Source organism: Nocardioides kongjuensis, from assembly GCF_013409625.1.
Taxonomy (GTDB): domain Bacteria; phylum Actinomycetota; class Actinomycetes; order Propionibacteriales; family Nocardioidaceae; genus Nocardioides; species Nocardioides kongjuensis.
Genome location: NZ_JACCBF010000001.1, coordinates 4831923 through 5284016 on the forward strand (window position 1 = coordinate 4831923; position 452094 = coordinate 5284016).

431 protein-coding genes, 6 tRNA genes, 3 rRNA genes, 5 pseudogenes and 1 riboswitch (1 of these 446 cut by a window edge) are annotated in these 452094 nt (G+C 71.6%); of the genes and pseudogenes, 289 read left to right on the top strand and 156 right to left on the bottom strand.

Annotation, left to right across the window (positions count from 1 at the left end; genetic code table 11):
* A protein-coding gene (locus BJ958_RS23195; RefSeq protein ID WP_179729180.1) for a PKD domain-containing protein crosses the window boundary here: on the bottom strand, positions 1-142 show its start. Its footprint begins 5372 nt before the window's first position; the window shows 142 of its 5514 coding nt (coding positions 1-142); the start codon lies at positions 140-142; its stop codon lies beyond the left edge, outside the window.
* A gap of 291 nt (positions 143-433) precedes the next feature.
* Between BJ958_RS23195 and BJ958_RS23200 the strand changes: the two genes are divergently transcribed.
* The 5 genes from BJ958_RS23200 to BJ958_RS23220 are packed head-to-tail and all read left to right on the top strand — an operon-like array spanning position 434 to position 6624.
* Positions 434-1846: a YveK family protein gene (locus BJ958_RS23200; RefSeq protein ID WP_179729181.1), complete on the top strand. Its 1413-nt coding sequence runs from the start codon at positions 434-436 to the stop codon at positions 1844-1846.
* Entirely contained in the window at positions 1843-3342 is a 1500-nt protein-coding gene (locus BJ958_RS23205; protein WP_179729182.1) for an oligosaccharide flippase family protein, read from the top strand. The genes BJ958_RS23200 and BJ958_RS23205 overlap by 4 nt, the downstream gene beginning before the upstream one ends.
* Complete coding sequence (locus tag BJ958_RS23210) at positions 3339-4223, top strand: sulfotransferase domain-containing protein (protein WP_179729183.1); 885 nt, start codon at positions 3339-3341, stop codon at positions 4221-4223. The genes BJ958_RS23205 and BJ958_RS23210 overlap by 4 nt, the downstream gene beginning before the upstream one ends.
* Complete coding sequence (locus BJ958_RS23215; protein WP_179729184.1) at positions 4220-5449, top strand: ParB N-terminal domain-containing protein; 1230 nt, start codon at positions 4220-4222, stop codon at positions 5447-5449. Before BJ958_RS23210 ends, BJ958_RS23215 begins: the two co-directional genes overlap by 4 nt.
* Entirely contained in the window at positions 5446-6624 is a 1179-nt protein-coding gene (locus BJ958_RS23220) for an aminoglycoside phosphotransferase/kinase family protein (protein ID WP_179729185.1), read from the top strand. The genes BJ958_RS23215 and BJ958_RS23220 overlap by 4 nt, the downstream gene beginning before the upstream one ends.
* A 39-nt stretch (positions 6625-6663) precedes the next feature.
* On the opposite strand, the gene BJ958_RS23225 is transcribed toward BJ958_RS23220, so the two are convergent.
* From BJ958_RS23225 to BJ958_RS23235, 3 genes are all read right to left on the bottom strand, one after another.
* Positions 6664-8115, bottom strand: coding sequence for a carbohydrate binding domain-containing protein (locus tag BJ958_RS23225; RefSeq protein WP_179729186.1), 1452 nt, complete (start codon positions 8113-8115; stop codon positions 6664-6666).
* Positions 8116-8320: 205 nt separating this feature from the next.
* Positions 8321-9235, bottom strand: a complete 915-nt coding sequence (locus BJ958_RS23230; RefSeq protein WP_179729187.1) for a glycosyltransferase family 2 protein — start codon at positions 9233-9235, stop codon at positions 8321-8323.
* Positions 9225-11285: an O-antigen ligase family protein gene (locus BJ958_RS23235; protein ID WP_179729188.1), complete on the bottom strand. Its 2061-nt coding sequence runs from the start codon at positions 11283-11285 to the stop codon at positions 9225-9227. Before BJ958_RS23235 ends, BJ958_RS23230 begins: the two co-directional genes overlap by 11 nt.
* A gap of 230 nt (positions 11286-11515) precedes the next feature.
* On the opposite strand from BJ958_RS23235, the gene BJ958_RS23240 reads away from it, so the two are divergent.
* The 3 genes from BJ958_RS23240 to BJ958_RS23250 are packed head-to-tail and all read left to right on the top strand — an operon-like array spanning position 11516 to position 14954.
* Positions 11516-13450 (top strand): hypothetical protein, encoded by a 1935-nt coding sequence (locus BJ958_RS23240; protein ID WP_179729189.1) that lies wholly within the window; start codon positions 11516-11518, stop codon positions 13448-13450.
* A 3-nt stretch (positions 13451-13453) separates the two neighbouring features.
* Positions 13454-14278, top strand: coding sequence for a LamG domain-containing protein (locus tag BJ958_RS23245; protein ID WP_179729190.1), 825 nt, complete (start codon positions 13454-13456; stop codon positions 14276-14278).
* Complete coding sequence (locus tag BJ958_RS23250; protein WP_141800469.1) at positions 14268-14954, top strand: response regulator transcription factor; 687 nt, start codon at positions 14268-14270, stop codon at positions 14952-14954. The genes BJ958_RS23245 and BJ958_RS23250 overlap by 11 nt, the downstream gene beginning before the upstream one ends.
* A gap of 9 nt (positions 14955-14963) precedes the next feature.
* Here the strand turns inward: BJ958_RS23250 and BJ958_RS29220 are convergent, their stop codons facing one another.
* A complete protein-coding gene (locus BJ958_RS29220; protein ID WP_179729191.1) occupies positions 14964-16472 on the bottom strand; it encodes an ATP-binding protein in 1509 nt (502 codons plus the stop codon).
* Positions 16473-16621: 149 nt separating this feature from the next.
* On the opposite strand from BJ958_RS29220, the gene BJ958_RS23260 reads away from it, so the two are divergent.
* Positions 16622-17671: a S66 family peptidase gene (locus BJ958_RS23260; protein ID WP_179729192.1), complete on the top strand. Its 1050-nt coding sequence runs from the start codon at positions 16622-16624 to the stop codon at positions 17669-17671.
* Between the two features lie 19 nt (positions 17672-17690).
* On the opposite strand, the gene BJ958_RS23265 is transcribed toward BJ958_RS23260, so the two are convergent.
* The gene (locus BJ958_RS23265) at positions 17691-19061 is read right to left on the bottom strand and encodes an FAD-binding protein (protein WP_179729193.1); all 1371 of its coding nucleotides are present in this window, start codon (positions 19059-19061) and stop codon (positions 17691-17693) included.
* 137 nt (positions 19062-19198) lie between these two features.
* Between BJ958_RS23265 and BJ958_RS23270 the strand changes: the two genes are divergently transcribed.
* A complete protein-coding gene (locus BJ958_RS23270; protein ID WP_179729194.1) occupies positions 19199-20326 on the top strand; it encodes a LuxR C-terminal-related transcriptional regulator in 1128 nt (375 codons plus the stop codon).
* Positions 20326-21465: a response regulator transcription factor gene (locus BJ958_RS23275; RefSeq protein WP_179729195.1), complete on the top strand. Its 1140-nt coding sequence runs from the start codon at positions 20326-20328 to the stop codon at positions 21463-21465. The genes BJ958_RS23270 and BJ958_RS23275 overlap by 1 nt, the downstream gene beginning before the upstream one ends.
* Positions 21466-21818: 353 nt before the next feature.
* On the opposite strand, the gene BJ958_RS29355 is transcribed toward BJ958_RS23275, so the two are convergent.
* The 7 genes and pseudogenes from BJ958_RS29355 to BJ958_RS23305 all read right to left on the bottom strand — a co-directional run bounded on the left by BJ958_RS29355 (position 21819) and on the right by BJ958_RS23305 (position 29383).
* Positions 21819-22235, bottom strand: a complete 417-nt coding sequence (locus tag BJ958_RS29355) for a TOBE domain-containing protein (protein WP_425489800.1) — start codon at positions 22233-22235, stop codon at positions 21819-21821.
* Between the two features lie 147 nt (positions 22236-22382).
* Positions 22383-22859 (bottom strand): annotated as a pseudogene (locus BJ958_RS29360) (ABC transporter ATP-binding protein); the annotation flags it as partial.
* Positions 22859-24313, bottom strand: a complete 1455-nt coding sequence (locus BJ958_RS23285) for an ABC transporter permease subunit (RefSeq protein ID WP_273521368.1) — start codon at positions 24311-24313, stop codon at positions 22859-22861. The gene BJ958_RS23285 and the pseudogene BJ958_RS29360, both read right to left, overlap by 1 nt.
* Positions 24314-24387: 74 nt before the next feature.
* Positions 24388-25401, bottom strand: coding sequence for an iron ABC transporter substrate-binding protein (locus BJ958_RS23290; protein ID WP_179729197.1), 1014 nt, complete (start codon positions 25399-25401; stop codon positions 24388-24390).
* Positions 25398-27944, bottom strand: a complete 2547-nt coding sequence (locus tag BJ958_RS23295; protein WP_179729198.1) for an AMP-binding protein — start codon at positions 27942-27944, stop codon at positions 25398-25400. Before BJ958_RS23295 ends, BJ958_RS23290 begins: the two co-directional genes overlap by 4 nt.
* Positions 27945-28004: 60 nt before the next feature.
* Positions 28005-28475, bottom strand: a complete 471-nt coding sequence (locus BJ958_RS23300; RefSeq protein WP_179729199.1) for a nitroreductase family deazaflavin-dependent oxidoreductase — start codon at positions 28473-28475, stop codon at positions 28005-28007.
* 89 nt (positions 28476-28564) lie between these two features.
* Positions 28565-29383 (bottom strand): hypothetical protein, encoded by an 819-nt coding sequence (locus tag BJ958_RS23305; protein WP_179729200.1) that lies wholly within the window; start codon positions 29381-29383, stop codon positions 28565-28567.
* Positions 29384-29534: 151 nt separating this feature from the next.
* On the opposite strand from BJ958_RS23305, the gene mptB reads away from it, so the two are divergent.
* Positions 29535-31061, top strand: coding sequence for a polyprenol phosphomannose-dependent alpha 1,6 mannosyltransferase MptB (gene mptB / locus BJ958_RS23310; protein WP_179729201.1), 1527 nt, complete (start codon positions 29535-29537; stop codon positions 31059-31061).
* On the opposite strand, the gene BJ958_RS23315 is transcribed toward mptB, so the two are convergent.
* A complete protein-coding gene (locus BJ958_RS23315; RefSeq protein WP_273521358.1) occupies positions 31051-32175 on the bottom strand; it encodes a glycosyltransferase in 1125 nt (374 codons plus the stop codon). The genes mptB and BJ958_RS23315 overlap by 11 nt on opposite strands.
* Positions 32176-32246: 71 nt before the next feature.
* Here BJ958_RS23315 and BJ958_RS23320 point away from each other — a divergent pair, with 71 nt between their 5' ends.
* The 8 genes from BJ958_RS23320 to rpmG all read left to right on the top strand — a co-directional run bounded on the left by BJ958_RS23320 (position 32247) and on the right by rpmG (position 37322).
* Entirely contained in the window at positions 32247-33245 is a 999-nt protein-coding gene (locus tag BJ958_RS23320) for a pirin family protein (protein WP_179729203.1), read from the top strand.
* Positions 33242-33637: a CidA/LrgA family protein gene (locus tag BJ958_RS23325; RefSeq protein ID WP_179729204.1), complete on the top strand. Its 396-nt coding sequence runs from the start codon at positions 33242-33244 to the stop codon at positions 33635-33637. The genes BJ958_RS23320 and BJ958_RS23325 overlap by 4 nt, the downstream gene beginning before the upstream one ends.
* A complete protein-coding gene (locus BJ958_RS23330; protein ID WP_179729205.1) occupies positions 33634-34341 on the top strand; it encodes an LrgB family protein in 708 nt (235 codons plus the stop codon). Before BJ958_RS23325 ends, BJ958_RS23330 begins: the two co-directional genes overlap by 4 nt.
* Positions 34341-35396, top strand: a complete 1056-nt coding sequence (locus BJ958_RS23335; protein WP_179729206.1) for a hypothetical protein — start codon at positions 34341-34343, stop codon at positions 35394-35396. Before BJ958_RS23330 ends, BJ958_RS23335 begins: the two co-directional genes overlap by 1 nt.
* Positions 35397-35452: 56 nt before the next feature.
* Entirely contained in the window at positions 35453-36850 is a 1398-nt protein-coding gene (locus BJ958_RS23340; protein WP_179729207.1) for an amidase, read from the top strand.
* Positions 36851-36912: 62 nt separating this feature from the next.
* Positions 36913-36985, top strand: a tRNA-Thr gene (locus tag BJ958_RS23345).
* A gap of 50 nt (positions 36986-37035) precedes the next feature.
* Positions 37036-37109: transfer RNA gene (locus BJ958_RS23350), tRNA-Met, on the top strand.
* 42 nt (positions 37110-37151) lie between these two features.
* Positions 37152-37322: a 50S ribosomal protein L33 gene (gene rpmG / locus BJ958_RS23355; protein ID WP_028654832.1), complete on the top strand. Its 171-nt coding sequence runs from the start codon at positions 37152-37154 to the stop codon at positions 37320-37322.
* A gap of 72 nt (positions 37323-37394) precedes the next feature.
* Here rpmG and BJ958_RS23360 read toward each other — a convergent pair whose 3' ends face one another.
* Both BJ958_RS23360 and BJ958_RS23365 read right to left on the bottom strand, forming a co-directional pair.
* Entirely contained in the window at positions 37395-38408 is a 1014-nt protein-coding gene (locus BJ958_RS23360) for an IS481 family transposase (RefSeq protein ID WP_179728496.1), read from the bottom strand.
* A 107-nt stretch (positions 38409-38515) separates the two neighbouring features.
* Complete coding sequence (locus tag BJ958_RS23365) at positions 38516-39523, bottom strand: hypothetical protein (RefSeq protein ID WP_179729208.1); 1008 nt, start codon at positions 39521-39523, stop codon at positions 38516-38518.
* A gap of 40 nt (positions 39524-39563) precedes the next feature.
* On the opposite strand from BJ958_RS23365, the gene BJ958_RS23370 reads away from it, so the two are divergent.
* The 5 genes from BJ958_RS23370 (at position 39564) to BJ958_RS23390 (ending at position 43814) form a co-directional block, all read left to right on the top strand.
* A complete protein-coding gene (locus BJ958_RS23370) occupies positions 39564-39962 on the top strand; it encodes an FAS1-like dehydratase domain-containing protein (RefSeq protein ID WP_179729209.1) in 399 nt (132 codons plus the stop codon).
* On the top strand, positions 39959-40357 hold the full coding sequence (locus BJ958_RS23375; protein WP_179729210.1) for a MaoC/PaaZ C-terminal domain-containing protein: 399 nt from the start codon (positions 39959-39961) through the stop codon (positions 40355-40357). The genes BJ958_RS23370 and BJ958_RS23375 overlap by 4 nt, the downstream gene beginning before the upstream one ends.
* Complete coding sequence (locus BJ958_RS23380) at positions 40350-41378, top strand: UDP-N-acetylmuramate dehydrogenase (RefSeq protein ID WP_343052773.1); 1029 nt, start codon at positions 40350-40352, stop codon at positions 41376-41378. Before BJ958_RS23375 ends, BJ958_RS23380 begins: the two co-directional genes overlap by 8 nt.
* Positions 41379-41508: 130 nt before the next feature.
* Positions 41509-42588, top strand: coding sequence for a hypothetical protein (locus tag BJ958_RS23385; RefSeq protein WP_179729212.1), 1080 nt, complete (start codon positions 41509-41511; stop codon positions 42586-42588).
* Positions 42589-42812: 224 nt separating this feature from the next.
* On the top strand, positions 42813-43814 hold the full coding sequence (locus BJ958_RS23390; RefSeq protein ID WP_179729213.1) for a hypothetical protein: 1002 nt from the start codon (positions 42813-42815) through the stop codon (positions 43812-43814).
* Positions 43815-43887: 73 nt separating this feature from the next.
* On the opposite strand, the gene BJ958_RS23395 is transcribed toward BJ958_RS23390, so the two are convergent.
* Entirely contained in the window at positions 43888-44907 is a 1020-nt protein-coding gene (locus tag BJ958_RS23395; RefSeq protein ID WP_379146006.1) for an adenosine deaminase, read from the bottom strand.
* A gap of 112 nt (positions 44908-45019) precedes the next feature.
* Here BJ958_RS23395 and BJ958_RS23400 point away from each other — a divergent pair, with 112 nt between their 5' ends.
* The 8 genes from BJ958_RS23400 to BJ958_RS23435 all read left to right on the top strand — a co-directional run bounded on the left by BJ958_RS23400 (position 45020) and on the right by BJ958_RS23435 (position 49710).
* Complete coding sequence (locus BJ958_RS23400) at positions 45020-45430, top strand: hypothetical protein (protein ID WP_179729215.1); 411 nt, start codon at positions 45020-45022, stop codon at positions 45428-45430.
* 20 nt (positions 45431-45450) lie between these two features.
* Entirely contained in the window at positions 45451-46134 is a 684-nt protein-coding gene (locus tag BJ958_RS23405; RefSeq protein ID WP_343052774.1) for a TetR/AcrR family transcriptional regulator, read from the top strand.
* A gap of 119 nt (positions 46135-46253) precedes the next feature.
* A tRNA-Trp gene (locus BJ958_RS23410) sits at positions 46254-46326 on the top strand.
* Between the two features lie 59 nt (positions 46327-46385).
* The gene (gene secE / locus BJ958_RS28225) at positions 46386-46649 is read left to right on the top strand and encodes a preprotein translocase subunit SecE (protein WP_179729216.1); all 264 of its coding nucleotides are present in this window, start codon (positions 46386-46388) and stop codon (positions 46647-46649) included.
* Positions 46650-46695: 46 nt separating this feature from the next.
* Positions 46696-47601 (top strand): transcription termination/antitermination protein NusG, encoded by a 906-nt coding sequence (gene nusG / locus BJ958_RS23420; protein WP_179729217.1) that lies wholly within the window; start codon positions 46696-46698, stop codon positions 47599-47601.
* Positions 47602-47721: 120 nt separating this feature from the next.
* Positions 47722-48150, top strand: a complete 429-nt coding sequence (gene rplK, locus BJ958_RS23425) for a 50S ribosomal protein L11 (protein ID WP_141004427.1) — start codon at positions 47722-47724, stop codon at positions 48148-48150.
* Positions 48151-48213: 63 nt separating this feature from the next.
* Entirely contained in the window at positions 48214-48927 is a 714-nt protein-coding gene (gene rplA, locus BJ958_RS23430) for a 50S ribosomal protein L1 (RefSeq protein WP_179729218.1), read from the top strand.
* Positions 48928-49050: 123 nt separating this feature from the next.
* On the top strand, positions 49051-49710 hold the full coding sequence (locus BJ958_RS23435; RefSeq protein ID WP_179729219.1) for a DUF4232 domain-containing protein: 660 nt from the start codon (positions 49051-49053) through the stop codon (positions 49708-49710).
* A gap of 104 nt (positions 49711-49814) precedes the next feature.
* Here the strand turns inward: BJ958_RS23435 and BJ958_RS23440 are convergent, their stop codons facing one another.
* Together BJ958_RS23440 and BJ958_RS23445 are read right to left on the bottom strand one after the other, a co-directional pair.
* Positions 49815-51098: an aspartate aminotransferase type Ic gene (locus BJ958_RS23440; RefSeq protein WP_218865944.1), complete on the bottom strand. Its 1284-nt coding sequence runs from the start codon at positions 51096-51098 to the stop codon at positions 49815-49817.
* Positions 51099-51159: 61 nt separating this feature from the next.
* Positions 51160-51531, bottom strand: a complete 372-nt coding sequence (locus BJ958_RS23445) for a nuclear transport factor 2 family protein (protein ID WP_179729221.1) — start codon at positions 51529-51531, stop codon at positions 51160-51162.
* A 314-nt stretch (positions 51532-51845) separates the two neighbouring features.
* On the opposite strand from BJ958_RS23445, the gene rplJ reads away from it, so the two are divergent.
* From rplJ to BJ958_RS23565, 24 genes are all read left to right on the top strand, one after another.
* A complete protein-coding gene (gene rplJ, locus BJ958_RS23450) occupies positions 51846-52514 on the top strand; it encodes a 50S ribosomal protein L10 (protein ID WP_179729222.1) in 669 nt (222 codons plus the stop codon).
* An 83-nt stretch (positions 52515-52597) separates the two neighbouring features.
* Entirely contained in the window at positions 52598-52990 is a 393-nt protein-coding gene (gene rplL, locus BJ958_RS23455) for a 50S ribosomal protein L7/L12 (RefSeq protein ID WP_179729223.1), read from the top strand.
* A 261-nt stretch (positions 52991-53251) separates the two neighbouring features.
* The gene (locus BJ958_RS23460; RefSeq protein ID WP_141800434.1) at positions 53252-54214 is read left to right on the top strand and encodes an ABC transporter ATP-binding protein; all 963 of its coding nucleotides are present in this window, start codon (positions 53252-53254) and stop codon (positions 54212-54214) included.
* A 53-nt stretch (positions 54215-54267) separates the two neighbouring features.
* Positions 54268-55050, top strand: coding sequence for an MlaE family ABC transporter permease (locus BJ958_RS23465; protein ID WP_179729224.1), 783 nt, complete (start codon positions 54268-54270; stop codon positions 55048-55050).
* A gap of 10 nt (positions 55051-55060) precedes the next feature.
* Positions 55061-55888, top strand: a complete 828-nt coding sequence (locus BJ958_RS23470; RefSeq protein WP_179729225.1) for an MlaE family ABC transporter permease — start codon at positions 55061-55063, stop codon at positions 55886-55888.
* 7 nt (positions 55889-55895) lie between these two features.
* On the top strand, positions 55896-57143 hold the full coding sequence (locus BJ958_RS23475) for an MCE family protein (protein ID WP_179729226.1): 1248 nt from the start codon (positions 55896-55898) through the stop codon (positions 57141-57143).
* A complete protein-coding gene (locus BJ958_RS23480) occupies positions 57140-58183 on the top strand; it encodes an MCE family protein (protein ID WP_218865945.1) in 1044 nt (347 codons plus the stop codon). The genes BJ958_RS23475 and BJ958_RS23480 overlap by 4 nt, the downstream gene beginning before the upstream one ends.
* Before the next feature lie 16 nt (positions 58184-58199).
* On the top strand, positions 58200-59168 hold the full coding sequence (locus BJ958_RS23485) for an MCE family protein (protein ID WP_179729227.1): 969 nt from the start codon (positions 58200-58202) through the stop codon (positions 59166-59168).
* Positions 59165-60301 carry an MCE family protein gene (locus tag BJ958_RS23490; RefSeq protein WP_273521311.1) on the top strand — a complete coding sequence of 379 codons (1137 nt, stop codon included), beginning with the start codon at positions 59165-59167 and terminating at the stop codon, positions 60299-60301. The genes BJ958_RS23485 and BJ958_RS23490 overlap by 4 nt, the downstream gene beginning before the upstream one ends.
* The gene (locus tag BJ958_RS28230) at positions 60298-61758 is read left to right on the top strand and encodes an MCE family protein (protein ID WP_179729228.1); all 1461 of its coding nucleotides are present in this window, start codon (positions 60298-60300) and stop codon (positions 61756-61758) included. The genes BJ958_RS23490 and BJ958_RS28230 overlap by 4 nt, the downstream gene beginning before the upstream one ends.
* Entirely contained in the window at positions 61755-63062 is a 1308-nt protein-coding gene (locus BJ958_RS23500) for an MCE family protein (RefSeq protein WP_179729229.1), read from the top strand. Before BJ958_RS28230 ends, BJ958_RS23500 begins: the two co-directional genes overlap by 4 nt.
* Before the next feature lie 19 nt (positions 63063-63081).
* Entirely contained in the window at positions 63082-63795 is a 714-nt protein-coding gene (locus BJ958_RS23505) for a hypothetical protein (RefSeq protein WP_179729230.1), read from the top strand.
* Positions 63792-64688 carry a J domain-containing protein gene (locus BJ958_RS23510; RefSeq protein ID WP_179729231.1) on the top strand — a complete coding sequence of 299 codons (897 nt, stop codon included), beginning with the start codon at positions 63792-63794 and terminating at the stop codon, positions 64686-64688. Before BJ958_RS23505 ends, BJ958_RS23510 begins: the two co-directional genes overlap by 4 nt.
* Positions 64689-64978: 290 nt before the next feature.
* Positions 64979-68488, top strand: coding sequence for a DNA-directed RNA polymerase subunit beta (gene rpoB, locus BJ958_RS23515; RefSeq protein WP_179729232.1), 3510 nt, complete (start codon positions 64979-64981; stop codon positions 68486-68488).
* 92 nt (positions 68489-68580) lie between these two features.
* Positions 68581-72459 carry a DNA-directed RNA polymerase subunit beta' gene (locus BJ958_RS23520; protein ID WP_179729233.1) on the top strand — a complete coding sequence of 1293 codons (3879 nt, stop codon included), beginning with the start codon at positions 68581-68583 and terminating at the stop codon, positions 72457-72459.
* 133 nt (positions 72460-72592) lie between these two features.
* A complete protein-coding gene (locus tag BJ958_RS23525) occupies positions 72593-73123 on the top strand; it encodes a DUF4232 domain-containing protein (protein ID WP_179729234.1) in 531 nt (176 codons plus the stop codon).
* A 26-nt stretch (positions 73124-73149) separates the two neighbouring features.
* Positions 73150-74388, top strand: coding sequence for a geranylgeranyl reductase family protein (locus BJ958_RS23530; RefSeq protein ID WP_179729235.1), 1239 nt, complete (start codon positions 73150-73152; stop codon positions 74386-74388).
* A 38-nt stretch (positions 74389-74426) separates the two neighbouring features.
* A complete protein-coding gene (locus BJ958_RS23535) occupies positions 74427-75311 on the top strand; it encodes an NUDIX domain-containing protein (protein ID WP_179729236.1) in 885 nt (294 codons plus the stop codon).
* Positions 75308-76594, top strand: coding sequence for an iron-containing alcohol dehydrogenase (locus tag BJ958_RS23540; protein WP_179729237.1), 1287 nt, complete (start codon positions 75308-75310; stop codon positions 76592-76594). Before BJ958_RS23535 ends, BJ958_RS23540 begins: the two co-directional genes overlap by 4 nt.
* A gap of 120 nt (positions 76595-76714) precedes the next feature.
* On the top strand, positions 76715-77908 hold the full coding sequence (locus BJ958_RS23545; protein ID WP_179729238.1) for a methyltransferase: 1194 nt from the start codon (positions 76715-76717) through the stop codon (positions 77906-77908).
* On the top strand, positions 77905-78855 hold the full coding sequence (locus BJ958_RS23550) for a WD40 repeat domain-containing protein (protein WP_179729239.1): 951 nt from the start codon (positions 77905-77907) through the stop codon (positions 78853-78855). The genes BJ958_RS23545 and BJ958_RS23550 overlap by 4 nt, the downstream gene beginning before the upstream one ends.
* 28 nt (positions 78856-78883) lie before the next feature.
* A complete protein-coding gene (locus tag BJ958_RS23555) occupies positions 78884-79834 on the top strand; it encodes a DNA topoisomerase IB (RefSeq protein WP_179729240.1) in 951 nt (316 codons plus the stop codon).
* Positions 79835-79862: 28 nt separating this feature from the next.
* Positions 79863-80168, top strand: a complete 306-nt coding sequence (locus BJ958_RS23560) for a DUF1905 domain-containing protein (RefSeq protein WP_179729241.1) — start codon at positions 79863-79865, stop codon at positions 80166-80168.
* Positions 80165-80659: an O-acetyl-ADP-ribose deacetylase gene (locus tag BJ958_RS23565; protein WP_218866617.1), complete on the top strand. Its 495-nt coding sequence runs from the start codon at positions 80165-80167 to the stop codon at positions 80657-80659. Before BJ958_RS23560 ends, BJ958_RS23565 begins: the two co-directional genes overlap by 4 nt.
* Before the next feature lie 75 nt (positions 80660-80734).
* Here BJ958_RS23565 and BJ958_RS23570 read toward each other — a convergent pair whose 3' ends face one another.
* Positions 80735-82018, bottom strand: a complete 1284-nt coding sequence (locus BJ958_RS23570) for an HNH endonuclease signature motif containing protein (RefSeq protein ID WP_179729243.1) — start codon at positions 82016-82018, stop codon at positions 80735-80737.
* A 379-nt stretch (positions 82019-82397) separates the two neighbouring features.
* Between BJ958_RS23570 and BJ958_RS23575 the strand changes: the two genes are divergently transcribed.
* Complete coding sequence (locus tag BJ958_RS23575; RefSeq protein WP_179729244.1) at positions 82398-82673, top strand: hypothetical protein; 276 nt, start codon at positions 82398-82400, stop codon at positions 82671-82673.
* Here the strand turns inward: BJ958_RS23575 and serC are convergent, their stop codons facing one another.
* Positions 82674-83798: a phosphoserine transaminase gene (gene serC / locus BJ958_RS23580; protein WP_179729245.1), complete on the bottom strand. Its 1125-nt coding sequence runs from the start codon at positions 83796-83798 to the stop codon at positions 82674-82676.
* A 108-nt stretch (positions 83799-83906) separates the two neighbouring features.
* Between serC and BJ958_RS23585 the strand changes: the two genes are divergently transcribed.
* On the top strand, positions 83907-84392 hold the full coding sequence (locus BJ958_RS23585; protein ID WP_179729246.1) for a GNAT family N-acetyltransferase: 486 nt from the start codon (positions 83907-83909) through the stop codon (positions 84390-84392).
* 193 nt (positions 84393-84585) lie between these two features.
* Here BJ958_RS23585 and BJ958_RS23590 read toward each other — a convergent pair whose 3' ends face one another.
* Both BJ958_RS23590 and BJ958_RS23595 read right to left on the bottom strand, forming a co-directional pair.
* Positions 84586-85446 carry an ABC transporter permease gene (locus tag BJ958_RS23590; protein WP_179729247.1) on the bottom strand — a complete coding sequence of 287 codons (861 nt, stop codon included), beginning with the start codon at positions 85444-85446 and terminating at the stop codon, positions 84586-84588.
* Entirely contained in the window at positions 85443-86327 is an 885-nt protein-coding gene (locus BJ958_RS23595) for an ABC transporter ATP-binding protein (protein WP_179729248.1), read from the bottom strand. The genes BJ958_RS23590 and BJ958_RS23595 overlap by 4 nt, the downstream gene beginning before the upstream one ends.
* Positions 86328-86458: 131 nt before the next feature.
* Here BJ958_RS23595 and BJ958_RS23600 point away from each other — a divergent pair, with 131 nt between their 5' ends.
* Positions 86459-87556: a sensor histidine kinase gene (locus BJ958_RS23600; protein ID WP_179729249.1), complete on the top strand. Its 1098-nt coding sequence runs from the start codon at positions 86459-86461 to the stop codon at positions 87554-87556.
* Positions 87553-88212, top strand: coding sequence for a response regulator (locus BJ958_RS23605; protein ID WP_179729250.1), 660 nt, complete (start codon positions 87553-87555; stop codon positions 88210-88212). Before BJ958_RS23600 ends, BJ958_RS23605 begins: the two co-directional genes overlap by 4 nt.
* Positions 88213-88214: 2 nt before the next feature.
* On the opposite strand, the gene BJ958_RS23610 is transcribed toward BJ958_RS23605, so the two are convergent.
* Positions 88215-88883 (bottom strand): pyridoxamine 5'-phosphate oxidase family protein, encoded by a 669-nt coding sequence (locus BJ958_RS23610; protein WP_179729251.1) that lies wholly within the window; start codon positions 88881-88883, stop codon positions 88215-88217.
* A gap of 71 nt (positions 88884-88954) precedes the next feature.
* Between BJ958_RS23610 and BJ958_RS23615 the strand changes: the two genes are divergently transcribed.
* Positions 88955-90286 carry an aminotransferase-like domain-containing protein gene (locus tag BJ958_RS23615; RefSeq protein WP_179729252.1) on the top strand — a complete coding sequence of 444 codons (1332 nt, stop codon included), beginning with the start codon at positions 88955-88957 and terminating at the stop codon, positions 90284-90286.
* Here the strand turns inward: BJ958_RS23615 and BJ958_RS23620 are convergent.
* The gene (locus BJ958_RS23620; RefSeq protein WP_179729253.1) at positions 90273-91481 is read right to left on the bottom strand and encodes a CynX/NimT family MFS transporter; all 1209 of its coding nucleotides are present in this window, start codon (positions 91479-91481) and stop codon (positions 90273-90275) included. The genes BJ958_RS23615 and BJ958_RS23620 overlap by 14 nt on opposite strands.
* 54 nt (positions 91482-91535) lie before the next feature.
* On the opposite strand from BJ958_RS23620, the gene BJ958_RS23625 reads away from it, so the two are divergent.
* Positions 91536-92192, top strand: a complete 657-nt coding sequence (locus tag BJ958_RS23625; protein ID WP_179729254.1) for a FadR/GntR family transcriptional regulator — start codon at positions 91536-91538, stop codon at positions 92190-92192.
* Between the two features lie 4 nt (positions 92193-92196).
* Here the strand turns inward: BJ958_RS23625 and BJ958_RS23630 are convergent, their stop codons facing one another.
* Positions 92197-93099: an EamA family transporter gene (locus BJ958_RS23630; RefSeq protein ID WP_179729255.1), complete on the bottom strand. Its 903-nt coding sequence runs from the start codon at positions 93097-93099 to the stop codon at positions 92197-92199.
* A 78-nt stretch (positions 93100-93177) separates the two neighbouring features.
* Here BJ958_RS23630 and BJ958_RS23635 point away from each other — a divergent pair, with 78 nt between their 5' ends.
* Both BJ958_RS23635 and BJ958_RS23640 read left to right on the top strand, forming a co-directional pair.
* Positions 93178-94050, top strand: a complete 873-nt coding sequence (locus BJ958_RS23635; protein ID WP_179729256.1) for a LysR substrate-binding domain-containing protein — start codon at positions 93178-93180, stop codon at positions 94048-94050.
* 36 nt (positions 94051-94086) lie between these two features.
* A complete protein-coding gene (locus tag BJ958_RS23640) occupies positions 94087-94656 on the top strand; it encodes a VldE C-terminal domain-containing protein (RefSeq protein WP_179729257.1) in 570 nt (189 codons plus the stop codon).
* Positions 94657-94691: 35 nt separating this feature from the next.
* Here the strand turns inward: BJ958_RS23640 and BJ958_RS23645 are convergent, their stop codons facing one another.
* Positions 94692-95795, bottom strand: coding sequence for a citrate synthase 2 (locus BJ958_RS23645; RefSeq protein WP_179729258.1), 1104 nt, complete (start codon positions 95793-95795; stop codon positions 94692-94694).
* Between the two features lie 117 nt (positions 95796-95912).
* Here BJ958_RS23645 and pdxH point away from each other — a divergent pair, with 117 nt between their 5' ends.
* The gene (pdxH, locus tag BJ958_RS23650; protein ID WP_218865947.1) at positions 95913-96572 is read left to right on the top strand and encodes a pyridoxamine 5'-phosphate oxidase; all 660 of its coding nucleotides are present in this window, start codon (positions 95913-95915) and stop codon (positions 96570-96572) included.
* Here the strand turns inward: pdxH and BJ958_RS23655 are convergent.
* From BJ958_RS23655 to BJ958_RS23690, 8 genes are all read right to left on the bottom strand, one after another.
* Positions 96524-97159 (bottom strand): hypothetical protein, encoded by a 636-nt coding sequence (locus BJ958_RS23655; RefSeq protein ID WP_179729259.1) that lies wholly within the window; start codon positions 97157-97159, stop codon positions 96524-96526. The two genes, pdxH and BJ958_RS23655, sit on opposite strands and share 49 nt — an antisense overlap.
* A 115-nt stretch (positions 97160-97274) precedes the next feature.
* The gene (locus BJ958_RS23660; RefSeq protein WP_179729260.1) at positions 97275-98525 is read right to left on the bottom strand and encodes a nucleotide disphospho-sugar-binding domain-containing protein; all 1251 of its coding nucleotides are present in this window, start codon (positions 98523-98525) and stop codon (positions 97275-97277) included.
* On the bottom strand, positions 98522-99082 hold the full coding sequence (locus tag BJ958_RS23665; protein ID WP_179729261.1) for a hypothetical protein: 561 nt from the start codon (positions 99080-99082) through the stop codon (positions 98522-98524). The genes BJ958_RS23660 and BJ958_RS23665 overlap by 4 nt, the downstream gene beginning before the upstream one ends.
* Before the next feature lie 7 nt (positions 99083-99089).
* Positions 99090-100253, bottom strand: a complete 1164-nt coding sequence (locus tag BJ958_RS23670; protein WP_179729262.1) for a glycosyltransferase — start codon at positions 100251-100253, stop codon at positions 99090-99092.
* Positions 100250-101224, bottom strand: a complete 975-nt coding sequence (locus BJ958_RS23675; RefSeq protein WP_179729263.1) for an NAD-dependent epimerase/dehydratase family protein — start codon at positions 101222-101224, stop codon at positions 100250-100252. The genes BJ958_RS23670 and BJ958_RS23675 overlap by 4 nt, the downstream gene beginning before the upstream one ends.
* Positions 101221-102474, bottom strand: a complete 1254-nt coding sequence (locus tag BJ958_RS23680) for a F390 synthetase-related protein (protein WP_179729264.1) — start codon at positions 102472-102474, stop codon at positions 101221-101223. Before BJ958_RS23680 ends, BJ958_RS23675 begins: the two co-directional genes overlap by 4 nt.
* Positions 102474-103313 carry an MBL fold metallo-hydrolase gene (locus BJ958_RS23685; RefSeq protein WP_179729265.1) on the bottom strand — a complete coding sequence of 280 codons (840 nt, stop codon included), beginning with the start codon at positions 103311-103313 and terminating at the stop codon, positions 102474-102476. Before BJ958_RS23685 ends, BJ958_RS23680 begins: the two co-directional genes overlap by 1 nt.
* Entirely contained in the window at positions 103304-104302 is a 999-nt protein-coding gene (locus tag BJ958_RS23690; RefSeq protein ID WP_179729266.1) for a 3-oxoacyl-[acyl-carrier-protein] synthase III C-terminal domain-containing protein, read from the bottom strand. The genes BJ958_RS23685 and BJ958_RS23690 overlap by 10 nt, the downstream gene beginning before the upstream one ends.
* 481 nt (positions 104303-104783) lie before the next feature.
* Between BJ958_RS23690 and BJ958_RS23695 the strand changes: the two genes are divergently transcribed.
* On the top strand, positions 104784-106079 hold the full coding sequence (locus BJ958_RS23695; RefSeq protein WP_179729267.1) for an HNH endonuclease signature motif containing protein: 1296 nt from the start codon (positions 104784-104786) through the stop codon (positions 106077-106079).
* A 53-nt stretch (positions 106080-106132) separates the two neighbouring features.
* Here the strand turns inward: BJ958_RS23695 and BJ958_RS23700 are convergent, their stop codons facing one another.
* Complete coding sequence (locus tag BJ958_RS23700) at positions 106133-107053, bottom strand: patatin-like phospholipase family protein (protein ID WP_179729268.1); 921 nt, start codon at positions 107051-107053, stop codon at positions 106133-106135.
* 89 nt (positions 107054-107142) lie between these two features.
* On the opposite strand from BJ958_RS23700, the gene BJ958_RS23705 reads away from it, so the two are divergent.
* From BJ958_RS23705 to BJ958_RS23715, 3 genes are read left to right on the top strand one after another with little or no spacing between them, the layout of a single operon-like run.
* The gene (locus BJ958_RS23705; RefSeq protein ID WP_179729269.1) at positions 107143-107727 is read left to right on the top strand and encodes a TetR/AcrR family transcriptional regulator; all 585 of its coding nucleotides are present in this window, start codon (positions 107143-107145) and stop codon (positions 107725-107727) included.
* On the top strand, positions 107727-109466 hold the full coding sequence (locus BJ958_RS23710) for an ABC transporter ATP-binding protein (RefSeq protein ID WP_179729270.1): 1740 nt from the start codon (positions 107727-107729) through the stop codon (positions 109464-109466). Before BJ958_RS23705 ends, BJ958_RS23710 begins: the two co-directional genes overlap by 1 nt.
* The gene (locus BJ958_RS23715) at positions 109463-111439 is read left to right on the top strand and encodes an ABC transporter ATP-binding protein (protein WP_179729271.1); all 1977 of its coding nucleotides are present in this window, start codon (positions 109463-109465) and stop codon (positions 111437-111439) included. Before BJ958_RS23710 ends, BJ958_RS23715 begins: the two co-directional genes overlap by 4 nt.
* Before the next feature lie 13 nt (positions 111440-111452).
* Here the strand turns inward: BJ958_RS23715 and BJ958_RS23720 are convergent, their stop codons facing one another.
* The 8 genes from BJ958_RS23720 to BJ958_RS23755 form a co-directional block, all read right to left on the bottom strand.
* On the bottom strand, positions 111453-112094 hold the full coding sequence (locus BJ958_RS23720) for a hypothetical protein (RefSeq protein ID WP_179729272.1): 642 nt from the start codon (positions 112092-112094) through the stop codon (positions 111453-111455).
* A 93-nt stretch (positions 112095-112187) separates the two neighbouring features.
* Positions 112188-112865: a methionine ABC transporter permease gene (locus BJ958_RS23725; protein ID WP_179729273.1), complete on the bottom strand. Its 678-nt coding sequence runs from the start codon at positions 112863-112865 to the stop codon at positions 112188-112190.
* Positions 112865-113911, bottom strand: a complete 1047-nt coding sequence (locus tag BJ958_RS23730) for an ATP-binding cassette domain-containing protein (RefSeq protein ID WP_179729274.1) — start codon at positions 113909-113911, stop codon at positions 112865-112867. The genes BJ958_RS23725 and BJ958_RS23730 overlap by 1 nt, the downstream gene beginning before the upstream one ends.
* Positions 113908-114876 carry a MetQ/NlpA family ABC transporter substrate-binding protein gene (locus tag BJ958_RS23735; protein WP_179729275.1) on the bottom strand — a complete coding sequence of 323 codons (969 nt, stop codon included), beginning with the start codon at positions 114874-114876 and terminating at the stop codon, positions 113908-113910. The genes BJ958_RS23730 and BJ958_RS23735 overlap by 4 nt, the downstream gene beginning before the upstream one ends.
* A 55-nt stretch (positions 114877-114931) precedes the next feature.
* Positions 114932-116698 carry a sugar phosphate isomerase/epimerase and 4-hydroxyphenylpyruvate domain-containing protein gene (locus tag BJ958_RS28810; RefSeq protein ID WP_179729276.1) on the bottom strand — a complete coding sequence of 589 codons (1767 nt, stop codon included), beginning with the start codon at positions 116696-116698 and terminating at the stop codon, positions 114932-114934.
* On the bottom strand, positions 116695-117543 hold the full coding sequence (locus BJ958_RS23745; protein ID WP_179729277.1) for a shikimate dehydrogenase: 849 nt from the start codon (positions 117541-117543) through the stop codon (positions 116695-116697). Before BJ958_RS23745 ends, BJ958_RS28810 begins: the two co-directional genes overlap by 4 nt.
* Positions 117540-118004, bottom strand: a complete 465-nt coding sequence (gene aroQ, locus BJ958_RS23750; protein ID WP_179729278.1) for a type II 3-dehydroquinate dehydratase — start codon at positions 118002-118004, stop codon at positions 117540-117542. The genes BJ958_RS23745 and aroQ overlap by 4 nt, the downstream gene beginning before the upstream one ends.
* Entirely contained in the window at positions 118001-119353 is a 1353-nt protein-coding gene (locus tag BJ958_RS23755; protein WP_179729279.1) for an MFS transporter, read from the bottom strand. The genes aroQ and BJ958_RS23755 overlap by 4 nt, the downstream gene beginning before the upstream one ends.
* 112 nt (positions 119354-119465) lie before the next feature.
* On the opposite strand from BJ958_RS23755, the gene BJ958_RS23760 reads away from it, so the two are divergent.
* The 3 genes from BJ958_RS23760 to BJ958_RS23770 all read left to right on the top strand — a co-directional run bounded on the left by BJ958_RS23760 (position 119466) and on the right by BJ958_RS23770 (position 122894).
* Complete coding sequence (locus BJ958_RS23760) at positions 119466-120470, top strand: substrate-binding domain-containing protein (RefSeq protein WP_179729280.1); 1005 nt, start codon at positions 119466-119468, stop codon at positions 120468-120470.
* 349 nt (positions 120471-120819) lie between these two features.
* Positions 120820-122436, top strand: a complete 1617-nt coding sequence (locus tag BJ958_RS23765) for an MDR family MFS transporter (RefSeq protein ID WP_246319093.1) — start codon at positions 120820-120822, stop codon at positions 122434-122436.
* Positions 122433-122894, top strand: a complete 462-nt coding sequence (locus tag BJ958_RS23770) for a MarR family winged helix-turn-helix transcriptional regulator (RefSeq protein ID WP_179729281.1) — start codon at positions 122433-122435, stop codon at positions 122892-122894. Before BJ958_RS23765 ends, BJ958_RS23770 begins: the two co-directional genes overlap by 4 nt.
* 18 nt (positions 122895-122912) lie before the next feature.
* Here the strand turns inward: BJ958_RS23770 and BJ958_RS23775 are convergent, their stop codons facing one another.
* Together BJ958_RS23775 and BJ958_RS23780 are read right to left on the bottom strand one after the other, a co-directional pair.
* Positions 122913-124505, bottom strand: a complete 1593-nt coding sequence (locus tag BJ958_RS23775; protein WP_179729282.1) for an alpha-amylase family glycosyl hydrolase — start codon at positions 124503-124505, stop codon at positions 122913-122915.
* The gene (locus tag BJ958_RS23780) at positions 124502-125221 is read right to left on the bottom strand and encodes a hypothetical protein (RefSeq protein ID WP_179729283.1); all 720 of its coding nucleotides are present in this window, start codon (positions 125219-125221) and stop codon (positions 124502-124504) included. The genes BJ958_RS23775 and BJ958_RS23780 overlap by 4 nt, the downstream gene beginning before the upstream one ends.
* Positions 125222-125300: 79 nt before the next feature.
* On the opposite strand from BJ958_RS23780, the gene BJ958_RS23785 reads away from it, so the two are divergent.
* Positions 125301-125987 (top strand): iron-dependent transcriptional repressor DtxR, encoded by a 687-nt coding sequence (locus BJ958_RS23785; RefSeq protein ID WP_179729284.1) that lies wholly within the window; start codon positions 125301-125303, stop codon positions 125985-125987.
* Here the strand turns inward: BJ958_RS23785 and BJ958_RS23790 are convergent.
* From BJ958_RS23790 to BJ958_RS23825, 8 genes are all read right to left on the bottom strand, one after another.
* Entirely contained in the window at positions 125974-126828 is an 855-nt protein-coding gene (locus tag BJ958_RS23790) for an alpha/beta hydrolase (protein WP_179729285.1), read from the bottom strand. The genes BJ958_RS23785 and BJ958_RS23790 overlap by 14 nt on opposite strands.
* Before the next feature lie 29 nt (positions 126829-126857).
* Positions 126858-128111 carry an alpha/beta fold hydrolase gene (locus tag BJ958_RS23795; RefSeq protein ID WP_343052776.1) on the bottom strand — a complete coding sequence of 418 codons (1254 nt, stop codon included), beginning with the start codon at positions 128109-128111 and terminating at the stop codon, positions 126858-126860.
* Positions 128108-128353, bottom strand: coding sequence for a hypothetical protein (locus BJ958_RS23800; protein WP_179729286.1), 246 nt, complete (start codon positions 128351-128353; stop codon positions 128108-128110). The genes BJ958_RS23795 and BJ958_RS23800 overlap by 4 nt, the downstream gene beginning before the upstream one ends.
* Position 128354: 1 nt before the next feature.
* The gene (locus BJ958_RS23805; RefSeq protein WP_179729287.1) at positions 128355-129026 is read right to left on the bottom strand and encodes a VOC family protein; all 672 of its coding nucleotides are present in this window, start codon (positions 129024-129026) and stop codon (positions 128355-128357) included.
* A gap of 27 nt (positions 129027-129053) precedes the next feature.
* On the bottom strand, positions 129054-129806 hold the full coding sequence (locus tag BJ958_RS23810; RefSeq protein WP_179729288.1) for a maleate cis-trans isomerase family protein: 753 nt from the start codon (positions 129804-129806) through the stop codon (positions 129054-129056).
* Between the two features lie 155 nt (positions 129807-129961).
* Positions 129962-130648 carry a TetR/AcrR family transcriptional regulator gene (locus BJ958_RS23815; RefSeq protein WP_179729289.1) on the bottom strand — a complete coding sequence of 229 codons (687 nt, stop codon included), beginning with the start codon at positions 130646-130648 and terminating at the stop codon, positions 129962-129964.
* Between the two features lie 44 nt (positions 130649-130692).
* The gene (locus BJ958_RS23820; protein WP_179729290.1) at positions 130693-132225 is read right to left on the bottom strand and encodes an FAD-dependent monooxygenase; all 1533 of its coding nucleotides are present in this window, start codon (positions 132223-132225) and stop codon (positions 130693-130695) included.
* Complete coding sequence (locus tag BJ958_RS23825) at positions 132222-133871, bottom strand: AMP-binding protein (RefSeq protein ID WP_218865949.1); 1650 nt, start codon at positions 133869-133871, stop codon at positions 132222-132224. The genes BJ958_RS23820 and BJ958_RS23825 overlap by 4 nt, the downstream gene beginning before the upstream one ends.
* Before the next feature lie 170 nt (positions 133872-134041).
* On the opposite strand from BJ958_RS23825, the gene BJ958_RS23830 reads away from it, so the two are divergent.
* Together BJ958_RS23830 and BJ958_RS23835 are read left to right on the top strand one after the other, a co-directional pair.
* Entirely contained in the window at positions 134042-135298 is a 1257-nt protein-coding gene (locus BJ958_RS23830) for an MFS transporter (protein WP_179729291.1), read from the top strand.
* Positions 135295-136395: an alpha/beta hydrolase gene (locus BJ958_RS23835; protein WP_179729292.1), complete on the top strand. Its 1101-nt coding sequence runs from the start codon at positions 135295-135297 to the stop codon at positions 136393-136395. Before BJ958_RS23830 ends, BJ958_RS23835 begins: the two co-directional genes overlap by 4 nt.
* Here BJ958_RS23835 and BJ958_RS23840 read toward each other — a convergent pair.
* The 5 genes from BJ958_RS23840 to BJ958_RS23860 form a co-directional block, all read right to left on the bottom strand.
* Positions 136380-137246 (bottom strand): NAD-dependent protein deacetylase, encoded by an 867-nt coding sequence (locus BJ958_RS23840; protein WP_179729293.1) that lies wholly within the window; start codon positions 137244-137246, stop codon positions 136380-136382. The genes BJ958_RS23835 and BJ958_RS23840 overlap by 16 nt on opposite strands.
* The gene (locus tag BJ958_RS23845) at positions 137243-137803 is read right to left on the bottom strand and encodes a methyltransferase domain-containing protein (protein ID WP_179729294.1); all 561 of its coding nucleotides are present in this window, start codon (positions 137801-137803) and stop codon (positions 137243-137245) included. Before BJ958_RS23845 ends, BJ958_RS23840 begins: the two co-directional genes overlap by 4 nt.
* Positions 137781-138047, bottom strand: a complete 267-nt coding sequence (locus BJ958_RS23850; RefSeq protein WP_179729295.1) for a DUF2277 domain-containing protein — start codon at positions 138045-138047, stop codon at positions 137781-137783. Before BJ958_RS23850 ends, BJ958_RS23845 begins: the two co-directional genes overlap by 23 nt.
* Positions 138048-138171: 124 nt before the next feature.
* Positions 138172-140187 (bottom strand): beta-propeller domain-containing protein, encoded by a 2016-nt coding sequence (locus tag BJ958_RS23855; RefSeq protein WP_179729296.1) that lies wholly within the window; start codon positions 140185-140187, stop codon positions 138172-138174.
* Entirely contained in the window at positions 140184-140702 is a 519-nt protein-coding gene (locus BJ958_RS23860; RefSeq protein ID WP_179729297.1) for a sigma-70 family RNA polymerase sigma factor, read from the bottom strand. The genes BJ958_RS23855 and BJ958_RS23860 overlap by 4 nt, the downstream gene beginning before the upstream one ends.
* A gap of 67 nt (positions 140703-140769) precedes the next feature.
* On the opposite strand from BJ958_RS23860, the gene BJ958_RS23865 reads away from it, so the two are divergent.
* Positions 140770-141960, top strand: coding sequence for a saccharopine dehydrogenase family protein (locus tag BJ958_RS23865; RefSeq protein WP_179729298.1), 1191 nt, complete (start codon positions 140770-140772; stop codon positions 141958-141960).
* 230 nt (positions 141961-142190) lie between these two features.
* Positions 142191-143900: a Tad domain-containing protein gene (locus tag BJ958_RS23870; protein WP_179729299.1), complete on the top strand. Its 1710-nt coding sequence runs from the start codon at positions 142191-142193 to the stop codon at positions 143898-143900.
* A 35-nt stretch (positions 143901-143935) separates the two neighbouring features.
* On the opposite strand, the gene BJ958_RS23875 is transcribed toward BJ958_RS23870, so the two are convergent.
* Complete coding sequence (locus BJ958_RS23875; RefSeq protein WP_179729300.1) at positions 143936-145636, bottom strand: sigma-70 family RNA polymerase sigma factor; 1701 nt, start codon at positions 145634-145636, stop codon at positions 143936-143938.
* 128 nt (positions 145637-145764) lie between these two features.
* On the opposite strand from BJ958_RS23875, the gene BJ958_RS23880 reads away from it, so the two are divergent.
* Positions 145765-146346 (top strand): dienelactone hydrolase family protein, encoded by a 582-nt coding sequence (locus tag BJ958_RS23880; protein WP_179729301.1) that lies wholly within the window; start codon positions 145765-145767, stop codon positions 146344-146346.
* 6 nt (positions 146347-146352) lie between these two features.
* On the opposite strand, the gene BJ958_RS23885 is transcribed toward BJ958_RS23880, so the two are convergent.
* On the bottom strand, positions 146353-147600 hold the full coding sequence (locus BJ958_RS23885; RefSeq protein WP_179729302.1) for a hypothetical protein: 1248 nt from the start codon (positions 147598-147600) through the stop codon (positions 146353-146355).
* 56 nt (positions 147601-147656) lie between these two features.
* Complete coding sequence (locus BJ958_RS23890) at positions 147657-148505, bottom strand: LLM class F420-dependent oxidoreductase (RefSeq protein ID WP_179729303.1); 849 nt, start codon at positions 148503-148505, stop codon at positions 147657-147659.
* Positions 148506-148573: 68 nt separating this feature from the next.
* On the opposite strand from BJ958_RS23890, the gene BJ958_RS23895 reads away from it, so the two are divergent.
* The 10 genes from BJ958_RS23895 (at position 148574) to BJ958_RS23940 (ending at position 156925) form a co-directional block, all read left to right on the top strand.
* A complete protein-coding gene (locus BJ958_RS23895; RefSeq protein WP_179729304.1) occupies positions 148574-149149 on the top strand; it encodes a TetR family transcriptional regulator in 576 nt (191 codons plus the stop codon).
* On the top strand, positions 149149-150369 hold the full coding sequence (locus BJ958_RS23900; protein ID WP_179729305.1) for a cytochrome P450: 1221 nt from the start codon (positions 149149-149151) through the stop codon (positions 150367-150369). The genes BJ958_RS23895 and BJ958_RS23900 overlap by 1 nt, the downstream gene beginning before the upstream one ends.
* On the top strand, positions 150369-151160 hold the full coding sequence (locus BJ958_RS23905; RefSeq protein WP_179729306.1) for an SDR family oxidoreductase: 792 nt from the start codon (positions 150369-150371) through the stop codon (positions 151158-151160). Before BJ958_RS23900 ends, BJ958_RS23905 begins: the two co-directional genes overlap by 1 nt.
* Positions 151157-152542 (top strand): cytochrome P450, encoded by a 1386-nt coding sequence (locus BJ958_RS23910; RefSeq protein ID WP_343052777.1) that lies wholly within the window; start codon positions 151157-151159, stop codon positions 152540-152542. Before BJ958_RS23905 ends, BJ958_RS23910 begins: the two co-directional genes overlap by 4 nt.
* Entirely contained in the window at positions 152542-152739 is a 198-nt protein-coding gene (locus BJ958_RS23915; RefSeq protein WP_179729307.1) for a ferredoxin, read from the top strand. The genes BJ958_RS23910 and BJ958_RS23915 overlap by 1 nt, the downstream gene beginning before the upstream one ends.
* Before the next feature lies 1 nt (position 152740).
* Positions 152741-153373, top strand: coding sequence for a nuclear transport factor 2-like protein (locus tag BJ958_RS23920; RefSeq protein ID WP_179729308.1), 633 nt, complete (start codon positions 152741-152743; stop codon positions 153371-153373).
* The gene (locus tag BJ958_RS23925; RefSeq protein ID WP_179729309.1) at positions 153370-154830 is read left to right on the top strand and encodes an aldehyde dehydrogenase; all 1461 of its coding nucleotides are present in this window, start codon (positions 153370-153372) and stop codon (positions 154828-154830) included. Before BJ958_RS23920 ends, BJ958_RS23925 begins: the two co-directional genes overlap by 4 nt.
* A gap of 117 nt (positions 154831-154947) precedes the next feature.
* Positions 154948-155703 (top strand): SDR family oxidoreductase, encoded by a 756-nt coding sequence (locus tag BJ958_RS23930; protein WP_343052778.1) that lies wholly within the window; start codon positions 154948-154950, stop codon positions 155701-155703.
* A gap of 17 nt (positions 155704-155720) precedes the next feature.
* Positions 155721-156533 (top strand): NAD(P)-dependent oxidoreductase, encoded by an 813-nt coding sequence (locus tag BJ958_RS23935; protein ID WP_179729311.1) that lies wholly within the window; start codon positions 155721-155723, stop codon positions 156531-156533.
* The gene (locus BJ958_RS23940) at positions 156530-156925 is read left to right on the top strand and encodes a carboxymuconolactone decarboxylase family protein (RefSeq protein WP_273521213.1); all 396 of its coding nucleotides are present in this window, start codon (positions 156530-156532) and stop codon (positions 156923-156925) included. Before BJ958_RS23935 ends, BJ958_RS23940 begins: the two co-directional genes overlap by 4 nt.
* 9 nt (positions 156926-156934) lie before the next feature.
* On the opposite strand, the gene BJ958_RS23945 is transcribed toward BJ958_RS23940, so the two are convergent.
* Positions 156935-157375 (bottom strand): MarR family winged helix-turn-helix transcriptional regulator, encoded by a 441-nt coding sequence (locus BJ958_RS23945; protein WP_343052779.1) that lies wholly within the window; start codon positions 157373-157375, stop codon positions 156935-156937.
* 116 nt (positions 157376-157491) lie between these two features.
* On the opposite strand from BJ958_RS23945, the gene BJ958_RS23950 reads away from it, so the two are divergent.
* The 4 genes from BJ958_RS23950 to BJ958_RS23965 are packed head-to-tail and all read left to right on the top strand — an operon-like array spanning position 157492 to position 162071.
* Positions 157492-158280 (top strand): crotonase/enoyl-CoA hydratase family protein, encoded by a 789-nt coding sequence (locus BJ958_RS23950; protein ID WP_179729312.1) that lies wholly within the window; start codon positions 157492-157494, stop codon positions 158278-158280.
* On the top strand, positions 158277-160238 hold the full coding sequence (locus BJ958_RS23955; protein ID WP_179729313.1) for an acetoacetate--CoA ligase: 1962 nt from the start codon (positions 158277-158279) through the stop codon (positions 160236-160238). Before BJ958_RS23950 ends, BJ958_RS23955 begins: the two co-directional genes overlap by 4 nt.
* Positions 160235-161170 (top strand): 3-hydroxyacyl-CoA dehydrogenase NAD-binding domain-containing protein, encoded by a 936-nt coding sequence (locus tag BJ958_RS23960; RefSeq protein WP_179729314.1) that lies wholly within the window; start codon positions 160235-160237, stop codon positions 161168-161170. Before BJ958_RS23955 ends, BJ958_RS23960 begins: the two co-directional genes overlap by 4 nt.
* A gap of 13 nt (positions 161171-161183) precedes the next feature.
* The gene (locus BJ958_RS23965; protein ID WP_179729315.1) at positions 161184-162071 is read left to right on the top strand and encodes an amidohydrolase family protein; all 888 of its coding nucleotides are present in this window, start codon (positions 161184-161186) and stop codon (positions 162069-162071) included.
* Here the strand turns inward: BJ958_RS23965 and BJ958_RS23970 are convergent.
* Positions 162061-162720, bottom strand: a complete 660-nt coding sequence (locus BJ958_RS23970) for a TetR/AcrR family transcriptional regulator (protein WP_179729316.1) — start codon at positions 162718-162720, stop codon at positions 162061-162063. The two genes, BJ958_RS23965 and BJ958_RS23970, sit on opposite strands and share 11 nt — an antisense overlap.
* A 134-nt stretch (positions 162721-162854) precedes the next feature.
* On the opposite strand from BJ958_RS23970, the gene BJ958_RS23975 reads away from it, so the two are divergent.
* From BJ958_RS23975 to BJ958_RS24020, 10 genes are all read left to right on the top strand, one after another.
* Positions 162855-164495, top strand: coding sequence for an amidohydrolase (locus BJ958_RS23975; protein ID WP_179729317.1), 1641 nt, complete (start codon positions 162855-162857; stop codon positions 164493-164495).
* 38 nt (positions 164496-164533) lie between these two features.
* Positions 164534-166156: an ABC transporter substrate-binding protein gene (locus BJ958_RS23980; RefSeq protein ID WP_179729318.1), complete on the top strand. Its 1623-nt coding sequence runs from the start codon at positions 164534-164536 to the stop codon at positions 166154-166156.
* On the top strand, positions 166156-167109 hold the full coding sequence (locus BJ958_RS23985; protein ID WP_179729319.1) for an ABC transporter permease: 954 nt from the start codon (positions 166156-166158) through the stop codon (positions 167107-167109). Before BJ958_RS23980 ends, BJ958_RS23985 begins: the two co-directional genes overlap by 1 nt.
* Positions 167106-167975 carry an ABC transporter permease subunit gene (locus BJ958_RS28245; protein WP_218865951.1) on the top strand — a complete coding sequence of 290 codons (870 nt, stop codon included), beginning with the start codon at positions 167106-167108 and terminating at the stop codon, positions 167973-167975. The genes BJ958_RS23985 and BJ958_RS28245 overlap by 4 nt, the downstream gene beginning before the upstream one ends.
* Positions 167972-168964, top strand: coding sequence for an ABC transporter ATP-binding protein (locus BJ958_RS23995; RefSeq protein ID WP_179729320.1), 993 nt, complete (start codon positions 167972-167974; stop codon positions 168962-168964). The genes BJ958_RS28245 and BJ958_RS23995 overlap by 4 nt, the downstream gene beginning before the upstream one ends.
* Entirely contained in the window at positions 168957-169790 is an 834-nt protein-coding gene (locus BJ958_RS24000; RefSeq protein WP_179729321.1) for an ABC transporter ATP-binding protein, read from the top strand. Before BJ958_RS23995 ends, BJ958_RS24000 begins: the two co-directional genes overlap by 8 nt.
* A 34-nt stretch (positions 169791-169824) precedes the next feature.
* Positions 169825-170568, top strand: a complete 744-nt coding sequence (locus BJ958_RS24005; RefSeq protein ID WP_179729322.1) for a 4'-phosphopantetheinyl transferase family protein — start codon at positions 169825-169827, stop codon at positions 170566-170568.
* A gap of 194 nt (positions 170569-170762) precedes the next feature.
* Complete coding sequence (locus tag BJ958_RS24010; RefSeq protein WP_179729323.1) at positions 170763-172172, top strand: hypothetical protein; 1410 nt, start codon at positions 170763-170765, stop codon at positions 172170-172172.
* A 309-nt stretch (positions 172173-172481) separates the two neighbouring features.
* Positions 172482-176183: a class F sortase gene (locus tag BJ958_RS24015; protein ID WP_179729324.1), complete on the top strand. Its 3702-nt coding sequence runs from the start codon at positions 172482-172484 to the stop codon at positions 176181-176183.
* Between the two features lie 355 nt (positions 176184-176538).
* Complete coding sequence (locus BJ958_RS24020) at positions 176539-178545, top strand: LPXTG cell wall anchor domain-containing protein (protein WP_179729325.1); 2007 nt, start codon at positions 176539-176541, stop codon at positions 178543-178545.
* Positions 178546-178632: 87 nt separating this feature from the next.
* Here the strand turns inward: BJ958_RS24020 and BJ958_RS24025 are convergent, their stop codons facing one another.
* Together BJ958_RS24025 and BJ958_RS24030 are read right to left on the bottom strand one after the other, a co-directional pair.
* Complete coding sequence (locus BJ958_RS24025) at positions 178633-179682, bottom strand: zinc-binding dehydrogenase (protein WP_179729326.1); 1050 nt, start codon at positions 179680-179682, stop codon at positions 178633-178635.
* Between the two features lie 53 nt (positions 179683-179735).
* Positions 179736-180326 carry a TetR family transcriptional regulator gene (locus BJ958_RS24030; protein WP_179729327.1) on the bottom strand — a complete coding sequence of 197 codons (591 nt, stop codon included), beginning with the start codon at positions 180324-180326 and terminating at the stop codon, positions 179736-179738.
* Positions 180327-180490: 164 nt separating this feature from the next.
* On the opposite strand from BJ958_RS24030, the gene BJ958_RS24035 reads away from it, so the two are divergent.
* On the top strand, positions 180491-181081 hold the full coding sequence (locus BJ958_RS24035) for a flavin reductase family protein (protein WP_179729328.1): 591 nt from the start codon (positions 180491-180493) through the stop codon (positions 181079-181081).
* 9 nt (positions 181082-181090) lie between these two features.
* Here the strand turns inward: BJ958_RS24035 and BJ958_RS24040 are convergent, their stop codons facing one another.
* Both BJ958_RS24040 and BJ958_RS24045 read right to left on the bottom strand, forming a co-directional pair.
* Positions 181091-182314, bottom strand: coding sequence for an aminotransferase-like domain-containing protein (locus BJ958_RS24040; protein WP_179729329.1), 1224 nt, complete (start codon positions 182312-182314; stop codon positions 181091-181093).
* Positions 182311-182952, bottom strand: a complete 642-nt coding sequence (locus BJ958_RS24045; protein ID WP_179729330.1) for a TetR/AcrR family transcriptional regulator — start codon at positions 182950-182952, stop codon at positions 182311-182313. The genes BJ958_RS24040 and BJ958_RS24045 overlap by 4 nt, the downstream gene beginning before the upstream one ends.
* Before the next feature lie 113 nt (positions 182953-183065).
* Here BJ958_RS24045 and BJ958_RS24050 point away from each other — a divergent pair, with 113 nt between their 5' ends.
* From BJ958_RS24050 to BJ958_RS24070, 5 genes are read left to right on the top strand one after another with little or no spacing between them, the layout of a single operon-like run.
* Positions 183066-184004, top strand: coding sequence for an ABC transporter substrate-binding protein (locus tag BJ958_RS24050; RefSeq protein WP_179729331.1), 939 nt, complete (start codon positions 183066-183068; stop codon positions 184002-184004).
* Positions 184001-184900, top strand: a complete 900-nt coding sequence (locus tag BJ958_RS24055; protein WP_218865952.1) for an amino acid ABC transporter permease — start codon at positions 184001-184003, stop codon at positions 184898-184900. Before BJ958_RS24050 ends, BJ958_RS24055 begins: the two co-directional genes overlap by 4 nt.
* Positions 184900-185661, top strand: a complete 762-nt coding sequence (locus BJ958_RS24060) for an amino acid ABC transporter ATP-binding protein (RefSeq protein ID WP_179729332.1) — start codon at positions 184900-184902, stop codon at positions 185659-185661. Before BJ958_RS24055 ends, BJ958_RS24060 begins: the two co-directional genes overlap by 1 nt.
* 5 nt (positions 185662-185666) lie before the next feature.
* Positions 185667-187346: an amidohydrolase gene (locus tag BJ958_RS24065; protein WP_179729333.1), complete on the top strand. Its 1680-nt coding sequence runs from the start codon at positions 185667-185669 to the stop codon at positions 187344-187346.
* Complete coding sequence (locus BJ958_RS24070) at positions 187343-188971, top strand: thiamine pyrophosphate-binding protein (protein ID WP_343052780.1); 1629 nt, start codon at positions 187343-187345, stop codon at positions 188969-188971. Before BJ958_RS24065 ends, BJ958_RS24070 begins: the two co-directional genes overlap by 4 nt.
* A 42-nt stretch (positions 188972-189013) precedes the next feature.
* Here the strand turns inward: BJ958_RS24070 and BJ958_RS24075 are convergent, their stop codons facing one another.
* Together BJ958_RS24075 and BJ958_RS24080 are read right to left on the bottom strand one after the other, a co-directional pair.
* Positions 189014-190510, bottom strand: coding sequence for a copper amine oxidase (locus BJ958_RS24075; protein ID WP_218865953.1), 1497 nt, complete (start codon positions 190508-190510; stop codon positions 189014-189016).
* Complete coding sequence (locus BJ958_RS24080) at positions 190504-193614, bottom strand: choice-of-anchor G family protein (protein ID WP_179729334.1); 3111 nt, start codon at positions 193612-193614, stop codon at positions 190504-190506. The genes BJ958_RS24075 and BJ958_RS24080 overlap by 7 nt, the downstream gene beginning before the upstream one ends.
* 241 nt (positions 193615-193855) lie before the next feature.
* Between BJ958_RS24080 and BJ958_RS24085 the strand changes: the two genes are divergently transcribed.
* On the top strand, positions 193856-194389 hold the full coding sequence (locus BJ958_RS24085) for a hypothetical protein (protein ID WP_179729335.1): 534 nt from the start codon (positions 193856-193858) through the stop codon (positions 194387-194389).
* Positions 194390-194398: 9 nt separating this feature from the next.
* On the opposite strand, the gene BJ958_RS24090 is transcribed toward BJ958_RS24085, so the two are convergent.
* On the bottom strand, positions 194399-195067 hold the full coding sequence (locus BJ958_RS24090) for a TetR/AcrR family transcriptional regulator C-terminal domain-containing protein (protein ID WP_179729336.1): 669 nt from the start codon (positions 195065-195067) through the stop codon (positions 194399-194401).
* Between the two features lie 84 nt (positions 195068-195151).
* On the opposite strand from BJ958_RS24090, the gene BJ958_RS24095 reads away from it, so the two are divergent.
* From BJ958_RS24095 to BJ958_RS24105, 3 genes are read left to right on the top strand one after another with little or no spacing between them, the layout of a single operon-like run.
* Entirely contained in the window at positions 195152-196621 is a 1470-nt protein-coding gene (locus BJ958_RS24095; RefSeq protein ID WP_179729337.1) for an APC family permease, read from the top strand.
* Positions 196618-198210: an amidohydrolase gene (locus BJ958_RS24100; protein WP_179729338.1), complete on the top strand. Its 1593-nt coding sequence runs from the start codon at positions 196618-196620 to the stop codon at positions 198208-198210. Before BJ958_RS24095 ends, BJ958_RS24100 begins: the two co-directional genes overlap by 4 nt.
* Complete coding sequence (locus BJ958_RS24105) at positions 198198-199307, top strand: serine hydrolase (RefSeq protein ID WP_218865954.1); 1110 nt, start codon at positions 198198-198200, stop codon at positions 199305-199307. Before BJ958_RS24100 ends, BJ958_RS24105 begins: the two co-directional genes overlap by 13 nt.
* A 135-nt stretch (positions 199308-199442) precedes the next feature.
* On the opposite strand, the gene BJ958_RS24110 is transcribed toward BJ958_RS24105, so the two are convergent.
* The gene (locus BJ958_RS24110) at positions 199443-199724 is read right to left on the bottom strand and encodes a hypothetical protein (protein ID WP_179729339.1); all 282 of its coding nucleotides are present in this window, start codon (positions 199722-199724) and stop codon (positions 199443-199445) included.
* A 240-nt stretch (positions 199725-199964) separates the two neighbouring features.
* Here BJ958_RS24110 and BJ958_RS24115 point away from each other — a divergent pair, with 240 nt between their 5' ends.
* From BJ958_RS24115 to BJ958_RS24175, 14 genes and pseudogenes are all read left to right on the top strand, one after another.
* Entirely contained in the window at positions 199965-200675 is a 711-nt protein-coding gene (locus BJ958_RS24115; RefSeq protein WP_179729340.1) for a hypothetical protein, read from the top strand.
* A gap of 29 nt (positions 200676-200704) precedes the next feature.
* Positions 200705-202201 (top strand): YHS domain-containing protein, encoded by a 1497-nt coding sequence (locus BJ958_RS24120; protein WP_179729341.1) that lies wholly within the window; start codon positions 200705-200707, stop codon positions 202199-202201.
* A gap of 12 nt (positions 202202-202213) precedes the next feature.
* Positions 202214-202468: a toluene-4-monooxygenase system B family protein gene (locus BJ958_RS24125; protein ID WP_179729342.1), complete on the top strand. Its 255-nt coding sequence runs from the start codon at positions 202214-202216 to the stop codon at positions 202466-202468.
* Between the two features lie 11 nt (positions 202469-202479).
* Positions 202480-202824, top strand: coding sequence for an MmoB/DmpM family protein (locus BJ958_RS24130; RefSeq protein WP_179729343.1), 345 nt, complete (start codon positions 202480-202482; stop codon positions 202822-202824).
* Entirely contained in the window at positions 202821-203816 is a 996-nt protein-coding gene (locus BJ958_RS24135; protein WP_179729344.1) for a ferritin family protein, read from the top strand. Before BJ958_RS24130 ends, BJ958_RS24135 begins: the two co-directional genes overlap by 4 nt.
* 4 nt (positions 203817-203820) lie before the next feature.
* Positions 203821-204072, top strand: a pseudogene (locus tag BJ958_RS29365) (2Fe-2S iron-sulfur cluster-binding protein); the annotation flags it as partial.
* 27 nt (positions 204073-204099) lie between these two features.
* Complete coding sequence (locus tag BJ958_RS24140) at positions 204100-204846, top strand: FAD-binding oxidoreductase (RefSeq protein WP_343052781.1); 747 nt, start codon at positions 204100-204102, stop codon at positions 204844-204846.
* A 23-nt stretch (positions 204847-204869) separates the two neighbouring features.
* Positions 204870-205205 (top strand): monooxygenase system ferredoxin subunit, encoded by a 336-nt coding sequence (locus BJ958_RS24145; protein ID WP_179729346.1) that lies wholly within the window; start codon positions 204870-204872, stop codon positions 205203-205205.
* Positions 205206-205247: 42 nt separating this feature from the next.
* On the top strand, positions 205248-205505 hold the full coding sequence (locus BJ958_RS24150) for a tautomerase family protein (protein WP_179729347.1): 258 nt from the start codon (positions 205248-205250) through the stop codon (positions 205503-205505).
* 38 nt (positions 205506-205543) lie between these two features.
* Entirely contained in the window at positions 205544-206275 is a 732-nt protein-coding gene (gene pxpA / locus BJ958_RS24155) for a 5-oxoprolinase subunit PxpA (protein WP_179729348.1), read from the top strand.
* A gap of 11 nt (positions 206276-206286) precedes the next feature.
* Positions 206287-206529: an acetyl-CoA carboxylase gene (locus BJ958_RS24160; protein ID WP_179729349.1), complete on the top strand. Its 243-nt coding sequence runs from the start codon at positions 206287-206289 to the stop codon at positions 206527-206529.
* 5 nt (positions 206530-206534) lie between these two features.
* Positions 206535-207908 (top strand): acetyl-CoA carboxylase biotin carboxylase subunit, encoded by a 1374-nt coding sequence (locus BJ958_RS24165; RefSeq protein WP_179729350.1) that lies wholly within the window; start codon positions 206535-206537, stop codon positions 207906-207908.
* A complete protein-coding gene (locus tag BJ958_RS24170) occupies positions 207901-208782 on the top strand; it encodes a 5-oxoprolinase subunit B family protein (protein WP_179729351.1) in 882 nt (293 codons plus the stop codon). Before BJ958_RS24165 ends, BJ958_RS24170 begins: the two co-directional genes overlap by 8 nt.
* Positions 208772-209755, top strand: coding sequence for a 5-oxoprolinase subunit C family protein (locus BJ958_RS24175; protein WP_179729352.1), 984 nt, complete (start codon positions 208772-208774; stop codon positions 209753-209755). The genes BJ958_RS24170 and BJ958_RS24175 overlap by 11 nt, the downstream gene beginning before the upstream one ends.
* Before the next feature lie 63 nt (positions 209756-209818).
* Here the strand turns inward: BJ958_RS24175 and BJ958_RS24180 are convergent, their stop codons facing one another.
* Both BJ958_RS24180 and BJ958_RS24185 read right to left on the bottom strand, forming a co-directional pair.
* Positions 209819-210808, bottom strand: coding sequence for a 5-oxoprolinase subunit C family protein (locus tag BJ958_RS24180; protein ID WP_179729353.1), 990 nt, complete (start codon positions 210806-210808; stop codon positions 209819-209821).
* Complete coding sequence (locus BJ958_RS24185; protein ID WP_179729354.1) at positions 210805-211770, bottom strand: 5-oxoprolinase subunit B family protein; 966 nt, start codon at positions 211768-211770, stop codon at positions 210805-210807. Before BJ958_RS24185 ends, BJ958_RS24180 begins: the two co-directional genes overlap by 4 nt.
* A 92-nt stretch (positions 211771-211862) precedes the next feature.
* Here BJ958_RS24185 and BJ958_RS24190 point away from each other — a divergent pair, with 92 nt between their 5' ends.
* On the top strand, positions 211863-212996 hold the full coding sequence (locus BJ958_RS24190; RefSeq protein ID WP_179729355.1) for a PucR family transcriptional regulator: 1134 nt from the start codon (positions 211863-211865) through the stop codon (positions 212994-212996).
* On the opposite strand, the gene BJ958_RS24195 is transcribed toward BJ958_RS24190, so the two are convergent.
* A complete protein-coding gene (locus BJ958_RS24195) occupies positions 212987-213412 on the bottom strand; it encodes an SRPBCC family protein (RefSeq protein WP_179729356.1) in 426 nt (141 codons plus the stop codon). The genes BJ958_RS24190 and BJ958_RS24195 overlap by 10 nt on opposite strands.
* Before the next feature lie 153 nt (positions 213413-213565).
* Between BJ958_RS24195 and BJ958_RS24200 the strand changes: the two genes are divergently transcribed.
* The 4 genes from BJ958_RS24200 to BJ958_RS24215 are packed head-to-tail and all read left to right on the top strand — an operon-like array spanning position 213566 to position 217768.
* Positions 213566-214882, top strand: coding sequence for a purine-cytosine permease family protein (locus BJ958_RS24200; RefSeq protein ID WP_179729357.1), 1317 nt, complete (start codon positions 213566-213568; stop codon positions 214880-214882).
* Positions 214879-216342: an aldehyde dehydrogenase family protein gene (locus BJ958_RS24205; RefSeq protein ID WP_179729358.1), complete on the top strand. Its 1464-nt coding sequence runs from the start codon at positions 214879-214881 to the stop codon at positions 216340-216342. The genes BJ958_RS24200 and BJ958_RS24205 overlap by 4 nt, the downstream gene beginning before the upstream one ends.
* 13 nt (positions 216343-216355) lie before the next feature.
* Positions 216356-216619 (top strand): WhiB family transcriptional regulator, encoded by a 264-nt coding sequence (locus BJ958_RS24210; protein ID WP_179729359.1) that lies wholly within the window; start codon positions 216356-216358, stop codon positions 216617-216619.
* Between the two features lie 9 nt (positions 216620-216628).
* On the top strand, positions 216629-217768 hold the full coding sequence (locus tag BJ958_RS24215) for a DUF2306 domain-containing protein (RefSeq protein ID WP_179729360.1): 1140 nt from the start codon (positions 216629-216631) through the stop codon (positions 217766-217768).
* 228 nt (positions 217769-217996) lie between these two features.
* Here the strand turns inward: BJ958_RS24215 and BJ958_RS24220 are convergent, their stop codons facing one another.
* Both BJ958_RS24220 and BJ958_RS24225 read right to left on the bottom strand, forming a co-directional pair.
* Positions 217997-218380, bottom strand: coding sequence for a cupin domain-containing protein (locus tag BJ958_RS24220; RefSeq protein ID WP_179729361.1), 384 nt, complete (start codon positions 218378-218380; stop codon positions 217997-217999).
* Between the two features lie 31 nt (positions 218381-218411).
* Positions 218412-218903 (bottom strand): hypothetical protein, encoded by a 492-nt coding sequence (locus BJ958_RS24225; protein WP_179729362.1) that lies wholly within the window; start codon positions 218901-218903, stop codon positions 218412-218414.
* A 61-nt stretch (positions 218904-218964) separates the two neighbouring features.
* On the opposite strand from BJ958_RS24225, the gene BJ958_RS24230 reads away from it, so the two are divergent.
* Together BJ958_RS24230 and BJ958_RS24235 are read left to right on the top strand one after the other, a co-directional pair.
* Positions 218965-219255: a hypothetical protein gene (locus tag BJ958_RS24230; protein ID WP_179729363.1), complete on the top strand. Its 291-nt coding sequence runs from the start codon at positions 218965-218967 to the stop codon at positions 219253-219255.
* A gap of 110 nt (positions 219256-219365) precedes the next feature.
* The gene (locus BJ958_RS24235; RefSeq protein WP_179729364.1) at positions 219366-219752 is read left to right on the top strand and encodes a hypothetical protein; all 387 of its coding nucleotides are present in this window, start codon (positions 219366-219368) and stop codon (positions 219750-219752) included.
* A 421-nt stretch (positions 219753-220173) separates the two neighbouring features.
* On the opposite strand, the gene BJ958_RS24240 is transcribed toward BJ958_RS24235, so the two are convergent.
* Positions 220174-220246: transfer RNA gene (locus BJ958_RS24240), tRNA-Arg, on the bottom strand.
* A gap of 205 nt (positions 220247-220451) precedes the next feature.
* Between BJ958_RS24240 and BJ958_RS24245 the strand changes: the two genes are divergently transcribed.
* Together BJ958_RS24245 and BJ958_RS24250 are read left to right on the top strand one after the other, a co-directional pair.
* Entirely contained in the window at positions 220452-221876 is a 1425-nt protein-coding gene (locus BJ958_RS24245; protein WP_179729365.1) for an LCP family protein, read from the top strand.
* Positions 221877-221887: 11 nt separating this feature from the next.
* A complete protein-coding gene (locus BJ958_RS24250; RefSeq protein ID WP_246319095.1) occupies positions 221888-222064 on the top strand; it encodes a hypothetical protein in 177 nt (58 codons plus the stop codon).
* 80 nt (positions 222065-222144) lie between these two features.
* Here BJ958_RS24250 and BJ958_RS24255 read toward each other — a convergent pair whose 3' ends face one another.
* The 3 genes from BJ958_RS24255 to BJ958_RS24265 all read right to left on the bottom strand — a co-directional run bounded on the left by BJ958_RS24255 (position 222145) and on the right by BJ958_RS24265 (position 223578).
* Positions 222145-222498 carry an MscL family protein gene (locus BJ958_RS24255; RefSeq protein ID WP_179729366.1) on the bottom strand — a complete coding sequence of 118 codons (354 nt, stop codon included), beginning with the start codon at positions 222496-222498 and terminating at the stop codon, positions 222145-222147.
* 60 nt (positions 222499-222558) lie between these two features.
* On the bottom strand, positions 222559-223200 hold the full coding sequence (locus tag BJ958_RS24260; protein ID WP_179729367.1) for an SAF domain-containing protein: 642 nt from the start codon (positions 223198-223200) through the stop codon (positions 222559-222561).
* Between the two features lie 72 nt (positions 223201-223272).
* Positions 223273-223578 carry an FmdB family zinc ribbon protein gene (locus tag BJ958_RS24265; RefSeq protein ID WP_179729368.1) on the bottom strand — a complete coding sequence of 102 codons (306 nt, stop codon included), beginning with the start codon at positions 223576-223578 and terminating at the stop codon, positions 223273-223275.
* A 96-nt stretch (positions 223579-223674) separates the two neighbouring features.
* Here BJ958_RS24265 and BJ958_RS24270 point away from each other — a divergent pair, with 96 nt between their 5' ends.
* The gene (locus tag BJ958_RS24270; protein WP_179729369.1) at positions 223675-226317 is read left to right on the top strand and encodes a penicillin acylase family protein; all 2643 of its coding nucleotides are present in this window, start codon (positions 223675-223677) and stop codon (positions 226315-226317) included.
* A gap of 1 nt (position 226318) precedes the next feature.
* On the opposite strand, the gene BJ958_RS24275 is transcribed toward BJ958_RS24270, so the two are convergent.
* Positions 226319-226912, bottom strand: a complete 594-nt coding sequence (locus tag BJ958_RS24275) for a 5-formyltetrahydrofolate cyclo-ligase (RefSeq protein ID WP_179729370.1) — start codon at positions 226910-226912, stop codon at positions 226319-226321.
* 29 nt (positions 226913-226941) lie between these two features.
* Here BJ958_RS24275 and BJ958_RS24280 point away from each other — a divergent pair, with 29 nt between their 5' ends.
* From BJ958_RS24280 to BJ958_RS24315, 8 genes are all read left to right on the top strand, one after another.
* Positions 226942-228333, top strand: a complete 1392-nt coding sequence (locus BJ958_RS24280) for a UTP--glucose-1-phosphate uridylyltransferase (protein ID WP_179729371.1) — start codon at positions 226942-226944, stop codon at positions 228331-228333.
* Positions 228326-229525, top strand: a complete 1200-nt coding sequence (locus BJ958_RS24285) for a molybdopterin molybdotransferase MoeA (RefSeq protein WP_179729372.1) — start codon at positions 228326-228328, stop codon at positions 229523-229525. The genes BJ958_RS24280 and BJ958_RS24285 overlap by 8 nt, the downstream gene beginning before the upstream one ends.
* Entirely contained in the window at positions 229518-229997 is a 480-nt protein-coding gene (gene moaC / locus BJ958_RS24290; protein ID WP_179729373.1) for a cyclic pyranopterin monophosphate synthase MoaC, read from the top strand. Before BJ958_RS24285 ends, moaC begins: the two co-directional genes overlap by 8 nt.
* Positions 229994-230482, top strand: coding sequence for a MogA/MoaB family molybdenum cofactor biosynthesis protein (locus BJ958_RS24295; protein ID WP_179729374.1), 489 nt, complete (start codon positions 229994-229996; stop codon positions 230480-230482). The genes moaC and BJ958_RS24295 overlap by 4 nt, the downstream gene beginning before the upstream one ends.
* A complete protein-coding gene (locus BJ958_RS24300; RefSeq protein ID WP_246319096.1) occupies positions 230479-231123 on the top strand; it encodes a GNAT family N-acetyltransferase in 645 nt (214 codons plus the stop codon). The genes BJ958_RS24295 and BJ958_RS24300 overlap by 4 nt, the downstream gene beginning before the upstream one ends.
* 73 nt (positions 231124-231196) lie before the next feature.
* The gene (gene sepX, locus BJ958_RS24305; protein ID WP_179729375.1) at positions 231197-232081 is read left to right on the top strand and encodes a divisome protein SepX/GlpR; all 885 of its coding nucleotides are present in this window, start codon (positions 231197-231199) and stop codon (positions 232079-232081) included.
* Positions 232082-232125: 44 nt separating this feature from the next.
* Positions 232126-232416: a hypothetical protein gene (locus BJ958_RS24310; protein ID WP_179729376.1), complete on the top strand. Its 291-nt coding sequence runs from the start codon at positions 232126-232128 to the stop codon at positions 232414-232416.
* Positions 232417-232468: 52 nt separating this feature from the next.
* Positions 232469-232544 (top strand) — tRNA-Ala (locus BJ958_RS24315).
* A gap of 85 nt (positions 232545-232629) precedes the next feature.
* On the opposite strand, the gene BJ958_RS24320 is transcribed toward BJ958_RS24315, so the two are convergent.
* Positions 232630-233802: a tyrosine-type recombinase/integrase gene (locus BJ958_RS24320; protein ID WP_179729377.1), complete on the bottom strand. Its 1173-nt coding sequence runs from the start codon at positions 233800-233802 to the stop codon at positions 232630-232632.
* 417 nt (positions 233803-234219) lie between these two features.
* Positions 234220-234549: a helix-turn-helix domain-containing protein gene (locus BJ958_RS24325; RefSeq protein WP_179649397.1), complete on the bottom strand. Its 330-nt coding sequence runs from the start codon at positions 234547-234549 to the stop codon at positions 234220-234222.
* Between the two features lie 135 nt (positions 234550-234684).
* On the opposite strand from BJ958_RS24325, the gene BJ958_RS24330 reads away from it, so the two are divergent.
* The 3 genes and pseudogenes from BJ958_RS24330 (at position 234685) to BJ958_RS24335 (ending at position 235938) form a co-directional block, all read left to right on the top strand.
* Positions 234685-235083, top strand: coding sequence for a hypothetical protein (locus BJ958_RS24330; RefSeq protein WP_179729378.1), 399 nt, complete (start codon positions 234685-234687; stop codon positions 235081-235083).
* A 152-nt stretch (positions 235084-235235) separates the two neighbouring features.
* A pseudogene (locus tag BJ958_RS29370) lies at positions 235236-235577 on the top strand (nuclease-related domain-containing protein); the annotation flags it as partial.
* Positions 235578-235779: 202 nt separating this feature from the next.
* Entirely contained in the window at positions 235780-235938 is a 159-nt protein-coding gene (locus BJ958_RS24335; protein WP_179729379.1) for a hypothetical protein, read from the top strand.
* Positions 235939-236336: 398 nt separating this feature from the next.
* Here BJ958_RS24335 and BJ958_RS24340 read toward each other — a convergent pair whose 3' ends face one another.
* On the bottom strand, positions 236337-236666 hold the full coding sequence (locus BJ958_RS24340; RefSeq protein WP_179649403.1) for a helix-turn-helix transcriptional regulator: 330 nt from the start codon (positions 236664-236666) through the stop codon (positions 236337-236339).
* A 433-nt stretch (positions 236667-237099) separates the two neighbouring features.
* Entirely contained in the window at positions 237100-238512 is a 1413-nt protein-coding gene (locus BJ958_RS24345; protein ID WP_179729380.1) for an NAD(P)/FAD-dependent oxidoreductase, read from the bottom strand.
* A 173-nt stretch (positions 238513-238685) separates the two neighbouring features.
* On the opposite strand from BJ958_RS24345, the gene BJ958_RS24350 reads away from it, so the two are divergent.
* The 14 genes and pseudogenes from BJ958_RS24350 (at position 238686) to BJ958_RS24420 (ending at position 255551) form a co-directional block, all read left to right on the top strand.
* Positions 238686-240056, top strand: coding sequence for an aldehyde dehydrogenase family protein (locus tag BJ958_RS24350; RefSeq protein ID WP_179729381.1), 1371 nt, complete (start codon positions 238686-238688; stop codon positions 240054-240056).
* 29 nt (positions 240057-240085) lie between these two features.
* Positions 240086-241687, top strand: coding sequence for a CocE/NonD family hydrolase (locus tag BJ958_RS24355; protein WP_179729382.1), 1602 nt, complete (start codon positions 240086-240088; stop codon positions 241685-241687).
* Positions 241688-241707: 20 nt separating this feature from the next.
* Positions 241708-243123, top strand: coding sequence for an amidase (locus BJ958_RS24360; RefSeq protein WP_179649411.1), 1416 nt, complete (start codon positions 241708-241710; stop codon positions 243121-243123).
* A 121-nt stretch (positions 243124-243244) separates the two neighbouring features.
* Positions 243245-244888, top strand: coding sequence for an ABC transporter substrate-binding protein (locus BJ958_RS24365; protein WP_218865955.1), 1644 nt, complete (start codon positions 243245-243247; stop codon positions 244886-244888).
* A gap of 86 nt (positions 244889-244974) precedes the next feature.
* The gene (locus BJ958_RS24370) at positions 244975-245895 is read left to right on the top strand and encodes an ABC transporter permease subunit (protein WP_218865956.1); all 921 of its coding nucleotides are present in this window, start codon (positions 244975-244977) and stop codon (positions 245893-245895) included.
* A complete protein-coding gene (locus tag BJ958_RS24375; protein WP_179649415.1) occupies positions 245892-246743 on the top strand; it encodes an ABC transporter permease in 852 nt (283 codons plus the stop codon). Before BJ958_RS24370 ends, BJ958_RS24375 begins: the two co-directional genes overlap by 4 nt.
* Positions 246740-247735: an ABC transporter ATP-binding protein gene (locus BJ958_RS29225; RefSeq protein WP_179649417.1), complete on the top strand. Its 996-nt coding sequence runs from the start codon at positions 246740-246742 to the stop codon at positions 247733-247735. Before BJ958_RS24375 ends, BJ958_RS29225 begins: the two co-directional genes overlap by 4 nt.
* A 41-nt stretch (positions 247736-247776) precedes the next feature.
* Positions 247777-248628: an ABC transporter ATP-binding protein gene (locus tag BJ958_RS24385; RefSeq protein WP_242530388.1), complete on the top strand. Its 852-nt coding sequence runs from the start codon at positions 247777-247779 to the stop codon at positions 248626-248628.
* Between the two features lie 136 nt (positions 248629-248764).
* Positions 248765-249202, top strand: a complete 438-nt coding sequence (locus tag BJ958_RS24390) for a hotdog family protein (RefSeq protein ID WP_179729384.1) — start codon at positions 248765-248767, stop codon at positions 249200-249202.
* The gene (locus BJ958_RS24395) at positions 249199-250824 is read left to right on the top strand and encodes a class I adenylate-forming enzyme family protein (RefSeq protein ID WP_179649421.1); all 1626 of its coding nucleotides are present in this window, start codon (positions 249199-249201) and stop codon (positions 250822-250824) included. The genes BJ958_RS24390 and BJ958_RS24395 overlap by 4 nt, the downstream gene beginning before the upstream one ends.
* A 75-nt stretch (positions 250825-250899) precedes the next feature.
* Entirely contained in the window at positions 250900-251514 is a 615-nt protein-coding gene (locus BJ958_RS24400) for a TetR/AcrR family transcriptional regulator (protein WP_179649423.1), read from the top strand.
* Positions 251515-251645: 131 nt separating this feature from the next.
* Positions 251646-253292: pseudogene (locus tag BJ958_RS24405) on the top strand (CocE/NonD family hydrolase).
* A gap of 778 nt (positions 253293-254070) precedes the next feature.
* Entirely contained in the window at positions 254071-254265 is a 195-nt protein-coding gene (locus tag BJ958_RS24415) for a helix-turn-helix domain-containing protein (protein ID WP_218865957.1), read from the top strand.
* A gap of 47 nt (positions 254266-254312) precedes the next feature.
* A complete protein-coding gene (locus BJ958_RS24420) occupies positions 254313-255551 on the top strand; it encodes a tyrosine-type recombinase/integrase (RefSeq protein ID WP_179729388.1) in 1239 nt (412 codons plus the stop codon).
* Between the two features lie 261 nt (positions 255552-255812).
* Here BJ958_RS24420 and mobF read toward each other — a convergent pair whose 3' ends face one another.
* Complete coding sequence (mobF, locus tag BJ958_RS24425; RefSeq protein ID WP_179729389.1) at positions 255813-258533, bottom strand: MobF family relaxase; 2721 nt, start codon at positions 258531-258533, stop codon at positions 255813-255815.
* Between the two features lie 469 nt (positions 258534-259002).
* Between mobF and BJ958_RS24430 the strand changes: the two genes are divergently transcribed.
* The 9 genes from BJ958_RS24430 (at position 259003) to BJ958_RS29235 (ending at position 269386) form a co-directional block, all read left to right on the top strand.
* Complete coding sequence (locus BJ958_RS24430; protein ID WP_179729390.1) at positions 259003-259773, top strand: enoyl-CoA hydratase-related protein; 771 nt, start codon at positions 259003-259005, stop codon at positions 259771-259773.
* 91 nt (positions 259774-259864) lie between these two features.
* Positions 259865-260395: an NAD(P)H-dependent oxidoreductase gene (locus BJ958_RS24435; RefSeq protein WP_179729391.1), complete on the top strand. Its 531-nt coding sequence runs from the start codon at positions 259865-259867 to the stop codon at positions 260393-260395.
* On the top strand, positions 260392-260880 hold the full coding sequence (locus tag BJ958_RS24440; RefSeq protein ID WP_179729392.1) for a flavin reductase family protein: 489 nt from the start codon (positions 260392-260394) through the stop codon (positions 260878-260880). Before BJ958_RS24435 ends, BJ958_RS24440 begins: the two co-directional genes overlap by 4 nt.
* A gap of 129 nt (positions 260881-261009) precedes the next feature.
* A complete protein-coding gene (locus tag BJ958_RS24445) occupies positions 261010-262401 on the top strand; it encodes an ammonium transporter (protein WP_179729393.1) in 1392 nt (463 codons plus the stop codon).
* A gap of 68 nt (positions 262402-262469) precedes the next feature.
* On the top strand, positions 262470-263549 hold the full coding sequence (locus BJ958_RS24450) for an LLM class flavin-dependent oxidoreductase (RefSeq protein ID WP_179729394.1): 1080 nt from the start codon (positions 262470-262472) through the stop codon (positions 263547-263549).
* 11 nt (positions 263550-263560) lie between these two features.
* Positions 263561-265051, top strand: coding sequence for an aldehyde dehydrogenase family protein (locus BJ958_RS24455; protein ID WP_179729395.1), 1491 nt, complete (start codon positions 263561-263563; stop codon positions 265049-265051).
* A 10-nt stretch (positions 265052-265061) separates the two neighbouring features.
* Positions 265062-266570, top strand: a complete 1509-nt coding sequence (locus BJ958_RS29230) for a GMC family oxidoreductase N-terminal domain-containing protein (RefSeq protein ID WP_179729396.1) — start codon at positions 265062-265064, stop codon at positions 266568-266570.
* Positions 266567-267034, top strand: a complete 468-nt coding sequence (locus BJ958_RS24465; RefSeq protein ID WP_179729397.1) for an NUDIX domain-containing protein — start codon at positions 266567-266569, stop codon at positions 267032-267034. The genes BJ958_RS29230 and BJ958_RS24465 overlap by 4 nt, the downstream gene beginning before the upstream one ends.
* A 63-nt stretch (positions 267035-267097) precedes the next feature.
* On the top strand, positions 267098-269386 hold the full coding sequence (locus tag BJ958_RS29235) for a LuxR C-terminal-related transcriptional regulator (RefSeq protein WP_179729398.1): 2289 nt from the start codon (positions 267098-267100) through the stop codon (positions 269384-269386).
* Positions 269387-269429: 43 nt separating this feature from the next.
* Here BJ958_RS29235 and BJ958_RS24475 read toward each other — a convergent pair whose 3' ends face one another.
* Entirely contained in the window at positions 269430-270581 is a 1152-nt protein-coding gene (locus BJ958_RS24475; RefSeq protein WP_179729399.1) for a flavin reductase, read from the bottom strand.
* A gap of 206 nt (positions 270582-270787) precedes the next feature.
* Here BJ958_RS24475 and BJ958_RS24480 point away from each other — a divergent pair, with 206 nt between their 5' ends.
* From BJ958_RS24480 to BJ958_RS24565, 18 genes are all read left to right on the top strand, one after another.
* Entirely contained in the window at positions 270788-271978 is a 1191-nt protein-coding gene (locus BJ958_RS24480; RefSeq protein ID WP_179729400.1) for an LLM class flavin-dependent oxidoreductase, read from the top strand.
* Positions 271979-272005: 27 nt separating this feature from the next.
* Positions 272006-272404 (top strand): RidA family protein, encoded by a 399-nt coding sequence (locus BJ958_RS24485; protein ID WP_179729401.1) that lies wholly within the window; start codon positions 272006-272008, stop codon positions 272402-272404.
* Positions 272405-272409: 5 nt separating this feature from the next.
* On the top strand, positions 272410-273273 hold the full coding sequence (locus BJ958_RS24490; RefSeq protein WP_218865958.1) for an amidohydrolase family protein: 864 nt from the start codon (positions 272410-272412) through the stop codon (positions 273271-273273).
* 10 nt (positions 273274-273283) lie between these two features.
* Positions 273284-273679: a RidA family protein gene (locus BJ958_RS24495; RefSeq protein WP_179729402.1), complete on the top strand. Its 396-nt coding sequence runs from the start codon at positions 273284-273286 to the stop codon at positions 273677-273679.
* Between the two features lie 124 nt (positions 273680-273803).
* Positions 273804-274913 (top strand): LLM class flavin-dependent oxidoreductase, encoded by a 1110-nt coding sequence (locus BJ958_RS24500; RefSeq protein WP_179729403.1) that lies wholly within the window; start codon positions 273804-273806, stop codon positions 274911-274913.
* Between the two features lie 49 nt (positions 274914-274962).
* Complete coding sequence (locus BJ958_RS24505) at positions 274963-276429, top strand: aldehyde dehydrogenase family protein (RefSeq protein ID WP_179729404.1); 1467 nt, start codon at positions 274963-274965, stop codon at positions 276427-276429.
* 46 nt (positions 276430-276475) lie between these two features.
* A complete protein-coding gene (locus BJ958_RS24510; RefSeq protein ID WP_179729405.1) occupies positions 276476-276922 on the top strand; it encodes a hypothetical protein in 447 nt (148 codons plus the stop codon).
* The gene (locus BJ958_RS24515; RefSeq protein ID WP_179729406.1) at positions 276919-277620 is read left to right on the top strand and encodes an SDR family oxidoreductase; all 702 of its coding nucleotides are present in this window, start codon (positions 276919-276921) and stop codon (positions 277618-277620) included. Before BJ958_RS24510 ends, BJ958_RS24515 begins: the two co-directional genes overlap by 4 nt.
* Positions 277621-277647: 27 nt before the next feature.
* A complete protein-coding gene (locus BJ958_RS24520; RefSeq protein ID WP_179729407.1) occupies positions 277648-278796 on the top strand; it encodes a thiolase family protein in 1149 nt (382 codons plus the stop codon).
* A complete protein-coding gene (locus BJ958_RS24525; RefSeq protein ID WP_343052783.1) occupies positions 278793-279155 on the top strand; it encodes a carboxymuconolactone decarboxylase family protein in 363 nt (120 codons plus the stop codon). Before BJ958_RS24520 ends, BJ958_RS24525 begins: the two co-directional genes overlap by 4 nt.
* Positions 279156-279240: 85 nt before the next feature.
* Positions 279241-280374: a sugar ABC transporter substrate-binding protein gene (locus BJ958_RS24530; protein ID WP_179729408.1), complete on the top strand. Its 1134-nt coding sequence runs from the start codon at positions 279241-279243 to the stop codon at positions 280372-280374.
* Between the two features lie 52 nt (positions 280375-280426).
* Positions 280427-281980, top strand: coding sequence for a sugar ABC transporter ATP-binding protein (locus BJ958_RS24535; RefSeq protein WP_179729409.1), 1554 nt, complete (start codon positions 280427-280429; stop codon positions 281978-281980).
* Positions 281977-283029, top strand: a complete 1053-nt coding sequence (locus BJ958_RS24540; RefSeq protein WP_179729410.1) for an ABC transporter permease — start codon at positions 281977-281979, stop codon at positions 283027-283029. Before BJ958_RS24535 ends, BJ958_RS24540 begins: the two co-directional genes overlap by 4 nt.
* Entirely contained in the window at positions 283026-284132 is a 1107-nt protein-coding gene (locus tag BJ958_RS24545) for an acyl-CoA dehydrogenase family protein (protein ID WP_179729411.1), read from the top strand. The genes BJ958_RS24540 and BJ958_RS24545 overlap by 4 nt, the downstream gene beginning before the upstream one ends.
* Positions 284133-284134: 2 nt before the next feature.
* Positions 284135-285175, top strand: coding sequence for an acyl-CoA dehydrogenase family protein (locus BJ958_RS24550; RefSeq protein WP_179729412.1), 1041 nt, complete (start codon positions 284135-284137; stop codon positions 285173-285175).
* On the top strand, positions 285172-285624 hold the full coding sequence (locus BJ958_RS24555) for a MaoC/PaaZ C-terminal domain-containing protein (protein ID WP_179729413.1): 453 nt from the start codon (positions 285172-285174) through the stop codon (positions 285622-285624). The genes BJ958_RS24550 and BJ958_RS24555 overlap by 4 nt, the downstream gene beginning before the upstream one ends.
* Positions 285625-285744: 120 nt before the next feature.
* Positions 285745-286302: a TetR-type transcription factor C-terminal domain-containing protein gene (locus BJ958_RS24560; RefSeq protein ID WP_218865959.1), complete on the top strand. Its 558-nt coding sequence runs from the start codon at positions 285745-285747 to the stop codon at positions 286300-286302.
* A gap of 136 nt (positions 286303-286438) precedes the next feature.
* The gene (locus BJ958_RS24565) at positions 286439-286627 is read left to right on the top strand and encodes a hypothetical protein (RefSeq protein ID WP_179729415.1); all 189 of its coding nucleotides are present in this window, start codon (positions 286439-286441) and stop codon (positions 286625-286627) included.
* 393 nt (positions 286628-287020) lie between these two features.
* Here BJ958_RS24565 and BJ958_RS24570 read toward each other — a convergent pair whose 3' ends face one another.
* Positions 287021-288259 (bottom strand): IS256 family transposase, encoded by a 1239-nt coding sequence (locus BJ958_RS24570; protein ID WP_179725696.1) that lies wholly within the window; start codon positions 288257-288259, stop codon positions 287021-287023.
* 782 nt (positions 288260-289041) lie between these two features.
* Between BJ958_RS24570 and BJ958_RS24575 the strand changes: the two genes are divergently transcribed.
* The 3 genes from BJ958_RS24575 to rrf all read left to right on the top strand — a co-directional run bounded on the left by BJ958_RS24575 (position 289042) and on the right by rrf (position 294312).
* Positions 289042-290561: ribosomal RNA gene (locus BJ958_RS24575) — 16S ribosomal RNA — on the top strand.
* A gap of 408 nt (positions 290562-290969) precedes the next feature.
* Positions 290970-294092, top strand: a 23S ribosomal RNA gene (locus BJ958_RS24580).
* A 103-nt stretch (positions 294093-294195) separates the two neighbouring features.
* A 5S ribosomal RNA gene (gene rrf / locus BJ958_RS24585) occupies positions 294196-294312 on the top strand.
* Together the 16S, 23S and 5S rRNA genes form the textbook arrangement of a ribosomal RNA operon.
* Positions 294313-294371: 59 nt before the next feature.
* On the opposite strand, the gene BJ958_RS24590 is transcribed toward rrf, so the two are convergent.
* Positions 294372-295634: a PD40 domain-containing protein gene (locus BJ958_RS24590; protein WP_179729416.1), complete on the bottom strand. Its 1263-nt coding sequence runs from the start codon at positions 295632-295634 to the stop codon at positions 294372-294374.
* A 117-nt stretch (positions 295635-295751) separates the two neighbouring features.
* Here BJ958_RS24590 and BJ958_RS28845 point away from each other — a divergent pair, with 117 nt between their 5' ends.
* On the top strand, positions 295752-295874 hold the full coding sequence (locus tag BJ958_RS28845; protein ID WP_281367203.1) for a hypothetical protein: 123 nt from the start codon (positions 295752-295754) through the stop codon (positions 295872-295874).
* 13 nt (positions 295875-295887) lie between these two features.
* Positions 295888-296940 carry an NAD(P)-dependent alcohol dehydrogenase gene (locus tag BJ958_RS24595; RefSeq protein ID WP_179729417.1) on the top strand — a complete coding sequence of 351 codons (1053 nt, stop codon included), beginning with the start codon at positions 295888-295890 and terminating at the stop codon, positions 296938-296940.
* A gap of 9 nt (positions 296941-296949) precedes the next feature.
* On the opposite strand, the gene BJ958_RS24600 is transcribed toward BJ958_RS24595, so the two are convergent.
* Positions 296950-297828: a LysR family transcriptional regulator gene (locus BJ958_RS24600; protein ID WP_179729418.1), complete on the bottom strand. Its 879-nt coding sequence runs from the start codon at positions 297826-297828 to the stop codon at positions 296950-296952.
* 82 nt (positions 297829-297910) lie between these two features.
* On the opposite strand from BJ958_RS24600, the gene BJ958_RS24605 reads away from it, so the two are divergent.
* Positions 297911-299170 (top strand): MFS transporter, encoded by a 1260-nt coding sequence (locus BJ958_RS24605; RefSeq protein ID WP_218865960.1) that lies wholly within the window; start codon positions 297911-297913, stop codon positions 299168-299170.
* Between the two features lie 85 nt (positions 299171-299255).
* Positions 299256-300599: a phospholipase D-like domain-containing protein gene (locus BJ958_RS24610; protein ID WP_179729420.1), complete on the top strand. Its 1344-nt coding sequence runs from the start codon at positions 299256-299258 to the stop codon at positions 300597-300599.
* 45 nt (positions 300600-300644) lie between these two features.
* On the opposite strand, the gene BJ958_RS24615 is transcribed toward BJ958_RS24610, so the two are convergent.
* Complete coding sequence (locus BJ958_RS24615) at positions 300645-302249, bottom strand: ABC-F family ATP-binding cassette domain-containing protein (RefSeq protein WP_179729421.1); 1605 nt, start codon at positions 302247-302249, stop codon at positions 300645-300647.
* A gap of 278 nt (positions 302250-302527) precedes the next feature.
* Here BJ958_RS24615 and BJ958_RS24620 point away from each other — a divergent pair, with 278 nt between their 5' ends.
* From BJ958_RS24620 to BJ958_RS24635, 4 genes are all read left to right on the top strand, one after another.
* Positions 302528-303163 carry an ATP-binding cassette domain-containing protein gene (locus tag BJ958_RS24620; protein ID WP_179729422.1) on the top strand — a complete coding sequence of 212 codons (636 nt, stop codon included), beginning with the start codon at positions 302528-302530 and terminating at the stop codon, positions 303161-303163.
* A 7-nt stretch (positions 303164-303170) separates the two neighbouring features.
* Complete coding sequence (locus BJ958_RS24625) at positions 303171-304652, top strand: DUF6297 family protein (protein WP_179729423.1); 1482 nt, start codon at positions 303171-303173, stop codon at positions 304650-304652.
* Between the two features lie 81 nt (positions 304653-304733).
* Complete coding sequence (locus tag BJ958_RS24630) at positions 304734-305489, top strand: SDR family oxidoreductase (protein ID WP_179729424.1); 756 nt, start codon at positions 304734-304736, stop codon at positions 305487-305489.
* A gap of 14 nt (positions 305490-305503) precedes the next feature.
* Entirely contained in the window at positions 305504-306721 is a 1218-nt protein-coding gene (locus BJ958_RS24635; protein ID WP_179729425.1) for an acetyl-CoA C-acetyltransferase, read from the top strand.
* Between the two features lie 97 nt (positions 306722-306818).
* On the opposite strand, the gene typA is transcribed toward BJ958_RS24635, so the two are convergent.
* Entirely contained in the window at positions 306819-308723 is a 1905-nt protein-coding gene (gene typA, locus BJ958_RS24640) for a translational GTPase TypA (protein ID WP_179729426.1), read from the bottom strand.
* A 66-nt stretch (positions 308724-308789) separates the two neighbouring features.
* Between typA and BJ958_RS24645 the strand changes: the two genes are divergently transcribed.
* Positions 308790-309479, top strand: coding sequence for an aspartate/glutamate racemase family protein (locus BJ958_RS24645; RefSeq protein WP_179729427.1), 690 nt, complete (start codon positions 308790-308792; stop codon positions 309477-309479).
* Between the two features lie 63 nt (positions 309480-309542).
* Here BJ958_RS24645 and BJ958_RS24650 read toward each other — a convergent pair whose 3' ends face one another.
* From BJ958_RS24650 to BJ958_RS24660, 3 genes are read right to left on the bottom strand one after another with little or no spacing between them, the layout of a single operon-like run.
* Positions 309543-309821 (bottom strand): PqqD family protein, encoded by a 279-nt coding sequence (locus BJ958_RS24650; protein ID WP_179729428.1) that lies wholly within the window; start codon positions 309819-309821, stop codon positions 309543-309545.
* Positions 309787-310752 carry a phosphoenolpyruvate carboxykinase (ATP) gene (locus BJ958_RS24655; RefSeq protein WP_179729429.1) on the bottom strand — a complete coding sequence of 322 codons (966 nt, stop codon included), beginning with the start codon at positions 310750-310752 and terminating at the stop codon, positions 309787-309789. Before BJ958_RS24655 ends, BJ958_RS24650 begins: the two co-directional genes overlap by 35 nt.
* A gap of 16 nt (positions 310753-310768) precedes the next feature.
* Positions 310769-311200, bottom strand: a complete 432-nt coding sequence (locus BJ958_RS24660; RefSeq protein WP_179730367.1) for a lasso peptide biosynthesis B2 protein — start codon at positions 311198-311200, stop codon at positions 310769-310771.
* A gap of 265 nt (positions 311201-311465) precedes the next feature.
* Here BJ958_RS24660 and BJ958_RS24665 point away from each other — a divergent pair, with 265 nt between their 5' ends.
* The gene (locus BJ958_RS24665; protein WP_179729430.1) at positions 311466-312572 is read left to right on the top strand and encodes a nucleotidyltransferase family protein; all 1107 of its coding nucleotides are present in this window, start codon (positions 311466-311468) and stop codon (positions 312570-312572) included.
* Here the strand turns inward: BJ958_RS24665 and BJ958_RS24670 are convergent.
* On the bottom strand, positions 312559-313308 hold the full coding sequence (locus BJ958_RS24670; protein WP_179729431.1) for an SDR family NAD(P)-dependent oxidoreductase: 750 nt from the start codon (positions 313306-313308) through the stop codon (positions 312559-312561). The two genes, BJ958_RS24665 and BJ958_RS24670, sit on opposite strands and share 14 nt — an antisense overlap.
* Positions 313309-313400: 92 nt before the next feature.
* Here BJ958_RS24670 and mshA point away from each other — a divergent pair, with 92 nt between their 5' ends.
* From mshA to BJ958_RS24685, 3 genes are read left to right on the top strand one after another with little or no spacing between them, the layout of a single operon-like run.
* On the top strand, positions 313401-314681 hold the full coding sequence (gene mshA / locus BJ958_RS24675; RefSeq protein ID WP_179729432.1) for a D-inositol-3-phosphate glycosyltransferase: 1281 nt from the start codon (positions 313401-313403) through the stop codon (positions 314679-314681).
* Positions 314678-315157 (top strand): type III secretion system chaperone family protein, encoded by a 480-nt coding sequence (locus BJ958_RS24680; protein WP_179729433.1) that lies wholly within the window; start codon positions 314678-314680, stop codon positions 315155-315157. The genes mshA and BJ958_RS24680 overlap by 4 nt, the downstream gene beginning before the upstream one ends.
* Positions 315154-316005: an isocitrate lyase/PEP mutase family protein gene (locus tag BJ958_RS24685; RefSeq protein ID WP_343052784.1), complete on the top strand. Its 852-nt coding sequence runs from the start codon at positions 315154-315156 to the stop codon at positions 316003-316005. Before BJ958_RS24680 ends, BJ958_RS24685 begins: the two co-directional genes overlap by 4 nt.
* Positions 316006-316030: 25 nt before the next feature.
* Here BJ958_RS24685 and BJ958_RS24690 read toward each other — a convergent pair whose 3' ends face one another.
* The 4 genes from BJ958_RS24690 to BJ958_RS24705 all read right to left on the bottom strand — a co-directional run bounded on the left by BJ958_RS24690 (position 316031) and on the right by BJ958_RS24705 (position 319634).
* Positions 316031-316855 (bottom strand): hypothetical protein, encoded by an 825-nt coding sequence (locus BJ958_RS24690; RefSeq protein ID WP_179729435.1) that lies wholly within the window; start codon positions 316853-316855, stop codon positions 316031-316033.
* A gap of 88 nt (positions 316856-316943) precedes the next feature.
* Entirely contained in the window at positions 316944-317939 is a 996-nt protein-coding gene (locus BJ958_RS24695) for a hypothetical protein (RefSeq protein WP_179729436.1), read from the bottom strand.
* A 67-nt stretch (positions 317940-318006) separates the two neighbouring features.
* Complete coding sequence (locus BJ958_RS24700) at positions 318007-319224, bottom strand: RNA polymerase sigma factor (protein WP_218865961.1); 1218 nt, start codon at positions 319222-319224, stop codon at positions 318007-318009.
* On the bottom strand, positions 319221-319634 hold the full coding sequence (locus tag BJ958_RS24705) for a YciI family protein (RefSeq protein WP_179729437.1): 414 nt from the start codon (positions 319632-319634) through the stop codon (positions 319221-319223). The genes BJ958_RS24700 and BJ958_RS24705 overlap by 4 nt, the downstream gene beginning before the upstream one ends.
* Before the next feature lie 130 nt (positions 319635-319764).
* On the opposite strand from BJ958_RS24705, the gene BJ958_RS24710 reads away from it, so the two are divergent.
* Positions 319765-320679, top strand: coding sequence for an EamA family transporter (locus tag BJ958_RS24710; RefSeq protein WP_179729438.1), 915 nt, complete (start codon positions 319765-319767; stop codon positions 320677-320679).
* Positions 320680-320693: 14 nt separating this feature from the next.
* Here the strand turns inward: BJ958_RS24710 and BJ958_RS24715 are convergent, their stop codons facing one another.
* From BJ958_RS24715 to BJ958_RS24730, 4 genes are all read right to left on the bottom strand, one after another.
* Positions 320694-321614 carry a DMT family transporter gene (locus tag BJ958_RS24715; protein ID WP_343052785.1) on the bottom strand — a complete coding sequence of 307 codons (921 nt, stop codon included), beginning with the start codon at positions 321612-321614 and terminating at the stop codon, positions 320694-320696.
* Positions 321615-321687: 73 nt separating this feature from the next.
* Positions 321688-323553, bottom strand: coding sequence for a sensor domain-containing diguanylate cyclase (locus tag BJ958_RS24720; protein WP_179729439.1), 1866 nt, complete (start codon positions 323551-323553; stop codon positions 321688-321690).
* Positions 323554-323599: 46 nt separating this feature from the next.
* Entirely contained in the window at positions 323600-324277 is a 678-nt protein-coding gene (locus BJ958_RS24725) for a response regulator transcription factor (RefSeq protein ID WP_179729440.1), read from the bottom strand.
* 67 nt (positions 324278-324344) lie between these two features.
* Positions 324345-325553 carry an ATP-binding protein gene (locus BJ958_RS24730; protein ID WP_273520395.1) on the bottom strand — a complete coding sequence of 403 codons (1209 nt, stop codon included), beginning with the start codon at positions 325551-325553 and terminating at the stop codon, positions 324345-324347.
* A gap of 122 nt (positions 325554-325675) precedes the next feature.
* Here BJ958_RS24730 and phoU point away from each other — a divergent pair, with 122 nt between their 5' ends.
* A complete protein-coding gene (gene phoU, locus BJ958_RS24735) occupies positions 325676-326329 on the top strand; it encodes a phosphate signaling complex protein PhoU (RefSeq protein ID WP_179729441.1) in 654 nt (217 codons plus the stop codon).
* A gap of 126 nt (positions 326330-326455) precedes the next feature.
* On the opposite strand, the gene BJ958_RS24740 is transcribed toward phoU, so the two are convergent.
* Positions 326456-327862 carry an MFS transporter gene (locus tag BJ958_RS24740; RefSeq protein ID WP_343052786.1) on the bottom strand — a complete coding sequence of 469 codons (1407 nt, stop codon included), beginning with the start codon at positions 327860-327862 and terminating at the stop codon, positions 326456-326458.
* A 131-nt stretch (positions 327863-327993) separates the two neighbouring features.
* Between BJ958_RS24740 and BJ958_RS24745 the strand changes: the two genes are divergently transcribed.
* Positions 327994-328557 (top strand): TetR family transcriptional regulator, encoded by a 564-nt coding sequence (locus tag BJ958_RS24745; protein ID WP_273520392.1) that lies wholly within the window; start codon positions 327994-327996, stop codon positions 328555-328557.
* A 118-nt stretch (positions 328558-328675) separates the two neighbouring features.
* Here the strand turns inward: BJ958_RS24745 and BJ958_RS24750 are convergent, their stop codons facing one another.
* The 3 genes from BJ958_RS24750 to BJ958_RS24760 form a co-directional block, all read right to left on the bottom strand.
* Positions 328676-329422 carry a phosphoglyceromutase gene (locus tag BJ958_RS24750; protein ID WP_179729443.1) on the bottom strand — a complete coding sequence of 249 codons (747 nt, stop codon included), beginning with the start codon at positions 329420-329422 and terminating at the stop codon, positions 328676-328678.
* Positions 329422-330057 (bottom strand): copper chaperone PCu(A)C, encoded by a 636-nt coding sequence (locus BJ958_RS24755; protein WP_179729444.1) that lies wholly within the window; start codon positions 330055-330057, stop codon positions 329422-329424. The genes BJ958_RS24750 and BJ958_RS24755 overlap by 1 nt, the downstream gene beginning before the upstream one ends.
* Positions 330058-330125: 68 nt before the next feature.
* The gene (locus tag BJ958_RS24760; protein ID WP_179729445.1) at positions 330126-331139 is read right to left on the bottom strand and encodes a UbiA prenyltransferase family protein; all 1014 of its coding nucleotides are present in this window, start codon (positions 331137-331139) and stop codon (positions 330126-330128) included.
* 230 nt (positions 331140-331369) lie between these two features.
* On the opposite strand from BJ958_RS24760, the gene BJ958_RS24765 reads away from it, so the two are divergent.
* Positions 331370-331855: a CarD family transcriptional regulator gene (locus BJ958_RS24765; protein WP_028654642.1), complete on the top strand. Its 486-nt coding sequence runs from the start codon at positions 331370-331372 to the stop codon at positions 331853-331855.
* A gap of 43 nt (positions 331856-331898) precedes the next feature.
* Entirely contained in the window at positions 331899-332507 is a 609-nt protein-coding gene (locus BJ958_RS24770) for a 2-C-methyl-D-erythritol 4-phosphate cytidylyltransferase (RefSeq protein WP_179729446.1), read from the top strand.
* On the opposite strand, the gene BJ958_RS24775 is transcribed toward BJ958_RS24770, so the two are convergent.
* Complete coding sequence (locus BJ958_RS24775; protein WP_179729447.1) at positions 332504-333064, bottom strand: M15 family metallopeptidase; 561 nt, start codon at positions 333062-333064, stop codon at positions 332504-332506. The two genes, BJ958_RS24770 and BJ958_RS24775, sit on opposite strands and share 4 nt — an antisense overlap.
* Positions 333065-333151: 87 nt before the next feature.
* Between BJ958_RS24775 and vanR-Sc the strand changes: the two genes are divergently transcribed.
* Entirely contained in the window at positions 333152-333817 is a 666-nt protein-coding gene (gene vanR-Sc, locus BJ958_RS24780) for a VanSc-type vancomycin resistance response regulator transcription factor VanR (protein ID WP_179729448.1), read from the top strand.
* The gene (locus BJ958_RS24785; RefSeq protein WP_179729449.1) at positions 333804-334952 is read left to right on the top strand and encodes a sensor histidine kinase; all 1149 of its coding nucleotides are present in this window, start codon (positions 333804-333806) and stop codon (positions 334950-334952) included. Before vanR-Sc ends, BJ958_RS24785 begins: the two co-directional genes overlap by 14 nt.
* Here BJ958_RS24785 and BJ958_RS24790 read toward each other — a convergent pair.
* The 3 genes from BJ958_RS24790 to ispF form a co-directional block, all read right to left on the bottom strand.
* A complete protein-coding gene (locus BJ958_RS24790; protein ID WP_179729450.1) occupies positions 334949-335659 on the bottom strand; it encodes a 2-C-methyl-D-erythritol 4-phosphate cytidylyltransferase in 711 nt (236 codons plus the stop codon). The two genes, BJ958_RS24785 and BJ958_RS24790, sit on opposite strands and share 4 nt — an antisense overlap.
* A gap of 24 nt (positions 335660-335683) precedes the next feature.
* Positions 335684-336634, bottom strand: a complete 951-nt coding sequence (locus tag BJ958_RS24795) for an alpha/beta fold hydrolase (protein WP_179729451.1) — start codon at positions 336632-336634, stop codon at positions 335684-335686.
* Between the two features lie 101 nt (positions 336635-336735).
* Positions 336736-337227 carry a 2-C-methyl-D-erythritol 2,4-cyclodiphosphate synthase gene (gene ispF / locus BJ958_RS24800; protein WP_273520387.1) on the bottom strand — a complete coding sequence of 164 codons (492 nt, stop codon included), beginning with the start codon at positions 337225-337227 and terminating at the stop codon, positions 336736-336738.
* Between the two features lie 32 nt (positions 337228-337259).
* Between ispF and BJ958_RS24805 the strand changes: the two genes are divergently transcribed.
* Positions 337260-338798, top strand: coding sequence for a molybdopterin-dependent oxidoreductase (locus tag BJ958_RS24805; protein WP_179729452.1), 1539 nt, complete (start codon positions 337260-337262; stop codon positions 338796-338798).
* A 43-nt stretch (positions 338799-338841) separates the two neighbouring features.
* Here the strand turns inward: BJ958_RS24805 and BJ958_RS29240 are convergent, their stop codons facing one another.
* On the bottom strand, positions 338842-340071 hold the full coding sequence (locus BJ958_RS29240) for a C39 family peptidase (RefSeq protein WP_179729453.1): 1230 nt from the start codon (positions 340069-340071) through the stop codon (positions 338842-338844).
* Between the two features lie 126 nt (positions 340072-340197).
* On the opposite strand from BJ958_RS29240, the gene cysS reads away from it, so the two are divergent.
* The 5 genes from cysS to BJ958_RS24835 all read left to right on the top strand — a co-directional run bounded on the left by cysS (position 340198) and on the right by BJ958_RS24835 (position 344926).
* A complete protein-coding gene (gene cysS, locus BJ958_RS24815; RefSeq protein WP_179729454.1) occupies positions 340198-341607 on the top strand; it encodes a cysteine--tRNA ligase in 1410 nt (469 codons plus the stop codon).
* Positions 341607-342575: a 23S rRNA (guanosine(2251)-2'-O)-methyltransferase RlmB gene (gene rlmB / locus BJ958_RS24820; protein WP_179729455.1), complete on the top strand. Its 969-nt coding sequence runs from the start codon at positions 341607-341609 to the stop codon at positions 342573-342575. Before cysS ends, rlmB begins: the two co-directional genes overlap by 1 nt.
* A 2-nt stretch (positions 342576-342577) precedes the next feature.
* Positions 342578-344086 (top strand): metallophosphoesterase, encoded by a 1509-nt coding sequence (locus tag BJ958_RS24825; protein WP_179729456.1) that lies wholly within the window; start codon positions 342578-342580, stop codon positions 344084-344086.
* A gap of 100 nt (positions 344087-344186) precedes the next feature.
* Positions 344187-344708: an LppU/SCO3897 family protein gene (locus BJ958_RS24830; RefSeq protein WP_179729457.1), complete on the top strand. Its 522-nt coding sequence runs from the start codon at positions 344187-344189 to the stop codon at positions 344706-344708.
* A gap of 139 nt (positions 344709-344847) precedes the next feature.
* Positions 344848-344926: transfer RNA gene (locus BJ958_RS24835), tRNA-Gln, on the top strand.
* A gap of 1 nt (position 344927) precedes the next feature.
* Here BJ958_RS24835 and BJ958_RS24840 read toward each other — a convergent pair.
* Together BJ958_RS24840 and BJ958_RS24845 are read right to left on the bottom strand one after the other, a co-directional pair.
* A complete protein-coding gene (locus tag BJ958_RS24840) occupies positions 344928-345326 on the bottom strand; it encodes a DoxX family membrane protein (RefSeq protein ID WP_179729458.1) in 399 nt (132 codons plus the stop codon).
* Between the two features lie 31 nt (positions 345327-345357).
* Positions 345358-345537 carry a DUF5999 family protein gene (locus BJ958_RS24845; protein WP_179729459.1) on the bottom strand — a complete coding sequence of 60 codons (180 nt, stop codon included), beginning with the start codon at positions 345535-345537 and terminating at the stop codon, positions 345358-345360.
* 247 nt (positions 345538-345784) lie between these two features.
* Between BJ958_RS24845 and BJ958_RS24850 the strand changes: the two genes are divergently transcribed.
* Genes BJ958_RS24850 through BJ958_RS24875 form a run of 6 tightly spaced genes read left to right on the top strand, consistent with a single transcriptional unit; the run spans position 345785 to position 352253 of the window.
* Positions 345785-346525: an ABC transporter ATP-binding protein gene (locus tag BJ958_RS24850; RefSeq protein WP_179729460.1), complete on the top strand. Its 741-nt coding sequence runs from the start codon at positions 345785-345787 to the stop codon at positions 346523-346525.
* Entirely contained in the window at positions 346522-347859 is a 1338-nt protein-coding gene (locus BJ958_RS24855; protein WP_179729461.1) for an FtsX-like permease family protein, read from the top strand. The genes BJ958_RS24850 and BJ958_RS24855 overlap by 4 nt, the downstream gene beginning before the upstream one ends.
* 14 nt (positions 347860-347873) lie before the next feature.
* Positions 347874-349067 carry a sensor histidine kinase gene (locus tag BJ958_RS24860; protein WP_218865964.1) on the top strand — a complete coding sequence of 398 codons (1194 nt, stop codon included), beginning with the start codon at positions 347874-347876 and terminating at the stop codon, positions 349065-349067.
* On the top strand, positions 349052-349705 hold the full coding sequence (locus BJ958_RS24865) for a LuxR C-terminal-related transcriptional regulator (protein WP_425489789.1): 654 nt from the start codon (positions 349052-349054) through the stop codon (positions 349703-349705). The genes BJ958_RS24860 and BJ958_RS24865 overlap by 16 nt, the downstream gene beginning before the upstream one ends.
* Positions 349706-349738: 33 nt before the next feature.
* Complete coding sequence (glmU, locus tag BJ958_RS24870; protein WP_179729463.1) at positions 349739-351238, top strand: bifunctional UDP-N-acetylglucosamine diphosphorylase/glucosamine-1-phosphate N-acetyltransferase GlmU; 1500 nt, start codon at positions 349739-349741, stop codon at positions 351236-351238.
* Between the two features lie 34 nt (positions 351239-351272).
* Positions 351273-352253: a ribose-phosphate diphosphokinase gene (locus BJ958_RS24875; protein WP_179729464.1), complete on the top strand. Its 981-nt coding sequence runs from the start codon at positions 351273-351275 to the stop codon at positions 352251-352253.
* A 249-nt stretch (positions 352254-352502) separates the two neighbouring features.
* On the opposite strand, the gene BJ958_RS24880 is transcribed toward BJ958_RS24875, so the two are convergent.
* Positions 352503-353669 carry an ATP-binding protein gene (locus BJ958_RS24880; protein WP_179729465.1) on the bottom strand — a complete coding sequence of 389 codons (1167 nt, stop codon included), beginning with the start codon at positions 353667-353669 and terminating at the stop codon, positions 352503-352505.
* Between the two features lie 71 nt (positions 353670-353740).
* The gene (locus tag BJ958_RS24885; protein ID WP_179729466.1) at positions 353741-354181 is read right to left on the bottom strand and encodes a MarR family transcriptional regulator; all 441 of its coding nucleotides are present in this window, start codon (positions 354179-354181) and stop codon (positions 353741-353743) included.
* 70 nt (positions 354182-354251) lie between these two features.
* Between BJ958_RS24885 and BJ958_RS24890 the strand changes: the two genes are divergently transcribed.
* A complete protein-coding gene (locus tag BJ958_RS24890) occupies positions 354252-354875 on the top strand; it encodes a maleylpyruvate isomerase family mycothiol-dependent enzyme (protein ID WP_179729467.1) in 624 nt (207 codons plus the stop codon).
* 17 nt (positions 354876-354892) lie between these two features.
* Here the strand turns inward: BJ958_RS24890 and BJ958_RS24895 are convergent, their stop codons facing one another.
* Positions 354893-355528, bottom strand: coding sequence for a maleylpyruvate isomerase family mycothiol-dependent enzyme (locus BJ958_RS24895; RefSeq protein WP_179729468.1), 636 nt, complete (start codon positions 355526-355528; stop codon positions 354893-354895).
* A 33-nt stretch (positions 355529-355561) separates the two neighbouring features.
* Here BJ958_RS24895 and BJ958_RS28850 point away from each other — a divergent pair, with 33 nt between their 5' ends.
* The 6 genes from BJ958_RS28850 to BJ958_RS24925 all read left to right on the top strand — a co-directional run bounded on the left by BJ958_RS28850 (position 355562) and on the right by BJ958_RS24925 (position 359653).
* Complete coding sequence (locus BJ958_RS28850; protein WP_281367204.1) at positions 355562-356041, top strand: MarR family winged helix-turn-helix transcriptional regulator; 480 nt, start codon at positions 355562-355564, stop codon at positions 356039-356041.
* 202 nt (positions 356042-356243) lie between these two features.
* Positions 356244-356888, top strand: a complete 645-nt coding sequence (locus tag BJ958_RS24905; protein ID WP_179729469.1) for a 50S ribosomal protein L25/general stress protein Ctc — start codon at positions 356244-356246, stop codon at positions 356886-356888.
* A 95-nt stretch (positions 356889-356983) separates the two neighbouring features.
* Positions 356984-357586 carry an aminoacyl-tRNA hydrolase gene (pth, locus tag BJ958_RS24910; RefSeq protein WP_179729470.1) on the top strand — a complete coding sequence of 201 codons (603 nt, stop codon included), beginning with the start codon at positions 356984-356986 and terminating at the stop codon, positions 357584-357586.
* Between the two features lie 64 nt (positions 357587-357650).
* Positions 357651-358442, top strand: coding sequence for an inositol monophosphatase family protein (locus BJ958_RS24915; protein WP_179729471.1), 792 nt, complete (start codon positions 357651-357653; stop codon positions 358440-358442).
* A gap of 9 nt (positions 358443-358451) precedes the next feature.
* Positions 358452-359210: a hypothetical protein gene (locus BJ958_RS24920; protein ID WP_179729472.1), complete on the top strand. Its 759-nt coding sequence runs from the start codon at positions 358452-358454 to the stop codon at positions 359208-359210.
* A 47-nt stretch (positions 359211-359257) separates the two neighbouring features.
* Entirely contained in the window at positions 359258-359653 is a 396-nt protein-coding gene (locus tag BJ958_RS24925) for a VOC family protein (protein WP_179729473.1), read from the top strand.
* A gap of 6 nt (positions 359654-359659) precedes the next feature.
* Here BJ958_RS24925 and BJ958_RS24930 read toward each other — a convergent pair whose 3' ends face one another.
* Positions 359660-360277 (bottom strand): alpha-ketoglutarate-dependent dioxygenase AlkB, encoded by a 618-nt coding sequence (locus BJ958_RS24930; protein WP_179729474.1) that lies wholly within the window; start codon positions 360275-360277, stop codon positions 359660-359662.
* Between the two features lie 130 nt (positions 360278-360407).
* Here BJ958_RS24930 and BJ958_RS24935 point away from each other — a divergent pair, with 130 nt between their 5' ends.
* Entirely contained in the window at positions 360408-361097 is a 690-nt protein-coding gene (locus BJ958_RS24935) for a GntR family transcriptional regulator (RefSeq protein WP_179729475.1), read from the top strand.
* Here BJ958_RS24935 and BJ958_RS24940 read toward each other — a convergent pair whose 3' ends face one another.
* Positions 361098-361460 (bottom strand): hypothetical protein, encoded by a 363-nt coding sequence (locus BJ958_RS24940; RefSeq protein ID WP_179729476.1) that lies wholly within the window; start codon positions 361458-361460, stop codon positions 361098-361100.
* Between the two features lie 94 nt (positions 361461-361554).
* Here BJ958_RS24940 and BJ958_RS24945 point away from each other — a divergent pair, with 94 nt between their 5' ends.
* Both BJ958_RS24945 and BJ958_RS24950 read left to right on the top strand, forming a co-directional pair.
* Positions 361555-361869: a hypothetical protein gene (locus BJ958_RS24945; protein ID WP_179729477.1), complete on the top strand. Its 315-nt coding sequence runs from the start codon at positions 361555-361557 to the stop codon at positions 361867-361869.
* A complete protein-coding gene (locus BJ958_RS24950; protein ID WP_179729478.1) occupies positions 361866-362612 on the top strand; it encodes a hypothetical protein in 747 nt (248 codons plus the stop codon). The genes BJ958_RS24945 and BJ958_RS24950 overlap by 4 nt, the downstream gene beginning before the upstream one ends.
* Here the strand turns inward: BJ958_RS24950 and BJ958_RS24955 are convergent.
* The 4 genes from BJ958_RS24955 to BJ958_RS24970 form a co-directional block, all read right to left on the bottom strand.
* Positions 362601-363218 carry an HD domain-containing protein gene (locus BJ958_RS24955; RefSeq protein WP_179729479.1) on the bottom strand — a complete coding sequence of 206 codons (618 nt, stop codon included), beginning with the start codon at positions 363216-363218 and terminating at the stop codon, positions 362601-362603. The two genes, BJ958_RS24950 and BJ958_RS24955, sit on opposite strands and share 12 nt — an antisense overlap.
* Positions 363219-363287: 69 nt before the next feature.
* The gene (locus BJ958_RS24960; protein ID WP_179729480.1) at positions 363288-364469 is read right to left on the bottom strand and encodes an RtcB family protein; all 1182 of its coding nucleotides are present in this window, start codon (positions 364467-364469) and stop codon (positions 363288-363290) included.
* Between the two features lie 94 nt (positions 364470-364563).
* Complete coding sequence (locus BJ958_RS24965) at positions 364564-365046, bottom strand: GNAT family N-acetyltransferase (RefSeq protein ID WP_179729481.1); 483 nt, start codon at positions 365044-365046, stop codon at positions 364564-364566.
* A gap of 7 nt (positions 365047-365053) precedes the next feature.
* On the bottom strand, positions 365054-366409 hold the full coding sequence (locus BJ958_RS24970; RefSeq protein WP_179729482.1) for a TrpB-like pyridoxal phosphate-dependent enzyme: 1356 nt from the start codon (positions 366407-366409) through the stop codon (positions 365054-365056).
* A 67-nt stretch (positions 366410-366476) separates the two neighbouring features.
* Here BJ958_RS24970 and BJ958_RS24975 point away from each other — a divergent pair, with 67 nt between their 5' ends.
* Complete coding sequence (locus BJ958_RS24975; RefSeq protein WP_203045803.1) at positions 366477-366779, top strand: chorismate mutase; 303 nt, start codon at positions 366477-366479, stop codon at positions 366777-366779.
* 9 nt (positions 366780-366788) lie between these two features.
* On the opposite strand, the gene BJ958_RS24980 is transcribed toward BJ958_RS24975, so the two are convergent.
* The 5 genes from BJ958_RS24980 to BJ958_RS25000 are packed head-to-tail and all read right to left on the bottom strand — an operon-like array spanning position 366789 to position 370767.
* Positions 366789-367586, bottom strand: coding sequence for an alpha/beta fold hydrolase (locus BJ958_RS24980; RefSeq protein WP_218865965.1), 798 nt, complete (start codon positions 367584-367586; stop codon positions 366789-366791).
* Positions 367586-367861, bottom strand: a complete 276-nt coding sequence (gene catC, locus BJ958_RS24985) for a muconolactone Delta-isomerase (RefSeq protein WP_179729484.1) — start codon at positions 367859-367861, stop codon at positions 367586-367588. The genes BJ958_RS24980 and catC overlap by 1 nt, the downstream gene beginning before the upstream one ends.
* Positions 367861-368712, bottom strand: coding sequence for a catechol 1,2-dioxygenase (gene catA / locus BJ958_RS24990; RefSeq protein WP_179729485.1), 852 nt, complete (start codon positions 368710-368712; stop codon positions 367861-367863). Before catA ends, catC begins: the two co-directional genes overlap by 1 nt.
* Before the next feature lie 31 nt (positions 368713-368743).
* Positions 368744-369847 carry a mandelate racemase/muconate lactonizing enzyme family protein gene (locus BJ958_RS24995; RefSeq protein ID WP_179729486.1) on the bottom strand — a complete coding sequence of 368 codons (1104 nt, stop codon included), beginning with the start codon at positions 369845-369847 and terminating at the stop codon, positions 368744-368746.
* Between the two features lie 8 nt (positions 369848-369855).
* Positions 369856-370767, bottom strand: a complete 912-nt coding sequence (locus BJ958_RS25000; RefSeq protein ID WP_179729487.1) for a LysR substrate-binding domain-containing protein — start codon at positions 370765-370767, stop codon at positions 369856-369858.
* A 240-nt stretch (positions 370768-371007) separates the two neighbouring features.
* Here BJ958_RS25000 and benA point away from each other — a divergent pair, with 240 nt between their 5' ends.
* From benA to BJ958_RS25030, 6 genes are all read left to right on the top strand, one after another.
* Complete coding sequence (gene benA, locus BJ958_RS25005; protein WP_179729488.1) at positions 371008-372363, top strand: benzoate 1,2-dioxygenase large subunit; 1356 nt, start codon at positions 371008-371010, stop codon at positions 372361-372363.
* On the top strand, positions 372360-372887 hold the full coding sequence (gene benB, locus BJ958_RS25010) for a benzoate 1,2-dioxygenase small subunit (RefSeq protein WP_179729489.1): 528 nt from the start codon (positions 372360-372362) through the stop codon (positions 372885-372887). The genes benA and benB overlap by 4 nt, the downstream gene beginning before the upstream one ends.
* 10 nt (positions 372888-372897) lie before the next feature.
* On the top strand, positions 372898-375348 hold the full coding sequence (benC, locus tag BJ958_RS28855) for a benzoate 1,2-dioxygenase electron transfer component BenC (protein WP_179729490.1): 2451 nt from the start codon (positions 372898-372900) through the stop codon (positions 375346-375348).
* Between the two features lie 27 nt (positions 375349-375375).
* Positions 375376-377979 (top strand): LuxR family transcriptional regulator, encoded by a 2604-nt coding sequence (locus BJ958_RS29245; protein ID WP_218865966.1) that lies wholly within the window; start codon positions 375376-375378, stop codon positions 377977-377979.
* A 215-nt stretch (positions 377980-378194) separates the two neighbouring features.
* Positions 378195-379475, top strand: coding sequence for an MFS transporter (locus tag BJ958_RS25025; protein ID WP_179729491.1), 1281 nt, complete (start codon positions 378195-378197; stop codon positions 379473-379475).
* Entirely contained in the window at positions 379472-380722 is a 1251-nt protein-coding gene (locus BJ958_RS25030) for a benzoate/H(+) symporter BenE family transporter (protein ID WP_179729492.1), read from the top strand. The genes BJ958_RS25025 and BJ958_RS25030 overlap by 4 nt, the downstream gene beginning before the upstream one ends.
* On the opposite strand, the gene BJ958_RS25035 is transcribed toward BJ958_RS25030, so the two are convergent.
* On the bottom strand, positions 380651-381004 hold the full coding sequence (locus tag BJ958_RS25035) for a hypothetical protein (RefSeq protein WP_246319098.1): 354 nt from the start codon (positions 381002-381004) through the stop codon (positions 380651-380653). The two genes, BJ958_RS25030 and BJ958_RS25035, sit on opposite strands and share 72 nt — an antisense overlap.
* 2 nt (positions 381005-381006) lie before the next feature.
* Positions 381007-381837, bottom strand: coding sequence for a sulfurtransferase (locus BJ958_RS25040; RefSeq protein ID WP_179729493.1), 831 nt, complete (start codon positions 381835-381837; stop codon positions 381007-381009).
* Between the two features lie 67 nt (positions 381838-381904).
* Between BJ958_RS25040 and BJ958_RS25045 the strand changes: the two genes are divergently transcribed.
* A complete protein-coding gene (locus BJ958_RS25045) occupies positions 381905-382360 on the top strand; it encodes a MarR family winged helix-turn-helix transcriptional regulator (RefSeq protein ID WP_179729494.1) in 456 nt (151 codons plus the stop codon).
* Here the strand turns inward: BJ958_RS25045 and BJ958_RS25050 are convergent.
* The gene (locus BJ958_RS25050; protein WP_179729495.1) at positions 382350-383240 is read right to left on the bottom strand and encodes a LysR substrate-binding domain-containing protein; all 891 of its coding nucleotides are present in this window, start codon (positions 383238-383240) and stop codon (positions 382350-382352) included. The genes BJ958_RS25045 and BJ958_RS25050 overlap by 11 nt on opposite strands.
* A 72-nt stretch (positions 383241-383312) precedes the next feature.
* Between BJ958_RS25050 and BJ958_RS25055 the strand changes: the two genes are divergently transcribed.
* From BJ958_RS25055 to lon, 7 genes are all read left to right on the top strand, one after another.
* Positions 383313-384497, top strand: coding sequence for an acetyl-CoA C-acyltransferase (locus tag BJ958_RS25055; RefSeq protein WP_179729496.1), 1185 nt, complete (start codon positions 383313-383315; stop codon positions 384495-384497).
* Position 384498: 1 nt separating this feature from the next.
* Positions 384499-385194: a 3-oxoacid CoA-transferase subunit A gene (locus BJ958_RS25060; RefSeq protein ID WP_179729497.1), complete on the top strand. Its 696-nt coding sequence runs from the start codon at positions 384499-384501 to the stop codon at positions 385192-385194.
* Positions 385194-385856, top strand: a complete 663-nt coding sequence (locus BJ958_RS25065) for a 3-oxoacid CoA-transferase subunit B (RefSeq protein ID WP_179729498.1) — start codon at positions 385194-385196, stop codon at positions 385854-385856. The genes BJ958_RS25060 and BJ958_RS25065 overlap by 1 nt, the downstream gene beginning before the upstream one ends.
* Positions 385853-386500 carry a hypothetical protein gene (locus BJ958_RS25070; RefSeq protein WP_179729499.1) on the top strand — a complete coding sequence of 216 codons (648 nt, stop codon included), beginning with the start codon at positions 385853-385855 and terminating at the stop codon, positions 386498-386500. Before BJ958_RS25065 ends, BJ958_RS25070 begins: the two co-directional genes overlap by 4 nt.
* Positions 386497-386775, top strand: a complete 279-nt coding sequence (locus BJ958_RS25075; protein WP_179729500.1) for a DUF2087 domain-containing protein — start codon at positions 386497-386499, stop codon at positions 386773-386775. The genes BJ958_RS25070 and BJ958_RS25075 overlap by 4 nt, the downstream gene beginning before the upstream one ends.
* Before the next feature lie 146 nt (positions 386776-386921).
* On the top strand, positions 386922-388136 hold the full coding sequence (locus BJ958_RS25080; RefSeq protein WP_179729501.1) for a DUF2786 domain-containing protein: 1215 nt from the start codon (positions 386922-386924) through the stop codon (positions 388134-388136).
* Between the two features lie 216 nt (positions 388137-388352).
* A complete protein-coding gene (gene lon, locus BJ958_RS25085) occupies positions 388353-390689 on the top strand; it encodes an endopeptidase La (RefSeq protein WP_179729502.1) in 2337 nt (778 codons plus the stop codon).
* Between the two features lie 78 nt (positions 390690-390767).
* On the opposite strand, the gene BJ958_RS25090 is transcribed toward lon, so the two are convergent.
* A complete protein-coding gene (locus BJ958_RS25090) occupies positions 390768-392426 on the bottom strand; it encodes a DNA repair helicase XPB (protein ID WP_179729503.1) in 1659 nt (552 codons plus the stop codon).
* Between the two features lie 9 nt (positions 392427-392435).
* Positions 392436-394577, bottom strand: a complete 2142-nt coding sequence (locus tag BJ958_RS25095) for a helicase-associated domain-containing protein (RefSeq protein ID WP_343052791.1) — start codon at positions 394575-394577, stop codon at positions 392436-392438.
* Between the two features lie 168 nt (positions 394578-394745).
* Here BJ958_RS25095 and BJ958_RS25100 point away from each other — a divergent pair, with 168 nt between their 5' ends.
* From BJ958_RS25100 to BJ958_RS25110, 3 genes are read left to right on the top strand one after another with little or no spacing between them, the layout of a single operon-like run.
* Positions 394746-395585 (top strand): PP2C family protein-serine/threonine phosphatase, encoded by an 840-nt coding sequence (locus tag BJ958_RS25100; protein WP_179729505.1) that lies wholly within the window; start codon positions 394746-394748, stop codon positions 395583-395585.
* Positions 395582-397102 (top strand): FHA domain-containing protein, encoded by a 1521-nt coding sequence (locus BJ958_RS25105; protein ID WP_179729506.1) that lies wholly within the window; start codon positions 395582-395584, stop codon positions 397100-397102. Before BJ958_RS25100 ends, BJ958_RS25105 begins: the two co-directional genes overlap by 4 nt.
* Positions 397103-397128: 26 nt before the next feature.
* Positions 397129-398334, top strand: a complete 1206-nt coding sequence (locus tag BJ958_RS25110) for an RDD family protein (protein WP_179729507.1) — start codon at positions 397129-397131, stop codon at positions 398332-398334.
* Between the two features lie 10 nt (positions 398335-398344).
* Here BJ958_RS25110 and BJ958_RS25115 read toward each other — a convergent pair whose 3' ends face one another.
* Positions 398345-398941 carry a GNAT family N-acetyltransferase gene (locus BJ958_RS25115; protein WP_179729508.1) on the bottom strand — a complete coding sequence of 199 codons (597 nt, stop codon included), beginning with the start codon at positions 398939-398941 and terminating at the stop codon, positions 398345-398347.
* Positions 398942-399037: 96 nt separating this feature from the next.
* On the opposite strand from BJ958_RS25115, the gene BJ958_RS25120 reads away from it, so the two are divergent.
* On the top strand, positions 399038-399433 hold the full coding sequence (locus BJ958_RS25120; protein ID WP_139624783.1) for a cold-shock protein: 396 nt from the start codon (positions 399038-399040) through the stop codon (positions 399431-399433).
* A 15-nt stretch (positions 399434-399448) separates the two neighbouring features.
* Here BJ958_RS25120 and BJ958_RS25125 read toward each other — a convergent pair whose 3' ends face one another.
* Positions 399449-400906 (bottom strand): MFS transporter, encoded by a 1458-nt coding sequence (locus BJ958_RS25125; protein WP_273520350.1) that lies wholly within the window; start codon positions 400904-400906, stop codon positions 399449-399451.
* A 59-nt stretch (positions 400907-400965) separates the two neighbouring features.
* On the opposite strand from BJ958_RS25125, the gene BJ958_RS25130 reads away from it, so the two are divergent.
* On the top strand, positions 400966-401742 hold the full coding sequence (locus BJ958_RS25130; RefSeq protein ID WP_273520349.1) for a DUF3027 domain-containing protein: 777 nt from the start codon (positions 400966-400968) through the stop codon (positions 401740-401742).
* A 345-nt stretch (positions 401743-402087) separates the two neighbouring features.
* On the opposite strand, the gene BJ958_RS25135 is transcribed toward BJ958_RS25130, so the two are convergent.
* Complete coding sequence (locus tag BJ958_RS25135) at positions 402088-402714, bottom strand: class I SAM-dependent methyltransferase (protein WP_179729509.1); 627 nt, start codon at positions 402712-402714, stop codon at positions 402088-402090.
* Entirely contained in the window at positions 402707-403030 is a 324-nt protein-coding gene (locus tag BJ958_RS25140) for a DUF2530 domain-containing protein (protein WP_273520347.1), read from the bottom strand. The genes BJ958_RS25135 and BJ958_RS25140 overlap by 8 nt, the downstream gene beginning before the upstream one ends.
* 58 nt (positions 403031-403088) lie before the next feature.
* Here BJ958_RS25140 and BJ958_RS25145 point away from each other — a divergent pair, with 58 nt between their 5' ends.
* The 11 genes from BJ958_RS25145 to BJ958_RS25195 all read left to right on the top strand — a co-directional run bounded on the left by BJ958_RS25145 (position 403089) and on the right by BJ958_RS25195 (position 414738).
* Positions 403089-403538, top strand: a complete 450-nt coding sequence (locus BJ958_RS25145; protein WP_246319099.1) for a MarR family transcriptional regulator — start codon at positions 403089-403091, stop codon at positions 403536-403538.
* A gap of 36 nt (positions 403539-403574) precedes the next feature.
* Positions 403575-404825, top strand: coding sequence for an MFS transporter (locus tag BJ958_RS25150; RefSeq protein ID WP_179730381.1), 1251 nt, complete (start codon positions 403575-403577; stop codon positions 404823-404825).
* The gene (locus BJ958_RS25155) at positions 404822-406279 is read left to right on the top strand and encodes a solute carrier family 23 protein (protein WP_179729511.1); all 1458 of its coding nucleotides are present in this window, start codon (positions 404822-404824) and stop codon (positions 406277-406279) included. Before BJ958_RS25150 ends, BJ958_RS25155 begins: the two co-directional genes overlap by 4 nt.
* A 224-nt stretch (positions 406280-406503) precedes the next feature.
* Complete coding sequence (rpsL, locus tag BJ958_RS25160; RefSeq protein WP_038677267.1) at positions 406504-406878, top strand: 30S ribosomal protein S12; 375 nt, start codon at positions 406504-406506, stop codon at positions 406876-406878.
* A gap of 1 nt (position 406879) precedes the next feature.
* Positions 406880-407350: a 30S ribosomal protein S7 gene (gene rpsG / locus BJ958_RS25165; RefSeq protein WP_141800194.1), complete on the top strand. Its 471-nt coding sequence runs from the start codon at positions 406880-406882 to the stop codon at positions 407348-407350.
* 83 nt (positions 407351-407433) lie between these two features.
* On the top strand, positions 407434-409557 hold the full coding sequence (fusA, locus tag BJ958_RS25170; RefSeq protein WP_179729512.1) for an elongation factor G: 2124 nt from the start codon (positions 407434-407436) through the stop codon (positions 409555-409557).
* Between the two features lie 86 nt (positions 409558-409643).
* Complete coding sequence (gene tuf / locus BJ958_RS25175; RefSeq protein ID WP_141800192.1) at positions 409644-410837, top strand: elongation factor Tu; 1194 nt, start codon at positions 409644-409646, stop codon at positions 410835-410837.
* Between the two features lie 108 nt (positions 410838-410945).
* On the top strand, positions 410946-411680 hold the full coding sequence (gene trmB / locus BJ958_RS25180; RefSeq protein WP_343052796.1) for a tRNA (guanosine(46)-N7)-methyltransferase TrmB: 735 nt from the start codon (positions 410946-410948) through the stop codon (positions 411678-411680).
* Between the two features lie 226 nt (positions 411681-411906).
* Entirely contained in the window at positions 411907-413238 is a 1332-nt protein-coding gene (phoH2, locus tag BJ958_RS25185) for an RNA 5'-3' helicase PhoH2 (RefSeq protein ID WP_179729513.1), read from the top strand.
* Positions 413239-413516: 278 nt separating this feature from the next.
* Positions 413517-414179, top strand: coding sequence for an aggregation-promoting factor C-terminal-like domain-containing protein (locus BJ958_RS25190; RefSeq protein ID WP_179729514.1), 663 nt, complete (start codon positions 413517-413519; stop codon positions 414177-414179).
* Between the two features lie 247 nt (positions 414180-414426).
* Complete coding sequence (locus BJ958_RS25195) at positions 414427-414738, top strand: GlsB/YeaQ/YmgE family stress response membrane protein (protein WP_179729515.1); 312 nt, start codon at positions 414427-414429, stop codon at positions 414736-414738.
* 10 nt (positions 414739-414748) lie between these two features.
* On the opposite strand, the gene BJ958_RS25200 is transcribed toward BJ958_RS25195, so the two are convergent.
* The 5 genes from BJ958_RS25200 to BJ958_RS25220 all read right to left on the bottom strand — a co-directional run bounded on the left by BJ958_RS25200 (position 414749) and on the right by BJ958_RS25220 (position 419976).
* Complete coding sequence (locus tag BJ958_RS25200) at positions 414749-416137, bottom strand: aspartate ammonia-lyase (RefSeq protein WP_179729516.1); 1389 nt, start codon at positions 416135-416137, stop codon at positions 414749-414751.
* 34 nt (positions 416138-416171) lie between these two features.
* The gene (locus BJ958_RS25205; RefSeq protein WP_179729517.1) at positions 416172-416444 is read right to left on the bottom strand and encodes a TFIIB-type zinc ribbon-containing protein; all 273 of its coding nucleotides are present in this window, start codon (positions 416442-416444) and stop codon (positions 416172-416174) included.
* Positions 416445-416482: 38 nt separating this feature from the next.
* A complete protein-coding gene (locus BJ958_RS25210; RefSeq protein WP_179729518.1) occupies positions 416483-416848 on the bottom strand; it encodes a hypothetical protein in 366 nt (121 codons plus the stop codon).
* A gap of 39 nt (positions 416849-416887) precedes the next feature.
* Positions 416888-418576, bottom strand: coding sequence for a FumA C-terminus/TtdB family hydratase beta subunit (locus BJ958_RS25215; protein ID WP_273520342.1), 1689 nt, complete (start codon positions 418574-418576; stop codon positions 416888-416890).
* 89 nt (positions 418577-418665) lie between these two features.
* Entirely contained in the window at positions 418666-419976 is a 1311-nt protein-coding gene (locus BJ958_RS25220; protein ID WP_179729519.1) for a choice-of-anchor P family protein, read from the bottom strand.
* A 177-nt stretch (positions 419977-420153) separates the two neighbouring features.
* On the opposite strand from BJ958_RS25220, the gene BJ958_RS25225 reads away from it, so the two are divergent.
* From BJ958_RS25225 to BJ958_RS25270, 10 genes and pseudogenes are all read left to right on the top strand, one after another.
* Positions 420154-421263 (top strand): NAD(P)-binding domain-containing protein, encoded by a 1110-nt coding sequence (locus BJ958_RS25225; RefSeq protein ID WP_179729520.1) that lies wholly within the window; start codon positions 420154-420156, stop codon positions 421261-421263.
* Positions 421229-421338: riboswitch (TPP riboswitch) on the top strand. It overlaps the preceding gene by 35 nt.
* Complete coding sequence (thiE, locus tag BJ958_RS25230; protein WP_179729521.1) at positions 421329-421919, top strand: thiamine phosphate synthase; 591 nt, start codon at positions 421329-421331, stop codon at positions 421917-421919. It overlaps the preceding riboswitch by 10 nt.
* A gap of 10 nt (positions 421920-421929) precedes the next feature.
* A complete protein-coding gene (locus tag BJ958_RS25235; RefSeq protein ID WP_179729522.1) occupies positions 421930-422928 on the top strand; it encodes an FAD-dependent oxidoreductase in 999 nt (332 codons plus the stop codon).
* Positions 422925-423122 (top strand): sulfur carrier protein ThiS, encoded by a 198-nt coding sequence (gene thiS / locus BJ958_RS25240; RefSeq protein ID WP_179729523.1) that lies wholly within the window; start codon positions 422925-422927, stop codon positions 423120-423122. Before BJ958_RS25235 ends, thiS begins: the two co-directional genes overlap by 4 nt.
* A 62-nt stretch (positions 423123-423184) precedes the next feature.
* Positions 423185-423949, top strand: coding sequence for a thiazole synthase (locus BJ958_RS25245; RefSeq protein WP_179729524.1), 765 nt, complete (start codon positions 423185-423187; stop codon positions 423947-423949).
* Entirely contained in the window at positions 423946-424506 is a 561-nt protein-coding gene (locus tag BJ958_RS25250; protein ID WP_179729525.1) for a thiamine phosphate synthase, read from the top strand. The genes BJ958_RS25245 and BJ958_RS25250 overlap by 4 nt, the downstream gene beginning before the upstream one ends.
* Positions 424503-425186: a bifunctional hydroxymethylpyrimidine kinase/phosphomethylpyrimidine kinase gene (locus BJ958_RS25255; RefSeq protein ID WP_179729526.1), complete on the top strand. Its 684-nt coding sequence runs from the start codon at positions 424503-424505 to the stop codon at positions 425184-425186. Before BJ958_RS25250 ends, BJ958_RS25255 begins: the two co-directional genes overlap by 4 nt.
* Positions 425183-426856 carry a phosphomethylpyrimidine synthase ThiC gene (gene thiC, locus BJ958_RS25260; RefSeq protein WP_179729527.1) on the top strand — a complete coding sequence of 558 codons (1674 nt, stop codon included), beginning with the start codon at positions 425183-425185 and terminating at the stop codon, positions 426854-426856. Before BJ958_RS25255 ends, thiC begins: the two co-directional genes overlap by 4 nt.
* 524 nt (positions 426857-427380) lie before the next feature.
* A pseudogene (locus tag BJ958_RS29375) lies at positions 427381-427812 on the top strand (DUF222 domain-containing protein); the annotation flags it as partial.
* Between the two features lie 151 nt (positions 427813-427963).
* A complete protein-coding gene (locus tag BJ958_RS25270; protein WP_179729529.1) occupies positions 427964-428434 on the top strand; it encodes an HNH endonuclease signature motif containing protein in 471 nt (156 codons plus the stop codon).
* 42 nt (positions 428435-428476) lie between these two features.
* On the opposite strand, the gene BJ958_RS25275 is transcribed toward BJ958_RS25270, so the two are convergent.
* Positions 428477-428956, bottom strand: a complete 480-nt coding sequence (locus BJ958_RS25275) for a DUF6194 family protein (RefSeq protein WP_218865968.1) — start codon at positions 428954-428956, stop codon at positions 428477-428479.
* A gap of 20 nt (positions 428957-428976) precedes the next feature.
* Here BJ958_RS25275 and BJ958_RS25280 point away from each other — a divergent pair, with 20 nt between their 5' ends.
* Entirely contained in the window at positions 428977-429753 is a 777-nt protein-coding gene (locus BJ958_RS25280) for a MerR family transcriptional regulator (protein WP_179729530.1), read from the top strand.
* Here BJ958_RS25280 and BJ958_RS25285 read toward each other — a convergent pair.
* Positions 429677-430345, bottom strand: a complete 669-nt coding sequence (locus tag BJ958_RS25285) for a YdeI/OmpD-associated family protein (protein WP_179729531.1) — start codon at positions 430343-430345, stop codon at positions 429677-429679. The two genes, BJ958_RS25280 and BJ958_RS25285, sit on opposite strands and share 77 nt — an antisense overlap.
* Positions 430346-430394: 49 nt before the next feature.
* Between BJ958_RS25285 and BJ958_RS25290 the strand changes: the two genes are divergently transcribed.
* Complete coding sequence (locus BJ958_RS25290; RefSeq protein WP_179729532.1) at positions 430395-431396, top strand: asparaginase; 1002 nt, start codon at positions 430395-430397, stop codon at positions 431394-431396.
* 99 nt (positions 431397-431495) lie between these two features.
* On the opposite strand, the gene BJ958_RS25295 is transcribed toward BJ958_RS25290, so the two are convergent.
* Complete coding sequence (locus BJ958_RS25295; RefSeq protein WP_179729533.1) at positions 431496-432686, bottom strand: DUF4032 domain-containing protein; 1191 nt, start codon at positions 432684-432686, stop codon at positions 431496-431498.
* Positions 432687-432850: 164 nt separating this feature from the next.
* Here BJ958_RS25295 and BJ958_RS25300 point away from each other — a divergent pair, with 164 nt between their 5' ends.
* From BJ958_RS25300 to BJ958_RS25335, 8 genes are all read left to right on the top strand, one after another.
* Positions 432851-434188 carry an extracellular solute-binding protein gene (locus BJ958_RS25300; RefSeq protein WP_179729534.1) on the top strand — a complete coding sequence of 446 codons (1338 nt, stop codon included), beginning with the start codon at positions 432851-432853 and terminating at the stop codon, positions 434186-434188.
* Between the two features lie 5 nt (positions 434189-434193).
* A complete protein-coding gene (locus BJ958_RS25305) occupies positions 434194-435120 on the top strand; it encodes a carbohydrate ABC transporter permease (protein WP_343052799.1) in 927 nt (308 codons plus the stop codon).
* A gap of 1 nt (position 435121) precedes the next feature.
* A complete protein-coding gene (locus BJ958_RS25310; protein ID WP_179729535.1) occupies positions 435122-435955 on the top strand; it encodes a carbohydrate ABC transporter permease in 834 nt (277 codons plus the stop codon).
* 7 nt (positions 435956-435962) lie between these two features.
* Positions 435963-437165, top strand: a complete 1203-nt coding sequence (locus BJ958_RS25315; protein ID WP_179729536.1) for an ABC transporter ATP-binding protein — start codon at positions 435963-435965, stop codon at positions 437163-437165.
* Between the two features lie 51 nt (positions 437166-437216).
* Positions 437217-438440, top strand: a complete 1224-nt coding sequence (locus BJ958_RS25320) for a sensor histidine kinase (RefSeq protein ID WP_179729537.1) — start codon at positions 437217-437219, stop codon at positions 438438-438440.
* A complete protein-coding gene (locus tag BJ958_RS25325; RefSeq protein ID WP_343052801.1) occupies positions 438437-439087 on the top strand; it encodes a response regulator in 651 nt (216 codons plus the stop codon). Before BJ958_RS25320 ends, BJ958_RS25325 begins: the two co-directional genes overlap by 4 nt.
* Before the next feature lie 94 nt (positions 439088-439181).
* Positions 439182-439961 (top strand): ABC transporter ATP-binding protein, encoded by a 780-nt coding sequence (locus BJ958_RS25330; protein WP_179729538.1) that lies wholly within the window; start codon positions 439182-439184, stop codon positions 439959-439961.
* Positions 439958-441349, top strand: coding sequence for an ABC transporter permease (locus tag BJ958_RS25335; protein ID WP_179729539.1), 1392 nt, complete (start codon positions 439958-439960; stop codon positions 441347-441349). Before BJ958_RS25330 ends, BJ958_RS25335 begins: the two co-directional genes overlap by 4 nt.
* Here BJ958_RS25335 and BJ958_RS25340 read toward each other — a convergent pair.
* Positions 441315-442241 carry an alpha/beta fold hydrolase gene (locus tag BJ958_RS25340; RefSeq protein ID WP_179729540.1) on the bottom strand — a complete coding sequence of 309 codons (927 nt, stop codon included), beginning with the start codon at positions 442239-442241 and terminating at the stop codon, positions 441315-441317. The genes BJ958_RS25335 and BJ958_RS25340 overlap by 35 nt on opposite strands.
* 58 nt (positions 442242-442299) lie before the next feature.
* Between BJ958_RS25340 and BJ958_RS25345 the strand changes: the two genes are divergently transcribed.
* On the top strand, positions 442300-443130 hold the full coding sequence (locus BJ958_RS25345; RefSeq protein ID WP_179729541.1) for an alpha/beta fold hydrolase: 831 nt from the start codon (positions 442300-442302) through the stop codon (positions 443128-443130).
* Positions 443131-443176: 46 nt separating this feature from the next.
* On the opposite strand, the gene BJ958_RS25350 is transcribed toward BJ958_RS25345, so the two are convergent.
* Genes BJ958_RS25350 through BJ958_RS25375 form a run of 6 tightly spaced genes read right to left on the bottom strand, consistent with a single transcriptional unit; the run spans position 443177 to position 447731 of the window.
* Positions 443177-443626, bottom strand: coding sequence for a DUF981 family protein (locus tag BJ958_RS25350; protein WP_179730387.1), 450 nt, complete (start codon positions 443624-443626; stop codon positions 443177-443179).
* Between the two features lie 41 nt (positions 443627-443667).
* The gene (glpX, locus tag BJ958_RS25355) at positions 443668-444681 is read right to left on the bottom strand and encodes a class II fructose-bisphosphatase (RefSeq protein ID WP_179729542.1); all 1014 of its coding nucleotides are present in this window, start codon (positions 444679-444681) and stop codon (positions 443668-443670) included.
* Between the two features lie 25 nt (positions 444682-444706).
* Positions 444707-445747, bottom strand: coding sequence for an ATP-binding cassette domain-containing protein (locus BJ958_RS29250; protein ID WP_179729543.1), 1041 nt, complete (start codon positions 445745-445747; stop codon positions 444707-444709).
* A complete protein-coding gene (locus tag BJ958_RS25365; protein ID WP_343052804.1) occupies positions 445744-446529 on the bottom strand; it encodes an ABC transporter permease in 786 nt (261 codons plus the stop codon). Before BJ958_RS25365 ends, BJ958_RS29250 begins: the two co-directional genes overlap by 4 nt.
* Positions 446526-447314 (bottom strand): molybdate ABC transporter substrate-binding protein, encoded by a 789-nt coding sequence (gene modA, locus BJ958_RS25370; protein ID WP_179729544.1) that lies wholly within the window; start codon positions 447312-447314, stop codon positions 446526-446528. Before modA ends, BJ958_RS25365 begins: the two co-directional genes overlap by 4 nt.
* Before the next feature lie 6 nt (positions 447315-447320).
* Positions 447321-447731: a TOBE domain-containing protein gene (locus BJ958_RS25375; RefSeq protein WP_179729545.1), complete on the bottom strand. Its 411-nt coding sequence runs from the start codon at positions 447729-447731 to the stop codon at positions 447321-447323.
* A 111-nt stretch (positions 447732-447842) separates the two neighbouring features.
* On the opposite strand from BJ958_RS25375, the gene BJ958_RS25380 reads away from it, so the two are divergent.
* Together BJ958_RS25380 and BJ958_RS25385 are read left to right on the top strand one after the other, a co-directional pair.
* A complete protein-coding gene (locus tag BJ958_RS25380; RefSeq protein WP_179729546.1) occupies positions 447843-448424 on the top strand; it encodes a DUF4245 family protein in 582 nt (193 codons plus the stop codon).
* 44 nt (positions 448425-448468) lie between these two features.
* On the top strand, positions 448469-449635 hold the full coding sequence (locus tag BJ958_RS25385; RefSeq protein WP_179729547.1) for a hypothetical protein: 1167 nt from the start codon (positions 448469-448471) through the stop codon (positions 449633-449635).
* Between the two features lie 3 nt (positions 449636-449638).
* Here the strand turns inward: BJ958_RS25385 and BJ958_RS25390 are convergent, their stop codons facing one another.
* A complete protein-coding gene (locus BJ958_RS25390; protein WP_179729548.1) occupies positions 449639-449872 on the bottom strand; it encodes an exodeoxyribonuclease VII small subunit in 234 nt (77 codons plus the stop codon).
* The gene (gene xseA, locus BJ958_RS25395) at positions 449865-451103 is read right to left on the bottom strand and encodes an exodeoxyribonuclease VII large subunit (RefSeq protein ID WP_179729549.1); all 1239 of its coding nucleotides are present in this window, start codon (positions 451101-451103) and stop codon (positions 449865-449867) included. The genes BJ958_RS25390 and xseA overlap by 8 nt, the downstream gene beginning before the upstream one ends.
* A gap of 28 nt (positions 451104-451131) precedes the next feature.
* Here xseA and BJ958_RS25400 point away from each other — a divergent pair, with 28 nt between their 5' ends.
* On the top strand, positions 451132-452046 hold the full coding sequence (locus BJ958_RS25400; RefSeq protein WP_179729550.1) for a PfkB family carbohydrate kinase: 915 nt from the start codon (positions 451132-451134) through the stop codon (positions 452044-452046).
* Positions 452047-452094: the final 48 nt, after the last annotated feature.

Below are 452094 nucleotides of genomic sequence, written 5' to 3' on the forward strand. Positions count from 1 at the left end.
GGGCCGGCGGCACGAGTGGGCTGAGTGGCGCGAGTGCGGGGACGACCACGAAGGCGGTGATGATGGGGACGACCGCCCGGGCGATGCGCCGCCATCGTCGGCTAGGGACCGGTTGACGCCGACTGGTGGTGGTTGTGCGCATCTGCCTCACCGTCCCCGCACTCGCATGATGCCCTCGGTCCTGAGGGCACGGCGATCGTGTCAACGGTCACACGGCAGGGGCATGACCGATATTGGGCAGGATTCGCCCGCACTTTCGGGGCTCTCGGCGGCCTGCAGCGCACCCATCCCACAAATTGGGGGTATCTGCCGACGCCCTGCTCACGGGCCCCTGGGGGCGCCCATGATGAACCGGTCATCGAGCGGACCGGCTCGGTCGACCAGACCGATCTGCCGGACCTGGACCGGGGAGGTGGACGTGGAGCAGCGCCGTGTGCTTCCACTGCGAGTCGTCGCGCTCGCGCTCCTGGCGGGTCTGCTCGCGGGCGCCGCGGCGTGGGGTTGGGGCCAGCGTCGCGCCGAGGAGCACGTCGGGACCGCCACGATCATGCTGCACCCGCTGGAGGGCAACGCCTACAGCCCCGGTGGCCGCGGCGACGACCTGGTCAACCTCGAGACCGAGGCGCAGGTGCTGCGCTCGGACACCGTGGCCCGCGCGGTCCTGGACAAGCTGCACGAGGCCGGCACGCCCTCCGACCTGCTCGCGGCGGTCACCGTCGTGGTCCCGCCCAACACCCAGCTGCTCCAGATCACCGCACGCGGCAAGGACGACGCCACGGCCGTCGCCCGGGCGTCCGCGTTCGGCGACGTCTACCTCGAGTTCCGCCGCTCGCGCACCGAGTCGGCCGTCTACGAGCAGACCTCACGCCTCGAGGAGCTGGTCAAGCAGCGCGAGGACGAGCGGGACGCGGCCGTCGCGCACCTCGACCAGCTCAAGAGCGATGCTCCCGAGCGGGCCCTGATCCAGCAGCAGGTGCAGGAGGAGGTCGTCCAGATCGGCTCCCTGCGCGCCCAGCTCGCCGCGGCCCAGGCCGTCGCGCTCGACCCCGGCCAGGTGGTCACGCCCGGCCAGGTCGTCGGGGCGGGCCTGTGGGCCTCGCCGACCCGTGTCGGCGCGATCGCGGGCGTCCTCGCGGCCCTGCTGGTGCTGGGGATCGCGGTCGTCCGCCGGACCGGTGCCGCACCCGGCGTGGTGCGTCACCTCGACGACCTCGCCGACGCGGGCCCCACGGTCCTCGGTGAGCTCCGGACCCCGGTCCGGGCCGACAGCGACGTGATCGCCCACGCGCGATCCGTGGTGCTCGCTGTCGGTTCGGACCGGCCACCCGTGGTCGCCGTGGGCGCGGTCGGAGCCGGGGCCTCCATCGCCTTCCCCGCGCTCGTCGACTCCTTCGTGCGGGCCCGCTACGAGGTCGTCGCCGTCGACCTGACCCGCCGCGCGGACCGCCAGGCGATGGCCGAGCTGGTCATGCAGCAGGCCGTCGTCGCCGACGTCCTCGTCGAGGACGGCCACTTCCGCAACCGGCTGCGGCCCCTCGAGCCGCTGCCGGGCGCCGTCGACGCAGCGCCGCCGACGGACGACCTCGACGACCTGGCCGCCTCCGCGGAGATGCGTCGCATCCTCGCCGAGCTCGCCAAGCGTGCCGACCTGGTCCTGCTGCGCTCGCCCGGACTGGGTACGACGGTCGGTCGCGCCGTGCTGGTCGCCGCCACCGCCGTCGTCGCCGAGGTCCCGCAGGGCTCGGCCACCGAGGCCGACCTCGCCGTTCTCACCGCCGAGGCCGAGCGGGTCGGGACCGTCGTGGCGGGGCTGGTCCTCACCCACGGGCGCGGGGACGAGTCGTGACGGATCGGACCGGAGAGCCCTCGGACCTCGAGGCCCACCACCTGCGCGCGGTCGCGCGCGGCAGCACGGCGACCCTGCTCGGCGCGGTGCTCAGCACGCTCGCCGGCTTCGGTCTGGTCCTGGTCGTGACCCGGGGCGTCGACCCGGACCCCGCCGGCCGGTTCTTCGCGGCGACGGCCGTCTTCCTCGTGGCGCTCGCGGCAGCCGGGCTCGGGACCGACACCGGGCTGGCGCGGTTCGTGCTGCGGACCGACCAGCCGGGTGCCGTGCGCAGGCTGGTGGGGATGGCTGCGATCCCGGTGCTGGTGGTGGCCGCAGCGCTGGCGCTGGCCCTGGCGGCCTGGTGGCCCGACACCCGGTGGCTGGTGTGGGCGTTGCCGCTCGCCGCCACCTCCGACCTGTGCCTGGCCGCGGTCCAGGCCCACGCGACCTTCCGCGCGGCCGTGCTGATCGACCGGATCGTGCGACCCGGGGCGCAGATCGTGCTGGTGAGCGCCGCCGTGGTCGCCGGGCTGCCCGGCGCCGTGCTGGCGCTCGCCTGGGGGGCGGCCTACCTGCTCAGTGCGGTGCTCGCCGTGCGCGCCCTGCACGGGGTGCTGCGCAGGGCCGGGCCCGACGCCCCGGCAGGGGAGCACGTCACTCCCCGCGAGTTCTGGGGCTTCACCTGGGCGAGGGCCGCGGCGCGGATCGCGCAGGTCGGCGTGCAGCGGCTCGACATCGTGCTGGTCGCCTGGCTGTTGACGCCCACGGACGCTGCCGTCTACACGGTCGCGACCCGGTTCGTGGTGTTCGGCCAGCTCGCCAACCAGGCGGTGTCCTCCGTGGTGCAGCCGAGGTTCACGCTGATCCTCGCCGACGAGGCCGGGGACGCCGGAGCCCGGCGGGCACTGCTCAGCCGGGTGTTCGCGGTGACCACCAGCTGGAGCGTGCTGCTGGCGTGGCCGGTCTACCTGTGCGTCGCCGCGGCCCCCCTGGCCTACCTGGGCTGGTTCGGCACGGCCTACACCACCGACGACGCCCGCACGGTCGCCCTCGTGATGGCCGGCGGGATGCTGGTCGCGGTCGCCTCCGGACCGGTCGACACCCTCCTGCTGATGACCGGGCGCAGCACCCGCAGCCTCGCCAACACCCTGGTCGCGCTGGTCGTCGACGTCGGTGGCTGCCTGCTGCTGGTCCCGCGGATGGGCATCGCCGGTGCCGCCCTCGCCTGGGCGGTCGCGGTCGTCGTACGGTGCGCGCTCGCGGTGGTCCAGGTCCGCCCGGACATCGGGCTGCTGCCCGGTCGCCGCACCCTGCTCGTCGCCGCAGCCGTTCCCCTCGGCTGCGTCGGCGTACCGCTCGCGCTCGCGCAGGCCCTCGGCGGCCTGACCCCTGCGACCTGGCTGCTGGCCTCGGCGCTCGTCGCCGTGGGCTACGTCGCGGTGGTGTGGCGGTTGCGCGCCCGGCTCGCCGTCGACCTGTTCCTGCCCCGGCGACGAGAGCTGGTGACGGCATGAGCGGGCTGCGCACGGTGGCGGGGAAGGCGCGGCGCCGGCTGCCCGAGCCGGTGGTCCGCGCGGCCCGGGCGCTCCTGCTCGGGTGGGGCTGGCTGACCGCCGACCTGCGCGAGGAGCCGGGTGTCATCGTCGTCGGCGCGCAGCGGGCGGGGACGACCACCCTGTTCCGGCTGCTCAGCGAGCACCCGCACCTGTGCCGGCCCACCGTCGACAAGGGGACCGGCTACTTCGACGACGGCTACCGGCACGGCCGGCGCTGGTACCGCGCCCACTTCCCGCTGCGCCGCCCCGGCCGCTGGCGCCGGACGAGCTTCGAGTGCAGCGGCTACTACCTCTTCCACCCGCTCGCCGCCGAGCGGATCGCCCGCGACCTGCCCGGCGTCCAGGTCGTCGCGATGGTCCGCGACCCGGTCGCGCGGGCCCACTCGGCGCACCGCCACGAGCTCGCCCGCGGCTTCGAGACGCTGCCGTTCGCCGAGGCCGTCGAGAGCGAGCCGGCACGCACCGCCGGCGTCGCCGCCCGGCTGGCGGCCGAGCCCGGCACGCTGAGCTTCGAGCACCGGCACCACGCCTACCTGCAGCGCGGCGAGTACGCCGTCCAGCTCCACCGCTTCGTCGAGCAGCTCGGCCCGGACCGGGTGCACGTCGTCGAGGCCGACGAGCTGTTCGCCGACCCGGTGCCGGTGTACGTCGACCTGCAGCGCCGCCTCGGCCTGCCGGTGCACCGCCCCGACGAGGTCGGCCGCTGGAACGAGCGCCCCGGCGACCCGCTGCCCCCCGACCTGGAGGCCCGGCTGCGCGGGCATTTCGACGACCACGACGCCGCCCTCGCCGAGCTCCTCGGCCGGGTGCCCAGCTGGCGAAAGGAATCACTGCGATGACTGCACTCCATCCTCCCCGCGGCCGCCACACCGTGCTCTCGGGCCCCGTCCGTCACCGGCTGGCACGGGGCACCCGCTGGCACCCCGGCACCCGCGAGGTGCGGCTGTCGCACCTGCTCCTCGGCGGCCAGAACGGGATGAGCGGGCACGAGTTCGCGACGGCGATGATGGACCCGCTGTGGCCCTCGCGCCGGGTGGTCGAGGGGCCGCACGCGGAGCTGCTGGAGCGCGGACCCGGCCAGTCCGACCACGACATCCTCCGGTCGAGCTATGCGCGCATGGCGCGGGCGTGCATCCGGCACACGGGCGTCTACTTCGACGCGACCGACGACGCCGGGATCGTGGCCCAGGCCCGGCAGGTCCTCGCCCGGGCGGCCGGTGAGCCCGCGGAGGTGCCGACGGGCGTGATGCACTCCCCGCCCGGCCAGCCGGTGCTCGTCGCACCCATCGCGGACTCGAGCTGCTTCCAGGTGATCGACGGCCACCACCGGATCGCGCTGGCGGCCGCGGCCGGGGCGACCACCATCCCCGTGCGGGTGCGCCGCGGCAAGGTCAGCACGCCGCTGCAGGACCTGCTCCACGAGATGTCGTGGCTCGAGGGCGGCCGGGAGCTCTACCAGCCCGTCGACTCGCCCGAGCTGGCGGCGCTGTGGCCGATCGTGCGTTGCTGCGTCGACCGGCTCGAGGCCATGGAGGGCTTCCTGCGCCCGCGCGGCCTGCTCGAGGGTCGCTACCTCGACGTCGCCAGCTGCTACGGCTGGTTCGTCGCTCAGATGGCGGAGCGGGGGATGGCGGCCGAGGGCATCGAGCGGGACCCGCTCGGCGCGACCCTGGGCCGGCTGGTCTACGGCGTCGACCCGGACCGGATCCGGATCGGGGACGTCGTCGAGGTCCTGCGCGGGACCCGGGAGCAGTGGGACGTCGTGTCGTGCTTCAGCCTGTTGCACCACTTCGTGCTCGGCCGCGGTTCCTGCGACGAGGTCGAGCTGATCCGGCTGCTCGACAAGTCGACGCGGCGGGTGCTCTTCTTCGACACGGGCCAGGAGCACGAGCGCTGGTTCCAGAAGTCACTGCGCGGCTGGAACCCCGAGCACATCCGCGACTTCCTGCTGACGAACACGACCTTCGACCAGGTGCTCGACCTGGGTCCCGACCGCGACGCCGTCGGCCCGTACGCCGAGAACTACGGGCGCCACCTGTTCGTCTGCGTCCGCGAGGACCGGTGAGCGCGGTGACCAGCGAGCTGCTCGAGACCGTGGCCGAGCTGTGGCCCGGCGCCGACGTCGTCCCCGCGGGGACGGCGGGCGACGGCCGGCCGGTACGCGCCCGCTACGCCCTGCTCAGCCGTGGCGACGACCCGACCGTGCTGGTGCCCGTCGAGTCGGCCACGGCCGCCGGGGCCTCGTTGCGCCGGTTCAGCACCGCCTCCTCCTGGTGGGAGACGACCTCGCGCGTGGCTGCGGGAGCCGCCGTGCGGGCGCTGCCCGGGCTGCTGCGCCAGCGCGTGGAGATCCGGGGCGGGCACGACGGGCTGGCCGTGCACCTCTCGGAGGTCCTCGGCACGCCGGTCAGCTTCAGCCTCAGCATCGGCACCGCTCGGGTGAACCGGAAGCCCGTGCTGCAGGTCTTCGACGAGGAGGGCCGGTGCCGGGCGTTCGCCAAGGTGGGCTGGTCGGAGAACACCTGCGCCGACGTGACGGCGGAGGGCCGGGCGCTGGCGACGGTGACCGCCCTGGAGTACCAGCACGTCGTACCGCCCCCGCTGCTGGCGCGGACGTCGTGGGCCGGGCGCCCGGTCCTCGTCATCGGGCCGTTGCAGCCCTCGCCGTGGCGTCGCCACCGGCGTGCCTGGACGCCCCCCGAGGAGGCGATGACCGAGCTGGCGTCGTCCTTCGCCTCGCCGGACGGCCGGCTGACCGACTCCGCGTGGTGGCAGCGCCAGTGGGAGGCCACCGGGGCGCTGGTCGACCCGGTGCTGCGCGGCCGCTTCGGGCGGGCGATGGAGCGGGTCGACGGGATCGTCGGACGGCGGGCGCTGAGCTGGGGTGCGTGGCACGGCGACTGGACGCCGTGGAACATGGCCGTGTCCGGCGACGCCGTCCTGCTGTGGGACTGGGAGCGCTTCGAGACCGGCGTACCGATGGGCCTGGACCCGCTGCACTACGTCGTGAACTCGTTCAACTCCGGGGTGCCGGCCTCGATCGAGGGGGTGCTGCGCGCGCTGTGCTTCGCGTCGTACCGCGACCGGAGCCTGGGTGGCGAGCCGCACGTGACGAGCCTGCTCTACCTGGTCGCGATCCTGACCCGGTACCTGCGGCTGGTCGACGTGCCCGGCGGGGAGCACATCTCGCCGCGCGCGATGCAGACCCTGGTGGCACTCGAGCGCCTGACCCAGGTGTGAGACCCGGGGCAGGCGCTCGAGAAGGTGCGTCGGGTGCCGTCAGCGCAGGTGCGGCGAGCCGGCGAGCACCTGGGCGAACTCGTTGAGCTTCTCCGGGGTGCCGAGCGTCCACGGAGCCGTGCTGTTGAGCTCGCTGTCGAAGTAGGAGTAGGCGATGCCGCCGAAGTCCTGCATGCTCTGCACGGTGTTCGCGATCTCGGTCGGCCGGTCGACGGCCGCCTTGTCGGTGATCCCGGTCTCGCCGAGCGCCCAGTCGACGCCGACGGTGCGGGCCCAGGCCGCGATCTTCTGGAAGTAGCCCGGCATGTCGACCCAGCGCAGGTCCATCTTGCCGTTCTTGACCGAGCCGTACTCCTGGTAGATGTCGAAGCCGGCGACGTCGATCTTGACGCCCCGCGGCCAGATGTTCGCCAGGCTGTACTGCGGGTCGCCGTAGAACTGGTGCCACCCGGTCACGATCACGGTGAACGCCACGTTGGGGGCGTTGTTGCGGATGATCGGCGCGAGGTGCTCCTGCATCCGGCGCCACTCCTGGATGTCGCCGTCGTTCTCCGGCTCGTGGTGGAAGGCCACCCAGACCGGGCCGGGCAGCGCCGCGAGGCGCTGGGCGAGGTCGGTCGCCCAGGCGTCACCCACGCCGTTGGCCATGTCGGTCCAGCTGTACGGCGGCTTGAAGCTGATCCACGGCAGCCGGCCGGCGGCCAGGTCGGCCGAGGCGTTCTTGACGGCGCTGGCGACACCGGTGCCGGTGTAGTAGGTACGGCGCACCGCGAGCTTGTTGCCGAGCTGCTGCTCGAGCGCGGTCGGGTCGGTGTTGCCGCCGTGGGCAGCGCCGATGTAGGTGCCGCACGCCGGGATGCCTCGTGCGTCACGGCTGCAGCCGTTGGACAGGCTGCCCGCCGAGCCCTTGCCGCCACCGGCCTTGACCCGCAGGTCGTCGACCAGCAGTCGCTGCGCGGAGGTGAGCGAGGGGGTGCGGAACCGGAGCTTGAACACCGAGTTCGCCGCCTTCGCGGTCATCTTGACCTTGACCCGGGTCCAGGCCCGGCCCTTGGCGTTGACCGTCCTGGTCTTGGTCTGCAGGGTCCTGCCCTTGACCTCGCGGACCTGCAGCGTCACGGCGCGCTTGCCCGTGGAGCGGACCCAGGCCCGCACGACGTACGTGGTGCCCTTGGAGTGGGCGCCACCGAACCGGTGCTTGCTGACGGCGGCGGCCGGCCCGTGGTTCTTCGTGCGCACGACCAGCGCGCGGCTGTGGTTGCGTCCCTCGCCGGTGCGCGAGAGCTTCACCCGGCTGCCGCCGACACCGGCGAACCCGTCCAGGTGCGACTCGAAGGTCCCGGTGGGGACCGACTCCTGCGCCGCACGGCTCGGCTGTGCCGAGGTCGGCACCGCCGCGACGGCGCTGGTCAGCAGCACGGCAGCCAGGACCGGCAGCCAGAGCCACCGCACGAGGCCGTTCTTGTTCTTCGTCTTCTCGGCGTCCTGCAAGACGCCACCTCCCCGGATCTCCGGGGCCGCGGGAGCGAAACTACGGCCCTCGTTCTCTCTTGTCTTCGGCTCGATTGGAACCGGAACGAGAGATCGTGGCCAATATCCTCCCCCATTTGAGGTACGACGAGTGGGCAGCGCCGGGAGGCGCAAGGGGGCCGGCGCGGTCAGGGCGAGGGTGGTCATCTCCGCGGGCCCCGGTCGACTAGATCCCGTGCCCCCGCCGGTGGGCCAGGTGCAGCAGCCGCTCGGCGCTCACAAGGTGCAGGGCGACGGCCGCAGCGAGGTACGCGCGCGGCTCGAGCGGGGAGCTCCAGGCCGTGCGGGCGGCCCACGGCAGGGCGTCGCGCCGGCCGAGGGCGGCGAGGGCGAACGCCTTGCGACCGGTCTCGCGCGCCAGCGCCCTCCGGTCGTCGAAGAAGACCGGGTGCTTGGCCAGGCCGTAGTCGATCGCGGCGGCGATGGTCGCCCACTGCTGCGAGAACTGGGAACCGCCCCAGCGCACCTGCACCAGGGGCGCCTCGACGAGGGCGAAGCCCCCCTCCTGGGAGGCGCGGATCATCCAGTCGAAGTCCTCGCCGTAGCTGCCCGGGATCTTCTCGTCGACCAGCCCGATCCGGTGCACGAGGTCGTGGCGTCGTACGACGACCGAGGAGGGGTGCGCCGCCATCGTCCGGTGCCGGACCAGCTGCCGCAGCTCGAGCTCGGCCGGCGTCGGAACCCGGCGCGTCGAGGTGCCCTCGTAGGTCACCTCGATCCCGGTGACGGAGGTGGGGGCGTCGCTGGTTGCGAGCGCCCGGACCTGGCGCTGCAGCTTGCCGGGGAGCCAGAGGTCGTCGTCGTCGCAGAACGCGACCAGCTCGCCCTGCCCGGCCAGGATCCCGGTGTTCCGGGCGCCCGCGAGTCCCGGGCTGCGGGTGTTGCGGACCACGTCGACCTGTCGCTCCACGCAGGTGCGCACCAGCAGCGGGTCGGGCTCGGAGCGGTCGAACACGACGATCACCCGGATCCGGCCGGGATACTCCTGCTCCAGGACCGCCGCGATCGCCTCGCGCACCATGACGGGACGGTCGTGGGTCGCGATGACGACGTCGACGTCGGGCCAGATGTCATCCAGCATGGACCAGCACCTCCTCGGCGGGCACGCGCGGTGCGGGTGCCGGCTCTTCCGTGTTGCGTGTCTTGTCCCGAGGTCCCCTGCGCCGGGGCAGGCGTACGACGATCAGTCCGGCGAGCAGGCCGAGCGCGATCCCGCTGGTCGCCGGGACGCCGCGGTCGGCGCCGACCGCGCGCACCGGCGTGAGCCGGATCAGCGACCCGGCCTCGGGCCGGTGCGTGGTGAGGTAGTCGATCGCGGCCCGCAGGTAGGTGCGGGTGGTGGCCCAGGCGGGGTCGGTCGCGTCGATCGCGGCCAGCCGTTCCTGGAGCCGGGCGACGAGCGTGGTGCGCCGGTCCTCCAGGTAGGTGCGCCGCGCGGTCAGGTACTCCTCGGCGACCGCCCGGGCGGCCGCCCGGGGATCGTGCGCCGCCGACGTGGTGAGGTTCAGCTCGAGCACGGTCGACAGCGGCGGCGCGGAGACGCTGATGTCGTCACGCAGCTCGCTCGGCGTCATCCCGACCTGCTCGCCGGCCCGGGTCAGCGCCCGTTGCGAGCGCACCAGGGCCGCCTCGGTGTCGATCGTCGCGGCGACCGGCTGGACGACCGGCTGGTCGACGAGTGCCCCGATGGTGACCTCGCGGGCGAACTCGCCCACGTCGAGGTAGGTGGGCGAGGGGGTGAGCGCGACCGTCACCGTGCTGGTGCGCTGCTGCGCGTGGCCGACGGTCGCGGCCGCGCCGAGCAGGCCGCCGAGGGCCGCCGTCCCGGCCACGACCGCGACCGACCGGGCACGGGGGGCACGCAGCCGGCTGCCGCCGCCCTGCTCGCGCCAGGCCAGCCCGATGCCGGTCATCACCAGCATCATCGGGAGCTCCATGGTGTCGTACACCGACAGCTGGAGCAGGAAGACGCCCATGACGAAGGTCGCGACGGTCTGGTTCACCGTGCGACATCGCCAGGTGCGCCGCAGCGCGAGCACGAAAAAGGTCAGGAAGAAGGCCGTCCCCACCCAGCCCTGCGAGAACAGCACCAGCCAGAGCTGGCCCTGGGTCCCCAGCGGGGGCACGCCGCAGGCCGGGCAGTCGGGCTTCGCCCCGCCGGCGATCGAGGTGAAGGTGCCCGCGACGTTGCGGGTGCTGCCGAAGCCGACCACGGGCGACCCGCGGGTCATCGAGTCGACGGTCGCGACGAGCAGCTGGGAGCGGCGCTCGTTGCTGTGGGGGTGGCTGAGACGATCGGAGATCGTCGTGCCGAGCGGGGTGCTGGTCAGGGCGAAACCGCCGATGACGACCACGACGACCAGGCCCGCGAGGGCGGTGTGGTTGCGCCGGGTCGCCAGCAGGACGAGCAGGCCGATGCAGCAGCTGCCGACCGCGAGCCACAGCCCGCGGTTGAGGCTCCACACGACCGGGATCGCGGCGAGCGCCAGCACCACGGGCGCCAGCAGCCGCCACCGGGACCGCGAGCGCGCGACGGTCGCGACGAAGTACACCAGGCCCAGCGACATGACGCTGCCCCACGTGTTCGTGTAGGGGAACGGCGCCTTGGGCCGCGGTTCCGGTACGCCGAGCACGGTCTGGACGTCGGAGGCCCGCGCCGACACGAGCGTGCTCACGAAGCCGTTGCTGCGCAGGCCGTGGGGGAGCACCCGCTCGGCGAGCGTCGTGATCGAGAAGTCCGGGGCGATGAGCCCGAGCAGCCCGCCGGCCACCGCGACGACGAACACCGCGGCCATCATCCGGTGCACGACGCGGTCGGGGAGCCGCTCCCTGGGCGTGTTCCCCAGCCAGACCAGCACGACGGTGGAGGCGGCGTACCAGCAGAACCGGTAGCCGAACACCATCAGCCGGCCCGTGCCACCGCCGGTCTCGGCTCCGGGAGCCGCGGCCCACAGGGTGCCGATCCCGAGCAGCACCCACGCCAGGAACAACAGCCACCACCCGAATCCCGGGGGGACGATCACCCGGCGGCGTCGCCACAGGTCCAGCGCCAGGACGACGGCGACCAGGAGCGGCACCACCGACGCCAGCCCCAGCACCCACCACACGGGCAGGCCGACGATGCCGACCACGAAGCAACGCTCGGTACGCCGTGTCGGTCCCCGTCCGGGCCGGTCCCCCGGTGACGTGGCGGACGTCATGGACCAAGCGAACCCGGCGCCCGCGCGTGGCGGCTCACCAATTTTGGGGGACTAACGGCGCACCCCGACCGGGGTGCGTTGGGCCGTCCTAGTGTCGCGTGTGGACCTCCGGGGAGGACCAGGCAACCCATTCATCGGACCGGTGGGGAGGGGAGGTCGCCATGAGACGGATCGCTGCCGTCGCGGTGTGCTGCCTCGCCCTCCTCGGCTCGTCCCTGCTGGTCGCGCCCGCCTCCGCGGGCGACGAGAACGGCGGCACCCTGGTCGGTGAGCAGCCGGTCGCCGGCACCCCGCAGGTCCTCGACGGCGAGGTCCTCTCGGTCCTCCAGGTCGGCGGCACGGTCGTCCTCGCCGGCAGCTTCACCCGGGCTCGCGACGACGACAGCGACGTCGAGGTCGCGCGCCGCGGCCTGCTCGCGTTCGACGCGGCGACCGGCCGGATCGACCCCGACTTCCACCCCGACCCGGACGGTGTCGTGAACGCCGTCGCGGCCGGTCGCTCCGGGACCGTGTACGTCGGCGGTGAGTTCTCGGTGATCGGCGGCCTGCCGCGGGCGGGGGTCGCCCGGGTCACGCTCGCCGGGGGTGCGGTCGTCCCGTCGTTCGACCCGGGCCGGGTCGACGGCCCCGTCAGGGACCTGGTGCTGCGCCGCAACAAGCTGTGGGTGGCGGGTGCCTTCTCCCGGATCGGCGGGCGCAAGCAGCGTGCCCTCGCCGTGCTCGCCGCGGGGAGCGGACGCGCGCGCAGCAAGCCCGGGCTGACCGTGGCCGGCCGGGCCCGGCACGGGCTGGGCAGGACCGCGGTGTCGCGGATCGACGTCAGCCCGAACGGGCGCTACCTCGCGCTGATCGGGAACTTCCGCTCGGTCCAGGGCGAGCGTCGGGTTCAGCTCGCGCTGCTCGACCTGCGCCGCGCAGCCGCGGTCAGCACGTTCCGCACCCGCTTCTACTCCGCCACCTGCTCCGAGCTCTACTACAGCTACGTGCGCGACGTCGCCTTCGCTCCGGACGGCTCGTACTTCGTGGTCGTCACCTCCGGCGGCCCCGGCGGTCCGCGCTCCCCGTGCGACAGCGTTGCCCGCTTCGAGACGCGCGGCACCGATCGCGCGGCTCGACCGTCCTGGATCTCCTCGACCGGGGGCGACACGCTCCAGGCCGTCGAGGTCACCTCCAGCGCGGTGTACGTGGGCGGCCACCAACGCTGGTTCAACAACCCCTACGGCGCCAACGCCGCGGGGCCGGGCGCCGTCCAGCGCAAGGGCATCGCCGCCCTGAGCCCCGTCAACGGTCTCCCGTTCAGCTGGAACCCGGGACGCAGCCGGGGCGTCGGCGTGGGTGACCTGCTGGTGACCGGTGCCGGGCTGTGGGTCGGCTCCGACACCGACCGGATCGGTGACCAGGAACGCGCGCGGATCGCGCTGCTGCCGACCGGTGGAGCGTCGTACCCGGCCGTCGGGACGCCCCGTCGCCTCGCGACCGTCTACAGCGCGCGCGGGAGCGACCTGGTCCGCCGGTCACACCGGGCAAGCCGGGCCGGGCCCGCCATCACGGTGCCGGGCGGCGGGCCGGACTGGGGCGCCGTCGCGGGCGCGTTCCTGCTGGACGGCCGGCTGTACGTCGCGGGGCGCGACGGGTCCTTCACCCGGCGTACCTTCGACGGCACGAGCTACGGACCGGCCGAGCCGGTCGACGCGGCCGACGGGCTGGTTCCCCTGCTCGCGTGGCGGGCCGAGCTCGCCACCGTGACCGGTCTCTTCTACGACCGCGGACGGATCTACTTCACGCTGGCCGGGTCCCGCGCCCTCCACTACCGGTACTTCAACCCGGAGAGCGGCGTCGTCGGCGCCGATCGGCTGGTGGCGTCGCGCAGGGTCGGCGGCTTCGCCCCGCGGCGGGTGCGCGGCATGTTCGTCGCGGGCAAGCACCTCTACTGGGTCACCGGCTCCGGGCACCTGCGGCGGACCGGATGGACCCAGGGTGCGCAGTCGGGGGTGCCGAGCGGCGAGGTGAGCGAGGTCGGCGGACCGAAGGTCGACGGGGTCCGGTGGGGACCGGGTGTGGTGTTCGCCGGTCCTCCGGTGCGACAGGGCGGCTGAGTCGTGTCGGCCCCGTCCCTGCTGGTGGTCCTGCTCGCGATCGGTGCCGCGGGCGGGTGCGCGGTGACCGGCGATGCCGCGACGCCGACAGCGAGACCGGCGTCCGGGCCGACGGCCAAGGGGCTCGCCAAGGTGGACCTCGGGCTCGCCTTCGACCAGGTGGTCGTGCCGGGCGACATGGTCCCCGGCACGGTCAACAGCGGCACCGCACGCGTCGACATCACCGTCGTCACCCAGGGCGGTGGCCGGCTCACCTGGACACCCGGCCGCGCTGGGGGATCGGCCATCCGGACCCCGGCGTACGTCGCCGAGGGCGTGGTCCCCGCAGCCGCGCTCGTCGTCCGCACCGACCCGTCGGCACCCGACCCACTCGATCCCGGCACCGGCGACTTCCTGGTCGCGGTGGACTTCCGTGCGGACACCGCGACGGCAGGACGCCCGGAGGACGACGGCGACAACCTCGTGCAGCGGGGCCGTTACGGCCAGCCCGCGCAGCTCAAGCTCCAGCTCGACCACGGGGCCCCGTCCTGCCGCCTCGCCGGGACGCTCGGCGAGGTGCTGGTCGAGGACCCCGGGCCGGTGACACCCGAGCGCTGGTACCGGCTGACGTGCAGCCGGACCGGCCCGACCGTGCGCATGCGACTGGTCGACCTCGACGGCGGCGCCGCTCCCCAGGAGTGGAGCGTCGACGGCGACCCCGGCGCCATCAGCTTCGACCACGCCCCGCTGTCCATCGGCGCCAAGGTCTCCGACCGCGGTCGGATCGCCCAGGGCTCCACCGACCAGTTCCACGGAACGATCGACCGTGTCGTCCTCGATGTCCGTTGAGGAGCCGGTCCGGCGCGTCGCGCTGGTCGCCGAGCGGCGGCTGGTCGGCCAGGCGATCGCCGCTGCCCTGCGCGGCCGCGGCCTGGCCCCGGTGCTCTTCGAGTGGCCCGAGCGCGGCGGCCGGCTGTCCTTCCGCCAGGGCCTGGCCCGCAGCGGCGCCTCGGTCGGTGTGATCCTCTGCGACCTGCGCACCCCCGACCTGCTCCACGACGTGGAGCTCCTCGTCAGCCGCGGCCCGATCCGCTGGCTGGTCCTCACCGACAGCGAGTTCGGCCCACGGTGGGGCACCGTCCTCGGGGCCGGGGCGACCGGCGTGCTGCCCACCACGACGACCACCGCCGGCCTCGCCAAGGCCGTCCGCGACACCCTCGCCGGCGGTTCGCCGACCCCGGACGTGCTCCGCGAGCGGGCGCTGCGCGAGTGGGAGAGCGTCGCCGAGGAGCAGCGGGAGCTGGTACGCCGGATGGAGCTGCTCACCCACCGCGAGTACGAGGTCCTCGGTGCCCTCTACGACGGCCTCTCGGTGCGCCGGATCGCCGACGCCTCCGGTGTCGCCGAGGCGACCGTCCGCAGCCAGGTGAAGTCGTTGCGTCGCAAGCTGGGTGTGGACTCCCAGCTGGCCGCGGTCGCGCTCTACCGCCGGTCGCTGGAGGTGTTCCCGCGGGCCCGTCAGTGAGGCAACGCCCTAACCCTCCTGCGGCAGCCGCGCCCGCGGCAACCGGATGACGAACGTCGTCCCCCCGTCCTCCGGCGCCTCGCCGAGCTCCAGCGTGCCGCCCTGCTCGAGCAGCAGCCGTCGGGCGCGGTGCAGGCCGATGCCCTGGCCGCCGGAGGCCCGACCGCGGCTGCCCCACGAGAACAGCCGCTCGCGCACGGCCGGGTCGAGCCCGGGGCCGGCGTCGGAGACGAGGATCTCGACCTGCTCGCCGACCAGGCGTGAGGTGACGGTCGTGCCCCGGCCACCGGCGTGGTCGGCGGCGTTCTTGATCAGGGTGCTGAGCGCCTCGGCGAGGCCGTCGTGGCGGGCGTGGACGCGGTGGCCGCCGGGGGTCCACGTGACGTGGTGGCCCAGGGCGGCCTGGGCCACCACGAACGGCGACACCACGGTGTCCACGTCGACGGTCGTCATCGGACCCTGCTTGGACGCGACAGTACGACGCAGCCGCGCCGCCTCGATGTCGACCATCTTCTCCAGGGCGGTACGGCGGGGGCCGGGCGGGATCTGGCCGCTGGCCAGCAGCCGGGCCCCGGCGGCGAGTCCGGCGGCGGCCGAGCGGACCTCGTGCGCGACCTCGCGGTCCTGCTTGACCTCGGCCTCGGCCTCGGCGGCCAGGTGGGCGTAGCGGGCCACCCGCGCGTCCATCTGCTCCAGCGCGATGCGCAGCAGGGAGGACGCGGTCGTCGCGATGAGGGCGCTGAACAGGGCCACGCCGACGACCGCGGCCGGCGTCGGCATCATGGCGTCGGTCAGGGTCGAGTACAGGCGGGCGGCGAAGATCGCGAGCATCCCGACGCCGATCCGGGCCGCTGCCCACCCCGGCAGTGACGAGGTGGCCAGCTGGAACCCGACGATCGCCATGGCCAGGCCGATCATCGCCATGATGGCGAAGTCGACTGGGTCGCCGGTGCCCAGGACCCCCGAGTCGTGGATGGACTCCTGCACGAGGCGGTAGCCCACGAGCGTGATGGTCGCCGAGGTCAGGCCGAGCAGGACCCCGGTGAGGATCAGGTGCCTTCCCGGTACGGCGGCCTTCCGGCCCCGGTGGATGACGACCAGCACGACCAGCACGGTGAACAGGTGCCCGTTGGTCAGCCGGAAGGAGAGCGGGCTCAGCGCGCGGTCGATCATCCCGAGCACCTCGAGCGGTGCGTCCTGGAGGGCGACGATCGCCGCGGCGACCGCCATGCTGCCGCGCAGGGCGTCGTACATCAGCCGCGCGTCGACGGCCATCGCGATGCCCGCCCCGAGCAGCATCAGGTCGGCCAGCAGCATCACCGCGTGCCCCGCCAGGACCACGCGGTCGCCCTCGGGGTCCCCGATCAGGGCGACGACCAGGTACGGGTAGAGCAGCAGGCCGGCGAGGGCAGCGCTCCACCACCACGACGGGTGCGTGGTCCCGCCGCGGCCGATCAACCGTCGGACGGACGACCCCAGCAGGCGGCCGGCCCGACGACCCCCCAGCTGAGCCGTCACCACTCCATTGTGGCCAGACCTCGCCAGTCCCGGGCGGGATCGGGGCGATTGCCCGTGCGTGCGGCACTCTCGGATGCGAGGACTGGCCCGTCCGGGCGAGGTGCGCTCGGTCCTCGGTGCCCGGGACCTGGACGTGCTTGGCTGGATCCATGACCCGAGAGCTGGTCCGTCCGCCCAAGGCCCGCCCCGGCGACAGGATCGCCGTGCTGTCGCCCTCGTTCGCTGCGCCCGGCTTCGCGCCGGCGGTGCACGAGCAGGCGATGCGGCGACTCGCCGAGGCGACCGGGCTGGTGCCGGTGGAGTACCCCACGACCCGCCTGCTCGGGGCGAACCCGGAGCAGCGAGCGGCCGACCTGAACCAGGCGTTCGCCGACCCGCAGGTGCGGGCGATCATCGCCACCGTCGGCGGCGAGGACCAGGTCACCGTCGTGCCCCACCTCGACGCGGAGGCGGCTCGTCGCGACCCGAAGCCGTTCCTCGGCACCAGCGACAACACCAACCTGCACCAGTGGCTCTGGTCGCTGGGCATCGCCAGCTTCTACGGCGGGTCCACGCAGGTGCACCTCGGCCCGGGCCCGGGTCTCGACGCCGTGCACGCCGCCTCGCTGCGGGCGGCGCTGCTCGACGGCGGCCGGCTGGAGGTGAGCGACCCGGGGGAGTCCGAGGACGTCGGCCGGGACTGGAACGACCCCCGCGCCCTCACGGAGCACGGTGACCGGGAGCCGACCGAGCCGTGGAGCTGGTCCGGCCCGGAGCGGTCGGTGACCGGTCCGACCTGGGGTGGTTGCCTCGAGGTTCTGCAGTGGGTGCTGACGGCGGGCCGGTTCCGCGAGGAACCGGACGCGCTGGCCGGCGGCGTGATGCTGCTGGAGACCTCGGAGGAGCTGCTCCCGGCCCGCGAGGTGGGCTGGATCGTGCGTGCCCTGGGGGAGCGGGGCCTGCTCGCCGCCGTCGACGCGGTCCTGGTCGCCCGACCCCCGGTCTCGGACTTCGAGCGGCGGCCCGACGCGACCGAACGGGCCGCCCTGCGGGCCGCGCAGCGCGACGTCGTGGTCGAGCAGGTGGCCCGCTACAACCCCGACGCCGTCGTCTGCGTCGGCATCCCGTTCGGGCACACCCGGCCGCAGTGGATCCTCCCCCACGGAGGAGCCGTCACGGTCGACGGTGCGGCCCGGCGGGTGTGGGCCGACTACGGCTGAGCCGGCCCGCAGCCGGGGATCAGATGCCGTGGTTGGCCACGAGCAGCCGCCCGGGGTCGACGGCGTCGCGGACCCGGCACAGCCGGGCCCAGTCCTCGCCGTCGTAGAAGCGGCTCGGGTCCACCCGGGTCTCGGTGAACGTCGGCACCAGGCTGGTCCGCGACCAGGCACCCAGCGCGCGCACGACCGTGAACGCCGCAGCCCGGCCGGCGACCGCAGCCTGCGGCGTCGGGGCCATGGCGACGCAGAACAGCGCGTACTCGCCGGGCACGTGGGACAGCACGCCCCCGTCCGCGTCCGGTGCGCCGAACGCCCCGCCCAGGTGCCGCAGCTCGGCGAACATCAGCCCGCTGCGGGTGCCCGGACCGACCTGCTCGAGGAACACCTCGACAGCGGCGTCGTCCAGCGAGCCCAGCACGCTGTGGTCCGCGACCGCCGGCGACGGGCCGGGCGGGTCCATGTGGACCTGCAGCAGCGCGGTCGTGGGGATCCGGGCGAAGGTGTCCATCTCGGGCTGGAGGGCCCGCAGCGGCGCGAGCAGGGCGGCGGCGTCCTCGTCGGACTCGAGCACCGCGCCGTCGATGACGACGATGTCGCGGCCGGAGAGGAACGGCGGCAGCTCGGGCAGCGGCGGGAAGCTCATCACCCGCAGCGAGGTGGTCGCCGACTCCGGCGCGGTGCGGGTCCACTCGACCCACGCCCGGACCACCTCGGGGGCCTGCTCGCGGTCCCAGAGCAGCATGCCGGCGTACACGTCGGCGTACGGCAGCAGGTCGAGCTCGATCGCGACGACGACGCCGACGTTGCCGCCCGCGCCGCGGGCCGCCCAGAACAGGTCGGGCTCCTCGGTGGCGCTGAGGCGCCGCAGCGCGCCGTCGGCGGTCACGACGTCGACGGCACGGATCGAGCCAGCCGCGAGACCGTGCCGGCGGCCGTAGAAGGACAGTCCGCCGGCCAGCGCGAAGCCGGCCACGGCCACGTCGGGGGCCGACCCGTGCAGCGCGGTGAGCCCGTGCGGCGCCGCGGCGGTGACCACGTCCTCCCACAGGGTGCCGCCGAGGACCCGCGCGGTGCGGGTCGTGGGGTCGACGGTGACGCCGGTCAGGGCGTGCAGGCGGAGCAGGACGACGTCGTCGAGGGCGCCCTCGCCGAGCGGCGCGGCGCCGTGGCCGGTGCTCTGCGGGGCGACCCGCAGGCCGGCGGCGGCAGCAGCGCGGACGACGGCCTGCACCTCCGCCACGGTGCGCGGCACGGCGACCGCGGCCGGTCGCTGGTCGACGGCCAGGTTCCACGGGGTGCGGGCGGCGTCGTACCCGTCGTCGCCGGGCAGGTGGAGCTCGCACCCGGCGCCGAGCCGGGTCAGGGAGGTGAGGTCGGGAGTGGTGGTCATGGCGCCCACCCTCCGGTCCGGCGACGGGTCCGGACCATCCCTGTTCCCGGTGGTTTCCGGCGCCGGCGGGGCTGGGATCCGGACTTCCCCAGAAAAGTGGGATACGCACCCCCGGGTGCATCCGCCACACTGCTCGGGTGAGCCGAGGACTGACTGCCGAGCGTGTGCGCAAGGACGTGGACGTGGTGGCGCGCGCCGGCCTCGACCTCGAGACCTTCCTCGAGGAGGCGATGGCCTCGCTGCGCCGTGCCGTCCCGTGGGAGAGCGCCTGCGTGGCGACCCACGACCCCGGCACCCACCTGCTCACCAGCGGCCGGAAGTACGGCGCCCTCGCGGGCGAGAGCGAGCACGACCACGAGTTCGCGCTGATCGAGTACGGCGACGTCGAGGCCACCGCGTTCACCGAGCTGGTCCGCACCGAGACCGACGCGGCCGGGGTGCACCTGGTCCACGGCGGCGAGGTCGAGCGCTCGCCGCGCATGGAGCGGTTCATGGTGCCGCGCTTCGGGATCGGTGACGAGGCCCGGGTGGCCTTCCGCGACGGCCGGGAGATGTGGGGGGCCGCGGCGCTCTTCCGCGGACCCGACGACCGTCCCTTCGACGCCGAGGAGATCGACTTCCTCGCCTCGCTCACCGGCATGTTCGCCCGCGGTGTCCGCGCCGGCGTGCTCACCCGGATGGCCGACGTCGTCGCGCCGGCGCCCGGTCCCGGCCCCGCCGTGATCATCGTCGGTCCCGACGACCGCGCCACCCAGATGACCCCGACGGCCGAGCAGTGGCTGGGTGAGCTGGCCGGCAGTCCGACCCACCCCGACCCGGTGTCCCCGGTGGCAGCGCTCATCGCCTCGGCCCGCCGCTACGCGCGTGGCGAGCTCCCCTCGCCGCCCCGCTGCCGGCTGCGCACCGCCGGGGGCATGTGGCTGGTGCTGCAGGCCGGCCCGCTGAGCACCTTCCGCGACCGCGAGGGCGACGTCGTGATCACCATCGAGGAGGCCCGGCCGCCGGAGATCGTGGCGCTCGTCGTCGCCGCGTTCGGCCTGACGCCGCGCGAGCGCGACGTCACGCAGCTGGTGCTGCAGGGCGTCGACACCAAGGAGATCGCGAGCACGCTGCACCTGTCGGCGTACACCGTCCAGGACCACCTCAAGTCGGTCTTCGACAAGGCCGGCGTGCGCTCGCGCCGCGAGCTGATCTCGCGGGTCTACTTCGACCAGTACGTGCCCCGCATGGGCGGCGAGCTGGCCCCGTCCGGCTGGTTCGCCTGATGGCCTCGACCCTGACCCGCGAGCGGGTGCGCCAGGACGTCGGCGTCGTCGCCCAGGCGGGCCTCGACCTCGAGTCGTTCCTGGTGGAGGCCGTCGAGTCGCTGCGGCGGGCTGTGCCGTGGGTGAGCGCCTGCGTCGGAACCCACGACCCGCGCACCCTGCTGCTCACCAGCGACCGCAAGTTCGGGCACCTGCTCGGCCAGGACCCGCGCGACGCTGAGTTCGGGCTGCTCGAGTACGGCAGCCCGGAGGCGACCTCCTTCACCGAGCTCGCGGCCGCCGAGCGCCCGGCGGCCGGCGTCTTCCTGCAGACCGGCGGCGACGTCGAGCGCTCCATGCGGATCGCGTCCTACCACCTGCTCCACTACGGCCACGCCGACGAGGCGCGCCTCGTCTTCCGCGAGGGCAGCGAGGTGTGGGGCGGGATGGGCCTGATGCGGGGCACCGACGACCGGCCCTTCGACGACGCCGAGATCGACTTCCTCGCCTCCCTCGCGCCCGCCTTCGCCCGCGGCGTCCGCGCCGGCCTGATGGCTCGGCTCGCAGGGGTCGACGAGCCCGACGACGGGCCCACCGAGGTGCCCGGGCCGGCCGTCGTCATCATCGGCTCCGGGTACCGGGTCGCCCAGATGACGCCCACCGCCGAGCACCGCCTGCGCGAGCTGGCCCGCGACCCCGACGGCGGGATCCCCGTCGCCCTGCTGTCCGGCCTGGTCGGCGCCGCCCGCCGCTACGCCCGCGGCGAGACGACGGTGCTGCCCCGCTGCCGCGCCCGCACCCGCCTCGGGCGCTGGCTGATCCTCCAGGCCGGTCCGCTGAGCAGCACCGGCGACCACGACGGCGATGTCGTGATCACCATCGAGGAGGCCCGCCCGCCGGAGATCGTCGGCCTCGTCGTCGCCGCCTTCGGGCTGACGCCGCGCGAGCGCGACGTCACGCAGCTGGTGCTGCAGGGTGTCGGCACGCAGGAGATCGGGCGCGCGCTGCACATGTCGGCGTACACCGTCCAGGACCACCTGAAGGCGGTCTTCGACAAGGCCGGCGTGCGGTCTCGTCGCGAGCTGATCGCGCGGGTGTTCTTCGACCAGTACGTGCCGCGGATGGGTGAGGAGATCGGGCCGTCCGGCTGGTACGTGTGATCGCTGCACCTTCTCGGGGCTGTCGCCCCGGGTGGGGTGGCGGCGGCCCGACGGCGCTGTAACACGTGGTTCGCTGCTGTGGCGGACCCGAGTCCACGCGCAGACGGGCCTGTACGGGGCTGCAACAGGTGACACGGGTCGGGTAGAGCGGCGGACCACGTGTTACATGCCCCGCGCGCAACGGTGCTGTCGCCCCGGGTGGACTGGCGGCGGCCCGACGGCGCTGTAACACGTGGTTCGCTGCTGTGGCGGACCCGAGTCCACGCGCAGACGGGCTGTACGGGGCTGCAACAGGTGACACGGGTCGGGTAGAGCAGCGAACCACGTGTTACATGCGCACGCCGCCCCGCCCGTCAGGCACCGAAGGCGGTGACGTCTCCGGTCACGACGACCTGGACCCGGTCGCCGGCGGTGGGGACCGAGTCGGCCGGCGTGCGGGCGGTGACCTGCTCGCCCGACGCGAGCCGGACCCGGATGGTGGCGTCGTGGCCGAAGAAGCTGACGTCGACGACCTCTCCGGGGACGCCGTCGGCCGAGCCCCCTGGGCGGACCTGCAGCTGCTCGGAGCGTACGGCGAACCGGGCCGCTCCCGCGGCCGGCCCACCCGGGCGCAGCGCCACCTCCCCGAGGGCGCACCGCCCTCGGCCATCGGCGAGCACCTCGCCGGGCAGCAGGGTGGCGTGGCCGATGAACGCGGCGACGCGGGGGTCCGCGGGCGTCAGGTAGACCGACGCGGGCGGGGCGACCTGGAGGAACTGGCCGGAGACCATGACCGCGACCTGGTCGGCCAGCGACAGGGCCTCACCCTGGTCGTGCGTCACGAGCACGGCGGCCGCCCCGGCCGCACGCAGTGCCCGGACCACCGCCCGGCCGGTCTCCTCGCGCAGCGACGCGTCGAGGGACGAGAACGGCTCGTCGAGCAGCACCAGCGCGGGACGCGGGGCCAGGGCCCGTGCCAGGGCGACCCGCTGCTGCTGGCCGCCGGACAGCTCGTGGGGGTAGCGCTCGGCCAGCGAGGGGTCGAGCTCGACCAGCTGGAGCGCCTCGGCGACCACGGCGGCGGCGTCGCGGCGCCGGGCGCGCGGGAGGCCGAAGGCGACGTTGCGGGCCACGGTCAGGTGCGGGAAGAGCGCGCCCTCCTGGGGGACGTACCCGATGCCGCGGTCGCGCGCCGGGACCAGCCGCGGGCCGCCGACGACCGGCCGGCCGGCGACCGCGATGGTGCCGGCGGTGGGCTCGACGAAGCCCGCGACCGCCCGCAGCAGCGTGGTCTTCCCGCAGCCCGACGAGCCGAGGATCGCGGTCACGCCGGAGTCGACGTGCAGGTCGAGCCCCTGGAGCACCGTGGTGCGGCCATACCCGGCCTCCAGGCCGCGGATCTCGAGTGCGGACATCAGCGGCTCCTGATCGCGAGACGGGCCAGCAGCCACGTGGACGGGACGGACAGGACGATCAGGGCGAGGGCGTACGGCGCGGCGGCGCCGTACGCGATCGAGGACGCGTCGGACCAGAACTTCGTCGCGAGCGTCTCGGTGCCGAGCGGCGCCAGCAGCAGGGTGGCGGTGAGCTCGGTGGACACGGCGAGAGCGACGAGGGCGGCGCCCGACGCCAGGCCGGGCACGACGAGCGGCAGGGTCACCCGGCGGGCCACGGCCGGTCCGGAGCAGCCCAGGCTGCGGGCAACCTCCTCGAGCCCGGGCGGCACCAGCTCGAAGGTGCCGCGCACGCTGACCACGGCCCGCGGCAGGAACAGGATGAGGTAGCCGACGAGGAGCAGCAGCAGGGTCTGGTAGAGGTCGGGCACCACCCGGATCGACACCGTCACCAGGGCGAGGGCGATCACGATGCCCGGCATCGCGCTGGCGGTGTAGACGCTGCGCTCGATCGCGGTCGTGATCCAGCCGCGGTGCCGCACGGCCAGCCACACGACGGGCACCGCGGCGGCGGTGGTGAGTGCGCCGGCGAGCACCGCCAGCAGCAGCGTGTTGCCGAGCGCACTGGTCAGCTCACCGGTCTCGAGCCCGGTGGACGTGCCGCGCACCAGCCAGCGCACCAGCGCCGCCAGCGGTACGCCGAGCGCCCACGCCGCGAGCCCGGCGAGGCCGACCACGACGAAGGGCCGGCGCCGCCCCAGCGCGACCCGGGCGAACTGCCGGCTGGTGCCGGCACCCACCCGTGAGCGCGGCCGGCGGCCGCGCACGAGCAGCTCGATGCCCAGCAGGAGCAGGCAGAACGTGACCAGCACCAGCGCCAGCAGGGTCGCCTCGGGGCCGTTGAAGACGGTCGCGTACTGCTGCAGGATCGCGGTCGTCAGGGTCGGGTAGTTGAGCAGCTGCAGGGCGCCGTACTCCGCCAGCAGGTGCAGGCCGACGAGGAGCGCACCACCCAGCACCGCGGGTGAGATGGCAGGCAGGGTGACCCGGAGGAAGACCTGCCACGGCCCCTTGCCCAACGCGGTCGCGACCTCCTCGACGGCCGGGTCCAGCCGGCGCAGCGCCGCGACGGTGGGCAGGTAGACCAGCGGGTAGTACGACAGCGTCACCACCATCACCGCGCCCGGGTACGACTGCACCGCGTGCGTCGTGGAGACCCAGCCGAAGCCGTTGACGAAAGCGGGCACGGCGAGTGGGGCGCACAGCAGGCCGTGCCACCACCCGCGACCCGGTACGTCGGTCCGCTCGACCACCCACGCCCCCGCCACGCCGACCACGACGCTCGTCAGCACCCCCACGACCAGCAGCCGGGTCGTGTTCCACAGCAGCTCCCCGATCCGGGGTCGCCACAGGAAGTCGACGGCCTCGGCGCGGCCGAGCTCGGCCGTGGTCCACAAGACGTAGCCGAGCGGCACCAGGGCCAGGCCGGCGATCGCCAGCCCGACGAGGAGGAGGACGGGTGTCGAGCGGGTCGACGCGGGGCGCAGGCTCAGAGGAAGCCGACCTCCTCGAGGAGGTCGACGACCGACTTGGCATCCAGGTCGGACACGTTGACCTGCGGCGGCTGCAGCTCGCTGAACGGCTTGGTGACGCCCTCGAGCTGGACGTCCGGGTTGAGCGGGTACTCCAGCGCGTAGCTGTCGGCGAGGATCTGCTGACCCTTGCGGTCCACGAGGAACTTCACGAACTTGCGCGCCTCGGGCTTCATGTCGCTCGACTTCAGGATCCCGGCGCCGGAGACGCTGACGAAGGCGCCCGGGTCGCCTCCGGTGAAGTAGTGCTGCGCGGAGTGGTCGCTGACGTCGCCGTTCTCCTTGCGGTCACGCTCCCAGTAGTAGTGGTAGACGATGCCGACCTCGACCTCGCCGGAGTTCACCGCCTCAAGCACGAGGTTGTTGCCGTCGTACACCTTGCCGTTGGCCTTGATGCCCTCGAGCCAGGCCTTGGTGGCCTCCTCGCCCTCGAGCTCGAGGACCGCGGCGACGATGGCCTGGAAGTCCGCACCGGTGGGGGAGAACGAGATCCGCCCCTTCCACTCCGGCTTGGCGAGGTCGAGCAGCGACGCGGGCAGCTGGGACTCCTGGACCCGGTCGGTGTTGTAGACCAGGACCGTGGAGCGGGCCACGAAGCCGGTCCACAGGCCGCTGCGCGGGCGGTACTGCTCGGGGATCACGTCGAGGACGTCGGCGGGAAGCCTGTCGAAGAGCCCGGCGGCCTCGACCTGGGACATGGCGGGGGAGTTCTCGGTGAGGAACACGTCGGCGGGCGACGCCTTGCCCTCGGCGATGATCTGGTTCGACATCTCCAGGTCCTTGCCGTTGCGCAGCTCGACCTCGATGCCGGTCTCCTTGGTGAACTCCGGCGCGAGCTCCTTGAGCAGCGGCTCGTGCTGGGCGTTGTAGACCACCAGCGTCGGCTCGTCGTCGCCGCAGGCCGCCAGGTTGGGCGCGACCAGGGTGAGGCCCGCGACGGCGAGTGCCGTGCGGAGGAGCTTGGCGTTCATCGGACTTCCTCATCGGTTGGTTGGACGGGAGCGTAGTGAGACGGGCGCAGGCGCAGGGACGGCACCCACGCGGGCGCACGGTTGACGACCTGCCAGGCGAGGACGCCGACGGCCAGCGAGGCGAGCAGCCCGCCCAGCGGCCAGCGGGTCTCGAACCACGGGTAGACCTGCCAGTGGGTCAGGTAGACGTACAGCGACGCGCTCGCGAGCACGCCGGTCGGCCCGACCAGCAGCCGCGGCCAGGGCACGGTCCGCACCCACACGAGGACGACCACGCCGGCGATGATCAGCAGGTCCCGCGCGGTGTCGCCGGTGAATCCCCAGCAGCCGGCGAGCAGCACCGCGGTCACCAGCGTCCGGTCGCGCGGCCCGCGCGCGACGGCCGCAGCCCAGCCGGCCAGGAAGAGCCAGGCGACGAAGAGGGTCGAGTGGATGACGTCGCCGTCGTACGACGCCAGCACGGCCGCGTAGCGGGGGACGAGCGCGACGACGGCGAGCCCCAGAGCCAGCGGGAAGCGGTGGCTTCGCTCGAACGCCATCACCCGGGGCACGGCGGTGAGCAGCCCGGCGCCGACGGTGAGGAGCAGGACGACCTCGATGAACCAGTAGTACCAGGCGGGTTCGGACCAGTCCCGGGAGCCGAGCAGGTCGTTGAGCAGGAACACCGTCCGCCACCCCGGCTCCCCCCTGGTCAGCGCGACCGCGCCGATCCACAGCACCGACGGGACCGCCACGCGGGCCGCGGCCCGCGCGACCCGGCGGACCCGCTCCCGTGGCGCCTCGTCGGTGAGGTGGAAGCGGGCGAAGTTCACGCCGGCGACGGCGAGCAGCACGTGGGCGCCACCGAGCAGCACCCACAGGTTCGTGTGGGAGCCGACGATCAGCACGATCGCCAGCGCGCGCAGCGCGATCGTCGTGTCGACCCGCGCCCACACCGGGTTGCGTCGCGGAGATCCGGGCGCGAGGCGCGCGGCGAGCTCGGCGACCGTCCGGTCCGGCCAGTCGGCCGGCAGCCGGCCGAGTCGGCTCTCGAGCCGCAGCGAGAGCTCGACGTACGACAGCGAGTCGCCGCCGAGGTTGACGAAGGACTGGTCCGCGGTGACGTGGGGATGGCCGAGGATGCGGGCGTAGAGCCGCGCGATCGAGGCCTCGGGAGAGTCGACGACGGGCGTCGGCCCGCTCTCGAGCCGGGCGAGCGCCTGCTGGTCGAGCTTGCCGTTGGGCAGCCGCGGCAGGTCCGCCACGCCGACCACGCGGATCGCGTGGGCGGGCAGACCGGTCCCGTCCGCAGCGGCCGCGGCCACGTCGGCCAGGTGGGCGGCGTCCGGGCGACCGGGTACGGCGACGACCAGCTGTCGCCCGTCCACGGACTCGGCACAGGCGGCGTCGTACCCGCCGAGGCCGAGGAGGGTCTGCACCCGGTCCAGGTCGATCCGCTGCCCGAACAGCTTGGCGAAGCGCGAGCGGCGCCCGACGATCTCGACCAGGCCCTCGGACGTGACTCGCGCCAGGTCGCCGGTGCGCAGCTCGTCGGGGCCCGAGCCGAGCGCCAGGTCGGCCGGAGTCTCGGCGTAGCCCATCATCACGTTGGGCCCGCTGTAGACGAGCTCGCCGACGCCGTCGCCGGCGCCCTCGACGGGCTCGAGGCGGAAGGCGCCGCCGGGCACGGCGACGCCGACGGTTGCGGGGTGGGTGGCCGCGAGCTCGGGCGGCAGGTAGGCCATCCGCGCGGTGGCCTCGGTCTGGCCGTACATCACGACCAGCTCCCAGCCCTCGCGCGCGCCCTGCCCGGCCAGCGCCCGGACCCGGTCGGGCGCGAGCCGGCCGCCGGCCTGGGTCACCTGCCGCAGCGTCGGCAGCTCCGGCCAGCCGGCGGTGCCGAGCAGGTCGAATGTGTAGGGCACGCCCGCGAACGACGTGACGCCCTCGGTCCGGGCCCGCTCCCACAGCGCCGGGTCGGTCACGGAGCGGTCGTCGAGCACGACCGCCGCGCCCGCCAGGAGGTGGCTGTGCAGCACGGACAGCCCGTAGCAGTAGTCGAGCGGCAGCGTCGTGAGCGCGACGTCGTCGCCGGTCAGGCCGAGGTACGACGCGATGGCGGCTGCGTTGGCGTCGAGGTTGTCGGCCGAGAGCCGCACCAGCTTGGGCGACCCGGTCGACCCCGACGTGCTCAGCAGGAGGCGCAGGTCCGGGTGCAGCCTCGGCGCGCTCGACCCGGTGGTGAGCCAGTGGCCGCCGGCGTGCTCGACCGAGGCGCCGTACGCGCGGGCCAGGCCGTCGTCGTGGGTCAGCAAGGTGGCGTGCCCACCGGTGAGGGCGGCCAGCCAGGCGACGACGAACTCGATCGTCGGGGCGGGCCGGAGCCGGACCAGCTGGGCCTCGCCGAGCGCGGCGAGCTGGTCGCGGGCCGTCGCGACCCGGCGGTCGAGGGCGGCGTAGGTCAGCGTCCCGGTCGCCGACCGGAGGGCGGGGCGCTCGCCGTGGCGAGCGAGGTCGTCGGCGATGCGCGCCGCGACCTGAGCTGTTGCCCTGACGTCCCCCACGAGGGAAGGCTAAGGCAAGGGTGCCCTTGGTGCGGAAAGCCTGCCCTAACTGAGACGGGGTCAGGTGGTGGGCGTGAGCAGGAAGACAGGGATCACCCGGTCGGTCCACTCGACGTACTTGTCGTAGTTGGGCCAGATGGTCACCATGTGCGCCCACGCCTTCGCCTTCTCGTCCCCGGTGAGCTCGCGCCAGGTGCAGGTGTGGTGGCGGCGCCTGTAGTCGACCTCCACCGTGTCGGCAGCGCGCAGGTTGGCCGACCAGACCGGCGGCTTCGGCGCACCGAAGGACGAGCCGGCGATCAGCCAGCCGCCCTGCCACGGAACGCAGAGCAGCGGCGTGGAGCGCGGGATCCCCGACTTGCGGCCCTTGACGGTGAGCAGCAGGCTCGGCAGCCCGGCGAGCCCGACCAGGCTCACCCGGCGGCCCGTGAGCCGCTGCAGGTGCTGGTCGGTCCAGGTGATCTGGGGGAGCAGCCCCGGCATCCACGGCTGGGAGCCGAGCTTGATCGCGACAGGGGTGAACAGGCCCATGGGGCGAACCCTAGAACGCGTTCTCCCAAACGACGACGGGACGCCCTCCACAGGAGGACGCCCCGTCGTACGACGAGCGGGTCGGCCGGTCAGGCGACGACCTGCTGGCCGGTGAGCTTCTTGTAGGTGTAGGCCGTGCCGATGATGACGACCGGGATCGACACCAGGGCACCGACACCGCAGATCAGGAAGCCGACCTCGGCGATGATGCCGCCGACGATGTACCAGATGATCGTCTGGCCGAGGTTGTTCTTGGTCAGGTCGATGCTGGCCTTGATCGCGTCCATCGGCGCCAGGTTCTTGTCGACGACGAAGAACAGCGAGTAGCTGGTCAGGAACGCGACGATGATGCCGGGGATGATGCACAGGATCGTGCCGACGAAGGTCGCGGCGCCGACGATCAGGCTGGTGACGAGGACCGGGCCGATGTTGTCGAACTTGAACACCTGACCGGCCTGGAACTCGCGGCCCTCGGTGATGCCCAGCGCGCCGCGAATGATGCCGGAGCCGACCACCTGCGCGTAGACGAAGAACAGCATCGAGAGCAGGATGCTGATCGGGAACCGGACGAGGAACGGCGCGCCGTCCTCGTAGTGGCAGTCGAAGAGGGCGTCGCTGTCGCACACGTAGTCCGGGCTCATCGCGGAGTTGACGACGAAGTAGACGACACCGATCACGATCGCGCCACCGAGGATCGCCAGCGTGGCGACGATCAGCTGCGCGGTGTTGGCCTGGAACTTCGACCAGCCGTAGCTGAGGGCGGCACCCAGGTCCCACTGGCTGCTGCTCCCGCCCGCACCGTAGGGCTGCGGGGGCTGCTGCGGGGGCGGCGGACCGCCGTACCCACCCGGCGGGGGCGGCGGCGTACCGCCGGGAGGCGGCGGCGGAGGCGGCTGGTTGAAGGACATACGAGCTCCTCGAGTCGTGGGGTGCGCGAGCGCACCCGGGGGTGGCAGCAATGTAGTGCTGAAAGGCGCCTCCGAGTCGGCATTGCGAGCGTTCTTGCCCCGTTGACCGGCCGTTCAACCCACTGATGCCGGGTCCTCCTACCTTCCGACCGTGATCGCTCGCGGAACGCTCGGCAGCCTGCTCGTGCTGCTCGGCGGACTCGTCACCGCCACCCTCCCTGCCTCGACGCCGGTGCTGCGCATCGGCGCCCTCGGTGCGTTGCGTGGCCACGAGGTGGGCCGGATGACCGGTCTGGTGGTGGTCCTGGTCGGCCTGGGCCTGCTCGCGAACGCCTGGTTGCGGCTGTGCCGCACGGTCGCCGTCGGCGATCGCGAGACCAGCGACCCGGTCGAGGGCGTCGCCCTGGCGCGGTTCGCCGCGACCGTGTGGACCGCGCCGCTGGTGCTGGCCCCGCCGCTGTTCTCCCGCGACGGCTGGTCCTACGCCGCGCAGGGCAAGCTCGCCGAGGTCGGGCTCTCGCCGTACGTCGTCGGGCCGGGCGCGCTGGCCCCGGACACGTTCCTCCCGCTGCCGGGCTGGATCACCGGTCCGCCGATCGTGCAGGCCGTCGACCCGCTGTGGTGGGACACCGCCACGCCGTACGGGCCGGTGCCGGTGTTCCTCGGTGCGACCGTCGCCCACATCACCGGGAACCCCTGGATCCTGGTGATCGCGCACCGCGGGTTCGCGCTGCTCGGTCTTGTGCTGCTGGCCTGGGCGGTGCCGCGGCTGGCCGCGTGGGGCGGTGCCAACCCGGCGGTCGCGACCGCGCTGGTGATCGTGTCGCCGCTGATGATGGCCAACGGCGTCGCGGGCCTGCACAACGACCTGCTCATGGTCGGCCTGATGGCCACCGCCCTCGTGGTCGCTGTCGAGCGCGGCTGGGCCTGGGGCGCGGTGCTCGCCGGTGTCGCGGCGGGCGTCAAGGTGCCGGGCGGCCTGGTGGCCGTGGGGATCGTGCTCGTCTCGCTGCCCGTCGGCGCCGGCCTGGCCGCGCGGCTGCGGCGACTCGGCTCCGTCGGCGCGGTGTCGGCCGGCACCCTCGTCGGGCTCGGCGTCGTCACCGGCATCGGAAACGGCTGGCTGCGCGCCCTCACCGTCCCCGGCGAGGTGAACACCCCGCTGTCCGCCACCACCCTGGTCGGCGGCGTCCTGGACTGGCTGGCCCTGCACCTCGGCGTCGGCACCGAGCCCGCCCTCTTCCGCGACCTCGTCCGCGCCGCCGGCCTGCTCGCCTCGCTGGGGGTCGGGGCGTGGGTCGCCCTGCGCTGGGGGACCGGCTCCCGTCGTACGGCGATCGCGGCCGTCGCGACCGTCGGCGGCGCCTTCGTGCTGCTCTCGCCGGTCGTCCACCTCTGGTACTTCCTGCTGCTCCCGCCGTTCCTCGCCGCCCAACGGCTCCCGAGGCACGCCACCGGCGCCTTCGTCGCCGTCTCCGTCCTGCTCGGACTGGTCGCCCCACTCGACTCCTCGCTGCACGGCGCCTACTACGCGATCGTGATCGGCTGCATGACCGTCGCCCTGCTCCTGCCGGTCCTGCTGCTCACCCCACCCGCCCGCGAGCGGCTGGCGCGCATCGTCGCGCCCCTCGCCCCGCCGGCGACGCAGGGCGAGCGGGAGGCCGCGCTCAGGCGCTGAGCGTCCCGACCCGGTCGCCGGCGTGCAGCGCGAGCATCCGGGCGACGGTGCGGTCCCAGCCGTACTGCTCGGCCCGCGCCCGGGCCGCGGTCCGACGGCGCGACTCGGGCAGCTCGAGCAGCCGCAGCACGGCATCGGCGAGCGCGTCGGGTGCAGGTGCACCCCAGGCGCCGCACGTCGCGTCGACCAGCTCCCGGGCGCCACCGCGGTCGGCGGTCACGACCGGGGTGCCGCAGGCGAGGGCCTCGAGGACGGTGAGGCCGAAGGTCTCGCCGGGGCACACGGACAGGGAGACGTCCGCGGCGGCGAGCCGGTCGCGCAGGGCGGCCCGGCCGCCGACGTACCCGTGGAAGTGGACGGGCGCGTCGCCGGCGATCTCCTCGAGCTCGCCGCGGTGCGGACCCTCGCCGTAGACGTCCAGGCGCAGCGGTGTCCCGCGCCGGTGCAGCTCGACCGCGGTCGCCACCGCCAGGTGCGGGGACTTCTCGCGCGAGAGCCGGCCGGCGTGCACGAGCCGCAGCTCGCCACCGGCCCGCACCCGACGAGCAGGGCCGGCAGTGGGCCGGAAGGTCGCGAGGTCGACGCCCAGCGGCACCCGCGACACCGGGCAGCCGGCGGCGTCGGCGACAGCGCGGAACTCACCCTCGGCGTACGCCGACGTCACGACCACGGTGTCGAAGCTGCGCACGATCAGCCGGTTCAGCAACCCGATCGAGACCTTCGAGGTGGTCTCGAGGCCGGTGCGCATCGCGAACATGTCGCCCATCCGCTCGTGCGACAGCAGCACCGAGCGCACGCCGTTGCGCCGCGCCCACCACGCCACCGGCAGCAGGGTGAGCTTGTCGCTCCACTCGACGCTGGTTGGCGCGAACCGCTCCAGCACGTCGGTGACCCGCCACGGCTCGACGATCAACCGGTACCCGCCACCCACACGCGGCGCCCGCACCTGCACCACGTCTCCCGACGACGTCGACCGGACGGCGTCGACCGGTCCCGGGATGACGAGGAGGCGCTCGGCTCCGGCGGCGACGTACCCCTGGCCGAGCTGCTCGATCGCAGTCCGCATGCCTCCCGAGGTCGCACCGACGAAGTTGGCCAGCTGGGCGATCCGCACGGGCACACCATCCCCGCAACGGATGAACCCGGCCCCACGGCCCGGTTGACGGGCGGGGAAAGATTGAGTCCATGAGCAACCCGGAAGCCAAGCCCGACGAGGTGATCTGCGAGGGCCGGCAAGCCGCCGGCGTCGAGCTGATGGAGCCGCGTGAGGTGCCCCTGGGCGGGCCCCGGGCGATGCCGGTACGACGCACGCTGCCGCAGCGGCATCGCTCGCTGATCGGCGCCTGGTGCTTCCTCGACCACTACGGCCCCGACCTGGTCAGCGAGAGCGGCGGCATGGAGGTCGCTCCGCACCCGCACACCGGCCTGCAGACGGTGAGCTGGCTGTTCACCGGCGAGATCGAGCACCGCGACAGCGCCGGGAACGTCGCGATGGTGCGCCCCCAGGAGGTCAACCTGATGACCGCCGGGCGCGGGATCAGCCACTCCGAGGTCTCGACCCCGGGGACCACGGTGCTGCACGGCGCCCAGCTCTGGGTGGCGCTCCCCGACGCCGACCGCGACACCGATCCCGGCTTCCAGCACTACGCCCCGGCCGAGGTCGCCGGCGAGGGCTGGCGCGCCCACGTCTTCCTCGGCTCCCTGCTCGGCGACACCTCGCCCGTCACGACCTTCACCCCGCTGCTCGGTGCCGAGCTGGTGCTCGACCCGGGTACGACGCTGCGCACGCCGGTCGACCCGGAGTTCGAGCTCGGCGTGCTCGTCGACCTCGGGTCGGTGTCGGTGGGTGGCGTGGACGCGAAGGTCGCGGACCTCGCCTTCGTCCCGCCCGGCGGCGACGAGCTGGTCCTGGTCGCCGGCGACGAGGGCGCACGCCTGCTCGTGCTAGGCGGCCCGCCGTTCGGCGAGTCCATCGTGATGTGGTGGAACTTCGTGGGCCGCACCCACGAGGAGGTCGTCGAGTACCGCGCCGCCTGGCAGCGGCAGATCACCGGCCCCGACGGCAATGTCGTGCCCGACAGCCGGCAGGTCGCACCCGGCCGCTTCGGCGTCGTACCCGACCAGCCGCTGCGCCCGATCCCCGCACCCGGGCTGCCCAACGCCCGGCTCAAGGAACGCCGGTGATCGCAGGCCTCACCTGGCTGCTCGCGTTCCAGGTGCTCGGGGAGGTGGTCGTGCGCGTCCTCGACGTCACGGTGCCCGGGCCGGTCGCCGGGATGCTGCTGCTCTTCGTGTTCCTGCGTCTGCGCAGGTACGGCGACGACGGCTCGATCGTGCGGGCCGGCACCGCGCTGCTGCGGCACCTGCAGCTCTTCTTCGTCCCCGCGGGCGTCGGCATCGTCGTCTACCTCGCGGTGCTGCGCGACCACGCGCTGCCGATCGCGGCCGCGGTCCTGGGCTCCTGGCTGATCGGGCTGGTGGTCGTCGGGTGGACGGCTGTCGGCCTGGAGCGGCTGCTCGGCAAGCCGCGCGACGACCTCGGCGCCGGCCCGCACGGTGCGGGGGAGGCCGCGTGAGGGACGACCTGCTCGACCTCGCCCGCTCACCGCTGGCGCTGCTCCTGGTCACCCTGGTCGGCTACCAGGCCGGCCGCTGGCTGCAGGCCCGCACCGGCGGTCACGCCCTCGCCCAGCCGGTGCTCCCGGCGATCGGTGCCGCGGCGCTGGCGATCACCGTCCTCGACGTCGACTACGCCGACTACCGCAGCGCTACCGAGCTGATCGCGTTCTGGCTCGGTCCGGCGACGGTGGCCCTCGCCATCCCGCTGCACCGGCAGGCCGACCGGCTCAAGGGCTTCGTCGTCCCCCTGCTCGTGGCGATCGTCGCCGGCGCGGTGACCTCGATCGTCACCGCCGTGCTGATCGCCCGTGCGCTCGGCGCCGACGAGGTGCTCGAGAAGACCCTCGCCACCAAGGCTGCGACGACACCGGTCGCCATCGCGCTGACCCAGAGTCTCGGCGGCATCCCGCCGCTGGCGGCCGTGTTCGCGATCGGCATCGGCATCGTCAGCGCGGTGATCGCGCCGGCGACGCTGAACCTGCTGCGCATCCGCGACCGGCGTGCCCGCGGGCTCGCCGTCGGCGCGGTCTCCCACGGGATCGGCGCCTCCCGGATGCTGCGCGAGGACGAGACCGAGGGTGCCTTCGCGGGCCTCGGCATGGGGCTCTCGGCGCTGGCGATCAGCCTGCTCGTCCCGCTCCTGGCGCTGGTCCTGTTCTGATGCGCCGGGCCGGGACGCTGGCGGTCGGCGTGCTCCTCACCCTGCTCGCCGGCTGCGGCACGACACCGGGCCCCGGTCACGTCGCCGCCACGGACCTCGAGGATCTGCCCGGGGTGCGGGAGGCGGCGCTGAAGCGGGTGGCGCTCGACACCGACTACTACGGCTACCACGGCGTCGTCGACATGGACCGTGACGCCACCGCCGACCAGGTCGCGGCGGTGCTCGACGAGCTGGCGCGGTGGAAGCGGAGCCTGGCCCCGGAGTACGACGAGGTGACGACCGCGGTCCTCCTGGGCGCCGGCACCACCGATCTGTACGACGCCGCCTGGCTCGACGGCAGCGCCGCCGGGATCGGCCGGCTCCGCGACCACGCCGGCAACCGGGCCGACGCCGACCTGCTGGTGCGTGCGACCGCCGCGCTCGGCCTGCCGGTCACGATCCAGGAGGGCGAGTGGGACGTCGTGACGCCCACGCCGCGGGAGACCGCCGCCGTCATCGCCACCCACGCCGACCTGGCCGGGGTGCCGGACCTGGTCGTCCGCCCCGCCTTCCCGCCGCCCGACACGGACTGGTGGGACGGCTCCGGCTCGCTCGGTGCCTCACCGCGGCTGACGCCCGACCTGCTGACGGCCTACGACCGGGTCGTCGACAGCACCCACCTGCTCACCGAGGGCGAGGCCGCCGTTCGGTTCGTCGGCAACCCCAGCCGGCTCATGCTGGGGGAGGAGGTCGACGAGGCCGGCCACGTGGTCGAGCCACCCGTGGGGACCGTCCAGGTCCAGGTCGACGTCCGCCTCCCCGGCGGCGCCGGACCGCGCACCCGGCAGCCACGCCTCGTCGACGACCCGCTGTGGCCGATGGTCCGTGCCCAGCTCGACCTGCTGCGCGAGCAGCCCGCCGGCTCGCAGCTGTGGATCTGGCTGCAGTTCACCCGCCCCGGCGGGATCCCCTACGACGCGGGCCGCAGCCTGGTCGAGGTCACCCGCGGCGAGGACGTCCCGAAGACCGCCCGGACCCCGTGGAACCTGGAGGCCTCGGCGTACCTGAACAGGTGAGGGACTTACGACCGTGGTCGGACGTGGCGGGCCCGACGAGGCGCTAGGTTCCCTGCATGCGCGTGCACGCCTTCACCGACGACGCCCTCGCCGACCTCGACGCGGTCGGCCTCGCCGAGCACCTCGCCGCCGGGAAGGTCTCCGCTGCGGAGGCCACCGGGGCCGCGATCGCCCGGATCGAGGCGGTGAACGGCGAGCTCAACGCGATGGCGTACGCCGCCTACGACCGTGCCCGCAGCGACGCCCGGAACCCGCGTCCGGGCTTCCTGTCGGGCGTGCCCACGCTGGTCAAGGACAACGTCGACGTCGCCGGCATGCCGACCCGCTCGGGCACCGACGCCTGGGAGCCGCGGCCGGCCAGGCGCAACGGCGACTTCGCTGACATGTACCTGGCCACCGGCCTGGTGCCGCTCGGCAAGAGCCAGCTCTCGGAGTACGGCTTCAGCGCCTCCGCCGAGCACCCGCGCCTGGGCGCCGTCCGCACCCCCTGGGACACCGAGCGCACGGCCGGCGCCTCCAGCTCCGGCTCGGCGGCGCTGGTGGCCGCGGGCGCCGTACCGCTCGCGCACGCCAACGACGGCGGGGGCTCGATCCGGATCCCGGCGGCGGTCAACGGCCTGGTCGGGCTCAAGCCCACCCGCGGCCGGCTGGCCCAGGACAAGATGTTCCGCGACATGCCGATCCGGATCATCTCCGACGGCGTCGTGACCCGTTCCGTGCGCGACACGGCCGCGTTCTACCGCGAGGCCGAGCGGCACTACCGCAACCTGCACCTGCCGCCGATCGGCGACCTGACCCGCCCGATCAAGCGCCGGCTGCGGATCGCGCTCAACACCAGCGGGGTGGGCCGCAGCGCCGACGCCGAGACCCGCGCGCTGACCGAGCAGACCGCGAGCCTGCTCGAGGGGCTGGGGCACACGGTGACCGAGACCGACGCACCGGTCGCGCCGAGCTTCGTCGACGACTTCCTGCTCTACTGGGCGCTGCTCGCCCAGGTCATGCTCACCACCGGCCGCCCGTTCCACGGCCGCACCTGGGACGCCTCGAAGCACGACAACCTCACCCTCGGCCTGGCCCGCCACGCGCGCCGCAACCTGCACAAGGTGCCCGGCGCGATCACCCGGCTCAAGCGGGCCAACGCCCAGGCCGAGCTCTACTACGACAAGTACGACGTCGCGCTCACGCCCACCCTCGCCACGGCCACGCCCAAGGTCGGCCACCTCGACCCGACCCAGGACTACGCGACGATCATCGACAAGCTGCTGGACTGGGTGGCCTTCACGCCGTGGCAGAACGTCACCGGTGCACCGGCCATCTCGCTGCCCCTCGCGACCACCGCCGCAGGCCTGCCCCAGGGGATGATGCTGGGGGCGGCGCCGGGCCAGGAAGCGGTGCTCATCGAGCTCGCCTACGAGCTCGAGCAGGCGCGACCGTTTGCCCGCATCCAGGGCTGAAAAGCGGAAATGCGGCCCCGATTTCTGCCCTCGGGGCCGCGCGTGTACAGTTCTGCGTCGTTGCCCCTTTAGCTCAGTCGGCAGAGCGTCTCCATGGTAAGGAGAAGGTCTACGGTTCGATTCCGTAAAGGGGCTCTGAGATGGGGCGCCACCCGCGGGAGACGCGGAGGGCGCCCTCCTCACGTGGCGGGATAGCTCAGACGGTTAGAGCGCACGACTCATAATCGTGAGGTCACGGGTTCGATCCCCGTTCCCGCTACCGAGACACCCGGCACCACCACCAGCAACTGAAGGACTTCCTGTGGCCAGCAAGAGCAGCGACGTTCGCCCCAAGATCACGCTCGCGTGCGTGGACTGCAAGGAGCGCAACTACATCACGAAGAAGAACCGCCGGAACGACCCCGACCGCATCGAGCTGTCGAAGTTCTGCCCGCGGTGCCGCAAGCACACCGCGCACCGCGAGACCCGCTGACCCAGCGGTTCACACGCTTCCCGAAGGTCCGCCTCCCCGCTGGGGAGGTGGACCTTCGTCGTTCTCCGACCGCTAGGTGTTCTGACCGGGCAGGTTGGGCACGCGGTCGATGGGTGACTTGCCTTTGAGGCTGGTGTGGCCGCGGTGGTGATTGTAGTGATGCAGCCACTCTGGATAGGTCGCCGCGCGGTCGGCCTCTGAGGTGTAGGGGTGGGCGTAGGCCCATTCCTCGAGCAGGGTCCGGTTGAACCGCTCGACCTTGCCGTTGGTTTGCGGTCGGTAGGGGCGGGTGCGGCGGTGCTTGGTCTGTTTGCCGAGGGCTTTTGCCCACAGGCGTGAGCGGTAGCAGGGCCCGTTGTCGGTGAGCACGGCCTTGACTGTGATGCCGTGCGCGGCGAAGAACACCGTGGCACGTTTCCAGAACGCTGCTGCGGTCTCCTTGCGCTCGTCGGTGAGGATCTCGGAGTAGGCCAGCCGGGAGTGGTCGTCCACGGCGTGGTGCAGGTAGGCGTAGCCACGCGAGGGCGATGCACCGGCGCGGGCTGCGCGATCACGCGCCGCGCCGGCGCGTTGGTCTTGTGCCGAGCCGCGGCCGTGGGCGCGCCATCCACCGCCGTTGGGGATCCGGCCGAGCTTCTTGATGTCGACGTGGACCAGGTCACCGGGCGCAGGGTGTTCGTAGCGGTTCTTGTCGCGTGAGGAGGTCTTGATCCGGGTGCCGGTGGCCGGGTCGGTCCACTTCAACCGTGGGCAGCCGTAGCGGCGCAGGACCTGACCGACGGTCGATGGGTTGAGGCCGAGGTGGTACGCGATCCGGGCCGGTCCCCAGCGTCGGGTCACCCGCAGGTTCACGATCCGACGCTCGGTGCGCTGGGGTAGCCGGTTCGGATTGTGGTGCGGGCGGGAGGAGCGGTCGACCATCCCGGCCTTGCCGGACTCGCGGTAGCGGCTGGCCCACCGCCGGGCGGTCGTGATGCTCACCGAGAACCGTTCGGCAGCTCGGGCATGGGACCAGCGCTTGTCGACGATGAGCTTGGCGAGACGCAGGCGTCCCGCTGGAGTGAGGGTGGCGTTAGCGTGGGTCATGAAGACCTCCGTGGTGAGTGTGGGTGCGTGGTAGCTCCACACCTCACCCGGAGGTCTTCGTCATGGTCCAGCCGACCCGCCGTACCTAACGTCCGTGGTCAGAACAGCTAGGGGACGCCCTGGCTCCCGAAGGAGCAGGTGGAGCGCTGCCAGCGGGCCAGGTCGCGCACGTCGTACTGCGCCAGGGTGGGGACGACCGGCCGGCCGCCGCGTCGCACGTAGCGCGGCGCTGTCGCCTCGCTGATCACCCACAGCCGCCCGCCGGCGTGGGTGAGCCCCTCGGCCCCCGGCAGGAACCCGTACCTCCGGTCCGTGCCGCCCCACAGCTCGCCGCACCGGGTCGTCGAGCGGGCGAACCAGACCCGTGCCGGACCGGGCCCGAGGTCGGCCCACTCCGCGCCCTGGACGCCCGGGGGAGCGGGCTGCCGGTCCGCGGCATCCTGCGGCCCGAGCTCCACCCGTCCGGGTTGCAGCAGCACCGCAGGGTCGAACCAGCGCAGCGGCAGGCCGCGCCGCGGGTGGAACCCGCCGAAGCCGATTCGGCCGCCGGGCCCGGTCACCAGGTACGAGCCACGCAGTGCGCCGGTGAGCCGCCATCCCCGGCGCACCTCCAGCGTCTCCGGGTCGAGCAGCCAGGCCTTGCGTCGTTGCGCCAGCCACAGGCCGTGCCGGTCGAGGGCCAGGCCGCCCGCGTGCTGGCAGCTGGGAGCAGCCGGGGTCCAGTCCCGAGCAAGGCCGGCCCGGTGCCGGATCTGCGCCCCGGTGCGCAGGTCGACCACGACCACCCGGCAGGCGTCTGCGCCGGCCTGCGGGCGGCGGTGGTCGTAGCCACTCACCCACGCCCGGTGGCCACGCACGACCAGCCCCTGCGGCACGAAGGCCGGCCCGGTGGCCGGCAGCCACCATCCGCGGCACAGCGCGTGGTCGTTGGCGGTCTCGGCCAGCGGCGCGCGGAGGTACGACGGCGCCGGGCCGCGCACGTCGTCGTACCGGACCGGTCCGCAGCCCTGCGCCGCGACCGCACGGTCGGGAGGCGGCTCGCGGCCGGACGCGCCGGTGCAGGCCGTCAGCCCGAGAGCGACGGCCAGCGCCAGGACGCCGCCCCGGACCGACATGGCGACGAGTATGCAACCCCGACCCCATAGACTCGCCGGCATGCCGATCGACGCGTCCCTGGTCGGGCGTGCCTTCCCGCCCACCTCGCCGGTTCCGGTCACGACGGAGGCCGTCACGGCCTTCGCCGAGGCCGTCGGCGGTGGCGCGACGGCCACCGTCCCGCCGACCTTCCCCATCGTGGTCACCTTCGCCGCGCTCCAGGACTTCCTGGCCGCCGAGCAGATCGAGCTGTCGCGGATCGTCCACGGCGACCAGCGCTTCCGCTACGAGCGGCCGGTCGTCGTGGGTGACGAGCTGACCGCGACCCTCACGGTCACCGGGGTCCGCTCCATCGGCGGCAACGACATCATCGCCACGTCGAGCGAGATCACCGATGCGACCGGCGCCGTGGTCGCCATCGCCACCGCCACCCTCGTCCACCGCGGAGGTGCCGCATGACCGAGCTGACCCCGGGCGCCGTGCTCGAGCCGCTCACCTACGAGATCACCCGCGCCGACCTGGTCGCGTACGCCGCCGCGAGCGGCGACCACAACCCGATCCACCAGGACGAGGAGATCGCGCTCGCGGTCGGCCTGCCCGGCGTGATCGCCCACGGCATGTACACCCTCGCCCTGGTCGGCCGCGCGGTCGCGACCTGGACCGACGAGGCCGAGGTGGTCGAGCTCGGTGCGAAGTTCGTCGCGCCGGTCGTCGTACCCGCCGAGGGGGCGGCGCGGGTCACCGTCGCCGGCACCGTCGGCGAGCGCACCGACGCCGGCCTCGCGCTCGCGCTCGAGATCACCGCCGACGGCACCAAGGTGCTGGGTGCACCCAAGGTCCTGGTCCGTGCCTGATCCCGCTCTCGCGGACCTGACCACCCTCCGCCTCGGCGGACCTGCGCGTCGCTACGTCGCCGCGCCCGACGCCGACGCCCTCGTCGCCGCGGTCACCGCGGCCGACCAGGCCGGCGAGCCGGTGCTCCTCGTGGGCGGCGGCAGCAACCTGGTCGTCGCCGACGAGGGTTTCGCCGGCACCGTCGTGCACCTGACCGGTGGTGGGGTGCGGGTCGAGGACTCCGCCACCGGCGTGTCCGTGACCGTCGGCGCAGGCGAGCCGTGGGACGCCTTCGTCGCGCGCGCCGTGGCCGAGGGCTGGGTCGGCGTCGAGGCGCTGTCCGGCATCCCCGGGACGACGGGCGCGACCCCGATCCAGAACGTCGGCGCCTACGGCCAGGAGGTCGCCCAGGCCATCACCTCGGTCACCGTGTGGGACCGGGTGCTGCGTGGCTCGCGGACCTTCACCGGCGACGAGTGCCGCTTCGCCTACCGCCACTCGCGGTTCAAGGCCGACCCCGGTCGGCACCTCGTGCTCGACGTGACCTTCGGCCTCGAGCGCGGCGAGCTGTCCGCCCCCGTGGCGTACACCGAGCTGGCCCGCACGCTCGGCGTGGAGGTGGGGGAGCGGGCCCCGCTGGCCGACGTGCGCGACGCCGTGCTGGGCCTGCGCCGCGGCAAGGGCATGGTCCTCGACGCCGCCGACCACGACACGTGGAGCGCCGGCTCGTTCTTCACCAACCCGTTCGTCGACCTCGACCGCGTCCCCGACGGCGCGCCGTCGTACCCGCAACCGGACGGGCGGGTGAAGACCAGCGCCGCCTGGCTGATCGAGCACGCTGGCTTCGGCAAGGGCTTCGGCCTCGCCCGCGACGGGGCCCGGGTCTCGCTGTCGACCAAGCACACGCTCGCGCTGACGAACCGCGGCGGCGCCACCACCGCTGCGTTGCTGGACCTGGCCCGCGAGGTGCGCGCGGGGGTGCTCGACCGGTTCGGGATCGAGCTGGTCAACGAGCCGGTGCTCGTCGGCTGCTCGTTGTGAGCCTGGCCCGCGGGTCATGGCTGCGGGCGACAAATTTTCAGAACCCTCAACGAGAACGAGACTTTGGTCCTAGCCTGCGAGGACCAGGCGGTGCTCCCCCCGTGCCGTCGCTTTCTCGAGGAGTCTCGGAATGACCCTGTTCTCCGCCCGGCACACGGTTGCGGGCATCTCCCTCGGCGCGCTCGCAGCCCTCGGCCTCGTCAGCGTTCCCTCGACAGCCCACGCGGCGGTCGAGGAGGGCCAGATCGGTGGCGTCCACAGCATCTCCGGCTGGAACTGCGACGGCGACGCGACCGGCGTCGATCCGGACACCCTGCCGTGGACCGACAACAACGTGCCGGTGTCGAAGGGCACCTCCGCCTCATCGACCTTCACCGGCGGTGAGGGCGGCAGCGCTGTGGCGGCCATCTCCACCAACGCATCGATCACCTCCTCGCCGCTCGGCGCCGGTCCGGCGACCATCACCGGCACGGCGACGGCGTCCGCGTCGGCTCTCCCGAGTGGGTCCGAGACCGACTGCGACGTGAACGCCAATGCCTCGGCGATGGCCCAAGGAGGTTTCACCCTCAGCGAGCCGACCTGGGTTACCGTCAGCGCGACCGGCCAGGGACAGCGCCAAGGCCGGGCGTTCGGCACCAGTCTCGTCGGCATCAGCAGCGCCGAGCTCTTCGATTCGTCGTTGGAGAACTTCCTCTTCTTCGGCGGCGACGGCCTGATGGTGTCTGCCGGCAATCGCGGGTCGGCGACGTCCAGCACCCTGCTGCAGCCCGGCAAGTACGCCGTCGCCTTCGGGTCGTTCGCCTACGCCGCGACGATGGACAACCTGCCGGGAACCCTGTCCACCGCGGTGGGCGGCAGCGCCACGTACACCGGCAACTTCAAGATCGAGTTCGCCAAGCCCGGTAGTTCGTCGCCCGTCAGCGGCAAGGGCGCGTCGAAGGTCCTCTTCGGCGAGCGGGACTGCGTCGGCGGGAACGTGGCGGTCAACCTGAGCAAGAAGACCGTCAAGAAGGCCAAGCGAGTGGCGATCCGGGTCAACGGTGCCGCCGGCCCGGTCCTCGGTGGCAAGAAGCTCAAGGGCAGGCACCCGAAGGCGAAGACGATCCTCGTTCCGACGTCGGTGACGGGCGTGACCAAGGTGAAGGTCAAGATCACGCTCGAGAACGGCCGGCGGGTGCAGGCGACGAGGTCGTACCTCCCCTGCAAGTGAGCACGTGACTGGCCGGGCGACATCCGGCGTCTGGTGGGCCCGGTCGAGAGCGGCCGGGCCCATACGTCACCGCGGCGGTTCGCCGTCCTCGGATCCGAGGGCTGGGCCGAAGGTAAAGAAACCAGCAAGCCGCCGACGTGGCCGATCGGACTCACTAGCGTCTCAAGGAACTCCCTGACGGCTCCGGACCGTGGCGCCGTCGAAATCCTTCTCGAGGAGCTTTGATGAAGCGACTTCTCGTCCGACGCGGTGCTGTCGGACTCGCACTGGGTGCCTTGGCGACCACGGGCCTGGCCAACATCCCGGCGCCTGCTGGGGCGGCGGTGGCCAACGCCTCGGTGTCGGCGAACTCCGGCTTCCACAACGACATGGGCACCTGCACCGTGTCCGCGAACCAGCCCGACCCGGCCGATGCACCCTGGAGCGACAACGGAGCGCCCGTCACTCTCGGCACGACCGAGATCGGGACCGTCACGAACGACGGCAACCCGGCGGACATCACGGACGTGAAGTCGGCCGCGAGCGCGACGGTCACCGCCACTCCGTTCACCGGCGGCGCGACCACCGTGAAGTTCAGCGGCAACGCTTCGGCGTCGTCGCTTCCGCGGCTGGCGGCGTCGGGCTGCGATGCTCACGTATCGGCCGATGCCGGTGCAGGAGGCCAGTACATCCTGACCCAGCCGATGTGGGCGACCGTGACGGTCACCTCGAGCGGCAGCGGCGGCGCCAGCATCTCCGGCGGGGTGTCCACCGACACGAGCGAGGCCTATCTCTCGAGCGGATCGCGTGGAACCGGCTCGCTCAGCGTCTACCTCCCGGCAGGGAAGATCTGGGTCGGCATGTCGGTCGGCGCAGATGCACACGGTGCGCCCGACGGCGTGCACTCGTCGTCGGTCTCGGGCTCGGTCACCGTCGACCTGACCCCCGCCGGTTCGGGATCCGCCGTGACGAGCAAGAGCAAGGGCAAGCGCTATGTCACGCTGGGCGCACGCGACTGCGCGACGGGCAACATCGCCGCGACGGTCACGAAGAAGGCGAAGAAGGCGGCGTCGCAGATCACGTTCACCGTCAACGGTGCCAAGGTCGCCAAGCTCAAGGGCAAGAAGATCAAGAAGCGCACCCTGGCGCTGCCGGCCGCGAAGGCTTCGGACGCCACCGTCGTTTCGAAGATCAAGCTGAAGAGCGGTGTGACGGCCGAGGTGAGCCGGGACTACCTGGGCTGCTGACGCAATCCACTCTCGGATGATCGGCCTGCGGGCCCGGCCAGTCGGCCGGGCCCGCAGTGCGTTCAGCCTCGGATCAGGCGGATGCGAGCCACGCGTCGATGCCGGCCAGCCCTGCGTCGACGACGTCCTTCGGCGCCCGGCTGGCTCGGAACGACATCCGCGCGAGCTCGGCGAGCTGCTCGTCGCTCAGCTCGTGGGCCGCGCGCATGGTGGCGTACTGCCCGGCGAGGCGGGATCCGAACAGCAGCGGGTCGTCGGCGCCCAGGGCGATGGTGGCGCCGGCCTCCAGCAGGGTCGGCAGCGGCACCGAGGTGAGGTCGCTGTAGACGCCGAGCGCGACGTTGGAGACCGGGCAGACCTCGAGGGCCACGCCGGCATCGACGATGCGGGCCAGCAGGGCCGGGTCCTCGGCCGCGCGTACGCCGTGCCCGAGGCGCCCCGCGTGCAGGTCGTCGAGGCACACCCGGATGTGCTCGGGCCCGCGCAGCTCGCCGCCGTGGGGCGCGAGCAGGAGGCCCGCGCGCTCGGCGATGGCGAAGGCGCCCGCGAAGTCGGAGGTCCGGCCGCGGCGCTCGTCGTTGGACAGGCCGAAGCCGACGACCCCGCGGTCGACGTACTGGCTGGCCAGGCGGGCCAGCGTCCGGGCGTCGAGCGGGTGGCGGGTCCGGTTGGCGGCGATGACCACCGCGATCCCGAGCCCGGTGCGCGCCGACGCCTCGCGCACGGCGTCGAGGACGAGGTCGGTGAAGGCGGTGATGCCGCCGAAGCGGGCGGCGTACCCGCTGGGGTCGACCTGGATCTCCAGCCACCGCCCGCCGTCGGCGACGTCGTCCTCGGCGGCCTCGAGCACCAATCGGCGCACGTCGGCCTCGGTGCGCAGCACGGACCGCGCGACGTCGTAGAGCCGCTGGAAGCGGAACCAGCCCTTCTCGTCGGCCGCCGTCAGCTGCGGCGGCCACTCCTCGACCAGGGCGTCGGGCAGGTGGATCCGGTCGCGCGCGGCGAGCTCCAGGAGCGTCGCGTGGCGCATCGAGCCGGTGAAGTGCAGGTGGAGGTGCGCCTTGGGCAACGCCTTGAGATCCCGCACGCGCACATCCTAGGAGGACGCGCCGCGGTACCGCCGGGCAGGAGGACTTGAACGTGTTCAAAAACTGGCCTACTCTGCAGAGGTCAGATTTTGAACGTGTTCAAGAAAGGGGTCCGCCATGAGCTGGACCATCGCCGGCTACGTCGGCTACCTCGTCATCACCGTCCCGTTGACCATCTGGGTCGCGAGCACGCTCTCGCGCAACGGCCGGGTGTTCCTGGCCGACGTGTTCGGCGGTGACGACGCGCTCGCCGACGCCGTCAACCGGCTGCTCGTCGTCGGCTTCTACCTGCTCAACCTCGGCTTCGTCTCGCTCTACCTGCGCAGCGGGGGATCGCACAGCGCCGAGGACGTGTTCGACGTGCTGAGCGTCAAGGTCGGCGTCGTGCTGCTGACGCTCGGCGTCCTGCACTTCTTCAACGTCTACGTCTTCAACCGCCTGCGCCGCCGCCACCGGCTCGAGCAGCTGCCGCCGATGCCGCCGATGCAGCAGTACGGCGTCCCGGCGTACCCGATGCCGCCGCGCTGACGGTCTCTAGGGTGGGCACCGTGCCGGACTCCCCGCTCACGCCCAAGGCGGCCCAGACCCGCGCGACGATCCTGGCGACGGCGCTGCAGCTGTTCCGCGAGGACGGCTACGACCGCACCACGATGCGAGCCGTCGCCAAGAGCGCCGGCGTCTCCCTGGGCAGCGCGTACTACTACTTCGCGTCCAAGGAGCACCTCGTCCAGGCGTTCTACGACGAGCTGCTCGCCGAGCACGAGACGGCGGTCGAGGCAGTGCTGGCGAAGGAGTCCGGCTTCGCCGGCCGCCTGCGCGGGAGCCTCGAGGCCTGGCTGGACATCGCCGAGCCGCACCACGCCTTCGCGGCGCAGTTCTTCCGCAACGCGGCGGACCCGGCCAGCCCGCTGTCGCCGTTCAGTGCCGAGTCCGCGCCGGCCCGTGACGGCAGCATCGCGCTGATGCGCCGGCTGCTGGCCGGCTCGGACGCGAAGGTGTCGCGGCGTCTCGAGACCCGGCTGCCGGAGCTGCTCTGGCTGCTGCAGATGGGGATCGTGCTGTTCTGGGTGTACGACGGCAGCCCGGGCCAGCAGCGCTCGCGCACCCTGGTGCGGGGCGTCGTACCCCTCGTCGACCGGCTGGTCCGGATGAGCAGGCTGCCTGTCCTGCGGGGCGTCGTCGACGACGTGCTCGGGCTGCTCGACGCGATCCAGGGGTCGGCGGAGGGTTAGGAACAGGTCCGTACTTTGGTCGCTACCCGGTGCATCTGTAGAGTGCTCCCCGGTGGATCTTTCCCCCATGCTCGGTCGCGCCCTTCGCCGGGAGCGTCGTGGGTCGGAAGAAGCCGCGGAGGGCACTAGCTCAACTGGCAGAGCATCGGTCTCCAAAACCGAAGGTTGGGGGTTCAAGTCCCTCGTGCCCTGCAAGACGTGACGACCAGCCGGCCGGACGGTCGGCTGCTGACAAGGAGAAGGTGAGCAGCGTGGCGGATGCTCCGGCAGTCCGTGGAGGCCGCAAGGACTCCTCGGGTGGCAAGCAGTCCGAGAACCGCACCGGGCCGGTTACCTTCTACCGCCAGGTCGTCGCCGAGCTCCGCAAGGTCGTCTGGCCGACCCGGGAGCAGCTCGGCACCTACTTCGTCGTCGTCATCGCCTTCGTCCTCGTGATGATCGCCCTCGTGTCGGTCCTCGATCTCGTGCTCGGAAAGCTCGCGTTCGAGGTCTTCACCGGCGCCGACGACATCTGAGAGCTGACGCGCACCCGCGTCGGCTGAACCTGTTTTTCTTCAACTGATGGAGCAGCACGTGTCCGAGCAGTACGACCCGGCCCAGGCTGACGAGGCGCTCGCCGAGGCGGCCCACGACGTCGCCGACGTCGAGGAGGCGGAGGACACCGCCCTCGAGGACGCCTTCGAGGCCGACCTCGACAACGAGCTCGACGAGGACGTCGAGATCGACGACACCGTCGACGTCGAGGGTGCCGACGAGATCGCAGCCGTCGAGGACGACGCCGACGACGACTCCGACGACGACTCCGACGACGAGGGCGAGCCCGCCGAGGCTGCTGACGAGGACCCGCTCGAGGCGTTCCGCCGCGAGCTGTGGGCCAAGCCCGGCGACTGGTTCGTGGTGCACACCTACTCCGGCATGGAGAACCGGGTGAAGCAGAACCTCGAGAACCGGATCCACTCCCTCAACATGGAGGACTACATCCACGAGATCGTGGTCCCCACCGAGGAGGTCGCCGAGATCAAGAACGGCCAGCGCAAGATGGTCAAGCGCACCGTTCTCCCCGGCTACGTCCTGGTCCGGATGGACCTCACCGACGAGTCCTGGGCCGCCGTGCGGCACACCCCGTCGGTCACCGGCTTCGTCGGCCACAGCCACCAGCCGGTGCCGCTGAGCATGGACGAGGTCGAGAAGATGCTCGCCCCGGCCGTCGTCACCGCGGCTGCCGCCGAGGCCGAGGCCGCTGCGGCCAGCACCCCGGGTTCGCCCGTCACGCCGGCCAAGAAGCCGATCGAGGTCGCCGACTTCGACGTCAACGACTCCGTCCTCATCGTCGACGGCGCGTTCGCCACGCTGCACGCGACGATCACCGAGATCAACGCCGAGGCCCAGCGGGTCAAGGCGCTCGTCGAGATCTTCGGCCGCGAGACCCCGGTCGAGCTCTCGTTCTCCCAGATCCAGCGGGTCTGAATTTCGCTTCTCCGGGCCTCGGCGCGGAGAATGTCAAGGTTGCCCGGCCCCGGTCGGGCGACGTGGCAGAGGCGTACGACGTACGCCTCGTCATGACCACGAGAAGAAAGAGATAGAGGAATGCCTCCCAAGAAGAAGATCGCCGCACTGGTCAAGGTGCAGCTGCAGGCTGGCTCGGCCACCCCGGCTCCGCCGGTCGGTACCGCGCTCGGTCCGCACGGCGTCAACATCATGGACTTCTGCAAGGCGTACAACGCCCAGACCGAGTCCATGCGCGGCAACGTCATCCCCGTCGAGATCACCATCTACGAGGACCGGACGTTCGACTTCATCACGAAGACGCCGCCGGCTGCCGAGCTGATCAAGAAGGCCGCTGGCCTGCAGAAGGGCTCGGGCGTCCCGCACAAGGAGAAGGTCGGCAAGCTGACCAAGGACCAGGTGCGCGAGATCGCCACGACGAAGCTCCCCGACCTCAACGCCAACGACATCGACGCCGCGATGAAGATCGTGGAGGGCACTGCGCGCTCCATGGGCGTCACCGTCGACTGAAACACCGTGGAAGGGCCGCGCTGGCCCGCTGACCACACCTCCTCTTCGACTTAAGGAATCACCATGCAGCGCAGCAAGACCTACCGCGCGGCTGCCGAGACGTTCGACAAGAACGAGCTCTACGCGCCGCTGGCCGCGATCAAGATCGCCAAGGCCGCCAGCAAGAAGAAGTTCGACGAGACCGTCGACGTCGTCATGCGACTGGGTGTCGACCCGCGCAAGGCCGACCAGATGGTCCGCGGCACCGTCAACCTGCCGCACGGCACCGGCAAGACCGCTCGCGTCCTCGTGTTCGCGAACGGTGACAAGGCCGACGCCGCCCGCGAGGCCGGCGCCGACTTCGTCGGCAGCGACGACCTGATCGACAAGGTCGCCGGCGGCTGGACCGACTTCGACGCCGTCGTCGCCACCCCGGACCTGATGGGCAAGGTCGGCCGCCTCGGTCGCGTGCTCGGTCCCCGTGGCCTCATGCCGAACCCGAAGGTCGGCACCGTGACGCCGGACCCGGCCAAGGCCGTGACCGACATCAAGGGCGGAAAGATCGAGTTCCGCGTCGACCGCCACGCCAACCTCCACTTCATCGTGGGCAAGGCCTCCTTCTCCGAGCAGCAGCTCGCCGAGAACTACGCCGCCGCCCTCGACGAGGTGCTGCGGCTCAAGCCGGCCAGCTCCAAGGGCCGCTACCTGAAGAAGGTCACCGTCTCCACGACCATGGGCCCGGGCGTCCAGGTCGACCCCAACCGCATCAAGAACGTCGCGGTCGAGGACGAGGCCTGATCCCTCTCTGAACCACGGTTGTCGAGCAGGTCGCGCAGCGACCGACTCGAGACCCGACGCCCGCCGCTCCCCCCGGGGACGGCGGGCGTCGCACTTTTCCGGTGCCCTCCTAGGGTGGCCGGCGTGAAGCGCCTGCTCGGGTCCGTGCTGCTCCTCCTCGCCCTCTCCGGCTGCTCGGGAGAGGCCGAGCCCGGGGCGAGGACGCCGACGGGGGAGCCCGACGGCACGACCGCACCCCCCGGCCTCGACGAGGTGTCCCCGGGCTTCGACGAGAGCCCCGACGGCGAGCCGCCGGTGCCCGACGACCAGCTCGAGGACGCCGCGCTCACCGCGCTGCTGCGCACCCGGGCCACGGCGTACGGCGGCGACCACTGCGCGGCCGAGCAGGTCGAGGTGTCGCTCGAGGGCTACGACCAAGCGGCGGGCCATCGCTACAGCCGGGTGGTGGTCCGCAACACCGGCGACGACGCCTGCGTGGTCGAGGGCGTGCCGGGGGTGGGGGCCCGCGGCGCCTGGGGCACGACGTTCGTCAACGAGATCGGTCCGGGAACCGGCGATGCGCCGGCCAGCCCGGTGCTGCTGAGTCCGGGGGAGAGCGCGGCCAGCGGCCTGGAGTGGACCGGCGACCTGGCGGGCGCCGAGTCGGAGCACGTGTCGCTGCTCGTGCTCCAGCTCGCGCGGGGTCAGGTACCCCTCGCCGTACCCGCCCGCATCGGCGTCGAGACCTTGGACATCGGCCCGTTCACGACGATCCGGCTGGCGCCGTTCGTCCGTACTTCTTGACCGGTTCCGTCGCTTCCTGCCCGTTGCAAAGGCCAGGAAGCGACGGAATCACCGCTGAAGAGGTGATTCCCGCGCCGCCGCCCCTCGGGGCCGCGCCGACAACCTCACCCGCGGGTCAGGGACTCCAGCGCCGCCAGCTCGACGCACACCGCCACCCCGGCCATGGCGGCCTGGACCTCGTCGAGGACGGGGAAGGTCGGTGCGAGCCGGATGTTGCGGTCGCGCGGGTCGTTGCCGTGCGGGAACGCCGAGCCGGCGGGGGTCAGCGCGATGCCGGCCTCCTTGGCGAGCTGGACCACGCGCGAGGCCGTGCCGTCGAGCACGTCGAGGTTCACGAAGTAGCCGCCCGTCGGCACGGTCCACTCGGCGATGCCGAGCCCGGCCAGCCGCGAGGACAGCGCGTCCTCGACCGCCGTGAACTTCGGCGCGATCAGGTCGCGGTGCTTGCGCATGTGGTCACGAACGCCGTCGGCGTCGTCGAAGAACTCGACGTGGCGCAGGTGGTTGACCTTGTCGGGGCCGATGGCCGCGAAGCCGAGCCGCTCGAGGTACCACGCCTTGTTCTCGGCGGAGGCCGCGAGCGCGGCCACGCCGGCGCCGGCGAAGGTGATCTTCGAGGTCGAGGCGAACATGATCGGCCGGTTCGGGTGACCCGACGCGGCAGCCAGCCCCAGGGCGTCGGCGCTCTTGGTCTCGACGTCGGTGAGGTGGTGCACGGCGTACGCGTTGTCCCACAGGATCCGGAAGTCCGGCGCCGCGGTCGGCATCGCCATCAGCTCGGCGGCGACCTCGGCGGAGCAGACCGCCCCGGTGGGGTTGGCGTACGTCGGCACGACCCACATGCCCTTGACGGCCGGGTCGTCGACGAGCGCGCGCACGGCCGGGACGTCCGGGCCGTCGGCGTTCATGGGCACGCTCACCATCTCGATGCCGAGCTCGGCGAGCATCGTGAAGTGGCGGTCGTAGCCGGGCACCGGGCAGATGAACTTCACGACCGGCTCCTGCGACCACGGCCGCGGCGAGTCGGGGCCGCCCTTGAGCAGCAGCGCGGTGAGGACCTGGTGCATCATCGTGAGGCTGGAGTTGCCGCCGCACACGACGCTCGCGACGTCGACGCCGAGCAGGTCGGCGAAGATCTCGCGCATCTCCGCCAGACCCTCGAGGCCGCCGTAGTTGCGCACGTCGGCACCCGAGCGGTCGCGGTACGACGACGGCAGGCCGAGCAGGTCGTTGGACAGGTCGAGCTGGTCGGAGCCGGGCTTGCCCCGCGTCAGGTCGAGCTTGAGGCCGCGGGCCTTCAGCTCGTCGTAGGCGGCGCGCACCGTCGTCAGGCGCGCGGCGAGGTCGTCGGCGGACAGGGCGGACAGCGGCGTCGCGGAGGAGGGCATGAGGACCATCGTGCCAAGTCCGCGCGCGGCGCGCGCGCCCGGTCCGCGACTCAAGCCGCGCTCACGCGCCGCGGCGCACGTCGGCGGGCGACCAGAACGCCCGCATGCTCGTGATCAGGCCGTCCTCGGCGAAGGTCATCACGTCGATCGGCTCGATCACCGACTGCTCCGCACCGGTGCCGGACACGACCCGGAAGCTGAACGCCGCCTCGCTGCCGGCGACCCGGACGGCGAGCAGCTCGGTGGTGCGCCGGCGGGTGGTCAGCACCTCGTAGAACGCCGCGATCTCGTCGGTCCCCTTGCGGGCCGGCGAGCCGACCGGGTCCTCGAGGGTGGCGTCGGCGGCGTACAGGGCGGCGATCTGCGCCCCGCTGGTCGCGTTCGCGACCAGGTCGAGGTAGCGGACGACGGTGGCACGGATGTCAGCGGTCATGCCCGCATGGTCGGCAGGGCGAGCCGTACGGCGGGCCGCCGGTCCCGGTCGCCGGGACCTCGGGCGGGCACCGCTCCCCGATTTGGCCGCGCGCCGCGACCGCCGTACCGTTGTCCACTGAAACCTTTAGACCGCCGGTCGTCCGGGCTCCGAGCCCTGACCGAAGGTTCCGCCGAGAGGCGGACGGCCTGCGCAGGGGATCAGAGCACTGCCGAGCGCGAGAGCGCGAGGTCCACGCCCTGAGCGCCTGCGCTCGGGGCGTCCGTCATTTCGACGGGAACTTCGCGGAGGTCAACCATTCCGGAAGGAGACCCATGGCGCGGGCAGACAAGCAGGCCGCCGTCGCGGAGATCGCTGAGTCGTTCAGCGAGTCCGCAGGCGCTGTGCTGACCGAGTACCGCGGTCTCACCGTCAAGGAGCTGCAGGACCTTCGCCGCTCCCTCGGTGCGAACGCCAGCTACGCCGTGGTCAAGAACACGCTGGCCAAGATCGCCGCCAAGGAGGCGGGGATCGACGGCTTCGACGACCTGCTCACCGGCCCGACCGCGATCGCCTTCATCCAGGGCGACGTCGTCGAGGCGGCCAAGGGTCTGCGTGACTTTGCCAAGGCGAACCCCGCCCTTGTGATCAAGGGTGGCGTTCTGGACGGCAACCTCCTCGACGCGAAGGAGATCGCCAAGCTGGCCGATCTCGAGTCGCGCGAGGTGCTCCTGGGCAAGCTGGCGGGCGCGATGCTCGCTTCGCTCAGCCAGGCCGTCTACCTCCTCAACGCCCCGCTCGCCCAGGCTGCCCGGCTCGCCGGCGCCCTGGAGGCGAAGGCGCAGGAGGACCCCTCGATCCTCGCAGGTGGTGCCGGTACGCCGGTCGCCGCCGAGGAGGCTCCGGCTGCCGACGAGGCTGCCGAGGCCCCCGCTGACGAGGCTCCCGCCGCGGACGACGCGGACGCGGCCGCCTCTGACGAGGGCGACACCGCCGAGGCCTGATCGGCCCCGGCGTCACCACCACCTGAAACCCCGGCCAGCGCGCGACGTGCGCACGCAGGCCACCTGAGAAAGGAACCGCCACCATGGCGAAGCTCACCACCGACGAGCTCCTCGACGCGTTCAAGGAGATGACCCTCATCGAGCTCTCCGAGTTCGTGAAGCAGTTCGAGGAGACCTTCGGCGTCACCGCCGCTGCCCCCGTTGCCGTTGCCGCTGCCCCCGCCGCCGGCGGTGCCGCGGACGCCGGTGACGCCGGTGCCGCCCAGGACGAGTTCGACGTCGTCCTCGAGGCCGCTGGTGACAAGAAGATCAACGTCATCAAGGAGGTCCGCGCGCTGACCTCCCTCGGCCTCAAGGAGGCGAAGGACCTCGTCGAGGGCGCCCCGAAGGCGATCCTGGAGAAGGTCAACAAGGAGACGGCTGACAAGGCCAAGGAGGCCCTCGAGGGCGCCGGCGCCACCGTCACCCTCAAGTGACCCGTCCCTGAGACGACTCACTCGGTCACGGGGCCGGCAGAGCACTGCTCTGCCGGCCTCGTGCCATTTTTCGCGTCGGAGCCGATCGGCCGCTACCACTACTCGCGAGTTGGACGCTAGGTGCTACTCGCCAGTACCTTTCGGGTCTCGGTGGCCGGGTGCGCGTGACGCGCGCCACGGTTGCCGCGTAACGTGCGCCACGCGGTTGCGTTGTTCCTTCGCAGCCGGGGCCGGCGAGCGGACGTAGGGAGAGGGTTGAACATGGGCGTCGACGTACAGGTCACGAACCTGACGAAGCAGTTCGGGAAGCAGCTGATCTGGAAGGGCGTGACGCTGACCCTTCCCGCGGGCGAGATCTCCGTGATGCTGGGCCCGTCGGGCACGGGCAAGTCGGTCTTCCTGAAGGCGCTCATCGGCCTGATCAAGCCCGACGAGGGCTCGATCGTCATCGAGGGCACCGACATCGCCTCCTGCTCCGAGAAGGAGCTCTACGAGATCCGCAAGCTGTTCGGCGTGCTGTTCCAGGACGGCGCGATGTTCGGCTCGATGAACCTCTACGACAACGTCGCCTTCCCGCTGCGCGAGCACACCAAGAAGAGCGAGTCCCAGATCCGTGACATCGTCATGGAGAAGATGGACATGGTCGGTCTGCTCGGCGCGGAGATGAAGCTCCCGGGCGAGATCTCCGGCGGTATGCGCAAGCGCGCCGGACTGGCCCGCGCGCTGGTGCTCGACCCCGAGATCCTGCTGATCGACGAGCCGGACTCGGGTCTGGACCCGGTGCGCACCTCGTTCATCAACCAGCTCTTCGTCGACCTCAACGCGCAGATCGACGCGACCTTCCTCATCGTCACCCACGACATCCACAGCGTCCGGGTGGTCCCCGACCAGATCGGACTGCTGTACCACAAGCACCTGGCCATGTACGGCCCGCGCGAGATGCTCCTGTCCTCCGACGAGCCCGTCGTGCGCCAGTTCCTCAACGCGCAGACGATCGGGCCGATCGGCATGTCGGAGGAGAAGGACGCCGACCAGCTGGCAGCCGAGAAGGACATGGACCTGCCGCCGCTGCCGCCGATCCCGCTGCAGATGGAGCCCTCCAACGGCATCCCGCGTCGGGCGCAGGCCGCGCCCGGAGCCTGGTGCCGGGCCAACGGCGTCACCCCGCCTCCCGGATCGTTCACCCGCGAGGCCGAGCACGCGTCGGGCAGCCAGCAGCACTGAACCAGCAGCACTCCCGGAGGAACGACACACAAGGACAAGGAAAGGGGCGGTAGGTGTCGCTCACTGCTGCGCGCGTGGTCGCCCCACTCGGGACCGCGGGCAAGTTGTTCGCCTTCGCGCTCGACGTGGGTCGCGGGCTGTTCCGTCGACCGTTCCAGGGCCGCGAGTTCATCCAGCAGGCCTGGTTCATCGCGTCGGTCACGATCATCCCGACCGCCCTGGTCGCGATCCCCTTCGGTGCGGTCATCGCACTGCAGGTCGGTGGCCTGATCAAGCAGTTCGGCGCGCAGTCCTTCACCGGCTCCGCCTCGGTCCTCGCCGTCATCCAGCAGGCCGGCCCGATCGCGACCGCCCTGCTGATCGCGGGTGCCGGCGGCTCGGCCATCGCGGCCGACCTCGGTGCGCGCAAGATCCGCGAGGAGCTCGACGCCATGATGGTGCTGGGCATCGACCCGATCCAGCGCCTCGTGGTGCCCCGCGTGCTCGCCTGCATGCTCGTCGCGGTCTTCCTCAACGGCATGGTCAGCGTCGTCGGCGTCGGCGGCGGCTACGTCTTCAACGTGATCCTGCAGGACGGCACCCCCGGTGCCTACCTCGCCAGCTTCACCGCCCTGGCGCAGTTGCCGGACGTGTGGATCGGCATGATCAAGGCGCTCGTCTTCGGCCTGATCGCCGCGATCGTCGCCGCCTACAAGGGCATGAACGCCGGTGGCGGCCCGAAGGGCGTCGGTGACGCGGTCAACGAGTCCGTCGTGATCACCTTCCTGCTCCTGTTCGTCGTCAACTTCACCCTGAGCACGATCTACCTGCAGGTCGTGCCCCCGAAGACGGGTTAGGCGAGACGACATGGCGAGCATCAAGGCGATCTACGACCGGCCCATGAAGGGCCTGGACAACCTCGGTCACGAGCTGTCCTTCTACATCAAGGTGCTGCTGGCGCTGCCGCGCTCGGTCAAGCGCTACCCGCGCGAGATCCTGCGGATCCTGGCCGAGGTCACCCTCGGCTCGGGCGCCCTGGCGGTCATCGGCGGCACCGTCGGCGTCATCATCGGCATGACCTTCTTCACCGGCGCCCAGGTCGGCCTGTCCGGGTACGCCGCGCTCAACCAGCTCGGCACGGCCGCCTTCGCCGGCTTCGTCTCGGCCTACTTCAACACCCGTGAGATCGCCCCGCTCGTCGCGGGCATCGCGCTCGCGGCGACCGTCGGCTGTGGCTTCACCGCCCAGCTCGGCGCCATGCGCATCTCCGAGGAGATCGACGCCGTCGAGGTGATGGCGATCCCGTCGATGCAGTTCCTGGTGACCACCCGCGTCGTCGGTGGTCTCGTCGCGATCGTCCCGCTCTACGTCGTGGGCCTGCTGTCGTCGTACGTCGCCAGCCGGCTCGTCGTGACCCAGTTCTACGGCCAGTCATCGGGCACCTACGACCACTACTTCAACCAGTTCCTGCCACCCGGCGACGTGCTGTGGTCCTTCGGCAAGGTGCTGGTGTTCGCCGTGGTCGTCATCCTGATCCACTGCTACCACGGCTACACCGCCTCCGGCGGGCCCGCAGGCGTGGGCGTCGCGGTGGGCAAGGCGGTGCGGACCAGCATCGTGGCGATCAACGTGATCGACCTGTTCCTGTCGATGGCCATCTGGGGTGCCTCGACCACCGTCAGGCTCGCGGGGTGATCGGCTGATGGACCGGATCCTGTCCGCCCACAAGGCGCTCGGCGTCATCTTCGTGGCGCTGCTCGTGCTCGGCGTGTGGCTCACCTACGCGACCTTCACCAAGAAGTTCACCGACTACGACGAGGTCACCCTCAAGACCTCCTCCATCGGCCTCCAGCTCCCCACCCGCGCCGACGTCAAGGTCCGCGGCGTGATCGTGGGCGAGGTGCTCGACGCCCGCTCCGGTGCCGAGGGCGCGGAGCTGAAGCTCGGCATCTACCCCGACAAGATCGGCGTGATCCCGGCCAACGTGACCGGCTCGATCGTCCCGAAGACCCTGTTCGGCGAGAAGTACGTCTCCCTCGTCGTGCCCGACGCCGGCCCGAGCGGCACGATGCGCGCCGGCGCGACCATCGACCGCACCGAGGTCTCGACCGAGCTCGAGGAGGTCCTCTCCGACCTCTACCCGCTGCTGCGCACGGTCCAGCCCGCCGACCTCAACGCGACGCTGACCGCGATCGCCACCGCCCTCGAGGGCCGCGGCGAGCTGATCGGCAAGAACCTCGAGACCCTCGACGGCTACCTCAAGCGGCTCAACCCGCAGATCCCGGCGCTGCTCGAGGACCTCAAGCTGACCGCCGACGTGTCCGACACGTACGCCGACATCCTTCCCCAGGTGGCCCAGATCCTCGACGACACCGTGAAGACCACCGGCACCATCGAGGAGCGGGAGGCGGCGCTGACCGCCACCCTGCGCGACATCCGCAGCTTCTCCGACACCGCGCGGTCCTTCCTCGACGCCAACGCCGAGCGCCTCAAGCGGGCCGGCGAGCTCAGCACGCAGACCCTGGCGGCCGTGGCCCGCTACGCGCCGACCATCCCGTGCATGTCCGCCGGCATCGTCAAGGCCCAGGGCCGCCTGGCCGAGGCCTTCCGCGGCTTCGAGCTCCACATCGTGCTCGAGACGCTGCAGGACCAGCCGCGCAAGTACACCGCCAAGGACCGGCCGATCTTCGGTGAGGACCGCGGCCCCGACTGCCTGGGCCTGCCGGACATCCCGTGGAGCCAGGACAACCCGTACCCGCCGCTGCCGCACCTCAACGACGGCATGAACGGCAACACCGGCAAGGGCAACCTGCGTCCGGCCCCGACGGGCTACACCGGTAGCCCCGACGACGTGACCGCCCTGCGCGGCGCGCTCGACCAGGAGTACGGCAGCGACGCCGACCTCACGGTCCTGCTGGCCGGTCCCCTCGTCGCGGGAGGCGCCCGATGAGCGTGCGCGGCCTCGACAAGAAGACCAGCGGGGACCTGATCCGCCTGGTCGTGTTCATGGTGAGCACGGCCCTCGCGACGAGCGTCCTGATCATCACCATCGGCAACCTCTCCTTCGGCTCCACGAAGGAGTACGCCGCCGACTTCGTCGACGCCACCGGCGTCAACAAGGGCGACGACATCCGGATCGCGGGCGTCAAGGTCGGCACCGTGCAGAAGGTGGCGATCCTCGACGCCGACCGGGCCCGGGTGACCTTCACCGTCGACGCCGACACGAGGCTCGACGACGCCACCCACGCCACGGTCAAGTACCGCAACCTGATCGGTCAGCGCTACATCTCGCTGACCCAGGAGGGCGACGGCGGGCAGCAGCTCGAGGAGGACGCCGCGATCCCGGTCGGCCGCACCAAGCCGGCGCTCGACCTGACGGTGCTGTTCAACGGCTTCAAGCCGCTCTTCCAGGCACTCTCGCCCGACGACATCAACAAGCTGTCCTACGAGATCGTCCAGGTCTTCCAGGGCGAGGGCGGCACGGTCGAGGGCCTGCTGTCGAGCACCGCTTCGGTCACCCAGACCCTCGCCGACCGCGACAAGGTGATCGGCGAGCTGCTCAGCAACCTCGACTACGTCCTCGATCACGTGGCCGACCGCGACAAGCAGCTCACGAACCTGATCGACAGCTTCCGGACCCTGGTCGGCGGGCTCAACGACGACCGCGAGGCGATCCTCGGCTCCCTCGACTCGATCTCGGACCTGTCCGTGCAGACGGCCGCGCTGGTCACCGACATCAAGGACCCGTTCGTCAAGGACATCAAGGAGCTGCGCAAGGTCGCGGGCACCCTCGACGACAACCGCCAGGAGATCGACCGCGCGCTGCAGGTGCTGCCGATCAAGCTCACCAAGATCGGCCGCACCGCGGTCTACGGCTCGTGGTTCAACTTCTACCTGTGCCACTTCAAGGCCACGATCAAGGTCCCCGGACTCAACAACCCGGTCGGCGCCACCTACGGTGCGACCGCCGACCGATGCACGCTCGGATGAGGGGAGGACTGACGACGTGAAGCCCTTCCGCGAGCGCAACCCCGTGGTGATCGGCGCCGTGAGCATCGCCGTGCTGCTGCTCGGCCTGGTCGCCGCCTTCCGCGCGAACGACCTCCCGCTGATCGGCGGCGGCGACACCTACTACGCCTCCTTCTCGGAGGCCGGTGGTCTCAAGCCGAAGGACGAGGTGCGTATCGCCGGTGTCCGCGTCGGCCAGGTGACGTCGATGGAGCTCGACGGCAACTCGGTCAAGGTCGCCTTCAAGATCAAGACCGACACGAAGTTCGGCGACCAGACCCGGGCCGACATCAAGGTCAAGACGATCCTCGGCTCGATGTTCCTCGCCCTCGACCCGGCGGGGCAGGGCCAGCTGGCCGAGGGCTCGGTCATCCCGGTCGAGCGCACCAGCTCGCCGTACGACGTCGTCGACGCCTTCACGGGCCTCGCCGAGACGTCGGCCGACATCGACACCGACCAGCTCGCCGGCGCGCTGACGACGCTGGCCGACCTGACCCGCAACACGCCCGAGGAGTTCCGCTCGGCGCTCGACGGCCTCTCGGCGCTCGCCAAGACGGTCGCCTCGCGCGACGATGAGATCAACTCGCTGCTCAAGAACCTCAACCGGGTCTCGACCGTGCTCGACTCGCGTGACGACGACATCGTCGCGCTGATGAAGGACGCCGACACGCTGTTCACCGCGCTGCTGGCGCGCAAGGAGCAGATCCACCGGCTGCTGGTGTCGACGAGCACGCTCAGCACCAAGCTCACCGGCCTGATCAAGGAGAGCCGCGCCGACCTCAAGCCCGCGCTCGACCACCTCGACTCGGTGCTGCAGGTCGTCAAGAAGAACGAGGACAACCTTGAGGACTCGATCCACCTGATGGCGCCGTTCTACCGCGTGTTCGCGAGCACGCTCGGCAACGGGCCGTGGTTCGACACCTACATCTTCAACCTGCCGCCGGTGCCCGGGACGGTGGGCCAGTGAACGGGGTGCGGCGCTGGCTGCCGCTGGCCGTGATCGGGGTCCTGCTCGTCACCGGCCTGGTCTGGATGTTCGGCAGCGGCGGCAACGACAAGACCGTGACCGCCTACTTCCCGCGGGCCGTGTCGGTCTACGAGGGCAGCGAGGTCCGCATCCTCGGCATCCCGGTCGGCCAGGTCCGCGAGGTCGTCCCCGAGGGCACCAAGGTCAAGGTCGTCATGGCCTACGACTCCGACGTCAAGGTGCCGGCCGACGCCGACGCCGTGATCGTGTCGCCCTCCGTGGTCGGTGACCGCTACATCCAGCTCTCGCCGGCCTTCGAGGACGGCGACAAGGTGATGGCCGACAACACCGTCATCGACGCGACCAAGACCGCGATCCCGCTGGAGCTCGACGAGATCTACGGCAGCATCGACAAGCTGACCGTCGCACTCGGACCCGAGGGCGCCAACAAGGACGGTGCCCTCAGCGACCTGCTCGAGCAGACGGCGAAGAACTTCGGCGGCCAGGGTGCTCAGTTCCACCAGACCATCCAGGACTTCGGCAAGCTGAGCGAGACGCTCGACAACAACAAGGACGACCTGTTCGAGTCGGCCCAGCAGCTCGAGTCCTTCCTCAAGACGCTGGCCGACAACGACACCACCGTCCGCGGCTTCAACAAGTCCCTCGGCGACGTCTCCACCCTGCTGGCCGACGAGCGCCAGGAGCTGACCACCGCCCTGTCGAACCTCGGTACGGCGCTCGACCAGGTCGCGCGGTTCGTGAAGCGCAACCGTGCGGTGCTCGGCCGCAACATCCGCGACGTCAACCGGGTCGCGAAGGTGCTGGTGCGTCAGCGCGGTGCCCTCGACGAGCTGCTGCAGGCCGGCCCGCTGGCGATCACGAACCTGTACCACACGTACAACCCGAAGGACGGCACGCTCGACACCAACGCCAACATCGGCAACATCCTCCACGAGCTGACGTCGAACCCGTCGGCGGTGGTCTGTGCGCTGGTGTCCGGTGCCGACGCCAACGGCAACATCTGCAACCTGATCGAGAAGCTGCTGCCGCGCAGCGCCCCGTTCGGCACCGGCTCCTGGTACGGCCAGCCCTACGACCCGACGCTCAACGGCCTGGTGGAGGTGGACCGATGACCCGCCGTACCGGCCTCCGCACCCGCCTGCGGGCCGGCGTCGCGCTGCTCGCCGGTGCGCTGCTGCTCACCGGCTGCGACTTCGACGTCTACGAGCTGCCGCTCCCGGGTGGCGCCGACACCGGCAAGGACCCGATCACGGTCAGCGTCCGCTTCGACGACGTGCTCGACCTGGTCCCCAAGTCGTCCGTGAAGGTCAACGACGTGGCCGTCGGCCAGGTGACCGACGTCCGACTCGACGGTTACCAGGCCGTGGTGACCCTCGAGCTGCGCAAGGACATCGACCTGCCGGACAACCCGGTCGCCTCCATCCGTCAGACCAGCCTGCTGGGCGAGAAGTTCGTCTCCCTGGCTGCCCCGACCACGGGCGCTCAGGGCCGGCTGTCCGACGGCGACGTGATCAAGGACGGCGGGCGCAACCCCGAGGTCGAGGAGGTCCTGGGCGCGCTCAGCCTGGTCCTCAACGGCGGCGGCATCGCCCAGCTCAAGACCATCTCGACCGAGCTCAACCTCGCCCTTGAGGGCCGGGAGGACTCGGCGAAGTCGGTGCTCACCCAGGTGTCCTCGCTGATGGGCCAGCTCGACCAGCGCAAGCAGGACATCGTCCGCGCCATCGAGTCGGTCAACCGGCTCGCGGTGACCGCCAAGCAGCACCAGGCGAGCATCGACCGGGCGCTGGAGGAGCTGCCGAGCGCGCTCGACTCGCTGGACCGGCAGCGTGGCGACCTGGTGAAGATGCTCGACGGCCTCAGCCAGCTCAGCGACGTCGGCGTCCGGGTCATCAAGACCACCAAGGACGCCACGATCGACACCCTCAAGATGCTCGACCCGGTGCTCTACCAGATCGCGCAGGCCGGCGACGACTTCGCCAAGGGCTTCAGCACGTTCCTGACCTACCCGTTCATCGACGAGTCCGTCGGCCGCGACCCGCAGGTCGCCCGCAACCTCCACATGGGCGACTACGTCAACCTGTCGGTCGATCTCGCGCTCGACCTCGGCAACCTGAAGCTGCCCGACCTCGTGTGCATCGCGACCGACCAGCTGCCCGACCTGCCGCTCGACGTGCTGATCGACCTGAAGACGCTGTGCCCGGCGGCCACGCAGACCCTGCAGAGCTGCCTGAAGACGCCGCCGGACCCGCAGGCCTGCCTGAGGCTGCCGGGGGCGCTGCTCGACAACGTCTGCCAGGCCGTCAAGCTGCTGTGCGGCCTCACCGGTGGGGCGAAGGCCGGCGCGCCGGCCAGTGGCCCGAACGCCTCCGCCAACCCGCTGGGCACCCTGCTGTCGACCGTGCTCGGCGGCGGTGGCCTGGGCCGTCCGGCTCCGGGCGGCGACAGCGAGGCCGACGCCATGTGGCGCGACTTCGACTCGACGTACGACTCCAGCGTGGTCAGCCTGTACGCCGCGCCACTGGTCGCGAGCCGCCAGCTCGAGGAGAAGGGGAGGCCGGCGAAGTGATCACCCGTCGTACCCGCATCCAGCTCATCGTCTTCGCGATCATCACGCTGCTCGGCGTGACCTTCGTCGGCGCCCGCTACGCCAAGCTCGACCGCCTGGTCGTCGACCGCAGCTACACGGTCACGGCCCACTACCCGCAGTCCGGAGGCATCTTCACCGGTGCCGAGGTGACCTACCGCGGTGTCGGGATCGGCACCGTCGGCGACCTCGTCCTCACCGACGAGGGCGTCGACGTGAAGCTCGACATCGACAAGAAGTGGGACAAGATCCCCAGCGACGCCCGTGCGCTCGTCGGCAACCGCTCGGCCGTCGGTGAGCAGTACGTCGAGATCCAGCCCCTCGAGGACGGCGGACCGTACCTGCGCGAGGGCTCCCAGATCTCCGACGTCGCGACGCCCATCGCGACCGAGAAGCTGCTCGGTGACCTGTCCGCCACGGTCTCCAGCGTCGACCGCGAGGCCCTGAGCACCACGGTCCACGAGCTGGGGGAGGCCTTCGCCGGCACCGGACCGGACCTGCAGCGGATCATCGACACCGGCAACTCGTTCATCGAGACCGCCGACGAGAACTTCGACCTGACCACCGCCCTGATCAAGGACAGCAACACCGTCCTCCAGGGCCAGGTGGCCTCCGAGTCGTCGTTGCGGACCTTCGCCCAGCAGCTCTCGCTGTTCAGCTCGGCGCTCGCCGGCGCCGACCCGGCGCTGCGCAAGGTGATCAACTCCGGCTCGGTCGCGGCGACCCAGCTGCGGACCTTCCTCGAGCAGAACGGCGTCGAGATCAGTGAGCTGCTCGCCAACCTGGTCGCGACCGGCGAGGTGGTCGTCAAGCACCTCGACGCGCTCAAGCAGATGCTGGTCGTCTACCCGTACGCCGTCGCCGCGGGTCAGGTCGTCGTCGGACGCAAGTCCAGGCAGGACGGCGGCAGCGGCTTCTGGGACGCCCACTTCGGCCTGATCCTGGCGCCGACCAGCACCCCCTGCTACGCCGGTTACCTCAAGTCCCGCCGCAACCCGGAGTCCGACCGCGGCAACGCGCCGATGCCCGACAACGTGGGCTGCACGGAGCCGATCACCAAGAGCAACCCCCGCGGTGCACAGAATCTGCCCCGGGTCGCGCCGGGCGTCCAGGGCTACGACGTGGGCGTCCGGGTGGACCCCGCGACCGGCGAGCTGGAGTGGGGTGTGACGGCCCAGGACCCGTCGTGGTCCGACGCGCGCGGTAACGTGGCGCCGCCGTCGCTGGGGAAGGATTCGTGGAAGTGGCTCTACCTCCAACCGCTGCTCGACCCCACCACCCGGTGAGCACGTCGGGGCGCATCGCGTGAAGGGCACCAGTGCCACGCTCCGCTGGAGCGTGATCGGGCTGCTGCTCGGCGTCGTCGTCGCTGCGCTCGGCGTCAGCGTGTGGACGCTCGCCGACAAGGCCGTTCCCGGCAACCCCGGCAAGAAGCTCGACTCGCTGCTCGACCCGCCGCGCGACGAGTCCGCGGACCGCGAGAAGGTGCTGGCCGCCGGCCGCACCTTCGTGCAGCGGTTCAACACCTACGGTCCCGACCTGCTCGACAGCGCGGGCAAGATGCCCGAGTACGCCGCGCTCGGCAAGCTGATGACCGCGAAGTTCCGCACGGTCTTCGACAAGAACGTCGGCTACGCCGTGGAGACGGTCAAGCAGACCCAGATCGGTCGCAAGGGCACGCCGTACGCCGTCGGCGTGGCCAGCATCGACGAGGACTCCGCCGAGCTGCTGGTCGCCGGCATCGTGCAGTTCACCCTTCCGTCCCCGGCCGACGGCAGCAAGCAGGTCCAGCTCGAGCCGCTGCGGTTCCGCTACGAGGTGTCCCTCGTCAAGCAGCACGGCGCCTGGCTGGTCGACGACCTCGACGACCTCGACGACCAGCTGCCGTCCTTCGGCGAGGCCTCGATCCCCGAGGGCGGCGTCCCTGGGGGCCAGCCGTCCGGGCAGCCCTCGGGCCAGCCCTCGACGGAGCCGTCCGGCGCAGCCACCCCGTCGCAGACCACGGGGGAGGGCCAGTGAGCACCAACCTCTACGACCTCCTCGACGTCGAGGAGAGCGCCACCGAGGACCAGATCCGCGCCGCGTGGAAGACCGCGATCGCGGACCTCGACCCGACCGAGCGCCGCTTCCGCGCCTACAACGACGCGGCCGGCGTGCTCCTCGACGCCGACAAGCGCGCGGCGTACGACGCCGAGCTGGCCGCCGAGCGGGCAGCGGCCCAGGAGACCGCCGACGAGGCCGCCGACGAGGCCGCGGGCGAGGTTGGACGAGAAAACTCGCGCTTGGACGAGGATGCATCCTCGTCCAAGCACCAGATTCACCGGCCGGCCGGTGAAACTGACGCGGCGTCCGCTACGCACACCCGCGGGGACGGCCCGGGCGTGCTCGCGCTGGCCGCGGCTGCCGTCGCCGCGGTCCTCTCGGTCGCCGTGGCCGTCGTCCTCGTGCTGACCCCGGGGGCGAGGGGGGAGCACTCCGCCAAGGAGCTGGCGGCGAGCAACCTCCGGGTCGATCGCGCGGCGGTCGACGCCGAGGCCGCGGCCGAGCAGATGGTCGCTCCCGTGCTGTCCTACAGCCACAAGTCGATGGCCGCCGACCTCGACCGGCGTGCCCAGTACATGACCAAGGCCTTCCAGGCGAAGACCGAGCGCAGCTGGCCGGAGATCACCAAGGAGGCCGAGTCCCAGAAGGTCGAGGTCGAGGCCAAGTCGGCCGGTGCGGCGCTGACCCGGGTGAGCTCGAACGGCAAGCGGGCGACGGTCGTGGTGTTCATCGACCAGTACGTCACCAAGGCCGACCAGCAGCCGTTCGTGCTGCGCATGTGGGCCACCTTCCTGCTGGTCAAGGCCTCGGGCAGCGAGTCGACGTGGCTCCTCGACGACCTGTGCACCGACGACCGCTGCGACAAGTGAACCGACCGGTGGTCCGGCGCGGGATCCAGGCCGACCGGCGCCCCCGCCCCGGCCACGCTGCTTGACCTCGGCGCCCGCGCCGAGCATGATCGGCGGACCGGATTCCGCCGGCCTCCGATGGGACCGCTCCTCGGCTGCGTGAAGTTGCGTAGCCGACATTGTGGAGCGCTCGCGCGTCGTGTATCGTGGCTCCTTGCGCCTACCCTCAGATGCGCTTCGGCCTGCCCGGTGGCCGATGACGTGGTGGGTCAGGGCGCTCTCGAAGAGTCGAACCCGTCGAAGGACAACTCTTGGCCGCGCGCACCACCCCCGGTAAGTCCCGCATCTCCTTTGCGAAGATCACCGAGCCGCTGGAACTCCCGCAGCTCCTCTCGCTCCAGACCGACAGCTTCGACTGGCTGGTCGGCAACGAGGCCCACAAGTCCCGGATCGAGGCCCGTCGGGCCGAGGGCCAGGACGCCTCCGACAAGTCCGGCCTCGAGGAGATCTTCGAGGAGATCTCCCCGATCGAGGACTTCTCCGAGACGATGTCGCTCTCGTTCGAGAGCCCGGTCTTCTACGACCCGAAGTACACCGTCGACGAGTGCAAGGAGAAGGACCTCACCTACTCCGCCCCGCTCTACGTCTCCGCCGAGTTCACCAACAACGAGACCGGTGAGATCAAGGGCCAGACGGTCTTCATGGGCGACTTCCCGCTCATGACCCCCAAGGGCACCTTCGTCATCAACGGCACCGAGCGCGTGGTCGTCTCGCAGCTCGTCCGCTCGCCCGGTGTCTACTTCGAGCGCACCGCCGACAAGACGTCCGACAAGGACATCTTCACGGCCAAGCTGATCCCGAGCCGCGGCGCGTGGCTGGAGTTCGAGATCGACAAGCGCGACATGGTCGGCGTCCGCCTCGACCGCAAGCGCAAGCAGAACGTCACCGTCCTGCTCAAGGCCCTCCAGGCCATCGCCGAGGACACGGGCGAGGAGTACGACTACGAGGCCGTCATGGCCGACCTGCGTCAGTACGAGTCGATCCAGCTGACCGAGGAGAAGGACAACACCCAGGGCCCGGACGACGCGCTGCTGGACATCTACCGCAAGCTGCGCCCGGGCGAGCCGCCGACGCGTGAGGCTGCGCTGACGCTGCTGAAGAACTACTACTTCAACCCGAAGCGCTACGACCTGGCCAAGGTCGGTCGTTACAAGGTCAACAAGAAGCTCGGCTCGCACGAGGCCTTCGACCAGCAGACGATGACGATCGCCGACATGGTCGCGACCATCAAGTACATCGTCCAGCTGCACAACGGCGACCAGTACGTCACCGCCATCGGTGGCGAGGTCCGCAAGGACGCCGACGGCAAGGACCTCCCGGTCGCCGCCGACGACATCGACCACTTCGGCAACCGCCGCATGCGCACGGTCGGCGAGCTGATCCAGAACCAGCTCCGCACGGGCCTCGCCCGCATGGAGCGCGTGGTCCGCGAGCGGATGACGACCCAGGACGTCGAGGCGATCACGCCGCAGTCCCTGATCAACATCCGCCCCGTGGTCGCGGCGCTGAAGGAGTTCTTCGGCACCTCGCAGCTCTCGCAGTTCATGGACCAGACCAACCCGATCGCGGGCCTGACGCACAAGCGTCGCCTGTCCGCGCTCGGCCCGGGTGGTCTCTCCCGTGACCGCGCCGGCATGGAGGTCCGTGACGTCCACCCGTCGCACTACGGCCGCATGTGCCCGATCGAGACGCCGGAAGGCCCGAACATCGGTCTGATCGGCTCGCTGGCCTCCTACGGGCGGATCAACCCGTTCGGCTTCGTCGAGACCCCCTACCGCAAGGTCGAGGGTGGCCGGGTCACCGACCAGATCGACTACCTCACCGCCGACGACGAGGACCGCTACGTCATCGCGCAGGCCAACGCCGTGCTCGACGCCGACGGCAGGTTCGTCGAGGACCGGGTGCTGGTGCGCCTGCGCCAGGGCGAGGTCTCCGAGATCCCGGGCGACGAGGTCGACTACATGGACGTCTCGCCGCGCCAGATGGTGTCGGTCGCGACCGCCCTTATCCCGTTCCTCGAGCACGACGACGCCAACCGCGCGCTCATGGGCGCCAACATGCAGCGTCAGGCCGTCCCGCTCATCAAGAGCGACAGCCCGATCGTCGGCACCGGCATCGAGTTCCGTGCCGCCGTCGACGCCGGTGACGTGGTCGTGGCCGACAAGGCCGGTGTGGTCAAGGAGGTCTCCGCCGACCTCGTCGAGACCATGAACGACGACGGCACCTACTCGTCGTACCGCCTCGCGAAGTTCAAGCGCTCCAACCAGGGCACCTGCATCAACCAGCGTCCGCTGGTCGAGGCGGGCGACCGGGTCGAGGTCGGCTCGCCGATCGCCGACGGTCCGTGCACCGACATGGCCGAGATGGCGCTGGGCACCAACCTGCTCGTGGCGTTCATGCCGTGGGAGGGCCACAACTACGAGGACGCGATCATCCTCAGCCAGCGCCTGGTGCAGGAGGACGTCCTCACCTCGATCCACATCGAGGAGCACGAGGTCGACGCCCGCGACACCAAGCTGGGTCCGGAGGAGATCACCCGCGACATCCCGAACGTCAGCGAGGAGATGCTCGCCGACCTCGACGAGCGCGGCATCATCCGGATCGGCGCCGAGGTGTCGACCGGTGACATCCTCGTCGGCAAGGTCACGCCCAAGGGTGAGACCGAGCTGACCCCCGAGGAGCGCCTGCTCCGCGCGATCTTCGGTGAGAAGGCGCGCGAGGTCCGCGACACCTCGATGAAGGTGCCGCACGGTGAGTCCGGCACGGTCATCGGCGTGCGCGTCTTCGACCGCGAGGAGGGCGACGAGCTCCCGCCGGGCGTCAACCAGCTGGTCCGCGTCTACGTCGCGCAGAAGCGCAAGATCTCCGTGGGTGACAAGCTCGCCGGCCGTCACGGCAACAAGGGCGTCATCGCGAAGATCCTGCCGATCGAGGACATGCCGTTCATGGAGGACGGCACGCCGGTCGACGTCGTGCTCAACCCGCTGGGTGTGCCGCGACGCATGAACATCGGTCAGATCCTCGAGCTGCACCTGGGCTGGCTCGGCAAGCAGGGCTGGCACCTCGGTGCCGACGTCGCCGACGAGGACTGGGCCAAGCGCCTGACCGCGATCGGTGCTGACAAGGCCGAGCCGAACACGAAGCTGGCCACGCCGGTCTTCGACGGTGCCCGCGAGGACGAGATCACCGGCCTGCTCGGCCAGACCCTGCCCAACCGCGACGGTGTGCGGATGGTCAAGGAGACCGGCAAGGCGAGCCTCTTCGACGGCCGCTCCGGTGAGCCGTTCAAGAGCCCGGTCTCGGTCGGCTACATGTACATCCTCAAGCTCCACCACCTGGTCGACGACAAGATCCACGCGCGTTCGACCGGCCCCTACTCGATGATCACGCAGCAGCCGCTGGGCGGTAAGGCCCAGTTCGGTGGCCAGCGGTTCGGTGAGATGGAGGTCTGGGCGATGGAGGCGTACGGCGCCGCCTACGCCCTGCAGGAGCTGCTGACCATCAAGTCCGACGACGTGCCCGGTCGCGTCAAGGTCTACGAGGCGATCGTCAAGGGCGAGAACATCCCCGACTCGGGCATCCCGGAGTCGTTCAAGGTTCTCGTCAAGGAGATGCAGTCGCTGTGCCTCAACGTGGAGGTGCTGTCGCAGGACGGCTCCACCATCGAGATGCGCGACGCCGACGAGGACGTCTTCCGCGCCGCGGAAGAGCTGGGCATCGACCTGTCCCGTCGCGAGAACCCCTCCGTCGAAGAAGTCTGAGCGTGACGGCGGTACGGCGCGCTGTGCGTCGTACCGCCTCCCTCAGTCCCCAGCCTCACCTTTCACAGAACTAACGAAGGACAGCAGCCACCGTGCTCGACGTTAACTTCTTCGACCAGCTTCAGATCGGCCTGGCCACCGCGGACGACATCCGTACGTGGAGCCACGGCGAGGTCAAGAAGCCGGAGACCATCAACTACCGCACGCTCAAGCCCGAGCGTGACGGCCTCTTCTGCGAGAAGATCTTCGGTCCCACCCGGGACTGGGAGTGCTACTGCGGCAAGTACAAGCGCGTCCGCTTCAAGGGCATCATCTGCGAGCGCTGCGGCGTCGAGGTGACCCGCTCGAAGGTCCGCCGTGAGCGGATGGGCCACATCGAGCTGGCCGCGCCGGTCACCCACATCTGGTACTTCAAGGGTGTCCCGAGCCGCCTCGGCTACCTCCTCGACCTGGCCCCGAAGGACCTCGAGAAGGTCATCTACTTCGCGGCGTACATGATCACCGCCGTCGACGAGGACGCCCGCCACCGCGACCTGACCGCGCTCGAGGGCAAGATCCAGCTGCAGCGCGAGTCGATCGAGAAGCGCCGCGACGCCGGCCTCGAGGACCGCACCAAGAAGCTCGAGGAGGACCTCGCCGCCCTGGAGGCGGAGGGTGCCAAGGCCGACCAGCGCCGCAAGGTGCGTGACGGTGCCGAGCGTGAGCTCAAGCAGCTCCGCGACCGCGCCCAGCGCGAGCTGGACCGCCTCGAGGAGGTCTGGGACACGTTCAAGAGCCTCAAGGTGCAGGACCTCATGGGTGACGAGGTCCTCTACCGCGAGATGAAGAACTGGTTCGGCAAGTACTTCGAGGGCCACATGGGCGCCACGGCGATCCAGAAGCGCCTGCAGTCCTTCGACCTCGACGCCGAGGTCGAGAGCCTGCGCGAGACCATCGCGACGGGCAAGGGCCAGCGCAAGGTCCGCGCCCTCAAGCGGCTCAAGGTCGTCGAGGCGTTCCGCAAGACCGGCAACAAGCCGGTCGGCATGGTCCTCGACGCCGTCCCGGTCATCCCGCCGGACCTGCGCCCGATGGTGCAGCTCGACGGTGGCCGGTTCGCGACCTCGGACCTCAACGACCTCTACCGCCGCGTCATCAACCGCAACAACCGCCTCAAGCGGCTGCTGGACCTGGGCGCGCCGGAGATCATCGTCAACAACGAGAAGCGGATGCTCCAGGAGGCCGTCGACTCGCTGTTCGACAACGGTCGCCGTGGTCGTCCCGTCACCGGCCCGGGCAACCGGCCGCTGAAGTCGCTGTCCGACATGCTCAAGGGCAAGCAGGGCCGCTTCCGCCAGAACCTGCTCGGAAAGCGCGTCGACTACTCGGGTCGTTCGGTCATCGTCTCGGGTCCGCAGCTGAAGCTGCACCAGTGCGGTCTGCCCAAGCAGATGGCGCTGGAGCTCTTCAAGCCCTTCGTCATGAAGCGGCTCGTGGACCTCTCGCACGCGCAGAACATCAAGTCCGCCAAGCGGATGGTCGAGCGTGCGCGTCCGGTCGTGTGGGACGTCCTCGAAGAGGTCATCACCGAGCACCCCGTGCTGCTCAACCGTGCGCCCACCCTGCACCGCCTCGGCATCCAGGCCTTCGAGCCGCAGCTGATCGAGGGCAAGGCCATCCAGCTCCACCCGCTCGTCTGCACCGCGTTCAACGCGGACTTCGACGGCGACCAGATGGCCGTGCACCTGCCGCTGTCCGCCGAGGCCCAGGCCGAGGCGCGGATCCTGATGCTGTCGACCAACAACATCCTCAAGCCGTCGGACGGCCGTCCGGTGACCATGCCGACCCAGGACATGATCATCGGCCTGTTCTTCCTCACCACCGAGCGTGGCGAGGCGACGGTCGAGGTCGACGGTGAGACCCACCTGCGTTCGTTCATGTCCCCGGCCGAGGCGATCATGGCCTACGACCGTGGCGAGATCACGCTGCAGGACCGGGTGCGCATCCGCCTGACCAACGTCGCGCTCGAGGGTGTCGAGGAGGGTGAGGCCACCCTGGTCGAGACCACCCTGGGCCGCACGATCTTCAACGACGCGCTGCCGGCCGACTACCCCTACGTCAACGAGGAGGTCGGCAAGAAGCGCCTCGGCGCGATCGTCAACGACCTCGCCGAGCGCTACCCCAAGGTCGTCGTCGCGGCGTCCCTGGACGCGCTCAAGGACAACGGCTTCCACTGGGCCACCCGCTCCGGTGTGACCGTGTCGATCGACGACGTCATCACGCCCCCGAACAAGGCCGAGATCCTGGCCGTGCACGAGGAGTCGGCGGCCAAGATCCAGAAGCAGTACGAGCGCGGTCTGGTCACCGACGAGGAGCGCCGCCAGGAGCTCATCGAGATCTGGACGAAGGCGAGCCAGGAGGTCGGCAAGGCCCTGCGCTCCACCTTCGAGGCCAACCCGACCAACCCGATCTACGTGCAGGTGCACTCGGGTGCCTCGGGTAACTTCAACCAGATCAACCAGGTCGGCGCCATGCGTGGTCTGGTGGCCAACCCGAAGGGCGAGATCATCCCGCGGCCGATCAAGGCCAACTTCCGCGAGGGTCTCTCCGTGCTGGAGTACTTCATCTCCACCCACGGTGCCCGCAAGGGTCTGGCGGACACCGCGCTGCGGACCGCCGACTCGGGTTACCTGACCCGTCGTCTGGTCGACGTGTCGCAGGACGTCATCATCCGCGAGGAGGACTGCGGCACCGAGCGCGGCCTGCCCAAGGTGATCGGTGTCACCGACGAGAACGGCGTCGTCGTCAAGGACGAGAACGCCGAGACCGCGGCGTACGCCCGTTCGGCCGCCAAGGAGATCACCCACCCGGAGACGGGCGCCGTGCTCGCCGCCGCGGGTGAGGACCTCGGAGACGTCAAGATCGCCGAGCTCATCGAGGCCGGCATCAAGGAGGTCACGGTCCGCTCGGTCCTGACCTGCGACGCCCGCACCGGCACCTGCGCGAAGTGCTACGGCCGCTCGCTGGCCACCGGCAAGCTCGTCGACATCGGTGAGGCCGTCGGCATCATCGCGGCCCAGTCGATCGGTGAGCCCGGCACGCAGCTGACGATGCGTACCTTCCACACCGGTGGTGTGGCCTCGGCCGACGACATCACGCAGGGTCTGCCCCGCGTGGTCGAGCTCTTCGAGGCCCGCACCCCCAAGGGTCACGCCCAGATCTCCGAGGCCGCCGGCCGCGTGCAGATCGAGGAGACCGACAAGGCCCGCATCATCGTCGTCACCCCCGACGACGGCAGCGAGGTCAAGGAGTACCCGGTGTCCCGCCGCTCGCGCCTCCTCGTGGAGGACGGCGGCCGGGTCGAGGTGGGCGACAAGTTCACCGCCGGTACCGAGGACCCGAAGGAGGTGCTGCGCATCCTGGGTGTCCGCAAGACCCAGCAGCACCTCGTCGACCAGGTCCAGGAGGTCTACCGGTCGCAGGGTGTGTCGATCCACGACAAGCACATCGAGATCATCGTGCGGCAGATGCTGCGCCGGATCACGGTGCTCGAGTCGGGTGACACCAACCTGCTCCCGTCCGACCTCGTCGACCGGGTCCGGTTCGAGGAGGAGAACCGCCGCGTGGTCTCCGAGGGCGGCAAGCCGGCCTCGGGTCGTCCCGAGCTGATGGGCATCACCAAGGCCTCGCTCGCGACCGAGTCGTGGCTCTCGGCGGCCTCCTTCCAGGAGACCACCCGGGTCCTCACCGACGCCGCGATCAACGGCCGCTCCGACAGCCTGCGTGGCCTGAAGGAGAACGTGATCATCGGAAAGCTGATCCCGGCCGGCACCGGCCTGGAGCGGTACCGGAACATCCGGGTCGAGCCGACCGAGGAGGCGCGCGCCGCGGCGTACGCCGTCACGGGCTACGAGTCCTACGACTACGAGTTCGGCAACCAGGGCCAGGCCGTGGCACTGGACGACTTCGACTTCGGCTCGTACCAGAACTGAGCGAAACGAAGTTCTGGTGTAAGAGCCAGATCGAGTAGACGAAGGCCCCTGCGAGCTTGCTCGCGGGGGCCTTCGGCGTGTCGAGATCCAGTCGTGAAGCAACCACACCGACCCGCCGCTCGTTCTACAGGGTGTGAACAGGTTCCTGCTTCTGCCCGCCGCCGCGCTCCTCGTGGCGGCGGGGTCGTTCTCCGTGCCGGCGGCCGCCGGCACCCCGTCCGCCGCCGCTGCCGTCGCGTCCGCGGTCCCGCGTTGCCACAACGCCGACCTGCACGCCCGCTACCGCGCCACCGACAACGGCGCCGGGCACCGGTTCGGGAAGATCGTGCTGCGCAACGTGTCCGGCCAGCCGTGCCGCACGGGCGGCTTCGGCGGTCTGTCCTACGTCGGCGACGGCAACGGCACCCAGATCGGTGCGCCGGCGGACAGACAGGGCTCCGGAGGCTCGTTCGTGCTGCGGCCCGGGCAGCGCGCCGTGAGCCGCGTCGACGAGACCGTCGCCGAGAACTACGACGCCGCGACCTGCAGGCCGCACGCCGTCGACGGGTTCCGGATCTACGTCCCGAACGCCACCCGCTCGCAGTTCGTGGCGCACCCGACCACCGGCTGCCTGGACCCGGCGGTGCACCTGATCTCGCACACGGCGTACCGGAAGCGGGGATGAGTCGGGTCGCCTGAGAGAATCACGGGGTGAGCGCACCCCTGCAGACCGATGTCCTCGTCGTCGGTGCCGGTCCGGCCGGGTCGGCGGCCGCCGCCTGGGCGGCGCGGGCCGGTCTCGACGTGGTGCTGGCCGACGCGGCGGTGTTCCCGCGCGACAAGACCTGCGGCGACGGCCTCACGCCGCGCGCGATCGGTGAGCTGGAGCGGCTCGGGCTGCGTGACTGGGTGCGCTCGCACACCGTCAACCAGGGGCTGCGCGCGCACGGGTTCGGGCAGACGCTGCACCTGCCGTGGCCCGGTGGCAACCTGCCCGACTGGGGCAGTGCGATCGCGCGGACCGAGCTCGACGACCACCTGCGCACCACCGCGATCAAGGCCGGGGCGACGGCGCTCGACGGGGCGCGGGCGGTCGAGGTACGCAGGGACGGCGACCGGGTCGCCGCGGTGCTGTTCAAGGACGGGCGCGAGATCGCCTGCAAGCGGCTCGTCGTGGCCGACGGGGTGCGCTCGTCGCTGGGCAAGGTGCTCGGGCGTGAGTGGCACCGTGACACGGTCTACGGCGTCGCCGGCCGCTCCTACGTCACCTCGACCCGCGCCGACGACCCGTGGATCAGCTCGCACCTCGAGCTGCGCGGCGAGCAGGACGAGATCCTGTCCGGCTACGGCTGGATCTTCCCGCTCGGCGCCGGCACGGGTGAGGTCAACCTCGGCGCCGGCACGCTCGCGACGGCCAAGCGGCCCGCGGACGTGGCGATCAAGCCCCTGATGAAGTTGTACGCCGACCGGTTGCGTGAGGAGTTCGGTCTCGGTGAGGAGCTGCGCGCCCCGACGTCCGCGCTGCTGCCGATGGGTGGTGCCGTGTCCAACGTCGCGGGCCGCAACTGGGCGCTGATCGGTGACGCCGCGGCGTGCGTCAACCCCCTCAACGGCGAGGGCATCGACTACGGCCTGGAGACCGGTCGGGTGGTCGCCGAGCTGCTCGCCACCTCCCCCGACGCCGACCTCGGTGCGGTCTGGCCCGCGATCCTGCGCGAGCACTACGGGGAGTCGTTCTCCATCGCCCGCCGGCTCGCCGGGCTGGTCACCGTGCCCCGGCTGCTGCCGGCGCTCGGGCCGGTCGGGATGCGCTCCGACCTGCTGATGACCCTCGCGCTGCGCTGGATGGGCAACCTGGTCACCGACGAGGACCGCGACCGCTCCGCGCGCCTGTGGCGCTGGGCCGGACGCCACTCGCTGGCCCGCGACAGCCGCCCGCCCTTCTCCTGACGCCCGCCACTAGGGTGGAGGACAGAGGAGGTCAGGCCATGGGGCAGCGGGTGCAGCGGCTGGCGGCGTACGCCGTCATCGTCCGCGGCGACCAGATCCTGCTCTCCCGGCTGGCGGAGCGGGTGACCAAGCGCGAGCTGTGGTCCCTGCCGGGCGGCGGCGTCGACCACGGCGAGGACCCGAGGGACGCGGTCGTGCGCGAGGTCTACGAGGAGACCGGGCTGCACGCCGAGGTCGGCGAGACCGCCCACGTCCACTCGCTCCACGTCGCCGACTCGTGGCGCCGCGGGCGGCGGGTCGACGCGCACTCGGTGCGGATCGTCTACGAGGGCTGGGTGCCCGCCGACGCCCCCGAGCCGCACGTCACCGAGGTCGACGGGTCGACAGCCGAGGCGGCCTGGAAGCCGATCCCCGCCGTGCTCGACGGCACCGTGCCGACCGTCAGCCTGGTGACCGACGCGCTCGCGTCGTACGCCGTGCGCCAGCGGCAGCGCACCGCCGCCTACGCCTACGTCGTGCGCGACGACGCGATCCTGCTGACCCGCACCTCCGACCTCGCCCCCGACCCCGGGACCTGGCACCTGCCGGGTGGCGGGATCGACCACGGCGAGTCGCCCGCCGACACCATCCGCCGCGAGCTGTGGGAGGAGTGCGGGCTCGAGGGGGAGGCCGGCGAGCTGCTGACCGTGCTCGACCACCACTTCACCGGCACCGCGCCCAACGGGCGCGAGGAGGACTTCCACGCGATCGGGATCATCTACCGCGCCGAGGTCGGGCCGGGGGAGCCGCACGTCGTGGAGGAGGACGGCACGACCGACCTCGCCGCGTGGGTGCCGCTGGCCGACGTGGCCGAGCGCAGGATCAAGGTCTACGGCTCGGTCCGGGCCGCCATCGAGGCGGCCGGCGATAACGTGTCGGCGTGAGCCCGGAGCACAGCGAGACCGTCTTCACCTACGCCGCCCCCGCCCTCAAGTTCGGGCGGGGTGCCGCCGCCGAGGTCGGGTACGACGTCCGTGACTGGGGCGCGCGTCGTGCCCTCCTGGTCACCGACCCGGGGGTGCTGGCCGCCGGCCACGCCGAGACGGTCGCGGCCTCGCTGCGCACCCACGGCGTCGAGGTCCTCACCTACGCCGGCGCGCGGGTGGAGCCGACCGACGCCTCCCTGGAGGAGGCGGTCGCGTTCGCCCGCGGCGAGGGTCCGTTCGACGCGGTGGTGGCCGTCGGTGGCGGCTCCGCGATCGACACCGCGAAGGCGGTCGCGCTGCTCGTGACAAACCCGGGCGAGCTGATGGACTACGTCAACGCGCCCATCGGCAAGGCACGGGCCCCTCAGCAGCCGGTGCTGCCGCTGGCCGCCGTACCGACCACGACCGGGACCGGCGCGGAGTCGACCACGATCTGCGTGATGGACGTGCTGGCGCTCAAGGTGAAGACCGGCATCAGCCACCCCGCGCTGCGCCCGCGCCTGGCCGTCGTCGACCCGGCGCTGTCGGCGACCCAGCCCGCGGGCGTGATCGCGGCGGCCGGGATGGACATCCTGTGCCACGCGCTGGAGAGCTACACCGCCCGTTGGTACGGCGAGTTCCCGGCCAAGGAGCCGCAGCAGCGGGTGCCGTACTGCGGCTCGAACCCGATCGCGGACCTGTGGTCGGAGAAGGCGATGGGGATGCTGTCGGGGGCGTTCCGGGCCGCTGTACGCGCGGCGCGCGAGGGCGACGACGGCGGCGAGGCGGCCGAGCAGATGGCGCTCGCGGCGACCTTCGCCGGCCTCGGGTTCGGCAACGCGGGCGTGCACATCCCGCACGCCAACGCCTACCCGATCGCCGGCCGGGTCCGCGACTTCCGCCCCGCCGACTACCCGCAGGACGAGGCGATGGTGCCGCACGGCATGGCCGTCGCGCTCACGGCGCCGGAGGCGTTCCGGTTCACCTTCGACGCCGCGCCCGAGCGGCACCTGCGCGCCGCGCAGCTGCTCTCGCCGGGGGTCTCCGGCTCGGACGCCTCGGTGCTCCCGGGCGTGATCGCGTCGTTGATGCGCGACATCGGGATCCCCAACGGCCTGGCCGAGGTCGGCTACGGCGCCGGCGACGTCGACGCGCTGGTCGAGGGCGCCCTCCAGCAGCAGCGGCTGCTCGCCACCGCGCCCAAGGAGGTGGCCGGCGAGGACCTGGCCACGATCATGACAGCCTCGCTCGAGCACTGGTGATCGTGGCCGGCGGAGCCCGCCACCGTAGGATTGCCGGGTGAACCCCCGTCACCGCCGCCTGATCATCCCGGCCGCGCTGGTGGCACTCCTGCTCATCGTCCTCGTGACGTCCCTGGTCAAGTGAGCAGCGGGTCCCTCGACGAGGCGCTGGCGCGGGTCCGGGCGGACCTGCTGGCCGACGAGCGCCTGGTGCGGGCCGTCGCGTCGGGGCGCCGCAAGGCCGCCGTGCCCCCGTGGCGCCGGGTCGAGCTGCGGTGGGTGGACCTCAAGGCGGGGCGGCACCTCCAGGTCGTCCGGTACGACGCCACCCAGGCGCACACGGCCAACCACCTGCGCGGAGAGGCGGCCGAGCAGGCCGTCGACGCGCTGCTGGCCGAGCCGTTCGGCAACTGGACCGTCGAGACCGCGCAGCAGCAGCTCAGCCTGCGGGTGACCAAGAAGGGCGCCGCGCTGGTGCACACGGCGCAGCGGTCGGGAGAGGTGCCGGCCGAGCGGGGGCACGACCGGGCCAAGGAGCGGCTGCTGCCCGGGGACGACCCGGTGTTCGCCGCGCTCGGGCTGGCCGACGCGCAGGGCCGGATCAAGCCGAGCCGGATGGCGAAGTACCGCCAGGTCGAGGACTTCCTGCGGATCCTGGACCGCTCGGTCACCGAGGCGATCGCGAAGAGCCGGCTGCGCAGGCCGACGCCGGACGAGCCGCTGCGGGTGGTCGACCTGGGCTGCGGCAACGGCTACCTCACCTTCGCCGCGCAGCGCTACCTCAGCGAGCGGCGCGGCCTCCCCGTGCGGGTCACCGGCGTCGACGTGAAGGAGCAGTCGCGCGACCACAACGCCTCGGTCGCACGCGAGCTCGGCATCGACGCCACGTTCGTCGCCGGCACCATCGGCGAGGCCCAGCTCGAGCAGGCGCCCGACGTCGTGCTCGCGCTCCACGCCTGCGACACCGCCACCGACGACGCGCTCGCCCGCGCGGTCGAGTGGGGCGCGCCGCTCGTGCTGGCCGCGCCGTGCTGTCACCACGACATCGCGGCCCAGCTGCGGCGCACGGAGCCGCCGGCGCCCTACGCCGCCCTCGTGCGCGACGGCATCCTCCGCGAGCGGTTCGCCGACACCCTCACCGACACGCTGCGGGCCCTGCTGCTGCGGCGTGCCGGCTACCGGGTGGACGTGATGGAGTTCGTCGACAGCCAGCACACGCCGCGCAACACCCTGCTGCGTGCGGTGCGCGGTGGCGCCGCCGCCGACGACGGGGAGTACGACGCCCTCGTGGCCGCGTGGGGTGTCCGCCCCCGCCTCGGGGAGCTGCTCGGGTGAGGAAGCTCGTCGCCGCGGTCCTGCTGGCGCCCTTCGCGATCGGGTTCCTCTCGCCGGGTGCCGCGGTCGAGCCGCCTGCCCCCGACCCGGTCTTCCACTTCACCGACCCCGAGATCACCGAGTCCAGCGGACTGGTCGCCCGCGACGGCCTGGTCGTCACCATGAACGACTCCGGCGACGGCAACCGGGTCTTCACGGTCGACCCGGCCACCGGTGACACCGTGGGCGTGACCCGCTGGCAGGGCGACGCCACCGACATCGAGGCACTTGCCCCGGCAGGCAGGGGAGAGGTGTGGGTCGGCGACATCGGCGACAACGCGGGCTCGCGCGACCACGTCGAGGTGGCCCGGGTGCCCTTCGGTCGCGGCGACCGCGAGGTGCACGCGCCGACGTACCGGCTCGTCTACCCCGACGGCCCCCACGACGCCGAGACCCTGCTCGCCGACCCCGCGACCGGCCGGCTCTACGTGGTCGCCAAGGAGTTCATCGGCCGCCTGTACGCCGCCCCCGAGCACCTCGACCCCGACGGGCCCAACCGGCTGACGGCCGTCGACGAGGTCCTCGGCATCGCCACCGACGGCACCTTCACGCCGGACGGCAAGCACCTCGTGCTGCGCAACTACGGGCAGGCGGCCATCTACACCTGGCCCGGGCTGCAGCGGGTCGCGCAGGTGGACCTGCCGCGCCAGCAGCAGGGGGAGGGGCTCGCGATCAGCGAGTCGGGCGAGGTGCTGGTCGGCTCGGAGGGCGCGGCGGCCGAGGTGCTGCGGGTCGACCTGCCGCTCGAGGGGGCGTCGGCGTCGCCGTCTGAGCAGGTGGAGGAGGACGGCGAGCGGGCACCCGTCCGTGCGGAGGAGCAGCGGTCGTGGTGGCCGTGGGCGCTCGGCGGCGTCGCCGGTGTGGTGATGATCGGGGTGCTGCTGCGCTCGCTGCGTCCGAGGGACTGATCCGCCGGGTTCGGGGCACCTCCCCGACGTGGCCCGGCTTCGTCGTACGTCCCCCGACGAGCCGGGATGGACCCGGCGCCGGGCCGGGCGCGGGTTCGTCCACCTCGGTCTCGACGGCCGGCCTCTGGGCCCCGAGGACGCAGCCCGGTGCAAGGCGCTGGTGATCCCGCCGGCCTGGACCGACGTGTGGATCTGCCCGCGGCCCAACGGTCACCTGCAGGCGGTGGGCACCGACGCGGCCGGCCGGCGACAGTACCTCTACCACCCGGACTGGGTGGAGCAGCGGGCGACCGAGAAGCACGAACGGGTGGTCGGGCTCGGACGCCGCCTGCCCCGGGTGCGCGAGCGGGTGCTCGCCGACCTCGCCGACGACGACCTCGGCTCCCGGGCGACCTGCGCGCTGGCGGTCCGGCTGATCGACCTGGGCTGCTTCCGGATCGGCAACGACGTGTACGCCGAGGAGTACGGCTCCTTCGGCCTGACCACCCTCGAGCGCCAGCACGTGCGCCGCTCCGGGGACGCGCTCGTCTTCGAGTTCACCGGGAAGTCCGGGATCGAGCACCACGTGGAGATCGACGACCCGGTCGTCGTCGAGGCGCTCGACCGCCGGCGCCGCCGTCGGCGGCAGGACCGTCGGCTGCTGGACGTGACCGGGACCGACGTCAACGACTACCTGCGCGAGGTGAGTGGGATGGACGTCACCGCCAAGGACTTCCGGACCTGGCACGGCACCGTGCTCGCCGCCGCTGCGCTGGCGGGGGCACCCGGACCGGATGCGTCGAGGACGGCCCGGCGGCGCGCCGTCACGGCGGCGATGCGGGAGGTCGCGGAGTTCCTCGGCAACACCCCCGCGCTGGCCCGGTCGGCCTACGTCGACCCACGGGTCGTCGACGCGTACGAGGAGGGCCGCACCATCCGGGTGCCCTCGGGCGCGACACGGGAGCAGTTGGAGCGGGCGACGCTGCGGCTGCTGACCTGATGTCGGCGGGTGGTGGAACGATCGGCACGTGACCGAGCACGAGTTCACCGCCGAGCTGTGGCGCTGGCAGGCGCGCGACGAGGAGTCCGGCGGCGCCTGGTTCTTCGTCAGCCTGCCGTTCGAGGTGTCCGACGTGATCGACGAGGCGGGGCCGCGCAAGGGCTTCGGCAGCGTCCGGGTCGAGGTGAGCGTGGGCGCCAGCACCTGGCGCACGTCGGTGTTCCCGAGCGCCGAGGAGAAGACGTTCGTGCTGCCGGTGAAGAAGGCCGTCCGCACGGCCGAGGGCCTCGTCGAGGGTGGACCGTGCACGGTCCGGCTCCGTACGGTCGACTGATGGACATCGAGGTCGTCGAGGGCGACATCACCGCGCAGGAGGTCGACGCGGTCGTCAACGCCGCCAACCGCCGGATGCGCGGTGGCGGCGGCGTCGACGGAGCGATCCACCGGGCGGGTGGGCCGGAGGTCCTCGCCGACTGCGTACGACGCTTCCCGGCCGGCCTGGCGACCGGTGACGCCGGCTGGACCACCGCCGGCCTGATGCCCGCGCACTGGGTGATCCACGTGGTCGGCCCCAACCACAACGCCGGCGAGACCGACCGGAGCCTGCTCACCTCCTGCTACCGCCGGGCGCTCGAGGTCGCCGACGAGCTCGGCGCCCGCTCGGTCGCCTTCCCGCTGGTGAGTGCCGGCGTCTACGGCTGGCCGCGGGAGGACGCCGTCGACGCCGCCCTGGAGACGCTGCGCGCGACGCAGACCCAGGTGGAGGTCGCCCGGATGGTGGCGTTCGGGCGTTCGGCCTACGAGCTCATCGCGGGACGGTTGTAGACCTCATCCAGCGGTCGGGTCGGCATGCCCGTGCCCCCGCAGACGTGGAGTCCTGCGGGGTGTGGGGCGGGGTCGCTACTCGTCGGGCGGGTGGACGGGGTGGGTGCCGCGGTGGTCGACCCGGAACCGGTAGCCGTTGGGGCTGGTCCACACGTAGGTGGCCGGCGCCGGTGTGTCGTAGCGCCAGGTCGAGTGGGTCTTGGCGCGGTGGTGCCGCCGGCAGAGCGGGACGAGGTTGCAGGGGCAGGTCGGACCACCCCGGTCGTGAGGCTTCGCGTGGTCGATGTCGCACCGGGTCGCGGGACGGGCGCAGTGGGGGAAGCGGCAGGTGTGGTCCCGCAACGCGACCCTGGTCTTGTGTCGGTCGGGGATCTCGTAGGCCGTGACGGGGAGGTGGTCGGCGAGGTCGATGACCGGCCGCACGATGATCGTGGTGTGCCGGGCACGCAGCCACTCCCGGATCTGCGCGGTGGTGATCGGGCAGCGGCCCTCGTCCCACCGCCCGACCGGGTTCCGGCCAGCAAGGGTGGTGTCGGTGACGTGCACGTTGAGGACCACCTTGCGACCGGGGACGGTCGCGACCACCTCCCCGGTGTCGGGGTCCGGGACCAGCAGGTCGAGGGCCAGGTCCTGGCGGGCGAGATCGGCCGCCGCCTTCGACCGCCGCACGTCGAGTGACGAGTCATCCCCGAGCCGGCCGAGAACCTCCGCCCGACGTCCGACGGCTTGGTCGAGGTCGTGCCCGTCGGCGGCATCCAGCAGTCCGTCGAGGTGCACCAGGCCGTGCTCGTCCACGTCACTGATGTCGAAGTGACGGTGGTCGGCAGCCTTGGCCCGGTCGGCTTCCGCGCGTTCGGGGTCGAACCGCAACACCGCCTCCGCAACGAGGCGTTCGAACTGGGCCCACCCGACGCCGGAGGCGTTCCACAGCTGCCGGTCCACGAACCCCGCCGCCTCACCCGACAGGCTGCGGGTGAGGTCCGCGATCCGTTCGGCCCGCCACGGAGCGAGTTTCCCGGCGATGACGGCGTCGTAGACGTTGGGTAGCCGCCAGGCGCACTCGATGACTCGTCCGACGTAGGCCTTGCCGCCGTCGGGGGTGCGGCCGAGGACCGCGACGAGCTCCATCAACGCGAACTCCGACACCAACGGCGCCCCCGCGCCGGCGATCGGGACGCCGGTGTCGAGGTAGCCCTCGGTGATCGTCGCCGCACCCTGAGGACCGGACACGATGTGGTCGCCGGCCCACTCCACGATCGCCGCCCATTCCTCGACGAGGAGCTGGTTGCGGGCCCGGATCCCGGCGCTCAACCGTGACAGCACCGGGGTTGTCGAACGGTGGCGGGTTCCGAGATCCATGACTGAATTCTCCCACCCACCTCCGACAGAAGCGAACGTTCAGAACCCGCCTGGGGACAGGGGAAACTCGACTCCCGGGGTGTGGAGAACCGACGTCACGACATGCCACGAATGTGGCTGCGGGACCGTAGCCCGATCGCGGAACCCGACCACCCCTCCAACTCCCTCGTCACTGCCCTTTCGGAACGAAACCGGCCACCCAACCGACGCCCACGGAGACTCCCAGGACGGCCGGAGGTCTCGAGGCTCGACGAGGCGGCCATGTACGTCGGCCACCCGCCTGGGACCCGGTCCCGATTTTCGGCGGGTGTCGTCACCCGTCGTACCGGACCTCGTTGGTCAGGCACCGAACCACCAACCCGACCGGGAGGAGACGACGATGTCGATGGAGCTCACCACCGCAGCCCTGCTGATGGCGTTCGCCCTCCTCTGCGCGGGCTGGCTGGCGCGGTCGCGTGGGGCGGTCGCCTCGATGCCGGGCATGGGGCCGGACATCGACGAGTGGCGCTCGGCCGCGCTGCGGCACTTCCAGGAGCACCGGGACCTCGAGCGCGCCGTCGCCGAGGTGCTGGCCACCCCGGGAGCCGTGCGTGGTCCCGGCCGCACCGAGCTGTTCGTGGCGCTCGGTGCGAGCCGGGTCGACGTCTACGCCTGATCAGGCCCCGAGGGCGTCGACGACGTAGTCGATCGACCGCGTCAGCGCCTCGACGTCGGCCGGGTCGATCGCGGGGTACATCGCGATCCGCAGCTGGTTGCGGCCGAGCTTGCGGTACGGCTCGGTGTCGACGATCCCGTTGGCGCGCAGCACCTTCGCGATCTCGGCGGCGTCGATCGCGTCGTCGAAGTCGATGGTGCCGATGACCAGCGAGCGGTGGCTCGGGTCGGCGACGTAGGGCGTGGTGTACGCCGTCCGCTCGGCCCAGCCGTAGAGCGCGTCGGACGACGCCGTGGTCCGCTCGACCATGCCCTTGAGCCCGCCCTGCCCGTTCATCCAGTCCAGCTGCTCGGCCATCAGGAACAGCGTGGCGACCGACGGGGTGTTGTAGGTCTGGTTGAGGCGGCTGTTGTCGATGGCCGTCTTGAGGTTGAAGAACGGCGGGATGTAGCGGTCGGTGGCGGCGATCCGCTCGGCGCGCTCGATCGCGGCAGGGCTGAAGATGCCGAACCACAGGCCGCCGTCCGAGGCGAAGCACTTCTGCGGCGCGAAGTAGTAGACGTCGGTCTCGGCCAGGTCGACCGGCAGGCCGCCGGCGCCCGAGGTGGCGTCGATGAGGACGAGCGCACCCTCGTCCGTGCCCTCGGGGCGCACGACCGGCGCCATCACCGCGGTCGAGGTCTCGTTGTGGGCCCAGCCGTAGACGTCGACGCCGGCCTCGGCGACAGCCTCGGGCCGCGAGCCCGGGTCGGCGGCGATCACCGACGGCGCGTCCAGCCACGGGGCGGCCTTGACCGACGAGGCGAACTTGCTCGAGAACTCACCGAACGTCAGGTGCTGCGACTTCTTCTCGATCAGGCCGAACGCTGCGATGTCCCAGAACGCCGTCGCCCCGCCGTTGCCGACCACGACCTCGTAGCCGTCGGGCAGGGTGAACAGGTCGCCGAGGCCCTGCAGCACGCGGCCGACCACGTTGCGGACGGGGGCCTGGCGGTGCGACGTACCCATCAACTGGTCGCCGGTGGCCGCCAGCGCGGTGAGGTGGCTCGGCTGGATCTTCGAGGGCCCCGCGCCGAAGCGGCCGTCGGCGGGCTTGAGGTCGGCGGGGATCTGGATGTCGGTCACGTGGTCAACCTTCTCGATCGGCACAGGCAGAGAGGACAGGCTGACGACGCTGTCAGAGATGTCCCCATTGTGACAGCCCGGTCACGGCCCTGTTCAATCGGTTTCGCCATGCAAGCCTCCCTCGACCTGCGCCCCGTCGGCTACCTCCACCCCGACGCCGCGACCCTGGTCGCCCGTGTCCAGCAGGAGTACGTCGAGCGCTATGGCTCGCCCGACGAGAGCCCGGTCGACCCGGCGGTCTTCGACCTCCCCGAGGGCCTCTTCCTGGTCGGGTACGACGACGCCGGGACGCCCGTCGCGACCGGCGCCTGGCGCCGGTCACCCGTGCAGGTGCTGGGCGGCTCCAGCGCGGTCGAGGTCAAGCGGATGTTCGTGGTCGCCGAGCAGCGGGGCCGCGGGTTCGCCCGCGCCGTGCTCGCCGCACTCGAGGACTCGGCGCGGGAGGCCGGCCACGACCTGGCCGTCCTGGAGACCGGGCTGCGGCAGCCCGAGGCGATCAGCCTGTACCGCAGCGCCGGCTACGAGGAGGTCCCCGGCTTCGGGTTCTACAAGGACGCCCCGCTGTCGCGGTGCTTCGGCAAGCTGCTCGGCTGACGCTGCCCCCACGCCGACCCGGCAGGAACTGGCCTCGGAATCGCTCTGACCCGGCGCGAACTGGCCCCGAATTCGCATCGACCCGGCAGAACGTGGCCTGCGCTCGAGCTACTTTCTGCCGGGTCGCCGGGATATGCGAGCTACCTTCTGACGGGTCGGCCCCTTCCCGGAGCCATTTCGAGCCGGGTCGGTGTCAGGTCACGTCCCGCCGCCGGACGAGCGCGATGCTGGCGAGGACCGCGAGGACGACGTACACCCCGACGGTGATCGCTGCCCGGGGGCCGGGGACGGTGTCGACGACGCCGGGGGTGCCGTCGCCGACCCCGACGCAGACGATCGAGCCGATCAGCGAGCCGGCGGAGGTGCCGGGCAGCACCGCCGTGAGGTTCTCGACCCAGCCGAGGAGCTGGCCGACGCCGCGCAGCAGGTTCTCGACGACGAGCGCCCACACCAGGCCGAGGCCGACCGAGAGGGCCGGGCCGCGGGCCAGGGTGCCGAGCAGGAAGCCGAGCAGGGCCCACATCTCGAGCACCAGGAAGCCGGCACCGAACGACTGCGCGACCGACCCGGCGGACGGCATCACGACGTCCTGCGACTCGGTGGTCGCGATCAGCAGGGAGACGCCGAGGTCGAGCGCGAAGGTGACGACGAGGGTGCCGACGACGACCGCGGTGAGGGAGAGGACCGAGCCCACCAGGGCCGGCGTACGACGCACCCCCTGCGAGAACAGGGTCTTCCAGGTGCCCCACCCGTAGCCGTTGCCGGCGACGAGCGCGCCCAGCACCATCATCAGCGCGCCGCCGAACATCGGCATGCCCTGCAAGAAGACGTCGGGCACGGCGTCCGGCATCATCTGTGCGAGCTGCTGGGCCCGGGTGGTGCCTTCGTCGCTGAAGCCCGGGTCGCCGCTGGTGTACGACAGATAGGTGAACAGGTAGCCGAACAGCAGGCTCAGCACGAGCCAGGCGCCGAGCGTGATCCACACGGCCGGCCACGCGCGCAGGCGCATCAGCTCGGCCCGGGTGCTGCGGGTGGTGGCGGTCAGGGTGCTCATCGCACGGACTCCTTCTGGCTGGTCATCTCGAAGAAGACCTCCTCGAGGCTGCGCTCGGCAGCGGTGATCTCGTGGACGTCGACACCGGCGCCGACCAGCGCGCGGGCGACGTCGGGCGCACGGTCGGCCGGCAGGGTGAGCAGCAGGCCCTCGGCATCGCGTCGTACGCCGTCGTCGCCGGCCAGCCGCATCGCGACGGCGAGCGCCTCCGGCTCGGGCGTGGCCCGGACCCGCAGCGAGACGCCGCCGCGCAGCTCCGCAACGCCTGCCTCGCGCAGCAGCTGCCCGTCGTTGATGACGGCGACGCGGTGGCAGATCTCCTGCACCTCGGTGAGCAGGTGGCTCGACAGCAGCACGGTCTGGCCGCCGCGGGCCAGGTCGACGACGAGCGCACGCATGTCGGCCATGCCCGCCGGGTCGAGGCCGTTGGTCGGCTCGTCGAGGACGATCAGCTCCGGGTCGCCCATCAGCGCGGCGGCGACGCCGAGACGCTGCTTCATGCCGAGCGAGTAGCCCTTGAACCGGTCGTCTCCGCGGCTCGCGAGGTCGACCCGCTCCAGCACGCGCTCCACCTCGGCGTCGGGCAGGCCGCGGTGCCGGGCCAGGACCCGCAGGTTGGCGCGCCCCGACAGGTAGGGGAAGAAGCCGGGCCCCTCGATCAGCGCGCCGATCGAACCGGTGGCGTACGCCGTGCCGGAGGTCGGCCGGATCAGGCCGAGCAGCATCCGCAGGGTCGTCGTCTTCCCGGCGCCGTTGGGGCCGAGGAAGCCGTAGACCTCGCCACGCTGCACGGTCATCGTGACCCTGTCCACGGCGACCCGGTCCCCGTAGACCTTCGTGAGGTTGTCGGTGGCGGCCACCGTCGTTCCGTGTGCATCCATGGCCCCTACGCTCCCTGCTTCGTGCGGCGAGCGCGTCCGCCCGCACGCGGCTGCGGCGTACGCAGGACTGCGTACGCCGGAGGCTCTCGCCGGCGTACGTCGAGGAGTGCGGGCTCGCCTAGGTTCGGGGCATGGACACGAACGTGTGGCTGGCGAGGCGCTTGTGGTTGATCCCGGTCGCGGTGATCATCACCGGCGGCTCGTTCGCCGTGAACCTCGGGCACGTCGGCCGGGTCGAGGGCGGGGTCGTCGGGCGGGTGCTGGTCGTGGTGCTCGCGGCCGCGGCTGCGACGTCGCTGCTGCTGCTCGACCGGTTCCCCGTGCTGCTGGCGGCGACCGGTGCGCTGAGCGGCGCCTACTTCGCCGTCGGCGGCGAGAACGGTCCGATCTTCTTCGCGCTGATCGTGGCGTCCTTCGTGGTGGCCACCCGGCGGCCCTTCCCCACCTGGTTCCCGCTGCTGCTGACCGCGGCCGTCCTGACCTGGGCGGGCCTCGTGGTTCGCGGCGTTCGGTGGGACGAGCTCGCGGTGGGCGCCTGGCAGGCCATCGGCATCGGCGCGCTGGTGTCCGCGGCCGCCGCGATCGGCAGCATGCTCCGGCAGGGCCGGGCTGCGTGGGTGGACCGTACCTCGCGTGCCGCCGCCGAGGAGCGGCTGCGGATGGCGCAGGACCTCCACGACGGCGTCGGCCACGGCCTGGCGGTGATCGCGATGCAGGCCGGCGTGGCGCTGCACGTCCTCGACCGCGACCCGGCCGCCGCCCGCACCAGCCTGGAGGCGATCCGCACCACCAGCCGCGAGGCCCTCGACGCGCTGCGCACCGAGCTGGCGACGATCGCGGGGGAGCCGGCCCCGCGCCGTCCCGCCTCCGGCGTCGAGGCGATCCCGGCGCTGGTCGAGCGGGTGCGCTCGGCCGGCCTGCGGCTCGAGGTGATCGGCGAGCCCGGCGAGCTGACACCGCAGAGCGGCGCGGCGGCGTACGCGGTGCTCCAGGAGGCGCTGACCAACGTGCTGCGGCACGCCGCCGCCAGCACCGCCACGGTCGTGTGGGAGCGCGGCGCCGACAGCGTGGCGCTGCGCGTCTCGGACGACGGGCACGGCGGCGCCGTGCAGGATGAGGGCATGGGCATCAGCGGCATGCGCTCGCGCGTCGAGGCGCTCGGCGGCACCTTCCGTGCCGGCCCGGTGCCGCACGGTGGGTTCGAGGTCAGCGCGGTGCTGCCCGCATGAGCGCTCCCATCCGGGTCGCGCTCGTCGACGACCAGCCGCTGGTCCGGATGGGCCTGGCCACCCTCGTCGCCGCCGAGCCGGACCTCGAGCTGGCCGGCGAGGCGGGGGACGGACGCGAGGGGCTCGCCCTGCTGCGTCGTACGACGCCCGACGTGGTGCTCTGCGACATCCGGATGCCCGTGCTGGACGGCCTCGGCCTGCTCGCCGAGGTCGCCGCCGACCCGGCCCTCGCCGCGGTCAAGGTGGTCATGCTGACGACCTTCGAGCTCGACGAGTACGTCTTCGAGGCGCTGCGCAACGGCGCCAGCGGCTTCCTGCTCAAGGACGCCGAGCCGACCGCCATCCTTGACGCGGTGCGGGTGGTGGCCGAGGGCGGCTCACTGCTCGCGCCGTCCGTGACCCGCACCGTGATCGACCACTTCGGTGCCAGCCGTGCCGAGCGTCCGCACCCGCGGATCGGCGACCTCACCGAGCGCGAGCGGGAGATCCTCGGCTGGGTCGCGACCGGCATGTCCAACGGTGAGATCGCCGACGCGCTGGTCGTCAGCCCCGACACCGTCCGCACCCACGTCAGCCGGGCGATGGTCAAGCTGCAGGCGCGGGACCGGGCCCAGCTGGTCGTCTTCGCCATCGAGTCCGGGCTGCGGAGGTCCTGACGTCAGCAGGCGCGGTCCCGCACGTCGTCCGGTACGTCGAGCCCGGGCAGGTTGTCCTGCGCCGGGACCGGGGCGCCGAGCACCCGCCGGACCGGGACGTGCCCGCCCCAGATCCCGGCGGTGACGTCCTCCGGCTCGTCGACCGGGTCGCCGGCGCGGGCCTTCATCGACGCCTCGGCGAGCGGTACGGCGAGCACGGCGGTGGCGGCCAGCTCCTTGCGGGTGCTGGGGCGCAGGGTCGCGGAGCGGCCCGGGAGCATGTGGTCGACGATCAGGTCGAGGGCGTGCTGCCGCTCGGCCTCGTCCTCGACGACCCGGGCCTGCCCGATGACCACGGCGGAGCGGTAGTTCATCGAGTGGTGGAAGGCCGAGCGGCCGGCGACCAGCCCGTCGAGCTCGGTGACGGTGACGCACACGGTCGTGCCGGCGGAGGAGCGCAGCCACCGGGCTGCGACCGAGCCGTGCACGTAGAGCGTGCCGCCCTCGTCGGGGCCGTCCACGTCGACCGCGAACGCCGTCGGCAGCACCACCGGGTGGTCGCCGACGGTGACGCCGAGGTGCGCGACCAGGGCGTCGGTCAGCAGGGCCAGCAGGTCGGTGCGCTCGGCGACGGCGCGGTTGCGGCCGCGGCGGATCCGGGTGCGGTCGGTGGGCTCCATGACAACGCTCATGGGTCTATCGTGGTCCGGAAGTGGCCTGCAGGCACGGGCCATTTCACCGCTACTCCGACAGGCCAATTGTGATGCTTCCCGTTCGCCTCGACCGGACCGACCCGAGACCGCTCGGCACCCAGCTCGCCGACCAGGTGCGTCAACTGGTGCTCGACGGCGCGCTCGTCCGTGACGACCGGATGCCCGCGACCCGGCGCCTGGCCGCCGACCTCGGCGTCTCCCGCTCCGTGGTCGAGCAGGCCTTCGACCAGCTGCTCGCCGAGGGCTGGCTGGAGGCGCGGCAGGGGTCCGGGACCTGGGTCGCCGGCGGCACGAGCGGCCGGGCCGCGGCACCCCGCCGTCGTCGTACCCCTGTCGTGGAGCGGCCCCTCGTCATGCTCGACGCCGGCACGCCCTGGATCGACCCGCGGCACCGGGCCGTGTGGCGGCGGGCCTGGCGGGAGGTGTCGGTGGCGACGCCACCGCGGGGGTACGACGACCCGCGCGGACTGCCCGAGCTGCGGGCGCTGCTCGCCGAGCGGCTCGGCCGCGGCCGAGGCCTGGCCGTCGACGCCGAGCGGGTGCGGGTCACCGGCGGCACGGGGGCCGGGCTGCGGCACCTGCTGGCGGTGCTCCCGCGAGCGGCGGTGGCGGTCGAGGACCCCGGCTACCGTGCGGCGGTCGCGACGGTGCTCGAGTCGGGGCGCGAGGTGCGTGACCTCCCGGCGCTCGAGCCGGTCACGGACCTGTCCGGCTGCAGCGCCGCGTACGTGACACCCGCCCACCAGCACCCGCTCGGCCGCGTGATGCCCGCCGCCGACCGGCTGACCCTGCTCGCGACCGCGCGCCGCGACGAGGCGCTGGTGATCGAGGACGACTACGACTCCGAGTTCCGCTACGACGTCGCGCCGGTGCCGGCGCTCGCCTCGCTCGACCGCGACCGGGTCGCGTACCTCGGCACCGCGTCGAAGGCGATCCTGCCGTCGCTGCGGCTGGGCTGGTCGGTCGTGCCGGACCGCCTGCTCGACGCGTACGACGCCCACCGCTCGCTCACCCACGACGCCCCGCCGTGGCCGGTGCAGCGCGCGCTGGTGACCCTGCTGCGCGACGGGTACGTCGACGCGGTGGTCCGCTCGGCCCGCCGGGTCTATGCCGAGCGCGCGCCGCGGGTGGTCGAGGCGCTGTCGCCGTACGCCGGGCTCGCGGGTCCGGTCGCCGGCATGTACTCGACCTGGTTGCTGCCCCACGCCCGCGCGGTGCGGGTGCGGGCGGCCGCCGAGGACGCGGGATTCCGGGTCAACCTGCTGCGCGACTACTGCCGCACGGCCCGGCTCAGCGGCCTGGTGGTCGGCTTCGGTGGTCCGACGGACGACGAGCTGGACCGGGCGCTGGCGGTGCTGGTGGGGGCACTCAGCTCTCGGTGATCCTGACCGGCCGGCCGGCGACGTACCCGACGACGACCTGGACGGCCGCGGTGGCGAGGAGCAGGACGTAGGCGGCCGACCAGGTGCCGGACGCGTCGTGGAGGACGCCGACGAGGAACGGGCCGCCGGCCGCCAGGAGGTAGCCGACGCTCTGCGCCATGGTCGACAGGGAGCCGGTCTGGGTGCTGGAGGTGGTGCGCAGAGCGAACATGGCGAGCACCACGGGGAAGATCGCGCCACCGGCGCCGAGCAGCGCGGCCCACACCCACGCGCCACCGACCGGTGCGATCCACAGGCCCACCCAGCCGGCCGCCGTGAGGGCGGTCAGCGCGAGGACGAGGTGGCCCTGGTGCCGCAGCCGGACCGCGAGCATCGGGGCGACGAAGAAGAACGGCACGCCGATGACGATGCTCGTGGCCAGCAGCAGGCCGGCCGTCGCGTCGCTGAACCCGGCGTCGGCGTACACGCTCGGGAGCCAGCTCATCATCACGTAGGCGTTGAGCGACTGGGTCGCGAAGACCAGGGTGACCGCCCACGCGGTCGGGCTGCGCCACAGCGAGGTGCTGCGGACGTGGGCGCGCTGCGGGTCGCGACGGCGGCAGTACGGCGCCCAGGCGATCCCGGCGGCGACGGCGGTCAGTGCCCACACGCCGAGCCCGACCCGCCAGGAGCCGGCCGCGTCGGCGATCGGCACCGTGGTCGCGGCGCCGACGGCCGAGCCGAGGGAGAGCACGGCGGAGTAGGCGCCGGTCATGGTGCCGATCCGGTGGGGGAAGTGCTCCTTGACGATCGCGGGGATGAGCACGTTCCCGAGCGCGATGCCCGAGCACGCGACCGCCGTGCCCGCGATGAGGGCGGGGGTGCCGTCGAGGACGCGCAGCACCAGGCCGGTCGCGATCAGGGCGAGTGCGGCGACCAGGCCGCGGTCGACGCCGATGCGGCGGGTGACGACCATCGCCGTCGCGCCGACGGCGGCGAAGCACACGACGGGGACCGAGGTCAGCACGCCCTGCGTGGCCGCCGAGACGCCGAGGTCGCCCAGGTGGTCGAGCAGCGCGCCGAGCGAGGTGATCGCGAGGCGCAGGTTGAACGCGACCAGCAGCACGGCGAGTGCGAGCCCCAGGCTGGCGCGGCCGCGCGAGCCTTCGGATGCGGTCGGCGGCAGGGCGGCGGCATCATGGACCACGGCGGACATGCCGTTAGGATACGCAGACATCCGATCATTGGACGAATAACCGGAAGGATTCCCATGCCCCTCGCTCCCACCACGCCCGCCTCGCTGGTCGACCAGGCCATCGCGGGGATGCGTGCGCTGCTGGAGAGTGGTGAGTGGGAGGTCGGCACCCGGGTCCCGCCGGAGCCGGCCCTCGCTGCGGCTCTCGGCGTCAGCCGCAACACCGTGCGCGAGGCGGTCAAGGCGCTCGCGCACCTCGGGCTGCTGCAGGTCCGGCGCGGCGACGGCACGTACGTCGCGGCCACCACCGACATGCAGGCGCTCATGCGCAAGCAGCTCGCCCGGGTCGACATCGCCCACCTGCTGGAGGTCCGGCACGCGATCGAGGTCCGCGCCGCGGCGCTGGCGGCGGAGCGTCGTACCGCTGCCGACCTGGCCTCGATGGACGCGATCATGGACCGCCGCCGCCAGGCGGTGCTGGACGGCGACGGCCCGGCCTTCATCGACGCCGACGTCGACTTCCACTGCGCGGTCGTGGCTGCGGCCCACAACCCGCTCCTCGTCGAGCTCTACGACGGCCTGGTCGAGACCCTGCGCGCCAGCATCGAGCACCCCGGCGCCGCCGACGTGCTCGCCGCCGAGCACGACGCGGTGCTCGACGCGATCCGCGCCGGCGACCCGGCCGTGGCCGCCACCGCCAGCGCGGACCTGCTCGACCACGTCGTCCCCTGACCGGTCACCGGCGGGTGAGCTGGCCGCCGAGGATGGCGGCGAGGGCGAGTGCGAACCCGGCCAGCTGGACCGGCCGCAGCGCCTCACCGAGGACCAGCCAGCCGAGAGCCGCCGCCACGACGGGGGAGAGCAGGCCGAGGAGGGCGGTCGCCACAACCGGCAGCGAGCCCAGGCCGCGGAACCAGAGCAGGTACGCCGCCAGCCCGCCGACCGCGCCGAGCCACAGGTAGCCGCCGGCCGCCGGGGCGTCGATGGCGGGCGGCGCGCCCTCGAGGAGGAAGGTGGTCGGCAGCAGCACCAGGCCGCCGGCGGTCAGCAGCCAGCTCACCAGGACGGGGGAGCTGACGCCGTCGGGGCGTCCCCAGCGGCGGGTCAGGACGACGCCGCTCGCCATCGACAGCGCGCCGCCCAGGCCTGCGAGCAGGCCGACCGGGTCGAGGGTGGCGTCGGGGCCGAGGACGACGAGCGCGACGCCGCCGACGCCGGCGAGAGCCCAGGCGACGCGTGCCGCGGTGGGGTGCTCGCCGAGGAGGGGGAGGGCCAGCGCGATCACCAGCAGCGGCTGGACTGCACCGACCGTCGCGGCGACGCCGCCGGGCAGGCGCTCGGCGGCCACGAAGAGCAGCGGGAAGAACGCGCCGATGTTGAGCGTGCCGAGGGCCAGCGAGCGCCACCACCACGCGCCGCGGGGGAGGCGGCGGAAGACCGCCAGCAGGAGCAGGCCCGCCGGCAACGCGCGGAGCAGTCCGGCGAACATCGGGTGGCCCGGCGGGAGCAGCTCGGTGGTGACCAGGTAGGTCGTGCCCCAGACGGCCGGGGCGAGGGCGGTGAGGGCGGTCAGCCCCGCCGTGCTCGCGGTGCTGCCGGTGGTCGCCTGAGGTGCGGGGCGGTCGAGCGTGGTGGTCATGCGTCCAGCGTCCGCCTGTTCGATCAATGAGTCCAACACATGCTTTTCATTGGATCGATCGTGGATCAAGATGGATCGGTGGAGCTCCAGCAGATGAGGTACGTCGTCGCCATCGCCGAGCACGGGTCCTTCACCCGGGCGGCCGAGTCCTGCTTCGTCGTGCAGTCCGCCCTCAGCCACCAGGTCGCCCGGCTCGAGCAGGAGCTGGGTGTCCGGCTCTTCCACCGCACCAGTCGCCAGGTCCGGCTCAGCGCCGCGGGTCAGGCGTTCCTGCCGATCGCCCGGCAGTGCCTCGACGCGGCGGACCGAGCCCGGGCGGAGGTCGCCGCCGCGACCGGCGAGGTGCGCGGGCCGCTGTCGATCGGCGTCATCCCGACGGTGGCTGCGGTCGACGTGCCGGAGGCGTTGCGGACCTTCCGCGAGCGCTACCCGCAGGTCCAGGTCCGGCTGACCAGCGGCAACAGCGACACGCACGTGCAGCAGGTGGCCGACGGCTCCCTGGACCTGGCCTTCCTCGGCCTGCCCGACGGCTGGGAGATCACCGGCGTCGCCGGGCGCCAGCTCGCGCGAGACCAGCACCGGGCCGTGATGGCGCCCGAGCACCCGCTGGCCGGGCGGTCGCGGCTGACCCTGGCCCGGATCGCCGGCGAGACCTTCGTCGACTTCCCCGCCGGCACGACCGGCCGGCTGCAGTCCGACGGCGCCTTCGCCGACGCCGGGCTGCGGCGCGAGGTCAGCTTCGAGACCACCGACATGCTGCTCATGGGTCGGCTGCTGCGCGCGGGCCTGGCGGTCGCGCTGCTCGCGTCGACGTTCGTGGAGCAGCTGCCCGGCCTGGTCGCCGTACCGGTGACCAGGGCGCCGGTGCGCACCGAGCACGTCGTGTGGGGCCCGTTCGGCCCCTCGCCCGCCGCCGCGGCGTTCCTGGAGCAGGTCGGCGTCGCGGTCTGAGCCTCAGGTCGTCGTCCCGGCCGCCGATGGGCGGGTGTGTCCGTCGTGCGCGCCCTGCTCGCCGTCGCCCTGCTGGCGACGGCGCTGACGCTGCTGCCCGCCTCGGGTGCCGTCGCCGACGACGCGCCGATCGAGGACTACGCGCCGTACGAGCCGCCCACCCGCTGCTCACCCCACGACCGGGTCGGTACCCGGGCCCTGGCGAGGTGGACCGTGCGGCGCTTCGGGGGCGCCTTCGGCGGCATCTCCCGCGCGTGCGGGACCAGCCCCTCGGAGCACGACGAGGGTCGGGCGTTCGACTGGTCGGTCGACGTGCGCCGACCGGCGGACCGGCGGCGGGTCCGTCGCCTGCTCGCCGCGCTCCTCGCCACCGATGCCGCCGGCAACCCCGCCGCACTGGCCCGGCGGATGGGCGTCATGTACGTCATCTGGGACGACACCACCTGGTCGTCCTGGCGCCGGTTCGCCCCCGCGCCGTACCTCAACGCCGCGTGCCCCTCGAAGCGCGAGTGCTCCCGCACCCTGCGGCACCGCGACCACGTGCACATCTCGCTCACCCGGGAGGGCGCGCGGGGTCGGCTGTCCTGGTACACCGGGCGGCTGTAGCCCGGGTCAGGCGGTGCCCAGGGGCGGGCTGAGGCTCACTTCCCCCAGGCGGGGTTCCAGCCCTCGATGTCGCTGGCGGGACGGGTGGAGGGACCGGTGTAGATCGCCGAGGGACGGATCAGGCGGCCGGTCTTCTTCTGCTCGAGGATGTGGGCCGACCAGCCGCCGGTGCGGGCGCAGGTGAACATCGAGGTGAACATGTTGGCCGGGACCTCGGCGAAGTCGAGGACGATCGCCGCCCAGAACTCCACGTTGGTCTCGAGGACGCGGTCGGGACGACGGGAGCGGAGCTCGGCGAGGGCGGCCTTCTCCAGGGCCTCGGCGACCTCGTAGCGGGGCGCGTCGAGCTCGCGAGCGGTACGGCGCAGCACCCGGGCGCGGGGGTCCTCGGCGCGGTAGACCCGGTGGCCGAAGCCCATCAGCCGCTCGCCGGAGTCGAGCAGGCCCTTGACGTAGCCTTCGGCGTCGCCGGACCTCTCGACCTCCTCGATCATGCCGAGCACGCGCGAGGGGGCGCCGCCGTGGAGCGGGCCGCTCATCGCGCCGATCGCGCCGGAGAAGGCGGCGGCGACGTCGGCACCGGTGGAGGTGATCACGCGCGCGGTGAAGGTGGAGGCGTTCATGCCGTGCTCGGCCGCGGAGGACCAGTACGCGTCGATCGCGTGGGCGTGCTTCGGGTCCGCCTCGCCCCGCCAGCGGATGAGGAACTTCTCGGCGAGCGTCCTGCCCTCGTCGACCAGCTTCTGCGGGACGACGGGCAGGTGGATGTCGCGCGCCGACTGGCCGGCGTAGGACAGGACCATGACGGCCACGCGGGCGAGGTCCGCGCGGGCCTGCTCGTCGGAGATGTCGTAGGTCTGGCCGAAGCCGAAGGCCGGGGCGAGCATCGCGATCGCGGCCTGGACGTCGACGCGGACGTCGCCGGTGTGGACCGGGAGGCTGAACGCCTCGGCCGGCGGCAGGCCGGGGGTGAAGGAGCCGTCGATCAGCAGGCCCCAGACGTTCTCGAAGGGGACCCGGCCGGCCAGGTCCTCGATGTCGACACCGCGGTAGCGCAGCGCCGAGCCTTCCTTGTCGGGCTCCGCGATCTGGGTCTCGAAGGCGACGACGCCCTCCAGTCCGTGATGTACCTCAGGCATCGGCGTGCTCCTTCGTTCGACGGTGCGGACGCTCCGAGCCGGGCGGTCCGCGGGCCACCCGGCATTCTGCCCCAAGGCCCCCCAGGACCGTTCCGGGCGGTTCCCTAGGGTGGCCCCATGACCATCGGACCCGACCTGGCCGCGCTGCGCCGGGAGTACGGCGAGCAGGGGCTCGTCGAGGCCGCCGTACCGCCCTCGCCGTGGCCGCTGTGGCAGTCCTGGTTCGACGCCGTGTCGGACGCAGGGGTGCACGAGCCCAACGCGATGGTGGTCGCGACCGTCGACCCCGACGGCTCGCCGTCGGCGCGGATGGTGCTGCTCAAGGGGGTGGTGGCCGACGGGCCGGACGACGGGTTCACGTTCTTCACCAACACGGCCTCCCGCAAGGGGGAGGCACTGGCCGCCGAGCCCCGCTGCGCGCTGCTGTTCCCGTGGCACCCCCTCGAGCGGCAGGTCCGGGTCGAGGGGACCGCCCACCCGCTGAGTGCGGACCAGGTCGCGGCGTACTTCGCCACCCGCCCGCGCGGCGCCCAGGTCGGAGCCTGGGCCTCACCCCAGTCGCAGGTGGTCGACGGGCGGGCCGAGCTGGACCGGCGCTACGCCGAGGCGGAGGACCGGTTCGCCGGTGCCGAGGTGCCGGTGCCGCCGGCGTGGGGCGGGTACCGCGTCCAGCCGTCGTCCTTCGAGTTCTGGCAGGGCCGCGCCGGCCGGATGCACGACCGGCTTCGCTACGCCCGTACGTCGAGCGGCTGGGAGCTGACCCGGCTGGCGCCCTGACCCTGGCTCTGGGGCAGCCCGCTGTCGGAGGGCCGGTCGGCCCTCTGGGCCGCCGCGTAGATCGCGGCCAGCGCGATCAGCACCGCCAGCACCGCGACCAGGATGAAGGTCTCCCGGCGGCCCGTGCCGGTCGCCGGCGAAGGCGGCGCGGCGACGGGCGCGGGGTCCGGTTCGCGCTCGACCACCGGCTCGATCACGGGCTCGGGCACCGGCTCGGCGGCGACCGGTTGCCGGTGGTGGGTGTGGTGGTGGGACTTCCGACGGCTGCTGCGCCGGCGCCGGACCACGTCGCCACCGAGGCCGGGCACCTGGCCTGCGCCCTCCAGCGGCTCGAACCGCGGGACGGCGTGCTCGGTCACCACGACCCGGCGCAGCGCCTCGTGCTCGTCGTCGGGCAGGTCCGCCGGCAGGTCGGCAGCGACGATCTCCGGATCGGGCCCGGTGGCCTCGGGGACCTCGTCGTCCGGCGCGTCGACGAGGGGTACCTCGCGGGCGGGGATCAGCAGCGAGCGGAACTCGTCGTGCTCCCGCGCGCGCTCCTGGGCGCGCAGGATGTCGCGGGGATCGGTTCGGTCGTCGGCGGCCACGGGGACATCTTCGCGGATCCCGGCCGGCGTCCGCCCGGAGGTGGGCCAACCGGCGCGAACCGGCGGCCCGAGCACGCCACGGGGCCGCGCGACCGGGTGCGGAGGCGAGGAGCCGCTACTCGGCCACCGGCGCCAGCCGTCGGCACACCTGCGCCGCGATCGTCTCGACCGCGGGCTCGCGGGCGATCCCGGCGGCGACGGCCCGCGCCCGGACCCGGTACGACGGCTCGTCGAGCACCCGCCGCAGCGCCCCGGCCAGCTCGGCGGGTCGCCGGACCCGCACCGCCACTCCGGCGTCCACGAGCCGGGCCGCGTGGTCGAACTGGTCGTAGTCGACCGGCCACACGACCGACGGCAGCCCCGCGGCGAGGGTGTGGCCCAGCACGCCGGCGCCGCCGTGGTGGACCACCGCGTCGAAGCGCGGCAGGTCGCGGGCGTAGTCGACGTACTCGTGCACCACCACGCCCGGCGGCACCTGCGGGACCGCGCCCGTGCCGCCCAGGCTGACGTGCACCTCGACGTCGGGCAGCTCGCGAGCCGCTGACGCGGCCCGGGCGACCAGGGTGGCCTTGTGCCACGGCAGGTGCGTCCCGGCGGTCACCAGCACGGCGCGCCGTCGAGCGTCGAGGACCAGTGGGGGCGCGGCGGACGGCGGCGTGTGCAGCACCGGTCCGACGTACCGGACCGCGGCGGGCAGCGCCCGCGGGTACTCGACCGCCTCCGGCGTCAGCGCGAACACCCGCTCGGCCGAGTAGATCGACTCCGAGCCGTCCGGGCGGTACTGGCGGGTGATGCCGACGTCGGCGAGCCGCACGCCGGCCAGTCGCGGGGCGAGCCGCTTGAACCCGCGCACCCACGACCTCCCGACGGCGTCGCGTCCGCGGCCCAGGGCCGAGCGGCCGGGACGCCATCCGCCGAGGTACGACGGTGGCCCGGCCCGCCCCTCGATCGCGCACGGCGAGGGATGGGTGGTCCACCAGGGCACGCCGATCTCGTCGGCCGCCGTGCCCACCGCGCCCATCGTGAAGTCCGCGATCACCAGGTCCGGGCGCTGCGCGGCCCACGCGACCAGCAGCTCGCGCCGGAAGTCGGCCTGCAGCGCGACCGCCGCACGGAACTGGCGCAGGAGCAGGCGCGGGTTGCTGCCGATCCGGTACGGCGGGTTCACGACCGTCTCGATCACCTCGTCGGCGCCGTCCAGCAGGGCCAGGCCGGTGACGCCGGACGCGGCGATCGCCGGCAGCGCGGCGGCGGTGCTGATCACCCGGACGTCCAGCCCGGGCTCGGCGGCCAGTCGGGCGGCGATGCCGAGCACCGGGTGCAGGTGTCCCGCCATCGGGGGCGCGACCAGGTCGACCCGCCTCATGCGGCCTCCCCGGTCAGCTCGGCGACGAGCCCGGCGCACAGCGCGGCCAGCTCCGGCGCGGCGAGGTAGTCGAGGTGCCCGGCGGAGACCTCGACGTCGTGCGGCCACCAGCGCGCGAGGTGGTCCGACCGGCTGCCGACACGGATGGTCCGGCAGGCCGGCGGCCGGGTGGCGACGGCGCCGTACGCGACGACGGTGAGCCGGTCCAGCACCTCGGCGGGCAGCCCGAGGCGCCCCAGCAGGTCCAGGCCGATCGACCCGGCCAGCACGAGGGTCCGGTCGGCGGCCCGCAGCTGGGCCTCGACCAGCGGCCGGTTCCGTCGCGTCCAGCGGGCACGCAGCAGCCGGATCCGCCAGAACAGCACGAGGTGCCGCAGGCTCGCGAGCCACAACGGCACGGCGTGGTACGGCGCCAGCGCGGCGTCGTAGGGGAAGTTCAGCCGGACCTTCGCGGTCTCCGGGACCGGCAGGCGGTCGAGGAAGGCGTCCTGGACCGGCGAGAGCGCGCACGAGCGGGGGTCGCTCTGGCCGGTCAGGTGCAGGACCTGCAGCCTCATGACGGCCTCACCGGACGGGTGAGAAGTCGTCGTCGGAACGCACCCGGTAGGTGCGTGTGCGCCAGCGGATGGTGCGCTGCACTGCGCCGTGGCCGAGGTGCGCCGGTTGCAGCAGCTCGGAGACGAGCGACGGCAGTGGTGCGTGCAGGGATCGCCCGTAGACGCGGCGGTGCACGACCTGCAGCAGCACCCAGCGGCCGCCGAGCAGCGCCACCAGCGGGCCGGGCCGGCGCGTGCGGACCGAGCCGGCCAGCACCGCCCAGAGCAGGTTCGGGTGGATGCCGTGCAGCACGCTGATCGCAGCGACCGTGCCGGGCGGCTGGCGGCGCAGCAGCAGGTTGGCGAAGAGCATCCAGCGGTGCATCAGCCGCACGTAGTGGCCGGGGGACTCGACAGTCGTGGTGATCCACTGCGGCGACGCCGTCTGGCAGATCGTCCCGCCGCGGCGCTGCACCGCGCCGGCGACGGCGAGGTCGTCGGTGAGGTTGCGCAGGATCGGCGTGAACCCGCCGATCGCCCGCAGGTCGGCCACCCGCATCGCCCAGCACATCCCGTTGATCGTCACCGGCGCCATCGGCAGGTAGGTCAGGGCCGCGTTGTTGTCGACGAACTGCTCGACGAGCCGGGCCCACGGCGTCCGCCCGGGCAGGTACGCCGGCAGCCCGGTCGCCAGTGTCGCCCGCTCGAGACCGCCGAGGAGGGCGCCGAGGCTGGCGCGGGGGAGCCGGGTGTCGTCGTCGAGGACGAGGAGCACCTCGTCGTCGGCGCAGTCGTCCAGCGCCGGCTGGAGCTTGGCGAGCTTGGGGTTCACGCCGTCCGGCGCGGGCGGGCAGAGCCGCACCTCCAGCCGGGGCGCCGGGCCGATCCGCTCCACGACCCGCTGCGCCTCCGCGTCGTCCTCGTCGACCAGCCACACGAACCTCGCGCCGCCCAGGGACAGCAGGTTGTCGCGCAACGCGTCCTCGAGCCCGGGGTCGCCGGACAGGATCGGCTGCACCACGACCACCCGGGCGATCGCCTCGGTGGAGGGCTCGACCGCTGCCGGTGCCCGGGACGCGGCCCGCAGCGCGGTGACGGTCTTGCCGGCCTGCAAGGCGAGGTAGCCGAGGGTGGCCATCGTGGTCAGGCGGCCGGTGGGGCGTACTTCTCGACCGTCTCTCGCGCGGCTCACAGGTGCTCCCTCTGCCATGCCACGAACTCCTCGACCCCCTGCGCCACCGACACCGCCGGTGCCCCGAGGTCGCGCAGCATCTTGTCGGGCACGAAGGTCTTGGACCAGCTCAGCACTCCCACGCCGTAGGGGGTGATCGGCGGCTCGCCCGGCAGGCGCAGCACCCGCCACGCCCGCTCCAGCACGCTCGCCGCCCGCATCGCGGTGGTCAGGCTGACCTCGCGGGTGGGCGGGTCGAAGCCGAGCTGCGTGATCACGTCGAGCAGCATCGCCTGGATCTCGACCGGCTCGGCGTTGGTGAGGTTGTAGACGCCGCCGAGGTCGGGCCGGGAGGCCAGCTGGAGCAGGTAGTCGGCGAGGTTGTCGACGTAGATCAGGTCGCCCACCGCGGGCGTCTCGCGGCCGGTCAGCCGAGGCACCCGTTCGGCCTTCGCCGCCGCGATGATCCGCGGGAAGAGCACCGTGTCGCCGGGACCGAAGACCGCGCGAGGCCGGGCGATCACCCAGGAACCCCCGTAGGTGCGGACGATCCGCTCCGAACCGGCCTTGGTGCGGGCGTAGTCGTTGGCGAAGTCCGGGCCGACCGGCGAGTCCTCGGTGAGGTCGAGCTGGTCGCCGTCGCGGTAGAGCACGGAGGACGACGAGACGTGCACCAGTCGCGGCCTGCCCAGCCGCGTGCACCAGTCGACGACGGTCCGGGTGGCCAGCTCGTTGTCGCGCACGTACTCCCTGCGGGGTGCGTACGGGGTCGCCCGGGCCGCGCAGTGGATCACCGCGTCGGGCTGCCACGGCAGGTCCGGCAGCTGTGCCGGGGAGACCCGTCCGAGGTCGACGCTGAGGTAGCCCGGCCGGTCCAGCCGGCGCCGGCCGATCCCGACCACCTCGTGCCCGGCCGCGGTGGCCCGCTCCCACAGCCGTCCGCCCACGAACCCGGACGCACCGGTCACCAGCAGCCTCACGGGGTGGGTCATGACACCTTCCTGATCCGTCGTCGCTTCGCGTCCGGCGCCTCCACCGGCCACGCCATCGGTACGACGGCCGGTGCCGTCGCGCCCAGCCGCCGCGCCAGCAGCCCGATCTCCGTGGCGACCCGCTCCATCGCACCGGACGAACCGGCGGTGGTCGCCAGCCGCCACTCGGCGCCGTGCTGCTCGATCCGGTAGTCGCCCAGGTCCCCGGCGAGCGCGACCGCGTGGCGCAGCACGTCGGGGTAGACCGGCACGTCGCCGAGGGCGAGGACGTCGTCGGCCCGGCCCAGCACGGCGTGGATCGATCGGCCGGGCCGGCCGCACGGGCATGGGCCGGGCGCGGCGAGCAGGACGTCGTCGAGGCGGTGGCGCACGACGTACTGCGTGGTCCGGGTGAAGTCGGTGACGACCGGGTGGAAGCGCTGGTGGTCGATCCACTCGGGCTCGACGTGCACGTGGGCCTCGTTGAGGTGCAGCCGGCCGGCGGGACAGCTGACCGCGAGCAGGCCCTCGGTGGCCTGGTAGATCTGCTCGACCGGTCGCCCGAACGCCTCGCGGATGACGGCCTCGTCGTCGGGTTCGAGGGTCTCCGCGACCGAGACGACCTGCAGCGGGCGCAGCCCGGCCGGCTTCGCGGAGGCGATCTGGCGCAGCACGCTCGCAGGAGCGACGAGGACGTCGGTCCCCGGTAGGTCGGGAAGGTGGGCCGCTACGGGCAGGGTCAGGTCGTGCCACGAGAACGACACCCGCCTGCTGCCGAGGGTCTCGTAGAGGTTGCTGTTGGCGCGCAGGAACAGCGCGATCCGCAGCGGCCGCGTCAGCAGCGTCCGCAGGCAGGCCGTGGACATGAGCTGCCCCATCAGGATCCCTGCCCACAGGCGGCTCTCCGCCTCCGAGACGAGGAAGACGCCGCGGGTCCCGGAGGTGCCCGACGACAGGCCGACGGTCACCCCGCCGGGCAGCCGGTCGGTGAAGGTGCGGGACCGTTCGGCGGCCTCGGCGACGGCCAGCGCCCGGTCGAGCGTGATGCCGTGGCGGTTGAACGCGGCGAAGTCGGCGAGCACCGTCCGCTTGTCGACGACCGGCAGTCCGGACAGCGGCCGACCTGCGAAAGGCGCGTAGAACCGGGCCTTCGGCAGCTCCTCGCGCAGGAAGCGGTCGAGCGCGCGTGCCCGTGCGGCGTCGTACCGACGGGGGAGGAGCCAGCGCTCGCGGGCGAAGGCGGCGGCCACCGCCGCCTGGGAGCCGGCCATCAGTGCCCGGCGTACCAGGCCGCGTGGCCCTCGGGGCAGTGCGCGGGGAGGATCAGCAGGTCGTCGTGCGCGGCGTCGAGGACGTGCAGCACGCCGAGCGTGCGGACCGTCGAGTCCCAGTCGTGCATGACGCCCTTCGCCAGCCGGGACGGCGGCTTGAGGTCGCGGAACGAGCGCGAGGTCCACGCCGCGTCGCCGACCAGCAGCACCTGCCGGCCGCCGGAGGTGAACAACAGGCCGAGGTGGCCGGGCATGTGGCCGGGCAGGTCGACGGCAAGCAGGCTGCGGTCGCCGAGCAGGTCCCAGGTGCGCAGGCCGCCGACCTCGACCTCCGAGAAGGCGTCTACCGGGTCGAGCCGGTCGCGCAGGTCGGCGGGCAGCAGCGCCGGCAGGATCGCGTGGCGCACGGCGTTGATCCCGCGCAGGGACAGGGCGTGCTCGGCGCCGGCCGCACCGGCGATGATCCGTGCCTGCGGGTGGTCGAGCAGGCCACCGACGTGGTCGCCGTGGAAGTGGGAGACCACGATCCGGCGTACGTCGCCCGGGTCGACGTCGAGCGCCTCGAGCTGCCGCGGCAGGTGCTCCTCCGGGCGCAGGGTCACCGGGAGGGTGTTGCGGTAGAGCAGCTCGGGCAGCCGGCTGGTCGCGTCCATGAAGTGCTGGGAGTAACCGGTGTCGAACAGCGTCCAGCCCTGGGTCGGGTGGTGCAGCGCGCCGACGTACGACGGGAACTCGACGATCCGCAGTCGTCCGCCCTGGCGGGCCATCGCCTCGGGGCCCTTGCAGTGGCCCACGCGCAGCCAGTGGAAGGTGACCTCGGGCTGGTCGGTCAGTAGCACAGCACCACCCCGCCCATGCTGAGCCCGGCGCCGGTGCCGAGCAGGAGCGCCCGGTCGCCGCGCTGCAGGCGGCCGGACTCGATCGCGGCGTGCAGCGCCGACGGCAGCGATGCCCCGACCTGGTTGCCGTGGTCGGCGTAGATGTCCACCAGCCGGCCCTCCTCGATCCCGAAGTGGTGCTGGACCCAGGCCAGCGCGTGGTGGCTCGCCTGGTGCGGTACGACGACCGGCAGGTCGGCCATGGTGGTGCCCGCCGAGGCGAGCAGCCGGTCGACGAACGGCGGCAGGTGCTTGACCGCGAGCCGGAACACGGCGCCGCCCTCCATCCGGAACCGGCCCCAGTCGGCGTACTCGCCGTCGACCCGGTCCGGAGCGAACCGCGAGCCGCCACCGCGGATCTCGCAGGTGTGCGCGCCCTCGCTGTGGGTGGCGAAGTCGGCGGCAAGGACGGCCGACCCGGTCTCGCCGGCGTGCCCGACCACAGCCGCGGCGGCACCGTCGCCGAAGATCCCGGACGCGCCGAGGTCCGACCAGTCGAGGCCGACCGAGGCCAGGTCGCTGGACACGATGAGGATCCGCTCGTGCCGTCCGGCGTCGACGAGCGTGGCCGCCAGGTCGAGGGCGACCAGGAAGCTCAGGCAGCTGGCGTTGACGTCCCACGCCGCGATCGGCCGCGCCGGAGCGAGCTCCTCGTGCAGCAGGGCCGCGTTGCAGGGCAGCGGCTGGTCGGGCGTCGCGCTGGCGCCGATGATCACGTCGACGTCGTCGAGGGTGATGCCGGCCGCCGCCAGGGCCTTGCGCGCGGCGCGGGCGCCGAGCTCCGCGGCCGAGCCGCGCTCGACGTACCGGACCCGCACACCGGTCCGTGCCTCGACGGTGCCGGGCGGGAGCCCGAGGCGCTCGTCCATCGCGGCGCTGGTGACGGCCTCGTCGGGCCGCACCGCACCCGTGCCGAGGATCCGCAGGGCGCGGGGGCCGAGAGCAGGCATGGCGACGAGGATAGTCAGCCGGGCAGGCCGGGGACGTCGGCGAGCCCGCGCCCGCCCAGCTGCCGCGACTGTGCTCTGACCTTCGGTTGGGTGGCCGGTCGGGTCCCGAGAGGCAGCGACGAGGGAGGTGGGGAAGTGGTCGGGTTCCGCGGTCGGGCTGCGGCCCGCGAGCACGGTGGTCGTGGGCGTCGCCCTCTGTGGTGGTCGAGGTGTGGGTTCGCGTAGCGACCGATCTTCAAAACTCGGAGTGTGCTGTTCGTACTGTGCTCGGGCCTTCGGTTGCGTAGCCGGTTTCGTTCCGAATGGCAGCGACGAAGAAGGTGGCGAGGTGGTCGGGTTCAGCGGTCGGGCTGCGGTCCGCGCGATCACTTCTGTGGTGTCTGGTGACATCGCTTCTCCACACCCCGGGAATCGATTTCCCCTGTCCCCAGGCGGGTTCTGAACGTTCGCTTCTGTCGCAGGTGGGTGGGAGAATTCAGTCATGGATCTCGGAACCCGCCCCCGTTCGACAGCAGCTCTGCTGTCGCGGGTGGGCGACCGGATCCGGTCCCGCAACGCGTTGGTGATCGAGGAGTGGGAGGACATCACGGCCTGGGCGAGCGACCACGTCGTCACCGGACCCGAAGGTGCCGCGACGATCACCGAGGGCTACCTCGACACCGGCGTCCCGATCGCCGGCGCGGGGGCGCCGTTGGTGTCGGAGTTCGCGTTGATGGAGCTCGTCGCGGTCCTCGGCCGCACCCCCGACGGCGGCAAGGCCTACGTCGGACGAGTCATCGAGTGCGCCTGGCGGCTCCCCAACGTCTACGACGCCGTCATCGCCGGGAAACTCGCTCCGTGGCGGGCCGAACGGATCGCCGACCTCACCCGAGGACTGTCGGCTGAGGCGGCGGGGTTCGTGGACCGCCAGCTGTGGAACGCCTCCGGCATCGGGTGGGCACAGCTCGAACGCCTCGTCACCGAAGCCGTGCTGCGGTTCGACCCCGACAAGGCCGAAGCCGACCGGGCCAAGGCTGCCGACCACCGTCACTTCGACATCAGCGACGTCGACGAGCACGGGCTCGTGCACCTCGACGGGCTGCTGGATGCCGCCGACGGCCACGACCTCGACCAAGCCGTCGCCCGTCGCGCCGAGGTGCTCGGCCGGTTGGGTGACGAGAGCTCGTTGGACGCGCTGCGGTCCAAGGCCGCTGCCGAGCTCGCCCGCCACGACCTGGCCCTGGACCTGCTGGTCCCGAACCCGGACACCGGAGAGGTCGTCGCGACCGTCCCCGGCCGCAAGGTCGTCCTCAACGTGCACGTCACCGACACCACCCTCACCGGTGAGAACCCGTTCGTGAACCCGGTCGGGCGGTGGGACGAGGGCCGCTGCCCGATCACCACCGCGCAGATCCGGGAGTGGCTGCGTGCCCGGCACACCACGATCATCGTGCGGCCGGTCATCGACCTCGCCGACCACCTCCCCGTCACGGCCTACGAGATCCCCGACCGCCACAAGACCAGGGTCGCGTTGCGGGACCACACCTGCCGCTTCCCCCACTGCACGCGTCCCGCGACCCGGTGCGACATCGACCACCACCAGCCCCACGACCGGGGTGGTCCGACCTGCCCCTGCAACCTGGTGCCCCTGCGCCGGCGGCACCACCGCGCCAAGACCCACTCAGCCTGGCGCTACGACACCCCGGCGCCGGCGACCTATGTGTGGACCAGTCCCAACGGCTATCGGTTCCGGGTCGACCACCGCGGCACCCACCCCGTCCACCCGCCCGACGAGTAGCGACCCCGCCCCACACCCCGCAGGACTCCACGTCGGCGGGGGCACGGGCATGCTCAGCGGCCGGCGTCGTCCAAGGCGACCTTCGTCAGCCTCCGGCCGAGGTCGACCATCTCGTCGGCCCGGTGGAAGTCGATGGTCCGCGCGGCGCTGAGCGGCACGGTGACGAGCACGTCGGGCGGCAGGGTCGCGAGCCGGTAGCGGGTGATCAGGCTCTGCATGGCGTCGAAGGACAAGGAGACGACCTCCGCGGTCCGCACGTCGGGGCGTACGTCGACCGCCTCGGCCGGAGGTGCCTCCGCGGGTGCCTCGGGGGCGGCCGTCTCGCCGAGGTCCTCCTCGTTGCGCCGGAACCGCCGCCGTAGGTCGGCCGCCCACTCCGCGCGGCGCACCGAGAAGCCCCGGGCGGGAGACGTCGGCTCGTGCGGCTCGCGCGGGCCCTGCAGCGACACGGCGACGGTGAACTCCGCGGTCGCCGCCGCGGTCGGCTCGAGGGGGAGCGGGTTGAGCAGGCCGCCGTCGACCAGCACGCGGCCGTCGACGACGGCGGGCGTGAACAGGCCGGGGATCGCGAAGGACGCGCGCATCGCCGGGATCAGCGGGCCGCGCTGGAACCACACCTCGCGGCGGGCGGCGAGGTCGGTCGCGACCGCGGTGTAGGGGATGGGCAGCGACTCGATGAGCACGTCGCCGACGATCTCGTCGAGCGCCGCCATCAGCTTCTCCGCCGTGGCCGCGCCGCCGCCGCCCCAGCTGGGATCGGCCAGTCGTACGACGCGGCGCCCGGTCAGCGACGAGGCCCAGGTGGCGAACTCGGCGTCCTTGCCGGCAGCGACCAGGCCGCCGACGACGGCACCCATGGACGTACCGGAGACCGCCACGATCTCGTGGCCGCGGTCGCGCAGCTCCTGGACCGCACCGAGGTGGGCGTACCCGCGGGCGCCGCCGGAACCGAGGACGAGAGCGACGCGTGCCATGCCTCCATTGTCCGCAGCGGCCGCGCCCACGGTGGAACGGGTCACGGAAATCATTTGTGAGTGAGTGCTCACTCACTTAGGCTGAGGGCATGCCCCCCCGTGCCGCCCCGCTGTCCGCGCAGGACCGCCGCGAGATGCTGATCCGGGCGACCCGTCCGCTCCTCTACGAGCACGGGCGGGGGGTGACCACCCGGCTGATCGCCGAGGCCGCGGGCGTCGCCGAGGGCACCATCTTCCGCGTCTTCGACTCCAAGGACGACCTGGTCGACGCGACCATCGCCCGCGCCTTCGAGCCCGGCGACGTGCTGCGCCGGCTCGACGAGATCGACCCCGGGTTGCCGTTGCGGGACAGGATGGTCGCGATGACCTCGATCCTGCAGCAGCGGTTCCTGGCGATCTTCGAGCTGATGCGGGCCCTCGGGGCGGTCGGCCCGCCGCACCACCTGCGCGACCGGCCCGAGATCGTCGCGGGCCTGGAGGAGGTACGCCGCCGGCTGCTCGCCCTGATCGAGCCCGACGCCGACCGGCTGACCCTGCCGCCCGAGCAGGTGCTGCACGTGTGGCGCTTGCTGACCTTCGCCGGCTCCCACCGGGAGATCGCCGACAACGACCTGCTCACCCCGACCCGGATCGTCGACACCGTGCTCCACGGCGTCGAGAGGAGGGACTCCTGATGCTCGGACAGCTGCTGCGCAGCTACCTGCGCCCCTACAAGGGCTGGCTCTCGGCGATCGTCGTGCTCCAGTTCACCGGCACCGCCGCGATGCTGTACCTGCCCAGCCTCAACGCCGACATCATCGATCAGGGCGTGGCCCGCGGTGACACCGGCAAGGTCGTGCAGCTCGGCGCGATCATGCTCGGCGTCGCGCTCGTCCAGGCCGCCTGCTCCATGACCTCGGCCTGGTTCGGCGGCCAGGCCGCGATGGCGTTCGGCCGCGACCTGCGCAAGGCCGTCTTCGGCCGGATCGGGAGCTTCTCGGCGCGCGAGGTGTCCACCTTCGGCGCCCCGTCGCTGATCACCCGCGCCACCAACGACGTCCAGCAGGTGCAGATGCTGGCGATGATGACCTGCCTGATGGCGGTGACCATCCCGATCATGATGGTCGGCGGCATCATCATGGCGATGCGCGAGGACTTCGGCCTCTCGTGGCTGGTCGTCGCGGTCGTGCCGGTGCTGTTCGTGTGCATCGGCGTCGTGGTCTCGCAGATGGTGCCGGCGTTCCGGCAGGTCCAGGAGCGGCTCGACGACGTCAACCGCGTGCTGCGCGAGCAGATCACCGGCATCCGCGTGGTGCGCGCGTTCGTGCGCGAGCCGCAGGAGGTGCAGCGCTTCGAGCGGTCCAACGAGGACCTCACCGTCGTCTCGCTGCGCGCGGGCCGCTGGATGGCGGTCATGTTCCCGCTCGTCATGGGCGTCTCGAACATCGCGAGCGTCGGCGTGATCTGGTTCGGCGGCCACCGCGTCGACTCCGGCCAGATGGAGGTGGGCGCCCTGACGGCGTTCCTGTCCTACCTGATGCAGATCCTGATGTCGGTGATGATGGGCACCTTCATGCTGATGATGATCCCGCGGGCCTCGGTCAGCGCGGACCGGATCGGCGAGGTGCTCGACACCGGCACGAGCGTCGTACCGCCGGCCCACCCGGTCACCGAGGTCTCCGTCGCCGGCCACCTCGACCTCGAGGGTGTCGGCCTCACCTACCCCGGCGCCGAGGCGCCGGTGCTGCGCGACGTCACCTTCTCGGCCCGACCCGGCCAGACCATCGCGGTCATCGGCTCGACCGGTGCCGGCAAGACCACCCTGGTCAACCTGGTGCCGCGCCTGCTCGACGCGACCCGGGGAGTGGTGCGGGTCGACGGCGTCGACGTGCGCGAGCTGGACCCCGAGCTGCTCTGGTCGCGGATCGGCCTGGTCCCGCAGCGCGCCTTCCTGTTCTCGGGCACCGTCGCCTCCAACCTGCGCTACGGCCGGCCGGACGCGACCGACGAGGAGCTGTGGGAGGCCCTCGAGATCGCCCAGGGCGCCGACTTCGTGCGCGAGATGCCCGAGCAGCTCGAGACCGTCGTCGCCCAGGGTGGTACGACGGTCTCCGGCGGCCAGCGGCAGCGCCTCGCGATCGCCCGGGCGCTCGTCCGACGACCCGAGATCTACCTCTTCGACGACGCCTTCTCGGCGCTGGACGTCGCCACCGACGCCCGGCTGAGGGCGGCGCTGGAGCCGGTGACCCGCGACGCGACGGTCCTCATCGTCGCCCAGCGGATCGCCACCATCCGCGACGCCGACGTCATCCTCGTGCTCGAGGACGGCGAGGTCGTCGGCCAGGGCACCCACGACGAGCTGTTGCGGGACAACCCGACGTACCAGGAGATCGCCGCATCGCAGGGCATCAAGGGAGAGGAGGTCCTGGCATGAGCGAGAGCCCCAAGAACGGCACCATGAAGCAGACCGAGCGGATCGTCCAGCAGGGCGGCCCGGGGCGTGGCCCGATGGGCGGCATGGTCGGCCAGAAGGCCGACGACTTCGGCACCTCCGCGCGCCGGCTGCTGTCCCTGCTGCGCCCCGCGCGCGGCAAGGCGGTCGCCGTGCTCCTACTCGGCATCGGCAGCGTCGCCTCCGTCGTGGTCGGCCCCTACCTGCTCGGCAAGGCGACCGACGCCGTCTTCAACGGCTTCATCGGCGGCCAGCTCGAGGGCCACACCCAGGCCGAGGCCGTCGCCCAGGCCGAGGCCAGCGGCAACAGCGGCCTCGCCGACTTCCTGCGCGGCCTCGAGGGCGTCGTCCCCGGCCGGGGCGTCGACTTCGACAAGGTCGGCCACATCCTGCTGATCGCGCTGCTGGTCTACGTCGGCGGCCAGGTCCTCGGCTGGCTGCAGGGCTACCTCGTCAACGACGTCGTCCAGGCCACGGTCAAGCAGATGCGCACCGACGTGGAGGAGAAGATCCACCGCCTCCCGCTGGCGTACTTCGACAAGCAGCCGCGCGGCGAGCTGCTCAGCCGGGTCACCAACGACATCGACAACGTCGCCCAGAACCTCCAGCAGACGATGAGCCAGCTGCTCACCTCGCTGCTGATGGTGGTGGGCGTGCTCGGCGCCATGTTCTGGGTCTCGCCGCTGCTCGCGGTGATCGCGCTGGTGTCGGTCCCGATCGCGATGTTCGTGACCGGGCGGATCATGAAGCGCTCGCAGAGCCAGTTCATCAACCAGTGGCGCCAGACCGGCCGGCTCAACGCCCAGGTCGAGGAGTCCATCTCCGGCCACGCGCTGGTCACCGTCTTCGGTCGCCGCACGGCGGTCGAGGCGGAGTTCGACTCGGCCAACGAGGAGCTCTACCAGTCGTCGTACCGCGCCCAGTTCATCAGCGGCCTCGTGATGCCGCTGATGATGCTGGTCGGCAACCTCAACTACGTCGTGATCGCCGTCGTCGGTGGCCTGCGGGTCACCTCGGGTGCGCTGTCGCTCGGCGACGTGCAGGCGTTCATCCAGTACTCCCGGATGTTCACGCAGCCCATCACCCAGATCGCGTCGATGGCCAACCTGCTCCAGTCCGGCGTGGCCTCGGCCGAGCGGGTCTTCGAGCTGCTCGACGCCGACGAGGAGGTCGCGCCGTCGTCGCTGTCCGCGTCGCCGGAGCGGGGCACCGCGACCCGTGGTGAGGTCCGCTTCGAGCACGTGTCGTTCTCCTACGACCCCGAGGAGCCCCTGATCGAGGACCTCTCCCTGGTCGCGCACCCCGGTCAGATGGTCGCGATCGTCGGTCCGACCGGCGCCGGCAAGACCACGCTGGTCAACCTGATCATGAGGTTCTACGAGCTCGACGGCGGCCGGATCCTGCTCGACGGCGAGGACATCGCGTCGATGGGGCGCGGCGAGCTGCGCGGCCGGATCGGCATGGTGCTCCAGGACACCTGGCTGTTCGAGGGCACGATCCGCGACAACATCGCCTACGGCCGCCCGGACGCGACAGAGGAGGAGATCCGCGAGGCCGCACGGGCGACGTACGTCGACCGGTTCGTGCACTCCCTGCCGGAGGGCTACGACACCCGCGTCGACGACGAGGGCTCGAACCTGTCGGCCGGCGAGCGGCAGCTGATCACCATCGCCCGGGCCTTCCTGGCCCAGCCGGCGCTGCTGATCCTCGACGAGGCGACCTCGTCGGTCGACACCCGCACGGAGCTGCTGCTGCAGCAGGCGATGGCGGCGCTGCGCACCGACCGGACGTCGTTCGTCATCGCGCACCGGCTCTCCACGATCCGCGACGCCGACCTGATCTTGGTGATGGAGCACGGCCGGATCGTCGAGCAGGGTTCGCACGCCGACCTGCTCGAGGGCGACGGGGCGTTCGCCCGGCTGCACGCGGCGCAGTTCGCCGCGGCGGCCGTGTGACGCGCCGGGCGGCTCAGCAGTCGAACTGGAAGTAGGCGGGCTCGCCGCCGGTGACGGCGATGGCGCTGATCGGGGTGTCGTCGGTGACCTCGGCGGCGGGCGCGTCGAGCAGGAACCCGAAGTAGGGGAGCCCGTCCTCCTCGCCCGGCGGGTAGACCGACGACTGGTCGTAGCCGTCGTCGACCGGCTGGGTCAGCGAGGTGAAGGCGGCCCTCAGGTCGCCGTACGTCGAGCCGACCTGGATCCCGCCGTGCTCGGTCGCCGGCCCGGGGGCGGTCACCCAGAGCTGGGTGATGGTGGCGTCCTCGTCGGTGAGGACGCGGAGCCCGGCGCCGTCCGGGTCGTCCTTCCAGTGGATCAGCTCGCCCTCGCAGATCGCCGCCCCGTCGGCGAACAGGCCGGTCGCCGCCCACTCGTCGCGGGTCATCCCGACCCGGGCGTCGCCGATCGACCCCGGCCGGATGACGAGGGCCGGCAGCGCGGTGCTGGGCGCGGGGGTGCTGGGCGTGGGGGTGCTGGGCGTGGTGCTGGGCGTCGGCGTGGGGGTGCTCGACGAGCGCGTGGGTGAGGGCGTGCTCCGAGGCTCGTCGCCGTCGGACGAGCAGCCGGTGAGTGCGAGCAGGAGGGCGACGGCGGGGATCAGCAAGCGGGCCATGCCCCCTGCCTACCCGAGGTTGCGTCGCACCAACCGAGTTCGTCGTGAATCCGCGCCAGCGGCGTCAGGTCCGGTCGGTGCGACGCACCGGGGTCAGCGGCGCAGCACCTTGCGGGCCAGCAGGTTGCCGCCGAGCTGGATGACCATCACGAAGGCGACGAGCACCAGGATCGAGGCCCACATCACGACGTCGTCGAACTGGCGGAAGCCGAAGCGCTGGGCGAACGAGCCCAGGCCGCCGCCGGCCACGACGCCGGCGATGGCGGTCATGTCCACGATCGCGACGAAGGCGAACGTGTAGCCGAGCACCAGCGGACCGAGGGCCTCCGGGACGAGCACCGTGAAGGTGATCCGGGCGCGGCTGGCGCCCATGGCGCGGGCCGCCTCGATGACACCGGGGTTCACGGTCACCAGGTTCTGCTCGACGATCCGGCTGATCCCGAAGGTCGCGGCGACGACGATCGCGAAGGTGGCGGCCGGCGTACCGATGCCGGTGCCGACGACCACCCGCGCCAGCGGCTGCAGGGCAGCGACGAAGATGACGAACGGGATCGGGCGGAAGAAGTTCACCGCGACGTTGAGCACGACCTGCAGCGGCCGGTTCGCGTAGAGGCCGCCCTTGCGCGTCAGGAAGAGGCCCAGGCCGAGCCCGAGACCGAGCAGTCCGCCGAGCAGCAGCGCGGTCGTGGCCATGACCAGCGTCTCGCCGGCCGCCTGCCAGAACTCGGACTGCAGGTCGCCGAGGCGGGTGTCGATGGCGAGGGGAGTCATCAGGCGACCTCCGTCCACTCGACGAGGGCAGCGACCTCGGCCAGTGCGCGCTCGACCGCGGCGGTGTCGCCGGACAGGGCGAGGGTGAGGTTGCCGAAGGTGGTGCCCTGGACCTCCTCGATGCCGCCGTAGACGAGCTCGAACGCCACCTCGTGGCGCAGGAAGGCCGCGAACACCTCGGACTGGCGCACCTCCTGCTGCCGGAAGGCCAGGCGGACGAACCGTCCGTCGTGGCGCTCGCGCAGCGCGGCGACCACGTCGGGGGCGGGCAGGTCGTCGACGACGGTGCCGACGAAGCGCTTCGTCACCGGGTGCTGCGGGTCGGCGAACAGGTCGACGGCGCGGCCCTGCTCGACCACCTTCCCGTCCTCCATCACCGCCACCCGGTGGGCGATGCGTCGTACGACGTCCATCTCGTGCGTGATGAGCAAGATGGTGATGCCGAGCTCCCGGTTGACGCGCGCGAGCAGGTCGAGGACGTCGCGGGTGGTGTCGGGGTCGAGGGCGCTGGTGGCCTCGTCGGCGAGCAGGAGCCGTGGCTCGGTCGCGAGGGCCCGGGCGATACCGACGCGCTGCTTCTGGCCACCGGACAGCTCGCTGACCCGGGCGTGCGCCTTGTCGGCCAGGCCGACGAAGTGGAGCAGCTCGGAGATCCGCTGCTGCTGGTCCCTGCGGGCGACGCCGGCGACGGTGAGCGGGAACGCGAGGTTGCCCCACACGGTGCGCGACTCCATCAGGTTGAACTGCTGGAACACCATGCCGATGCCGCGCCGCAGGTCGCGCAGGCCCTTCTCGGGGAGCGTGGTGACGTCGACACCGTCGACCACGACGCTCCCCGAGGTGACTGGCTCGAGCGCGTTGACGAGGCGCACCAGCGTCGACTTGCCGGCGCCCGAGTAGCCGATGATCGCGAAGATCTCACCGGCATCGACCCGCAGGTCGACGCCGTCGACGGCGCGGTGCGCCGGGTCGCCGCGGCGCGCGCCGGGGAACTCCTTGACGACCCCGCGCAGCTCGACGAGCGGATCGACCTGCGGCTCGCTCACTTCTGCTCGCGGATCTGGTTCTCGACGTCGTGCAGGCTCTTCTCGAGGTCGGCCTGGCTGATGGTGACGAACTCGGCGGTGCCGCCGGCAGCCTCGTCGACGCCGTCGAGCACTGCCTGGGTCTGCTGGTAGACCTCGACCAGCTTCTCCAGCGCGGGGTTGTCCTTGTCCTCGGCGCGCACGGCGAAGATGTTGACGTAGGGGATCGCCTTCGGGTCGCTCGCGTCGTCGACGGCGATGGCGTCGTCGAACTTCAGTCCGGCGTCCTCCACGAAGTCGTTGTTGACGATCGCGGCGGCCACGTCGGGCAGGGAGGTCGGGGTCAGGTCGGCCTGCAGGGCCTTCACCTTGACCCGCGAGGCGGACTCGTCGACGTCGGCGACGGTCGAGAAGATCGAGCCGCCGTCCTTGAGCTTGATCAGGCCGGCCGACTGCAGCACGAGCAGGCCGCGGGCCTGGTTGGAGTCGTCGTCGGGAACGACCACGGTCTCGCCGTCGGGGATGTCGGCGACGTCGTCGTACTTCTGGGAGTAGAGGCCGAGCGGGTAGATCGCGGTCGCGCCCAGCGGGACCAGGTCGTCGTCGTTGGCGACGTTGTACTCGGCGAGGTAGACGATGTGCTGGAACTGGTTGGCGTCCAGCTCGCCCTCGGCCAGCGCGGGGTTGGGCAGCGGGTACTCGGCGAAGTCGCGGATCTCGAGCTCGATGCCGGCGTCCTTCGCGGCCTTCTCGAAGGTCTTCCAGTACGGGTCGCTCGCGCCGACGGTGCCGAGCACCACCTTCACCGGGTCGCTCTTCGACAGCTCGGTGCCGCCGTCGCCGTCGGTCGCGCGGCGGGTGTCGTCGCCGTCGCGGGTGGAGAAGATGATCGCCGCCGCGATGACGGCGAGCACGGCCACGGCCGCACCGATCACCAGCGGTAGCCGGGACTTCGGGGCCTCGATGAGGGGAGTCTGGTCGGACATGACGGGCTTAATGCCACCAAACCGCTAGACATTCCCTCGTCGGGAGTTGCCTGCGTCACAGGGCCTGGGCCGCCAGCCGGACGTGGGTGTTGGCGGCTCCGTAGCCGTCGTACCCGCCGCGTCGCTCGAGCAGCTCGACGCAGAAGCCCTGGGGGAGCACCGGTGTGTAGGCGTGCAGCAGCTCGCCGTCACCGGCGCGGTCGTAGAGCACGCCGTGCTCGCGCAGCTCCGCCAGGAACGCGGGAGCGAGCTCGAAGCGGGCGTCGAGGTCGGCGTAGTAGTTGTCCGGGACTGGCATGAGGGGTACGCCGGCCGCGCGCAGCCGGCGTACCTCGGCCAGCAGGTCGGTGCACCGGAAGGCGACCTGGACGACGCCCGCGGGCGGCCGGGCGGCTGCGACGTCGGGCACGTTGACCACCAGCCGCAGGTCGCCGCTCGCGGGACGGAAGGCGCGGCTGCGCACCCGGCCGTGCGGATCGATGAACTCCTCGAGCGCGGCGGGTTCCAGGCCGAGGAGGGTGCGCAGGAAGGCGACCTCCTCGTTGAGCGTGCGGGCGGGTACGGCGACGCCGACGTGGTCGATGCCCAGCCAGCCGTCCTGCTCGGGCGCGGCTGCGCCGAAGTCGCGCCGCCAGTCGTCGTCCTCGCCGGCGGGCGCGCTGACGAAGACGGGGACGCCGGCGGGCGAGGTGATGCCGGGCAGCCGCGTGTCGTCGGTCGCCCGCGCGACGCTGACGCTCGGCCAGAGCAGGGCGTGCGCGCGCTCGGCGACCTGGGCCACCGGCGCGGTGGCGATGCCGAGGGCGGGGCCGGCGGCCCCGGCGTTCACCAGCACCTCGGCGCTGCCGTTGCGCCAGCGGGCGACCGGCTTGTGGTGGTGCCAGCCGGCGAGGGTGAAGCCGAGCCGGGCGAGCAGGTCGTCGGTCGCGGGGCTGGCGGGGAGCTCGAGGAAGGCTGCGTCGGCCCGCTCGGGCGCGGGCGGTGCGACCGGCACCGCGGCCGGGTCGCGCCGCGCGAGGTCGTCCTCGAGGTGGACCAGCGAGCGCAGCGCGTCGCGGGCGGTGGTGGCGGCGGGAGACTCCCGGACGACGTCGCTGAAGACCTCGAGGGACAGCGGGCCGTCGTACCCGGCGCCGAGGACGGCCTCGACCACCCCGGTCACGTCCATCGTCCCCTGGCCGGGGAAGCAGCGGTGGTGGCGGCTCCACTCGAGCACGTCCATGTCGAGCAGCGGGGCGTCGGCGACCTGGAGGAAGCCGATCCGGTCGCCGGGGACGCCGGCCAGGGCGCGGGCGTCGTCGCCGCGGGAGAGGAGGTGGAAGGTGTCGACGGCGAGGGTGACGGCGGGGTGATCGGCGCGCCGGACGACGTCCCAGGCCTGGCCGACCCGGTCGACGTGGCGGCCCCAGGCGAGCGCCTCGAAGGCGAGGACCAGCCCGCGCTCGGCGGCCAGGTCGCCGAGGACCGCGAGCTGGGCGGCGGACAGGTCGGGGTCGTCGATCGCGTCGGCCCGGACGTTGGAGCACAACAGCACGACGGGAGCACCCAGGGCCGCGGCGACGTCGAGCTTGCGGGCGACGCGTCGTACGACGGCCGGGAAGTCCGCGGGCCGTACGCCCTCGACGTCGCGCACCGGCTGGAACAGCTCGACCCGCAGACCGAGGTCGGCGCACCTCTTCGCGACGTCCTCGGGGCTGAGGGGGGAGGCGACGAGGTCGTTGTCGAAGATCTCGACGCCGTCGAAGCCCGCGGCCGCGATCGTGGCGAGCTTGTCGGCGAGCAGCCCGGACAGGGAGACGGTGGCGATGCTGCGCCGGGTCATGACGTCAGGTCCGCGAAGTGGCGGGCCATCCGGTCCGCGTCGGCCTGCCGGCCGGTGAACAGCTCGAAGGCGTCGACCGCCTGGCCGACCGCCATCCCGCCGCCGGGGACGACCCGGCAGCCGCGCGAGCGGGCGAGCGCGACCAGCTCGGTCTCGAGCGGGAAGTAGACGACGTCGGCCACCCACAGGCGCGGGTCCACCACCGCCGGGGCGACGGGCAGCCCGGCGTGGCCGTGCATCCCGATCGGTGTCGCGTTGACCAGGCCCTGCGCGTCGGCGAGGGCGGCGGCGACGTCGTCGACCGGCGTGATCCGCTCGGCGGCGAACCTCTTGCCGAGCCGGATCGCGGCGGCCTGCGCACGCTCGGTGTCGGCGTCGTGGACCGCGACGTGGGCGGCGCCCTGGTCGAGCAGGGCGTAGGCGACGGCGAGCCCGGCGCCACCGGCGCCGACGACGACGGCACGGTCGGTCACCGCGTCCGGCAGTGCCGAGCGGAAGGCCCGTCCCCAGCCGGACCAGTCGGTGTTGTGGCCGACCAGCCGGCCGTCGCGGATCTGCACGGTGTTCACGGCGCCCAGGTCCTCGGCGGCCTGCGAGATGTCGTCCAGCAGGGGCAGCACCGCCTGCTTGAACGGGTGGGTCACGTTGAGCCCGTCGAAGCCGAACGCCTTCGCCCAGCGGACCAGCTCGGGCAGGTCGTCGACGCCGAACCCGCGCACCTCCGCGTCGATGCGGCGGTAGGTGAGGGCGACGCCGTGCGCGCGCCCCTCGGCCTCCTGCATGGCCGGGGTCAGCGAGCCGCCGATGCCGGCGCCGACCAGGCCCAGGGAGTACGACGCGGTCACGACCGGTCCCCGATCCGCTCGTCGGCCAGGTGGGCCACGTGCTCGACCGCCATCGCGTAGCCGCGGGCGCCGCAGCCGGTGACGATCCCGTCGGCCACCTCGGCGACGTAGGAGTGGTGCCGGAACGCCTCGCGGCGGTGGATGTTGCTGAGGTGCACCTCGACGACCGGACCGTCGACGACGGCGAGCGCGTCACGGAGCCCGACCGAGGTGTGCGAGAGAGCGGCGGCGTTGACGACGACCCCGGCCGCACGGTGGCGCAGCTCGTGGATCGCGTCGACGAGGACGCCCTCGTGGTTGGTCTGCCGGAAGTCGAGGTCGTACCCGAGCCGGTCGGCGGCCGTGTGGCACAGCTTCTCGATCTCGGGGAGCGTGACGGTGCCGTAGGCGTGCGGGTCCCGCTCGCCCAGCAGGTTGAGGTTGGGGCCGTTGAGGACGGCGATCACGGGGCGCGCGCTCATCGGGCGAGCTCCGGAAGGGGCAGGGTGCCGCGGACCGTCGTACGACCGACCTCGGCGGTGGGGACGCGGTGCGTGCCGGACGGGCCGGTGAGCACGGCGATCGCGGAGATGCCGCAGGCGGCGACGACGAAGGCGGCGACCCGGTACCAGTTGCTCGCGTCGCCGTCGAGCAGCCAGCCGGCGATCGTGGGCGTGAACCCGGCCAGGGCGAAGCCGAACTGGGTGCCGATCGCCATGCCGGACAGGCGGACCGAGGTGGGGAAGTACTCGGCGTACGTCGCGGGCCACACCGCGTTGGGCATGCTGTAGACGACACCCGCCAGCGCGATGCCGCTGATCAGCACGAGCGGCACGTCGTGCTCGGTGATCGACCAGAGGAAGAGCGTCACCAGGACGCTGCTGCCGACCAGGCCGGTGAGGAAGACGGGCTTGCGGCCGATCCGGTCCGACAGGCTGGCCCACAGGGGGATGGTGCCGACGGCGATGACGTTGGCGATGATCGCGAGCCAGAGCATCGTGGTCTTGCTGATCTCGATGCCGTAGTCCTCGGAGGTCGCCAGGTTGAGCGCGAGGACGGCGAACATGGTGTTGACGACCGCGACGAAGGCGGCGAAGAAGACGCGGACCACGCCGGTCCAGTGGTCGCGGAAGAGCACGCCGAGCGGCGCCTTCGGCGCCTCGTGACGCACGGCCTCGCGGTGGAACTCGGGGGTCTCGTCGAGGGTGCGCCGGATCAGGAAGCCGATCAGCACGACGACGGCGCTCAGCCAGAACGGCACCCGCCAGCCCCAGCTGAGCAGCGCGTCCTCGGGGAGCACGGCGGCCAGCGGCAGGAACACCGCCGGGGCGAGGATCTGGCCACCCTGCGTGCCGCTGAGCGTGAAGCTGGTGAAGAAGCCGCGGCGGTCGTCGGGTGCGTGCTCGAAGGACATCGAGTTGGCGCCGGCCTGCTCGCCCGCGGCGGAGAGGCCCTGCAGCAGGCGGAGCACCACGAGCAGTGCCGGGGCGAGCATCCCGACCTGGCCGTACGTCGGCAGGCAGCCGACCAGGAAGGTCGAGACGCCCATCAGCAGCAGGGTCCCGATCAGGATCCGCTTGCGGCCGAGGCGGTCGCCGATGTGGCCCATGAAGAAGGACCCGACCGGGCGGGCGACGTACGCGACGCCGAAGGTGGCGAAGGACGCGATGCTGGCCGCCGTCTCGTTGCCCTCGGGGAAGAAGATCTTGGGGAACACCAGGGCGGCGGCGGTGCCGTAGATCGCGAAGTCGTAGTACTCGAGCGCGCTGCCGCACCATGCCGCGAGTGCGGCCTTCCGCGGGGTGCGGACCGGGGCGAGGTCCTGGGCCATCTCGAACTGCCTTTCTCCGTCGCCTCCACTGTGGACGCGAACTGCGCAGGACGCTACGAGTGGCGCCCGTCACATGGCAATCGGTTGCCATTTCTTGCCATAGACTGCCGCCGTGGCAGTTCCGAAGCGGGTCACCATCTCCGACGTCGCCGACGCCGCGGGCGTCGCGACCTCCACCGTGTCGCGCGCGCTGAGCACGCCCGGCCGGGTCAACGCGACGACGCGCGAGCACATCCTCGAGGTCGCCGCCCGGCTCGGCTACGTGCCGAACCCGAGCGCCCGCGCGATGAGCTCGGGCCGCACGCACACCTACGCGCTGCTCGTGCCCGACATCACCAACCCCTACTTCGCGGGCGCGATCAAGGGCGCCGAGCGGGCGGCCGCGGCGGCCGGCAAGACGCTCGTGCTCGGCGACACCCAGGAGAGCGCGGCCAAGGAGGGAGAGCTGATCGCGCGCCTGGGGCCCGCCGTCGACGGGATCGTGGTCGCCGCGGCCCGTGGTACCGACGACGACCTCGCCGCCGCCGGTGCCCGCAACCGGCTTGCCCTGATCAACCGCACGCTGCCCGCGGTGCCGTCGGTGCCCTCCGTCGTCGCCGACTACGACGCCGGCACCCGGCAGATCGTCGACCACCTGGTCTCGCTCGGCCACGAGTCGCTGGTGTTCCTCGGCGGACCGCACGAGTCCTGGTCCGGTGCACGGCGCTGGGCCGGGCTCCAGGCTGCCTCCTCGGCCGCGGGTGTGCGCGCGCGCCGGCTCGGTCCCTACCTGCCCACCCTCCAGGGCGGCCCGGCCGCCGCGGACGCCGCGCTCGCCGCCGGCGCCCACGCCGTGGTCTGCCACAACGACATGCTGGCCATCGGCGTGCTGCGCCGCCTGGCGGCTCGCGGGGTCGACGTGCCGGGGGAGGTGAGCGTGGTCGGCTTCGACGACATGTTCGGCGCCGACTTCTGCCAGCCCGCGCTCACCACGCTCGCCGAGCGCACCGAGGACGCCGGCGCCTGCGCGATCGAGCTGCTGCTCCGCCCGCCCTCGGGCGCGCTGGCCGCGGTCGTCGTACCCACGCAGCTGAGGGTCCGGGAGTCCACCGGCCCGCGCCGGGGATCGCGTCGGTAAATGCCGTTGTGCGCGCCGGATCCGCGACCTACCGTTGTCGCACACGGGAAAGGAGGTGGTCCGAAGAATGAGTTCTTCCAGGACGCGTGAGGTGGCTGCCCGCTAGCAGCCCCGCAGTTCCGACGGGCTGCGCGCGAAACCAACGCAGCCACCCGACCCGCAGGTGAAACCGGGATCGTCCCCCGGCCCGGTCCGAGGACCGCACCTGCGGGTCGCTGCGTTTTTCACCGGCCCGTGACGGCCGGCGTCCTGTCTCCCGGCTCACAAGAAGTTGCCGTCGTCAACCATCTGGGCATATGGTTGATCTACGACAACCATTCGGGTGATGACGAGAAGAGATGACGACTCGATGACGAACGCTGCGTCGGCCACCGCCGAACCGGGCCAGATGACCCACCGCGAGATCATGGAGGCCCTGACCGGGCTGCTGCTCGCGATGTTCGTGGCGATGCTCTCCAGCACCGTGGTGAGCAACGCGCTCCCCGCGATCGTGACCGACCTGCACGGCAGCCAGACCGGCTACACGTGGGTCGTGGTCGCGACCCTGCTGACCATGACGGCGACCACGCCGATCTGGGGCAAGCTCGCCGACCTGTTCAGCAAGAAGCTGCTGGTGCAGGTCGCCCTGGTCATCTTCTCGGCCGGCTCCGTCGTGGCTGCGGTGGCGCCCAGCATGGGCGTGCTGATCGGTGCGCGTGCCATCCAGGGCCTCGGTGTCGGTGGTCTCACCGCGCTGGTCCAGGTCGTCATCGCCTCGATGGTCTCCCCGCGTGAGCGCGGTCGCTACAGCGGCTACATCGGCGCGGTCTTCGCCACGGCGACCGTCAGCGGCCCGCTGCTCGGCGGCCTGATCGTGGACAGCCCGATGGGCTGGCGCGGGTGCTTCATCGTCGGCATCCCCATCGCCGCGATCGCCTTCGTCGTCCTCCAGAAGACCCTGCACCTGCCGACCATCAAGCGCGACGTCAAGATCGACTACCTCGGCGCCACCCTCATCATGGCCGGCATCAGCCTGATCCTGGTCTGGGTCAGCCTCGCAGGCACCAACTTCGACTGGATCTCCGGTACGTCGGCCGCTCTCGTCGCCGGCAGCCTCGCCCTCATCGGGGGCGCCCTGTGGGTCGAGGCCAAGGTCGCCAGCGAGCCGGTGATCCCGCTGCGCCTGTTCCGCGACCGCACCACCGCGCTGGCCACCGCCGCCTCGGTGATGATCGGAGTCGCGATGTTCGGTGCGACGGTCTACCTCAGCCAGTACTTCCAGCTCGCCCGCGGCATGAGCCCCACCGAGGCCGGCCTGATGTCGGTCTGCATGGTCGGCGGCCTGCTCGTCTCGAGCATCGTCAGCGGCCGGGTCATCACCAGGACCGGCCTGTGGAAGCGCTGGCTCGTCGGCGGGATGCTCTTCGTCATCGCCGGCGTCGCCCTGCTCGGCACGATCGACGTGCACACCCCGCTCGTGGTCGTCGGCAGCTACATGGCGCTGGTCGGCATCGGCCTCGGCGCGACGATGCAGAACCTGGTCCTGTCGGTGCAGAACAACGTCGCCGTCGAGGACCTGGGCGCGGCCAGCTCGGTCGTCGCGATGTTCCGCTCGATCGGTGGTTCCGCGGGTGTCGCGGCCCTCGGCGCCGTGCTCGCCCACCAGGTCACCGGCGGCGTCAAGGACGGCATCGCGGCCCTGGTCAGGGCCGGCAAGATCAGCCAGGAGCAGCTCGTCGCGATGCAGCACTCCACCGGCGACATCCCCAAGCTGGCCGACCTCCCGGCCCCGATCCGCTCGCTCTACGAGGCCTCGTTCGGTGACGCGGTCGGCCACCTGTTCCTGGTCGCGGTCCCGTTCGCGATCGTCGCCTTCCTCTGCATCCTGTTCATCAAGGAGGTCCCGCTGCGGACCACCAACGGCCCCGCCCCGACCGCCCCGGCCGCGGAGTCCGGTGAGGAGCCCGAGCTCGAGGCTGCGCGATGACCACCACGATCACCCGCACCGACGCGCTGAAGGACCTCGAGGTCGAGGTCGGCGTGCTGATCCGCCGGGTCCGCCGGGTGATCGGCGAGCGGGCTCGTGCGGTGCACCCCGACCTGCTGCCGTCCTCGTACCTGATGCTCAGCCACGTCCACGACCACGGGCCGTTGCGCGCCTCGGCGATGTGCGCGGTGTTCGAGATCGACAAGGGCGCGATCAGCCGTCAGGTGCAGCACCTGATCGACCTCGGCCTCGTCGACCGCGCGCCCGACCCGGAGGACGGGCGGGCGACCCTGCTCAGCGTGAGCGAGGAGGGCGTACGCCGGCTGGAGACCGTCGCCGAGGAGCGGCGCGAGCTGCTCGCCGAGCGGCTGGAGGACTGGCCGGTCGAGGAGCTCCAGGAGTTCGCGGTGTCCCTGCGGCGCTACAACGACGCGCTCGGGATCCCCGCAGACCGCTGAGCAGGCCCTCCCACCTGCTCAGCGCACCCACGCAGCGGTGTCCGGCGGCAACAGCCCGCCGGGCACCGCTGCGCTGCTGATGAGGACCTCGCCCTGCGGCAGTGCGACGGGCGTGGTGCCGGCGTTGAGGACGACGGTCACGCCGGCCCGGCGTACGACGAGCAGGTCGCCCTCGGCGCTCGCGACCGTCTCCTCGTCGGCACCGGCGAAGACCTCGCGGCGCGCAGCGAGGGCGCGCCGGTAGAACGCCAGGGTCGAGGCGGGGTCGGCCTCCTGCGCGGCCACGGTCAGCGCCGCCCAGTCGTCCGGCTGGGGGATCCACGGCTGGGTGCCGTCGGGCCCGCCGAACCCGTACGGCGCAGCGTCTCCCGCCCACGGCAACGGCACCCGGCAGCCGTCGCGCCCGGGCTGGCCGGTGCGGAACCAGGACGGGTCCTGCCGTGCCTCGGGCGGCACGTCGACCTGCTCCAGGCCGAGCTCCTCGCCCTGGTAGAGGTAGGCCGACCCGGGCAGGGCCAGCATCGCGAGCGTGGCCGCGCGACCGCGGGCCAGGCCGACCGGGCCGCCGCCGTAGCGCGTGGGGTGCCGCTCGACGTCGTGGTTCGACAGCACCCACGTCGGGGCGGACGCGGCCGCGGAGACGGCGGCGATGGAGTCGGTGATGACGTCGGCGAACGCCTCGGCCGACCACGGGGTGCCGAGCCAGCCGAAGTTGAACGCCTGGTGCAGCTCGTCGGGTCGGACGAACATCGCCATCGACGCGGCGGTCTGGGTCCAGGCCTCGGCGACGGCCATCCGGTCGCCGGGGTAGGAGTCGAGCACCTTGCGCCAGCGCCGGTAGACCTCGTGCACCTCGGGCTGGTCCCACATGGGCTCGTCGTTGAGGACCCGCTCGACCATCGACTCCGCCGACTTCTTCGGCTTCTTCGGCCGCACCTGGTCGCGCAGCGTCGCCTCCTTGTAGAGCCCGTGCGCCACGTCGACGCGGAACCCGTCGACGCCGCGGTCCAGCCAGAACCGCAGCACCTCCTCGAACATGTCCCCGACCTCCGGGTTGCGCCAGTCGAGGTCGGGCTGGGAGGTGTCGAACAGGTGGAGGTACCACTCGCCGTCGGGCACCCGGGTCCACGCGGGGCCCCCGAAGATCGAGTCCCAGTTGTTGGGCGGCTTCGCGCCGTCCTTCCCGCGTCCGGGCCGGAACAGGTAGCGCGCCCGCTCCGGCGACCCCGGCCCGGCCGCCAGCGCCGCCCGGAACCAGGCGTGCTGGTCGGAGGTGTGGTTGGGCACCAGGTCGACGATCACCCGCAGGCCCAGCCCGTGGGCGGTCTCCAGCAGGACGTCGAGGTCGGCGAGCGTGCCGAACAGCGGGTCGACGTCGCGGTAGTCCGCGACGTCGTAGCCGTGGTCCTTCTGCGGCGAGGTGTAGAACGGCGTGATCCACAGCGCGTCGACGCCGAGGTCGCGCAGGTAGGGGAGGCGCGAGGTGATGCCGGGCAGGTCGCCGATCCCGTCGCCTTTTCCCTCGCCGGTCGGCAGGCCGTCGGCGAAGCTGCGGACGTAGACCTGGTAGACGACCGCGTCGTACCACCAGGGGTGCCGGGCCGCGCTCACCGGAACGACTCCGGGTCGACGGTGAACCAGGTGTGCTCCGCGGTCGCGACCACCTCGTCGTTGGGGCCGTAGATCGTCGCCGCGGTGAAGGTCTTGCGGCCGTCGAGGCCGCGCAGCTCGCCGACGACGACGTACCGCTGCGAGGTGCGCGGCAGGCTGCGCAGCTCGGCGGTCATGCGGCCCAGCACCGATGGGCGGCCCTCGAGGTCGCTCGCCCAGCCGCCCGGGCAGTCGAGGGCGGCCCAGGCGATCGGGACCGCGCTCTCGTACGGCGTCCAGGTGGCCGCCACCCGCTGGTCGTCGGCGTCGCCGGGAGCGACCGCGCCCGCGAAGATGCGCAGCCCGTCACCGACCCGCCGGTTCGGCCCGCAGGCGAAGCAGGTGGGGAACGGGTGCGAGCGGTGCCCGAGGTAGCGGGCCTCCGCCTCGGCGGCGGTCGCCGCCGACACCGGCGCGACGGCGACCGGCCGCGTCTCGGCGTACACCGCCTCGGCCACCGCCTGCCCGTCACGGGTGACGGTGGCTCCGGCGGCGGTCGCGAGCACCGGCATCGGCACGTCGAGCGGTGGCGGCAGGCGCAGGGTGACGGTGACCGCCGTGCCGATGCCCTGGGCGGGCAGCGTGGCGGCGAGGGCCCCGCAGGTCCAACCGCCGTTGCCCGAGCGGGGCGGTCCGTTGAAGCGGTGGGGGACGATCAGTGGCGGCAGCGTGCTCACCGGTCCAGCATTGCAGGCTGCTGGTTCACCGCCAGACGTCTGGTTCGCGGCCTTTCTCTTAATGGGTCAGAATAGGCAGGTGAGCGATCTCATCGACACCACCGAGATGTACCTCCGCACGATCTACGAGCTGATCGAGGAGGGCATCGTCCCGCTGCGGGCGCGCATCGCCGAGCGCCTGCACCAGAGCGGGCCGACGGTGTCGCAGACGGTGGCCCGGATGGAGCGCGACGGCCTGCTGACCGTCGAGGGCGACCGCCACCTCGAGCTCACCGAGGAGGGACACCGGCTCGCGACCCGCGTCATGCGCAAGCACCGCCTCGCCGAGCGCCTGCTCACCGACGTGATCGGCCTCGACTGGGAGCTGGTCCACGAGGAGGCGTGCCGCTGGGAGCACGTCATGTCCGAGACCGTCGAGCGCCGCCTCATCGAGCTGCTCGGCCACCCGACCGAGTCGCCGTACGGCAACCCGATCCCGGGCCTCGGCGAGCTCGGCCAGGACTCCGTCGGCGAGAACTTCATGGCCGACGTCGAGCCGCTCTCCAAGGCCGCCGGACCCGAGTCGGCCCGCGCCGTCGTCCGCCGCATCTCCGAGGAGATGCAGAAGGACGACTCGCTGATGAGCGCGATGCGCCGGGTGGGTGCGCTGCCCGACAAGACGATCACCATCCAGGCCACCTCCGACGGCGTGCTCGTCGGTGCCGGCGGCGAGACCGCCGAGATCTTCCCCGAGGCGGCCGACCACATCTTCGTCAGGAAGCTCTGAGCCAGTCCTCCACCGCGGCGAGCTGACGCAGCACGTAGCCCCGCGCGGCGTGGTGGAGCTCGCCGCAGTGACCCGCGGTGCGCAGCAGCGCGACGTCGACCTGCGCCGCACCGGTGAACAGCGCCCTCGTTGACGCGCGGGCGTCGTCGTCGGTGGTCCAGATGTTGTCGTGCTCCGGGAAGGTCACGCTGACCGGTACGTCGATCCGTGCCGCCACCTCCGGGAAGGCTGCCGTCCACCGCACGACGTCCGCCAGCTCCGGCATGGGGAGCGGTCGGATCAGCTCGGCGTCGAGCGCGCGCGCCGCGGCGTCGTAGGTGCCGGCGGGACCGAACATCACCTCGGCGTGGGGGGCGTCCGGCACCAGCACCGAGGGGGCGTCCCCGACGAAGGAGCTCCACATCTCGAGCATGCCGGGGCGCCAGGTCACGCCGATGCCGCTGACTTCCACGCCCCGCAGTCCGCTCGGGTGCTCGGCCGCGACCTGCAGGGCGATCATGCCGCCGATCGAGTGGCCGACCAGGACCACACCCTGCTCAGGTCCGACCTCCGCGGCAATCTTCCCGACGGCCTCGAGGAGCACGGCCGTCTGGCCGGCGAAGCTCGTGTGCTCCGGGGCGATGCCGGCGGCACTGCCGTAGCCCGGTCGGTCGAGGGCGACGACGCACAGCCCCAGTGCCGCGCCCGTCTCGAGCAGGGAGCCGGCCCCGGTGTCGTAGTAGGCCGAGTCGTAGGTACCGCCGTGCAGCGCGACGACCAGGCCGCGCGGTCGATTGCGGGGGCCGGCCGACCGGCCGGAGAGGGTGCCGGCAGAGGTCTCGATGGAGAAGTGGTCGCTCATGTCCTGCTGCTTTCTGGAGGTGGGGTGGGTCAGGCCGAGACGTAGGCACCGGTCGGGAAGCGTTCGCCGATCCAGTGCCCCATCTGTTGGCCGGCGAGAGTCGCGCCCGATGACATGCCGTCGTGCAGGGGAGCGCCGAAGTGGCGGCCCGGGACCCGGACGTGGGTGAGGTCCGGATGGGGCAGCAGTGCGGCGAATCTCTCGGCGTCGGCCGGGAAGCAGGCCTGGTCGCCGGTGAGCTCGACCAGCAGCGCTGGTACGTCCACGTCGGGCGCGCAGCGGGCGAGGTCGGCCCGTGTCGCGTTGGCCGACCACGTCGACAGCCAGGCCTCGGGGGTGGTGAGACGGCCGAAGCCGACGACCCCGAAATTGGTCAGGTCGGGGCGGCGGCCGAACAACGAGCCGTAGGGCCGGTCGTTCGGGTCCAGCGCGAGGTCGACGGAGCGCAGGTCGGCATCGGTGCGATGCACCACGATCACGCCGGAGGCCAAGGCCGCCTGCCTGTCGCGCGGGTTCGCTCCGGACCGGAACCGCTCCTGCGCATCACGGGCCTTCTCGACGCGCTCCCATGCGATCGAGTCGATCCTCGCGATCCGGTCCCGCTGGGCGGCGCGGTACCTCTCCACGAACTCCGGCGGGTAGCGGGACGAGGTGGGGGGCGGAGCGAACCCGTTACGTTCGTCGTAGGGGTCGAGATCGCTGTCGACCGACAGCGGGTCGGTCTCGTCCGTCACCGAGGGATCGATCATTCTCTCGAGCAGCGCACCCTGGCCCGGGTGCGGGGCGAACATGATCAGCCCGTCCGCCATCGGCATCGTCGCCTCGGGCAAGGGGACGCGCTTGCCGCCCGGCGTCCGGTCGAGCCGGTCGGCCGGTGCGAGCGCGGCCTGCTGGAGGTAGAACGCAGCGAGCGTCGCGCCGCCGGAGTGACCGACCGCGACGACGTGCTCGAAGCCGATCTCGCGCAGGTGGAGGTGGCCGGCTGCCATGTCGAGGAGCGCCTGCTCGTGCAGCAGGGTGAGGTCGTTCCCGATCGATCGGGAGCCCTGCGTCCACACCGCGTAACCCTGGGAGAGGAGCTCGGGGACCAGCACGTGGTGGGAGAAGTCCTGGCGGGGGTGCATCAGGAAGGCCACGGTCGTCGCTCCTGGCACGACCCGCAGCAGCCCGGCGATCTGGGCGCCGTCGTACGTCGTGAGCTGGACGGCGGTGGTCCGGGTCGCCTCCGGCATGGCCGCAGCAGCCAGGTACCGCCCGGCGCCCAGGCCTGTCCCGGCGCTCACCGCTCCTCCACCCGCAGCGCGTCCTTGTCGTGCTGGGTGATCACCGAGCCCTCCAGCCCCGCGACGGCGCTGTACCAGACGGCGTGCCGGCAACCCGTGGCCCGCCGGTCGATGACGATCGGTTGCGCGGAGGTGATCCGAACGTAGGGGCCGACATGGTCGACGCGTGAGGTGGTGTCGGCCCGGGCGACGCGGACGAAGCCTTCGTTCTCCGGGACCTCGAGGACGTAGAGGCGCGGCATCTCAGACCAGCTCCCTCTGGCTCGGGTGCCAGCCCGGCTGCGTGGCAGCCCAGGCCTCGGCGCGCTCGACGATGAGCTCCGCCTTGCGGGTGAGCAGCGCGTCCATGGACGGGGCGTCCCCGGCGGTCACGTCGCACAGGGCGTCGATCGTCAGCTGCGCATCCAGGTCCTCCTGTGGTGTCACGGGCCGCAGCTGTCGGGTGATCTCGAGCATGTAGCCGTTCGGGTCGTGGGTGTAGATCGACTCGATCGTCTCGTGCATGACCTGCATCTCGACGGGCCAGTCGGACTCGTCGAGCCGGCGGCGGTACTCCATCAGGTCTTCCTCGTCGGCCACGTTGAGGGCGATGTGCCGCGAGTTCTTGAAGAAGTCGGGAGTGTCGTGGGGGAGCCGGGCCCAGGCGTCCCCCGGTGCACTCTGGTCACCGGCCGGCGTCCAGCCGAAGTAGTAGAAGAACGCGAGCCGGTCGTCGTTGCCGATGTCGAAGAAGAAGTGGATGAAGTCCGGGTGACGCTCGGGGCCCCACCCGGCCGCGCAGATCGAGTGCACGACCGGAAACTTCAGGACGTCGCGGTAGAAGCGGACGGTCGCGCCGGGATCGAAGGTGGGGAACGCCGCGTGGTCGACACCGCGCACGCGGTGCACGGGGCGGGGCAGCTCGTCCTGGGGCATGGGAATCTCCTCGTCGGGTCGCAGTGGTCAGTGAGTGGGAACGGCAGCGTCGGCCCGCAGCAGCGAGCCCGCGCCGGGCACGTCGACGGGCAGGCCGAGGGAGCGCAGGATCGAGTACGCACCGGCGGTGGCGGCCGAGAGCACGGGCAGGCCGAGCTCGTCCTCGGCTGCCTGGACGAGATCGAGGGACGGCATCTGCACGCAGCACGACAGGACGACCGCGTCGACGTCGGTGAGGTCGAGGCTGCGGGCGGCCTCCATGATCCGATCGCCGGGAATGCACCCCACCTCCGCGTTGTCGGCGACCTCCAGGGCGCGCCAGTCGGCGACGGTGATGCCCTCGGCCTCGATGTACGCCACGACTTGCTCCGCAAGGGGACGCAAGTAGGGCATCACCAGTGCGACCCGTGCGACTCCGAGGTCGGCCAGGCCGCGCAGCAGCGCGCCGGCGCTGGAGAGCACCCGGGTGTCCGACCCGCCCGCGCCGAGCTGCTCGGCGATGCGGAACTCGGTGTCCCGGTGGTGCCCCGGACCCATCGCCATGATCGCGACCAGGCACGCGTAGAGGACCACGTCGACACCAGCATCGCCGATCTCGAGGACGCACCGCTCACGCTGCGCATTCATCGCTCGCAGCTGCTCGGGCGTCACCGAGTGCATCCGCATCCGGGAGGAGTGGAAGGACAGGTCGACCCCGGCCCGGCGCAGGATCTGCGGGATCTCGGTCTCGACGGTCACGTTGGTGCTCGGCACGATCAGGCCGATGCGGTGGGTGGTCATGGTGGCTCCTCGGGTACGACGACAGTCTAACGCGAAGGTCGTGATTTCAACACAAGTGTCAACGGTGGGTAGCGGAACGGCCCGGCGCGCCGTTGGAGCGGGCGGTCCGGGGTGAGGTGGAGGCCGGCCGGGTCGCGGACCCGGCCGGACCGGGATCAGGCCGGTGGTGCGATCCGGTCGAGGAGCACGCGAATCTCCTCGACGGCCTGGGCGGTCTCGCTCGGCGGCGTGACCGGGTTCGGCTGCGCGAGCATGCTCTGGGCCAGGTCGGTCACGGTCGCGACGGTCGCCTCGACGTCGGAACCGCGGGAGAACCACCACGCCACCCAGTTGCACATGCCCAGGAGCGACAACGCGGTGGTGCGGGGGTCGACCCGGCGGAACTCTCCGCGCTCGATGCCGGCCTCGATGACCGCCATGATCTCGCGCAGGATCTTGCGCTTGGCCTCGACGTGCTCGCTGCGCACCGGCTCGGGGAGGACCGTTTCGGAGCGGTCGAGGATCCGGAACTGGTCCGGATGCTCGGTGCGCTGGCGGACGAGAAGCGCGACGACGTCGCGCAGCTTCTCGGTGGGCGACAGGTCGGTGCGGGCGCGAAGCTGCTCGAGGACGTCGGCCATGCCCCGGCTCACCTGCTCGACGAGCATCGTCAGCAGCTCTTCCTTGCTGCTCACGTAGTTGTAGAGCCCCGGACGCGAGATGCCCAGCGCCTTGGCGATGTCGAGCAACGTGGTGGACTCGTAGCCCTTCTCCGCGAACAACGCGGTGGCCTTGTCGAGGAGCTCGGACGTCACCAGCTGGCGACTCAGGGCACTGCGGGCTTCCTTGGGTGCCTGAGCCATGGGCGCAGTGTATCGACGCAATGCTGGCGCCGCGGCGGTGACGGTCATGGCGTCACCACGAAGTCGGTGCGTCCTGCGGCCACGGCGGTCGCGGCGGCAGATCGGTCCTCGGGCGGGATGATCACGCCGACGGGACGCTCGCCCGTGAGGCGGAGCCGCTCGGCCAGGTCGACGCGGGCGGCGATCCCCTCGGGGGTGTCCGGCCCGGTGAGCAGGACCGGGATGCTGCCGCCCGCGAGGGACTGGACGACCTCGTCGGCCGCCTCGCCCCAGGCGTCGGGGTGGTCCCAGGAGATCTCCTGGGCCGGCGTGGACGCCCGCAGCTGTGCGCGTGACAACGACCGCGCGGCGAGCTCGATCCCATCGGCCTCGAAAGGCTGGTCGAGGACCCAGTCGTCGAGACCGGCCACGTTCTCCGGCGCCCCGGACCCGAGCCATCGCAGAGCCTTCCGGACGCTCGCCGGCTGGTCGGCGGCGACGTGTCCGAGGGCGAGGTTGCCGGATCGGGTCATGTACGACAGCGCCAGCCGTTCGGCCGGCAGGCCGGCCCGCATCCTGTAGGTGTCCCACCAGGCCTGGCTTCGGTGGGCGAGCTTCTTGAACCGCTCCACCGGTGGGCGTCGCGCCGCCTCGTACGCCGCGAAGGCGGCGGTGACCGTCGCCTCGCCGGTCAGTGCATCCGCCAGTGCGATCGCGTCCTCGAGAGCGAGCTTCGTGCCCGAGCCGAGGGTGTAGTGGGCGGTGTGCGCCGCGTCGCCGAGCAGCACGACATTGTCCGTGGACCAGCGTTCGAGGGTGAGGTTCGCGAAGCGGCTCCACCGGGTCCGGTTGGTGAGCAACCTGCGTCCGCCGAGCTCCTCGGCGAAGACGTCCTCCAGGATCGCGACGCTGGCAGCGTCGGTCTCGCCGGCGGCCGCCTGCTCGTCGAAGCGGCTGAGGCCGGCCGCGTGCCAGGTCGTGTCGTCGACCTCGATCAGGAAGGTGCTGCGGTCCGCGGCGTAGGGGTAGGCGTGCAGCACGAACAGGCCGTCGCCGCGGGCGACGGCGGCGAAGAATGCCGAGCCGACGGCGAAGTCCGCGCCGCACCACACGAACCGGGTCCGGCCCAGGTCGAGGCGGACGCCGAGCTCGCTCGCGTGCTTCTCCCGGGTGGCGCTGCGGACGCCGTCGGCCGCGACGACGACATCGGACCGGAGGTGCGACGCGTCGACCTCGCTCCCGCTGCGCACGTCGACGCCGGCGTCGAGGGCCGCGCGGCCGAGGACCTCGAGCAACGTGGCGCGCCCGATCGCGAGGTTCCGCGCGCCGTGGAGCGTGATGGTCGCGTCGAGCCCCTTGAGCTTGAGGTCGTGCCCGGCGTACGACGCAGCGCGCACCCGGTCCGCCGTCTCCGGGTCGGCTTCGGCCAGGTTCCTCATCGTCGACTCGGTCAGACCCACGCCGAACCCGAACGTCTGCGTGGCGCCGCTCATCCTCTCGTGGACCGTGACCGTCAAGCCGGGGTCGCGCAGCTTCAGCAACCGGGCGGCGTACAGGCCAGCCGGTCCTCCGCCGATGATGTCGACAGTCCGGCTCATCGTCCCTCCTCCTGTGCCGTCTCCTCGGCGAGCTTGCGCTCGATGTCCTCTCGCAGGTGCTTCTTCGAGACCTTGCCGACGTTGGTCAAGGGCAGGAACTCCACGATCTCGACGCGTTCGGGCAGCTTGAACCGGGCGAGCCCGAGGGCGAGGAGGTGCTCGCCGAGGTCGGCGACGGTCAGGGGCGCGGCGCCGTCGTTGAGGACGAGATAGGCGCAGGCCTTCTCCCCGAGCACCGGGTCCGGCATCGCGACGAGTGCGGCCGTGCGTACCGCGGTGTGCTGGACGATCAGCTCCTCGACCTCCTCGGCGTGGATCTTCTCGACCCCGCGGTTGATCACGTCCTTGATCCGGCCCTCGATCGAGTAGAACGTGCCCTCGTCGAGGACGTGCCGCCGGGCGAGGTCGCCGGTCCGGTAGAAGCCGTCGCTGGTGAACGTCGCAGTGTTGTGCGCGTCGGCCCGGTAGTAGCCGCGGATCGTGTAGGGCCCCCGCGTGGCAAGCTCCCCGATCTCGCCGTCGGGCGTGCGCCGCTCGGTGCCGGGGTCGAGGATGCGGATCTCGTCGCCCGGGGAGATCGGAGTCCCCACGGTGTGGTGTCGGACGTCTTCGCTCGCGCCGGCGGGCGTCAGCAGGAACATCCCCTCGGCCATCCCGAACATCTGCCGCACCCGGATCCCGAGCTCGTCGCGCAGGCGCTCGGCGACCTCAACGGGCAGCACCTGTCCGCCGACGACGAAGTCCCGCACGCTGCTGAGGTCGGCGGTTCGTGCCGCGGCTGAGTCGAGGAGGCGGATCGCGAGCGCCGGGGGGACGAGTGGCAGCACGTCGGGGCGGTGCTGCTCGATCAGGCTGACGAGCGCGTCCACGTCGGCCGTCGGTGCGAGGACGAGGCAGGCTCCGGACAACAGGGCCGGCTGCAGCGCGAGCGAGATGCCGGCGTTGTGCATGACGGGGAGCGGGTAGAGGAGTGTGCTCGCCGGTCCGTAGCCCATCGCGGCGGCCCAGGCGCGCGAGTTGTAGGTGTACTCCTCGTGCAGGCGGGGTGCGACCTTCGGCAGCCCGGTCGTGCCGCCGGAGAGCTGGAAGACCGCGATGCCGTCCGGGTCGGGTGAGGTCGGCAGGGCGGTCCTGACTGCGCCTGCTGCGATCAGGTCGTCGTACCCGTGCGCTCCAGGGAATCCCGGGCCGCGCGCGGTGACGACGATGTCGAAGCGGCCCTGTGCGTGGAGGTCGATCGCTTGGGGGCGGAGCCGACCGGCGCCGAAGTCCTCCTGGACGAGAAGGATCCGGGCGTCGGTGTGCTCCGCGAGCAGGCCGATCTCCCGGGCGCCGTGGTGCGGGAGGGTGCAGACCGGCCGCACGCCGGCGACGAGGCAGCCGAGATACGTCGTCACGGTCTCGGCGACGTTGCCCATCTGGAACATCGCGGCGTCGCCGGGGACGGCGCCGACGGCGGTCAGCCCGCGGGCGAAGGCGTGCGCCCGGTCGAAGAGCTCGAGGAAGGTCCACGACACCTCCGGCGTCACCAGGGCGCGGCGGTCGGCGTGGAGCCGGGCCGCCTCCTCGAGCGCGGCGGGCAGCGAGGTCCCGGTCCACCAGCCGGCGGTCCGGTACCGCTCCCGGCTCTGGGCGTCGTAGGGCACGCATCCATCTTCGTGAGGGGCGATCTCCGCGGACATAGTTGACATGAAAGTCACGATAAAGGCATCCAAGACGAAAAGGCAACAACAATGTCGAGATCTTGACATCAACGTCAGAACGGAACAAGGTGTGGCGCAGGCCACATCGCCTCCACCTCTGATGGGAGATCCGCATGACGTCCTCTGCGCGCGCCGCAGCCACCCCGACCAACCGCTACCTGGTGGTCGCCATCTGCTTCGCCGCCATCGTCTTCGATGGCTACGACCTGATCAGCTACGGGTCGACGGTGCCGTCCCTGCTCGCCTACGAGGAGTGGTCGCTGACCCCGGCCGAGGTAGGAGCGCTCGGCAGCTACGCCCTCCTCGGCATGCTCTTCGGCGCCCTGGCCTCCGGGCCGCTCACCGACCGGCTCGGTCGGCGCAAGGTGCTGCTGGGATGCTTGGTCCTCTACTCCACCGCGATGCTCTTCATCGCCGTGGCGCCCAACCCAGGCGTTCTCGGCGCTCTCCGCTTCGTGGCCGGGCTCGGCTTCGGCGGCGTCGCGCCGGTGGCCATCGCACTGGTCGTCGAGGTCGCCCGGCCGCACGAGCGGCAACGTCTCAACGCGATGATGCTCGCCGGCTTCTCCGTCGGCGGGGTGCTGGCCGCGCTCGCCGCCCTGGTGTTCCTCGACGACATCGGGTTCCGCGGACTGTGGGCCTTCGGAGGCATCGCCCTCGTGACGGTCGTGCCTCTCGCCTGGCGCTTCATCCCGGAGACCGCGCCGACCCGCCGCGACGACAGCTCCGGCACGGGCGACTCGCCCCTGCGCCAGCTCACCGCCGGACGAGCCGTCGTCTCCCTGGTGCTGTTCGGGATCGCCAACTTTGCCGGCTTCCTCCTGGTGTTCGGCCTCAACACCTGGCTCCCCGAGCTGATGCGCAAGGCCGACTACGGCCTCGGGTCGGCGCTGGCCTTCCAGCTGTTGCTCAACCTCGGTGCGGTGGTCGGTGGCATCGGCGGCTCCGCGCTCGCGGACCGGTACGGCGCCCGCCTCATCGCCCCGATCTGCTTCGCTGTGGCGACCGGCGCGGTGCTGGTCATGGCCGCGGCCCCTGCGACGGGTGTCATGGCCGTCGCGACGATCGCCGCCGGCATCGGCTCGATCGGCACGCAGATGATCGTGTTCGGGTACGTCGCGACGTACTTCTCGAGCGAGGTGCGCGGCACGGCGCTCGGCCTGACCACGGGTGTCGGCCGGCTCGGCGCCGTGACGGGCCCGACGATCGGCGGCGTCCTGCTGTCCAGCGGGCTCGGCAACGTGTGGGTGTTCGGGTTCTTCGGTGCGATCGCGGTCCTCGGCGGCCTGGCCTGTCTCGCCGTCCCGAGGCGCAACGCCGGTGACACGTCGGTCGCCGACGTCGTCGCGGCCGACCGGGTGGGCCGATGAGCGGGCTGCGCCGGCTTGCGGCGCTCGGCCTCGCCGTCGCCACCTCTCTGGTCGCGGTCGGCGGCGCGCCGGCCGGTGCCGACACCGGCGGCGCCGAGCCGCTCGCCGGCGACGTCGCGGTGCTCGGGCCGGCGGACTCGCCCAGCGGTGCCGACTGCACGGCCCTGAGCTTCCCTGTCCGCCAGTTCGCCGGGGCGACCCGGGTACTCCAGGTCTACGGCGAGCTGTGCTCACAGGGAGCCGTCGACGCATCGACACCCGTGCAGGTGCTGATCCACGGCGGCACCTACAACCACAATTACTGGGACTGGCCCTTCCAGCCAGAGCGCTACTCCTACGTCCGTGCTGCCACACGAGCCGGCTTCGTCACCCTCAACGTCGACCGGCTCGGGTACGGCCGCAGCGACCACCCGAACCCGTTGACCCTGGACTTCCGCGTCGCGGCCTACGTCACGCACCAGCTCGTGCAGTACCTGCGCGAGGGCGCAGTGGGCCCGGCGTTCGAGACCGTCGTGCTGAACGGACACTCGATGGGCGGTCTGACGGCGCAACGCGAGGCCGCGGCGTACCACGACGTCGACGCGGTGATCGTGACTGGTGTCGGCCACGACTTCGCTGCCACCGGCATCGCGCAGGTGGCCGACAAGTTCTACCCGGCTCTGCTGGACCCGAAGTTCCCGGGACTCACCCTCCCGGCCGGGTACCTGACGACCGTGCCGGGCAACCGGCTGCGGACGTTCATCGAGCCCGGCGAGGTCGACCCAGCGATCGCCGAGACCGAGGAGCGGCTCAAGGACACGCTGTCGCCGACCGAGCTGACCGGGATCACCCTCGACTCCTACGACCCGGCGATCACGCGTGCGATCACTGCGCCGGTCCTGTACGCGCTCGGGCAGCACGACCTGATCTGGTGCCCGACAACCCGGGACTGCAACACGGATCCACAGCCGGCGCGCGAGCACGGCTACTACGCCGAGGGCACGTCGTACACCTCGTACGTCGTGCAGGGAGCAGGGCACTCGGTCAACATGAACACCGTGGCGCCCGACTTCTACGCGGAGACCTTCCGGTGGCTCGCGGGTCAGGGGATCGGCTGAGTTCCTGCGAACCGGTCGGCGGCGCTGGCCGCGGCTCGAGCCGCGGCCAGTGCCGTCAGCCACTCGCTGACCCCGGCCTCGACCTTGTGGGTGGCGAGGTCGTCACCGCGGGTGGTGCCGCGGTTGACGATGACGACGTCGATGCCGTGCTGCGCGGCTCGTCGCACGAACCGGAGCCCGCTCATGACGGTCAGGCTGGAGCCGGCGACCAGCAGCGTGCCGCCGGTCGCGTCGAGTGCCTCGACCGCGGCGTAGCAGCGCTCGACCCGTGGCTTCGGGACGTTCTCGCCGAAGAACACGACGTCCGGCTTGAGCGGGCCGCCGCAGTCCACGCACGCGGGGACCACGAAGTCGGTGGTCTCCTCGAGGTCGACGTCCCCGTCGGGGCGGACCGCGACGTCGGCGTGCCGGGCCGCCCAGCCCGGGTTGGCGTCCTCGAGCCGCTGCTGGAGCGCGGCCCGGGGCGTCGTGCGGCGGCAGGTCAGGCAGACCACGTCGGCGATCCGGCCGTGCAGGGCGACGAGGTCACGAGTGCCGGCAGCCTCGTGGAGGCCGTCGACGTTCTGGGTGACCACGAGGTCGGCGCCGAGGGCGGCGACGGCGCGGTGGCCGGCGTTGGGCTCGGCGCGGCGCATCCGCGACCAGCCGAGGTGGCTGCGCGCCCAGTACCGCTGCTGTGCAGCCGGCCCGGACACGAACTCCTGGTAGGTCATCGGCATCCGCGCGGGCGCACCGGGGCCGCGATAGTCAGGGATCCCGGAGTCGGTCGACAGCCCGGCGCCGGTGAGGACGACCAGCGGTCCGGACGCGCAGCGCTCGAGCGCAGGGTCGCGTTGGCCGACGAGCGTCACCGCTCAAGGGTACGCAGCGGCACGAAGACGTAGCGCCCGTGCCGCTCCACCCGCAGCATCTCGCCCGCGACCGGACCGACCAGCACCCCGCCCGGGCGGACCTGGCGGACCAGGGCGTTGGGCAAGGTGGCGGCGTCGGCGGACACCAGCACCCGGTCGTACGGCGCCTCCGCGGGCCAGCCGAGCACCGCGGGGTCGGCGAGGTGCAGCCGGATGTTCGCCGGGCGCGGGCGGAGGTTGCCGAGCGCCATCGCCAGCACCTGCGGCACCAGCTCGACACCGACCACGAGCCCGGTCGGTCCGGTCAGGTGGGCGAGCAGCGCCGTCGACCACCCCGACCCGCACCCCACGTCGAGGATCCGGTCCCCGGGCTCGACGCCGAGCAGCGTGAGCATGTGACGGACGGTGGTCGGCTGGGAGTTCGTGACGGCGTACCCCAGCGGCAGGGCGCGGTCCGCGTCGGCGTACCGCCTCTGGTCGGGCGGGAGGAAGCGTTCACGCGGCACCGCCGCGAACGCGTCGTCGATGCGGCGATCAGCCGTAGCGGAGCCGGGCACGCGCACGCGCCTTCTCGGCCTCGACCTCCCGGTTCTTCGGCGGCGCCGTCGTCACCAGGTCGTCGAGGAGGTGCTGGGTGATGTGGGCGATCTCCGCGACGGCCTGGTCGAAGGCCGCCTGGTTGGCCTGGCTGGGCTTCGTCGTACCGCTGACCTTGCGGACGAACTGCAGCGCCGCCGCGGTCACCTCGTCGCGGGTCGCCGGAGGCTCGAAGTTGTTGAGCGGGCGGATGTTGCGGCACATGGCTCCACCGTACGCCGGGGTGGGGCGGCCGGCTCCCGGTTGCAACACGTGGTTCGCTGCTGTGTGGGGCCCTGACCAGCGCCGGGAGTGGCCCGACGCAAACCCAGCCCCGACCGCCCGGGGATCACAGCTCCAGGAACTGCGCGTCCTCGCCGGTGACGAGCACGACCCGGCCGTCGGGCATCGGCACGGTGCGCACCCGGTCGACGTCGTCGCCGTACTCCACCTTGATCCGCCGCTCGTGCAGCTTGCCGCCGGCCAGCTTGAGCACCGACAGGTAGCCGATCCGGCGGCTGCCCCACTTCTCGACCACGGTGAGCACGGTGCGCCGGCCGGGCAGCCAGGTGAAGGCGCGCGGGTCGGTGCCGGCGAGCGCGGAGGTGTTGCCGCCGTAGGGCAGCACGTCGAGGCGGGAGATCCGGGTGGTGTCGCGTACGTCGAACAGGCCGACCTGCGCGCCCCAGCCGTCGGGGCCGGGGCCCTCGCCGACGCCGATCAGGCGGGCCCGGCCCAGCGGGTGCAGGTACGACGAGAAGCCGGGGATCTTCAGTGCGCCGAGCAGGCGCGGGGAGGCGGTGTCGGTGAGGTCGACGGCGTACAGCGGGTCCCTGCGCCGGAAGGTCACCACGATCGCGAGGTCGTCGAACCAGCGCACCGACTGGATCTCCTCGTTGCGGCCCAGGCCGTCGAGGCGGCCGCGCTCGACGAGGTCCGTGCCGTCCCGGGCGAGGGTCAGCACCGAGCTGAAGTTGCCGGTCTCGCTGGTGGGGCCGACGGCGACCCGGAGCACGCCGCCGGCCTCGTCGAGGGACCACCGGTCGCGGATGGCGCCCTCGACCTCGCCGGAGGCGACGTGGGTGGCGCGGGTGCCGTCGAGCGCGAAGTCGAAGAGGTACGACGAGCCGCCGAGCCCGCCGGGGACGAACCGGGGCGTCCCGTTCACGACGTCGCCGCACCAGTCGATGCAGCCCCACGGGCCCGCGCCGGAGCTGGCGAGGTAGAGGTGGTCGGCCGACTCGTAGGCGATGTCGGTGAGGCCGTCCAGCCCGATCGCGTCGAGCCGGTCGGCCCTGGCGGCGTCGAAGCCGACGACGCTGGTGGTGCCGAGGGCGACCTCGTCGGGCGCGAGCGCGACGTCGCGGCAGTCGAGCAGCTGACGGGGCTTGGCGTCGCCGGCGGTGACGGTCGGGAGCCAGTCCTCGAGGGTGCTGTCCTCGACCGCCTCTCGGTTGTGGGCGAGGGCCTCGTCCTCGCTGCGCTTGCCGGTCGGCTGCACGAAGTCGAGGTCCGGCAGTCCGCTGGCCAGCACCAGGCGGACCGTGTCGCCGTGCTGGCGGGCGGAGGCCTGGGCGGCGTCGTAGCTGACGTCGTCGACGACCTCCGGGTCGCCCGGGTCGGCGAGCGACACCGTCAGCACCCGGGTGCCGGGCGCGTCGGGGGTGCTGGCCGCGTCCCGGCCCAGGGCGACCACCGTGTCCCCGGCCAGCAGGACCTCGGGGTCGTCGATGCGGGGGAGGAGGAGCGAGGAGACCTTCGCCGTCGAGGGGCCGGAGACGTCGTAGACGTCGAGGCGCTCGTGGCGTACGACGACCATGACCCTGCCGTCGGTCTTGACCGTGTCGGGCTCGTCGACGCCGGCCTCCTGCACGTTGGTGCCGGTCTCGCTGCTGGTCCGGCGCTCGGTCTGCGGCGTCCGGGCGGCGCCCGAGGCGGCCGAGGCGGCCGAGTCCGCCACCTCCGGCCCAGAGGCCTGCTTGCGCAGGAAGTCGCCGTCCGCGGCGTACGCGATCGGGCCAGCCCAGCCCCACGGCCCGACGACCTGAAGTGCCCGGTCGACGTACGACGCCCGCAGGTCGTCGCACGACGTGGCCGGTTCCAGGTCGGCCTGGAACGCGACGTGCCGCGGCAGCCGGTGCGGGCCCGCGACCGGACCACCCGAGCCGCCCGAGCCGCCCGGGCCACCACCGTCGACGATCGTGCCGGCGACGAAGGCACCGGCCAGTGCGGTCACCGCAGCGGCGGTCGTCAGCGGACGCACCAGCAACCGCCGGCGAGGAGCGGAGCCAGCAGCGGAGAGGATCGCGCCCACCGGTGCGGGGCCGGCGGGGTAGTCGTCCCAGAGTCGTTCGAGGTCGGTCACCTGGTGCCTCCGGTGAGGTCGAGGAGGTGGTCGTCGGCGGCGAGGTGGGCCAGCGCGCGGGAGAGCCGGCTCTTCACCGTGCCCGCGGGGATGCCGAGGACCTCGGCTGTCTGGCGCTCGGTGAGCTGCACGAAGTACCGCAGCACGACCACCTCGCGGTTGGGCTTGCTCAGGCCGCCGAGGGCTCGGTGCACCGCGTCGGCGACCGCCACCCGGTCGGTGGCGTCGGGCTCCGCGGTGCGCGGCCCGTCCAGCGCGACGTCGTGCTGCCGGTCCTTCCACCAGCGGGTGCGCCGCACGTCGCGCAGGCAGTTGAGCAGCATCCGGTAGACGTACGCGTCGCGGTTCTCCGCGCTGCTGACCCTGCCCCAGCCGGTGTAGCAGCGCACCAGCGTGGTCTGGGCGAGGTCCTCGGCCTCGTGCGGGCGGGCGCCGAGGAACACGGCGGCGCGGACCAGGCTCGGCCAGCTCCGCCGGACGTAGTCGGCGTACGTCGCCTCGGTGTCGGGTTCCACGTGCCTATGACGGGCGCAGGGGGCGAGAGGGTTCCATCGGGTTCGCGGCGGATGGAAGAGTGGGGGCATGGCTGACAGCACGCGCCCGTACGACGTCGTCCTGTTCGGAGCCACCGGCTTCACCGGGGGACTCACCGCCGACTACCTCGCCGCGCACGCGCCCGCCGGTCTGCGCTGGGCGCTGGCCGGTCGCAACGAGCGCAAGCTCGAGTCGGTCCGTGACCACCTCGCCGCCGCGAACCCGGCTCTCGCCGACCTGCCGCTGCTGGTCGCCGACGCCGCGGACGCGGACGCACTGGCCGAGGTCGTGGCGACGACCAAGGTCGTGGCGACCACCGTCGGTCCGTACGTCGAGTTCGGCGGTCCGCTCGTCGCGGCCTGCGCCAACGCCGGCACCGACTACGTCGACCTGACCGGCGAGCCGGAGTTCGTCGACCGCACCTACGTCGAGCACAACGCGGCCGCCGAGGGCTCGGGCGCCCGGCTGGTGCACTCGTGCGGCTTCGACTCGATCCCGCACGACCTCGGCGCGTACTTCACGATCAAGGAGCTGGCCAAGGAGGTCGGCGGCGAGATCACGACGCCGGTCTCCATGCGCGGCGTCGTCCGCGCGGGGGCCGGCTTCTCCGGCGGCACCTTCCACTCGGCCCTCACTGCCTTCTCCCGCGCCCGGCAGATGAAGGAGGCCTCGACGGCCCGCCGCCGCCTCGAGCCGCGTCCCGAGGGCCGTCGGTCCCGTGCCGTCGCCGGACGACCGCGCCGCGACCACGACCTCGGCTACTGGCTGCTGCCGCTGCCCACCATCGACCCGTTCGTCGTGGCCCGCAGCGGCGCCCACCTGCCGTCGTACGGTCCCGACTTCAGCTACTCGCACTTCGCCGGCACCAAGACCCTGCGCTACGCCGCCGGCGGCGCGGTCGGCGTCACCGGCCTCACCCTGGCCGCCCAGGTGCCGCCGCTGCGCAACGCCCTCCTCAAGCGGGTCCCGCAGGGCGAGGGCCCCTCGCCGAGCCGGCGCGAGAAGTCCTGGTTCACCGTCGACTTCGTCGCCGAGACCGCGGGCGCGAAGGTGCGGACCCGGGTCTCCGGCGGCGACCCGGGCTACACCGAGACCGCGAAGATGCTGGCCGAGTCGGCGCTGTGCCTGGCCCTCGACGACAACCCGAACGTCTCCGGGCAGGTCACCACCGCCACGGCGATGGGGGATGCGCTGCTCGGCCGGTTGGAGCGGGCGGGGATCACCTTCGAGCGTCGCTGAGGCGTTCGGGCACAGGCGCCGGGAGCAGCTCCCGGCGCTGCGCCACTAGTGGGTCAAGCGACCGCTTCGCTACCCTCTCCCCGGGCGCGTGAGTGCCCGGGGAGATGTCCGCGCGGCGGCGCAGGGGGTACGACGACCGCGCGGGCCTTGTGGGAGGAGGCCCGTCGATGGCGCGCGCCAGCATGCGTCGTACCCCGTCATGCCCGACGTCGCACGGATCGGAGCGGGGCGTGACCGCCGTGATCGTCGCGGTGGTGCTCGCGGTCGCCCTCGTCTCCTCGGCGTTCGCGGTCGATCTCGGCATGCAGCGGGTGCTGCGCCGCGACCTGCAGGCCGTCGTCGACGTGGTCGCGCTCGACCTGTCGCGGGAGCTGACCGGCAAGAAGGCGGGGGAGTACGCCGCTTCCGACCGGGCCGCGATCGACGCCGCCGAGGCCGCCAGCCTGCGGCGCAACAGCGACCTCGTCGGCGGCGAGGTCGCGCCGCAGGACGTGGAGTGGGAGCTGGTCGTCCTGGTCGACGGCGCCTGGCGCTCCGCCGCGTCGAGCGAGGTCCCGGGCGGCGTACGGGTGAGCGCCCACTCGTCCGTGGGCTTCGCCTTCGGCGGGATCACCGGCGTGAACGAGGGCGGCTCGGTCCGGACCGCGGTCGCTGCCGCGCGGCCCAACGCCTGCCTGCAGGTGAGCTCGTACGCCGCCCAGCTCGACACGAAGCAGTCCTGGCTGCTCAACCCGCTGCTCGGCAAGCTGCTCGGCTCCGACCTCGCGCTCAAGGTGCTCGATCCGAAGGCCGGACTGGCGGGGGTGGACCTCAACCTGCTCGACCTGATCGACGAGCTGGACCCGCTCGTCAGCGCCGACATCTCGGCGGCGTCGTTCACCCAGGCCGCCGGCGTCTCGGTCGGTCTGTCCGAGCTGATGCTCGCGGCGGTCAAGGTGCTGGAGCGGCAGAGCGGCCGGCTGGCCGAGGTCGACCTGCTGCGCAACGTCTACAACGGCGTCCAGGCGAACCTGCCCGCCGTCGGGATCAAGCTGTCGGACCTGGTCCGCCTCGCCACCGCCGACGACGCCGCGGCGAACCTCGACCTGAACCTGTTCGACCTCGTCGCCGGTTCCCTGGCCCTCGCCAACGGCACCAACGTCATCAAGCTGCCGCTCGCGGTCAAGCTGCCGCTGCCGATCGGGCCCGGCGGCACCAGCCTGGTCGACCTCAAGGCGAGCGTGAAGGTGGGGCAGAAGCCGGTCGTGGACTGCCCGACCGCGCGCAGCTCGCAGGTCGAGGTCACGCTGGCCGGCGACGCCCTCGCGCTCGACCTCGGCGTGATCGCCGTACGGGTCCCGATCACGATCCGGCTCACCCTCGCCGACGCCAGTGCCACGGTCACCGCCGTCGAGTGCCTGCCCACCGGCAAGCGGATCAAGATGCTCGTCGACAGCGGGCTGCTCGGCGTCGACGTACGCCTCGGCCAGCGCGCCGACGACCCGACCTCGCCCAAGATGAGCGTCTCCCTGCTCAGCCTCGGCATCCCCGGCTGGAACGGCATCGAGGTCGTCAGCGGCACCGTGGCGTTGAGCAGCGGCGCCAACCCGAACCGACCCGTGCGCAGCACCCAGCTCGACATCGTGGACGACAACTACGACGTCAGCGTGCCGATCCGCCAGGGCGGCCTCGGCGTCCCCGACCTGTTCTTGTCGGTCAACAGCCTCAAGCTGCTCGGCGGCCTGGGCCCGCTCTCGGACCTCCTGGCCTTCCTCGGCATCCCGAGCCTGTTGCAGTGGGTCGTCGACCTGGTCCTCCAGGGCATCGTCAACCCGCTCAAGAACGGCCTCGACAAGTGGCTCCTCGGGCCGCTGCTCACCGCGCTCGGGGCCGACGTCGCCGGTGGCACGGTGACCGCGGTGTCGCCGGTCGACTGCGGGACACCCCGACTGGCGGGCTGACCGGGCTGCCGGGCTGCCGGGCTGCCGGCGCCGGTTCAGCCCGGGCAGGGGTCGACGTCGAAGCTCGTCGAGCGGGTCGTGGTGTGCCCGGCCCGGTCGACGGCGGTGACCGTCGCGGTGACGGTGCCGCCGATCGGGAACGGTCCGATGCTCGCGGTCCAGCCGCCCCCGGACGCGGTCATCGCCTTCTGGCCGTTGCCGCTCGGGCCGCTCCACGCGACGCGGACCGACTGGAGGGTCGTGTCGGTGGCGGTCGCGGTGATGGTGCGGCCCGAGCAGTCGCTGGGACCGCCGACCTGGATCGCACCGACGACCGGCGGGTTGTCCACACCGACCTGGACCGAGACCAGGACCGTTCCCCCCGACCAGGAGACCGCGACGGTGCCGGTGCTGCTGCCCTCGCCGAGGGCGGCGCGGTCAGCGGTGATCGTCAGGCCGGAGCCTGCACCCGGGTCGAGCGAGCCCTCCGACCGCGACACCGAGAGCCACGCTGCGCGGGACCTCACGGTGTAGTCGAGGGCGGTGCCGCCGGCGTTGCGCAGCTGCACGGAGCCCTTCTGCTTCGTGCCCAGGCGCAGGCTCCGGGTCGACACGCGCAGGTCGCCCGGCGCGGCCAGGGTCGCCTCGGTGGTGGCGCTGGTCGGCTCGGTCGGCGTCGCCCCGGTCGCGTCCGTGGGCGCGGGGTCCGCGGGTACGGCGGTCGTCGGGGTCGCCGTCGGCTCGGCCGCCTGGGTCGCCTGGGTGGTCGGGAGCGAGCTGCTCGTCGCCGGGTCGGTCGCGACCGCCGGCTCGTCGCCGTCCGGCCACCAGGCGAGCCCGGCGGCGCCACCGAGGCCGAGCAGCAGCACGACGAGGCCGACGACGAGCAGCACGCGCTTCGTCGTACCGCTTCCGGCGACTCCTCCGGCCGGCAGGACCGGGTCGTCGACGTAGTAGGCGACCAGCCGCTCGTCCTCCAGGACCCGGTCGCGCAGCGCGGCGGGTGCGGCGAAGGCGGGGACGCCGGCGAGCAGGGCCAGCGGGCTGACCATCAGCCTGCGGCGGGTCTCGCACGTCTCGCAGCCGTCGATGTGGCGGGCGACCCGCTTGCGGATCAGCGGCGAGAAGCGGCCGTCCCAGTCGCCGAGGATGCCGGAGAGCTCTCCGCACAGCTCGCTGCCGCGGCGCGCGACGAGCAGCGCCCCGAGCGAGCGCTCGACCTGGTCGCGGGCGCGGCTGAGCATCACGTAGGAGTTCTGCGGGGTCACGTCCATCGCGGCCGCGAGCTCGCCGCCGTCGAGCCCCTGGCGCAGGTGCAGGTCGAGGAGCGCGCGGTCGCGGTCGTTGAGCCCCTCGATCGCCGCCCAGACCAGCTCGCGCAGCTCGTCCTGGACGGCGGCGTCGGTCACCTGCTGCTCGGGCCCGCTGCCGAGGTCAGGCATGGCTTCGAGCCACTCGTCGTCGTGGGCCTCCCGGGCCCGGCCGCGCAGCGTGCGCAGGCACTCGTTGCGCACCACGGAGTACAGCCACGGCCGCAGCCGCGAGGGATCGCGCAGCTGGCCGACCTTCTCGGCCATGAGCACGAACGAGTCCGCCACGCAGTCCGCCGCCTCCTCGCGGTTGCGGAGCATCGAGTACGCGAAGTCGTGCAACCGGTCGGCGTACCGCTCGTAGACACCGGCGAAGGCCTGCCGGTCGCCGGCGAGGACGCCCGCGACCAGGGTCGCGTCGTCCGCGGGCGGGCCCGAGACAGTCATGGCGTGATCGTAGGGACACAGGGGTGTGAGCGCCTGCGGATTGCGACCTTGCAGTTTTTCGGGAACCGGATTGTCCGAGGTCGCGGCTAGCGTGCTGGGGGTTCCCCCATCGATCGCCAGGAGAAGAGATGGCCGAGGTCGTCCTGTTCCACCACGCCCGCGGACTCACCGACGGAGTGCGCCGGTTCGCAGACTCGCTGCGCTCCGCCGGACACGTCGTGCACACCCCCGACCTGTTCGACGGCACCCTCCCCGCCAGCCTCGACGCCGGCCTGGCGCTGATCCGCGAGCTCGGCGACGATCTCGACGCGCGCGCCGACCGCGCCGTCGACGCCCTCCCGGGCGAGCTCGTGTACGCCGGCTTCTCCGTCGGCGAGGCCGCCGCCCAGCGGCTGGCCCAGACCCGGCCCGGCGCGCGCGGCGCCCTGCTCTACGAGTCCTGCATCCCCGTCACGGGTGAGTGGGCCTTCGGCCCGTGGCCGGCCGGCGTACCCGTGCAGGTGCACGGCGCCGAGGGCGACGAGTTCTTCGCCGAGGACCTGCCCGCGGCGCAGGGCCTGGTCGAGGCCGCGGGACCCGACCTGGCCGAGCTGTTCCTGTACCCCGCCGAGGGACACCTGTTCACGGACAGCTCGCTGCCGACGTACGACGCGGCGGCGGCCGAGATGGTGCTGGAGCGGTCGGTGGAGTTCCTCGCCCGGCTGGGGTGAGGTCTCTCAGACCGGGGTGATCGGGATCGACCGCCGCGGCTCGAACACGAACGACGCGCCCGTGCTGAACCGGGTCACCGCGACCTCCTCGGCCTCGGGCCGCTCCTCGCCCTCGACCACCTCGACCCGCCACCCGTCGGGCGCCGCAGTGACCCGGGCGTCGAGGTGGGGAGCGACGGCACCGGCGATGGCACGCAGCGCGTCGGGCCAGTCGGGCCCGCACAGCGACACCCAGGCCGCGTCCTCGTCGGCGGGCCCCGGGGTCACCGTGATCCCTGCGGGCGACGCAGCGGCCGACACGTACGCCGCCGGGTTGAGCAGCGGGTGCAGCCAGGTCGTGCGGAGCGCACCGAACGGGTCGCGGGGCAGGTCGAGGGCGCGCGCGATCCGCTCGGCCCCGATGCCGGCGATGCCGATCAGCTGCTTGCGGCGCAGCCTGGTCAGCTCCGCCTCGGTCTCGACGCGCTCGGCGACGGCGAGGGCGAACGCCCGGTCCAGCAGGTGCATCTGCAGGCAGACCTCGTCGGCGATCCGGACCAGTGCGGAGTGCGAGAACGCGGCGAAGTCGACGTCCGACAGCAGCGGGCCGGCATAGTCGGCGAGTCCCTCGTCCGCGGCGTCGATCGGTGCGAGCTCGAGCAGCGCGGCACGGGAGCGCTCGTTGACGGCCAGCGCCGGGACCGCAGCCGGCTCGGGGTGGGCGGGGTCGATTGTCACCGTCCAGGCGCAGTGCGGGCTCCGGTCGGCAGGCACCCGCGGCGGCCGGTGGATCGGCCGGACCTGGGCGTGCGGGTTGGTCGCGATGGCGGTGGCGTCGAAGGTCGGGTCCTCGATGTCGTGGCACATCCCCCTCACGTAGTCGGGGCCCATCGGCTCCACGTCCATCAGCGCGCCGCAGTGGTCGAGCCGGAACTCGCCGTGCCACGGGTCGTGCACGGTGTAGCGGAAGTCCATGAACTGCGGGGGAGCGCCGATGTCGAGCTGCAGCCCCTTGAAGATGGTGACGACGTCGCCCTGACCCGGTACGTCGGGCGCGTAGCCCAGCGCCCGCTGCATCCGCCGCGTGTAGACGGGCGAGGCGGCCGCCCACTCCTCGATCGCGACCTGCAGCATCTCCTCGCGCCCGAAGGCCGCGATGCACCACGCCATGCCGGAGCGGTCGATCAGCTGGCCCATGAGCAGCAGCTCGGGGACGAGGATCGCGAGCTCGGCGCGCGACAGCTCGGCGTACCGGCTGGGGTTCTCACCACGCATCTGACGAATGGGCTGTCTTCCGGCCGAATCCACAGCCGAGACGTCAGATGCGTCGCTCATGACTCGAGCCCCAGCCGGGCGGCCAGCTTGTCGAGGTGGGTCAGCACGGCGGACTCGTCGGAGTCGGGGACGCCCCAGATCAGCTCGGACGCGCCGGCGGCCATCCAGTCGGCGAAGTCCTCCTCGGTGGGGCGCTTCGCGACCAGCACCCGCACGTCGGGCTCGCCCTCGCGACCGGCCTCGGCCCACTCCTTGCGCAGCAGCTCGGCGCTGGCCGCGACGTCGGTCGAGGTCGGGGTGGTCATCCAGCCGTCGGCGTGGGTGGCGATCCACTTCATCGTCTTGGGGCCCGCGCCGGCGCCGATGATCACGGGGATCCGGCCCTGCGGCGGCTTGGGGTAGGCCCAGCTCGGGCCGAACGAGACGAACTCCCCCTCGTACGACGCCACGTCCTGCGTCCACAGCGCGCGCATCGCGCCGAGGTACTCCGCCAGCACGGTGCGGCGCTTCGCGGCCGGGACGTGGTGGTCGGTGAGCTCGTCGGTGTTCCAGCCGAAGCCGGCGCCGATGGTGACCCGTCCGCCGGAGAGGTGGTCGAGGGTCGCGAGCGTCTTGGCGAGCGTGATCGGGTCGGACTCGACCGGCAGCGAGACCGCCGTGGACAGGCCGATCCTGGTCGTGACCGCCGCGCAGGTCGCGAGCGAGACCCACGGGTCGAGGGTGCGCAGGTAGCGGTCGTCGGGCAGCTCCTCGCCGCCGGTCGGGTGGAGGGCGTCCCGGCGGACCGGGATGTGCGTGTGCTCCGGCACGTAGATGGTGTCGAAGCCCCGCTCCTCGGCCGCCTGGGCGAGTCGGGCCGGCGTGATGCCGCGGTCGGAGGTGAAGAGGACGATCCCGTTGCGCATCCCCACAAACTAGAACCAGTTCTAGGAAATGTCTTGCGGCCGCCGCACACGTCTCCTATGTTGGACACGTGTCCAGTCAGGTGTTCGAGATGCCGCGGCAGGGGTTGAACCCCCGGCAGGCCGAGACGGTGGAGAAGCTGCTCGCCGCCGGGCTCGAGGAGCTGCGGGCGGTCGGCCACGAGGCGCTGACGGTCCGCACGGTCGCGCACCGCGCCGGGGTCTCGCCGGCGACGGCGTACACCTACCTCGCCTCCAAGAACCATCTCTTCGCCGAGCTCTTCTGGCGCCACCTCACCTCGGCCGAGAGCACCCGGACCGCCGCCGGAACGCCGACCCAGCGGCTCCAGGCCACGATGCGGGCGCTCACCGCACGGATCGTCGAGGAGCCCGAGCTGGCCGCGGCGGTGACGCCCGCGCTGCTCGGCACCGACCCCGACGTCGCACGGCTGCGGCTGCGGATCGGCGCGGAGTTCCTCAGCCGCTTCGAGGCCGCGATGGGCGAGCAGGCCGATGCCGGCGTGCTCGAGGTCCTCGTGCTGACCTTCTCCGGTGCGCTGCTCCAGGCCGGGATGGGCCTGATGACCTACGACGAGATCGCCGAGCGTCTCGTCGCCGCCGTCGACGTGATCATGCGAGGCAACTGATGACCGTGAGCACGCTGGTCTTCGACCCCTACGACTACGCCTTCCAGGACGACCCCTACCCGACGTACCGGCGCCTGCGCGACGAGGCTCCCGTCTTCCACGCGCCCGCCGACGACATCTGGGTCATCTCGCGCCACGAGGACGTCTTCGACGTGCTGCGCAACGACGAGGTCTTCTCCAACCGGATGGGCGTCTCGCTCGACGCGTCCGCGTGGAACCCCGAGGCGCACCGGGTGATGAGCTTCCTCGGCCTCGACGGCGCGGAGCAGTCGCGCATCCGCAAGCTGGTCTCGGCCGCGTTCACCCCGCGCCGGGTCCGCGAGCTCACTCCTCAGGTGCAGGCGCTCGCCGAGCGCTACCTCGCGCGCACCCTCGCCGCCAGCGACGAGGACGGCGAGGCCGACTGGATCGCCGACTTCGCGGGCCTCCTTCCGATGGACGTTATCTCCGAGATGATGGGCGTGCCGGCGGCCGACCGCGACGAGGTGCGCCGCCTCGCGGACCTCGTCGTGCACCGCGAGGACGGTGTCCGCGACGTGCCGCAGGCGGGCATGGAGGCGTCCTTCGAGCTCTTCGGCTACTACGGCGAGATGGTCGCCCAGCGCCGTCGTACGCCGACCGAGGACCTCACCTCGGCCCTCATCGCGGCCGAGCTCGACGGGGACCGGCTCACCGACGGCGAGATCATGGCGTTCTTGTTCCTCATGGTCGTGGCGGGCAACGAGACCACCACCAAGCTGCTCGGCAACGCCCTCTTCCACCTCGCCGCCAACCCGGCGCAGAAGGCGCAGGTCCTGGCGGACGGCGCCCTGGTGCCGTCGTGGATCGAGGAGACCCTGCGCCACGACACGTCCAGCCAGATGCTGGCGCGCTACGTCACCGAGGACGTCGAGGTGGGCGGCGTGCTGGTCCCCGGCGGCTCGAAGGCGCTGGTGCTGCTGGGCAGCGCCAACCGCGACGAGCGCGTGTTCACCGACCCGACGACCTACGACATCCACCGCGACAGGTCCGAGCTGTCGCAGATCCTGAGCTTCGGCACCGGCCGGCACTTCTGCCTCGGCGCCAACCTGGCCCGGCTCGAGGCCCGCGTGGTCCTCGAGGAGCTGGTACGACGCGTCGCCGACTTCGAGGTGCACGCCGACCGCGCGGTGCGCGTGCACTCCACCAGCGTGCGGGGCTTCGCCTCGCTGCCGGTCACGTTCGAGGAAAGGGGCGCGTGATGGCTGCGTCGCGCCGGCCCGTCCACCCGGACCGCCGGCCCGCCGTGGTCGCCGGCGCGTCCTCCGGCATCGGCGCCGAGACCGCGAGAGCCCTTGCTGCAGCGGGCTTCCCGGTCGCGCTCGGTGCCCGGCGGGTCGACCGCCTCGAGGAGCTGGCCTCGGGGATCCGGGCCGCCGGCGGCGAGGCCTTCGTCCACCCGCTGGACGTCGCCTCGACCGAGTCGGTCGAGAAGTTCGCCGCCGCGGTCACCGCTGCCCTCGGCGACATCGAGGTCGTCGTCAGCAACGCCGGCCTGCTCGCCCCCGGCGCGATCCTCGACGCGACGACCGAGCAGATCGCGGCCGAGCTCGACGTCAACGTGCTCGGCGCGCACCGCCTGGTCCGGGCCTTCGGGCCGGGCATGGTGGCCCGGCGACGCGGCGACCTGGTCTTCGTCTCCTCCGACACCGCCGTGCGGGCCCGCCCCTTCATGCGCGGCTACAGCGCCACGAAGTCCGGCCTGGAGGGGCTGGTCGAGGCACTGCAGATGGAGCTCGAGGGCTCCGGTGTGCGCGCCTCGATCGTCCGGCCCGGGCCGACCTGGTCCGAGATGGGCTCCGACTGGGACGCCGAGGCGGGCGCCAGGGTGCTCACCGAGTGGGTCAAGTGGGGCCACGCCCGCCACTCCCACTTCCTCAAGGCGAGCGCGATCGCGGACGCCATCACGACGGTCGTCAGCGCTCCTCGCGGCGTCCACATCAGTCCCGTCGACGTGAACCCCGAAGCTCCGATCGCGAAGGAGGAGTCGTGACGCTCCACCCCGAAGGCCTGGCCGGCATCCCCGAGGTGTCGACCGTCCTCGACGACCAGGGCGCCGACGTACCCGCGATCATCAAGGGCACCGGCCACCTCCCCGAGATGCGGGTCGACCCGATCCGGCTGTTCCACCGCGTGCGCGAGGAGTGCGGAGACGTGGGCCGCTTCCGGCTCGCCGACAGGCAGGTCGTGCTCGTCACCGGCGCCGAGGCCAACGAGGCCTTCTTCCGGGCGCCCGACGACGTGCTCGACCAGGCGGCGGCGTACCCGTTCATGACGCCGATCTTCGGCAAGGGCGTGGTCTTCGACGCCTCGCCCGAGGAGCGCCAGCAGATGCTGAAGAACCAGGCCCTGCGCGGCGACATGATGCGCGGCCACGCCCAGACGATCGAGGCCGAGATCCGCCGCATGGTCGCCGGCTGGGGGGCCGAGGGCGAGATCGACCTGCTCGACTTCTTCGCCGAGCTGACCATCTACACGACCTCGTCGTGCCTGATCGGCAAGCCCTTCCGCGACCAGCTCGACGGCTCCTTCGCCGAGGTCTACCACCGCCTCGAGCACGGCACCGACGCCATCGCGTACGTCGACCCGTACGCCGACATCGACAGCTTCCGGATCCGCGACCAGGCCCGCGCGGAGCTGGTCGCCAAGGTGCAGGCGATCATCGCCGCGCGGGTCGCGCAGGGGGAGGTCGCCAAGGAGGACCGGGACCTGCTCGACGTCCTCATGGCGGTCGGCTACGACGCCGAGATGGTCACCGGCATCTTCATCTCGATGATGTTCGCCGGGCACCACACGTCGTCGGGAACCGCGTCCTGGGCGATGATCGAGCTGCTCCGCAACCCGTCCGTGATGGCCGACGTGGTCGCCGAGCTCGACGCGCTCTACGCCGACGGCTCCGAGGTCTCCTTCCAGGCGCTGCGCTCGATCCCCGTCCTGGAGGCCGCGCTCAAGGAGACCCTGCGGCTGCACCCGCCGCTGGTCATCCTGATGCGGCTGGTGCAGCAGGACTTCGAGCTGCTGGGCCGCACGATCCCGGCCGGTACGGTCCTCGCGGCGTCGCCGCGGGTGTCCAACCGGATCGAGGAGGACTTCCCCAAGGCCGACGAGTTCGACCCGGGCCGCTACGTCGACCCGCGCCAGGAGGACCTGCAGAACCGCTGGACCTGGATCCCGTTCGGCGCCGGCAAGCACCGCTGCGTCGGCAACGCCTTCGCCATGATGCAGATGAAGGCGATCTTCTCGGTGATCCTGCGCGACTTCGAGTTCGAGGCGGTGCAGCCGCTCGACTCCTACCGCGACGACTTCACGAAGATGGTCATCCAGCTCGCCCAACCGGCCCGCGTGAAGTACCGCCGCCGGGTGCGGGAGGCGTGATGAGGGTCGTCGCCGACACCGGCCTGTGCCAGGGGCACCAGCTGTGCCAGGGAGAGGCCCCCGACGTGTTCGGGTTCGACGCGGACGCCGACGTCGTCACCGTGCTCGACGAGCACCCGGCCGAGTCGCTGCGGTCCGACGTACGCACCGCCGTGAAGTACTGCCCCGCGTTCGCCCTGTCCATCGAGGAGGACTGACATGACCGAGACCCTGAGCAGGGCCGAGATCGAGGAGTTCTGGGACTCCTGGCTCCAGATCAACCGGGACGTCGAGGCAGCGGGCGACTGGCGGCCGATGGCCGAGTGGTACGCCGAGGACGCGACGTACGGCTGGATGTACCACCCCGACGAGCACTTCATGGCCGTGGGTCGCGACCAGATCCGCGACTGGGCGATCGGGATCGAGATGGACGGCCTGGACGGCTGGCACTACGACTACGTCTGCACGATGATCGACGAGCAGAAGTCCATGGTGCTGGGCTTCTGGAAGCAGCGCGCCGGGATCATCGACGACGCCACCGGCAAGGAGTTCGAGATCCTCGGCATCGGTGGGTCGTGGTTCGGGCTCAAGCGGGTGACCGAGGGCGCGGACGCCGGGAAGATCAAGATCGACTGGCAGCGCGACTGGTTCGACCTGCCGTCGACCGGCCACACGTTCGTGGAGATCCTCAGGTCCGGCAAGGCCCCCGACACGCTGATGAAGCGGCTCGAGGTCACCGGCCACGGCGTGCCCGGGCACTACCACTACGCCGACCTGCCCTCGACGCTGTGGCCGCCGCCGGTCGAGGCGGGGCAGTACGTCACCCAGGCAGCTCCGGCGGTGTCCTCGTGAGCCCCCTGCCGCCCGCTGCCCAGCAGCTGATCGACGGCAAGCTGGTCGCCGCCTCGTCCGGGGAGACCTACCCGATCCTCAACCCCGCTTCCGGTTCCGAGATCGGGCTGGCCCCCGACGGCACGGCCGCCGACGTGGAGGCCGCGATCGCGGCCGCTCGCCGCGCGTTCGACGAGAGCGACTGGTCGACCGACCGCGAGCTGAGGGTGCGCTGCCTGCGCCAGCTGCACGCCGCGCTGCTGGAGGACGCGGACGCCTTCCGCGCGCTCACCACCGCCGAGGTCGGGATGCCCGGCTTCATGATGGGGGCGGCCGGCTTCGACGTACCCGTCGACGGGCTGAGGTGGGTCACCGACCTGCTGGAGGGCTACGAGTTCTCGACCGACCTGGGGGTCGCCGCACCGATGGGCATCCCGTCACGCCGCACCGTCCACCGCGAGCCGGTCGGTGTCGTCGCCGCGATCACGCCGTGGAACGTGCCGACCCAGATCAACCTCGCCAAGGTGGGGCCGGCGCTGGCCGCCGGCTGCACGGTCGTCCTCAAGCCCGCGCCCGACACGCCGTGGGTGGCCGCCGAGCTGGGCCGCCTGGTCGCCGAGCACACCGACATCCCGCCCGGTGTCCTCAACGTCGTCACGCCGCGCTCCAACGAGGTGGCCTCGGTGCTCTCGACCGACCCGCGCATCGACATGGTGTCGTTCACCGGCTCGACCGCCGTGGGCAGGGCGATCATGGCGGCGGCCGCACCCACCCTGAAGAAGGTCTTCCTCGAGCTCGGCGGCAAGTCCGCCGCGATCGCCCTCGACGACGCCGACATCGCCGCCGTCGCGGGAGGTACGGCGTTCGCCGCGTGCATCCACGCCGGTCAGGGCTGCGCCATCACGACCCGGCTGATCGTCCCGCGGGACCGGTACGACGAGGCCGTCGCCGTCGCGGCGCAGACGATGGAGTCGATCGGCGCCAAGGACCCCGCCGACCCCGGCGCGATCTGCGGCCCGGTGATCTCGGCCGTGCAGCGCGACCGCGTGGCGGCGTACTTCTCGGTCGCCCTGGAGGAGGGCGGGCGCTTCGCCACGGGCGGCTCGGTCATCGAGCAGGACGGCTTCTGGGTGCAGCCCACCGTCGTCGCCGGCCTCGACAACTCCTCGCGCCTGGCGCAGGAGGAGATCTTCGGCCCGGTGCTCGTCGTCATCGCGCACGACGGCGACGACGACGCGGTGCGGATCGCCAACGACTCGGCGTACGGGCTCTCGGGCTCGGTCGACTCGGCGTCCCTGGACCGGGCGAAGGCGGTCGCCGCGCGGATCCGGACCGGGACGCTCGCCGTCAACGGTGGTGTGTGGTTCAGCCCGGACGCGCCGTTCGGTGGGTACAAGCAGTCCGGCATCGGCCGGGAGATGGGCGTCGCCGGGTTCGAGGAGTACCTGGAGACGAAGGTGATCGCGGAGCCGGCGTGAGTGTCGTGCGAGTTTCACCGGCCGGCCGGTGAAACTCGCGCTTGGACGATGAAACTTCCTCGTCCAAGCAAGAGAAACACCGGCCGGCCGGTGAAACTTGAGACGGGTGGGGATGAAGTGAACAAGCGGTTCGAGAACAAGGTCGTCGTGGTCACCGGCGCGGCGCAGGGCATCGGGGAGGCCTACGCCAGGGCGCTGGCCCGTGAGGGCGCGGCCGTGGTGGTCGCGGACCTCAACGCCGAGGCGGGGGAGCAGGTCGCGAAGCAGATCGAGGCCGACGGCGGCCGGGCGATCTTCGTGCCGTGCGACGTGTCGTCGGCCGAGTCGGCCGAGGCGCTCGTCTCCAGGACCGTCGAGGAGCTCAGCGGCATCGACCATCTGGTCAACAACGCGGCCATCTACGGCAGCATGGAGTTCAACCTGCTGATCAGCGTCGACTGGGACTACTACCGCAGGTTCATGGCGGTGAACCTCGACGGCGCGCTGGTGATGACCCGCGCGGTCCACCCGGAGATCGCCAAGCGCGGTGGGGGAGCGATCGTCAACCAGAGCTCGACCGCGGCCTACCTCTACTCCGGCTTCTACGGCCTCGCCAAGGCGGGCATCAACAGCCTGACGCAGCAGCTCGCCCACGAGCTCGGCGGCCAGCGGATCCGGGTCAACGCGATCGCGCCCGGCCCGACCGACACCGAGGCCACCCGCACCCAGGCCGGCGACGCAGCGAAGGACATCGTCCGCAACAGCCTGGCCATCAAGCGGATGGGTTCGGTCGACGACATGGTCGGCGCCCTGCTGTTCCTGCTCTCCGACGACGCGTCGTGGGTCACCGGCCAGATCCTGGCGGTCGACGGCGGCCAGACCTTCCGGCTCTGATGGCTCCGATGGCGCCGATGGGCGAGCGCGTACGGGTCGGGTTCGTCGGCCTCGGCAACATCGGCAGGCCGATGGCGCTGCGGCTGGCGGCGGCCGAGGACATCGACCTCCAGGTGTACGACGTCGCGCCGGACCCGGTCGCCGAGCTGGTCGCCGCCGGGGCGAAGGCCGTCGGCTCCGTCGCCGAGCTCGACGTGGACGTCGTGTGCGTGATGGTGCGCGACGACGACCAGGTCCGGTCCGTCGCGGCCGACGTGGCGCCCGACACGGTGCTGGTCGTCCACTCGACCGTCGCGCCGGAGACCCCGGCCGCGCTGGCAGCCGACGGACGCCGGGTGCTCGACGCGCCGGTCAGCGGCGGGCCGATGGGTGCGGCGCAGGGGAGCCTGGCGATCATGGTCGGCGGGTCGGAGGACGCCTTCGCGGCGGCCCGGCCGGCGCTGGAGGTGATGGGCAGCAAGGTCGTGCACGCCGGTCCGGTCGGCTCCGGCACCCGGATGAAGTTGGCCCGCAACCTGATCCACTTCGTCGCGTTCACCGCCGTCACCGAGGCCCAGCGCCTCGCCGAGGCCGCCGACCTCGACCTGGCCGCACTCGGCGAGGTCGTCCGCCACACCGACGCGATCACGGGCGGACCCGGCGCGATCATGTACCGCACCACCACGGCGCCGATCGCCGAGGACGACTTCTGGCACGGCGTGTTCTCCCACGTCGCCGCGCTGGGGGAGAAGGACCTGGGCTTCGCGATCGCCCTCGCGGACGAGCTCGGCGTCGACGTACCACTGGCGCGCGAGGCGCTGCCACGACTGGGGAAGGGACTGGGACTGTGACGAGCGACGACAAGTTCGACGACCTGCCGGAGCTGCGGGCCAGGGGCCTGCGCAAGATGGAGCAGGTCTACGGCTTCGACATGACCGACGGCACCGGTGACTTCTTCCGTTACACCGCCGACCACCTGTTCGCCGACATCTGGGAGCGCCCCGGCCTCTCCGACCGCGACCGCCGCCTGCTGCTCATCGGCATGCTCGCGGGCCAGGGTGCCGCCGACGTCCTCGGCATCCAGGTCCCCGCCGCCCACGCCGCCGGCGAGCTCGACGACGACGCGCTGCGCGAGATCGTGGTCTTCCTCAGCCACTACGCCGGCTGGCCGCAGGGGGCGCGGCTGAACTCGATCGTCGAGGAGACGATCGCGAAGTCGAAGCGCAAGAAGGCCGGCTTCTAGGGGGCCTGCTCAGCCGGCCTCGAGGTTCTGCCGCATCCGGTTCAGCGCGTCCCGCACCACCTCCACCTCGGAGGCCCCCAGGCCGTCGAGCATCCGCTTCTCCAGCGCCTCGACCGCGGGCCGCTGCTCGTCGATGAGCGCGCGGCCGGCGTCGGTGAGGTGGATCAGGATCCGACGGCCGTCGTCGGGGTCGCGGAACCGCTCGACCAGGCCGCGCCGGTGCAGGGCGGCGACGAGGTCGGCCATCGACTGCGTGGTGACGAACGAGTTGCGCGCCAACGCGGCGGCGGTGAGGTCGTCGCGTCGCTCGAGCACGGTGAGCGCGGTGAACTGTAGTGCGGTCACGCCGGCCGGCTTGAGCAGGTCGTCGAGGTGCGCGCGGACAGCGAGCTCGACCTGCTTGACGGCGTACAGCAGGGACGGGGACGCACGGCGCCGGGAGTTGCTCACGACCGGACCTCCAGGGATCGACTCGCGTCCAGTCTATTGACAGGAATCCTGATGATCCAGCACCATCCCGATTCAACAGGAAACCTGTTGAATCGCCGAGAACGCCGGAGGTCGTCGTGGAACTGCCCGCATCGCTGGAGCTGCGCCGTGAGGGGCGTGACGGGGAGGTCGGGGTGCTCACGCTCGCCCGCCCCGGGAAGCGCAACGCCCTCGACGACGCGACGGTCGAGGCGCTGGGCCGGTTCTTCGAGGAGCCGCCGGCAGGCGTGGAGGTCGTCGTGCTCGACGCCCAGGGGAACCACTTCTCGGCCGGGCTGGACCTCTCCGAGCTCGCCGAGCGCGACGCCGTCGCCGGCCTGCACCACTCGCGGATGTGGCACCGGGCGTTCGGACGGATCGAGTCCGGCCGGGTGCCGGTCATCTCCGTGCTCAAGGGGGCCGTCGTCGGCGGCGGGCTCGAGCTGGCTGCCGCCACCCACCTGCGCGTGGCCGAGGACAGCGCCTTCTTCGCGCTGCCTGAGGGGCAGCGTGGGCTCTTCGTCGGGGGTGGCGCCTCGGTGCGGGTGCCGCGCCTGATCGGGGCCCACCGGATGGCCGACCTGATGCTCACCGGCCGCGTGCTGACCGCCGTCGAGGCCGAGCAGCTCGGCCTGGCCCACTACCGCGTGCCCGCCGGCGCCGGCCTGGCGAAGGCGCTCGAGCTCGCCGCCCGGGTCGCGAGCAACTCGGCGGTCACCAACTACGCCGTGCTGCACGCGCTCCCGCAGATCGCCGCCTCCGCACCGGAGGCGGGGCTGCTCATGGAGTCGCTGATGGCGGCGGTCGCGCAGAGCAGCGGCGAGGCGAAGGAGCGGATGGCGGACTTCCTGGCCGGCCGTGCGGCCAAGGTGGGAGAGGGGCGATGAGCGCGCCCGAGCTGCTGAACGGTCCCATGCCCGCGGCCGTCGAACGCGCCCGGGTGCAGGGGTTCCTGCGCTGGCTCGCGGCCGAGCGCGGTGTCACGCTCGCCACGTGGGAGGAGCTGCACGCCTGGTCGGTCGCCGAGCTCGAGCAGTTCTGGGCGGCGGTGTGGGACTACTTCGGCGTCCGCGCCCATGCGCCGTACGACGCGGTGCTGCTCGAGCGCACCATGCCCGGCACGCAGTGGTTCCCCGGCGCCCGCCTCAACTACGCCGAGCACTGCCTCGGCCTCCCCGAGGACGCCGACCGCGTCGCCGTCGTGGCCGTGAGCCAGACCCGGGAGCGGCGCGAGCTGACCTTCGCCCGGCTCGCCGACGACGTACGACGCGTGCGCGCCGGCCTGCAGCGCCTCGGCGTCGGCCCGGGCGACCGGGTGGCGGCGTATCTCCCCAACATCCCCGAGACCCTCGTCGCCTTCCTCGCCACCGCCAGCCTCGGCGCGGTCTGGGCGAGCTGCGCGCCGGAGTTCGGTGCGCTCGCCGTGGCCGACCGGTTCGCGCAGGTGGAGCCGACGGTGCTGCTCGCCGTGGCCGGCTACACCTACGGTGACAAGGCGGTCGACCGGCGCGGCGAGGTCGCCGAGATCCGGGCCGCGCTGCCCACCGTCGAGCACGTCGTCCACGTGCCCTACGGCCCGCAGGCCCTGCCCGACAGCACGCCCTGGGCCGAGCTGGTCGCCGACACCGACGCGCCGCTGGCCTTCGAGCCGGTCCCCTTCGACCATCCGCTGTGCATCCTCTTCTCCTCGGGCACCACCGGGAAGCCGAAGGCGATCGTGCACCGCCACGGCGGGATCCTGCTCGAGCACCTCAAGAACCACGCCTTCCACTGGGACCTCGGCGCTGACGACCGGCTGCTCTGGTTCACCACCACCGCCTGGATGATGTGGAACACCCTGGTCTCCGCGCTGCTGGTCCGCGCATCGGTGGTGATGATCGACGGCAACCCGCTGCACCCGGACCTGCGCGCGCAGTGGCGCCTGGCCGCCGAGACCGGCGCCACCCTGGTGGGCGCGAGCCCGGGCTACCTGATGGCCTGCCGCAAGGACGGCGTCCGTCCGGCCGAGGAGCACGACCTGTCGCGGCTGCGGCAGATCGGCGCGGCCGGGAGCCCCCTGCCCGCTGAGGGATTCCGCTGGGTGGCCGAGCAGTTCGGCGACCGGGTGCTGCTCAACGTCGGCAGTGGCGGCACCGACGTGTGCACCGGCCTGGTCCAGGCCTCGCCGCTGCAGCCGGTCTGGGTGGGGGAGATGACCTACCCGAGCCTGGGTGTCGACCTCCACGCGTACGACGACCGGGGCCGTCCCGTCGTCGGCGACGTCGGCGAGCTGGTGATCACCTCCCCGATGCCGTCGATGCCGGTCGGCTTCTGGGGCGACGACGACGGAGAGCGGTTCCGCGCGGCGTACTTCGACACCTTCCCCGGCGTCTTCCGGTTCGGCGACTGGTGCCGGTTCTCGGAGGTCGGGTCCTGCGTGATCACGGGTCGTTCCGACGCGACGCTCAACCGCGGCGGCGTCCGGCTCGGGACCGCCGAGTTCTACCGCGCCCTGCAGGACGTCCCGGAGATCACCGACAGCGTCGTCGTGCACCTCGAGGACCCTGAGGGCGGGCTCGGCCGGCTGTTGCTCTTCGTCGTCCCGGCCGCCGGCGTCGAGATCGACGACGACCTGCGGCGGCACCTGGCCACGACGCTGCGCACCGCGCTCTCGCCGCGGCACGTCCCCGACGAGATCGTCCCGGTGCCGGCCGTCCCCTACAGCCGCACCGGCAAGAAGCTCGAGGTGCCGGTCAAGCGGATCCTGCGCGGAGGCGACCCCGGCACGGTCGCATCCGCCGGGGCGTTGCTGGACCCGAGCGCGCTCGACGCCTTCGCGCGCTACCGCGACGGGGGCCTGCGATGACGAGGCCGGTCGCCGTCGTCGGCACCGGGACCATCGGCGCCAGCTGGGCTGCGCTCTTCCTCGCTCGTGGCCACGACGTCCGTGCCCACGACCCCGCGCCCGGAGCTGAAGCGAGGTTGAGGAACGCCGTCGCCGACGCCTGGCCGGCCCTGGCCCGGCTCGGCCTGGCCCCCGGCGCGGACCGCTCCCGGCTCTCGTTCCACGGCCACCTCGACGCCGCGCTCCACGATGCCGGCTTCGTGCAGGAGTCCGGCCCCGAGGACCTCGACCTCAAGGCCGCGCTGCTGGGGGCGATCGACGCGAACGCGCCCGCCGACGCGGTCGTCGCCAGCAGCTCCTCGGGCCTGATGCCCTCCACGCTGCAGGCGATGTGCGCCCGCCACCCCGAGCGGGTGCTCGTCGGCCACCCCTTCCACCCGGCCGCGCTCGTCCCGCTCGTCGAGGTGGTTCCCGGCGCGGCGTCGACCGAACGGGTCGTCACCCGGGCGATCGCGTTCTACGCCGACCTCGGCAAGCGCCCGATCGTCGTACGTCGCGAGGTCCCGGGCCACGTCACCAACCGCCTGCAGGCGGCGCTGTGGCGTGAGGCCTACTCACTCGTCGAGCGCGGCGTGGCCACCGTCGCCGACATCGACACCGCGATCAGCAACGGCCCCGGCCTGCGCTGGGCCCTGCTGGGCCCGCTCGTCGGGCAGCACCTGTCCGGCGGGCCCGGCGGGATGGCGCACACCCTGCGCCACCTCGGTCCGCCGGCCCAGGCCTGGATGGACGACCTCGGCACCCCGCAGCTCACCGACGAGCTGGCCGACCTCCTGGTCCGCGGTGTCGACGACGAGCTCGCCGGCATCGACCAGCAGGCGATGGCCGCCGCCCGGGACGAGCTCCTCGTCGACCTGCTCGCCCGCAAGCGCGACGCCACCGCGCTCCCCTGAGGAGGAGGACCCCATGACCTACGCACCCCGCATCGACCCGGACGCGATCGTCGCGCTCGACATGCACGCCCACGTCGAGGCGGACGACCACGGCCGTCTCTCCCTCGACCAGGAGCTCCTCGACGCCTCGGCGACGTACTTCAGGGCCGACCAGGACCGCACGCCGACCGTCGAGCGGCTGGCCGCCCACTACCGCGCGCGGAGCATGGCGGCCGTCGTCTTCACCGTCGACGCGACGACCGCACTCGGCCACCCGGCCCTGTCCAGCGAGGAGATCGCCGAGCAGGCCGCCGAGCACGCCGACGTCCTGGTCCCGTTCGGCTCCGTCGACCCGCTGACCGGCGACGCCGCGGTGAGGCGAGCCCGCCTCCTCGTCGAGAGGTACGGCGTGCGCGGGTTCAAGTTCCACCCGAGCCTGCAGGCCTTCCGGCCCGACGACCCGGCGTACGCCCCGCTCTGGGCGACCCTCGAGGAGCTCGGCGTGGTGGCGTTGTTCCACACCGGCCAGACCGGGATCGGCGCCGGGCTGCCCGGCGGCCGGGGCATCAAGCTGCGCTGGTCCGACCCGATGCTGATCGACGACGTGGCTGCCGACTTCCCGAACCTGCGGATCGTGCTGGCGCACCCGGGCGTCCCGTGGGTCGACTCCTCGATGGCGATCGCCACCCACAAGGCCAACGTGTTCATCGACCTGTCGGGCTGGGCGCCCAAGTACCTCCCGCCCCAGCTGGTCCGGCAGGCGGGCACGATCCTGCGCCACAAGGTGCTCTTCGGCTCGGACTACCCGGTGCTCGCGCCGGACCGCTGGCTCGCCGAGTTCGCCGCGCTGGACGTCCCGGACCTCGCGCGGCCCCTCATCCTCAAGGAGAACGCCCTGGCCCTGCTGGGGCTCAGCGGCTGACGAGGGCCTCGAACGAGTCGAGCAGCACCTCGATGCCGTCGAGGAAGACCTCGCGCGGAGTCAGCGCCAGCAGGTCGGGGAGCACGGCGGCGAGCGCCGGGTGCCGCGCGGGGTCGACGGCGCGCAGGTCGCCGACCCAGCTCGACGGCGGGACGCCGGCGATCTCCATCAGCCGCTGCCCGGCCAGGGTCGCGGCAGCGGCGAGCACGTAGCTGGAGTACGCCGCGTAGCAGCGCACCACCTGCTGCCGGTCGAGGCCGGCCCGGCCCAGCTGGCTGAGGATCCAGTCGATGACGTCGAGCTCGCCCTGGCCTCCGGTCGCGATGGCGGTCGCCTCGGCGCCGACCTGGGGATGGGCCGCGAAGACGTCGATGGTGCTGATGGCGCCCTCGCGCAGCTGGTCGCGCCACGGAGCGTCCCGGTCGACGCCCGCGAGGGACGTCGCGATGAGCCCGTCGAGCAGGGCGGCCATCAGCTCGTCCTTGTCGCGGAACCGGCGGTAGATCGCGGTCGGGTCGGCGCCCAGCGCTGCGCCCAGGCTGCGGAAGGTCAGGGGCGCGCCGCTCGCGACGAGCTCGGTCGCGGTCGCGAGGATCGCCTCGCGGTCCAGCGCGACGCGCTCCCTCGAACGGCGGGTGTCGGCACTCATCTGTCCTCCTTCGTGACGCTCCCACCCTACCTGCGCCAACACTGTTGCCAACGCCGTTGACAACGCTGTTGTCACGGACTTAGCGTACCGACGGACGTGACCCCGCCCACACCCCGATCACCCGAGGAACCGCCTTGACGACGCACGCAGACCTCCTGTTCACCGGTGGCCCCGTCCACCTCGGCAACGCCGCCCGCAGCCGCGCGAGCGCGGTCGCCGTGAAGGGCGAGCGGATCGTGGCGGTCGGGCACGACGAGCTGCGCGAGCTCGTCGGCCCGGCGACGGAGGTCGTCGACCTCGGCGGTCGTCTGCTGGTCCCCGGCTTCCAGGACGCCCACGTGCACCCGGTCGGTGCCGGCGTCGAGCTCGGCCAGTGCGACCTCACCGAGACGGTGGACGTCGAGGAGTACCGCCGCCGGATCGCTGCGTACGCCGCCGCGAACCCCGACCGGCCCTGGATCACCGGCGGCGGCTGGTCGATGGAGAGCTTCCCCGGCGGTGCCCCGGACCGCGCGTTCCTCGACGCGATCGTCCCCGACCGCCCGGTCTACCTGGCCAACCGCGACCACCACGGCGCCTGGGCCAACAGCCGCGCTCTCGAGCTCGCCGGCATCGACGCCCGCACCCCCGACCCGGTCGACGGCCGGATCGAGCGCGACGCGGACGGCGTCCCCACCGGCATGCTGCAGGAGGGTGCGATGCACCTCGTCGCCGCCGTGGTGCCCGACACGACCCGCGAGGAGAGGCTCGCCGGGCTGCTGCGCGCCCAGGGCGTGCTGCACTCGCTCGGCATCACCGCCTGGCAGGACGCCCTCGTCGGCACCAACCCGGTCATGGGCGACGCCTCGACGGCGTACGCCGACGCGCTCGACGCCGACCTGCTCACCGCCCGTGTCGTGGGCGCCCTGTGGTGGAGCCGCGAGCGCGGTGCCGAGCAGATCGACGACCTGCTGGGCGCCCGGGAGGCGATGACCCGCGGCGGCTTCCGCGCCACGAGCGTCAAGATCATGCAGGACGGCATCGCCGAGAACCACACGGCCGCGATGATCAGCCCCTACGGACCCGGCTGCGGATGTCGCAACGCCGGCGACCACCGCGGGCTGTCCTTCGTCGACCCCGAGGCGCTCAAGGAGCACGTCACCGCCCTCGACGCGCATGGCTTCCAGGTGCACTTCCACGCCCTCGGCGACCGCGCGGTCCGCGAGGCGCTCGACGCCATCGAGGTGGCCCGGCACAAGAACGGACTCACCGACGGCCGGCACCACCTGGCGCACCTGCAGGTCGTGCACCCCGACGACGTCGCGCGGTTCCGCGCCCTCGGCGCCACGGCCAACATCCAGGCACTGTGGGCCGCCCACGAGCCGCAGATGGACGAGCTCACGATCCCGTTCCTCGGCCCCGAGCGGTCGGCGTGGCAGTACCCGTTCGGCTCGCTGCTGCGCACCGGCGCGGTCCTCGCGGCCGGCAGCGACTGGCCGGTCAGCAGCGCCGACCCGATCCTCGGCATCCACGTCGCGGTCAACCGGGTCGAGCCCGACACCGACGGCCCCGTCTTCTACGCCGACGAGCGGATCGACCTCGGCAGCGCGCTGGCGGCGTACACCTCGGGCACGGCGTACGTGAACCACCTCGACGACACCGGCACCATCGCCGTCGGCAACCTCGCCGACCTGGCCGTGCTCGACCGTGACCCGTTCGACGGCCCGGCGGCCGACATCTGGGACACGCACGTCGAGCAGACCTTCGTCGGGGGAGCACGGGTCTTCGCCCGATGACCCACCAGCCGAACAGCCCCGCCACCAGGAGGAGAACCGTGAACCGACGCCACCTCACGCGCATCACCGCGCTGCTCGTCACCTGCACCGTGGCCGCCGGCTGCGGTCGATCGGCCGACAGTCCCGAGACCTCGAGGACGGCGGGCGACCTCAGGTCCACGACGACCGCAGCCACCAAGGACGCCGACCCGATCACCTGGGCGGTCTACCGCGACGTGCAGACGATCGACCCGCTCTACGTCTTCGACTATCCCGACAACACCGCCCTCACGCTGTTCTGCGAGTCCCTGCTGCGCACCCAGCCGGACGGCACGATCACCGACGGGCTCGCCTCGCTCTCGCGCACCGACCCGACCACCCTGGTGCTGGACCTGGACCCCGACGCCACGTTCTGGGACGGCAGCAAGGTCAGCGCCGAGGACGTCGTCTACAGCCTCGAGCGGCAGCGCGACCCGGAGCTCGGCGGCTTCTACGCCGCCACCTTCAGCCGGGTCGACACGATCACCGCCACGACCGACGAGCAGGTCACGATCAGGCTCAAGCAGGCCGACTACTGGCTCGACGGCGAGCTCGCGTCGCTGCCCGGCGTCGTCGTGCAGAAGAAGTACGTCGAGGCGAAGGGCGCCGACTACGGCACGCCCTCGGGCGGCGTGATGTGCAGTGGTGCCTACAGGTTCGAGTCCTGGTCGCCGGCGAGCGGCGTGGTCGCCGTCCCCAACGACCACTACTGGGGCCAGGCCGAGCCGCGGGTCGCGAGGATCACCCTCAAGGGCGTCGTCGACGAGGCTGCGCTGACCTCCTCGCTCATCGCCGGGGAGATCGGCGGCACCTACCCGCCGGCCATCTCGACCCTGCCGGTCCTCGAGGACGACAAGGCCGTCACCGTGACCCAGGGCCCCGGCTACGCCACCGCCGCACTCGTCATCAGCAACCTGAAGGGCACGCTGAGCGACGTCCGGGTGCGCCAGGCACTGTCGCTCGCGCTCGACCGCGACGGCATCGTCGAGAACGTCTACCACGGTGCGGCGACCGAGGCCCGCTGGCTCGCCAACCCCGGCACCTTCGCGTCGGCGCGCGACACCTACCAGGCGGCGTACGACGAGAGCCCGGCCCTGGAGCAGGACCTGACCAAGGCCAGGAAGCTGGTCGACGAGGCCGGCGCGGCCGGACGGACGATCACGATCGGCATGTCCTCGGCGATCCCCGACATCGCCTACACCGCCGGTGCCTTCAAGACCGCGGGCGAGAAGATCGGCCTGAAGGTGGAGTTCAAGTCCGTCTCCGCCGAGGCGTTCATCAACTTCTTCATCGACCCCAAGGCGCGCGAGGGCATCGACGCCTTCCCGACGGTGACCTACGGCGACTACGCCGACCCCGCCGCGCTCTCCGCGACCGTGGTGCTGCCGGACGGCGCGCAGAACTACTCCGGCTTCGACGACCCGGAGATCACCTCGCTGATGGAGCAGGCCCGCGGCACCGAGGACCCGGACGCCCGCGCGAAGCTGGTCATCGAGGCGCAGCGCAAGACCATGGAGCAGATGCCGTGGATCCCCACCGCGCAGCCGAACGCGGTGCTCGTGACCAGCAACCAGCTGACGGGTGCGGTGTCGTCGTTCGCGTACATGTCCTCCCCGTGGGCCGACCACCTGGGAGCACGCTGATGCGTCTCGGATACCTGCTGCGCCGGGTCGCGATGCTGGCGGTGACGCTCCTCGTCGCCAGCTTCGCGATCTTCGCGGCGACCTACGTCGCACCGGGCAACCCGCTCGCCGCGCTGTCCGGCGGCAAGACGCTGTCTCCCGAGGCGCAGGCGGTGCTCGAGAAGCGCTACCACCTCGACGAGGGCTTCGCTGCGCAGTACTGGCACTGGCTCTCCGGTGCCCTCCACGGCGACCTGGGGGTGTCGATCCCGCTGCACGAGGACGTCTCCTCGCTCATCGCCGACCGCGCCTGGATCACGTTGAGCCTCGTGCTCTACGCCGCGGTGATCATCGTGGTCCTCGGCATCGGCCTGGGCCTGCTCGCCGGTCTGCGGCCGGGGTGGATCGACTCGTCGATCCTGGTCGTCTCCTCGATGGCCGCGGCCGTCCCCGCCTTCGTCGCGGCGATCGTCCTGATCGCGGTGTTCGCGGTCTCCCTCGGCTGGTTCCCGACGATCGGGACCGGTGACGGGTTCCTCGGGCACCTCGAGCACCTCACCCTGCCGGCGGTGGCGCTCGCGCTGTCGTCGGTCGCCGTCGTGGCGCGGGTGACCCGGACCGCGATCCGCGAGGAGGTCGCGCGCGAGCACGTGCAGACCGCCATCAGCCGCGGCATCCCGCAGCACTTCGTCATCACCCGGCACGTGCTGCGCAACGCGGCCATCCCGATCACCACCGTGACCGGCGTGACCGTCGCGAGCCTCATCGCGATCTCATCGGTGGTCGAGACGTCCTTCGGCCTCAACGGCCTGGGCCAGTACCTCGTGAAGTCGGCGCAGGGCAAGGACATCGCCGTCGTGCAGGGCATCTCGCTCGTGCTCGTGGTCGCGTTCGTCCTCGTCAACCTCGTGGTCGACACCATGTACGCCGTCCTCGACCCGCGGGTCGAGCTCGGCGCGAAGGCCGCCGCGTGAGCGCCGTCGCCGCCCCCGTGGTGGGGACGAAGCCGGTCCGCAGGCGCCGTCGTACCGGTCTCGGCGTGACGGGCTGGGTCTCGGCCGCCGTCGTCGGGCTGGCCACGCTGATCGCCGTCGTCGGCCCACTGGTCGCGCCGCACGATCCCAACCAGGCCGACCTGGCGCAGGCCTGGATCGCCCCCGGCGGCGAGCACCTGCTCGGCCTCGACGTCCAGGGCCGCGACGTGCTGTCCCGGATCCTGGCCGGTGCCCGGTCCTCGATGCTCGGGCCGCTGCTGATCGTGGTGCTGTGCATGACGATCGGCTCGTTGCTCGGCCTGGTGTCCGCGTGGCGCGGCGGCATGGTCGACGCAGGCGTCTCCGCCGGTCTCGACATCCTGTTCGCGTTCCCCGGCGTGCTGCTCGCTGCGCTCACGGCGGCGGTGTTCGGGGCGGGCCTGTGGGCAGCGGTCCTCGCGATGGCGGTCGCCTACACGCCCTTCGTGGCGCGGATCCTGCGCAGCGCGATGCTCAAGGAGCGCAACCAGCCCTACATCACGGCACTCGAGGTCCAGGGCCTCGGCGCCACGGCGATCTGCCTGCGGCACGTGCTGCCCAACGTCTTCCCGTTCATGGTGGCCCAGGGCTCGATCCTGTTCGGGTACGCCGTGCTCGACCTCGCGGTCATCTCCTACCTCGGCATCGGCGTGCAGCCGCCCGACCCGGACTGGGGCGTGATGATCTCCGAGAACCAGTCGGGCATCCTGCTCGGCTACCCGTTGCCCGCGCTGTGCGCCGGCGCCTGCATCGTCGCGGTCGTCGTTGCCATGAACCTGCTCGGGGAGCGGCTGCTCGAGCGGGCCGGGAAGGACGGTGGCCGATGAGCACGCCGCTGCTCGAGGTCGACGGCCTGGGCCTCGACCTGCTCGTCGCCGGCGAGCACCGCTCGGTGCTGCGTGACGTCTCCTTCACCGTCGCCCAGGGCGAGGCGGTCGGCCTGGTCGGCGAGTCCGGATCGGGCAAGTCGATGACGGTCCGCGCGATCGACCGGCTGCTGCCCGCGGGTGCCCGCCAGCGCGGTTCCGTCCGGTTCGACGGCTCGGACGTGGCCTCCCTGTCCGGGGCGGCGCTGCGGGCCTACCGGTCCGAGGTCGCCGTCGTCTTCCAGGACCCGCGGGTGCACATCAACCCGGTCCGCCGCGTGGGCGACTTCATGACCGAGGTGCTGCGCACCAACCGCTCGGTGAAGAAGAAGGACGCGGCCGCCCGGGCGATCGCCATGCTCGCGAAGGTCGGCATCCCCGACGGGGAGCGTCGTCTCGACCAGTACCCGCACGAGCTGTCCGGCGGCCTGCTGCAGCGCGTGATGATCGCCAGCACGCTGCTCACCGAGCCCCGGCTGCTGCTCGCCGACGAGCCGACCACGGCGCTCGACGTGACCACCCAGGCCGAGATCATGGGGCTGCTCGACGAGCTGCGCCGCGAACTCGGACTGTCGGTCCTCTTCATCACCCACGACCTCGACCTGGCCGCCGCCGTGTGCGACCGGACCGCGGTCATGTACGCCGGCGAGATCGTCGAGGTGAGGGAGTCCCGCCTGTTGCACGACGACCCGCTGCACCCCTACACCGCGGCGCTGGGCGCCGCCCGGCCGCTGCTCGACCGGACCGCCCGCCTGGTCGCGATCCCCGGCCGGCCGCTCTCGGCCCTCGAGGCGCCGGCCGACGCCTGCGCGTTCGCCGGCCGCTGCCCGTACGTCGAGCCGGCCTGCACGTCCGCCGCTCCGGTCCTGGTGCCCGCCGACGGTGGCGCCGCCCGGTGCGTCCGGGTCGAGGCCCTGCGCGGAACCCTGGGAGGAGTCCACCATGCCTGAGGCTGGGGTGAACGAGAGCGAGCCCGTGCTCGAGGTCGTCGGCCTGCGCAAGACGTTCGGCGACGTCGTCGCGGTGGAGGAGGTGTCCTTCGCCGTGCGCCGGGGCGGGTCGCTCGGCATCGTCGGCGAGTCCGGATCGGGCAAGACGACCGTTGCCAAGATGATCACCGGCCAGGAGCGGCCCACCGCCGGCACCATCCGTGCCTGCGGACGGGACCGCTCGACACCGGCCCGCGGGGGATCGGAGCGACGGCTGCGCGGCCGTGAGGTGCAGATCGTCTTCCAGGACCCGTACTCCAGCCTCGACCCGCGCCAGCCGGTCGACCGGGCGATCGACGAGGTGCTGCGCCTGCACCGGCCCGACTGGTCGGCGGCCGAGCGCGCAGGGAGGGTGGCCGAGCTCGTCGGCATGGTCGGGCTCGACCAGCGGCAGGGCAGCGCGCTGCCTCGCGCCCTGTCGGGCGGTCAGCGGCAGCGCGTCGCCATCGCCCGGGCGCTCGCGGCGGAGCCGGAGGTGCTGATCCTCGACGAGTCCGTCGCTGCGCTGGACGTCTCGATCCAGGCGCAGGTGCTCAACCTGCTCATCGACCTGCGCGAGCGCCTGGGCATCACCTACGTGCTGATCAGCCACGACCTCGCCGTGGTCCGCCAGCTCACCGAGACCGTCGTCGTCATGCACCACGGCGCCGTCGTCGAGCGGGGCCGCGCCGAGGACGTCCTCGACGCACCGCAGCACGACTACACCCGGCGGCTGCGTGCCAGTGTCCCCACGCCGGGCTGGGACCTGGCCGCCGTACGACGGACCCTGCACGCGACCGCGCGGTGAGCCGGCTCACACCCACTTGTTAGCCTCGTGAGTGATGACGCGCAACGTGGCGAAGGCCGTACCGGACCAGCGGACCGAGCCGGTGATCCCGGCCGTCCTCGACTCCCTCCTCAACACCCCGGTGACCCGGGGTGCGGACGGCGTCGCGGTCTGGCGGGTCCCGACCGAGACGCTGGGTGACGAGGAGCTCCACGTCGCGCGCGACTGGCTCGACGAGGGAGAGCGGCAGCAGGCGTCGTCGTACGTCCGCGCGGAGCTGCGCCGCGCCTACGAGATCGCGCACGCCGCGGCCCGCCTGGTGGTCGGCGCCGTGTCCGACACCCCGCCGGAGAAGGTGGTCTGGGGGCGGCACCCCTGTCCGGGCTGCGGTGAGCCGCACGGCCGGCCGCGAGCCGAGGGCTCGGGCATCGAGTTCTCGTTGAGCCACACCCCCGGCCAGGTCCTCGTCGCCGTGGCCGACGTCGCCGTCGGCGTCGACGTCGAGCGCCACCCCGACGACCCGGTGGCGCTGGCCAAGCTGCTGCACCCGCGCGAGCTCGAGGAGATCGAGGCCGCGGCCCACGGCACCCTCGACGGCGGTCGCGCCACCGTGCGCTTCACCCGCGCATGGGCGCGCACCGAGGCCTACCTCAAGGGGATCGGCATCGGCCTGGGGCGCGACCCCCACCTCGACTACCTCGGCACCGACGGTGCTCCGAGCCGGACCCTGGGCGCCTGGACGGTGCGTGACGTCGTGGTGCCCGAGGGGTACGGCGCCGCGGTCGCCGTACTGGGCTGACGGCTGGTGAGCTCTCCGCGGGCCTCGGTCACGTAGCCGGCACAGTCGTTGAAAGGCGCACCGACGAGGAAGCCGCGAAGATGGCTCGGTTGCGCGGTCGGCCCGCCTTGCGCGGTCCTCAAAAACCCCTAGAAACAAGGGGAAAGTCACCGAGCAACACTGGTCGTTCGAACATGTGTGCGATAGAATCAAGCATGATCTCGGACCTCTCGGAAGCCACACCGGAGCAGCTGCTCCACGCGGCCGAGGAGAGCGTGCGTGACGCCCGTTTGCTCGAGGTTCGCAAGCTGGAGCTGCTGCTCGCCTGGGCCGACCTCCACTCCGGAGACCCGCAGGCCGAGCCCGACGCCGTGCCCGTGAAGTTCGGCGGCCCCAGGCTGATCACCCTCGGTGGGGACGGGACGCCGGAGATCCAGGACCTGGCGCTGGTCGAGATCGCGATCGCCCGCCACGAGGGCGTGCTGACCACCCGCAACGCCCTGGCCGACGCGTTCGACCTGCGCCACCGCCTCCCGAAGGTCTGGGCCGGCGTCCGTGCCGGGCGGTGCGAGGTGTGGGTGGCCCGCAAGGTCGCCCGCTGGTCCCGCAAGCTCGACCGCCACCAGGCTCGTCTCGTCGACGACGCGGTCGCCGCCGCGTTGGACGAGGCACCCGCACGGATCCTCACGATCGCCGAAGCCAAGATCATCGAGGCCGACCCGGCCGCCCACGCGAAGCGGATCAGCGACAACCGCAGGGGCAAGGGTGTCTGGTACCCCCAACCCCGCCCCGGCTCCCAGGTCGACGACCTCGACAACACCGCCGGCATCGGTGTCGTGTTCGCCCGCATCGACGAGGCCGACGCGGTCGCCCACGCCCGTACGGTCGAGGACCTCGCCACCGCCCTCGCTGAGCAGGCAGCACCGCCCGCCGACGGCGAAGCGCCCCTGGGGATGGACCACTGGCGCGCCGAGGCCTTCGCGATGCTGGCCGACCCCGCCGCCGTCCTCGCGTTCCTCCACGGAACCGACGATGAAGACGCGGAGCCTGAACCCAGCAACACCGCGCCTGCCCCGGCTGCGGAGATCGTCGTCCACCTCGCCCAACAGGCCGACGGCACCCTCGGCCCCCTGGCCCGCGTCGAAGGCCTCGGCCCCCGCCTTCTCGACCAGGTCCGCGACCTGCTCCGCCGCCACACCACCATCACCCTCACCCCGGTCATCGACCTCCACACCGGAAGGTCCGTCAACGGCTACGAGCACCCCACCGACGTCAAACACCGCACCGAGCTCCGCACCACCGGAGACGTCTTCCCCCACGCCACCGGCCTCTTCACCCAGCACGGCCGGGCACCCGACCACGACCACACCACCCCGTATGACAAGAACGGTCCCCCCGGCCAGACCGGCGACCACAACGACACCCCGTTGTCGCGACACCACCACCGAGCCAAGACCCACCTCGGCTACACCGTCCTGCAGCTCGGACCCGACCGCTGGGTCTGGGGCACACCCCACGGCCTCTACCGCCTCGTCACCGGCAGCGGCACGACCACCATCACCCGAGCCGAGTACCACCTGCTCGAGGAACAGGCGATCGTCCTCGCAGGCGACTACGCCGCCTGACGCGACGAGGTCCCGCAGCCCGTCGCTGCTGGTCTAGACCAATCCGGAGGATTTCAGCGACCTGTGGGCTCGCAGAGTTAAATCTCCGGCCGGGCCGGCGTCATGGCGAGACCTTGCGGCCGGTGTGCCGTTGATCGATCGTCCGGCCACCGCGCTGCTCGGGACGTGGCGATGACCGACGGGGAGTTCGGGACGCGGGTTCGCGGTGGGGCGCGGACGGGGGACCGACGCTTCCCGGCGCTGTCCGATCCAGTTTCCATGATCGCGGTCGTGGGCCCCCTTCGCTCCGGCCGTCGGGGAGTCCTGTCCATGTCTCGATCCTCGCGCCGGTCCCGGCGCACCCTCACTGCCCTGGTCGCCACCGTCACTGTGGGCGCCTCTCTCTCCTTCGGTGCGGCAGCCCATGCCGACGGCAACATCGGAGGCGTTCCGTACGACGTCATGGTCGCCGACGGGAGCGGCAGCAAGCAGGTGACCACCGCCGAGGGCGCCGACGTGCGTTACGTCGGCGACTCCAGCGCCTACCAGGCACTCGGCTCGTCGGGCACCGGTGTGTTCGAGCCCTTCGTGCGCCTCGGGAAGGACGGCACCGAGGCCGGCTACAACACCGGCGGCACCAAGGAGTTCGACACCAAGGCGGGCACCTGGACCCACCCGATCAAGGTCAGCGAGATCCCGGTCGTCCAGCTGGGCGGCCAGCGGTACTGGGAGCTGTGGGCCGACATCAACGAGACCAACAGCACCTCGAGAATCGACCTGACCGACCTCGAGGTCTGGTTCGCCGCCAACCCGGACCTCACGGACTACCCGTTCAACACGAACGCCTCCAACACGGCGACCAAGGTCTACGACTTCTCCGGCGACATCCAGATCAACGACGTCAACAGCGGTTCCGGCCGCGCCGACCTGCGCTACCTGGTTCCCACCGGCAACATCGCCATCCCGGCGAGCTGCAACTACGGCAACCCCGCCTGCACGACCCAGTTCGTGCTCTACAGCAAGTGGGGCAACGCGGACCCCACCTTCGCCTCGGACGGCGGCTTCGAGGAGTGGGACACCAAGGTCTACCCCTTCGTGAGCGTCACGAAGACCGCGACGACGTCGTACACGCGCACCTTCGGCTGGGACATCACGAAGTCGGCCGACCCGACCAGTCTCGACCTCAACGACGGTGAGTCCGGCAGCACCGACTGGACCGTCGGTGTCACCAAGGACGATGGCACCGACAGCGACTGGAAGGTCTCGGGGACGATCACGGTCGAGAACACCTCGAACCTCACGGCCGTGGTCACCGGCGTGACCGACACGCTCTCGGCCAGCGGCGCCGTGACCCCCGACTGCGGCAGCGTCACGTTCCCGAAGACGCTGGCGCCCGACGAGTCCTTCGAGTGCACCTACAGCAAGGCGCTGACCAGCGGCGCGGACCAGACGAACACGGCGACGGCGACGATCTCCAGCGGCGTGGAGGCACTGGGTGACGTCGCGTACGACGCCACGGTGCCGGTGCACTTCGGCGCCCCGACCAAGCTCGTCAACGACACGATCCACGTCACCGACACCAACGGTGAGGCGTGGACCGCGGACAGCTCGGACTCGTGGACCTACCCGGAGTCCTTCACCTGCGGCGAGGACGCCGGAGAGCACGAGAACACGGCGACGATCACCGAGACCGGCCAGTCGGCCGACGCCACGGTCGTCGTCACCTGTCACCACACGCCCTCGGGCACCAAGACGGCCACGCCGACCCACGTCGAGAAGGTCACCTGGGACATCAGCAAGGTGATCGACGACGGCACCCCGGGCGGCACGCACAGCGTCGACAAGGACATCACGGAACCCGACACGGAGACCTACCACGTGGTCGCCACCAAGACCGTGTCCGAGGAGGCCTTCGGCCTGCAGGGCTCGCTGACCGTGTCGAACCCCAACCCCGACGCCGTGGACGTCACCCTTGCCGACACGGGACTGACCCCCGCCGTCGCCGGCAGCAGCTGCACACTCGAGGACACCACCGTGACGGTGCCGGGCGGCACGCAGGTCCAGCCGGGCACGATCGAGGTCGACTACAGCTGTTCGTTCCCGACCGCCCAGCCGGTGGTCGGTACGACCTACCAGAACCACGCGACGATCACCGACCCGCACCTGCAGCAGCCGATCGGCGTCACCTCCGGTGACATCGTGTTCCCCGCGGCGACCCTGCTCCCGGGCAGTGACCCGCAGACCGTGACCGTCACCGACGACAACGCGCCCGACGGTGCGGGCTTCCCGGCGACCATCTCCGAGACGACGACCTTCCCGGCCTACCCGGTCGAGTACCCCGTGCCGAACGGCTGCGTGGACCACCCGAACACCGCGGCGATCACCGCTGCGGGCGTCGAGGACTCCACCAACGTGCACCTGTGCGGCCCGGCGGATGCGCCGACCGCCACCAAGACGGCCGAGTCGAGCCACTCCGAGCTCGTGACGTGGACCATCGACAAGACCGTCGAGCAGAACGGCGGCGAGCAGGTCCACGACCTCGACCTCGGCACGGTCGACGGTGCACAGACGGTCAACTACCACATCACCGCCACGAAGGAGGTCTCGAACGAGGTCTTCGGCCTGCAGGGCACGGTCACGCTGAGCAACACCAACCCGTACCCGATCGACGTGTCCGAGCTGACCGACACCGGCCTGACCCCGGCGCTCGCCGGCAGCCAGTGCACGCTGGAGGCCGACGAGGGCACCATCCCGAAGGCCGTGGGGGAGACCGCCGGAACGCTGTCGGTCCCCTACGCGTGCACCTTCGAGGGCGCGAAGCCGGAGCTCGGGACGACGTACACCAACCACGTGACGTTCACCTACGCCGACCCCAACCTCGACCTGACCCCGACCATCGAGGTCGTCAAGGGCGGCATCGAGTTCCCGGAGGCCAGCCTCCAGGAGGGCAGCGACCAGCAGACGGTGACCGTGGACGACCCGAAGGCGCCCGAGTCCGCGGGCTTCCCGCAGGAGATCTCGGAGACGACGGTGTTCCCGTCCTTCCCGATGACGTACGCCGACCACGGCACCGTCAACGAGGACAACACCGCCTTGTTCACCGAGGGAGCGACCGGCTCGTCGACCGCCACGGTGACCTACACCATCCCCGAGAAGGCGCCGATCGAGGTCCCGAAGGTCACCTGCACCACCGGTGCCTCGACGAGCGTGTCGCTGCCGGTCTCGCTCGACGGCTCGACGGGCGCCAAGTCGGTGCAGCACGTCGTCCAGCTCAGCGGTCTCCCCGCCGGCACCACGACCACGGTGACGGCGGTGCTCTACGGCCCGTCGGCCACGGCGGCCGTTCGCGGTGACACGGTGGTGGCGACGCAGACCTTCCAGGCCGGGAACGGGCAGACGTCCACCAGCCCGGTGAGCGTCGGCGAGCCGGGCTACTACACCTGGGTGATCTCGTTCCGTGACACCTCGGACGCGGTGCCGACCGACAAGGTGTGCGGCAACGTGCAGGCGTTCCTGGTGCACCGCGCCGACTACGCCCCGCTGGCCATCGGGACCGGCTTCTCCGGCCCCGTGCCCGGCGGGACCGATCGGGCAGCGGTGACCACGCTGCGGATCAAGGCGCTCGGCATCAAGGCCCGGGTCGCCACGGCGACCGAGAAGGGTGGCCGGATGCAGGTGCCGGCGCCCGGACTGGTGGGCTGGCTCAACCGGTCGGCAGCAGTCGACGACCTGATCGGCACGACCGTCATCGCCGGCCACGTGTCCGACCGGCACGACAAGCCGGGGGCGTTGTACAAGCTGCAGAAGGCCCGCAAGGGGCAGATCGTCAAGATCAACGGCCCGCACGGGGTCATGAAGTTCAAGATCGTCTCCGTGAAGGCCTACGCCCGCAGCAAGCCGTTGCCGAGTGGCATCTTCACCACGAAGGGCGAGCACCGCCTGGCGCTGGTGACGTGCACGGCCAAGGTGGTCTCGGGTGGGCGGTTCCACTACACGAAGAACCTCGTGGTGATCGCCCGGCCGATCGGCTGACCCGTCGGCGGCGCCCGGGTCTCGTCCTTCGGGGCGGGCCCGGGCGTCCGTCGCAGGATCCTGTGGTGCGGATCACCCGGGAAGGTTAAATCTCTCTCGGGACGGGCGGTTTTACCCGGAAATCCCGCGAGCGGGACTTTCGTCCTGCATAGGGTGCTTGTCTGGGTTCTGGTTGCCCCTTCCTTCTCGGGAGGCGCGGACGACCGGAGCGACGAGGGCCGGACCTGGGTTTCGCGGTGGGGCGTGGACATCGGGTCTCCGGCCGCTGCCGTGCGTCCTCGGACCGCCCATGTCCTCACCTTTGCAATGGTCGCGACGGCCCCCCTCGTTGCGACGCAATGGGGGTAACCCGCAGATGACCAGTTCCTTGCGCCCGTTCCGGCGCGGCGGCGATCCGTCGAGGGCCGTGGCCCGTCGACGACGCCACAAGATCGCACTCCTGCTGCCGGCGGTCGTGGTGGTGAGCACTGTCCTCAGTGGTCCCGCCTACGCCGACGACGTGGACGACCCGGCACCCGCGTCGCCGGACACGTCGCAGTCCACGCCGACGCCCGACCCGGCGCCGAGCGCCGAACCGAAGCCCGAGCCCAAGCCGGAGCCCGCTCCGGACCCCAAGCCGGACCCGGCCCCGGGGCCGAGCAACGACCCGGCGCCCGCTGACCAGCCGTCGGCCTCCGACGAAGGCAAGTCCGGTGCGGGCAAGAAGGACGAGGGCAAGCAGCTCGCCGACGGGGCCCCGCAGGGCGACGAGGCCGCTCCGGCGCCCGCGGCCGTCACGCTGAGCCCCTCCGCCGGCACGGTCTTCTCGGCTGCCGCCGAGGAGAAGGCCGCGGCCAAGGAGGACGACGACAGCGACAACACCAAGATGGTGGTGATCTGCAAGTACGTCAGCACGCCGGGCGGCTTCTCCCACCACGTGATCGTGAACTCGGTGAACTCGCTGAAGGGCTGGGACGGCAAGTTCCCGTCGACCACCTTCGCCGACGCCCAGAACTCGATCGTGGTGCGCTACCTGAAGAACAACGAGATCCCCGGCCAGGTGCCGGACTCGGTCTGCCCGATCATGCTCAAGCGTCCCGTGCCGACGGTCGTCAACCCCTGTGGCCCGGACAACGCGGTCTGGGGCGAGCTGACCGGGACCGGGTTCACCGTCACCCGCAACCCCGACGGCAGCCTGGTCGTGACGGCGAACGCCGGCTACTGGTTCGCGCCGCTGTCGGTGCCGCCGACGACCGAGCTGGTCTTCCCCGCACCCGACGACCCGGACCCCGAGGACCAGGACTGCACCGGTACCGCGGCGGTCGTGCCGCCGGACCCGCAGCCGGTCGACGAGTGCGGCACCGGTATCGTGCAGTGGGCCGACCCGCCGAACAGCCCCGACTACACCTGGGTGCGCAACGACGACGGCAGCGTCACCTTCACGCCGGTCCCGCCGGCCGTGTTCCCCGGCGGTGTCGAGTCGATCTCCTGGCCGGTGCCCACCGCGCACCAGGAGGCCTGCCCGAAGAAGGTCGTGGTGTGCAAGTACGTCAGCACCCCGGCCGGCTTCGAGCACCACATCGTCATCGTCAGCGTGAACGCGGTCGACCCGTCGGGCAGCGGCAAGACCTGGGACGAGGTCACCGACGCCGACTTCCCGTTCCCCTTCGAGGACGCCCAGGACTCGATCGCGATCGCCTTCGCCGACAAGGGGGACCAGTCCCACGACTTCACCCCCGAGGACTGCGGGACGAAGATCGACCCGCCGGTGGTGCCGCAGGTCGACCCGTGCAACCCGGCGGGCGTGACCAGCAACATCCACTTCGGTGCCATCCCCGATGGCGCCTGGACCGCGGACACCTCGGTGGCCGGCAAGATCACCTTCACGGCGACGGGCACCAACTACTTCAGCACCACCGGTGAGGGCGACGACAAGGTCTTCGTGAAGACGTACGTCGTCAACCTCGGTGCCGACAGTGGCGAGAAGTGCCTGATCGCTCCCGCGATCGCGCCGAACGACCCGTGCAACCCGGCCGGTGTCACCAGCAACGCGACCTGGGTCCTGCCGGCCGAGACCGCGGACTACTCGGTCTCGGTGGTCAACGGCGTGATCAAGCTGATCGGCAAGCTCGGCAAGGTCTTCGAGAGTGGCGACTCGACGTACACCTACAACCTGGCGGCCACTCCGGTCGACTCGGGCGTGGTGTGCGAGGTCGGTGGCGTCGAGGAGACCAGCCACCCGCCGAAGGACGCGGTCGACAGCGAGCAGGCTGCGACCGGGCTGCCGAACACCGGTGGTCCCGCGGGCTGGCTGATGCCGCTGGGCGTGGGCCTGGTGCTGGCCGGTGCCGGCCTGGTGCTGGCGCGACGCAAGACGGTCTGAGCCCTGAGCGGCTGATCGCCTGACCGCACGGAGCCCGTGTCGAGGACACCTCGGCACGGGCTCCGCGCATTCCCGGTCCGGCCGGCCTCACTGCGGGACGTGGACCACGACGCGGCCCATGGTCTGCCGGTTCTCCTGGCGTTCCATGGCGGCGGGCAGGTCGTCGAAGGAGATCTCCTCGGTGACGACCGTGCGGATCGCGCCGGAGCGCAGCATCGTCAGCAGCTTGGCGTGCGCGTGCTGGCCCTCCGAGCGCGCGGGCCAGTTGAAGCCGAGGGTCCGGCGCAGGCCGAGCGGGTCGTCGACGTAGACCAGGCAGACGCCGTACAGCGAGAAGTTGCCGTAGACCGCGGGTGCGGTGGTGACGGGGGCGCCGTCGTTGGCGATGTCCTGGCTGTAGCCGACGAGCAGGTGGCGGCCGTGGATGCCCATGCAACGGAACGTCTCGGTGGTGACCGTGCCGCCGACGGTGTCGTAGGCGACGTCGACGCCGTGGCCGAAGGTGGCCTCGTCGACCTGGTCGGCGAACCCGCCGTCGAGGTAGTCGATGACGACGTCGGCGCCCAGGCTGCGGGCGAACTCGACCTTCTCGGGGCCGCCGGCGGTCGCGATCACGGTGGCGCCCAGCGCCTTGCCGAGCTGGACGGCGGCCGAGCCGTTGCCGCCGGCGGCGGCGTGGACCAGGAGGGTCTCGCCCGGGTGGATCCGGGCACGCTCGACGAGCGCGAACCAGCCCAGGTGGTACGGGTAGTGCACCGCGGCGGCCTCGGCGTCCGAGAGCCACGCCGGCAGCACCTGGGTGGTGGCGGCGTCGAGGATCGCGTACTGCGCGAACCCGCCGTGTGCCATGACGGGGATGCCCATCACCCGCTGCCCGACGAGGTGCTCGGCGCCCGGTCCGGCGCTCTCGACGACGCCGACCGACTCCATGCCCGGCGTGAACGGCGGCGTGAGCGGCAGGATCGCGTAGCGGCCACGGACCACGTCGGTGTCGTTGAGGTTCACGCAGAAGGCGGCGACCTTGACCCGGACCTCGCCGGGTCCGGGCTCGCGGACCTCGACGCTCCGGCGCTGCAGCACCTTCGTCGGGTCGCCCAGGTCGGTCGCGACCCAGGAATCGGCGGTGAGGACGGTCATGCGGGCACCTCCAGGAGGGTTCGGGGTGCCGCGAACGCTAAACGTTATTTGGTCTACGAAACAAGACCCCTGAGCGCCCGATCGGTGATCCGAGCCGCACTCCTCGCCAGCCGGCGGGCCGTGGGCCGGTCGCGGGTCATCGCGGTGAAGGTGAGCGCCGCGAGGAAGTGCTGGAACGCCGCGCGGACGTCGTCGCCCGGCACCTCGCCGTCGAGACCGGCGGCCTCGACGATCGCCGAGAACGCCGCCAGGACGGGTTCCTCCGCCCACGCCCGCAGCCGGGTGTGCTCGTCGGGGGCGTCGTAGTGCGCGAGGATCAGGCCGGGCAGCGCCGCGTGCACGGGCGGTGTCAACAGCTCCTCGAGGACCACGTCCGCGAGCCGGGCGAGGTCGGCCTCGAGGTCGCCGGTGGGTGCCGGCGGCGCCCACTCGGAGACGGCGAAGATCGCGAACTCCACCAGCTCGGCCTTCGTGCCCCAGCGCCGGTAGACGGTCGGCTGCCCGACGCCGGCGCGCAGCGCGACCTCCTTGAAGCTGACGGCCTCGTAGCCGCCGTCGACCAGGAGCTCCAGCACCGCCGTGCGCACGGCACCCTCGACCCGGGGATCGCGGGGTCGGCCAGGGGAGGCGGAGGTCGTGGACACGGGGTCATTGTGCCGGTCAGCCCAGGCCGTGGGCGGTCCGGTACGCCGGCGCGTAGGCGATCTCGCCGGGCTTGGCGTCGGTGCACGGCTTGCCGAGCCGTCGAGCTCGCCCTCGGTGGCGGGCTTGCCGGCGTTCCAGGCGTCGATGGCGGCATGATCGGCCCATGGCCCACGAGCACCTCGTCCTGCGCCCGGGCGCCCCGGGCGTCAACGGCTACCGCCTGCTGACCGCGCTCGTCGTGCCCCGTCCGATCGCCTGGGTGTCCAGTCTCTCGGCCGACGGCGTCGGCAACCTGGCGCCGCACTCCTTCTTCACCGTCGCGAGCGCCGACCCGCCGATCGTGCAGTTCACGTCGGTCGGCGAGAAGGACACGCTGCGCAACGTCCTCGAGACCGGGGAGTTCACCGTCAGCCTGGCGAGCCGGGCGCTGATCGACGACGTCAACGCCTCCAGCGCCTCCTTCGAGCCGGGTGTCGACGAGGCGCGCGCGCTGGGCATCGCGATGGAGCCGAGCGCCGAGGTCCGCCCGCCCCGCGTCGCCGCGTCCCCGGCCTCGCTGGAGTGCCGGCTCCACGACACCCTCGCGGTCGGCGACTCGACCCTCGTCCTGGGCCGGGTCGTCGCGGTGACGATCGACCCCGACGTGATGGCCGACGGCCGCCCGGTCTTCGACCGGTTGGCGCCGTTGTCGCGCCTGGGCGGCAGCGAGTGGGGGCTGCCGCCCGAGGTGGTCAGCGTGAGGCGTCCCGGCTGAGCGCGGCCGTCAGCTCGTCGCGGCGATGTCCTCGATCGCACCCATGATCCGACGTACGCCGTCGGCGAGCACGTCCTCCTGCTCGAGGGAGTACGCCAGCCGCAGCTGGCGGGTGCCGCCGCCGTCGGCGTGGAACGCCGAGCCCGGCACGAAGACCACGCGCCGCTCGATGGCAGCGTCGAGGACCCGGTGCACGTCGATGCCCTCGGGCAGGCTCACCCAGGTGAAGAAGCCGCCGCGCGGCACCGACCACGTGACGCCGTCGGGCGCGCTGTGCGCCAAGGCCCCGAGCACGGCGGCCGCGCGGGTCGCGTAGAGCTTGCGGGCGCGGTCCAGGACGCTGGGCCAGTCGTGGTGGAGGACGTACTGCTCCACCAGGGCCTGGCTGAGCACGGAGGGACAGATCGTGGTCGCCTCGGAGGCCAGCTGCAGCGGGCGTCGTACGGCCTCGGGGGCGACGGCCCAGCCGACGCGCAGCCCCGGTGCGACCACCTTGGAGAACGAGCCGAGGTAGATGACGTTGTCGGGGTCGAGCGCGTGCAGGCTCGGCGTGCTCGAGCCGTCGAAGGACAGCAGGCCGTAGGGGTTGTCCTCGATGACGGCGATCCCGGCGGCACGGCAGATCCGCACCACCTCGGGCCGGCGCTCGGCCGCGAGGGTGACACCGCTGGGGTTGTTGAAGTTCGGGATCGTGTAGAGCGCCTTGACCCGGCGCCCCTCGGCGCGCACGCGGACCAGGGTCTCCTCGAGCCCGGTGGGCACGATGCCGTCGGCGTCCATGGGGACGTGGACGACGTCGACCTGCATGCCGGCGAACAGGCCGAGCGCGCCGACGTACGTCGGACCCTCGGCCAGGACGACGTCGCCCGGGTCGCACAGCAGCTTGACGACCAGGTCGAGCGCCATCTGCGAGCCCGCGGTCACCTGCACGTGTGCCGGATCGACGTGGATGCCCTCGGCGGCCATGGTGCGCGCGACGGCCTCGCGCGTGCCGGCGGTCCCGGTGCCGCTGCCGTACTGCAGGACGTCGAGCCCGTCGCGGGCCACGGCCCGCGCGGCGACGTCGGCGAGGGCGTCGAGCGGGAGCACGGACAGGTCGGGGTTGCCGCCGGCGAGCGAGATGACGTCGGGCTCCATCGACACCTCCCAGAAGTCGCGCACGGGGGAGGGGCGGAACCCGCCGGCGCGACCCGCGAGGAGCGAGGGCAGGAGGGCTGCGGGGGCGGCGGTCATCGGGTGCCGCCGTCCAGGTCGACGCCGAGCGCGGTCGCGGCGAAGTCCATGAGCAGCGCGTGCATGCGCTGCGGGTCCATGCCGTAGGTGCCGTTGACGGACTGGACGGCGAGGCCGTCGGCGAGCCCGACGAGGAGGCCGGCCAGGTCGGCGGGGGAGTAGTGGCTCTCGGCGTCCGCCATCGCGTCGGTGAGGACGTCGGTGAACAGCTCGTGCCACAGGGCGAGGCGCTCGTTGACCTTCGCCCGCACGTCGGCGTCGAGGCGGGCCGCTGCGGTCACCTCGATCCAGAAGCCCCACGCGTCGGCGAAGTCCTTCTCGCCGGCGACGGTGTAGTCGAGCAGGGCGCGCAGCCGCACGAGCGGCGCTGCGTCGCGCTCGGCGATGGCCCGCCACTCGTCCTGCGACTCGGTCATCCGGTGCTCGATGCAGCCGGCGATCAGCCGGTCGCGGGTGCGGAAGTGGTGCTGGAGCTGGCCGATGCTGTGGCCGCTGGCCTCGGACACGGCCGCGAAGGTGCACCCCGCGACGCCGGTCGCCACGATCACGTCCGCCGTGTGGCGCAGGATCTCGGCCCTGCGCTCGGCGATGGCCTCGTCGGTCACCGCATTGGTCCTGCGCGGCGTGCTGGTCGGCATCGCGTCTCCTCCCGATTTCGGACCTGCCCCTTGACAGTGTCACCGGTCACACAAACAATAAGTTGAACATATTGAAGTTGCAACCCGTTGCGCAAGACCCCGGAAGGCCCACCATGTCGCCTCGCATTCGTACGACGCTCGCCGCCCTGACGCTCGCCGCCCTGGCCGCGACGGGCGCCGGGTGCAGCAACACCGAGACCACCGAGTCCACCGCCAAGGCGGCCGAGAAGGCCGGCATCGGCACGGGCGGCCGGGAGAAGGCGGAGGCGGTGGAGACCGATCCCGACGTCCAGGCGCTGGTGCCCGCGAGCATCGTCGACGCCGGGGTGCTCACCGTCGTCACCGACCCCACCTACGCGCCGATGGAGTTCACCGACGACAAGGGCGACATCATCGGTCTGGACCCCGACATCGCCGTGGCCGTCGCCCACAAGATGGGCGTGGAGGCGAAGTTCGAGAAGGGCGACTTCAACGGCATCATCGCCGGCATCGAGGCCGGCCGGTACGACGCCTCCTGGGCCTCGTTCTCGGTGACCCCCGAGCGGCAGCAGAAGGTCGACATGGTCAGCTACGTCAACAGCGGCACCTCGGTCCTCGTCCCCCACGGCAACCCCGACGAGATCGCGGCGATCACCGACCTGTGCGGCAAGACGGTCGCTGCCCAGACCGGCAACACCCAGGTCCTGACCACGCTGCCGGCCTTCCAGAAGGACTGCGCCGACGCCGGCCTGGCGAAGATCACCGAGCTCGTCCTCCCGCAGCAGGACAACGTCAACCAGGCCGTCTCGACCGGTCGCGCCGACGCCCTGCTCGCCGACGGCGCCCTCACCGCCTACTACGCGCAGCTCCAGCCGGACGCGTTCAGCCAGGTCGACGACATCTTCGTCGAGCCCGCGCTGCTCGGCGCGATCACCAAGAAGGACACCGGCCTGGCGGCAGCCATCGAGGCGGCGGTCAACTCCCTCATCGAGGACGGCACGTACGCCGACCTCCTCGAGGCGTGGGGCCTCTCGGCCGCCGAGATCGACGCCTCGGGGGTGAACCAGGGATGAGCGCCGTCTCCTCCACGGAGCACGACCGGATCGACCTCGTCGCGATGTCCGGCAAGCCGGTGCTCCGGCGTCGGCGTCCGGGACAGCTGGCGGTCGTCGTCCTCCTGGTCCTCGTGGTCCTCTGGGCGGCGGGCACCCTGGTCACCAACGACGGCTTCGACTGGCCGGTGGTCGGGCGCTACCTGCTCGACACCCGGATCCTGGCGGGTCTGCTCGTCACCATCCAGCTGACCGTGATCGCCGAGGTGATCGGCATCGTCGGCGGTCTCGTGCTCGCCGTGATGCGGATGAGCGACAGCCGGGTGATCGCCGGGGTGGCGGGCGCCTACATCTGGTTCTTCCGCGGCACCCCGCTGCTGGTCCAGCTGCTCTTCTGGGGGTTCGCCGCAGCGATCTTCCCCGAGGTCGGCATCGGCGTCCCGTTCGGCGGCCCGATGTTCGTCTCCTGGGACACCAACCAGGTGATCTCGCTGATGACCGCCGCCATCCTCGGCCTCGGCCTCAACGAGGCGGCCTACACCGCCGAGGTCGTGCGTGCCGGCCTGCTCAGCGTGCCGAAGGGCCAGACCGAGGCGAGCCGGGCGATGGGCTTCAGCAGCCTGCAGACGCTGCGGCACGTCGTCGTGCCCCAGGCGATGAAGGTGATCATCCCGCCGATCGGCAACAACGTGAACGCCATGCTCAAGACGACCTCGCTGGTCGTCGTGATCGGCGTGGGCGACATCCTCTACAACGCCCAGCAGATCTACGCCAAGAACCTCGAGCAGATCCCGCTGCTCATCGTCGCCAGCATCTGGTACCTCGTGCTGACCACGCTCGTCGGGCTCGGCCAGAGCCGCCTCGAGCGACGCTTCTCGCGCGACGCCGTACCCCTGACCCTGAGGGAGGCCCGCTGATGGCCGCCACCGTCGAGTTCCTGAACGTCCACAAGAGCTTCGGCCACGTCGAGGTCCTCAAGGGCGTCGACCTCGTCGTCGAGCCGTCGCAGGTCGTCTGCGTGATCGGGCCCTCGGGCTCGGGCAAGTCGACCCTCCTGCGCTGCGTCAACCACCTCGAGGTCACCACCTCGGGCGCGATCCTGGTCGACGGGTCGATGGTCGGGTACGACGTCCGCGGCGACCGGCTCGTCGAGGCGCCCGAGGCCGAGATCGACCGGCGCCGCGCGAGGATCGGCATGGTCTTCCAGGGGTTCAACCTGTTCGGTCACATGACCGCGCTCGAGAACGTCATGTTCGGTCCCGTCCGACTGCTGCGGACGCCGAGGGCGCAGGCCGAGCAGCAGGCACGCGCGCTGCTCGAGCGCGTCGGCCTGGCCGACCGCGCCGGCAACTATCCCTCGCAGCTGTCCGGCGGCCAGCAGCAGCGCGTCGCGATCGCGCGGGCGCTGTCGATGAAGCCCGACCTGATGCTCTTCGACGAGCCCACCTCGGCGCTCGACCCCGAGCTGGTCGGCGAGGTGCTCGACGTGATGAAGCAGCTCGCCGCCGACGGCATGACCATGATCGTGGTGACCCACGAGATGGGCTTCGCCCGCGAGGTCGCCGACGTCGTGGTGTTCATGGACGGCGGCGTGATCGTCGAGCAGGGCGCCCCCGACGACGTCCTGCTCCGCCCGCAGCACGCCCGCACCCAGTCCTTCCTGTCCAAGGTGATCTGACCCTGATGCGCAAGCTCTCGACCTTCCACCGCCCGGCCGCGTCCGCGAGCGCGGTCCTGTTCACCGGCGGCACGATCCACACCCTCGAGCCCGGTCCCGCGCCGCAGGCGGTGCTGGCCTTCGGGGCCGACGTCGTCGCCGTCGGCGCGCTCGACGAGTGCCGTGCCGCCGCGGCCGCCCTCGGCGCCGAGCCCGAGGTCGTCGACCTCGCCGGCGCGACGCTCGTGCCCGGCTTCATCGACGCCCACGCGCACCCGCTGATGCTCGGCCAGATGATGACCTGGGTCGACTGCGGTCCCGCGCGGGCCGGGTCGATCCCCGAGATCGTCGCCCTGTTGAGCGAGGCCGCGGCCGGTACGCCGCAAGGCCGCCCGGTCCGCGGGTTCGGCTACGAGCACCGCAACCTCGCCGAGGGCCGCCACCCCACCCGCCACGAGCTCGACGAGGTCGCGACCGACCGCGAGGTCTACCTGATGAACGCGTCGGGCCACGGCGGGGTCGTCAACTCCTTCACCCTCGCGCTGCACGGCGTGGACCGCGACACACCCGACCCGCAGGGTGGTGTCTTCTTCCGCGACGCCGACGGCGAGCTGACCGGCGAGCTGTCCGACGCGGCCTGCAACGTCCTCACCGGCCTGCACGGGGTGAAGATCGGTCACCACGGCCCGAACTTCCACCTCGCCGACGAGCCCGAGGAGCACCTGCGCCAGCTGGCTGCAGCCCAGGAGCGCTTCCTCGCCGGCGGTGTCACCACGATCGGTGACGCCCAGGTGTCCCGGCGCGAGCTGGACATGTACCTGCGCCTCGCGGCCGACGGCGGCCTGCACACGCGGGTCAGCATGTACCTGCTCTCGCACCTGCTCGACGACGCCCTCGAGATGGGCCTGCACGCCGCGTTCGGCAACGACGTGCTGAGCTTCGCGGGCATCAAGCTGTACGCCGACGGCACGCTCGGCGGCTGGACGGCGTACTTCCCCGACGGGTACGTCGGCGACCCGTGCCGCACCGGGCAGCTCTACCACCAGCCCGAGGAGTACCGGGCCCTGGTCCGGCGAGCGCACCTGGCCGGCCTGCAGACCGCGACCCACGCCCAGTCGCCCACCGCGATCGAGATGGTCGTCGGCGCGATCGAGGACGCCCAGGGCGAGCGGCCCGACAGCGACGCGCGGCACCGGATCGAGCACTGCGGCCTGCCGACCCCCGAGCAGATCGACCGGATGGCCGCCGCCGGGATCTGGCCGGTCAACCAGCCCCAGCACCACTACAACTGGGGAGAGGGCGTCACCGCCGCGGTCGGCACGCCCGGCGAGCGGTTCAACCCGCTGGGTGAGCTCGCGGCGGCCGGGGTGCCGGTCACGATCAGCTCGGACGCGCCGGTCGCGGACCCGCTGCCGATGGAGGCGATCCAGGCCGCCGCGACCCGGGTGACCCGGCGCGGTGTCCAGCTCGGCCCGGACTCCCTGGCCCTCGCCCCGCTCGAGGCGCTGCGCGCCCACACGATCAACGCGGCCCACGCGATCGGTCGCGAGGACGACCTCGGCTCGATCGCGCCCGGGAAGCGGGCCGACTTCGCGGTGCTCTCGTCCGACCCGCTCGCCACCCACCCCCGTGAGATCGCTGCGATCGAGGTCCTGCAGACCTGGGTCGGCGGCGTCGTCCGACACACCAAGGAGTCCCCGCAGTGACCACCGCGAGCAGCGCCGTCCACAACACCGGCCTCGCCGTCATGACCGTGCTGCGCAGCTACGGCATCGACACGATCTTCGGCATCCCGGGCACGCACAACCTCGAGCTCTACCGGCACCTGCCCGGGTTGGGCATCCACCCGGTGACCACCCGTCACGAGCAGGGCGCCGGGTACGCCGCCGACGGCTGGGCGCAGCAGACCGGGCTGCCCGGGGTCGTCATCACGACCTCCGGTCCCGGCCTGCTCAACGCGCTCTCCGCGGCGGCGACGTCGTACTGCGAGTCCCGGCCGATGATCGTCCTCTCGCCCGGCCCGGCCCGCGGCCAGGAGGGCGCGGACCGCGGCACGCTCCACGAGACCAAGGACACCAGCGGGGCCGCGGCCGCGGTCATGCAGTGGAGCCGCCGGGTCTCCTGCGCCGAGGAGGCGGTCGAGGCGGTGCACGACGCCTTCGCGCTGTTCTGGACCTCACGGCCGCGTCCGGTGCACATCGAGATCCCGCTCGACGTCCTCGAGGCGGAGGCGGAGGTCGCGGCCGACCGGCTCGTCGCCCGTCCCGCCCCGGTCGCGGTGCGGGCGGACGAGGCGGCGATCGCCGCCGCCGTGACGGCGCTGGCCGGCGCCTCCGACGTCGTGGTCCTGGCGGGTGGCGGCTCGCTGCCCGCCGGCGACGACGTACGGCGCCTGGTCGAGCTCCTCGACGCCCCCGTCGTGACCACGCTCAACGGCAAGGCGTCGGTGCCCGAGTCGCACCCGCTGTCGCTGGGCGCCGACATCCGCACCCCGGCCGCGCAGAAGGCGTGCAGCGGGGCCGACGTCCTGCTCGTGCTCGGGTCGAAGGTGGGCGAGGCCGAGCTCTGGGGGGGCTTGGTCGAACCCACCGGCACCGTGGTCCGGGTCGACGTCCTCGAGAGCCAGATGGACGTCAACCTCACGGCCGGCGTGCGTCTCGTCGGGGACAGCGCGGCCGTCGTACCGCAGCTCGTCGAGGCGCTCGAGCGTGCCGGCGTGGGCGCCCGCGGCCGCGGCGCCGCCGGCGCCGCCATGCTGCGCGACGAGGTCCGTGCCCAGGCCGCCGGGACCGCCCCCGACCTCGTCGCGCTGACCCGCGAACTGGTCGCCGGCATGCCCGACGGCACGATCGTCGCCGGCGACTCCTCGCAGGTCACCTACTTCGGCACGTCCTCGATCGCCCAGGACCGGCCGCACTCGTTCCTCTACATGCCGGCGTACGCGACCCTGGGCTACGGCCTGCCCGCCGCGATCGGCGCGAAGGTCGCCGCCCCCGAGCGCGCCGTCGTCTGCGTGGCCGGCGACGGTGCGCTGATGTTCGCGATCCAGGAGCTCGCCACCGCTGTGGAGCAGGGTCTCGACCTCGTCGTCGTCTGCGTCGACAACGGCGGCTACGCCGAGATCAAGCAGAACGAGGCCGATCGGGGCATCGCGCCGATCGGTGTGGACCTCCACCAGCCCGACTGGGCAGCGCTGGGCCGCGCCTTCGGCGGCCACGGCACGCGCGTGGAGGCGGCGACGGAGCTGGCGGCCGCGGTGCGGGAGGCGATCACCGGGGGAGGAGTGCACGTCGTGCACGTCCCGCTGGCGATCTTCGCCGACCGGCGCTGACCGGCGCCGCCCGGCGCCGACCGAGGCGTGCGGGCGCGGCGCTCACTGCCCCAGGCCCGCGCCGTCCTCGGTCAGCTCGTCGATCGGCTCGCCGTTCCACTCGTCGGGCTGACCGTTGAGGTCGGTCCGCTCGGTGGGCACGTCGAGGCGCTGCGCGGTGAGGTCGCGAGGCTGCAGGGTGAAGCCCTGCCAGTGCAGCTGCATGGGTGACTGGTCCTCGTCACGGGGGACGTGGTGGTAGCCGACGGCCACCCAGGAGACGACGTCGGACAGCTGGTGCTGCCCGCCGGCGGCGACGTAGTCGAGGACGCCGTTGCCGCACGCTCCGCGGTTCGCGGTGGCGAACACCTGGCAGTCGTCGGCGTTGGTGAAGGCCACGTCGTACCCGCTGCCGGGTGCGGCCGGTCCGTGGTCACGCTGGTCGCGGGTGAAGGTGAAGCTGTCGGAGCGGCCGAGGTCGATCTCGTAGGAGATCGGGTGCCCGTCCGCGTTGCGGGTCGCCGGTGCCAGCACCCGCCACCAGCGTCGGTCGGCGCGGTGGGCCAGGGTCGGGTGCGTGACCCGGGTCAGTCCGCCGTCCACCACGGGTGACTGGGGTCCGAGGCGTCCGGTGTCGCGGGCGTCGTACTGCTCGACGGCGAGGCCGGCGTCCGCATCGGCCCCGTCCGACCGGAGGGCCCAGTGGATGCGCCACACCGCGTTGTGGGCGTGGCTGGCGGCGTACGGCGGCCGGTCGTCTCCGTCGGGCGCCACGGCGTGGCCGTGGGCCTCGTCGTCGGTGTAGTCGGTGGGGGAGAGGTCGCCGGTGGCGCCGAGGGAGACCTCGATGGTCCCGTCGGAGGCGAAGGTGTAACGGGTGACGTACTCGTACCAGCCGACCTTCGACAGCGTCGACAGGCTCCAGGCGGTGTGGCGGGCCACGTCGACGTGGCCGTTCTCCTCGGCGTGGTAGGCCAGTCCCGCGTCGGCGACCTCGCTGCACAGCACGGTGCGCTCGGGGGTGTCGCCGAACCTCGTGCCGTCGCCGATGTCGGGGACGGGCAGTGCGACCAGCTCGCCGGGGCACTCGGTGGCGCCGAGCGTCTGCATCTTGAGCCCGCCGAAGCCCGCGCTGGTGATGTCCGAGGTGAGCCGCTCGCCGGTGTCGTAGGGCACCTCGAGCTGTGCGAGACCGATCTCGTGCGCGACCAGGACCGAGGTCCCCGGCGAGCTCAGGCGTACGTCGCGCAGCACCATCCCGCGCTGGGGGTCGAGGTGGAAGCACAGGGTCCATGCCGTCGAGGGGGCGTCCTTCGCCGAGGAGGCAGGCAGCCTCTGCCCGAGCCCGGTGTCGCCGTCCGGGCACGACACGGCCACCGTCGTGGCACTGACCCCTCCGGTGCCGGTCGGCCCCGCTGCCCGGTCGGTGGGCCGGTCCGTGCCCCCGCAGCCCGCCGCGGCCAGGGCGAGGAGGGCGACGGCGAACGAGCGGAGCAGGTGGCGGCCGGCCGACGGGCGCTGGGGGGATGCGCCCGTCAGCCGGGTCGTGCCGCTCAGCAAGGGGTGCGCACCCCCGCGTTGCCCAGGTTCAGCTGGGCGCCGTTCGCCCGGCGCAGGACCGCGATGCTCACCGCCGACACCTGCAGTGCGCCCAGGCGGGTCGAACCGTCCGGGTTGCGGCAGGTCCCCGTCTCCTGGTGGTTGACCTGGACGGACACTCCCATCGCGGCGAGGTCGAGGAACGGCTTGACCGCCTTGCGCAGCGGGATGGTGATCAGGCCGGTCTTGACGTCGTCGACGGCGAGCCGGAACAGCTGGTCGCCCGCGTCCCCGAGCAGCAGGTTGCGGGCGGGGACCACCAGCTTGTTGACGACCGGCCTGAGGAGGTTGACCGCCAGCATCAGGGTGCCGCAGAGCACGCGGCCGGTCAGGCCGGTCGGGGTGCACGTCGCCGGGTTGAGCTGGTCGCCCATCAGGTTCAGGCTCCAGGCGGCGGTGGCGCTGTCCGTCGGTGAGACGGCGAGCTTCGCGCCCAGGTCGATGGTGATCGCGCCGAGGGCGTTCTCGACGGCGCCGAGGGCGATGGCGGTGACCTCGTTCATGAGGTCGTGGACGGACTCGGCGACCATCGGGTAGAGCTCGTCGTTGATGAGCTCGGTGTCGGGGTCCTGGCTGTTGAGGCCGGTGGGGTCGCCGGAGCGGACGTCCTGGGGTGGGAGGAGCGGGCCGTCCTCGGTCTCCTGGCCGTGGAGGGCCTGGTCGAGGTGGATGGTGGCGGTGCCGGTGGAGAAGTCCACGGTGAGGACGTGGTTCTTCGTGGTGACCGGCCGGGCCAGGATCGCCGCGAACACGTCCTCCTGCATCCGCGAGGTGATGTGCGCGGTGAGCGAGGTCCCGTAGGGCAGTGCCTTGGTGAGCGCGGTCAGGTCGAGCACCTTGTTGAGGGTGTTCTCCGCCGCCTGGTCCATCAACCCGATCGCGTCGTAGATCATCGCCGATGCCTGCTCCACCGCGGGTGAGTGCAGTTCGAGGTCGGCCTGCCCGACGCGGTACCGGCCCGGTCCGCCGACGCCGTCGGGGTCGAGGATCCTCCCGGCCTCGGCCTGCACCTCGGCACCCAGTGCGCCGAGGTCGAGCGTGGCCCGGTCGATCGCGAGGTCGGTGAGACCGTCGATGCCGCCGCGCCGGAGCAGGGCGAGCAGGTCGATCCTGGCCGGCCCGGTGCCGGACGCGGGTGTGTTGTCGAGGCTGATCGAGCCGTCCGGACCGACCGCCCCGGTGACCGCCCGGGCGTCGGTCGGTGACGTCGCGGTCGACTCGGACTGGATGCCCGCCAGGTCGCCGTACTCGACGAAGTCCTCGACCGGGACCTCCACCCCGCCGAGCAGCACGTACTGCTGGCCGAGCACCGACGGGTTGGGGCCCGCCCGGTTCGGGCCCGGGCTGGTGCCGGGCCACGCCTCGGAGTAGCCGAGGCCCGCGACCGGCACGGTCCCGGAGTTCGCGTCGAGGACGCTCGCTCGGGCCGCGGGCGCGCACGCCTCGACCCGTGCGGAGGCGTTGCCGAGGCTGAGACGACCCAGGTTCAGGGCCGGCACGAGGGCGATGCTGAAGGCCGAGACCGACAGCCGGTCGACCCCGCTGCCACCGTCGGGGGTGGTGCACGAGCGCGAGGTCTGGTGGTTGACCTGGACCGACAGCACCTTCGCGGCCAGGTCGATGACCGGCTTGAGCGCGTTGCGGACCGGGATGGTGATCAGGCCGGTCTTGACGTCGTCGACGGCGAGCCGGAACAGCTGGTCACCCTGGTCGCCGACGAGGAGATCGCGGAGTGGGGCGAACACCTCGTCGTACGCCGGCCGGGTGGCCTCGACCGCGGCGGCCAGCTGGTCGCAGGCACCGCCGGCGGGCATGCACTGCACCGGCGCGAGCTGGTTCGAACCGAGGTTCGCCGTCCAGGTCGCGGTCGCACCTGCTCGCGTCGCGGTGAAGTCGACGGTGATGCTGTCGAGGGCGTTCTCGACGGCGCCGAGGGCGATGGCGGTGACCTCGTTCATGAGGTCGTGGACGGACTCGGCGACCATCGGGTAGAGCTCGTCGTTGATGAGCTCGGTGTCGGGGTCCTGGCTGTTGAGGCCGGTGGGGTCGCCGGGGCGGACGTCCTGGGGTGGGAGGAGCGGGCCGTCCTCGGTCTCCTGGCCGTGGAGGGCCTGGTCGAGGTGGATGGTGGCGGTGCCGGTGGAGAAGTCCACGGTGAGGACGTGGTTCTTCGTGGTGACCGGCCGGGCCAGGATCGCCGCGACGACCTTCTCCTGCAGGGCCGAGGACACGTGCGCCGAGAGCGTCGTCCCGTCGGGCAGCGAGCCGCCCAGCGTCGAGGTGTCGAGCAGTTGGTTGAGCCGGTCCTCGGCGGCCCGGTCCATCCGGCCGGCGGCGTCGTAGAGCGCGCCAGCGGCTGCCTTGACCACGGGTGAGCCGAGGTCGAGGTCCGCCTGGGCGACGCGGTAGCGACCCGGTCCACCCACGCCGTCGAGGTCGACGAACACGCCGTTCTCGGCCCTCACCTCGGCACCGCCGATGCCGAGGCGGAGCCTCGCCTGGTCGACGAGCAGGTTGGTGAGACCGGAGACGCCGGCCTTGCGGAACAGTGCGAGCAGGTCGATGTCGACGGGGGTGAAACCACCGTTCGCGCGGTCCAGGGTGAGCGCGCCGTCTGCGCTGAGCGCACCACTGATGCCGCGGGCCGCGGTCGGGCTCGTCGCCTCCGACTCGGAGTACAGGGCGCCGGCCTGGCCGAAGTCGATGAAGTCCGCCAGGGGAACCTTCACCCCGTCGAGCAGCACCAGGTTGCGACCGGCGGCATCAGCGTCGAGGTGGGACCGGTTGGGCCCTGGATTCGCCTCGGACGACGCGCTCGACCACCCCGCGCCGGCCAGGCGCACCGCGCCCGACGTCAGCTCGATCCAGCTCGCCGACGCACCGGCCGGATCGCTCGGGCTCGACGGGTTCGCCGGCGCGGAGCCGGCCGGCGCGGAGAGGCCGGTGACGGCCAGAGCAGTGACCGCGAGGACCGCGGTCGATCGACGTACGCCGCCGCGGTGGCGACGAAGCGTGTGACGCCCTCGCGGGCAGTGTCCCCATGAAAACAGCATTACGACCCCCATGCGCCGTACCCGAAATGGTTTGAGAGAGCAGGACAAACCAACTGCGATGGGTCACTCCCGGGCCACACCCGAGCGTGACGTGGCACACAGCGAAGTCCTCGCGGGGAGAGAGGCACAAGACTCGAAATGACTATGGACTTCGCTCGCCGTTCGTGGTGCTGCGCGCGGAATCGGCTCTGTCCCGAAGGTGCCGTTCGTCGCTAGGGTGAGCCGTGAAGCGTCCAATTTCATCTTTCGGGAGATGGGGATCTCGATGCGTCGTCACCTGGTCCTGGGCAGTGCCGTCGTGGCACCCCTCGCGTTCCTGCTCGCCCTGGTCGGGTGGGGGAGTCCCGCGTCCGCGGACGACTACACGCCGGCGCTGCCGACGTCGTGCCGGGTCAGCGTGCCCGCCACCGTCGTGGGCGACCGCGTCGTCGTACGGGTGCGGGGGAGCGTGGCCGGCCACGTGCAGCCGACCGGGAACGTGACGGTCGAGGTCGACAAGAGCTTCTCGAAGAAGGTGCGCTACGACGGGGTGGCCGTCGAGGTCCTCGGTCCGCGGCTGAGCCGGGGCGAGCACAAGGCGAGTGCCACCTTCGTCCCCGACGATGTGAAGAAGTTCTCCGGGTGTCGCGACGCCGTGACGTTCTCCGTGGGTGCCGAGCAGGCCGGTGGGGGCGGCACCGGTGGACTGCCCAACACCGGTGGGCCGCACCTGGGGTTCCTCCTCGCCGGGGTCGGGCTCGTGGCGACCGGTGGTGGACTCGTCGAGCGGGGCCGCCGCCGCGCGTGACCCGAGGCGTCAGCGAGGCGGTGGCGCCGCCGGCGTCCCGACCACCTGACCGAGCTCGGCGGCCACCCCGGCCAGCATCATCCGCAGGCCGCACTCGAAGGCCGCCTCGGCCCGGTGCGCTGCGTCGCGCTGCTTCGCCAGGGCGGCGGTGAGGCTCGGAGCCTCGACCCCGTCGGGGACCTCCCACATCACGTCCGGAGCCGCGAGGTCGAGGGCGGAGCCGATCACGAAGTTGTCCATGGCCGTCAGGACCTCCATGGCGCGGTCGACGGGGATGCCGATCTCCTCGAGGAGCACGACGATCCGGTCGTAGGCCGCGATCGCCTGCGGCGACCTGACGGTCGTCATCGTCAGCAGCGGCACGACGCGTGGGTGGGCGGCGAAGACGGCCCGGTAGGAGCGCAGGAACGCCGGGATGGCGGTGTCCCACGGCTGCTGCTCCAGGATCGCGACGTCCATGTGGGCGCTCACCTGCTCGCGCAGCAGCTCGATGACGCCGGAACGACCGTCGACGTGGTGGTACAGCGAGGACGTCGTCACGCCGAGCCTGCGGGCCAGCTCGGGCAGGTTGACGTCTCCGGTCTCGTCGACGAGGTCGAGGGCGGCGCGGCCGATCTTGGCGCGGTCGAGGACCGCCTTGCGGGGGCGCCCCGCGCGACGGTGGGTGATCTCGCTCACGACTGCCTCTTCCCTCCGGGTGTGATCGGGCTTACTCTAGCCCGGCAATCGAAATCGAAACGGTTTCAATAAAAGGAGCACCAGATGTCCACCACCTCGCCGGCGGGCACGGACCACGGGTCCGCGCCCGGCCTCAAGGCCAACGCCCTCGGGACGAGCGACCTCGTCTTCATCGTCGTGTCGGCGGCCGCGCCGCTCATGGTGATGGTCGGCGTGGCGCCGCTCGCGCTGATGATCGGCGGCATTGGTGCGCCCTCGGCGTACGTGTTCGCGGGCATCTCGCTCGCGATCTTCGCGGTCGGCTTCACGACGATGTCGCGGCACATCGACAACGCCGGCGCCTTCTACTCCTACATCGCCGTCGGCCTCGGGCGCACCGCCGGCGTGATCTCCGCGCTGGTCGCCCTGGTGTCCTACAACGCGCTCCAGATCGGCGTCTACGGTCTCGCCGGCGTCGCCATCCAGGGCACCTTCGTCGAGGTGTTCGGCATCGACCAGCCGTGGTGGCTCTACGCGCTCGCCTGCATCGCGATCGTCTGGTACGTCGGGTTTCGCAGCGTCGACTTCGGCGCCAAGTTCCTCGCCGTGCTGCTGACCGCCGAGACCGGCCTGCTGCTCGTCCTGGCCGTCGCGATCGTCGTCCAGGGCGGCACCAGCGAGGGCCTCGGTCTCGACTCGTTCGCGCCGGACCACGTGTTCGTGCAGCCGATGACGGTCATCCTGCCCACCGCGTTCGCCGCCTTCATGGGCTTCGAGGCCACGGTCATCTACCGCCGCGAGACCCGCGACCCGCGCCGCACGATCCCGCGCGCCACCTACCTCGCGGTCGCCGTGCTCGCCGGCACCTATGCCTTCATCGTCTGGAGCATCGTCCAGGCCTTCGGTGCGAGCGGTGCCGTCGAGGCCGCCACGACCAACGGCGTCGGCATGTTCTTCGTCGCCGGGGAGACCTACCTCGGCGGCTGGTTCACCACCGCGATGCACCTGCTCATCGCGACGAGCGTCGTCGCGAGCCTGGTCGCCTTCCACAACGCGGTCACCCGCTACTCGCTCGCCATCGCCGACGAGGGCCTGCTCCCCGCGGTGCTGGGCAGGGTGCACCCGCGCACCCGGGCGCCGTACGTCGCCGGGCTGGTCCAGACCGCGCTGTCGGTCGTCATCGTGGGCGGGTTCGCGATCGCGAAGGCCGACCCGTACACGCAGCTGCTGATCTGGGTGAACACGCCGGGGATCTTCGGCATCCTGCTGCTGCAGGTCGCCGCGGCGGTCTCGGTCGTCGCGTACTTCCGCAGGCACGCCACCGGCGAGGGTGCCTGGCGCACCGTCGTCGCCCCGGTCCTGTCGGCGGGACTGATGGTGCTGGCGATCGTGCTCTCGGCCAAGAACATCTCCTTCCTGACCGGCACGACCGGTCTGGTCAACCAGGTCCTGCTGCTGACCATCCCGGTGACCTGCCTGCTGGGCCTCGGGTGGGCGGCCTGGCTGCGCCGCAACCGCCGCGACGTCTTCGACGCCGTCGCGTCGTCGTGCGAGACGGCGGAGGTGCCCGCATGAGCGCCGACCTGCTCCTCGTCGGGACGACGGTCCGCACCCTCGACCCCGCCCGGCCGACCGCGCACGCCGTGGCCGTCCGTGACGATCGGATCATCGGCCTCGACGACGACGCGCTGGCCCTGCGGGGCACCGGCACCGAGGTGATCGACCTCGGCGGGGCGGTGACGACGCCGGGACTCGTCGACGGCCACGCCCACCCGCTGCTCGGCGCCACGTCCTTCGTGGGTCTCGACCTCTCCTCGTGCCGCGACCTCACCGACCTGCGCGCGGTGCTGGCCGGTGCCGAGCCCGGGGTGGACGGCTGGGTGACCGGGTTCGGCCTCGACCACAACGTCTTCGGCGGCGCCCCGATCACGAACGCCGTGCTCGACGAGGTCCTCCCCAGGCTGCCCGTCCTCGTCGTGCTGTACGACGGCCACTCGGCCCTCGCCAGCAGCGAGGCGCTGCGCCGGGCCGGGGTCAGCGGCCCGCGCCGCTTCGAGCAGCGCGCGGAGATCGTCTGCGACGACGCCGGCCGTCCGACCGGCCTGCTGCTCGAGCACGCAGCCATGGGGGTGGTGCGTGACGTGGTGCCGCCGATGCCGGTGGCGGAGCTGCGCGAGCGGCTGCACGCCGTGCTGGACGGCATGGCTGCCACCGGCCTGACCGGCGCCACCATGATGGACGCCGAGGGCGACGCCCTCGCGGCGCTCGCCTCAGCCGAGGAGCACGGCGATCTCGCCGTCCGGCTGCGGGTGATGCCGTGGTGCATGCCCGAGGACGACCTCGCCGCCATCGACGCGCTCCAGGGCCGCCGCGGCCGTCGCTGGGCCGTGGGCGGGGTGAAGTTCTTCATCGACGGCACGGTCGAGGGCGGCACCGCCTGGCTCGAGCACGCCGACTGCCACGGGCAGGGTGTCGAGGCGTTCTGGCGCGACCCGGCGGCGTACACGCGAGCGGTCCGACACTTCGCCGCCGCCCGGGTGCAGACCGCGACCCACGCCATCGGCGACGCGGGCGTGCGCCACGTGGTCGACTCGTTCGCCGGCGTCGGGACCGGCGGCGTGCGGCACCGGGTCGAGCACCTCGAGACGCTGCCACTCGACGACGTACGACGTCTCGTGGACACCGGACTGGTGGCCTCGATGCAGCCCTCGCACACCGGCTACACCCGCGCCGACCTCACCGACGAGTGGGCCACCCGGCTGGGCGCCGACCGCGCCGCCCGCGCCTGGGTGTGTCGCGACGTCCGCGACGCCGGGGGAGTCCTCGTGCTCGGCTCCGACTGGCCGATCGCCGGGTACGACGCCCGCGAGGTGCTCGGCTACGCCCGGCTCCGCCGCCGCCCGGGCAGCACCGATGCACCGGTCCTCCCGGCCCAGGCCCTCACCGGCGCGATGGCGCTCGAGGGCATGACCAGCCACGCCGCGATCGCGGACGGCGCCTCGGCGGAGGCGGGCCGGGTCGCGGTCGGCTGCCGCGCGGACCTGACCGTCTTCACCGTCGACCCGGTCGACGCGCCGGCCGACGAGGTCGCGGAGGCCCCGATCGGGCTGACGGTCTCGGGCGGACGGGTCACCCACCGCGGGGAGGTCACGTGCCCGGTGTGACCACCGGCAACTGGCAGGAGCCCGCCCACCTGCGCTGGTCCTTCCAGCACATGGCGGACCTCTTCCCCGTCGCCACCATCGCCCGGGGAGCGGAGATCCCGCTCCCCGTGGCCGAGGCCGACCCCGGGGGCCTGTCGGTGCCGATGGAGGACACCGATGCCTGGCTGGTCCTGCACCGCGGCGCCGTCGTGGCCGAGGAGTACGCCGGCACCATGACACCGGCGACCCGGCACCTCCTGATGTCGGTCAGCAAGTCGGTCGTGGGTCTGGTCGCGGGCATCCTCTGCGGGCAGGGCAGGCTCGACGAGGGCGCCCTCGTGACGTCGTACCTCCCCGACCTGGCGGGCTCCGGATGGGACGGGGCCACCGTCCGCGACCTGCTCGACATGCGCGTCGGCATCCGCTTCTCGGAGGACTACCTCGACCCCGCCTCCGAGGTCCGCCGGCTCGACGAGTCGGTCGGCTGGGCCGAGCGCGGGCCGCGGTCTCCTGCCCACCTCCGCGCGTTCCTCGCCGAGCTGCGCGGCGACCGCCCGCACGGTGGCCCGTTCGCCTACAGCAGCGCGATCACCGACGCACTCGGGCTGGTCTGCGAGGCCGCCGGCGGGGCGGCGTTCCCCGGGCTGGCCTCCGACCTGCTCTGGTCGCGCATCGGTGCCGCACACGATGCGTACGTCACCGTCGACCCGGTCGGCACCAGCATGTACGACGGCGGCATCTGCGCCACTCCGCGCGACCTGGCCCGCCTCGGTGCCCTCGTCGCCGCCGGCGGCCGCTCGCTCACGGGTGAGCAGGTCGTCCCTGCTGCCTGGGTCGACGACCTGTTCCGCGGCGGGCCCGACTCCGCATCTGCGTTCGCCGCGGCCGACCACGATCACGGTCTGTCCGGTGGCAGCTACCGCGGCCAGTTCTGGTCGCCGGCCGCCGGTGGCGACGTCGTCCTGTGTCTGGGCATTCACGGCCAGATGGTCTACGTCGACCGCGCCAGGGAGGTCGTGGGCGTGAAGCTCTCGAGCTGGCCGCTGCCGGTCGACGAGGTGCGGGGCCGTGCCGACCTGGCGGCGTTCCGGGCGATCGCCGCCCGGGTCGCTGCCTGACTCAACCGACGGAGAACCAGGTCACCAGGCAACAGTTGCCGGCACGGCAGCAATGCGTGACGGTACCGCCCGCGCGCCGGATCCGAGCCAGCTCTGCGACCAGGGCGCTGACCGGCACCGTGACCGTCTGCCAGGTCATCGCGACCACCCGGTGGTGAGCGCTCGAGCCAAGGACGGCGCGGGCGCGGTCGAGAGTTGCTCGGCCGCCTCGCGCAGGATCGTGGCCGCGAGTCGGCGGCTGATGACGGACGGCGGGGTCGCCTCCCAATACGCCGCCCGGACTGCTTCCTCAGCGGCGAGCCGGTCCTCGCGCGACGCAAGCCGCAACAGCTCGGCGCGAATCAGCTGAAGCGCCGTGGAGCCGGCCTCCTGCAACGGACGCGAGCCGTTGGGGTCTGAATCGGAGTGGTTGCTCATCGAGATCACCTCGGTGGTCGTGCGGTGGAGCTCCAGTGGAGACCCGCGATGCCACCCTGCGCGCTGCTCACCTTGGCCATCCTCATCGCAGATGTTGGCCCGACCGCGCACCCCGCGGATCCGGTTGCCCGAATGTCCAAGCGACTGCGCCAACTTGTACAGAACGCGCATCTTCCCGTGTGACGCGCGCCACGAGAGTGAAGCCACTCGCAGCGCCCATCGCACACGACAGGGAGAGACATGGCCAGCGCACTTCACGCTCCGCAGCTGATCTTCGACAGCCAGATGCTGTACCTGGTCTGGATCCCGGCGGACCCCGACACCGTCGCCAAGCTGGTTCCCGAGGGCCTCACGCCTCGGGCCGACGGTGCGGTCTACCTCAACCAGTACGTCGTCCAGGACGGCGCCCAGACCTCCAACGGTGCGGAGCCGGTGGACGCCTTCGGCGCCTACTCCCTCACCTATCTGGGCGTGGACCTCGCCGGCCTCGACACCGAGGCGGGTGTGCCGGCGCGGTGGTGGACGCACTACTACAACAGCTCCGAGGCGATGAACCGCTACGCGGCCGAACGCGGTGTTCCGACGGGCGTCGGGCGCACGAACCTCGAGGTGAGCGACGGCCGCGTGGAGGCGACGACCTACCTCGACGAGCGCCCGGTCATCCGCACCGTCGCGAGCATCGACGACGGCCCGACGGTCCGCTCCACCGGCCAGCTGCGCTACATCACCCGCGGCGAGGGCGACGGCTTCACCAGCGGCCGCTATCCCTTCGTCGCCGACCTCGCCAGCGGGTTCGTCGTCGAGTCCCTCGAGTTCCTCGACCCGGAGCACGAGCTGTACGCCTTCCGGCCGGCCGACCCGCTGCAGGTCACCTTCGGCTTCTACTCCCCGAGCATCACCTTCTGCTACCCGGGCGGCGAAGGCCCCCTTGGCAGCTTCCACGGCAGCTGATCCAGCCCAATCAACAGGAGACAACTGACATGGCACTACTGGAACGGAGCGCCTGGTACGACCTGGCGCGGTCGACCGAGTGGACTCCCTCCTACATCAGCGAGGACGAGCTGTTCCCGCCCGAGATGTCCGGCGGCGAAGGCATCCCGGCCGAGGTCTGGTCGACCTACGACGAGCCGTACAAGGTCACCTACCGCGAGTACGTCGACGTCCAGCGACAGAAGGACGAGGGCGCCTACTCGGTCAAGGCCGCGCTCGAGCGCGCCGACCTGTACAACAACGCCGATCCCGGCTGGGTCAGCATCCTCAAGGAGCACTACGCCGCCGTCGCGCTCGTCGAGTACGGCGCCTCGTTCCAGGAGGCCCGCTACGTTCGCTGGTCCAAGGCCCCCGGCATGCGCAACATGGCCACCTTCGGGATGCTCGACGAGATGCGGCACGGGCAGATCCAGCTGTACTTCCCCCACGAGTACGTCAGCAAGGACCGCCAGTTCGACTGGTCGCACCAGATGATGTGGTCCAACAACTGGGTCGCGCTCGGTGCCCGGCACTTCTTCGACGACATGCTGATGACCCGTGGCGCGGCGGAGACCTCCATCTCGGCGAACTTCGCCTTCGAGACGGGCTTCACCAACCTGCAGTTCATCGGCCTCTCGGGAGACGCCGCCAACGCGGGCGACTTCACCTTCTCCAAGCTTATCCAGTCCATCCAGTCCGACGAGGCCCGCCACGCACAGCTCGGCACCCCGCTGCTGCAGATGATGATCGAGAACGGGCAGAAGGCCAAGGCCCAGAACCTCATCGACATCGCGTTCTGGCGCTCCTACCGCTTGTTCACGATCCTCTCCGGCATCCCGATGGACTACTACGTCCCGCTCGAGGTCCGCGAGTCGTCCTTCAAGGAGTTCATGGAGGAGTGGATCGTCACCCAGTTCATGAAGTCCATCGAGGACCTCGGGCTCTCGAAGCCCTGGTACTGGGACATCTTCCTGCGCGACCTCGACGAGCACCACCACGGCCAGCACCTCGGCACCTACTCGTGGCGCCCCACCCTGTGGTGGAACCCCGCCGCCGGCGTGAGCCCGGAGGAGCGCGACTGGCTGGAGGAGAAGTACCCAGGCTGGAACGACACCTTCGGCAAGGTCTGGGACGTCATGATCGACAACTTCGTCAGCGGCCGGCCAGAGAAGACCGTGCCGGGCACGCTCCCGATGATCTGCAACGTCTCCCAGCTGCCGATCGTCGGCACCCCCGGTCGCTCGCTGAAGGACACGAGCATCGTCTTCGAGGGCCGCAAGTACCACTTCGCCTCCGAGGTGGACAAGTGGATCTTCGAGCAGGACCCGGAGCGCTACAAGCACCACAAGAACCTCATCGACCGCTTCCTGGGCGGCGAGATCCAGCCCGCCAACCTCGACGGCGTCCTGGAGTACATGGGCCTCGGCGTGGTCAGCCCCGGCGGCGACGACGCACACGACTACGCCTGGCTCGAGGCGTACAAGACGGCCCTGGCGCCGGCAGGCTGAGAGGACGACGACATGGCACTATTCCCCATCTCCTCCAAGTTCGACGGCGACTTCGTGCTCAAGCTCGTGCCCGTCGACACCGACGACACCATGGCCGCCGTGGCGGCCGCAGCGGCCGAGCACTCGGTCGGCGTCCACGTCCCCGACCAGCCGGGCAAGGTCATCCGTGCCCGCGCCGAGGGAGCCGCCGACCCGTACCCGCTGGACATGAAGCTGTCCGAGACCGGCCTGGGACCGACCGACACGGTCGAGTTCTACTTCGAGTGAGGAGCTCGACCATGAGCAACGAATCGACGCCCATCACCGACCCGGTCGGACCGGTGGTCCAGGCCGGTGAGCTGGCCGAGGCCGTCGCCGAGGCGGTCCGGATCGACAACGAGGGCAAGCGGGTCGACGTCCGCAACCGAGGGTCGTACGTCCGCATCGAGGTCGACGGCGGCGAGTGCATCCTGCGCCGCACCACGATCGAGGACCAGCTCGGCCGGCCGTTCAACATGCGCGACCTCGAGGTCAGCATGCCGTCCTTCGTCGGTCGCATCGAGACCGGCACCGAGCAGTTCCGCTTCTGGCTGGCGCAACAGCCCGCCACCACCGAGCCCAGCACCCAGGAGGTTCCCTCATGACGACCGCTCCCGTGGCCCTCCGGCCGCTCAAGACCTGGAGCCACCTGGCGGCCCGCCGTCGCAAGCCCAGCGAGTACGAGATCGTCTCGACCAACCTGCTGTGGCACATGCGGGACCAGGAGCAGCCGTGGGACGTCGCCCACGAAGGCCCCATGGCCGACTGGTACCGCACCTATCGCAACGGCAGCGCCGTCCAGCACGACGACTGGGACGGGTTCCGCGATCCCGACGAGCTGGTCTACCGGACCTACAACATCCTCCAGGACGGGCAGGAGACCTACGTCGAAGGGCTGCTCGACCAGCACAACGAGGAGGAGCACGACAAGGGCCTCGACGCCGAGTGGGTCCGCAGTCTCGCAGCGCACTACGCGCCGGGTCGCTACCTCCTGCACACCGTGCAGATGGCCAGCGCCTACCTCGTCCACATGTCGCCGGCGAGCACGATCAGCAACTGTGCGGCCTTCCAGTCCGCCGACCAGCTGCGGTGGCTCTCACACGTCGCGTACCGCACCGCCGAGCTCTCCCAGACACATCCGGACGTGGGTCTCGGTACCGCCGAGCGCGCTCACTGGCAGGAGCTGCCGGCCTGGCAGCGCTTCCGCGAGCTGCTGGAGTGCGTCTTGGCGACCCGCGACTGGGCCGAGGCGTTCGTCGCCCTCAACCTCGTCGCCAAGCCGGCCATCGACGAGGCGTTCTGGCGTCAGCAGGGCATCAGCGCCCGTCGTGAGGGGGACACGCTCTTCGCCCTCACCGCCGAAGCAGCCCTGCGCGACAGCGAGCGGTCCCGGCGCTGGTCGGTCGAGCTGGTCCGGCACATGGCTCAGCGTCCGGAGAACGTGCTCGTCATCGAGCGGTGGATCGACACGTGGGTGCCGCTCGCCGACGCTGCGATCGAGGCCTTCTGCTCGGAGCTGCCGGACAACCCGGAAGCCACGGGCAACGCGATCGCCGCGACCCGCACGTTCCGCAGCTCCCTTCCGCTGCGGGGCTGAGCCGATGAACCACTCGGAGGTCGCCATCCGTATCTTCCAGGTACGCGACGGCGAAGCCCACCGGTTCACCTGCACGGACGGGGACTCCCTGCTGCGGGCCGCCCTGCGCGCAGGCGTCCCGGCGACCTACGAGTGCAACAGCGGTGGCTGCGGAAGCTGCAAATTCACGCTCACCGAGGGTGAGGTCCGGCAGGTGCAGGATGCGCCTGCCGGCCTCACCGACCGGGACCGTCGCAAGGGACGGCTCCTCGCCTGCCAGTCAGTGCCGCGGTCGGATTGCACGGTGAGTCTGCTGATCGACCCGGTCGACCCCTTCCGCGCCGGCCTGCCGCTCCCCGCTCGTCGGATCGGCGAGGTCGTGGCCGAACGGATGCTCACGCACGACCTGCGGGAGCTGAGCCTGGCCATCGACGCAGACTTCCTTCCCGGGCAGTACGCGATGCTGCGCCGGCCCGGAGGCGAGGAGCGGGCGTACTCGATGGCGAACACGCCCGGCACCGGTGTGTGGCAGTTCCACATCAAACGGGTTCCGGGCGGCGCCGAGTCGGGCGCTTTCGTCGACGAGATCGCGCTCGGCGACGCCACCGAGGTCGACGGCCCCTACGGACACGCCCACCTCAAGGCGACCGGACGCGACGTCGTGTGCATCGCCGGCGGATCCGGGCTGGCACCGATGGTCTCCATTGCGCGGGGGCTCGCAGCGGCCGCCGACGCAAGCGAGCGTCGGCTGGACTTCTTCTACGGCGGCCGGGCGCCTCGCGACCTGTGCGCCGGCGAGTTCGTCACCGAGGTCGCCGACCGGCTCGCCGAGATCACCCTGGTCGACGTCGTCTCCGACGAGGCGCCCGACGACTGGGACGGAGCGCGCGGCTTCGTCCACGAGGCCGTCGCGGCCGCCGGGTTGACGGACCTCGTCGATCGCGACATCTACGTCGCCGGCCCGCCGCCGATGACCGACGCCGTGACCCGGCTCCTCGTGCGCGAGCTCAAGGTCCCCATCGACCAGATCCACTACGACCGATTCTTCTGACCGACCCGAGGGAGACAAGACCGATGGCATTCCAGCTCGTGACCACCCTGGACGACCTGTGGGAAGGCGACATGGAGTCCTTCGAGGTTGGCGACAAGGAGATCCTTGTCGCCCACCTCGACGGCGGCGAGGTGGTCGCCACGCAGGCGATCTGCCCGCACCAGCAGATCGAGCTCGTCGAGGGCGAGCTCGACGGCGCCGAGCTCACCTGCAAGGCCCACCTGTGGCAGTTCGACCTGCGCACCTGCAAGGGCATCAACCCCGGCCACACCGAGATCGCCCGCTACCCGGTCCGCGTCGAGGGCGACGACGTGTACGTCGACCCCGATGGCGACACCCCGCGCATCGCCCACTCCTGAACCCACCCGCCGTCACCGACCACTGAAGTAGGAGAAGGACACGTGCCGTTCATCCGCATCGACATGTTCCCCGGCCGCACCCTCGAGCAGAAGCGCGAGCTGGCCGAGGTGCTGACCCGTGAGGTCAGCCGGATCGCCAAGTGCAAGCCCGAGACCATCAACTTCATCTTCACCGACGTCTCCCGCGAGGACTGGGGTCGCAACGGCTACCTGTTCTGCGACGAGTACGAGTACGAGAACGACCCCGAGGACGCGCCCGCGGACAGCTCCGCCAGGGACACCTCCGCGCCGGGCAGCTGAGCCGGCCACCGACCCACCACCACGCAAGGAGAACAACCATGGTCAGCCTCAACTCCGACATGGGCGAAGCCTTCGGCATCCACTCGTTCGGCCACGACGACGCGCTGGTCAAACTCATCGACACCGCGAACGTCGCGTGCGGCTTCCACGCCGGCGACCCCACGGGCATCCGGGAGACCGTCCAGAAGGCCGCCGCCGCCGGCATCACGGTCGGCGCCCACCCCGGCCTGCCGGACCTGGTCGGCTTCGGCCGGCGCGAGATGAAGCTCCAGCGCGACGAGACCGCGGACATCGTCCGCTACCAGGTCGGTTCGCTGGTCGGCTTCCTCGACGCCGAGGGGCTCCCGCTCGACCACATCAAGCCGCACGGCGCGCTGTATGGCATGGCTGCCCGCGACGAGGAGATCATGGACGCCATCTGTGATGTTGCGGTTCAGTACGAGGTCCCGGTGTTCGGCATGGCCGGCACCGCGCACGAGCGCGTCGCCGACAAGCGCGGCGTCCCCTTCGTCGCCGAGTTCTACGTCGACCTCGGCTACCGCGCCGACGGCAGCCTGATCATCGCCCGCCGTCCGCGGGCCACACCTGTCGAGGAGGCCCGCGCCCGCGCGCTCAAGGCGCTGATCGAGGGACTCGCGACCGCGGACACCGGCGAGGACTTCCCGATGCGGGTCGACTCCGTCTGCGTCCACTCCGACACCCCCAACGCGGTCGAGGTCACCGAGGCCGTCCGGGCTGTCATCGACTCCCTCACCCCGTCTGCGATCTGAGAGGAACCAGCATGAGCGAGCACTCCGTGACATCGCCCCTCCCCGGTGTCTTCTACCGCTGTCCGTCCCCCGGCGAGCCGCCGTTCGTCGAGGACGGCGGAACGGTCGACCAGGGCCAGGTGATCGGACTGGTCGAGATCATGAAGCAGTTCACCGAGATCCGCTCCGAGGCCGCGGGCGTCCTCAGCTTCGAGATCGAAGACCTCGGCATGGTCGAGCCCGGCGCCACCATCGCCGTGGTGAAGGAAGGGTGAGCGCGATGCGCAAGGTCCTCATCGCCAACCGCGGCGAGATCGCGGTCCGCATCGCCCGGGCCGCTCGCGAGCTCGGCATCGCGACCGTGGCCGTCTACAGCGAGGCGGACAAGAACGCCGTCCACCGCAAGGTCGCCGACGAGGCGATCCACATCGGCCCGGCACCGGCCGGCGCCAGCTACCTCAGCGTCCCGGCGCTCCTGGAGGCCATCAAGGAGTCGGGTGCCGACGGCGTCCACCCCGGCTACGGGTTCCTCAGCGAGAACGCCGACTTCGCCGAGGCGGTGGCCGCGGCGGGCGTCACCTGGATCGGCCCCGACGCCGCCGCGATCCGCCAGATGGGTGACAAGGTCGCGGCGCGAGCCAGCGCCCAGGCGGCCGGTGTTCCCACCGTGCCCGGCTCAGACGGCGAAGTCCACGACCTCACCGAAGCCCTGGCGGTGGCCGAAGTCACCGGGTACCCGCTCGCCATCAAGGCCGGAGCCGGCGGCGGTGGTCGCGGCATCCGGGTCGTCCAGGAGGAGTCGGAGCTCGCCGGTGCCATCTCGACCGCGCAGGCCGAGGCCCGAGCGGCCTTCGGCAGCGGTGCGGTCTACATCGAGCGCTTCGTCCCTCGAGCCCGGCACATCGAGGTCCAGGTCTTCGGTGACGGTGAGCGTGCGGTGCACCTCGGTGTGCGGGACTGCTCGATGCAGCGCCGCCGTCAGAAGGTCGTCGAGGAGGCCGGCGACATCGACGTGCCGGCGGAGATCCTCGCCGAGATGGCCGGCGCCTCCGTGCGGCTGGCGCGGTCGGTCGCCTACACCGGCGCCGGCACGGTGGAGTACCTCTACGACGAGGAGCGCGCCGAGTTCTACTTCATCGAGATGAACACGCGCATCCAGGTCGAGCACCCCGTCACCGAGATGGTCTACGGCCGCGACCTCGTGGCCGAGCAGCTCAAGGTCGCCTCCGGCATGCCGCTGTCCTTCACCCAGGAGGAGCTGGTGCCCCGTGGGCACGCGATCGAGGTGCGGATCAACGCCGAGAACGCCGCGAACGGCTTCATACCCAGCCCGGGCCGGATCACCCGGTTCGAGGTACCCGCGGGTCCGTTCGTGCGGGTCGACAGCGGGTTCGTCGCGAACTCGGTCGTCAGCCCCTACTACGACTCGATGATCGGCAAGGTCATCGTGTGGGCCGAGGACCGCGACCGTGCGATCGCACGTCTCGACCGCGCGCTGCGCGAGCTGACGGTGGAGGGCGTAGTCACCACCGCACCGTTCGTGAAGGCGATCATCGACACCGACGAGTTCCGCAAGAGCAACTACCACACCACCTGGCTCGAGGGCTGGATGGCGGAGCAGGAGCGGCTCGGACACGGAGTCTGCGATGGGTGAGAGCCGCTACTCCTGGGGGGCTGACGAGCACCTCGTCGTCCAGATCGACGAGGAGATGAGCCTCGCGGCCAACTTCAAGGCGATGGCCATCAGCTCGGCCCTCGCAGCCCAGGGCCTCGACGGGATCTGGGACATCTGCCCGGCCAACGCCTCCCTGCTCATCCGGTTCGACCCCGACCGACTCGAGCCCGAGCTGCTCGAGCGCACGGTCAGGGACATCGAGGCGTCCGTCGGTCAGGAGGAGTCGCCGTCGATCAAGACCCGGCTGATCGAGATCCCGGTCTGGTACGACGACCCGTTCACCCGCGAGGTCGGAGCGAAGTTCCGCGACCGTCACCAGCGACCGGAGGGCACCGACCTCGAGTACGCCATGGCCGAGCTCGGCCTGGCGAGCGTCGAGGAGTTCGTCGAGCGGCACTCGGGCTCGCCGTGGATCGTCTCGATGGTCGGGTTCGTGGCGGGCCTGCCGTTCATGTTCCAGATGGTGCCGCAGGAACGACAGATCGAGCTGCCCAAGTACCTGCGGCCGCGGACCGAGACCCCGCGCCTCACCGTCGGTCACGGTGGCTGCTTCGCCTGCATCTACTCCGTCAAGGGCGCCGGCGGGTACCAGATGTTCGGGCTCACCCCGCTGCCGATCTACGACCCCGCGCAGAGGCACGAGGTGTTCGCCGAGTCGATGGTGCTGTTCCGGCCCGGAGACATCGTCACGTTCCGGCCCGTCCAGGAGCAGGAGTACCGCGAGCTCGAGGCCGCGGTCGACCGCGGCGAGAGTGTCTACCGCATCGTCGACGTCGAGTTCGAGCTGCAGTCGTTCCTCGCTGACCCCGACGCCTACAACGCCGACCTGTTGGGAGCCCTCGATGTTCGTTGAGGTTGTTGAACCCGGCCTGGCCACCACGGTCCAGGACCTCGGCCGTACCGGTGCCTACAACGTCGGCATCCCGCCGTCGGGTGCGCTCGACCAGCGTTCCGCAAGGATCGCCAACCTGCTGGTGGGCAACCCGGAGACGGCGGCGTTGCTCGAGGCGCCGTACCTCGCCCCCAAGCTGTCCTTCGACGGCCCTGCCGTGGTGGCCGTCACCGGCGCGAGCGCGCAGGTCCTCGTCAACGGCGAGGAGCGTCCCAGCTGGTCGGCCGTGCGGGTCGACGCGGGCGACGTGCTCTCGCTCGGCTTCGTGACCGCCGGCGCCCGTGTCTACATCGCCGTCGCCGGTGGGATCGACGTGCCGGCCGTTCTCGGCTCCCGCTCGACCTACGTCCTGGGTGGACTGGGAGGTCACGACGGCCGGGCCCTCGTCGCCGGCGACCGGCTTCCCGTCGGCGAGGCTGGCGGGGTGCCGGCAGGAGACCAGTTGCTCCGCACCCTGCCCGAGCGGTACCTCCCGACGTGGAGCCGCGAGGTCGACCTGCGCGTGGTGCTCGGGCTCTACGACTACCGGCTCTCGGCGCACTCGCGTGACCTCCTCGTCGAGTCCGACTGGAGGCTCACCCCGGTCGCCGACCGGACGGGTTTTCGCTACCAGGGACCGCAGCTCGACTTCATCGAGCGGGAGCAGCCGTTCGGGGCCGGCTCGGATCCCTCGAACATCGTCGACGCCGGGTACCCGATCGGGTCTATCCAGGTCCCGAGCGGATCGGAGCCGATCGTGCTGCACCGCGACGCCGTCTCGGGCGGCGGCTACGCCCAGATCGGCACGGTGATCAGCGTCGACCTCGACCTGGTCGGCCAGTGTGCTCCGGGCACGGTCACTCGGCTGGTACCTGTCACCCTCGACGACGCCCTGAAGGCGCGGGCGCAAGCGCGCGAGAACCTCGACGAGGTGCGCGCGGTCCTTGCCGACTGAGTCGGCGCAGGTCCACCTGAAGCGGCTCGATCGGAGACCTCCGGTCGGGCCGCTTCGGCTCGCTCAGCCCTTGCCAGTCATGCGCGCGGGGTCGATGGAGAAGTCCACCCGGCCGTTGAGCGCCCGGGCCTCGTCGTAGGTCACCTCGCGGAACCGGAGGCGGTCGCGCCCGGGGCGGACCTGGCCGACCTTCCACAGGCCACAGCGCGGCACGGTCGCCACGACGGCGAAGCCCCCTGACGTGTTGCTGTCGGCCCCGAGAATCGTGAGGACGTCGCCGTTGGCGAGCACGCCGCCCGCGGGATAGCTGGTGTCGAGCAGGTTCGACGGATGGCCTCCCCACACGCCCGCGTCGCTGCGCGTCCAGGTGAAGCGGTGGGGGTGCAGACGGGTCCCGATGCGGTCGGAGTTCAGGTCGACGCGCCAGGTCGTTCCGGTGAGCGTCTCCCAGTCCTCGGCCGTCAGGAAGTCGGGCTGGCCGTGCGGGCCCTGGATGACCTCGACCTCCCAGTCGGTGGTGAACCGGGGACGCATGGACTCGGGGAGACGGCGCCGCGCGACCTTGGGGCCGCCGTGGCAGCGGAGCACGTCGCCGCGGCCGAGAGCACGCCCCTCCACTCCGCCGATGCCCGACACCAACGACGTGGCAGCCGACCCCAGCACCTCGGGGACGTCGATGCCGCCTGCGACCGCGACGTACACGCGAAACCCCGGCCCGTTCGTGTTCACGGTGGTCAACACGTCCCCGGCCCTCACGTCGAGGGTCTCCCACATCGGCGCCTCAATGTCGTTGTGGAGCAGGCGCACGCCGTCGGGCCCCGTCACCGCGACTTGGGTGTCGTGCAGCAGGGCGATGCTGAGGTCGATCATCGGAACCTCGAGGCCGGGCGCGCCGGGCTTGTTGCCCACCAGCGCGTTCGCGGCCCGGAAGGAGACGTGGTCCATCGGTCCGGAGGCGGCGTGGCCGAAGGCGCGCAGGCCGAGTCGCCCCGGCCACGCCTGCACCGTGGTCTGCAGCCCGGGGTCGATGATCTCGACGGTCTCGGCGCTCATGGGATCTCCACTCCCTCTGCGGCCTCGTGCCGGTGCCGCGCCACCACCTCAGCCGCGTCGTGGGTGCGCTCGACCTCGTCGAGGTAGTCGGCGACCACGAACTCCTCCTCGACGATCTGCCACGGGTACGAGCCCTCGAAGGCGCGCAGACGCAGGTTACGCAGGTCGCTCTCCGAGACGCGTCGGAACCGGACCCGGTCGCACGGCCGGAAGACCTGGAGCTCGGTGACGTCGACGTCCCCGGTGACCGGTCGCCAGATGGGGAGGGTGCGTCCGAACAGCTCGTAGGCGCCCGGCGACTCCATGGGGTAGATGACGACCGCGGAGCCGCCGATGCCGACGGCACCCTCGGGCGTCCACATCCGGGTGGGGTTGTACTTCGGTGCCGACAGCTGGGCCAGGGGGTCGAGCGCGAGCAAGGATGGAAGGCCCGGGAAGTAGCCGATGGACGCGGTCCACCACATCGTGCTCAGGAACCTGTCGAAGAACGCCTCCCGGTCCGCGAATCCGTTGTACTGCACGATGTAGTCGACGTTGTCGCGGTCGCGGACGTTCGGTGCGTCCATGCGGGTCGTGATCCGGTAGCGGTTGACGGCGTCGCGGGTGGCCTCGTCGTCGAAGGCGATGGGCAGCTCGAGGACCCTGCTCCGCAACACCAGGGAGGTCAGGTCCGCGGCGGCTGCCTCGCGAGCGGTGAGCTCGTCCATCAGCCGCTCACGGTCGATGGCGTCGGGGTCGAAGGTCACCATGACCGAACGGAGCCCGGCCGACGTCTCGAGGACTCCGGGGACCGGGTGTTCGCTCAGCTCCTGGAGGAGGGCGTGCACCCGGAAGTTGAGCGACAGCACTTCCTCGGTGATGTCGTACTCGACGAGGATCTGGTCGTCGCCCGCCTGACGGATCCACATGGTGGGACGCCCGGGCCGGTCCTCGAGAGTCCGGAGGATCGACGTGCTTGGCATGGGGTGCTCCTCGGATCGAGCTGGGTGCGATGTGACGCTGGCTCTGGAATGCTCGGACCCGGTCGACCCCATGTGGAGAGGATGCCGCATCCATGCCAGCTGACGTCGAGGCCGTCGCCCATGCGCACCGCGAGCTCGTTCGCGTCGCGGTCGCTAGCCACGGAACCAGGGGCATAGCCGAGCGTGTGGTGTCCTCGGTCGGCGGCTGGGTGCTGCTGCTCGATGAGCACGGGGGACTGCGTTCGTCGGTCCCCGCGACGGCCCGTGCCCACCTGCCGCGCATCCAGACCGAGCTGACCCGGTTCACGGCGGCGAACCAGCTCTCGGCGCTCACCGTGTCCATGCCGGGCGAGTCCGTCGCCATCCGCCCTGTCGTCACCGCCGGGCGGGCGCGTGGCTTCCTCGCCATCGGCCGGGCCGAGCCGCTCGACCCGATCGAGAGGTCGCTGGTCGACACGGCGACCTACCTGATGGCCGAGGACCTGCGCCGCACCGACGAGTCTCGACAAGCCGTGCGCAACGACCGTCGCGCCGTGCTCCAGCTGATGCTCGACGGCGACATCGTGCGCGCCCGCCGGACCGCCGCCACCTTGCGGGTCCCGGTTCCCGATGGGCCGATGCGGGTCGCGCTGCTCGGCGTCCCGCGCAACCACGGCGCCGAGCTCCTCGAGACGGCGGAGGAGGATCAAGCCTTGCGCCGCATCGTGACCCTCAGTGCCGAGCTCCGTCCGGGACGAGTCGCCATCCTGCTCCCGGAGGCCGAGGGGGACACCCGCACGCTGGAGGCGATCCTGCGTCGTGTCCCGCACGGCCGGGGGGCGGTGAGCGACTCGACCGACGCGGCCGAGCTCCCGGCTGCGTGGGCCCGGGTCAGGTCGGTGTTCCGTGCCGCCCTCGACGATCCCGGCCGGCTGTACGAGGCACGCGACGTCACCGACGCCGGGCTGCTGCGGCACCTGGACGGTCCGGACGCCCGGGCGTGGGCCGAGGCGACGCTCGCCGGGCTGCGTGCGCTCGACAAGGGCTCGAAGGTCGACTTCGTCCAGACCCTGCGGACCTTCCTGGCCAACAATGGGCGTGCAGACGCCTCGGCGAGTGCACTCGACATCCACCGCCACACGCTGCGCTACCGCATGTCGCAGCTGGCGACCGCCCTCGACCGCGACCTCGACGACCCGACCGTCCGGGCAGAGCTGTGGATCGCCCTGCAGCTCGTTCACGAGTGAGCGGTCGCGGCCTGCCTCCTCGAGCCACGGTCGAGGAAGCCGCTCAGCCCGGCGACCGCCTCTGAGATTGCGGCGTCGAAGGCCGGCGCCAGGTCGGCCGGCTCGATCTCGGTGCTGTAGACGACGATCGTCCGGTCGGCGTCGAGGTCGATGACGTCGACCGTGCCCAGGTGCGACGTGACCGGGAGATCGCCGCCGACGGCGCGGTACTGGAGTCGGCGCCGGGTGTCGTCCAGGGTGACGATGTCCTCCTCGAGGGTGCTGCCGTCGCCGAGCACGACGGTGCGGTGCCGGTCGTCGCCGGTGGAGGACGACATCGCGGGGAACCAGGAGGCGATGCGAGCGACGTCGCGGATCACCTCCCAGACCTCGGCGGCGGGGACGTTCAGGACGGCGTGCGATCGAAGCGTGGTCATGGTCCAAGGCTGGTCGAGAGTGGTGCGGCCGTGAGTGCGCGGCTTGGACAGGTCCGTTCGCCATTTTGTACGAACGGGCGCACTGTGGCCCAGGCCACATCGCCGCCACCCTCCTCGGAGGCACACCGCACGTCCCGAGAAGAGGTACCCGTCATGCCGCCCCTCGACATCCACGACATCGAGAAGTCCGCCCACGAGACCCAGGTAGGGCGATGGTCGCTCACCATGGCCTGGTGGGCGCTGTTCAGCGCCATGTTCTGGCTCTACGTCGCCACCGCATCGACCGCGGCGTACGGCGCACGAAGCACCTTCGTGGGGATGGTGCTCGCGATCGTGACCTTCGGCGTGATCAACCGGGTCCTCGCGGCCTACGCCCTGCGCACCGGCAGCACGGTCGAACGGATCTCGCAGGCCCTGTTCGGCGGTGTCGGATCGACGCTCGCGGCGCTGCTGATCGGTATCACGGCGCTCTACTACGGCGTCTTCGAGGGCTCGGTGATCGCGGCGACCCTGCAGACTTGGTTCGGGGGCGACATCAAGCTCTGGTACTTCATATGCGTGGCCTACGCCATGCCGCTGGCCTTCGGCGGTGTGCGGAACTGGCTCGACCGGCTCAACGGCTTCCTGCTGCCCTTCTACTGCATCGGACTGGTCGCCCTCGTCGTGGCGAGCTCGATCGACCGCGGCTACCCCAGCGGGTGGCTCAGCGTCACCGCTCCTGACTCGGTCGTTCCAGGCTGGGCCGGCTCATACCTGATCTACATGGGCATTTGGGTGATGATGCTGTTCACGATGGACTTCGCCGCGCTCGGCAAGGCGGAGGACACCCGGTTCCACCAGCGGGTCACCTTCGGACCGTTCTTCTACCTGTGCACCTTCGGAATCAACGGTCTGGTCGGGATGTACTTCGTCCACGCCTACGGTGTCGAGGGCACGGAGACGGGCGTCGTTCAGGGTGTCACGGGCTCGCTCGGCCTGGCGGGGGTCCTGCTGATCGTCATCTCGCAGACCCGGATCAACACCGCCAACTACTTCCTCGCCTCGAACAACCTCGAGGTCGTCCTGGAGAAGGTCGCCGGCATCCGCCTGCCCCACATCGCGTGGGTCCTCATCTGCGGTGCGCTGGCCTACCTGTTCATGCTGACCGACGTGCTGAGCTACCTGCTCGAGGCGCTCGCCTACCAGGGCGTGCTGATCATGGCCTGGACCGGTGTCGTCCTGGTCCACGTCCTGCTGCGCGGCGCCGGAGACGACGCAGCGAGCCTTGCTCGGCGCCGGCCGACGGTGGGCCTGTTCGTGACCTGGGTCGGATCCGCAGCGGTTGGCATCGTGCTCCTCGAGCAGGGGAGCAGCGCCCTGCTCGCCACACTCTCGCCTGCGGTCACCGTTGCACTCGCCGTCCTCGGCGCGGTGCTCGTGAGCCAGCGCTCGCCGAAGTCCGCAGCCGAGCCTGCCGCGGTGGCCTCGTGACCGCGGACACACGGGCTGACGACCTGCTGTCCAGGATCCCCACCGGGGTCCTGGTCGGCGGGGAGTGGCGCGATGCTGCCGCCGGCGCCCGCATCGGCGTCGAGGACCCGGCCACCGGAAAGGTGCTCGTCGAGGTCGCCGACGGGGACGCCGCCGACATGGCGGCCGCGCTGGACGCGGCCGCCGCCGCGCAGCCGGCCTGGGCCGCGACCTCGCCCCGCTCGCGGGCCGAGATCCTGCGGCGCGCCTTCGACGAGGTGATCCGGCGCGCCGACGAGATCGCGTGGCTGATCTCGTCCGAGATGGGCAAGCCGTTGACGGAGGCCGCAGGTGAGGTCCGCTACGGCGCCGAGTTCCTGCGCTGGTTCTCCGAGGAGACACCCAGGATCTCGGGGACCTGGCGCCGCTCGCCCGAGGGAACCTCCCGCCTGCTCACCATGAAGGCGCCCGTCGGCCCGACCCTGATGATCACGCCCTGGAACTTCCCCCTCGCGATGGCCACGCGCAAGGTCGCCCCTGCCGTCGCCGCCGGCTGCACCATGGTGCTCAAGCCATCGGAGCTGACCCCGCTGACCTCGTTGCTGTTCGCCGACCTGATGCAGGACGCCGGCCTCCCTCCGGGCGTGCTGAACGTCGTCACGACCTCCCGCGCCGGCGACGCGACGATGCCGCTCCTGCGCGACCCGCGGCTGCGCAAGATCACCTTCACCGGATCCACCGCGGTCGGCAAGGTACTGCTGTCGGCCGCGAGCGAGCAGGTGCTGCGCACATCGATGGAACTCGGCGGCAACGCGCCCCTGCTCGTGTTCGAGGACGCCGACCTCGACACCGCGGTCCAGGGAGCGCTGGACGCGAAGATGCGCAATGTCGGCCAGGCCTGCACCGCCGCGAACCGGATGCTGGTCCACGAGTCCGTCGCCGACGAGTTCTCCCGCCGACTTAGCTCCGCCATGGCGAGCCTGGTCGTCGGGCCGGGCACCGCAGCCGGCATCCAGGTCGGTCCGCTCATCGACGCCCGTGCCGTCGCGAAGGCCGAACGACTGCTGGACCACGCGGTGTCGGACGGCGGCGAGGTGCTCACCGGCGGCCACGCACTCCCCGGCGACGGGCACTTCTTCGAGCCCACGGTCGTGCGTGCGCCTGGCGACGCCGGGTTCGTACAGGAGGAGATCTTCGGCCCGATCGCGCCCGTCGGCACCTTCACCGACAACGACGAAGCGATCCGGCTCGCCAACTCCTCGCCGTACGGGCTGGCGTCGTATGTGTTCTCACGCGACCTGTCCCGCGTCCTCGACGTCGTGGAACGACTCGAGTTCGGCATGGTGGGCGTCAACCAGGGGGTGATCTCCAATGCTGCCGCGCCGTTCGGTGGCGTCAAGCAGTCCGGTCTTGGCCGCGAGGGCGGCGTGGAGGGGATCGAGGAGTACCTCGACACCAAGTACGTCGGCATCGCTCCGTAGGGGGACGTCAACCATGGACGACTGGACGTCACGCGCCCGGTGCCGGTTCGAGGACCCCGATCTCTTCTTCCCGACCGGTACGAGCGAGTCGGCCCGGACACAGCTCGAGGAGGCTCGCCGGATCTGCCAGCAATGCGCCGTCCGCAGGCCCTGTCTCGACCTCGCGCTCGCCACCGAGTCGCAGGACGGCATGTGGGGCGGTACCACTCCGAACGAGCGACGGCGCCTGCGACGTGGGATGAGACGCCAGCCGGTCGTGCTCGTCGGATCCCGCTAGGTTGCGGCCGTGCTGCGTCGGATCGTCCTCGCGATGCTGGCGCTCGTGCTCCTCGCCTACGTCCCGCTCGCAGCGACGTCGATGTGGTTCACGATCCTGCCGGGCTTCCCGCGCCTCCAGGAGCAGCTGGACGCCCGGTTGGGAGGTCACGCCTATGCCTGGGGCTCCGGCTCGGTCGCGGCTGTGCGGACGGCTGCCTACGTCGACCACCGGGTGGCGCTCCTTGCGCACACGATGTTCGGTGCGGTGGCGCTGTGCCTGCTGCTCGTGCAGGCAGTCGTGCTCGTGCGTGCGCGTCGCGGTGCTCTCGATCTGGCGGGTGCGCTGCATCGTCGGGTCGGACGGGCCTACGCCGTTGCGGTGGTCCTGAGCATGGTGGCTTCCTTCGTGTTCCTGGCCCGCGCCCCGCATGTCGACCTGCCTGGGCAGGCCGCCTTCCGGCTGCAGCTCTGGCTCCTCGGAGCAAGCACGATCGGCACCCTCGCCGCAGGGGCCGCCGCGGCACGCCGAGGTGACCGCGACGCCCACCGCGCTTGGATGGTGCTCAACGCCTGCTTCCTCGCGACGGCGCCGATCCTGCGGTCGATGTGGTCGACGCTCGGCGCACTGGTTCCTGAGCACACGATGCTCACCAACCTCGAGGTGAGCGCCGTCTCGCTGGCCGTCGTCGCCCCGGCGGCCGGCGCCACTGCGCACGCCTGGGCGGTCCGGCGAGGCTCGCACCGCTCGGCCTGTCGGCGGCACCTGACATTCCTCGCCGCCGCCGGTGTCGTGGGGGAGGTGCTCGTGCTCGTGTGCTTCCGCGCCGCGTCCGGCGAGGCAACGCCGGCGTCGTACCCGTGGTTCCACGTCGTACCGATGGTGATCTTCGCCCTGCTTGTCGCGTGCCGCACACGGGACCTGCCGGTGGCAGCGGGGCTGGTCGCCGCGCCGTGGGCGGTCCTCGTCACGTCCGCCGTCCTGGTGCCCTTGTTCGGCGCGAGCGAGAGCCTGCGGGCAGGGCTGCTGTGTGGACCTGGGGCGCCGCTGGTCGCGTCGCTGGCCTTCACACTCAGGTCGTTGACGACCAGCCGCCGGGCCCTGGACCAAGGCCCGGCGAGCGGCGACACCACCGGGCCGCCATCTGGTGTCCCTCGAGCGGCGCGTTAGCGCCTCCTCACGCTGTCCAGGCGCATCGAGGCAGGGGCGGGCTCGCCGCGCGCGAGGTCGCTCAGCGCCTACGGAACCAGCGCATCTCCACGTCGACGAATGGGAACCGTGGTCGTGAGTTCGGACGACGGATGCCGGCTGGCGACGCTATCGCCAGCCGGCATCCGATCCCGACGTCAACCCCGCCATCAGTCTCCGGCTGGCTGACGGCTTCGCCGCCCCGCCCGGTCAGGACATGAGCTGGTGCTGCCGAGCAGACTCCGTCGTCGTGTGGCTCACCAGCATTCGTGCAGGATCGATGGTCTCGTTGCTCACCTCGATCGCCTCGTCCTCGTCCTCGTTCACGAGAACCGAATCGAAGCGCTCGAGAGTGAGGTCCTGGCCTTGACCCCGGAAGCGCAGCTCACCGTCGATGACGAGGTAGACCGCGGCACCGTTCCCCGCCACGCGATTTGCCGCGGCTCCGGGAAGGTAGGTCGCCAAGGCGATCCAGAACCCCGGGTCCGTTGTCCGGTCCAGTCCCTGCAGCCGGACGCGGGAGTAGCCACCGTTGTCCTGCGCGCCCGGCGGCACCGGGTAGCTTCGAGCATCTGCGACTCTACTCAGTTCCATCGTTGCCTCCAGATCGGTGTTGCGGTCGGGGTCATGAGCGGGTGTCTGCGTCGAGCGGGGTGAGCGGGTCGAGCCCGTCGAGCTCGTCGAGCCTGTCGAGCGCTTCGAGCCGGCCGAGCGGGCCGAGCGCCTCGAGACAGCGGCGCAGGTGCCTCGCCGAGTCGCTGATGTAGGTGAGGGACTGGTCCTCTGTCACGGGTTGGCGCAGTACCTCGAGGGACCGCGCGTTCCCGGCCTCGGCGCGTAGCTCGTGCTCGTTGGTCATCCTGACGATCTCGGACAGCTCTGCCACGGTCATGTCGGGATGGGCGCTGATCCACACCGGGTCGTTGAGGTAGAGCGGCAACTCTCCATTCGAGCGATCGATGCCTTCGATGGACAGGGTCAGGCGAGGAGCCTGGTCGATCAGGGCTGCGAGGACCTCCTCCCATCGGATCACGCCCTCGCCGCATGGCACGAGCAGTCGAGCGATCCCCTCAGGTGTGTGGAACAGGCCGGCGTCGCGGATCTGCGTTGCTCGCACGTAGGGCGCGAGCCGAGCTGTGGCTGCATGCGGATCCTCGCCGCGGCCCAGGACGTTGCCGGTGTCGAAGGTGACGCCAAGGACGTCGGCGCCGCACCTCGATGAGTCGAACCAGCTCGAACGAGGTGATCTCCTCGTGGGTCTCGACGTTGAGATGTACGCCGAGGTCCTTGAGCGCGGGGGCCAGTGTGTCGACGAACCGGGCTGTGGCGTCGAGCTGGTCCTGCCACGACACGTCTGTGCGGAACCGGTCGCAGGCATACATCCCGGGAATCCGGAACTGGTAGTTGCCCGTGTAGGTCCACGGCTCCCTGATGTCGACGGCAGCGCATGCCTCGACCATCTTCAGTAGTCCGGCCGCGTAGTCACCCTCGCCCAACACACGGATCTCCGGTGACTCGGGGCTGGCGAACGGGTTGATCGTGGCGACGCCGGTCTCGAGATGAGGCCGCGTTCGCGGGCGTGGTCAGCGACCTCCCGCATCTCGGCCAGATCCAGTGTTCGGCTCAGCTCGAACACGGACCTGAAGAACACGCCGTCCAGCCCGAGCTCGACAGTGCGGTCGATGGTCCAGTGTGGGCCTTGGTCGAGGGACCCAGGCAGCTTGGTGCTGTCAAGCCCGATGGGAACGTTCTCAGTTGTCATGGTCGTGGCCTAGGCGCCGTCAACGAGGCGGCGGCGGACATGGTGTGCGGGTCGTCGCCGCCGTGGACGCTCGTGAAGCTGCTGGAGGTTCCGCCGCTCGATGACGCCATTCCAGAAGTGGCTGAGCGCCCGCGAAACCAAGGCAGCAAGCTCGTTGAGGCCGGCGGTATCGATGAAGGTCATGTGTGGTTCCTCGAATTCTGAATCGTTGGGGATGGCCGGAGGTTCGCGATCACGTCAACTGGGTGGCGCTCGAGGACCTGGAGGCGGCACGGAGGTGGTTCGCGGATTCGACAGCGAACCGGTCGAGGGTGAGGGTGGGATCGGGCGTGGCGAGCTCCGCAGGTCCCGGTCGATCGCCTGCAGCAACGGCGCGGCGGTGGATCTGGGTCATCTCGACCACCGCGGCGAGGTCGGCGTGCCGTATTGCCGGGGCGGGCGAGATGGCGCCGTTTTCACATGGAATTCCCATAGAGGTCCGGCGAAATTGTGGTTGACGGCCGGTTCCCAACGTCCGGATGGGCATGGAGCGGCACGGTGTGACACCGTCTAGCACGGCGAGCAGAGATGACGAAAGCGCAGGTCAGGGCCCGGTTGGGCTCGCTGACCTGCGCTTTCGCGTCGGTGCCCCAGGCAAGAGTCGAACTTGCGACCTTTCGCTTAGGAGGCGGCTGCTCTATCCACTGAGCTACTGGGGCGTGGGGCCATCTTGTCAGGTCGGGGCCGAACGGTCCGGATTGGGTCGACGCGCGGGGGAGCGGTGACAATGGTGAGCGACTCGCCGCCGCGCTTGAAGCGGACCGTACGGTGGGCGTGGTACCACCGGGTGCCGATCGGCCGCTGACTCGGCAGCAGCGTCGAGTACTGACCATCCGCTGCAAGCGGCCAACGACCAGGTGATCCATGACGCAGGACGACGAGACCAGGCGCTCCGACGTGCCCGGGAGCCGCGCCCGCCGGGTGCCGACCTCGCGGGCTGATCGCGACCGGCGCCGCCCACGCAACGAGCGCGGCGCCCGCAGCGCGCGCGGAGCGCGGACCGCCCCGACCGCCCCGGCCCCCCAGGCCGGTCGCGCCAGGCGGGTGGCCGGCGGTCGGCGCAAGCGGCCGCAGCCGGGCAAGGTCGTCTTCAAGGTGATCCTCGCGAGCCTGCTGTCCCTGGGGCTCGCAACCGGCCTGGGCGTCGTGCTGATCTACAACAACTGGAACGGCAACATCGACACCCAGGACCTCGGGGCGCAGCTCGGCAACGACCGGCCGACCGAGGAGGACACCGGCCCGAAGAAGCCGATGAACATCCTCGTCATGGGCACCGACACGCGCTCGGGCAAGGGCAACGGGATCGACGGCGAGGCCGGCGGCGGCCTGTCGGACACGACGATCCTGTTCCACCTCTCCGCCGACCGGAAGTTCGCCTACGGCATCTCGGTGCCGCGCGACACCGCGGTGATCCGGCCGACCTGCTACAAGGAGGACGGCGAGGAGATCCCGGCGGCGACCGGCTACGAGAAGTGGAACGCCGCCTTCGCGTACGGCGGTCCCGCGTGCACGATCCGGCAGTTCGAGAAGGCCACGAACGTGCGGGTCAACAAGTACGTGCTCGTCGACTTCAACCAGTTCCGGGACATGGTCAACGCGCTCGACGGTGTCGAGGTCTGCATCCCCGAGGACATCGACGACAACACGCACAACATCCACCTCAAGGCCGGCACCCGCGAGATCAAGGGCAACGAGGCGCTGACCTACGTGCGGGCCCGCTACCGGATCGGTGACGGCACCGACCCCAACCGCACCCGGCGCCAGCAGGCGTTCATCGGCTCGATGATCAACAAGGCGCTCACCGCCGGCATGATCGCGCGACCCGACCGGCTGATCGGCTTCATGAACGCGGCGTCCTCCTCGCTGCACACCGACTTCAAGAACATCGCGCAGATGGCCGACCTGGCCGTCACCGCGAAGGGCATCGGCGCCGACAACATCAAGTTCATCACCACGCCGTGGGTCTACTCCGACAAGGTGAGCTCCGGCATCGAGTGGACCCCCGAGGTCGCCAAGCTGTGGCAGCTGGTCCGCAAGGACCGGCCACTGACGCCCGAGTTCCTCAAGGACGCCCTCAGTGCCGGCGACAAGCCGGACGGTACGCCGTCCGCCGGCGACAGCGCGTCGCAGTCGCCCTCGGACACCACCTCCCCGTCGGGCACCACCTCCCCGTCCGGTACCCCCGGGGGCACGCCGGGCGACACCGCGAGCGACGGCACGCAGACCCCGCCGGCCACGTTCGGGGGCCTCAGCGCCTCCGGCCGCGAGGCTGCCGGTCTGTGCACCTGAGGCAGGTCGTCGTGGGCGATCCCAAGGACCAGGCCGACTGGGAGCGGCGGCGCAAGCTCGCCGAGATCTTCGGCGACGTCGAGCCGTCGGTGACCTCCGACGAGCGCGACGACGTCGCGCCGGAGACCCGCGAGAGCGCCGGCGACCGCTGGCTCAGGTCGCAGGTCCCGCCGCACCACGGCAGCTGACCGGCGGCCGGCACGGCGAGCAGACGCACCGAGGGCCGGTGGGGATGTCCCCACCGGCCCTCGGTTCAGTCGTGCCTGGATCAGTCGCGCGTGGCCAGCGCGTTGCGGATGTCGGTGAGCAGCTCGATCTCGGTCGGGCCGCCCGCGTCGATGGGGAAGAAGCGCTCCTTGGCCTTCGTGTACGGCGTCACCACGAAGAAGTACAGGACCGCAGCGAGGATCACGAAGGCGATCACCGCGTTGATGAACGGAGCCACGTCGACGTCGGCGATCACCATCGCGCCGATCTCCTGGGCGCCGCCGAGCTTGCCGATGTAGGCGAGCAGGACGTCGGTGAAGGTCTTGACGACCGCGGCGAACGACGTGCCGACAATGAAGGCGACGGCGAGGTCGACGAGGTCACCCTTCAGGATGAAGTTCTTGAACCCGGACATTGATCTCTCCTCTTTCCCGAGCGTCGTGGTGGAGGTGGGAGCGCTCTCTGGCCCCAGAAACTAACTGCGACTCCATGTATAAGTCACGTATTCGGCAGCGGCTGCCGACGTGACGTGGTACACGACACTCGAATCTAGGGCCAGCACGACGAGGCGCCCGGGAAGCGCGCCGTCGGCGCCCGCCGAGGGGTCCGGTACGGCGAGCACGGTCGCGTCACGCGCCAGCACCTCGGTCGTGCCGGCCCGCGTGTCGGTGCCGAGCAGGCTGATCCGGTCGCCGGGGGTCAACAGTGACACCTGGCCGGCGTCGGAGAGCCTGAGCGGCACGGTGACGGTGCCGGCCGGCTGGGCCGTGCCGAGGGCAGGGCCGACCAGGCGGACGTCGGTCACCGCCTCACCGGCCCGCACGGGTGCGGCCAGGCGTCGCCCGACCGGCGCCCTCGCCAACCCCTCGGGCACGGCGTCCGGCGGCACCTCCACCGGAACCAGGTCGGCGGCAGCGACCTCGCGTCCGGCAGGCAGGTCGCGCGCAGCGACCAGGAGCGTCGCGGTCGCTGGCGCCGGCGGCGCGACCGAGCGCACCGCGACGGCGGCGCCGACGCCGAACAGGAGGGCTGCGATCAGCCGCCGACGGCGCAGCACCCGTCGTCGTACCTGGTCGCGGGCGTCACGCAGCCGGTGCAGGGGTGAGCGGGAGTCCATGCCGGCGACCGTAGGCCGCGGCGACGCCGGCTGCCGGCGTCATCCACAGGCCCCCTCGACCGGGCGGGAGGCTCAGGCGGGGGAGGCGGCCGAGCTCGCGCTCGACGACCCGGACGACTCGCTCGAGGCGCTGCTCGACGAGGACGCGGAGGCCGCGGCCGGGGCCGCGGTGCTCGACGCGCTGCTCGACGCGCTGCTGGACGACTTGCTGTCGGTCTTGTAGAAGCCCGAGCCCTTGAACACGACGCCGACGGAGTTGAACACCTTGCGCAGCTTGCCGGTGCACTCGGGGCACGTGGTCAGGGCGTCGTCGCTGAACTTCTGGACCTGCTCGAAGGCGTGACCGCACTCGGTGCACAGGTACTGGTAGGTGGGCATCGACGTTCCTCGCTTGGCACTCTCGCCCTAGCACTCTTGCCGGGCGAGTGCCAATGCTACGTCAGCGTGCAACCTCACGGCACAATGGCGCCCACCATGGCGGACCTCGACTCTCCTTCCCCGGCCCAGGCCCCGGCCCCCGCCCCGGTCCGAGCCCGCTGGCCCCGGTGGCTGCGCTGGACCACGGCCCTCGGCGTGCTCCTGGTGCTCGTCCTGGTCGCAGGGCTGAGCACCGCGGTCGTCGGCGTCCGCCGCTCCTGGCCGCAGACCGGCGGGGAGCTGTCGATCAGCGGCCTCGACGGCGAGGTGCGGGTGGTCCGCGACGAGCACGGCATCCCGCAGATCTACGCCGACTCGACCCACGACCTGATGCTGGCGCAGGGCTTCGTGCACGCGCAGGACCGCTTCTTCGAGATGGACGTGCGGCGCCACGCGACCGCCGGGCGCCTCTCCGAGCTCTTCGGGAAGTCCGGCCTGGAGACCGACCTCGTGGTGCGCACCCTCGGCTGGCGCGAGGTGGCCGAGAAGGAGGTCGCGATGCTGCGGCCGGCCACCCGCAGCGCGCTGGACGCCTACGCGGAGGGGGTCAACGCCTACCTCGAGGGCCGCTCCACCTCGGAGATGTCGCTGGAGTACGCCCTCCTCGGCATCACGGGTCTCGACTACCAGCCCGAGCAGTGGACCGCCGTCGACTCGGTCGCCTGGCTCAAGGCGATGGCCTGGGACCTGCGCGGCAACCTCGACGAGGAGATCGGCCGCGCGATCGCGACCGCGACCGTCGGCGAGGACCGCGCCCAGGACCTCTACCCCGGCTACCCGTACGCCGCGCACGCGCCGATCGTGCAGCAGGGCGGCGTGGTCGACGGTGCCTTCGACCAGGACGCGACCGGCTCGGGGGCCGGCTCGCTCGCCCGCCCCCCGCTCGGTGACCCGGCCACCGTGCGCGCGCTCGCGAAGGTGCGCAGCGTGCTGGCCGGCGTTCCCGCCCTGCTGGGCCAGGGCGACGGCATCGGCAGCAACGCGTGGGTCGTCGACGGCGACCGCACCGAGACCGGCGCGCCGATCCTCGCCAACGACCCCCACCTCGGCATCTCCCTGCCCGGCGTGTGGACCCAGGTGGGCCTGCACTGCCGCACCCTGTCGGCCGAGTGCCCCTACGACGTCGCCGGGTTCAGCTTCTCCGGCGTGCCCGGCGTCGTGATCGGCCACAACCGCGACATCGCCTGGGGCTTCACCAACCTCGCTCCCGACGTGACCGACCTGTACGTCGAGCGGGTCACCGGCGACGAGTGGGAGTACGACGGCCAGCAGCTCCCGCTGACCCGGCGTACCGAGAGGATCGAGGTCCGCGACGGCAAGGACGTCGAGCTCACGGTCCGCTCCACCAGCCACGGCCCGCTGCTGTCCGACCTCGCCCGGTTCGCCGCGGACGAGGACGTCGACGTCACCGACGACGGCCTGCTCGACCAGGTCGACGACGTCGCCGACGCACAGGACGGCGGCGACGCGGCGATCGCGCTGGCCTGGACCGCGCTCACCCCGCGCCCGACCGCCGACGCACTGCTCGCCCTCGACCGCGCCAGCGACTGGACGTCCTTCCACAAGGCGCTCTCGTCCTTCGCGGTGCCGGGACAGAACGTCGTGTACGCCGACACCCAGGGCCACATCGGCTACCAGGCGACCGGCGTCGTCCCGATCCGCCGCCCCGGCAACGACGGCCGGCAGCCCGCGGCCGGCTGGCTGAAGGAGACCGACTGGACCGGCGACGTCGTGCCGTACGACGAGCTGCCCAACGTGCTCGACCCCGACTCCGGGATCATCGCCACCGCCAACCAGGCCGTGATAGACCCGACCCGCTACCCGCCGTACCTCACCTCCGACTGGGACCTCGGCTACCGCTCCGACCGGATCAACCGGCTGCTCGCCGCCGACGACGAGCTCAGCGTCGACAAGATGACGGCCATCCAGCTCGACGACCGCAGCGCGATCGGGGAGGCCCTGACGCCCTACCTCCTCGACATCGACCTGCCCCACGGCTACTACTCCGACGGGCAGAGGCTGCTGAGGTCGTGGAACTACCAGCAGGACGCCGACAGCGCGGCCGCGGCGTACTTCAACGTCGTGTGGCGCGAGGTCCTCTCCCGCACCTTCTCCGACGAGCTGCCGACGGCGATCCAGCCCAACGGCGGGAGTCGGTGGTTCGCTGTCGTGAGTGCGCTGCTGCCGCGCGGCAAGAGCCCGTGGTGGGACGACGTGCGCACCGACGACAAGGTCGAGCGCCGCAGCGACATCCTGCGCGACGCGATGATCGCGGCCCGCGACGAGCTCACGGCCCTCGAGTCACCCAACGCCGACGAGTGGTCGTGGGGTGCGCTCCACGAGCTCGAGCTGCGCTCCTCGACGCTGGGGGAGTCCGGCATCGGGATCGTCGAGCGGCTCTTCAACCGTGGCGGCTGGGAGGTCGGCGGCGGTGGCTCGCTGGTCAACGCGACCGGCTGGGACGCGCGCGTCGGCTACGAGGTCGCGACCGCCCCCTCGATGCGGATGGTGGTGCCGATGGACGGCCTCGACGCCGCCCGCTGGATCAACCTCACCGGGGTCTCCGGGCACGCGTTCCACCCCCACTACACCGACCAGACCGACCTGTGGGCCCGCGGCGAGACGCTGCCGTGGGTGTTCTCCGAGAAGGCGGTCGACCGGGCCGCCGGCGACGTCCTCCTGCTGACCCCCGAGGGTTGAGCTAACGGAAGCGCAGCACCCCGCCGGGGGTGGCGGCCGCGGAGACCGGCCGGTCGTGCGGCTCGGCGGGGACGTCGGGGAGCACCTCGTCGTCGTACAGCAGGACACAGGTGAAGGTGCCGACCGGCACCCGGGCGAGGGCGCGGTCGTAGGACCCGCCGCCGCGGCCCAGCCGCATCCCCTCGCGGGAGACCGCGAGGCCGGGGACCAGGACCACGTCGGCGGTCGCGACCGCGTCGAGGCCCAGGGGCGCGCCGACCGGCTCGAGCAGCCCGCGCCGGGCCGGCGCCAGCGACGTCGGGCCGTGGTACGCCGCCCAGTCCAGGTCGTTGTCGGGCAGCAGCACCGGCAGCACGACGCGCTTGCCGGCGTCGACCAGTCGGTCGAGCAGGGAGGTGGTTCCGGGCTCGGTCCCGACCGAGACGTACGCCGCGACGGTGGCCGCCCGGCGTACCTCCGGAGCCGCCAGGAGGTGGTCGGCGATGGCCCGCGCGGCGGCTCCGACGTCGGTCAGCGAGCGGCGCCGGCGGGCGGTCAGGAGCTGGTCGCGGGCCGCGACCTTGGCCGCTCCGTGGCACGGTTGTGGACCTGTCACCGGACCAGCCTACGATCGGCAGTATGGGTATGAGTGGCCGTAGCGGCGGCCTCGAGAAGGCGCGGGCGAAGATGCTCGACGCGGGGGTCGACCCCGTGGCGATCGAGACGTTCGCGCACTACTACCGACTGCTCGAGCACGGCGAGACCGGCATGATCCCGGAGTCGAGCATCGAGCCGGTCGACATGGAGAGCCTCGCCGACGTCGAGGTCTCCGAGGAGGTCGCGGCCGACGCGATCGGGAAGACCGTCGCGATCAAGCTCAACGGTGGGCTCGGCACCTCGATGGGCATGGAGCGCGCCAAGTCCCTGCTGTGCGTGCGCCGCGGGCTGTCCTTCCTCGACATCATCGCCCGGCAGGCCCTGCACCTGCGCCAGCAGTACGACGTCCGGCTGCCGCTTCTGTTCATGAACTCCTTCCGGACGTCCTCCGACACGCTCGACGCCCTCGGCCGCTACGAGGACCTCGCTGTCGACGGACTTCCCCTCGACTTCCTGCAGAACAAGGAGCCCAAGCTCCTGACCTCCGACCTGACCCCGGTCAGCTGGCCCAAGGACCCCGACCTCGAGTGGTGTCCGCCCGGCCACGGCGACCTCTACACCGCGCTTCGCGGCACCGGCCTCCTCGACCGGCTGATCGAGCAGGGCTACCGCTACGTCTTCGTCTCCAACTCCGACAACCTCGGAGCCGTCCCCGACCCCCGGGTCGCGGGCTGGTTCGCCTCGACCGGTGCGCCGTTCGCGATCGAGGCGGTCCGCCGTACCGCCTCGGACCGCAAGGGCGGTCACTTCGCCCGCCGCAAGGCCGACGGCCGGATCGTGCTGCGCGAGACCGCGCAGACCCTGCCCGAGGACCAGGCGGCGCTCGCCGACCTCGACCGGCACCGGTTCACCTCGACCAACAACCTGTGGTTCGACCTGCACGCGATGAAGGCGGTGCTCGACGGCCGTGAGGGCATCCTCGGCCTGCCGCTGATCCGCAACGTCAAGCACGTCGACCCCGCCGACCCGGGCTCGCCCGAGGTGGTCCAGATCGAGACCGCGATGGGTGCGGCGATCGAGGTCTTCGACGGGGCGCGGCTGATCGAGGTCGGCCGCGACCGGTTCATCCCGGTCAAGACCACCAACGACCTGCTGGTGCTGCGCTCCGACGTCTACGAGATCGGCGCGGACTTCGCGCTCACCCAGGTCGCCGCCGACGTCCCGTACGTCGACCTCGACGCCGACCACTACAAGGTCGTCGGCGAGTTCGACAAGCGGTTCCCCGAGGGCGCGCCGTCGCTCGCCAAGGCCACCGCGCTCAAGGTCGAGGGCGACTGGACCTTCGGCCACGGCGTGCAGGTCGTCGGCGCCGTCGAGCTGGACGCCAAGAGCGCCCAGCGGGTCCCGGCCGGCGAGGTGCTGTCGGGGTCGGATGACTGACCCGGCCTGCTCGGTCGACGAGCACCGGGCACGGGTCCTCGAGGGCGTCAGGGCGCTGGACGCCGAGGTCGTCCCGTTGGCCGACGCGCTCGGGCGCCGGCTGGCCGCCGACGTGGTCGCGGACCTGTCGGTGCCGCCGTTCGACCACGCCGCGATGGACGGCTTCGCGGTCCGCGCCGCCGACGTCGCCGCGGTCCCGGTGTCCCTCCCGGTCACCGGCGCGGTCGCCGCGGGCGACGAGGTGACCCCGCTGGCGCCCGGCACGGCGATCCGGATCATGACCGGTGCCCCCGTCCCGCCCGAGGCCGACCTGGTCGTGCCCTTCGAGTGGACCTCCGGCACCGACCCGGTCGAGGTGCGCGAGCGCGCGGACGCCGGCCGGCACATCCGGTTCGAGGGTGAGGACGTCCGGGCCGGCGACGTCGCCCTCGCCGCCGGGGTCCGGCTCGGCCCGGCGCAGCTCGGTCTGCTCACCTCCGTCGGCGCCTCGACGGTCCCGGTCCGCTCCCGCCCGCGGCTCGCCGTCCTCTCCACCGGCGCGGAGCTGGTCAAGGGCCACGTGCCCGACAGCAACTCGCCCACCCTGGTCGCCGCAGGCCGCGACGCCGGCGCCGACTCCGCCGCGTTCGGACCCGCGCCCGACGACCTCGCCGGCTTCCGCACGCTGCTCGCCGCGGCGGCCGAGGCTGCCGACGTCGTCGTCACGACCGGCGGCATCTCCGCCGGCGACCACGACGTCGTCAAGGCCGCGCTGCGCGATGATCCCGCCTTCTGGTTCGGCCCGGTCGCGATGAAGCCCGGCCGCCCCCAGGGCTGCGGCGTGCTCGTCGCCTCCGACGGCCGCCGGGTCCCCGTCGTCACGCTGCCGGGGACGCCGATCGCCGCCTACGCCGCCTTCCTGCTGTACGTCGTCCCGCTGCTCCACGCGCTCGCCGGCACGCCCTGGCAGCCGGTGACCGCGCCCCTCGCGACGGCGGTGAAGGCCGGTGACCGGACCGTGCTGCTGCCCGCGGTCGTCGAGGCCTCGGGGGCCGTCCGGCCGCTGCCCGGGCACGCCGGGCACTCGCAGCGGCTGCTCGCCGCGGCCGACGCGTTGCTCGTCGTACCTCCCTCGGGGAGGCTGGTGCCCGAGGGCACGTCACTCGAGGTGCTCGCCCTGCACCCACGACCCCAGGAGGGCCTTGATGGCTGACGAGCAGGCACGGCTGACCCACGTCGACGCCTCGGGCGCGGCGCGGATGGTCGACGTGTCGGCCAAGGACGTGACCCACCGGGTCGCGACCGCCTCCGGCCGCGTGCTGGTCTCGCCCGAGGTGATCGGGCTGCTGCGAGGTGAGGGCGTGCCGAAGGGCGACGCGCTCGCCGTCGCCCGGATCGCGGGAATCATGGGCGCCAAGCAGACCCCGGCCCTCGTCCCGCTGTGCCACCCACTGTCGATCTCCGGGGTGAGCGTCGACCTCACCGTCGCCGACGACGCCGTCGAGATCGCCGCGACGGTGAGGACCACCGACCGCACCGGGGTCGAGATGGAGGCGCTCACCGCCGTGTCCGTCGCCGCGCTCACCGTGGTCGACATGGTCAAGGCCGTCGACAAGGGCGCCGTCATCACCGACGTCCGGGTCGAGACCAAGACGGGCGGCAAGTCGGGGGACTGGTCGCGATGACCGACGTCCGAGGCCTTCCAGCCGTCGTCGTGGTCGCCTCCAACCGCGCCGCCGCCGGCGTGTACGACGACACCACCGGCCCGCTCATCGTCGACGCCCTGCGCTCGTGGGGCTTCGCGGTGGGCGAACCGGTCGTCCGGCCCGACGGCGAGCCGGTCGGGGACGCGATCTCGGCGGCCGTGGCCGACGGAGCGCGCGTGGTGCTCACCACCGGCGGCACCGGCCTCACCCCGACCGACCGCACTCCCGAGGTGACCCGCCCGCTGCTCGACCGCGAGGTGCCCGGCCTCGCCGAGGCGATCCGCGCCGCCGGTGTCGCCAAGGGCGTCCCGACCGCCGTCCTGTCCCGTGGCCTCGCGGGCGTGTCCGGGCAGGCGCTGGTGGTGAACCTCCCCGGCTCGCGTGGCGGGGTGAAGGATGCGCTCGCGGTGCTCGAGCCGGTGCTCGTGCACGCGGTCGAGCAGATCGTCGGGAGCGACCATTGAGTGACGCCCCTCGCGAGCGGATGATCGTCGGCGTACCCGGTCGCGCCTGGCCCAACGAGCTGATCTCCGGCACCGACCCCGTCGTCCGCCTGCGCCCCATCGCCCGCTCCGACGCGCGTGCCTGGCGCGCGGCCCGGCGCCGCAACGCCGTGTGGCTCGGGCCCTGGGACGCCACCGCGCCGCCCGGCTCCGACGCCCGCCCGACCTCGTTCCGCGCGCTGGTGAAGCGGCTCCGGAAGGCGGCGCGCCGGGGGACGACGTACCCCTTCGTCGTGGAGGTCGACGGCGTCTTCGCCGGCCAGGTCAGCGTCAACAACATCGTGCGCGGCTCCGCGCAGTTCGCCTCCGTCGGGTATTGGATCGACCAGCAGTTCGCCGGCCGAGGCGTGATCCCGCGCGCGGTCGCGATGGTCATCGACCACTGCTTCTTCCTCGCCGGCCTGCACCGCATCGAGATCTGCATCCGGCCCGAGAACTCCAACTCGCTGCGGGTCGTCGAGAAGCTCGGCATCCGCGAGGTCGGCTATGCGCCCTACTTCCTCCACATCGACGGCGAGTGGCGCGACCACCGCATCTTCGCCGTCACGCGCGAGGAGGCACCCCGTGGCGTCCTCGTCCGCCTCGACCGTCAAATCACATGAGTCACACGAATCAATCTGTGACACACCGATGGACATGCGCACCGCACTGAGGTAGCGCTCCTAACCTCTCGGTGTGGACCTGAGCTCGCTGATCTTCGTCGCCTTGTTCGTGGCGTGGGCGGTGTACCTCATTCCGATGGCGCTGCGGCGTCACGAGGAGGACGCCTCCAGCCGCTCGGTCGACGGGTTCTCCGAACGGCTGCGGGTGCTCGCCCGACGCGACGCGGTGTCGTCCACCGAGGCCGAGCTGGTCACGACCGGCCGGCCGGCCCAGGAGCTGCGACACGAGGAGCCCGCGGCGCCCACCCCTGCGCCGCGTGCCACCCGCCCCGCCGAGGAGTCGCCGGTCCAGCGCCGACTGCGCCAGTCCGCGGCAGCGCGCCGCGCCGCCGCGCGCCGCCGGCGGGTCTTCAACCTGCTGCTGCTCGCCATCGTGGTCGTCGCCGCCCTGGCGATCGGCAAGGTCCTCGCCTGGTCCTGGCTGGCCGCGCCCGTGATCCTGATGGCGGCCTGGCTGGTCGCCTGTCGCCTGATGGTCAAGCGCGAGCGCGCCGCCCGCTCCGCAACGGTCCGCAAGCGTCGTACGACGCTCGCCGACGAGGAGCTCGCCGCCGAGGACGCGGTGGGTGCGCAGGACGCCGACGCCGGATCGTCCGAGGAGCTGCGCGACGACACCGACGAGATCCCGGTCGTCGCGGCCGAGGTCCTCGAGGAGCCCGCCGGCGAGCCCGCGGCCCCCGAGGCCGGCGGGTGGACGCCGGTGCCGGTGCCGCTGCCGACGTACGTCGCCAAGGCCCCGGCGGGCCGTACCGTCCGCACGATCGACCTCGACTCCACGGGCGTCTGGAGCTCCGGCCGCAACGAGGCCGACTCCCAGCTGGCCCGCGAGGCCGACGCGCAGCGCGCCCAGGACGCTGCGGCCTCGGACGCCGAGCAGCACCGCGCCACCGGTAGCTGACTTTCCTCCCGGCTCGTCGGTCCGGTCGCGGGTAACGCCCGACCATGACCCACCACGACGACCAGGGCACCGCCGCCGACCGCCAGGCTGCCCAGCAGACGCGCGAGCAGGAGAAGAAGTACGCCGACTCCGCGACCGCGGTCTCCCCGGACACGCAGAGCGCCGACCCCCAGGAGGGGATCGACGAGAGCCCGTTCGACGGCGAGTCCGCCCGCGGCCAGTCGACGACCTTCGAGGACCCGCCCAAGCCACGGGAGAGCTCGAACGTCGACCGCGGTCCGCACGGTGACGACGAGCCCCGACCGGCCGGCCACGCCGACGAGGACCGCAACTGAGCATCCCGATTCGGAACCCGCACGACCCGGGTGCTACCGTTTCTCCTCGCTTGGGGGTGTGGCGCAGTTGGTAGCGCGTCTCGTTCGCAATGAGAAGGTCAGGGGTTCGAATCCCCTCACCTCCACCAGCACAGCAAGAACCGGCAGGTCGCCTCTGACCTGCCGGTTCTTGCGTTTTCGGCTCTGCTGCGTTGGGACTTCCACGGACGGGATTCACCACGGTGGGCCGTCCCGCTTACCCCCGGCGTACCCCCGGCCCGCGGGGGCGCCGCGAACCGCCTCCCGGGTGCTCCGACGGAGGCGGTCTGAGGCCTCGCTCTCGAGGTCGGGTTTCGTCGCGGGACCGCGGCTGGGGTCGTTCAGGCGATCCAGGCCTGCCTGGTCCGCTGAGGTGCCGAGGAAGTGCAGATAGCGGTTTGTGGTCGCGATCGACTCGTGGCCCATCCACGCCTGGACGGTGCCCGGGTCGACGCCGCGTGCTAGCCAGAGGCATGCGGCAGTGTGACGGAGGTCGTGGATCCGTCGGCCGCCCGCGGTCTGGTCCCATTTGACCGTGCGCAGCACCGCGGTGCGATGCAGCTGAGCGCCTCCGCCGGTGGTGATCAGGAGATCGGTCGGCTCCTTCCCGTCCGCCATGCGCTGGACGATCGGCAGGATCCGATCGGCCACCGGGACCCGACGACCGCGGCGGCCCTTGGTGGCCTTGACCGCGCCGCCCTCGGTCTGCGAGCGCCGCACCAGCAACCCGGGTGTGGGTATGCCGACCACGTCCTCCACCAGCACCGACCGAGCCTCACCCCACCGCATCCCGGTCCAACCCAGCACCAGGAGCGCGTCGGCCAGGTGCGGATCCCGGGCCTTCCAGCGGTCGTAGGTGGCCTCGAGCTCGGCCTCGGTCCACGGCCGCATCTCCGTCGGCTCCTCCGATGACCGCGGGACCTTCGCCGCGGTCACCGGGTTGCGGACGACCGCCTTCTCCCGCACGCACCACGCGAAGAACGTCGACAGGCTGGCGCGGTACCGGATCACCGAGCGCTCGCTGAGCCCCCGCTGGATCAGCGTCTCGAACGACCGCGCGACCTCACGCTCGGAGACCGCCCCCACCTGCATCGCCTGCATGCTCGTCGGCACCAACCGCTGCAAGGCCTGGTCGCTGCGGTAGGTCTTCGCCGCCACCGTGAACTCCCGAACGACCAACCACTCCTCGAGCAGCGTCCGGACCGGCCGCCGCCCGGCACGAGGATCCATTCCCCCGTCGAGCGCAGCCTTCTCCCTCGCCAGCCAGTCGCTCGCCTCACGCTTCGTGTCGAACGTGCGGCTCGCGACGAACTGCCGCCCGCTCTTCAACCTCGCCCGGAACCGGCCGCCCGAGGTCTTCTCGATCATGGCCGTATTCGCAGTCTGTCGCTCAGGACGCCCGCGCGAGCCACTGCTCGACGTCGCTGCGGCGATACCGCGGACAGGTCGACGTCATCCACGTGACCCGCGGCCCCATTCCACGCTGCCGCCACCGGCACAGCGTCGACTCCGACACCCGGATCCACCGAGCCACCTCGCTGCTGGTGAGGATCTCCTCCACCGTTTCCATCTGGTCACCTCCGACTCCGAGAGCGGCAACCGCCGCCCGAGACACCTGACAGTCACCTAAGGAATGGATGGGCGCTTGAGCGATCAGATGCCGGCGGCGAATCTCCTGCAATGCTCGGGCCCGCTGAGGATCGATGACGCGCAGAACACATCCGGGGATCGTTCGAACTGCGCGGAAGGTTCGGCGGCTGCCGATGCGCTGGGGGCCTTCCGCCGCTATTGCCCTTGCTGAAAGCGCGCCTGCAGGCTCGAGTCCCGAACTTCGAACGGAGAGAACGCCAACTCGGTCAACATCGGGCCGAGGATCCCTTCGATGGCTACGACGTCCCTCAAAGTGAGCTGCGCGTACCCGCGAAGTAGTTTGCTGAGGCGTCCCGCCGCGATCCCGGAGCGCTCTTCCAGCCAGGACTTCGAACGTCCGAGCCGCTCCAAGCGATCGGTCGTCTCGACCACGAAGTGGTGCTGCAGTTCGGCTGCCCGGGCGCTCGCGTACGCCGCGGGCGTCGTCGGTTGAATCCAAGTGACATCGCCTGGCCGGCCGAACATGACGGACTCCTCGAGAAGGTCCCGGGGCATGGTCGACGGAGGCTTCGGCACCGGTCAAACATACGGCGCGAGGATGGTCGATCTGGACCTGTGGATGGCGATGAAGGGCCGGGCGTTTCGGCGTATCTTCCATTTATGGAAGAAGACAAGGAGTGCGAAGTTGACGCCCTTCCCGGGCGAGTGGTGACGCGCATGACGATGACCGGGCATGCGATGCGGTGTGGTGAAGGCTGGTTTGCGCTCGTTGAAGAGCTCGATCGGGCGCTGGCGGCCCTCGATCCGGGCTACCGCCTCTTTGCGATTGCCCGCACCGGTGGTGCGCTCGTTTTCGATGCCGAGCCGTCGTCACCCGAACTTGCTAATCGTTTCGCTGCGATCGTCGGCTCGGCCTCTGAAGCGGCGAGCAGGAACTGTGAGGTCTGCGGGGAACCTGGCGAGAGGAGCGCGATCTGCGGGGTGGTCGAGGTGTTGTGTGCTGAGCACCGAGCCGCCGCCGAAGCAGCCGGACGGCGGCATCGAGAACCGCCGTACTGACCGATTCCCCGGACGAGCAGCGGGCACATCGGCTTCCATGGTGCAGAGGCCGAGGAGGTCATATGCGTTCGTTTCAGCCCTTCCCGCGACGAGAACTGAAGCGGTTGCGGCGCCGCTGGCTGCGCCGCAACCTCGGCATCGTCGCCTTCTTGATGGCCGGGTTCGTCCTTGTGGCGGCACTGACATCGGTGCCCCTGGCTACTAGTGAGCTACCGGTCCGGTGGTACGTCATCGGACTCCTCCAAGCCAGCCTCGTTGCTGCGGCTCTGCACCTCGTCAACTCGGCGTTCCTGGCGCACGAGGCAACTGCGATATGGCAGCTCAGGGGTGCATGGGGTGAGGACAACACGCGGTCGGAGCTGCAGAAGGCGAAGCGACGACGGCTCGTCTGGGGGTGGGTCGACAGCATCACGCTGCAGGGTGGCGACCTCGACCACGTGGTTGTCACGCGCTCGGGTGGCATCGTCGTACTGGACTCCAAGTGGCGCGGCTCGATCGACGCGGACGCTGTTGCGGAGATGACCGCGTCCGCCAAGAAGGCAGCGATCAGGGCACAGGGACTCGCCAGATCCATGCTCAAGTCAGAGCGCGGAGCGAAGCATCGGGCGCGCGCGCAACCGGTGACCGTGGACGCCGCCGTGGTGCTCTGGGGGTGCGGCGCGGGAGCTAGTGAACGACGGTCGGGAGGTCGACGGCGTGCGGTTCGTGGATGGTCGCAAGCTCGTCGATTGGCTCCGCCAGCTCGAGGGGCCGCCAGTGCCGCCGGACGCGGCCAAGGAGTTGCTCGAGCAGCTGGCGGCGTACCGCGCGACGGCATTCAAGGCAGCGGAACTTCGGGCGGCAGAGCGCGCGTGAGGGTGGCCGTGCGGAGCCAATCGCGCCGCGCGAAACGTCCGGCAGATTGCTTCAACGAACCCAGCGACTCCCGGTGTCCGGCCGACGGAGGCGAGCGATTTCGTCCGAGACTGAGCTCCATTTTGCGTCCACGAGCTCGCCCCGAGCACTGCGGTCGTTGAGCTCTCGGACGACGCGTCGGCAGGCACTGGGGGAGTCGAGAACGGCGCTGACGTGTTGCTCGATGCTCACCGGCTCGGTGACATAGGTGATCGCTGTGCGGCCCGCTTGAGCAGCACGACGTTCCTCGGATGCAAGCCTCCGGCAGGCACTGCTGCACCAGCGACGAGGGCGGCCGGCCTTCGGCCGATCGGAGACGAAGAACGGCCGGCCGCATCGGGGACAGGCCTTCTCGATGATCACTGGTTCCGCTCCTGGTCCAGCGACCATTCGAAGACCGTGGCCACCCGCCAGCGGAGATGCTTGCCGACGCGGAATCCCTTGGGCCCGCGTCCTCGGCTGCGCCAGGCGTAGACGGTCTTGATGGGTACACCGAGGTACGCAGCCACGTCGATGGCTGTCCAGAGGCGCTCGCCGGCGGAGTGGGGTTGGGGGTTCGCGGGAACGGTCGGCTGGGGTGGGGGAGCGGCCTCAGGGCGGGGTCGCGTGCGGCAGCGCGTCCGTGTCGACTCCGGTGTGGGTTCGTCCCAAAGGGCTGGTTGTTCGAGGTTGTACTCGTTGTTGCTCATCGCGTGCCCGTCTTGATCCCGTGGGTGCTGGATGCACCCCTCCTGGTCTCCTAAGACATCGCCAGCCGCTCGAGCGATCACTACGCGGCGAGAAACTTCCGCCGGCAAAGGGGGACGCGGCAGCTCCGGATGCTCGCAGGCATTACGCCGGACGTTTCCGCGCCGAGAATGCAAGAGGTGTGTGGCACTTCATCAGTCGCGCGTGGGCGACGGGAGCAATGTCAGGATTCCTGTGTAAGCGGGCGTCGGGCTCGGATGCCTGCGGCCGTCATGGCGAGGTGCGCCTTGCATTGGTTGGAGACGCACATCAGCAGAGCCTGACGTAGCCGTGGGCTCCGAGTTGCTACGCCGAGAGGGGCACTCGGGCACCGGCTCCGGCGCTCGTTCGAACCAACCTGTGAGGTCGCTCTCCGGAGCGAGGGTGGGCTTCGTCTCAGGAGTCGAATCCCAGGCCGACGGCGTCCAGCGCGCGCAGGAAGGCATTCCTCTGTCCTTGTTGGTGATCTGCCCGGTTCAGGGACCACCTGGTGAGGTTGATCCCGGCGGCCGCTGCGGGCTCGGGCGGGAAGGGGAGTGGCCTCTTGCGGACCATCTCGAGCTCGGTGCGTTCGGTTCGCTCTCCGGAGAGCTTGTCGAGCAGGACGTTGGCGGCGAAGCGGGTGGCGCCGACGCCGAGGCCGGTGAAGCCGGCGGCGTAGGCGATGCGTCCCTGTCGCGCGAGTCCGTAGTAGGCGGCGAACTGTGTGCAGGTGTCGATGGCGCCGGCCCATTGGTGACTGAACCTGAGGCCTTCGAGCTGCGGGAAGGTCGCGAAGAAGTGTGAGGCGAGCTTCTCGTAGGTGTGAGGCCGATCCTCGTAGGTCGCGCGGATCTTGCGGCCCGCGTGATAGACGGCGTCGTAGCCGCCGTAGAGGATCCTGTTGTCGGCGGTGAGTCGCGAGTAGTGAAACTGGTTGGCCATGTCGGCGAGGCCTTCGCGGTCGTTCCAGCCGATGGAGCTCAACTGGTCGGCACTGAGGGGCTCGGTCATCAGGACGTAGTCGTACACCGGCACCGTCATGAGCCGGTTGCGGCGCAGCAACGACGGGAAAACGTTGGTCGCGAGCGCCACCCGGTCGGCAGTCACGACGGCGCGTGCGGTTTCGAGTCGAACCTTGCCGGTCGAACGACTGGAGAGGCCTGTGACAGACGATTGTTCGTAGATCTCCACGCCGAGGTGCCGCGCGACCCGAGCCAGCTCGTTGGCAAGGCGAGCCGGGTGGACGAGCGCGCACCCGTCCGGCTCCTGGCTCCCGCCCAGGAACAGCGGGCTGTTGATGCGACTGCGGACCGAGTCCTGGTCGAGGTGGTTGTCGCCGAGCCACGGGATCTCGTGGGGTTCGACGGCAACCCTGAGGGTGCCGGTTCGCTCCCACTGACAGTCGATGGCAAGGTCGCCGAGGTCCTTCTCGAATTCGTCGAGGTTGTCTCTCCCGAGACGCTCGAGAATCGTGTACTCGTCGCGCCACCGTGCGCGGCCGTTCTCCTCGCCGTGGGTGATGGAGGCTTCGCAGAAGCCGCCGTTGCGGCCCGACGCAGCCCATCCGACTCGTTGGGCTTCGAGGAGAATCACCTTCTGGCCAGGGTTGCGGCGCTTGGCGAGGACCGCAGTCCATAGGCCGAGATACCCACCTCCCACGATCGCAAGGTCTGCGGTCGTGGCGGATGTGAGAACCAGAGCGGGTCCGTCTTGGCCGGCGTCCTCGATCCAGAACACCCCTCGATTCGTCGTCGCCAGCGATTCCCGGACGACCCGTGCATCCGGGGCGTTCCTCTCGTAGGCGGTCTCCTGCAATGGACCCGGCATGATGCGCTCCTCAAAGTGTGTCTAGCGGTGTGTCGATGGACGTGGCGGGGAACTCGAGCACGCGGTCGAGCTCTCTGCGGACCGGCACCCCTTGAGGAAGTACAACATGTGTTGTACGTTCCCCGCACCCGGTATCGCTGCTTGTGCCGGACACCGTTACGAGAGGCCGAACCATGTCGCAGTACGTCGTCGTTGACCCGTTCACTGGGTGCGAGCATCGTCGGTTTCCAGGCATCAATGATCGCCAGCTCGATGACCTCGTCGCGCAAGCTGCGAGCGCGGTTCCGGTCGTGGCACGTTCGACATCGGCTGACCGCTCCGGGCTGCTGGCCAAGGTTGCCGACCTGTATGTGGAGCGGTGCCGTGATCTCGCCGAGATCTCGGTCATGGAGATGGGCAAGCCGATCGCCCAGGCGATTCACGAGATCGAGTTCACGGCCAGCATCTTCCGGTACTACGCGACGAACGCCGATGACCTGCTGGCCGACGAGCCCATCCTCGTGCGCGACGGAAGGGGAGAAGCGCTCCTCCGACGTGCACCGCTAGGAGTCATTCTCGGTGTGATGCCCTGGAACTACCCGTACTACCAGGCGGCTCGATTCGCGGCGCCGAACGTTCTGGTCGGCAACTCGGTCCTGTTGAAGCCTGCGCCCCAATGCCCCGAGTCGGCCGCGGCCATGCAGCAGGTCATGCAAGACGCGGGCGCACCCGATGGGGTGTACTCGACAATCCTGGCCTCCGACGAGCAGGTCGTCTCGTTGCTCGAGAATCCCGATGTCCAGGGAGTGTCAGTGACGGGATCTGAGCGCGCGGGCGCCGCCATCGCAGAGGTCGCGGGTCGAAATCTGAAGAAGGTCGTGCTGGAGCTCGGCGGGTCCGATCCCTTCATCGTCTTCAGCACGGGCGACTTGGACGCCACGGTCTACCACGCGGCGACCACCCGGCTGGAGAACACGGGGCAGGCGTGCAACGCGGCCAAGCGATACATCGTGCACGATGACATCTACGACGAGTTCGCAGCCCGGCTGGTCGAGCTGTTCGGCAGTGATCAGCTACGTCCGGCCGATCCGCGCCTCGAGGAGACGATGATCGGTCCGGTCTCGTCGACTGTCGCGGCGGACAGGCTCGCCGACCAACTTGCGCGAGGCCTCGAGCAGGGCGCCCGGGTCCTCGTCGGCGGGCAGCGAGACGGGAACCTCTTCGCTCCGACCGTCTTGGTCGACGTCACTGCGGACAACGACATCTACCACGAAGAGGTCTTCGGGCCGATCGCCGTTCTGCACCGCGTTTCCAGCGAAGGGGAAGCGATCGCGTTGGCGAACGACACCCCGTTCGGGCTGGGTGCCTACGTGTTCAGAGCCGACCTCGAGCAAGCAGAGCGTGTTGCTGACCGGCTGCAGACAGGAATGGTGACGATCAACCTGGCGCACGGGGAGGCTCCTGAGCTGCCCTTCGGCGGCGTGAAGCGCTCCGGGTACGGGCGTGAACTGGGGCGGCTCGGGGTCGACGAGTTCGTCAACAAGCGCCTCGTTCGGAAGGCGTGAGTGCGATGGCGAGCTGCACTGACTCATTCATGGTCGCGATGGCCGACGGCGTCCGTCTGGCCACCGACGTGTATCTCCCTGAACCCATCCACCACTCGCGAGCGACAGTTCTGGTCCGCCTTCCCTACGACAAGACGGGTCGCTACACCTTCCTGCCTGACATCGCGGCCCGGATGACCGCCCACGGATTCGCCGTGGTCGTCCAGGACGTACGCGGGAAGTTCCTGTCCGAGGGAGAGCGCGTTCCGTTCGTCAACGAGGTGGCGGACGGCGCCGCGACGCTGGACTGGATCGTCGCGCAATCCTGGAGCAACGGGGTCGTCGGAATGATGGGCGACTCGTACTACGGCTTCACGCAGTGGGCAGCCGTCGCGTCGGGCCACCCCGCACTCCGGGCCATCGTTCCTCGCGTGACCGGGTCGGAGTTCTTCCGCATCTTCGCCCCGGACCTGGTGCCTCGGCTTCCGCTGTACGAGTGGGTCATGCACACCTTCTCGGTGCCGGAGATGCTCGAGAGCCCTTACGCCACCATGCGCGGTGGGCGAGCTGCATATGAGCTGCCGGCGGAGGCCGCTCGCGTCGGCGATCTTATTCGGGACCTCGCGAACGGCCATGCGCGAAGGTCGCTGGTCACCCCAGCCCTCCCACATGGCCGGCCGGCTGCGAACCTGAGCATCCCGGCGCTTCACATGGGCGGCTGGTGGGACAACCTACAGCGCCACCAGCTCTCGGACTGGCATGCCGCAAGCAGATCACCCGCCGGCGGACACCAGTTCCTGCGCATGGGCGCATCCGACCACGAGGACTTCAGGCTCCACGAGGATGACGAGCCGCACGCCAACCATGAAGTCGACGACGACGCACTGGCGCACTACCTGGACCGCATGACTGCTGATCCGATCGCCTTCCTGGATCACTACCTCCACGGGCGTCAAGGACGGTGGCTCGCGCCGCGGGTCCGGTACGAGATCGCCAACCTGGGCTGGCAAGCCGCTGACCGGTGGGTCCCCGCGGACGTGGTTGAGCGCCAACTGGTGCTCGGTCGCCTCGAGGCGGCAACGGGAACTGCCGACGGTGGCAGCCTGTCCCCAACCGTAAGGGCCGAGCGTTCCAGCATCAGCTGGACGCACAACCCGGCCGAGCCGGTTCCGTTCCTCATCGCGTCCGAATGGGCCCAGTGCGAGCACCTGCCAGACGAGCAGGCCTTGCACGAGCGCGCTGACGTCGCCACCTTCACGACCGACGGGTTCGGGCTGGCGACCGACATCGTCGGACATGTCGAGGCCGAGCTGCACGTGAGCACCTCTGGTCCGAGCGGTCACATCGTCGCTCGGCTCCTCGATGTGTACCCGTCTGGTCGAGCCCGTGTCGTCCTCGAAGGCGCTGCCCTGGTCGAGGGTCCGCAAGTGGCCACACGATGTCGAATCGACCTGGGAGACACCGCCTACCGCATGCGGCCAGGGCATCGCCTGCGGCTCGCGATCAGCGCATCGTGCTTCCCGCTGTACCCGGTTCACCCCGGCACGTCCGCCGAGGTCTGGGACGCGCAAGCAGCCATTGCCCCCGCGACGTACACGCTGCTGGGTATGCCCGGCGCCCCGTCCGTCCTCAAGATCACGACCCGCCGCTGACTGACTACTGAAGGAGAACCATGACCGACGAACTGATCTGGAAGAGCGCTGCCGACCTCGGCGATCTCTACCGCCGTCGCGAGGTATCGCCTGTTGAGGTGGTCGAGGCTGTCCTCGACCGCATGGACCACGTCCAGCCGATCCTGAACATCATGGTCACCGCGACCGCGGAGCAGGCCCGGGCAGACGCAAAGGAAGCCGAGAAGCGCTTCACGGCCGGGGACGATCTTCCCCCGCTCTTCGGTGTGCCCATGACGGTGAAGGACCTGGCCGAGACGAAGGGAGTGCGAACCACCTACGGATGTGTCGCGTTCGCCGACCACGTCCCGGACTTCGACGCCGTAGGTTGGGAACGACTCAAGGCGCAGGGCGTGATCCTCCTCGGCAAGACCACCACTCCTGAGTTCGGGCTCCTCGGCGTCACCGAGAGCAAGCTGACCGGCTCGACCAGCACTCCGTGGAGACCGGGCTTCAACGCCGGCGGATCCTCGGGCGGTGCAGCGGCCGCTGTGGTGGCAGGAGTCGGCCCGATCGCCTGGGGGTCGGACGGCGGAGGCTCGATTCGGGTGCCGTCCTCGCTGTGTGGAGCTGTCGGCATCAAGCCCTCTCTCGGCCGCATCCCGACGATCGACTCGGAGGACGGCGACTCGACCGACGGTCCGATCGCACGGACCGTGCTCGACGCCGCCATGGTCCTGGAGGTCACCAACGGCCACGATCCGCGCGATCGCCACTCCGTTGCAAAGGACACGCGGAATTACATCGAAGCAGCAACGGCGCCCGGCGATCTCACGGGCGTGCGCATCGCAGCCTGCTACCACCTGGGCCAGGACATCCTCGACCCGGAGGTGCGACGCCTCTTCGGGGAAGCCGTCGATGACATGCGTGCCGCCGGAGCCGTCGTCGAGGAGGTCGAGATCGAGCTGCCTGACACGATGACCTACTTCGACCACATCAACGGTCACGCCTATCAGCAGGCCGCCGAACAGATGAAGACCTGGAGCATCGAGATCTGGCCCATGATCCTCGAGCTTGCCGACCGAGCCGGTGCGGCCACGGCCCGGCAGATCCACGACGCCAACCACCGCGTCAAGACCGACATCTACAACGCGTTTCGTGCAGCGATGAACGGCGCTGACGTCATGGTCACGCCCACCACAGCGACCCCGGCCTTCCCTCATGGCGGACCCGGTGGCCCCGCGGGCACCGTCGACGGCCGCCACGTGCCTGCGCTCGGGAACCTGGCCCACATGACCACCGAGCCGCCAAGCCATGCCGGCCTGCCCGCGATCAGTGTCCCGGGCGGCTTCACGTCGGACGGCCTGCCTATCGGAGTGCAGTTCATCGGCAAGCTCTGGGCCGACTTCGATGTCATCTCTGCAGCGTCGAGGTATGAACGGGCCACGACCTGGCACACCCGTCACCCCATGCTCTGACCCATCGGCTCGATGCGCGGGACACCGATCCAAAGATCGGGGAGCAAAACGCTGGCGCGTAGTAAAACACTTGTTGTACATTCATTGTTGTAAGTGACCTGGATCACCCGAAGGACATCTCATGGCGCACCAAACCTCTGGCCCACGACGTCTCGGTCTGTTGGCGCTCTCGTTGGCAGCGACGGCGATGCTCGCTGCATGCGGGAACGGCTCGGACGACCGACCCGAGCCGGTGACGAAGGACGACCTGGTCGACGTCCTGCCGAGCGCGAAGGGTGGCGTCGACGTCGTCAAGTGGAATCTCCCCGCCGAACCCGACACGCTCGACCCGGCCAACACGGTGACCTACGCGTCCGGAACGGTCGTCCGTAGCCTCTGCGACACCCTGCTCACACGTGACCCCGACCTCGCGCTGAAGCCCAACCTGGCCAGCTACGAAGTCGTGTCGCCGACCGAGATCGTCTACACCATCCGGGACGACGTGAAGTTCTGGGACGGCACGCCCTTGACGGCCGAGGACGTCGCCTGGAGCCTCAACCGGATGCGCTCCTCGGACTTCGTCCTCAGCTTCGCGTTCATCAACGTGAAGTCCATCGACGTCACGGGGCCGGACCAGGTGACCGTGTCCTTCAGCGAGCCCGATGAACTGTTCCTCAACTCTGGTCCGGCTCTCGGCGTGATGGAGAAGAAGTACTCCGAGGCGCACGCCGACGCGATCGGGACACCTGACGGTGGCCTGATGTGCAGCGGACCGTTCGAGCTCGAGTCGTGGAGCCCCGGCAGCAGCATCAAGCTGAGCCGCAACCCGGACTACTGGAACGCCGAGCGAAAGCCGTTGGCCGAGACGGTGGCGTTCTCCTTCGTGGGTGACGCCACTGCTCTCACGCAAGCCCTGAACGCCGGCGAGATCGACGGCGCTTACGAGATTCCGGCCTCGGCCGTGCCGGCGCTGTCGAAGTCCAGCGTCGGGCGCATCACCTTCGGCCGGTCCATGCAGGGGCTCAACCTCAACGTCGCGCGCCCGGACGGTCCCATGTCCGATAATGACGTGCGCCAGGCCCTGCAGCGCGGCATCGACCGGGGGGCGTTGGCCGACGTGATCTACAACGGGGCAGCAGAGCCGACCTATACCTACGTCACCCCCACGACCTGGCCCGAGGGGCAGAGGGACGCCTACCAGAAGGCCTACGACGCCTTCGTCGCCGAGCGCAAGTATGACGTGGAGGCCGCCAAGAAGCTCGTCGCGAAGTCGGGTTACGACGGCGAGACGATCGTGCTGGCGCTCACAGCCGGAGACGACACCGAGTCGCGATCCGCGCAGCTCATCCAAGAGCAGGCGGCAGCGATCGGGCTGACTGTCAAGCTCAAGCCGCTGCAGCCCCTGGTATACGACCAGGCTGGCTACGACGCAGCCAAGCGCAAGGAGCTCGGCCTCGATCTGATGCTGTCCTCGAACTTCAACGGCGCTCCGGACCCGCTGGAGCCGATGGGATTCACGTCCCTGCCTGGGCAGCCGTACAACTACACCGACTTCGACGATGCCGAGGCGACGGCTCTGCTGACCGAGGCGCGACAGACCTTCGATGACGACCAGCGCGCTGAGATGGTGATCAAGGCGCAGCAGATCATCGAGGAGGACTCGGCAGTCATCCCGTTGTTGTCGACCTACACGACAACGTTCCTCAACGACCGGCTCACTGGCGCGATCACCTCGTTCGCCTACTGGTCGATGCCGGCCATGGCCTTCATCGGCGCTGCTAAGTAGAGCCAGAGATGAGTCTTCTGTCGACGGTCTCGGCCGGGGTGAGTGCCGGCGCAGCTCGGGGGCGGGGCGAGTTGGGCCGCCGAGCGGTGACCACCGTGCTGGGCGCGTGTGGAACCATCGTGGCGTCGTCGTTCGTGATCTTCCTCGCGCTGAGCAACGCCCCAGGTGACCCGGTCGCCGGTCTTCTCGGGGCCAAATCCACGGATGCGGCGCGCGCGGCGAAGAGGGCGGAGCTCGGCCTCGACGACCCGTTGCTGGTCCGCTACTGGCACTGGCTCACCGACGCACTCCACGGTGACTTCGGTACCTCGGTCGTCTTCAGGCAAGACGTGGCCGGCCTCATCGGACCGCGGCTCGAGACGACTCTGCTGCTGGTGGCGCTTGCATCTGTTCTGATGCTCGCCGCTGGTATCTCGCTCGGCGTGGCTGGCGGGGTGTCGCGCCGGTGGCGGTCGCTGGTCAGTGCGGCTGTCGGCCTCGGGATCTCCGTGCCGGCGTTCGTAGCAGCCGGTTTCCTCACCAGCGTGTTCGCCGTCAGTCTGGGCTGGTTCCCCACCTTCGGGGCAGGAGTCGGCCTTCTGGACCGGATCCACCACCTCGCGCTTCCTGCGGTGGCGTTGTCGATCGGGTACGGCGCCTACATCGCTCAGCTCACCTCGGCCGCGGTCCATGAAGAGAGTGGCAAGGAACACGTGGAGACCAGCAGGGGGCGTGGGATCTCTGAGAGACGCATCCTGCGCGCGCACATCCTGACCAACGCTGCTCTTCCGGTGATGACGGCATCCGGGCTGGCCATCGCGGGGCTGGTGACGGGGGCAGTCGTCGTCGAGGAGGCCTTCGCAATCGACGGAATCGGCTCCCTCCTGGTCAAGAGCATCTCCAGCAAGGACTACTCCGTCGTTCTCGCCGTGAGCCTGGTCATCGTGACGGTGTTCGTCGTTATGACGACCATCATCGACATCGCGCAGGCGTTCCTCGACCCGCGACAGAGAGGAGCTGTGCGATGAGCGCCATCACTGCGTCGTTGGGAGACCTCGCAGGTCGACGACTCCCTCGTGACCCCGTCCTCCTGATCTCCGGGGTGGTCTGCGCGGTGCTGGTGGCCCTGGCGGTCATCGGCCCCTTGCTGGCGCCGTACCCGGTCGGCAAGTCAGACATCCTGGCCTCCGGGCAGGGGCCGAGCGCTGACCATTGGCTCGGCACAGACTCTCTCGGGCGGGACCTGCTGTCGAGGGCGCTCTCTGGTGCTCGGCTGAGCCTGACCGGCCCGGCGATCATCGTGTTGGGCAGTGCAGCGGCCAGCACTGCCCTCGGCATCCTGGCCGCCTGGCGCGGCGGTTGGATCGACCGGATGCTCAATCGAGCACTCAACGTGATGTTCGCGGTTCCGGGGATCCTGGTTGCGGTCTTGGCGTCGGCATCCTTCGGAGCGGGCTTCTGGGCTCCGGTCGTCGCGCTGAGCATCGTCTACACGCCGTACGGCGCCCGGGTCGTACGAAGTGCTGCCGTCAAGGAGCGGAACATGCCCTACATCGAAGGCCTGCGTCTCGGGGGAGTCAGTTCTTGGCGGATCTGCACGCGCCACCTCCTCCCCAATGTCGCTCCCATCGTGCTGGCCCAGGCCACCGTCGCTTTCGGTACCGCCCTCGCCGACTTCGCCGCAGTCTCGTTCCTCGGCCTCGGCGTTCAGGCGCCTGCCGCGGAGTGGGGCCTCATGGTCGCCGACGGCAGGTCGGAGATCCTGGAAGGAGCGATCCAGCAGAGTCTGGTGGCCGGCCTCCTCATCGTCGTGACCGTGGTCGCCTTCAACGTGCTCGGTGAGCGCGTTGCTGCCCGGCTGGGGGTGGACCTGTGAACGACGGCACACTCCTCGACATCCAGGGGCTCGGCATCGAGCTCACCCGCACGCGGCCGGCTCGCCCTCTCGTGCGCGATGTCAGTCTCGCGATCAGGTCCGGCGAATCCGTCGGCCTGGTGGGCGAGTCGGGGTCTGGCAAGTCGATGACGGTCAAGGCAGCGATGCGTCTGTTGCCGGCCGACGCGAAGGTTGACGGCGACATCATGTTCGAGGGCCGTTCCGTGCTCCGTCTCGACAGGTCCGGTCTCGCAAGCTATCGGCGGGCGGACGTGGCGATGATCCATCAAGACCCCCGAGCGCACACGAACCCGATCCGAACGGTCGGCGACTTCGTCACCGAGGCCGTCGTCACAACCGGGCGTGCAACCAAGCGCGAGGCGGCCGAACGCGCCCGTGAGCTGCTCGAACAGATGGGTGTGCACGACGCAGACCGTCGTCTGCAGCAGTATCCTCACCAGCTCTCGGGTGGGCTGCTCCAGCGGGTCATGATCGCGGCAGCGCTGATGACCGAGCCGAGGCTGATCTTTGCCGACGAGCCGACGACGGCGCTTGATGTGACCGTTCAGTCGGAGGTCGTCGCGATTCTCGCGGAGCAGGTCCGTCAGCGGGGTCTCGGCATGCTCTTCATCACCCACGACCTCGATCTCGCCGCTGCAATTACCGACACGCTCGCGGTCATGTATGCCGGCACGCTGGTCGAGAAGGGGCCATCCGCGGATCTGTACGCAGCGCCGCGACACCCTTACACGGCCGCTCTCCTGGCATCGCGGCCCAGTGCTACCGAGGTTCGGCGTCTGGTCACGATCCCCGGCAGGCCAGTGGCGGCCTTCGAGGTCGAGCAGGGGTGCGCCTTCGCGGCGCGCTGTCCGTTCGCGGTCGACCGTTGCCGGGGCGAGAGGCCGGCACTGCGCGACATCGGCGGCCGCAGCGTCGCTTGCCACCGTGCAGAGGAAGTGGCCTCAGAGCTCAAGATGGCGGCGTCCGCGTGAACGCCGGGGGAGCAGTGGCTAGGCGAGGGAAGGCGAGGGACGTGGTGCAAGAGCCGCAGCGCTCAGGTGGGGACACCATTCTCGAGGTCGATGGCCTGACCAAGGTCTTCGCGTGGCGAGGTCATTCCCACGTTGCGGTCGACGGCGTGAGCTTCGCGCTGCACGCGGGCGGCTCGCTCGCGGTCGTCGGTGAGTCCGGGTCCGGCAAGACGACGATCGCGCGCATCATCGCCGGCCTCGAGACGGCCACGTCCGGCACCGTGGTGGTCGATGGCAGGACGATCACGGCAAAGGCGGGCGACGTATCCGCTCGCCGTGGTCTCCGGGGAAACCGTGGTGGCCGATCGGAGCGCGACCGGGTCGTGCAGATGGTGTTCCAGGACCCCTTCGGTTCGCTGGATCCGCGGCAGCGCATCGGTGCGGGGCTGAGTGAGCTGCTGACGATCCACTTCGACCTGAGCCGCACGGCACGCAGCGCCCGTGTCTCGGACCTGTTGCAGCAGGTGGGTCTCGACGACCGGCACGCGCAGATGGTTCCTCGGACACTGTCGGGCGGACAGCGTCAGCGCGTGGCGATCGCGCGGGCGCTCGCAGTCGAACCCAAGGTTCTCATCCTTGACGAAGCCGTCTCAGCGCTCGATGTCAGCGTTCAGGCTCAGGTGCTCAACCTGTTGGCCGACATCCGCGCCGAGACCGGCATCTCCTACCTCTTCGTGTCTCACGACCTTGGTGTGGTCCGGCAGATCACCGACACGTGCATCGTCCTCAACCGCGGGGCCGTGGTGGAGGCGGGATCGACGAGTCAGGTTCTCGACGACCCCCGCGACCCCTACACGCAGGCATTGCTCGAGGCCGTCCCGAAACCGGGCTGGCGGCCGCGCCGCCGTACCTGATTGCTGGCCCCTGCCACGTGCATCGCACTGTCCTCGTAGTGGAACAACCGTTTCAAGAAAGAGAGCTCGCTGAATGACCATCGACAGCACTGACACGTCCGAGGTCGTCACCCTGACCGTCGACAGTCCGGACGAGGTGCCGACCCTGGCCGGAAAGACCTTCGTGACGCCCTGGTTCACCATGGACGAGGACCGGCACAAAGCATTCGAGCACGGCACGTACCTCGACAGCTACCCACACGGATACGGTGGAGAGTCGGGGTACGGCGACGATCTCATCGAGGGCTTCCATCTGCTGGGGATGCTCGACTACCTGTGCAACCACGCTCTGTGGTCCGAGGGACCGTGGCTCGCCTGGAACTACGGGCTGGACCACGTGCGGTTCGTCAGTGTCGTGCGGAGTGCCGACTCGCTGCGGATTCGCGGAACGGTACGTGAGGTCATCGACCGCGGAGATCAGGGTCACCTCGTCGTGGTCGATGCCGTCGGCGAGGTGAAGGGGCGGGAGAAGCCCGGATTCGTCGCCACGTTGCGCGCTCTGTGGACCACGGTCGACGAGGAGGCCGGTCGATGACGACGGCGAAGATCGAGCTGAACGAGTTCCAGGCCTCGTTGCGCGGGTTGTCGATGCCTGCGGCGCTGGACCGAGCGGCGGCTATCCACGGGTCGCGGCTCGCCATCACCCACATCGAAGGTGGCGGTCCGTCGGTGACCTGGGCTGAGTTCCGCGATCAGGTCTCGCGCCTTCGCAGCGGTCTGCAGCAGTTGGGGGTGCGGGCTGGGGACAAGGTGGGTGTCCAGCTGCGCAATCAGCTCGAGTTCCCGCTGACCTGGTTCGCCGTGGCCGAGATCGGAGCGGCTGTCGTTCCCCTCAATCCCAAGTACACCGCACGTGAGTGTGCCTTCGTTCTGGAGGACTCGGGCGCCTCGTGGCTGGTGGTGGCCAGCGACATCGTCCAGACCTACGTCGACGACGGGCAACTGACTGCGCCAGTTGAACGCGAGCGCATTGTCGTGGTCGGTGACCGGTCCTCGATCGCGCCAGGGTTCGAGGACCTCCGGGCGTTCGGGGAGCTTGCCTCGGCGGAGGTCACCCCCCTGGCGGACTACCCCGATCAGGACACGGTCGTGAATATCCAGTTCACGTCCGGAACCACGGGCCTTCCGAAGGGCTGCCTGCTGACGCACCGGTACTGGATCGAGCTTGGCGTGTGGGGTTCAGGTCTCTATCACAGCGAGCGCATCCTCGCCGACCACCCGTTCTACTACATGCAGAACCAGGGCTACCTGATGAACGCCCTAGCGGGCGGAGGTGCCATCTACGTCACCGCCGGGATGAGTCGGCGCAAGTTCATGGACTGGCTCGTCGACCACGAGATCGACATGGCCTGGATCGACGAGGGGCTCCTCGACGAGCCGGTGAGCGACAAGGACCGGCGGCTGAAGCTGAGGCGGGCCCCCGTGGCAGCCGTGCCACCGGAGGAACTGGCGAAGCTCGAGGAGCGATTCGGGCTTCTGGCGAGAGACTTCTATGCCAGCACCGAGGTCGGATGCGGCACTGTCGTGCCGTGGGACCGGGCCGACCTTGCTGCCAAGGGCTCAATGGGCCTGTGCTTCCCGACCAGGGAGTCCAAGATCGTCGACGAGAACCTCGAAGAGGTGCCGCCCGGTCGTTCGGGCGAGCTGTGCATTCGCGGCGAGGGGATGATGCTCGGCTACCACAACCGTCCCGAGGTCAACGCCGAACTGTTCTTGCCCGGTGGCTGGTTCCGAACCGGAGACGTGGTGCGAAAGGGCGCCGACGGCGCCCACTACTACGAAGGCCGCCTCAAGGACATGATCAGCCGAAGCGGCGAGAACATCGCGTCGGCCGAGGTCGAGTACCAACTCCTCACCATGCCGGAGATCGACGACGTGGGTGTCATTCCCGTTCCTGATCCGGACAGGGGAGAGGAGGTCAAGGCGATCGTCGTGCTCAAGGCCGGTGCTGACGTCACGCACGTTGCGGTCGTCGACTGGGCGCGGCGCGGCCTCGCCCAGTTCAAGATCCCGCGCTACGTCGAGTTCCGCTCCGAGCTGCCCTACACGGCGAGCGGCAAGGTCCACAAGGCCGGGTTGAAGCAAGAAGCGCCGTTCAACGCCGCGACGGTGGACGTGACTGGCTCGGGCTCACGGACCGTTCAGGGCGCGTCGTGATGGTGTTGGCCGGCCGGCGGGCGCCGCCGGCCGTAAGGTGATTCGCGTGTTGTACAACGTCGAAGGAGGCTGGTAATGCCGCGCTATGTCGATCCCGAGCAGCGGAAGAACGACATCATCGATGCCACCTTCGAGGCCATAGCTGAAGGTGGATTCCCTCAGCTGACGGTGCGCTCTCTCGCCAAGCGGCTGGGTGGCTCGAGCACGTTGGTCACCCACTACTTCCCCAACCGCGACGCGTTGCTGTCGGCGATGACCGACCGCGTCCTCAGCGACGCGGAGTCAAAGAGCGCCGAGCTCTTGGAGATCGCCGATCCGCACGACCGGCTCCACGCGGTCCTCGAGTGGTTCCTGCCCAACACGCCCGAGTCCCTGATGGTCGAGCGCGTCCGCGTCGTCCTCGTGGCGCACATCGCGACCGAACCGGTCGTCGCTGACATGTCCGCTCGCATGGAACCCGGGATGCGTGGCCTCATGCGGCAGGCGTTGGCGGAGTTCGTGGACCCGGCCGAGCTCGAGGGCATGGTCGATCTCCTCCGCGCCTGGACCAGCGGCGTCGTCCTGTCGGCCGTCGAGCATCCAGACCTCTGGACACCGGAACGACAGGCAGCGGCGCTGGACCGGTTCCTGTCGTCGTTCGAGCTCCCGCTCTCGCGGTCAGCTGCGGGAGCTCCTGCAGTCAACCGCTGACCAAGTCCCGCGGCCTCCTAGGTCGCCCCTCTCCCTACTTCGTCCCAAGGAGCGTCCTCATGACGTTCGAGATACTCGAACACGTCACCGCGGCAGAGCCCGTCGCGCGGGCCGAGCAGAGCATGGTCCGCATGCGCGACGGTGTTCGGCTCGCGACCGACGTCTACCTGCCTCCGGTGCCGGGCCGTCACGGCGTGGTCTTGATCCGCGGTCCGTACGACAAGAACAGCCGCTACCAAGGGTTGGCGGACATGGCCGAGGTGTTCAACGATCGTGGACTGGTCCTCGTCGCCCAGGACGTCCGGGGCAAGTTCCGTTCCGAGGGCGTCACGCACCCGTACGTGTCGGACGTCGCGGACGCCTACGACACCCTGGACTGGATCATCGGCCAGTCGTGGAGCAACGGCAGTGTCGGTCTCGTCGGCGTGTCCTATCTAGGTTTCACGGTCTGGGCAGGCATTGCCTCGGGTCACCCGGCGGTCAAGGGCGCGGTGCCCCAGGGAACCGGCGTCAACATGGCTCGCCACCACCTCGGCAGCCCCTGGCGACAGGACCCGGCCCCGCTCCTCGGAGCGGACGACCTGCTGCAGATCTGGGCGGACAACGACATCCGCTACCTCTCGATCGACTACACCCGTGCACCGCTCATCGACACCTTCGAAGAGGCTGCGCGCTCGATCGGCGCCCGGCCTCCTGCCCTGGACGACTACTTCCGGCGGGTCCGGACCGGCGACGTCTTCAACCCGTACGGCGACCGCCACCCCTACTGGACCACCAACGTGCCGGTGCTCCACTGGAGCAACTGGTTCGATCCCGGTCTCGGTCCCGAGGGACTTCACGACTTCCGCTACTTCCGAGGTGCAGGCGGTCGCCGCGGTCTGCACTACCTCCGCGCCGAGTCGGCGGACCACGGCGGCGTACGGCTCGAGGACATTCCCTACGCAGACCAGCAGCACCCGTGGGTGAACGATGCCGAGCACACGCAAGTCCAGTACCGGCAGGCGATCGATGCGGCGGACTTCCTGCTACCGCTGCTGACGGGGCGGGGCTCGCTTCCGTCGCCGTCGCAGCGCGTCAGGTGGCACACCGGCCACGCCGGATGGCGCACGGCGGAGGACTGGCCTCCGGCCGGCGTCGTGCATCGGAATCTGTTCCTGTCGGCAGCGGACAGCGCCCTCGACGGGTCGGAGGGCGGTGCACTCTCGCATCATCCGGACACCGAACGCGCGACGGTCTCGTGGGAGCACGATCCGGCGAGCCCAGTTCCTTCCTCGGTCACGCACGATGAGTAGTGGACGTTCCTCGCCTCCTACCCTGACGAGCGCGACTTCGGTAGCCGGTCTGACGTCGTGACCTTCACCTCCGAGCCGACTCCGACAGCCCTCGACATCGCTGGCAATGCAGTGCTCAACGTTCGTGCCGCGACGAGCGGTCCGTCCATGCATCTCTTCGCCAAGCTCCTTGATGTCGCGCCTGACGGATCGGCCCGACCCGTCTCGCATGGCCGGACGTTGCTGGAGCGGCCTGACCTGGAGGATCTCATTTCCTTCGAGCTCGACGCCGTCGCCTATCGGGTGCGCCCGGGCCACCGACTCCGGCTCCACCTCGCATCCAGTGACTATCCGCTCTGGGTTCGACACCCGGGCACGGATGAGAACCCTTGGCACGCCGAACTCTTCGAGGTGAACCATCAGGGGCTCCTCCTCGGCGGCCTCGACGCGAGTCACCTCCGGCTTCCGATCTACCCAGACTCAGGGGACGAGGGTCTGCGCCTGTGATGGCTCCACTGTCCATGGCCGAGGAACTGGCGAAGTGTTGACTCGCGGCGCTTGTCAATCACGAGACCAGTCTCGCGGAGCAGCCTTCGGCAGCTAGCCCAAGTGCCCCCGGGGCGGCAAGGCAGTCACGATGTTCCTTGGCTCGACATGAACTCCTGGGTCATGTGGCCGGTGGTGTTGACCATCTGGCAGTCCCGTGTGCTGCCCAGCATTGTCGCTTGTTCGGCAATGAGCCCTTCGGGAATCGACTGTCGGGCTTGTTGGGCGCAACGAATGCACCCTCACCAGCTTGGACAAGCTCCAGCAGCTCGGCGCGCTGACGACGTGCTTGGTGAGTCTCGGTCGACGAGTCCCTGCTTCCGCGGCGGACGTTGATGGGCTCCGCGGCGTCTACAACGCTTACCCCCGGCGTACCCCGCGGATGCAATCCGTGCGGTTCCATGCGTTGAATCCACGCCTGCACAGGCGTGAAACCGGCCAACCGATGGGCAGGAAGCCATTCGCAATGAGAAGGTCAGGGGTTCGAATCCCCTCACCTCCACCAGGCTGAGCGTGGGCACCGTCCTCAAATCGAGGAGGACGAGTGCCCACGCTCCATTTATTCTCCAAGTATCCAGCCATGAGCGGTGCCCGGTCGGGGCGCCTCGGTCCGTCTCGAACCCGCGTGGCGGGTCTGGCGCACCTGAGGTGCATGACCCTTCGCCTCACTGAACCCTCTCCAGTTCCCACCGAGGGCACGGTCGCTGGTGCGCCGGCCGCCCGACCTGCCATCGATGCGGTGGTCACGCTCACCGAGCTCTGTGACCACCTCCACGTCCCCGCGCAGACCATCTACGACCTGCGCTGCCAGGGCCGTGGACCGCGCGGCTTCCGGGTCGGCCGCGAGCTCCGGTTCCGTGCCAGCGAGATCGAGGCATGGCTGACCCGGATGGAGCAGGACGACGCGCGTCGTCACGACCCGGGGGCAGGCTGATGCCCGGGCGCCCCCGGACTCCCGTTGGCGCCTTCGGCGTTGTCAACGTGCGCCGTACCGGACGGCTGACCAAGGCCGAGACCCGGATCCGGGATGCCGACGGTCGGGTACGTCGCGTCACGGCCTCGGCCCCATCGGCGGCCGCCGCTCGCCAACGCCTGCACGACAAGCTCCGGACGCGGCCCGCCTTCGGTCGCGGCGGCACGCTGTCGGCCGACAGCCCGTTCCCCTCGCTCGTCGCGCTGTGGCTCGAGGACCTCGACCTGCAGGACCTCGCCGAGGGCACCAAGGAGAGCTACCGCGACCTCCTCCGGCTCCACGTGCTGCCTGCTTTCGAGAATTTCATGCTCGGCGAGATCACGACCGGCCGCGTCGAGTCCTTCCTCAAGTCCCAGCTCGCGTTGTCCTACTCGCGAGCGATGCACTCGCGCTCGATCCTGAACCTGCTGTTCGGCTTCGCGCTTCGCAACGACGCGCTTGCCCGCAACCCGGTCGAGGGCACCTCCCAGCTGCGCAAGCCCAAGAACACCCCGCAGGCACTCACGCTGGAGCAGGTCGCGGCGATCCGGAAGGCCGCCGCCGAATGGCGTACTGCCCCGGGCCTGCCGGGACCGAAGAGCGACGGCCAGGTCCGCGATCTGATCGAGCTCCTGCTCGGCACCGGGATGCGACCGGGGGAGGCGTTGGCGCTGCGGCCCTGCGACGTCAGGGACACCGAGCAGGGCATGGTCGTGCGCGTGACCGGCACGGTCGTGTTTCGCAAGGCGACCGGCCTGATCCGGCAGACCCACCCGAAGACGGCGAGCTCAGTGCGCGACATCCCGGTGCCTGAGTTCGCAGCCGTCGTGATCCGTCGCCGGATGAGGACCCTGCGCCCGGACGAGGGCGAGCGCACCATCTTCGCCAACCGCACGGGCGGCGTGCTCAATCCCTACAACGTGCGGCGCACCTTCCGCGAGATGGTCGAGCTCGCCGGCCTCGGCGACACCGGCATCAGCCTGCGCTGGTACCGGCGTACGGCCGCCACCGTGATCGCCCGCGGCCTCGGCACCGACGCCGCTGCCACCTTCCTGGGCCACACCTCGAGCGCCATCACCGAAGGCCACTACATCGAGCCCGACCCGACCACCGATCACGCCCCCGCGGCACATCTGGAACGCGCCCTGCGGCCCACCGCTCCCGTTCCAGACGCACTGGACAGCTCAGGCTGCTTCGGTGAGCAGCTCGAGCTCGAGGCGCTCTTCGACGTCGAGGACGAGGCCGAGGGCGGCGATGCGGACGCCTGACTGCGAACGGCCGGACAGTGCTGGTCGTCTCGTGTTGTCATCGGTCGTCTCGGAGCGCCTCGTCGGCGGAGATCTTCTGCTTGACAGGCGGGTTCGCGCGGGCGGACGGTGGTGGCGTGTCTTCTCGGGTTCGGTGCTCCGTGTCGCTCTGGTGGTCACTCGACGGCCGCAGGCGACGACGGCTCCGGTGAGTCAACGGCACCGCACAATGACGGTGCCGGACGGTGTCCGGCACCGCGCCGGGCGCGGGGCCGGCCTCGGTCAGATGCCGATCCCGAGGTTTCCCGCGGACGGCGAGGGGCGCAGCGTCGGGGGAGGAAGCGGGCGGTTGCCACGCCCGGCGGTGTTGGGGCCGTAGCGATCGATGTCGTTGATCGCTCGGGTGCGTGCGTGGGCGGGGCCGAGATCGGCGCGGTCGCGGTCGAAGACGTCGGTCCATTGGCGGCGGGCGTCCTCGACGGAGTCGGCGACGAGGTGGGCGGTGTTGGTGTCGCGGCCGCGGGTCATGGCGACGTACGCCGCTGCTGCGCCGGTGGTGTCGGTGATCGCGACGTGAGCGGTGGCGACCGTGTCGCCCTGGGCGCCATGGACGGTGGTGGCGTAGGCCAGTTCGACGAAGCGACTGGCGTACGGCGCCGGCACGACTCGGTCCTGCCCTGCTCCGCAACGGCCGCCGCCGGTTGGCGTCAGTGTCAGGCTGCCATCGTCGCCGATCCCGGCGACCGTCCACGTTTGCCGGTTCGCGACCCGGAGGTTGGGGTCGTTGCGTCGGGTGGCGACGCGGTCGCCGATTCCGATGACCTCGCCGGTCACGGTCGTCACGCCCCCGCGCCACGGCAATAGATCGGAGTCGTCGCTCGTGTCGATCTTCGAACGGGTCCTTGCGGGGTGGTCGCGGATGGCAGCGTTGAGGTCGGTGACGTGGTCGCGTCGGTCGGCCACCACGAGCTCGCCGCGGGCTCCGACATCGGCGAGGGCGGCGGTGCGTTCGACCTCGCTGGGATGGATGACCACCTGCCCACGACGGAGGAGTTCGTCGAACACGGCACCGGGGTCGTCGCCGGTGCGCATCCGGATCGTGAGGACGCCGTACTCGGGGTCGGCGAACCGGTGGATGTTGTCGAGCGTGACGACTGCGGTGGGATGCGCCCAGGCGACGGCGTGGTCGAGCACGCCGCCACGGCCGACGGCGGGGAGCTGGTGGCGGTCGCCGACGAATGCGATCCGCGCCCCGTTCTCGTCGGCGAGGGTGAGCAGTGCGGTGGCAGTGTCCTGGTCGAGCATCCCGGCTTCGTCGACGAGCAGCAGGTCGCCGTACTCGAGCAGTGCCCCATGGGCGCTCGAGGCGGCGGGGGAGGTGGTGGGTTCGCGCGTCCAGTGGCCGTCGGCGTCCCATCGCCAGCCGTGTTGGTGGATCAGCCAGGCAGCAGAATGCCCGTCGGCGCCGGTCTCTGCGGCGGCGACCTGCGCCGCCTTCAACGTGGGGGTGACGACGAGCAACCGGTGACCGCGCTCGCCGAGTAGCCGTTGGGTGAGCCGTAGGGTGGTGGTCTTCCCGCTTCCGGCGGCTCCTTCGACGACGACGAGACGGGCGGTGCCGGCGAGCGCTGCGACGACAGCCCTCTGGTCGGGGTCCAGCCGTCCGGGGGCCAGGACGTTCTGGCGGGCGGCGCGTGCCGGCTTCGCGCTGCGGGCAGTGAGGGAGCGGATGAGCGCGGCTTCGACGTCGAGTACCCGCGGCGAGGTGAAGGATCTGACGTGTTCGGGTACGCCGGGCGCGGTCACGAGCCGCACGCATCGGGTCGCTGCGCGGGCAGTGACGTCCTCGGCCAGCTCGCGACGAGCACGACCCTCGGCGATGAGACCGGCCTGGGCGAGGAGGACCTCGACCTGGCCGCGGATGTCGGCGCTGTTCCACGCCGACTGCTTCACCCCCAGGCGGGAGATCACGAGATCCGCAGAGGCGTCGCGGTCGATCCGTCCCGGCAGCGTTCCCGCAACACCGACGGCTTCGGCAGGGTCCCGGTAGCTGAGTGCCACGAGCTCCTCGTTCCACCGGGCGACGAGCTCGCTGCCCTCAACGGGGATGACCTTGTCGGGGCGGGCTTGCGCCCACGCTCGCCGGTCCCAGGCCTCGTGCAGCATGGGTCCGGGTTCCTGCCCGGGGTGCGTTCGGCGCCACTCGGCTTCGTAGGCATCGAGGTTGCGGCGGATCTGGTTGGTGCGGGCGCTGAACGCCCCGACGTAGGGGGCGAGTTCACGGATCTCGGCGGTCACCGGGTCGAGGGTGAAGCCGTGACGCGCGAGTGCAGAGCGGAAGTCAGGGTCGGTCGCGACTGCGGCGTGGCCGATGCCGTTGATCGCGTTGATCGAGTCGCGGAACCCGACCGAGTGGATGCCACGCCACCTGCCGGCCGCGAACACCCGTGCGTTCACTTGAAGGTGGAGGTGGCGGTGCGGGTCGCCGGCGCGCGAGGTGTGATGCCGGATCACCGCGGCCTCGACCCTCTCGACCGGCACCTGAACCTGCCGTCCCCTCGGCCCGATGCGAGTGGTCGCGTGCTGCGCGACCCATCCGACGATCTCGACCGCGGCCCGGTCCTGTGCCGCGTCGAGTGCTTCGGAGATCTTCGGGTGTAGCGCAGCGGCCAACGACCACGTCTTGGGGCCATTCACGACGACCTCGAGAAACCGCAGGCCGTCAACGCCGGTACGGAGGAGGCCCTTCGGTGCGCCGGTTTCGATGTCGATCCCTGCGACCCACGTCTCGTAGGTCTCGCCGTCCATCGTGGGAGCTTCGGCGACGCCGTCGCGGGTCGCGATCAGGCGGGTGGCGACGCCGGTGCCTTCACCGAGGTAGTAGTCGTCGGCACGGGACCGGTCGCGCTCGACGTACGTGCGGGCAGCCTTGGGTGACCCGCGGTAGAACTTCACCCCGCCATGCACGCCGATCACCCCGCGCCCGCTCGATCCCTTGCCCATCAGGTGGGCTGGCGGGGCCTACGGATCTCCGTAGCATGCGTGCCGACTGAATGTGGGAGGGAATCGGGCGGGTGAAGGTGTGGTGACGGTGAGTGTTGAGGAGAGATGAGGGCTGGAAATTTGGAGGGCGGGCGACGGGGAAGGAGGTGGTGAGGGGCGAGGGAACTTGTTGGACGTCACCAGGGATCCCCGCTCCACAACCCCATGCGGAGACCCCATCTCTGAGGAGGTCGGTGCGCGTGCGCTGCTTGACCAATGGGTTCCGGCCCTGCTGCCGACCGGCGCGATCGGGTGCTCGACCGCGCTCGCCCGGCGGACCTCGCGCTCAGCGTGGTGAATGCGCGCACGTAGGGGGCCGGGGTCTTCTCGACCTTTGCGAGCCCGGTCGGAAGCGGCCCGCCCCAAGCAACATACCGGTCGGTATGTTAGATTGTGCGAGATCCCCTCCCGCCGACCTTGGAGACGACCCATGGCGACCGTCGACCTATCTGTCAGCGCTGGCATTGCCACGCTGACGTTCAATAATCCCGACAGGAAGAACGCGATCACGCAGGAGATGGCCGGACAGGCTGTCGGCCACTGCGCCGCCGTTGCGGAGGACCCGTCGATCGGTGCGGTCATCGTGCGCGGGGCGGGCGACTACTTCTGCAGTGGCGCGGACACGCGCAGCCTCGCGGCGGCGTCCCGCAATCCGGCGGCCCCCGAGGCGGTCGCGACCATCTCGAAGGTCTACGACGTCTTCGGCCGGATCGAGTCCCTGCCGGTGCCCACGGTGGCGGTGGTGATCGGGGGTGTGGTCGGAGCGGGCGTGAATCTCGCCATGGCCGCCGACGTCCTGCTGACCACCGAGGATGCGGTCTTCGACAGCGGGTTCCTTGCGCGCCGGATCCACCCCGGTGGTGGCCACATCGGTCTGCTCGGGCGCAGCGTCGGGCGACCGGCTGCGGCTGCGATGGTCCTGCTCGGTCAGCCGCTGACCGGTCGGCGCGTCCACGAGCTGGGCTGGGCGCACGAGTGTGCCCCGCGCGACGATCTCGACCGGATCGCCCGGGAGCTGGTCGCTACGGCGGCGCAGGATCCCGCCCTGGTCCGCCGGATCAAGGCGAGCCTCCAGCTCGAGCTCGGTGCGACGGTGTCTTGGGCGCAGTCGCTCGAGATCGAGCGCGGCGCCCAGATGTGGTCGATGGCGCGCAAGGGCGAGGAGGCCTGGTCGGGGCGCGGACCCACCGCTGCGAGCTAGATCCCCGGCACTACGTACGCACCGAAATACGTAGTCGAGTGGGTGTTTTCCTTCCTGTCGGCGTCACTGTGACAGCGGTCATAGTGACGCCATGCCCACCGCCACGACCGTCGCGACACTGATCGGAAACCCCCGGCCGGCGAGCCGCACAGCGCAGATCGCCGCCGCGGTCGCCGCCGCTGTCGCGCGGGGGCTGGATGACGCGCACGTCGTCGCGCCGGTCGAGCTCGGCCTCCACGGCGCTGCCGTCTTGGCCCCGGAGTCGGCCGAGGTCGACCGCGACCGGGACGCGGTGGCTGCCGCGGATGTGCTGGTCGTCGCGTCGCCGACCTACAAGGCGACGTACACGGGTCTGCTCAAGTCCTTCCTCGACCGGTACGACGGCCGCGGCCTCGCGGGCGTCACCGCCGTGCCCCTCATGGTCGGTGCCTCTGCGGAGCACGCGCTGGCCGTGGAGCTGCACCTGCGTCCGATCCTGGTCGAGCTGGGTGCAGTCGTCGCGGGCCGCGGTCTCTTCGTGCTCGACTCGCAGCTCGACGACCTCGATGCCGTCGTGACGGCGTGGTGGGCCGCGAACGGCCCGGCGATCCGCGCCGTGGCCCTGTCCGGAGGTGCGGCATGACGATCTCGCAGGCGGAGTTCAAGGCCATCATGGCGAGTGCTGCCGGGCCAGCGACCGTGGTGACGGCGATGACCGCCGACGGCGGCCCGCGCGGGCTCACGATGTCCGCGGTCTGCTCGGTCTCCCTGGATCCGCCGCTCATTCTGGCCTGTGTCGACCGGGGGTCGGCCACGCTGGCGGCCATCCGGGAGAGCCGGTCGTTCACCGTCAACTACCTGCGCTGCGGCTCCGAGACGGTCGCACTGGAGTTCGCCACGAAGTCGCTCGACAAGTTCGTGGGGCGAGACTGGGAGCGGTCGGCGATCGGTCTGGGTGGCCCGATCCTCGCGGACTGCAACGCCGCGCACGCTGTCTGTGTCGTCACCGACCTCATCGACGCGGGTGACCACGTGATCGCGGTCGGTGAGGTGCGCGAGGGCGGTGTCCGCGAGGAGCACGCGGTCCTCGCCTACGCCCGCCGGACGTTCTTCGCTGCGAGCGCCTAGCTCGCCGTACCCCGCCGGACCGCGGAGTCGCGGAGCCGCGCGGCATGTCTCGGGCATCGAAACACCAACCAGTCGGTATCCAGCAGTGCGCTGCCCGGTACCCCGTATCCGATCGAGAGAAGGAACGCCGTGCTACTCGCCCAACTCGCCTCCGCGGAGGGCTTCGACGAGACGCAGGTCTCGACGCACGCCCAGGTCGCGACGGCCTACTACGTCATCGGTCTGGTCGCGATCGCGCTCGCCGTCGCCGGTGTCTTCGTCTTCGACGCAGGACTGAGCCGTCGGGGCAACGTCCTCCACACGCTGGTCCAGAAGCTGGCTGCCGCGATGGTCGGCGGACTCGCGATGGCCGTCCTCGGCTTCGCGATCTGGGACATCCAGTTCACCCAGGCATTCGGATCGGCGTCGCCGATCAAGGACGCGATCCAGTCCTGGTGGCTGTTCGGCGACAACATCAACGCGTTCTCCCAGCAACTGGACCACGAAGTGGTCCCCGATGCTGAGGCGTTCCAGGCGTTCTACGCGATCTTCATCATCTTCGGGGCCTTCTTCGCCGCACTCCTCGCCGGCGCGGTGATCGAGAGGGTCAGGACGGGTGCCCTCGTCGCGGTGGCTGCGGTGTTCACCGGCCTGGTGATCCCGGTCGGGGCCTACCTCGTCTACGGTCCGGTCGGTCCGCTCTCGAATGCGGGCACGCACGACTTCGGCGGCGCCTTCTTCTACATCCTGCTCGGTACCTGGGCACTCGTCCTGGTGTGGCGGGCGAAGCCCCGCCCCGGCGTGCTCAGCGGGGACCCGGCGACGGCGCCGCACAATCTTGCGTTCGTCGTCCTGGGCCTGATGCTGTTTGTCGCCGGACTGTGCGGCTACGTCCTCCTCAACGGATTCCTGGTCGAGGGCGCAGGCTTCTTCGGCATCACGCTCAACGAGTCCGGGATGGGCGTCGTCCTCACCAACCTGATGGTCACGATCATGGCCGGTGGAGTCGGCGGCCTGATCGCCTGGAAGGCGACCGGGAACGTCTACTTCTTCCTCGTCTCGCCGATTGCCGGCTGGGTGGCCTGCTCCGCGTCGATGGACGTCGTCACCCCCTGGCAGAGCGGACTGATCGCGCTCTTCGCGCCGTTCGTCGTCGTCGGCGGCTACCACTTGATGAAGAAGGCGAACCTGGACGACATCAAGATCGTGCCGATCACCCTCGGTCCCGCGATCTACGGCGCGCTGGTCACCGGCGTCGTGGCCAACGGAGTCAAGCAGGGCGGCTACACCGGCCTCGACGGCAAGTACGCGTTCCAGCACGCCTCCATCGGTCTGGCACAGCAGGCCGTCGGGGTCGTCACCTTCGTCGCCCTCGGTTTGCTCAGTGCCCTGGTCGTCGTGTTCATCGTCGAGAAGGTCCTCGGTCTTCGTGACGAGCGGATCGACGACGGGCTGGACGGACATCTCGACATCAGCGTCGTCGGGTGGCCCTGCTACGCCGACGAGGCCTCGGCCGCGTCCGGACCGGTCCACGGCGGCTGACGGCAGTCCGCCCGCCACTGCTCACCTCATCCAGCGACCCTTACCCACCATCGAAAGGACCCCCAGCCATGGAGTTCGGAATCTTCATCCCGAGTGCCCGCAACGGCTACATCATCTCGGAGACGGCGCCCCAGTACTCGCCGACCTACGACCACATGCGCGAGATCTGCCAGACGGGCGAGGCCAACGGCTTCTCGTTCGCCCTGTCCCTCTCGGCGCTGCGTGGTCATGGCGGCACCACCGGCTTCTGGGACGACGCCCTGGAGTCGATGACCCAGATGGCCGCGTTGGCCCGCGACACCGAGTTCATGAAGCTGATCGGCTCGGTCAACATCCTCGCGATCCACCCCGCGATCGCGGCACGCATGGCGGTGACCATCGACCAGATCAGTGACGGCCGGTTCTCGCTCAACATCGTGCCCGGCGGCTGGCACCCGCGGGAGCTCGAGGTCATGAAGGTGTGGCCCGGCTACGAGTACAACGAGTACCGCTGGAAGTACGCCGGGGAGTACTGCCAGGTCGTGCGCGAGCTCTGGGAGAAGGGCGTCTCGGACTTCCAGGGCGACTACTTCCAGTACGAGGACCTCCGGATGGGACCGCAGCCGGAGCACCACATGAACATCGTGTGTGCCGGTGCCTCCGAGGACGCCATCAAGTTCACGACGCAGTACGCCGACTACTCGTTCCGGCTCGCCTGGGGTGGTCCCGAGGCGTTGCGCGAGGTCGTCGACCGGTTCAACGGCCAGATGGACGAGGCAGGCCGCACCATCCGCCCGTACGTCGCCCTCGGTGTGGTCATGGCCGACACCGACGAGGAGGCGGAGGCCAAGCTGCAGAACTACGTCGACAACCCCGACCTGGGCGTCATGGAGTACATGCTCGGCCAGGCCGCGACCGACAGTGCCGCGGGCGGCACGTCGGAGATCCTCGCCGGCGTCGATGCGAAGGGCTTCGTGCAGTTCTCGACCGACTTCATCACCGGGTCGCCGGCCAGCATCGCGCGGCAGCTCGACGAGTGGGCGGAGATCGACGTCGCCGGCTACATGCTCGTGCTGACCGACTATGTCGAGGACATCAAGCGGATGGGCAGCGAGGTCTTCCCGCTGATGAAGAACTTCACCCCGCCGACCGTTCCCGCGAAGGCCTGAGGAGACCTGCCATGACCATCACCTCCTCTCTCTCCGAGGACCTGCAGGCCCAGGTCGCCAAGGCGACGCGGATGCTGATCGGCGCGGACTGGGTCGAGTCGTCGACCGGCGAGACGCTGGACGTCTTCAACCCGTCGACGGGCGCAGTGGTCGCCCAGTCCGCCGCAGGCAGTGCGGCCGACGTCGACCGGGCCGTCGCCGCGGCGCGTACGGCGCTGCGTGGCGACTGGGCCAAGGTCACGCCGATCCAGCGCGGACGAATGATCGCGAAGCTCGCCGATCTGGTCGAGCGGGACACCGAGCAGCTGGCGCAGCTCGAGTCCCTCGACGTGGGCATGCCGATCATGGAGGCCCGCTACATCGACGTACCGTTCTCCGTCGACATCCTCCACTACTACTCCGGCTGGCCGACAAAGATCACGGGCGACACGATCCCGGTGTCCTTCCCGCACAACTTCGGTGGCCCGTACCACGCCTACACCCGGCGGGAGCCGGTCGGCGTGGTGGCGGCGATCATCCCGTGGAACCTCCCACTGATGATGGCGATCAAGAAGCTCGCGCCCGCGCTGGCCACCGGGAACACCATCGTGATCAAGCCTGCCGAGCAGACGCCGCTGGCGATGGCGCGACTGGCCGAGCTGGTGCTCGAGGCGGGCATCCCGGAGGGTGTGGTCAACTACGTGACCGGCCTTGGTGAGTCCGCGGGCGTCGCCCTGGTCAACCACCCGGGGGTCAACAAGGTGACCTTCACCGGGTCCGTGGAGACCGGGAAGGCGATCGCGCGGGCTGCGACCGGCACCCTCAAGCGGGTGTCCCTGGAGCTCGGCGGCAAGTCGCCGCACATCATCTTCGACGACGCCGATCTCGAGCGGTCGATCGTGTCGGCCGGCATGGCGATCTTCGCGGGACAGGGCGAGAGCTGCATCGCGGGCTCGCGGCTGTACGCCCAGCGCGAGGTGTACGACGACGTGCTGGCGGGCCTCGCGGCCCGGGCCAGCAGCATCAAGCTCGGCCCTGGCCTCGACGACAGCAGCGAGATGGGCCCGCTCATCTCCGGCGAGCACCGCGACAAGGTGCTGGACTACCTCGCGCTGAGCAAGCAGGACGGTCGTGTCGTCGCCGGTGGCGAGGCGTGGGGCGAGGAGGGCTACTTCGTGCAGCCCACCGTCGTCGCCGACCTGCGCCCCGACTCGCGGGTGCTGCGTGAGGAGATCTTCGGCCCGGTGCTGTCGGTGGTCCCGTTCGACACCGAGGCGGAGGTCACTGCCCTCGCGAACGCGTCCGACTTCGGCCTCGGCGCCGGCGTGTGGACCCGGGACGTGGGTCGAGCGCACCGCATGGCAGCAGCCATCGAGTCCGGCCAGGTGTGGGTCAACTGCTACCAGGCCGTGGACGCGGCTCTCCCCTTCGGCGGTTACAAGCAGTCCGGTTGGGGCCGCGAGACCTGCAAGGAGAGCCTCGACGACTTCCTCGAGCTCAAGACCGTCGTGGTCCACCTCTGATGGGCGGATCGTGACGAGCCATGACATCGTCATCGTCGGCGGGGGTTCTGCAGGCAGCGTGCTGGCCGCACGCCTGAGTGAGGACCCCGACGTCTCCGTCCTGCTTCTCGAGGCAGGCGGGGACGAACGCCGCGACGACGTCGAGTCGCCGGGTGCCTGGCCGGCGCTGCTCGGCGGCGACGCGGATTGGGGATTCAGCACGACTGTCCAGGCGGCGACCGGCCGGTCCGTGCCGGCGCACCGGGGGCGAATCCTCGGCGGTTCGGGGTCGATCAACGTGATGGCCCATCTGCGGGGCCACCGATCGGACTTCGACGGCTGGCGTGACTCCGGAGCGGAGGGGTGGGCGTACGAGGACGTGCTGCCGTACTTCCGGCGTTCCGAGTCCGTCCCGCACGGCGATCCACGCGTACGCGGCACCGACGGTCCGCTACGACCCCAGCCGGTCGCAGCGCCGCACCCGCTCAGCGTCGCGCACGTCGAGGCGGCCCGCCTCGCCGGTCACGTCGTCGCGAACGACCTCAACGACGGCGACCTGACCGGCGCCGCGACGCATGACCTGCTCATCGTCGACGGACGCCGCCAGAGCACGGCGACGGCGTACCTGCGGCCGGCAGCCGGGCGTGCGAACCTCACGATCCGCACGGGGGCACGGGCCCGCAGGCTGATCATCGAGCACGGCCGCTGTCGGGGAGTGGAGTACGTCGCGTCGGGCGCAGTCGAGCAGGCGTACGCCGACCAGGAGGTGCTGCTCTGCTCCGGTGCCGTCGGCTCTCCCCACCTGCTGATGTCGTCCGGCATCGGGCCGGCCGCGGATCTCGCCGCCGTGGGCGTTGCGCCGGTGCTGGACCTCCCGGTCGGCCAGAACCTCCAAGACCACGTGATGCTGGCCGGGATCCGCGTGCAGGCCGAGCGGCCGCTTCCGCCGCCCAGCGGTCAGTACGCGGAGGCGACGCTGTTCCTGCGCACCGACCCGGGCCAGGCGGCACCCGAGCTGCAGATCGTGCAGGTCCAGGTCGACTACCACCTGCCCTGGCAGGAGCCACTGGAGAACAGCTTCACCTTCGGCGTCGGTCACATGCAGCCGCGGAGCCGGGGCGAGCTGCGCCTCGTCTCGGCCGATCCGGGCGTCGCACCGCTGATCGACCCCCGCTACCTGAGCGAGCAGTACGACGTCGACCAGCTCGTCGCCGGCATCGAGGCCGTCGACGAGCTGGTGCGGACAGGAGCCTTCGCGACCTGGGGTGGGCGGTCGCAGGCGGCCTCGTTGCTCCAGCTCGGTCGACGTGAGCTCGAGGGCGTCGTGCGCGATTCGGTGAGCAGCTTCTTCCACCTATCGGGAACCTGCCGGATGGGTGTCGGACCGGACGCCGTCGTGGACCCCCAGCTGCGGGTGCACGGCCTGACCGGGATCCGCGTCGCCGACGCCTCGGTGATGCCGACCATCGTGTCGAGCAACACCAACGCCGCCACGGTGATGATCGCCGAGCGGGCCGCCGACCTGGTTCTGGGGCGATGAGCGGCGACGACGAGTCCCGGGACCTGGTGGCCGTCACGCTGGTGTGGCGCGGCCGCGTGGGCATCTTCAAGCGAGGTGAACGATCGGGCTCCGACCGGGGTCGATGGCGCTGTGTCCACGACGCGCTCGGCCCCGACGACGACGCCGTCGCGGCGGCGGCGCGCATCCTGCACGCCGCGACGGGTCTCGTCGTGCGCGACCTCAGCGTGCTCCGCGCCGGGCCGGTGCTGCAGTTCGCCGAGGATCGGGGCCGTGACCGGCGGATCCACACCGTCCTTGCCCGGACCGACCAGCGGCGACTGCAGCTCGGCGAGGAGCATGTCGCCCACCGCTGGGTACGGCGCGAACAGCTGGCCAGGTTCGACGGCCAGGTCACCTGGCTCCGTCCGGTGGTCGACGCCGTCCTGGCTGACTGGCAGCCGGCTTCCGTGGCGCCGGTGGACCGGCACCCGGTCACGGCCTGAGGTCCTGTCGAGATGACGCTCACGGCGGGGTCCGGCTGGTACGAGGTGCGGCAGACTAGGAGAGTGGTCCAGCCTTCCTCCGGTGCGCGCCGCGAGGCGGACGGCCCGGGCGCCGTCCCAGCTGAGCTCACCCGGTTCATCGGACGCCGTCGTGAGCAGAGCCTGGCGCGGGAAGCGCTCGAGCGCTCACGCCTGGTCACCCTGATCGGGCTCGGCGGTGTCGGCAAGACCAGGCTGGCGCTCGAGCTGGCGACGCGTGCCCGCGACGACTTCGACGAGGTGCGGTTCGCACGCCTCGCGGACGTGCTCGAGCCGGCCCTCCTCGGCTACACCCTCAACACCGCCCTCGGAGTGCGTGAGCAGTCGGCCCGCTGGCAGCTGGACACGGTCGTGGAGTTCCTCGGTGACCGGCGGGTGCTCCTCGTGCTCGACAACTGTGAGCACCTGGTCGAGCCGATCGCCTCCCTGGTTGACAGCCTGTTGCGCGCCTGTCCGGGCCTCAGCGTGCTCACGACCAGCCGGCAGGTGCTCGGCCTCGACGGTGAGGCCGTCGTCCGGGTTCCGCCTCTCTCGGTGGCGTCCGACGGCAGTGCGTCCGCCGAGAGCGAGGCGATGAGCCTCTTCCTCGACCGTGCCTCGTCGGCTGTCCCGGGGCTCGTGGTGACCCCGGACGAGCAGGAGCAGATCCGCGAGCTGTGCCGTCTTCTCGATGGGATCCCGTTGGCGATCGAGCTCGCCGCCGTACGGCTGCGGCTGCTCCCCCTGGGCGAGCTGGTCACCCGGACTGCAGACCGGTTCCACCTGCTCACGCAGGGCAGCCGGACCGCGCCCGCCCGGCACCAGTCTTTGCGTGCGTCCATCGACGGAACCTACGAGCTCTGCTCGCCGCGGGAGCGCCAGCTCTGGTCGCGGCTGTCGGTCTTCTCCGGCGGCTTCAGCCTGGAGGCTGCCGAGACAGTGGCCGGCGACGCGACGCGCGACTCGATCCTCGAGCTCGTCTCGGGCCTCGTGGACAAGTCGATCATCACGCGGGTGATGCAGGCGGGCGAGCCCCGTTACGCGATGCTCGAGACGATCCGCCAGTACGGCGCCGAACGGCTGGACGCCGACGAGCTCGCCGAGCTGGACCGCCGGCACCGCGAGTGGTTCGCTGCGCTCGCCGCGCGAGCCGACGATGGGTGGTCGGGCCCCGCCCAGGTCGAGTGGCTGGACCGCCTGCGCTGGGACTACCCGAACCTCCGCGTCGCGTTGCAGTCGTGCCTGGCCGATGACCCCCGGCGCGGGATGCGGCTCGTGGCGAGCATCGAGAACTTCTGGCTGGCGAGCGGCTTCCTCAGCGAGGCTCGCCTGTGGCTCGACACCCTCCTCGCTGCGGACGCCTCGGCGACGACCGACCGCGGTCGGGCCCTTCGACTCAGCTCTTGGCTGGCCGTGCTCCAGAACGACCACGCGACCGTGCCCCAGATGCTGGAGGAAGCCGGCCGGATCGCGGACGAGGTCGGGGATGGGGCGCTGGCGACGTACGTGGTGCAGACATGGGGACTGCTGGCGATGTTCCAGGGGGACCTCGCGACGTCAATCGACCGACTCGAGTCCGCCGTCGCTGGCTTCGCCGAGCTGGGGCACCTGACGGGGCAGCTCCACTCCCTCTTCGAGCTCGGCATCGCCTACGGCTTCGCCGGCGACATCGAGCGGGCCGTGCATTGGCAGCGGCGTTGCCAGGACCTGGCCGGAACGGTCGGTGAGTCCTGGTGGAGTTCCTTCTCGCTGTGGGCGTACGGCATCGACAAGTGGAGGCAGGGTGACATCGACGGGGCGGAGTCGCTCGAACGAGCGAGTCTGCGTGCCAAGCGGGCGCTGGACGACCGGCTCGGCGTCGGCGTCTGTCTCGAGGCGATGTCGTGGATCGCGGCGGCGAACGGTGAGTCGACCCGTGCCGGCCGGTTGATGGGCGCGGCTGAGACCGTCCTGCGCCAGGTCGGCATGCCGATCGAGGCGAGCCGCTCGATGTTGACCTATCACCAGGAGACGCAGGAGACGTTGCGCCTGCACGACCGCCGGGCGGAGGCCGCCTATGCGGAGGGAGCCGCCTGGGACATGGACACCGCCATCGGCTTCGCGCTGGGTGAGGTGAGTGGGAATACCGAGCCGTACGACGTGCCGTTGACGAGGCGCGAGATGGAGGTCGCGAGTCTCGTGGCCGCCGGGCTCACGAATCGGAGCATCGCGGCGCAGTTGTTCATCTCGGTGCGCACCGTCGAGAAGCACGTGGACCACATCCTCGGCAAGCTCGACCTCGCCAACCGGGTTCAGCTCGCGGCGCTGATCGGCCGCGCGGCCGATGGCCCGTGACCGGCGGCAGCGGGGCGTCGGGCGCCCCGTGCCGTGGTCCAGGTCAGGCGTCGTCCTCGAAGCCGAGCAGGCGCGAGGCTCGCTGCGTCGCCTCGAGCAGCCGGGCGACGTACTCGTCCACAGCGCCGTTCGGCTTCGGGAAGCCGTAGACGGTCAGCGCGAGCGCCACCTCGCCGCCCGCGCGGAAGACGGGTGCGGCGATCACCCGGATGTCGGACTTGTCCTCGTCGGTGAGGACGACCGGGTCGTAGTGCAGCTGCTCGACGAGCGGCTTGAGCGTGGCCTGGTCGCGGGCGTTCGGGTCCTGCTCGAGCAGGCTCAGGGCCGAGGCGAACTCCCGCTGGGCGCCGTTGATCAGGCCCACCGAGTAGCCGCGGTCCCGGACCCGGGTGATCCGGCGGCGCTCCTCGTCCCGGCTCTCGGCGGGAACCTGTCCGACGAAGTCGTCGAGGCGCTCGTCGTCGAACCAGGCGGCGAAGGCCGAGCCGTAGCTGGGGGCGAACGGGAGGTGCACCCCGACCAGTGTCGCCCGCGCGCCGGCGTCCGGGCTGCCTGCGTTGCCGAGCACGATCAGGTCCTCGCCGTCGACGACCGTCGCGACGCACCGCGACGACAGATCGGTCGCGAGGGACTCCATCTCGCCGCGGATCAGGTCGAGCTCGCGGAGCTCGTCGGTGAGGGTGCCTCGGACGGTCGTCGCAGCCAGGGACAGAGGGGAGAAGCGTCCGTACCCGCCCTGGAAGAACAGGAGGGGGAGCGCGCCGGTCTCGATCTGGAGCTCGCGAACGCGCCCGAGGACGATGTAGTGGTCGCCGGCGTCTGCAACGGACTCGAGCTCACAGTCGATCCAGGCGACGACGCCGTCCAGGATGGGCGCGCCCGTCGGCGCGGCACGCGTGTCCACCCCGGCGAACTTGTCCTCGGCCTTCGACGCGAACCGCCGGCACAGGTGCTCCTGGTCGGCACTGAGGATGTTCACGCAGAAGTGGCCGGCAGGGGCGATCTTCGGCCAGCTCGTCGACTTCTTGTCCGGGAAGAACGCCACGAGCGGCGGGTCGAGGGACACCGAGGTGAAGGAACCGACCACGAACCCTGCGGCAGGACCCTCGCCCGGTGCAGCGGTGACGACGCACACACCGGTCGGGTACTGACCGAGCACTTCACGGAACTGGTGGCTGTCGATGGTCGTAGACATGGCAAGATCTCCTTTGATGAGCACTACAAACCGACGGGTCGGTATGTTACGGTGATCGGACTCACGTTGGCAATGGTCCTCTTTGGACTGACTGAACCTGAAACTGCGCCAGGCGAGTGGGTTGACGCGCAGGACCGAGCCAGACAAGATACCGACTGGTACGTTCGCGATACGGCGGACGAGTGACCGAGTGACTGGGAGTTGCGATGAAGATCGATCTGCTTTACGCCCTGACCAACCGGACGGGCGAGATGTCGTGGAACGGCGTGCTCCAGGCCGCGCGGCAGCACGCCCAACTGGCGGACGAGCTGGGCTTCGACCGGGTGTGGCTCGGTGAGCACCACTTCGACGTCGACGGGACGGACGCGAGTCCCAACCCGATCCTGCTGGCCGCGGACCTGGCGGCGCGCACGACCAACATCCGCTTCGGGATGGCCGCCGTCTCGATCACCCTGTGGCACCCGATCCGCGTGGCCGAGGACCTCGCGATGCTCGACCACTTCGCTGACGGACGCCTCGACGTGGCCTTCGGCCGCGGCATCCTCCCGATCGAGGTGAAGAACCTCAATCCGGAGGCCGACCGCTGGGGTGGCGCGGACAGCAGCATCGAGATCTTCGACGAGAAGTACGACATCGTGCAGAAGCTGTGGACCGAGGAAGTCTTCAGCTACCAGGGCAAGCGCTACACGCTGCCGACGCCTGACACCAAGTACATCCACGCACCCGGCGCTCCTGAGCCCGAGGGCTGGCTCGATGACGAGGGCAACCTGGTCGCGTTCGCGATGTACCCGAAGTGCTACCAGGACCCCTATCCGCCGCTGTTCGCCGTCACAGAGTCCGAGCGTGGCTTCCGAGACGCCGCTCACAAGGGCATCGGCGCGATCACCTGGTATCCCACCGGGAAGGTGCTCACTGGCCTCAACGAGGCCTACCAGGAGTCCTATCGCGAGGCGCACGGCGAGACCCTGCCGCTGGGTGTCAACACGTCGGTGCTCCGCATGGCGTTCGTCGCCGACACCGACGAGGAGGCCCGCGCGGCCACGGAGTCGTCGATCGCTGACTTCTTCCGCTTCGTCTGCGCGGTGCGCGACATCTCCGTGTGGCTGGACGCCGACGAGGACCCGTCGAGCGTCGACTGGCAGGGCTTCTCCGACGCCGAGGCCTACGACTTCCTCTATGAGCGCGACCACCTGTTCATCGGATCGCCCGCGACGGTACGCGAGCAGATGCTCCGGATGACGGCGTCCCACCACGTGCAGAACTGGCTGCTGCAGTTCGGTGTCCCGGGCATCGACAGCAACGAGGCGATCTCGAGGGCGATGCGCCTCTTCGCCGAGCACATCATGCCCGCGCTCCACGAGGCAGGCGCACAGCTCCCGGCCAGTGCCATCCACTGACTCGCGTCACCAACGGAGGAGGACGACATGACGGAGTACCTCAACCCGGCGGGCCTGCCCTATCCGGAGTACGGCATGAACCCGGGGACGGCGACCCGTGACTGGGTGTTCGCAGGCGGTATGGCCTTCGACTTCGAGACGATGGCTCGGCGTGCCGATGCGGTGACTGTTGCCGCGGAGACCCGGCTGTGCCTCGAGGAGATCGACGAGATCCTGCACGCTGCCGGCGCGACACGGCGCGACATCGTGAAGATGACCTGCTACCTCAGCGACGACTCCTTCCGGCCGGAGTTCTGGACGGCCTACAAGGAGTTCTTCGGCGATGGCCCGTATCCCTCGCGGGTGACCTACTCCGTCGGCATCGCCGGAGGCTGCCGGGTCGAGCTCGACGCCATCGCCGTGCGTCCGCGCGCCCAGGCGGGATGAGCGGCATGTCCGAGCAGGTGGTGCCGTTGCGGCCGTTCGTGGACTGGCACACCCACATCTTCAAGCCCGAGCACTGCGGGCCGGTGTGGACCGACCGCGGGACCGAGCTCGTCGGCCGGCCGGCCTTCGGCGAGGCCGACCTCGCCGAGCACTCGCGCGTGATGGCGGAGGCCGGAGTCGAGAGGTTCGCGCTGATCGGGCTGCAGATCGCGCGGATGGGCATGTTTGTGCCGAATGACTACCTGGGGGAGTACCTCCAGGCCAACAAAGGCCGTGCCATCGCCGTCGGCAGCGTCGATCCGACGCAGCCAGGGGCTGCTGCCGCGCTGCGCCAGGCCATCCGGGAGTTCGGCCTCCACGGCGTGAAGCTGTCACCGCCGTACCAGGGCTTCCACCCGCACTGCGACGAGGCCTACGAGGTCTACCGGGTCGCCGCGGAGGAGGGCATCTTCCTGATGTTCCACCAGGCCAGCGTCTTCGCGCCTGACGGCTTCCTCGAGTTCGCCTACCCGAGCATGCTCGACAAGGTCGCCCGCGAGTTCCGGGACACCAACATCCTACTCGCGCACTTCGGCAAGCCGTGGATGAACGAGACCGTCGAGCTGATGATGAAGAACCGCAACGTATTCGCCGATGTCTCGACGATGCCCGTGAAGGCCTGGCAGATGTACAACGGGCTGCGGCTGGCGATCGAAGGACATGTCACCGATCGCCTGGTCTTCGGCTCGGACTTCCCGTCCTTCCATCCGGGCGACGCTGCCCGGGACTTCCTGGCGATCGCCGATCTCGCGATGCCGCTGCCCATTCCGAGGGAGGTCGTCGAGGACATCCTCTACAACCGCCCGTTCGACCTGATCGTCTCGAGCTGAGGAGCACGTCATGACGCAGTACCTGAACCCCGCCGCCGTCGGTGACTACAGTGGGGCCGGGCTCTCGTCCGGGACCGCGACGGAGTCGCTCGCGTTCGCCACCGGCCTCGCGATGGACCCGACGACCCTGAAGCGCCGCGAGGATGCGGTGACGATCGCCGACGAGGTGCGGATCGCCTTCGAGAACATCGACCACATCCTCGGCGAGGCGGGTCTCTCTCGACGCGACGTGGTCAAGACGACCTGCTACCTGCGGCACGACGAGCACCGCTTCGAGTTCATCCCGGCATTCAAGGATGCCTTCGGCGACGGCCCCTACCCGGCGCGTTGCACCTTCGTCGTCGGTCTCGCCTCCGACATCCGGGTCCAGATCGACGTGATCGCGGTGCGCCCAGACGCCGGCTGACAGCGGCCGGGCGGCGCGTCCTCCCCTGGGGCTTGCGGTCTCGCGCGCACGCGGTCTATTCTCCTACAAATAAACCGACCGGTCGGTATGTACCGGATGACTCAGACAGGCTGGTAGAGGTTCCATGCACACAGGCATCACTCTCACGTTCCAGAATCTCGATCGCGCACGCACTGACCGCGACGTGATCAGCAGCGAGGTGCGGTACGCCCAGCGGGCCGAGGAGGCGGGGTTCGACTCGTTGTGGGTCCCGGAGCACCACTTCACCGATTACGAGCTCACGCCCAACGTGCCGCAGTTCCTCGCCTGGGTTGCGGCGCAGACCGAGCGGCTGCGCCTGGGCACAATGGTGACCGTGCTGCCCTGGCAGGACCCGATCCGCACAGCCGAGAGCTTCCTGATGCTGGACCACCTGTCCCAAGGGCGGGCGATCCTCGGGATGGGCCGCGGACTGGGCCGGGTCGAGTTCGAGGGCTTCCGGGTGCCGATGGGCGAGTCTCGCCGGCGCTTCGTGGAGTACTCCGAAGCCGTGCTGGCCGGCCTCGAGTCCGGCGTCATCGAGTACGACGGCGAGCTCTACCAGCAGCCGCGCGTGACCCTGCGCCCCGACCCCTACGCATCCTTCCGTGGCCGCAGCTTCGCGTCGGCCGTCTCGCCCGAGTCGATGGACATCATGGCGCGGCTCGGCGTTGGGCTCATGGTCATCGCCCAGAAGCCGTGGGAGACCGTGGAGGCCGAGCTCGAGACCTACCGGCGGCGCTACCTCGAGATCAACGGCGAGGAGCCGCCCAAGCCGATCATCTGCGTGTTCACCGGCGTCTCCGACACCGAGGCCGGGGCGCAGGAGATGCGCGACAAGTACCTGCAGCGCTACGCGCTCTCGACCGTTGAGCACTACGAGTTCGACAACGTCGGGTTCGCGCAGATCAACGGCTACGAGTACTACGCCGGACTGGCGCGGAACATCGAGAAGCACGGCGTGGACGGCTTCGCCGGGTTCCTCGCGGACCTCCAGGTCTGGGGCACGCCGGACCAGGTCGTCGAGAAGCTGCTCTCGTACGTCGACCGGCTCGACGCCGGCGGCGTCCTGCTGGTGCCGGCCTTCGGCGGAATGCCGGAGGATGTCGCGGACAAGAACTTCGACCTGATCGCGCGCGAGGTGCTCCCGGCGCTGAAGGACCACCACGTCGGCGGGGATCTCGGCGTTCCCTACGGCACCCCGGCCCTCGCCTGAGGGCGGCATCGCCCACCGGAACCGACCCCCGAGCGGAAGGAAGTCTTCGATGAACAACCCCCAGGACGTCACGCAGCCCCAGCACTGGATCGACGGAGAGTTCGTCACCGGGTCCGGATCGGACGGGATCGACGTGTTCGACCCCGCGACCGGACGACGTGTTGCCGAGCTGGCAGCAGCCACGGATGCCGAGGTGGACGCCGCCGTGGCGGCCGCATCCGCGGCCTTCGAGGAGTGGAGCGAGCTCTCGATCACGCGCCGGGTGCAGTACCTGCACATGATGCGCGCGAACGTCGTCGGCAACGGCGAGCAGTTGGCACGCACGATCAGCCTCGACCAGGGCAAGACCCTCGAGGAGGCCCGCGGCGAGGTGATGCGGGCGGCGGAGTTCATCGACACCGCCCTCGCCGCGCCGATGCTGATGCACTCACGGTCCGGTCACGTCGCTGGACCGATCGAGGCACGCAACGCCCGGGAGCCGCTCGGCGTGTGCGTGGCGATCACGCCGTTCAACTTCCCGGTGATGAACTCCAGCCAGTTCTCGGCCTGGGCGCTGGTGACCGGCAACACGCTCGTCGTCAAGCCGTCCGAGCAGGACCCGATCGCGACGACCGCACTCTTCCACCTCTTCGCCGAGGCGGGCCTGCCCCATGGTGTCCTCAACCTCGTGCACGGACGGGCCGAGGTCAGCAAGCGGCTGATCGACCACCCGGACGTCGCCGCGGTCTCCTGCATCACCTCGACGCCGACGGCGAAGGCCATCCACGAGCGGGCGTCGTCTCTCGGCAAGCGGGTCCAGGCCAACGGCGGCGCGAAGAACCCCATCCTGGTGGCCTCCGACGCCGATCTCCGGCTCGCGGCGGAGGGCATCGTGACCTCCGCCTTCGGCATGGCCGGTCAGCGGTGCCTCGCAGGCACCCGCATCATCGTGCTCGACGATGTGTACGACGAGATCGTCGAGCGGGTCGCGATGCTGACGGACCAGCTGGTGATCGGCGCCGGCCTGGACGAGGGCACCACGATGGGCCCCGTCGTGAGCGCGGCCAGCCGGGCCCGGCTCGAGGGCCTGATCGGCGAGGCCGTCGACGCAGGTGCGACCGCCGTGCGTGACGGACGCGGCGTCGTCCCCCGCACGCCGTCGGCCTCGAGCGAAGGATACTTCGTCGGGCCGACGGTCCTGGCCGACCTCCGCCCGACCCACCCAGCCGAGTTCCAGGAGACCTTCGGGCCGGTCATCGCGATGCACCGGGTCGGTGACCTCGACGAGGCGATCGCACTGTCGAACGACACCGAGTTCGGCAATGCATCGACGCTCTTCACCCGGTCCGGCAGCGCCGCCCGACGCTTCGAGAGGGCCTCCCGCGCCGGCAACATCGGCATCAACACCTTCCCGGCGCCGCCCGCGAACTTCGTGATGGGCGGACTCGGCGCTTCGTTCTACGGCGAGACCCACGTGTGCGGCGACGCCCCGCTCCGCTTCTACACCGAGGAGAAGCTCGTCGTCTCCCGCTGGTGAGCGGACGGAGGAGGACGGATCAGGCGACGTGGAGGAGAGGAGCGCAATGAGGATCGAGGTGGCGGACCCCGCCCTGGCAACGGCTCTGGGTGAGCTCGGCTCGTCCGGGGGACGCGCAGAGGACGGTGTCGTCTTCGGGCCGGCACGGGTGACGACGTGGGCCGAGGCGGAGGAGGAGTTGACGCGCGCGTACCGACTGGCTCATGCCGCGGCCCAGGAGAACGCGCCCGTCGTGTTCGTCGTGGATGCGGCGGCGGCGGTCGGTCGCGGGGCTCCGCTCGACGCGGCGGTCGCCGTCGGACTGGTGGCCGGCGGACGGTGCCTGGCCTTCGAGGGCCTGCGTAAGGACGAGTACGCCAGCGTCATCGGGTACGACGGCGCCGAGCCCCCGTCGCGCGTGGCGGCGACGGTCGAGTTCCTCGTGGCGACCGGGGTCGGACGGGGGCAGACGGTGATGGTCGGTTCCTCCCACGTGGGGGCGATGCTGCCGTGAGCCTCGCCATCGTCACCGGTGCCGCCCGCGGCATCGGGCAGGCCATCGCAGCCCGGCTCGCCGAGGCCGGGCACGCCCTCCTGCTCGTGGACCTGGACGAGCGGGTGCACGACACCGCGGCAGAGCTCGGCGGCTCGGGCGTCCGCGCCGACATCGCCGATCCTGCGGACGTGACCCGGATCGTCGCAGCCGTCCAGGAGGGCGGCAGCGCCCCGCGTGTGCTGGTCAACAACGCCGGCATCACCCGCGACAGCCTCCTGCGCAGCATGGACGAGGCCGCCTTCCGTGCCGTCGTCCGGGTCAACCTCGGGGGCACCCACGCGCTGACCGAGGCGATCGCACCGCTGCTCGTCGACCACGGCGCGGTCGTCAACATCAGTTCGCGCGCCCAGCTCGGCAACGTCGGCCAGTTCAACTACGGGATCGCCAAGGGCGGCGTCATCGGGCTCACCCGGGCCCACGCGCTCGCCTTCGCTCCGCGGCTGCGGGTCAATGCCGTGGCGCCGGGCTTCGTCGAGTCCGAGATGACCCTCGCCATGCCCGCCGAGGTCAGGCAGCGGGTCGTCGACGCCATTCCGCTGGAGGTGCCCGGCCAACCCCTGGACATCGCAGAAGCCGTCGAGTGGCTGGCCTCCGACGCTGCGTCGTACGTGACCGGTCAGGTCCTCTACTCCTGCGGCGGACGCAGCTTCGCGTGACCGGCCGCCCGAAACGAAAGGTCAGACATGGCTGAAGCCGTGATCATCGATGCCGTCCGCACCCCGCTGGGCAAGCGGGGAGGCGGCCTCTCCTCGGTCCACCCGGTGGACCTCGGCGCCCAGGTGCTCTCCGCGCTGGTGCAGCGCACCGGCGTCGACCCGGGTCTCGTCGAGGATGTCATCTGGGGTTGCGTGACGAGCATCGGTGAGCAGTCCTCCAACGTCGGCCGCTGGACCGCCCTCGCGGCGGGCTGGCCCGACACCGTGCCGGGTACGACGGTCGACCGGGCCTGCGGCTCCTCGCAGCAGGCGCTCGCGTTCGGGGCCGCCGGCGTCGTGGCGGGGCACTACGACCTGGTGGTCGTCGGGGGCGTCGAGTCGATGTCGCGGGTGCCGATGGGGGCGACCCGGTCCAGCGGCCACGGATCCGCGCGCGGGCCGGCGATCGCGGCGCGCTACCCGGACGTCGAGTTCTCACAGGGTCAGGCCGCGGAGCTGATCGCGCGGGCGTGGGACTTCTCGCGCACGGTGCTCGACCAGTTCAGCCTCGAGTCCCACACTCGGGCCGCGGCCGCGCGCTCTGCTGGCAACTTCGAAGCAGAGATCGTGCCTGTCCGCACCGAGGACGGGATCGTGGCAGTCGACGAGGGCATTCGGGAAGATGGGTCGCTCGAGCGCCTGGCGCAGCTGCGTCCGGCGTTCGCGGACGACGGTCGCGTCACTGCGGGGAACGCGTCACAGATCTCCGACGGCGCCTCTGCGGTCCTGCTCGCCAGCACCGAGAAGGCGGCCGAACTCGGCCTCGAGCCGCTGGCGCGGGTGCACAGCAGCGCGGTCGTGGGTGTCGATCCGGTCATGATGCTGACCGGCCCGATACCGGCGACGGCCAAGGTGCTGGCTCGTGCCGGCCTTCGGCTCGCGGACATCGGTTCGGTCGAGGTCAACGAGGCCTTCGCATCGGTCGCGCTTGCCTGGCTCGCCGAGACCGGCGCCGACCCGGTGCTCCTCAACCCGGACGGTGGCGCAATCGCGCTGGGCCATCCGCTGGGTTGTTCCGGCACGCGCCTGACCACGACCCTCGTGCATCGCATGCGGCGAGAGGGCATCCGGTACGGGCTGCAGACCATCTGCGAGGCCGGCGGGATGGCCAACGCGCTCGTCCTGGAGGGGCTGTGACAGCCGAGACCGACGCCGCGCTGGCAGAGGCGCTCGTGGCGGTCCGTCGTTTCTCGCCGGGGCTGGCCGACATGACCGAGACCACACTCTTCGGCGATGTCCTCAGCCGTCCTGGTCTGTCCCCGCGGGATCGGGCGCTGGCGACATTGTCGGTGTTGATCGCAGGCGGCAATGTCGAGCAGCTGAGGTTCCACGGGCCACGGGCCGCGGCCTGCGGCGTCGGCCGCGACGAGATCGCCGAGCTGGTGCTGCAGCTGGCCTTCTATGCCGGATGGCCGCGCGCCATGTCGGCGCTGACCGTGCTGGACGAGGTTCTGCCGGTCGCCGGCATTGAGCCTCAGGAGAACGCGACCACGTAGGGGTTGACGCGATGTGACCGGGGCCATACGGTTGGCCAAATCAAACCGACCGGTCGGTGTGTAATGAGTGGAAAGTGAGTCTCCCATGCGTGGATTGGTTCGAGGTGCCGCGGGCGCCGCTCTTGCCCTGGGTCTGGCCCTGACGGCCTGCAGTGCCCCGGACGACGAGTCGGGCGCAGCCAACGCCGGCGAGGCGCAGGCGCTCGGCAAGGAGATGGCGGCACAGGTTGCAGACCTGCTCGAGCGGCCGACGTCGATCGGGCTCGACGTCCCGGTCGACACGGTCCCGAAGGGCAAGCAGCTGGCCTACCTGCAGTGCAGCCTCCCGGCCTGCGAGTCACTGGGCAAGGCGCTCGAAGAGGCCACCGACGCCGTCGGGTGGGACCTGAAGGTGATCCCGACCGGCGCGACGCCGGAGGAGATCAAGACGGCGTGGGCGCAGGCCGTGCGGCTCGCTCCGGACGGGGTCATCGGACTCGGCCACGACCGGCGGTTCTTCGACAGCGAGCTCCAGCAGCTCGAGGCGAAGGGGATCCCGGTGCTGCGCATGAACATGGTCGACCCCGTCGGCGGCGGCGTGACCGGTGTCCTGCTCGGCCGCGACACCTACGAGGCGGCCGGCGAGACGATCGCCAAGTACACCCTGTCCAAGGCGGGAGACCAGCTCAACGCGGTCGCAGTCACGGTCGGCGAGGTGCTGCCCAGCCTCGAGGTCATGGCCGAGAGCTACAAGGCCAGCGTCGAGGCAGCCTGCGCGAAGTGCTCCGTCAAGATCCTGGAGCTGCCCTCGACCAGCCTCGGCAAGGATCTCCCGACCCGCGTGGCGGCGTACCTGCGGCGCAACGCCGGCGTCAACTGGGTCGACATCGGGCTCACCGACATGGCGGTCGGCCTTCCGGCCGCACTCCGCTCGGCCGGCCTCAGCCCGGCCGACGTGCAGGTCGTCGGGCTCGGTGCCTACAACGTCGCGGCCAACCAGTACCTCGCCGATGGCGACTTCCTCACCGCGGTGCTGACCGCCGCGAGCGACGAGGAAATGTGGCGGGCCGTCGACTACTTCATCCGTGCGTTCAACGGGGCGGACACGACGCCGTCGACCGACCGGGACACCTGGCCCGAGTGGATCGTGACGAAGGAGTCGCAGCCCACCGCGTCCGAGACCTACCCGACGGTCGCGGACTACCGCGAGCAGTACCGCGCGCTGTGGGGCCTGTCCTGACGCCCACCCGGGCGGCGGACTGAGCCATCCAGACAAGACAGGGGTGTGGGAGATGAGCGACGTGCGACTCCGGCTGAGCGGCGTGAGCAAGACCTTTCCCGCTCAGCGCGCGCTGAGCGGGGTGGACCTCGAGGTCCGTGCCGGTGAGGTGCACGCCCTGGTGGGTGAGAACGGGTCGGGGAAGTCGACGCTCATCAAGGTCCTCTCGGGATTCCACCGCCCCGACCCCGGCTCCCGGGTCGAGGTCGACGGCGTCGGCCTCGATCCGGGCAACCCGGCCGGATCGCTCGCCGCCGGCCTGCGCTTCGTCCACCAGGACCTAGGTCTCGTCGACGAGCTCGGCGCGGCCGAGAACGTGGGACTGACCGCGGGTTTCGCCGGCAAGCTCGGTCGCATCGCCTGGCGTGCCCATCGGGAACGGGTCCGCCACCTGATGGCTCGAGTCGGCGTCGAGGTCGACATCGACCGGCCCGCAGGTCGCCTCGCGGCCGTCGAGCGCAGTGCGGTCGCGATCGCGCGTGCTCTGGATGACACACACGGCGTACCGAAGGTTCTGGTGCTGGACGAGCCCACTGCGGCCCTGCCCCCGGCCGAGGTCGACCGGCTGATGCAGGTCATCGCCGACCTGCGTGAGCGGGGCGTGAGCATCATCTACGTCTCGCACCGGCTGGGTGAGGTGCTCGGGATCGCCGATCGGCTCACGGTGCTCCGGGACGGGCGCAGCCTCGGGACGTACGACACGGAGGGCATGGACGAGGCCGCGCTCGCCGAGCTCATCGTCGGTCGCCCAGTGGCCGAGATCGGACGGCGCGCTCACCTGCGGCCCGTCCCCGACGCGGCATCACCGGTCCTCACGGTCGCCGACCTGACGACAGACCTGCTGCGTCGCGTCGACCTGTCGGTGCATGAGGGAGAAGTGCTCGGCATCGCCGGCATCGCGGGGTCCGGGCGCGAGGAGCTCGCGTCGGCTCTCGCCGGCGCGCTCCCGGCGCAGCTGAGGCTGACGATGGCGGGCGCACCCAGCGAAACCGTAGTGTCGGTGCGGCAGGCACGCGGCCGCGGCATCGCGCTCGTGCTGCCCAACAGCCACCCGGCAGCGGCCGTCGGAGAGCAGACCGTCGCCGAGAACATCGGTCTGGCCCGCCCCGCGGCCGTCGTACGACGAGGCTGGATCTCGCGACGCCGTGAGCGCGACGTGGCGCGCGAGTGGATCGAGCGCCTCGACGTCGCACCGAGCGATCCGGACCGGGCCTACAGCCTGCTCAGCGGTGGCAACAAGCAAAAGGTCGCTCTCGCGCGCGGCCTGATCGGTGCCCCGAAGGTGCTCGTGCTCGACGACCCCACGAGTGGTGTCGACATCGGGGCGCGGCAGTCGATCTACCGGCTGGTCCGGGACCTGGCGGCGACGGGAACACCGTCGATCGTCTGCTCGGCCGACCTGGACGACCTCGTCGGCATGGCCGACCGCGTCCTGGTGCTGGTGGACGGGCAGGTCGTCGACGAGCTCGTCGGTGATGCAGTGACCGAGGCAGGACTTCTTGCCGCGATGGCACGGCGGCGGTCCGTGCCCGACGCGGCCCTGGCACAGATGGGTGGACAGCGATGAGCGAGACCATTAGCGGTACGACGGCCGGCACCGCAGCGGTGACGGCCACCGGGGGTAGCGGAGGCTCCGGCACCCGCGCGGACCGGCCCCGTGCCCTGCGGGGCCTCGGGTTCGGCACCATCGGCGCGGTCTACGTCTGGCTCGCCATGATCGGCCTGTTCGCGCTCTGGATCCCCGACCTTTGGCTCGATCGCGCGACCGTCACGACCCTGATGAGCGACTACTCCATCACCGCGCTCGCCGCGTTGAGTCTCGTCGTCGTCCTGTCGGCCCGGCTGTTCGACCTCTCGATCGGCTCGACGATGAGCCTCGGCGGCGTCGTGGCCGGGCACCTGCTCGCGACCACCACGCTCCAACCCATCCTGTGTGCGCTCGGCGGGGTGCTCGCCGGAGCGCTGGTCGGCCTCGCGAATGCGGTGGCGGTGGTGTGGCTCCGCCTGGAGTCGCTCATCGCCACGCTGGGGACTGGCGCGATCGTCGCTGCGATGGCGGTCGCGCTGTCCGGGGACAAGGTGCTGACCGAGCGCATGTCCGGGGACTTCAACCTGATCGCCATCGGCGAGATCGCCGGCATCAACGTCGCTTTCCTCTACGTCATCGCGCTGATGGTCGCGATGGGCCTCGTGCTGGAGCAGACCGCTGCGGGCCGCCGGCTCTACGCGACCGGCTACAACACCGAAGCGGCGCGCCTGATGGGCGTGCGCGTCAACCGCGTCAAGGTGGTGGCCTTCATGGTGTCCGGCGCGCTGGCCGGCTTCGCCGGCGTGATCCTCGCGGCCCGGCTCCAGGCCGGTGCGCCCGATGCCGGCGCGCACTACCTGATCCCCGCGTTCTCCGCGGCCTTCCTCGGAGCGACCCAGTTCCGACACGGCCGGTTCAACCCGTGGGGTGCGGTGCTCGCCGTCCTCGTGATCGGCACCGGCTCGCTGGGCCTGTCGCTGGCCGGCGGCCCGGCCTGGGCGCCGGACGTCTTCTCGGGCCTGATCCTGATCGTCGCCGTCGCGATCACCGTCGCCGAGCGAGGCCCGCGCCGGGCAGGTGTGGCATGACGCCCTCGGCCTTCGCCCCGTTGCGGGCCGAGGTACGCGCCTTCGTCGAGGAGCAGCGTGCGGCGGGCGCCTTCGTGCCCGGTATCGACAGCTGGCTGGCCGGCTGGGACGAGGAGTTCAGCCGGAAGCTGGGCGAGCGGGGCTGGCTGGGCATGACGATCCCTACCGAGTACGGCGGGCACGGGCGCACGTACCTCGAGCGGTTCGTCGTCACCGAGGAGCTGCTGTGCGCAGGGGCACCTGTCGCGGCCCACTGGATCGCCGACCGGCAGATCGCCCCGTCGCTGCTGCGTTTCGGGACGCCTGCCCAGCGTGAGGAGTTCCTGCCGGCCATCGCCCGCGGTACGTCGTACTGGGCGATCGGGATGAGCGAGCCGGACTCCGGCTCGGACCTCGCCTCCGTGCGCACCCGCGCCACTCGCATCGACGGCGGCTGGCGGCTCTCGGGGACCAAGGTGTGGACCTCGGGCGCCCACCGTGCCCACGCGTTCTTCGTGCTGGCCCGGTCCGCGTCCCTCGACCCGGCCCACCGGCACGAGGGCCTGACCCAGTTCCTCGTACGGCTCGACGCACCGGGCGTTCAGGTCAACCCGATCCACTCGTTCGACGGCAGCCACCACTTCAACGAGGTCGTCCTCGACGACGTCGAGGTGAGCGACACCGACGTGCTCGGCGAGGTCGGTCAGGGCTGGCGCCAGGTCACCTCCGAGCTCAAGTTCGAGAGAAGCGGGCCCGAGCGCTTCCTGTCCACGTTCGCCGGCCTGGCGGGTCTGACCGCGAACGGCCTGCCCGTGCGTGCGTCGGCTGCTGGCGTCGGTCGCCACGTGGCCCGCCTCGCGGCCCTGCACCACCTGTCGTACGACGTCGCGACCCGGCTCCAGGCCAACGTGCCTGCCGAGCTCCTGGCCGCCATGGTCAAGGGGATCGGCACGCGCTCCGAGGGCGACATCGCCGAGGACCTGGCCGAGTGGGTGGTCGACGTGCTCGACCCGGAGGTCGACCGGTTGGCGGCCGACGGCCTGAGCCGCCGCCCCGGCTTCACGTTGCGGGGCGGGACCAACGAGGTGCTGCGCGGCATCGTCGCCAAGGGACTGGGAGCGTGACCATGGAGATCTCGGACGCAGGTCTCGACGTCGACCCGGACTTCTCGTCGATGCTCGACCGGCTCTTCGCCGACCTTGCTCCCCGGACCTGGTCCGACCGCGAGCCGACCGGGCTCGACCGGGACGCTTGGCGTCAGGTCGACGAGCTCGGCGTCACCCTGCTCACCACGCCCGAGGACCGCGGCGGGTCCGGCGCACGGTGGCCGGAGATGTGGACCCTGCACCGATCGGCGGCTCGGCACGGGGTCGCGCTCCCACTGGGGGAGCACGACCTGCTCGGCCGGTGGCTCGCCGACAGGTTCGGCTGGACCACGGGCGATGACGTGGTGAGCGTCGGCGTCGCACGGAGCGGCCGGGCGGTCGACGTACCGTGGGGGGCTGACGTGGACACGGTCCTGCTGGTCGAGGTCCACGGCGACGGTGCGGTTGTGTCGCGCCACGCCAGTGCCGACTTGACCTGGTCGACCGACGGTCGTCTGCCCACCTCCCGCCGGGCACGCACCCGCGTCCCCGGCATCGCCGAACGGCTGCCGGTCGCGCCTGATGACGTTGTCGACCTCCGGTTGCGCGGTGCACTGCTGCGGTCGGTCCAGATCGTCGGCGCGCTCGAGCGGTGCGTCGACCTCGCCGTGGAGCACGCCGCCATTCGGGTGCAGTTCGGGCGCCCGCTGCTCGCCTTCCAGGCCGTGCAGGGGATGCTCGCCGACGCCGCGTCCGAGACCGCCCTCGCCCGCGCCGCAGTGGCCGCGGCGATCCGGGAGGCCGACGCTGTCCAGGACCTTCGCGCTGCCCGCACTTCCGTTGCAGTAGCGAAGTCCTGCAGCTCCCATGCGGTAGGGCCGGTGACCCGAGCAGCGCACCAGGTCCTCGGCGCCATCGGTACGACGCGCGAGCACGACCTGCACCGGTTCTCGATGCCGGCCCTCGGCTGGCGCGGCGAGTTCGGCACCGGCGCGGACTGGGACGCCGAGCTCGGCGCCTCGGTGGACGCGACGGGGCTCCCCGCTGTGTGGCATCGGATCGTCGACGGGCTGCCCGCATGAGCGACCTCTGGTTCGACGACCTCGAGCGCGGCGCCGCGTGGACGAGCACGGGCCGCACCCTCACCGAGGCCGACCTGGTCGCCTTCTGCGGGGTCTCCGGCGACTTCCATCCCCTGCACGTCGACGCCGAGTACGCCGCCCGCTCGCGATTCGGAGGCCGTCTGGTCCACGGTGCCCTGGTGCTGTCGGTCGCGACGGGGCAGCGCGGCCAGCTCCCGTTCGTCGGGGAGCCGTTGGTCGCCTTCGTCGAGATCCGGAGCTGGGTGATGCGGGCGCCGGTCCACCTCGGCGACACGGTGCGGACCAGGACGACGATCGTCGACCTGCGGACCACCAGCGACGGAGCACGCGGGGTCGTGGTGCAGCGGGTCGAGATCCTCAACCAGCGCGACGAGGTCGTGCACGAGGGCGAGATGGTCAACGTGGTGCGCACCCGAGCGGGTTGCTAACGTACCGGTCAGTCGGAAGCTGGAGGAAGGACCTCCAGCGAGGAGGTGTTCCCTGTGACAGAAGCCGCGAACGCTCGTCGCAAGAGACTCCGCGATCCCGAAGGCGCTCGCAACGCGCTCGTGAAGGCGGGAGTCGAGCTGTTCGAGGCGCGGGGATATGCCGCCACGTCGGTCCAGAGCATCGTCGATGCGGCCGGGCTCACCAAGGGTGCGTTCTACCACCACTTCGAGAGCAAGGACGAGCTGCTGCAGCGCGTCCACGACGAGTTCATCGACCACCAGCTGTCCAAGGCGCGCGCAGTGATGTCCGAACCGGGTCTGCCGGCCGCCGAGCGGCTGCGCAAGCTCATCCGGGAAGCACTTCTCGAGCCGATGGCGGTCTACAAGGCGGAGATCACCGTCTTCCTGCAGGAGCGCCGCTTTCTCGAGGGCAGCACGTTCGACGAGATCCAGCGCAAGCGCGACGAGTTCGAGCGCTACTTCGTCGACCTGATCGACCACGGCATGAAGGACGGCTCGTTCCGGCCGATCGGACCGGCTCGCGTGATCGCCTTCGGCATCATCGGAACCGGCGCGTGGACACACACCTGGCTCCACCTCGACGGCAGCCTCTCGCCGTCCGAGATCGGCGAGATGTTCGCCGAGATGCTGATCGGCGGGCTGGTTCCACGCGACTGACCCGCCCGGCTGCCGCGACTCGTACGCAGTCGGCGACCGGATGTACGTACCGCGACAGGTAGTTCTGCGGATGCGTCGCCGGGCCACCGCGATGTCCAATGGTCCTGGCAATGAGGCCGGGAAGGGACGGGAAGTCATGGACACGACGACAGCGAACGGCACGACGCCCGGCCTTCGGGCGGCGCTGCTGAAGATCGCCCGGAAGTACGAGGATCTGGGAGCGCAGGCTGCCGCTGGTGCGCCGTACTGGGAGCCGTGCCCGTCGACGGTAGTGTCCTTTCGTGCCGTGGCCGAAGCGTTGCGTTCCGAGGTCGAAGACCTCTGAAGGCTCGCGGGAACTCTCGTTCCACGCGGCGGCCCGTCGGGATCCTTGAGCTCCGTCCAGCACGTCTGCAGTGCGCGACAGTCGACCACGTACCGTCGGCCCCGCGAGGGCGCCGGAAGCGCGGACTCTCCACATATTCTCCAAGTATTCGACGATCGCGGTCGAAATTCGCCGAGACGGCGACGTACAGTCGAGACGACAGTCACAGGTGACGGTGGCCGCTTCCCCGGCTTCCATGGGGGTGTTCGTCGAAGGAACCCGAGATTCTGACAGGAACTCGGAGCCTTCCGGCGAGGCTCAGGTGCGACGAGAAGGTCAGGGGTTCGAATCCCCTCACCGGTGACGTCCCGCGTCGTGGTGGAGTTTCCTCGACACCGTGCGGGTCAGTGGTTCTCATGATGCCGTCATGAGTTCGGGCTTGGCCACCTCCTGCTCGGTCTTGTTGGTGCCGGTGATGAGTTCCATGGAGTGTTCGGACAGATAGCGACGTTCGGCGGTGACCTGCCATTCGTCGTGGGCTTCGACCAGGACGGCCCCGGCCAGCCTGAGCAGGGCCTCGGGGTTTGGGAAGACGCCGACGACGTCGGTGCGGCGTTTGACCTCCTTGTTGAGCCGCTCCAAGGGGTTGGTCGACCAGATCTTTTTCCAGTGCGACACCGGGAACCCGGTGAACGCGAGGAGGTCGTCGTGGGCATCACGCAACATCTGCTCGACCTTGGGCAGCTGTTTGCCGAGCATCGCCGCGATGACCTCGAACTGCTCACCAACGTGCTCGGCGTCGGGTTGGGCGAAGATCGTGCGGATTGCGGCGGCGACCATCTCAGCGTTGCCCTTCGGTACGACCGCGAGGACGTTGCGCATGAAGTGGACCCGGCACCGCTGCCAGCTCGCGCCGACAAAGACAGCGGCGATCGCTGTCTTCAGGCCGGTGTGGGCGTCGCTGATGACCAGCTGGACACCACCCAGGCCGCGGGCCTTCAGACCGCGCAGGAACGCGGTCCAGAACGCCCCGTCCTCGCTGTCCCCGACGTCGAACCCGAGGACCTCACGGCGCCCGTCGGCGGTGACTCCGGTGGCGATCACGACGGCCTGGGACACCACGCGACGGTTCACGCGGGCCTTGCAGTAGGTGGCGTCGAGGAACACGTACGGGTAGGTGATCTCGCCCAGCGACCGGTCGCGGAACGCGCCGACTTCCTCGTCGAGGTCCGCGCAGATGCGGGAGACCTCGGACTTGCTGATCCCGGTGTCCGCGCCGAGTGCTTTGACCAGGTCGTCGACCTTCCTGGTCGAGACACCGTGGAGGTAGGCCTCCATCACCACCGCGAACAAGGCCTGGTCGACCCGTCGTCGGCGTTCGAGCAGTGAGGGGAAGAAGGATCCCGACCTCAGCTTCGGGATCCGCAGTTCCAGGTCGCCGGCGGTCGTGGACAGGGTCCGCGGCCGGGAGCCGTTGCGCTGTGTCGTGCGTTGGTCGGTGCGTTCCCAGGGGCCGGCGCCGATCACAGCGGTGAGCTCGGCGTCGATCAACGCCTGGTAGATCGTCTGTGCCGCGGTGCGGACGCGGTCCTCGACCCCGCCGGCCTGCATGGCTTCAAGTACCTCGAGTAGTGCAGCATTGTCCAAGGCCATCGTGCTTCGTGTCCTATTCGTGAGTGTCTGTCGCAAGTACTCACTGACCGTCGCACGATGGCCGCCTACGTCACCGGCAACACGACGAACCTCAACGCCGAGGAACTACACCACTCGGCGGGACGTCACCCCCTCACCTCCACCGGCAAGCAAGAACCGGCAGGTCGCCTCTGACCTGCCGGTTCTTGCGTTCTCGGACCCGGCGGGCATGCCCGGTCACCGGCTCGCTGACCGTCAGGGGCAGGTGCTGGTGCTCGGAGGCGCTGGCCGCCCGGCGTCCCCGCGCGGGGAGGTGCCCATCGTGCGCTTCCACGCTCTCCGCCGCCGCGCAGCTGGGTAGACGCGGCTGAACGGGAGCGTGTGGCCCGGGTCATGTCGTCTCGATTTGTGCTGTCGCGGTGGTGTGCGTAATGTTCTCTTCGTCGCCGGGTGCGGCGGGGAGCAAGACGGCTGTCGGTCGGAGGGCTTCCGGTTACCCGGGATCGCTTGGTCTTGGATCTTTGGTTCGGGGCGTCGGTCAGAAAAGCAGGTCCACACGGATTTGGCACAGGCTGGGGTCTGGTTCTAGGTTTCGGGGCTGCATCTGCTCGAAGTTGATCTGCGCGGGGTTTGTTCGTGTGGTGATCTTTGGTGCGTGTGATGTTTGAGAACTCAACAGTGTGTCATGCATAGATTGTTGTGACGTTTGTGTGCATGCGGTCTTTTGATCGTGTGTGTGTTTTCGGCAATGATGATTCTGATGACGAGTTTGTCAGCAGGTCTGAATGCTGGGTTTGGATTTTCTTATGGAGAGTTTGATCCTGGCTCAGGACGAACGCTGGCGGCGTGCTTAACACATGCAAGTCGAGCGGAAAGGCCCTTTCGGGGGTACTCGAGCGGCGAACGGGTGAGTAACACGTGAGTAATCTGCCCTGTGCTCTGGGATAGCCACCGGAAACGGTGATTAATACCGGATATAACCACTGTCCGCATGGGTTGGTGGTGGAAAGTTTTTTCGGCGCAGGATGTGCTCGCGGCCTATCAGCTTGTTGGTGAGGTAATGGCTCACCAAGGCTTTGACGGGTAGCCGGCCTGAGAGGGTGACCGGTCACACTGGGACTGAGACACGGCCCAGACTCCTACGGGAGGCAGCAGTGGGGAATATTGGACAATGGGCGGAAGCCTGATCCAGCAACGCCGCGTGAGGGATGACGGCCTTCGGGTTGTAAACCTCTTTCAGTACCGACGAAGCGCAAGTGACGGTAGGTACAGAAGAAGGACCGGCCAACTACGTGCCAGCAGCCGCGGTAATACGTAGGGTCCGAGCGTTGTCCGGAATTATTGGGCGTAAAGGGCTCGTAGGCGGTTTGTCGCGTCGGGAGTGAAAACACCGGGCTTAACTCGGTGCTTGCTTCCGATACGGGCAGACTAGAGGTATGCAGGGGAGAATGGAATTCCTGGTGTAGCGGTGAAATGCGCAGATATCAGGAGGAACACCGGTGGCGAAGGCGGTTCTCTGGGCATTACCTGACGCTGAGGAGCGAAAGTGTGGGGAGCGAACAGGATTAGATACCCTGGTAGTCCACACCGTAAACGTTGGGCGCTAGGTGTGGGGCCTATTCCATGGGTTCCGTGCCGTAGCTAACGCATTAAGCGCCCCGCCTGGGGAGTACGGCCGCAAGGCTAAAACTCAAAGGAATTGACGGGGGCCCGCACAAGCGGCGGAGCATGCGGATTAATTCGATGCAACGCGAAGAACCTTACCTGGGTTTGACATACACCGGAAGCCCCCAGAGATGGGGGTCTCTTTGATACTGGTGTACAGGTGGTGCATGGCTGTCGTCAGCTCGTGTCGTGAGATGTTGGGTTAAGTCCCGCAACGAGCGCAACCCTCGTTCCATGTTGCCAGCGGGTTATGCCGGGGACTCATGGGAGACTGCCGGGGTCAACTCGGAGGAAGGTGGGGATGACGTCAAGTCATCATGCCCCTTATGTCCAGGGCTTCACGCATGCTACAATGGCCGGTACAAAGGGCTGCGATCCCGTGAGGGGGAGCGAATCCCAAAAAGCCGGTCTCAGTTCGGATTGGGGTCTGCAACTCGACCCCATGAAGTCGGAGTCGCTAGTAATCGCAGATCAGCAACGCTGCGGTGAATACGTTCCCGGGCCTTGTACACACCGCCCGTCACGTCACGAAAGTCGGCAACACCCGAAGCCGGTGGCCTAACCCTTGTGGAAGGAGCCGTCGAAGGTGGGGCTGGCGATTGGGACGAAGTCGTAACAAGGTAGCCGTACCGGAAGGTGCGGCTGGATCACCTCCTTTCTAAGGAGCACACCCTCATCGACAGCCGAGTGCGTTGTCGGTCTTCAGGGGTGTTCGGATAGTGGAACGCAACAATCGTGGGACGGTCATTCCTTTGTGGGGTGTCTTGTTCGGTAGGTGTGGCACGCTGTTGGGTGTCTGAGGCATCAGACGCCTGCTCGGGTTGGTCCGGGTGTGGGGCTGGTTGGCTTCTGGTTGTTTGATTTCTTCATAGTGGACGCGAGCATTAATATTAGTGTTTGTTTCGTGATTGTTTTGTGTGTTCTCTTAATTGGTTTGTTCCATGAGGGCTGCTGACAGTTCATGATTGCTCGGCTCGTTGCTGCTGTGCCTTTGGGTGTGCCTTTGGGTGGTGCCCTGGGTGTGGTGGTGGGGGTGGGGTTGTTGTGTGTGTTGGTGGTTTGTTGTGGGCAAGTTGTTAAGGGCACATGGTGGATGCCTTGGCATCGAGAGCCGATGAAGGACGTTGGAGCCTGCGATATGCCCTGGGGAGTTGGCAACCGAGCGTTGATCCGGGGATGTCCGAATGGGGAAACCCAGCTGGAGTCATGTCCAGTTACCCGCATCTGAATGAAATAGGGTGTGTGGAGGGAACACGGGGAAGTGAAACATCTCAGTACCCGTAGGAAGAGAAAACAAAAGTGATTCCGAGAGTAGTGGCGAGCGAAATCGGATGAGGCTAAACCCATGTCGTGTGATAGCCGGCAGGCGTTGCGGTGTGGGGGTTGTGGGAGTGTTGTTGCTGTCTCTGCCGGGATGGCGCGCAGTAAGAAACCAGACGTGAGGTCGAAGTCCGTTGGAAAGCGGTGCCGTAGCGGGTGATAGCCCCGTAGACGACAGTGTCTGGCTGTGTTCAGCATTTCCCAAGTAACACGCCACCCCTGAAATGGTGTGTGAATCTGGCGGGACCACCCGTTAAGCCTAAATACTCCTCGATGACCGATAGCGGACCAGTACCGTGAGGGAAAGGTGAAAAGTACCCCTGGCGGGGAGTGAAATAGTACCTGAAACCATGTGCCTACAATCCGTTGGAGCCTGTGAGGGTGACAGCGTGCCTTTTGAAGAATGAGCCTGCGAGTTAGCGATACGTGGCGAGGTTAACCCGTGTGGGGTAGCCGTAGCGAAAGCGAGTCCGAATAGGGCGTTTGAGTCGCGTGTTCTAGACCCGAAGCGGAGTGATCTATCCATGGGCAGGTTGAAGCGCCGGTAAGACGGCGTGGAGGACCGAACCCACTTCAGTTGAAAATGGAGGGGATGACCTGTGGATAGGGGTGAAAGGCCAATCAAACTCCGTGATAGCTGGTTCTCCCCGAAATGCATTTAGGTGCAGCGTTGCGTGTTTCTTGCCGGAGGTAGAGCACTGGATAGCCGATGGGCCCTACCAGGTTACTGACGTTAGCCAAACTCCGAATGCCGGTAAGTGAGAGCGTGGCAGTGAGACTGTGGGGGATAAGCTTCATAGTCGAGAGGGAAACAGCCCAGACCATCGGCTAAGGCCCCTAAGAGGTGGCTAAGTGGAAAAGGATGTGGAGTCGCAGTGACAACCAGGAGGTTGGCTTGGAAGCAGCCACCCTTGAAAGAGTGCGTAATAGCTCACTGGTCAAGTGATTCCGCGCCGACAATGTAGCGGGGCTCAAGCCATCCGCCGAAGCCATGGCAATCGTATTCAACCCAGGCCACTACTTGATGGTGGTCCAGGGGTACGGTTGGGTAGGGGAGCGTCGTGTCACGGGTGAAGCGCCGGAGTGATCCAGGTGTGGATGTGACACGAGTGAGAATGCAGGCATGAGTAGCGAATCACGGGTGAGAAACCCGTGCGCCGATTGATCAAGGGTTCCAGGGTCAAGCTAATCTGCCCTGGGTAAGTCGGGACCTAAGGCGAGGCCGACAGGCGTAGTCGATGGACAACGGGTTGATATTCCCGTACCGGCGAAATGGCGCCCATGACGAGCCCGGTGATGCTAACCACCCAAAGCATCTCGTACCGATGTCTTCGGACAAAGGGCGTGGTGTGGAGCGTGGGATCCGATCCGGTAGTAGTCAAGCGATGGGGTGACACAGGAAGGTAGCCCAACCGCCGCGATGGTAGACGGCGGGTAAGCATGTAGGGGGTGTGGTAGGCAAATCCGCCATGCAGCCGTTGGATCGGTGGCCCTGAGATGTGATGCCGACCCCGTAGGGGGGAAGTGGGTGATCCTATGCTGTCGAGAAAAACCTCTAGCGAGCCATGAGCCGCCCGTACCCGAAACCGACTCAGGTGATCAGGTAGAGAATACCGAGGCGATCGAGACAACCATGGTTAAGGAACTCGGCAAAATGCCCCCGTAACTTAGGGATAAGGGGGGCCCGATGTGTGAACCCACTTGCTGGGGGAAGCACAGGAGGCCGCAGAGACCAGGGGAAAGCGACTGTTTACTAAAAACACAGGTCCGTGCGAAGTTGTAAGACGATGTATACGGACTGACTCCTGCCCGGTGCTGGAAGGTTAAGAGGACGGGTTAGACGCAAGTCGAAGCTCAGAATTTAAGCCCCAGTAAACGGCGGTGGTAACTATAACCATCCTAAGGTAGCGAAATTCCTTGTCGGGTAAGTTCCGACCTGCACGAATGGAGTAACGACTTTCCTACTGTCTCAACCATGGACTCGGCGAAATTGCACTACGAGTAAAGATGCTCGTTACGCGCGGCAGGACGGAAAGACCCCGGGACCTTTACTATAGTTTGGCATTGGTGTTTGGTTCGGCTTGTGTAGGATAGGTGGGAGACTGTGAAACCTTCACGCCAGTGGGGGTGGAGTCATCGTTGAAATACCACTCTGGTCGTACTAGATGTCTAACCTAGGGCCATGATCTGGTTCAGGGACAGTGCCTGATGGGTAGTTTAACTGGGGCGGTTGCCTCCCAAAATGTAACGGAGGCGCTCAAAGGTTCCCTCAGCCTGGTTGGCAATCAGGTGTTGAGTGTAAGTGCACAAGGGAGCTTGACTGTGAGACAGACATGTCGAGCAGGGACGAAAGTCGGAACTAGTGATCCGGCCACTGCGAGTGGAAGCGTGGTCGCTCAACGGATAAAAGGTACCCCGGGGATAACAGGCTGATCTTCCCCAAGAGTCCATATCGACGGGATGGTTTGGCACCTCGATGTCGGCTCGTCGCATCCTGGGGCTGGAGTAGGTCCCAAGGGTTGGGCTGTTCGCCCATTAAAGCGGCACGCGAGCTGGGTTTAGAACGTCGTGAGACAGTTCGGTCCCTATCCGCCGCGCGCGTAGGAAACTTGAGAAAGGCTGTCCCTAGTACGAGAGGACCGGGATGGACGAACCTCTGGTGTGCCAGTTGTACCGCCAGGTGCATGGCTGGTTGGCTACGTTCGGAAGTGATAACCGCTGAACGCATCTAAGCGGGAAGCACGTTTCAAGATGAGGTTTCCCACCCCTTGTGGGTTAAGGCCCCCAGCAGAACACTGGGTTGATAGGCCGGAGGTGTACAGCAGTAATGCCCAGCCGACCGGTACTAATAGGCCGAAGACTTGCCACAACAAACCCCCAACACACTCAACAAACCACGTATACAGCACTGTGTTGGTGCGCGCGTCCACATGAAGAAGACCAACCCCGAACATACACGGGGTTCATAGAGTTACGGCGGCCATAGCGGCAGGGAAACACCCGGTCCCATCCCGAACCCGGAAGTTAAGCCTGCCAGCGCCGATGGTACTGCAACCGAGAGGATGTGGGAGAGTAGGACGCCGCCGGACAAACATTGCCTCAGGGCCAGCACACCACGTGCTGGCCCTGAGCGCTTTTTCGGGCCTGATCACGGCCCCCAGGTCACCTCGGTCATGTTGATCCAGTCCATCGCGAACGTCCACGGCGTCACGACGGTTCCGGCAGAGGTCTGCGGGTCCACTGCCACCAGGCTGAATCCCGCTCCCCAGGAGCTCTGCGTGGTCTCTGCACGGGCGAGCGCGAGGAGCCGCTCGCCGTCCGGCGACCACGCGACGTCCCAGAACCGGAAGCGACGCACGTCGCCCAGCCGGCGGGGCGCCAGCGTCGTGGTCGTGCCCGTGGCCCGGTCGTGGACACGGATCCGGCCGTTCGGGCCGACGTACGCCAGTCGGGAGGCGTCCGGCGACCATGCGGCGCCGCTGTCGTACTCGTGGATCTCCCCAAGGCGCTGCCTGCGCCCCGTGCGGAGGTCGACCACGTGCACCGTGAAGTCGTCCGCCCACCCCACGCCCACGGTGTGTCCCGTCTTGACCGTGAGCGCGAGCTCGTCGCCGGACGACCATGCGACGGCGATCGGCCCGGTGTCACCGTAGCCGGCCCCGCTCCGGTCGGCGTCCGCGCGCCACACCAGCTCCGGAGGACTGCCGTCGAGCCGCACCACACGGACACCGGCGGCGGTGGTGAACGCGATCGCCTCGGCATCGGGCGACCAGGTGAACGCCATCGGCAGGCGGTTCGCCCGCGCGCCGGCAGGGAGCGAGGCGAGGACGCGGTCGTCGCCGTCCATGTCGAGCACGTGCAGCTCGACACGCTGGGTCCAGCCGTCACCGCTCCGGAAGGCGAGATGGCGTGCGTCAGGCGACCAGAGAGGGCACGGCGAGCCGAGCGCCATGCGGGGGCGCGACGGCGGCTGCGCGAGCCTGGCGACCAGGTCAGGGGCTCCCAGGTCGCCGTTGGCGTCCATGGGCCGCACGACGACGCGCCGACCAGCCAGGTGGGCCAGCCGAGCGCCGTCCGGCGACAGCGCGGGGCAGCGCTCGTGGGCGCGCGTCGCGACGATGCGGCGGGCCGGTCGGCCGTCGAGGACCAGGTAGAGGTCCATCGGCATCGGGTGGGTCTCCACCCGGCCGAAGTCGACCGCGTCGGTCAGGCCGGGACCTGCCCCGGCATCGGCTGCGAAGACGATCGTGCCGCTGACGTCCGTCCGGTGCTCGTCCGGGAGGGCGTGGGCATCGGACGAGTCCGGAGGTGGTGGGGCCGCCTGCGCCGGCGGGCGATGAGTGGCCGCCGGACCTCCGCACCCGGTCAGGGCGACGACCGCCAGGGCTGCAGCCAGGCTGTGACGGAGCACGGGGCCTCCTCTCGACGACGCTGCACGAGGAAGAGCCGCCAGTCGCACCGTTGGTTCCCGCCTGGCGGGTGACACGATCTTTGACTTCAGGTACGTGGAGTTCCTAGCGTCGTCGCGGTGAGCACACGAGCTGCCGAGCGCACCTCCTCCCTCGAGGGGGCGGTCGGCTCGCACCGTCCGGACCGGGCGCGTGCCTTGCCCGACGACGCCCTCGCCGACTCACCCGAGAAGACGCCCTGACGAGGAGACGACCATGACCTACGACCGCACCGCCGTCAGCGCCTGGGCGGCACCGGCGAGCAAGGCGGCGCTCGAGCGGACGACCATCGTGCGCCGCGAGGTCGGCGCGAACGACGTCCTGATCGCGATCGAGTACGCCGGCATCTGCCACTCCGACATCCACACCGTTCGTGGGGACTGGGGCCCGCAGCCGTTCCCGGTCGTGCCCGGGCACGAGATCGTCGGCATCGTCGCCGAGATCGGCAAGGACGTGACCAACCACCGGGTCGGCGACCGGGTGGGAGTCGGCTGCCTGGTCAACGCGTGCCGCGAGTGCGTGAACTGCCGGCGCGGCGAGGAGCAGTTCTGCCTGAACGGCAGCATCGCGACCTACGCCGCGACCGACCGCGACGGCTCCACCACGCAGGGCGGCTACTCGACGCACGTGGTCGTCGACGCGAACTTCGTGCTGTCCGTCCCCGCCGGCCTCGACCCCGCGGCAGCCGCGCCGCTGCTGTGCGCCGGCATCACGACGTACTCGCCGCTCAAGCGGTGGGGCGCCGGCCCCGGCAAGAAGGTCGCGGTGCTCGGCCTCGGCGGACTCGGCCACATGGCGGTCAAGATCGCCCACGCGATGGGCGCGGAGGTGATCGTGCTCTCGCAGTCGCTGAAGAAGCAGGAGGACGCCGAGCGCCTCGGGGCCGACCGCTACTACGCGACCGCCGACCCGACGACCTTCGAGGCCCTCGCCGGCGAGCTCGACCTCGTCATCAACACGGTGAGCGTCAGCCTCGACATGAACGCCTACCTGCGCCTGCTCGCCGTCGACGGAGCCATCGTCAACGTCGGTGCGCCGCCGCGGGCGTTCAGTGTCGCACCGATGTCCCTCATCTACGGCAGGCACGCGCTCGCCGGCTCGATGATCGGAGGCATCGCGGAGACCCAGGAGATGCTCGACTTCTGCGCCGAGCACGGCATCGGCTCGGAGATCGAGGTGATCGCCGCCGAAGCAGTCAACGAGGCGTACGAGCGGGTGCTGGCGTCCGACGTACGCTACCGCTTCGTGATCGACGCCGCGACGATGTAGGACCTGCCTCTAGCGCCCGTACGGCGCGTGCGCGACCACGTGGTCGCGCAACCGCGTGGCGACGGGTGCGAGCGGACGGTCGGTGCGCCAGGTGAGGCCGATCGTCCGTCGGGCTCGCGGGTTGCGGATCCGCAGGCCGATCGTCCCGGACACCCCGGCCATCGTCTCCGGGACGATCGCGACACCGAGGCCGGCGGCGACCAGGCCCTCGATGGTGGCGAGGTCGGCGCTCTCGAAGGAGACCGGGGGAGCGACGCCCGCGTCGGCGAGCAGGCCGTCGACCAGAGAGCTGTGGCCGAAGCCGGGCGGGGTGGTCACCAGGTCGTCGTCGGCGAGCTCGGCCAGGTCGACCACCTTGCGCTCGCGCAGCCGGTGGGAGGGGCCGACGGCCACGACCAGTCGCTCCTCCTGCAGGGGCACCCAGGCGAAGTCACCGGGCGGGCGCGCGGACATGATCGCGAGCTCGGCAGCACCGGTTGCCAGGTCGCGCATCATGTCGTGTCCCGGCTCCTGGGTCAGCTCGACCCGGACCAGCGGCGCCTGCTCGTGGAAGCCGCGCAGGATCTGTGGGACCAGCGAGGTCGCGATCGAGTCGAGGAACGCCAGCCTGACGATCCCGCTCTCGGGGTCGTGCCGGGTGGCGAGCTCGTGACGCAGCTGCTGGTAGCGGCCCAGGACCTCGCGCGCCGTGGCCACGACCAGCTCACCGTCCGGCGTGGTGACCAGGCCGTGCGGGACGCGCTCGAACAGGCGTACGCCGAGCTCGTCCTCGACCCGGGCCAGGGCCCGGGAGAGCGTCGGCTGGCTGACGCGCAGCACCGCCGCGGTGTCGGTGACGTGCTCGTTGTCGGCCAGCGCGACGATCCACTCGAGGTCACGCACCAGCATGGTCGCCATCATACGCAAGACGCATGGAGATCGAGGCTGCGAGACATTGGACGTATGCGGTTGCACGGCGCAGGCTGATCCGGTGAGCAAGCAGCGAACACTGGAGCAGCCCGCGCTCGAGACGGTCGGGCACCTCCCGGGCAGTGCGGGCTACCGCCGGATCATGGCGGCGATGTTCGCCGCCGGGATGGCGACCTTCGTCCTCCTCTACGCGACGCAGGCGCTGCTGCCCGAGCTCCACGCGACCTTCCACGTCAGCCCGACCCAGGCCACGCTGAGCATGTCGCTGACCACGGCGGGCCTCGCGCTCGGCCTGCTCGTCGCTGGCCCGGCGTCCGAGGTCCTGGGCCGTACGCCGCTGATCGTCGGCTCGACCTGGGCAGCGACCCTTGTCGCGTGCCTGACACCGTTCGCCCCGTCCTGGCAGGCATTCCTGACCCTGCGGCTGCTCGAGGGGGTCGTGCTCGCGGGCCTGCCGGCGGTCGCGACGGCGTACCTGCGCGAGGAGCTGCACGCCAGCGCGCTGGCGAAGGCGACCGGCCTCTACATCGGCGGTACGGCGCTCGGCGGCATGGCCGGTCGCCTGCTGACCGCCCCCGTCGCCGACGCGGCCGGGTGGCGGTGGGCGATGGCGGTCGCCGCGTTGTTCGCCCTCGGCTGCGCCGTCGCGGTCACCGCCGCCCTCCCCGCCTCCCGGAACTTCGTGCCTCGGCCCCGCGGCGGCGCCGAGCTCGGGGCCATGGCCCGGGTGGCGCTCGCCGACCCGGCGCTGCGCAGCCTCTACCTGCTCGGCGCCTGCGCGGTCGGCACCCTGGTCGCGGTCTTCAACGCCCTCGGCTTCCGGCTGACCTCCGCTCCCTTCCACCTGAGCCTCGGCGCGATCAGCCTGCTCTACCTCGTCTACCCCCTCGGCACCGTCAGCTCGACGGTCTCGGGTGCCCTCGCCGACCGGTTCGGCCGACGTGCGGTGCTGCCCTCGGGGTGCGCGCTGGCGGTCCTCGGGGTGCTCCTCACGATGCTCCCGTCGCTGGCCGCGATCGTCGCCGGCCTGGCCTGCCTGACCGCCGGGTTCTTCGTGATGCACGGCCTCGCCAGCGGGTGGGTGGCCGTCCGGGCGCACCTGGCCGGTGCGAGCGCGAGCCAGGCGGCGGCCTTCTACCTGTGCTCCTACTACGTGGGTTCGTCGGTGTTCGGCAGCCTCGGTGGCAGCGCGTGGTCGGCGTACGGATGGGGCGGCGTCGGGATGCTCGCACTGGCGCTCCTCGCCTGTGCCGGGGTGGCGACCGCCCGCCTGCGCCGGATCCCGGTACTTCCGGGTTCGGCGCTCCCGGCCCTTGGGTAGTCTCCCTGCGTCAGGTGGGACGATCGAGGGGATGCTGAGCGTGGGGACTGCGTGGGGGATCGCGGTGGCAGGACGTAGGACACGCGTGCGACTGGCGGCGGGCCTGGCCCTGCTGCTCGCGCTGACATTGCTGGTCGCCGGTCACGGCAGCCTGACTCCCGCCGAGGCGGCCCCGGTGGCTGCCAGCCCGGCAGGGGCGAGGGCCGAGAAGCCGAACCCGGCGTACGTCGTCCGGCCCGGCATCACGTTCAACCACCCGTTCCGCAACGGTCAGCGCGGCAAGATCCAGCGCAAGATCGTCAAGACTCTCAAGAACGTGCCGGCCGGTGGCCAGGTCCGGGTGATCACCTGGAACTTCGACTCGCCGTACCTCGCGCACAAGTTCATCGCGGCCCACGAGCGCGGCGTCTCGGTGCAGATCATCATGTCCCGCGGGCTCGCCCGCTCCCAGGGCAACAACCTGGCCCGGTCCTACCCGATGGTGCGGCGCGCCTTCGAGAGCGGCAACGAGGACCGGCCGAAGGAGCTGCGGAGCTGGATCCGCACCTGCACCCAGACCTGCCGCGGCAAGAAGGGGTCGATGCACTCGAAGCTGATGCTGGTGAACCGCTCGGGGGCGACCAGCTGGATCGTGATGCAGGGCTCCGGCAACTTCACCGGCGCCGCCGCCGTCCAGCAGTTCAACGACTGGACCACCGTCACCGAGAACCAGGCGCTCTACGACGGCTGGATGACGATGTGGAACCAGGCCGTGCAGGACCGGAACTTCCCGGCGCTGCGGTTCACGACCGGCAACGTCACCTCGATGTTCGCCCCCCACAAGGGCGAGGTCGACCCGGCCCTGAGCGTGCTCAACAAGGTGCAGTGCACCGGCGCCACCAACACCGTGAGCGGCCGCACCAAGGTGCGCATCGCCAACGCCGTGTGGGGCGAGGAGCGGGGCGCCCGGATCGCGCGGAAGGCCCGTCAGCTCGACCGCGCCGGCTGTGACGTCGAGATCGTCTTCATGATGATGCAGCGCCGCATCCGCGGGATCCTCAAGGGCATGCGGGCCAAGCAGATGGTCTACATCACCGGTCTGACGGCCAACAAGTTCAAGGACCGCTACGTCCACATGAAGGGCCTCGCCGTGCAGGGCAATGTCGACGGCCGCACCGACGGCAACGTCGTGCTCTCCAGCAGCGAGAACTGGACCCAGCTCGGCTGGCACTCCGACGAGGAGAACATCATCATCCGCGGCGACGCGGCGATGACCCAGAAGTACGTCGACCACGTCGACCTCATCTACCGGGAAGCGCCGCGCACGCTGGCCAACTACGTGAACTCCGCGGACCCCGACCCCCAGCCGCGGCCGGACCGGTACGCCGACCAGGGCTACCTCGGACCGAAGGACTACCCCTTCCACGAGCTCGAGGCGGAGCTCGACTGACCTGCGGGTGAGCCCCGCGCACCACGGTGCGCGGGGCGTCACACGTCACCGGTCGGGAAGGGTCGCCCGCCGGTCCAGCCGCCCCGCTGCGTCCAGCACCAGCACCTGGTCGAGCCCGAGGCTCTCCAGGAACAGGTGGTCATGGCTCACGACCAGCAGCGCGCCGCGGTATGCCGCGAGGGCCTCGGTGAGCTGCGCCACGCTCGACAGGTCGAGGTTGTTGGTCGGCTCGTCGAGGATCAGCAGGTCCGAGGGCGGGTCGGCGAGCAGGAGCGTCGCCAGCGCGACCCGGAACCTCTCGCCGCCCGACAGGGACCCGACGGCTCGGTCGACGCTCGACCCACGCAGGAGCAGCCGGCCGAGCTGGTTGCGGATGGTGCCGTCGGGCACGCCCGCAGCGGCTCGGCGCACGTTGGCGACCGCGTCGACCTCGTCGTCGAGCCCGTCCAGGCGTTGCGGCAGGAAGCCGAACCGGTCCGTCAGCAGGCGCCCGCTCGGTCCTCCCGGCGCGGGCGGCCGGCCGTGGACCAGGTGGTCGAGGAGTGTCGACTTGCCCGCGCCGTTCGGCCCGACGAGGGCGACCCGTTCGGGCCCCTGGACGACCGTGGTCCGTCCGTCCTGGTCGAGCTCGAGCAGCCGGCGGCCGCGCGGCACCGCCGGATCGGGCAGCACGAGACTGATGTGCTCGTCGCGACGCACCCGGGCGCCGGCGGAGTCGGCGGCCGCCTGAGCGGCGAGCACCTTCTCGTCGAGGGTCGACCGGAGCGAGCCCGCGGCGTTCTGCGCCTTGCTGGCCCGGTTGCCGGCGAGGATGCGAGGGATTCCGCCGTCCTTCTGCGTCCGACGGGCGGTCCGCTCCCGCCGCGCGAGCTTCGTCTCCGCCTCGGCGCGCTGGCGCCGCTCGACCTTCAGCGCCTGCTGGGCGGATCGCGCTGCCTGCTGGGCAGCAGCCTGCTCCTGCGCGACGTGCTCGCGCCACGCACTGTACGGACCGCCGAAGGTGGACAGCTCGCCGCCGCGGAGCTCGGCGGTGTGGTCGACGTGCTCGAGCAGCTCGAGGTCGTGGCTGACGACGACGAGGGTGCCGGGCCACTGGTCGACGAACTGTGCCAACCGGGCCCGGGTCGGGCGGTCGAGGTTGTTGGTCGGCTCGTCGAGGAGGGTGATCGGCGTACGCCGGATCCGCATGCCGGTGACGGCGATCAACCTCGCCTCGCCTCCGGAGAGCTCCGCCACCCGTCTCCCCAGGTCGCGGGCGCCGAAGCCGATCTGGTCGAGGAGCTCGTCGGCACGGGCCTCGATGTCCCAGTCCTCGCCGATGGTCTCGAAGTGTCGCGGGTCGGTGTCGCCACGCTCGATCGCATCGATCGCGTCGACGACGTCCCGGACGCCGAGCAGGTCGGCGATCGTCGTACCGGACTGGAGGGTGAGGGTCTGGGGGAGGTAGCCGACCTCGCCGGCCGTGACGACCGCGCCGGAGGTGGGGCGCAGCAGGCCGGCGACCAGTCGCAGCAGCGTCGACTTCCCGGCTCCGTTGCGGCCGACGAGGCCGGTCCGTCCGGCGTTGAGTGAGCCGTTGAGGTGGTCGAGCGCGACGGTGCCGTCGGGCCACTCGAAGGAGAGGTCGCGCAGGGTGATGACAGGGGACATGGCTGGGTCCGTTCGTGACGGGCCGACGACGGCGCGCTCGTTCGCGGCACACGTCGCCGGCGGGAACCGGATGAGGGAAGACGTCGAGTTCCGGACCGGTGCGTGGGCAGGCAGGGGCCGCGCCCACGCGGAGCGCCGCCCTCGGATCCGCCGCCCGGGTCCGGGCGGCTAGCGTCTGTCGACCTCGATCAGCACAGGTCGAGGCTAGCCCGCGGCGGACCGCCGCGCGCAACCGACGGGCTGCGGTGCCGTGTGGCCCTGCCTGACATCCTGACCGGGTGAGCGAACCAGTCCTCTCGGTGCGTGGTCTGGCGCGCACCTTCGGCGAGCACCGGGTCCTCGCGGACCTCGACCTCGAGGTCCGTGCCGGGACGGCAGCGGTGCTGGTGGGGCCCAACGGAGCGGGCAAGTCCACGGCGCTGCGCTGCATCACCGGCGCGGACCAGCCGGACGCCGGCACGGTCGAGGTCCTGGGGGTGCCGCTGGACGAGCGATCCCCGACGATCCGGGCGGCGATGGCCGTCGTCATGGACGACCTCGACTTCTTCCCGGACCTCACCGTCGTCGAGCACCTCGACCTCTTCGCCCGTGCCCATCGCACCGCGGACGCCGATGCCGTGGTCGACGGTGTGCTCGACGAGGTCGGGCTGACCGCTCAGTCCGCTCAGCTCCCGACGTCCCTCTCGTCGGGCCAGCGCCGCCGGCTCGCCTTGGCCAGTGCCTTCGTCCGGCCGCGGCGCCTGCTGGTCCTCGACGAGCCCGAGCAGCGGCTCGACCAGGAGGGCCTGGCCTGGCTGGTCGATCGCCTGCGCGCCGAGAAGGCCGCGGGACTGGCGATCGTGCTGGCCAGCCACGCGCCGGCGCTCGTGGACGCGATCGCCGACGACGTGGTCAGCCTGGCGCGCCCGTCGTGAGCCGCCGGTGAGGACGACCGAGGCCCGCGAGCTGAGGGCCGACATCCGCTTCTGGCGACGCAGCCGCCGCACGCTCTCGCTGGGTGAGGCGCTGCAGGACCTGTACATCGGCGTCTTCGCCGTGCTGATGCTGGGCTCGATGCTGGTCAGCGTCCTGGTGAACCTCTCCGACGTCGGAGACCGTGCGTGCGTGGCCTCCGACTGCGCGGCAGCGCGATCACTGCTGCCCTGGTTGGTGGCCGGCACCCTGCTCGCAGTGCTGTGGTCGCTGGCCCGGATGGTCGGCCCGGTCGCGGTCAGCCCCGGTGTCGCCGCCTGGCTGCTGCCGAGCCCGGTCGACCGTGGCGAGCTGCTCCGCGGCCGAGCCCGGGGCACGACGCTCCTGGCCGCCGCCCTCGTCGGCCCGATCGCCGCCGGCTCCGCGGTCCTGGCCGGGTACGACGTCGGCGCCCTGGCCCTGTTCACGGCGGGCGCGGCCGCGCTGGCGTCGTACGGCGTCGGGGCGCTGGTGCAGGCCCAGGCGTCGCCCGGACGTCGGCACCCGGCGCACCTGCTGGGGCCGGCCAGCCTGCTGGCGGTCGGTGCCGGCCTGGCTGCGATCGCGGCGTCGCGTGCCCCCGACGTCGCGGCCGGCTCGTCCGCGCGGATCCTGTCCCTGGCCGCCGTCGGCCTGCTCGCCGCGGGCGTGGTGTCGGTGCTGGTCCGCGCCCGGGCACTGACCGCCCGGTTGCGGCGACGCGACGTGGCGCCGGGCGGCCTGCTCGTCCCGGGCCTGGGCGGTGCGCTCGCCACGCTCGACCTGGCCCTGATGTTCGACGTGCTCGTCGCCCACGCGAGCAGCCGGCGCGGATCGCTGCGTCCGCGGCGCGGAGGGCCGTCCGGGCTCGCCGCGCTGGCCTGGCGCGACGTGGTCCGGCTGCGCCGCCAGCCCGGGCGCCTGGTGCTGCTGGCGGCCTCGCTCCTGGTGCCGTACGCCGTCGCCGCGGTCGGCGGCCGGGTCGTGGTGGTGCTCGTCGAGGTCGTCGTCTGCTTCGTCCTCGTGGTGCCGTTCCTGGTGGCGCTGCGGGTGCTGACCCGGTCCTCGGGCATGGCGCGGATGTTCCCGGCGGGACTGGCGCCGACCCGGGCGGCTGCGGTCGTCGTACCGGGGACGCTGCTGGTCGTCCACGGCCTGCTCAGCGCACCCGCCCTGCACCGCACCCTCACCGCACCGGCGAGCGACCTCGCCCTGCTGGGTGCTGCGTCCGGCGTCGGCGGGCTGGCCGCAGGGGTGCGGTGGGTGACCGGCCGGCCACCCGACTACGGTCGCCCGCTGGTGTCCACGCCGGCCGGTGGAGTCCCGACGAACCTGTACGGCAGCGTGCTGCGTGGCGTCGACATCGCGGTCCTGACCGCTCTCCCGATGCTGCTCAGCCCGACCCCGGGTGGGGCGCTCGCCTCGCTCGTGGTGTCGGTGGGCGTGATCGGCTACCTCTGCGGGCGGCGCTGAGTCCCGCTCAGCGGTGTCAACCTAGCACTTGCTTGGTATCTCCCTTATGATCCTCCTTCGGAGGACGACGAAAGGGATTCCGTGGCGTACAGCATCGACATGACCGGCCAGGTGGTCCTCGTGACCGGCGGGGGCAAGGGCGTGGGCGACGGCATCGTCCAGGCGTTCCTCGAGGCCGGTGCGACGGTGGAGATCTGCGGCCGGAGCACACCGGACTCCCTGCGCGAGGGCGTGCACTTCTCGTCCGTCGACGTCCGCGTGCCCGAGCAGGTCACGGCGTGGGTCGATGCCGTCGTAGGCCGCCACGGCCGCATCGACGTCGCGGTCAACAACGCCGGCGGCGCGCCCTTCGCCCAGTTCGACGCCGGATCGGCGCGCTTCCACGCGAAGATCAACGACCTCAACTTCATGTCCGCGGTCTACGTCGGCCTCGCCGTGCGCCCGCACCTGAAGGAGACCGGCGGGTCGATGGTCAACATCACCTCGATCTCCGCCCGGCGCTGCAGCCCCGGCACCGCCGTGTACGGCGCCGCGAAGGCGGCCCTCGAGAGCCTCACCGCCAGCCTCGGCGTCGAGTGGGCGCCCGAGGTCCGCGTCAACGCGGTCAGCTGCGGCCTCGTCGAGACGCCCGGCTCGGCCGACCACTACGGCGACGCGGAGCAGTTCGCCGCGGTCGCCGCCACCATCCCGCGGGGCGTCTTCGCCACGCCGCTGGAGGTCGGGCAGGCGTGCGTCTTCCTGGCCTCGCCGCTCGCGACCCACATCACCGGAGCCGTCCTCAACGTCGACGGCGGCGGCGAGTGGCCCGCCTTCCTCCAGCACACCCCCAACGCCTGAACCAGGAGCTCTCCGTGCCCGAAGCAGTCATCGTCTCCGCCGCCCGCTCGCCGATCGGGCGCGCCTACAAGGGCTCGCTGCGCGAGATGCGGCCCGACGACCTGGCCGCCCAGATGGTCGACGCGGCGCTGTCCGCCGTACCCGAGCTGGACCGCACCCTCGTCGAGGACCTGGTGATGGGCTGCGCGCAGCCCGCCGGCGAGCAGGGCTACAACATCGGTCGCATGGTCGCCATGCGCCTGGGCCTCGACGGCGTCCCCGGCGCCACCGTGCACCGCTACTGCGCCTCGTCGCTGCAGGCGACCCGGATGGCGCTGCACGCCATCCGCGCCGGTGAGGGCGACGTCTTCGTCGCCGCCGGCGTCGAGACGGTGTCCCGCTTCCAGCACGGCAAGGCCGACGGCATGCCCGACACCCGCAACCCGCTGTACGCCGAGGCCGCCGAGCGCGCCGCCGCCAAGGCCCTGGCCCGCGAGCCGTGGGTCGACCCGCGCTCGCTCGGTGAGCTCCCGGACGTCTACCTCGCGATGGGCGAGACCGCCGAGAACGTCGCCCGCCACTGCAACGTGTCCCGCGAGGCCCAGGACGAGTACGCCGTGCGCAGCCAGAACCTCGCCGAGGCCGCTGCCCAGCGCGGCTTCTGGAAGACCGACATCACCCCGGTCACGCTCGCCGACGGCACCGTCGTCGACAGCGACGACGGCCCGCGTGCCGGGGTCACCCTGGAGAAGGTCGCCTCGATGGCGCCCGTCTTCCACCCCGAGGGCACCGTCACCGCCGCCAACTGCTGCCCCCTCAACGACGCTGCTGCCGCGCTCGTCATCATGAGCGACACCCGCGCCGCCGAGCTCGGCATCACGCCGCTGGCCCGCGTCGTCTCGACCGGCGTCTCGGCGCTGAGCCCCGAGATCATGGGCCTGGGCCCGGTCGAGGCCAGCCGTCAGGCGATCGCCCGCGCCGGCCTGTCCGTCGGCGACGTCGACCTCGTCGAGATGAACGAGGCCTTCGCCGCCCAGGTCCTGCCGTGCATCGACCAGCTCGGCCTCGACCTCGACCGGGTCAACGTCAACGGCGGCGCGATCGCGCTGGGGCACCCGTTCGGCTCCACCGGCGCCCGGATGGCCACCACGCTGATCCACGGCCTGCAGGAGCGCGACGCGCAGTTCGGTCTCGAGACCATGTGCGCCGCCGGCGGCCAGGGCATGGCGATGGTGCTCGAGCGCCTGAGCTGACCGGCCGCTCAACGGCTCCACGAACGCCAGACCCCGCCCCGGGAAAGCCGAGGCGGGGTCTGGAACGTCCTCGCCGCCCTACGTCGGCGAGCGGGTCCTACTTGTTGGCCTTCTTGGCGCGGCTGGCGGCCTTGGCGCGCTCGTTGGCGTCGAGGTTGACCTTGCGGATGCGCACGGTCTCCGGGGTGATCTCGACGCACTCGTCCTCGCGGCAGAACTCCAGGCACTGCTCGAGGGAGAGCTTCTTCGGCGGGATGAGCTTCTCGAAGTTGTCGGAGGTGGCGGACCGGATGTTGGTCTGCTGCTTCTCCTTGGTGATGTTGACGTCCATGTCGTCGGCGCGCGAGTTCTCGCCGACGATCATGCCCTCGTAGACCTCGGTCGACGGCTCGACGAAGAGCACGCCGCGCTCCTGCAGCGAGGTCATGGCGTACGCCGTCGCGGCGCCCGCGCGGTCGGCCACGAGCGAGCCGGACTGGCGGCTGCGGATCTCGCCGGCCCACGGGAAGTAGCCCTCGGAGATCGAGTGCGCGATGCCGGTGCCGCGGGTCTCGGTGAGGAAGTCGGTGCGGAAGCCGATCAGGCCGCGTGCCGGGACGATGAACTCCATGCGGACCCAGCCGGTGCCGTGGTTGGTCATGCCCTCCATCCGGCCCTTGCGGTTGGCGAGGAGCTCGGTGATGGTGCCGAGGAACTCCTCGGGGGCGTCGATGGTGAGCCGCTCGAAGGGCTCGTGCACCTTGCCGTCGACCTCGCGCACGACGACCTGCGGCTTGCCGACGGTGAGCTCGTAGCCCTCGCGTCGCATCTGCTCGACGAGGATCGCCAGCGCCAGCTCGCCGCGGCCCTGGACCTCCCACGCGTCGGGACGCTCGGTCGGCAGGACGCGGAGCGACACGTTGCCGATCAGCTCGGAGTCGAGACGGTCCTTGACCAGGCGGGCGGTGACCTTGTGGCCCTTGCCGCCCTTGCCCACCAGCGGCGAGGTGTTGGTGCCGATGGTCATCGAGATGGCCGGCTCGTCGACGTGGATGAGCGGCAGGGCGACCGGGTTCTCCGGGTCGGCGAGGGTCTCGCCGATGGTGATGTCCGGGATGCCGGCGACCGCGACGATGTCACCGGGGCCGGCGGACTCGCCGGGCTTGCGCTCGAGGCCCTCGGTGATGAGGAGCTCGGTGATCTTGACGTTCTTGGCCACGCCGTCGCGGTTGATCCACGCGACGTTCTGGCCCTTCTTGAGGTTGCCCTGCTTGATGCGCAGCAGCGCGAGGCGACCCAGGAAGGGGGAGGCGTCGAGGTTGGTGACGTGGGCCTGCAGCGGCGCCTCGTCGTCGTACTCCGGCGCGGGGATGGTCTCCAGGATGGTCCGGAAGAGCGGCTCGAGGTCGTTGCCATCGGGCAGGGCGCCGTTCTCGGGCTTGGTGAGCGAGGCGATGCCCGCCTTGCCCGAGGCGTAGACGACCGGGAAGTCGAGCGCGTCCTGCGAGTGCGAGTCGTCGAGCAGGTCCATGAACAGCTCGTACGTCTCGTCGACGACCTCGTCGATGCGGGCGTCGCCACGGTCGGTCTTGTTGACCACCAGGATCACCGGCATGTCGGCGTTGAGCGCCTTGCGCAGCACGAAGCGGGTCTGGGGGAGCGGGCCCTCGGACGCGTCGACCAGCAGCACGATGCCGTCGACCATCGACAGTCCGCGCTCGACCTCGCCACCGAAGTCGGCGTGGCCGGGGGTGTCGATGATGTTGATGACCATGTCGCCGTTGGCCATCTCCTGCGCGGAGGGACCGCGGTAGTGGACCGCGGTGTTCTTCGCGAGGATGGTGATGCCCTTCTCGCGCTCGAGGTCACCGGAGTCCATCACGCGCTCGGCGACGCCCTCGGCCTGGTGCGCGCTGAAGGCACCGGCCTGGTGCAGCATCGCGTCGACGAGGGTCGTCTTGCCGTGGTCGACGTGGGCGACGATGGCTACGTTGCGGAGATCGGTGCGACGAGTCTGGGACACGAGGGACCAGCCTACTTGCGTTGGACCTTCCCCCTCGCATCGTCGGCAGCACCCTAGACTCCCCCCATGCAGACCATCGGCCTCGTCGGCGGCATGTCCTGGGAGAGCAGTGCGGCGTACTACGAGGCGCTGAACCGCGGCGTCGAGGAGCGTCTCGGCGGCTTCCACTCGGCGCAGAGCGTGATGGCCTCGGTCGACTTCGCCGAGGTCACCCGGCTCCAGGAGGTCGAGGACTGGGACGGCGTCGCCGCCATCCTCCGCGCCGCGGCCGAGTCGGTCGAGCGCGCCGGCGCCGACTTCCTGATGCTCTGCACCACGACCTTCCACCGGGTCGCCGAGCAGGTCCAGGACGCCGTCTCGATCCCGCTGCTGCACCTCGGCGACGTCGTCGCCGAGGCCTGCAAGGCCGAGGGCGTCGAGAGCGTCGCGCTCCTCGGCACCAAGTTCGCGATGTCGCGCACCTTCTTCACCGACCGGATCGCCCGGCACGGCCTGTCGGTCATCGTCCCCGACGCCGTGCACCACGACGAGCTCAACCGGATCATCTACGACGAGCTGGTGCACGGGAAGGTCGTCGACGACTCCCGCCGTGCCGTGGTCGGCATGATCAGCGAGGCGTGGGACGCCGGCGCCGGCGGCGTCATCCTCGGCTGCTCCGAGCTGGAGCTGCTCATCCGCCAGGCCGACTCCGAGATCCCCGTCTTCCCCTGCACCACGCTGCACGTCACGGCGGCGCTGGACCGCGCGCTCGCCTGAGGGTCGCCGCTGCATGGATCCCTGACCGGGGTGACGGATCGGGCCAGAGTGATGGTGGTCGTGCTACGCCGCGCGCACCATCCGCTTGCTGCGCAGCTGCTCGAGGAAGGCCACGACGTCGTCGCGGCACATCTCGGCGGTGATGTCGTACTCCGCGGCGACCAGCGCGCACAGCTCGGTGAGGTCGCGCGGCTCGGCGAGGTGGCGCCACAGGCTGGCGGCGACGCCCTTCACGGCGTAGTACTCGCCCTGGTCGACGCCCATCATCACGAACTCCTCGCCCATCTCGACGGCGTGGAGGCCGGGATCACGCACCCACCGCTCGGGTCGGTCTCGTCGCATGCTGTTGCTCCTCTCGGATCGCGCGCCGACCCGAGGGCGCTCCAGGGGTGGTGGTGCTGCGGATGTCGGCGAGGATCGCGTCGGCGGACGCCGCGACGGAGTCCACGCCGTGGGGACGGTCCACCCGCGCGAGGCGGGCGGTGCGGGCCAGGTCGGCGCTGCGCGCGAGGTGGGTACGGCGCAGGTCGCCGACGAGGACCTCGTTGCGGTAGCTGTGCTCGTGCAGGCTGACGAAGGCCGCCGCCCCCGTGACGGGTACGACGCGCAGCGGGCCGTCGTACCGGTCGAGGACGTAGATCCACCGCACGGGCACCGGCAGCAGTGATCCGGAGCGGTCCAGCGGCACGTGGAACTTCGCGAACCGGTCGTCGACCCGGTCCAGGCCGGAGGAGGGAAGGCCGAGGCGGTCCAGGGCGTCCTGCCACAGCTTGATCCGAGGCCAGCCGGGGACCGCACGGCCCGCGGCGTCGACGGGCACGACGTCGTCGCTGAGGACCAGGTGGCCGCGGCGGTGCATCTCGGCGGCGAGCGTGGACTTGCCGGCACCGGAGTGGCCGAGGACGACCGCGCAGCCGCCGTCGACGACGAAGGCGTTGCCGTGCAGGACGAGCAGGCCGCGCTGGGTGAGCAGGCAGCCGAGGGCGGAGCCGAGGAGGAACAGCCGCAGCGCGTCGTCGGACGCACCGGGAGCGGGCTGGACCGTGATCAGGGAGCCGCCGGAGCAGGAGTAACGGGCGACCCCGGGTACGTCGATCCCGATCCGCTCGCCGTCGACCCACAGCCCCAGCGGGAGCCGCACGGCGTCCGCCGTGGGAGGGGCGACCGGTCCGAGGCGGACGACGACGTCGGGAGGTGCGCCGGGAGCGGCGTCACGGGCGAGGTCGGGCAGCGTGAGCTCGCTGTCGATGAGGAGTCCGTAGCCGGCGTACATGGGCGAGGTTCCGGGCCTAGGGCTGCCAGCTGAAGCTGCCGACCGGGGTCCAGTCGCGCACGGAGCCGCCCGTGACGGTGACGGTGCCGACGGTGACCCAGGCGTGCGCGAGGAGCTCGCCGGCATCACCGCGCAGCAGTCCGAAGACGACAGTGTGCGGCACCCGTGCGCCGCGCAGCAGGATGCGCGCGGTCAGGGCCTGCGGGTAGCAGTCGGACGTCCAGGGTGTCCGCGTGGCGGCGTACCGGACCGCCCGCCCGACCGCCCGGGCGCGCGCGAGGTCTCGCGCCGACGCGACCGGAGGCGCCGGGGGCCCTGCCGGGCCGGGTGCGGCCGGCTCGCCGAGGAGGCGACGTACGGCACCGAACGGCAGGACGACCGTCAGCAGCCGCGTGGCGCCCAGCAGGCACCACGCGACCGCGGCAGCAACAGCGAGACGGAAGGTCAGCTGCCGAGCCCGAGGGTGATGTCGATGTCGATGTCGATGCCCTGGGTCGCGGTGACGCTCAGGGTCTCCAGGACGGGTGCGACGTAGGTCAGCTTCATGTGAGCTCCTAGGGGGTGCAGGACGGAGGGAGGGAGTGCTCCGTCAGCGGTGCAACGCAACTGTGCTCCCGCAGGACACGCCTCTGGTGGCGGTTCGCCGGATTTTTAACCTTCCCGCCCACTCCGTTCCCCCGACGCCGCCGCGTGCCGCGTGCCACGCTCACGCCGTGACCGCCGCCGCGCTCGACCTGCTGTGCCGCCTGGTGAGCAGCGCGCTGGCGGCCGAGGAGGGCCGGACGATCGCCCCGGTCCCGCTCGGCGAGGTGCCGGCGCGCGACCTGCTCGACGCCGTACGACGGCACCGGGTCCCCGAGCTCCTCGCCTCGCGTGCCGGCGAGCTGGGACTGCCCGCCGACGTGGTCCGGGTCCTCGACGCGATGGTCGCGGGCTCCCGTCAGCGCCACCTGGTGCACACCCTCGAGACGGTCCGCGCCTGGCGGCTCCTCGACGCGGCCGGCATCGAGGCGGCCGTGTTCAAGGGGATCCCGCTGTCGGTGCTGACGACCGGGCGCCCGGACGCGCGCGGCGCCGGCGACGTCGACCTGCTGGTCCGGCCCGAGGCGGCCGCCGCGGCGCACCGGCTGCTGACCACGACCGGCTGGGCGCTGCACGAGCAGGGCCGCATCGAGCCGGGCATGTGGGCCTGGCGGCACGTGCTGCGCTGGGGCCACACGCTGACCTACCTCGGCGCGGGCGCCGACGTCGACCTGCACTGGCGGCTCGACGCCATGCCCGGCGCCCAGCCGGACACCGACGCGCTGCTGGCCCGTCGCACGACGGTCGAGGTGGGTGGCACCCGGGTCCCGACCCTCGCGCCGGCTGACGCGTTCCGGCACCTCGCCGGGCACCGCGAGGGCTGGATCTGGCTGCGCACCCTCGTCGACCTGCGCCGGCTGGCCCGTGACCCCGCGGTCTTCGGGCAGGAGCTGCCCGTGCCGGCGCTCACCTCGCTGGCCGCGGCCCGCGCGACGGTCGGCCTGCCGGACGCCGTGCCGGGCCGGGTGCTGGCCGCCCTCGACCGGATCCCCGACGCCACGCTGGCCCGGGCACGGGCCCACCACGAGCTGCCGGTCGCGATCTTCGGCGGTGCCGGGACCGGACGCGAGGTCCGCAACGGCATGGCATCGGTACGGCGCCCGCGGGACCTCCAGCAGCTGGCCGTCACCCTCGTGCTGCCGCCGCACGCGGCCCTGCCGATCCGCTCGGCCACCGCCTGGGGCGGGGTGCCGCGCGCCGTCGCGCTGCGGACGAGGCGCCTGGTCAGTCGCCGCTGACCCGGTGCACCTTGTGCGCGGCGGCCTGGGCGCGCGGCTTGATGACCAGCTCGTCGATGTTGACGTGCGGCGGCCGGGTGGCGACCCAGGTGATCGCGTCGGCGACGTCGTCGGCCACCAGCGGCTCCGCGACCCCGGCGTACACGGCGTCCGCGCGGGCCTGGTCGCCACCGAACCGGGTGAGCGCGAACTCGTCGGTGCGGACCATCCCCGGCGCCACCTCGCACACCCGGACCGGCTGGTCGAACAGCTCGAGGCGCAGCGTCTCGGTGACGACCTTGGTGCCGTGCTTGGCGGCCGTGTAGCCCGCGCCGCCCTCGTAGGCGATGCGGCCCGCGGTCGAGCCGACGTTGACGATCACGCCCGCCCCGCTCGCCACGAGCGCGGGCAGCAGGGCCTTGGTGACCTGCATCAGGCCGAGCACGTTGACGTCGTACATCCGGCGCCACTCGTCGGCGTCCGCCTCCGCGACCGGGGACAGCCCGAACGCGCCGCCGGCGTTGTTGACCAGCACGTCGAGCCGGGGGCCGACCGCCGCGGCCAGCCCGGCGACGGACTCCGCGGAGGTCACGTCGCACACCACGGCCCGGCCGCCGATCTCCGCGGCGAGCGCCTCGATCCGGTCGGCCCGGCGGGCGGCGCAGACCACCTCGAAGCCCTCGCGGGCGAGGTGACGGGCGGTGGCGGCGCCGATTCCGCTGGAGGCACCCGTGACGACGGCGAGGCGGGAGGTCATGGACCCCATCTTCGCGGATCGGGAATGCCGGGCACACTGACAGGGTTGTCCCATTGACCACGAACAGGTGACGGCGAGGAGCAGGAGGCGCGATGGGGGAGTCGGCGGTCGGCCGGGTCGCGATGATCAGCCTGCACACCTCGCCGCTCGACCAGCCGGGCACCGGGGACGCGGGCGGCATGAACGTCTACGTCGTCGAGCTCGCCCGGCGCCTCGCCGAGCAGGGCACCGAGGTCGACATCTTCACCCGTGCGACCAGCTCGCGGCTCGACCCCGTCGTCCACGTCCGTGACGGCGTGACCGTGCACAACGTGCACGCCGGGCCGTTCGAGGGACTGACCAAGGACCAGCTCCCCGGCCAGCTGTGCGTGTTCGCACGCGAGGTGCTGCGCGCCGAGGCCGCGCACCCGGCCGGCCACTTCGACGTCGTCCACTCCCACTACTGGCTCTCCGGCCAGGTCGGTGCGCTGGCCCGCGACCGCTGGGGCGTCCCGCTGGTCCACTCGATGCACACCATGGCCAAGGTCAAGAACGAGGCGCTCGCCGTCGGCGACACCCCCGAGCCGCAGGCCCGCGTGATCGGCGAGGAGCAGGTGGTCGAGGCCGCCGACGTGCTCATCGCCAACACCGACCTCGAGGCCAAGCAGCTGATCAACCTGTACGACGCCGACCCGGGCCGGGTCGAGGTCGTCCACCCCGGCGTCGACACCGACGTGTTCCGCGCCCGCACCCCTGCCGAGCAGGCCCGGGCCCGGCGCGAGCGCGACCTCGCCGACGACGCCCTGGTCCTGCTGTTCGCCGGCCGGATCCAGCCGCTCAAGGCGCCCGACGTGCTGCTGCGGGCCGTCGCGGAGCTGCTCGTCCGCCGCCCGGACCTGCGCTCCCGGCTGGTGGTCCCGGTCGTCGGCGGCCCGTCCGGCAGCGGCCTCGAGCGCCCGACCGCCCTGGCCAACCTGGCCACCGAGCTGCGCATCGACGACGTCGTCCGGTTCGTGCCGCCCGTGCCGCAGCACGAGCTCGCCGGCTGGTACGCCGCCTCCACGCTCGTCGCCGTCCCGTCCTACAACGAGTCCTTCGGCCTGGTCGCCGCCGAGGCCCAGGCCTCCGGCGCGCCGGTCGTCGCGGCTGCCGTCGGCGGGCTGACCACCGTGGTCCGCGACGGCCACAGCGGGCTGCTGGTCGACACCCACGAGCCCCACGACTGGGCGCTCGCGCTCGAGCGTGTCGTCGCCGACCCGACGTACCGCGACCGCCTGGCCGCCGGCGCGCTCCGGCAGGCCCGTCAGTTCTCGTGGGAGGCGACCGCCGCCCACACGGTGGAGGTCTACGAGCGCGCCCACGCGCTCCTGCGGCAGGAGGCCCGCGTCGGATGAGTCCTGCGGACGTCGTACGTGCCTGGCTCGAGGACAACCAGATCGAGTTCGAGGAGACCGAGGAGGGCACGTTCAGCTTCTGGCTGCCGGGTGAGAAGAAGCTGCAGACGCCCGTACGGCTCGACCTCGGCCCTCACGCGCTCGGCGTCCACGCCTTCGTGTGCCGGCGCCCCGACGAGCAGTTCGAGAGGGTCTACCGCTGGCTGCTCGAGCGCAACATGAGGATGTACGCCGTCGCGTTCGGCATCGACCACCACGGCGACATCTACCTCGACGCCCGCCTGCCGCTGTCCTCGGTCACCACCGACGACCTCGACCGGCTGCTCGGCTCGGTGCTGACCTACGCCGACGAGGCGTTCAACACGATCCTCGAGCTCGGCTTCGAGTCGTCCATCCGCAAGGAGTGGGCGTGGCGGATCGAGCGCGGCGAGTCGACCGCCAACCTGGAGGCGTTCCGCGGGTGGCTCGAGCAGTGACGAGCATCGCGGAGCGCCGCACCGCCTTCCGGGCGCTCCACGAGCGCGGCTGCTTCGTGCTGCCCAACCCCTGGGACCGCGGCTCGGCCCGCTACCTCGAGCACCTCGGCTTCGCCGCGCTGGCCACCACGAGCTCCGGCGCGGCCTGGAGCCGCGGTCGCCCCGACGGCTCGGCCACCCGCGACGAGGTGCTCGACCACCTCGCCGACATCGTCGCCGCGACCTCGCTGCCGGTGAACGCCGACCTCGAGGACGGGTACGGCGCCAGCGCCGACCAGGTCGCCGAGAGCGTCGCCCTCGCGGTCGGGACGGGTGTGGCCGGGCTCTCGATCGAGGACGCGAGCGACGGGGTCACCCTCGACCTCGAGGTCGCGGTCGAGCGGCTCTCCGCAGCCCGCGAGGCGATCGACGCCAGCGGCCACGACGTGCTCCTCGTCGGACGGGCCGACGGCTTCTTCAACGGCAGCCCCGACCTCGCCGACATCCTGACCCGGCTGCGTGCCTTCGCCGCGGCCGGCGCCGACTGCCTCTACGCCCCCGGCATCAGCGACCCGGCTGCGATCCGGGCGATCGTCGAGGCCGTCGCGCCCAAGCCGGTCAACGTCCTGGTCGGTGGCGCCAGCCAGGTCACGGTCGCGGACCTCGCGGCGCTCGGCGTACGCCGGATCAGCGTCGGCGGTGCGCTGGCCCGGGCCGCCTGGGGCGGCTTCGAGACGGCCGCGACCGCCCTGGCGCAGGGCCGGTTCGACGGCTTCGACCGCGCCGTCCCGGGCGCGGACCTCAACGCGCTCTTCGCCGACACGCCCGACCGTGTCGGCAACGGGCCGGAGGCGGACCAGCCGGGCTGATCCGCCTCCGGTGTCCCCGGTGGGCTCAGCGGCGAACCCGCCACTTCACGAGCGCCGGCACGGCCTCGAGCTGGCCGTTCTCGCCGACCGAGCGGACCCGGACCCGGTGCTTGCCGGGCTTGAGGTGCTTGAGCGTGAACGGCGACGCGCACGCCTGCCAGGCCTTGTCGTCGGCCTTGCACTGGAAGGTGACGTTGGGCTTGTTCGCGACGAAGGCGATGGTCGCCCTGCGCTGCTTGGTGTTCTTCCTCGGCCTGCTCGTGATCGTCGTGACGCCGGGGGCGTCGTCGGTCGTGATGGTCAGTGAGAAGCCGCCCGCGAGCTGGCCCACGTCGCCCCCGACGTCGTCGGTGGCGATGAGCGTCCAGGTGCCGTTGGCGTTGCCACCGTCGAAGGCGGACAGCGAGTCGGCGAAGGTGGTTCCGGCCGGCGGCACCTCGGTGGTGTCGACGTTGCTCGGACGGTAGGAGCCGCTCGGGCAGGCCCCGGCGTCCGGGAGGCTCGTCCCCGCCTCGTCGTCGATGGTGAGGTTCACCCCGACCAGGTCGCCGGTGCCGCACACGTCCGACATGAGGCGGACCACCTGGTTGGACCCCGGCGCCCGCAGGAAGAGGTCGAGGTCGTCGGGCCAGGTGTGGAACACGTTGACCAGGGCGACGTCGACGTCGGTGATCCGGCCGGGCAGGTTGGCGACGTCGACCGTGGCGGTGGTGCTGCCGGCGTCGGGGATGGCGACCGCCGGCGGGTGCGTGACCGTGCGGACGGCCGCCTGGGTGGGAGCGGTGGTGGCGAGGCCGGCGAGGCCTCCGAGAGAGATGACGCCTGCGGTCATCAGCGCGAGTCGGCGCATGGCTGGAACCTTTCCGAGGGGGGTGGTGCCTGACCTCATCCAGACCCTCGGACCCCCGGCCGTGATACGCCGAGTTCTCAACCGCCCGTCAGGGGCGCACCTTCCACCTCGTGACAGCCGGCGTCGGGTCGAGCTTGCCGGAGCCGTCGACCGCGCGGACCCGCACCTTGTGCTTGCCGGCCGTGAGCCTCGTGAGCCTCAGCGGCGAGCTGCAGGACCTCCACTTCTTCCGGTCGACCTTGCACTGGTAGCTCACGGCCTTGTCCGCTCCGAAGACGGTCGAGGTGAAGGCGATGGTCGCCTTGCGCTTGGTCGTCGACCTCTTCGGCCTTGCGATGATCGTCGTCTCGGGCGGGGCGTCGGTCGCGACCTGGAGCTGGACGCCGGTGATGTAGCCGCCGTCGCCGGCCGCGGTGTCCGCGACGTACAGCAGCCAGGTGCCGGCCGCCGGCGCTCCGTTGAGCGCGCCCAACGTGGTGGCGTACGGCGCAGCCGGCGCGGGGGCGGGTAGGGCCGGTGCGTCGTAGCTGCCCGGCTTCCAGGTGCCGCTCGCGCAGCTGGGGGTGTCGTCCGGGAACGTGGCGCCGGCGGCGTCGTCGAACGTCCAGGTCGCGTTGACCACGGTCGCCTCGTCGCACGCCTCGGACAGCACGAGGGCCTTCCCGCCGGCCGGGTTGACCAGCAGGACCTGCAGGTCGTCGACGTAGGTGTGGCTCACCCCGCTGAGGACGAGGTCGACATCGGTGACGCTGCCGGGGCTCGTGACGTTGATCGGATACGGGTACGGCGTCCCGGGCCCGTCGGAGTTGCCGTCGTTCGCGGGCACGACGATGGCCGCGGGACCGGTCGTGATGGTGATGCTGAAGCCACCTGCGACGGAGCCCGTGTCATTGGCCTGGTCGTCGTAGGCGACGACCTGCCACGCCCCGTTCGGGTTCTGGCCGTCGAATGCGGAGAGCGAAGTCGCCAGCGCCACGTCGTCCGGCGCCGAGTCCGGGTCGGGCTCGAGGTCCACGTCGGTCGGACGGTAGGTGCCGCTGGCGCATGCTCCGGCGGTGGCAGCGAGAAGGGCGGTACGGCGCATGGGGGAACCTCGGGGGAGCGGTCGATGGGAGCACGGTCGCCGGGCGCAGTGCGGCGACCTCTCGACGCTAGAGGCGAGCCCGTCCGGACGGCGGCTGTTCCGCGCAGTCTTTACTCTCGGCGTGCAGCCGGCTCGCCTGCCGGGTCAGGTGGTCCCGCTCGGCGACGTTGGTGGCCCGCTCGGCGGCGATCCGGTACAGCCGGGCGGCCTCCTCGCGCTCACCGGCCCGCTCGTGCAGCCAGGCGGCGACGGCGTCGCGGCGGGGCAGGTCGGCGGGCAGGCCCTCGACCTGGCGCAGGCCGGCGAGCGGGCCGTCGACCTCGCCGACCGCGACCGCGCGGTTGAGGGCGACCACCGGGCTCGGGGCCAGGCGCAGCAGCTCGTCGTACCACTCGAGGACCTGCGGCCAGTCGGTCTCCTCGGCGACGGCGGCGTCGTCGTGGAGCGCGGCGATCGCGGCCTGGACCTGGTACTCGCCGAGCGCGTCGCGGGCCAGTGCGGCCTGCAGCACCTCGACGCCCTCGGCGATCATCTCGGTGTCCCACAGCGAGCGGTCCTGCTCGGCGAGCGGCACCACCGTCCCCGATGCCGTCCGACGGGCAGCACGGCGCGCGTGGTGCAGCAGCATCAGCGCGAGCAGCCCGTCGACCTCGGGATCGTCGGTCGCGGCGGCCAGCTGCCGGGTCAGCCGGATCGCCTCCTCGGCGAGGTCCACGGTGCCGGTGAAGCCCTCGTTGAAGACCAGGTAGAGCACACGCAGCACCGCGCCGACCTCGCCGGGCCGGTCGAACCGCTGGCCGCTGACGGTGCGCTTGGCGCGGCTGATCCGCTGCGCCATGGTCGCCTCCGGCACCAGGAACGCCTGCGCGATCTGCGCGGTCGTCAGGCCGCCGACCGCGCGCAGGGTGAGCGCGACGGCCGACGCCGGCGTGAGCGCGGGGTGGCAGCACCGGCTGAGCAGGAGCAGGGTGTCGTCGGCCTGCTCGCACGGGCCGGGCTCCGGCTCGAGGTGCACGCGCAGCTCGCGGCGCTCGCGTGCGGACGCCGAGCGCTGGGCGTCGACCAGCTTGCGGCCGGCGACCGTCACCAGCCACGCCCGCGGGCTGTCGGGCCAGGCGTCGGGCTGGTCCGCCGGCCAGTGCCCCAGCGCCTCGACCAGGGCCTCCTGGACGGCGTCCTCGGCCGTCGCGAAGTCGGCTCCGCGGCGCACGAGGATGCCGAGCACCTGCGGCGTGACGTCGCGCAGCAGCTCGCCCAGGTCCGGGAGGCCCGGGTGGTCGGTCATTCCGTGACGACCGGCGGCTCGCCGAGGAACGGGCGGACCTCGATCCACTCGTGGATCGGCTTGCCACCGGCGCCGGGAGCCGAGGAGAGCCGCGCCGCGGCCTCGTGGGCCCGCTCCTGGCTGTCGACGTCGACGATCATCCAGCCGGCGATCAGGTCCTTGGTCTCCGCGAACGGGCCGTCGGTGACCGGCGGGCGGCCCTCGCCGTCGTACCGGACGAACGTGCCCTCCGGCGAGAGTGCCTGGCCGTCCACGAACTCGCCGCGCTCGCGCAGCTCGTCGGCGACCTGCCGCATGAAGGCGATGTGCGCGGTGACCTCCTCGGGCGTCCACTGGTCCATCGGGACCAGCTCGTCCTTCGCGATCGCGTGGCTGCTGCGGTAGTGCTTGAGCAAGAGGTACTTCGCCATGGTGTTCTCCTCTGGTCCGAGACGGCCATCCTGCCGCCTTCACTCCCGGGACGGAGCCAACCACGCGTCCTCGACATCAGCGGCCGGAAAAGTCTCGAAGGATGTCGGCGGACCTCCCTAGAGTCCTCTCGTGACGAAGCGTGGATGGTCGCTGTTCCTGGCGATGTGCCTGATCTGGGGCCTGCCCTACCTGTTCATCCGGATCGCGGTCGACCACGTCTCCCCGGCCGGCCTCGTCTTCCTCCGTACGGCGCTCGCCTCCCTGGTCCTGCTCCCGCTGGCGCTCGTCCGGGGCGAGGTCGCCCCGGTGCTGGCCCGCTGGCGTCCGCTCGTGCTGTTCGCGGTCATCGAGATCATGGTCCCGTGGGTGCTGCTGGGCCACGCCGAGCAGCGCATCTCCTCCTCCTTGGCCGGGCTCCTGGTGGCCGCGGTGCCCCTGTTCGGCGCCCTGGCGTTCCTCGTCACCAGCCACGCGGAGCGCTTCACCGCGGCCCAGACCGGTGGCCTGGCCCTCGGTTTCGCGGGCGTGGCCTGCCTGGTCGGCCTCGACATCGGGCACATCGACGTGCTGGCCGTGGTCGAGATGCTGGGCGTGGCGCTCTGCTACGCGACCGGGCCGATCATCCTCGCCCGCTGGTTCGCCGACGTGTCCGGGCTCGGTGTGATGGCGTGCGCGCTCACCCTGACCGCCGTCGTCTACTCGCCCTTCGGCGTGGTGGACCCGCCGACCGGCCTGCCGGCGAAGGCCTGGCTCAGCGTCGTCGTGCTGGCCCTGGTCTGCACAGCGCTGGCGTTCGTGGTCTTCCTCGAGCTGATCAAGATCGCCGGCCCGACCCGGTCGACGATCATCACCTACGTCAACCCGGCGGTCGCGATCACGCTCGGCGTGCTGCTGCTCGACGAGCGGCTCACCACCGGCATGCTCGTCGGCTTCCCGCTGATCCTCGTCGGCTGCGTCATCGCCGCGGGAGGGCGGCCGGCCGCGGTCGCGAGCACCGAGCCGGCGGCCGAGTGCGCGGTCGTCGCCGACCCGGACCCCGCCTGACGCTCCGCCCCGCCTCAGCGGGACCGGCGGGCCACCGCCACGCCGACGAGCGCGAGCACGCCGCCGGCGTACGCGACCACGGGCGGGACCTCGTCGAGGAACACCAGTCCCATCACGATCGTCAGCGGCGGCACGAGGTAGGTCGTCACGCCGAGCGCCGACGCGGTCATGTGCCGCAGTGCGTACGCGTAGGTCGTGAACGCGATCGCCGTCGGGAACACGCCGAGGTAGACCAGCCACAGCGTCGACGACAGCGGCGCGTCGCCGACCTCGGCGACCAGCCGGCCCGCCCACGGCAGGCAGGTCACGACCCCGATGCTGCACGCCAACCAGGTGACGTGGACGGCGGAGAGCTCGGCGACGAGCGGCTTCTGCACGATCACGCTGATGGAGTACGCCGCCGCGGGCACCAGGCACAGCACGACACCGAGCAGGTCGCCGGTGTTGTCCCCGCCCGAGGTGGACAGGCCGATCACGACGACCCCGGAGAACGCCAGCGCCAGCCCGGCCGCGAGCTGTGCGGTGAACCGCTCGCCGAGGAACATCGCGGCCAGCACGGCGATCAGGACAGGGGAGACCTGCAGCAGCATCGACGCCGTACCGGCGTCGACCCGCTGCTCGCCGGCGTTGAGCGAGAGGTTGTAGATCCCGAACCAGAGCACGCCGATCGTCGCGATCGAGAGCCACTGCCGGCCCGACGGTCGGGGCAGTCCCTGCGCCAATGCCACCGGGGCGAGCGCGAGCGCGCCCGCCGTCAGCCGGCCGAGGGACAGCGCGCCGGCGGAGAAGTCGTGGGCGAGGTGCCGGATGCCGACGAAGGCGCTCGCCCACAGCACGAGCGTGATGCCGACCGCAGCCAGGGCCAGCGGCCCGGTCTGTGCGCCCCCGCTCGTGTCCGGAGCAGTGGCGGGGGCAGCGGGTTCGACGGCGGGCACGGGCTCCACGCTAGGGGGCAGGGGACCCGCCGGTCGCGCGATTTTCGGACGTCGCAGCCGGTGGCCGGCCCGGTCAGCCGGTGTCGCCCATCGGCGGCGCGGCGCGCACGACCTGCTGGTCGCGTCCGCGTCGCTTCGCCTCGTACAGCGCCGCGTCGGCCCGGTGCAGCACGTCGAGCGCGTCCCCGCCGGGGACCAGCTCGACACCGCCGACGCTCAGGCTCACGCGCCGGCACACCGGGGCCAGCAGCGCGGTGTGCGCACGGACCGCGTCGACGAGTCCCTGGGCGGCGTTCGCGGCGCCCACGGGGTCGGTGTCCGTGAGCAGCACGGCGAACTCGTCGCCGCCGAGGCGGGCCACGGCATCGGTGTGGCGGACCCGGTGACGCAGCACGTCGGCGGTCGTCCTCAGCAGCGCGTCACCGGCGGCGTGGCCGAGGGTGTCGTTGACCTGCTTGAAGTGGTCCAGGTCCAGCATCAGGAGCACGCTGCTCTGCTCCGGGTCGGTCGTGGCGAGGTGCTCGCGCAGCAGGCTCTCGAACCAGCGCCGGTTCGGCAGCCCGGTCAGCGGGTCGTGGTGGGCGAGGTGCGCCAGCTGCTGCTGCAGGTGCTCGCGCTCCTGCTGGTCGTGCACCGCTTCGGTGACGTCGATGGCCACGGCCAGGTAGCCCGTCGCCGTGCCGCCGGCGTCCCGCAGCTGGCTGAGCGCCAGCCGGGCGAACAACCGGCTGCCGTCCTTGCGGACGAGGGTCCACGTGCGGGGCTCGCCCTCGCGGCGGGCGAGCTCGGCGAGCACCTCCGCGGGAGGCACGCCGAGCTCGTCGGCGGCGGCCTGGAGGTCGGTCGCCACGACGAACCGGCTGAGGGGCCGGTGCCCGACCACCTCCGACGCGTCGTACCCCAGCAGCCGCTCGGCACCCACGCCGAAGGTGCGCACCCGGCCACCGAGGTCGGTCGACACCAGCGCGACCAGCCGACTCGCGTCCATCAGCGAGGTCAGCTCGGCAGCGACCGTGCGTTCCTGGGCGTGGCTGAACGCGAGGGACAGCCCGGCCACCATCGTCATCAGCACGCACAGCTGGGCGACCAGCGCGCGGGCGGTGACCTCGTCGAAGGCCACGAACGGCCCCTCGCCCAGCAGGGTCAGCTCCACCGCGGCAGCGGCGCAGCCGAGGCTGTGGACCGTGGCGGCCAGCGGTGAGAAGCGGATGCCGGCCCAGAAGGTCGGCACGAGCACCAGGAAGGCGAGGGCCGGTCCCGAGGGCGTCGCGAAGACGGCGAGGTAGACCCCCGCCGTGGTCATGACGAGCAGCACCACCTCGACGGCCCGGGCAGGGGCGCGCGGGGTCACCGCCCGTCGTACGACGCCGGCCAGGCTCCGCGCCCCACCCGACCGTGCCGCAGCGACGAGCGCCGGGCCGGCGAGCAGCCCGACCAGGCTCACGGCGACCAGGCCGACGGTGTTGCGGCCCCACCAGGCCAGCACGGTCAGCAGCGAGCCGCTGTGCTCGGTGAGGTACAGGCCCGCCGACCCCACCAGGGCGGCGACCAGGCAGGCGATCAGGGCGGCGGCCACGAACCGCCCGAGCTCGGCGAGGCGGCCCAGCGGACGGCGTCCGCCGAACCCCCAGACCTCGGGGACCCACCACCGCGCGAGTGCGAGGACGAGGCCGGCCTGGACCAGGTTGGCCACGACGAACACCGTCGCGAGCGCGGGGGACGCGCCGGTGCTGGCGTTGACGACGAACGTGGCGGTCGCGAAGCAGACGGTGTCCGCCGCGACCGTGCGGCGGCTGCTGGTCGCCAGCCAGAGCAGCGCGACGCCGGCCGCCGGCCAGACCAGGCTCAGCGCCGTGCCGTCGATGATCGTGGCCCGGCCGACGTACCCGGCAGCGACGAACGCCGCCGTCCACGATGCAAGGCGGACGACGGCGTGCATGCCTGGTCGATCGGCAGGCGCTCGTCCGGGCTGAGCGCCCCGCCGGTCAGACGTCGAACTTGTAGCCCAGGCCCCGAACGGTGACGAGGAACTTCGGCTCGCTCGGCTCCGGCTCCAGCTTGGCGCGCAGCCGCTTGACGTGCACGTCGAGGGTCTTGGTGTCGCCGACGTAGTCGGAGCCCCAGACCCGGTCGATGAGCTGGCCGCGGGTCAGCACCCGGCCGGGGTTGCGCAGGAACATCTCGAGCAGCTCGAACTCCTTGAGCGGCAGGCGCTGCTCGTTCCCGTCGACCGTCACGACGTGCCGCTCGACGTCCATCCGGACCGGACCGGCCTCGAGCGTGTCGGGCAGCAGCTCGTCGCCGACGCCGCGGCGCAGGACCGCCCGGATGCGGGCGACCAGCTCCCGGGGGGAGTACGGCTTGGTCACGTAGTCGTCGGCGCCGAGCTCGAGCCCGACCACCTTGTCGACCTCGTCGTCCTTGGCGCTGACCATGATCACCGGCACGTTCGACGTCTGCCGGATGGTGCGGCACACCTCGGTGCCGGGGATGCCCGGAAGCATCAGGTCGAGCAGCACGATGTCGGCGCCGTTGCGGTCGAACTCCTTGAGCGCCTCGTTGCCGTCGGCAGCGATCGCGACCTCGAACCCCTCCTTGCGGAGCAGGTAGGCGAGCGCGTCGCTGTAGCTCTCCTCGTCCTCGACGACAAGTACCCGGGTCATGCGGGGTCCCCGACGATTCGTTCGCTGGGGCAGCGAAGCGGCGGAAGCGGGCAAATCGGTGGGGTGCTCATGCGTCCTCCTGATCGTTCGTGCGTCCGCCCGGCGAGTCCGGGGTGGACGCGAGGGGCGCGAGCCGAAGGTACGGCCCGTCCGCCTCGTGGTGCGCGTGCTGCGGCAGCGTGAGGGTGAAGGTCGAGCCCTGACCCTCCACGGACCACACCCGCACCTCGCCGCCGTGGGTGGCGGCCACGTGCTTGACGATCGACAGCCCCAGTCCGGTGCCGCCGGTCGAGCGGTGCCGGGCCGGGTCGACCCGGTAGAACCGCTCGAAGATGCGCTCGACCTCGGCCTCGGGGATGCCGATGCCCTGGTCGATGACGGAGATCTCCACGTTGGGCCCGACCCGCTTGCGGGTCACCACGACGCGGGAGTTGGGCTCGGAGTAGGCCACTGCGTTCGCCACCAGGTTGGAGACGGCGGCGCCGACCTGCTTCTCGCTGCCGAGGACCTTGAGCCCCTCCTCGCCCTCGGCGATGAGCTGGATGTCCTTGGCGTTGGCGTTCATGTCGACGAAGTCGACGGCCGAGGCGACGACGTCGTCGATCGAGACCGGGACCGGCGAGTCGAGCGGCTCGTCACCCTGGAGCCGTGAGAGCTCGATGATCTGCTGGATCAGCCGCGAGAGCCGGTCGCTCTCGGTGAGCATCCGTGACGCGAACCGGTAGACCGCCTCGGGGTCGTCCGACGCGTCCTGCACCGCCTCGGCGAGCAGGCGCATCGCGCCGACTGGGGTCTTCAGCTCGTGGCTCACGTTGGCCACGAAGTCGCGGCGTACGGCGTCGACCTGGCGCTCGCGGGTGCGGTCCTCGACCAGCGCCAGCACCAGGCGCGAGCCGAGCGGCGCCACGCGGGCGGTGACGTGGCGCGGCGTACCGGCTGCCCGCGGCACGATCAGCTCGGTCTCGCGGATCTGCCCGTCGCGTCGTACCTGTCGGATCAGGCCGCCGAGCTCGTCGGACAGCAGCGTCGTGCCGCGCACGAAGCCCATGGCGTACGCCGGCGCCGACGCCTTGACGACGGTGTCGGACTCGTCGACGACGACCGCGCTGCTGCGCAGCACGGAGAGCACCGCGGCCACGCCGTCGGGCAGCAACGGCTCGTCGGGAGTCGGGTAGGTGCGTTGCTGGCGGTCGCTGAGGTGCCATGCCAACATGGCCCCGCCCGCCACGAGGGCGCCGAGGAGCGCGGCCAGGAAGGCCTGCGTCGTCGGATCCACGTCTCGATCGTACGGCGATCGCGGGCCCGGGTTCCGAATCAGCGAGGCCGTGCTTCGCGATGTTCATCCCGCGTTCACCGCACCTCGCTTGCTGGACACCTCGGCTCCGTACGCTCGGGCCCATGCGTGATGCCTACACCGACCAGCTCGACGCGATCTTCGACGACCTCGCCGGAATCTCCCGCCGCGTCCAGACCGCCGTCGGGGAGGCCACCGAGGCCCTGATGACCGGCAACTCCTCGATCGCCGAGAAGGTGATCAGCCAGGACGCCGACATCGACCGCGCCCGCGAGAAGGTCGAGGACTCCTGCTTCGCCCTGCTCTCGCTGCAGCAGCCGGTCGCCGGCGACCTGCGCACCGTCGTCGCCGCGCTCCGGATGGTCGCCGAGCTCGAGCGGATGGGCGACCTGTCCGTTCACGTCGCCAAGATCGCCCGCCTGCGCGTGCCGGACGTCGCCGTGCCCGAGGAGGTCCGCCCGACGATGGCGCGGATGGCCGAGGTCGCCGAGGACATGGTCGGCCGGGTCACCGAGGTCATCTCCGGGCGCGACGTCGAGGCTGCCATCGCCCTGGGCCGCGACGACGAGGAGATGGACCAGCTGCGTCGCCGCAGCTTCACCGAGCTGCTCGGCGACGAGTGGGCCCACGGCGTCGAGGCCGCGGTCGACATCGCCCTCCTCGGCCGCTACTACGAGCGGATCGCCGACCACGCCGTCTCGGTCGCCAACCGGGTCATCTTCGTCGTCACCGGCCACAACCCCGCTCCCGCTGCCTGAGGCGGAGGAGGAGTCAGTTTCACCGGCCGACCGGTGAAACTCACGCTTGGACGACGAAACTTCCTCGTCCAAGCGCCAGTTTCACCGGCCGGCCGGTGAAACTTGTGGCCGGTGGGGCTGTTGGGGTCAGTCGGCCACGGGGTGAGCCTCCAAGGCGAGCACCCGCGGGCGGCCGAGCAGCGTCGCCGCGCTCACGAGCCCGAGTGCCGCGATCACCGAGGCGGCCGCGAAGCCGGCATGGGCGCCGGCCAGGAAGTCACCGGGGACGGCGTGGGAGGCGTACACCGACGCGATCACGGCCAGGCCGACCGCGCCGCCGAGCTGCTGCATGGTCTGCAGCAGGCCCGACGCCGAGCCGGCGTGCTCGGGCTCGACGTCCTGCAGGGCCAGCGAGGTGATCGGCATGAAGCTGCCGCCCATGCTCAGGCCCATCCCCAGCAGGGCCGGGAAGACGCCCGTCCAGTAGCTCGTCGAGGCGTCGACCTGGTTGAGCAGGACGAAGCTGGCGAGCACGCCCACCGCGCCGGCGACGATGATCGGCGGCTGCGAGAACCGGGCCACGAGCCGCGGGGTGATCCGCGACATCGTGAACACGCTCAGCGGGATCGGCAGGAACGCGAAGCCGGTCTGCAGCGGGCCGTAGCCGAGGTCCTCCTCGAAGTACTGGACCATCAGGAAGAAGGTGGCCAGCATGCCGCCGTACAGCGCCGCCATGGTGACCAGGGTGGCGACCCGGGTCCGGCTGCGGAGCAGGCCGAGGCGCAGCAGCGGGTGGCTGTGGCGCCGCTCGGTGACGACGAGGGCGACGGCGAGCGCGACGGCCAGGACCAGGCCAAGGATGGTGGCGGCGGAGGTCCAGCCGTGCTCGGGCGCCTTGATGAGCGTCCACACGAGGGTGGCGGCCGCACCTGTCGAGGTGATCGCGCCGACGACGTCGAACCGGCCGGGACGGCGGGGGGTGTCGACGACGTGACGACGTACGGTCAGCAGCACCGCGACGCCGATCGGCACGTTGATGAACAGGGTCCAGCGCCAGTTCAGCACGTCGGTCAGGACGCCACCGAGCAGCATGCCGAGCGCGGCGCCGCCGGACGAGACTGCCGTGAAGAGCGCGAGGGCCCGGTTGCGGGCGGCGTCGTTGGGTGCCGACGTGGTGATGAGGGCGAGCACCGCCGGTGCGGCGATCGCGGCGCCGACGCCCTGGAGGGCGCGGGCGGTGACGAGCATCCAGGGCTCGGTGGCCAGGCCGCCGAGCAGCGAGAAGAGGGTGAACACCGCGAGGCCGATCCAGAAGACCGAGAGCCGGCCGAAGACGTCGCCGAGCCGCCCGCCGAGGAGCAGAAGGCCGCCGAAGGCGAGCGCGTAGCCGTTGAGGACCCATGACAGCGACGCGGCGCCGAAGTGCAGGTCGGAGGCGATGTGGGGGAGTCCGACGTTCATGACGGCGGAGTCGAGGACCAGCATGAGCTGGGCGAGCAGCACGATGAAGATGCCCGCGGAGGTGGTCGTCCGGGCGGTCGCCCGGGGTGCCACGGGGGTGAGCGTGGAGGTAGACAAGGGTGATGTCCTGTTCTGGCGGGAGAGGCCGAGGTACTCTTTAGCGGAGGATGACTCCGGTTAGTCCTCCACGATACGGAGGGTGTCTCCGTTTAGCAAGGGAAAAGGTGGAACGAGTGCGCGCCGACGCCGTACGCAACCGTGAGCGGATCGCGGACATCGCCCGCCAGCTCTTCCGTGAGAAGGGCTACGACGCCGTCTCGATGGACGAGGTCGCCAAGACCGCCGGCGTCGGCGTCGGGACGCTGTACCGCCACTTCCCGACCAAGGAGGCGCTGTACGACGCCGCCATCCAGGCCTGGGTGGAGACGGTGAACGCGGCGGCTGAGAAGGCCCTTGCCGGCGAGGGCAGCGCGCGCGACCGGATGCTCGCCTGGTTCGACGCGTACGTCGAGTTCCTCACCCGCCACAAGGGCGCCGCCTGGCGGATCACGAGCGCACTCGGCGACGAGGGCTCACCCTTCGCCGCGAAGTGCCGCACCTACCTCAACGCCAACCAGCGGGTCATCGACGCGTTGGACGCCGAAGGTGCGCTGCGCGGCGACGTCGACGCGCTCCAGCTGTGCCGGCTCGTCGGTGGGGTCGCCGCGGTCGTCGACAACAGCGAGCTGGACCCGGCTGCCGCCCGGTCGATGCTGGCGGTCGTCGCGGACGGGGTTCTCGCCGGCTGAAGAGCCAGTTTCACCGGCCGACCGGTGAAACTCGCGCTGGGACGATGAAACTTCCTCGTCCCAGCGACAGTTTCACCGGCCAGCCGGTGAAACTTGTGGTCCGTGGGGCTGCTGGGACTCAGCGACCCTGGTTGGCGACGGCGGCGGCCGCCTCGGCGGCGGCCTCGGGGTCGAGGTAGCGGCCACCGGGGACGACCGGGGCCAGCGTGTCCTCGTCGAGCTCGTAGACCAGCGGCATCCCGGTGGGGATGTTGAGGCCGGTGATGTCGGCGTCGCTCATCTGGTCGAGGTGCTTGACGATCGCGCGCAGGCTGTTGCCGTGCGCGGCGATCAGGACGGTGTGGCCGGCGCGCAGGTCCGGCACGATCCCGGCGTCCCAGTAGGGGAGCAGCCGCTCGATGACCTGCTTGAGCGCCTCGGCGCGGGGCAGCTCGTCGCCGAGGTCGGCGTAGCGCGGGTCACCGGCCTGCGAGTAGGGGTCGTCGTCGTCGAGCGGCGGCGGGGGGACGTCGAACGAGCGGCGCCAGAGCATGAACTGCTCCTCGCCGTACTCGTCCTTGATCGCCTTCTTGTCCTTGCCCTGCAGGGCGCCGTAGTGGCGCTCGTTGAGCCGCCACGAGCGGCGCACCGGGATCCAGTGCCGGTCGGCGGCGTCGAGAGCCAGCGCGGCGGTGTTGATCGCGCGGCGCTGCAGCGAGGTGTGGACGACGTCCGGCAGGATGCCGGCCTCCTTGAGGAGCTCGCCGCCGCGGACGGCCTCGCCGCGACCCTTCTCGGTGAGCGCGACGTCGACCCAGCCGGTGAAGAGGTTCTTCGCGTTCCACTCGCTCTCGCCGTGGCGGAGCAGGACCAGCGTGAACGTCATCAGTGCTCGCCCTCGGGAGCCGGGGCCTCGTCGGAGCAGTTGAAGGTCGCGTCGCCGCTCTCGTCGGCGTGCGCCGCGTCGCCCTCCTCCTCGGCAGCCGCGTCGGCTGCCGCACCGTCGGTGGCGGCGTCGGTCGCGTCGTCGCTGGCCTTCTCCGAGGCGGACTCGCTGGGCGTGGGGACCTGCGTGTACTGGTAGCACGGCTTGACGACCGGGACGTCGAGGCTGAGCGTCGTGCCGTCGCTGAAGGTCAGGTCGAGCGGGATGAAGTCGCCGGCGGTGAAGTTGCCGCTCAGCGGTACGTCGGCCGCGGTGGCCAGGTTGACCGTGCTGCGGCCCGCGACCTCGACCGGCTCGAACTTGCCCGCGGAGACACCCGCGGTCGAGGACACCGACTCGAGCGAGGCGTCCTCACGCAGGTTGTTGGACAGTGCGCCGATCAGCCGGCCCTCGCCCTGTGCGGTCGCGAGCACGCGGATGCCGAGCGCGTCGACGTTGCCCGTGCGGTCGTTGACGCCCGCGGAGATCGTGTTGACCCGGTCGGTCGGGTAGTGGAACCCGCAGCCGCTCAGGGCGGTGGCGGGAACGACGGCCAGCAGCAGACCGGCGAGCGCGGATCGGCGCAGGTGGGGCATGGCGGAAGGCCTCCGGGTCAGGTGGGTTCGAAGCGGGCTCACTCTAGCGTTGCGCAGTGCCGGGTCGCTCAGCGGCTCAGGCCCACGCGGGAGCCGACCACGACCAGGGCGACCACGACGCCGACGGCGAACAGCGTGGAGAGCGCGAGCAGCCGGGTCGCGCCGAGCTTGAGCCCGAGCTTGAGCGGCAGGTAGGTCCAGCCGTCCTCGTGGTCGGCGACCAGGCCCCAGACCGCGCGCATGAAGTGGACGCCGACGCCGAGCAGCGCGGCGAGCACCACGATCGCCGGCTCGGGGGCGTTGCCGACGGCCTTGCCGCCCCAGCCGCCCCAGGACAGGTACGCCGGCAGCAGGGCGAACGAGGCCGCCCACGACCACCACGAGAAGAAGCCGGTCCGCAGCACGACGTTGCCGAGCATCGCGACGGCCACCGAGCCCAGGTAGTAGGCGCCGGCACGCACGCCGGTCGTCGTGGCGAGCGGGACGAGCAGCAGGAAGGCGACGACGATGGCGTACCAGACGGTGCCGACCTCGAGCCGGCCCGCGCCGACCGGCTTGCCGGCCAGTCCGTGGGCCTGGTCGCGCTGCCGGTCGACGATGTCGTTGTGCCAGCCGAGGATGGTCTGGCCGACGAGCACGGTGATCAGCACGACGCCCGCCTCGCGCGCCGGGCGGCCGGCCACCGCGGCGACCAGGCCCATCGCGAGCGCGGTGGTGATCGCCTGCTTGGCGTGCGCGGCCTGCAGCAGCTGGAGCGGGAGCACCTCGGCCGGGTTGCGGCCGCCGAACAGCCAGCCGGTCAGGCCCGACCGGTCCGGGACGTGGGGGAGCGGCGGACGCTCGAGCTCGTCGTCCGCGTCCTCGTCCTCCTCGTCGACCTCGTCGGGAGCAGCGTCCGACCAGGCCCCAGGCGCCTCGTCGACGACCTCGTCGACCTCGTCCTCGACCTCCGCCTCGACCTCCTCGACCGCCTCCGCGGGCTCGTCGTCGAGGTCGACCTCGAGGGTCTCCTCGGGGGCCTGCGTCGCCAGGGTCCCCTCCTCCGAAGGTCGGCTGCGTCGCCAGCGCTGCATCTTCGCCATGGCGAGCAGTATTGACCACGAAAGGACGAGCACGGGTGCGGGCCCGCCGATCGGGCGGGACCGGTCGTCGGGCCCGTGCGGGTGACCTGTCCCACACCGCGGCGACCCGCCCGGACCATACGACTGGCCACCTGTCAAGACGCCGATGGTGCCCCTGACCTGCGCAAACGCATTCGGAGAGTCGTTGAAGGCGTGGTAAGATAGGTCACCTAGGAAGGGGTTTTGCTCATATGACTTTCACCGTCGGCGAAACGGTCGTCTACCCCAATCACGGGGCCGCTGTCATCGAGAACATCGAGATGCGGACGATCAAGGGCCAGGAACGGCAGTACCTCGTGCTTCGGATTGTCGCCCAGCAGGACCTCGTGGTCCGTGTGCCGGCCGACAACCTGGACCTCGTGGGTGTTCGGGATGTCGTGGACAAGGACGGGCTGGACCGGGTCTTCGGAGTGCTCCGCGCGGAGCACGTCGAGGAGCCGACCAACTGGTCGAGGCGCTACAAGGCGAACCTCGAGAAGCTCCACAGTGGCGACGTCATGAAGGTGGCCGAGGTCGTGCGCGACCTGTGGCGCCGCGAGCGTGACCGCGGTCTGTCGGCCGGCGAGAAGCGGATGCTCGCCAAGGCCCGCCAGATCCTGGTCTCCGAGCTCGCCCTGTGCGAGAACACCAACGAGGACAAGGCCGAGACCATCCTCGACGAGGTGCTCGCCTCGTAGGCACCTCCAGCAACGCGCCGACGGCGTCATACGGTGGGTTCCGATGAACCCGCACCCGTATGACGCCGTCGACCTTTTTGCCCCTGTTGCCGGGATCGTGGTCGAGGAGGGCCGTGGCGCCCTGCCGTTCCACCTGATCCACGGCGAGTCCCTCGTGGCCGCAGCCGCATGGGCGGCGGGCGAGGCCGGCGTCGACCTGCTCGACCAGACGATCCCCTGGGAGGCCGTCGTCGAGCGCGAGGAGCCGCTGCTGCTGCACGACCCGCTGTGCCCGATGACCCCTCCCGAGTTCCTGCGCCGCTGCGCCGAGCGGGCCGCGGTCGAGGACCGCGTGGTCGTCGGGGTGCGGCCGGTGACCGACACCGTCAAGGAGCTGCACCCCGTCGCCGACGGCGAGGTCGTCGGTACGACGGTCGACCGCGACGCCCTCGTCGCCGTCTGCTCGCCGGTGGTGCTGCCGGCAGCGGTCGTCGCCGACCTGCTCGGTGACGGCGGCAGCCTGCCCTCGACCGACTTCGTCGAGCTGGTGGGCGCCCTGCGCCATCGGTACGGCGCCGAGCGGGTGCTCCTCGTCGAGGCGCCGCCCGAGGCCCGGCGGATCGCCACCGCCGCCGACCTCCCGGTGCTCGAGGCGCTGACCGACCCGCGCTAGCGGTTGCGCGGGTCGTGCGTCGGGTCGGCGTACCGCGGCGGGCAGCCGTCGTCGACCGCCTTCGGTCGCAGCTCGAAGTGCCAGGGCTCGTTGTCGTAGATCCGGCACAGGCCGAACTGTGCGCCGTACGTCCCCAGCCAGGCCGCAGCCCGCGCCGGACCGATGTCGACGGCGTCGCCCGACACGTGCGGCGAGCTGTCCGGCGTGGAGACCCAGCGGGCGGCCTCCTCCCGTGACCCGTACGTCGCGACCGCCTCGTCGAGCAGGCGCTGCTGGTACGACCGCGAGCGCCAGCCGCTGTTGACCACGACGTCGACGTCGTCGTCGACCGCGGCCCTCGCGGCTCGCCGCAGTGCGCGCAGCAGGTCCGGGTCGAGCTCGGTCACGCCGGCGTGCGTGTCGTCGTAGACCGAGGTGCCGTCGGGCAGCTCGCCGTCGCCGACGGGGCCGGTGTCGGCCGCCGACGACGTCGAGGTCAGGGAGCGGTAGCCGACGGCGCCGAGCAGGACGAACACGACGAGGAGGAGGAAGACCGGGCGGGTGGGGGAAGTGGCCATGCGAGCAGTCAAGGCAGCGGCGCGTTGCCGGGGCGTATCGGTTTTCCGATACACCGGCGATATCCGGCGACTCGTAGCATCGACAGGGTGCGGGTGCTGATCGTCGAGGACGAGCCTCTCCTGGCCGAGGCCGTCCGGGACGGACTGCGCCTGGAGGCGATCGCGGCCGACATCGCCGGCGACGGCGACACGGCCCTCGAGCTGCTGAGCGTCAACGCGTACGACATCGCGGTCCTCGACCGGGACGTGCCCGGCCCGTCGGGGGACGAGATCGCGCGGCGCATCGTCGCCTCCGGCAGCGGGATGCCGATCCTGATGCTCACCGCGGCCGACCGCCTCGACGACAAGGCGTCCGGTTTCGGGCTCGGCGCGGACGACTACCTCACCAAGCCGTTCGAGCTCGCCGAGCTCGTGCTCCGGCTGCGTGCCCTCGATCGCCGGCGCGCCCACCACCGGCCGCCGGTGCGCGAGATCGCGGGGGTGCGTCTCGACCCGTTCCGCCGCGAGGTGCACCGCGACGGCCGGTACGTCGCGCTGACCCGCAAGCAGTTCGCGGTGCTGGAGGTCCTCGTCGCGGCCGAGGGCGGCGTCGTGAGCGCCGAGGAGCTGCTCGAGCGCGCCTGGGACGAGAACGCCGACCCGTTCACCAACGCCGTGCGGATCACCGTCTCGGCGCTGCGCAAGCGCCTCGGCGAGCCGTGGGTGATCGCCACCGTGGCGGGCGTCGGGTACCGGATCGATGTCCAGGACTAGGCGTCCCGGGCCGAGCGTCCGGCTGAGGCTGACGCTGAGCTACGCCGGCTTCCTGCTCCTCGCCGGTGCGCTGCTGCTCGCCGTCGTGTGGCTGTTCCTGCTGCGGTACGTCCCCGACCGGGCGGTCACGGTGCCGGTCGACGGCGGCCGGTTCTCGCCGTACCTCTTCATCCCGGGACGCTCCGACCTGTGGGAGGCGTTCTGGCCGAAGGCCGCGCTGGTGCTGGGTTTCCTGCTGGTCTGCGGGCTCGGCGGTGGCTGGCTGCTCGCCGGGCGGATGCTCGCGCCGCTCGGCCGGATCACCGAGGCCACCCGCCGGGCCGCGGCCGGCTCGCTCACGCACCGGATCGGGCTGCGCGGACGTGACGACGAGTTCCGCGAGCTGGCGGACGCCTTCGACGGCATGCTGGCGCGACTCGACGCGCACGTCGCCGAGCAGCAGCGGTTCGCCGCCAACGCCTCCCACGAGCTGCGCACACCGCTGACCATCACCCAGACCCTGCTCGAGCTGGCGCGCAAGGACCCGACCCGCGACACCACCCGGCTCATCGAGAGCCTGTACGCCGTCAACACCCGCGCGATCGACCTGATCGAGGCGCTGCTCGTGCTCAGCCGGGCCGACCGGCGCTCGTTCGCCCGCGAGGACGTCGACCTCTCCCTGCTCGCGGAGGAGGCCACCGAGACGCTGCTGCCGCTCGCGGAGGCGCGCAGCATCGTGCTCGAGACGTCCGGTGACCTCGCGGTCGTCCGGGGCGAGCCGGCCCTGCTGCTGCAGCTGACCACGAACCTCACCCACAACGCGATCGTGCACAACCTGCCCCAGGGCGGCCGGGTGCGCGTCACCACCCGCCGCGAGGCAGCAGCCGCGGTGCTGCGGGTGGAGAACACCGGTGCGCTGCTCCACCCGGACCTGGTCGCCACCCTGGCCGAGCCGTTCCAGCGCGGGTCGGCCCGCACCCACGTCGAGCCGGCGCAGGCGGGCCGGCAGGGCGCTCACGCGGGTGCCGGGCTCGGCCTCGCGATCGCCCGGAGCATCGCCGAGGCGCACGACGGCAGCCTCACCCTCGTCGCGCAGCCCGGCGGCGGCCTGCAGGTGACGGTGCACCTGCCGGTCGCTCCCGGCCAGGACGCCTAGGAGAGCAGGCGCTCGGCGACCTGGAGGTCCTCGGCGAAGGTCACCTTGAGGTTGCCGTGGCCCGCGGGCACCGCGCGCACCTCGTGCCCGGCCGGCGCGAACTGCGCGAAGGCTGCTGCGGTGTCGGTGCCGTCGAAGCCGGCTGCCGCGGCGGAGCGGTAGGCCTCGAGGAGAGGCGCGGCCCGGAACGCCTGCGGCGTCGAGACGCCCACCAGCCGGGTGCCCGTCCCGCCGGGTGCGGGGGCCGCGGTCGGGTCGCGGGGGAGCAGGCCGGCCAGCTCGTGGGTCGGTACGGCGCCCCCGTGCTGGCGTGCCGTCGCGATCGTCGCCTCGAACAGGGCAACGCTCGCCAGCGGGCGTGCGCCGTCGTGGATCGCGATGACCTCGACGCTCCCGTCGGCCACCCGAGGGGCGAGCGCGGCCAGCGCCGCCTGCTCGGAGTCCTGCCGGGTGGCGCCGCCCTCGACGAGCAGCACGTCGCGCTCGCCGATGACCGGCAGCAGGGCGGTGCCGACGTCCGCGCGCTCGCCGGGGCGGTGCACCACGACGACCGGGTCGACGCCGGGCACCTCCAGCGCGGTGAGCACCGACCAGGCCAGCACCGGGCGGCCGCGCAGCGGCAGCAGGATCTTGTTGACCTCGGCGCCCACACGGCTGCCGCTCCCGGCGGCGAGGACGACGACGGCTGCGGTCGGGGCGGTGGTCACGCAGCCGAGCCTAGTGAGGCCCGCTCAGGAGCGGGCGCGGTGCCGCCCCCGTCGTACCGCCTCGTCGGCGGGCTGGGGGACGAGCCGCGCCAGCGCGCGGTCGACGAGCACGAACAGCTCGTCGCTCACGAGCTCGCGGCGCTCGAACGGCAGGTAGTGACCGGCGTCGGGGGCGACGAGGAGGCGGGCACCGCGGATGCCGCGGGCGATCTTGGCGGCGTGCTCGGGCGGCGTGAGCAGGTCGCGGGTGCCGACCAGGACGGTGGTCGGGATGTCGTCGAACGCTGCCAGGTTGCCGATCCGGTCGTGGCTCATCATGTCCTTGAAGAAGCCGGACATGGTCTCGGGAGCGGCGTGGACCAGCTGGTCGACGACGTGGGCCACGTCGCGCGAGCGGGCCGGGCGCCCGAACAGGAACCGGCGGGCGATCTGGCGCTCGATGGTCGGGAACTTCTCGCGCCGGCTCAGGCTGAGCATCCGCGACCGGTTGGCCAGGATGAACGGCAGCCGGTCGCGCAGCAGGGCGCCGGCGACGGCGGGCAGGCCCAGGGTCACCTTCGACAGCTCGCCGCTGGTCGTGCTCACGAACAGGGTGCCGACGATCCGCGGCACCAGGTCCGGCCGCTCCTCGGGGATCGCCGTGATCGTCATCCCGCCGACCGAGTGGCCGGCGACGACGAGCGGCCCCTCGGGGGCGCACGTGTCGACCACCAGGCCGAGGTCGCGCGCGAGGTTCGGGATGGTGCACGCCGACTCGGGTGCCCGGTCCGACCGGCCGTGGCCGCGGTGGTCCCAGGTGATCACCCGGACGTCGCGGCCGTAGCGGGCGAGCAGGTCGGTGACCTGGTAGTGCCAGTCCGACTCCTCCGCCGTCCAGCAGTGCGAGAGCAGCACCGTGAGCGGTGCGTCGCCGCGGCCGCGGACGGTCACGTGGATGCGCAGCCCGTCCTCGGTGATGACGGTGTGGTCGGACATCGGAACCCCCATGTGCCTGCCTGCAAGGTCGTCGTCGGCGCCCCACCCTGCCACGCCCGGGCCCGGTTGCGACAGCATGTCGCGGGAAGAGGCGGGAGCGGTCAGCCGGACAGCAGAGCCGTCGCGATCGCCGCCACGCCCTCGCCGCGCCCGGTCAGGCCGAGTCCGTCGGTGGTGGTGGCGGACAGGGAGACCGGTGCGCCGAGCACCTCGCCCAGCGCGGCCTCCGCCTCCGCCCGGCGCGGGCCCACCTTGGGCCGGTTGCCGATCACCTGGACGGCCACGTTGACGACCGAGAAGCCCGCTGCCTCGACCCGGCGGCGGGTCTCGCCCAGCAGGGCGGCACCGCTGGCGCCGGCCCACTCGGGCTCCGCCGTGCCGAAGTTGCTGCCGAGGTCGCCGAGCCCCGCGGCCGACAGGAGCGCGTCGCAGGCCGCGTGGGCGGCGACGTCGGCGTCGGAGTGGCCGTCGAGGCGGACGTCCTCGTCGGGCCAGGTCAGTCCACCGAGCGCGAGGGGTGGGTCCTGCGGGCCACGGGGGACGATCCGGTGGACGTCGGAGCCGATACCAATCCGTAAGCCCTTCGAGTGCACGCTCCGATCATGCCTGAGGAACAATCGGGCCCGTGAGGACCTCCCGTGCCTGGTGGCCACTGGCCGGGCTGACCGCCGGTGCGCTCGGCCTGGCCGTCAGCTACGCCGCCGCTGCCCTGCTCCACGTGCGGGACTCGCCGGTCGTCGCGGTCGCCGAGGGCGTCATCACGCTGACACCCGGTCCGGTCGCGAAGTGGGCGATCGACACCTTCGACACCAGTGACAAGAAGGTGCTCGTCGCGGGGATCCTGGTCGTCGTCGCGCTGCTGTTCGGGTGGTTCGGGCGGCTCGCGCACCGGCGGTGGTGGGCCGCGGTGACCGGGTACGTCGTCCTCGCCGGCACCGCCGTCGTCGCGGTGCTCGCCAAGCCGACGCCCAGCCTGATCGACCTCGCGCCGGTCGTGGTCGGGCTGCTGTGCTGGCTGGTCGCGCTGGCACTGCTCGCCGAGTGGCTGCGGCGCTGGGAGCTGGCCGAGGACGTCCCCGGGCCCACCGACGACGCCCTGCCCACCCGGCGTCGCTTCTTCGCGATCACCGGCGCGATGGTCGCGGTGAGCGTGCTCGGCGGGCTTGCCGGGCGGATCGCAGGCAACGCGCGGCGCAAGGCCGAGCAGAGCCGGCGGCTGCTGCGGATCGAGGGCGTCACCGCGCCCGCCGTACCCGACGGGGTGGCGGTCGACGTCGAGGGCGTCTCGCCCTGGCAGACCCCGAACGACGACTTCTACTTGATCGACACCGCCATCATCAAGCCGACCATCGCGCCGGTCGACTGGGAGATCAGGATCCACGGGAAGGTCGAGCGCGAGCTCCGCCTGACCTACGCCGACCTGGTGGCACGCGAGATCACCGAGGACTGGATCACCCTCAACTGCGTGTCCAACGAGGTCGGCGGCGACCTGGTCGGCAACGCCTGGTGGAGCGGTGTGCGGCTGGCGGCGATCCTCGCCGAGGCCAAGCCGCTGCCGGGCGCGGACGCGGTGCTGCAGACCTCCGAGGACGGCTGGACCTGCGGGACCCCGTTGGCCGCGCTGATGGACGAGCGCAACGCGATGCTGGCGGTCGCCATGAACGGCGTCCCGCTGCCGATCGAGCACGGCTTCCCGGTGCGCACCATCGTCCCGGGCCTCTACGGCTACGTGTCGGCGTGCAAGTGGGTGGTCGACATGGAGGTCACCAGCTTCGACGACTTCACGGCGTACTGGACCGACAAGGGCTGGTCCGCGCAGGGCCCGGTCAAGATCGCGTCGAAGATCGAGGTGCCGGGCGACGGCGCCGAGGTACCTGCCGGTGAGCTGGTCTGCGCGGGCGTCGCGTGGTTCCAGCACACCGGCATCTCGAAGGTCGAGGTGCAGGTCGACGGCGGCCGCTGGCAGCCGGCGACCCTCGCGACCACGCCGAACACCGACACCTGGGTGCAGTGGCGCGCCGTCCTCGACCTCGCGCCGGGCGAGCACCAGCTCCGGGTGCGGGCCGTCGACGAGGAGGGCCGCACCCAGACCGGGGCGATCGCGGACGTCGTGCCCGACGGTGCGACGGGCTGGCACACCATCGACGTCACCGCCTCGGCCTGAGACCAGTCGGCTACTGGTCGGCTACCAGTGGGCTACCAGTGGGCTACCAGTTGCCGCCGGGCGCGGCCGGGAGCGGGTGCGCGGCGTCGTGGACGACGTACGCCGCCCCGCCCGACGCCTGCAGCCAGACCTTCTCGAGCTGCGCGCGGGCGTAGACCCGGCGCACGCCGTCGGCGCTCGCCGCGGCGGGGTCGTTGACGATCACGTCGCCGGTCGGGGTGAAGCCGACGATGACGAGCAGGTGCCCGTTGGACGCGGAGATCGGGGCGCCGGTGAGCTCGCCGCGGGCGAACGCGATCGAGACGACCGGCGGGATCCCGGCCCTCACCAGCAGCTCCGCGTCGGTGAGGTCACGCAGCCGGGTCACGAAGGCCTCGCCACCGGGGCCGAGCCTGCGGGCGGCGTACGCGGTGTTGAAGGGCCAGTTCCCGGTGCCCTCGTAGGCGTGGTCGTAGGTCGAGCGCGCGGCCGCGTCGACCCACGGGTCCGGGTGCCCGGCCGGTACCCAGCCGTAGCCGCCCGGTCCCGGCAGCCGCCCGTAGTAGCCGAGCACCATCGAGGTCGACGTCGGCGAGCACCAGGCCTCGCCACCGCCGCCCCACTGCGGGTAGTGGCCGGTGTGGATCATCTGGGAGTACCGCGGCACCGCGAGCTCGAGGCCACGGGCGACGCCCGGCGCCGACACCGCCCCGACGGCGGGCAGCCGCGAGGTCATCACGGTCGTGAGGTCGACCCGCGGGGACTTCCGGCCGGCCTCGTGGCGCAGCGTCACCCGGATCCGGTACGACGCCAGCCCGGCCGTCCTCCAGGTGTCGGTCGCCACCCGGGTGCCGTCGTCGGACTGGGCGCCGCCGGAGCGCCGCGCGAGGAACCTGTCCTTCGCGGCCCACCGGGCGAGCGTGTCCCACGACGTCCTCGCGCCGCTCGCGGCACGACCCCGGACCTCGACCGAGATCCAGCTCGAGCCGGGCGTGCGGGCCGACCACGAGGTGATCAGCTCGGTGTAGTCGAAGCCGGGCGCGACCCACGGGCTCCTCCAGTGGCTGCCGAGGTAGCTGCGGCCGTAGCGGCTCTCGGGTGACGTCGGCCTCCACGACTGCGGCGCGGGGAAGCGTTGCAGGTGGACCTGGCGTGAGGACACCGCCGCTGCGGCGACCGCCTCCGGGCGGTGGCCCGCCGGGGAGCGGTCGACGACGACAGCCACCCCGGCCGCCACGCAGGCGACCAGGGCGAGGACCAGGGACACGACGGGAACGGGGAAGGACCGGCGCACTGCCTCACGGTACGTCACATCCGTCACTCGCGTCACACGGCCCGTGAAGCCTGCCGGGTCCGCCGTGTGGCAGGCGGGTCCGCTGACGATGTGAGGCGGACCCGCGCGGATCCCTAGACTGACCGGGTGACCATCCGGCTCTACGACACCGCGACCCGCGAAGTACGTGACTTCGTGCCCCTCCACGAGGGCAGGGCGGGTCTGTACGTGTGCGGCCTGACGGTCCAGAGCGAGCCCCACGTGGGTCACGTCCGCTCGGCGGTGAACTTCGACGTCCTCCAGCGCTGGCTGCGCCACCGGGACTACGAGGTCACGTTCATCCGCAACATCACCGACATCGACGACAAGATCCTGGCGAAGTCGGCCGAGCAGGGCCGGCCCTGGTACAACCTCGCCTACGCGATGAAGATCGAGCTCGACAAGGCCTACGCCGCGCTCAACGTCGCGCCGCCGACCTACGAGCCCGCGGCCACCGGCCACATCCCCGAGATGATCGTGCTGATCGAGCGGCTCATCGACCGCGGTCACGCCTACCCCGCCGAGGACGGCAGTGGCGACGTCTACTTCGACGTCCGGTCCTGGCCGTCCTACGGCGAGCTGACCCACCAGGGCGTCGACGACATGGAGCCGGCGGCCGACGCCGACCCGCGCGGCAAGCGGGACCCCCGCGACTTCGCACTGTGGAAGGGCCGCAAGGACTCCGAGCCGGAGACCGCGTCCTGGCCCAGCCCGTGGGGCCGCGGCCGCCCGGGCTGGCACATCGAGTGCTCCGCGATGGCGGGCAAGTACCTCGGCGAGGCGTTCGACATCCACGGCGGCGGCGTCGACCTGCGCTTCCCCCACCACGAGAACGAGCAGGCCCAGTCGCGCGCGGCGGGCGGTGCGTTCGCGTCGTACTGGATGCACAACGCGTGGATCACCACCGCCGGCGAGAAGATGAGCAAGTCGCTGGGCAACACCCTCTCGATCCCGTCGGTGCTGCAGCGGGTCAGCGGAGCGGAGCTGCGGTTCTACATGGTCGCCGCTCACTACCGCTCCCACGTCGAGTTCAGCTTCGAGGCGCTCGACGAGGCCGCCGCGGGATACCAGCGGATCGTCTCCTTCCTCGACCGCGCCGGGGCCTCGACGGGCTCGACCGGCTCCGCGGGCGAGCTGCCCGAGTCGTTCGCCGCCGCGATGGACGACGACCTCGGTACGCCGGCCGCGGTCGCCGTCCTCTACGACACCGTGCGCGAGGGCAACCGCCAGCTGGCGGCGGGCGAGGACGTCACCGCCGCCGCGGGCGCTGTCTCCGCGATGCTCGACGTGCTCGGTGTGCACCCGGCCGACCCGGCCTGGGCCGGCGTCGGCGCGTCCGGTGCCGAGGAACGGCTGACCACGGCCGTCGACGCCCTGGTCGCCGGGCTGCTGGAGGAGCGGACCCAGGCGCGCGCCGACAAGGACTGGGCTCGCGCCGACGCGATCCGCGACCGGATCAAGGCGGCCGGCATCGAGGTCACCGACACCCCTGATGGACCTACCTGGAGCGTGAACTGATGGCAGGGAACTCGAGCCGCAAGGGCGCGATCCGCAAGTCGAGCAAGAGGCCGCAGGCCGGCTCGGGTGGGCAGGTCCGTCGCGGACTCGCCGGGAAGGGGCCCACCCCGAAGGCCGTCGACCGCGAGTACCACAAGGCGCACAAGATCGCCGAGGCCAAGAAGCGCGCGGAGGCGAAGAAGGGCGGCCGCGGCGGCCCGCGCCGCAAGAGCGGTGGCGACGAGTGGATCGCCGGGCGCAACCCGGTGGTCGAGGCGCTGCGCGAGCGGGTGCCGGTGACCTCGGTCTACGTGGCCGAGGGCGCCGAGCGCGACGGCCGGCTGCGCGAGGTGTTCCGCCTCGCCGCCGAGCACGGGATCGGCCTGCTGGAGGTCAGCCGGGGCGAGCTCGACCGGCTCACCGACGGCGCGGTCCACCAGGGCCTCGCCGCCCGGATCCCGGCCTACGAGTACGCCCACCCCGACGACCTCCTCGACGCCGCCGACGAGCTCGGCCAGAAGCCGCTCGTCGTGATGCTCGACTCGATCACCGACCCGCGCAACCTCGGCGCGATCGTCCGCAGCGCGGCCGGGTTCGGCGCCCACGGCGTCGTCATCCCCGAGCGGCGCGCGGCCTCGATGACCGCTGCCGCGTGGAAGACCTCGGCCGGTGCCGCGGCCCGCTGCCCGGTCGCGCAGACGGTCAACCTGACCCGGCAGATCAAGGCCTACCAGGAGGCCGGCTGCTTCGTCATCGGACTGGCTGCCGACGGCGACCTGACGCTGCCCGAGCTGACCGCGGACGCCGACCTCGTCGGGGGACCGCTCGTCCTGGTCGTCGGCTCCGAGGGCGAGGGCCTGTCCCGCCTGGTCGCGGAGAGCTGCGACCGGCTGATGTCCATCCCGATGGCCGGGGTGCTGGAGTCGCTGAACGCCGGCGTGGCTGCATCGGTGGCGCTGTACGCCGTCGCGGAGGCCCGCGCGCGGTAGCCATGGTCGTGCTCCCGGCCCGCCGCGCCCTCAAGGTCCTCGCGTACGTCGGGACCTGGCTGGTCCTGTCCGTGGCGATCGCGGGCGCGATCTTCCTGCACAGCGAGCGGACCGTCGAGATCGCCAGCCACGAGGCGCGCCTCAGTCCCAACTTCTCCGGTGAGGTCGTCGCGCGGCTCGGTCCGGTGCTGCCCGACCTGCGGATGCCGTCGGGCTCGCGGATCGGCGTCGAGGTCGAGCTGGGCAAGACCGACGCGGCGACGCTCGAGGAGCTGACGTCGCGCTACGCCGCGATCGCCTCCCAGCCCGAGGGCCAGATCGACGTCGCCCAGCGCACGGTCGAGGCGATGGCGCTCGCCGCACTCGTGCAGGGTGCCGTGCTGGGCGGCGTGCCCCTGCTGGTGTGGGCCCTGGTCGGCCGGGCGCGCCGCCAGCAGCTGTACGCCGCCTTGCCGACCCGTCGCGGGCTCGCCGTGTCGGGGCTTGCTGTCGCGCTCACGGTCGCGGCCGTCGTCCCGTACGGCTGGGGGCGCACCGACCTGCCGGCCGAGCACTGGATCTCGCTGCACGACTTCCTCGGCCCCGAGGTGCCGCTGCCGGACGAGCTGGACGGCGTCCAGGTGATGACGGACGCGACCACCGCCCAGTCCCGGCGGCTGATCGAGAGCGGCATCAGCAGCTATGACGAGAGCCTGAAGTTCTACTCGGAGGCCGCCGACGACGCGGCGATGCTCGACCTGCGCAAGCCCGAGGAGGGGGAGACCGTCGTCCTGCTCGTCTCCGACCGCCACGACAACGTCGGCATGGACAAGGTGGCGCGCGCGATCGGCGAGGCGGGCGGCGCGACGGCGGTGCTCGACGCCGGCGACGACACCTCGACCGGCAGCCGCTGGGAGGCGTTCTCGCTCGACTCGCTCGCCGCCACGTTCAAGGACCTCGACGGCCGGTGGGCGGTCGCGGGCAACCACGACCACGGCGGCTTCGTGCGCAGCCACCTCGAGGACCGCGGCTGGACCTACTTCGACGACGAGGTCATCGACGGCCCCGGCGGCTCGCGGATCCTCGGCGTCGACGACCCGCGCTCCAGCGGTCTCGGCGACTGGCGTGACCAGACCGGCCTGAGCTTCGGCGAGGTCGCCGACCTGCTGGCCGAGGCCGCCTGTGCCGCCGACGAGGACGGCGACCGGGTCAACACCCTCCTCGTCCACGACGCCAACATCGCCAAGCCGGCGCTGCAGCGCGGCTGCGTCGACCTCGTGGTCGGCGGGCACATCCACGTGCAGACCGGCCCCACCGCGGTCACGGCCGAGGACGGCCGGGTGGGGTACACGTACACGCTCGGCACGACCGGCGGTGCGGCGTACGCCATCGCCATCGGCAGCAAGCTGCGTCGACCGGCCAGCATCGGCCTGGTCACCTACCGCGACGGCCGGCCCGTCGGGATCCAGTCGATCACCCTGCAGCCCAACGGTCGCTACGACGTCGCGCCCTGGGCGCCGCTCACCTACTGAGCATTTCCGATCCGAAGTTTGGTGATGGTTCGCCGGGGTAGGTGCGTGTCGTTTTGTTGTGGGTGGCTCGGGATCGCCCTGACTCGAAAGGGAATCTCGTATGGGGAAGAGCCTGCTGCTCAAGCTCGGCAGTGCCGGCGTGGCCATCGTCGTGATGCTGGTGATCGTCGGCGTCAAGTACTTCGCGGCCGAGAAGGTCACGGAGAAGGTCGAGGAGGCCAAGGCGCCCAAGGTCGGTCAGTGCCTGATCATGACCGGGTCCAGCTTCGACGCCGACCACAAGGAGGTCGACTGCGCCGACGCCGAGGCGGTCTACGAGGTCGTGAGCGACAAGGGCGGCTGCGACGACGCCGAGCTCAACTACACGATCTCGGTCGGCAGCGTCGACAGCGGCAACGTCGCGGACCTGTGCCTGGCCCTGAACGCCGCGAAGGGCGACTGCTTCGACCTGGGCGGCATGTCCACGCCGGCGACGAAGGTCGCCTGCACCGAGGGCGCGAGCAACACCTCGGTCGTCAAGGTCGTCTCCGTCGGCAAGGCCGGCGAGCAGTGCGCCAACGGCGCGCAGCCGCTGGAGGACAAGAAGGAGAAGACGCTGGTCTGCCTCGGGCCGGCCGCCTGAGTCGAGCACCGTGCGCGGAACGGTCGGGTCTCTCGGGGCCTGACCGTTCCGCGTCGTACCGGACGAATCGGTCGTGGACCGCGCTGCGGGGCGACCATTTCGTCCGGTACGACGGCGCGGCCCTAGGCTGGGCCTGCTTTCCCCAGTTGGTCTGCCGGCAGGGCCCGCCTGACTTTGAATCAGGACAAGCGACGTAGGTTCGACTCCTACCTGGGGAGCTCAGTCATCCCGGTCGATCGCGACCTGGATCAGCCCGCCGATCATGGCGAGGTTCTTGAGCAGCTGGACCTGCTGCTGCTTGCGCGCGGCCGGGTCCTCGACCTTCCAGAACGCGTGACCGGCGAGGGTGGTCGGCACCATCGAGCCGATCAGTCCCAGCGCGGCGGTGCGCGGCAGGACGCCGGCCGCGATCGCCGCACCGCCGGCGGCCTGCGCCGCGCCGTTGGCGCGCACGACGAGGGTGTCGTCGTCGGGGATCGGTACGACGCCGCGCAGGGTCGCCAGCATCGGTCCCGCGGCGGCCACGCGGCCACCGGGGGAGCGCAGGGCGTCGACGCCGAGCAGGACGTAGGTGGTTCCGGTCAGCAGGCGGGCGAGCCGCCGGGCGGTCGTGCGCATGGTTCGAACCTACGCCCCCGGTGGGGGCGGCTCAGGCCGAGCGCGGCAGCGACATCGCCCTTCCCTCGGGCGTGAGGTAGGCACCGTCGTCGAACAGGATGACGCCGTTGCAGAGCCGGCACCAGCCCTGCTCGCTGTGGTCGGCGGTCACGTGGGCGGTGCAGCAGTTGGGGTCCCCGGCGGCCGGGCACTCGGGTGAGTGGTCACACATCGTCGTGCTCCCTTTCGATCGTTCACACTTTTCCATCTCTCGTGATACGCCTGATCGGCCGCAGATGCACGCTCTTTCGCCGAACTGTGGAAATCAGTCCAAGGACGTCGCGGGGAGTGGGGGGTGGGGAAAACCCCACCCCGGATCGGCAGGTCAGGCCCATCGAGCCGGGGGCGCGCGGTTCCTAGCGTCGGAGACACCAGATTCCGCACCCGGGGGACACCCGGGACACCGCTCAGGAGCAGCCATGTCCGACACCGCACTCGAGGTCCGGGACCTCACTCGCACCTACGGCACCGGCGACAACACCGTCGCCGCGCTCGCCGGCATCGACCTCGCCTTCCGGCGGGGCACGTTCACCGCCGTGATGGGGCCCTCCGGCTCCGGCAAGTCCACCTTCCTGTCGTGCGCGGCGGGCCTCGACACCCCGACCGGCGGCCGGGTGCTGGTCGGCGGCACCGACGTGACCGACTGGGACGAGGAGCGTCGTACCCGGCTGCGCCGCGAGCGGATCGGGTTCGTCTTCCAGGGCTTCCACCTGCTGCCGTACCTCTCCGCCGCCCAGAACGTCGGCCTGCCCAGCCGCCTCGCCGGCAAGCGCGTGGACCGCGAGCGGGTGCGCTACCTGCTCGACCGGGTCGGGCTCGCCGACCGGGCGCACCACCTGCCCGGCAGCCTGTCGGGCGGCCAGCAGCAGCGGGTCGCGATCGCCCGGGCGCTGCTCACCTCGCCGGACGTGCTGCTCGCCGACGAGCCGACCGGCGCGCTCGACTCGACCACGGCGCGCCAGGTGCTCGGCGTGCTGCGCAGCAGCGTCACCGACCTCGGCCAGACCGTCGTGATGGTGACGCACGACCCGGTCGCGGCGTCGTACGCCGACGAGGTGGTGTTCCTCGTCGACGGCCGGGTCGCGGGCCGGATGGCCCACCCGAGCGCCGATGCCGTCGCCGGCCAGATGGCCCACCTCGACGAGCTGGTGTCGGCATGAGCAGCGGGATGAACGCCCTCGCCCTGCGCAGCCTGCGCCACCGCCCCAAGGCAGCCGTCGCCACCTTCCTGGCGGTCCTGCTCGGCACGCTGCTCATCGGCTCCTTCGCGACCCTGGCGGAGTCCTCGGGCGCGGCCTTGGGCACCGACGCCGACACCCTCGTCATCCTCGGCGCCGTGGTCGGCGGCTGGGGTGCGGTGATTGTGCTCTTCTCGGTCGCCTCGACCGTGGGCATCACCACCACGCAGCGCGCCACGGAGATCGGCCTGCTGCGCACCATCGGCGCGACGCCCCGCCAGGCCCGGCGGCTGATCGCCCGCGAGACCGGCGCGATCGCCGTCGCCGCAGCCGTCGCCGGCGCCCTCCTCGCCTCCGTCGCCGGACGCGCACTCCTCGCGATGATCCGCTCCGGCGGGCTGGTCTCCGAGCGCACGACGTACGACGCCGGGCCGGCCTCGGTCGGCGGCGCCGCGCTCCTCGTCCTCCTCGTCTCCGCCGTCGCCGCGGCCGTGGCCGCGCGCCGCGCGACCCGTGGACCGGCCGGTGTGGTGGCCCGCGAGAGCGCCGGGGAGCAGGGCCGGATGCGCTGGTGGCGAGTGCTGGTCGCGCTGCTGCTCATCGGGTACGGCATCGCGATGGCCGTCATCACGATCACCGTGACCGCCCACGACGCCGACCCGTACGCCGCGATGTCGACCAGCGGCTCCAGTTCGATCCTCGTCGGGGTCGGCCTGGCCGTCCTCGCGCCGGTCCTGCTGCGCTGGGGCGCGGGCCCGGTCCGGCTGCTGGCCGGGGCCTCCGCGACGGCCCACCTGGCGTCGTACAACACCGCCCGCCGGGCGCACCTGCTCGCCGGCGTGCTCGCTCCCGTCATCGTGCTGACCTCGGCCGCCGTGGGCACCCTGATGCTCGTCGACATCGACCGGCGCACGCTGCCGGGCGGCAATGCCGACAGCGACACGATCAACCTGCTCAACAACGTGGTCGTCGGGATGGTGTCGCTGTTCGCGGCGATCATGGTGGTCAACGCGTTCATGGCGACCATCGCGCACCGTCGCGAGGAGCTGCACCGGCTGCGGATGCTCGGCGCCACGCCCCGCCAGGTGCGCGGCTCCGTGGTCGCCGAGGCGGGTGTCGTCGCCGCTGTCGGCGTCGTGCTCGGCACCGTCGCCGCCCTCACGACCGTCGTCCCGTTCGCGGTGGCCCGGCACGAGGGCGTGGTCCCGGACGGCGGCCTGTGGCTGGCGCCCGTGGTGGTCGCCGCCGTCGTCGCACTGACCCTGGGCTCGGCACGCGGTGCGGTCCGGGGCACGGCCCGGAGCGCGGTCCGATGACAGACTGGCCTGCGATGGACGCCACGGTGACGGTCGACGCACTGGCGGAGCGGCTCCGGCTCACCCTGCTCTCCGCCGGGTACGCCGCGTCCTTCGTCCCGTCGCTCCTGCTCGCGATCCTCACGCTGCTCTGCCTGCCGCTCGGGTTGGCCGGCGTCGGCTTCGTGCTGGCGCTGGCCGTGGTCCCGGCGACCGCTGCCCTGACCGCGGCGCACCGCCGGGTCAGCGGCCGGCTGCTGGGGGAGGGCATCGCGGCGTCGTACGCACCGGACCGTGGCGTCGCCCTGGTCCGTCCGGCGTACTGGCTGCGTGACCCGGCCCGCTGGCGGGACTTCGGGTTCCTGTGCTTCTCCGCGACCGGGGGCTTCGTCCTCTCGGTGCTGCCGCCGCTGCTGCTGACCACGCCGGTCTCCTGGCTGATCCTGGCGTTCACCGCGGGTGACTGGGCCTGGGTGCTGCTCCTCGTCTTCAGCGGGCCGCTGCTGCTGGCCTGGTGGGTCACCGTGGAGCCGCTGGCCAGCGCCCGCGCCCGTGCCGAGCGCGCCATCCTCGGCCACGACCGGGTCGCCGAGCTGGAGGAGCGGGTCGGGCAGGTCGAGGAGTCGCGCGCCGAGACGCTGGACCACTCCGCCGCCGAGGTGCGCCGCATCGAGCGCGACCTCCACGACGGGGCCCAGGCCAGGATCGCCTCGGTCGGGATGAGCGTCGGGCTCGCCGAGAAGCTGCTCCAGACCGACCCCGAGGCCGCTGCCGCGCTGCTGCGCGAGGCGCGGGAGACGACGATGGACGCGCTCGACGACCTGCGCTCCGTGGTCCGCGGCATCCACCCGCCCGTCCTCGCCGACCGCGGCCTGGCCGGCGCGATCGAGGCGCTGGCGGTCGCGGTGCCCGTGCCCGTCGCGGTCTCGGTGGCGGTGCCGCGGCTCCCCGCGCCGGTCGAGTCGGCCGCCTACTTCGCCCTCGCCGAGTGCCTGGCCAACACGGTCAAGCACGCGGCGGCGACCCGGGCGTGGGTGAGCGGGACGTACGACGGCGGCCGGCTGCGCCTCGTCGCCGGCGACGACGGGCGTGGGGGAGCGGACAGCGGCGGGTCCGGGCTGGCGGGGGTCGCGCGCCGGCTCGCCGCCTTCGACGGCATGCTGGCGGTCGACAGCCCCGCGGGTGGACCGACCACGGTCCGGATGGAGGTGTCGTGCCTGCCCCTCTGAGAGCAGTCCTCGCCGAGGACCAGGCGCTGCTGCGCGTGGGCCTCACCCGGATCCTCGAGTCCGGCGGGATCTCCGTCGTCGAGGCCGTCGACGACGCGCCCTCGCTGGCCCGGGCGCTGACCCGTGACGACATCGACATCGCGGTGGTCGACGTACGCCTCCCGCCGACGCACACCACCGAGGGGCTCGAGGCGGCGACGGCGGTGCGGGCCACGCGGCTGGCGTTCCCGGTGCTGGTGCTCAGCCAGTGGGTCGAGCCGCTCTACGCACGCGACCTGCTGGCCGGGGGAGAGGGGGCGATCGGGTACCTGCTCAAGGACCGGGTCGCCGACGTCGACGGATTCCTCGCCGCCGTCCACCAGGTGGCAGGTGGCGGCACGGTGCTCGACCCGGAGGTGGTCGCGGCGCTGGTGTCAGCCCGGTCGCGACCGCTGGACCGGCTCACCGACCGTGAGCGCGAGGTGCTCACCCTGATGGCCGAGGGCCGCTCCAACGCGGCCGTCGCGGCCCGGCTCGTGGTCACCGAGAAGGCCGTCGGCAAGCACATCAACAACATCTTCACCAAGCTCGACCTGCCCCAGGCCGCCGACGACAACCGGCGGGTGCTGGCGGTGCTGGCCTGGCTGGACGGGCGATGATGCCCGTCGATCACCCTCATCTAGGGTGGCCGCGTGAGCGACCTGACCGTGATCGTCCTCGCCGCCGGCGGCGGCACCCGCATGAAGTCGAAGACGCCGAAGGTCCTGCACCGCATCGGCGGGCGCACCATGATCGGCCACGTCCTGACGGCCGTCGCGGCCCTCGAGCCGGCCCGCCTGGTCACCGTCGTCGGCCACCAGCGCGAGCTGGTCGCTCCGCACGTCAGCGAGCGGTACCCCGACGCCGTGCTGGCGGTCCAGGAGGAGCAGCTCGGGACCGGGCACGCCGTACGGGTGGCGCTGGATGCGCTCGCCGACGCGCCGACGGAGGGCGTCGTCCTGGTCGCCAACGGTGACACCCCGCTCCTCGAGACGCAGACCCTGCGCGCGTTCGCCGAGGCTCACCGCGCCGCGGACGCAGCGGTCAGCATCCTGAGCGGGATCGTCGCGAACCCGTTCGGCTACGGCCGGATCGTGCGCGACGACGCCGGCGCCGTGCAGGCGATCGTCGAGGAGAAGGACGCCACCGACGCCCAGCGCGCCATCACCGAGATCAACTCCGGGATCCTCGCCTTCGACGCGGCCTACCTCGCCGACGTCATCGGCCGGATCGGCAACGACAACGCCAAGGGCGAGTACTACCTCACCGACGCGATCGGGCTGGCCCGTGATGCCGGCCTGGTCGTCGCCGCCCACGCGATCGAGGACGCGCAGCAGACCGAGGGCGCCAACGACCGCGCCCAGCTCGCCGTCCTCGGCCGCGAGCTCAACCGTCGCATCGTGACCCGCTGGATGGAGGACGGCGTCACCGTCATGGACCCGGCGACCACCTGGATCGACGCCGACGTGGTCCTCGCCCCCGACGTCACGATCCTCCCCGGGACCCAGCTCCTCGGCGCGACCGTCGTCGCCGAGGACGCCGTGGTCGGGCCGGACACGACCCTCGAGGACTGCGAGATCGGCACCGGCGCGCGCGTCGTACGGACCCACGGGCAGCTCGCCGTCATCGGCGCCGGCGCGTCCGTCGGACCGTTCGCGTACCTGCGCCCCGGCACCCTGCTCGGCGCCGACGGCAAGATCGGCACCTTCGTCGAGACCAAGAACGCCCAGATCGCCGACGGCGCCAAGGTCCCGCACCTGTCCTACGTCGGCGACGCCGAGATCGGCGAGGGCACCAACATCGGCGCCGGCACGATCTTCGCCAACTACGACGGTGTCAACAAGCACCGCACGGTCGTCGGCAAGCAGGCGAAGACCGGCTCCAACAACACCTTCGTCGCCCCCGTCGTGATCGGCGACGGCGCCTCGACCGGCGGCGGGACCGTCGTACGCCGCAACGTGCCGGCCGGCGCGCTCGCCGTCAGCGCCTCGCCCCAGCGCAACCTCGAGGGGTGGGTGGCCTCGCACCGGGCCGGCACCGCGCAGGCGGCCGCGGCGGAGGCTGCTGGGGCTGCTGTGGCGGGCGCCACGGGTGAACAGTCCGAAAACGGACCCGGACTTGGGGACGACCCCGCCGAGCGGGCAGAATCCTAGGTACCACCTTCGCCGACCAGGGGGAGTCACGCGCGTGAGCGGTCTGAAGCGGACGACCGAGAAGAACCTGATGGTCTTCTCCGGACGAGCACACCCCGAGCTGGCCGACGAGGTCGCCCAGATCCTCGACCAGGCGCTCGTCCCGACGTCGGCGTACGAGTTCGCCAACGGCGAGATCTACGTCCGCTACGAGGAGTCCGTGCGCGGCTGCGACGCGTTCGTGATCCAGAGCCACACCACTCCGATCAACGAGTGGATCATGGAGCACCTGATCATGGTCGACGCGCTCAAGCGCGCCTCCGCCAAGCGGATCACCGTGGTCATGCCGTTCTGGGGCTACAGCCGGCAGGACAAGAAGCACCGCGGCCGTGAGCCGATCTCGGCCCGCCTGATGGCCGACCTGTTCAAGACCGCCGGCGCCGACCGGATCATCACCGTCGACCTGCACGCCGACCAGCTCCAGGGCTTCTTCGACGGCCCCGTCGACCACCTGATGGCGCTGCCGATCCTCACCGACTACATCAAGGAGAAGTACGGCGACCAGGAGCTCGCCGTCGTCTCGCCCGATGCCGGCCGGATCAAGGTCGCCGAGCGCTGGGCGGCCCGCCTGGGCGAGGTGCCGCTGGCGTTCATCCACAAGACGCGCCGCACCGACGTCGCCAACGAGGTCGTCGCCAACCGCGTCGTCGGTGACGTCAAGGGCCGCATGTGCGTGCTGACCGACGACATGATCGACACCGGCGGCACCATCGTGAAGGCTGCCGAGGCGCTCATGGCCGACGGCGCCGCGGGCGTCATCATCGCCGCCACCCACGCGATCCTGTCCGACCCCGCGGTCGACCGGCTGAAGAACTGCTCGGCCACCGAGGTCGTCATCACCAACACGCTGCCCGTGCCGCCCGAGAAGCAGTTCGACAAGCTCACCACGCTGTCGATCGCGCCGCTCGTCGCCCGGGCCATCCGCGAGGTGTTCGAGGACGGCTCCGTGACGTCGATGTTCGACGGACATGCCTGAGCCGTTTGGCTCGCTTCGCTCGCATGTCGCGCCGCCTTGTGGCGCCGTTTCTTCCTCCCCCGCTCGCTCGTTCCTCGCTCGCTCCTCCGTCCAGAAAAGGCGGGCGGCGCGACGAGAATCAGCCGCACGTGATGCCTGAGCGCATCACATGCGGCTGAGTGTCTTCCGGCGCCCGACATGCGCGAGCGAAGCGAGCGCCAAACCAACACCGCGAGTCCTTCAGCGCATCGACCCGAGGTTGCCCAGCGGTCAGGCGTCCTCGAGACCCCGGACGAACTGGCCGAAGCCGGGGAGCGTGAACCGCACCAGGCCGTGACCGACCGGTTCGATCACGCCCTTCTCGATCAGCCGCTCCCGGGGGACGCTGATGGCGCGCGAGTCGACACCCATGCCGGCGGCGATCGCGGCGCGCGTGACGTTGCCGTCGCCGGCGGCGGCCATGGCGGCGAGGAAGCGCTGCTCGAGGCGGGAGGCGGCGCCCCACCGTGCCCGGTGCATCGCGGCGAGCTGGTCGCGGGCGACGGGCAGGCCACGCTTGACGTGGGCGAGCGTCAGTCGGGTGCCGGTGTCGGGGTCGGCGGCGTCCCAGGTGGTGGAGCCGAGGAGCTGGAGCAGGTACGGGTAGCCGCGTGACTCGGTGACGACGGCGGCCAGGGCGCCGTCGGTCCAGGTGACGCCCTCCGCCTCGGCGGGGGCGACCAGGGCGGCGCGGGCGTCGTCGTCGGACAGCACGTCGAGCGAGACGAAGGTGCTGCGCTCGCCGAAGGTCGCGGCCCGGGTGAGCGCCTCCGGGGTGACCGGCAGGCCGGCGGCGACGGTGGCGAGCGGGTTCTCCGTCCGCTCGCCGTCGAGGTTCTGCAGGGTGTTGAGCAGCACCGACATCTCGTCGGCCGAGGCCGTGTGGAGCTCGTCGAGGAGCAGGAAGAGGCCTGCCCCGCCATGACCGCGCACCGACGCCGCGGCGTCGTGGAGCAGTGACTCGAGCATGCCGATCGCGGCGTGCGGGGGAGCGGTCGCCGCCTCCTTGCGGGAGACCTCGGCCTGTACCTTGGCGCCGGGCAGCCCGACCTCCACGGTCAGCCGCTCGAGCTGCCCGCGCCATCGCGTGCCCGCAGGTACGGCGTCCGCCCGCTCGAGGGCACGGCCGACGCTGTGCGCGATGGCCGAGAGGACCGGCTGCTGCCGCGAGCAGGCCACCCAGGCGGTGACGAACCCCGCCTCGACGGCACCGCGCTGTGCGGCGCGCAGGAGCGAGGTCTTGCCGATGCCGCGCGGCGCGTGGAACACCATGAGCGGGCCGCCGAGCTCGCCGTACGTCGCCACCCTGGCCAGTAGGCCCTCGATGCGGCGCATCTCCACGGCGCGGCCGGCGAGGATCCGGGGGACCTGGCCGGGGGTGTAGGGATTGCTCGGCATGCCGCCTCCCGCGCGTGATACGTCTTTATACTTGGCCGAAGTATAAAGCGGTATCCCCTGGTGTCGAGGGCTCAGAGGTACGGGTCGGTGATCTCGCGCAGCGCTGCCAGGCTCTCCCGCAGCACGGCCATCCGGCGTGGGCCCAGGTGTGCCCGCCACTGCGCCTCGAGATGGCTCAGTGCCTCCATCGCCGCGGCGCGTGCCTGCTCGCCGCGACCGGCCACCCGGACCAGCCGGGCCCTCGCGTCGGTGGGATCCGGCACGCGCTCGACGTACCCGCCTGCCTCGAGCTGGTCGACCATGTAGCCGGCCGTCTGCTTGGTGACCTGGGCCGACTCGGCGAGCTCGGTCAGCCGGGACCCCGAGTCGGCGATCCGCGCGAACACCCGCGCCTGGGCGAGCGTCAGGTCGGCGAAGCCCTGTGCCGCGAGGTGCTCCAGCGAGGCGTTCTCGGCGTACCGGTACGGGATGAACAGCAGCAGCGGGGTGGGCAGGGGATCGGTCTCGGGCACGGCCGCTCCTTGACAAGATGGTCAGAATTTCTGACTATCACAGAGGCGAGACTAGCAAGCGAGGTGGCCGATGGACGTCGACACGGCGTGGGGACACACCCACGAGCAGCGCCGCTCGCTGGCGGACCTGCTGGCCGGGCTCGACGACACGGCCTGGGCCACGCCGTCGGTCTGCCCCGGCTGGACCGTCCGCGACGTCGCCGCGCACGTGATCTCCGTGCCCCAGATGACCTGGGGACCGTTCCTCCGCGCCTGCGTTCGCGGTGGCTTCTGGGTGCCGCGGGTCGGACTGCTCGAGGGCCGCCGACGTGGGCGGGCGGAGATCCCCGCCATCCTCGAGCAGTACGAGACGTACGACGGCTCGCGCGTCTCGACTCCGTTCACGGGACACCTCGAGCCGCTGATGGACGTCCTCGTGCACGTCCAGGACATCGTCCGCCCGCTCGGCCTGCATCGTGACGCGCCGCCGGAGGCGTCGGCGGCCGCCGCGGACACGGCGCTGCGGCTCGGTCTCTTCTTCGGTCGGCCCCGACTCGGCGGAGTCCGGATGGTCGCGATCGACGTCCCGTGGAGCCACGGACAGGGGGCTGAGGTGCGTGCACCGATGCTGGAGCTGCTGCTCCTGTGCACGGGTCGGGCGGCGGACGGCGCGCTGGTCGAGGGGGACGGCCGGTCGCTGGTCCGGCTGGCCTGATCGCACTCGCCCGAGCCTCAGTGGCGCCCGGCGACCGCCGCGAGTCCGTCGCCGCTCACCAGGTCGGGGTCGGGTGCCCGGCCGGAGGCGAGCATGAGCAGCTCCTGGATCGGGCCCGTGATCGTGGGCCCCTTGCCGCGGTCCCAGTCGATGTCGGTGGCGACCATCCGCACGCTGCGGACGAGCCTGCCGGAGCCCATCAGGAACGCGAGGCGCCGTACCCGGTCCGCGGCGACGGCCGCCGCCTCCGGAGCCATCGTGCGTCGTATGCCGAGGGGCCGGGCGATGTCCTGGTGGTGGAGGAGGGCGTCGATGAGCGGTTCGACCGAGGTGGTGGTCGGGACGTGGTGGGTGCTGGTCGCGAACCGCTCGAAGTCGCCGAGGATGCTCTCCCGGGTCTCGCGGGCGCCGAGCCGCTTCACCTCGCGGTAGATCATCGCGTTGTAGCCGCGGCCGAGGTTGCGCACGGTCATGCCGGGCATCTGGGCCCAGCCGATCTGAGGCGTGGAGATGACGTGGGCCGCGACGTCGTGGACGGTCCACCCCGGGCAGAGCGTGTCGTGCGCCCAGTCCGCAGGGTCGAGGTCGGCCAGGGTGGCGGCCAGCGCGGCGCGCTCGGCGTGGATGTGCGCCCAGATCGTGGCCTTGTCCATGTCGACTCCCCTTGGTCAGTCTCCCTGACTGATATGGTCAGTCTGCCTGACCAGTTCGTCAAGACCCAGGAGGCTGCTGCGATGCCCGAGCCGCACCCGGCCCTGCTGATGTTCATCGGCGCGCGGTACGTCGAGCAGCGGGTCGCCGACGCCGTCGTCGCGGCCGGCTACACGGACCTGACGCCCGCCATGGGCAGGGTCGCCGCGCGGTTGAGCGAGGACGGGATCCGGGTCACCGAGCTGGCCGAGCAGGCGCGGATCACCAAGCAGAGCGCGAGCGTGCTGGTCGACCAGCTCGAGCGCGGGGCGTACGTCGAACGGGTGCCGGACCCCGCCGACGCCCGGGCCCGGCTCGTGGTGATCGCGCCGCGGGGACGCGAGGTGCAGCGGGTCGCGCGCCGTGAGGAGCGGGCGATCGCGCGGGAGTGGACCCGTCACCTCGGGGCCGAGCGGATGGCGGCGCTCCAGGCGGCGCTGAGCGACCTGCGGGAGATCACCGACCCGTACCGGTGACGATTTCGCGTCGCCCCACCGTCCCGAGTAGTCTTCTGCGGTTGCCTCGGCGAGGGAGCTCCCGCTTCTGTGACTCCGTGATCGACTGGGCCGGTCCGTCTTCATGACGCCGCGCGCCCCGCCGGTCACCGGGTGAGGGAAGCGCGGCGTTTCTCGTCTCCGAGCGCAGCCGCCCATCAGCACTGACGATCAGGAGATCCCCATGAGCAGCGAGAAGATCCAGGCCGAGGTCCGCACCGAGTTCGGCAAGGGTGCCGCCCGCCGCATCCGTCGCGACAACAAGATCCCCGCTGTCGTCTACGGCCACGGCAACGAGCCGGTCCACCTGACCCTCCCGGGCCACGACACGATGATGGCGATCAAGCACGGCGGCGCGAACGCCGTCCTCGAGCTCGAGTTCGACGGCCAGTCGCAGCTCGCCCTCACCAAGCAGGTCCAGGTCGACCCGGTCCGCCGCGTCCTCGAGCACGTCGACTTCGTCGCCGTGAAGCGTGGCGAGAAGGTCACCGTCGACGTCCCCGTGCACGTCGTGGGCGACGCTGCCGCCGAGACCCTCGTCGTCACCGAGAACGCGACCATCCAGGTCGAGGCCGAGGCCACCCACATCCCCGAGCAGTTCGAGGTCAGCATCGAGGGCGCCGAGGCCGGCACCCAGATCCTCGCCAGCCAGGTCGAGCTGCCCAAGGGCGTCACCCTGCTGACCGAGGCCGACACCCTCGTCGTCAACGTGACCGCCGCGCAGACCGCCGAGCAGGCCGAGGCCGCGCTCGAGGAGGCCGAGGCCGAGGCCGGTATCGAGAAGGACGAGCCCGCCGCCGAGGCTGCTGAGGCCGGCGACAGCGAGTGATCACCAGCCGGCTCAGGTGGTTCCTGGGCCGACTGATCTCCCCGGCGCGGACGCTCGCGCCGGGGAGCACTGCCGCACCCGACGAGGAGACCTTCGTGGCTGACGCGAACAGCGCCGACGTCTGGCTCGTCGTCGGGCTCGGCAACCCCGGCCCGTCGTACGCCGGGCACCGGCACAACATCGGCTACCTGGTGGTCGACGAGCTCGCCCGCCGGATGGGCAGCGGCTTCCGCGCCCACAAGAGCGGCCGCGCCGACGTGGTCGAGGGCCGGCTCGGCGCCCCGGGTGCCGCCAGCCCCCGCGTGGTGCTGGCCAAGTCCCGCTCGTACATGAACGAGTCGGGCGGCCCGGTCAAGGCGCTCGCCACCTTCTACAAGGTGCCCGCCGACCGGGTCATCGCGATCCACGACGAGCTCGACATCGACTTCGGCACGCTGCGCATCAAGAAGGGCGGCGGCGACAACGGCCACAACGGCCTCAAGTCGATGCGCTCCTCGCTGGGCACCGGCGACTTCTACCGGGTCCGGGCCGGCATCGGCCGCCCGCCGGGTCGCCAGGAGGTCGCCGACTTCGTGCTCTCCAACTACGGCACCGTGGAGCGCAAGGAGCTGCCGTTCCAGATCGACTCGGCCGCCGACGCCGTCGAGTCGCTCATCGCCGACGGGCTCGAGAAGACCCAGTCCCGGTTCAACAGCTGAGCTGCCGCGCGGCATCAACGGGACAGGACGCCGCGGGTCGACGACGGGCCACTACGCTGGCCGCGTGACTTTCGAGCCCGGAACCCCCGCCCCCGAGGTCGTCGCCGACGACCACCGCCTCGCTGCCTGGCTGGCCGAGGAGGCCGGCCGCCGCCTGCTGGAGGTGCGCACCGAGGGCCTGGAGGGCAAGGAGCTCAAGGACGCCGGAGACCGCGCGGCGCACGTGCTGCTGATGGACCTGCTGGCGACCTACCGCCCCGACGACGCGGTCCTCTCCGAGGAGGCGCTGGAGAGCGCGGCCGACAAGGACGCCCGGCTGACCGCCGCCAAGGTCTGGATCGTCGACCCGCTCGACGGCACCCGCGAGTTCTCCGAGCCGCCGCGCGACGACTGGGCCGTGCACGTCGCCCTCTGGCAGGACGGCCGGCTGGTCGCCGGCGCCGTCGCGCAGCCCGCCCTGGGCGAGACCTTCAACACCGGCACCCCGCCGGTCGTCCCGGCCCGCACCTCGCAGCGCCCGCGCATCGCCGTCTCCCGCACCCGCCCGCCGGCCTTCGTCGAGGCGCTCGCCAAGGAGCTGGACGCCGAGCTGGTCCCGATGGGCTCGGCCGGCGTGAAGATGATGTCGGTCGTGCGCGACGTCGCCGATGCCTACGTGCACGCGGGCGGCCAGTACGAGTGGGACTCGGCCGCGCCGGTCGCGGTCGCACGCGCCGCGGGCCTGTTCACCTCGCGCGTGGACGGCAGCGAGCTGGTCTACAACCAGGCCGACGTCTACCTGCCCGACGTGATCGTGTGCCGTCCCGAGCTGTCCGAGCAGATCCTCGCCTTCATCAAGGCGAACGGCACCGACTGACGCCACGGCATGGCTGAGGAAGGCACCGAGGAGCGCACGCCGCGGATCGACTGGCCCGCGACGTTCGCCGGCGCGGGCGCGGCCGTCACGGTCGCCGTCCTGCTGTCCACCCTCGGCGCCGCCGGGACCCTGATCGGCGCGGCCCTCGGCAGCGTGATCGCGACGGTCAGCACCGCGCTGTACAAGCAGGGCATCGAGTCCAGCCGCCGGCGCGTGGCCGAGGTGCAGGCTGCGGCGCTGCAGCGCGAGGCGGCCCGGGCGCACCGTCACGTCGAGGCGTCCGAGGTCACCCGGGTCACCGAGGCTGCCGGGGCCGCCGAGGCCGGGGACGACGACGCGGTCGCCCCGCTCGCCGCCGGCGGTCGTTGGACGGCGCTGCCGTGGAAGCGGCTCGCGATGCTCGCCGCCATCGTCTTCGTCCTGACGCTGGTGGTGATCAGCGCCGTCGAGCTGATCGCCGGCAGGAGTGTCTCCACGATCACCGGCGGGACCGACGGCAAGGACCGGACCTCGATCGGCGGGGTGTTCGGCGACGGCGGCGGCAAGGGCACCGACAAGCACCAGCAGCAGGAGCTGCCGGCCGAGGAGACCCCGACGCCGACGCCCAGCCCGACGGAGTCCGACACCGCCACGGTCCTGCCCACCGAGCCGACCGGTCCTGCGACCCCGACCGAGGTCCCGACCGATACCGCGACGCCGACCGAGACGCTCGCGCCGACCCCGGCGCCCTCCGCGACGCCCAGTCCCTCGGCGACGGTCACTCCCTGACGCGAAACCCGGTTGCCCGGGCGTGCGGTCCCGGCAAGGGTGGGTGCGTGACGTCGTACATCTCGCACACCACCGTCGACTGCGCCAACGCCTACGAGCTCTCGGAGTGGTGGAAGCCGGTCCTCGGCTACACCGACCTGCCCGGCGACCCGAACCTGCCGGGCCACGAGGAGTGCATGATCATCGACCCCGACACCGGTCACCAGGTGCTGTTCATCGAGGTCCCCGACCGCAAGGTCGGCAAGAACCGCGTGCACTTCGACCTGCGCCCGCGCACCGGCAGCCGGGACGAGGAGATCGAGCGGCTGCTGGCGTACGGCGCCGTGCAGGTCGCCGACCACCGCGGCATCCACGGCCCCGGCAGCGGCTGGGTCACCTTCGCCGACCCGGAGGGCAACGAGTTCTGCGTGGTCCGCTCGCAGGGCGAGCTCGCGGGCTCCTGAGAGCCCTCAGAAGACGTTGAGCGGCCGGAACTGCACGGAGATCCGCGGTCCGGCCGAGGCCACCTTGGGTACGGCGTGCTCCCAGGTGCGCTGGCACGAGCCGCCCATGACGACCAGGTCGCCGTGGCCCATCTCGACCGCGAACGCCTCGTCGCGGCGCTCGGGGTCGCGCGGGCGCAGGTGCAGTCGGCGCGGGTCGCCGACCGAGACGATCGCGACCATGGTGTCGTCGGTGGAGCCGCGCCCGATCGTGTCGCCGTGCCAGGCGACGCTGTCGCGCCCGTCGCGGTAGTAGCAGCAGCCGGCGGTCCGGAACGGCTCACCCAGCTCGGCGGCGTAGCGCTGCGTCAGTCGCTCCCGTGCGTCCGTGAGCGCCGGATGGGGCAGCTCGTCGCCGATCATGTAGGTGAACACGAGGCGCGGGACGTCGACCACCCGGTCGTACATCGCCCGCCGCTCCGCGCGCCACGGCACGTCGCGGACCAGTGTCGCGAACACCTCGTCGGCGTCGGGCAGCCAGTCGCGCGCGACGTCGACCCAGGCGCCCGCGCTCAGCACGCGACGCTCGGTGGTGACCTCGCTCGCCGAGGCGTCGAACAGGCTGGTCTGGAAGTCCACCGTCATGGACCGAGGATACCTCCGGGTCGAACAGGTGTTCGCATGGCACGCTCGGCAAAATTCCGTCGGTTCCCGGGACGGTGCCCGCCGCGCGTACCTACTGTCGACCTCCGGCGGGACAGCACCAGGGGGGTCGATGAGCCGCTCGCTCAAGCACGTGACGATCCGTGAGTACGTCCGTGAGCTCGTCGCCGGCAGCGCGCCGGGAACGGCGGCTCCGTCCGAGCGCGACCTGGTCGACCGGTTCGGCGTCGCCCGGATGACGGTGCGCCAGGCGCTGGACGCGCTGGTCGGCGAGGGAGTGCTGGAACGCGTGCCCGGGCGGGGCACGTTCGTCGCCGCGCCCCGTCGTGCGGCGACCGGCGTCCTCGGCTTCACCGAGGAGATGGCCCGCCGCGGCATGGTCGCCGAGACCCACACCCTGGTCGCCGAACGGATCCCCGCGGGCGACGCGCTCGCGACCGCGCTCCAGGTCGCCCCCGGCTCGCTCCTGGTGCGCTGGCGGCGCTTGCGGATGGCCGACGGCCGAGCGGTCTGCCTGTCCGACACCTACCTCGTCGAGCGGCGGGTGCCCGGTCTGGTCGACGCGCTGCCGAGCAGCCTGTACGACGACCTCGGCGACCGCGGCCTGCGACCGACCTGGTCGGAGGACGTGCTGGCGGCGTGCGCGGCCGGCGCGGAGGAGGCTGCGCTGCTCGAGGTGCGCAGCGGTGCCCCGGTGCTGCGCCACGACCGCCGGGCGTGTGCCGAGGAGGTCGTGGTCGAGGTCACGCGCACGCTCTACCGCGGCGACCAGCACACGGTCAGCCTGCTGCTGCGGGGCTGATCAGGAGAGCTCGCCGAGCGGCGCGACCTCGACCCCGGACTCCTCGCAGACCCAGGTGGGGTCCGGACCCCCGAGGTCGGGCTCGATGTGCAGCGCGTGCAGCGGGCCGCCGTCGCAGCGCGTGCACAGCGGCCACAGGCCCTCCCGTGCGTGCCGGCCGAACCGGTCGGCGAGTCCGTCCTGCACGTCCTGGGCCACCAGGCCGGCGATGAACGGCGCCCCCTCGGGCCACTGCTCCAGCCACCAGCGGCGCTCGGAGCAGGCGTCCTCGAGCAAAGTCACGGAGTCCGGCGTACCGAGGGCACGGGCCTGCAGGTCGGCCAGCACCTGCGCTCGGGCACGGAAGATCACGCTGTCGTCCACAGGTCCATTGTGCGCGGGTTTGGTGACGGGGCCGCCCGGGGCATGGCAGCCGGCACCGCTCCCGACCCGCGGGAGCCACCGAGAGGGGACCGCCATGACCCTGTCCGCCGTGTGGGGCGACCTGGACCGGCTCGACGACGAGATGGCCGAGCTCGCGGGGCAGGTCGCCGAGCTGACGTCGTACGCCCGGCGGTGGGTGTGCCAGCGGGCCGGCTTCGAGCCCAGCCCCCTGTGCCTGCTGCGTCCGCTGGCCGAGCTGATGGACCTGCTCGCCGACGGGTTCGGCGACCTGCGTGCCCTGGCTCTCGACGACTGGGCCGACCTGCGGCACGGCGTCGCGTCGACCCGCCTGGACCTGCGAGCGGTCGACGACGACGCGGTCGCCCTGATGCCGGTGGTGGCCCGATGACCGTCGAGCCGCTGCTCCTCCCGGAGCCCGGGCCCGGACCCGAGCGGCTGCGCCACGACGCGGAGCTCCGGGCGCTGGACCGCACCTTCGACCGCATCCGCGACACGGTCAACACGGGCATCGACGTCCTCAACGACCTCGGGTGCGGGCTGCGCCGCCTGCCCGAGGAGAGCCTTCAGGAGCTGGTCGTGCTGCCGCTGACCGGCGACTACCGGCGGATCCGGCAGAACTCCGCCGCGATCGGTCACCTCGACGCTGCGCTGGCCCGCTACGCCGCCTCCACCGCCCGGATGGCGCTCGCGGTCGGGCCCGGCTGGGAGGGTGACGCCGCGGCGTCGTACCTGCTCCGGCTGGGGCGGCACGCCGCCGCCGCTCGCGGCGCGGGCGAGCTGCTGGCCGGGGCGGTCCCGGCCCTCGAGGAGGTCGCCCGGTTCGCCGAGCGGCTGGCCGTCGAGGTCGAGGAGCTCGTCGTCGAGCTCGTCGACAAGGGCACCCGGCTGATGACGCGGCTGCTCGCCCGGGTCGCCGGTCCGGCCGGCTGGGCCGTCCTCGGAGCCGAGGTCGCGGTGCACGGCCTCGACGCCGTCACCGACCTGGTCGACGACGCCCGCCGGCTGGTCGCCATCGTCGACCGGCTCCTCGCGATGAAGGTGGAGGTGGTCGATCAGGTCGACGAGCACCTCGACCGGCTGGCCGCGCTGCGGCGGGTCGCCGACGTCGTGCGGGAGGAGCTAGGCCGGTAGCCCGGCGAGCTCGCGTGCGACGTTGGCCCGCGCGGTCTTCTCCCACTCGCTGCGGCCGTGCGCGGTGCGGAACAGCGCCGGGGTGTCGGTCAGCGCCCGCAGCACCTCGGCCCGGCCGGCGGCGAACACGTCGTCGTCGAGGTGGGCGTACTCCGATCGCACCGCGGCGACGTACTCGTCGTAGCGCTCCTGCGCGGCCGCGAGGATGGACAGGTCTGCGTCCGAGAGCGCGCACCCGTTGGCGTCGTCGGCCTCCGGCCGGTGGTGCTCGGTGAGCCGGACCAGCCGGGCCACCTCGGCGACGGTCGCCTCGTCGGCGTGGGCGGGCAGCGCGTCCTCGGCCCAGGCGGCGGAGCGTTCCTCGGCGTCGCGCTCGCCGTCGTAGACCGCGTCGTGGAACCACGCGGCGAGCAGCACCGGCGTGCGGTCGTACGCCACCCCTGCGGCGGCGAGCTCGTCGAGCCGCTGCAGCACCTCGGCGAGGTGGCGGGTGCCGTGGTGGCCGCGGCTCGGGTCGCCGTAGGCCGCCAGCAGCTCGTCGCGCAGGGCATCGGCGCCGGTCAACGGCCAGGGCAGGTCGGTCACGTCGGGATGGTCGTCCTCCATCCCGGTATTCAAACCGACCGCCCCGGCCGCTGTCACCGGCACCCCCGCATCAGGGACGTCGTCCAGCGCTCAGTCGCCCTTCACGTTCACGATCTGGCGCAGCACGTGCCGGACCTCGACGAGGTCGGCGGCGTCGGCCATCACCCGGTCGATGTCCTTGTACGCCGCCGGGATCTCGTCGATGAACGCGTCGGTGTCGCGGTACTCGATGCCCGCCATCGCCTCCCGCAGCTGCTCACGGGTGAAGGTCCGGCGGGCCTTCGACCGGGAGTACTCCCGGCCCGCGCCGTGCGGCGCGGAGTTGAGTGCGACCGGGTTGCCGAGGCCGCTGACGACGTACGACGCCGTCCCCATCGACCCCGGGATCAGGCCGGGTCGACCCCGCTCCGCGTTGATCGCGCCCTTCCGCGACAGCCACACGTCCTTGCCGAAGTGGCGCTCCTGCTCGGTGTAGTTGTGGTGGCAGTTGATCTCCTCGACCCGCTCGAGCTCGTCGGCCGAGCCGAGGCCGACCCACTCCGCGAACTGCCGGACCACCCGGTCCATCATCTCCTCGCGGTTGAGCAGGGCGTAGCGCTGTGCCCACCGCATCTCGCGGATGTAGGCCCAGAACTCGTCGGTGCCCTCGGCGAGGTAGGCGAGGTCCTTGTCGGGCAGGTCGATCCACCACTTCGCGCACAGGTCGCGGGCGACCCCGATGTGCTTCTGCGCGATCTTGTTGCCGACGCCGCGCGACCCGGAGTGCAGGAACAGCCAGACGCGCTGCTCCTCGTCGACGGTCACCTCGATGAAGTGGTTGCCCGACCCGAGCGTGCCCAGCTGGAGGTCCCACTGCCTGGCGTAGCGCCCGGGCTCGAAGCCCGCCTGCTCGGCCAGCGCGGTGAGCTCGGCGAGCCGGCGCTCGGTGTGCTCCCTGCTGATCGTGCGGTTGGCGGCGCCGGCCGAGAGCGGGACCGCCCGCTCGATGGCCTCCCGCAGGGGTCGCCGGTCGGCGGGCAGCTGGTCGGTGGTGAGCCGGGTGCGCACGGCGATCATGCCGCAGCCGATGTCGACGCCGACCGCGGCCGGGATGATCGCACCGAGGGTCGGGATGACCGAGCCCACCGTCGCGCCCAGGCCCAGGTGGGCGTCGGGCATCAGCGCGAGGTGCGGGTGGATGAACGGCATGCGTGCCGTCGTCACCGCCTGGTCGCGCGTGCCCTGCTCGAGGATCGAAGCCCAGCTGAGGAGCTTCGGGGTGATCTTGTCCATCGTGGTGTCCTGCGTCGTGGCCCTTCTCGTGTCGTCGGTCCGCGGGGTGCGGACCGGCGTACGACGCTAGGTGCCCGGAAATGCGTTGCACACGTCATTTCCGCAGCGGTAGCCGCATCCAGACGCTGTCCGGTCCGCCGAGCTCGTCGGCGCTGCGATGGGTCTCGGTGAACCCGTGGCGCTCGTAGAACGCGCGCGCCCGGTCGTTTCCGGCCATGTGCGCGAGCCGGATCTCGCCGGCTCCCGCGCCCGGGCCGGTCACGACCGCGTCGAGGAGGGCGGCGCCGGCGCCGGTGCCCTGCGCCTCGGGCACGACGTACAGCTTCCAGAGGTCGACGACGTCGCCGTCGATCGAGTACGTCGCCACGCCGGTCACCTGCCCTCCGGACTCGGACACGAGCACCCGGCCGGCGGTGATCGCTCGCGCGGTGCCCTCGGGCGACCACCACTCGGCGAGGCCGCGGCGGACGTACTCCTCGCCGGCGATCGGGGTGTAGGTGGCCGGCCAGGTCGCGTGACCGACCGCCACCACGGCGTCCACGTCCGCAGGCGTGGCCGGGCGGACGTGGACGCTCATCGGTGCCTCAGACGACCGGGACGTTCGCCAGCGCCTCGGTCAGCGCCTCGTCCGACAGCGGGTCGTCCTCGAGCCTGCCGCTGAGGAAGCTCTCGTAGGCGCCGAGCTCGAGCAGGCCGTGCCCGGACAGCCCGACCACGATCACCGGGGAGGTGCCGGCCTCGGTCGCGGCGAGCGCCTCGCGGCGTACCTGCGCCAGGGCGTGCGAGGACTCGGGCGCCGGGACGATGCCCTGGGTGCGGGCGAACTCGACGGCAGCCTCGAAGCACTCGCTCTGGTGCAGGGCGGCGGCGTCGATCAGGCCCTCGTTGACGGCGTGCGAGACGAGCGGCGCCATGCCGTGGTAGCGCAGGCCGCCGGCGTGGATGGGCGACGGGACGAAGTCGTGCCCGAGCGTGTGCATCTTCATCAGCGGCGTGAGGCCGGCGGTGTCACCGAAGTCGTAGCGGTACTCGCCGCGGGTCAGCGTCGGGCACGAGCTCGGCTCGACCGCGAGGATCCGCGGTGCCTGGTTGCCGGCGAGCTTCTCGCGCAGGAACGGGAACGCGAGACCGGCGAAGTTCGAGCCACCGCCGGCGCAGCCGACGACCAGGTCGGCCCCGGTCTCGCCGGCCTTGGCCAGCTGGAGCAGCGCCTCCTCGCCGATGACCGTCTGGTGCAGCAGCACGTGGTTGAGCACCGAGCCCAGCGCGTACTTGGCCTCCGGGTCCTGCGCCGCGACCTCGACCGCCTCGGAGATCGCGATGCCGAGCGAGCCCGGGTGCTCCTCGGGGAACGCCTTGCCCGACTCCGTCAGCCGGCTCGGCGAGCGGTGCACCTTGCCGCCGAACACCTCGATCAGGGTGCGGCGCTGCGGCTTGGTGTCGTACGACGCCCCGACCTGCCACACCTCGCAGCTCACGCCGAACAGCGCGCTGGCGTAGGACAGCGCCGTGCCCCACTGCCCGGCGCCGGTCTCCGTCGTCAGGCGGGTGATGCCGTTGATCTTGTTGTAGTAGACCTGCGGCACGGCCGTGTTGACCTTGTGCGAGCCGGCCGGCGAGACGCCCTCGTACTTGTAGTAGATCCGGGCGCTGGTGCCGAGCTTCTGCTCCCAGCGGCGGGCGCGGTAGAGCGGGCTGGGCCGGTACTGCCGGTAGACGTCGAGCACGGGCTCCGGGATGTCGACGTACCGCTCGGCGGTGACCTCCTGCGCGATCAGCTCCGGCGGGAACAGCGGCGCCAGGTCGTCCGGCCCGACCGGCTCGTGGGTCCCCGGGTGCAGGGGCGGCGGGGGAGGCGTCGGCAGGTCGGCGACGATGTTGTACCAGCGGGTCGGCTGCTCCTCCGGCTCGAGGGTGTACATCACCTGGTCGTCGCTCATGGGGGCGTCCTCTCGGTCTGCGGTTGTCGGTCCTGGCTGGTTCGGATCGTAGGGCAGGATGTCGTCCGTGAGTGCTGACGACGCCCGGGCCGAGCTCCACCGACTCCGGTCGAGCATCGACAACCTCGACGCCGCCCTCGTGCACCTGCTGGCCGAGCGGTTCAAGTGCACCGAGGCGGTCGGTCGCCTCAAGGCGCGCGCCGCGATGCCGCCGGCCGATCCCGCTCGCGAGGCGGTCCAGATCGCCCGGCTGCGGTCGATGGCGGAGAGCTCGGGGCTCGACCCCCACTTCGCCGAGAAGATCCTCAACGTGATCATCGCGGAGGTCATCCGCAACCACGAGCAGTTCGCCGAGGAGAACGAGGACTGACGGAGCTCCTCAGGCGCTCGCCGGCTCGCGCGCGCCGAGGTGGGCCAGGAGCAGCGCGGCGACCTGGTCCGGTGCCTCGTACGGCGCCAGGTGTCCGACACCCGGCAGCACCTCCAGCCGGCCGGCCGGTACGGCGTCCGCGAGCCCGGCCAGCACCGCCGGAGGTGTCGCGAGGTCGTCGGCGCCGGCGACCGCGAGCAGCGGGACGCCCACCTCGGCGAGCCGTGGGCGCACGTCGAAGCCGGCCAGCGCCTCGCAGACGCGGGCGTAGCTCTCGGGGTCGACCGCGGCCAGGTCGGTCGCCGCAGCCGCGCGGCGTGGGTCGTCGTCGGCGAGCGCGGAGCCGAACCAGCGTGCGGGGGAGGAGGCGACCATCGGCGTCATCCCCTCGGCGCGGACCAGCGCGGCCCGCTCCGGCCACGTGGACCAGGTGCCGAAGGCGGCCTCGCTGCACAGCACGGCCAGCGAGCTGACCCGCTCGGGGTCGTCGAGCGCGAGCTGGAGCCCCACGGCACCGCCGACCGAGTCGCCCGCGTACGCGAACGGGACGTCGCGACCGGCCGTCTCGGACACCGCTGCCAGCACGGCCGCCGCGAGCCCCTCGGCGGAGAAGCCGGGAGTCAGCCGGTCGACCGCCGGGCTCGCGCCGTGGCCGGGCAGGTCCCAGCCGAGCACGTTCCACCCGGGGAGCCGGGAGGCCACCGGACCCCAGAGCCGGTCGACCGTCGTACCGAGGGAGGGCCCGACGACCAGCAACGGCCGGGCCGGCCTGCCGGACAGGTGACGCACCGCGATCGAGGGCAGCATCAGATCGCCGACGGGTGCTCGGTCAGCGCGGTGACCTCGATGCTCATGTAGGGGAACAGCGGCAGGTTCGACAAGATCTCGTGCAGGCGCGCGTTCGAGTCGACGTCGAAGATGCTGATGTTGGAGTACAGCCCGACGATGCGCCAGATGTGCGCCCACTCGCCGCTGCGCTGCAGCTCCTGGGAGTACGCCCTCTCCCGCGCGACCGTGTCCTCCCTCTCTGCAGGGTCGAGGTCGCGCGGGATCGAGACGTCCATCCGGACACAGAAGAGCATCAGCGGACCGGGTCGAGCACGAAGCCGTAGTCGACGGTGACCGAGCCGTCGGGCTGCGGCTTCGGGTCCAGCAGCAGCTCGGGCTTGACGGCCGAGGCGATGTCGTCGTCGTTGTGCTCGTCGCCGGGGAAGTAGAGCTGGGCGGTGAGCAGCTCGTGGCCGGGCGCCGACACCTTCACGTGCAGGTGCGCCGGACGCCAGGCGTGCCAGCCGGCGGCGGCGATCAGCTTGCCGCAGGAGCCGTCGGTGGGGATCTGGTACGGCGCCGGCTGGATCGTGTGGATCTCGAAGCCGCCCGCGGCGTCGGTGCGGAAGTTGCCGCGCAGGTTCCACTCCGGGATGCCGGGGGCGAACTGCGAGTAGAAGCCGTCGGCGTCGGCGTGCCAGAGCTCGACGAGGGCGCCCTCGAGGACGGTGCCGTCGGTGGAGGTGACCGTGCCGGTCCACACGAGCGGGGTGCCGGACTCACCCTCGCGCATGTCGATGGTGCCCGAGCTGCCGTGCTCGGGCGCGTTCGGTACGTAGTAGGGGCCCTCGATGGAGCCCTTGTTGCCCTCGCGGTGGGCCGTGTTGACGTCCTCGACGACGTGCTCGAGCCACACGTCCAGGAAGAGCGGCCACTCGCCGTCCTCGCCGACGTTGATCATCCACGCCTTCAAGGCGTTGAACTCGTCGTAGGTGACCTTCTCGTCGCGGACCGTCTGGTAGACGGCGTCGAGCACGCGGCGGGCGAGCCGGTCGACCCGCTCGGGCGGCGTGCCCGCGACGGCGGCGAAGGGCGACTTGTCGGTGTGGAAGCGCTCGGTGGCGCTGGCGCCGGAAGCGGCGGCGGTGGCGACCTCGGTGGTCATGGCGGTGTCCTCTCGGGTTGGGTGGTGCGGGTCAGGAGTCGGTGCGGTAGCGGCGCAGCTTGTCGTCGTCGATCTCGACGCCGAGTCCGGCGCCGGGACGCAGGGCGAGCTCGCCGTTCTCGATGCGGAGCGGCTCGGTGAGCAGGTCGTCGCTCATGTCGAGGAAGTTGGACAGCTCGCCGGCGTGCAGGCTGCTGCGCTGGTGGGCGGCGCCGAACGCGACGGTGCAGATCGAGCCGAGCTGGCCGTCGATCTGGTTGCCCATGACCACCTCGAGGCCCAGCCCCTCGGCGAGGTGGAGCACCCGCTGCGAGCCGGTGAACCCGGTGCGGGCGGTCTTGACCGACAAAGCGGTGGCCGAGCCGCCGAGGACCTCGCGGGTCACCTCGGCCGGCGTGGTGGCCGACTCGTCGGCGATGAACGGCACGTCGAGCTGCTGCACCAGCCAGCGCCGGCCGAGCACGTCGTCGGCGGGGTTGAGCTCCTCGGCGAAGGCCAGGTCGAGGTCGGCCATCTGTCGCATCGCCCGCGCCGACTCCGACGCGGTCCAGCCGCGGTTGCCGTCGACGTACAGCACGACGTCGGGCCCCAGCCCCTCCCGCAGTGCGCGGACGACGGCGACGTCGAGCGCGGCTGGGCGGCGCCCGACCTTGACCTTGAACGTGGTGATGCCGTGCACGTCGCGCATCCGCTCGGCCTCGTCGACCATCGCGGCCGGCCGGTCGAAGCCGAGCATGTGGGAGACCCGCATCCGGTCGGTGTAGCCGCCGAGCAGCTCGGAGACCGGCAGCCCGAGGGTGCGGCCGAGCGCGTCCCACACGGCCATGTCGATCGCGGCCTTCGCCGTCGGGTTGCCGACCGTGCGGCCCATCAGCGCGGCCATCTGCTCGCGATCGGTGAGCGCGAGGCCGACGACCTGCGGGGCGAAGATGGTCTCGATCACCGCGAGGATCCCGCGCTGCGTCTCGCCGTACGTGAACGGCCGCGGCGGCGCCTCGGCGACCCCGACCACCCCGTCGTCGGTGTGCACGCGGACCAGCACGTGGTCGGCCACGTGGACCTCGCCGCTGGCGAACTTCAGCGGCTTGACGTAGGGGATCCGGAAGGGGATCGCGTCGATCGCGGTGATCTTCATGGGAGTCCTCAGGAGGCGGTGGTCGGGGAGGGGGCGGCGGTGAAGAACCCGTTGCGCTCCAGCACGTCGAGCGCGCCGGCCACCAGGGCGGACGGGTCGTCCGCGCGCCAGGCGAGGGAGAGGTCGATGGTCGCGGCGTCGGCGACGTCGCGGAACACGACGCCCTGCAGCTGCATGCTGCGCACCGACTCGGGCACCAGCGCGACGCCCAGCTGCGCGGCGACGAGCGCGAGCAGCGCGGCGGTGCCGGGGGCGCGGTGGGTGATGTTGGGGGAGAAGCCGGCGCGCAGGCAGCTGGACACCATCGCCTCGTTGACGGCCGAGCGGGTGTCGGCGTACGCGACGAACTCGTCGGCGGAGACGTCGACGACCTCGAGCGCGGGCTCCGCGGCGAGCCGGTGGTCGGCCGGGAGGGCGAGCACCAGCGGCTCCTGCAGCAGCGACCGGGTCTCGATGCCGGGCTCGGCGACCGGCCCGCGGAGCACGCCGAGGTCGAGGCGGCCGTCGGTCAGCCGCTCGACCTGACCGGGGGTGAGCAGGTCGGCCTGCACCTCGAGCGCGACGCCGGGCAGCGAGGAGCGGACGATCCGGGACAGACGGGCCAGCTGGGTGAACGCGCTGGTCCCGGTGAACCCGACCCGGAGCAGCCCGCGGCTGCCCTCGGCGATGCTGCGGGTGCCGACCACGCACGCGTCGAGGTCGCCGAGGATCCGGCGCACCTCGCGGTGGAAGAACTCGCCGGCCGGCGTCAGGCTGACCTGGCGGGTCGTGCGTGCCAGGAGCAGGACGTCGAGCTCGGCCTCGAGGCGTCGTACGGCCTGGGAGAGGGCGGGCTGGGCGAGATGGAGGCGCTCGGCCGCCTGGCCGAAGTGACAGGTCTCGGCCACGGCGTCGAAGTAGCGCAGCTGCTTGAGATCCATGGGTCGTCACCTCCTCCTGTCGGCCGGGCCGGTGACGGGGCCGGTGTGGTGGGCGTCACGCGGTCCCACCACGCTAGATCCGGTCGATCCAGAAACACAAAGACCAATAGTTCGCTGATTCATAACTCCCAACTATGAATCGGACCCCGGGCAAGACCTAGCAAAAGGCCTCGTGTGACGGCCGCCACGGAATGCTTGAGTTCCCGGCATCGTCCGTCGCAGACCCCACCGGGAGGACCCATGACCGAGATGCTGGACCGGATCGGCAGCGTGCTGGCCGACGCCGTCGTCGAGGAGCCGGAGGCCGGGATCTACCGCGCCAACCGGCGGATCTTCACCGACGAGGAGGTCTTCGAGCTCGAGATGAAGCACATCTTCGAGGGCAACTGGATCTACCTCGCCCACGAGAGCCAGGTGGCGAACCCGGGTGACTACTTCACGACCTACATCGGGCGTCAGCCGGTCGTCATCACCCGCGGCAAGGACGGGGAGCTGACCTGCCTGATCAACGCCTGTGCGCACCGCGGCGCGATGATCTGCCGGCGCAAGACCGACAACCGGATGACGCTGACCTGTCCCTTCCACGGCTGGACGTTCCGCAACGACGGCACCCTGCTCAAGGTCAAGGACCCCGACGGCGCCGGCTACCCGGCCTCCTTCGACCAGGGCGGCTCGCACGACATGACGAAGGTGGCGCGGTTCGAGAGCTACCGCGGCTTCCTGTTCGGCAGCCTCAACGAGGACGTCAGCACCCTGGCCGAGCACCTCGGCGACACGACCAAGGTGATCGACATGCTCGTCGACCAGTCGCCCGACGGGCTGGAGGTGCTGCGCGGCTCGTCGACCTACACCTACGACGGCAACTGGAAGGTGCAGGCCGAGAACGGCGCCGACGGCTACCACGTCACCGCCACGCACTGGAACTACGCCGCCACCACCTCGCGCCGCAACACCGGCGAGTCCACGAACGAGACGAAGACGCTCGACGCCGGCCAGTGGGGCAAGTCGGGCGGCGGCTACTGGTCCTACCCGAACGGGCACCTGTGCCTGTGGACCTGGGCCGGCAACCCGCAGGACCGCCCGCTGTGGGACCGGATGGACGAGCTCAAGGAGCAGTTCGGCGACGCCAAGGGCGAGTTCATGGTCAAGGGCTCGCGCAACCTGTGCCTCTACCCGAACGTCTACCTGATGGACCAGTTCTCCACGCAGATCCGGCACTTCCGCCCGATCGCGCCGGACCGGACCGAGGTCACCATCTACTGCATCGCCCCGAAGGGCGAGAGCGCCGCGTCGCGCGCCTGGCGGATCCGCCAGTACGAGGACTTCTTCAACGCCTCGGGCATGGCGACGCCGGACGACCTGGAGGAGTTCCGGTCGTGCCAGCTGACCTTCCGCGCGACCGCGGCGCCCTGGAACGACATGAGCCGCGGTGCCGAGCACTGGCTGACCGGACCCGACGAGGTCGCGAGGTCCCTCGGCATGGAGGGCGTCATCTCGGCCGGGCTGAAGAACGAGGACGAGGGCCTCTACCCCGTCCAGCACGGGTACTGGCGCGACACCATGCTCGCCGCGCTCGAGAAGGAGGCGGACAAGTGACCACGAACGCCCTCGCTGCCGAGACCGGCGCGAAGCTGATCACCCAGAACGCCATCGAACAGTTCCTCTACCGCGAGGCCCGCCACCTCGACGACCGCGAGTTCGAGAAGTGGCTCGAGTGCTACGCCGACGACGTCGTCTACTGGATGCCCGCGTGGACCGACGACGACGAGCTCGTCGAGGACCCCGAGAAGGACGTCTCGCTCATCTACTACCCCAACAAGGGCGGCCTGGAGGACCGGGTCTTCCGGATCCGCACCGAGCGGTCGTCGGCGACCTCGATCCCCGAGCCGCGGACCAGCCACAACATCAGCAACGTCGAGGTGATCGAGCGTCGCGGCGACACCGTGGACGTGCGCTTCAACTGGCACACCATGTACTTCCGCTACAAGACGGTCGACCCCTACTACGGCACGTCGTTCTGCACGATCGACTTCTCAGGCGAGCAGCCGCTGATCCGCCGCAAGACCGTGGTGCTGAAGAACGACTACATCCACCACGTCGTCGACGTCTACCACTTCTGAGGGGGACCGCATGTCCGTCGACACCGAGGTCGCCACCCATCAGGTCGCGCTGTCCTTCGAGGACGGCGTCACCCGGTTCATCACCTGCCGCGCCGACCAGACGGTGGCCGACGCGTCGTACCGCCAGCGGATCAACATCCCCCTCGACTGCCGCGACGGCGCGTGCGGGACCTGCAAGGCGCTCTGCGAGTCGGGGGAGTACGACGCCGGCACCTACATCGACGACGCCCTGCCCGCCGACGAGGCCGAACGCGGCTACGTGCTGCCGTGCAGCATGCGGCCACGCTCCGACCTGGTCCTGCAGGTCGCCAGCACGTCCGAGGTCGCGAAGACCCGCGCGGCGACGTACGACGCCCGGGTGACCGAGCTGACCCGGCTCTCGACCACCACCGTCGAGCTGGCCGTCGAGATCCCCGATCGCGGCGAGCTCGCCTTCCTGCCCGGCCAGTACGTCAACATCGCCGTGCCCGGCACCGACGTCACCCGGTCCTACTCGTTCAGCAGCGCGCCCCACGAGGAGCGGCTCTCGTTCCTGGTCAAGCTCACGCCCGGGGGAGCGATGTCGACCTGGCTAACCGAGCGGGCGCGCGTGGGCGACGCGTTGAGCCTGACCGGCCCGCACGGCTCCTTCTTCCTCCGCGACACGGAGCGTCCGGTGCTGCTGCTCGCGGGCGGCACGGGCCTGGCGCCGGTGCTGTCGATGCTGCGCAAGATGCGCGCCGACGCCTCGACCCGCAAGGCGCACCTGGTCTACGGGGTCAGCACCGACGAGGACCTGGTCGCGCTCGACCAGATCGCCGACGTGGCGGCCGGACTGCCCGGCCTCACCTGGGACCACTGCGTCTCCGACCCGGCGAGCACCGCGGCCAACAAGGGCTACGTGATGGGCCTGATCCGCCCCGAGCACCTCCACGACGGCGACGTGGCGATCTACCTGTGCGGTCCGCCGCCCATGGTCGAGGCGGTGCGCACCCACGTCGCCGACGCCGGCATCGAGCCGACCGGCTTCTACTACGAGAAGTTCGCACCGGCCGTGCCCGAGGCGACCTCTCCCGCCGCCGCGGCGCCCGTCGCGCCGGCCGAGGCGGGCGCCGACCCCGAGGACGAGCTGATCATCGCCCGGGACGCACGCGGCATCGCCGGCCGCACCGTCTTCGTCGCACAGACGGCCGCGTCCTCCGGGCCGGGCGAGTACGAGATCGGTGAGGAGCACCCCGACGTCCAGTCCTCCGACGCCCTCTTCGAGGCCCGCGAGGCCCTCGAGCTCGGCGCACTCGAGCTGACCATCGGCCGGCTCGGCTCCCAGCAGCTCACCGGCTACCGGCTGCTGGCCGAGGCCACGCTGCCGTACGTCGACGGCGACCGCTTCGTCGACGCCGCCTCCTACACCGAGACCAACGCGGCCTTCCACGACTACCTCTTCGTGCAGACCGGCAACGAGCACCTGCTGCAGGCCTACCAGGCCCTCGGCGTGAAGGGCCGGATGGGCGAGGTGCTGCGCAACGCGACCTGGTGCCACCCGCGCTGCGCAAGCGACCACGTCGAGATCGTCGAGGCGTTCGAGGCCGGTGACCGCGAGGTCGCCCGGCAGCTGATCGTGGCGCACGCCGATCGGTCGAAGCAGACCATGCGTCGCGCCATGTCCGAGGCCGCCGCCGCCACTCGACCGCGCTTCGTCACGCCCGGTCGGTTCACCGGGAAGGTCGTCGTGGTGACCGGTGCCGCCCAGGGCATCGGCGCGCAGGTGGCGCGCCGGATCGCCGCGGAGGGTGGTGCGCTGGTGCTGGCCGACCGGTCGGGGCTGGTCGCGGAGCTGGCCGGCGAGCTCGCCGGGCAGGGCGCGAGCGTCGTACCGGTGACCTGTGACCTCGAGGCCTGGACCGGTGCCTCCGAGCTGGCCGAGGCGGCTCGGCAGCGGTTCGGCCGGGTCGACGTCCTCGTCAACAACGTCGGCGGCGCGATCAACTTCAAGCCGTTCACGGAGTTCACCGCGGACGAGATCGCCGCCGAGCTCGACCGCTCGCTGATGACCACGCTGCTGACGTGCCGCGCCGTGCTCCCCGGCATGGTCGAGCGCCACAGCGGCGTGATCGTCAACGTCTCCTCGGCCGCGACGCGCGGCATCCACCGGATCCCCTACAGCGCGGCCAAGGGCGGCATCAACGCGATCACCGCCTCCCTCGCCCTCGAGTACGCCGACCGCGGGATCCGGGTCGTCGCCACCGCACCCGGCGGCACGGAGGCCCCGCCGCGCCGGATCTCCCGCGGCACCCCCGAGCCGCGGACCGCGGAGGAGCGCGCCTGGTTCCAGGCGCACATCGACCAGACCCTCGACTCGTCGTTGATGGGCCGCTACGGCACCCTCGACGAGCAGGCCGCGGCGATCACCTTCCTCGCCTCCGACGAGGCCACCTACATCACCGGGACGGTGCTGCCGGTCGCCGGTGGGGACCTCGGCTGACAAGCGTCCGGGCCCTACGGTGACCTTGTGACCCCCGGCCCGCACCTCGTGCCGACCCGGCGTCGAGCGCTCGACGACCTGGCCGGCACCGCGGCGCGACTGGTGCTCGTCACGGCGCCGGCGGGCGGCGGGCTGAGCACCTTCCTGCGGGCCTACGCCGAGGCGGCCGACGCCACCCACCGGCTGCTGGGGCTCTCGTGGGAGGACGCACCGGGCTCCGCTCTCGCCGGAGCCGATCCCGGCGGCGGGGACCTCGTGGTCCTCGAGGACGCGCACCATGCCGACCCGTCGTCCGTCCAGGCGCTGGTCAGCGCTGCCCGCGCCGCCGACGGGCCGCGCGTGGTGCTCGGCTGGCGGGTGCCCGGTGGCGCGGATCCTGCGCAGGACCTGCTCTTCGACAGCGTCCGTGCCGCCGCCGACGAGGTGGTCCCGCTGGCCGCGCTGAGCGCCGAGGACGTCGCGGCCCTCGCCGAGCAGCGCGGCGTCGTGCTGCCCGCGAGCCAGGTCGACCGGCTGCTGCGGCACACCGGCGGCCGGGTCCGGCACGTGGTCGAGCTGCTCGACGACGTGCCCGCGAGCGACTGGACCGCGCCCTGGTTCGCGCTGCCCGCGCCGGCCACGGCCGCCCGCGCGGTGCGGGCTGCGCTGGGCGAGCTCGATGACACCGCCCGGTCCCTGGTGCAGGCCGTCGCGGTGCTGGAGGCCGCCGACCGGCACGCCCGCGCGGTCCCGGTCGAGGACGCCGGGGCGGTCGCCGACCTCGACGCCACGACGGCCGCGATCGGTCACGCGGTCCGCAGCGGACTGCTGGTCAGCCTCGACGAGCACGACGCGTGGGCGCGCCTGCGCGATCCCGTCGTACGCCGGGAGGTGCTCGACGACCTCGGTCCGGTCCGCCGGTCCGAGCTCCACCACCGGGCGGCGGAGGTCGTCGCCGACCCCGCGGTGGCGCTGCGGCACCGGTGGTTCGCGCACCCGCGGCCCGACGACGCCCTGGCCGACCAGCTCGACGCCCTCGCGGCACAGCGGGCCGGACAGGGCGCGTGGAGCGCTGCGGCCGACCTGCTGGTGCTGGCGTCGCAGGCGAGCGCGGACCGCGAGGCCCGCGCCGACCGGCTGGTCCGTGGCGTCGACGCGCTCGTCGGTGCCGGCGAGGTGCCCCGGGCGTCGCGCTACCTGCCCGAGCTCGAGTCGTTGCGCGAGACCCCGCTGCGCAACGCGGTCCTCGGCTACCTGGCCGTCGTGCGGGGCCGGCCCGCCGAGGCGGAGAGCCGGCTCGGCCGGGCCTGGGAGCTGGTCAACCCCCGCCGCGAGGCGGGCACGGCGTCCCTCGTCGCCCAGCGCTACGTGCTGCACCACCTCGCCCGCTGCCGGCCGCGCGACCTGGTCACCTGGGCGGACCGCGCGATGGAGCTGGTCGACCCGGCCGCGCCGACCGCCGTCGAGGCGGCTGCCGTCCGTGGACTCGGGGTCGCCCCGACCGAGGGGATCGACGTCGCCCTCGACGGCTACCGAGCGTTGATGGAGCGCGTCCCCGAGGGGCCGGTCGCGCAACGGGTGACCATGGCGTCAGGCTGGCTGCACCTCGCCGCCGACGACCCCGACCGGGCGCGTGAGGAGCTGGAGAGCGCCGTACCCACGGACTTCCTGGGCGGTTCGCTGCGGATCTCGCTGTGGGCGCGGGGCTGGCTGGCGCGCGTGCAGTTCCAGGCCGGCGACTGGGACGAGGCGATGCGTACGGCGAGTGCCGGCCTCGAGCTCGCCCAGCGCTCCGGGATGAGCCTGCTGGTGCCGCTCCTGGCCTGGACGCGCACCCAGGTGCTCGCGCTGCGCGGGGACTGGGAGGCCGCCGAGCAGTCGCTGCGGACGGGCGACGCCGTGAGCCGCGACTACGAGCTGATGCGGGTGCCCGCGGCGCTGGCCCGGGCGGCGTACAGCGAGGCGCGGGCGGACTACCCCGCCGTGGTGCGGGCGCTCGCGCCGCTCACCCAGCCGTGGGCACGCGACTGGGTCGAGCAGCCGGGCTACTGGCCGTGGGCCGACGTGCACGCCAATGCGCTCGTCCTGGTCGGCCGGCAAGACGAGGCAGACGCCTTCCTGGCCCGGCACGAGCAGGTCGCCCGCGAGCACGGCCACATGTCCGCGACGGCCCGGCTCGCCTACGCCCGCGGCCGCTGGTACGGCGTGCGTGGCGACCTCGACGCTGCCCGCGCCTGCTTCCAGGAGGCGATCGCGCTGCTCGAGCCGCTGCCGCTGCGCTACGACCGGGCCCGTGTCCACTTCGCGTTCGGCCAGACCCTGCGCCGGGCCGGCCGGCGGGCCGAGGCGGACGCCGTGATCACCGCCGCCCGCGACGCCTACCTCGCCCTCGGCGCCGCGACGTACGTCGCCCGCTGCGACCGCGAGCTCGCCGCGGGTGGCGTCAACGTGGTGCGGGGGCACCGCGAGTTCGACGACCTCACCCCGCAGGAGGAGGCCGTGGCCGGACTGGTCGCGCAGGGCCGCAGCAACAAGGAGGTCGCCGCCGAGCTGTTCTTGTCGGTGAAGACCGTGCAGTTCCACCTCACCCGGGTCTACGCGAAGCTCGGCGTCCGCTCGCGCGCCGAGCTCGCCGCGCGGCGGTCGCGATGAGCGCGGTGCCGCTCGTCGCCGAGCCGTGGGCGGAGCCCTCCGCCGGCTGAGCCTCGCGGCCGAGGTCGTGCCGGACTGTCGTCGCGAGGTGCCCATCCATCACCCGGCGTGATGGATGGGCACCCGGGTCAGGACCGGCAATTGCCCTCGGGTGACGGCGGTCACGTCTTGGCAGGGTCGTGCCCGACCCGATCCCTCCCCTCAGGAGCAGCCCGATGACCACCCACCCACCCACCGCACCCGGCGACCGCCGTACCGTCGCCTGGGCCGTGGCGCTGTGCGCCGCCGCCCTCGTCTTCGACGGCTACGACCTCGTGGTCTACGGCACCGTCGTCCCCGTCCTGCTCGGCGACCCGAGCCAGCTCGGGGCGCTCACCCCGGCCGCCGCCGGGCGCCTCGGCAGCTACGCCCTGGTCGGCGTGCTCGTCGGTGCGCTGGCCGCCGGTGCCGTCGCCGACCGGATCGGGCGCCGGAGGGTGGTGCTGGTCAACCTGGTCTGGTTCTCTGTCGGCATGGGGGCGACCGCGACGACGCACAGCGTGGCGGCCTTCGGGATCGGCCGGTTCCTGACCGGCATCGGCATCGGTGCGCTGGTGGCGACCGTGGGTGCCCTGGTCGCCGAGCTCGCCCCGGCCGGGCAGCGCAACCGCTTCAACGCCGTCGTCTACAGCGGGATCCCCGCCGGCGGCGTGCTGGCCGCGCTCGTCGCGCTCGTCCTCGACGACGTGACCGGCTGGCGCGGCCTGTTCTGGGTCGGGGCGCTGCCGATCGTCGTGCTCTTCCCGCTGGCCCTGCTCAAGCTGCCCGAGTCGCCGAAGTGGCTCGCCGAGCGTGGCCGTCCGCGCGCCACCCGCGAGCCCGTCGGCTTCGCCGCCCTCGCCAGCCGCCGCTACGGCCCGGCCACCCTGCTGCTCGGCACGATGAGCTTCGCCGGCCTGCTGCTCACCTACGGCCTCAACACCTGGCTGCCCGAGATCATGGGACAGAACGGCTACGGCAAGGACTGGGCGCTCACCTTCCTGCTCGTCCTCAACGGCGGTGCCATCGTGGGCGGCCTGCTCGCCTCGACCGCCGCCGACCGCCTCGGCGCCCGCAGCGTCGTCGTCACCACCTTCTTGATGGCGACCGTCGCGCTGCTGCTCCTGCCGCTCGGGCTGCCGCTCGGCGTCCTCGTCCTCGCCGTCGCGGTCGCCGGCATCGGCACGATCGGCACGCAGGTCCTCGTCTACGGCCTGGTCTCCAACTACTACCCGACCTCGGCCCGGGGTGCGGGTGTCGCCTGGTGCGCCGGCTTCGGTCGCCTGGGCGGCATCCTCGGCCCGGTCATCGGAGGTGCCCTCGTCGGTGCGGGCCTGGGCGGCGGTACGGCGTTCCGCATCTTCGCCGCGGTCGCCGTCGCCGGTGCCGTCGTGACGCTGCTCGTGCCGCGCTCGCGTGCCGAGGAGGAGGCTGCCCCGGTCGCCGGACAGGACGGCCTGGCCGTGGCGGCCACGTGACCCGACCCCGCCCGCGAGACGTCGTCCGCGACCTCGGCCCGACCGAGGTCGCGAACGGCGTCGTCGGCGCGATCTTCGCGATGACCGGCCCGGTGGCGGTGATCCTGACGGCGGCCGCGAGCGCGGGCCTCCCGCCGGACCTGGTCAGCTCGTGGATCTTCGGGGTCTTCGTGCTCAACGGCGTGCTCACCGTGCTCGCGTGCTGGGCGTACCGCCAGCCGCTGGCCTTCTTCTGGACCATCCCCGGAACCGCACTCGTCGGGCAGGCCGCCGACCACCTGCCGTGGTCCGACGTGCTCGGCGCCTACCTGCTGACCGCGCTGCTGCTCGTCGCGCTGGGCGCGGTCGGTCGCGTCGACCGACTGATGGCTGCCCTGCCGATCCCGGTGGTGATGGCGATGGTGGCGGGTGTCTTCCTCGGCTTCGGGACCGGGCTCGTCTCCGCGCTCGGCACGACGGCCCGGGTCGCCGCACCGATGGTGCTGGCCTTCGTCGCGGTCGCCCTCGTCCCGCGGGCCCGCGCGGTGCTGCCTCCGGTCGTCGCCGCCGTCCTCGTCGGCGCCGGGGCCGTCGTGGTCACCGGCACCGGCGACCCGGTCGCGTGGCCCGAGAGCGTGTTCGCCGCCCCCGTCCTGCAGGCGCCGACCTTCTCCTGGGCGGCGGCTGCCGAGCTCGTGCTGCCCCTCGCGGTCACCGTGGTGTTCGTCCAGAACGCCCAGGGGATGGCGGTCCTGGCGGCGGCCGGACACCGCGCGCCGATGCGCTTCGTGACGATCGCATGCGGCTTGGTGTCCGTCCCGGCCGCCGCGGTGGGCGCGGTCAGCAGCTGCCTGACCGGGCCGACCAACGCGCTGCTGACGGCGTCCGGCCGGCGCGAGCGCCACTACGCCGCCGGCATCGTGTGCGGCATCGTCGCGGTCGGCTTCGGCGTGCTCGCGCCCCTGGCCGTTGCGCTGCTCGGCGCCGCGCCGGCGGCGTTCGTCGCGGCCCTGGCCGGACTGGCCCTGCTCCGTGCGCTGCAGAGCGCGTTCGCCACGGCCTTCGCCGGACCCGACGTCACCGCGCCGCTGCTGACCTTCCTGGTCACCGCGTCCGGCGTCACCTTCCTCTCGCTGGGCGCACCCTTCTGGGGCCTGGTGACCGGGGTGGTCGCGACCTGGCTCGCCGACCGGCGCTCACCGGAAGGTCAGCCAGGCTCCGACCGCGGTCGTGAGGGGAGCCGCCACCAGCCACCAGGTCAGCGCTGAGCGGTGGTGGATCGCCCGACCCGCGACGACCGCGATGGCCATGAACGCGCCGGCGATCACGTTGAGTCCGGCGCGGGCCGCGGTCGCCGCGGGGTCGATCTCGAGCGCGGCGACGACCATCCCGGCGGCGAGGTGCGCGGTGGTGAAGACCATGAGGGTCGACATCACCCATCGCTGCACGTTCGTCAGGGCCCGGTCGTTGACCGGGCGGACCGGGTGTGCCGGGTCCATCAGGTGCCGGCGGCGACGAGGTGCGGCGTCCATCCGCATGTCGGTCGTCATCGTCAGACCTCCACCGGGGCGCCGATCAGCGATCCGTACTCCACCCACGAGCCGTCGTAGTTGCGGACGTCGGGCAGGTCGAGCAGCTCGTGCAGGACGAACCAGGTGTGCGCGCTGCGCTCGCCGACGCGGCAGTAGACCGTGACCGGGCTGCCGTCGAGGGCCAGCCCGGCGCCGCCGTACAGGGCCCGGAGCTCGTCGTCGCTGCGGAAGCTGCCGTCCTCGGCGGCCGCCTGCGACCACGGCACGTTGACCGCGGTCGGCACGTGGCCGGGCACCTGCGGCTGCTCCTGCGGGAAGTGCGCCGGCGCGAGGATCTCGCCGCTGAACTCGGCGGGGGAGCGGACGTCGACGATCTCGCGGACCCCGATCGCCGCGATCACGTCGTCGCGGAAGGCGCGCAGAGCCGGGTCGGCCGGCCCGGCGGTGTACGTCGACTCCGCGCGGTGGGTGACGACGTCGTCGAGCGGGCGGCCCTCGAGCTCCCACTTCTTGCGGCCGCCGTCGAGGAGGCGGACGTCGGTGTGGCCGTAGAGCTTGAGGACCCAGTACGCGTAGGCGGCGAACCAGTTGTTGTCGCCGCCGTAGAGGACGACGGTGTCGTCGTTGCCCACCCCGTGCCGGCTCATCAGCGCCGCGAAGGCGGACTGGTCGACCACGTCGCGCCGGGGCACCTGGCGCAGGTCGGTGGACCAGTCGAGGCTGGTCGAGCCCGGGACGTGGCTGGTGCCGTGGAGGGCCGGGTTCTCGTCGACCTCGATCACGACGAGGTCCGGGGCGCCGAGGCGCTCCTCGAGCCAGTCGCCGTCGACGAGGACATCGCTGCGGGCCATGGGGTCTCCTCAGGTGTTTGGTTTGTGTGGCAATGGTTTGTACACCAACTATTGCTACGCTAACAACATGCCGGCCGTCCCTGATTCCCGTCCGCAGGTCGAGAACCCGCTCGCGCTCGACCAGCAGGTCTGCTTCGCCCTGGCGATCGCCTCGCGCAACGTCATCGCGCTCTACCGGCCGCTGCTCGAGCCGCTCGGCCTGACCCACCCGCGGTACCTCGTGATGCTCGCGCTGTGGGAGGGCGAGCCGCTGCGCGTCACCGAGCTCTCGAAGCTGCTCGACCTCGACCCCGGCACCCTCTCGCCGCTGCTCAAGCGGCTGGAGGCGGCCGGCTACCTGCGCCGTGAGCGCGATCCCCGCGACGAGCGCGCGCTCGCCGTCGTGCTGACCGAGCGCGGCCGCGCCCTGCGCACCGACGCCGAGGCGATCCCGCCCGCGATCGTCGAGCGGCTCGGGATGCCGCTCGAGGAGCTCCTCGACCTGCACGCCCGGCTCACGGCCGTGATCGCCGCTACCCGCTGACCAGCTCGCGCACCAGGCCGAGCGTGCGCAGCAGGTGGGCCTCGGTCCGGTCGCTGCGGTGCGCGACCGCCAGCTCGACGGTCGGGACGGGCCGGGCGAGCGGGACGTAGACGACGCCGCTGAGGGCCAGCGCCTGCACCGGCTCGGGGACGACGGCCACGCCCAGTCCACCCGCGACGAGGGTGGCCAGGGTGGAGGTCTCGCCGACCTCGTGCCGGATGTGCGGGTCCACGCCGGCCTGGGCGAAGAGCGCGCGAACCACGCCGTACATCGCGGAGCGCCGGCCGGCCGAGTGCACGATCAGGTCGGTCCCGGCGAGGTCGGCGACCCGCAGCCAGCGTCGGGTGGCCAGACGGTGCCGGACGGGTACGGCGACCACGAGTCGCTCCTCGCGCAGCGTCGTGAGCGTCAGCGAGGCGTCGTCGACGGGAGGTCGCAGCAGGGCCAGGTCGATCGCGCCGGTGCGCAGCGCCTCCACCTGGTCGGCGACGAGCATCTCGCCGCGGAACGCGAAGTCCACGCCGGGCAGCTCCTCGGCCAGCCGTCGGGACAGGTCCGGCAGCAGGCTGTAGGTCGCCGACCCGACGCAGCCGATCGCGAGCCTGCCGACCGCGCCGGCGGCGACCCGGCGGGCCTCGTCGGCGGCATCGTCGACGGCGGCCAGGATCGCCCGGGCCCGCTCCAGGTAGGCGGATCCGGCCGCGGTCAGGTCGACGCGACGGGTGGTGCGGACGAACAGCTCGGCGCCGACCTCCGCCTCCAGGCGGCGGATCTGCTGGGAGAGCGGGGGCTGGGCCATGTGCAGCCGCTCGGCGGCGCGGCCGAAGTGACGTTCCTCGGCGACGGTGACGAAGTACCGCAGGTGGCGCAGCAGATCCATATCTCAGATCGTCTCAATCGTGTCGAATACTGATCCTTCACAATATCAACTCGGCCGCCTAGCGTCGGAGACGTGAGCTCCTTCGTCTACGCAGCGGTCCGCACCCCGTTCGGCCGGTTCAACGGCTCCCTCGCCGGTGTCCGCACCGACGACCTCGGTGCCGCCGTCGTCTCCTCGGTCCTGGCCCGCACGCCCGGCCTCGACCCCGCCGCGATCGGCGACGTGGTCTGGGGCAACGCCAATGGTGCGGGGGAGGACAACCGCAACGTCGGCCGGATGGCGACCCTGCTGGCCGGCGTGCCCGTCAGCGTGCCGGCCACCACCGTCAACCGCCTGTGCGGCTCCAGCCTCGACGCCGTGATGATCGGCTCGCGCACGATCGAGACCGGTGACGCCGACATCGTCCTCACCGGCGGCGTCGAGTCGATGACCCGGGCTCCGTGGGTGCTGCCCAAGCCCGACCGGGCGTTCCCGGCCGCCGACGTCACCGCGGTCTCGACGACCCTCGGCTGGCGGCTGGTGAACCCGCGGATGCCGAAGGAGTGGACGGTCAGCCTCGGCGAGGCCAACGAGCAGCTGCAGGAGAGGTTCGGGATCTCCCGCGAACGCCAGGACGAGTTCGCCGCGCGCTCGCACCGGCTCGCCCACCAGGCCTGGGAGGACGGTTTCTACGACGACCTCGTCGTCCACGTCGACGGCAGCGACCTCGTCCGTGACGAGGGCATCCGTCCCGGCAGCACGCCCGAGTCGCTCGGCGGCCTCAAGCCGGTCTTCCGCAAGGACGGCACGATCACCGCCGGCAACGCCTCCCCGCTCAGCGACGGCGCCTCCGCCGTCCTGCTCGGCTCGGAGGCCGCCGCCGACCGGATCGGTACGACGCCACTGGCGCGCGTGGCCGGCCGGGCGGCGTACGCCCTCGAGCCGCAGGCCTTCGGCTACGCACCCGTCGAGGCCGCCAACGCCGCCCTCGCCCGCGCCGGCATCGCGTGGTCCGACGTCGGAGCGGTGGAGCTCAACGAGGCCTTCGCCGTCCAGTCCCTCGCCTGCGTCGACGCCTGGCCGATCGACCCCGAGATCGTCAACCAGCGCGGCGGCGCGATCGCCCTGGGCCACCCGCTCGGCGCGTCCGGCGGCCGGCTGGTCGGCACGCTGGCCAAGGTGCTGCGCGAGACCGGCCAGCGCTGGGGCGTCGCCGGCATCTGCATCGGCGTGGGCCAGGGCCTGGCCGTCGTCCTCGAGAACCCGGAGGCCTCCTGACATGGCTCGCACCCAGCTGATGGAGACCACCGACGAGGCGGTCGCGGGCATCGAGGACGGATCCACCGTGCTGGTGGGCGGGTTCGGCCTCGCCGGCATGCCGTTCGACCTCATCGACGCGCTGATCCGGCAGGGCGCCAAGGACCTCACGATCGTGTCCAACAATGCCGGCAACGGCGAGGTCGGCCTGGCCGCGCTGCTCAAGGCCGGCCGCGTGCGCAAGGTCGTCTGCTCCTTCCCTCGCCAGGCCGACTCCTACGTCTTCGACGAGCTCTACCTGTCCGGCGAGCTGGAGCTCGAGGTCGTCCCGCAGGGCAACCTCGCCGAGCGGATGCGGGCCGCTGGTGCCGGGATCGGCGCGTTCTACAGCCCCACCGCCGTCGGAACGCCGCTCGCGGAGGGCAAGGAGTCGCGGGTGATCGACGGGCGGGAGTACCTGCTCGAGTACCCGATCAAGGGCGACTACGCGCTCATCTCCGCCCACACCGCCGACCGGCTCGGCAACTTGGTCTACCGCAAGACCGCCCGCAACTTCGGCCCGGTGATGGCCGCCGCGGCCACCACGACCATCGCCCAGGTGAGCAGCGTCGTCCCGACCGGCGCACTGGACCCCGAGGCCGTCGTCACCCCGTCCATCTACGTCGACCGCGTGGTCGCCGTCGAGGCCCGCCACTACACCGTGCAGGGAGCCCGCTGATGACCGTCGAGCACTTGGACCGCGGCCCGCTCACGATGGACGAGCTCGCCGAGGTGATCGCCCGCGACATCCCCGAGGGCTCCTTCGTCAACCTCGGCATCGGCCAGCCGACCAAGATCGCCGACCACCTCCCGGAGGAGCTCGGCGTCATCTTGCACACGGAGAACGGCATGCTCGGGATGGGCCCGGCCGCCCACGGCGACGAGGTCGACGCCGACCTCACCAACGCCGGCAAGGTGCCGGTCACCGAGCTGCCCGGTGCGTCGTACTTCCACCACGCCGACTCCTTCGCGATGATGCGCGGCGGCCACCTCGACGTCTGCGTGCTCGGTGCCTACCAGGTCGCCGCCAACGGCGACCTCGCCAACTGGCACACCGGTCGCCCGGACGCCATCCCCGCCGTCGGTGGCGCGATGGACCTCGCCATCGGCGCGAAGGACGTCTTCGTGATGATGGGCCTGTTCGGCAAGGACGGCTCGCCCAAGCTGGTCCCCGACTGCACCTACCCGCTGACCGGCGTCGGCTGTGTCAGCCGGGTCTACACCGACCACGGGATCTTCGAGGTCGGCGGCCCGGCTGTCGTCGTACGCGAGACGTGGGGGATCTCCGTCGAGGAACTCGGTCGCCGGCTCGGCGTGGCGTTGGCTACAAAGGAGGGGTGACCCCCGACGCCGACTCCTTCCGCGCGCTGGCGCGCAGCTCGCCGTGGCGCTGGCGCACGGTGCACCTGCGCGCGCGGTCGTCGGGCTGGGCCGACGTGGAGGCCTACGTACGACGCCCGGACGGCCTCGCGACCCGGGTCGGCGACCAGGTCCGGGTCGAGACCTTCCCGTACGACGCCGAGCTTCGGCGACAGCGCCCGGTGCTGCGCCCCGACGGCCTGGTTGCGGAGCGGCCGCTGCGGTGGTGGCTGGTCGACGACCCGATCTGGCGTGACTACTACTGGGTCGCGATGCTCGACCCGGAGGAGCTGAGCCACGACGTCGCCATCGACCGTTTGCGCGAGGAGGAGCTCGACGGCCGGCCCGTGTGGCGCGCGGACCTGACGCCGCAGCCGGGCTACGAGGCCCGGTGCGGAGGCGGCTGCTGCGAGCTGTTGTTCAGCGAGGTCTCGTGGCGCAGCGAGGGCAACAGTCGTCCGTTGCCGCAGGGAACCGTCTTCGCGAGCCACTACGACGTCGCCCTCGACGTCGAGAGCGGGATCGTCGTGCGCAGCCTGCCGGTCGGCGCCGAGACGCCCTGGCTGGAGGTCGACGTGCTCGAGGTCGACGGCCCGCCCCCGGGCTGGGCGCAGTTCGAGGCATGACCGACGCCGACGCCCAGCAGGTCCTGCAGCGCTTCCTCTCCGCGGACGGGCGCCTCCTGGACCTGCCCACCCGGCACGCCAAGCGCCTGGTCGTGCTCGACCACGTCGCCCAGCGCTTCGAGCCGGGCCGGCGCTACGACTGGCGCGAGGTCGATGCCCTCCTCGTGCAGGTGCACGACGACCACGCGGCCCTGCGCCGCGCACTCGTCGACGAGGGCTTCTTGACCAGGCAGAGCGACGTCTACTGGCGCAGCGGCGGCACCGTCGACGTCTGATCCTGTCCCAGGCGTGGCCACCGGAGCCGTCCGCCGTCCCCAACCTGCGTCGCGTCGCCCGCTGTCCACAGCCCTGCGGCTCACCCGCGGCACCGTGTCGCACGCTCCGGCCAGCGTCGTGTCCTCCACGACCAACGGAGGTGCCCATGACGGGAGATCGGTACGACGCGCGTGCGGCGCGTGAGGTGTGGCAGCGGCTGCTGTGGCGGCCGACGGAGTCACGACGGGTCCCGACGGCGGAGGCCGAACGGCTCACCGCCTTCTCGGTGACGATCGTCGACCAGATGGCCGAGCGGATCCTGCTGCAGTCCGTCGCCTCGGCGTACGGACTGGGCTGGCAGCCAGCGGAGGTCGTCCACGCGGTGACCCGTCGACTCGGTCGCACCGGCGGCCGGCTGGTCGACCTGGCGGTCGTCGCCGACCACGACCGGCGGGCCGGGACCGTCCACCCGCGCTGGCAGGCCCAGGTGGACCGGCTGTCGGCGTCCTCGGAGGCGACCCGGCTCGACTGGCTGCGCCGCTGGCGGCGGCGCGGCGCCGTCGACCGGCCCCGCTGCTACGACGCCGCGGCCGACGTGTGGCGGGTGCTGGCGCGGCTGCCCCGGGTCCCGCTCCTCGTCCCGCCTCCCGGGGCCGACCCGTCGATCGTCGAGATGGCCTCGCCCACCGGACCGACCGCCGCTGACCCGGCCCTGGAGCGGATCCGCAAGCTGCTGGCGAAGGCGGAGTCGACGGCCTTCGAGGCCGAGGCGCAGGCGCTGACGGCGAAGGCCCAGGAGCTGATGGCCCGCCACGCCGTCGACCGGGCGCGGCTCCTGGGCCGGGCGGCCGACGACCGGCCGCGGATGATCCGCATCCTCCTCGAGCCCCCGTACGCCGCAGCGAAGGGCGTTCTCCTCGCCGCGGTCGCCCGCGCGAATCGCTGCCGTTCGGTCGAGCTCGGCGGGCTCGGCCTCGCCGCCGTCGTCGGGCACGCGGAGGACCTCGCCACCGTCGAGGTCCTGTTCACCTCGCTGCTCGTCCAGGCGGGCCACGCCCTCGCAGCCGCGGCCCACGGCGCCGGCAGCGGCGAGCGCCCCCGGTCGGCCGCCTTCCGGCAGTCCTTCCACCTCGGCTTCGCCGCGCGGATCCGCGAGCGTCTGGTCGCCGTCGAGGCGCAGGTGCTCGCCGACCCGGGATCCTCCGGCGCGCTCCCGGTCCTGCGCTCCCGCGTCGCCGAGGTCGAGGAGGAGTTCGAGCGGCTGTTCGCCGGGCGGCTGCATGAGCGCAACGTCGGCGGACGGTACGACGCCCTGGGCGCGGCGCAGGGGCGCACGGCGGGCGACCGGGCCCGATTGCACGCTGGCGAGCTCTCAGCGTGACGAGGCACGATGAGGCACCCGGCGTCGCCCGCCCCGGGGCGCACCCGAGCGGACCTCGACCGGGTGCCCGACGACGGCGACCGCCACGAGTGGCCGCGCCCTCGACCTCGCGCTCGTCCCGGCGCGCCCGCTCGACTGATCGCTGCCGGGGGAGTTCCCCAGTTCGCCCACCGCGAACGCCGGAACACCACGAACCCGGAACGCATTGGAAGGTGCATGACGAACCCGATCCAGCTTCCGGTGCTGTTCCTCTCCGACGTGGTGGTGCTCCCCGGCATGGTGGTCCGGGTCGAGCTCGACGAGCCCGCCCGCGCTGCCATCGACGCCGCCCAGATCGCCTCCCGCGAGAGCGGTGGGACCGCCCAGGTCCTCCTCGCGCCCCGCTTCGAGGACCGCTACGCGTCGTACGGCGTCGTGGCGAGTGTCGAGAAGGTCGGCCGGTTCTCCGGCGGTGAGCCCGCTGCGGTGCTCAAGGCCGGTGGACGTGCCCGCATCGGCAGCGGCGTGACCGGTCCCGGCGCGGCCCTGTGGGTCGAGGTCGAGCCGGTCGACGGCGGTGTCGTGGACGACGACGTCCGCGCGCTCGCCGAGGACTACCGCAAGCTCGTCGTGGGCCTGCTGCAGCGCCGTGAGGCCTGGCAGGTCGCCGACCAGGTGACCCGGATCGACGACCCGGCGACGCTGGCCGACACGGCCGGCTACGCGCCGTACCTCTCCGACGACCGCAAGCGCCAGCTCCTCGAGACCCCCGAGGTCGCCGAGCGGCTGCGGCTGCTGGTCGAGTGGACCCGCGACTTCGTCGCGGAGTCCGAGGTCAGCGACAAGATCGACGCCGACGTGCGCGAGTCGCTGGAGAAGAACCAGCGCGAGTTCCTGCTGCGCCAGCAGCTCGCCGCGATCCGCAAGGAGCTCGGGGAGGGCGACCCCGAGGGCGGCGACGACTACCGTGCCCGGGTCGAGGCCGCCGACGTCCCCGACGCGGTCCGCGAGGCGCTGCTGCGCGAGGTCGACAAGCTCGAGCGGTCCAGCGACCAGAACCCCGAGGCCGGCTGGATCCGGACGTGGCTCGACACCGTCCTCGACCTGCCGTGGAACGTCACGACCGAGGACGACACCGACGTCGTCGCCGCGCGGGCCGTCCTCGACGCCGACCACCACGGGCTGGACGAGGTGAAGGACCGGATCACCGAGTACCTCGCCGTCCGGGCCCGCCGCGCCGAGCGCGGCCTCGAGGTCGTCGGCGGCCGCGGCTCCGGAGCCGTCGTGCTGCTGGCCGGACCTCCCGGAGTCGGCAAGACCTCGCTCGGCGAGTCCGTCGCGCGGGCCCTGGGCCGCAGGTTCGTCCGCGTCGCGCTCGGTGGAGTCCGCGACGAGGCGGAGATCCGCGGCCACCGGCGCACGTACGTCGGCGCGCTGCCCGGCCGCGTCGTGCGGGCCATCAAGGAGGCCGGCTCGATGAACCCGGTCGTGCTGCTCGACGAGGTCGACAAGGTCGGCTCCGACTACCGGGGGGACCCGGCGGCGGCCCTGCTCGAGGTCCTCGACCCCGCGCAGAACCACACCTTCCGCGACCACTACCTCGAGCTCGACCTCGACCTGTCCGACGTGCTGTTCATCGCGACGGCCAACGACATCGGCTCGATCCCGGCCGCGCTTCTCGACCGCATGGAGCTGGTCTCCATCGACGGCTACACCGAGGAGGACAAGGTCGCGATCGCCCGCGACTTCCTGGTCCCGCGCCAGCTCGAGCGGGCTGCGCTGTCGCCCGACGAGGTGACCATCACCGACGAGGCGTTGCGCGAGATCGCGGCGAACTACACCCGCGAGGCCGGCGTGCGCCAGGTCGAGCGGCTGCTCGCCAAGGCGTTCCGCAAGGCCACCGCCCGGCTGGCGTCGGGCGCGGCCGACCGCGTCGACATCGGCGTCGACTCCCTGGTCGAGCTGATCGGCCGGCCGCGGTTCACCCCCGACGTCGAGGAGCGCACGTCGGTCCCCGGTGTCGCCACCGGGCTCGCGGTCACGGGCATGGGCGGAGACGTCCTGTACGTCGAGACCTCGGTCGCCGCGGGGGAGACGGGCCTGACGGTCACGGGTCAGCTGGGCGACGTGATGAAGGAGTCGGCGCGGATCGCGCTCTCGTGGGTGCGCTCGCACGCCGCCGAGCTCGGCATCCCGGCCGAGGCCTTCGAGCGGTCGATCCACGTGCACTTCCCCGCGGGCGCGGTGCCCAAGGACGGGCCGTCCGCCGGCGTCACCATGGTCACCGCGCTGGTCTCGCTGCTGACCGGTCGCCCGGTCCGCTCGGACATCGCGATGACCGGCGAGGTCACCCTGTCCGGCCGGGTGCTCCCGATCGGCGGGGTGAAGCAGAAGCTGCTCGCCGCCCAGCGTGCCGGCGTCGCCGAGGTGTTCATCCCCGAGCGCAACCGCCCCGACCTGGACGACGTCCCGGCCGAGATCCTGGAGGCGCTGACCGTCACCCCCGTGGGTGCGGTCACCGAGATCCTGGAGCGGGCGCTCGTGGTCGCGGACACCGCCTCGGCCGCGGCCTGACCTGCCTGCGTCGCAACGACCGGGTTCGTCGTGGGATCAGCCGATCCCCGGCGAGCTCGGTCGTTGCGACGTCCACGCTCAGGCGCCGGCGAGGTCCTCGGCGTCGATGATCCGGTAGGCGTAGCCCTGCTCGGCCAGGAACCGCTGCCGGTTCTGGGCGAACTCCGCGTCGACGGTGTCGCGCGCGACGATCGTGTAGAAGTGCGCGACCTTCCGCTCGCCACCGGGCCCCGGGGGCCCCGGGCGGAGCAGGCGGCCGAGCCGCTGCGCCTCCTCCTGCCGCGAGCCGAACGACCCGGACACCTGGATCGCGACCTCGGCGGTCGGCAGGTCGATCGAGAAGTTCGCGACCTTCGAGACGACCAGCAGCCCGATCTCGCCGGAGCGGAAGCCGTCGAAGAGGCGTTGCCGCTCCTTGACCGTGGTCTGCCCGGTGATCACCGGCGCGTCCAGCGCGGTGGCCAGCTCGTCGAGCTGCTCGAGGTACTGGCCGATGACCAGCGTCGGCTGCCCGGCGTGCCGGGCCACGAGGTCCCGCACCACGCCCAGCTTCTCCGGCGTGCACGCGGCCAGCCGGTAGCGCTCCTCCGGGTCGGCGGTCGCGTACGACATCCGCGACGCGTCCGGGAGCGAGACCCGCACCTCGATGCAGTCGGCGGGCGCGATCCAGCCCTGCGCCTCGATGTCCTTCCACGGGGCGTCGTAGCGCTTCGGTCCGATCAGCGAGAACACGTCGCCCTCGCGGCCGTCCTCGCGCACCAGCGTCGCGGTCAGCCCGATCCGCCGCCGCGCCTGCAGGTCGGCGGTCATCCGGAAGATCGGCGCCGGCAGCAGGTGCACCTCGTCGTAGACGATCAGGCCCCAGTCGCGCGCGTCGAACAGCTCGAGGTGCGGGTAGACGCCCTTCCGCTTGGTCGTGATGACCTGGTACGTCGCGATGGTGACCGGCCGGATCTCCTTGACGGTGCCGGAGTACTCGCCGATCTCGTCCTCGGTCAGTGACGTGCGGCGCACCAGCTCGTCCTTCCACTGCCGGGCGCTCACCGTGTTGGTGACCAGGATCAGCGTGGTCGCCTGCGCATGGGCCATGGCCGCCGCGCCGACCAGCGTCTTGCCGGCGCCGCAGGGCAGGACGACGACGCCCGACCCGCCGTGCCAGAACGACTCGGCCGCGTCGCGCTGGTAGTCGCGCAGCGTCCAGTCCTCCTCGGCCAGCGCGATGGGGTGCGCCTCGCCGTCGACGTAGCCGGCGTAGTCCTCGGCCGGCCAGCCCAGCTTGAGCAGCGCCTGCTTGAGGTTGCCCCGCTCCGAGGGGTGGACCGCGACGGTGTCGTCGTCGATCCGGGCGCCGAGCATGCCGGCGACCTTCTTGGCGCGCAGCACCTCCTCGAGCACCGGCCGGTCGCTGGAGGCCAGCACCAGCCCGTGCACGGGGTGCTTCTCGAGCCGCAGCCGGCCGTAGCGCGCCATCGTCTCGGCGACGTCGACCAGCAGCGCGTGGGGGACCGGGTAGCGCGACCAGGTCAGCAGCGTGTCGACGACCTGCTCCGCGTCGTGGCCGGCGGCCCGGGCGTTCCACAGACCCAGCGGCGTCAGCCGGTAGGTGTGGATGTGCTCGGGGGAGCGCTCCAGCTCGGCGAACGGTGCGATCGCCTTGCGGCACTCGGCGGCCTGCGGGTGGTCGACCTCCAGCAGCAGCGACTTGTCCGACTGCACGATCAGGGGTCCGTCTGTCACCGCACGAGTTTACGAGACGGGGACCACCCGGCTGATCCGGTGCACGGGATACCGGCGCTCGGCGTCCGGGTCGTCGTCGGCCGCGTCGGCGTCGAACGCCGTGAGCTGGCCGCCCTCGACCATCAGTGGCAGCACCGCCCGCTCCGAGACGACCCCCTGGTTGTCGGTGAACCCGATGAGGACCACGCCCCGCCGCTCGATCGCCTCGCGCAGCGCCGAGAGCACACCCCCGCCTGCGGTGGAGGCCGACGCTGGCCGTGATCGCGCAGCCTCGTCGCCCTCACGCATCGTCGCGACCGCGGCGACGACCTGGGCGGCCTGGCGGGCCGTCGCCCGTGCCGCGTCGGCGCTCTCCCGGGTCCGCGGGGTGCGGGCACGCAGCGAGTCCGTGGCGCCGACCCGGACCACGCCGTCCGGTCCCTCGACCACGGGGGCCAGGCCGAGCTCGCGCAACCGCGGGAGCAGCACGTCGATCGGCAGCGTCGAGACGACGACGGTCGGGGCGATCCGCTGCAGCCCGAGCGCCGAGGCCTTCGGGTGGTTGACGAGCGCGGCCAGCGCCGCCTCGTCCTCGGAGCGCACGAAGGACGACGCCAGACCGACGCGCAGCCGGCCGAAGGAACGGACCACGTCGTCGATCAGGTAGCTCAGCGGCTGCGGGACCGGCGTGCGGGACGCGGCGAGCACGAACGCGTGCAGCTCGGCCGCGGTCCAGCCGGCGTCCAGCGCACGTCGTACGGAGTCGGCGGTGAAGCGGTAGACCGTCGCGGCGCCGTGCGAGTCCACGTCGGCGACCTGCTGCAGCTGCCGCGCCAGGTCCGGCTCGAGCGGGCCGGGCGCGACGGCGGTCAGGTCGGCCTGGATCAGCACGTGGTCGACGGGCGGTGGCAGCAGCTCGGCCAGCGCGGGCGTCGGGTCCTCGCCGGCCAGCAGCAGCCGGGCGTACGACGCCAGCACGTCCGCGCCCGTCAGGCCGAGGACGGCCGCCTCGGCGACCGCCCACGCCACCAGGTCGGGACGGGTCCGGGGCCGGCGCGGCCGCTCCCACGCGACCCGCGCGACCAGCGACGGCAGGCCGGTGCCGGCGGCGAGGCCGTGGCCCTCGGGCAGGTCGGCGAGGACGGCGAGCGCCATCGCCTTGGCCTCGGGCATCCCGGCCGCCGACAGCTCGGGGGTCAGCGCGTTCCACGGCTTCTGGTCTGGGCCGCGCTCGCCGACCAGCGACGGCAGCCGCGGGCTCGACAGCCAGGCCCGGGCCAGCACGGTCCACCGCTCGGCGACCGGGCGCTCGGCCCACTCGTCGAACGCCGACGTCGGCACCCACACCGGGTTCCCGTCGGCGTCCGCCCGCGTGCCGGCCAACCCGGCCTCGTGCGCGAGCTCGACGATCAGGGCGGCCTCGGGCTCGGAGACCTGCAGCTGGTTCGCAGCCGCCCTCAGCTCGCGGACCCCGAGGCCCGTGGTGCGCAGCGCGGCCGCCGGGCGGGTGCCCCACCACTCGAGGAGCAGTCCGACGCGTCGTACGACGTCCGTGGCGGCGCCCAGCGCGGCGCTCGCCGCCAGCCGTGGCGACCGCTCCTCCGACGCGACCGGTGGCGCGACGTCGACCGGCTCGGTCGTCGTACGGCCACCGCGGACCGCGATCCCGACCTCGCCGGGCACGACCAGCAGGCCCGACAGGAGGGACCCGCCCGGCACCAGCAGCCGGTGCGCGACGAGCAGCTCGGCAGGCGTGTCCGCGTCCTCCGGGCGCAGCCCGACCCGGACCGACCCGGACTTGGCCGTGCCCCCCTCGGCGATGACGTGGTCGAGCAGCGCGCGGGCGCCCGGCGGCAGCGCCGCCAGCGCCTCAGCGATCTCCTCGGGCGCACGCGGGGCGGCCGTCCGCGGTCGCAGCCCGCTGACGCCGGCATCGGGTCCGCCGACCATCGCGTCGGCGACGCCGCTCAGTGCCCGCAGACCCTCGGGGGAGTCCCACGCGACCGCGAGGTCGCGCAGCCGGGCGAGTGTCGTGGCGACGTACGCCGGCTCGGCGCGGACGATCGCGGCGAGTTCTGGATCGGTGGTTTGACCGGCGACGACGAGGGCATCCAGTACCGAGAGCTCGCCTCGGGTGAGGCCGTCGAGCGCGCGAGCGATCGAGTTCCTCACCGCAGCGCGGGACGCAAGTTGTCCGAAGTCGTGAGGGGCAGGGGTGGCCAGGTCGGGACGAGCGGTGAGCAGGCGCTGGAGCCGATCGTCGGGCCACGACCGCAGCTGGTCGGCCAACGACCGGTGTCCGCTCGGTCCCGCTCCCACGGTGCCAACGCTAGGGCACGCATGAAGCGGGTCGAGCTGCAGCACGGTGCCGCGACCGACGTCGGCCGGGTCCGGCAGGTCAACGAGGACGCCTTCCTCGCCGATCCGCCCGTCTTCGCGGTGGCCGACGGGATGGGCGGGCACGACCGCGGTGACGTCGCCAGCCGGTACGCCGTCGAGGAGCTCGCGCACCTCGCGCACCGCAGCTACGAGCTCGAGGACGGCACCACCGCCGTCGACGCCGCGCTCCAGGCCGCCCAGGACCGACTGCTCGCCTACGACGAGGAGCAGCGCGCGGCCGGCGCCGGCGACGGCTTCGCGGCCGGGACCACCGTCGTGCTCGCCCTGCTCGTGGAGTCGGTGGACGGGCCGCACTGGCTGCTCGCCAACGTCGGCGACTCCCGGATCTACCGGTGGAACGACGGGGAGCTCGAGCAAGTCAGCGTCGACCACAGCCTGGTCCAGGAGCTGGTCGACGCCGGCCGGATCTCGCCCGACGACGCGGCCGTGCACCCGAACCGCAACGTCATCACCCGCGCCCTGGGCGGCGCGGCGATGCCGGGCGCCGTGAGCGGCGCCGCCGACTACTACCTGCTGCCCCTCGCGGCCGCCGAGCGGCTGCTGCTGTGCTCGGACGGGGTCAGTGGCATGGTGGACGACGTGACCATCGCCTCGATCCTCGCCGAGCACGACGACCCGCGCGATGCCGCGGACGCCCTCGTCGCCGCCGCGGTCGCCGCGGGCGGGCACGACAACGCCACGGCGGTCGTGGTCGATGTGGTGGGATTGGCACACGTTGACCCGTACGACTCGCGCACGCAGCGGCTGAGTCTGGAGCAGAAGTTGGGGGCCCTCCCATGAGCGAGACCGGCACTGCCTGGTCGTACCGGACCGGCACGTGGTTCGCGGTCTTCGGACCCGAGGCCGCCATCGTCCTGCCGCAGTCGCAGAAGGACCAGGTCGTCGCTCTGTGGGCGATGGTCGACGGCGGCGCCGGCTTCGACGAGGTGCTCGACGGCCTGCTCGCCTCGGGACTGAGCCGGATCCCCGGCTTCGTGCTGGTCTCCACCGACGAGGGCCCGACCCGCTTCCTGCTGCGCGGCGCCGACGTGGTCGCCACCGTCACCGCTGCCGGGGAGACCGTGACCGTCGACGGCGGCGCCAGCCACACCTGGGTCGAGCGCAGCCTCGACGACGTCACCGCGCTGAGCATCAGCCTCCCGGCGGGCGACGGCGAGGTCGACGACACCGACTTCCCGATCCTCACCGGGCTGGTCCGGGTCGGCCGGATCGACCGCCCGGCCGTCGAGACCGCTGCGGCCGCACCTGCGCCGCTCGCCGAGCCCGAGCCGGTCGCCGAGCCGGAGGCTGCTGCCGAGCCGGAGCCCGAGCCCGAGCCGGAACCCGAGCTCGAGCCGGAGCCCGAGCCGGAGCCCGCCGTCGAGTCCCAGCCCGCGCCCGCACCTTCGCTGGGCGGCGCGCACCTCGCGCTCGACGAGCCCAGCCCGCTCGACGAGCGTGCGTCGGCGGTGACCGAGGCGGCATACCTCGACGACGGCCCCGCCACCGAGGTGATGGACGTCGTCGACGAGTCGATGGACGAGCCACTCGCCGAGGCACCCCAGGAGCCCGCGCCCGACGGCTGGGTGACCCCGTGGGACACCCCCGGGGCCGACGGCGCCGTCACCGACGACGCCGACGACGCCGCGGACCCGCTCGACGAGCCGCCGACGCCCGCCGTACCCGCCCCGTCGTTCCCGCCGCTGGGCGGTGCGACCGAGGTCGCGCCGCCGGGCTGGGTGCCGCCCCCGCCGCCGGGCCCGCCCGCGCCGCCCGTTCCCGGGGCACCCGACCTGCCCGACGCACCGCCGCTGCCGGTCGGCTCGTGGGAGCCGGTGGGAGGGGTCTCCGCGCCGCCGGGCCCCGGCATCGAGCACGACGGCTTCACCGTCGCGGGCGCCGGCGAGCCGCCGGCACCGCTGGTCCCGCCGGTGCCCGGCACCCCCGCCGCGCCGCCGGTCACCCAGCCGGTCGCCAAGCTCCTGGTCTCCGACGGCCAGTCGATCATCGTCGACCGGGCGGTCCTGATCGGCCGGGCACCGGAGGCCCGCCGGTTCACCTCGACCGAGCAGCCGACCCTCGTCACGGTCCCCAGCCGGCTCCACGAGATCTCCTCCACGCACGTCGAGGTCCGTCCCGGCACCGGCGCCGACCTCGGCACCGCCGTCGTGACCGACATGGGCTCGACGAACGGCACCGTCCTGGTGCAGCCGGGCCTCGGTCCGGAGGACCTCAAGCCCGGAATCGCCGTCCAGCTGATCCCCGGAGCCACCATCAACCTCGGTGACGGGATCACCATCCAGGTCACCCGTCCCTGACCCTGCCGCTACTCGGAGCGCCCTGCATGTCGCACGTCCCCACCCCGCCACCCCTCGCCGCCGGTGATCTGCGTCCGGCGGAGATGGAGCGACGGTTCACCGCCTTCGTCATCGACCGGGCGGTGGGCTGGGGCGTCGCCGCAGCGGCCGCCGTCGGCGTGTGGCGGCTGGTCGACCCCGACAACGGTGCAGTCGTCGTGCTCACATTCCTCGGCGTCGCGGCGCTGGTCGGGCTGGTGCTCGCCGTCCTGGTCGGTACGACGGGACTGACCCCGGGCAAGGCGGCCACCGGACTGCGGGTGGTGCGGCGCACGACGGGCCGCCCGATCGGCGTCGGCGCCGCCCTGCTGCGGGCGATCGTGCTCGGCATCGCCGGGCTGCCCACCGCCGGGCTCGGCCTGGCCACCTTCGCCTGGACCGCCGCGATGGACCCCGCGCGCCAGCGCCGCGGGCTGCACGACCGGATCGGCGACGCGATGGTCGTCGACGTCCGACCGGTCGAGGTCGAGGTGGCGCCGGTGGTCGAGCGGCCGCAGCAGATCGTGAACCTCACCGCCATGCGGCTGCTGCCCTCGCCGGTCGAGGAGCACCCCACGCCGATCCCGGAGCCCACGCCCCCGACGCCCACCCCGACGCCCACCCCGACGCCCACCCCGACGCCCGTGCCCGCACCGGTCGCGACGCCAGCTCCAGCACCGGCTCCCGTCGCATCTCCGGTCCCCGCTCCCGCGCCGGTCCCGGCCGCCGGGCCGGCCCCGGTTCCCCAGGCCCGCCCGACGCCGCCGGCACCGCCGCCGGCCGCTGCTGCGGCCGCCGCGCCCCGGGTCCCGGTCGAGCAGACCCGTGTGCGTCCCGAGCCCGGCGCCGACCCGGCAGCGGTGCCGCCGAGCCCCGCGACGGTGCGGTGGCGGGTGGCGTTCGACACCGGGGAGGCGTTCGTCGTCGAGGGGCTCGCGCTCGTCGGCCGACGCCCGGAGCCGCGGCCGGGGGAGGAGGCGCGGCACGTCGTCCCCCTGCGCTCCTCCGACATGTCGCTGTCCAAGACCCACGCCCAGTTCCAGGTGGCCCCGGACGGTGCGCTCGTGGTGATGGACCGCGGGTCGACCAACGGCTCCTACGTCATCCGCAAGGGCATGTCGCGCTCGCTGTCGCCCGGCCGGCCGAGCACGCTGCTCGCCGGTGACGAGGTGCGCTTCGGCGACCGCACGATGCGGGTCGAGCGCGAGTCCTGAGCGTCGGGACTCAGGCCGAGGCCCACTCCCGGCGCAGCAACCCGTAGACCGCGGTGTCGCTCCACGTCCCGTCGCGGTCGGCATAGTCCTCGCGGGTGTGCGCCTCGTGGCGCATCCCGAGCCGCTCGCACAGCCGCGCCGAGGCGAGGTTGCGCGGGTCGAGCCGCGCCATCAGCCGGTGGAGGGGGTAGTGCGTGAACGCCAGGTCCACCAGTGCCCGGGCCGCCTCGGTCGCGAAGCCGCGGCCGGCGTGCTCGGGCGCGAACACCCAGCCCAGCTCGCCGATCCCCGGCGGGTCGCTCTCCCCGTGGCGGTCGGTGAAGCGCAGCATCAGGTCGCCGACGAGCACGCCGTCGTGGACCGCGGCCAGGGCCAGGATCTCGCCGGGCACCGACGGCGCCGTACCGGCGACGAGCCGCTCCATCCGTCCGGCCAGCCCCTCGGCGTCGAGCGCCGGGAACGGCAGGTAGCGGGTCACCTCGGGATCGGAGCAGTACGCGCCGATCGCCGCACCGTCCGAGGCCACGATGGTCCTCAGCACCAGCCGCTCGGTCGTGAGGGGCAGGGGCGGTGCCGGCAGCACGGGGGCGGTCAATTCGGTTGCCACGTCGGTGAGAATAGGTGGCGGCACGGACACTACGATGTGCCGCGCGTGCGCCCGACCGGTGCGCACGCCTGCGATGACGAGAGGTTGGGCGGACCCGTGCCGACTGGCAAGGTGAAGTGGTACGACGCGGAGAAGGGCTTCGGCTTCCTCTCCCAGCAGGGCGGCGAGGACGTCTACGTCCGCGCCGACGCACTGCCCGAGGGCGTGACCACCCTCAAGGCGGGCACCCGCGTCGAGTTCGGCATCGCCCAGGGGCGGCGCGGCGAGCAGGCCCTCCAGGTCCGCGTCCTCGACGCGCCCGCGTCGGTCTCGCGCAACCAGCAGCAGGCCAAGCGCAAGAAGCCCGAGGAGATGGTCCCGATCGTCGAGGACCTGATCCGCCTGCTCGACGGCGTCGGCGAGGCCTACCGCCACGGTCGCCACCCCGATCGTCGTACGGCGCAGCCGGTGGCCAAGCTGCTGCGCGCGCTGGCCGACGAGCTGGAGTCCTGAGCGCGGTCCGGTTGCTCAGGCAGCCGGCGCCGGCCTCGGCGCGGGTCGCTGTGGCCGGCTGCGCAGCACGAACACCGCCCAGGCCGTCAGCAGCACCGCGGCGAACGCCAGCCCCACCCCGTTGACGGCGGGGTAGGACATCACGACGCCGAGGAAGCCGCCGAACACCCACGCCAGCTGCAGGGTGGTGTCGCCCTTGGCGAAGGCGCTGGCGTGCGCGCGCACGGGGACGCCGATCTGGATCGTCGAGTCGAGGGACACCTTGGCGAGGTACTGCATCAGCCCGACCGTCAGGCCGAGCGCCAGCAGGGGGAGCAGGCCGTAGAACACCGTCGCCAGCACCAGCGCGACGATGTCGGCGACGAGGGCGACCACGACCATCACGGCCGGGTTGATCCTGCGGGCGAGCGAGGCGACCACGATCCCGAGGGTGTTGCCGAGCCCGGCGGCGCCGATGACCAGGCCGACGAGCAGCGTCGAGCGGGTCTTGGTCTCCCAGCCGTCGAGGGGCTCGGTGGCCAGCACGAAGGTCATGAACATGGTCAGGAAGCCCGACAGCAGCCGGGGACCGCAGTTGGCGCGCAGCGCGAACGCGACCTTCGGGGGCAGGCCGTTGCGGCGCGCGCCCGCACCGCGTCCGCCGAGGGACTCCTCGCCGGACGACGCGTCGACCCGGCTCGGCAGCAGGATCGCGGCGATGGTGCCGATCGTGAACACGACGAAGGCGTAGCGACAGGCCCACTCCGGACCGATCCAGTACGCCGCACCGGCGAGCGGCCCGGACACGCAGGCACCGACCACGCCCGCGAGGGCGACCCGCCCGTTGGCCTTGACCAGGGTGATCTCGCTGGGCAGCAGCCGGGGGACGGCGGCAGCCTTCGCGACGCCGTAGGCCTTGGAGGAGACGAGGACGCCGAGTGCGGCGACGTAGAACCAGGGCGAGCCGTCGCCCAGGGTCCCGGCCAGCACCCAGCACAGGAACGCCCGCAGCGCGAAGGTGGCGCCGATCGCCCAGCGGCGCCCGTGGCTGAACCGGTCGAGGAAGGGGCCGATCAGCGGCGCGACGATCGCGAACGGGACCATGGTGAGGCCGAGGAACAGCAGCACCGGACCGCGCTCGCCGCTGGTCGCGCCGGCGAAGAAGACGGTGCCGGCGAGCGCGATCGCGAACGCCGAGTCGCCGGCCGCGTTGGCGGCGTGCAGCTCGATCAGCCGGTTCAGCCCGGACCGCTCGGCACCCTGCGCGCCCGCGGCCCTGCGGGCCTGGCGCACGGTCGCCCGGCTGGCCCGGCCGGTCACGGTGGCGAATCCCTTGAGCCCGCGGGCGGTCGCCTTGGCGCCGGTGCCGATGGTGGAGCCCACGGCCCGCATCGAGCCGGTCTCGGTGAGCTCCGGGCTCGGTCCGCCCCCGGCGCCCGGTGGGCTGGCCGGTGGGCTGGCCGGCGGGCGCTGGTCCGGACCGTGCGTGCTCACGCCTCTATCTTGCCTGCCCCGACGTGACGACCACCGGTGGCATGGGGGATGCTGTGCCGGTGTCCACCCTGGAGCGCAAGCTGACCGACGCCGCCACCGCCGATGCCGTGGACGCGGCACGCGCTGCGCTGCTCGAGGAGGTCGACGCGTCCGACGTGGGCGAGCACACCGGCCACCAGGTCGACGGGCTCCGCGTCGTCACCCACCTCTTCGAGTGCTCCCGCAAGGGCTACCGCGGCTGGCACTGGGCGGTCACGCTCACCCGCGCCTCCCGCCAGCGCAAGGTGACCGTGGTCGAGGTCGTGCTGCTGCCCGGCCCCGACGCGATCGTCGCCCCGGCCTGGGTGCCCTACCGCGACCGCCTGCGCCCCGGCGACATGTCGCCCGGCGACCTGCTGCCCGTCGCCGACGACGACCCGCGCCTGGTGCCGACGTACTCCTTCGGCGACGACCCGCTCGACACCGACGAGAAGGCCCAGATCCGCGCGGTCGCCAAGGACCTCGGCCTGGGCCGGGTCCGTGTCCTGTCCCCGGAGGGCCGCGACGCCGCCGCCGAGCGCTGGTACGACGGGGAGGCCGGCCCCGACGCGCCGATCGCCAAGTCCGCCCCGCACCACTGCTACTCCTGCGGCTTCCTGGTCCGCCTCACCGGCCCGCTGTCCGAGCTCTTCGGCGTGTGCGCCAACGGCGACGCCAACGACGACGGTCGCGTGGTCGCGCTCCAGCACGGCTGCGGCGCGCACTCCGAGGTGCGCCTGAGCAAGCGGCAGCAGCCGCAACCGCCCGCGCCTCCCGTCGTCGACACGATCTCGCTGGACGACCTCGAGCGTTTCTGAGTCATTCGGCTCGCTTCGCTCGCATGTCGGGCGCCCTTTGGCGCGTGATCTTCCCTCGCTGCGCTCGCTTCCTCGCTAGCGCTCGGTCGCTCGCTCCGCTCAGTCCAGATCACGCGGGGCGCCCGACGGGATCCAGCCGAATGACGCTCGTCCGCGCAGGACAATCAGCCGAGCCCCGTCGCGCGCGCCGCGTTGCCTGGACGGAGCGAAGCGAGCGCCAGCGAGCGCAGCGGAGGAAGGCAACGCGTCCAAGCGCGCGCGACATGCGCGAGCGAAGCGAGCGCCAGACCAACACCGTCAGTCCCTTGCGGAGCGCACCGACCCGCGCCACCCGACCCAACGGCATCAACCCTGCGCCAACACCGCCACCGAGTAGAGGTCGTCCACGGGGCGCAGGTCGTACCCACCGAACCGGTGCTGCACGACCAGCCCCGCCGCCGCGACGTCGGCGACGAACTCGTCGAGCGGGTACACCCGTGCGGTAGTCGGGCCCTGCTGCAGGTGGAAGCCGACCAGGATCCGCCCGCCCGGCGCGAGCAGTGAGCCGAGGCGGCGCAGCACCGCGACCTCGGTGTCCTCGGCGACGAAGGTGAGCACGTTGCCGACGCAGACGACGAGGTCGTAGGCGAGCGGTGCGCCTGCGGCGGCGAGCGCCTCGGGGGACAGGGCGAGGATCTCCAGCGGGATGACCGGCAGCTCGGGGAAGGTGCGACGCGACTGCTCGACGAGCGCCGGGTCGGGCTCTGCGGCGGTGACCCGGTGGCCCAGGGAGAGCAGGTGGGCGCCGATCCGGCCCATGCCGGACCCGGCGTCGAGGATCGTCGCGCCGCGCTCGACGAGGGTGTCGGCCAGGCGCGCCTCGCCGACCACGTCGGCGCCGTCGGCGATCAGCTCGGCGAACCGCGCGCCGTACCCCGACGTCTTCGCCCCGCCCAGCGCCCACCGGGTGGGCGGCAGGGGAGCCTCACCCATCGACATCGACACCGGCATCGGGACCAGCGCCCGCATCCAGCTCGCGCTCGGCGCGGACCTGGCGCCGGCGCTTGCAGTACTCCGAGCCGAGCAGGCCGAGTCCGACGCCGGTCAGGCACATCCACAGCAGCCAGGTGCGCCCGTCCTCCTGGAGCCGGCCGTAGAACGGCAGCAGGCCGAGGAAGGCGACGAGGAACAGCGCAGTGCCGACCTGGACCGTCCGCACGCCGTCGACGTCGAGCGGCTCGACGGGGGCGATCAGGTAGGTCCGGTTGCCGAACTCGTGCTGGGTCGGCTGGTCGTCGCGGAGCTCCACGCAGATCACTCTACTCCGGGCGGAATGATTACCGAAGGTAATGACTTATGCTAACGACATGCCGACTCTGGAGAAGCACGTGCGCAGCAATGCGGGGCTCGCGACCGAGCTCCGCTTCGCGGTCATGCGCCTGCGGCGCCGGCTCGCCCGCGAGCGGCATCCCGACAACGACCTCAGCGTCTCGTCGATGGCGGTGCTCTACGCGCTCAACCGCCACGGCGACCTCACCATCGGCGCCCTGGCCGCGCGCGAGCAGGTGCAGCCGCCGAGCATGACCCGCACCGTGACGGCCCTGGCCGAGGCCGGCCTGGTCGAGCGGTGCGCCCACCCCACCGACGGCCGGCAGGTCGTCGTACGCATGACCGACGAGGGTCGAGCGGTGGTCGCCGCCGACCTCACCCGCCGCGACCGCTGGCTCTCGCGCCGCCTCGAGGACCTGAGCGCCGAGGAGCGTGACGTGCTGCGCCGCGCGGCCCCCATCCTGCAACGCCTGGCTGAAGCCGACTGACCCGAAGGAGATCCCACGAGCCCCCGATTCCGCTCCCTGTCCCACCCCAACTACCGGCTGTACTTCGCCGGCAGTCTCGTGTCCAACGTCGGCACGTGGATGCAGCGCGTCGCCCAGGACTGGCTGGTCCTGACCATCCCCGGCAACGGCGGCGCCGCGCTCGGCATCACGACCGGCCTCCAGTTCCTCCCGGTCCTGCTGCTCTCGCCCTACGCCGGCGTCGTCGCCGACCGCATCTCCAAGCGGGTCCTGCTGCAGGTCACCCAGGCGATGATGGCGCTGGCCTCGCTCGCGCTCGGCCTGATCGCGGTGCTCGGCACGGCGCAGACCTGGCACGTCTACGTCATCGCGTTCGTGTTCGGCATCGGCGCGGCGTTCGACGCACCCGCCCGGCAGGCCTTCGTCTCCGAGATGGTCGGCGCCGAGGACGTCACCAACGCGGTCAGCCTCAACTCCGCCGCGTTCAACGCCGCGCGGCTGATCGGACCCGGGCTGGCCGGCCTGCTGATCGGCCTCGGCGGAGGCGGGATGCGCGCGACAGGCTGGGTCATCCTCGCCAACGCGCTGTCCTACCTGGCCGTGATCGCCCAGCTGCGCCGGATGGACGCCTCGGCCCTCCACTCGCCCCGCCCCGCCGCCCGCACGCCCGGCATGCTCCGCGAGGGCGTGACCTACCTGCGCGGCCAGCCGAAGATGCTGATGATCCTCGTCCTCGTCTTCTTCATCGGCACCTTCGGGATGAACTTCCAGATCACCTCCGCGCTGATGGCGACCGAGGTCTTCGGCAAGGGAGCCGAGGAGTACGGCGTGCTCGGCTCGGTCCTCGCGATCGGCTCGCTCACCGGAGCCCTGGTCGCGGCCGGCCGGACCCAGGTCCGGGTCCGGCTGCTGATGGGCGCCGCCGTCGCGTTCGGCGCGCTCGAGATCGCGGCCGGCCTGGCGCCGACGTACCTCGCCTTCGTGCTGCTGTGCCCCCTGCTCGGCTTCTCGGTGATCACCGTGCTCAACTCGTGCAACGCGCTGCTGCAGACCGAGTCCGCGCCGGCGCTGCGCGGGCGGGTGATGGCGATCTACATGACGATCGTGATGGGCGGCACCCCGCTGGGCTCGCCGGTCATCGGCTGGATCGGCGAGCAGTTCGGAGCACGCTGGACCCTGGTCGTCGGTGGGGCCCTGGTGCTGGTCGGTGTCGGGCTCGCGGTCGTCGTGCGCCGGGCGGCGGTGGCGCGCCTCGAGCCGACCACCGGCTCGACCCCGGCCGTCGCGCCTGCCATGCTTCGCCCGTGAACTCGGCCGAAGACCTCGCCCCCGCGAACCCGATCGACCGCTTCTTCCGCATCTCCGAGCGGGGCTCCAGCCTCGGTCAGGAGCTCCGCGGCGGCGTGGTCACCTTCTTCACGATGGCCTACATCGTGGTGCTCAACCCGCTGATCCTCGGTTACGCGACCGACATCGACGGCAAGTTCCTCGGCGGCGGCAGCGCCCCGAACCTCGCGGCGATCGCCGCCGGCACGGCGCTGGTGGCGGGCGTGCTGACGATCCTGATGGGCGTCGTCGCCAACTACCCGCTCGCGCTCGCCACGGGCCTGGGCCTCAACGCGTTCCTCGCGTTCGCGGTCGCCAGCCAGATGACCTGGGCCGACGCGATGGGCCTGGTGGTGATCGAGGGTGTCCTGATCCTGGTCCTGGTCCTCACCGGGTTCCGCACGGCGGTCTTCCGCGCCGTCCCCGCCCAGCTCAAGGTCGCCATCTCGGTCGGCATCGGCCTGTTCATCGCCCTGATCGGCTTCGTCGACGCCGGCGTGGTGAAGCGGATCCCCGACGCCGCCAAGACGACCGTCCCGGTCCAGCTCGGCGCCGACGGCAGCCTGAGCGGCTGGCCGGTCCTGGTCTTCGTGGTCGGCCTGCTGCTGATGCTGGCCCTGTGGGTGCGCAAGGTCCGCGGGTCGATCCTGATCTCGATCGTCGTGATGACGGTGGTCGCGGTCGTGGTCGAGGCGGTCGGTGACCTGGGTGCCTCCGCGGAGAAGGCCGGCGGCTGGGCGCTCACCGTGCCCGCCTGGAGCGGTGACTTCCACGCGCCCGACTTCGGCACCCTGGGCGAGTTCGACCTGCTCGGCTCCTGGGACAAGGTCGGCGTCGTGACGGTCCTGCTGCTCGTGTTCTCGCTGATGCTCGCCGACTTCTTCGACACCATGGGCACCATGACCGCCATCGGCGCCGAGGCCAACCTCCTCGACGAGGAGGGGATGCCGCCCCACGCCGACCGGATCCTCGTGGTCGACTCGGTCGCCGCGATCGCCGGCGGCGCGGCCGGTGTCTCGTCGAACACCTCGTACATCGAGTCGGCCTCGGGCGTCGGCGAGGGCGCCCGCACCGGGCTGGCCTCCGTGGTCACCGGCGTGCTCTTCCTGGCGACCATCTTCGCCTCGCCGCTGGTCGCGATGATCCCCTCCGAGGCCGCGGTCCCCGCCCTGGTCCTGGTCGGCTTCTTGATGATGCAGCAGATCACCGGCATCTCCTGGGACGACGTCGAGATCGCGATCCCGGCCTTCCTGACCATCGTCCTGATGCCGTTCACGTACTCGATCTCGGTCGGCATCGGCGCCGGGTTCGTGTCCTACGCGTTCCTCAAGGTGGTCCGCGGCAAGGCCCGCGAGCTGCACCCGCTGCTGTGGGTCGTGGCCGGCCTGTTCGTCATCTACTTCGCCATCGACCCGATCACCCGCTGGCTGACCTGAGCCCACGCCGCTCAGGCGTGCGTCCCGCATTTTGACCCGCGTTCGGGGCGGCCGGTAATCTCGAATCTCGTGTCTGGGGCCACCCGGCACGTCGAGCATGCCCTCAGCCCGCCGCCCTCATCGGCGTGGCGAGCGGGGGAGCGCTCCCGGCACTCCGCATCACCGCATCACCCCGAGCCCGGCACCGCGCCAGGCCGTGATTACCACCGAAAGGGAACCACCAGGTGCCCACCATCAATCAGTTGGTCCGCAAGGGCCGCCAGGACAAGGTGTCGAAGACCAAGACGCCTGCCCTGAAGGGTTCGCCCCAGCGTCGCGGTGTGTGCACCCGCGTCTACACCACCACCCCGAAGAAGCCGAACTCCGCCCTCCGGAAGGTCGCCCGCGTGCGCCTGTCCAGCGGCGTCGAGGTCACCGCCTACATCCCGGGTGAGGGTCACAACCTGCAGGAGCACTCGATCGTGCTCGTCCGTGGCGGTCGTGTGAAGGACCTGCCCGGTGTTCGCTACAAGGTCATCCGCGGCGCTCTGGACACCCAGGCCGTGAAGAACCGTAAGCAGGCTCGCAGCCGCTACGGCGCCAAGAAGGAGAAGAGCTGACATGCCGCGCAAGGGCCCCGCGCCGAAGCGCCCGATCGACGTCGACCCGGTCTACGGTTCGCAGCTGGTGACCCAGCTGGTGTCGAAGGTGCTCCAGGACGGCAAGAAGCAGGTCGCTCAGCGGATCGTCTACTCCGCCCTGGAGGGCACCCGCGAGAAGACGGGCGTCGACCCGGTCATCACCCTCAAGCGTGCGCTCGACAACGTGCGCCCCGCGCTCGAGGTCAAGTCCCGCCGCGTCGGTGGCGCGACCTACCAGGTCCCGATCGAGGTCAAGGGCAACCGCGGCACCACGCTGTCGCTGCGCTGGCTGGTCGGCTACGCCCAGGAGCGTCGCGAGAAGACCATGGCCGAGCGCCTGCAGAACGAGATCCTCGACGCAGCCAACGGCCTCGGTGCCGCGGTGAAGAAGCGCGAGGACACCCACAAGATGGCCGAGTCCAACAAGGCCTTCGCTCACTACCGCTGGTGATCCTCACCGGGGCGGGCCCGCTACCGCGGCGCCCGCTCCGGCACCACCAGTTCCATCCCCTTACCTAAGGAACGCTGACTCACGTGGCAGTCGACATCACGACGGACCTGAACGTCGTCCGCAACATCGGCATCATGGCGCACATCGACGCCGGCAAGACCACCACCACCGAGCGCATCCTGTTCTACACCGGCATCACCTACAAGATCGGTGAGGTCCACGATGGCGGCGCCACGATGGACTGGATGGAGCAGGAGCAGGAGCGCGGCATCACGATCACGTCGGCCGCGACGACCTGCTGGTGGAAGAAGCACCAGATCAACATCATCGACACCCCCGGGCACGTCGACTTCACCGTCGAGGTCGAGCGCTCGCTGCGCGTCCTCGACGGCGCCGTCGCGGTGTTCGACGGTGTCGCCGGCGTGGAGCCCCAGTCGCAGACCGTGTGGCGCCAGGCCAACAAGTACGCCGTCCCGCGGATGTGCTTCGTCAACAAGCTCGACCGGACCGGTGCGGACTTCTACCGCGTCGTCGACTCGATCGTGCAGAAGCTCAACTCCACCCCGCTGGTCCTCCAGATCCCGATCGGTGCCGAGCAGGACTTCATCGGCGTCGTCGACCTGGTCGAGATGAACGCCAAGGTCTGGCGCGGTGAGACCCAGCAGGGCGAGGACTACGTCGTCGAGGAGATCCCCGCCGACCTCGCCGACAAGGCTGCGGAGTACCGCGAGAAGCTCATCGAGACCCTCGCCGAGGCCGACGACGAGATCATGGAGGTCTACCTCGAGGACGGCGACACGTTCGACGTGCCGACCCTCAAGGCCGCCATCCGTCGCGCGACCCTCGCCGACAAGGTCAACCCGATCCTCACCGGCACCGCGTTCAAGAACAAGGGCGTCCAGCCCCTGCTCGACGCGATCGTCGACTACCTCCCCTCCCCGCTCGACGTCGACGCGATCGTCGGCCACAAGCCGGGCGCCGAGGAGACCGAGGAGAACGAGGTCGTCCGCAAGCCGTCGAGCGACGAGCCGCTGTCCGCCCTGGCGTTCAAGATCGCCGCTGACCCGCACCTGGGCAAGCTGACCTTCGTCCGCGTCTACTCGGGCAAGCTCGAGGCCGGCGCGACCGTGCTCAACGCGAGCAACGGCCGCAAGGAGCGGATCGGCAAGGTCTACCAGATGCACGCCAACAAGCGTGAGGAGATCGCGTCGGTCGGCGCCGGTCAGATCGTCGCCGTGATGGGTCTCAAGGACACCCGGACCGGTCACACGCTCTCCGACAACGCCAAGCCCGTCGTGCTCGAGTCGATGACCTTCCCGGCCCCGGTGATCTCGGTCGCCATCGAGCCGAAGACCAAGGCCGACCAGGAGAAGCTCGGTGTGGCCATCGGCCGCCTCGCCGAGGAGGACCCGACCTTCGTCGTCAAGACCGACGAGGAGACCGGCCAGACCATCATCTCCGGCATGGGCGAGCTCCACCTGGAGATCCTCGTCGACCGGATGAAGCGCGAGTTCAAGGTCGAGGCGACCGTCGGCAAGCCGCAGGTCGCCTACCGCGAGACCATCCGCGGCAAGGTCGAGAACCACAGCTACACCCACAAGAAGCAGACCGGTGGTTCGGGTCAGTTCGCCAAGATCGTCATCTCGATCGAGCCGAACATCGACCCGGAGACCGGCCTCGGTGCTGGCTACGAGTTCATCAACAACGTGACCGGTGGTCGCGTCCCGCGTGAGTACATCCCGTCGGTCGACAACGGCGCCCAGGAGGCCATGGAGTTCGGCGTCCTCGCCGGCTACCCGATGGTCGACGTGAAGGTCGCCCTCGAGGACGGCGCGTACCACGACGTGGACTCGTCCGAGCTCGCGTTCAAGATCGCCGGCATCCAGGCGTTCAAGGAGGCCGCGCGCCAGGCGCGTCCGGTCCTCCTCGAGCCGATGTTCGCCGTCGAGGTGACCACCCCCGAGGACTTCCTCGGCACGGTCATCGGTGACATCAACAGCCGTCGCGGTCAGATCCGCGCGCAGGAGGAGCGTCACGGCGACATCGTCGTCAGCGCCCTCGTGCCGCTGTCCGAGATGTTCGGGTACGTTGGCGACCTGAGGTCCAAGACCTCCGGTCAGGCGTCGTACTCGATGGAGTTCGACTCGTACGCCGAGGTTCCCACGAACATCGCCGACGAGATCATCAAGAAGGCGCGCGGCGAGTAGTCCCCACCCGGGACTGCTCCATGCAGACCCTCGGCGCACCACCCCTTTAGTACGAGTCAAGTAACAACACACCAGGAGGAGCCCCAGTGGCTAAGGCGAAGTTCGAGCGGACCAAGCCGCACGTCAACATCGGCACGATCGGTCACATCGACCACGGCAAGACCACGCTGACGGCGGCCATTTCGAAGGTCCTGCACGACGCGTACCCGGACCTCAACGAGGCCTCGCCGTTCGACCAGATCGACAAGGCTCCCGAGGAGCGCCAGCGCGGTATCACGATCTCGATCGCGCACATCGAGTACCAGACCGAGGCGCGCCACTACGCGCACGTCGACTGCCCCGGTCACGCGGACTACATCAAGAACATGATCACCGGTGCCGCCCAGATGGACGGCGCGATCCTGGTGGTCGCCGCGACCGACGGCCCGATGCCGCAGACCCGTGAGCACGTGCTGCTCGCCCGCCAGGTCGGCGTCCCCGCCCTGGTCGTCGCGCTCAACAAGTGCGACATGGTCGACGACGACGAGCTCATCGAGCTCGTCGAGATGGAGGTGCGCGAGCTCCTCTCCGAGTACGAGTACCCGGGCGACGACGTTCCGGTCGTGCGCGTCGCGGCCTTCCCGGCGCTCAACGGCGACGAGAAGTGGGGCCAGTCGGTCCTCGAGCTCATGTCGGCCGTCGACGAGTACATCCCGCAGCCCGAGCGTGAGGTCGACAAGCCCTTCCTCATGCCCGTCGAGGACGTCTTCACGATCACCGGTCGTGGCACCGTCATCACCGGTCGTATCGAGCGCGGCATCGTCAAGGTCAACGAGGAGGTCGAGATCATCGGCATCCGCGAGGGCTCGCAGAAGACCACCGTCACCGGTGTCGAGATGTTCCGCAAGCTGCTCGACGAGGGCCAGGCCGGTGAGAACGTCGGTCTGCTCCTGCGCGGCACCAAGCGCGAGGACGTCGAGCGCGGCATGGTCGTGGTGAAGCCGGGTACCACCACCCCGCACACCAACTTCGAGGCCAGCGTCTACATCCTCTCGAAGGAGGAGGGCGGCCGTCACACGCCGTTCTTCAACAACTACCGTCCGCAGTTCTACTTCCGGACCACCGACGTGACCGGCGTCGTGACCCTTCCCGAGGGCACCGAGATGGTCATGCCGGGCGACAACACGGACATGACGGTCGAGCTCATCCAGCCGATCGCCATGGACGAGGGTCTGAAGTTCGCGATCCGTGAGGGTGGCCGCACCGTCGGCGCCGGCCGGGTCACGAAGATCACCAAGTGATCTGACCTGCTCTCGACGGAGACCCCCTGCTGCTTCGGCAGCAGGGGGTCTCCTGCATTTCACGGCGCCTGATTTCTGGGCACGGGCCCGAGCCGGGAGAATGGCCGGGTGGCTGAGCAAGACAACGGGGGAGTGCGCCCGGCGCGACCGCACCACAAGGAGACCGACGACGGCCGGCGGATGCGCGAGGTGCTCACCTACACCCGGCGCGGCAGCCGGCTCTCCCCGAAGCAGCAGGCCGCCTGGGACACGTACTCCGAGCGGTGGGTCATCCCCGACGAGGCGGTCGACGTACCCGACTTCTCCTTCGCCGCGTGGTTCGGCCGGGAGGCTCCGCTCGTCGTCGAGATCGGCGGTGGTGTCGGCGAGGCGACCGCGGCGCTCGCGGCCACCCGTCCCGACGTCAACATCCTCGCGCTGGAGGTCTGGGGCCCCGGCGTCGCCGAGGGCCTGGGCCGGGTGGGCGAGGTGGGTGCCACGAACGTCCGCTTCTGCAGCGTCGACGCCGTCTGGACCCTGGAGCACCTGATCGCGCCCGACTCGATCAGCGAGCTGTGGACCTTCTTCCCCGACCCCTGGCACAAGAAGCGTCACCACAAGCGGCGCCTGGTCAACCCCGAGTACGCCGCGATGATCGCCTCCCGGCTGGTCCCGGGCGGGCTGTGGCGGCTGGCCACCGACTGGGCGGACTACGCCGAGCAGATGGTCGAGGTGCTCGACGCCGAGCCGATGCTGGAGGGTGGGGTCGTCGAGCGCTGGGCAGAGCGGCCGGTCACCAAGTTCGAGCGCAAGGGGATCGCGAAGGACCGCGTGATCACCGATCTCACCTACCGGCGGCTCTGAGACCGGGCTGGGCCCGCTGGACGTAACAGGACGTTCATCGAGCCGTCAGGGCGTGTCGCGCTATTCCTCCGGGCCGCGCGGGTACCTTCCGGATCAGTGGCAGGTGGGGAAGCCGGCCACATCGGGAGGCCGGACGTGAAGATCCACGAACCAGCAGCCCGGTCCATCTACCAGGGATAGGGCCGGGCGGCCCCTGGTGGGCGCGTGCGGTCCGGTGAGGTGAGTCGTGGGAACCAGTCACGATGGGGCACAGACCAACGCGCAGCGCCGTACGTACGTCCTCGACACCAGCGTCCTGCTGGCCGACCCGGGTGCCCTCCGGCGCTTCGCCGAGCACGAGGTCGTCTTGCCGGTGGTCGTGATCACCGAGCTCGAGGGCAAGCGGCACCACCCCGAGCTGGGCTACTTCGCGCGCAGCGCGCTGCGGATGCTGGATGAGATGCGGGTCAGCCACGGCCGGCTCGACACGCCCGTCCCCGTGGGGGAGGAGGGCGGCACGGTCCGCGTCGAGCTCAACCACACCGACGCCTCGTCGCTGCCGTCGGGCTTCCGCCTCGGCGACAACGACACGCGGATCCTGGCGGTCGCCCGCAACCTCGCCGACGAGGGCCACGACGTCACGCTGGTCTCCAAGGACCTGCCGATGCGGATCAAGGCCTCGGCGGTCGGCCTCACCGCCGCGGAGTACCGCGGCGAGACGATCAGCGACTCCGACACCGGCTACTCCGGCATGGCCGAGATGGAGGTGAGCGCGGCCGACCTCGACGAGCTGTACGACGACGCGACCCTCGACCTCCCCGATGCCCGCGAGCTGCCCTGCCACACCGGCCTCGTGCTGCTCTCCGAGCGCGGCACCGCCCTGGGCCGGGTCGGGCCCGACAAGCAGGTCCACCTGGTCCGCGGCGACCGGGAGGCCTTCGGCATCCACGGACGCAGCGCCGAGCAGCGCGTCGCCCTCGACCTGCTGCTCGACCCCGACGTCGGCATCGTCTCCCTCGGCGGCCGTGCCGGCACCGGCAAGTCGGCGCTCGCCCTGTGCGCCGGCCTGGAGGCGGTCATGGAGCGCCAGCAGCACAAGAAGGTCGTCGTCTTCCGGCCGCTGTTCGCCGTCGGCGGCCAGGAGCTGGGCTACCTGCCCGGCTCGGAGTCGGAGAAGATGTCGCCGTGGGGCCAGGCGGTCTTCGACACCCTCGGCGCCCTGACCTCCAAGGACGTCGTCGACGAGATCCTCGACCGCGGGATGCTCGAGGTCCTCCCGCTGACGCACATCCGCGGCCGCTCGCTGCACGACTCCTTCGTGATCGTCGACGAGGCGCAGTCGCTCGAGCGCAACGTGCTCCTCACGGTGCTCTCGCGCATCGGCGCCAACTCGAAGGTCGTGCTCACCCACGACGTCGCCCAGCGCGACAACCTGCGGGTGGGTCGTCACGACGGCGTGGTCGCGGTCGTGGAGAAGCTCAAGGGCCACCCGCTGTTCGCCCACGTCACCCTCACCCGGTCCGAGCGCTCGCCGATCGCGGCGCTGGTCACCGAGATGCTGGAGAACGTCGTCGTGTGACCTGACGAGTTCGTCGTGGCCCGCTCGGCGCCGTCCCGTGTCCGGGGCGGCGCCGAGCGTCGTCGTACGGGACCGTGTCCCGACCCTGGGGCTGCTGTGACTCGTGTGAACGATGGGCCGAGGGGAGCTGGAGAAGGGCTGGGGAAAACGGCCGTTCGGTTTGCCTGAGCCCTCCTCGTCAGGCATGGTGGTCGCTGGCCGCTGGCGGTGACGACAGCGAAGTCGGGCCCGATCGGGCGGTGGCCTCCCCCCATGCAGTCGAGCCTGAATACGAGCACTTGTCGAAACACGCGAAGCCGGCGCCCAAGCACCGCGGTGCGCCGAAGCACGCCCACATCGCACACGCGCCCCGTAAGGCCGCCCGCAACGTCGTCGTCCTCTCGTCGGTCGCGGTCGCGGTCACGGGTGTCTCGGTCGCCGCGGGCATGGCGGGCCAGCAGGCCACCCCGGCTGCCGCGGGTGCTGCCGACGTCGACGCCTTCACCAACGTGGGTGCCAGCGCGCTGCCGACCGACACCACCGAGCGTCGTGAGCCCGTCATCTCCCGCGACGACCGCCGGCCCGAGGCCGTGCCCGCCAAGTCGATCGACCTCGCCGGCTCCCGCACGGCGGCGATGACCGACAGCCGCGAGCTGTCCGACTCCGACCCCCGCGACATCGCCCGGGCCCTGCTCGGTGAGTTCGGGTTCTCCTCGAGCCAGTTCGGCTGCCTCGACTCGCTGTGGACCCGTGAGTCCAACTGGCGGGTCAACGCCGACAACCCCAGCTCGAGCGCCTACGGCATCCCGCAGGCCCTCCCCGGCTCCAAGATGTCCTCCGCCGGCCCCGACTGGGCGCACAACGCGGAGACCCAGATCCGCTGGGGCCTCGGCTACATCAAGTCCCGCTACGGCAGCCCCTGCGGCGCCTGGGGCCACTCGGAGTCTCACGGCTGGTACTGAGCCGATGGCGCGAGCGCGTCGCTCGTGCCTCGCGCCGCGCTGCCGCGCACGCGGTTGGCTTCCGTAGGAGTGTCGTCCGCGTGGCGGCAAGCCGGCGGCACGGCGGGAACGTCGCGCCGGGGCGCGAGCGCGCATCACGCCACGCCGGGGTCCGAGCTGGCCGCCGTCCGCAGCCTGACCGCTCGACGGGTGCATGATGCCCCCAGGGACGGGACTCGGGTGTCCCGTGCGACGTGAGGAGCCCGCCATGCTGTGGACCATCATCGTGACGATCGTCGGTGGCGCGATCATCGGAGTCATCGGCAAGGCCGTGGCGCCGGGCGACCGCACCAAGTTCCCGTTCTGGCTGACCGTGCTGTGCGGCATCGTCGGCATGCTCGTCGGCAGCTTCCTCTACTGGGGCATCGCCGGTCACGACAACGGCTCGTTCGACGGGCACGAGGCCACGTGGGACAACGCGACCAACGGCATCGACTGGATGCGGCACCTGTGGCAGGTCGTGGTGGCGGCGGTCGCGGTGATCGTCGCCGCAGCCGTCACGGGGCGCAAGCGCTCCTGAGGCGCGCCGCTCAGGGGTGGGTCATGGACGCCAGGTCGAGTGCGGCGTCCAGCTCCTCGAGGGTCAGCTCGCCGCGGTCGACGTACCCCATCGCCAGCACGGTCTCGCGGATCGTGCCGCCGGTGGCGAGCGCCTGCTTGGCGACCTTGGCCGCCGCCTCGTAGCCGATGTGCTTGTTGAGCGGTGTGACGACCGAGGGTGAGGACGCGGCGTAGCGCAGCATGCGGTCGGCGTCGGCCGTGATGCCGTCGATGCACCGCTCGGCCAGCGTGACGGAGGCGTTGGCGAGCAGGCGGATCGACTCGAGCACGTTGCGGGCCAGGACCGGCATGGCGACGTTGAGCTCGAAGCTCCCGCTCGCGCCCGCGGCAGTGACCGCAGCGTCGTTGCCGATCACCTGCATGCAGACCATCAGCGTCGCCTCCGGCAGCACCGGGTTCACCTTGCCCGGCATGATCGAGGAGCCCGGCTGCAGGTCGGGCAGGTGGATCTCGGCGAGGCCGGTGGTCGGTCCGGAGCCCATCCAGCGCAGGTCGTTGCAGATCTTGGTCAGGCCGACCGCGATCGTCTTCAGCACGCCGCTCAGCTCGACGAGGGAGTCGCGGGTGCCCTGGGCCTCGAAGTGGTTGCGGGCCTCGGTGAAGTCCTGGCCGGTCGCCTCGCTCAGCGCCGTGATCGCCGCGTCGGCGAAGCCGTGGGGGGTGTTGATGCCCGTGCCGACCGCCGTGCCGCCGAGGGGGAGCTCGCGCACCCGGGGGAGCACGCCGACGAGCCGCTCCACGCCGTACCGGACCGTGGCGGCGTAGCCGCCGAGCTCCTGGCCGAGGGTGACCGGGGTGGCGTCCATCAGGTGCGTCCGGCCGGACTTCACCAGTCCGTGGAACTCCGCCGACTTCGTGGCCAGCGAGGCCGTGAGCCGCTCGAGGGCCGGGACCAGCTCGTCGGCGACCGCCAGCGCGGCAGCGACGTGGATGGCCGTCGGGAAGGTGTCGTTGCTCGACTGGCTGGCGTTGACGTGGTCGTTGGGGTGCGCCGTGACGCCCTCGCGGGCGCACAGCGAGGCGATCACCTCGTTGGCGTTCATGTTGGAGCTGGTGCCCGACCCGGTCTGGAAGACGTCGATCGGGAACTGGTCGTCGTACCCGCCCGCGGCGACGGCCTGCGCCGCGGCCGTGATCGCGGTCGCCACCTCGGGGTCGAGGACGCCGAGGGCGAGGTTCGCGCGCGCGGCCGCCGCCTTGACGTGACCCAGCGCATGGATCAGCGCCGGCTCGATCGGCGTACCGCTGATGGGGAAGTTCTCGACCGCCCGCTGGGTCTGCGCCCGCCACAGGGCGGCGGCTGGGACGAGGACCTCGCCCATGGAGTCGTGCTCGGTGCGGAAGGCTGCGTCGCTCACGTGACGAGCCTACGCACCCGCGGAACCGCCGTCGTCAGTCGAAGAGCTCGCTGAGCCAGGACTCGCGCTTGCGCTTCTTGTAGTGCTTGTCGTCGTAGCGCTGCTGCGGCGCGCGGTATTCGTCGTACTGCGGGGCGCGCGGTGCCTGCGGCTGAGCAGCCGGCTGCGGCATGCCGACGGAGCGGTCGATGATCTTGTCGAGCTCGCCGCGGTCGAGCCACACGCCCCGGCACTGGGGGCAGTAGTCGATCTCGATGCCGTTCCGCTCGCTCATCACCAGCGTGGACTCGTCGATGGGGCAGCGCATGCCCGGTGAACGGACGGGGACGGTGCGAGGTTCCCGGTTCAGTCGTCCCAGGGCGCGGTGTCGCCCATCTTGCGGTAGTACTTGGCCAGGTGGCTCCTGACCCGATTCACGTCCTTGTCCGGGAGGTCGACGCCGCCACGAGCGCCCTGCAGGACGTTGCCGGCCGCCATCACGCCCCGCGGTACGGCGACCAGCCGGTCGTCCACCACGTCGGCGACGAGCAGCTTGTACGCCGTGAAGTTGTCCTTCTCGTCGGCGTCGTACCAGACGTGGGCGTCGCGGTACTTCTCGTTCGGCTCGTCCTCGGCGCCGGCCCAGCGGCGCACGCGCTTCTCGGCGGCGTCGCCGTCCCACGCGCGGTCGCGGTCAGCGAGGGGCAGGTCCTGGAATGCGGTCACGGCCATGCCCGGGCCGTACCCGGACCGGCCGCGCCCACCCGGGGGTCACTGCGCCGAGCGGACCCGGATCCCCGAGATCGGCACCGTGACGGCGCCGCTCGGGTCGGTGAAGAAGTCGTTGCCCTTGTCGTCGACCACGATGAAGGCGGGGAAGTCCTCGACCTCGATCTTCCAGACCGCCTCCATGCCGAGCTCGGGGTACTCGATGACCTCCTGGCTCTTGATGCAGTCCTGGGCCAGGCGCGCGGCCGGGCCGCCGATCGAGCCGAGGTAGAAGCCGCCGTACTCGTTGCACGCCTCGGTGACCTGCTTGGAGCGGTTGCCCTTGGCGAGCATGACCATCGAGCCGCCGGCGGCCTGGAACGACTTCACGTAGGAGTCCATCCGGCCGGCCGTGGTCGGGCCGAAGGAGCCGGACGCCATGCCCTCGGGGGTCTTGGCCGGGCCGGCGTAGTAGACCGGGTGGTTCTTCAGGTAGTCGGGCATCTCCTCGCCGGCGTCGAGGCGCTCCTGGATCTTGGCGTGCGCGATGTCGCGGGCCACGACGAGCGGGCCGGTGAGGGAGAGCCGCGTCTTGACCGGGTACGACGAGAGCTGGGCGAGGATCTCGCTCATCGGCTGGTTGAGGTCGACCTTGACGACCTCGCCGCCGGAGATGTCCTCGGCGACACCGGCGTCGGGCATGTACTGCGCCGGGTCGGTCTCGAGCTGCTCGAGGAAGACGCCCTCGGACGTGATCTTGCCGAGTGCCTGGCGGTCGGCGGAGCAGGAGACGGCGATCGCGACGGGGCAGGAGGCGCCGTGCCGGGGGAGACGCACCACGCGGACGTCGTGGCAGAAGTACTTGCCGCCGAACTGCGCGCCGATGCCGAAGGACTGGGTCAGCTTGAAGACCTCCTCCTCCAGCTCGAGGTCGCGGAAGCCGTGGGCGTCCATCGAGCCCTCGGTCGGGAGGTTGTCGAGGTAGTGCGCGCTGGCGTACTTCGCGGTCTTCAGCGCGAACTCCGCGCTGGTGCCGCCGATGACCACGGCGAGGTGGTACGGCGGGCAGGCGGCCGTCCCGAGCGAGCGGATCTTCTCGTCGAGGAACTCCAGCATCCGCTTCGGGTTGAGGATCGCCTTCGTCTCCTGGAACAGGAACGACTTGTTGGCCGAGCCGCCGCCCTTGGCCATGAACAGGAACTTGTACTCCGGGCCCTTCTCGCCCTGCGTCGTGGAGTAGAGCTCGATCTGGGCCGGCAGGTTGGTCCCGGTGTTCTTCTCGTCGTACGTCGTCAGGGGCGCGAGCTGGCTGTAGCGCAGGTTGAGCTTCGTGTAGGCGTCGTACACACCGCGTGAGATCCACTCGGCGTCGTCGGTGCCGGTCAGCACGCCCTCGGACTTCTTGCCCATCACGATCGCGGTGCCGGTGTCCTGGCACATCGGCAGCACGCCACCGGCGGAGATGTTGACGTTCTTGAGCAGGTCGAGGGCGACGAAGCGGTCGTTGCCGGACGCCTCGGGGTCGTCGATGATCTTGCGCAGCTGCCTGAGGTGCGCGGGCCGCAGGTAGTGGCTGATGTCGTGCATCGCCTCGGCGGTCAGCTGCTGGATCGCCTCGGGGGAGACCTTGAGGAAGGTGCGCCCGTCGGGGCCTTCGACGGTCTCGACTCCCTCCGTCGTGATCAACCGGTAGGGGGTGTCGTCCTTGCCGGTCGGGAGGAGGTCGGAGTAACGGAACTCAGCTTCAGCCACGGCTACCGAGGATATCCCGCTGCGGGAACCGCCGAGGGGCCGGCCCGCCTGCTGGCGGACCGGCCCCTCGGGCAGGTGCTGCGGGTTGCTCAGGCAGCCGGCGGGGCGATGGCCGTGTAGGCCACACCCAGCTCGATGACCGCACCGACCGGGAGACCGGCCTGTGCGGTGTCGAGCGTGATCCGGACCGCCGTGATGGCGTTCTGGAAGGCGCCGGCGGTGCTGGTCTGCTGCAGGTTGAGCGCGACCTGGCCGAGACCGGCGATGTTGAGGATGGTGTTGGGCGACACGTCGATCGGGATCGTCTGGCCCGCGATGACGAGGTTGACCAGCTCCATCTTCATGCTGCCGGTGTAGGCGCCGTCCTGCAGCTTGCCGGAGGCGGTGACCTTCACGGCGGTGGCCTTCACCAGGCCGCCGAGCAGGTTGATGCCCGCGGTGCGGTTGGTGTTGGTGATCTCGCCGTTGCCGAAGGCGTCCTTCTTCGACGTCGTGGTCGAGGTGATCGCACCGGTGGTGAGGATGCCGGGGACCTTGACCGAGAGGGTCGAGTTGGTCAGCGTGCGGCCGTTGCTGCCGCCGACCGGCGTGCCGACGCGGGCGGTCGGGTCGCTGACCACGGTGATGTCGTCGCCGACGTGGGCCTGGATCCGCGAGCCGTAGGCGGTGCCGCCGAAGGAGGCGCCGGAGGACGGCGAGACCTCGGAGAGGTACTGGTTGACCGGGTTGACCAGCAGCGTGACGCCGGCGGAGTAGCCGCCGAGCGGCTGCAGCAGGGTGACGCCGACGGCCCAGCCCATGGTGCCGATCAGGTCGCCCTCGTCCTGGTCGTACTTGCCGTGCAGCGTGTAGTTGAGGGTCACGCTGGCGACGCCGGGGATGGTGACGGCGTAGTTCTTGGGGATGTTCAGCGGCAGCTTGACGCCGGCGATCTTGATGTTCGCCAGCTTGCTGTTGGCGGTGTACGAGCCGTTGCCGTCGGCGCGACCGGTGGTGGTCACGTCGGTCTCAAGCGCGTCAGCGGTGATCAGGCCGCCGAGCAGGCTGACGTTGGCCACCCGTGCCCACGACTTCAGCGTGGTCTGCGGCTGCCCGAGGACCTGCGAGACGACGGCGTCGGTCTTGGTCTCCACGGCGCCGAGCTGGGCGAGGTTCAGCACGTTGACCGCAGCGGTGCTGTTCTTGGAGCTGCTGGACTTCGCGCCCCCGGTGACGCCCGACTGGGCGGTCAGGTCGGACTGGACGACACCGTCCAGGACCTTGACGTACGTCGCACCCGTGCTGGCTGCGTAGGACCAGTAGACCGGGTCGGCGGCGTGGGCCGCAGGTGCCGGAACGGCGACAAGACCTGCACCCGCCAGGGCGAAGGCGACAAAAGAGGCGAACTTCCGCACGTTCACGGGACCCCATTCCCATCCGTGTGTTGACTGCTTGTGTTGTGTCGAGCCCCCCAAGCAAACCATCACCAGGGCACGCCGAGCGAGCCGAGGACCGGTTTCCCGAGAGATTTAACGAAGAATCACTCACAATGGCACGGCCCGGGGCATATCTGGGCCGGAACCGACGTTTTCGACCTCGTGCACGTGTACGACGCGGTGGTCATCGGGGCCGGCCAGGCCGGCCTCTCGGCGTCCTTCCACCTGACCCGGCTGGGCATCGACCACGTCGTGCTCGACGGCAACGACCGGCCGGGTGGCGCCTGGCAGCACCGGTGGGACTCGCTGTCGATGCACGACGTGCACGGCGTGGCCGACCTGCCCGACGCGCCGGCGCCCGGTGGCTCGCGGGAACGGGCCAACACGGTGGTGCCGGCGTGGTTCGGCCGCTACGAGGACGAGCACCGGCTGCCCGTCGTGCGCCCCGTGCGGGTCGACCGGGTGAGCGACGACGGCGACCTGCTGGTGGTCCACGCCGGCGAACGGACCTGGACCACGCGGACCCTGGTCAACGCCACCGGCACCTGGACGCAGCCGTTCGTGCCCTACTACCCGGGGGCCGAGACCTTCCTGGGGGAGCAGCTGCACACGGCCGACTACCCGGGCCCGGAGCACTTCCGCGGCAAGCGGGTGGTGGTGGTCGGTGGCGGCGCCTCCGCGGTCCAGTTCCTCGGCGAGCTGGCGCCTCGCACCGACGTGGTGTGGGTGACTCGCCGCCCGCCGGTGTGGCGCGACGACTTCGACGAGAACGTCGGTCGGCACGCGATCGGCCTGGTCCAGGAGCGGGTCCGCGAGGGACTGCCGCCCGCGAGCGTCGTCAGCGTCACCGGGCTGGCCCGGCGTCCGCAGGAGCAGGAGGCGGCCCGGCTCGGCGTCTACGAGCGGCGCCGCGACATGTTCGCGCGGATCGAGCCGGACGGCGTGCGCTGGGCCGACGGGTCCTTCGAGCGCGCCGACGTGATCTTGTGGGCCACCGGGTTCCGGCCGGCCGTCGGCCACCTCGCGCCGCTGCACCTGCGCAGCGAGCGCGGCGGGATCGCCCTGCTGCAGAGCGGCGCCGACGTGCAGACGGCCACGACCGCCGTCCGTGACCCGCGGGTGCAGCTGGTCGGCTACGGCCCCTCCGCGAGCACGATCGGCGGCAACCGGGCTGGGCGGGCGGCTGCCCTGGCGGTACGCCGGTTCCTCTCGTCGCACGATGCTGCTAACGTCACGGCCGACAACCCACGGGAGTCCGCGGCAGCGGGCTGAGAGGGAGCTGGAGCCGCTCCGACCGTCACACCTGATCCGGATCATGCCGGCGAAGGAACGGAACGATGACGCCTCACCTCTTCTGCCTCGTCTCGCAACGCGACGACCTCTCCCTGCTGCCTGCCCTGGCGGACGCCGGTGTCGACGGCTTCCAGGTCCGGGACAAGTCCCTGGCCACCGCAGCGCTGGTGGCACTCACCCGTGCGGTGGTGGCCGCGGTGCGCCCGGCGGGAGCGGTGGTCGTGGTCAACGACCGGCTCGACGTGGCCCTGGCCGCGGGTGCCGACGGTGTGCACCTGGGCGCTGACGACCTCGCCGTCGCCGACGCCCGGCGACTGGCTCCCGGCCTGGTGATCGGGGCGACCTGCCGGTCGCGGGCCGAGGTCGTGACCGCCGCCGGCGCGGGCGCGGACTACGCCGGCTTCGGGCCGGTCTTCGCCTCGGCCTCCAAGGCCGGGCTGCCCCTGCCGCTGGGTGTGCCTGCTGTCGCGGACGCGGCCGGCTCGCTGCCGCTCGTCGCGATCGGCGGGATCACCGCGGCGACCGCGGGCGAGGTGCGGGCCGCCGGGGCCCAAGGGGTGGCCGTGATCGGCGCGATCTGGCGACAACCCGATCCCGTGGGTGCAGCGAAGGAGCTCGTCGCGGCAGTGGCCTGAGGTGGCCGGGATGCGGGTCGACGTGCTGGGCGCGGGGATCGTCGGGCTGACGGTCGGCGAGGAGCTGGCACGCCGCGGCCACGACGTGGCGGTGGTCGACCCCCAGCCGGCCGGCGGGGCGTCGTACGCCGCCGCGGGGATGCTCTGCCCGGCGGCCGAGGTGTGGCACGGCGAGGAGGAGCTGCTCCGTCTCGGTGTCGCCTCCTTGGGGCTGTGGCCGGCGTTGGCCGCGCGGCTGGGCGTGGCGCTGCGGCGCAGCGGCACCCTGCTGGTCGGGTACGACGCCGGCGACCTCCAGCAGGTCGAGCGGCAGGCGGCGCTGCTGCACCGGCACGGGCACCCGGTGGAGCTGCTCGGCCGGGCCGGGGTCCGGTCGGCCGAGCCCACCCTGGCCCGCGTCGCCGGCGGCGCGCTGCTGCCTTCCGAGGCGAGCGTCGACCCGCGGGCGGTCTGCGACGCGCTGCTGGACCGGGTGGTGCTGCGCGGCGCGCCCCGCCCGGACGCCGAGGTCACCGTGGTGGCGACCGGCTCGTCGCTGCCGGAGCCCTGGTCCGGCCTCGTGTCCGGCGTCCGCGGCGAGATCCTGCGGCTGCGCTCGGACGACCCGCCCCGTCGTACCGTCCGCGGCTGGGTGGGCGGCGAGGCCGTCTACCTGGTGCCGCGCGGGGACGGACGGGTGGTGCTGGGCGCCACGTCGGAGGCGCACGCGGCGCCGCCCGTGGTGACCGCCGGCGGGGCGCTGCGGCTGCTGGCGGCCGCGCGGGCGCTGTGGCCCGCGCTCGACCGGGCCGAGCTCGTCGAGGGCACCGCCCGCGACCGCCCGGCCACCGTCGACGGGCTGCCGCTGGTGGGTCCCAGCGGCGTCGACGGCGTCGTCCTCGCGGCCGGTCACTACCGGCACGGCGTGCTGCTCGCGCCGCTCACCGCGCAGCTCGTGGCCGACCACCTCGACACCGGACGGGTCGACCCCGTCCTCGATCCCCGCCGGACGATGCAAGGAGCACGATGATCACCTGCAACGGAGAGGCGATCGCCGACGCGGCGACCGTCGCCCAGCTCCTCGAGCGACGCCTCGGCGACGCCCGCCCGCACGGAGTCGCGGTCGCGGTCAACGAGGAGGTCGTGCCGCGCGGCGAGTGGGCGTCGTGGCGGCTGGCCGACGGCGACGTCGTCGAGGTCGTGACGGCGGTGCAGGGCGGATGATCACCCCACCGAGTTCTTCTCCTCCGCTGCGCTCGCCCGAACAACTCGTCGGGGACCCCGGGATGAGCACCGTGTCGATCGCAGGCGAGTCGCTCTCGTCACGGCTGTTCCTCGGCACGGGCGGCCTGCCGCGCACCTCGCTCGTCGAGCCGGTGCTGGCCGCGGCGCAGCCCGGGCTGGTGACGGTCTCGATCCGGCGCACCTCGACCCTGGCGGACGGTGGACTGCTCGCGGCCCTGCGCGCTGCGGGCGTCCGGCTGCTGCCCAACACCGCCGGCTGCCTGTCCGCCCGGGAGGCCGTGCTGACCGCCGAGCTCGCCCGCGAGGCGCTCGGCACCGACTGGGTGAAGCTCGAGGTCATCGGCGACGAGCACTCCCTGCTGCCCGACGCGATCGAGCTCCTCGATGCCGCGGAGCAGCTGGTCCGGCGCGGGTTCGTGGTGCTGCCCTACACGACCGACGACCCCGTCCTCGCGCGCCGGCTGGTCGACGCCGGCTGTGCCGCGGTGATGCCGCTCGGCTCGCCGATCGGCTCGGGCCTGGGCGTCCTCAACCCGCATGCCATCGCTGCGGTCCGCGCCGCGGTCGACGTACCCGTGGTCCTCGACGCCGGGGTGGGCACGGCGAGCGACGCCGCGCTGGCCATGGAGCTCGGCTGCGACGCGGTGCTCGCCGCGACCGCCGTGACCCGCGCCGACGACCCGGTCGCGATGGCCGCTGCGCTGCGGATGGCGGTCGAGGCGGGCCGGCTGGCGTACGGCGCCGGCCGGGTCCCGCGTCGCGCCGGGGCCCGCGCCTCCAGCCCCGTCCTGGGGCTGATCTCGTGACCCGCCGGGTCGTGGTGCTGACCGACCGCACCCAGGTCCCGGACGGCCGTTCGCTGCGCGACGTGCTCGCCGCGGCCGCCGACGGCGGGCTGACCACCGTGCTGCTGCGCGAGGTGGACCTGCCCGACGACGAGCGCGCCAAGATCGCCGACCACGCGCGCACCTGCGGGCTGGAGGTGATCGCCGCCCACCGCGCCGTTCCCGGCTGCAGCGGGGTGCACCTGCCGGCCGATGCGTCGCTCCCGGAGGTCGCCACCCGCTGGGGACGCTCCTGCCACGACCGCGCCGACCTGCTGCGTGCCGCGGCCGACGGCGCGTGGTGGGCCACGCTGTCGCCGTACGCGACGACGCAGAGCAAGCCCGGCTACGGCCCACCGCTCCCGGCCTCGGCCTTCGCGCAGGCACCGCTGCCGGTGTTCGCGCTCGGCGGGATCACGCCGGCCAACGCGGCCGCGGCGCGGGCAGCAGGTGCCTGGGGCGTCGGCGTGATGGGTGCGGTGATGCGCGCGCCCGACCCGTCGGCAGTCGTCGCCGCGCTGCTGCAGGCGGCGGGATGACCCCGCCCGTCGTCGTCACCGTCGCCGGCACCGACTCGAGCGGGGGTGCGGGCATCGCCGCCGACCTCGCCACCTTCGCGGCCCTCGGCGTGCACGGAGCGTGCGTCGTCGCCGCCGTCACCGCCCAGGACACGACCGGGGTGCGGGCCGTCCACCCGGTCCCGTACGACGTCGTCGCCGCGCAGCTCGACGCGGTGCTCGAGGACCTCGACCCGGTGGTCGTGAAGACCGGGATGCTGGCGACGCCCGAGGTCGTCCGGCTCGTCGCCGAGCGCTGTGCGGGCCGGCTGCTGGTGGTCGACCCCGTCCTGGTCGCGACCTCCGGCGCCGTGCTGGCCGGCGACGACGTGCGGCGGGCGTACCGCGAGCACCTGCTCCCCGTCGCCACCGTCGCCACCCCCAACGAGGAGGAGGCGCTGGCGCTGGACCTGGGCGACGGTCCCCGGGTCGTCGTGACGCGCGGCGGGCGGGTTCCGACCACCAACGACCACGGCACCGGCTGCACCCACAGCAGCGCGCTCGCCGCCCACCTCGCCCACGGAGCCGACGTCGCGACGGCCGCGGCCGGCGCGGCGTCGTACGTCACCGGACAGCTGACCCTCGGCAAGGACTGGACCCTCGGCCGCGGCCGCGGACCGGTCGCCCACATCCACGCCCCCACGCAAGGAGAGATCGCATGACCGTCCACCCCGCCCACACCCGCATCCTCAAGACGGACGGGACCGATGACCTGGCCGTCCCCTTCACCCGGGTCGCGCTGACCAACGGCGAGACCTTCGACCGCTACTGCACCGAGGGCCCGGGCTCGGACCCCGAGGTCGGGCTGGCGCCGCTGCGCGCCGGCTGGATCGAGGGACGCGGCGACGTGACGCCGTACGACGGCCGCGAGACGCAGCTCCTCGACAACGGCCGCTCGGCGGTCCGCCGCGGCGCGGCCCGGGGGGAGTGGCGCGGTGAGCGGCGGCGCCCGCTGCGGGGCAGGAACGTCACGCAGATGGCCTACGCCCGTGCGGGGATCGTGACCGAGGAGATGCGGTACGTCGCCGTCCGGGAGGGCTGCGACGTCGAGCTGGTGCGCAGCGAGGTCGCCGCCGGCCGGGCGATCATCCCGGCCAACGTCAACCACCCCGAGTCCGAGCCGATGATCATCGGCCGCCGGTTCCTGGTGAAGGTCAACGCCAACATCGGCAACTCCGCCGTCACCTCGTCGATCGCCGAGGAGGTCGACAAGCTCACCCACGCGATCACGTGGGGCGCCGACACCGTGATGGACCTCAGCACCGGCGAGGACATCCACACCACCCGCGAGTGGATCATCCGCAACTCGCCCGTCCCGATCGGCACCGTGCCGATCTACCAGGCGCTGGAGAAGGTCAACGGCGAGGCGGACAAGCTGAGCTGGGAGGTGTTCCGCGACACCGTCATCGAGCAGTGCGAGCAGGGCGTCGACTACATGACCATCCACGCCGGAGTGCTGCTGCGCTACGTGCCGCTCACCGCGAACCGGGTCACCGGGATCGTCAGCCGTGGTGGGTCGATCATGGCCGGCTGGTGCCTGGCCCACCACGAGGAGAACTTCCTCTACACGCACTTCGACGAGCTCTGCGAGATCTTCCGGCAGTACGACGTGTCGTTCTCGCTCGGCGACGGGCTGCGCCCGGGCGCGACCGCCGATGCCAACGACGAGGCCCAGCTCTCCGAGCTGCGCACACTCGCCGAGCTGACGTCGCGGGCCTGGGAGCACGACGTCCAGGTCATGGTCGAGGGCCCCGGCCACGTGCCGCTCGACCTGGTCGAGGAGAACGTCCGGCTGCAGCAGGAGTGGTGCCACGGCGCGCCGTTCTACACGCTCGGTCCGCTGGCGACCGACATCGCGCCGGGCTACGACCACATCACCTCCGCCATCGGTGCGGCCACGATCGCGATGCACGGCACCGCGATGCTCTGCTACGTCACGCCCAAGGAGCACCTGGGCCTGCCCAACCGCGACGACGTGAAGACCGGCGTGATCACCTACAAGCTCGCCGCCCACGCCGCCGACATCGCGAAGGGCCACCCCGGCGCCCGGGACTGGGACGACGCGCTCTCCAAGGCCCGCTTCGAGTTCCGCTGGCACGACCAGTTCGCGCTGTCCCTCGACCCCGTCACCGCCGAGTCCTTCCACGACGAGACGCTGCCCGCCGAGAACGCCAAGACCGCCCACTTCTGCTCCATGTGCGGTCCGAAGTTCTGCTCGATGCGGATCAGCCAGGACGTGCGGGAGCGGTTCGCCACGGACGGGATGGCGCAGAAGTCCGCGGAGTTCATCGAGATGGGCGCGTCGGTGTACGTCGAGCCGTCGGGGGTGTGAGGGCGACGGTGGTGGGCGTGTGAGCGTCGCCCGCGGCCGAGGCTCGAGACCGCCGGCTTCGTGCTGCGGGGACTGTGCTCGGGCCTTCGGTTGCGTAGCCGGGTTCGTTCCGAAAGGGCAGTGACGAGAAGGGTGGGGAGGTGGCTGGGTTCCGCGGTCGGCTTGCGGTCCCGAGGTCACATTCGTGACGGTCGGTGACGTCGGTTCTCCACACCCCGGGAATCGAGTTTCCCCTGTCCCCAGGCGGGTTCTGAACGTTCGCTTCTGTCGGGGGTGGGTGGGAGAATTCAGTCATGGATCTCGGAACCCGGCCCCGTTCGACAGCAGCTCTGCTGTCGCGGGTGGGCGACCGGATCCGCTCCCGCAACACCCTCGTCATCGAGGAGTGGCAGGACATCACGGCCTGGGCGAGCGACCACGTCGTCACCGGACCCGAGGGTGCGGCGACGATCACCGAGGGCTACCTCGACACCGGCGTCCCCATCGCCGGACCCGGCGCCCCGCTGGTCAGCGAGTTCGCGTTGATGGAGCTCGTCGCGGTCCTCGGCCGCACCCCCGACGGTGGCAAGGCCTATGTCGGACGGGTCATCGAGTGCGCCTGGCGGCTGCCCAACGTCTACGAGGCCGTGGTGACGGGGCGGTTGGCGCCGTGGCGTGCTGAGCGGATCGCGGACCTCACCCGCAGCCTGTCGGCTGAGGCCGCGGGGTTCGTGGACCGGCAGCTGTGGAACGCCTCCGGCATCGGGTGGGCCCAGCTCGAGCGCCTCGTCGCCGAAGCCGTGCTCCGCTACGACCCCGAACGCGCCGAGGCCGACCGCCAGAAGGCCGCCGACCACCGCCACTTCGACATCGATGACGTCGACGAGCACGGGCTCGTGCACCTCGACGGGCTGATGGATGCCGCCGACGGCCACGACCTCGACCAAGCCGTCGGCCGCCGGGCCGAGGTGCTCAGTCGGTTGGGTGACGAGAGCTCGTTGGACGTGCGCCGGTCGAAGGCCGCTGCCGAGCTCGCCCGTCAGGACCTGGCCCTGGACCTGCTGGTCCCGGACCCCGCCACCGGGGAAGGTCGTCGCGACCGTCCCCGGCCGCAAAGTCGTGCTCAACGTGCACGTCACCGACACCACCCTTGCTGGCCGGAACCCGGTCGGGCGGTGGGACGAGGGCCGCTGCCCCGTCACCACCGCCCAGATCAAGGAGTGGCTGCGGGCCCGGCACACCACCGTGATCGTCCGGCCGGTGATCGACCTGGCCGACCACGTCCCCGTCACCGCCTACGAGATCCCCGACCGCCACAAGACGCGGGTCGCGTTGCGGGACCACACCTGCCGGTTCCCCCACTGCACCCGTCCCGCGACCCGGTGCGACATCGACCACCACCAGCCCCACGACCGGGGCGGGCCGACCTGTCCGTGCAACCTGGTCCCACTCTGCCGGCGGCACCATCGCGCGAAGACCCACTCAGCCTGGCGTTACGAGACCCCGATGCCCGGGTCCTACGTGTGGACCAGCCCGAGCGGCTACCGGTTCCGGGTCGACCACCGCGGCACCCACCCGGTGCACCCGCCCGACGAGTAGCGACCCCGCCCCGCACCCCGCAGGACCCTGTGCCTGCGGGGTTCAGGCGCGTCGTCGCCGAGACCGGCGCTGCCGAGCAGCCTCGTGCGCCTCGCGCAGCAGGAGCAGCGCCGGAGCCAGGGTCTCCGGTCCGGGACTGACGATCGCCACCCAGCCCTGAGCGCCGTACGAAGGGTGGGGGAGCAGGGTGTCGGTGGCGGCGAGGTCGATCTCCTCCTCGGCCTGCGCCTCCGGGTCCTCGCCCAGCAGCTCGACGTACCGGATCCTCCCGACGTGGATGTTGAGCCGCCATCGTCCTGGCGCGGCCAGGTGGCTGGCCGTGTCGTCGGGGTAGTCCTTGGTCACGATCGTGGCGTAGGGCTGCTCGTTTGCCGGCACCTCGCCGTCGGGTGCGCAGTAGAAGAAGTGGTCGCCCCAGGCGATCTCGGGATACGCGCTGCCGGCGGTCGGTGCGAGCTCCAGGACGTCGGGGAACGACCGGATCGTGGCGAGGACCTGCTCCATACTCGGGTCTGTGGTCATGGTTCGAGTGTGGAGTTGAAGTGCTTGTGGAGGGTTCGACCGCGGAGGTCGCCGCTGCGACCGGCTACTCGCCCCAGCAGGTGCGCAACCTGGAGGCGCTGGGGGTGATCCCGCCCGCGCCGCGGACGCCCAGCGGCTACCGGCAGTTCTCCGCCGTCCACGTCCGCGACCTCGTCGCCTATCGCGACCTGGCGCTGGCCGTCGGACCGGTCGTCGCCCGCCGGGCGATGCGCGACCTGCGCGCCCTGGCGGTCGAGGACGCGACCGCGCTGGTGGGCTCGTTGCATGCCGGGCTCGGTGCCGAGAGGGAGCAGGCGCTCGCGGCCCGGGCGGCCCTGGTCGCGGTCAGCGCCGAAGCGTGCACGGAGGCTCCGCCGGTCGCGGCCGACTCGATGACGATCACCGAGCTGTCCGACGCCCTCGGGGTCCGCGCGTCGACCTTGCGGTTCTGGGAGCGCGAAGGCCTGCTCGCGCCTGAGCGGATCGCGACCCCGGCCGGCGCCGCCCGTCGCTACCCGGTGAGCGCCGTACGGGAGGCACGGATCGTCGTCGCACTCCGCGCCGCCGGCTACCGGGTCCCGGAGGTGCGGTCGGCGATCGGCGCGGTGCGTGAGCTCGGCGACACCGCCCGGTCGCTGACGACGCTTGACGCGAGGCTGGCCACGATCGCCCAGCGGGTGCTGGCCCTGATGCGCGCCGGAGCCGTGCTCGCCGAGATGGTCAGCGCGCCGCGGCCGCCGCAGCCGCGGCCCGCTCGACCCACTTCGGGATCTCGCCGTAGCGCTGGCTCGGGATGAGCCGGCCCGCCGCCGAGTCGTCGACCAGCTGGGCCATCCGCCGGTCGCGGGTCGCCTCCTGCTTGGCGGTGACCACCCAGTTCATGCAGATCCGGCGGTAGGTGTTGGTCGCGGCCTCCCAGAACGCGGTGGCGGCGGGGGAGGCGGCGAGCTGCGCGGCATAGGCCGGCGGCAGGGCCAGTCCGGGGTCGGCCTCGTGGGTGTAGGGGGCGACGTCGCGGCGTCGCGCCTCGAAGATCGCCAGCCCGGAGGGCTGCATCCGGCCCTCGGCGCGCAGCTTCTCGACGAGGTCGATGTTGACCTTGCTCCAGTTGCTGGTCTTCTTGCGTGGGGTCCAGCGCTGACGGGTGGCGTCCTCGTCGATGCGCTGGGCGACCGAGTCGATCCATCCCCAGCACAGCGCCTCGGGGACGGCGTCCGCCCAGGTGAGGCCACGCTCGGGCACGTGCTTCTTGTACAGGCCCATCCACAGCTCGGTCTCCGTGTCGTGGTGCGCCGCCAGCCATGCGCCGAACTCGGCGGCGTCGGCGAAGAAGCGGGCCGGCCGCTCGGGGCTGCCGCCCATCCGCCCGGGGGTCGTGTCACGTGCCATGCGACGAGCCTGCCACCGTCGACCGACAGCGGTGCGGAATGCTGGGCACATGACCCTTCCCACCGTGGCGATCGGCGCGCTCGGCGGCACGATCGCGTCCACGTCGAAGGACGGCACCGAGGTGGTGCCGACGCTGTCCGCGGCGGCCCTCGCCGCGGCCGTCCCCGGGCTCGAGGAGACGGCGACGGTGCGTGCGGAGACGCTCGCCTCGCTGCCGAGCCCGTCGCTCGACGAACCGACCGTCGTGCGCACCCTGGCCTGGGCGCAGGCCGCGGTCGACGCCGGTGCGCGGGGCGTCGTGGTCACCCAGGGGACCGACACCCTCGAGGAGTCGGCGTACCTGCTCGACCTCTTCTGGGAGCGCCCCGAGCCGCTCGTGGTCACCGGCGCGATGCGCTCGCCGCAGGCCGCCGGCGCCGACGGCCCTGCGAACCTGTTGACGGCCGTGCGCTGCGCCCTCGCGTCGGACTCGCGGGAGCGCGGCGTGCTCGTCGCGTTCGACGACGAGCTGCACCAGGCCCGCTGGGTCGCCAAGACCGACTCGATGTCGACCAGTGCCTTCCGCTCGGCGGTGTTCGGCCCGATCGGGCGCTGCGTCGAGGGCGAGGTCGTGTACGGCGTACCGCCGGGCCGGGTGCCCGCGCTGCGGCTCGCGCCGGGGCAGGAGGCACGCGACCCGCGGGTGCCGCTCGTGGCGACCTACCTCGGTGACGACGGGTACGTCCTCGACGCGATCCGGGCCGAGGACGTCGACGGCGTCGTGATCGCAGGCTTCGGCGCCGGGCACGTGTCCGCGCGGATGGCCGAGGCGGTCGGTCGGCTCGCCCGCCAGGTCCCGGTCGTCTTCGCCTCCCGCACCGGTTCGGGCCCCACCGGAAGGGCGATGTACGGCTACCCGGGCTCCGAGATCGACCTGCTCGCCCGGGGAGCCGTCGGCGCCGGCTGGCTCTCGCCGGTCAAGGCGCGGCTGCTGCTGTGGGCGCTGGCCCTGCGGGGGCCGCTCGCCCGGGCGGACGTGGCGGCCGAGTTCGAGCTCCGCGGTCGGCCGTGAGGCAACCCCTTCAGCCCGGTGCGCTGCGCTGAGGCATCACGCCCGGCTGAGTCTCGTCGCGCGCGCCGCGTTGCCTGGACGGAGCGGAGCGAGCCCAGATCACAGAGTGTCAGGCGGGCGGTGCGGGAGCACGTTGGCGACGTAGTCGCGCGCGGAGTCGTGGATGTCGACCTCGTGCCCGGCGGCATCGGAGAGTGCCCAGCGGTGCTCCATCACCTCGTGGAAGTACTCCGGTGCCGAGATGGTGCGGCGCATCTCCGGCGGCAGCAGGTCGACGATCGGCGTGTAGACGTTCGCGAGCCAGCGTCGGGCGACGGCCTCGCGGTCCTGGTCCTCGTACCCGCCGTGGGCGGTGAACGCCGCGAGGTCGTTGAGCAGCTTGCGGGCCTGGCTGTCCTCGGCCACCAGGCCGGTCAGCTCGCGCAGCTCGCGCCGGTGGTGACCGGCCTCGACGACCTTGGGCTGGATCCGGACCCGGTCCGACTCGGTGCGCACGTCGAGCTCGTCGACGTCGAAGCCGAGGTCGTTGAGGCGCGCGATCCGCTGCTCGACGCGGTACCACTCGTCGGCGCCGAACTCCTCGGCGGCGGTGAGCTCGTCCCACAGCGCGTGGTAGCGCTCGGCGAGCTGGTCGACGATCGCGAACCCGTCGACGTCGATGTCCGTGTCGCCGCTGGCCTGGAGGTCCATCAGCTCGGCGAAGATGTTCTCGACGCCGACGTTGACGTCCTGCTCGCGCATCGCGTCCGAGATCGACGAGCGCAGCTCGCCGGTCTCGGCGTCGACGAGGTAGGCCGCGAAGCCGCCGGCGCTGCGGCGGAAGAGGGCGTTCGAGAGCGACACGTCGCCCCAGAAGAAGCCCGCCAGGTGGAGCCGGACCAGCAGCACGACGAGGGCGTCGACGAGGGCCGGGACCTGCTCGGCGCGCAGCCCGTGCTGGAAGACGGTGCGGTAGGGGAGTGAGTAGTGCAGGTGCTCGGTGAGCAGCGCCGCGGGCAGCGGTTCGCCGCCGGCGCCCGTGCGTCCGGTCACCACGCCCCGCGGTACGACGGCCGGCTGGTCGAGCCGTTGGAGGTCTCGCAGCAGGTCGTACTCCCGCAGGGCGATCGCCTCCTCGGTCTCCTTCACCGCGAGGAACTGGCGGTTCACCTGGACCACCCGGACGACGTGGCGGGACAGGCCGAGGGGCAGCGGCACGACGTACCAGTCCTCCCAGTCCGCCAGCGGTCGCGACCACGGCAGCCGGAACAGGGCCGGGTCGGTGCGAGCGGCGACGACGTGCAGCGCCATGGCGCCAACCTACGCCAGCTCCACCACGTCTGAACCCGCCCCGAGCGGGCACCGCTGCCCTGCCGGGTGGGCATCGGGGTAGCACCTGGCCGTGGACAAAGTCCGCGACGTAGGGGTACTACTGAGTGACGCACGCCACATCCTCGGGAGGGGTGACCAGGGCGATGAGATCGACCAACGACCCGCGGGGACGACGTTCCCGACATCGACGCCGCGCTGCGCTCGCTGCCGTCGCTGCCCTCGCAGCCGGCAGCCTGACGGCCTGCGGTGGCTCCGGGAAGCCGACGCTGAACTGGTACGTCAACCCCGACGGGGTCGACACCTTCCAGAAGTACGCGAAGTCGTGCAGCACCGACCAGTACGACATCGCGGTGCAGCTGCTCCCCAACGGCGCCACCGACCAGCGCACCCAGCTCGCGCGACGGCTCGCGGCCGAGGACTCCTCGACCGACCTGATGAACCTCGACCCGGTCTTCGTCGCCGAGTTCGCCAACGCCGGCTGGCTGCAGGAGGTCGAGGGCGACCTCGCGGACTCGATCACCAGCAGCGTCGAGGGTGACGGCGACTACCTCTCCGGCGCCGCCGAGACGGTCACGTGGGACGACAAGGTGTTCGCGATCCCGCTGTGGGCCAACACCCAGGTGCTCTGGTACCGCAAGTCGCTCGCGCAGGCCGCCGGCCTCGACATGACCCAGCCGGTCACGTGGGACCAGGTGATCAAGGCGGCGGCCGACCACGACGGCACGGTCGGCGTCCAGGCCAACAAGTACGAGGCGTACGTCGTGTGGATCAACGCGCTCGTCCAGGGCGCCGGCGGCGACATCGTCTCCGACACCGAGGCAGGCCGCGACGCCAAGGTCGACATCGGCTCCGACGCCGGGCGCAAGGCCGCCGAGATCATCAAGGAGCTCGCCGACTCGAAGGCCGCCCAGCCGGACTTCACGGTCTCCAACGAGGGCACCAGCCTCGGGCAGATGTTCCCCGAGAGCGGAGCCGGTGAGTTCATGGTCAACTGGACGTTCGTCTACAAGAACTACGAGGGTCAGGTCGGCTCCGGCCTCACCGACGAGCAGTTCGCCGACCTGGGCTGGGCCCGCTACCCCGCGACCGTCGAGGGCGAGGCGTCGAAGCCGCCGATCGGCGGCATCGACATCGGGGTCGGCGCCTACAGCGAGCACCCCGACTTCGCGATGGAGGCGGCTCGCTGCATCACCTCCGAGCAGGCGCAGGTCGACCTCGCGCTCGACAACGGACTGATGCCGTCGACCAATGCGGCCTACGACAAGGTCTCGGCCAGCGGGGACTACCCGGCCGACCTGATCGAGCTGTTCCGCACCAGCGTCGACGAGGGCGGCCCGCGGCCCAAGAGCGCCTTCTACGCGATGATCTCCGGCGCCATCCAGGCCCGGTGGCACTCGCCCACCTCGGTCGAACCCGGCAGCACGCCGAAGGACTCGGCGACCTACCTGGAGGACGTGCTGGAAGGGAAGTCGTTGCTGTGACCACCGTGACCGCACCCGTGAAGCCCGCGACGGCCAAGCCGGTCGCCAGCGACCGCGCCCGCGCGGAGACCCGTCTCGGCCAGAAGCTGGTGGCGCCGGCGATCGTGCTGATGCTGCTGGTGACGGCGTTCCCGATGCTGCGGGCGCTCTACCTGTCGACCTTCGACTACGCCCTGACCGCACCCGACGAACGCGACTTCGTCGGGGTCGGCAACTACCTCACGGCCCTCACCGACCCGCTGTTCTGGCAGACCACCGGCGTGACGGTGCTCTACATGGTGGTCACGGTGGCGATCGAGCTGGTGATCGGCTTCGCGTTCGCCCTGGTGATGCACCGGGTGATCTTCGCGCGCGGCGTCATCCGCACCTCGATCCTGATCCCGTACGGCATCATCACCGTGGTCTCGGGCTTCGCGTGGCAGTTCGCCTTCTCGTTCCAGAACGGCTTCGTCAACGGGTGGCTGCCGTTCGTCGGCGACGACTTCAACTGGTTCGGGCAGACCGGCTCGGCGGTGGTCGCGATCATGGTCTCGGAGATCTGGAAGACCACGCCGTTCATGTCCCTGCTCCTGCTGGCCGGTCTCGCACAGGTCAGCGAGGACATGATCGAGGCGGCCAAGGTCGACGGCGCCACCTCGTGGCAGCGACTGTTCAAGGTGATCCTCCCGAACATGCGGGCCGCGATCATGGTGGCCGTCCTGTTCCGTGCGCTCGACGCCTACCGGATCTTCGACAACATCTTCGTGATGACCGCGGGCGCGCAGAAGACCGAGTCGATCAGCTTCCTCACCTACCGCCAGACCATCGAGCAGTTCCAGCTCGGCATGGGCTCCGCCCTGTCGGTGCTGCTGTTCTTGTCGGTGCTCGTGGTGGCGTTCGCGATCGTGAAGGTCTTCCGCGTCGACCTGGCCCAGGCCCGGCAGGAGGCATGACATGAAGAACCGGATCGGTCTCGTCGTCGGGTGCCTGCTGATCATGGCCTGGTGCCTGCTCCCGGTGGCCTGGATCATCTCGCTGTCGTTCAAGTCGGAGGCCGCGATCACCAACGGCAGCCCGGGCTTCTTCCCCTCCGACGGCGGGGGAGCGGGCTGGGACAACTACCGCGCGGTGTGGGACAACGACCAGTTCCGCCGGGCGATCGCCAACTCGATCGGCATCAGCCTGATCGCCACGCTGCTCTCGGTGATCGTGGCCACGCTGGCGGCCTACGCCATCGCCCGGCTGGAGTTCCGCGGCAAGAAGGCGGTGCTCACGATCGCGCTGGCGATCGCCATGTTCCCGGTGGTGTCCCTGGTCGGTCCGCTCTTCGACATGTGGCGGGCGATCGGGCTCTACGACACCTGGCCGGGCCTGATCATCCCGTACATGTCGTTCACGCTGCCGCTGGCGATCTGGACCCTGTCGGCCTTCTTCCGTGAGATCCCGTGGGAGATGGAGCAGGCGGCGCAGGTCGACGGGGCGACGTCGTGGCAGGCGTTCCGCAAGGTGATCGTGCCGCTCGCCGCACCCGGCGTCTTCACGGCCGCGATCCTCACCTTCTTCTTCGCGTGGAACGACTTCGTGTTCGGCATCTCGCTCACCTCGACCGAGAACGCCCGCCCCATCCCGGCGTCGTTGTCCTTCTTCGTCGGCTCCGACCCGTTCAACCGGCCGGCCTCGCTGCTCGCCGCGGGAGCGGTCATCGCGACCATCCCGATCGTCGTCATCGTCCTGATCTTCCAGCGCAAGATCGTCGCCGGCCTGACCTCCGGCGCCGTGAAGGGGTGAACCACTGATGGCTGCCATCACGATGAACCACATCGTCAAGCAGTACGGCGACGGCTTCCCGGCCGTCAACGACGTCTCGATCGACGTCGCGGACGGGGAGTTCATGATCCTCGTCGGGCCCTCGGGCTGCGGGAAGTCGACGCTGCTGCGGATGATCGTGGGCCTGGAGGACATCACCTCCGGCGACATGATGATCGGGGACAAGCGGGTCAACGACCTCGCGCCGCGCGAGCGGAACCTCGCCATGGTGTTCCAGAACTACGCGCTCTACCCGCACCTGACGGTCTACGAGAACATCGCCTTCCCGCTGCGCCTGGCCAAGAAGCCGGACGCCGAGGTCGACAAGCTGGTGCGCGAGGCGTCGGCGACCCTCGAGCTTGACGAGCACCTCGAGCGCAAGCCCGGCAACCTGTCGGGCGGCCAGCGGCAGCGGGTGGCGATGGGACGGGCGATCGTCCGGCAGGCCGACGCCTTCCTCTTCGACGAGCCGCTGTCCAACCTCGACGCCAAGCTGCGCGGGCAGATGCGCACCGAGATCGCCCGGCTGCAGAAGCGGCTCGGCATCACCACGGTCTACGTCACCCACGACCAGACCGAGGCGATGACGCTCGGCGACCGGGTCGCCGTGCTCAAGCGAGGTGTGCTCCAGCAGCTCGCGACGCCGCGCGAGCTCTACGAGAACCCGGGCAACCTCTTCGTGGCGGGCTTCATCGGCTCCCCGCCGATGAACTTCCTCCCCGCGACCGTCGAGGGCGGCCAGGTGAAGCTGCCGTTCGGCAGCGTCGAGATCCCGGCCGACAAGGCCGAACGCGCCGCCGGGCGGGGCCTGCTGATCGCCGGCATCCGGCCCGAGCACTTCGAGGACGCCTCGCTCGCCGCCGCCGAGGGACGCAGGGGGTCGACGTTCTCGGCCCGGGTGGATGCGGTCGAGTGGCTCGGGAACGAGACCTACGCCTACATCCCGTTCGAGGCGCCCGACGAGGTCAAGCAGCAGCTGCAGCAGCTCGAGAAGGACCTCGACGGCGAGGCGATGCGCACCCAGCTGGTCGTCTCTCTCGACGGCGCGAGCCGGATCACCGAGGGCCAGGACGCCGGCATCTGGGTCGACGGCAGCCGCATCCACCTGTTCGACCCGGCCTCCGGTGAGAACCTCACCGTCGACCGGGAACGGGCCGGCCGGATCCCCGGTGCGGAGGTCAGCGCCGGCTGATACATCCGGGGATGGACGACGTCCCTCCCACGGGCCCGCGACAATGAGCGCATGAGCGGGGCGATCGACACTGCCGTGTGGCAGGACTCGCGTCCGACGCGCGCCCAGGTCCTCTTCGACGTCGTGACCGCGGCCGGGTTCGGGCTCTTCGCGCTCCTCGCCCAGCTCACCCAGGGCGGCTTCACCCTGGTCGCGGCGGGGCTGCTCGTCGTCGCGCTCGCCGTCCGGCGCTGGTGGCTGCCCGGCATGGTTGCGCTCGCCCTCGCTGCCGCCGTCGGCCAGCTGGTCGACCGCGAGATCGCGTTCGTCGCCGACACCGCCTACTTCCCGCTGTTCTTCACCCTCGGCGCGTCGCAGCGTCGCGGCGTACGACGCTTCGGCCTCGCCGCCGGCGTGGTCGCCACCGGTGTCGCGGGCGCCGCGATGGCGCTGAACGCGCAGCTGTCGCGCGAGTGGTTCGCGTCGGCGAGCGAGACGGCGTTCGCCGCGGTCAGCACCGCGGCCATGTGCGCCGTCTTCACGCTCGGCGGCTGGCTGGTCGGCTACCTGCGCTGGCAGAGCCGGCAGACCGTCCAGGCGCGCGTCGACGCTGCGCTCGAGGCACGCGTCAACGCCGTCGAGCAGCAGCGTCTCGCCGAGATCCTGCGCCAGGAGGCCGAGCGCAGCCGGATCGCAGCGGACATGCACGACGTCGTCGCGCACTCGTGGGCGGTGGTCGCGGCCCAGGCCGACGGGGCGCGCTACGGGCTGCGCACCCACCCGGAGGAGGCGGAGGGTGCCCTCCGCACGATCGGCGAGACGGCGCGCACCGCGATGGCCGACGTACGACGCCTGCTCACCCAGCTCCGGGACCGCGAGACCGACCCGGTGCCGTTGGACTTCGAGCGACGCGGCGAGCTCCTCGGCCGGATGCGTGCGTCGGGGATGACCATCGTCGAGACGTCGTACGGCACGCCGCCGGAGCACCGGCTGCTGACCGTCACCGCCCACCGCATCCTCGGCGAGGCCCTGACCAACGCCCTCAAGCACGGTGACCTGGCCCGGCCGGTCGAGGTCTCCGAGGACTGGACGCACGGCTACCGGCTGCGGGTCCGCAACACGATCCCTCCGGGCGCTCCACGGGAGGGCGAGCACGGCGGGCACGGGATCGCCGGGATGGCGGAGCGTGCCGAGGTGGCGGGCGGGACCTTCGCGAGCCGTAGGCTGCCGCCCGAGGCAGGGCGCCCGGCCACCTGGGAGGTCGCGGCCTTCATCCCGACGACGGAGGACGAGTGAGCGAACGGATCCGGGTCCTGCTCGTCGACGACCAGCCGCTGTTCCGCACCGGGATCGGCATGCTGCTGCGCTCGCAGGCGGACCTCGAGGTGGTGGGCGAGGCGAGCAACGGAGCCGAGGCGGTCGAGCTGGCGCGCGGCACCGGGCCCGACGTCGTGCTGATGGACGTGCGGATGCCGGTCCTCGACGGTGTGGCGGCCACCGCCCGGATCGTCGAGGAGCACGGTGACGACGGCCCGCGGGTGCTCGTGCTGACCACCTTCGACCTCGACGAGTCGGCTGCCTCGGCCATTGAGGCGGGCGCCTCGGGTTTCGTGCTCAAGGAGGCCGAGCCCGAGCTCCTGCTGGCCGCGATCCGGTCGGTCGCCGCCGGTACCCAGGTCGTCGCCGCCGGCGCGACCCGACGGCTCTTCGAGCGGTTCCGCGGCCGGACCGCGACCCCCGGCCCCGAGTACGACGCCCTGACCCCACGCGAGCGGGAGATCCTGCTGCGTGCCGCTGCTGGGCTGTCCAACGCGGAGATCGCGGCGACCGAGTACCTCTCCGAGGCGACGGTGAAGACCCACATCTCGCGGATCCTGTCCAAGATGCAGCTGCGCGACCGGGTGCAGCTGGTCGTCTACGCCTACGAGCACGGGCTGATCTGAGGGTTCCCCGCAGGTCGGCGTACATCTCCAGGTGTAGGCCGGTTCGATCCTGCGCCCGATGTGCGCGGCTGCGCGGATTCCTAGCGTGGTGGTCATGAACCAGCCGACCTACAGCCCGCCCCTGCAGCCCGACTCCGCCGTGGTGCGGTTCCGCGGCGTGACCCGCACCTACGGCACCGGCGCCGGCCAGGTGCGCGCGCTCGACGGGATCAGCGTCGACATCCAGCGCGGCGCGTTCACCGCGATCATGGGGCCCTCGGGCTCCGGCAAGTCGACCTTCATGAACGTCGCGGCGGGGCTGGACGACCCGACCAGCGGCGAGGTCTGGGTCGCCGGCGCGCCGGTGCACACGATGACCGACGACCAGCGCACCCTGCTGCGCCGCGAGCACGTCGGCTTCGTGTTCCAGTCGTTCAACCTGGTCCCGACCCTGACGGCGTACGAGAACGTGCTCCTGCCGTTCGAGCTCGCCGGTCGCCGCGTCGACGCCGAGCGGACCGCGTGGATCCAGCAGATCATCGCGACCCTGGGCCTCACCGACCGGGTCGGCCACCGGCCGAGCGAGCTGTCCGGTGGCCAGCAGCAGCGCGTCGCCATCGCTCGCGCGCTCGCCGCGACCCCGCAGATCATCTTCGCCGACGAGCCGACCGGCAACCTGGACTCCCGCAGCTCGCGCGAGGTGCTGTCGCTGCTCGGCACCGCGGCCCGCGACTACGGCCAGACGATCGCGATGGTGAGCCACGACCCGGTCGCCGCGTCGTACGCCGACCGGATCCTCGTCATCGCCGACGGGCGGATCGTCGGCGACCACGGCCGGATGAGCCCGCAGGAGATCTCCCACCTGCTGATCTCGTTCGAGGAGCAGGTGGCATGAGCAGCCGCACCCTGGTGATGGGGTCGATGCGGGAGCTCGGCACCGTCGGGCTGGTCGCCGGGCTCGGCTCGGCGTACGCCGCCGTGCTGATCATGACCAGCAGCTTCCTCAGCACCATGGCGAGCGCGGGCGGAGGTGTCGGCGTCCTGCTCGGATCGGTCGCGACCGTGTTCATCCTGATCGCGCTCTACGTCTCGGTCGTCGTCATCGCCAACTGCGTCGACACCGTGATCGCGGGCCGGCTGCGGCACATCGCACTGCTGCGCCTGCTCGGTGCGCGCGGTCCGTACCTTCGCCGATCGGTCATGCGCGCCACCGCGCTCGTCGGCCTGGCCGGCGGCGTCGTCGGCGCGGTGGCGGGCGTCGTGCTCGCCGACCTGACGCGGATCGTCCTGGTCGCCCGGGGCACCCTGCCCGAGGCCGACTACGGCCTCGTCCACCCGCTCGTCCTGCTCAGCGTCGCCGCCGTCGCGGTGGCCGCCACCCTGGCCGGCTGGCTCGGGTCGCGGGCCGTGCTCCGGGTCTCTCCAGCCCAGGCGATGAGCGGTACGGCGACCGAGATGCCGCGGTCACGGGCAGGGTCCGTCCTCAGGGCGATCGCCTCGCTGATGCTGATCGGCGGCGGTTTGCTCGTCCTGCTCGTCTCGATGTGGCTGGGCGAGGACGGCAGTGCGGCCGGCTTCCTCGCTGCCTTCTTCGGCTCCGTCGTCTCCGCGACCGGGCTGCTCCTCGGTGCCCGGTTCGTGATCCCGGCCCTGGTCGGGCTCTGCGCGCGCCTGGTCGGCACCGAGCCCCCGGCCGTGCTGGCCCGTCGCAACGCGGTCAAGGACCCGCTGCGCACGACCCGGTCGACGATGGGCCTGGTGATCGGCGTGACGCTCGTGACCACCTTCGCCTCCGGCATGCAGGCGCTGCGCGCGTCGATCGCGACCTGGCCCAGCGACGCCGAGCACCAGGGGGAGATGGACCAGATCCTCGCCGCGGCGACCGCGATCCTGATCGCTATCGTGGTGATCTCCTCGGTCATCGCCGCGGTCGGGTTCGTCTCGACGATGTCGCTGACGGTGATCCAGCGCCAGCGGGAGATCGGCCTGCTCCGATCCCTGGGCTTCACCCGCGGCCAGGTCCGCTCGATGATCACGCGGGAGTCGGTCGCGCTGTCGGCGACCGCGGTCGCGTTCGGCATGGTGCTCGGACTGGTCTACGGCTCGGTCGGCGCCCAGTCGCTGATCGGGTTCGGGACCGACGGCTTCGTGTGGGGCGTGCCGTGGCTCGTGCTGGCCGGGATCGCCGTCTGCGGCGTCGTGCTGGTGCTCGCCGCGAGCCGCGCGCCCGCCCGCCGCGCCGTCATGGTCACTCCGATCGAGGCCCTGCGGATCGAGGCGTGAGCGCGGCCCGGTCGGCGTTGCGCCGGATCGCCGTCGTGAACGTCGGGAACAGTGCGGCCGGCAGGTCGTGTCCCCAGCCCTCGATGAAGGTCACCCGCGCTCCCGGCACGGCGGCCGCAGTGGCCCGGCCGCCGGACACGTGGACCATCCGGTCGGCGAGGCCGTGCATCACCAGGGTGGGTGCGGTGATCCCGGCCAGGGCTCGCGTCCGGTCCGGCTGGGTGAGCACCGCCATCATCTGGCGCAGCACGCCCGCGCGGGAGACGCCGCGGTCCCAGGTCTCGCCGGCGCGCTTGCGCAGCTTCTCCTCGGTCTGCGGGAACCGCGGGGAGCCGATGATCCGCCAGACCGCGAGGCTGCCGCGGATGTAGTCCTCGCGCCCGGGGCCGCGCCCGGCGATCAGCGTCGGCAGCAGGCTGGGGTGCTGCCGCCCGACCGTGCGCCGTCCGGTCGTCGACATGATGCTGCTCAGGCTCAGCACCCGCTCCGGCGCGGCCAGCGCCATGGTCTGCGCGATCATCCCGCCCATCGACACGCCGGCGACGTGGGCGGACTCGATGCCGAGGTGGTCGAGGAGGCCGAAGGCGTCGCCGGCCAGGTCCGCGATCGAGTACGGCGCCCGGGCGGGTGCCCCGACGAAGGCGCGGACCAGGTCGGCACGGCGTACCCGACCGGGGGAGCGCGACGAGCGTCCGGTGTCGCGGTTGTCGTAGCGGATCACGTGGAAGCCCGCGTCGGCGAGCTGCGCGCACAGCTCGGCGTCCCACCAGGTCATCGGGCCGCCGAGGCCCATCACCAGCAGCAGCGGCTCGGCGCTCGGGTCGCCGAAGGTCTGGTAGCAGAGCTCGACGTCGGGGGAGACCGGTGCGAGCAGCTCGTCGGAGGCGGACATGACACCCAGTTTGACAAGTTGCGAGTAGTTGTCGATTCAACTGGGTAACGTTTGTGACGTGAGCAACACGTTGGCGCCCTGGCTGCTGCCCGACGGCTACGGCCGCCCGGCACTGGCCGCGCTGCTGCGCGAGGGCAGTCTGGTGACCGAGGCGGGCCGGTTCGCGGCCCGTCGTGGCGCGACCCGACGCGTGCGTCGCCGTACGCCCGTCGCGGGTCGCTCGGCGACCCGCGTCGCCGAGCCGGTGCTGCTCATCCCCGGCTTCCTCGCCGGCGACTGGACCCTCACCGCGATGGCCGCCGAGCTGCGCGGGCGCGGCTTCCGGACCTACCGCTCCCACATCCACGCCAACGTCGGCTGCACCCTCGGCTCCGCGCTCGCGCTCGAGGCGCGCCTGGAGCAGATCGCCGAGCGCCGCGACGCGCGGGTCCAGATCGTCGGGCACAGCCTCGGCGGCATGATCGCGCGTGGCCTCGCCGCCCGCCGCCCCGACCTGGTGGCCGGCATCGTCACCATGGGCAGCCCGATGCGTGCCCCCGCGGCCCACCACGCCCTGCTGACCCGCGGCGTGCGCGTGCTCAACCGGCTCTCGGAGGCCGGCGTCCCCGGCCTGATGAGCGAGGACTGCGTCGCCGGCGAGTGCGCCCACCTCAGCTTCACGGAGTCGCAGGAGCCGCTGCGCCCCGACGTCGCGATGACCAACGTCTACTCGCGCCGCGACGGCATCGTCGACTGGAAGGCCTGCATCGATCCCGCCGGCCGGCCCGTCGAGGTGCGGGCGTCCCACATCGGGATGGCCGTCGACCCGCGGGTGATCGACGTGGTCGCGGAGGCGCTGCAGGTCCCGGACGTGCGTCGTACCCGGCACCTGGGTCGCGACTCCGCCTGAATCACGACCCGAGTGCCGGGTACGACGGGAAGACCCGGTCCGCGGGTCACATCGTGTTGACGATGAGCCCGATGTGGGTGAAGAAGTTCATCGCGCCGAACAGCAGGAACAGCGCGCCCGACACGCCCCACAGCCAGCCAGTGACCCGGCCCCAGGCGCCCGGCGTACCGGTGCTGCGGACCCGGTTCACCAGGACGGCGAAGGCGAGGGCGCCGAGACCGACGATCGCGATGAGCAGCGACATGAAGGTCGCCTCGACCATCGGGTGGTTGGCGAACTCACCCGAGATCGGCTCCTCCGCAGGCGCTGCGAACAGCTGGTACTTGATGCCCGCGACCGCGATCGCGACCAGGCTCAGGCCGAGGCCGCCCACGAAGACGGTGATCTGACGTCGTGCGCGCGCCGATGACGTTCGGCTGAGTGCTTTCCGTCGGGCGCGCCGCGTTGCCTGGACGAAGCGGAGCGAGCGCCAGCGAGCGCAGCGGAGGAAGGCAATGCGTCAAAGCGCGCCCGACATGCGAGCGAAGCGAGCCAAACTCAGTCGAAGTCGATGGCCGAGAAGCCGCGCAGCTTGGACAGCTGGTGCTCGGAGGTGATCGTGCGGATCGTGCCGCTGCGCGAGCGCATGACCAGCGACTGGGTGACCGCGCCGCCGGCGCGGTAGCGGACGCCGCGGACCAGCTCGCCGTCGGTGATGCCGGTGGCGACGAAGAAGCAGTCGTCACCGGTGACCAGGGTGTCGGTGGTGAGGATGTGGTCGGGGTCGAGGTCGTGGCCGGCGTCGATGGCGCGCTGGCGCTCCTCGTCGTCGGTCGGCCACAGCCGGCCCTGGATGGTGCCGCCCATGGCCTTCATCGCGCAGGCGGCGATGATGCCCTCGGGGGTGCCGCCGATGCCGAGCAGCAGGTCGATGCCGGTGTCGGCGCGGGCGGCCATGATCGCGCCGGCGACGTCGCCGTCGGTGATGAACTTGATCCGGGCGCCGGTGGCGCGGATCTCGTCGACGAGCTGCGCGTGGCGCGGGCGGTCGAGGAGGACGACGGTGACGTCGGAGGGGTTGGAGCCCTTGGCCTTGGCGACCTGGTGGATGTTCTCGGCGACGGGGTAGCGGATGTCGACGACCTCGGCGGCCTCGGGGCCGGTGACGAGCTTCTCCATGTAGAAGACGGCGGACGGGTCGTACATCGTGCCGCGCGGGGCGACGGCGAGGACGGCGACCGCGTTGGCCATGCCCTTCGCGGTCAGGGTGGTGCCGTCGATCGGGTCGACGGCGACGTCGCACTCGGGGCCGGTGCCGTCGCCGACGTTCTCGCCGTTGTAGAGCATCGGGGCGTTGTCCTTCTCGCCCTCGCCGATGACCACGGTGCCGTTCATGCTGACCGTCGAGATCATCACGCGCATCGCCTGCACGGCCACGCCGTCGGCGCCGTTCTTGTCGCCGCGGCCGACCCAGCGTCCGGCTGCCATCGCGGCCGCCTCGGTGACGCGCACCAGCTCGAGGGCGAGGTTGCGGTCGGGGGCGGGCGGCTCCACGATGAGGGCGTCGTTCATAGGGCGAACCCTATCGGTCCCCGAACTACCTGGCGTACACCTCGACCTCGGTGGCCTTCACGACGAAGGTGACGGCCGCGCCCGGGGCGAGTCCGAGCTCGGCGACCGAGGCCATGGTCACGTCGGCGGCGAGCTCGCCGGCCCGCACCCGGACCAGGTCGCCCAGCGGCTCGAGCTCGGTGACCACGACGGGCAGCACGTTGCGCGGGCTGCCGCCCGGCGGCTGCGCGTGCACGGCGACCGCCGAGGGCCGGAACACCGCCACCGCGTCGGCGCCGTCGACGGGCGGGGGGTCGCCGGGGGTTCCGTGCAGGAGCAGGCCATCCGGACGTCGTACGCCGTCAGGGGTGGCGGTGCCCGCGACCAGGTTGAGCCCGGCGAACCGGGCGGCGAAGCCACTGCGCGGGCGGGAGAGCACGTCGGCGGTCGCGCCCTGCTCGACCACCCGGCCGCCGTCGAGGACCACGACCCGGTCGGCGAGCAGCAGCGCGTCGAGGACGTGGTGGGTGACGATCACGGTGGTGCGGTCGGCGAGGACGCGGCGCAACAGGGCGCGCAGCGCAGGCGCGACAGCCACGTCCAGGGCCGCCATCGGCTCGTCGAGCAGCAGCAGCCGCGGTTCGGCGGCGAGCGCCCGGGCGACCGCCACCCGTTGGGCCTGGCCGCCCGAGAGCTGCGCAGGACGGCGACCGGCGAGCTCGGCGGCGTCGACCTCGCCCAGCCAGTGCCCGGCGGCGGTGCGGGCGGCGCGGCGGCCGGAGCCGGTGCTGCGCGGGCCGAAGGCGACGTTCTCGAGGACGGAGAGATGGGGGAACAGGAGCGGGTCCTGCGCGAGGAGAGCGGTACGACGCGCGTGCGGTGCCACCCAGCGCCCCGGCCCGGTGAGCTCCTCGCCGTCGAGCAGCACCCGGCCGGCGTCGGGGCGCAGCAGCCCGCCGAGGACCGCGAGGGTGGTCGACTTGCCGGCGCCGTTGGGGCCGAGCAGCGCGACCGTCTCGCCGTCGGCGACGTCGAAGGCGACATCGACGCCGCGCTCGGCGACGACCACCTCGACCTGCGCGCTCACAAGGCCCCCTTGGGACGGACCAGCCCGATCACGAGGACCGCGACGACGACCAGGACGAGGGACATCGCGACCGCGGCGTCGGCGTCGGTGACCCGGAGGTTGTAGATCAGCAGCGGCAGGGTGCGGGTGGTGCCCTCGAGGCTGCCGGCGAAGGTGATCGTGGCACCGAACTCCCCGAGGGAGCGGGCGAACGCGAGCACCGCGCCCGAGGCCAGGCCCGGCAGCACGAGCGGCAGGGTGACCCGTCGCAGCACCGTGGTGGGCCGGGCGCCGAGGGAGGCCGCGACGACGTCGTACCGCTCCCCGGCGGTGCGCAGCGCGCCCTCCAGGCTGACGACGAGGAACGGCAGCGACACGAACGTCTGGGCGAGCACGACCGCGACGGACGTGAACGCGATCCGGACCCCGAGCGCCTCGAGCTCGGCACCGAGCAGACCCTGCCGGCCGAAGGCCGAGAGCAGCGCGATGCCGCCGACGACGGGCGGCAGGACGAGGGGGAGCAGCACCAGCGAGCGCAGCACACCGAGCCAGCGGGCCTCGCTGCGTGCGAGGACGGTCGCCAGCGGGATGCCGAGCAGCAGGCACAGCACCGTGCTCGCGGTCGAGGTCCTCAGGCTGAGGACCAGTGCGGAGCGGGCCGCCTCGGAGGTGACCAGCGAGGGGAGCTCGCCCCAGTCGATGCGGGTCGTCATCGAGGCGACGGGGAGCACCACGAACAGGCCGGCCAGCAAGGCGGGCGCGAGGAGCCAGCGCGGCAGGCCGACGTGCCGGGTGCGGCTCACGACGCGGGGGCTCCGAACCCGGCGTCCTGCAGCACCTTCTGGCCCGCGCCCGTGACGAGGTCGATCCACTGCTGGGCGAGGTCGGCCCGCTTCGAGCCCTCGACCGCCACGATCGGGTAGTGGTTGACCGCGCCCGCCGCCTCCGGGAAGGCGATCCCCTCCAGCGCGTCGCCGGCGGCGGCCACGTCGGTGACGTAGACCAGGCCGGCATCGGCCTCGCCGTCCTCGACCTTGGTCAGCACGCCGGCGACGGACTCCTCCTCGCTGACGGGCTCGAAGGTCAGGCCGGTGGCCTCGCCGACCTTGAGAGCGGCGCTGCCGCACGGCACCTCCGGCTGGCACAGCACCAGGTCGACGTCCTTCCTCGCGAGGTCCGCGAGGCTGGTGATCCCGGCCGGGTTGCCCGGGGGCACCGCGATCATCAAGGTGTTGGTCGCGAACTCCAACGGGTCGCCGGAGGCCAGCTTCGCCGCGACCAGCTTGTCCATGTTGGCGGTGTCGGCGGAGGCGAACACGTCGGCCTGTGCGCCCTCGGTGATCTGGGCGACCAGGTCCGAGGAGCCGCCGAAGGAGAGCTTCACGTCGACCCCGGGGTGGGCGTCCTCGAACTGGCCCTCGAGCTCCTCGAAGGTCGTGGTCAGGGACGCGGCCGCGAAGACGGTCAGGGTCTGCTCGTCCGTGCCTGCCTCACCACGGGAGCCGTCGTCGTCCGCGCAGGCGGCGAGGGAGAGGGCGAGCAGCGCGGCGGCGCAGGTGGCGCCGAGCCGGAGCCAGGTCTTCTTCATCGGGTCTCAGGACCTCCTCGGGACGGGTCGTTCGACGACGACGGTGGTGGACTTGACCGACGCGATCGCGCGTACGCCGGGCGCGAGGCCCAGCTCGTGGGCTGCCTCTGCGCTCATCAGGGACACCACCCGGTACGGCCCGCAGACCATCTCGACCTGGGCCATCACCGTGTCGGCGAGGACCCGCGTGACGATCCCGGTCATCCGGTTGCGGGCGCTGACCTCGCCGGCCCGGGTGCGCTCCCGGTCGGCCTCGTCGACCAGCGAGGCCGCCAGGCCGGCGAGGTCGACCCCCGGGACCACCGTGCGTCCGTCGACCGTGCTGCTGGGCAGCCGTCCGGCGTCGATCCACCGGCGGACGGTGTCGGTCGAGACGCCGAGCAGCTCGGCGGCCTCGGAGACGCGGTAGTCGGCCATGGCGCCACTCTGGCGCATCTGCGTCTGTTTTGCCATCAGATCAACGCATTTGCGTCAGTCGTCGGGGCTGAGGACGATGGTTGGGGACAGGGCTGGGACACTGGACCCGTCATGAGCACCCAGCAGCCGCAGCAGTCAGAGCGCCCGGGCCGCTACCAGCGGTCCGCGGTCGGGCTCGTGACCTCCCTGGTCGTCACCGTCGTCGCGATCGGTGGCCTCCTCTACTTCATGGGCGCCTTCCGCCCCGACTTCGAGGTCAAGCCCGAGGCGGTCGACTACGTCGAGATCGTCCAGTCCGCCCAGCAGGCCGGGCTGACGCCGGTCTACCCCGACGCCTTGCCGAAGGGCTGGATCTCCACCGGCGTCGACGTCGAGCCCGGTGACCACCCGGTGGTCATGGTCCGCCTGCTCACCGACAACGGGAAGTTCGTCGCGGTCCGCCAGGAGGACGCCTCGCTCACCGCGATGCTGTCCCAGTGGGTCGACGAGGACACCGAGACCCGCCCCGGCTACACCGTCCCGGCCGAGGTCGCGAGCCCCGTCGCGCGCGACTGGAAGGGGTACGCCGACGCCGGTGGCGACTCCGCCTACGCCGCCGACGTCGCCGGTCAGACCGTGCTGGTGTTCGGCTCCGCGCCGGCCGAGGACCTGCGCACGATCGTCGACTCACTGGTCACCACGCCGATCGGCTGACCTGCTCCGGGGAACCGGCGGCTCGCCCCGTGCGTCCATGAGGCATGGGGCGACTCCTGCTGCCGGCCGTCGTGCTGTGCCTGCTCCCGCTGACGGCCTGTGGCACCGACGGACCGGGTGGCCTCGGAGGCCGCGGACGTGCGGAACACGCCGCCGAGGATCCGTGGGCGCGGCTGCCGGACCTGCCGCTGGCGCGACGTGACGGCCCGGTCGTCGTGTGGACCGGCGCCGAGGTGCTCGCGATCGGCGGCGACGCCGGGGACGAGTGCCCTCCCCGCGCGGACTGCGCAGCGCCGAACAGCGCCGCCGTCGACGGCGCGGCGCTCGACGTCGCGGACCGCACCTGGCGGCCGATCGCCGACGCGCCGCGGCCGGTACCGGCGTACTCCCCGCACGCGCTGGTGGGTGAGGAGCTGTTCGTCGTCGTCGCAGGGACGGTGCTCGTCTACGAGATCGCGGAGGATCGCTGGACGACGCTGCCGCGCCGGATCGACGGCTGGTACCAACCGGTCGCCGACGTCGACCGCCTGGTCCTGGTGAGCGGAAGCGACGAGCAGGGCGGGCGTGCGGACCTGGTCTGGACGCCGGCCACCCGGACCTGGTCAGAGCTGCCCGACGATCCTCTGGGCCCGTCCTTCGACCGCACGCTCGTCAGCACGCCACGGGGGCTCGTCCTCGGCGCCCACGACCTCGTCGAGAGCCCCGGCGCCGGCGCCGACCCGTCGTACGTCGAGGCCGCCCTCCTCGACCGCGGGACCGGGAGGTGGCGGACCTTCGGCCCCAGCGGACAGCTGGGCGCACCGTGGGCCGTGGTCGGGGACCGGCTGGTCGCCGTCAGCCTCGACGGCACCGACGGCGGCGGTGACCCGCCGGGCGACTACGGCCGGCGGGTGCCGTTCGGTGGTCGGCTGGACCTGGCCACCGGAGCCTGGTCGCCCCTGCCCGACCCGCCGCAGCCGCCCGCCCCGGGCGCCGGCGGGTGGCCCGTCGTCGCGCTGGACGGGCCGCTGGTGGCCGCCTCGGGCCAGCTGTACGACGACGCGACCGGGACCTGGCGGGAGGTCCCGCGCCCGGCGGGCCCCGTGGCGCTCCCGGGACCGGCGGTGTGGGCAGGCGACGCCCTCGTGGTGGTGACCGGCGAGGAGGAGGGAGACAGCTGGGACCAGGTCCGCAACAACGGCGTCTGGGCGTGGACGCCCGAGGCGCCGTAGCGCTCAGTCCTCGTCGTCGACCCCGTCCTCGCCCAGCACCGACTCCAGCCGCGCCCGGGCGCCGTCGAGCCAGCCCTGGCAGGTCGTGGCGAGCGCCTCGCCGCGCTCCCACAGCGCGAGGGACTCCTCGAGCGTCGTGCCGCCCGCCTCGAGCTGACGGACCACCTCGACCAGCTCGGCGCGCGCGTCCTCGTAGGACAGCTCCTCGCTCGGCTCCGGGGGCGTGGTGTCAGTCATGGATCTCCTCGGCGATCGGCTCGGAACGGGTGGCGGTGACGTGGATGCGGCCGTCGGCGACCCGGACCGACAGCGTGGCGTCGGGGGAGACGGCACCGACGGAGGTGACGACGTGGCCGTCGGCGTCCTGGAGGACGGCGTACCCGCGGCGCAGGGTGGCGAGTGGCGAGAGGGCACGGACCCGGGCGCGGCGGTGGTCGAGGTCGTCGACAGCGCGGTCGAGCTGCCACTCGAGCTGGCGGCGGATCCGCGAGCGCCAGTCGTCGAGCTCGTCGAGGCGCGCGTCGATCATGGTGCCCGGGTGGGCGAGCGCGGGCCGGGAGCGCAGGGTGTCGAGCTGGGCCTGCTCCCGGTCGAGGCGGTGGCGCACCGCGCGGCGCAGGGCGTCGCGCGCGCGGTCGACCATCATCCGCTCCTGCGCCATGTCCGGCACGATCAGCTTGGCCGCATCGGTGGGCGTCGAGGCGCGTACGTCGGCCACGAGGTCGAGCAGCGGGGAGTCCGGCTCGTGGCCGATCGCGGACACGACCGGGGTGCGGGCGGCGGCGACCACGCGGATCAGGCCCTCGTCGGAGAAGGGCAGCAGGTCCTCGACCGAGCCGCCGCCCCGGGCCACCACGATGACGTCGACCTCGGGGTCCGCGTCGAGGCGGCGTACGGCCTCGATCACCTCCTCGGCCGAGCGCTGGCCCTGCATGGCGGCGTACGCGGTGGTGAAGGCGACCCCCGGCCAGCGCCGCGTGGCGTTCTCGAGGACGTCGCGCTCGGCGGCCGAGCTCGGCGCGGTGACCAGCCCGATCCGGCGGGGCACGGCGGGCAGCCGGCGCTTGCGCTCCTGGGCGAACAGTCCCTCGGCAGCCAGCAGCTGCCGGCGCCGCTCGAGCCGGGCGAGCAGCTCGCCGAGACCGACCATCCGGATCTCGCGGGCGTTGAGGGAGAGGCTGCCGCGGTTGGCGTAGTAGGACGGCCGTGCGTGGATGACCACGCTGGCGCCCTCGGTGACCGGCGTCGGCAGGCCGTCGAACATCACGCGCGAGCAGGTGACCGGCACCGAGATGTCGGCGACCGAGTCGCGCAGCGTCATGAAGACGGTCGCCAGGCCGGGGCGCCGGCTGATCTGGGTGACCTGGCCCTCGACCCACACCGCGCCGAGCCGGTCGATCCAGCCGGCGAGCGCGTTCGCGATCGCCCGGACCGGAGCCGGCTTCTCCAGCGACGTCTCGAGGGCCACGGCCGCGAGCCTATGGGACAGTGTCGACATGACGGCGACGGCGCTCGTGATCGGCGAATCCGTGCTCGACGTGGTCGACGGCGACGGGAGGCCCGGCGGGTCCGCGGTCAACGCCGCCGTCGCGCTGGCCCGGCTGGGCAGGCCGGCCCGGCTCGCGACCGCGTACGCCGACGACCCGGCCGGTTCGTCGATCGCCGGCCACCTCCGGTCGGCCGGGGTCGAGCTCGCCGGCGATCCGCACGTGCTGGCGTCCACGCCCCGCGCGGAGGCGGTGATCGACGCGACCGGCGCGGCGACCTACACCTTCGACATCGGGTGGCAGCTGCCCGGCATCGCCGACGAGGCGGCGCACGTCGTCCACGTGACCTCCCTGGCCCCGCTGCTCGACCCGGGCGCCGAGGACGTGCTCGCCCTGGTCGAGCGGATCGCGTCCACCACCTGTCTGACCTACGACGTCAACCTGCGCCCCGCGATCACCGGAACCCGCGCGCAGGTGCTCGACCGGGTGCTGCGGACCGCGTCGTACGCGACGCTGGTGAAGGCGTCCGACGAGGACCTGGTCGCGCTCTGGCCGGACCGGTCGGCGGGGGAGTCGGCCTCGGCGCTGCTCGCCCTGCCCGGCGGCCCCGTCGCGGTGATCGTCACCCACGGCGCCGAGGGGGCCTCGTGGCACGCCTGCTCCGGACCCGACTGGACCACCGGCGGCGTGCACGCCGAGCCGGTGGACGTCGTCGACACCATCGGCGCCGGCGACACCTTCGCCGCCGCGCTCATCGACCACCTGTGGCCCCTCCTCGGCGCCGGTGCCCGGGGACGACTCGCCGCGCTCGGGCCGGAGGAGTGGAGCGCTGCGCTGACCTACGCCGCCCGGGTCGCCGCAGTCACCGTCGGGCGGTTGGGTGCGGACCCGCCGACGCGAGCGGAGGTCGGTGGCCCGGCGTGACTCACTCGAGCGCGCGGTGCCGCTGAAGGGGTTGTCGTCGGGCGCCCC

Bases quoted from the DNA above. Each gene is read 5' to 3' on its own strand.
- BJ958_RS23210 (WP_179729183.1), top strand. From the start codon at position 3,339: ATGAGCGGGCTGCGCACGGTGGCGGGGAAGGCGCGGCGCCGGCTGCCC.
- BJ958_RS23215 (WP_179729184.1), top strand. From the start codon at position 4,220: ATGACTGCACTCCATCCTCCCCGCGGCCGCCACACCGTGCTCTCGGGC.
- BJ958_RS23230 (WP_179729187.1), bottom strand. From the start codon at position 9,235: ATGCTGGATGACATCTGGCCCGACGTCGACGTCGTCATCGCGACCCAC.
- BJ958_RS23240 (WP_179729189.1), top strand. From the start codon at position 11,516: ATGAGACGGATCGCTGCCGTCGCGGTGTGCTGCCTCGCCCTCCTCGGC.
- BJ958_RS23250 (WP_141800469.1), top strand. From the start codon at position 14,268: ATGTCCGTTGAGGAGCCGGTCCGGCGCGTCGCGCTGGTCGCCGAGCGG.
- BJ958_RS23260 (WP_179729192.1), top strand. From the start codon at position 16,622: ATGACCCGAGAGCTGGTCCGTCCGCCCAAGGCCCGCCCCGGCGACAGG.
- BJ958_RS23265 (WP_179729193.1), bottom strand. From the start codon at position 19,061: ATGACCACCACTCCCGACCTCACCTCCCTGACCCGGCTCGGCGCCGGG.
- BJ958_RS23275 (WP_179729195.1), top strand. From the start codon at position 20,326: ATGGCCTCGACCCTGACCCGCGAGCGGGTGCGCCAGGACGTCGGCGTC.
- BJ958_RS29355 (WP_425489800.1), bottom strand. From the start codon at position 22,235: ATGGTCTCCGGCCAGTTCCTCCAGGTCGCCCCGCCCGCGTCGGTCTAC.
- BJ958_RS23290 (WP_179729197.1), bottom strand. From the start codon at position 25,401: ATGAACGCCAAGCTCCTCCGCACGGCACTCGCCGTCGCGGGCCTCACC.
- BJ958_RS23300 (WP_179729199.1), bottom strand. From the start codon at position 28,475: ATGGGCCTGTTCACCCCTGTCGCGATCAAGCTCGGCTCCCAGCCGTGG.
- BJ958_RS23305 (WP_179729200.1), bottom strand. From the start codon at position 29,383: ATGTCCTTCAACCAGCCGCCTCCGCCGCCGCCTCCCGGCGGTACGCCG.
- BJ958_RS23320 (WP_179729203.1), top strand. From the start codon at position 32,247: ATGAGCAACCCGGAAGCCAAGCCCGACGAGGTGATCTGCGAGGGCCGG.
- BJ958_RS23335 (WP_179729206.1), top strand. From the start codon at position 34,341: ATGCGCCGGGCCGGGACGCTGGCGGTCGGCGTGCTCCTCACCCTGCTC.
- BJ958_RS23340 (WP_179729207.1), top strand. From the start codon at position 35,453: ATGCGCGTGCACGCCTTCACCGACGACGCCCTCGCCGACCTCGACGCG.
- BJ958_RS23360 (WP_179728496.1), bottom strand. From the start codon at position 38,408: ATGACCCACGCTAACGCCACCCTCACTCCAGCGGGACGCCTGCGTCTC.
- BJ958_RS23365 (WP_179729208.1), bottom strand. From the start codon at position 39,523: ATGTCGGTCCGGGGCGGCGTCCTGGCGCTGGCCGTCGCTCTCGGGCTG.
- BJ958_RS23370 (WP_179729209.1), top strand. From the start codon at position 39,564: ATGCCGATCGACGCGTCCCTGGTCGGGCGTGCCTTCCCGCCCACCTCG.
- BJ958_RS23375 (WP_179729210.1), top strand. From the start codon at position 39,959: ATGACCGAGCTGACCCCGGGCGCCGTGCTCGAGCCGCTCACCTACGAG.
- BJ958_RS23385 (WP_179729212.1), top strand. From the start codon at position 41,509: ATGACCCTGTTCTCCGCCCGGCACACGGTTGCGGGCATCTCCCTCGGC.
- BJ958_RS23390 (WP_179729213.1), top strand. From the start codon at position 42,813: ATGAAGCGACTTCTCGTCCGACGCGGTGCTGTCGGACTCGCACTGGGT.
- BJ958_RS23400 (WP_179729215.1), top strand. From the start codon at position 45,020: ATGAGCTGGACCATCGCCGGCTACGTCGGCTACCTCGTCATCACCGTC.
- nusG (WP_179729217.1), top strand. From the start codon at position 46,696: ATGGAGCAGCACGTGTCCGAGCAGTACGACCCGGCCCAGGCTGACGAG.
- rplK (WP_141004427.1), top strand. From the start codon at position 47,722: ATGCCTCCCAAGAAGAAGATCGCCGCACTGGTCAAGGTGCAGCTGCAG.
- rplA (WP_179729218.1), top strand. From the start codon at position 48,214: ATGCAGCGCAGCAAGACCTACCGCGCGGCTGCCGAGACGTTCGACAAG.
- BJ958_RS23440 (WP_218865944.1), bottom strand. From the start codon at position 51,098: ATGCCCTCCTCCGCGACGCCGCTGTCCGCCCTGTCCGCCGACGACCTC.
- BJ958_RS23445 (WP_179729221.1), bottom strand. From the start codon at position 51,531: ATGACCGCTGACATCCGTGCCACCGTCGTCCGCTACCTCGACCTGGTC.
- rplJ (WP_179729222.1), top strand. From the start codon at position 51,846: ATGGCGCGGGCAGACAAGCAGGCCGCCGTCGCGGAGATCGCTGAGTCG.
- rplL (WP_179729223.1), top strand. From the start codon at position 52,598: ATGGCGAAGCTCACCACCGACGAGCTCCTCGACGCGTTCAAGGAGATG.
- BJ958_RS23460 (WP_141800434.1), top strand. From the start codon at position 53,252: ATGGGCGTCGACGTACAGGTCACGAACCTGACGAAGCAGTTCGGGAAG.
- BJ958_RS23470 (WP_179729225.1), top strand. From the start codon at position 55,061: ATGGCGAGCATCAAGGCGATCTACGACCGGCCCATGAAGGGCCTGGAC.
- BJ958_RS23475 (WP_179729226.1), top strand. From the start codon at position 55,896: ATGGACCGGATCCTGTCCGCCCACAAGGCGCTCGGCGTCATCTTCGTG.
- BJ958_RS23480 (WP_218865945.1), top strand. From the start codon at position 57,140: ATGAGCGTGCGCGGCCTCGACAAGAAGACCAGCGGGGACCTGATCCGC.
- BJ958_RS28230 (WP_179729228.1), top strand. From the start codon at position 60,298: ATGACCCGCCGTACCGGCCTCCGCACCCGCCTGCGGGCCGGCGTCGCG.
- BJ958_RS23535 (WP_179729236.1), top strand. From the start codon at position 74,427: ATGGGGCAGCGGGTGCAGCGGCTGGCGGCGTACGCCGTCATCGTCCGC.
- BJ958_RS23570 (WP_179729243.1), bottom strand. From the start codon at position 82,018: ATGGATCTCGGAACCCGCCACCGTTCGACAACCCCGGTGCTGTCACGG.
- BJ958_RS23575 (WP_179729244.1), top strand. From the start codon at position 82,398: ATGTCGATGGAGCTCACCACCGCAGCCCTGCTGATGGCGTTCGCCCTC.
- BJ958_RS23585 (WP_179729246.1), top strand. From the start codon at position 83,907: ATGCAAGCCTCCCTCGACCTGCGCCCCGTCGGCTACCTCCACCCCGAC.
- BJ958_RS23590 (WP_179729247.1), bottom strand. From the start codon at position 85,446: ATGAGCACCCTGACCGCCACCACCCGCAGCACCCGGGCCGAGCTGATG.
- BJ958_RS23595 (WP_179729248.1), bottom strand. From the start codon at position 86,327: ATGGATGCACACGGAACGACGGTGGCCGCCACCGACAACCTCACGAAG.
- BJ958_RS23600 (WP_179729249.1), top strand. From the start codon at position 86,459: ATGGACACGAACGTGTGGCTGGCGAGGCGCTTGTGGTTGATCCCGGTC.
- BJ958_RS23605 (WP_179729250.1), top strand. From the start codon at position 87,553: ATGAGCGCTCCCATCCGGGTCGCGCTCGTCGACGACCAGCCGCTGGTC.
- BJ958_RS23610 (WP_179729251.1), bottom strand. From the start codon at position 88,883: ATGAGCGTTGTCATGGAGCCCACCGACCGCACCCGGATCCGCCGCGGC.
- BJ958_RS23615 (WP_179729252.1), top strand. From the start codon at position 88,955: ATGCTTCCCGTTCGCCTCGACCGGACCGACCCGAGACCGCTCGGCACC.
- BJ958_RS23620 (WP_179729253.1), bottom strand. From the start codon at position 91,481: ATGTCCGCCGTGGTCCATGATGCCGCCGCCCTGCCGCCGACCGCATCC.
- BJ958_RS23625 (WP_179729254.1), top strand. From the start codon at position 91,536: ATGCCCCTCGCTCCCACCACGCCCGCCTCGCTGGTCGACCAGGCCATC.
- BJ958_RS23630 (WP_179729255.1), bottom strand. From the start codon at position 93,099: ATGACCACCACGCTCGACCGCCCCGCACCTCAGGCGACCACCGGCAGC.
- BJ958_RS23645 (WP_179729258.1), bottom strand. From the start codon at position 95,795: ATGCCTGAGGTACATCACGGACTGGAGGGCGTCGTCGCCTTCGAGACC.
- pdxH (WP_218865947.1), top strand. From the start codon at position 95,913: ATGACCATCGGACCCGACCTGGCCGCGCTGCGCCGGGAGTACGGCGAG.
- BJ958_RS23660 (WP_179729260.1), bottom strand. From the start codon at position 98,525: ATGAGGCGGGTCGACCTGGTCGCGCCCCCGATGGCGGGACACCTGCAC.
- BJ958_RS23665 (WP_179729261.1), bottom strand. From the start codon at position 99,082: ATGAGGCTGCAGGTCCTGCACCTGACCGGCCAGAGCGACCCCCGCTCG.
- BJ958_RS23675 (WP_179729263.1), bottom strand. From the start codon at position 101,224: ATGACCCACCCCGTGAGGCTGCTGGTGACCGGTGCGTCCGGGTTCGTG.
- BJ958_RS23680 (WP_179729264.1), bottom strand. From the start codon at position 102,474: ATGGCCGGCTCCCAGGCGGCGGTGGCCGCCGCCTTCGCCCGCGAGCGC.
- BJ958_RS23690 (WP_179729266.1), bottom strand. From the start codon at position 104,302: ATGCCTGCTCTCGGCCCCCGCGCCCTGCGGATCCTCGGCACGGGTGCG.
- BJ958_RS23695 (WP_179729267.1), top strand. From the start codon at position 104,784: ATGGATCTCGGAACCCGCCCCCGTTCGACAGCAGCTCTGCTGTCGCGG.
- BJ958_RS23700 (WP_179729268.1), bottom strand. From the start codon at position 107,053: ATGGCACGCGTCGCTCTCGTCCTCGGTTCCGGCGGCGCCCGCGGGTAC.
- BJ958_RS23705 (WP_179729269.1), top strand. From the start codon at position 107,143: ATGCCCCCCCGTGCCGCCCCGCTGTCCGCGCAGGACCGCCGCGAGATG.
- BJ958_RS23710 (WP_179729270.1), top strand. From the start codon at position 107,727: ATGCTCGGACAGCTGCTGCGCAGCTACCTGCGCCCCTACAAGGGCTGG.
- BJ958_RS23715 (WP_179729271.1), top strand. From the start codon at position 109,463: ATGAGCGAGAGCCCCAAGAACGGCACCATGAAGCAGACCGAGCGGATC.
- BJ958_RS23720 (WP_179729272.1), bottom strand. From the start codon at position 112,094: ATGGCCCGCTTGCTGATCCCCGCCGTCGCCCTCCTGCTCGCACTCACC.
- BJ958_RS23725 (WP_179729273.1), bottom strand. From the start codon at position 112,865: ATGACTCCCCTCGCCATCGACACCCGCCTCGGCGACCTGCAGTCCGAG.
- BJ958_RS23735 (WP_179729275.1), bottom strand. From the start codon at position 114,876: ATGTCCGACCAGACTCCCCTCATCGAGGCCCCGAAGTCCCGGCTACCG.
- BJ958_RS28810 (WP_179729276.1), bottom strand. From the start codon at position 116,698: ATGACCCGGCGCAGCATCGCCACCGTCTCCCTGTCCGGGCTGCTCGCC.
- aroQ (WP_179729278.1), bottom strand. From the start codon at position 118,004: ATGAGCGCGCGCCCCGTGATCGCCGTCCTCAACGGCCCCAACCTCAAC.
- BJ958_RS23755 (WP_179729279.1), bottom strand. From the start codon at position 119,353: ATGGCCCAGGACCTCGCCCCGGTCCGCACCCCGCGGAAGGCCGCACTC.
- BJ958_RS23765 (WP_246319093.1), top strand. From the start codon at position 120,820: ATGACGAACGCTGCGTCGGCCACCGCCGAACCGGGCCAGATGACCCAC.
- BJ958_RS23770 (WP_179729281.1), top strand. From the start codon at position 122,433: ATGACCACCACGATCACCCGCACCGACGCGCTGAAGGACCTCGAGGTC.
- BJ958_RS23790 (WP_179729285.1), bottom strand. From the start codon at position 126,828: ATGAGCGACCACTTCTCCATCGAGACCTCTGCCGGCACCCTCTCCGGC.
- BJ958_RS23800 (WP_179729286.1), bottom strand. From the start codon at position 128,353: ATGCCGCGCCTCTACGTCCTCGAGGTCCCGGAGAACGAAGGCTTCGTC.
- BJ958_RS23805 (WP_179729287.1), bottom strand. From the start codon at position 129,026: ATGCCCCAGGACGAGCTGCCCCGCCCCGTGCACCGCGTGCGCGGTGTC.
- BJ958_RS23810 (WP_179729288.1), bottom strand. From the start codon at position 129,806: ATGACCACCCACCGCATCGGCCTGATCGTGCCGAGCACCAACGTGACC.
- BJ958_RS23815 (WP_179729289.1), bottom strand. From the start codon at position 130,648: ATGGCTCAGGCACCCAAGGAAGCCCGCAGTGCCCTGAGTCGCCAGCTG.
- BJ958_RS23820 (WP_179729290.1), bottom strand. From the start codon at position 132,225: ATGAGCCGGACTGTCGACATCATCGGCGGAGGACCGGCTGGCCTGTAC.
- BJ958_RS23830 (WP_179729291.1), top strand. From the start codon at position 134,042: ATGACGTCCTCTGCGCGCGCCGCAGCCACCCCGACCAACCGCTACCTG.
- BJ958_RS23835 (WP_179729292.1), top strand. From the start codon at position 135,295: ATGAGCGGGCTGCGCCGGCTTGCGGCGCTCGGCCTCGCCGTCGCCACC.
- BJ958_RS23850 (WP_179729295.1), bottom strand. From the start codon at position 138,047: ATGTGCCGCAACATCCGCCCGCTCAACAACTTCGAGCCTCCGGCGACC.
- BJ958_RS23865 (WP_179729298.1), top strand. From the start codon at position 140,770: ATGGCTGACAGCACGCGCCCGTACGACGTCGTCCTGTTCGGAGCCACC.
- BJ958_RS23875 (WP_179729300.1), bottom strand. From the start codon at position 145,636: ATGACTGTCTCGGGCCCGCCCGCGGACGACGCGACCCTGGTCGCGGGC.
- BJ958_RS23880 (WP_179729301.1), top strand. From the start codon at position 145,765: ATGGCCGAGGTCGTCCTGTTCCACCACGCCCGCGGACTCACCGACGGA.
- BJ958_RS23885 (WP_179729302.1), bottom strand. From the start codon at position 147,600: ATGCGTGGTGAGAACCCCAGCCGGTACGCCGAGCTGTCGCGCGCCGAG.
- BJ958_RS23890 (WP_179729303.1), bottom strand. From the start codon at position 148,505: ATGCGCAACGGGATCGTCCTCTTCACCTCCGACCGCGGCATCACGCCG.
- BJ958_RS23900 (WP_179729305.1), top strand. From the start codon at position 149,149: ATGACCGTGAGCACGCTGGTCTTCGACCCCTACGACTACGCCTTCCAG.
- BJ958_RS23905 (WP_179729306.1), top strand. From the start codon at position 150,369: ATGGCTGCGTCGCGCCGGCCCGTCCACCCGGACCGCCGGCCCGCCGTG.
- BJ958_RS23915 (WP_179729307.1), top strand. From the start codon at position 152,542: ATGAGGGTCGTCGCCGACACCGGCCTGTGCCAGGGGCACCAGCTGTGC.
- BJ958_RS23920 (WP_179729308.1), top strand. From the start codon at position 152,741: ATGACCGAGACCCTGAGCAGGGCCGAGATCGAGGAGTTCTGGGACTCC.
- BJ958_RS23935 (WP_179729311.1), top strand. From the start codon at position 155,721: ATGGGCGAGCGCGTACGGGTCGGGTTCGTCGGCCTCGGCAACATCGGC.
- BJ958_RS23955 (WP_179729313.1), top strand. From the start codon at position 158,277: ATGAGCGCGCCCGAGCTGCTGAACGGTCCCATGCCCGCGGCCGTCGAA.
- BJ958_RS23960 (WP_179729314.1), top strand. From the start codon at position 160,235: ATGACGAGGCCGGTCGCCGTCGTCGGCACCGGGACCATCGGCGCCAGC.
- BJ958_RS23965 (WP_179729315.1), top strand. From the start codon at position 161,184: ATGACCTACGCACCCCGCATCGACCCGGACGCGATCGTCGCGCTCGAC.
- BJ958_RS23970 (WP_179729316.1), bottom strand. From the start codon at position 162,720: ATGAGTGCCGACACCCGCCGTTCGAGGGAGCGCGTCGCGCTGGACCGC.
- BJ958_RS23985 (WP_179729319.1), top strand. From the start codon at position 166,156: ATGCGTCTCGGATACCTGCTGCGCCGGGTCGCGATGCTGGCGGTGACG.
- BJ958_RS23995 (WP_179729320.1), top strand. From the start codon at position 167,972: ATGAGCACGCCGCTGCTCGAGGTCGACGGCCTGGGCCTCGACCTGCTC.
- BJ958_RS24000 (WP_179729321.1), top strand. From the start codon at position 168,957: ATGCCTGAGGCTGGGGTGAACGAGAGCGAGCCCGTGCTCGAGGTCGTC.
- BJ958_RS24005 (WP_179729322.1), top strand. From the start codon at position 169,825: ATGACGCGCAACGTGGCGAAGGCCGTACCGGACCAGCGGACCGAGCCG.
- BJ958_RS24010 (WP_179729323.1), top strand. From the start codon at position 170,763: ATGATCTCGGACCTCTCGGAAGCCACACCGGAGCAGCTGCTCCACGCG.
- BJ958_RS24015 (WP_179729324.1), top strand. From the start codon at position 172,482: ATGTCTCGATCCTCGCGCCGGTCCCGGCGCACCCTCACTGCCCTGGTC.
- BJ958_RS24020 (WP_179729325.1), top strand. From the start codon at position 176,539: ATGACCAGTTCCTTGCGCCCGTTCCGGCGCGGCGGCGATCCGTCGAGG.
- BJ958_RS24025 (WP_179729326.1), bottom strand. From the start codon at position 179,682: ATGACCGTCCTCACCGCCGATTCCTGGGTCGCGACCGACCTGGGCGAC.
- BJ958_RS24035 (WP_179729328.1), top strand. From the start codon at position 180,491: ATGGCCCACGAGCACCTCGTCCTGCGCCCGGGCGCCCCGGGCGTCAAC.
- BJ958_RS24040 (WP_179729329.1), bottom strand. From the start codon at position 182,314: ATGACCGCCGCCCCCGCAGCCCTCCTGCCCTCGCTCCTCGCGGGTCGC.
- BJ958_RS24045 (WP_179729330.1), bottom strand. From the start codon at position 182,952: ATGCCGACCAGCACGCCGCGCAGGACCAATGCGGTGACCGACGAGGCC.
- BJ958_RS24050 (WP_179729331.1), top strand. From the start codon at position 183,066: ATGTCGCCTCGCATTCGTACGACGCTCGCCGCCCTGACGCTCGCCGCC.
- BJ958_RS24055 (WP_218865952.1), top strand. From the start codon at position 184,001: ATGAGCGCCGTCTCCTCCACGGAGCACGACCGGATCGACCTCGTCGCG.
- BJ958_RS24060 (WP_179729332.1), top strand. From the start codon at position 184,900: ATGGCCGCCACCGTCGAGTTCCTGAACGTCCACAAGAGCTTCGGCCAC.
- BJ958_RS24065 (WP_179729333.1), top strand. From the start codon at position 185,667: ATGCGCAAGCTCTCGACCTTCCACCGCCCGGCCGCGTCCGCGAGCGCG.
- BJ958_RS24080 (WP_179729334.1), bottom strand. From the start codon at position 193,614: ATGGGGGTCGTAATGCTGTTTTCATGGGGACACTGCCCGCGAGGGCGT.
- BJ958_RS24085 (WP_179729335.1), top strand. From the start codon at position 193,856: ATGGGGATCTCGATGCGTCGTCACCTGGTCCTGGGCAGTGCCGTCGTG.
- BJ958_RS24095 (WP_179729337.1), top strand. From the start codon at position 195,152: ATGTCCACCACCTCGCCGGCGGGCACGGACCACGGGTCCGCGCCCGGC.
- BJ958_RS24100 (WP_179729338.1), top strand. From the start codon at position 196,618: ATGAGCGCCGACCTGCTCCTCGTCGGGACGACGGTCCGCACCCTCGAC.
- BJ958_RS24110 (WP_179729339.1), bottom strand. From the start codon at position 199,724: ATGAGCAACCACTCCGATTCAGACCCCAACGGCTCGCGTCCGTTGCAG.
- BJ958_RS24115 (WP_179729340.1), top strand. From the start codon at position 199,965: ATGGCCAGCGCACTTCACGCTCCGCAGCTGATCTTCGACAGCCAGATG.
- BJ958_RS24120 (WP_179729341.1), top strand. From the start codon at position 200,705: ATGGCACTACTGGAACGGAGCGCCTGGTACGACCTGGCGCGGTCGACC.
- BJ958_RS24125 (WP_179729342.1), top strand. From the start codon at position 202,214: ATGGCACTATTCCCCATCTCCTCCAAGTTCGACGGCGACTTCGTGCTC.
- BJ958_RS24130 (WP_179729343.1), top strand. From the start codon at position 202,480: ATGAGCAACGAATCGACGCCCATCACCGACCCGGTCGGACCGGTGGTC.
- BJ958_RS24135 (WP_179729344.1), top strand. From the start codon at position 202,821: ATGACGACCGCTCCCGTGGCCCTCCGGCCGCTCAAGACCTGGAGCCAC.
- BJ958_RS24145 (WP_179729346.1), top strand. From the start codon at position 204,870: ATGGCATTCCAGCTCGTGACCACCCTGGACGACCTGTGGGAAGGCGAC.
- pxpA (WP_179729348.1), top strand. From the start codon at position 205,544: ATGGTCAGCCTCAACTCCGACATGGGCGAAGCCTTCGGCATCCACTCG.
- BJ958_RS24160 (WP_179729349.1), top strand. From the start codon at position 206,287: ATGAGCGAGCACTCCGTGACATCGCCCCTCCCCGGTGTCTTCTACCGC.
- BJ958_RS24165 (WP_179729350.1), top strand. From the start codon at position 206,535: ATGCGCAAGGTCCTCATCGCCAACCGCGGCGAGATCGCGGTCCGCATC.
- BJ958_RS24170 (WP_179729351.1), top strand. From the start codon at position 207,901: ATGGGTGAGAGCCGCTACTCCTGGGGGGCTGACGAGCACCTCGTCGTC.
- BJ958_RS24175 (WP_179729352.1), top strand. From the start codon at position 208,772: ATGTTCGTTGAGGTTGTTGAACCCGGCCTGGCCACCACGGTCCAGGAC.
- BJ958_RS24180 (WP_179729353.1), bottom strand. From the start codon at position 210,808: ATGAGCGCCGAGACCGTCGAGATCATCGACCCCGGGCTGCAGACCACG.
- BJ958_RS24185 (WP_179729354.1), bottom strand. From the start codon at position 211,770: ATGCCAAGCACGTCGATCCTCCGGACTCTCGAGGACCGGCCCGGGCGT.
- BJ958_RS24190 (WP_179729355.1), top strand. From the start codon at position 211,863: ATGCCAGCTGACGTCGAGGCCGTCGCCCATGCGCACCGCGAGCTCGTT.
- BJ958_RS24195 (WP_179729356.1), bottom strand. From the start codon at position 213,412: ATGACCACGCTTCGATCGCACGCCGTCCTGAACGTCCCCGCCGCCGAG.
- BJ958_RS24200 (WP_179729357.1), top strand. From the start codon at position 213,566: ATGCCGCCCCTCGACATCCACGACATCGAGAAGTCCGCCCACGAGACC.
- BJ958_RS24210 (WP_179729359.1), top strand. From the start codon at position 216,356: ATGGACGACTGGACGTCACGCGCCCGGTGCCGGTTCGAGGACCCCGAT.
- BJ958_RS24220 (WP_179729361.1), bottom strand. From the start codon at position 218,380: ATGGAACTGAGTAGAGTCGCAGATGCTCGAAGCTACCCGGTGCCGCCG.
- BJ958_RS24245 (WP_179729365.1), top strand. From the start codon at position 220,452: ATGACGCAGGACGACGAGACCAGGCGCTCCGACGTGCCCGGGAGCCGC.
- BJ958_RS24255 (WP_179729366.1), bottom strand. From the start codon at position 222,498: ATGTCCGGGTTCAAGAACTTCATCCTGAAGGGTGACCTCGTCGACCTC.
- BJ958_RS24260 (WP_179729367.1), bottom strand. From the start codon at position 223,200: ATGGACTCCCGCTCACCCCTGCACCGGCTGCGTGACGCCCGCGACCAG.
- BJ958_RS24265 (WP_179729368.1), bottom strand. From the start codon at position 223,578: ATGCCCACCTACCAGTACCTGTGCACCGAGTGCGGTCACGCCTTCGAG.
- BJ958_RS24270 (WP_179729369.1), top strand. From the start codon at position 223,675: ATGGCGGACCTCGACTCTCCTTCCCCGGCCCAGGCCCCGGCCCCCGCC.
- BJ958_RS24280 (WP_179729371.1), top strand. From the start codon at position 226,942: ATGAGTGGCCGTAGCGGCGGCCTCGAGAAGGCGCGGGCGAAGATGCTC.
- BJ958_RS24285 (WP_179729372.1), top strand. From the start codon at position 228,326: ATGACTGACCCGGCCTGCTCGGTCGACGAGCACCGGGCACGGGTCCTC.
- moaC (WP_179729373.1), top strand. From the start codon at position 229,518: ATGGCTGACGAGCAGGCACGGCTGACCCACGTCGACGCCTCGGGCGCG.
- BJ958_RS24295 (WP_179729374.1), top strand. From the start codon at position 229,994: ATGACCGACGTCCGAGGCCTTCCAGCCGTCGTCGTGGTCGCCTCCAAC.
- BJ958_RS24310 (WP_179729376.1), top strand. From the start codon at position 232,126: ATGACCCACCACGACGACCAGGGCACCGCCGCCGACCGCCAGGCTGCC.
- BJ958_RS24320 (WP_179729377.1), bottom strand. From the start codon at position 233,802: ATGATCGAGAAGACCTCGGGCGGCCGGTTCCGGGCGAGGTTGAAGAGC.
- BJ958_RS24325 (WP_179649397.1), bottom strand. From the start codon at position 234,549: ATGTTCGGCCGGCCAGGCGATGTCACTTGGATTCAACCGACGACGCCC.
- BJ958_RS24330 (WP_179729378.1), top strand. From the start codon at position 234,685: ATGGAAGAAGACAAGGAGTGCGAAGTTGACGCCCTTCCCGGGCGAGTG.
- BJ958_RS24340 (WP_179649403.1), bottom strand. From the start codon at position 236,666: ATGAGCAACAACGAGTACAACCTCGAACAACCAGCCCTTTGGGACGAA.
- BJ958_RS24345 (WP_179729380.1), bottom strand. From the start codon at position 238,512: ATGCCGGGTCCATTGCAGGAGACCGCCTACGAGAGGAACGCCCCGGAT.
- BJ958_RS24350 (WP_179729381.1), top strand. From the start codon at position 238,686: ATGTCGCAGTACGTCGTCGTTGACCCGTTCACTGGGTGCGAGCATCGT.
- BJ958_RS24355 (WP_179729382.1), top strand. From the start codon at position 240,086: ATGGTCGCGATGGCCGACGGCGTCCGTCTGGCCACCGACGTGTATCTC.
- BJ958_RS24360 (WP_179649411.1), top strand. From the start codon at position 241,708: ATGACCGACGAACTGATCTGGAAGAGCGCTGCCGACCTCGGCGATCTC.
- BJ958_RS24365 (WP_218865955.1), top strand. From the start codon at position 243,245: ATGGCGCACCAAACCTCTGGCCCACGACGTCTCGGTCTGTTGGCGCTC.
- BJ958_RS24375 (WP_179649415.1), top strand. From the start codon at position 245,892: ATGAGCGCCATCACTGCGTCGTTGGGAGACCTCGCAGGTCGACGACTC.
- BJ958_RS24395 (WP_179649421.1), top strand. From the start codon at position 249,199: ATGACGACGGCGAAGATCGAGCTGAACGAGTTCCAGGCCTCGTTGCGC.
- BJ958_RS24400 (WP_179649423.1), top strand. From the start codon at position 250,900: ATGCCGCGCTATGTCGATCCCGAGCAGCGGAAGAACGACATCATCGAT.
- mobF (WP_179729389.1), bottom strand. From the start codon at position 258,533: ATGGGCAAGGGATCGAGCGGGCGCGGGGTGATCGGCGTGCATGGCGGG.
- BJ958_RS24430 (WP_179729390.1), top strand. From the start codon at position 259,003: ATGGCGACCGTCGACCTATCTGTCAGCGCTGGCATTGCCACGCTGACG.
- BJ958_RS24435 (WP_179729391.1), top strand. From the start codon at position 259,865: ATGCCCACCGCCACGACCGTCGCGACACTGATCGGAAACCCCCGGCCG.
- BJ958_RS24440 (WP_179729392.1), top strand. From the start codon at position 260,392: ATGACGATCTCGCAGGCGGAGTTCAAGGCCATCATGGCGAGTGCTGCC.
- BJ958_RS24450 (WP_179729394.1), top strand. From the start codon at position 262,470: ATGGAGTTCGGAATCTTCATCCCGAGTGCCCGCAACGGCTACATCATC.
- BJ958_RS24455 (WP_179729395.1), top strand. From the start codon at position 263,561: ATGACCATCACCTCCTCTCTCTCCGAGGACCTGCAGGCCCAGGTCGCC.
- BJ958_RS24465 (WP_179729397.1), top strand. From the start codon at position 266,567: ATGAGCGGCGACGACGAGTCCCGGGACCTGGTGGCCGTCACGCTGGTG.
- BJ958_RS24475 (WP_179729399.1), bottom strand. From the start codon at position 270,581: ATGTCTACGACCATCGACAGCCACCAGTTCCGTGAAGTGCTCGGTCAG.
- BJ958_RS24480 (WP_179729400.1), top strand. From the start codon at position 270,788: ATGAAGATCGATCTGCTTTACGCCCTGACCAACCGGACGGGCGAGATG.
- BJ958_RS24485 (WP_179729401.1), top strand. From the start codon at position 272,006: ATGACGGAGTACCTCAACCCGGCGGGCCTGCCCTATCCGGAGTACGGC.
- BJ958_RS24490 (WP_218865958.1), top strand. From the start codon at position 272,410: ATGTCCGAGCAGGTGGTGCCGTTGCGGCCGTTCGTGGACTGGCACACC.
- BJ958_RS24495 (WP_179729402.1), top strand. From the start codon at position 273,284: ATGACGCAGTACCTGAACCCCGCCGCCGTCGGTGACTACAGTGGGGCC.
- BJ958_RS24500 (WP_179729403.1), top strand. From the start codon at position 273,804: ATGCACACAGGCATCACTCTCACGTTCCAGAATCTCGATCGCGCACGC.
- BJ958_RS24505 (WP_179729404.1), top strand. From the start codon at position 274,963: ATGAACAACCCCCAGGACGTCACGCAGCCCCAGCACTGGATCGACGGA.
- BJ958_RS24510 (WP_179729405.1), top strand. From the start codon at position 276,476: ATGAGGATCGAGGTGGCGGACCCCGCCCTGGCAACGGCTCTGGGTGAG.
- BJ958_RS24520 (WP_179729407.1), top strand. From the start codon at position 277,648: ATGGCTGAAGCCGTGATCATCGATGCCGTCCGCACCCCGCTGGGCAAG.
- BJ958_RS24530 (WP_179729408.1), top strand. From the start codon at position 279,241: ATGCGTGGATTGGTTCGAGGTGCCGCGGGCGCCGCTCTTGCCCTGGGT.
- BJ958_RS24535 (WP_179729409.1), top strand. From the start codon at position 280,427: ATGAGCGACGTGCGACTCCGGCTGAGCGGCGTGAGCAAGACCTTTCCC.
- BJ958_RS24540 (WP_179729410.1), top strand. From the start codon at position 281,977: ATGAGCGAGACCATTAGCGGTACGACGGCCGGCACCGCAGCGGTGACG.
- BJ958_RS24545 (WP_179729411.1), top strand. From the start codon at position 283,026: ATGACGCCCTCGGCCTTCGCCCCGTTGCGGGCCGAGGTACGCGCCTTC.
- BJ958_RS24550 (WP_179729412.1), top strand. From the start codon at position 284,135: ATGGAGATCTCGGACGCAGGTCTCGACGTCGACCCGGACTTCTCGTCG.
- BJ958_RS24555 (WP_179729413.1), top strand. From the start codon at position 285,172: ATGAGCGACCTCTGGTTCGACGACCTCGAGCGCGGCGCCGCGTGGACG.
- BJ958_RS24565 (WP_179729415.1), top strand. From the start codon at position 286,439: ATGGACACGACGACAGCGAACGGCACGACGCCCGGCCTTCGGGCGGCG.
- BJ958_RS24570 (WP_179725696.1), bottom strand. From the start codon at position 288,259: ATGGCCTTGGACAATGCTGCACTACTCGAGGTACTTGAAGCCATGCAG.
- BJ958_RS24595 (WP_179729417.1), top strand. From the start codon at position 295,888: ATGACCTACGACCGCACCGCCGTCAGCGCCTGGGCGGCACCGGCGAGC.
- BJ958_RS24600 (WP_179729418.1), bottom strand. From the start codon at position 297,828: ATGCTGGTGCGTGACCTCGAGTGGATCGTCGCGCTGGCCGACAACGAG.
- BJ958_RS24615 (WP_179729421.1), bottom strand. From the start codon at position 302,249: ATGTCCCCTGTCATCACCCTGCGCGACCTCTCCTTCGAGTGGCCCGAC.
- BJ958_RS24645 (WP_179729427.1), top strand. From the start codon at position 308,790: ATGCAGACCATCGGCCTCGTCGGCGGCATGTCCTGGGAGAGCAGTGCG.
- BJ958_RS24650 (WP_179729428.1), bottom strand. From the start codon at position 309,821: ATGCGACGAGACCGACCCGAGCGGTGGGTGCGTGATCCCGGCCTCCAC.
- BJ958_RS24655 (WP_179729429.1), bottom strand. From the start codon at position 310,752: ATGTACGCCGGCTACGGACTCCTCATCGACAGCGAGCTCACGCTGCCC.
- BJ958_RS24670 (WP_179729431.1), bottom strand. From the start codon at position 313,308: ATGACCTCCCGCCTCGCCGTCGTCACGGGTGCCTCCAGCGGAATCGGC.
- mshA (WP_179729432.1), top strand. From the start codon at position 313,401: ATGGGGGAGTCGGCGGTCGGCCGGGTCGCGATGATCAGCCTGCACACC.
- BJ958_RS24680 (WP_179729433.1), top strand. From the start codon at position 314,678: ATGAGTCCTGCGGACGTCGTACGTGCCTGGCTCGAGGACAACCAGATC.
- BJ958_RS24690 (WP_179729435.1), bottom strand. From the start codon at position 316,855: ATGCGCCGACTCGCGCTGATGACCGCAGGCGTCATCTCTCTCGGAGGC.
- BJ958_RS24695 (WP_179729436.1), bottom strand. From the start codon at position 317,939: ATGCGCCGTACCGCCCTTCTCGCTGCCACCGCCGGAGCATGCGCCAGC.
- BJ958_RS24700 (WP_218865961.1), bottom strand. From the start codon at position 319,224: ATGACCGACCACCCGGGCCTCCCGGACCTGGGCGAGCTGCTGCGCGAC.
- BJ958_RS24705 (WP_179729437.1), bottom strand. From the start codon at position 319,634: ATGGCGAAGTACCTCTTGCTCAAGCACTACCGCAGCAGCCACGCGATC.
- BJ958_RS24720 (WP_179729439.1), bottom strand. From the start codon at position 323,553: ATGCACGCCGTCGTCCGCCTTGCATCGTGGACGGCGGCGTTCGTCGCT.
- BJ958_RS24725 (WP_179729440.1), bottom strand. From the start codon at position 324,277: ATGACCCGGGTACTTGTCGTCGAGGACGAGGAGAGCTACAGCGACGCG.
- phoU (WP_179729441.1), top strand. From the start codon at position 325,676: ATGCGTGATGCCTACACCGACCAGCTCGACGCGATCTTCGACGACCTC.
- BJ958_RS24750 (WP_179729443.1), bottom strand. From the start codon at position 329,422: ATGACGTTCACGCTGGTCCTGCTCCGCCACGGCGAGAGCGAGTGGAAC.
- BJ958_RS24755 (WP_179729444.1), bottom strand. From the start codon at position 330,057: ATGCCCCACCTGCGCCGATCCGCGCTCGCCGGTCTGCTGCTGGCCGTC.
- BJ958_RS24760 (WP_179729445.1), bottom strand. From the start codon at position 331,139: ATGGCGAAGATGCAGCGCTGGCGACGCAGCCGACCTTCGGAGGAGGGG.
- BJ958_RS24765 (WP_028654642.1), top strand. From the start codon at position 331,370: ATGACTTTCACCGTCGGCGAAACGGTCGTCTACCCCAATCACGGGGCC.
- BJ958_RS24770 (WP_179729446.1), top strand. From the start codon at position 331,899: ATGAACCCGCACCCGTATGACGCCGTCGACCTTTTTGCCCCTGTTGCC.
- BJ958_RS24775 (WP_179729447.1), bottom strand. From the start codon at position 333,064: ATGGCCACTTCCCCCACCCGCCCGGTCTTCCTCCTCCTCGTCGTGTTC.
- BJ958_RS24785 (WP_179729449.1), top strand. From the start codon at position 333,804: ATGTCCAGGACTAGGCGTCCCGGGCCGAGCGTCCGGCTGAGGCTGACG.
- BJ958_RS24795 (WP_179729451.1), bottom strand. From the start codon at position 336,634: ATGTCCGACCACACCGTCATCACCGAGGACGGGCTGCGCATCCACGTG.
- rlmB (WP_179729455.1), top strand. From the start codon at position 341,607: ATGGCAGGGAACTCGAGCCGCAAGGGCGCGATCCGCAAGTCGAGCAAG.
- BJ958_RS24825 (WP_179729456.1), top strand. From the start codon at position 342,578: ATGGTCGTGCTCCCGGCCCGCCGCGCCCTCAAGGTCCTCGCGTACGTC.
- BJ958_RS24830 (WP_179729457.1), top strand. From the start codon at position 344,187: ATGGGGAAGAGCCTGCTGCTCAAGCTCGGCAGTGCCGGCGTGGCCATC.
- BJ958_RS24840 (WP_179729458.1), bottom strand. From the start codon at position 345,326: ATGCGCACGACCGCCCGGCGGCTCGCCCGCCTGCTGACCGGAACCACC.
- BJ958_RS24845 (WP_179729459.1), bottom strand. From the start codon at position 345,537: ATGTGTGACCACTCACCCGAGTGCCCGGCCGCCGGGGACCCCAACTGC.
- BJ958_RS24850 (WP_179729460.1), top strand. From the start codon at position 345,785: ATGTCCGACACCGCACTCGAGGTCCGGGACCTCACTCGCACCTACGGC.
- BJ958_RS24855 (WP_179729461.1), top strand. From the start codon at position 346,522: ATGAGCAGCGGGATGAACGCCCTCGCCCTGCGCAGCCTGCGCCACCGC.
- BJ958_RS24860 (WP_218865964.1), top strand. From the start codon at position 347,874: ATGGACGCCACGGTGACGGTCGACGCACTGGCGGAGCGGCTCCGGCTC.
- BJ958_RS24880 (WP_179729465.1), bottom strand. From the start codon at position 353,669: ATGCCGAGCAATCCCTACACCCCCGGCCAGGTCCCCCGGATCCTCGCC.
- BJ958_RS24890 (WP_179729467.1), top strand. From the start codon at position 354,252: ATGGACGTCGACACGGCGTGGGGACACACCCACGAGCAGCGCCGCTCG.
- BJ958_RS24895 (WP_179729468.1), bottom strand. From the start codon at position 355,528: ATGGACAAGGCCACGATCTGGGCGCACATCCACGCCGAGCGCGCCGCG.
- BJ958_RS28850 (WP_281367204.1), top strand. From the start codon at position 355,562: ATGGTCAGTCTGCCTGACCAGTTCGTCAAGACCCAGGAGGCTGCTGCG.
- BJ958_RS24905 (WP_179729469.1), top strand. From the start codon at position 356,244: ATGAGCAGCGAGAAGATCCAGGCCGAGGTCCGCACCGAGTTCGGCAAG.
- BJ958_RS24920 (WP_179729472.1), top strand. From the start codon at position 358,452: ATGGCTGAGGAAGGCACCGAGGAGCGCACGCCGCGGATCGACTGGCCC.
- BJ958_RS24930 (WP_179729474.1), bottom strand. From the start codon at position 360,277: ATGACGGTGGACTTCCAGACCAGCCTGTTCGACGCCTCGGCGAGCGAG.
- BJ958_RS24935 (WP_179729475.1), top strand. From the start codon at position 360,408: ATGAGCCGCTCGCTCAAGCACGTGACGATCCGTGAGTACGTCCGTGAG.
- BJ958_RS24945 (WP_179729477.1), top strand. From the start codon at position 361,555: ATGACCCTGTCCGCCGTGTGGGGCGACCTGGACCGGCTCGACGACGAG.
- BJ958_RS24950 (WP_179729478.1), top strand. From the start codon at position 361,866: ATGACCGTCGAGCCGCTGCTCCTCCCGGAGCCCGGGCCCGGACCCGAG.
- BJ958_RS24955 (WP_179729479.1), bottom strand. From the start codon at position 363,218: ATGGAGGACGACCATCCCGACGTGACCGACCTGCCCTGGCCGTTGACC.
- BJ958_RS24960 (WP_179729480.1), bottom strand. From the start codon at position 364,469: ATGGACAAGATCACCCCGAAGCTCCTCAGCTGGGCTTCGATCCTCGAG.
- BJ958_RS24965 (WP_179729481.1), bottom strand. From the start codon at position 365,046: ATGAGCGTCCACGTCCGCCCGGCCACGCCTGCGGACGTGGACGCCGTG.
- BJ958_RS24970 (WP_179729482.1), bottom strand. From the start codon at position 366,409: ATGAGCGACGACCAGGTGATGTACACCCTCGAGCCGGAGGAGCAGCCG.
- BJ958_RS24980 (WP_218865965.1), bottom strand. From the start codon at position 367,586: ATGCTGCCCTCGATCGCGGTGCGTCACCTGTCCGGCAGGCCGGCCCGG.
- catC (WP_179729484.1), bottom strand. From the start codon at position 367,861: ATGCTCTTCTGTGTCCGGATGGACGTCTCGATCCCGCGCGACCTCGAC.
- catA (WP_179729485.1), bottom strand. From the start codon at position 368,712: ATGACCACCGAGGTCGCCACCGCCGCCGCTTCCGGCGCCAGCGCCACC.
- BJ958_RS24995 (WP_179729486.1), bottom strand. From the start codon at position 369,847: ATGAAGATCACCGCGATCGACGCGATCCCCTTCCGGATCCCCTACGTC.
- BJ958_RS25000 (WP_179729487.1), bottom strand. From the start codon at position 370,767: ATGGATCTCAAGCAGCTGCGCTACTTCGACGCCGTGGCCGAGACCTGT.
- benA (WP_179729488.1), top strand. From the start codon at position 371,008: ATGACCGAGATGCTGGACCGGATCGGCAGCGTGCTGGCCGACGCCGTC.
- benC (WP_179729490.1), top strand. From the start codon at position 372,898: ATGTCCGTCGACACCGAGGTCGCCACCCATCAGGTCGCGCTGTCCTTC.
- BJ958_RS25025 (WP_179729491.1), top strand. From the start codon at position 378,195: ATGACCACCCACCCACCCACCGCACCCGGCGACCGCCGTACCGTCGCC.
- BJ958_RS25035 (WP_246319098.1), bottom strand. From the start codon at position 381,004: ATGACGACCGACATGCGGATGGACGCCGCACCTCGTCGCCGCCGGCAC.
- BJ958_RS25040 (WP_179729493.1), bottom strand. From the start codon at position 381,837: ATGGCCCGCAGCGATGTCCTCGTCGACGGCGACTGGCTCGAGGAGCGC.
- BJ958_RS25045 (WP_179729494.1), top strand. From the start codon at position 381,905: ATGCCGGCCGTCCCTGATTCCCGTCCGCAGGTCGAGAACCCGCTCGCG.
- BJ958_RS25050 (WP_179729495.1), bottom strand. From the start codon at position 383,240: ATGGATCTGCTGCGCCACCTGCGGTACTTCGTCACCGTCGCCGAGGAA.
- BJ958_RS25060 (WP_179729497.1), top strand. From the start codon at position 384,499: ATGGCTCGCACCCAGCTGATGGAGACCACCGACGAGGCGGTCGCGGGC.
- BJ958_RS25065 (WP_179729498.1), top strand. From the start codon at position 385,194: ATGACCGTCGAGCACTTGGACCGCGGCCCGCTCACGATGGACGAGCTC.
- BJ958_RS25075 (WP_179729500.1), top strand. From the start codon at position 386,497: ATGACCGACGCCGACGCCCAGCAGGTCCTGCAGCGCTTCCTCTCCGCG.
- BJ958_RS25080 (WP_179729501.1), top strand. From the start codon at position 386,922: ATGACGGGAGATCGGTACGACGCGCGTGCGGCGCGTGAGGTGTGGCAG.
- lon (WP_179729502.1), top strand. From the start codon at position 388,353: ATGACGAACCCGATCCAGCTTCCGGTGCTGTTCCTCTCCGACGTGGTG.
- BJ958_RS25100 (WP_179729505.1), top strand. From the start codon at position 394,746: ATGAAGCGGGTCGAGCTGCAGCACGGTGCCGCGACCGACGTCGGCCGG.
- BJ958_RS25105 (WP_179729506.1), top strand. From the start codon at position 395,582: ATGAGCGAGACCGGCACTGCCTGGTCGTACCGGACCGGCACGTGGTTC.
- BJ958_RS25110 (WP_179729507.1), top strand. From the start codon at position 397,129: ATGTCGCACGTCCCCACCCCGCCACCCCTCGCCGCCGGTGATCTGCGT.
- BJ958_RS25135 (WP_179729509.1), bottom strand. From the start codon at position 402,714: ATGGGTGAGGCTCCCCTGCCGCCCACCCGGTGGGCGCTGGGCGGGGCG.
- BJ958_RS25145 (WP_246319099.1), top strand. From the start codon at position 403,089: ATGCCGACTCTGGAGAAGCACGTGCGCAGCAATGCGGGGCTCGCGACC.
- rpsG (WP_141800194.1), top strand. From the start codon at position 406,880: ATGCCGCGCAAGGGCCCCGCGCCGAAGCGCCCGATCGACGTCGACCCG.
- BJ958_RS25195 (WP_179729515.1), top strand. From the start codon at position 414,427: ATGCTGTGGACCATCATCGTGACGATCGTCGGTGGCGCGATCATCGGA.
- BJ958_RS25205 (WP_179729517.1), bottom strand. From the start codon at position 416,444: ATGCGCTGCCCCATCGACGAGTCCACGCTGGTGATGAGCGAGCGGAAC.
- BJ958_RS25210 (WP_179729518.1), bottom strand. From the start codon at position 416,848: ATGGCCGTGACCGCATTCCAGGACCTGCCCCTCGCTGACCGCGACCGC.
- thiE (WP_179729521.1), top strand. From the start codon at position 421,329: ATGACGCCTCACCTCTTCTGCCTCGTCTCGCAACGCGACGACCTCTCC.
- BJ958_RS25235 (WP_179729522.1), top strand. From the start codon at position 421,930: ATGCGGGTCGACGTGCTGGGCGCGGGGATCGTCGGGCTGACGGTCGGC.
- thiS (WP_179729523.1), top strand. From the start codon at position 422,925: ATGATCACCTGCAACGGAGAGGCGATCGCCGACGCGGCGACCGTCGCC.
- BJ958_RS25245 (WP_179729524.1), top strand. From the start codon at position 423,185: ATGAGCACCGTGTCGATCGCAGGCGAGTCGCTCTCGTCACGGCTGTTC.
- BJ958_RS25255 (WP_179729526.1), top strand. From the start codon at position 424,503: ATGACCCCGCCCGTCGTCGTCACCGTCGCCGGCACCGACTCGAGCGGG.
- thiC (WP_179729527.1), top strand. From the start codon at position 425,183: ATGACCGTCCACCCCGCCCACACCCGCATCCTCAAGACGGACGGGACC.
- BJ958_RS25275 (WP_218865968.1), bottom strand. From the start codon at position 428,956: ATGACCACAGACCCGAGTATGGAGCAGGTCCTCGCCACGATCCGGTCG.
- BJ958_RS25285 (WP_179729531.1), bottom strand. From the start codon at position 430,345: ATGGCACGTGACACGACCCCCGGGCGGATGGGCGGCAGCCCCGAGCGG.
- BJ958_RS25290 (WP_179729532.1), top strand. From the start codon at position 430,395: ATGACCCTTCCCACCGTGGCGATCGGCGCGCTCGGCGGCACGATCGCG.
- BJ958_RS25295 (WP_179729533.1), bottom strand. From the start codon at position 432,686: ATGGCGCTGCACGTCGTCGCCGCTCGCACCGACCCGGCCCTGTTCCGG.
- BJ958_RS25300 (WP_179729534.1), top strand. From the start codon at position 432,851: ATGAGATCGACCAACGACCCGCGGGGACGACGTTCCCGACATCGACGC.
- BJ958_RS25310 (WP_179729535.1), top strand. From the start codon at position 435,122: ATGAAGAACCGGATCGGTCTCGTCGTCGGGTGCCTGCTGATCATGGCC.
- BJ958_RS25315 (WP_179729536.1), top strand. From the start codon at position 435,963: ATGGCTGCCATCACGATGAACCACATCGTCAAGCAGTACGGCGACGGC.
- BJ958_RS25320 (WP_179729537.1), top strand. From the start codon at position 437,217: ATGAGCGGGGCGATCGACACTGCCGTGTGGCAGGACTCGCGTCCGACG.
- BJ958_RS25330 (WP_179729538.1), top strand. From the start codon at position 439,182: ATGAACCAGCCGACCTACAGCCCGCCCCTGCAGCCCGACTCCGCCGTG.
- BJ958_RS25335 (WP_179729539.1), top strand. From the start codon at position 439,958: ATGAGCAGCCGCACCCTGGTGATGGGGTCGATGCGGGAGCTCGGCACC.
- BJ958_RS25340 (WP_179729540.1), bottom strand. From the start codon at position 442,241: ATGTCCGCCTCCGACGAGCTGCTCGCACCGGTCTCCCCCGACGTCGAG.
- glpX (WP_179729542.1), bottom strand. From the start codon at position 444,681: ATGAACGACGCCCTCATCGTGGAGCCGCCCGCCCCCGACCGCAACCTC.
- modA (WP_179729544.1), bottom strand. From the start codon at position 447,314: ATGAAGAAGACCTGGCTCCGGCTCGGCGCCACCTGCGCCGCCGCGCTG.
- BJ958_RS25375 (WP_179729545.1), bottom strand. From the start codon at position 447,731: ATGGCCGACTACCGCGTCTCCGAGGCCGCCGAGCTGCTCGGCGTCTCG.
- BJ958_RS25380 (WP_179729546.1), top strand. From the start codon at position 447,843: ATGAGCACCCAGCAGCCGCAGCAGTCAGAGCGCCCGGGCCGCTACCAG.
- BJ958_RS25385 (WP_179729547.1), top strand. From the start codon at position 448,469: ATGGGGCGACTCCTGCTGCCGGCCGTCGTGCTGTGCCTGCTCCCGCTG.
- BJ958_RS25390 (WP_179729548.1), bottom strand. From the start codon at position 449,872: ATGACTGACACCACGCCCCCGGAGCCGAGCGAGGAGCTGTCCTACGAG.
- BJ958_RS25400 (WP_179729550.1), top strand. From the start codon at position 451,132: ATGACGGCGACGGCGCTCGTGATCGGCGAATCCGTGCTCGACGTGGTC.